The organism is Bradyrhizobium sp. U87765 SZCCT0048, assembly GCF_018131225.1.
GTDB lineage: Bacteria > Pseudomonadota > Alphaproteobacteria > Rhizobiales > Xanthobacteraceae > Bradyrhizobium_A.
This window is the reverse complement of sequence record NZ_JAFCMM010000001.1, coordinates 1-461,373: the sequence shown is the minus strand read 5'-3', so window position 1 is coordinate 461,373 and position 461,373 is coordinate 1. Positions and strand designations below refer to the sequence as shown.

General features: G+C 66.1%; 380 protein-coding genes, 7 tRNA genes and 3 pseudogenes (1 of these 390 only partly in view). 215 read left to right on the top strand and 175 right to left on the bottom strand.

The window, feature by feature from the left end; all coding sequences use genetic code 11:
• On the bottom strand, positions 1-33 hold the 5' portion of the coding sequence (gene eutC, locus JQ639_RS01950) for an ethanolamine ammonia-lyase subunit EutC (protein ID WP_211969715.1). 798 nt of this gene lie to the left of the window's left edge; the window shows 33 of its 831 coding nt (coding positions 1-33); it begins with the start codon at positions 31-33; its stop codon lies beyond the left edge, outside the window.
• Positions 30-1,424: an ethanolamine ammonia-lyase subunit EutB gene (locus JQ639_RS01945; RefSeq protein WP_211969716.1), complete on the bottom strand. Its 1,395-nt coding sequence runs from the start codon at positions 1,422-1,424 to the stop codon at positions 30-32. The genes eutC and JQ639_RS01945 overlap by 4 nt, the downstream gene beginning before the upstream one ends.
• A gap of 224 nt (positions 1,425-1,648) precedes the next feature.
• Between JQ639_RS01945 and fabG the strand changes: the two genes are divergently transcribed.
• The 6 genes from fabG to gmk all read left to right on the top strand — a co-directional run bounded on the left by fabG (position 1,649) and on the right by gmk (position 7,516).
• Positions 1,649-2,386 carry a 3-oxoacyl-[acyl-carrier-protein] reductase gene (gene fabG, locus JQ639_RS01940; protein WP_211969717.1) on the top strand — a complete coding sequence of 246 codons (738 nt, stop codon included), beginning with the start codon at positions 1,649-1,651 and terminating at the stop codon, positions 2,384-2,386.
• A 292-nt stretch (positions 2,387-2,678) separates the two neighbouring features.
• Positions 2,679-2,918, top strand: coding sequence for an acyl carrier protein (locus JQ639_RS01935; protein WP_006610957.1), 240 nt, complete (start codon positions 2,679-2,681; stop codon positions 2,916-2,918).
• Positions 2,919-3,014: 96 nt separating this feature from the next.
• Positions 3,015-4,280: a beta-ketoacyl-ACP synthase II gene (gene fabF / locus JQ639_RS01930; protein WP_211969718.1), complete on the top strand. Its 1,266-nt coding sequence runs from the start codon at positions 3,015-3,017 to the stop codon at positions 4,278-4,280.
• Positions 4,281-4,514: 234 nt separating this feature from the next.
• The gene (gene mltG, locus JQ639_RS01925) at positions 4,515-5,789 is read left to right on the top strand and encodes an endolytic transglycosylase MltG (protein ID WP_211969719.1); all 1,275 of its coding nucleotides are present in this window, start codon (positions 4,515-4,517) and stop codon (positions 5,787-5,789) included.
• A gap of 179 nt (positions 5,790-5,968) precedes the next feature.
• Positions 5,969-6,856 (top strand): YicC/YloC family endoribonuclease, encoded by an 888-nt coding sequence (locus tag JQ639_RS01920; RefSeq protein WP_211969720.1) that lies wholly within the window; start codon positions 5,969-5,971, stop codon positions 6,854-6,856.
• Positions 6,857-6,859: 3 nt separating this feature from the next.
• Positions 6,860-7,516, top strand: a complete 657-nt coding sequence (gene gmk, locus JQ639_RS01915; RefSeq protein ID WP_211969721.1) for a guanylate kinase — start codon at positions 6,860-6,862, stop codon at positions 7,514-7,516.
• A gap of 56 nt (positions 7,517-7,572) precedes the next feature.
• Here the strand turns inward: gmk and JQ639_RS01910 are convergent, their stop codons facing one another.
• The 6 genes from JQ639_RS01910 to lptG form a co-directional block, all read right to left on the bottom strand.
• Entirely contained in the window at positions 7,573-8,631 is a 1,059-nt protein-coding gene (locus JQ639_RS01910) for an alcohol dehydrogenase (protein ID WP_211969722.1), read from the bottom strand.
• 21 nt (positions 8,632-8,652) lie between these two features.
• Positions 8,653-9,510 carry a 16S rRNA (adenine(1518)-N(6)/adenine(1519)-N(6))-dimethyltransferase RsmA gene (rsmA, locus tag JQ639_RS01905; protein WP_211969723.1) on the bottom strand — a complete coding sequence of 286 codons (858 nt, stop codon included), beginning with the start codon at positions 9,508-9,510 and terminating at the stop codon, positions 8,653-8,655.
• Positions 9,507-10,514 (bottom strand): 4-hydroxythreonine-4-phosphate dehydrogenase PdxA, encoded by a 1,008-nt coding sequence (gene pdxA / locus JQ639_RS01900; RefSeq protein ID WP_211969724.1) that lies wholly within the window; start codon positions 10,512-10,514, stop codon positions 9,507-9,509. Before pdxA ends, rsmA begins: the two co-directional genes overlap by 4 nt.
• A gap of 61 nt (positions 10,515-10,575) precedes the next feature.
• Positions 10,576-11,514, bottom strand: coding sequence for a SurA N-terminal domain-containing protein (locus JQ639_RS01895; RefSeq protein ID WP_371745176.1), 939 nt, complete (start codon positions 11,512-11,514; stop codon positions 10,576-10,578).
• A 90-nt stretch (positions 11,515-11,604) separates the two neighbouring features.
• Positions 11,605-14,019 carry an LPS-assembly protein LptD gene (locus tag JQ639_RS01890; RefSeq protein ID WP_211969726.1) on the bottom strand — a complete coding sequence of 805 codons (2,415 nt, stop codon included), beginning with the start codon at positions 14,017-14,019 and terminating at the stop codon, positions 11,605-11,607.
• Between the two features lie 77 nt (positions 14,020-14,096).
• A complete protein-coding gene (lptG, locus tag JQ639_RS01885) occupies positions 14,097-15,182 on the bottom strand; it encodes an LPS export ABC transporter permease LptG (RefSeq protein ID WP_211969727.1) in 1,086 nt (361 codons plus the stop codon).
• Positions 15,183-15,643: 461 nt separating this feature from the next.
• On the opposite strand from lptG, the gene JQ639_RS01880 reads away from it, so the two are divergent.
• The 3 genes from JQ639_RS01880 (at position 15,644) to JQ639_RS01870 (ending at position 18,434) form a co-directional block, all read left to right on the top strand.
• Positions 15,644-17,146 (top strand): leucyl aminopeptidase, encoded by a 1,503-nt coding sequence (locus JQ639_RS01880; RefSeq protein WP_211969728.1) that lies wholly within the window; start codon positions 15,644-15,646, stop codon positions 17,144-17,146.
• A 27-nt stretch (positions 17,147-17,173) separates the two neighbouring features.
• On the top strand, positions 17,174-17,623 hold the full coding sequence (locus tag JQ639_RS01875; RefSeq protein ID WP_211969729.1) for a DNA polymerase III subunit chi: 450 nt from the start codon (positions 17,174-17,176) through the stop codon (positions 17,621-17,623).
• A gap of 322 nt (positions 17,624-17,945) precedes the next feature.
• Positions 17,946-18,434 carry a hypothetical protein gene (locus tag JQ639_RS01870; protein WP_249123581.1) on the top strand — a complete coding sequence of 163 codons (489 nt, stop codon included), beginning with the start codon at positions 17,946-17,948 and terminating at the stop codon, positions 18,432-18,434.
• 16 nt (positions 18,435-18,450) lie between these two features.
• Here JQ639_RS01870 and JQ639_RS01865 read toward each other — a convergent pair whose 3' ends face one another.
• The 3 genes from JQ639_RS01865 to JQ639_RS01855 all read right to left on the bottom strand — a co-directional run bounded on the left by JQ639_RS01865 (position 18,451) and on the right by JQ639_RS01855 (position 21,084).
• Positions 18,451-20,325 (bottom strand): ABC-F family ATP-binding cassette domain-containing protein, encoded by a 1,875-nt coding sequence (locus tag JQ639_RS01865; protein WP_211969730.1) that lies wholly within the window; start codon positions 20,323-20,325, stop codon positions 18,451-18,453.
• Between the two features lie 78 nt (positions 20,326-20,403).
• Positions 20,404-20,589: a hypothetical protein gene (locus JQ639_RS01860; RefSeq protein ID WP_211969731.1), complete on the bottom strand. Its 186-nt coding sequence runs from the start codon at positions 20,587-20,589 to the stop codon at positions 20,404-20,406.
• A 237-nt stretch (positions 20,590-20,826) separates the two neighbouring features.
• Positions 20,827-21,084, bottom strand: coding sequence for a sulfur globule protein precursor (locus JQ639_RS01855; protein ID WP_211969732.1), 258 nt, complete (start codon positions 21,082-21,084; stop codon positions 20,827-20,829).
• 303 nt (positions 21,085-21,387) lie between these two features.
• On the opposite strand from JQ639_RS01855, the gene ndk reads away from it, so the two are divergent.
• Positions 21,388-21,810 carry a nucleoside-diphosphate kinase gene (ndk, locus tag JQ639_RS01850; RefSeq protein ID WP_211969733.1) on the top strand — a complete coding sequence of 141 codons (423 nt, stop codon included), beginning with the start codon at positions 21,388-21,390 and terminating at the stop codon, positions 21,808-21,810.
• Between the two features lie 112 nt (positions 21,811-21,922).
• Positions 21,923-22,759 (top strand): YjbE family putative metal transport protein, encoded by an 837-nt coding sequence (locus tag JQ639_RS01845; protein WP_249123608.1) that lies wholly within the window; start codon positions 21,923-21,925, stop codon positions 22,757-22,759.
• A 31-nt stretch (positions 22,760-22,790) separates the two neighbouring features.
• Here the strand turns inward: JQ639_RS01845 and JQ639_RS01840 are convergent, their stop codons facing one another.
• Positions 22,791-23,774, bottom strand: a complete 984-nt coding sequence (locus tag JQ639_RS01840; RefSeq protein ID WP_249123582.1) for an autotransporter outer membrane beta-barrel domain-containing protein — start codon at positions 23,772-23,774, stop codon at positions 22,791-22,793.
• A gap of 558 nt (positions 23,775-24,332) precedes the next feature.
• On the opposite strand from JQ639_RS01840, the gene JQ639_RS01835 reads away from it, so the two are divergent.
• Positions 24,333-24,536, top strand: a complete 204-nt coding sequence (locus JQ639_RS01835; protein WP_211969736.1) for a cold-shock protein — start codon at positions 24,333-24,335, stop codon at positions 24,534-24,536.
• A 220-nt stretch (positions 24,537-24,756) separates the two neighbouring features.
• Here JQ639_RS01835 and purN read toward each other — a convergent pair whose 3' ends face one another.
• Together purN and purM are read right to left on the bottom strand one after the other, a co-directional pair.
• Positions 24,757-25,362, bottom strand: coding sequence for a phosphoribosylglycinamide formyltransferase (purN, locus tag JQ639_RS01830; protein WP_211969737.1), 606 nt, complete (start codon positions 25,360-25,362; stop codon positions 24,757-24,759).
• A gap of 36 nt (positions 25,363-25,398) precedes the next feature.
• Complete coding sequence (purM, locus tag JQ639_RS01825) at positions 25,399-26,472, bottom strand: phosphoribosylformylglycinamidine cyclo-ligase (protein WP_211969738.1); 1,074 nt, start codon at positions 26,470-26,472, stop codon at positions 25,399-25,401.
• A gap of 183 nt (positions 26,473-26,655) precedes the next feature.
• Here purM and JQ639_RS01820 point away from each other — a divergent pair, with 183 nt between their 5' ends.
• The 4 genes from JQ639_RS01820 (at position 26,656) to ppx (ending at position 31,884) form a co-directional block, all read left to right on the top strand.
• Positions 26,656-27,198 (top strand): CDP-alcohol phosphatidyltransferase family protein, encoded by a 543-nt coding sequence (locus JQ639_RS01820; RefSeq protein WP_349644682.1) that lies wholly within the window; start codon positions 26,656-26,658, stop codon positions 27,196-27,198.
• A gap of 135 nt (positions 27,199-27,333) precedes the next feature.
• A complete protein-coding gene (locus JQ639_RS01815; protein WP_211969739.1) occupies positions 27,334-28,032 on the top strand; it encodes a P-loop NTPase family protein in 699 nt (232 codons plus the stop codon).
• Positions 28,033-28,169: 137 nt separating this feature from the next.
• On the top strand, positions 28,170-30,371 hold the full coding sequence (locus JQ639_RS01810; RefSeq protein WP_211969740.1) for an RNA degradosome polyphosphate kinase: 2,202 nt from the start codon (positions 28,170-28,172) through the stop codon (positions 30,369-30,371).
• A 4-nt stretch (positions 30,372-30,375) separates the two neighbouring features.
• Positions 30,376-31,884: an exopolyphosphatase gene (gene ppx / locus JQ639_RS01805; protein WP_349644683.1), complete on the top strand. Its 1,509-nt coding sequence runs from the start codon at positions 30,376-30,378 to the stop codon at positions 31,882-31,884.
• A gap of 63 nt (positions 31,885-31,947) precedes the next feature.
• Here the strand turns inward: ppx and rnd are convergent, their stop codons facing one another.
• Positions 31,948-33,105: a ribonuclease D gene (rnd, locus tag JQ639_RS01800; RefSeq protein ID WP_211969742.1), complete on the bottom strand. Its 1,158-nt coding sequence runs from the start codon at positions 33,103-33,105 to the stop codon at positions 31,948-31,950.
• Between the two features lie 207 nt (positions 33,106-33,312).
• Between rnd and aspS the strand changes: the two genes are divergently transcribed.
• From aspS to JQ639_RS01785, 3 genes are all read left to right on the top strand, one after another.
• On the top strand, positions 33,313-35,085 hold the full coding sequence (gene aspS, locus JQ639_RS01795) for an aspartate--tRNA ligase (RefSeq protein ID WP_211969743.1): 1,773 nt from the start codon (positions 33,313-33,315) through the stop codon (positions 35,083-35,085).
• A gap of 141 nt (positions 35,086-35,226) precedes the next feature.
• Positions 35,227-37,539 carry an NADP-dependent malic enzyme gene (locus tag JQ639_RS01790; protein WP_211969744.1) on the top strand — a complete coding sequence of 771 codons (2,313 nt, stop codon included), beginning with the start codon at positions 35,227-35,229 and terminating at the stop codon, positions 37,537-37,539.
• A 133-nt stretch (positions 37,540-37,672) separates the two neighbouring features.
• On the top strand, positions 37,673-38,122 hold the full coding sequence (locus JQ639_RS01785) for a DoxX family protein (RefSeq protein ID WP_211969878.1): 450 nt from the start codon (positions 37,673-37,675) through the stop codon (positions 38,120-38,122).
• Positions 38,123-38,165: 43 nt separating this feature from the next.
• Here JQ639_RS01785 and JQ639_RS01780 read toward each other — a convergent pair whose 3' ends face one another.
• From JQ639_RS01780 to JQ639_RS35160, 5 genes are all read right to left on the bottom strand, one after another.
• On the bottom strand, positions 38,166-38,723 hold the full coding sequence (locus tag JQ639_RS01780; protein ID WP_211969745.1) for a dihydrofolate reductase family protein: 558 nt from the start codon (positions 38,721-38,723) through the stop codon (positions 38,166-38,168).
• Between the two features lie 35 nt (positions 38,724-38,758).
• Complete coding sequence (locus JQ639_RS01775) at positions 38,759-39,694, bottom strand: polysaccharide deacetylase family protein (protein WP_211969746.1); 936 nt, start codon at positions 39,692-39,694, stop codon at positions 38,759-38,761.
• Between the two features lie 194 nt (positions 39,695-39,888).
• Positions 39,889-40,467 carry a glutathione peroxidase gene (locus JQ639_RS01770; protein WP_211969747.1) on the bottom strand — a complete coding sequence of 193 codons (579 nt, stop codon included), beginning with the start codon at positions 40,465-40,467 and terminating at the stop codon, positions 39,889-39,891.
• Between the two features lie 71 nt (positions 40,468-40,538).
• Complete coding sequence (locus tag JQ639_RS01765; RefSeq protein ID WP_211969748.1) at positions 40,539-42,164, bottom strand: hypothetical protein; 1,626 nt, start codon at positions 42,162-42,164, stop codon at positions 40,539-40,541.
• 78 nt (positions 42,165-42,242) lie between these two features.
• On the bottom strand, positions 42,243-43,691 hold the full coding sequence (locus tag JQ639_RS35160) for a L,D-transpeptidase (protein WP_249123583.1): 1,449 nt from the start codon (positions 43,689-43,691) through the stop codon (positions 42,243-42,245).
• Between the two features lie 363 nt (positions 43,692-44,054).
• Here JQ639_RS35160 and JQ639_RS01755 point away from each other — a divergent pair, with 363 nt between their 5' ends.
• Positions 44,055-44,612 carry a CreA family protein gene (locus tag JQ639_RS01755; protein ID WP_211969749.1) on the top strand — a complete coding sequence of 186 codons (558 nt, stop codon included), beginning with the start codon at positions 44,055-44,057 and terminating at the stop codon, positions 44,610-44,612.
• 63 nt (positions 44,613-44,675) lie between these two features.
• Here the strand turns inward: JQ639_RS01755 and JQ639_RS01750 are convergent, their stop codons facing one another.
• Positions 44,676-44,897: a hypothetical protein gene (locus JQ639_RS01750; RefSeq protein ID WP_211969750.1), complete on the bottom strand. Its 222-nt coding sequence runs from the start codon at positions 44,895-44,897 to the stop codon at positions 44,676-44,678.
• Between the two features lie 308 nt (positions 44,898-45,205).
• On the opposite strand from JQ639_RS01750, the gene JQ639_RS01745 reads away from it, so the two are divergent.
• Together JQ639_RS01745 and JQ639_RS01740 are read left to right on the top strand one after the other, a co-directional pair.
• Positions 45,206-45,367, top strand: a complete 162-nt coding sequence (locus tag JQ639_RS01745; protein WP_211969751.1) for a hypothetical protein — start codon at positions 45,206-45,208, stop codon at positions 45,365-45,367.
• A gap of 41 nt (positions 45,368-45,408) precedes the next feature.
• Positions 45,409-45,768 (top strand): hypothetical protein, encoded by a 360-nt coding sequence (locus tag JQ639_RS01740; RefSeq protein ID WP_249123584.1) that lies wholly within the window; start codon positions 45,409-45,411, stop codon positions 45,766-45,768.
• Positions 45,769-45,892: 124 nt separating this feature from the next.
• On the opposite strand, the gene JQ639_RS01735 is transcribed toward JQ639_RS01740, so the two are convergent.
• Positions 45,893-46,174 (bottom strand): DUF6719 family protein, encoded by a 282-nt coding sequence (locus JQ639_RS01735; protein WP_371745177.1) that lies wholly within the window; start codon positions 46,172-46,174, stop codon positions 45,893-45,895.
• Between the two features lie 245 nt (positions 46,175-46,419).
• On the opposite strand from JQ639_RS01735, the gene panE reads away from it, so the two are divergent.
• A complete protein-coding gene (gene panE, locus JQ639_RS01730) occupies positions 46,420-47,355 on the top strand; it encodes a 2-dehydropantoate 2-reductase (RefSeq protein WP_211969752.1) in 936 nt (311 codons plus the stop codon).
• Between the two features lie 163 nt (positions 47,356-47,518).
• Complete coding sequence (locus JQ639_RS01725; protein WP_211969753.1) at positions 47,519-48,262, top strand: SDR family NAD(P)-dependent oxidoreductase; 744 nt, start codon at positions 47,519-47,521, stop codon at positions 48,260-48,262.
• 16 nt (positions 48,263-48,278) lie between these two features.
• Here the strand turns inward: JQ639_RS01725 and JQ639_RS01720 are convergent, their stop codons facing one another.
• Positions 48,279-48,794, bottom strand: coding sequence for a winged helix-turn-helix transcriptional regulator (locus JQ639_RS01720; protein ID WP_211969754.1), 516 nt, complete (start codon positions 48,792-48,794; stop codon positions 48,279-48,281).
• A gap of 266 nt (positions 48,795-49,060) precedes the next feature.
• Here JQ639_RS01720 and JQ639_RS01715 point away from each other — a divergent pair, with 266 nt between their 5' ends.
• Positions 49,061-49,681, top strand: coding sequence for a 2-hydroxychromene-2-carboxylate isomerase (locus JQ639_RS01715; RefSeq protein ID WP_211969755.1), 621 nt, complete (start codon positions 49,061-49,063; stop codon positions 49,679-49,681).
• A gap of 17 nt (positions 49,682-49,698) precedes the next feature.
• On the opposite strand, the gene JQ639_RS01710 is transcribed toward JQ639_RS01715, so the two are convergent.
• Positions 49,699-50,439, bottom strand: coding sequence for an SDR family NAD(P)-dependent oxidoreductase (locus tag JQ639_RS01710; RefSeq protein ID WP_211969756.1), 741 nt, complete (start codon positions 50,437-50,439; stop codon positions 49,699-49,701).
• A gap of 182 nt (positions 50,440-50,621) precedes the next feature.
• On the opposite strand from JQ639_RS01710, the gene JQ639_RS01705 reads away from it, so the two are divergent.
• Positions 50,622-51,848, top strand: a complete 1,227-nt coding sequence (locus tag JQ639_RS01705; protein ID WP_211969757.1) for a Bcr/CflA family efflux MFS transporter — start codon at positions 50,622-50,624, stop codon at positions 51,846-51,848.
• Positions 51,849-51,917: 69 nt separating this feature from the next.
• On the opposite strand, the gene JQ639_RS01700 is transcribed toward JQ639_RS01705, so the two are convergent.
• Positions 51,918-53,105, bottom strand: coding sequence for an acetyl-CoA C-acyltransferase (locus tag JQ639_RS01700; RefSeq protein WP_211969758.1), 1,188 nt, complete (start codon positions 53,103-53,105; stop codon positions 51,918-51,920).
• A 239-nt stretch (positions 53,106-53,344) separates the two neighbouring features.
• Between JQ639_RS01700 and JQ639_RS01695 the strand changes: the two genes are divergently transcribed.
• Positions 53,345-55,033, top strand: coding sequence for a methyl-accepting chemotaxis protein (locus tag JQ639_RS01695; RefSeq protein WP_211969759.1), 1,689 nt, complete (start codon positions 53,345-53,347; stop codon positions 55,031-55,033).
• Positions 55,034-55,173: 140 nt separating this feature from the next.
• Here JQ639_RS01695 and JQ639_RS01690 read toward each other — a convergent pair whose 3' ends face one another.
• Together JQ639_RS01690 and JQ639_RS01685 are read right to left on the bottom strand one after the other, a co-directional pair.
• A complete protein-coding gene (locus JQ639_RS01690) occupies positions 55,174-56,175 on the bottom strand; it encodes an NAD(P)H-dependent flavin oxidoreductase (RefSeq protein ID WP_211969760.1) in 1,002 nt (333 codons plus the stop codon).
• Between the two features lie 97 nt (positions 56,176-56,272).
• Positions 56,273-57,019, bottom strand: coding sequence for a haloacid dehalogenase type II (locus tag JQ639_RS01685; protein WP_211969761.1), 747 nt, complete (start codon positions 57,017-57,019; stop codon positions 56,273-56,275).
• A gap of 170 nt (positions 57,020-57,189) precedes the next feature.
• Between JQ639_RS01685 and JQ639_RS01680 the strand changes: the two genes are divergently transcribed.
• Entirely contained in the window at positions 57,190-58,812 is a 1,623-nt protein-coding gene (locus JQ639_RS01680; RefSeq protein WP_211969762.1) for an alpha-amylase family glycosyl hydrolase, read from the top strand.
• 72 nt (positions 58,813-58,884) lie between these two features.
• Here the strand turns inward: JQ639_RS01680 and JQ639_RS01675 are convergent, their stop codons facing one another.
• Positions 58,885-59,850: a LysR family transcriptional regulator gene (locus JQ639_RS01675; RefSeq protein WP_211969763.1), complete on the bottom strand. Its 966-nt coding sequence runs from the start codon at positions 59,848-59,850 to the stop codon at positions 58,885-58,887.
• A 116-nt stretch (positions 59,851-59,966) separates the two neighbouring features.
• On the opposite strand from JQ639_RS01675, the gene JQ639_RS01670 reads away from it, so the two are divergent.
• The gene (locus JQ639_RS01670) at positions 59,967-60,161 is read left to right on the top strand and encodes a hypothetical protein (protein ID WP_211969764.1); all 195 of its coding nucleotides are present in this window, start codon (positions 59,967-59,969) and stop codon (positions 60,159-60,161) included.
• Positions 60,158-61,330 (top strand): MFS transporter, encoded by a 1,173-nt coding sequence (locus tag JQ639_RS01665; RefSeq protein ID WP_211969765.1) that lies wholly within the window; start codon positions 60,158-60,160, stop codon positions 61,328-61,330. Before JQ639_RS01670 ends, JQ639_RS01665 begins: the two co-directional genes overlap by 4 nt.
• A gap of 186 nt (positions 61,331-61,516) precedes the next feature.
• Here JQ639_RS01665 and JQ639_RS01655 read toward each other — a convergent pair whose 3' ends face one another.
• The 9 genes from JQ639_RS01655 to JQ639_RS01615 all read right to left on the bottom strand — a co-directional run bounded on the left by JQ639_RS01655 (position 61,517) and on the right by JQ639_RS01615 (position 73,784).
• Positions 61,517-63,082 (bottom strand): methyltransferase regulatory domain-containing protein, encoded by a 1,566-nt coding sequence (locus JQ639_RS01655; protein ID WP_211969767.1) that lies wholly within the window; start codon positions 63,080-63,082, stop codon positions 61,517-61,519.
• A gap of 23 nt (positions 63,083-63,105) precedes the next feature.
• Positions 63,106-65,748 (bottom strand): type VI secretion system ATPase TssH, encoded by a 2,643-nt coding sequence (gene tssH, locus JQ639_RS01650; RefSeq protein ID WP_211969768.1) that lies wholly within the window; start codon positions 65,746-65,748, stop codon positions 63,106-63,108.
• 141 nt (positions 65,749-65,889) lie between these two features.
• Positions 65,890-66,945 carry a type VI secretion system baseplate subunit TssG gene (tssG, locus tag JQ639_RS01645; protein ID WP_211969885.1) on the bottom strand — a complete coding sequence of 352 codons (1,056 nt, stop codon included), beginning with the start codon at positions 66,943-66,945 and terminating at the stop codon, positions 65,890-65,892.
• The gene (gene tssF / locus JQ639_RS01640; protein ID WP_211969769.1) at positions 66,909-68,876 is read right to left on the bottom strand and encodes a type VI secretion system baseplate subunit TssF; all 1,968 of its coding nucleotides are present in this window, start codon (positions 68,874-68,876) and stop codon (positions 66,909-66,911) included. Before tssF ends, tssG begins: the two co-directional genes overlap by 37 nt.
• Before the next feature lie 91 nt (positions 68,877-68,967).
• Entirely contained in the window at positions 68,968-69,474 is a 507-nt protein-coding gene (gene tssE, locus JQ639_RS01635; protein WP_211969886.1) for a type VI secretion system baseplate subunit TssE, read from the bottom strand.
• A gap of 222 nt (positions 69,475-69,696) precedes the next feature.
• On the bottom strand, positions 69,697-70,182 hold the full coding sequence (locus JQ639_RS01630) for an Hcp family type VI secretion system effector (protein WP_211969770.1): 486 nt from the start codon (positions 70,180-70,182) through the stop codon (positions 69,697-69,699).
• Positions 70,183-70,234: 52 nt separating this feature from the next.
• Positions 70,235-71,737, bottom strand: coding sequence for a type VI secretion system contractile sheath large subunit (gene tssC, locus JQ639_RS01625; RefSeq protein WP_211969771.1), 1,503 nt, complete (start codon positions 71,735-71,737; stop codon positions 70,235-70,237).
• Between the two features lie 18 nt (positions 71,738-71,755).
• Complete coding sequence (gene tssB / locus JQ639_RS01620) at positions 71,756-72,286, bottom strand: type VI secretion system contractile sheath small subunit (RefSeq protein WP_211969772.1); 531 nt, start codon at positions 72,284-72,286, stop codon at positions 71,756-71,758.
• Between the two features lie 166 nt (positions 72,287-72,452).
• Positions 72,453-73,784, bottom strand: coding sequence for a type VI secretion system protein TssA (locus JQ639_RS01615; RefSeq protein ID WP_211969773.1), 1,332 nt, complete (start codon positions 73,782-73,784; stop codon positions 72,453-72,455).
• Between the two features lie 362 nt (positions 73,785-74,146).
• On the opposite strand from JQ639_RS01615, the gene JQ639_RS01610 reads away from it, so the two are divergent.
• From JQ639_RS01610 to JQ639_RS01570, 9 genes are read left to right on the top strand one after another with little or no spacing between them, the layout of a single operon-like run.
• Positions 74,147-76,033 carry a type VI secretion system Vgr family protein gene (locus JQ639_RS01610; protein WP_211969774.1) on the top strand — a complete coding sequence of 629 codons (1,887 nt, stop codon included), beginning with the start codon at positions 74,147-74,149 and terminating at the stop codon, positions 76,031-76,033.
• A gap of 15 nt (positions 76,034-76,048) precedes the next feature.
• Positions 76,049-76,612: a DUF6931 family protein gene (locus JQ639_RS01605; protein ID WP_211969775.1), complete on the top strand. Its 564-nt coding sequence runs from the start codon at positions 76,049-76,051 to the stop codon at positions 76,610-76,612.
• Between the two features lie 12 nt (positions 76,613-76,624).
• Positions 76,625-78,034, top strand: coding sequence for a type VI secretion system-associated FHA domain protein TagH (gene tagH, locus JQ639_RS01600; RefSeq protein ID WP_211969776.1), 1,410 nt, complete (start codon positions 76,625-76,627; stop codon positions 78,032-78,034).
• A gap of 57 nt (positions 78,035-78,091) precedes the next feature.
• A complete protein-coding gene (tssK, locus tag JQ639_RS01595; RefSeq protein WP_211969777.1) occupies positions 78,092-79,429 on the top strand; it encodes a type VI secretion system baseplate subunit TssK in 1,338 nt (445 codons plus the stop codon).
• On the top strand, positions 79,426-80,967 hold the full coding sequence (gene tssL, locus JQ639_RS01590; protein ID WP_211969778.1) for a type VI secretion system protein TssL, long form: 1,542 nt from the start codon (positions 79,426-79,428) through the stop codon (positions 80,965-80,967). Before tssK ends, tssL begins: the two co-directional genes overlap by 4 nt.
• A gap of 40 nt (positions 80,968-81,007) precedes the next feature.
• Complete coding sequence (gene tssM / locus JQ639_RS01585; protein WP_211969779.1) at positions 81,008-84,553, top strand: type VI secretion system membrane subunit TssM; 3,546 nt, start codon at positions 81,008-81,010, stop codon at positions 84,551-84,553.
• Entirely contained in the window at positions 84,550-85,251 is a 702-nt protein-coding gene (tagF, locus tag JQ639_RS01580) for a type VI secretion system-associated protein TagF (protein ID WP_211969780.1), read from the top strand. The genes tssM and tagF overlap by 4 nt, the downstream gene beginning before the upstream one ends.
• Positions 85,252-85,257: 6 nt before the next feature.
• Positions 85,258-86,040, top strand: a complete 783-nt coding sequence (locus tag JQ639_RS01575; protein ID WP_211969781.1) for a PP2C family protein-serine/threonine phosphatase — start codon at positions 85,258-85,260, stop codon at positions 86,038-86,040.
• On the top strand, positions 86,037-87,887 hold the full coding sequence (locus tag JQ639_RS01570) for a serine/threonine-protein kinase (RefSeq protein ID WP_211969782.1): 1,851 nt from the start codon (positions 86,037-86,039) through the stop codon (positions 87,885-87,887). Before JQ639_RS01575 ends, JQ639_RS01570 begins: the two co-directional genes overlap by 4 nt.
• Positions 87,888-87,901: 14 nt before the next feature.
• Here the strand turns inward: JQ639_RS01570 and JQ639_RS01565 are convergent, their stop codons facing one another.
• Both JQ639_RS01565 and JQ639_RS01560 read right to left on the bottom strand, forming a co-directional pair.
• Positions 87,902-88,912 (bottom strand): DUF4424 domain-containing protein, encoded by a 1,011-nt coding sequence (locus JQ639_RS01565; protein WP_211969783.1) that lies wholly within the window; start codon positions 88,910-88,912, stop codon positions 87,902-87,904.
• Positions 88,913-88,960: 48 nt separating this feature from the next.
• Positions 88,961-89,242: a hypothetical protein gene (locus JQ639_RS01560; RefSeq protein WP_211969784.1), complete on the bottom strand. Its 282-nt coding sequence runs from the start codon at positions 89,240-89,242 to the stop codon at positions 88,961-88,963.
• Between the two features lie 161 nt (positions 89,243-89,403).
• Between JQ639_RS01560 and JQ639_RS01555 the strand changes: the two genes are divergently transcribed.
• The 3 genes from JQ639_RS01555 to JQ639_RS01545 all read left to right on the top strand — a co-directional run bounded on the left by JQ639_RS01555 (position 89,404) and on the right by JQ639_RS01545 (position 93,643).
• A complete protein-coding gene (locus JQ639_RS01555; RefSeq protein WP_211969785.1) occupies positions 89,404-91,143 on the top strand; it encodes a hypothetical protein in 1,740 nt (579 codons plus the stop codon).
• Positions 91,144-91,256: 113 nt separating this feature from the next.
• The gene (locus JQ639_RS01550) at positions 91,257-92,990 is read left to right on the top strand and encodes a caspase family protein (protein ID WP_211969786.1); all 1,734 of its coding nucleotides are present in this window, start codon (positions 91,257-91,259) and stop codon (positions 92,988-92,990) included.
• On the top strand, positions 92,990-93,643 hold the full coding sequence (locus tag JQ639_RS01545; protein WP_211969787.1) for a DUF4384 domain-containing protein: 654 nt from the start codon (positions 92,990-92,992) through the stop codon (positions 93,641-93,643). The genes JQ639_RS01550 and JQ639_RS01545 overlap by 1 nt, the downstream gene beginning before the upstream one ends.
• Positions 93,644-93,697: 54 nt before the next feature.
• On the opposite strand, the gene JQ639_RS01540 is transcribed toward JQ639_RS01545, so the two are convergent.
• The 3 genes from JQ639_RS01540 to JQ639_RS01530 all read right to left on the bottom strand — a co-directional run bounded on the left by JQ639_RS01540 (position 93,698) and on the right by JQ639_RS01530 (position 98,925).
• Positions 93,698-95,914 carry an FG-GAP-like repeat-containing protein gene (locus tag JQ639_RS01540; protein ID WP_211969788.1) on the bottom strand — a complete coding sequence of 739 codons (2,217 nt, stop codon included), beginning with the start codon at positions 95,912-95,914 and terminating at the stop codon, positions 93,698-93,700.
• Positions 95,915-96,000: 86 nt separating this feature from the next.
• Positions 96,001-97,962: a caspase family protein gene (locus JQ639_RS01535; protein WP_211969789.1), complete on the bottom strand. Its 1,962-nt coding sequence runs from the start codon at positions 97,960-97,962 to the stop codon at positions 96,001-96,003.
• A 33-nt stretch (positions 97,963-97,995) separates the two neighbouring features.
• Entirely contained in the window at positions 97,996-98,925 is a 930-nt protein-coding gene (locus tag JQ639_RS01530; protein WP_349644685.1) for a DUF4399 domain-containing protein, read from the bottom strand.
• 298 nt (positions 98,926-99,223) lie between these two features.
• Between JQ639_RS01530 and JQ639_RS01525 the strand changes: the two genes are divergently transcribed.
• Positions 99,224-100,075, top strand: coding sequence for a formylglycine-generating enzyme family protein (locus JQ639_RS01525; protein WP_211969790.1), 852 nt, complete (start codon positions 99,224-99,226; stop codon positions 100,073-100,075).
• 14 nt (positions 100,076-100,089) lie between these two features.
• On the opposite strand, the gene JQ639_RS01520 is transcribed toward JQ639_RS01525, so the two are convergent.
• Positions 100,090-101,043: a LysR family transcriptional regulator gene (locus JQ639_RS01520; RefSeq protein ID WP_249123586.1), complete on the bottom strand. Its 954-nt coding sequence runs from the start codon at positions 101,041-101,043 to the stop codon at positions 100,090-100,092.
• A gap of 230 nt (positions 101,044-101,273) precedes the next feature.
• Here JQ639_RS01520 and JQ639_RS01515 point away from each other — a divergent pair, with 230 nt between their 5' ends.
• The 18 genes and pseudogenes from JQ639_RS01515 (at position 101,274) to JQ639_RS01430 (ending at position 131,221) form a co-directional block, all read left to right on the top strand.
• Positions 101,274-102,704: an NAD-dependent succinate-semialdehyde dehydrogenase gene (locus JQ639_RS01515; protein ID WP_211969791.1), complete on the top strand. Its 1,431-nt coding sequence runs from the start codon at positions 101,274-101,276 to the stop codon at positions 102,702-102,704.
• Between the two features lie 52 nt (positions 102,705-102,756).
• Positions 102,757-103,734 (top strand): dihydrodipicolinate synthase family protein, encoded by a 978-nt coding sequence (locus tag JQ639_RS01510; RefSeq protein WP_211969792.1) that lies wholly within the window; start codon positions 102,757-102,759, stop codon positions 103,732-103,734.
• A gap of 100 nt (positions 103,735-103,834) precedes the next feature.
• Complete coding sequence (locus JQ639_RS01505) at positions 103,835-104,377, top strand: 3-hydroxyanthranilate 3,4-dioxygenase (RefSeq protein ID WP_211969889.1); 543 nt, start codon at positions 103,835-103,837, stop codon at positions 104,375-104,377.
• A 31-nt stretch (positions 104,378-104,408) separates the two neighbouring features.
• Positions 104,409-105,581, top strand: a complete 1,173-nt coding sequence (locus tag JQ639_RS01500; protein ID WP_211969793.1) for an ABC transporter substrate-binding protein — start codon at positions 104,409-104,411, stop codon at positions 105,579-105,581.
• A 9-nt stretch (positions 105,582-105,590) separates the two neighbouring features.
• Positions 105,591-106,934, top strand: coding sequence for a cation:dicarboxylate symporter family transporter (locus JQ639_RS01495; RefSeq protein WP_249123587.1), 1,344 nt, complete (start codon positions 105,591-105,593; stop codon positions 106,932-106,934).
• Positions 106,931-107,842, top strand: a complete 912-nt coding sequence (locus JQ639_RS01490) for a branched-chain amino acid ABC transporter permease (RefSeq protein ID WP_211969794.1) — start codon at positions 106,931-106,933, stop codon at positions 107,840-107,842. Before JQ639_RS01495 ends, JQ639_RS01490 begins: the two co-directional genes overlap by 4 nt.
• Positions 107,839-108,861 (top strand): branched-chain amino acid ABC transporter permease, encoded by a 1,023-nt coding sequence (locus tag JQ639_RS01485; protein WP_211969795.1) that lies wholly within the window; start codon positions 107,839-107,841, stop codon positions 108,859-108,861. Before JQ639_RS01490 ends, JQ639_RS01485 begins: the two co-directional genes overlap by 4 nt.
• Complete coding sequence (locus JQ639_RS01480) at positions 108,858-109,613, top strand: ABC transporter ATP-binding protein (RefSeq protein ID WP_211969796.1); 756 nt, start codon at positions 108,858-108,860, stop codon at positions 109,611-109,613. Before JQ639_RS01485 ends, JQ639_RS01480 begins: the two co-directional genes overlap by 4 nt.
• The gene (locus JQ639_RS01475; protein ID WP_211969797.1) at positions 109,607-110,305 is read left to right on the top strand and encodes an ABC transporter ATP-binding protein; all 699 of its coding nucleotides are present in this window, start codon (positions 109,607-109,609) and stop codon (positions 110,303-110,305) included. Before JQ639_RS01480 ends, JQ639_RS01475 begins: the two co-directional genes overlap by 7 nt.
• On the top strand, positions 110,302-111,120 hold the full coding sequence (locus tag JQ639_RS01470; protein ID WP_211969891.1) for an aspartate dehydrogenase: 819 nt from the start codon (positions 110,302-110,304) through the stop codon (positions 111,118-111,120). The genes JQ639_RS01475 and JQ639_RS01470 overlap by 4 nt, the downstream gene beginning before the upstream one ends.
• Before the next feature lie 68 nt (positions 111,121-111,188).
• Positions 111,189-111,719, top strand: a complete 531-nt coding sequence (locus JQ639_RS01465) for a GNAT family N-acetyltransferase (RefSeq protein WP_211969798.1) — start codon at positions 111,189-111,191, stop codon at positions 111,717-111,719.
• A gap of 147 nt (positions 111,720-111,866) precedes the next feature.
• Positions 111,867-112,565 (top strand): STN domain-containing protein, encoded by a 699-nt coding sequence (locus JQ639_RS01460; RefSeq protein WP_211969799.1) that lies wholly within the window; start codon positions 111,867-111,869, stop codon positions 112,563-112,565.
• On the top strand, positions 112,562-113,098 hold the full coding sequence (locus tag JQ639_RS01455) for an RNA polymerase sigma factor (RefSeq protein WP_211969800.1): 537 nt from the start codon (positions 112,562-112,564) through the stop codon (positions 113,096-113,098). Before JQ639_RS01460 ends, JQ639_RS01455 begins: the two co-directional genes overlap by 4 nt.
• Before the next feature lie 93 nt (positions 113,099-113,191).
• Complete coding sequence (locus tag JQ639_RS01450; RefSeq protein WP_211969801.1) at positions 113,192-114,199, top strand: FecR family protein; 1,008 nt, start codon at positions 113,192-113,194, stop codon at positions 114,197-114,199.
• A 226-nt stretch (positions 114,200-114,425) separates the two neighbouring features.
• Positions 114,426-127,187: a filamentous hemagglutinin family protein gene (locus tag JQ639_RS01445; RefSeq protein WP_211975047.1), complete on the top strand. Its 12,762-nt coding sequence runs from the start codon at positions 114,426-114,428 to the stop codon at positions 127,185-127,187.
• Positions 127,188-127,472: 285 nt separating this feature from the next.
• Positions 127,473-129,026 carry an acyl-CoA synthetase gene (locus tag JQ639_RS01440; protein WP_211970147.1) on the top strand — a complete coding sequence of 518 codons (1,554 nt, stop codon included), beginning with the start codon at positions 127,473-127,475 and terminating at the stop codon, positions 129,024-129,026.
• Positions 129,027-129,154: 128 nt separating this feature from the next.
• The gene (locus JQ639_RS01435; RefSeq protein ID WP_211970174.1) at positions 129,155-130,339 is read left to right on the top strand and encodes an ABC transporter substrate-binding protein; all 1,185 of its coding nucleotides are present in this window, start codon (positions 129,155-129,157) and stop codon (positions 130,337-130,339) included.
• 111 nt (positions 130,340-130,450) lie between these two features.
• Positions 130,451-131,221: pseudogene (locus tag JQ639_RS01430) on the top strand (exodeoxyribonuclease III).
• A 15-nt stretch (positions 131,222-131,236) separates the two neighbouring features.
• On the opposite strand, the gene JQ639_RS01425 reads toward JQ639_RS01430, so the two are convergent.
• Complete coding sequence (locus tag JQ639_RS01425; protein WP_211970146.1) at positions 131,237-132,466, bottom strand: cytochrome P450; 1,230 nt, start codon at positions 132,464-132,466, stop codon at positions 131,237-131,239.
• Positions 132,467-132,542: 76 nt separating this feature from the next.
• A complete protein-coding gene (locus JQ639_RS01420; RefSeq protein WP_211970145.1) occupies positions 132,543-133,295 on the bottom strand; it encodes a nucleoside/nucleotide kinase family protein in 753 nt (250 codons plus the stop codon).
• Between the two features lie 160 nt (positions 133,296-133,455).
• On the opposite strand from JQ639_RS01420, the gene JQ639_RS01415 reads away from it, so the two are divergent.
• The 6 genes from JQ639_RS01415 (at position 133,456) to JQ639_RS01390 (ending at position 138,225) form a co-directional block, all read left to right on the top strand.
• The gene (locus tag JQ639_RS01415) at positions 133,456-134,250 is read left to right on the top strand and encodes an AMP nucleosidase (protein ID WP_211970144.1); all 795 of its coding nucleotides are present in this window, start codon (positions 133,456-133,458) and stop codon (positions 134,248-134,250) included.
• Between the two features lie 320 nt (positions 134,251-134,570).
• Positions 134,571-134,951, top strand: coding sequence for a winged helix-turn-helix domain-containing protein (locus JQ639_RS01410; RefSeq protein ID WP_349644686.1), 381 nt, complete (start codon positions 134,571-134,573; stop codon positions 134,949-134,951).
• Between the two features lie 88 nt (positions 134,952-135,039).
• The gene (locus tag JQ639_RS01405; RefSeq protein ID WP_211970143.1) at positions 135,040-135,315 is read left to right on the top strand and encodes a hypothetical protein; all 276 of its coding nucleotides are present in this window, start codon (positions 135,040-135,042) and stop codon (positions 135,313-135,315) included.
• Positions 135,312-136,001: a GntR family transcriptional regulator gene (locus JQ639_RS01400; RefSeq protein WP_211970142.1), complete on the top strand. Its 690-nt coding sequence runs from the start codon at positions 135,312-135,314 to the stop codon at positions 135,999-136,001. Before JQ639_RS01405 ends, JQ639_RS01400 begins: the two co-directional genes overlap by 4 nt.
• Positions 136,002-136,102: 101 nt before the next feature.
• Positions 136,103-137,020, top strand: coding sequence for an NAD(P)-dependent oxidoreductase (locus JQ639_RS01395; RefSeq protein ID WP_211970141.1), 918 nt, complete (start codon positions 136,103-136,105; stop codon positions 137,018-137,020).
• Positions 137,017-138,225, top strand: a complete 1,209-nt coding sequence (locus JQ639_RS01390; RefSeq protein WP_211970140.1) for an alpha/beta fold hydrolase — start codon at positions 137,017-137,019, stop codon at positions 138,223-138,225. The genes JQ639_RS01395 and JQ639_RS01390 overlap by 4 nt, the downstream gene beginning before the upstream one ends.
• A 250-nt stretch (positions 138,226-138,475) precedes the next feature.
• Here the strand turns inward: JQ639_RS01390 and JQ639_RS01385 are convergent, their stop codons facing one another.
• The 6 genes from JQ639_RS01385 to JQ639_RS01360 are packed head-to-tail and all read right to left on the bottom strand — an operon-like array spanning position 138,476 to position 143,472.
• Entirely contained in the window at positions 138,476-138,871 is a 396-nt protein-coding gene (locus tag JQ639_RS01385) for a carboxymuconolactone decarboxylase family protein (RefSeq protein WP_211970139.1), read from the bottom strand.
• 41 nt (positions 138,872-138,912) lie between these two features.
• Complete coding sequence (locus JQ639_RS01380) at positions 138,913-139,614, bottom strand: ABC transporter ATP-binding protein (protein ID WP_211970172.1); 702 nt, start codon at positions 139,612-139,614, stop codon at positions 138,913-138,915.
• A 29-nt stretch (positions 139,615-139,643) separates the two neighbouring features.
• Positions 139,644-140,369 (bottom strand): ABC transporter ATP-binding protein, encoded by a 726-nt coding sequence (locus tag JQ639_RS01375; RefSeq protein ID WP_211970138.1) that lies wholly within the window; start codon positions 140,367-140,369, stop codon positions 139,644-139,646.
• Positions 140,366-141,349, bottom strand: coding sequence for a branched-chain amino acid ABC transporter permease (locus tag JQ639_RS01370; protein ID WP_211970137.1), 984 nt, complete (start codon positions 141,347-141,349; stop codon positions 140,366-140,368). Before JQ639_RS01370 ends, JQ639_RS01375 begins: the two co-directional genes overlap by 4 nt.
• Positions 141,346-142,206 carry a branched-chain amino acid ABC transporter permease gene (locus JQ639_RS01365; RefSeq protein WP_249123631.1) on the bottom strand — a complete coding sequence of 287 codons (861 nt, stop codon included), beginning with the start codon at positions 142,204-142,206 and terminating at the stop codon, positions 141,346-141,348. Before JQ639_RS01365 ends, JQ639_RS01370 begins: the two co-directional genes overlap by 4 nt.
• A gap of 39 nt (positions 142,207-142,245) precedes the next feature.
• The gene (locus tag JQ639_RS01360) at positions 142,246-143,472 is read right to left on the bottom strand and encodes an ABC transporter substrate-binding protein (protein WP_349644687.1); all 1,227 of its coding nucleotides are present in this window, start codon (positions 143,470-143,472) and stop codon (positions 142,246-142,248) included.
• Positions 143,473-143,734: 262 nt separating this feature from the next.
• On the opposite strand from JQ639_RS01360, the gene JQ639_RS01355 reads away from it, so the two are divergent.
• From JQ639_RS01355 to JQ639_RS01345, 3 genes are all read left to right on the top strand, one after another.
• On the top strand, positions 143,735-144,079 hold the full coding sequence (locus JQ639_RS01355) for a DMT family transporter (protein ID WP_211970136.1): 345 nt from the start codon (positions 143,735-143,737) through the stop codon (positions 144,077-144,079).
• 1 nt (position 144,080) lies between these two features.
• Entirely contained in the window at positions 144,081-144,644 is a 564-nt protein-coding gene (locus JQ639_RS01350; protein WP_211970135.1) for a TetR/AcrR family transcriptional regulator, read from the top strand.
• A gap of 230 nt (positions 144,645-144,874) precedes the next feature.
• A complete protein-coding gene (locus JQ639_RS01345) occupies positions 144,875-146,029 on the top strand; it encodes a S8 family peptidase (RefSeq protein ID WP_211970134.1) in 1,155 nt (384 codons plus the stop codon).
• Positions 146,030-146,882: 853 nt separating this feature from the next.
• On the opposite strand, the pseudogene rplJ reads toward JQ639_RS01345, so the two are convergent.
• The 4 genes and pseudogenes from rplJ to JQ639_RS01325 form a co-directional block, all read right to left on the bottom strand.
• Positions 146,883-147,371, bottom strand: a pseudogene (gene rplJ, locus JQ639_RS35155) (50S ribosomal protein L10); the annotation flags it as partial.
• Between the two features lie 93 nt (positions 147,372-147,464).
• Positions 147,465-148,586: a CHAT domain-containing protein gene (locus tag JQ639_RS01335; RefSeq protein ID WP_211970132.1), complete on the bottom strand. Its 1,122-nt coding sequence runs from the start codon at positions 148,584-148,586 to the stop codon at positions 147,465-147,467.
• Between the two features lie 18 nt (positions 148,587-148,604).
• Positions 148,605-149,876 carry a hypothetical protein gene (locus JQ639_RS01330; protein ID WP_211970131.1) on the bottom strand — a complete coding sequence of 424 codons (1,272 nt, stop codon included), beginning with the start codon at positions 149,874-149,876 and terminating at the stop codon, positions 148,605-148,607.
• A 235-nt stretch (positions 149,877-150,111) separates the two neighbouring features.
• Complete coding sequence (locus JQ639_RS01325; protein ID WP_211970130.1) at positions 150,112-153,867, bottom strand: vitamin B12-dependent ribonucleotide reductase; 3,756 nt, start codon at positions 153,865-153,867, stop codon at positions 150,112-150,114.
• Between the two features lie 659 nt (positions 153,868-154,526).
• Here JQ639_RS01325 and JQ639_RS01320 point away from each other — a divergent pair.
• Entirely contained in the window at positions 154,527-155,426 is a 900-nt protein-coding gene (locus tag JQ639_RS01320; RefSeq protein ID WP_211970129.1) for a DMT family transporter, read from the top strand.
• Between the two features lie 82 nt (positions 155,427-155,508).
• Here the strand turns inward: JQ639_RS01320 and JQ639_RS01315 are convergent, their stop codons facing one another.
• A complete protein-coding gene (locus JQ639_RS01315) occupies positions 155,509-155,997 on the bottom strand; it encodes a BA14K family protein (RefSeq protein WP_211970128.1) in 489 nt (162 codons plus the stop codon).
• 447 nt (positions 155,998-156,444) lie between these two features.
• Between JQ639_RS01315 and JQ639_RS01310 the strand changes: the two genes are divergently transcribed.
• Together JQ639_RS01310 and JQ639_RS01305 are read left to right on the top strand one after the other, a co-directional pair.
• A complete protein-coding gene (locus JQ639_RS01310) occupies positions 156,445-156,855 on the top strand; it encodes an NADH:ubiquinone oxidoreductase subunit NDUFA12 (RefSeq protein ID WP_211970127.1) in 411 nt (136 codons plus the stop codon).
• A gap of 135 nt (positions 156,856-156,990) precedes the next feature.
• Positions 156,991-157,863: an AraC family transcriptional regulator gene (locus JQ639_RS01305; protein WP_211970126.1), complete on the top strand. Its 873-nt coding sequence runs from the start codon at positions 156,991-156,993 to the stop codon at positions 157,861-157,863.
• A 33-nt stretch (positions 157,864-157,896) separates the two neighbouring features.
• Here JQ639_RS01305 and JQ639_RS01300 read toward each other — a convergent pair whose 3' ends face one another.
• The gene (locus tag JQ639_RS01300; protein WP_211970125.1) at positions 157,897-158,598 is read right to left on the bottom strand and encodes a DJ-1/PfpI family protein; all 702 of its coding nucleotides are present in this window, start codon (positions 158,596-158,598) and stop codon (positions 157,897-157,899) included.
• 124 nt (positions 158,599-158,722) lie between these two features.
• Here JQ639_RS01300 and JQ639_RS01295 point away from each other — a divergent pair, with 124 nt between their 5' ends.
• From JQ639_RS01295 to JQ639_RS01285, 3 genes are all read left to right on the top strand, one after another.
• Positions 158,723-159,661, top strand: coding sequence for a GlxA family transcriptional regulator (locus JQ639_RS01295; protein ID WP_211970124.1), 939 nt, complete (start codon positions 158,723-158,725; stop codon positions 159,659-159,661).
• Positions 159,662-159,831: 170 nt separating this feature from the next.
• Positions 159,832-160,839, top strand: coding sequence for a DUF2155 domain-containing protein (locus JQ639_RS01290; protein ID WP_211970123.1), 1,008 nt, complete (start codon positions 159,832-159,834; stop codon positions 160,837-160,839).
• A gap of 172 nt (positions 160,840-161,011) precedes the next feature.
• Complete coding sequence (locus tag JQ639_RS01285) at positions 161,012-161,842, top strand: isocitrate lyase/PEP mutase family protein (protein WP_211970122.1); 831 nt, start codon at positions 161,012-161,014, stop codon at positions 161,840-161,842.
• 130 nt (positions 161,843-161,972) lie between these two features.
• Here the strand turns inward: JQ639_RS01285 and aat are convergent, their stop codons facing one another.
• From aat to JQ639_RS01240, 9 genes are all read right to left on the bottom strand, one after another.
• Entirely contained in the window at positions 161,973-162,656 is a 684-nt protein-coding gene (gene aat / locus JQ639_RS01280) for a leucyl/phenylalanyl-tRNA--protein transferase (RefSeq protein WP_211970121.1), read from the bottom strand.
• 46 nt (positions 162,657-162,702) lie between these two features.
• Positions 162,703-163,791 carry a sensor histidine kinase gene (locus tag JQ639_RS01275; protein ID WP_211970120.1) on the bottom strand — a complete coding sequence of 363 codons (1,089 nt, stop codon included), beginning with the start codon at positions 163,789-163,791 and terminating at the stop codon, positions 162,703-162,705.
• Positions 163,788-164,228 carry a response regulator gene (locus JQ639_RS01270; RefSeq protein WP_211970119.1) on the bottom strand — a complete coding sequence of 147 codons (441 nt, stop codon included), beginning with the start codon at positions 164,226-164,228 and terminating at the stop codon, positions 163,788-163,790. Before JQ639_RS01270 ends, JQ639_RS01275 begins: the two co-directional genes overlap by 4 nt.
• Positions 164,225-165,751, bottom strand: a complete 1,527-nt coding sequence (locus JQ639_RS01265; RefSeq protein ID WP_371745182.1) for a sensor histidine kinase — start codon at positions 165,749-165,751, stop codon at positions 164,225-164,227. Before JQ639_RS01265 ends, JQ639_RS01270 begins: the two co-directional genes overlap by 4 nt.
• A gap of 174 nt (positions 165,752-165,925) precedes the next feature.
• A complete protein-coding gene (accC, locus tag JQ639_RS01260) occupies positions 165,926-167,278 on the bottom strand; it encodes an acetyl-CoA carboxylase biotin carboxylase subunit (protein ID WP_211970117.1) in 1,353 nt (450 codons plus the stop codon).
• A 109-nt stretch (positions 167,279-167,387) separates the two neighbouring features.
• The gene (accB, locus tag JQ639_RS01255; protein ID WP_211970116.1) at positions 167,388-167,867 is read right to left on the bottom strand and encodes an acetyl-CoA carboxylase biotin carboxyl carrier protein; all 480 of its coding nucleotides are present in this window, start codon (positions 167,865-167,867) and stop codon (positions 167,388-167,390) included.
• Positions 167,868-167,905: 38 nt separating this feature from the next.
• Entirely contained in the window at positions 167,906-168,361 is a 456-nt protein-coding gene (gene aroQ / locus JQ639_RS01250) for a type II 3-dehydroquinate dehydratase (RefSeq protein WP_211970115.1), read from the bottom strand.
• Between the two features lie 295 nt (positions 168,362-168,656).
• Entirely contained in the window at positions 168,657-169,430 is a 774-nt protein-coding gene (locus JQ639_RS01245) for a DsbA family protein (RefSeq protein WP_211970114.1), read from the bottom strand.
• A gap of 53 nt (positions 169,431-169,483) precedes the next feature.
• The gene (locus JQ639_RS01240) at positions 169,484-170,908 is read right to left on the bottom strand and encodes a M48 family metalloprotease (protein ID WP_211970113.1); all 1,425 of its coding nucleotides are present in this window, start codon (positions 170,906-170,908) and stop codon (positions 169,484-169,486) included.
• 157 nt (positions 170,909-171,065) lie between these two features.
• Between JQ639_RS01240 and JQ639_RS01235 the strand changes: the two genes are divergently transcribed.
• A complete protein-coding gene (locus JQ639_RS01235; protein ID WP_211970112.1) occupies positions 171,066-172,265 on the top strand; it encodes a pyridoxal phosphate-dependent aminotransferase in 1,200 nt (399 codons plus the stop codon).
• 142 nt (positions 172,266-172,407) lie between these two features.
• On the top strand, positions 172,408-173,733 hold the full coding sequence (locus tag JQ639_RS01230) for a dicarboxylate/amino acid:cation symporter (RefSeq protein ID WP_211970111.1): 1,326 nt from the start codon (positions 172,408-172,410) through the stop codon (positions 173,731-173,733).
• Positions 173,734-173,818: 85 nt separating this feature from the next.
• Here JQ639_RS01230 and JQ639_RS01225 read toward each other — a convergent pair whose 3' ends face one another.
• Entirely contained in the window at positions 173,819-176,980 is a 3,162-nt protein-coding gene (locus tag JQ639_RS01225; RefSeq protein WP_211970110.1) for a ribonuclease E/G, read from the bottom strand.
• A gap of 706 nt (positions 176,981-177,686) precedes the next feature.
• Here JQ639_RS01225 and JQ639_RS01220 point away from each other — a divergent pair.
• The 3 genes from JQ639_RS01220 to prfB all read left to right on the top strand — a co-directional run bounded on the left by JQ639_RS01220 (position 177,687) and on the right by prfB (position 182,837).
• Positions 177,687-178,991, top strand: a complete 1,305-nt coding sequence (locus JQ639_RS01220; RefSeq protein ID WP_211970109.1) for an N-acetylmuramoyl-L-alanine amidase — start codon at positions 177,687-177,689, stop codon at positions 178,989-178,991.
• 128 nt (positions 178,992-179,119) lie between these two features.
• Entirely contained in the window at positions 179,120-181,609 is a 2,490-nt protein-coding gene (locus JQ639_RS01215) for a penicillin-binding protein 1A (RefSeq protein ID WP_211970108.1), read from the top strand.
• 96 nt (positions 181,610-181,705) lie between these two features.
• Positions 181,706-182,837 (top strand): peptide chain release factor 2 gene (gene prfB / locus JQ639_RS01210; RefSeq protein ID WP_211970107.1). Its coding sequence is split into 2 segments (ribosomal slippage): positions 181,706-181,774 and positions 181,776-182,837, totalling 1,131 coding nucleotides; the frame shifts between segments, so codons are not numbered across the junction.
• A 181-nt stretch (positions 182,838-183,018) separates the two neighbouring features.
• Here prfB and JQ639_RS01205 read toward each other — a convergent pair.
• The 3 genes from JQ639_RS01205 to JQ639_RS01195 form a co-directional block, all read right to left on the bottom strand.
• The gene (locus JQ639_RS01205) at positions 183,019-185,139 is read right to left on the bottom strand and encodes a carbamoyltransferase C-terminal domain-containing protein (protein WP_349644794.1); all 2,121 of its coding nucleotides are present in this window, start codon (positions 185,137-185,139) and stop codon (positions 183,019-183,021) included.
• Between the two features lie 136 nt (positions 185,140-185,275).
• On the bottom strand, positions 185,276-186,643 hold the full coding sequence (locus tag JQ639_RS01200; RefSeq protein ID WP_211970106.1) for a M23 family metallopeptidase: 1,368 nt from the start codon (positions 186,641-186,643) through the stop codon (positions 185,276-185,278).
• A gap of 104 nt (positions 186,644-186,747) precedes the next feature.
• Complete coding sequence (locus JQ639_RS01195; protein ID WP_211970105.1) at positions 186,748-187,518, bottom strand: peroxiredoxin; 771 nt, start codon at positions 187,516-187,518, stop codon at positions 186,748-186,750.
• A 186-nt stretch (positions 187,519-187,704) separates the two neighbouring features.
• Between JQ639_RS01195 and JQ639_RS01190 the strand changes: the two genes are divergently transcribed.
• Positions 187,705-191,526, top strand: coding sequence for a hypothetical protein (locus JQ639_RS01190; protein ID WP_371745181.1), 3,822 nt, complete (start codon positions 187,705-187,707; stop codon positions 191,524-191,526).
• 59 nt (positions 191,527-191,585) lie between these two features.
• On the opposite strand, the gene tyrS is transcribed toward JQ639_RS01190, so the two are convergent.
• Complete coding sequence (gene tyrS, locus JQ639_RS01185; protein WP_211970103.1) at positions 191,586-192,839, bottom strand: tyrosine--tRNA ligase; 1,254 nt, start codon at positions 192,837-192,839, stop codon at positions 191,586-191,588.
• Positions 192,840-193,021: 182 nt separating this feature from the next.
• Here tyrS and JQ639_RS01180 point away from each other — a divergent pair, with 182 nt between their 5' ends.
• Together JQ639_RS01180 and JQ639_RS01175 are read left to right on the top strand one after the other, a co-directional pair.
• The gene (locus tag JQ639_RS01180) at positions 193,022-194,125 is read left to right on the top strand and encodes an anhydro-N-acetylmuramic acid kinase (RefSeq protein WP_211970102.1); all 1,104 of its coding nucleotides are present in this window, start codon (positions 193,022-193,024) and stop codon (positions 194,123-194,125) included.
• 114 nt (positions 194,126-194,239) lie between these two features.
• A complete protein-coding gene (locus JQ639_RS01175; protein ID WP_211970101.1) occupies positions 194,240-194,914 on the top strand; it encodes a glutathione S-transferase family protein in 675 nt (224 codons plus the stop codon).
• Between the two features lie 62 nt (positions 194,915-194,976).
• Here the strand turns inward: JQ639_RS01175 and JQ639_RS01170 are convergent, their stop codons facing one another.
• Positions 194,977-195,624: an alpha/beta hydrolase gene (locus JQ639_RS01170; RefSeq protein WP_211970100.1), complete on the bottom strand. Its 648-nt coding sequence runs from the start codon at positions 195,622-195,624 to the stop codon at positions 194,977-194,979.
• Positions 195,625-195,873: 249 nt separating this feature from the next.
• On the opposite strand from JQ639_RS01170, the gene JQ639_RS01165 reads away from it, so the two are divergent.
• The 8 genes from JQ639_RS01165 to JQ639_RS01130 all read left to right on the top strand — a co-directional run bounded on the left by JQ639_RS01165 (position 195,874) and on the right by JQ639_RS01130 (position 203,874).
• The gene (locus JQ639_RS01165) at positions 195,874-197,031 is read left to right on the top strand and encodes a cysteine desulfurase family protein (protein ID WP_211970099.1); all 1,158 of its coding nucleotides are present in this window, start codon (positions 195,874-195,876) and stop codon (positions 197,029-197,031) included.
• A gap of 281 nt (positions 197,032-197,312) precedes the next feature.
• Entirely contained in the window at positions 197,313-198,794 is a 1,482-nt protein-coding gene (sufB, locus tag JQ639_RS01160; RefSeq protein WP_211970098.1) for a Fe-S cluster assembly protein SufB, read from the top strand.
• Between the two features lie 95 nt (positions 198,795-198,889).
• A complete protein-coding gene (gene sufC / locus JQ639_RS01155; protein ID WP_211970097.1) occupies positions 198,890-199,645 on the top strand; it encodes a Fe-S cluster assembly ATPase SufC in 756 nt (251 codons plus the stop codon).
• Positions 199,646-199,656: 11 nt separating this feature from the next.
• On the top strand, positions 199,657-200,970 hold the full coding sequence (gene sufD, locus JQ639_RS01150) for a Fe-S cluster assembly protein SufD (RefSeq protein WP_211970096.1): 1,314 nt from the start codon (positions 199,657-199,659) through the stop codon (positions 200,968-200,970).
• Complete coding sequence (locus JQ639_RS01145; RefSeq protein ID WP_211970168.1) at positions 200,967-202,214, top strand: cysteine desulfurase; 1,248 nt, start codon at positions 200,967-200,969, stop codon at positions 202,212-202,214. Before sufD ends, JQ639_RS01145 begins: the two co-directional genes overlap by 4 nt.
• Positions 202,211-202,603, top strand: coding sequence for an SUF system Fe-S cluster assembly protein (locus tag JQ639_RS01140; RefSeq protein ID WP_211970095.1), 393 nt, complete (start codon positions 202,211-202,213; stop codon positions 202,601-202,603). Before JQ639_RS01145 ends, JQ639_RS01140 begins: the two co-directional genes overlap by 4 nt.
• A 72-nt stretch (positions 202,604-202,675) precedes the next feature.
• Positions 202,676-203,086, top strand: a complete 411-nt coding sequence (locus JQ639_RS01135; RefSeq protein WP_211970094.1) for a HesB/IscA family protein — start codon at positions 202,676-202,678, stop codon at positions 203,084-203,086.
• 86 nt (positions 203,087-203,172) lie between these two features.
• Positions 203,173-203,874: a TfoX/Sxy family protein gene (locus JQ639_RS01130; protein ID WP_211970093.1), complete on the top strand. Its 702-nt coding sequence runs from the start codon at positions 203,173-203,175 to the stop codon at positions 203,872-203,874.
• 121 nt (positions 203,875-203,995) lie between these two features.
• Here the strand turns inward: JQ639_RS01130 and JQ639_RS01125 are convergent, their stop codons facing one another.
• Both JQ639_RS01125 and JQ639_RS01120 read right to left on the bottom strand, forming a co-directional pair.
• Positions 203,996-205,063, bottom strand: coding sequence for a GGDEF domain-containing protein (locus tag JQ639_RS01125; protein WP_211970092.1), 1,068 nt, complete (start codon positions 205,061-205,063; stop codon positions 203,996-203,998).
• A 134-nt stretch (positions 205,064-205,197) separates the two neighbouring features.
• A complete protein-coding gene (locus tag JQ639_RS01120) occupies positions 205,198-206,778 on the bottom strand; it encodes a DEAD/DEAH box helicase (protein ID WP_211970091.1) in 1,581 nt (526 codons plus the stop codon).
• Positions 206,779-207,138: 360 nt separating this feature from the next.
• Here JQ639_RS01120 and JQ639_RS01115 point away from each other — a divergent pair, with 360 nt between their 5' ends.
• Positions 207,139-208,641, top strand: coding sequence for a caspase family protein (locus tag JQ639_RS01115; protein ID WP_211970090.1), 1,503 nt, complete (start codon positions 207,139-207,141; stop codon positions 208,639-208,641).
• Positions 208,642-208,645: 4 nt separating this feature from the next.
• Here JQ639_RS01115 and JQ639_RS01110 read toward each other — a convergent pair whose 3' ends face one another.
• The 4 genes from JQ639_RS01110 to JQ639_RS01095 all read right to left on the bottom strand — a co-directional run bounded on the left by JQ639_RS01110 (position 208,646) and on the right by JQ639_RS01095 (position 212,390).
• On the bottom strand, positions 208,646-209,416 hold the full coding sequence (locus tag JQ639_RS01110; protein WP_211970089.1) for an SDR family NAD(P)-dependent oxidoreductase: 771 nt from the start codon (positions 209,414-209,416) through the stop codon (positions 208,646-208,648).
• Between the two features lie 81 nt (positions 209,417-209,497).
• Entirely contained in the window at positions 209,498-209,686 is a 189-nt protein-coding gene (locus JQ639_RS01105) for a hypothetical protein (protein WP_211970088.1), read from the bottom strand.
• A 112-nt stretch (positions 209,687-209,798) separates the two neighbouring features.
• A complete protein-coding gene (parE, locus tag JQ639_RS01100; protein ID WP_211970087.1) occupies positions 209,799-211,850 on the bottom strand; it encodes a DNA topoisomerase IV subunit B in 2,052 nt (683 codons plus the stop codon).
• Between the two features lie 180 nt (positions 211,851-212,030).
• Positions 212,031-212,390, bottom strand: coding sequence for a hypothetical protein (locus JQ639_RS01095; RefSeq protein ID WP_211970086.1), 360 nt, complete (start codon positions 212,388-212,390; stop codon positions 212,031-212,033).
• 192 nt (positions 212,391-212,582) lie between these two features.
• Between JQ639_RS01095 and JQ639_RS01090 the strand changes: the two genes are divergently transcribed.
• Complete coding sequence (locus JQ639_RS01090; protein WP_211970085.1) at positions 212,583-213,113, top strand: DedA family protein; 531 nt, start codon at positions 212,583-212,585, stop codon at positions 213,111-213,113.
• Between the two features lie 82 nt (positions 213,114-213,195).
• On the opposite strand, the gene JQ639_RS01085 is transcribed toward JQ639_RS01090, so the two are convergent.
• Positions 213,196-213,594, bottom strand: a complete 399-nt coding sequence (locus JQ639_RS01085; RefSeq protein ID WP_211970084.1) for an MAPEG family protein — start codon at positions 213,592-213,594, stop codon at positions 213,196-213,198.
• Between the two features lie 236 nt (positions 213,595-213,830).
• Positions 213,831-215,633, bottom strand: a complete 1,803-nt coding sequence (locus JQ639_RS01080; RefSeq protein ID WP_211970083.1) for a PHA/PHB synthase family protein — start codon at positions 215,631-215,633, stop codon at positions 213,831-213,833.
• Between the two features lie 116 nt (positions 215,634-215,749).
• Here JQ639_RS01080 and JQ639_RS01075 point away from each other — a divergent pair, with 116 nt between their 5' ends.
• From JQ639_RS01075 to recJ, 7 genes are all read left to right on the top strand, one after another.
• Positions 215,750-216,160 (top strand): hypothetical protein, encoded by a 411-nt coding sequence (locus JQ639_RS01075; protein WP_249123628.1) that lies wholly within the window; start codon positions 215,750-215,752, stop codon positions 216,158-216,160.
• Between the two features lie 270 nt (positions 216,161-216,430).
• Positions 216,431-217,648, top strand: a complete 1,218-nt coding sequence (locus JQ639_RS01070; protein ID WP_211970082.1) for an LL-diaminopimelate aminotransferase — start codon at positions 216,431-216,433, stop codon at positions 217,646-217,648.
• A gap of 24 nt (positions 217,649-217,672) precedes the next feature.
• On the top strand, positions 217,673-218,995 hold the full coding sequence (locus JQ639_RS01065) for a homoserine dehydrogenase (protein ID WP_211970081.1): 1,323 nt from the start codon (positions 217,673-217,675) through the stop codon (positions 218,993-218,995).
• A gap of 47 nt (positions 218,996-219,042) precedes the next feature.
• Complete coding sequence (gene glpX, locus JQ639_RS01060; RefSeq protein ID WP_211970080.1) at positions 219,043-220,041, top strand: class II fructose-bisphosphatase; 999 nt, start codon at positions 219,043-219,045, stop codon at positions 220,039-220,041.
• A 10-nt stretch (positions 220,042-220,051) separates the two neighbouring features.
• Positions 220,052-220,504 carry a GNAT family N-acetyltransferase gene (locus tag JQ639_RS01055; protein ID WP_211970079.1) on the top strand — a complete coding sequence of 151 codons (453 nt, stop codon included), beginning with the start codon at positions 220,052-220,054 and terminating at the stop codon, positions 220,502-220,504.
• A gap of 16 nt (positions 220,505-220,520) precedes the next feature.
• Positions 220,521-221,261 (top strand): haloacid dehalogenase type II, encoded by a 741-nt coding sequence (locus JQ639_RS01050; RefSeq protein WP_211970078.1) that lies wholly within the window; start codon positions 220,521-220,523, stop codon positions 221,259-221,261.
• 31 nt (positions 221,262-221,292) lie between these two features.
• The gene (gene recJ / locus JQ639_RS01045; RefSeq protein WP_211970077.1) at positions 221,293-223,131 is read left to right on the top strand and encodes a single-stranded-DNA-specific exonuclease RecJ; all 1,839 of its coding nucleotides are present in this window, start codon (positions 221,293-221,295) and stop codon (positions 223,129-223,131) included.
• Positions 223,132-223,263: 132 nt separating this feature from the next.
• On the opposite strand, the gene JQ639_RS01040 is transcribed toward recJ, so the two are convergent.
• The 3 genes from JQ639_RS01040 to efp form a co-directional block, all read right to left on the bottom strand.
• Positions 223,264-224,487 (bottom strand): lytic murein transglycosylase, encoded by a 1,224-nt coding sequence (locus JQ639_RS01040; protein ID WP_211970076.1) that lies wholly within the window; start codon positions 224,485-224,487, stop codon positions 223,264-223,266.
• 68 nt (positions 224,488-224,555) lie between these two features.
• Positions 224,556-226,175 (bottom strand): M23 family peptidase, encoded by a 1,620-nt coding sequence (locus JQ639_RS01035; RefSeq protein ID WP_249123652.1) that lies wholly within the window; start codon positions 226,173-226,175, stop codon positions 224,556-224,558.
• A 146-nt stretch (positions 226,176-226,321) separates the two neighbouring features.
• A complete protein-coding gene (gene efp, locus JQ639_RS01030) occupies positions 226,322-226,888 on the bottom strand; it encodes an elongation factor P (protein WP_211970074.1) in 567 nt (188 codons plus the stop codon).
• Positions 226,889-227,026: 138 nt separating this feature from the next.
• Between efp and epmA the strand changes: the two genes are divergently transcribed.
• The 4 genes from epmA to JQ639_RS01010 all read left to right on the top strand — a co-directional run bounded on the left by epmA (position 227,027) and on the right by JQ639_RS01010 (position 229,785).
• On the top strand, positions 227,027-228,079 hold the full coding sequence (epmA, locus tag JQ639_RS01025; protein WP_211970073.1) for an EF-P lysine aminoacylase EpmA: 1,053 nt from the start codon (positions 227,027-227,029) through the stop codon (positions 228,077-228,079).
• 32 nt (positions 228,080-228,111) lie between these two features.
• Positions 228,112-229,149: a lysine-2,3-aminomutase-like protein gene (locus tag JQ639_RS01020; protein WP_211970166.1), complete on the top strand. Its 1,038-nt coding sequence runs from the start codon at positions 228,112-228,114 to the stop codon at positions 229,147-229,149.
• Positions 229,150-229,222: 73 nt separating this feature from the next.
• Entirely contained in the window at positions 229,223-229,354 is a 132-nt protein-coding gene (locus JQ639_RS35470; protein WP_256443098.1) for a hypothetical protein, read from the top strand.
• A 176-nt stretch (positions 229,355-229,530) separates the two neighbouring features.
• Positions 229,531-229,785, top strand: a complete 255-nt coding sequence (locus tag JQ639_RS01010; protein WP_249123627.1) for a hypothetical protein — start codon at positions 229,531-229,533, stop codon at positions 229,783-229,785.
• Between the two features lie 42 nt (positions 229,786-229,827).
• Here the strand turns inward: JQ639_RS01010 and JQ639_RS01005 are convergent, their stop codons facing one another.
• The 3 genes from JQ639_RS01005 to JQ639_RS00995 all read right to left on the bottom strand — a co-directional run bounded on the left by JQ639_RS01005 (position 229,828) and on the right by JQ639_RS00995 (position 232,325).
• On the bottom strand, positions 229,828-230,400 hold the full coding sequence (locus JQ639_RS01005) for an HdeD family acid-resistance protein (RefSeq protein WP_211970072.1): 573 nt from the start codon (positions 230,398-230,400) through the stop codon (positions 229,828-229,830).
• Positions 230,401-230,517: 117 nt separating this feature from the next.
• Complete coding sequence (locus JQ639_RS01000; RefSeq protein WP_211970071.1) at positions 230,518-231,294, bottom strand: cyclase family protein; 777 nt, start codon at positions 231,292-231,294, stop codon at positions 230,518-230,520.
• Positions 231,295-231,335: 41 nt separating this feature from the next.
• Positions 231,336-232,325: a fumarylacetoacetate hydrolase family protein gene (locus JQ639_RS00995; protein WP_211970070.1), complete on the bottom strand. Its 990-nt coding sequence runs from the start codon at positions 232,323-232,325 to the stop codon at positions 231,336-231,338.
• Positions 232,326-232,424: 99 nt separating this feature from the next.
• Between JQ639_RS00995 and JQ639_RS00990 the strand changes: the two genes are divergently transcribed.
• From JQ639_RS00990 to JQ639_RS00960, 7 genes are all read left to right on the top strand, one after another.
• Positions 232,425-233,366, top strand: a complete 942-nt coding sequence (locus tag JQ639_RS00990; RefSeq protein WP_211970069.1) for an ABC transporter substrate-binding protein — start codon at positions 232,425-232,427, stop codon at positions 233,364-233,366.
• A 15-nt stretch (positions 233,367-233,381) separates the two neighbouring features.
• A complete protein-coding gene (locus JQ639_RS00985) occupies positions 233,382-234,074 on the top strand; it encodes a GntR family transcriptional regulator (protein WP_211970068.1) in 693 nt (230 codons plus the stop codon).
• 68 nt (positions 234,075-234,142) lie between these two features.
• Entirely contained in the window at positions 234,143-234,901 is a 759-nt protein-coding gene (locus JQ639_RS00980) for an ABC transporter ATP-binding protein (protein WP_211970067.1), read from the top strand.
• Positions 234,898-235,662, top strand: coding sequence for an ABC transporter permease (locus JQ639_RS00975; protein WP_211970066.1), 765 nt, complete (start codon positions 234,898-234,900; stop codon positions 235,660-235,662). The genes JQ639_RS00980 and JQ639_RS00975 overlap by 4 nt, the downstream gene beginning before the upstream one ends.
• Positions 235,659-236,441 (top strand): ABC transporter permease, encoded by a 783-nt coding sequence (locus JQ639_RS00970; RefSeq protein WP_211970065.1) that lies wholly within the window; start codon positions 235,659-235,661, stop codon positions 236,439-236,441. Before JQ639_RS00975 ends, JQ639_RS00970 begins: the two co-directional genes overlap by 4 nt.
• Before the next feature lie 186 nt (positions 236,442-236,627).
• Positions 236,628-236,702, top strand: a tRNA-Glu gene (locus tag JQ639_RS00965).
• A 194-nt stretch (positions 236,703-236,896) separates the two neighbouring features.
• Positions 236,897-237,655: a hypothetical protein gene (locus JQ639_RS00960; RefSeq protein ID WP_211970064.1), complete on the top strand. Its 759-nt coding sequence runs from the start codon at positions 236,897-236,899 to the stop codon at positions 237,653-237,655.
• A gap of 51 nt (positions 237,656-237,706) precedes the next feature.
• Here the strand turns inward: JQ639_RS00960 and JQ639_RS00955 are convergent, their stop codons facing one another.
• Positions 237,707-243,871, bottom strand: a complete 6,165-nt coding sequence (locus JQ639_RS00955; RefSeq protein WP_249123626.1) for an IPT/TIG domain-containing protein — start codon at positions 243,869-243,871, stop codon at positions 237,707-237,709.
• 663 nt (positions 243,872-244,534) lie between these two features.
• Between JQ639_RS00955 and JQ639_RS00950 the strand changes: the two genes are divergently transcribed.
• The 4 genes from JQ639_RS00950 (at position 244,535) to JQ639_RS00935 (ending at position 246,882) form a co-directional block, all read left to right on the top strand.
• The gene (locus JQ639_RS00950; protein ID WP_211970063.1) at positions 244,535-245,068 is read left to right on the top strand and encodes a phage tail protein; all 534 of its coding nucleotides are present in this window, start codon (positions 244,535-244,537) and stop codon (positions 245,066-245,068) included.
• A 165-nt stretch (positions 245,069-245,233) separates the two neighbouring features.
• A complete protein-coding gene (locus JQ639_RS00945) occupies positions 245,234-245,770 on the top strand; it encodes a phage tail protein (RefSeq protein ID WP_211970062.1) in 537 nt (178 codons plus the stop codon).
• A 34-nt stretch (positions 245,771-245,804) separates the two neighbouring features.
• On the top strand, positions 245,805-246,335 hold the full coding sequence (locus JQ639_RS00940; RefSeq protein WP_211970061.1) for a phage tail protein: 531 nt from the start codon (positions 245,805-245,807) through the stop codon (positions 246,333-246,335).
• Between the two features lie 4 nt (positions 246,336-246,339).
• A complete protein-coding gene (locus tag JQ639_RS00935; RefSeq protein ID WP_211970060.1) occupies positions 246,340-246,882 on the top strand; it encodes a GNAT family N-acetyltransferase in 543 nt (180 codons plus the stop codon).
• A gap of 10 nt (positions 246,883-246,892) precedes the next feature.
• On the opposite strand, the gene JQ639_RS00930 is transcribed toward JQ639_RS00935, so the two are convergent.
• The gene (locus JQ639_RS00930; RefSeq protein ID WP_211970059.1) at positions 246,893-247,750 is read right to left on the bottom strand and encodes a tetratricopeptide repeat protein; all 858 of its coding nucleotides are present in this window, start codon (positions 247,748-247,750) and stop codon (positions 246,893-246,895) included.
• A gap of 178 nt (positions 247,751-247,928) precedes the next feature.
• Here JQ639_RS00930 and JQ639_RS00925 point away from each other — a divergent pair, with 178 nt between their 5' ends.
• Complete coding sequence (locus JQ639_RS00925; RefSeq protein ID WP_211970058.1) at positions 247,929-248,240, top strand: hypothetical protein; 312 nt, start codon at positions 247,929-247,931, stop codon at positions 248,238-248,240.
• 9 nt (positions 248,241-248,249) lie between these two features.
• Here JQ639_RS00925 and JQ639_RS00920 read toward each other — a convergent pair whose 3' ends face one another.
• The 3 genes from JQ639_RS00920 to JQ639_RS00910 form a co-directional block, all read right to left on the bottom strand.
• Entirely contained in the window at positions 248,250-249,122 is an 873-nt protein-coding gene (locus tag JQ639_RS00920; RefSeq protein ID WP_211970057.1) for an SDR family oxidoreductase, read from the bottom strand.
• A 136-nt stretch (positions 249,123-249,258) separates the two neighbouring features.
• Positions 249,259-249,438 carry a hypothetical protein gene (locus JQ639_RS00915; protein ID WP_211970056.1) on the bottom strand — a complete coding sequence of 60 codons (180 nt, stop codon included), beginning with the start codon at positions 249,436-249,438 and terminating at the stop codon, positions 249,259-249,261.
• A 213-nt stretch (positions 249,439-249,651) separates the two neighbouring features.
• Positions 249,652-249,912: a hypothetical protein gene (locus JQ639_RS00910; RefSeq protein ID WP_349644689.1), complete on the bottom strand. Its 261-nt coding sequence runs from the start codon at positions 249,910-249,912 to the stop codon at positions 249,652-249,654.
• Between the two features lie 210 nt (positions 249,913-250,122).
• Here JQ639_RS00910 and JQ639_RS00905 point away from each other — a divergent pair, with 210 nt between their 5' ends.
• Entirely contained in the window at positions 250,123-250,935 is an 813-nt protein-coding gene (locus tag JQ639_RS00905; RefSeq protein WP_211970055.1) for a crotonase/enoyl-CoA hydratase family protein, read from the top strand.
• A 342-nt stretch (positions 250,936-251,277) separates the two neighbouring features.
• On the opposite strand, the gene JQ639_RS00900 is transcribed toward JQ639_RS00905, so the two are convergent.
• A complete protein-coding gene (locus tag JQ639_RS00900) occupies positions 251,278-251,730 on the bottom strand; it encodes a VOC family protein (RefSeq protein ID WP_211970054.1) in 453 nt (150 codons plus the stop codon).
• 256 nt (positions 251,731-251,986) lie between these two features.
• On the opposite strand from JQ639_RS00900, the gene JQ639_RS00895 reads away from it, so the two are divergent.
• From JQ639_RS00895 to JQ639_RS00870, 6 genes are all read left to right on the top strand, one after another.
• Entirely contained in the window at positions 251,987-252,208 is a 222-nt protein-coding gene (locus JQ639_RS00895; protein ID WP_249123625.1) for a hypothetical protein, read from the top strand.
• A 194-nt stretch (positions 252,209-252,402) separates the two neighbouring features.
• On the top strand, positions 252,403-253,164 hold the full coding sequence (locus JQ639_RS00890) for an SIR2 family NAD-dependent protein deacylase (protein WP_211970052.1): 762 nt from the start codon (positions 252,403-252,405) through the stop codon (positions 253,162-253,164).
• A 277-nt stretch (positions 253,165-253,441) separates the two neighbouring features.
• Positions 253,442-254,137: a cold-shock protein gene (locus JQ639_RS00885; protein ID WP_211970051.1), complete on the top strand. Its 696-nt coding sequence runs from the start codon at positions 253,442-253,444 to the stop codon at positions 254,135-254,137.
• Between the two features lie 312 nt (positions 254,138-254,449).
• The gene (locus tag JQ639_RS00880; protein WP_211970161.1) at positions 254,450-254,953 is read left to right on the top strand and encodes a DUF192 domain-containing protein; all 504 of its coding nucleotides are present in this window, start codon (positions 254,450-254,452) and stop codon (positions 254,951-254,953) included.
• A gap of 118 nt (positions 254,954-255,071) precedes the next feature.
• A tRNA-Pro gene (locus tag JQ639_RS00875) sits at positions 255,072-255,148 on the top strand.
• A gap of 216 nt (positions 255,149-255,364) precedes the next feature.
• Complete coding sequence (locus JQ639_RS00870) at positions 255,365-256,027, top strand: DUF1236 domain-containing protein (RefSeq protein ID WP_211970050.1); 663 nt, start codon at positions 255,365-255,367, stop codon at positions 256,025-256,027.
• 76 nt (positions 256,028-256,103) lie between these two features.
• Here the strand turns inward: JQ639_RS00870 and JQ639_RS00865 are convergent, their stop codons facing one another.
• Positions 256,104-257,270, bottom strand: a complete 1,167-nt coding sequence (locus JQ639_RS00865; RefSeq protein ID WP_211970049.1) for an OpgC domain-containing protein — start codon at positions 257,268-257,270, stop codon at positions 256,104-256,106.
• A 209-nt stretch (positions 257,271-257,479) separates the two neighbouring features.
• Here JQ639_RS00865 and JQ639_RS00860 point away from each other — a divergent pair, with 209 nt between their 5' ends.
• From JQ639_RS00860 to JQ639_RS00850, 3 genes are all read left to right on the top strand, one after another.
• A complete protein-coding gene (locus tag JQ639_RS00860) occupies positions 257,480-257,785 on the top strand; it encodes an ETC complex I subunit (protein WP_211970048.1) in 306 nt (101 codons plus the stop codon).
• A 90-nt stretch (positions 257,786-257,875) separates the two neighbouring features.
• Positions 257,876-258,913: an enoyl-CoA hydratase/isomerase family protein gene (locus JQ639_RS00855; protein ID WP_502748152.1), complete on the top strand. Its 1,038-nt coding sequence runs from the start codon at positions 257,876-257,878 to the stop codon at positions 258,911-258,913.
• A gap of 41 nt (positions 258,914-258,954) precedes the next feature.
• Positions 258,955-259,869, top strand: coding sequence for a hydroxymethylglutaryl-CoA lyase (locus tag JQ639_RS00850; RefSeq protein WP_211970047.1), 915 nt, complete (start codon positions 258,955-258,957; stop codon positions 259,867-259,869).
• 7 nt (positions 259,870-259,876) lie between these two features.
• Here the strand turns inward: JQ639_RS00850 and JQ639_RS00845 are convergent, their stop codons facing one another.
• Positions 259,877-261,283: an aminotransferase-like domain-containing protein gene (locus JQ639_RS00845; RefSeq protein WP_249123624.1), complete on the bottom strand. Its 1,407-nt coding sequence runs from the start codon at positions 261,281-261,283 to the stop codon at positions 259,877-259,879.
• Positions 261,284-261,395: 112 nt separating this feature from the next.
• Between JQ639_RS00845 and JQ639_RS00840 the strand changes: the two genes are divergently transcribed.
• On the top strand, positions 261,396-262,256 hold the full coding sequence (locus JQ639_RS00840) for a DMT family transporter (RefSeq protein WP_211970045.1): 861 nt from the start codon (positions 261,396-261,398) through the stop codon (positions 262,254-262,256).
• Between the two features lie 106 nt (positions 262,257-262,362).
• Here the strand turns inward: JQ639_RS00840 and JQ639_RS00835 are convergent, their stop codons facing one another.
• The 4 genes from JQ639_RS00835 to JQ639_RS00820 all read right to left on the bottom strand — a co-directional run bounded on the left by JQ639_RS00835 (position 262,363) and on the right by JQ639_RS00820 (position 266,731).
• A complete protein-coding gene (locus JQ639_RS00835) occupies positions 262,363-263,721 on the bottom strand; it encodes a TRAP transporter large permease (RefSeq protein WP_211970044.1) in 1,359 nt (452 codons plus the stop codon).
• A complete protein-coding gene (locus tag JQ639_RS00830) occupies positions 263,718-264,263 on the bottom strand; it encodes a TRAP transporter small permease (protein ID WP_211970043.1) in 546 nt (181 codons plus the stop codon). Before JQ639_RS00830 ends, JQ639_RS00835 begins: the two co-directional genes overlap by 4 nt.
• A complete protein-coding gene (gene dctP, locus JQ639_RS00825; RefSeq protein WP_211970042.1) occupies positions 264,260-265,276 on the bottom strand; it encodes a TRAP transporter substrate-binding protein DctP in 1,017 nt (338 codons plus the stop codon). Before dctP ends, JQ639_RS00830 begins: the two co-directional genes overlap by 4 nt.
• Positions 265,277-265,363: 87 nt before the next feature.
• Positions 265,364-266,731, bottom strand: a complete 1,368-nt coding sequence (locus JQ639_RS00820; protein WP_211970041.1) for a malonyl-CoA decarboxylase — start codon at positions 266,729-266,731, stop codon at positions 265,364-265,366.
• Positions 266,732-266,854: 123 nt separating this feature from the next.
• Between JQ639_RS00820 and JQ639_RS00815 the strand changes: the two genes are divergently transcribed.
• Together JQ639_RS00815 and JQ639_RS00810 are read left to right on the top strand one after the other, a co-directional pair.
• Complete coding sequence (locus tag JQ639_RS00815; RefSeq protein ID WP_211970159.1) at positions 266,855-267,508, top strand: GntR family transcriptional regulator; 654 nt, start codon at positions 266,855-266,857, stop codon at positions 267,506-267,508.
• Between the two features lie 180 nt (positions 267,509-267,688).
• Positions 267,689-267,931 (top strand): pentapeptide MXKDX repeat protein, encoded by a 243-nt coding sequence (locus JQ639_RS00810; RefSeq protein ID WP_211970040.1) that lies wholly within the window; start codon positions 267,689-267,691, stop codon positions 267,929-267,931.
• Positions 267,932-268,021: 90 nt separating this feature from the next.
• Here JQ639_RS00810 and JQ639_RS00805 read toward each other — a convergent pair whose 3' ends face one another.
• The 3 genes from JQ639_RS00805 to JQ639_RS00795 form a co-directional block, all read right to left on the bottom strand.
• Positions 268,022-268,813, bottom strand: coding sequence for an alpha/beta fold hydrolase (locus JQ639_RS00805; protein WP_211970039.1), 792 nt, complete (start codon positions 268,811-268,813; stop codon positions 268,022-268,024).
• 3 nt (positions 268,814-268,816) lie between these two features.
• Positions 268,817-270,112, bottom strand: coding sequence for an O-acetylhomoserine aminocarboxypropyltransferase (locus tag JQ639_RS00800; RefSeq protein ID WP_211970038.1), 1,296 nt, complete (start codon positions 270,110-270,112; stop codon positions 268,817-268,819).
• 115 nt (positions 270,113-270,227) lie between these two features.
• The gene (locus tag JQ639_RS00795; RefSeq protein WP_211970037.1) at positions 270,228-271,271 is read right to left on the bottom strand and encodes a lipid A deacylase LpxR family protein; all 1,044 of its coding nucleotides are present in this window, start codon (positions 271,269-271,271) and stop codon (positions 270,228-270,230) included.
• Between the two features lie 885 nt (positions 271,272-272,156).
• On the opposite strand from JQ639_RS00795, the gene JQ639_RS00790 reads away from it, so the two are divergent.
• Together JQ639_RS00790 and JQ639_RS00785 are read left to right on the top strand one after the other, a co-directional pair.
• Complete coding sequence (locus tag JQ639_RS00790) at positions 272,157-274,451, top strand: TonB-dependent siderophore receptor (protein WP_349644791.1); 2,295 nt, start codon at positions 272,157-272,159, stop codon at positions 274,449-274,451.
• Between the two features lie 21 nt (positions 274,452-274,472).
• Positions 274,473-275,645 (top strand): PepSY-associated TM helix domain-containing protein, encoded by a 1,173-nt coding sequence (locus tag JQ639_RS00785; RefSeq protein ID WP_211970035.1) that lies wholly within the window; start codon positions 274,473-274,475, stop codon positions 275,643-275,645.
• Between the two features lie 46 nt (positions 275,646-275,691).
• On the opposite strand, the gene JQ639_RS00780 is transcribed toward JQ639_RS00785, so the two are convergent.
• Positions 275,692-277,626: a hypothetical protein gene (locus tag JQ639_RS00780; protein WP_211970034.1), complete on the bottom strand. Its 1,935-nt coding sequence runs from the start codon at positions 277,624-277,626 to the stop codon at positions 275,692-275,694.
• A gap of 1,126 nt (positions 277,627-278,752) precedes the next feature.
• Positions 278,753-278,829: transfer RNA gene (locus tag JQ639_RS00775), tRNA-Arg, on the bottom strand.
• A gap of 276 nt (positions 278,830-279,105) precedes the next feature.
• Here JQ639_RS00775 and JQ639_RS00770 point away from each other — a divergent pair.
• From JQ639_RS00770 to JQ639_RS00745, 6 genes are all read left to right on the top strand, one after another.
• Positions 279,106-284,328, top strand: coding sequence for an alpha-2-macroglobulin family protein (locus JQ639_RS00770; RefSeq protein ID WP_211970033.1), 5,223 nt, complete (start codon positions 279,106-279,108; stop codon positions 284,326-284,328).
• A complete protein-coding gene (gene pbpC / locus JQ639_RS00765; RefSeq protein ID WP_211970032.1) occupies positions 284,325-286,439 on the top strand; it encodes a penicillin-binding protein 1C in 2,115 nt (704 codons plus the stop codon). Before JQ639_RS00770 ends, pbpC begins: the two co-directional genes overlap by 4 nt.
• A 50-nt stretch (positions 286,440-286,489) precedes the next feature.
• Entirely contained in the window at positions 286,490-288,238 is a 1,749-nt protein-coding gene (locus tag JQ639_RS00760; protein WP_211970031.1) for an ArnT family glycosyltransferase, read from the top strand.
• Positions 288,238-289,041, top strand: coding sequence for a phosphatase PAP2 family protein (locus tag JQ639_RS00755; protein ID WP_211970030.1), 804 nt, complete (start codon positions 288,238-288,240; stop codon positions 289,039-289,041). Before JQ639_RS00760 ends, JQ639_RS00755 begins: the two co-directional genes overlap by 1 nt.
• A 173-nt stretch (positions 289,042-289,214) precedes the next feature.
• Positions 289,215-289,982 (top strand): glycosyltransferase family 2 protein, encoded by a 768-nt coding sequence (locus JQ639_RS00750; RefSeq protein WP_211970029.1) that lies wholly within the window; start codon positions 289,215-289,217, stop codon positions 289,980-289,982.
• Complete coding sequence (locus JQ639_RS00745) at positions 289,972-290,304, top strand: lipid-A-disaccharide synthase N-terminal domain-containing protein (RefSeq protein ID WP_211970028.1); 333 nt, start codon at positions 289,972-289,974, stop codon at positions 290,302-290,304. Before JQ639_RS00750 ends, JQ639_RS00745 begins: the two co-directional genes overlap by 11 nt.
• A gap of 15 nt (positions 290,305-290,319) precedes the next feature.
• Here the strand turns inward: JQ639_RS00745 and JQ639_RS00740 are convergent, their stop codons facing one another.
• Complete coding sequence (locus JQ639_RS00740; RefSeq protein ID WP_211970027.1) at positions 290,320-292,008, bottom strand: Na/Pi cotransporter family protein; 1,689 nt, start codon at positions 292,006-292,008, stop codon at positions 290,320-290,322.
• A gap of 178 nt (positions 292,009-292,186) precedes the next feature.
• Positions 292,187-293,371: a cystathionine beta-lyase gene (gene metC / locus JQ639_RS00735; RefSeq protein WP_211970026.1), complete on the bottom strand. Its 1,185-nt coding sequence runs from the start codon at positions 293,369-293,371 to the stop codon at positions 292,187-292,189.
• A 241-nt stretch (positions 293,372-293,612) separates the two neighbouring features.
• On the opposite strand from metC, the gene JQ639_RS00730 reads away from it, so the two are divergent.
• From JQ639_RS00730 to JQ639_RS00715, 4 genes are read left to right on the top strand one after another with little or no spacing between them, the layout of a single operon-like run.
• On the top strand, positions 293,613-294,629 hold the full coding sequence (locus JQ639_RS00730) for an amino acid ABC transporter substrate-binding protein (RefSeq protein WP_211970025.1): 1,017 nt from the start codon (positions 293,613-293,615) through the stop codon (positions 294,627-294,629).
• 23 nt (positions 294,630-294,652) lie between these two features.
• Positions 294,653-295,861, top strand: a complete 1,209-nt coding sequence (locus JQ639_RS00725) for an amino acid ABC transporter permease (protein ID WP_211970024.1) — start codon at positions 294,653-294,655, stop codon at positions 295,859-295,861.
• Positions 295,858-297,381 (top strand): amino acid ABC transporter permease, encoded by a 1,524-nt coding sequence (locus tag JQ639_RS00720; RefSeq protein WP_211970023.1) that lies wholly within the window; start codon positions 295,858-295,860, stop codon positions 297,379-297,381. The genes JQ639_RS00725 and JQ639_RS00720 overlap by 4 nt, the downstream gene beginning before the upstream one ends.
• An 11-nt stretch (positions 297,382-297,392) precedes the next feature.
• On the top strand, positions 297,393-298,133 hold the full coding sequence (locus tag JQ639_RS00715; RefSeq protein ID WP_249123622.1) for an amino acid ABC transporter ATP-binding protein: 741 nt from the start codon (positions 297,393-297,395) through the stop codon (positions 298,131-298,133).
• Between the two features lie 39 nt (positions 298,134-298,172).
• On the opposite strand, the gene JQ639_RS00710 is transcribed toward JQ639_RS00715, so the two are convergent.
• From JQ639_RS00710 to JQ639_RS00695, 4 genes are all read right to left on the bottom strand, one after another.
• Complete coding sequence (locus JQ639_RS00710) at positions 298,173-299,210, bottom strand: cysteine synthase A (RefSeq protein WP_211970022.1); 1,038 nt, start codon at positions 299,208-299,210, stop codon at positions 298,173-298,175.
• A gap of 203 nt (positions 299,211-299,413) precedes the next feature.
• Complete coding sequence (locus JQ639_RS00705) at positions 299,414-300,640, bottom strand: SAM-dependent methyltransferase (RefSeq protein ID WP_211970021.1); 1,227 nt, start codon at positions 300,638-300,640, stop codon at positions 299,414-299,416.
• Positions 300,641-300,656: 16 nt separating this feature from the next.
• Complete coding sequence (locus tag JQ639_RS00700; RefSeq protein ID WP_211970020.1) at positions 300,657-301,505, bottom strand: DUF1365 domain-containing protein; 849 nt, start codon at positions 301,503-301,505, stop codon at positions 300,657-300,659.
• Between the two features lie 5 nt (positions 301,506-301,510).
• A complete protein-coding gene (locus tag JQ639_RS00695; RefSeq protein ID WP_211970019.1) occupies positions 301,511-302,818 on the bottom strand; it encodes an NAD(P)/FAD-dependent oxidoreductase in 1,308 nt (435 codons plus the stop codon).
• Positions 302,819-303,207: 389 nt separating this feature from the next.
• Between JQ639_RS00695 and JQ639_RS00690 the strand changes: the two genes are divergently transcribed.
• The 5 genes and pseudogenes from JQ639_RS00690 to JQ639_RS00670 all read left to right on the top strand — a co-directional run bounded on the left by JQ639_RS00690 (position 303,208) and on the right by JQ639_RS00670 (position 313,082).
• Positions 303,208-304,674 (top strand): efflux transporter outer membrane subunit, encoded by a 1,467-nt coding sequence (locus JQ639_RS00690; protein ID WP_211970018.1) that lies wholly within the window; start codon positions 303,208-303,210, stop codon positions 304,672-304,674.
• Positions 304,664-306,055: an efflux RND transporter periplasmic adaptor subunit gene (locus JQ639_RS00685; RefSeq protein WP_211970017.1), complete on the top strand. Its 1,392-nt coding sequence runs from the start codon at positions 304,664-304,666 to the stop codon at positions 306,053-306,055. The genes JQ639_RS00690 and JQ639_RS00685 overlap by 11 nt, the downstream gene beginning before the upstream one ends.
• A gap of 24 nt (positions 306,056-306,079) precedes the next feature.
• Positions 306,080-309,211 carry an efflux RND transporter permease subunit gene (locus JQ639_RS00680; protein WP_211970016.1) on the top strand — a complete coding sequence of 1,044 codons (3,132 nt, stop codon included), beginning with the start codon at positions 306,080-306,082 and terminating at the stop codon, positions 309,209-309,211.
• Positions 309,208-312,299: pseudogene (locus JQ639_RS00675) on the top strand (efflux RND transporter permease subunit). The gene JQ639_RS00680 and the pseudogene JQ639_RS00675 overlap by 4 nt, the downstream one beginning before the upstream one ends.
• A 48-nt stretch (positions 312,300-312,347) precedes the next feature.
• Entirely contained in the window at positions 312,348-313,082 is a 735-nt protein-coding gene (locus JQ639_RS00670) for a tRNA-uridine aminocarboxypropyltransferase (protein WP_211970015.1), read from the top strand.
• Positions 313,083-313,104: 22 nt separating this feature from the next.
• Here JQ639_RS00670 and JQ639_RS00665 read toward each other — a convergent pair whose 3' ends face one another.
• On the bottom strand, positions 313,105-314,145 hold the full coding sequence (locus tag JQ639_RS00665) for an acyltransferase family protein (protein WP_211970014.1): 1,041 nt from the start codon (positions 314,143-314,145) through the stop codon (positions 313,105-313,107).
• 151 nt (positions 314,146-314,296) lie between these two features.
• On the opposite strand from JQ639_RS00665, the gene JQ639_RS00660 reads away from it, so the two are divergent.
• From JQ639_RS00660 to JQ639_RS00650, 3 genes are all read left to right on the top strand, one after another.
• A tRNA-Cys gene (locus tag JQ639_RS00660) sits at positions 314,297-314,370 on the top strand.
• A 98-nt stretch (positions 314,371-314,468) separates the two neighbouring features.
• Positions 314,469-314,543 (top strand) — tRNA-Asn (locus tag JQ639_RS00655).
• A gap of 187 nt (positions 314,544-314,730) precedes the next feature.
• Complete coding sequence (locus JQ639_RS00650) at positions 314,731-314,979, top strand: PilZ domain-containing protein (RefSeq protein ID WP_211970013.1); 249 nt, start codon at positions 314,731-314,733, stop codon at positions 314,977-314,979.
• Between the two features lie 258 nt (positions 314,980-315,237).
• Here JQ639_RS00650 and JQ639_RS00645 read toward each other — a convergent pair whose 3' ends face one another.
• Positions 315,238-315,621, bottom strand: a complete 384-nt coding sequence (locus JQ639_RS00645) for a hypothetical protein (protein WP_211970012.1) — start codon at positions 315,619-315,621, stop codon at positions 315,238-315,240.
• 279 nt (positions 315,622-315,900) lie between these two features.
• Here JQ639_RS00645 and JQ639_RS00640 point away from each other — a divergent pair, with 279 nt between their 5' ends.
• The 4 genes from JQ639_RS00640 (at position 315,901) to JQ639_RS00625 (ending at position 322,190) form a co-directional block, all read left to right on the top strand.
• Entirely contained in the window at positions 315,901-316,554 is a 654-nt protein-coding gene (locus JQ639_RS00640) for a protein-L-isoaspartate O-methyltransferase family protein (RefSeq protein ID WP_211970011.1), read from the top strand.
• Positions 316,555-316,798: 244 nt separating this feature from the next.
• Positions 316,799-318,196: a TolC family outer membrane protein gene (locus JQ639_RS00635; RefSeq protein ID WP_211970010.1), complete on the top strand. Its 1,398-nt coding sequence runs from the start codon at positions 316,799-316,801 to the stop codon at positions 318,194-318,196.
• Positions 318,197-318,397: 201 nt separating this feature from the next.
• On the top strand, positions 318,398-319,111 hold the full coding sequence (locus JQ639_RS00630) for a PopZ family protein (protein ID WP_211970009.1): 714 nt from the start codon (positions 318,398-318,400) through the stop codon (positions 319,109-319,111).
• Positions 319,112-319,328: 217 nt separating this feature from the next.
• The gene (locus tag JQ639_RS00625; protein WP_211970008.1) at positions 319,329-322,190 is read left to right on the top strand and encodes a valine--tRNA ligase; all 2,862 of its coding nucleotides are present in this window, start codon (positions 319,329-319,331) and stop codon (positions 322,188-322,190) included.
• A gap of 21 nt (positions 322,191-322,211) precedes the next feature.
• Here the strand turns inward: JQ639_RS00625 and JQ639_RS00620 are convergent, their stop codons facing one another.
• Positions 322,212-322,811 (bottom strand): DNA-3-methyladenine glycosylase, encoded by a 600-nt coding sequence (locus tag JQ639_RS00620; protein ID WP_211970007.1) that lies wholly within the window; start codon positions 322,809-322,811, stop codon positions 322,212-322,214.
• Positions 322,812-322,944: 133 nt separating this feature from the next.
• On the opposite strand from JQ639_RS00620, the gene lipA reads away from it, so the two are divergent.
• The 3 genes from lipA to JQ639_RS00605 are packed head-to-tail and all read left to right on the top strand — an operon-like array spanning position 322,945 to position 324,935.
• Positions 322,945-323,904: a lipoyl synthase gene (gene lipA / locus JQ639_RS00615; RefSeq protein WP_211970006.1), complete on the top strand. Its 960-nt coding sequence runs from the start codon at positions 322,945-322,947 to the stop codon at positions 323,902-323,904.
• A 24-nt stretch (positions 323,905-323,928) separates the two neighbouring features.
• Entirely contained in the window at positions 323,929-324,465 is a 537-nt protein-coding gene (locus JQ639_RS00610) for a P-loop NTPase family protein (RefSeq protein WP_211970005.1), read from the top strand.
• Between the two features lie 2 nt (positions 324,466-324,467).
• Positions 324,468-324,935: a type II toxin-antitoxin system RatA family toxin gene (locus tag JQ639_RS00605; RefSeq protein WP_211970004.1), complete on the top strand. Its 468-nt coding sequence runs from the start codon at positions 324,468-324,470 to the stop codon at positions 324,933-324,935.
• On the opposite strand, the gene JQ639_RS00600 is transcribed toward JQ639_RS00605, so the two are convergent.
• Together JQ639_RS00600 and JQ639_RS00595 are read right to left on the bottom strand one after the other, a co-directional pair.
• A complete protein-coding gene (locus tag JQ639_RS00600; RefSeq protein ID WP_211970003.1) occupies positions 324,838-325,440 on the bottom strand; it encodes a CinA family protein in 603 nt (200 codons plus the stop codon). The two genes, JQ639_RS00605 and JQ639_RS00600, sit on opposite strands and share 98 nt — an antisense overlap.
• Positions 325,441-325,474: 34 nt before the next feature.
• Positions 325,475-326,656 carry a bifunctional 2-C-methyl-D-erythritol 4-phosphate cytidylyltransferase/2-C-methyl-D-erythritol 2,4-cyclodiphosphate synthase gene (locus JQ639_RS00595; protein WP_211970157.1) on the bottom strand — a complete coding sequence of 394 codons (1,182 nt, stop codon included), beginning with the start codon at positions 326,654-326,656 and terminating at the stop codon, positions 325,475-325,477.
• A 372-nt stretch (positions 326,657-327,028) separates the two neighbouring features.
• Here JQ639_RS00595 and dusB point away from each other — a divergent pair, with 372 nt between their 5' ends.
• The 8 genes from dusB to JQ639_RS00555 all read left to right on the top strand — a co-directional run bounded on the left by dusB (position 327,029) and on the right by JQ639_RS00555 (position 338,160).
• Positions 327,029-328,078 carry a tRNA dihydrouridine synthase DusB gene (gene dusB / locus JQ639_RS00590; RefSeq protein ID WP_211970002.1) on the top strand — a complete coding sequence of 350 codons (1,050 nt, stop codon included), beginning with the start codon at positions 327,029-327,031 and terminating at the stop codon, positions 328,076-328,078.
• On the top strand, positions 328,075-329,271 hold the full coding sequence (locus JQ639_RS00585) for a two-component system sensor histidine kinase NtrB (protein ID WP_211970001.1): 1,197 nt from the start codon (positions 328,075-328,077) through the stop codon (positions 329,269-329,271). Before dusB ends, JQ639_RS00585 begins: the two co-directional genes overlap by 4 nt.
• A gap of 12 nt (positions 329,272-329,283) precedes the next feature.
• Positions 329,284-330,726, top strand: a complete 1,443-nt coding sequence (gene ntrC / locus JQ639_RS00580) for a nitrogen regulation protein NR(I) (RefSeq protein ID WP_211970000.1) — start codon at positions 329,284-329,286, stop codon at positions 330,724-330,726.
• 212 nt (positions 330,727-330,938) lie between these two features.
• Positions 330,939-333,218 carry a sensor histidine kinase NtrY-like gene (locus JQ639_RS00575; protein WP_211969999.1) on the top strand — a complete coding sequence of 760 codons (2,280 nt, stop codon included), beginning with the start codon at positions 330,939-330,941 and terminating at the stop codon, positions 333,216-333,218.
• The gene (gene ntrX / locus JQ639_RS00570) at positions 333,211-334,578 is read left to right on the top strand and encodes a nitrogen assimilation response regulator NtrX (RefSeq protein WP_211969998.1); all 1,368 of its coding nucleotides are present in this window, start codon (positions 333,211-333,213) and stop codon (positions 334,576-334,578) included. Before JQ639_RS00575 ends, ntrX begins: the two co-directional genes overlap by 8 nt.
• 353 nt (positions 334,579-334,931) lie before the next feature.
• Positions 334,932-335,180 (top strand): RNA chaperone Hfq, encoded by a 249-nt coding sequence (gene hfq / locus JQ639_RS00565; protein WP_006020546.1) that lies wholly within the window; start codon positions 334,932-334,934, stop codon positions 335,178-335,180.
• Positions 335,181-335,191: 11 nt separating this feature from the next.
• Positions 335,192-336,565, top strand: a complete 1,374-nt coding sequence (gene hflX / locus JQ639_RS00560) for a GTPase HflX (RefSeq protein WP_211969997.1) — start codon at positions 335,192-335,194, stop codon at positions 336,563-336,565.
• 125 nt (positions 336,566-336,690) lie between these two features.
• Positions 336,691-338,160, top strand: a complete 1,470-nt coding sequence (locus JQ639_RS00555) for an NAD-dependent succinate-semialdehyde dehydrogenase (RefSeq protein WP_211969996.1) — start codon at positions 336,691-336,693, stop codon at positions 338,158-338,160.
• Positions 338,161-338,208: 48 nt separating this feature from the next.
• Here the strand turns inward: JQ639_RS00555 and mazG are convergent, their stop codons facing one another.
• Positions 338,209-339,030 (bottom strand): nucleoside triphosphate pyrophosphohydrolase, encoded by an 822-nt coding sequence (gene mazG / locus JQ639_RS00550; protein WP_211969995.1) that lies wholly within the window; start codon positions 339,028-339,030, stop codon positions 338,209-338,211.
• 177 nt (positions 339,031-339,207) lie between these two features.
• Here mazG and queC point away from each other — a divergent pair, with 177 nt between their 5' ends.
• From queC to JQ639_RS00490, 12 genes are all read left to right on the top strand, one after another.
• Positions 339,208-339,942, top strand: a complete 735-nt coding sequence (gene queC, locus JQ639_RS00545) for a 7-cyano-7-deazaguanine synthase QueC (RefSeq protein ID WP_211969994.1) — start codon at positions 339,208-339,210, stop codon at positions 339,940-339,942.
• Positions 339,939-340,499: a VUT family protein gene (locus tag JQ639_RS00540; RefSeq protein ID WP_211969993.1), complete on the top strand. Its 561-nt coding sequence runs from the start codon at positions 339,939-339,941 to the stop codon at positions 340,497-340,499. The genes queC and JQ639_RS00540 overlap by 4 nt, the downstream gene beginning before the upstream one ends.
• Positions 340,500-340,630: 131 nt before the next feature.
• Positions 340,631-342,436 (top strand): gamma-glutamyltransferase family protein, encoded by a 1,806-nt coding sequence (locus JQ639_RS00535; RefSeq protein ID WP_211969992.1) that lies wholly within the window; start codon positions 340,631-340,633, stop codon positions 342,434-342,436.
• A 14-nt stretch (positions 342,437-342,450) separates the two neighbouring features.
• Positions 342,451-343,161: a DUF1028 domain-containing protein gene (locus JQ639_RS00530; protein WP_211969991.1), complete on the top strand. Its 711-nt coding sequence runs from the start codon at positions 342,451-342,453 to the stop codon at positions 343,159-343,161.
• A 67-nt stretch (positions 343,162-343,228) separates the two neighbouring features.
• Complete coding sequence (locus JQ639_RS00525) at positions 343,229-344,743, top strand: ABC transporter substrate-binding protein (RefSeq protein ID WP_211969990.1); 1,515 nt, start codon at positions 343,229-343,231, stop codon at positions 344,741-344,743.
• Between the two features lie 56 nt (positions 344,744-344,799).
• Positions 344,800-345,744: an ABC transporter permease gene (locus JQ639_RS00520; protein WP_211969989.1), complete on the top strand. Its 945-nt coding sequence runs from the start codon at positions 344,800-344,802 to the stop codon at positions 345,742-345,744.
• Positions 345,741-346,628: an ABC transporter permease gene (locus JQ639_RS00515; protein ID WP_211969988.1), complete on the top strand. Its 888-nt coding sequence runs from the start codon at positions 345,741-345,743 to the stop codon at positions 346,626-346,628. Before JQ639_RS00520 ends, JQ639_RS00515 begins: the two co-directional genes overlap by 4 nt.
• Positions 346,629-346,800: 172 nt before the next feature.
• Complete coding sequence (locus JQ639_RS00510; RefSeq protein WP_211969987.1) at positions 346,801-347,100, top strand: hypothetical protein; 300 nt, start codon at positions 346,801-346,803, stop codon at positions 347,098-347,100.
• A 55-nt stretch (positions 347,101-347,155) separates the two neighbouring features.
• The gene (gene ihpA, locus JQ639_RS00505) at positions 347,156-348,430 is read left to right on the top strand and encodes a divalent metal ion exporter subunit IhpA (RefSeq protein ID WP_211969986.1); all 1,275 of its coding nucleotides are present in this window, start codon (positions 347,156-347,158) and stop codon (positions 348,428-348,430) included.
• Entirely contained in the window at positions 348,427-349,404 is a 978-nt protein-coding gene (gene ihpB / locus JQ639_RS00500) for a divalent metal ion exporter adaptor subunit IhpB (RefSeq protein ID WP_211969985.1), read from the top strand. Before ihpA ends, ihpB begins: the two co-directional genes overlap by 4 nt.
• Before the next feature lie 33 nt (positions 349,405-349,437).
• Entirely contained in the window at positions 349,438-352,641 is a 3,204-nt protein-coding gene (locus JQ639_RS00495) for an efflux RND transporter permease subunit (protein ID WP_211969984.1), read from the top strand.
• Positions 352,638-353,129 carry a hypothetical protein gene (locus JQ639_RS00490; protein ID WP_211969983.1) on the top strand — a complete coding sequence of 164 codons (492 nt, stop codon included), beginning with the start codon at positions 352,638-352,640 and terminating at the stop codon, positions 353,127-353,129. The genes JQ639_RS00495 and JQ639_RS00490 overlap by 4 nt, the downstream gene beginning before the upstream one ends.
• Positions 353,130-353,144: 15 nt before the next feature.
• Here JQ639_RS00490 and JQ639_RS00485 read toward each other — a convergent pair whose 3' ends face one another.
• Positions 353,145-354,332 carry a cytochrome P450 gene (locus JQ639_RS00485; protein ID WP_249123621.1) on the bottom strand — a complete coding sequence of 396 codons (1,188 nt, stop codon included), beginning with the start codon at positions 354,330-354,332 and terminating at the stop codon, positions 353,145-353,147.
• Positions 354,333-354,437: 105 nt separating this feature from the next.
• A complete protein-coding gene (locus JQ639_RS00480) occupies positions 354,438-354,647 on the bottom strand; it encodes a ferredoxin (protein WP_211969981.1) in 210 nt (69 codons plus the stop codon).
• Between the two features lie 158 nt (positions 354,648-354,805).
• Here JQ639_RS00480 and JQ639_RS00475 point away from each other — a divergent pair, with 158 nt between their 5' ends.
• On the top strand, positions 354,806-355,504 hold the full coding sequence (locus JQ639_RS00475; RefSeq protein ID WP_211969980.1) for a TetR/AcrR family transcriptional regulator: 699 nt from the start codon (positions 354,806-354,808) through the stop codon (positions 355,502-355,504).
• A 310-nt stretch (positions 355,505-355,814) separates the two neighbouring features.
• Here JQ639_RS00475 and pdhA read toward each other — a convergent pair whose 3' ends face one another.
• Positions 355,815-356,804, bottom strand: coding sequence for a pyruvate dehydrogenase (acetyl-transferring) E1 component subunit alpha (pdhA, locus tag JQ639_RS00470; RefSeq protein WP_211969979.1), 990 nt, complete (start codon positions 356,802-356,804; stop codon positions 355,815-355,817).
• Between the two features lie 294 nt (positions 356,805-357,098).
• Between pdhA and JQ639_RS00465 the strand changes: the two genes are divergently transcribed.
• The 3 genes from JQ639_RS00465 (at position 357,099) to JQ639_RS00455 (ending at position 360,038) form a co-directional block, all read left to right on the top strand.
• A complete protein-coding gene (locus tag JQ639_RS00465; RefSeq protein WP_211969978.1) occupies positions 357,099-358,016 on the top strand; it encodes a LysR family transcriptional regulator in 918 nt (305 codons plus the stop codon).
• 223 nt (positions 358,017-358,239) lie between these two features.
• A complete protein-coding gene (locus tag JQ639_RS00460; protein ID WP_211969977.1) occupies positions 358,240-358,869 on the top strand; it encodes an FMN-dependent NADH-azoreductase in 630 nt (209 codons plus the stop codon).
• A 293-nt stretch (positions 358,870-359,162) separates the two neighbouring features.
• Complete coding sequence (locus JQ639_RS00455; RefSeq protein WP_249123620.1) at positions 359,163-360,038, top strand: hypothetical protein; 876 nt, start codon at positions 359,163-359,165, stop codon at positions 360,036-360,038.
• 3 nt (positions 360,039-360,041) lie between these two features.
• Here the strand turns inward: JQ639_RS00455 and JQ639_RS00450 are convergent, their stop codons facing one another.
• Positions 360,042-360,812: an SDR family NAD(P)-dependent oxidoreductase gene (locus tag JQ639_RS00450; RefSeq protein WP_211969976.1), complete on the bottom strand. Its 771-nt coding sequence runs from the start codon at positions 360,810-360,812 to the stop codon at positions 360,042-360,044.
• A gap of 265 nt (positions 360,813-361,077) precedes the next feature.
• Between JQ639_RS00450 and JQ639_RS00445 the strand changes: the two genes are divergently transcribed.
• The 3 genes from JQ639_RS00445 (at position 361,078) to JQ639_RS00435 (ending at position 365,786) form a co-directional block, all read left to right on the top strand.
• Complete coding sequence (locus JQ639_RS00445) at positions 361,078-362,097, top strand: TRAP transporter substrate-binding protein (protein ID WP_211969975.1); 1,020 nt, start codon at positions 361,078-361,080, stop codon at positions 362,095-362,097.
• Positions 362,098-362,203: 106 nt separating this feature from the next.
• Positions 362,204-363,988, top strand: coding sequence for a TRAP transporter large permease (locus JQ639_RS00440; RefSeq protein WP_249123640.1), 1,785 nt, complete (start codon positions 362,204-362,206; stop codon positions 363,986-363,988).
• Positions 363,989-364,136: 148 nt separating this feature from the next.
• Complete coding sequence (locus JQ639_RS00435) at positions 364,137-365,786, top strand: acyl-CoA synthetase (RefSeq protein WP_211969973.1); 1,650 nt, start codon at positions 364,137-364,139, stop codon at positions 365,784-365,786.
• Between the two features lie 132 nt (positions 365,787-365,918).
• Here the strand turns inward: JQ639_RS00435 and JQ639_RS00430 are convergent, their stop codons facing one another.
• From JQ639_RS00430 to JQ639_RS00400, 7 genes are all read right to left on the bottom strand, one after another.
• Entirely contained in the window at positions 365,919-366,521 is a 603-nt protein-coding gene (locus tag JQ639_RS00430) for an AAA family ATPase (RefSeq protein ID WP_211969972.1), read from the bottom strand.
• A 66-nt stretch (positions 366,522-366,587) separates the two neighbouring features.
• A complete protein-coding gene (locus JQ639_RS00425; RefSeq protein ID WP_211969971.1) occupies positions 366,588-367,394 on the bottom strand; it encodes an MBL fold metallo-hydrolase in 807 nt (268 codons plus the stop codon).
• Entirely contained in the window at positions 367,391-368,197 is an 807-nt protein-coding gene (locus JQ639_RS00420) for a TatD family hydrolase (RefSeq protein WP_211969970.1), read from the bottom strand. The genes JQ639_RS00425 and JQ639_RS00420 overlap by 4 nt, the downstream gene beginning before the upstream one ends.
• Entirely contained in the window at positions 368,197-369,771 is a 1,575-nt protein-coding gene (gene metG / locus JQ639_RS00415) for a methionine--tRNA ligase (RefSeq protein ID WP_211969969.1), read from the bottom strand. Before metG ends, JQ639_RS00420 begins: the two co-directional genes overlap by 1 nt.
• Before the next feature lie 82 nt (positions 369,772-369,853).
• Entirely contained in the window at positions 369,854-370,894 is a 1,041-nt protein-coding gene (locus tag JQ639_RS00410) for a DNA polymerase III subunit delta' (protein WP_211969968.1), read from the bottom strand.
• 7 nt (positions 370,895-370,901) lie between these two features.
• Positions 370,902-371,594, bottom strand: coding sequence for a dTMP kinase (tmk, locus tag JQ639_RS00405; protein ID WP_211969967.1), 693 nt, complete (start codon positions 371,592-371,594; stop codon positions 370,902-370,904).
• Between the two features lie 2 nt (positions 371,595-371,596).
• On the bottom strand, positions 371,597-372,781 hold the full coding sequence (locus JQ639_RS00400) for a D-alanyl-D-alanine carboxypeptidase family protein (protein ID WP_211969966.1): 1,185 nt from the start codon (positions 372,779-372,781) through the stop codon (positions 371,597-371,599).
• Between the two features lie 227 nt (positions 372,782-373,008).
• Here JQ639_RS00400 and JQ639_RS00395 point away from each other — a divergent pair, with 227 nt between their 5' ends.
• Positions 373,009-373,977 (top strand): alpha/beta fold hydrolase, encoded by a 969-nt coding sequence (locus JQ639_RS00395; RefSeq protein ID WP_211969965.1) that lies wholly within the window; start codon positions 373,009-373,011, stop codon positions 373,975-373,977.
• Here JQ639_RS00395 and JQ639_RS00390 read toward each other — a convergent pair.
• The 3 genes from JQ639_RS00390 to JQ639_RS00380 form a co-directional block, all read right to left on the bottom strand.
• Positions 373,971-374,924 carry a septal ring lytic transglycosylase RlpA family protein gene (locus JQ639_RS00390; protein WP_211970155.1) on the bottom strand — a complete coding sequence of 318 codons (954 nt, stop codon included), beginning with the start codon at positions 374,922-374,924 and terminating at the stop codon, positions 373,971-373,973. The two genes, JQ639_RS00395 and JQ639_RS00390, sit on opposite strands and share 7 nt — an antisense overlap.
• A 223-nt stretch (positions 374,925-375,147) precedes the next feature.
• Positions 375,148-375,834, bottom strand: coding sequence for a metallophosphoesterase family protein (locus JQ639_RS00385; RefSeq protein ID WP_211969964.1), 687 nt, complete (start codon positions 375,832-375,834; stop codon positions 375,148-375,150).
• A gap of 82 nt (positions 375,835-375,916) precedes the next feature.
• Positions 375,917-376,105: a hypothetical protein gene (locus tag JQ639_RS00380; protein WP_211969963.1), complete on the bottom strand. Its 189-nt coding sequence runs from the start codon at positions 376,103-376,105 to the stop codon at positions 375,917-375,919.
• Positions 376,106-376,850: 745 nt separating this feature from the next.
• Here JQ639_RS00380 and JQ639_RS00375 point away from each other — a divergent pair.
• The 4 genes from JQ639_RS00375 to JQ639_RS00360 all read left to right on the top strand — a co-directional run bounded on the left by JQ639_RS00375 (position 376,851) and on the right by JQ639_RS00360 (position 379,214).
• Positions 376,851-377,693, top strand: coding sequence for a helix-turn-helix transcriptional regulator (locus tag JQ639_RS00375; protein WP_349644690.1), 843 nt, complete (start codon positions 376,851-376,853; stop codon positions 377,691-377,693).
• 80 nt (positions 377,694-377,773) lie between these two features.
• The gene (locus JQ639_RS00370) at positions 377,774-378,262 is read left to right on the top strand and encodes a DMT family transporter (RefSeq protein WP_211969961.1); all 489 of its coding nucleotides are present in this window, start codon (positions 377,774-377,776) and stop codon (positions 378,260-378,262) included.
• A gap of 58 nt (positions 378,263-378,320) precedes the next feature.
• Entirely contained in the window at positions 378,321-379,076 is a 756-nt protein-coding gene (locus JQ639_RS00365) for a sulfite exporter TauE/SafE family protein (RefSeq protein WP_211969960.1), read from the top strand.
• A gap of 48 nt (positions 379,077-379,124) precedes the next feature.
• A tRNA-Ser gene (locus JQ639_RS00360) sits at positions 379,125-379,214 on the top strand.
• A 54-nt stretch (positions 379,215-379,268) separates the two neighbouring features.
• On the opposite strand, the gene ilvD is transcribed toward JQ639_RS00360, so the two are convergent.
• Entirely contained in the window at positions 379,269-381,119 is a 1,851-nt protein-coding gene (gene ilvD / locus JQ639_RS00355) for a dihydroxy-acid dehydratase (protein ID WP_211969959.1), read from the bottom strand.
• 98 nt (positions 381,120-381,217) lie between these two features.
• On the opposite strand from ilvD, the gene JQ639_RS00350 reads away from it, so the two are divergent.
• Positions 381,218-382,132, top strand: a complete 915-nt coding sequence (locus JQ639_RS00350) for a LysR family transcriptional regulator (protein WP_211969958.1) — start codon at positions 381,218-381,220, stop codon at positions 382,130-382,132.
• 27 nt (positions 382,133-382,159) lie between these two features.
• Here the strand turns inward: JQ639_RS00350 and JQ639_RS00345 are convergent, their stop codons facing one another.
• From JQ639_RS00345 to JQ639_RS00325, 5 genes are all read right to left on the bottom strand, one after another.
• Positions 382,160-383,383, bottom strand: a complete 1,224-nt coding sequence (locus JQ639_RS00345) for an ABC transporter substrate-binding protein (RefSeq protein WP_211969957.1) — start codon at positions 383,381-383,383, stop codon at positions 382,160-382,162.
• 166 nt (positions 383,384-383,549) lie between these two features.
• On the bottom strand, positions 383,550-384,287 hold the full coding sequence (locus tag JQ639_RS00340; protein WP_211969956.1) for a helix-turn-helix transcriptional regulator: 738 nt from the start codon (positions 384,285-384,287) through the stop codon (positions 383,550-383,552).
• 115 nt (positions 384,288-384,402) lie between these two features.
• Positions 384,403-384,738: a hypothetical protein gene (locus JQ639_RS00335; protein WP_211969955.1), complete on the bottom strand. Its 336-nt coding sequence runs from the start codon at positions 384,736-384,738 to the stop codon at positions 384,403-384,405.
• Positions 384,739-384,766: 28 nt separating this feature from the next.
• The gene (locus JQ639_RS00330; RefSeq protein ID WP_211969954.1) at positions 384,767-385,174 is read right to left on the bottom strand and encodes a (R)-mandelonitrile lyase; all 408 of its coding nucleotides are present in this window, start codon (positions 385,172-385,174) and stop codon (positions 384,767-384,769) included.
• A 33-nt stretch (positions 385,175-385,207) separates the two neighbouring features.
• Positions 385,208-385,912, bottom strand: a complete 705-nt coding sequence (locus tag JQ639_RS00325; RefSeq protein ID WP_211969953.1) for a ribonuclease activity regulator RraA — start codon at positions 385,910-385,912, stop codon at positions 385,208-385,210.
• Positions 385,913-386,055: 143 nt separating this feature from the next.
• Here JQ639_RS00325 and JQ639_RS00320 point away from each other — a divergent pair, with 143 nt between their 5' ends.
• Complete coding sequence (locus tag JQ639_RS00320) at positions 386,056-386,826, top strand: LamB/YcsF family protein (protein ID WP_211969952.1); 771 nt, start codon at positions 386,056-386,058, stop codon at positions 386,824-386,826.
• Positions 386,827-386,832: 6 nt separating this feature from the next.
• Here JQ639_RS00320 and JQ639_RS00315 read toward each other — a convergent pair whose 3' ends face one another.
• From JQ639_RS00315 to JQ639_RS00265, 11 genes are all read right to left on the bottom strand, one after another.
• Positions 386,833-389,553 carry a nitrate reductase gene (locus tag JQ639_RS00315; protein ID WP_211969951.1) on the bottom strand — a complete coding sequence of 907 codons (2,721 nt, stop codon included), beginning with the start codon at positions 389,551-389,553 and terminating at the stop codon, positions 386,833-386,835.
• 76 nt (positions 389,554-389,629) lie between these two features.
• Complete coding sequence (locus JQ639_RS00310; RefSeq protein WP_211969950.1) at positions 389,630-389,782, bottom strand: hypothetical protein; 153 nt, start codon at positions 389,780-389,782, stop codon at positions 389,630-389,632.
• Between the two features lie 213 nt (positions 389,783-389,995).
• Positions 389,996-391,627: a sulfite reductase subunit alpha gene (locus JQ639_RS00305; protein ID WP_211969949.1), complete on the bottom strand. Its 1,632-nt coding sequence runs from the start codon at positions 391,625-391,627 to the stop codon at positions 389,996-389,998.
• A complete protein-coding gene (locus JQ639_RS00300) occupies positions 391,624-393,405 on the bottom strand; it encodes a NirA family protein (RefSeq protein WP_349644691.1) in 1,782 nt (593 codons plus the stop codon). The genes JQ639_RS00305 and JQ639_RS00300 overlap by 4 nt, the downstream gene beginning before the upstream one ends.
• A gap of 8 nt (positions 393,406-393,413) precedes the next feature.
• On the bottom strand, positions 393,414-393,743 hold the full coding sequence (locus tag JQ639_RS00295; RefSeq protein WP_211969948.1) for a formate/nitrite transporter family protein: 330 nt from the start codon (positions 393,741-393,743) through the stop codon (positions 393,414-393,416).
• 362 nt (positions 393,744-394,105) lie between these two features.
• Positions 394,106-395,320: an NAD(P)/FAD-dependent oxidoreductase gene (locus JQ639_RS00290; protein ID WP_211969947.1), complete on the bottom strand. Its 1,215-nt coding sequence runs from the start codon at positions 395,318-395,320 to the stop codon at positions 394,106-394,108.
• Positions 395,321-395,336: 16 nt separating this feature from the next.
• Entirely contained in the window at positions 395,337-396,131 is a 795-nt protein-coding gene (locus JQ639_RS00285; protein ID WP_211969946.1) for an ABC transporter ATP-binding protein, read from the bottom strand.
• 11 nt (positions 396,132-396,142) lie between these two features.
• Entirely contained in the window at positions 396,143-397,036 is an 894-nt protein-coding gene (gene ntrB / locus JQ639_RS00280) for a nitrate ABC transporter permease (RefSeq protein WP_211969945.1), read from the bottom strand.
• 62 nt (positions 397,037-397,098) lie between these two features.
• On the bottom strand, positions 397,099-398,418 hold the full coding sequence (locus JQ639_RS00275) for a CmpA/NrtA family ABC transporter substrate-binding protein (protein WP_211969944.1): 1,320 nt from the start codon (positions 398,416-398,418) through the stop codon (positions 397,099-397,101).
• Between the two features lie 337 nt (positions 398,419-398,755).
• The gene (locus tag JQ639_RS00270) at positions 398,756-399,931 is read right to left on the bottom strand and encodes a CmpA/NrtA family ABC transporter substrate-binding protein (protein ID WP_211969943.1); all 1,176 of its coding nucleotides are present in this window, start codon (positions 399,929-399,931) and stop codon (positions 398,756-398,758) included.
• The gene (locus tag JQ639_RS00265; RefSeq protein ID WP_211969942.1) at positions 399,928-400,518 is read right to left on the bottom strand and encodes an ANTAR domain-containing response regulator; all 591 of its coding nucleotides are present in this window, start codon (positions 400,516-400,518) and stop codon (positions 399,928-399,930) included. The genes JQ639_RS00270 and JQ639_RS00265 overlap by 4 nt, the downstream gene beginning before the upstream one ends.
• Before the next feature lie 177 nt (positions 400,519-400,695).
• Here JQ639_RS00265 and rimO point away from each other — a divergent pair, with 177 nt between their 5' ends.
• Positions 400,696-402,021, top strand: a complete 1,326-nt coding sequence (gene rimO / locus JQ639_RS00260) for a 30S ribosomal protein S12 methylthiotransferase RimO (RefSeq protein WP_211969941.1) — start codon at positions 400,696-400,698, stop codon at positions 402,019-402,021.
• A 248-nt stretch (positions 402,022-402,269) separates the two neighbouring features.
• A complete protein-coding gene (locus JQ639_RS00255; RefSeq protein ID WP_211969940.1) occupies positions 402,270-403,466 on the top strand; it encodes an acetylornithine transaminase in 1,197 nt (398 codons plus the stop codon).
• Between the two features lie 51 nt (positions 403,467-403,517).
• Here JQ639_RS00255 and JQ639_RS00250 read toward each other — a convergent pair whose 3' ends face one another.
• Genes JQ639_RS00250 through pcsA form a run of 3 tightly spaced genes read right to left on the bottom strand, consistent with a single transcriptional unit; the run spans position 403,518 to position 406,022 of the window.
• Positions 403,518-404,492, bottom strand: coding sequence for a quinone oxidoreductase family protein (locus tag JQ639_RS00250; protein WP_211969939.1), 975 nt, complete (start codon positions 404,490-404,492; stop codon positions 403,518-403,520).
• 58 nt (positions 404,493-404,550) lie between these two features.
• Positions 404,551-405,291 (bottom strand): TerC family protein, encoded by a 741-nt coding sequence (locus JQ639_RS00245; protein WP_211969938.1) that lies wholly within the window; start codon positions 405,289-405,291, stop codon positions 404,551-404,553.
• Complete coding sequence (pcsA, locus tag JQ639_RS00240; protein WP_211969937.1) at positions 405,288-406,022, bottom strand: phosphatidylcholine synthase; 735 nt, start codon at positions 406,020-406,022, stop codon at positions 405,288-405,290. Before pcsA ends, JQ639_RS00245 begins: the two co-directional genes overlap by 4 nt.
• A 149-nt stretch (positions 406,023-406,171) precedes the next feature.
• On the opposite strand from pcsA, the gene JQ639_RS00235 reads away from it, so the two are divergent.
• A complete protein-coding gene (locus tag JQ639_RS00235) occupies positions 406,172-407,374 on the top strand; it encodes a UbiH/UbiF family hydroxylase (protein WP_211969936.1) in 1,203 nt (400 codons plus the stop codon).
• 33 nt (positions 407,375-407,407) lie between these two features.
• Here the strand turns inward: JQ639_RS00235 and JQ639_RS00230 are convergent, their stop codons facing one another.
• Positions 407,408-408,361 (bottom strand): AEC family transporter, encoded by a 954-nt coding sequence (locus tag JQ639_RS00230; RefSeq protein ID WP_211969935.1) that lies wholly within the window; start codon positions 408,359-408,361, stop codon positions 407,408-407,410.
• Between the two features lie 123 nt (positions 408,362-408,484).
• On the opposite strand from JQ639_RS00230, the gene hspQ reads away from it, so the two are divergent.
• Positions 408,485-408,817, top strand: a complete 333-nt coding sequence (hspQ, locus tag JQ639_RS00225) for a heat shock protein HspQ (RefSeq protein WP_211969934.1) — start codon at positions 408,485-408,487, stop codon at positions 408,815-408,817.
• A 138-nt stretch (positions 408,818-408,955) separates the two neighbouring features.
• Here the strand turns inward: hspQ and JQ639_RS00220 are convergent, their stop codons facing one another.
• The gene (locus JQ639_RS00220) at positions 408,956-409,765 is read right to left on the bottom strand and encodes an invasion associated locus B family protein (RefSeq protein ID WP_211969933.1); all 810 of its coding nucleotides are present in this window, start codon (positions 409,763-409,765) and stop codon (positions 408,956-408,958) included.
• A gap of 387 nt (positions 409,766-410,152) precedes the next feature.
• Here JQ639_RS00220 and JQ639_RS00215 point away from each other — a divergent pair, with 387 nt between their 5' ends.
• The 3 genes from JQ639_RS00215 (at position 410,153) to JQ639_RS00205 (ending at position 414,799) form a co-directional block, all read left to right on the top strand.
• Entirely contained in the window at positions 410,153-411,868 is a 1,716-nt protein-coding gene (locus JQ639_RS00215; RefSeq protein ID WP_249123635.1) for an extracellular solute-binding protein, read from the top strand.
• A 42-nt stretch (positions 411,869-411,910) separates the two neighbouring features.
• Positions 411,911-413,446, top strand: a complete 1,536-nt coding sequence (locus JQ639_RS00210; RefSeq protein ID WP_211969931.1) for an AMP-binding protein — start codon at positions 411,911-411,913, stop codon at positions 413,444-413,446.
• A gap of 114 nt (positions 413,447-413,560) precedes the next feature.
• On the top strand, positions 413,561-414,799 hold the full coding sequence (locus JQ639_RS00205) for a GGDEF domain-containing protein (protein ID WP_211969930.1): 1,239 nt from the start codon (positions 413,561-413,563) through the stop codon (positions 414,797-414,799).
• 15 nt (positions 414,800-414,814) lie between these two features.
• Here the strand turns inward: JQ639_RS00205 and mfd are convergent, their stop codons facing one another.
• The gene (gene mfd, locus JQ639_RS00200; protein ID WP_211969929.1) at positions 414,815-418,336 is read right to left on the bottom strand and encodes a transcription-repair coupling factor; all 3,522 of its coding nucleotides are present in this window, start codon (positions 418,334-418,336) and stop codon (positions 414,815-414,817) included.
• Positions 418,333-418,623: an FAD assembly factor SdhE gene (locus tag JQ639_RS00195; RefSeq protein WP_211969928.1), complete on the bottom strand. Its 291-nt coding sequence runs from the start codon at positions 418,621-418,623 to the stop codon at positions 418,333-418,335. The genes mfd and JQ639_RS00195 overlap by 4 nt, the downstream gene beginning before the upstream one ends.
• Positions 418,624-418,785: 162 nt before the next feature.
• Here JQ639_RS00195 and recG point away from each other — a divergent pair, with 162 nt between their 5' ends.
• Together recG and JQ639_RS00185 are read left to right on the top strand one after the other, a co-directional pair.
• Positions 418,786-420,888 (top strand): ATP-dependent DNA helicase RecG, encoded by a 2,103-nt coding sequence (gene recG, locus JQ639_RS00190; RefSeq protein WP_211969927.1) that lies wholly within the window; start codon positions 418,786-418,788, stop codon positions 420,886-420,888.
• Positions 420,889-421,022: 134 nt separating this feature from the next.
• A complete protein-coding gene (locus JQ639_RS00185) occupies positions 421,023-422,714 on the top strand; it encodes an NF038122 family metalloprotease (RefSeq protein ID WP_211969926.1) in 1,692 nt (563 codons plus the stop codon).
• Positions 422,715-422,767: 53 nt separating this feature from the next.
• Here JQ639_RS00185 and JQ639_RS00180 read toward each other — a convergent pair whose 3' ends face one another.
• The 5 genes from JQ639_RS00180 to glmU form a co-directional block, all read right to left on the bottom strand.
• The gene (locus JQ639_RS00180) at positions 422,768-424,345 is read right to left on the bottom strand and encodes an HlyD family type I secretion periplasmic adaptor subunit (protein WP_211969925.1); all 1,578 of its coding nucleotides are present in this window, start codon (positions 424,343-424,345) and stop codon (positions 422,768-422,770) included.
• Entirely contained in the window at positions 424,342-426,495 is a 2,154-nt protein-coding gene (locus tag JQ639_RS00175; protein WP_211970153.1) for a type I secretion system permease/ATPase, read from the bottom strand. Before JQ639_RS00175 ends, JQ639_RS00180 begins: the two co-directional genes overlap by 4 nt.
• 155 nt (positions 426,496-426,650) lie before the next feature.
• Positions 426,651-427,460, bottom strand: coding sequence for a DUF502 domain-containing protein (locus JQ639_RS00170; RefSeq protein ID WP_211969924.1), 810 nt, complete (start codon positions 427,458-427,460; stop codon positions 426,651-426,653).
• A 122-nt stretch (positions 427,461-427,582) separates the two neighbouring features.
• Entirely contained in the window at positions 427,583-429,409 is a 1,827-nt protein-coding gene (glmS, locus tag JQ639_RS00165; RefSeq protein WP_211969923.1) for a glutamine--fructose-6-phosphate transaminase (isomerizing), read from the bottom strand.
• A gap of 198 nt (positions 429,410-429,607) precedes the next feature.
• A complete protein-coding gene (gene glmU, locus JQ639_RS00160) occupies positions 429,608-430,963 on the bottom strand; it encodes a bifunctional UDP-N-acetylglucosamine diphosphorylase/glucosamine-1-phosphate N-acetyltransferase GlmU (RefSeq protein WP_211969922.1) in 1,356 nt (451 codons plus the stop codon).
• 252 nt (positions 430,964-431,215) lie between these two features.
• Between glmU and JQ639_RS00155 the strand changes: the two genes are divergently transcribed.
• Positions 431,216-432,559: a hypothetical protein gene (locus JQ639_RS00155; protein WP_249123618.1), complete on the top strand. Its 1,344-nt coding sequence runs from the start codon at positions 431,216-431,218 to the stop codon at positions 432,557-432,559.
• A 63-nt stretch (positions 432,560-432,622) separates the two neighbouring features.
• Entirely contained in the window at positions 432,623-433,003 is a 381-nt protein-coding gene (locus JQ639_RS00150; protein WP_211969921.1) for a hypothetical protein, read from the top strand.
• On the opposite strand, the gene JQ639_RS00145 is transcribed toward JQ639_RS00150, so the two are convergent.
• Positions 432,963-434,639 (bottom strand): glycoside hydrolase family 17 protein, encoded by a 1,677-nt coding sequence (locus JQ639_RS00145; RefSeq protein WP_211969920.1) that lies wholly within the window; start codon positions 434,637-434,639, stop codon positions 432,963-432,965. The genes JQ639_RS00150 and JQ639_RS00145 overlap by 41 nt on opposite strands.
• A 351-nt stretch (positions 434,640-434,990) precedes the next feature.
• On the opposite strand from JQ639_RS00145, the gene JQ639_RS00140 reads away from it, so the two are divergent.
• The 4 genes from JQ639_RS00140 to JQ639_RS00125 all read left to right on the top strand — a co-directional run bounded on the left by JQ639_RS00140 (position 434,991) and on the right by JQ639_RS00125 (position 439,401).
• On the top strand, positions 434,991-435,575 hold the full coding sequence (locus JQ639_RS00140; RefSeq protein ID WP_211969919.1) for a beta-1-3, beta-1-6-glucan biosynthesis protein: 585 nt from the start codon (positions 434,991-434,993) through the stop codon (positions 435,573-435,575).
• A gap of 226 nt (positions 435,576-435,801) precedes the next feature.
• Positions 435,802-438,492: a glycosyltransferase family 2 protein gene (locus tag JQ639_RS00135; RefSeq protein ID WP_211969918.1), complete on the top strand. Its 2,691-nt coding sequence runs from the start codon at positions 435,802-435,804 to the stop codon at positions 438,490-438,492.
• 135 nt (positions 438,493-438,627) lie between these two features.
• Positions 438,628-438,703, top strand: a tRNA-Lys gene (locus JQ639_RS00130).
• 317 nt (positions 438,704-439,020) lie between these two features.
• Positions 439,021-439,401 carry a hypothetical protein gene (locus tag JQ639_RS00125; protein WP_211969917.1) on the top strand — a complete coding sequence of 127 codons (381 nt, stop codon included), beginning with the start codon at positions 439,021-439,023 and terminating at the stop codon, positions 439,399-439,401.
• Between the two features lie 147 nt (positions 439,402-439,548).
• Here JQ639_RS00125 and JQ639_RS00120 read toward each other — a convergent pair whose 3' ends face one another.
• The 3 genes from JQ639_RS00120 to JQ639_RS00110 form a co-directional block, all read right to left on the bottom strand.
• Entirely contained in the window at positions 439,549-440,025 is a 477-nt protein-coding gene (locus JQ639_RS00120; RefSeq protein WP_249123617.1) for a hypothetical protein, read from the bottom strand.
• 7 nt (positions 440,026-440,032) lie between these two features.
• Entirely contained in the window at positions 440,033-440,212 is a 180-nt protein-coding gene (locus tag JQ639_RS00115) for a hypothetical protein (RefSeq protein WP_211969916.1), read from the bottom strand.
• Positions 440,213-440,317: 105 nt separating this feature from the next.
• Complete coding sequence (locus tag JQ639_RS00110; protein ID WP_211969915.1) at positions 440,318-440,524, bottom strand: hypothetical protein; 207 nt, start codon at positions 440,522-440,524, stop codon at positions 440,318-440,320.
• Positions 440,525-440,700: 176 nt separating this feature from the next.
• Between JQ639_RS00110 and JQ639_RS00105 the strand changes: the two genes are divergently transcribed.
• The 3 genes from JQ639_RS00105 to JQ639_RS00095 all read left to right on the top strand — a co-directional run bounded on the left by JQ639_RS00105 (position 440,701) and on the right by JQ639_RS00095 (position 443,257).
• Complete coding sequence (locus tag JQ639_RS00105) at positions 440,701-440,982, top strand: hypothetical protein (RefSeq protein WP_249123616.1); 282 nt, start codon at positions 440,701-440,703, stop codon at positions 440,980-440,982.
• Between the two features lie 125 nt (positions 440,983-441,107).
• Complete coding sequence (locus tag JQ639_RS00100; RefSeq protein WP_211969914.1) at positions 441,108-441,758, top strand: GNAT family N-acetyltransferase; 651 nt, start codon at positions 441,108-441,110, stop codon at positions 441,756-441,758.
• A gap of 116 nt (positions 441,759-441,874) precedes the next feature.
• Positions 441,875-443,257, top strand: coding sequence for a cytochrome P450 (locus JQ639_RS00095; protein ID WP_211969913.1), 1,383 nt, complete (start codon positions 441,875-441,877; stop codon positions 443,255-443,257).
• Positions 443,258-443,335: 78 nt separating this feature from the next.
• Here the strand turns inward: JQ639_RS00095 and rsgA are convergent, their stop codons facing one another.
• The 3 genes from rsgA to cysK all read right to left on the bottom strand — a co-directional run bounded on the left by rsgA (position 443,336) and on the right by cysK (position 446,921).
• Positions 443,336-444,403 carry a ribosome small subunit-dependent GTPase A gene (rsgA, locus tag JQ639_RS00090; RefSeq protein ID WP_211969912.1) on the bottom strand — a complete coding sequence of 356 codons (1,068 nt, stop codon included), beginning with the start codon at positions 444,401-444,403 and terminating at the stop codon, positions 443,336-443,338.
• Between the two features lie 260 nt (positions 444,404-444,663).
• Positions 444,664-445,938 (bottom strand): ArgE/DapE family deacylase, encoded by a 1,275-nt coding sequence (locus tag JQ639_RS00085; protein ID WP_211969911.1) that lies wholly within the window; start codon positions 445,936-445,938, stop codon positions 444,664-444,666.
• 5 nt (positions 445,939-445,943) lie between these two features.
• Positions 445,944-446,921 (bottom strand): cysteine synthase A, encoded by a 978-nt coding sequence (cysK, locus tag JQ639_RS00080; protein WP_211969910.1) that lies wholly within the window; start codon positions 446,919-446,921, stop codon positions 445,944-445,946.
• Between the two features lie 256 nt (positions 446,922-447,177).
• Between cysK and JQ639_RS00075 the strand changes: the two genes are divergently transcribed.
• Entirely contained in the window at positions 447,178-447,393 is a 216-nt protein-coding gene (locus tag JQ639_RS00075) for a hypothetical protein (protein ID WP_211969909.1), read from the top strand.
• A 47-nt stretch (positions 447,394-447,440) separates the two neighbouring features.
• Here JQ639_RS00075 and tgt read toward each other — a convergent pair whose 3' ends face one another.
• The 6 genes from tgt to coaD all read right to left on the bottom strand — a co-directional run bounded on the left by tgt (position 447,441) and on the right by coaD (position 451,787).
• Positions 447,441-448,574, bottom strand: coding sequence for a tRNA guanosine(34) transglycosylase Tgt (gene tgt, locus JQ639_RS00070; RefSeq protein WP_211969908.1), 1,134 nt, complete (start codon positions 448,572-448,574; stop codon positions 447,441-447,443).
• Complete coding sequence (gene queA, locus JQ639_RS00065) at positions 448,571-449,659, bottom strand: tRNA preQ1(34) S-adenosylmethionine ribosyltransferase-isomerase QueA (protein WP_211969907.1); 1,089 nt, start codon at positions 449,657-449,659, stop codon at positions 448,571-448,573. The genes tgt and queA overlap by 4 nt, the downstream gene beginning before the upstream one ends.
• A gap of 79 nt (positions 449,660-449,738) precedes the next feature.
• Positions 449,739-450,203 carry a peptidylprolyl isomerase gene (locus tag JQ639_RS00060; RefSeq protein WP_211969906.1) on the bottom strand — a complete coding sequence of 155 codons (465 nt, stop codon included), beginning with the start codon at positions 450,201-450,203 and terminating at the stop codon, positions 449,739-449,741.
• Entirely contained in the window at positions 450,179-450,631 is a 453-nt protein-coding gene (locus JQ639_RS00055; protein ID WP_211969905.1) for a UCP034077 family protein, read from the bottom strand. The genes JQ639_RS00060 and JQ639_RS00055 overlap by 25 nt, the downstream gene beginning before the upstream one ends.
• An 8-nt stretch (positions 450,632-450,639) precedes the next feature.
• Positions 450,640-451,182 carry a peptidylprolyl isomerase gene (locus JQ639_RS00050; RefSeq protein ID WP_211969904.1) on the bottom strand — a complete coding sequence of 181 codons (543 nt, stop codon included), beginning with the start codon at positions 451,180-451,182 and terminating at the stop codon, positions 450,640-450,642.
• Between the two features lie 107 nt (positions 451,183-451,289).
• The gene (gene coaD / locus JQ639_RS00045) at positions 451,290-451,787 is read right to left on the bottom strand and encodes a pantetheine-phosphate adenylyltransferase (RefSeq protein WP_211969903.1); all 498 of its coding nucleotides are present in this window, start codon (positions 451,785-451,787) and stop codon (positions 451,290-451,292) included.
• A gap of 300 nt (positions 451,788-452,087) precedes the next feature.
• On the opposite strand from coaD, the gene JQ639_RS00040 reads away from it, so the two are divergent.
• A complete protein-coding gene (locus JQ639_RS00040; protein ID WP_211969902.1) occupies positions 452,088-452,342 on the top strand; it encodes a hypothetical protein in 255 nt (84 codons plus the stop codon).
• 118 nt (positions 452,343-452,460) lie between these two features.
• Here JQ639_RS00040 and gyrA read toward each other — a convergent pair whose 3' ends face one another.
• Positions 452,461-455,184: a DNA gyrase subunit A gene (gyrA, locus tag JQ639_RS00035; protein WP_211969901.1), complete on the bottom strand. Its 2,724-nt coding sequence runs from the start codon at positions 455,182-455,184 to the stop codon at positions 452,461-452,463.
• A gap of 191 nt (positions 455,185-455,375) precedes the next feature.
• The gene (locus tag JQ639_RS00030; RefSeq protein WP_211969900.1) at positions 455,376-455,777 is read right to left on the bottom strand and encodes a DUF2306 domain-containing protein; all 402 of its coding nucleotides are present in this window, start codon (positions 455,775-455,777) and stop codon (positions 455,376-455,378) included.
• A gap of 311 nt (positions 455,778-456,088) precedes the next feature.
• Between JQ639_RS00030 and JQ639_RS00025 the strand changes: the two genes are divergently transcribed.
• From JQ639_RS00025 to chrA, 3 genes are all read left to right on the top strand, one after another.
• The gene (locus JQ639_RS00025) at positions 456,089-456,571 is read left to right on the top strand and encodes a class I SAM-dependent methyltransferase (protein WP_502748151.1); all 483 of its coding nucleotides are present in this window, start codon (positions 456,089-456,091) and stop codon (positions 456,569-456,571) included.
• Positions 456,572-456,727: 156 nt separating this feature from the next.
• Positions 456,728-457,555 (top strand): chromate resistance protein ChrB domain-containing protein, encoded by an 828-nt coding sequence (locus JQ639_RS00020; protein ID WP_211970149.1) that lies wholly within the window; start codon positions 456,728-456,730, stop codon positions 457,553-457,555.
• The gene (gene chrA / locus JQ639_RS00015; protein WP_211969898.1) at positions 457,552-458,952 is read left to right on the top strand and encodes a chromate efflux transporter; all 1,401 of its coding nucleotides are present in this window, start codon (positions 457,552-457,554) and stop codon (positions 458,950-458,952) included. The genes JQ639_RS00020 and chrA overlap by 4 nt, the downstream gene beginning before the upstream one ends.
• Here chrA and JQ639_RS00010 read toward each other — a convergent pair.
• Positions 458,914-460,044, bottom strand: a complete 1,131-nt coding sequence (locus JQ639_RS00010; RefSeq protein ID WP_211969897.1) for a translation factor GTPase family protein — start codon at positions 460,042-460,044, stop codon at positions 458,914-458,916. The two genes, chrA and JQ639_RS00010, sit on opposite strands and share 39 nt — an antisense overlap.
• A 20-nt stretch (positions 460,045-460,064) precedes the next feature.
• Here JQ639_RS00010 and JQ639_RS35465 point away from each other — a divergent pair, with 20 nt between their 5' ends.
• Positions 460,065-460,187 (top strand): hypothetical protein, encoded by a 123-nt coding sequence (locus JQ639_RS35465; protein ID WP_256443094.1) that lies wholly within the window; start codon positions 460,065-460,067, stop codon positions 460,185-460,187.
• Positions 460,188-460,328: 141 nt separating this feature from the next.
• Here the strand turns inward: JQ639_RS35465 and JQ639_RS00005 are convergent, their stop codons facing one another.
• Complete coding sequence (locus JQ639_RS00005) at positions 460,329-460,829, bottom strand: single-stranded DNA-binding protein (RefSeq protein ID WP_211969896.1); 501 nt, start codon at positions 460,827-460,829, stop codon at positions 460,329-460,331.
• Positions 460,830-461,373 lie beyond the last annotated feature (544 nt).

The window sequence follows — 461,373 nt, the reverse complement described above, 5'->3', positions numbered from 1 at the left end:
GACGGGGCTTGGCGTGACGGAATCGTCGGTCATGTGAGCAGCGCCTTGAGGCCGGACATGCCGCCGAGCAGCGGATTGCTCACCGGCGGGCGCAGCCGTCCGGCGGCATCGGTGATGCCCATGCCCTGCAGCCAGGCTTCGAATTCCGGAGCGCGCTTGAGACCGAGCGTTTCCCGCAGGAACAGGGCGTCGTGAAACGATGTGCTCTGGTAGTTCAGCATGACATCGTCGGCACCGGGCACGCCCATGATGAACGTGACCCCGGCCGCCCCCAGCAGCACCAGCAGCGTGTCCATGTCGTCCTGGTCGGCTTCGGCATGATTGGTGTAGCAGACGTCGCATCCCAGCGGCAGGCCGAGCAGCTTGCCGCAGAAATGATCCTCGAGCCCCGCGCGGATGATCTGCTTGCCGTCGTAGAGATACTCCGGACCGATGAAGCCGACCACGGTGTTGACCAGCAGCGGTGCATAGCGGCGGGCAAGCCCATAGGCGCGCGCCTCGCAGGTCTGCTGGTCGACGCCGCTGTGAGCGTCAGCAGACAGCGCGCTGCCCTGGCCGGTCTCGAAATACATGACGTTGTCGCCGACGGTGCCGCGCCGGAGTGCGCGGGCGGCGGCATGCGCCTCGTCGAGCAGCTCGATGGTGACGCCGAATGAGCGGTTGGTTTTCTCCGTGCCGCCGATCGACTGGAAGACGAGGTCGACCGGCGCGCCGGCGCGCATCAGCTCCAGGATGTTGGTCACGTGGGTGAGCACGCAGCCCTGGGTCGGGACGGCGAAGCGCTCGATCACCTCATCGACCAGCCGCAGCAGATCGCCGAGGGCAGGCAAGCTGTCCGAAGCCGGATTGATGCCGATCACTGCGTCGCCCGCGCCCATCAGCAGGCCATCGAGGATGGATGCCGCGATACCGCGCGGAGCGTCGGTCGGATGGTTGGGTTGCAGACGTACCGAAAGCTGGCCGGGCAGACCGATGGTGTTGCGAAAGCGCGTGGTCACAGCGCATTTGCGGGCGACCGCGATCAGGTCCTGGTTGCGCATCAGCTTGCTGACCGCCGCCGTCATTTCCGGCGTCAGTCCAGGCGCCAGCGCGGCGAGCGTTGCCGTGGTCGCAAGGTCCGACAGCAGCCAGTTGCGGAAGTCGCCGACGGTGAGATGCGCGACGGGCGTGAAGGCCGCGGCATCGTGGCTGTCGATGATCAGGCGCGTGACGCTGTCGTGTTCGTAGGGGATCAGCGCTTCGGTGAGAAACTGCTTCAGCGGCGTTTCGGCCAGCACATGGCGCGCCGCCATGCGCTCCTGCGCGCTCGCGGCGGCAAGGCCGGCGAGCTGGTCGCCGGAGCGCTCCGGGCTGGCGCGGGCCATGACTTGGCGGAGATCGTCGAAGACGAAGCGCTGGGAAGCGATGGTGGCTCGGTAGCGCATCGGTCCTTCCGGCTGCGAGGGGCAAAGCTGCGGCCGACATTAGGGGCAAACGGCGGGCCTGTCTGCGCGGCCTCTGGGGGCTCTCCCGGAGGCGGCTCGCCCCGCCGGGGCCAAGTTTATGCAAGGGAAATGCCAGTCCAGCCGGCCGCAGCGGCATTGACGGCGGGCGTTTGCTTGCGGCAAACCGGCGCCAACGATTTGACCGACACCGAAGGAAAAAGACCATGTTCGACCTGACCGGCAGGACCGCCCTGATTACCGGCGCGACCGGCGGCATCGGCGGCGCCATTGCCAAGGCGCTGCATGCCCAGGGCGCGACCATCGCGATTTCCGGCACCCGCCGCGAGGTACTGGACGCCCTGGCCGCCGAGATCGGCGACCGCGTCCATGTGCTGCCGTGCAATCTCTCCGATGCCGAGGCCGTCGAGGCGCTGGTGCCGTCCGCAGAGCAGGCCATGGGCCAGCTCGACATTCTCGTCAGCAATGCCGGCATTACCCGCGACAACCTTTTTGTGCAGCTGCGTGACGAGGACTGGAGCACGGTCATCGACGTCAACCTGACGGCCACCTTCCGCCTGGCGCGGGCTGCGACCAAGCTGATGATGCGCAAGCGTTTCGGCCGGATTATCGCGATCACTTCGGTGGTCGGGGTGACCGGGAATGCCGGGCAGGGGAATTACGCCGCGTCCAAGGCCGGCCTGATCGGAATGATGAAGTCGCTGGCCCAGGAGTACGCGCGGCGCAATGTCACCGCCAACTGCATCGCGCCCGGCTTCATCGCGACCCCGATGACTGATGTCCTGAATGAAAAGCAGCGCGAGGCGGTGCTGTCGAAGGTACCGGCGGCGCGGCTCGGCACGCCCGATGATATTGCTGCGGCTGCGGTCTATCTCGCTTCCAACGAAGCGGCCTACGTGACCGGCCAGACGCTGCACGTCAACGGCGGAATGGCAATGATTTGAAGCCTGTACAAGGGTTTTCAACGGTTTTTAGTGATCGGCCGTCGGCTGGTTTCCCGGCGCGAAGTATGCTAACCGGCGGCAGTCGGGTTGGGGACAAGAACGCCATTGCAGGATTCCAAAACCCTGTATATTGCCGTGGCAGAACCGGTCGCCGTTTCTGGGGCCACGCGGGCTGCCCGAGCAGTCCGCTGGGAACGAGCGGAACTGGCAGCAGGGGTTTCTGGCGAGTCAACGTACCCGATGGCTTTGCCGCTTTTGCGGTCGAGTCCAATGGAACAAGCACGAGGTTGAAATGAGCGAGATTGGCGAGCGGGTTAAGAAGATCGTGGTCGAACACCTTGGTGTCGAACCCGAGAAGGTTGTCGACAATGCGAGCTTCATCGACGATCTCGGCGCGGACAGCCTCGATACCGTCGAACTGGTGATGGCTTTCGAAGAAGAGTTCGGCTGCGAGATTCCCGACGACGCGGCGGAGACCATCCTGACCGTTGGCGACGCCACCAAGTTTCTCGAGAAGAACGCGAAGAGCTGACGGCCTTCTCATGGCGTCGCAGAAGCCGGCCGGACCGTTGCCGCGGTCGACCGGCTTCTTGCCATCTGCCGTAGCCGCCGCAGCGGAGTTGAAAGCATGAGACGGGTTGTCGTCACGGGCCTCGGCATGGTCTCGCCACTTGGCTGTGGCGTCGAAGCGACGTGGCAGCGCATTATTCGGGGCGAGTCCGGTGCACGGAAGGTCGAGAGCTTCGACGTATCCGATCTGCCGACCAAGATCGCCTGCATGGTGCCGCGCGGCGATGGCAGCAATGGTACGTTCCATCCCGACCAGTGGATGGATCCGAAGGATCAGCGCAAGGTCGACGATTTCATCGTCTATGCGATGTGCGCCGCCAAGCAGGCGCTCGACGACGCCAACTGGCATCCGGCGACCGAAGAGGACAAGTGCGCCACCGGGACCATGATCGGTTCAGGGATCGGCGGCATCGACGGCATCGCCGAGACGGCCATCACGCTGAAGGAACGTGGTCCGCGCAAGGTGTCGCCGTTCTTCATCCCGGGCCGCCTGATCAATCTGGCGTCGGGCTACGTCTCCATCGCCCACGGCCTCAAGGGCCCCAACCATGCCGTCGTCACCGCATGCTCGACCGGAGCACATGCGATCGGCGACGCGTCGCGGCTGATCGCGCTCGGCGATGCCGATGTGATGGTTGCGGGGGGCTCGGAATCGCCGGTCAATCGTATCGCGATGGCCGGCTTCTGCGCCCTGCGGGCAATGTCGACCGGCTTCAACGATACGCCGGAGCTTGCGTCGCGTCCCTACGACCGCGATCGTGACGGTTTCGTCATGGGAGAGGGCGCCGGCGTGGTGGTGCTCGAGGAATACGAGCACGCCGTGAAGCGCGGCGCCAGGATCTATGCCGAGGTAGTCGGCTACGGCCTGTCCGGCGACGCCTATCACATCACGGCACCGGCCGAGGATGGCGACGGCGCGTTCCGCTGCATGACTGCGGCGCTCAAGCGGGCCGGCCTGTCGGCGGCGGACCTCGACTATATCAACGCGCACGGCACGTCGACGCCGCTCGGCGACGAGATCGAGCTCGGCGCGGCGCAGCGGTTGCTCGGCAATGCCGCCTCGAAGGTGTCGATGTCATCGACCAAGTCGTCGACCGGCCACCTGCTGGGCGCGGCGGGCGCGATCGAGGCGATCTTCAGCGTGCTGGCGATTCGCGACAACATCGCGCCGGCGACCATCAATCTGGAGAATCCGTCGGTCGAAACCACGATCGATCTGGTGCCGCAGAAGGCCAGGGAGCGCGAAATCAACGTGGCGCTGTCCAATTCATTCGGCTTCGGGGGAACGAATGCCTCGCTGATCGTCCGGCGTGTCGTCAATTGATTGGAATTGTGCAGCAGTTCCAACGTTTTGCCATATTCAACGTGATTGCTTCCTGCGGGCATCCGCACAAGCACATTCAGCGCTGGCCGACCTCGCTCATGGCTTGCGGGTCTGTTTGACGACACGAACTGGACGGGTGGATCGCGCAATCGATTTCCAGTTTGCATGAAGGCGGTTCGAACGCAGGGGGCTGCGCCGGATCGGGATCGAATCGACGGGATTCAGGTTGCATCGATGAGTGAAAGACCGCCCATCTCACCGAAGAGCCCGCGCGCGGCGCTGGAGCCTGAACAGCTGCCGCCGCCGCCCAAGCGCTCGGCGCGGGCACGCAATCCGTTCGTGGTGGCCGGCAACGCGATCATCACCATCATCCTGATCGCTATGCTCGGCGTTGGCGGCACCTATGTCTACGGGCGGCAGAAGCTCGAGGCGGCGGGACCGCTGAAGGACGACAAGATTGTCAACATTCCCTCGCGCGCCGGCATGGGTGACATCGCCGACATTCTGCAGCGCGAAGGGGTCATCGACAACAATCGCTGGGCCTTCTTCGGCGGCGTGATCGCGATGAAGGCGCGCTCTGAGTTGAAGTCGGGCGAGTATGCGTTCCAGAAGAACGCGAGCCTGCGCGACGTCATCAACACCATCGTCGACGGCAAAGTGGTGCAGCACTCCTTCACCATCCCCGAAGGCCTGACCTCCGAACAGATCGTCGCCCGTCTGCTCGAGAACGACATTCTTGCCGGCCAGATCAAGGAGCTGCCCCGCGAGGGCACGCTGCTTCCCGAGACCTACAAGTTTCCCCGTGGCACGACGCGCGACCAGGTGATCCAGCGCATGCAGCAGGCGCAGCGGCGCGTGCTGGCCGAGGTGTGGGAGCGGCGCAGCCCCGATCTGCCGGTCAAGACGCCCGAGCAACTGGTGACCCTGGCCTCCATCGTGGAGAAGGAGACCGGGCGCGCCGACGAGCGCAGCCGCGTCGCCTCGGTATTCGCCAATCGCCTGCGCCAGAAGATCAAGCTGCAGTCTGACCCGACCATCATCTACGGTCTGGTCGGCGGCAAGGGAACGCTGGGGCGCCCGATCAAGCGGAGCGAGATCCAGCAGCCGTCGCCGTACAACACCTATGTCATCGAGGGACTGCCGCCCGGGCCGATCGCCAATCCGGGCCGCGCCTCGCTGGAGGCGACCGCCAATCCGGCGCGCACGCGCGATCTGTTCTTCGTCGCCGACGGCACCGGAGGACATGCGTTCTCCGAGAGTTACGACCAGCATCAGAAGAACGTCTCCAAGCTGCGCACCATCGAGAAGCAGCAGCAGAACGACACCGTCGAGCCCGGCGACGACCAGCCGCCGGCCGCCTCGCCCCCTGCTGCGGCCGACAGTGCGCCATCGGCGGCCGACCAGGCGCCCGCAAAGCCTGCGCCGGCCAAGAAGAAGGGCGGCAACGCCAAGCGGGCCGCCGTCAGCGCCAAGGGCGGAGCGGCTCCTGCGGAGGCCGTGGAGCAGTAGCGTTCGTGGCCGGCTTGTGAGCCCTGGCGGGCACGGATACAGTCCCGCCGAATTTCAATCGCGTTGTGGCTGCCCGATCCGGTTCCTCCGAGACCGGCGTCATGCGGTCGCGTTGGCAACGAGCGATGACCCGCAGCGGGCCGAAACGGCCCGCGGGGATCGCGAAACCGGAGTTATGAATGGCGTTGTCGAGTATGACCGGCTTTGCGAGAAGCCATGGCAGCAGCGGCCCCTACAGTTTCGAGTGGGAGCTGAAATCGGTCAACGCCAAGGGGTTCGACTTCCGCATGCGGTTGCCGCCCGGTTGGGACGAGGTCGAGCAGGTCGTCCGCAAACGCGCCACCGAGGTCCTCTCACGCGGCACGGTCTACGCCAATCTGACGGTGAAGCGCGTCAGCGCGGCTTCGGTGGTCCGGGTCAACGAGGACGTGCTGGCGGCGATCCTCAAGGTCGCCGGAGAGCTGTCGGCGAAGACCGGCGCAGCGGCGCCGACCATCGACGGGCTGCTTGCCGTGAAGGGCGTGATCGAGGTCGTCGAGCCGGACAGCGACGAGGCCGAAGACCAGGCTGCCCGCACCGCGGTGCTCGCCGCGTTCGAGACCGGCCTGACCAGCCTGGTCGAGATGCGCAGGCGCGAGGGCGTCGCCCTCGGCCAGATCCTCGGCCAGCGCCTCGACGAGATCGAACGTCTCACCGCCCGCGCGGATGCGGCCCCCGGGCGCAAGCCGGAGGCGGTGCGGGCGCGCCTTGCCGAACAGATCGCGGCGCTGCTCGAGACCTCCGAGCGGTTCGATCCGGATCGGCTAAGCCAGGAGGCGCTGATGATCGCGACCAAGGCCGATATCCGCGAGGAGCTCGACCGTATCGCTTCTCACATCGCTCAGTCGCGCGACCTGCTGCGCAAGGGCGGCGCGATCGGCCGGCGTCTCGACTTCCTCGCGCAGGAGTTCAACCGCGAGGTGAACACGACCTGCTCGAAGGCCAACGATATCGAATTGACCAACACGGGGCTCGAGATGAAGAACGTCGTCGAGCAGTTCCGTGAACAGGTCCAGAATTTGGAGTAGGACATGAGCGGCGGGCAGGGCATCAAGGGCGTGGAGCGGCGCGGGCTGATGTTCGTGCTGTCGTCTCCGTCGGGCGCGGGCAAGACGACGTTGTCACGCCTGCTGCTGGATCGCGTTCCCGGCCTGAGCCTGTCGGTCTCGGCGACGACGCGCGCCAAGCGGCCGGCAGAGCTCGACGGTCGTGACTACCATTTCGTCGACCATGCGCGTTTCGAGGCGATGGTGCGCAACGACGAACTGCTGGAATGGGCGACCGTGTTCGACAACCGCTACGGCACCCCGCGGGCGCCGGTCGAGGCGGCGCTGTCGTCCGGCCAGGACGTGCTGTTCGACATCGACTGGCAGGGCACGCAGCAGCTGCGCGAGAAGGCGCGGGCCGATGTCGTCAGCGTGTTCATCCTGCCGCCCTCGGCGGCAGACCTCGAGAAGCGGCTGCACACCCGCGCGCAGGATTCCGCCGAGGTGATCCGCGGCCGCATGAGCCGCGCCACCCATGAACTCAGCCATTGGGCGGAGTACGACTACATCGTCATCAACTACGACGTGGAGGAGGCGTTCGCCGAGATCCAGTCGATCCTCAAGGCTGAGCGTCTCAAGCGCGAGCGCCGCACCGGCCTCACCACGTTCGTGCGCGATCTGCAGAAGCAGCTCGGACAATAAAAAACGCGGCCGGGCGAGCCGGGCCGCGCTTTGCGTCGAGGTCGCGTTGGTGTGCTTCAGTTGACCAGCATGATGCGGCCGACGACGTGGCCGGCGCGCAATTCATCGATCCACTTCTGGACGTCGCCCATCGGCTCTTCGCTGATCGGCGGCGCCGTGATCTTGCCGGCACGGGCGAGCGCCATCAGCTCGCGGCCTTCTTCCAGCGTGCCGGTCATGAAACCTTCGATGGTCATGCGCTTGTAGATCCATTGCACCTGCGGGATGCTGAAGGTGCCGCCCATCAGACCCGACACCGCGATCTTGCCGCCGCGCGCGAGCACGGAGACCGCGAACGCCATCGACTTCTCGTTGCCGGCGAAATCGACGATCTCGTCGAAGCCGCCGTTGGTCTCCTTCAGGATGCGCTTGATGACATCGGGCTCGGTCGGATCATAGGCGAACGACGCGCCGTTCTTGAGGGCGGTGTCGCGTGCCGCGGCGCTGAGGTCGGCGACCGAGACCGGCTGCTTGAACATCGCCTTTGCGAACGACAGGCCCATCATGCCGACGCCGCCGAGGCCGATCAGCAGCAGGTTGCGCTGGCGGGGGCGGTCGACAAGGCGCTTCAGCGCGCCATAGGCGGTCGCGCCCGAGCACATCAGCGTCGCAGCGAGATTGATCGGCAGCGGATCGAAATCGAGCAGGTACTTCTCGTCGGGCACCAGCACATGGGTGGCGAAGCCGCCGTCGATCGAGACGCCGAGGAAGCGGTTCCTAGCGCAGAGGTTCTCGTCGCCGTGGGCGCAGTCCGGACACTCGCCGCAGCCGATCCACGGAAACACCGCCTTGCGCGCGCCGATCAGGCTCTTCGTGCCGTCGGGGCCGACCTCCTCGACCGTGCCGGCAATCTCGTGGCCGAGCGTGAAGGGCAGCGTCATGCCGCGCGTGGTGTCGAGACGCTTGCCGTTGCCGATGTCGGCGTAGCCATCCTGGATGTGCAGGTCGGAGTGGCACAGGCCGCAGCGTTCGATGCGGACAAGGACCTCGCGACCCCTCGGCGCGGGCGTGTCGACGATCGTTTCGCAGAGCGGAGCATCGAACTTGACGAGTGACTGGCGGCGCATCAGCGGCATGGAGCGTTTCCCTGGCGAACTTCAGTTGTGTTTTTTTATATTGATGAATTCTCGGGCCATGGCAACAAAGCCGCTGATCGGTATCGTCTCGGCGCGACGTGTCGGATCGATACCGGCGAATTCCGTGAGAGGGGCAGGATCGACGCCGAGCGATTTGAGGCTCTGTCTCAGCATCTTTCGCCGCTGTCCAAAAGCCGCCGCGGTGACCTGCTCGAGCGCGCGGAGATTGCATGGCTCGGGCGCGGCGCGCGGCACCAGCCTCACCACCGACGAGGTCACCTTCGGCGGCGGTACGAAGGCGGACGGTGCGATGTCGAACAACCGTTTGGTCTCGGCGCGCCAGTTCGCAAGCACGGCGAGGCGGCCGTAGGCGTCCTCGTCGACGGCGGCGGTGATGCGGTCGGCGACCTCCCGCTGGAACATCAGCACCAGCATCTCGAACCAGGGTGGCCAGGGCTCGGCCGACAGCCAGCCGGTCAGCAGCGGTGTGGCGATGTTGTAGGGCAGGTTGGCGACGATCCGCGTGGGCTCGCCGGCGGCGAGCAGCGGGCGCGGATCGAAGCGCATGGCGTCGTCGGCCACAACCTGCAGCCGTCCGGGATAGCGCTCGGCGATCTCGGCAAGCGCCGGCAGCACGCGCTCGTCGCGCTCGACCGCGATGACCCGCCGCGCGCCGGCGGCGAGCAGGGCCCGCGTCAGGCCGCCGGGTCCCGGACCGATTTCGATGACGGTGACGCCGTCGAGAGGGCCTGCGGCGCGTGCGATCCGCGAGGTCAGGTTGAGATCGAGCAGGAAGTTCTGTCCCAGCGACTTGCGGGCCGACAACTCGTAGCGGCGAATGACGTCGCGCAGCGGCGGCAGGTCGTCGATCGCGCTCATGCCGTGCCGGCAGCCGCGGACATGCGCGCGGCGAGCTTCAGTGCTGCGATCAGGCTGGACGGATTGGCGCGCCCGCTGCCGGCGATATCGAAGGCGGTGCCATGATCCGGCGATGTCCGGATGAACGGCAGTCCGAGCGTGACATTGACGCCGTCGTCGAACGCCAGCGTCTTGAGCGGGATCAGGGCCTGGTCGTGATACATCCCGACGGCGCAGTCGTAGGTCCGGCGTGCCGCCTCGTGGAACATGGTGTCGGCCGGCAGCGGGCCGCGGATGTCGAGCCCCTCGCGACGCAGGATCTCCACGGCAGGAGCGATGATGGCACGGTCTTCGCTGCCGATGGTGCCATCTTCGCCCGCGTGCGGATTGAGGCCGGCGAGCGCGATGCATGGGTTGGCGAGGCCGAAGCGGCGCTTGAGATCGGTTGCCAGCACGCGGCATGTCGCGACGATCAGTTCCGTCGACAGCATGTCGATCGCCTTGTGCAATGGCACGTGGATGGTCACGGGCACCACGGCGAGCGTCGGCGACCACAGCATCATGACCGGCAGCGGCGTGATGCCGTCGCGGCGCGACAGTTCGGCCAAGAATTCGGTGTGTCCGGGATGGCTGAAGCCCGCGCGGTAGAGCACGCTCTTGGCGATCGGGTTGGTCACGACGGCGGCGGCATGGCCAGCCTCGACGTCGGCAACGGCGCGGCGGATGGCTGCGATCGCCGCCGGCGCACTGCTGGCATCGGGATGGCCGGCGCGCGCCGTGATGCGATGGCCCGTCGGCACGACGGGCAGGGCGCCGGGGAAGACCGCGGCGGCCTGGTCGGGGATGGTCGCCTCGAAGGTGACGTCGGCGCCGAGGACGTCGGCGCGGCCGCGCATGAAGTCGATGTCGCCGATCAGGTAGAAGGGCGGGATCCGGTCGTCGGCGCGTCGAAGCCACGCGGCGATGGCGATGTCAGGGCCGATCCCGGCAGGCTCTCCGACAGTCAGCGCAAGCGGTCGCGTCACGGCTCCCGTATCTCCGGTGGGCGGCGGACGATCCTGACACGGCTCTCGCGGTCGCGCTGCATCAGCGCTTCTCGATCATCGCCGCCTTGCGCAGATCCTGCAGGTAGGCCTTGGACTTGGCCTCGAATTTCTGCATGAACATCTTGTCGCGCAGCTCGCGCTTCTCCGGCGTGTCGGCGGTGGTCGGCTTGCGCGAGCACAGCGCCACCATCTCGACGCCCTGCTTGGTGGCTTCCGGCGGCGTCAGGTGGCCGATCTCGGTCTTGTCGAGCAGCGCGCGCAGCGGCGCGGGGAGATCGGCAGACGTCTTGATCACGTTGTCGCGGATCGCCGCGTCACGCATCGTGCGGAAAATGCTGGTGGCCTCGTCGCAGCTCTGGATACGGCTGCGCAGGGCTTCGGCCTCGCGGCGGCGGGCATCCAGCGCACCGGCGCCGGCGCCGCGCGGCACCACCAGCACGATCGGGCGCATGTTGTATTCGTAGCTCGTCGCCTTTGAGTTCTCGTCGCCCTTGATCAGGACCGCGGATTGCACGTCCTTCTCGTTGACCACGAGGCTGTCCTTGAAGCGGCCACGCACAAGGCTCGTCCAGACGCTGTCGGCACGCATCTTGTTCTTCAGCGTTTCGGCCCGGATGCCGGAGCGCGCCAGCACCGCCGTGAGGCCATCGGCGTTGAGGCGCATGCGCGAGCCCATCGAGGCGAAGATCGCATCGACTTCCGAGGCGGTGGGATCGATGCCGTACTTCTTGGCTTCCTTGATCTTCACCTTGTCGTCGATCAGCTCGTTGATGATCTGATCGCGTGGCGGCATCTTGTGGGTCGACAGCGCATCGAGCTTGCCGCGCTGCTCGATATCGAAATTGGTGATCGGCTCGCCGTTGACCATCAGCACGACGTTCTGGGCGCGCGACGGCGTCGCACCGGCCGTCGCGGCGATCAGGACAACGCCCGCGGCGGCTGCGACGCGCGCCAGGCGAGGCAAGGAGATCGCAATCATCATTGGTACCCGTGAGTTCCCGGTCTGGATGTCGTCAGGCCTACTCCAATGGGAGAACTTTGTGGTCCCGCCATGGCACCCGGTGCGGCTCTATTGCCCAGTTCCAACGCTCTGGTTGAACGACGTCATGCCGATGGTCCGCAGTCCGATCTGCACCATCACACGATGATCGAGAGTTGGGGTCGGTGTCGTCAGAGAGGTATATGCGTAGTCGGTAATGTAGTTCACCGCCAGCACGAAGCAGTCGTCCACATAGCCGGCGCCGATGATGTACTGGTTGATCTTGTCGGCCTGCAGGTCATAGCGGAAGCCGCCGGACACCACCCAGTTCGAGGTCAGCTTGACGCTGCCCTTGGTCAGAATGCCCTCACGACGGGTGAGGTAGCCGAGTTCCGGCTGCGGCGCGTAGTTGCCGTAGATCATGCTGACCGACCAGCGGTCGAAGCTGGCGCTGCCCTCAAGCTCGAGGCGCTGCACGTTCATCGTTGCTTCGTCGAGGCGGGTGCTCGCCGAGAACGTGTAGGTCCGGTTCGGCTGATAGGTCACGCGGGCGACATAGTCCGAGCGGGCCTTGTCGAGACCGCTGTCAATGCCGGTGTTGGTCAGGTCACGCACGGCGTAGGAGTTCAGGCCGAACAACTGGTAGGACTGGCCGACGAGGACATTGACCGAACCGCCGCGATCGAACTGCGTGTTGGCCTGGACGCCGACATTGGCTCGGCCGCCGCCCTCGACGCGGTCCCAGCCCGAGAACTTGTCGACGCTGAACAGGTTGGATGCGTCGAAGGTCAGGCTCTGCGCATCCTCGTTGGGCAGGCTGGCGGCGTGGGTCTCGTTCGGCCGCACGATCACTTGGGCAATCGGGGTCACGGTGGTGGTGCCCCACGGCTGCACGTTGATGAACGGATAGCGGTACTCGAGGCCGACAGCCGGCATCAGGCGGACGGTGTTGGTGTCGCCTGTCGTCGCGTAGTTGGAGACACCCGGCTGGTCGGTGATCGATGCACTGATGACGTCGGCGCGCAGCGAGACGAACGGGGTCCAGATCTGGCCCAGCGGATCGGTGAACGACCGGCGCCAGTCGACCTGGCCGGACAGGCGGGTGTAGTCGCCGGGGACGCCGCGCAGCAGGCAGTTGGCGGGCATCAGCTTGGTCGGGTCGGCCGAGGTCGGCAAGCACCAGCCGTTGGCAACCGCATTGGCCGAGATCGGCTCGAAATCGGCGGTTGAGCGGCTCAGGCTAGTGAAGTTGCCCTTGTAGCTGAATTCACCACCCAGCACCGAACGGTTGAGGACGTTCGAGTAGTCGATCACCGGACGAACGATCGGCAACTGGCTCTGCACGTCGGCGGCGGCGAAGCCGTAATAGTACAGCATCCGCGCATCGAAGTAGCTGCGGTTGCCGACGCCGGTCAGATAGATCTGCGACGTCGCTTCGGTCGGCGTCGTCAGGAACGACTGCATCGGATTCCTGAAGGCGGCGAGATTGTACTGCTGGAAGAACGATTTGTCGCTGATCAGCGTGCCATCCCAGCCCCACGCCCACTTGTCGTTCAGCGCGAACTGGCCATGGGTCTCGACCGCGCCACGCAGGCGGCGATCGCCGGTGGTGCCGGAGAAAGCATCCGGTTTCAGCTGATCGATGCCGTAGCCGCGGATCTCGTAGGCGCCGTTCATCAGACGCTGGCGGAACTCGGCCTGCATCAGCACGCCTTGCCGCGTGGTGATCCGCGGGGTCAGCGTCATGTCATAGTCGGGGGCGAGCGCCCAGTAGTACGGAATCTCAAGTCCGAGGCCCGTTGCCGAACTCTGCATGCCCCACGGGATCAGGAAGCCAGACTTGCGCTTCACCGTCGGATCGGGCGTCGAGAAATAGGGCAGATAGGCCAGCGGAACGCCGAAGAATTCGAGGTGCGCATCCTCGAAATACAGCATCTTCTCCTGCTGGTCGTGAATGATGCGCGCGCCCTTGACCTGCCACAGCGGCGGCTTCTTGGGGTTGTCGCGGCATTCGGCGCAGGCGGTGTAGACGCCGTTCTGGAAGACCGTGTAGCGGCCTTCGGTGCGGTCGGCGCGTGTCGCCGCCATCCGCGTCTGGTCGGCGGTGTCGAGACGGAGCGAATCGACGAAGCCGTCGCGATAGTCGTCGCTGAGGTCGATCGCGTTGGCGTAGGTAATCTTGCCGTCCGCATCGGTCATGCGGACGTTGCCCTCGGCGCGCAGGCGCTTGGTCTTCTGGTCGTAGACGACCTTGTCCGCCTCGACCGTCGTGCTGTTGTGGTAGATCTGGACGTTGCCGACCGCCACCACACGCTCGTTGTTGTAGTCGTAGTCGACCTCGGTCGCCTGGACGAGCATCTGCCCGTCGTTGGGACGCTGGGGCGGACGCGGCCGGGGCGGCTGCGGATTGTACGTGAAGCTCTGCGCCGCGGACGGGGTCACCGTCGCAACATCGAACGCCACCGCGAACGCAAGCGCCGCAGCAAAGGGAACAACGACACGCATGACGATCCCATGGCAGCGCACGACCGTGCGCCGCCGACGGCGGTACGTCACACTATGGCGGGCGGCGACAACGGCCACTACCCGTCCTCCTGGTACAACAAGGCCAAAAAACCGGTGAGGCCGCCCACACACACGGGCAACCACGCCGCAGCGATAGGTGGCATCAGCTCGGCCTTGCTCAAATCCTCAGTCACTTTCGAGAGGACATAGAGCAGAAAGCCGGAAGCCACGCCACTCAAAACCATCTTTTGCACGCCGCCGAACCGGAAGAAGCGAAGGCTCACGGCGCCGGCCAGCAGCACCATCGCAGCCAGCAAAAACGGCCGCGAAAGCAGCTTCTGATACTGCAGGCGGTAGCCCGCTGTGGCCAGTCCTGAACTGGCGGACGATTTTATGTAATCGGGGAGTTGCCAAAAAGACACAGTTTCCGGGGTCGAAAAGCTGTTTCGGACCTGGGCCGGCGTCAGATTGGTGCTCAGCAGAAGGGTATCCTGTTCCTGCGGCGGGTCGTTCAGGGTGTAGCGCCGCGCGCCGCGGAAGCGCCAAACGCCTTGTTCGAGGACCGCTTCGCGCGCCTCGATTCGCTCCCTGAACTCGCCATTAGGGGCGAATCGAAACACTGTCAGACCGGTGAGCCGGACGCCTTGCTCCTGGCTGTTGGCGGCATTGATAATGCTCTGGCCTTCACTCGTGACCTGGTTGACCCAGAAGCCGGAGGCATCCTGCAGACCCTGCCGGTCGCCGAACAGCTCGGCCTCCATCTGTTTGGCCTGTTCTTGCATGCTCGCCGACATCGGGTTGTAGATGGCGGTTGCCGCGACGCCGAGGATCAGCGCGCTGAGGATGGCAGGGGTCATGAACTGCCAGGCGGAGATGCCCGCGGCGCGCGCCACCACCAGTTCGAGCCGGCGCGACAGAGTGAGGTAGCAGGACATCGCGCCGACCAGCACGCAGAACGGCATCAGACGCTCGAGCAACTGCGGCACGCGGAACAGGGAAGTCTGGGCGACGAACAGTGCGGAAGCGGTGGCGATGCTGGCAGTTCGCCGCATCAGCTCGATGTAATCGACAAAGACCACCAGCAGGAAGATGCCGACGAAAACGGACAGCGTCGCGAGCAGGAAGCGGCCGGCAAAATAACGCGCGAGCGTGTTGGCGATCATGGCGTCATCCAGCCTTACGCAAAACGCTTGCTGGCCGGCCCACAGGACCGGACCACCATGACTCGCCGCGCCGACATCCCCGTCGACCGGTCAGAAAAATCGTCGATCGACCCCATCGATACCCGCGAAACCCAATCCCCATATGCCGTCTTCACGGTTGGATTCGACCTTGCTCCCAAGCGAATACCCATTCGCCAACCGCGGGAGTGCAGCGTTTCCATGCCATACGCTATCTCAACAGTATCTCTTTGATTGGTCAACAAAATGGCCGGGACGTGATCGGGTGTTGCTGATGGTTAATAATTTGCATCCGTGGCGATCGCGCCACGCCCGGCGGCGCGCGTGTAGGCCAGCTGCGGCCGCGGCGCGGCTTGGCATGGCGCGGGCGGCCGGGTCATAGTGATGAACCCGGCCGGATTCTCGCAGTCCGGCGGCTGGTCCCGTTTTTCTGGAGGTTTCCCATGCCCGACGCCGTCAAGGTCGGCTTTGTTCCGTTTTCCGCCGGCCCGCGTGGCGTCCTGGTGGCGCTTTGTGACGAGACCCTGAAATTTGGGAGTGCGAGCCGCAAGGTGCTGGGCGCGTCCGCCGAGGCGGTGATCAAGCGGGCGGCCGCGGCCAGCCGCTTCAAGGGCAAGAACGGCTCGGTGCTGGACATCCTGGCGCCGGAAGGGCTGAAGGTCGACCGGCTGATCGTGGTCGGGACTGGCAAGACCGCAGACCTCAAGGATGAAGACTATACGCGGCTCGGCGGCGCGATCGCCGGGCGGCTCAAGGGCGGCGGCGAGGCGGTGACCGTCCTGGCGGATTTGCCGGATGGTCCGCTGGCGCCGGCCCGTGCGGCGGCGATCGCCGCGGGTGTGCGCCTGCGCGCCTACAAGTTCGACCGCTACAAGACGAAGAAGAAAGACGACGAGGGCAAGGGCGGCATGGCCGTCTCGGTCGCGGTGGGGGATGTCGCGGCGGCCCGCAAGGCATTCGCCCATCCCGATTCGGTCGTCGACGGCGTGCTGGTGGCGCGCGATCTCGTCAACGAGCCGCCGAACGTGCTGTTTCCGGTCGAGTTCGCCCGTCGCGCAGCGCAACTGCGCAAGCTTGGCGTGCGCGTCGACATTCTCGACGTCAAGGCGATGACCAAGCTCGGGATGGGCGCGCTGCTCGGCGTGTCCCAGGGCTCGACCCATGACGGTCGCATGGTGGTGATGCGCTGGAACGGCGGCAAGAGCGGTGACAAGCCGGTGGCCTTCATCGGCAAGGGCGTGTGTTTCGATACCGGCGGCATCTCGATCAAGCCGGCCGGCGGCATGGAAGACATGAAGGGCGACATGGCCGGCGCAGCTTGCGTGGTCGGCCTGATGCACGCGCTGGCCTCGCGCAAGGCGAAGGTCAACGTCGTCGGCGCGATCGGCCTCGTCGAGAACATGCCGGACGGCAACGCGCAGCGTCCCGGCGACATCGTCACGTCGATGTCCGGGCAGACCATCGAGATCATCAATACAGATGCCGAAGGCCGTCTCGTTCTCGCCGATGTGCTCTGGTACGTCGCCAGGAAGTTCAAGCCGAAGTTCATGGTCGACCTGGCGACGCTGACCGGTGCGATCCTGGTTGCGCTGGGCACCGATCACGCCGGCCTGTTCTCCAACAACGACGAGTTGTCCCAGCGGTTGACCGCGGCGGGACTGGAGACCGGCGAGCGTGTCTGGCGGATGCCGCTGGGACCGGAGTACGACAAGCAGATCGACTCGCGCTTCGCCGACATGAAGAACACGGGCGGCCGGAATGGCGGATCGATCACGGCGGCCCAGTTTCTGCAGCGCTTCGTCGACGATGTGCCGTGGGCCCATCTCGATATCGCAGGCACCGGCATGGGCGCACCGTCGAGCGATATCAACACCAGCTGGGGATCGGGATTCGGCGTCCGTCTGCTCGATCGCCTGGTCGCGGACCACTACGAGCCGCGGCGCTGACGGCGCGCCGGCACGCGAGGCTGCGCGATGACCGAAGTGCTGTTTTATCACCTGCAGGACATGACGTTGGAAAACGTCCTGCCGCCGCTGCTCGAGAAGTCGCTCGCGCGCGGCTGGCGGGTGATGGTGCAGACGGCGTCGGAGGAGCGTGCGGACGCGCTCGACGCGCATCTTTGGACGTATCGCGACGACGCGTTCCTGCCGCATGGCACGTGGCGGGACAATGATGCTGCCGAGCAGCCGGTCATTCTGGTTGCCGCGGCTGCCAATCTCAATGGCGCCAACGTTCGCTTCCTCGTCGACAACGCAGCGCTGCCGGAGGATTCCGGCAGTTACGATCGCCTGGTGCTGATCTTCGATGGCAACGACGATGATGCCCTGGCGGCCGCGCGCAAGGCCTGGTCCGACAGCAAGGCCAGGGGGTTCGATGTCACCTACTGGCAGGCCGACGAGCGCGGGCGCTGGCAGAAGCGTTGACCGTCCTGGTGGCCGGCTGAATGATCCGAGAGCGCATGGCGGGTGGACCCGCCTGTCGCTGGGGGGTGTCAACATTAATATTGTTGATGAATTCTGGCCTGACTGCTTGCGGTCGGCCATGGTGGTGCCTCAAATCAATGATGGGAACGGCCGTCGATCGCTGATATCGGCCTGAAATTGGGTTGCGCAGGGCGAGGCTCTGCTTCAATGAGGGACGCGCCGTCCCGGGGGACAGCCGGCAGGCTGGCGGAGGGCGCAGTCTGAAGACTGACGTGGGAACAGACCGATCGTGAAATCACATCGTGCGTTGCGGAACGGAGTGTTGCTGCTGCTCGTCACGGCGCCCGTGCTTGGGGGCTGCGGCGCCAGCCTGTCCGACTATTCGCTGAAGGACCAGGAATGGTTTTCGCGGCCGGCCAGGATGTTCAACCGAGCGGTGTCGATCGAGACGCCGCCGCTCAGCCCGACCGCGCCGGTCGCTCAGGCTGACCTTATCAGCGCCGATGGCGCCTGTCCGGGCATGGCGCCGGCCGATGCCAATGCCCTGGCCGAGGGGCAGCCGGCCTCGACCGGGTCGGTGGCGCTGGGCCACACCGAGTGCGATGTCGCCCGTGCGATCGGCGCCCCTGACAATGTCAATCTGTCGGCCAACGAGCGCGGCGATCGCGTCGCGGTGCTGACCTACTCGCGTGGCCCGCGCGCCGGCATTTATCGTTTCACGGCCGGCCGCCTGACCGACGTTCAGGGGGTTGCGGCGCCCGAGCCGGCAGCCAGGCCGGGCAAGAAGGGCAGGAAGCGGGCGGCGACCTGACGGTCGCTGCGATGCTTCAGCCGGCGTTTTCGTAGGATGCGCTGAAATCCAGCCACGCCTCTTCGGCGCGTTCGAGCGCGGCCGCAGCATTGGCGCGCGCCTTGGCGAGCTGGGCGGCCTTGTCCGGCTCGCGGGTGAAAATGTCCGGCATGGCGAGGGCGGCGTCGATCTTGGCGATGATATCGCCGATCCGCGCCATCTCGGCTTCGGCCTCGGCGATTTTCTGTTTGAGCGGACGCTTGTCAGACGGCTTGCGCGGTGCATCGTCCGCCCGGGCCCGCTCGCGCTCCGGCGCGGCGCCGTCGCGTGCCGGTTCCTTGCCGCTGCGCGTCGACAGTACCGAACGCCGATAGTCGTCGAGGTCGCCGTCGTAGGGTGTCACCGCACGGTTCGCCACGACCCAAAGCTGGTCAGCGCAGGCCTCGATGAGGTAGCGGTCGTGCGACACCATGATGACAGCGCCAGGAAACTCGTTGATCGCTTCGGCGAGCGCCGCGCGGCTGTCGATGTCGAGATGGTTGGTCGGCTCGTCAAGAATGATCATGTTCGGGCCGAAGAACGTCGCGAGCCCAAGCAGCAGGCGGGCCTTCTCGCCACCGGACAGGCTGCCGACCTCGGTGTCGGCTGCCTTGGATGAGAAGCCAATGGCGCCAGTGCGGGCGCGCACCCTGGCTTCCGGAGCTTCCGGCATCAGCTTGCGGACGTGGCTGTAGGGTGTGCCGCTCTCGTCGAGTTCGTCGAGCTGGTGCTGGGCAAAATAGGCGATGGCCAGCTTGTCGGCGCGCACGATGTTGCCCGAGACGGGCTTGAGTTTGTTCGCCAGCAGCTTCACCAGGGTCGACTTGCCGTTGCCGTTCGAGCCGAGCAGGGCGATGCGGTCCTCGGTGTCGATGCGCAGCGTGACGCGTTGCAGCACCGGCTTGCCGGGTTCGTAGCCGAGCGTCACGTTGTCCGCGGCGATGATCGGCGGCGACAGGATCTTCTCCGGCGCGGGGAAGTTGATCTCGCGCACCTCATCGGTCACGAGCGCCGTGATCGGCTGCATTCGCTCCAGCATCTTGACGCGCGATTGCGCCTGGCGCGCCTTGGAGGCCTTGGCCTTGAAGCGGTCGACGAACGCCTGCAACCGCTTGCGTTCGGCCTCCTGGCGCTTGACCATCTTGGCGTCCTGCATCGCCCGCGCGGCGCGCTGCTGTTCGAACGAGGAGTAGGTGCCGCGGTAGAGCGTCAGCTTGCCCTGCTCGAGATGCAGGATCTGGTCGACGGAGGTCTCGAGCAGATCGCGGTCGTGGCTGATGATGATGACGGTGCGCGGGTAATGCGCGAGGTGATCCTCCAGCCACAGCGTGCCTTCGAGATCGAGGTAGTTGGTCGGCTCGTCGAGCAGCAGCAGATCGGGCTGGGCGAACAATGTCGATGCCAGCGCGACACGCATCCGCCAGCCGCCGGAAAACTCGGCGCACGGGCGGGCCTGGTCGGCGGTCGAAAATCCGAGGCCGCTGAGAATGGCTGCTGCACGCGCCGGGGCTGAGTGGGCGTCGATGTCGACGAGGCGGGTCTGGATCTCGGCGATGCGATGCGGATCTTCCGCCGTCTCGGATTCGGCCAGCAGCGCGTGGCGCTCCACATCGGCGCGCAGCACGACGTCGATCAGGCTGTCCGGACCGTTCGGCGCCTCTTGCGCGAGGCTGCCGATCTGCCAGCGCGGCGGCAGGGTGATCTTCCCGGACTCGGTCGCGAGTTCGCCCCGGATGGCCTTGAACAAGGTAGATTTGCCGGTGCCGTTACGCCCGACCAGCCCGACCCGCGCGCCCGGCGGGATCTGCACCGTGGCCTGGTCGATGAGCAGCCGTCCGGCGAGGCGGATCGAAATGTCGTTGATGGAGAGCATGCGGCGTTTTCACCGCTCGCCCGATGAAACGCAACCCGTTTTCGCATCCGGCGTTCCGCGCCGGAGCACGTTGTACGGTCAGCGGGAGGCGGGATCGGTGTCGGATTCGCTTCGTCGCATCTCGTCGAGCAGACCCTGCAGGCGCGGCGGGAGGGGGGTGGTCTCCGGCGCGAGCGCCGCACGCAGCCGTTCGCCGACGGCCCGGCCAACCGCGATAACGGTTCCGCGTTCCATCCGATTCAAGTCGTCGACCTGGCGCGCCATGATGGGCTCCTCAACCTGACGTGTCGGTGCGACAATGATCTTGCCGCAGGCTTGGTTTCGCCCGATGCGGGCATCACAGTCCCGACAGGTAAAGATTGAGTAAAATACGCCGGGTTCCGCGCCCAGGCGTACCGTGCTGCGCACCCGGACGACCAGGCGCAGGGAGCCCGCCGCAAAAAAAGCCCGGCCGTGATCACGGCCGGGCTCAAGTCGTCGGGAGGAAATCGAACGTCCTGATCAGTAGCAGCGGTTCACCACCCGCCAGCGGGGGCCCCACGGGGTCGGAACCAGCCGGCGCACATAGCAGCCGTCATACCCGCCATAGTAGTACGGGCCGCCGGCATAGAAGCGTGGGCCGCCCCAGCCGCCATGCCACCCGCCGTGCCAGCCACCATGCCAGCCATGGCCACCCCAGGCGGAGGCGGACGTGGGAGCCAGAGCGGCGACGCCAAGAGAGAGTGCCGCCACGAGAGCGAAGCCAAACTTGCGAAACATGATCGTCTCCTGTCGTTCGGGTTGCCGGCCGGGCCGGCTGGGTCAGAAGTGAGCCCCGTCACAATTTCGTCGCCGTGGTCGTTGGCGAGGTTCATGGCCAGAAGGCTATTCTGTCGCAGCTGAACGGCAGTGCGCCGGTGGGTTCAGATGCGGTTCAGTTTGATGAAATCGCGGTAACAAAGGCTGCCGCGAACGGGGCATGTCGTCTCCGGGGCGGTGTTTCGATGACCGGAACCGGCTTGCCGGGATGCAGGCGCGCCGTTATAAGCGCCGGAATTTCCCAACAGCCGACCAGGAGTCATCATGGCGATTGAACGCACCTTCTCGATTATCAAGCCCGACGCGACTGCCCGCAACATCACCGGTGCGGTCAACGCGCTGATCGAGCAGGCCGGTCTTCGTATCGTCGCCCAGAAGCGGATCCAGATGACCCGCGGCCAGGCCGAGACGTTCTATGCCGTGCACAGCGCGCGCCCGTTCTTCGGCGAGCTCGTCGACTTCATGGTGTCGGGCCCGGTGGTGGTGCAGGTGCTGGAAGGCGAGGGCGCAATCGCCAAGTACCGCGACGTGATGGGCGCGACCGATCCGTCGAAGGCGGCTGAGGGCACCATCCGCAAGGTGCACGCCAAGTCGATCGGCGAGAACACCGTGCATGGTTCGGACGCGGCCGAGACCGCAGCGATCGAGATCGCCCAGTTCTTCTCCGGCAACGAAATCGTCGGCTGATCCTGCCTGTACAATCATGACGGTGGCCGTGCCTGCGGGCCGGCCATCGCCGACTTTCGACCGTCGCTGATCGCTTGCGGGTCGCTCTGGGGGGAGCTTTGCGGTGGACTGGTTGACGCATGCGCTGGCTGGACTGTCCGATGGCAGCTGGACGGCCGAGATCGGGCGGCCGGAATTCTGGGTCGCCCTGACCAAGATCATCTGGATCAACGTTCTGCTGTCCGGCGACAACGCGCTCGTCATCGCGCTGGCGTGCCGCGGCCTCGATCCGCGCCAGCGGTTCTGGGGCATGGTGCTCGGCGCCGGCGTCGCCGTATTCCTGCGCATCATTTTCACGGGTATCGTCGCGACATTGATGTCGCTGCCCTACCTCAAGCTGATCGGTGGTCTCGCGCTGGTGGTGATCGCCGCCAAGCTGCTGGTGCCCGAAGACGACGATGAAGAGGTCAAGTCCGCGGCCAACCTCTGGGCGGCGGTGCAGATCGTCGCGGTCGCCGACATCATCATGAGCCTCGACAACGTCATCGCCGTCGCAGCGGCTGCCAATGGCAGCGTGCTGCTGCTGATCCTCGGCCTCGTGATCAGCATTCCGATGATTGTGGCCGGTGCGGCGCTGATCATGGCGCTGCTCGACCGCCTGCCGGTGCTGGTGTGGCTGGGCGCGGCCTTGCTTGGTTGGATCGCCGGCGACGTCATCGCGACCGATGCTGCGGTTCATCCGATCCTGCATGGTCTGCTCGACGGCCAGATCGCCCTCAACATCGATGCGGTGTCGGCGGTTTTCGGCGCGAGCAAGAAGGCGATGTTCAGCGAGCCGCTCGGCGAATTCGTGCTGGCACTGCTCGGGGCTGTGATCGTGCTCGTCTGGGGTGGGCTGTGGCGACGCCGCAAGCTGCGCACCCAGGCCGAGCATGCGACAGCCTCCGTCAGCTCGGGTGATGCCGTCTAGTCGCGTGCAGGGCGCACCCTGATCATGGGGCTCACCACTTTACTTCGAGCCCGATCGTGCCCTGGTGCGAAGTGAAGTTTCCACGGAACTTGCCGTCGTAATTGGCATACAGCCGTAGGGCGTTGTTCAGTCCGTAGGACACGCCGGCGCCGGCGTCGGCGCCGTAGGTGCTCTCGCGGATGCCCTGGACGGTGATGGTCTGGCCGTTGGCGCTGACATTGATCGGGCTCAGGTTCTGCGCGACGTTGTCGACGAACTTGCCGTAGCCGGACACGTCGAGCACCTTGCTGTCGATGATCCAGTAGTGACCGACCTCGGCGCCGAGCAGCACGCGTGTGCGCTCGCCGCTCGCCTGTGCGGCCGCGACCGGGTCGAAGCCCCCGGTTTCCTGAAAGCCGTCGGTCCGCGCCCGGACGTACTCGACTGCGAGCTTGGGCACGACGCGGCTCTGTCCAAGCGCCCAATAGTAACTCAGCTCGCCGAGCAGGCCGTCGAGTTCGCCGTGGTAGTTCGACATTGCAATGCCGGCAATCGTTCCCCGCTGCGAACTGATGTCGCCCCAGCCATGGACCACCGCGCCTGCGAGCGTCCAGTTGCCGAGCGAGTAGGAGGCGTTGAAGCCGAGCTGGGTCAGGCCGAGCTTGGCGCTCTGCAGCGCTTCCGGCATGTCGATCCTGGTTTCGCTGCGATCGACCGACATGCCGACATTGAGGCCGGGGAGGACCGTCGCGCTGATCCCGGCGACGCCGCCATAGGTGCGGCGATGGTCGCCGGTGAACGTGCCCTGCGGATCGGTACGGGCGGAGATACCGTAGAATTCAGCCCAACTGCGGAAGGTCTGCGGCGTGGTGTCTTCGGACGCGCCGCCGCCGCCGGGATTGCGGTTCAGCGCGGCGTTGGTGCCCCAGGTCGACTGGTTGCCAAGCCGGCGGAGGAAGTTGGTGCCGAGATCGAACAGGGCCTGGTGAGACGCGAACTGTGTTTCGATATCGGTGCTGTTGGGGCCTGGTGGCAAAGCGGGCGTCGGCGGCACCACGGGCGGTGACGAAGGTGGCGCCGGCGGTGGCGATGTCGGCGGCCCGCTGCAAAGGCATGCGGCGTCAGCGGTTGCTGCGCCGGCCATGATGCCTATCGCCGACGCACCGAGCGTGCGCACGGCCGATCGACGCATCCGAGCCAGACGCCAGGAAGACAATCTCTTCATCTGCAATCGATCCAACCGGCACAATGCCGCTGCGCAATGGGGCGATTTGGGCTGAATTACCGTCGATGGTCAACGCTTCCGCATCGCACAAGGACGCGGATTACCGTCGCTGTTGTTGCGCTGCCACACAGGAATGTCCTGCATTTAAGCAGGATTCCGACGCGTGCAGGCAACACGATGCGCAACCGCGGGTCTTGCTAACGCAGGATTTTCATGTTGGGATTGTTGAGCAATCGGAGTTCGGCCGTTCGACCGTGTGTTTCGTGGTTCTCTCGAAATTCGCTGAACAAAAAAACTGAGCCCGTTTGTCGTGGCGTGACGCGCAACAGCGTCGCGTCGCTTTTTTGTGTCTAGGAGCAGGAGACAGACGTGGCAAAGGGAACCGTTAAATGGTTCAACCCCACCAAGGGGTATGGCTTCATCAAGCCTTCCGTAGGTGACAAGGATGTGTTCGTGCACATCTCCGCGGTTGAGCGGGCAGGGCTGAGCACACTCAACGAAAACCAGGTCGTTGAGTACGACCTGGTGGAAAGCCGTGGTCGCGCGTCGGCTGAGAACCTCAAGGTCGGCTAATTCCGCAACATGCGCCGAGATCCCCGGCAAGCTTTTTTCCGGGGTCTTTTTTTTGTTCAGGATGATGTGCGCAGCGCCTGTGGGTCGTGCCGATGCACGGCCTTCGCCGCCCGATCAATCGGGCGATGCGCCGATGCCGCGAGCGCTGCGGCTTGCGGTCAAGGCCTGTGAGACAAGCTTCTCGTCGGGCCTCAGGTCAGGATTGAGCTTCGGGCGTCGATCACGCCAGCGCCGGAAGGCTGCCGCTCGCCAGTGATCTCAGCACTTCGACAAAGAACTGCGGTTCGGCAGCCATGACGCGCTGTTGCAGGTCGTCCACCGTATCGGTCGGCAGGACGGGGACTTCGCGCCGGGCGATGATTGCGCCGTGGTCGTACTCTTCGTCGACCAGATGGATGGTGGCGCCGCTGATCTGCTCGCCGGCGGCGAGCACGGCTTCATGGACGCGGCGGCCGTACATGCCCTGACCGCCGAACTTCGGCAGGAGGGCCGGGTGGATGTTGAGAATGCGACCACGATAGCGGGCAAGGGTCGCCGGTCCGAGCTTGCGCAGGTAGCCGGACATCACCACCCAAGTGACGCCGCCGTCTTCGAACGCGCGGCTGATCGCCTGATCGGCAGCCTGTTCGCTGCCTTCGGTCCGCGCGCTGATGTGGCGAACGGCAATGCCGTGGTCTCGGGCGAACTGCAATGCTGGCGCGTCGCCGTTGTTGCCGACGACGAGGCGCGCCCGCGCATCGAGGCTGCCGTCCGCGATCGCGCCGACGATCGCACGCATGCTGCTGCCGCCGTGGGAGGCGAGGAAGCCGAGATCGAGTGTGCTCATGATCGGATCCGGAGGCGGCGGCGCGGTGCTGTCGCGCTACAGGGCGAGATCGAGATGGCCGTCATAGACGACGCGTTCGTCGCCATGCGCCGCGATCACCTCGCCGAGCAAGGCGACGCTTTCGCCATGCCGTTCGAGGATTTCAGCGACCTCCGTCACGGCGTCGGCCTTGACGATCGCGATCATGCCGATGCCGCAATTGAACGTCCGCAGCAATTCGAGTTCGGCGATGTTGCCCTGCTGAGCCAGCCACTTGAACACCGGCAGCACACGCAGCGCCGCGAGGTCGATCCGCACGCCGAGATGCTGGGGCAGGACGCGCGGGATGTTGTCGGTGAAGCCGCCGCCGGTGATGTGGGCGAGACCCTTGACCGCGCCGGTGCTGCGGATCGCGTCCAGGCACGACTTCACATAGAGCCGGGTGGGGGCCAGCAGCGCGCCGCCGAGAGTCAGGGCGGGCGCAAACGGGGCGGGGGACTGGAAGCTCAGGCCGGACAGTTCCACGATCTTGCGGACGAGCGAGAAGCCGTTGGAGTGCACGCCGGAGGAGGCAAGGCCAATGACGACGTCACCCGCACCGATGTCCGGACGGGGGAGCAGCGTGCCGCGCTCGGCGGCGCCGACGGCAAAGCCGGCAAGATCGTAGTCGCCGTCCTTGTAGAGCCCTGGCATTTCGGCGGTCTCGCCGCCGATCAGGGCGCAGCCAGAATCCCGGCAGCCCTGCGCCACGCCCGAGATGATCGCGGCGGTGGCGTCCGGATCGAGTTTGCCGCAGGCGAAATAATCGAGGAAAAACAACGGCTCAGCGCCCTGAACGACGAGGTCGTTGACGCTCATTGCGACAAGGTCGATGCCGATGCCGCTGTGCAGGCCGGTGTCGATAGCGATCTTGACCTTGGTGCCGACACCATCGGTTGCGGCGACCAGCACCGGATCCTTGAAGCCGGCCGCCTTGAGGTCGAACAGGCCGCCGAAGCCGCCGATTTCCGCCTCGGCCCCGGCACGGGCGGTCGCCCGGACCAGCGGCTTGATCATGTCGACGAGCCGGTTCCCGGCATCGATGTCGACGCCGGCGTCCGCGTAAGTGAGGTTGCTCTTCTGTTCGCTCATGCTTTGGGGGCCCGATTGCCGCACGGCTGGCACGCCGCGATGTCATGTTCCGCGGTGGTTACGTAAGATTTGGTCCTGGCGCAATGCTTGCCCGTAACCCAGCGAATTTCCAGTGTTGACAACGGATCGGCTGGAACCGATCAAGATGGCAATGCCCGCAATTCAGGCGCTCCAGGATCTCGCGTGCTTCCAAACATCATTACTTTGGGCCGGATCCTGCTGGTGCCGGTCATCGTCTGGGCGATCGCGTCCAACCAGATGACGATTGCCTTTGCGCTGTTCGTGTGCGCCGGGCTCAGCGACGCAGTCGATGGCTTTCTCGCCAAGCGCTTCAACATGGCCAGCGAGATCGGCGCGCTGCTCGATCCGCTGGCCGACAAGGCGCTGCTGGTGTCGATCTATGTGGCGCTCGGGGTCTGGGGCGCGATCCCGCGCTGGATCGTCATCCTGGTGGTGTCGCGCGACATCATGATTGTCGGCGCCGTGATCGTGTCGTGGCTGCTCGGCAAGCCGGTCGAAATGCGGCCGCTGATGGTGTCCAAGCTCAACACCGTGGCGCAGGTCGCTTTTGCGGCGCTGGTGCTGGCGGCGCTGGGATTTGAGTTCAATCCGTCGCCGTTCGATATCATCCTGATGGGCCTCGTCACGATCTTGACGCTGCTTTCGGTGTCCTTCTATCTCGTGGACTGGGTGCGTCACATGAGCGAGATCGAGTCCTCCCGCTGAGCCGGGTTTGAAGGTCTCGTCCGGCGCCCGGGATCCGGTTCTGGCGGTTCAGCAAATCTTCCGTGACCACGGCCGCCGGCGTGATCCGGAAGCCGTGCGTTCGGTTCTGGAGAGTTCTGCAAGGAGTGATGTTGCGTGGCAGGCCCTACCGATCGACCCCGTCAGCTGGCGTTCGCCCTGCCACACCGGGAGAGCCTGACGCGTGACAACTTCCTCGAAGGGCCGAGCAACGAGCTGGCGCTCGCGCTCGTCGACAGCTGGCCCGACTGGCCCAACCGGACCATGCTGCTGGCGGGGCCGGAGGGAACCGGCAAGAGCCACCTCGCGGCGATCTGGGCCGAGCGGTCCGGCGCCAGGGTCGTGGCCGCGGGGACGCTGAGCGAGGCCGCCGTGCCGGCGACGCTGAGCACCGGGGCGGTCGTGGTCGAGGATCTCGCGCCCGAGGCCATGGACGAGCGCGCCATGTTCCACCTCATGAACATGGCGCGGGAGCATGGCGCTTTCGTTTTGCTGACCGCGCGGGCCGCGCCAGCCACCTTTGCCGTCGGGTTGCGGGACCTTAATTCGCGGCTGCGCGCGGTTCCGGTGATTGCGATCACGCCACCGGACGACCAGCTGTTCCGCGCGCTGATCGTCAAGTTCTGTACGGACCGTCAGATGACCGTCGACGAAACGGTGGTGGGGTACCTTGCGACACGGATCGAGCGCTCGGTCGGCGCGGCGCTGGAGACGGTTGCCTTGCTGGACGCGGAATCGCTGCGCCTGCGCCGGCCGGTGACGCGGGCGCTGGCCGCCGAGATCCTGCGCGACGATATCGCGCCGCGTCCGGAGTGAACCGGATCCCGAACCAGGGCCGTTGTGCTTGACGGCGAAGGGCCATGGTTCATCATGTCATTGAAACGTCATGTGGTTCGCCCATGCTCCGCCGCAAACGGGCCCGGCTGCCAGCTCCCACGATCGGCTGATTTCTCATGGATTCTGAACAAGCTATTGATTTAAATGAAAAATCAGAAGTCGAGGTGAGCCGCCCGGCGATCGCATCGAGTCCCGAAAGATTCATCAACCGCGAGCTGTCCTGGCTGCATTTCAATCGCCGCGTGCTCGAGGAGGCCGTCAACCCGGCGCACCCGGTGCTGGAGCGGGTTCGCTTCCTGTCGATTTCGGCCAACAACCTCGACGAATTCTTCATGGTCCGGGTCGCCGGCATCAAGGCGCAGATCCGTGAAGGTATCGCCGAGCGGAGCCCCGACGGCCTCACGCCGTCCGAGCAGCTCGCGCGGGTCAATGAGACCGTCTCCAAGCTCGCCTCCGACCAGCAGGCGATCTGGCGCGACCTGCGCGTCATCCTCGGGGGGGCCGGCATTCAGCTGATCGACGGCAAGGATGTCACCAAGTCCGAGCGCAACTGGATCGAGGACCACTTCCTCCACAACATCTTCCCGCTGCTGACGCCGCTGGCGATCGATCCGGCGCATCCGTTTCCGTTCATCCCGAGCCTGGGCTTCTCGATCGCGCTGCATCTGGCGCGCAGCTCCGACGGCAAGGTGATGAACGCGCTGATCCGCATGCCCGGCAAGATCGATCGCTTCATTCGTCTGCCTGGCGGCAAGGATGGCTCGATCCGCCTGATGTCGCTGGAGCAGGCGACCAGTCTGTTCATCGGCCGCCTCTTCCCCGGCTACACCGTGAAGGGGCAGGGCGCATTCCGTGTCATCCGCGACTCCGAGATCGAAATCGAGGAAGAGGCGGAAGATCTCGTGCGCGTGTTCGAGACCGCGCTCAAGCGCCGCCGCCGCGGATCGGTGATCCGGCTCGAGATCGAGGCATCGATGCCGGAGGAGCTGCGCGGCTTCGTGCAGCATGCGCTGGCGACCGCCGACGACGAGGTGTTCCTGGTCGACGGCGCGCTGGCGATGAACGAGCTGTCGCAACTGACGCGGCTGGATCGTCCGGACCTCGAATTCCCGCCCTACGTGCCGCGTCACCCGGAGCGGGTGCGCGATCATGGTGGCGACATCTTCGCCGCGATCCGCCAGAAGGATCTCGTCGTCCATCATCCCTATGAGTCGTTCGACGTCGTCGTCCAGTTCCTGCAGCAGGCGGCGCGCGATCCCGACGTGGTCGCGATCAAGCAGACGCTCTATCGCACCTCCAGCAACTCGCCGATCGTCAAGACGCTGGTCGAAGCGGCGGAGGCCGGAAAGTCAGTGACGGCGCTGATCGAACTCAAGGCGCGTTTCGACGAGGAGGCCAACATCCGATGGGCGCGCGATCTCGAGCGCGCCGGCGTCCAGGTGGTCTACGGCTTCATCGAACTCAAGACCCATGCCAAGCTGTCGCTGGTGGTGCGGCGCGAGGGCGGCAGCCTGACCAGCTATGTCCATGTCGGCACCGGCAACTATCACCCGGTCACCGCGCGCATCTATACCGACCTGTCGTATTTCACGTCCGATCCGGTGATCGCGCGCGATGGTGCGCGCGTATTCAATTACATCACCGGCTATGCCGAGCCGATCGACATCGAGAAGATGGCGGTGTCGCCGCTGACGCTGCGCAAGCGAATCCTGCAGCACATCGCCGACGAGATCAGCCACGCGCGTCACGGCAAGCCCGCCGCGATCTGGATGAAGATGAACTCGCTGGTCGATCCCGACATCATCGACGCGCTGTATGAGGCGTCCCAGGCGGGCGTATCGATCGATCTCGTCGTGCGCGGCATCTGCTGCCTGAGGCCCGGAGTTCCCGGCCTGTCGGAGAACATCCGCGTCAAGTCGATCATCGGCCGCTTCCTGGAACACGGCCGCATCTACTGTTTCGGCATGGGGTACGGACTGCCGTCGCCCAAAGCAGTTGTGTATATCTCGTCAGCCGACATGATGCCGCGCAATCTCGACCGTCGCGTCGAAGTGCTGTGTCCGCTGCAGAATCCGACGGTGCATCAACAGGTTCTCGAACAGATCATGGTAGCGAACCTCAAGGACAACCAGCAGAGCTGGCAGTTGTTGCCCGATGGATCGTCAACGCGTATGAAGGCCGCGAAAGGCGAGGAGTCTTTCAACGTCCACAACTACTTCATGACGAATCCGAGTCTGTCAGGCCGTGGAAAGTCGCTCAAAGAATCTTCGCCACGCCGCCTCACGCGCCGCCCGGACCGTCAATCACAGTCGTCGTAGCCGGGTGTCGGGTTCCCGCGCGCGCAAGATCGCGCAGAGCGTCGCTGTCATCGACATCGGCTCGAACTCCGTTCGGCTCGTCGTCTACGAGGACATGACGCGCAATCTCGCGCCGGTCTTCAACGAAAAGACGTTGTGCGGCCTTGGTCGGGAGGTGCAGACCACGGGACTGCTCGCGGCCGATGCCGTGCAGAAGGCGCTGTCGTCGCTGCGCCGTTTCCGCGCGCTGTGCCGCGTGATGAAGGTCGGTCGGGTCCACGCGATCGCCACTGCGGCATGCCGCGACGCCACTAACGGCCCGGAATTCATCGCGGAAGCCGAGCGCATCTGTGGTGCGCGGATCGAAATCCTGTCGGGACCGCGCGAGGCGCGGTTGTCCGCGCTCGGCGTGATCTCGGGCGTGTATCGACCTGACGGAATCGTTGGCGATCTCGGTGGTGGTTCGCTGGAATTGATCGACGTGCGCGGCAGTCGTGTCGGCAGTGGTCAGACGCTGCCGCTTGGAGGTCTTGCGCTGCAGGACATCTCTCAGAAGTCGCTGAAGCGCGCGGAGCGGATCGTCAAGGCCGAACTGTCCGGTATCGCCCAGCTGACGTCCGGCCACGGCCGGACCTTCTATGCCGTCGGCGGCACCTGGCGTGCGCTGGCTCGCATCCATATCATCCAGAGCGGCTATCCCCTTCGCGTCATGCACGGCTACACCATTCCCGCGACCGAGGCGCTCGCCTTCGTGCGGCGCCTGCGGCGTCTTGCGGCCGCTGGTACGCTCGCCGACATCGAGACGGTCGCCGATGCGCGGCGCCCGCTGCTGACCTACGCCGCGCTCGTGCTCGAATACATCCTGCGCATTGCCAGGCCCAAGGCGATCGTGTTCTCGACCTATGGCGTGCGTGAGGGCTTGCTCTACGAGAAGCTGCCCGGCGACGAGCGCAGCCAGGACGGTCTCGTTGCCGCGGCGCGGACCCTCAATCTGCTGAGGTCACGCTCGCCCCGTCATGCCGACGATCTGATCGCCTGGAGCGACCGGTTGATCCGCGTCGCCAAGGTCAGGGAGACCGAGGAGGAGCGGCGGTTGCGTCACGTCGGCTGCCTGCTGTCGGACATCGGCTGGCGGGCGCACCCCGACCATCGCGGTGAGCAGAGCATGGACCAGGTGATCAATGGTCACTTCGGGGCGATCAGTCATCAGGACCGCGCTTTCCTCGCGCTCGCGATCTACTATCGCTACGCCGGACTGAACGAAGAGAATGAGGCGCCAGAGAGCGTGCGGGCGCTGGTGACAGCCCACATGCTCGAACGTGCGCGACTGCTGGCGGCGATCTTCCGGGTCGGGCACCTGATTTCGGCGGCGCAGCCGGGCGTGCTGCCAGCCACACGTTTCCGGACGGTGGGCCGCAAGCTGCAGCTCGTGCTTGATCATCGCATTGCTGATCTCGCCGCCGACCGCGTCAGCAATCGCTTCAAGCAACTGGCGCGGCTGCTTGGCCGTTCCGGAGCCATCATCAAGCGCTGATCGTCGCAGCCGCAAGGCGACGAGACGCGTGGGCGTCTGGTTGTGGATCGCGCGCTTTTGCGGTCAGCGCGCGCCGTCGCGCTGGATCTGCACCACGCGGCCGCGGTCGATCGCCAGTGACAGGCGGCCGTGCTTGAGGTCGAGCGCGGCCTCGCCGAACAGTTCCCGCCGCCAGCCGTGCAGGGCCGCGACGTCGGCCTTGTCGTCGCCGGCGATCTGCTCGAGATCGTCCACGGTCGCGAGCACCTTGGAAGCGACCCCATGGCGTTCCGAGGTCATGCGCAGCAGCACCTTGAGCAGTTCGACGATCGCCGAGGTGTTGGCGTTGCTGCGCGGCTTCTCCAGCTTCGGCAGGCTGTGCGGGTCGCGGGCGAGGCCGCGCTGCACGGCCGCGAGGATGTCCTGCCCCCACTTGGAGCGCTCGAAGCCCTTCGGCAGCGAGCGCAGGTTAGCGAGGCGCTCGATGGTGGTCGGGGCATGGGTGGCGATGTCGCCGATGGCATCGTCCTTGAGCACGCGCGAGCGCGGCACGTCGCGATCCTGGGCCTCCTGCTCGCGCCAGGCCGCCACTTCCATCAGCACTGCGAGTTCCTTGGGCTTGCGCACACGCGTCTTGAGGCGCTCCCACGCCCGCTCGGGGTGGAAGTCGTAGGTCTTGGGCGAGGTCAGGATTTCCATCTCCTCGCTGACCCAGTCGCTGCGGCCGCGCTTCTTGAGGTCGGCGTCGAGCGCCGCAAACACCTCGCGCAGGTGGGTGACGTCGGAAATGGCGTAGTGGAGCTGATCCTCGGTCAGCGGCCGGCGCGACCAGTCGGTGAAGCGATGGGTCTTGTCCGGGCGGTGGCCGGTGATGCGCTCGACCAGTGCGTCGTAGGCGATGCTGTCGCCATAGCCCAGCACCATGGCGGCGACCTGGGTATCGAACACCGGATGGGGAACGATGCCGGCGCGATGCCAGACGATTTCGATGTCCTGGCGGGCGGCGTGGAAGACCTTCAGCACCTGCTCGTTGCCCATCAGGGCGAAGAACGAGGCGAGGTCGATCCCCTCGGCGAGGGTATCGATGACAACGGCCTCCGCCGGGCTCGCCATCTGGATGACGCAGAGCAGGGGATAGTATGTCGTCTCCCGGAGAAACTCGGTGTCGACGGTGATGACGGGGTGCTCGGCGAGGCGGGCGCAGGCTGCGTCCAGGTCGGCGGTCGTGGTAATCAGCTTCATGAACACGCTGCATAACCGTTCTTGGACGGCTTGTCGCCCCGATTTCTTCAGATGACAGTGTTGTTTTTTCGAGCCTTTTCGCGTTTGCGAGACAACATTGGGGGCCAAAACCGGCCCTCCTTGGTTGCCCGGCGGGGCGGGCTCGGGTAAACCCGGTCGCTCAAAATAAGGCAGATTCCTCAAGCTCGACGTGTTTTCAGGATGTCCATGCACCGCTATCGTTCCCACACCTGCGGCGCGCTCCGCGCCAGCCACATCGACGAGACCGTGCGCCTGTCGGGTTGGTGCCATCGCATCCGCGATCATGGCGGCGTCCTGTTCATCGACCTGCGCGACCATTACGGCCTGACCCAGTGTGTCGCCGACCCCGATTCGCCGGCGTTCAAGGACGCCGAGAAACTGCGGTCGGAGTGGGTGGTCCGGATCGACGGCCGGGTCCGCCGCCGCCCGGGTGGAACAGAGAACCCTGAACTCGCCACCGGCGATGTCGAGATCTTCGTGACCGAGATCGAGGTGCTGGGCCCGGCGGGCGAATTGCCGCTCCCGGTGTTCGGCGATCAGGACTATCCCGAGGACATCCGCCTCAAGTATCGCTTCCTGGACCTGCGCCGTGAGCGGCTGCATCAGAACATCATGACCCGCGGCGCCATCATCGACTCGATGCGCCGGCGGATGAAGGACTCCGGCTTCTTCGAATTCCAGACGCCGATCCTGACCGCGTCGTCGCCGGAAGGCGCGCGCGACTTCCTGGTGCCGAGCCGCATCCACCCCGGCAAGTTCTACGCGCTCCCGCAGGCGCCGCAGCAGTACAAGCAACTGCTGATGATGTCGGGCTTCGACCGCTACTTCCAGATCGCGCCGTGCTTCCGCGACGAGGACCCCCGCGCCGACCGGCTGCCGGGCGAGTTCTACCAGCTCGACCTCGAAATGAGCTTCGTGACCCAGGACGACGTGTTCGCGACCATGGAGCCTGTGATCACAGGCGTGTTCGAGGAATTCGCCAAGGGCAAGCCGGTCAGCAAGAACTGGCCGCGCATCCCGTTCGCCGAGGCGCTGCGCAAGTACGGCTCGGACAAGCCGGACCTGCGCAACCCGCTGGTGATGCAGGATGTCTCGGAGCATTTCCGCGGCTCCGGCTTCAAGGTGTTCGCGCGCATGCTCGAGGACGCCAAGAACCAGGTCTGGGCGATCCCCGGGCCGGGCGGTGGCTCGCGCGCGTTCTGCGACCGCATGAATTCCTGGGCGCAGGGCGAGGGCCAGCCGGGCCTCGGCTACATCATGTGGCGTGAGGGCGGCGAGGGCGCCGGTCCGCTCGCCAACAACATCGGTCCGGAGCGAACGGCGGCGATCCGCGAGGCGCTCGGCCTGAAGGACGGTGATGCGGCGTTCTTCGTCGCCGGCGATCCCCAGAAGTTCTGGAAGTTCGCGGGCCTGGCCCGCATGAAAGTCGGCGAGGAGCTCAACCTCATCGACAAGGAGCGTTTCGAGCTCGCCTGGATCGTCGACTTCCCGATGTACGAGTACAACGAGGACGAAAAGATCGTCGAGTTTGCCCACAACCCGTTCTCGATGCCGCAGGGCGGGCTGGAGGCGCTGGAGACCCAGGATCCGCTCACCATCAAGGCGTTCCAGTACGACATCGCCTGCAACGGCTATGAGATCGCGTCCGGTGGTATCCGCAACCATCGCCCCGAGGCGATGGTCAAGGCGTTCGGCATCGCCGGCCATGGCGAGGAGGAAGTGATCGCGCGCTTCGGCGGCATGTATCGCGCCTTCCAGTACGGCGCGCCGCCCCATGGCGGCATGGCGGCGGGCGTCGATCGCATTGTCATGCTGCTGTGCGGCACGAACAACCTGCGCGAGATCTCGCTCTTCCCGATGAATCAGCGCGCTGAAGATCTGTTGATGGGCGCGCCCTCGGAGGTCACACCGAAGCAGTTGCGTGAGCTGCATATTCGGCTCAATCTGCCCCAGGACTGACGTCCGCCACACGGGGCAGCTTTCGGCAAACGTGAAGCAGGTTTGACGAACGGTGGCGACGGGCCGTCGATGGCTCGTCGTCTCCAGAAGATGGCAGTGAACTGGTATTGGCGCAGGACGAAGAGCTTCGGAGGAACTTGAATGTCGTCGTCTAATTCTGAAGATCTCCGTTCGGCAGCTCTTGCGTATCACCGCCTGCCGCGGCCAGGAAAGTTCGAAATCCAGCCGATCAAGCCGCTGGCGAACCAGCGTGACCTTGCGCTGGCCTATTCGCCGGGCGTGGCTGCGGCCTGCCAGGTCATTGCCGAGGATCCCGGCGAGGCCGCGACGCTGACCATCCGCTCCAATCTGGTGGCGGTGGTGTCGAACGGCACCGCGGTGCTCGGCCTTGGCAACATCGGTCCGCTGGCCTCCAAGCCGGTGATGGAAGGCAAGGCGGTTCTCTTCAAGAAATTCGCCAACATCGACGTCTTCGATATCGAGATCGCCGCCAACACCGTCGACCGTGTCGTGGAGACGGTGGCCGCGCTGGAGCCGACCTTCGGCGGCATCAACCTGGAAGACATCCGTGCGCCCGAGTGCTTCGAGATCGAGGCCCAGCTCAAGGAGCGCATGAAGATCCCGGTGTTCCATGACGACCAGCATGGCACCGCGATCATCGTCGCCGCGGCGGTGCGCAACGCGCTGGCGCTGAACGGCAAGAAGCTCGAGGACGTCAAGATCGTCACCGCCGGCGCGGGCGCCGCCGCGCTCGCCTGCCTCAATCTGCTGGTGTGGATGGGCGCCAGGCGCGAGAACGTCTGGGTCAACGACATTGACGGCCTCGTGCATGTCGGCCGTAACGAGAACATGGACCGCTGGAAGGCGGTCTACGCCCAAAAAACCGATAAGCGGACCCTCGGCGACGTCATTGGTGGCGCCGACATTTTCCTCGGCCTGTCCGGCCCGAACGTGCTGAGCCGCGAGATGGTCGCCCAGATGGCCGAGAAGCCGCTGGTGCTGGCGCTCGCCAACCCGACCCCGGAGATCATGCCGGACGACGTCCGCGCGGTGCGCCCGGACGCGATGATCTGCACCGGCCGCTCGGACTTCCCGAACCAGGTCAACAACGTCCTCTGTTTCCCGTTCATTTTCCGCGGCGCCCTCGATGTCGGCGCGACCGCGATCAATGAGGAAATGAAGCGTGCCGCCGTCGACGCCATTGCGCAGCTCGCGCGCGAGGCGCCGTCCGATGTCGTGGCGCGCTCGTCCGACGCCGGCGAGGCCCAGGGCTTCGGTCCGGGCTCGCTGATCCCGAGCCCGTTCGATCCGCGCCTCATTCTGCGGATCGCGCCTGCGGTCGCCAAGGCCGCCATGGAATCGGGGGTCGCCACCCGGCCGATCACGAATTTCGACGAGTATGTCGAACAGCTCGAGCGTTTCACGTTCCGCTCCGGCCTGATCATGAAGCCCGTGTTCGCCAAGGCGAAGACCCAGCCGGTCCGGGTGATCTATGCCGAGGGCGAGGACGAGCGCATCCTGCGCGCCACCCAGGTGGTGCTGGAGGAGAAGCTGGCGCTGCCGATCCTGGTGGGACGGCCGTCCGTCGTCGCGGCCCGCATCGAGCGCTTCGGTCTGGCGATCCGTGCCGGCAAGGACTTCCATCTCGTCAATCCGGAGGACGATCCGCGCTATCGCTCCTATGTCCAGAGCTACATCGATGTCGCGGGTCGGCGCGGCATCACGCCTGACGCAGCCCGTACGCTGGTGCGCACCAACAACACCGTGATCGCGGCGCTGTCGGTGATGCGCGGTGAGGCGGACGCCATGATCTGCGGCGTCGAGGGCCGCTACATGAGCCACCTGCGGCACATCCGCGAGATCATCGGTTTCTGCCCGGGGGCGGACGACTGTTCGGCGCTGGCGCTGATGATCACGAGCAAGGGGCCGTATTTCATCGCCGACACCCAGGTGCGGCTCAACCCCAGCGCCCAGGAGCTGGCGGAGATGGCGGCGCAGGCCGCCGAGCACGTCCAGCGCTTCGGCCTCAAGCCGAAGATCGCGTTCCTGTCGCATTCGGACTTCGGCAGCTACGACAGCGAGTCCTCGCGCAAGATGCGCGAGGCGACGCGGCTCCTGGCGCAGTCCCATCCGGAAATCGAGGCGGACGGCGAGATGCAGGGCGATTCCGCCCTGTCCCAGCTCGCGCGCGCGAACATCCTGCCGCATTCGCGGCTCGAAGGGGTCGCCAACGTCCTGATCATGCCGAACCTCGATGCGGCCAACATCGCCTACCAGATGATCAAGATGATCGGCGACGCGCTGCCGGTCGGCCCGATCCTGATCGGTCCGGCGCGCCCCGCTCATATCCTCACCCCTTCGGTGACGGCGCGCGGCGTTCTCAACATGACGGCAGTCGCCGTGGTCGAGGCTCAGGAAAAGGCCACCCGGCAGCAGCCGAACCTGTTCGCGTAAGGCCGCGACGCTCCCTGTATCCGGACATTGGACAAGTCGCCGGCTCGGGTCATACTCGTTGCCGGCGACCGGGAGACTCATGAGCGCTCCCCGGGGATCGCCCCGTGGTCGTTACCGTCGAATGGGGCCTGGCATGTCTGGAATTGTCGCGATCGGGCGTATTCTTTTTGCAGTGCTGTTTGTTTTCTCAGGCGTCTCGAACCTGGTCGACCTGGCGGCGACGGCCCAGGACATCGCCACCAAGGTGGCTATTCCGGCAGCGCTGACGGCCTACACCACCCAGCTCGAAAGCCTCACGGGCATGCCGATCGCGCAGCAGCTCGCCATCTCGGCCTCGGCGATTGAAATCATCTGCGGGTTGATGATCGCGCTGAATTTCGGCGCGCGATTTTTCGCCATCATTCTCATCATGTTCGTGATGGTCGCGACGTTCTACAATCATAACTTCTGGGATCTGACCGGAGCGGAGCGCGTCAACCAGACGATGCACGCCCTCAAGAACCTGTCGCTGATCGGAGCGCTGCTGATCATTGTCGGCTATCCTCGCCGTGGTGGCGACGGGATCGCCTACGCCGAGCATTGATCCGGCGAGGGCGCTGCCTGCCGGCGATCAGGCGCACTCGCGATCAGCTTTCCCTGCGCCATGCGGTGACCGTCACCGGGCCGTCGACATCGAGCACTTGCCGGTCGGTCGGGGCAAGACCCGCGGCGCGCAGGATGTCGTGTGGCGTGCGCTCGGGCACCCCGGGGAAGGCACCAAGGCCGCCGGGGATTCTGACCTGAGGCGCTTCGGACAGCCAGAACGTGTCGTAGCGCGGGAGGAACATCGCAAAAACGGCAGGTCCGCCGATAATGGCGGCCGTACCGGCGCGGACCCCCGCCGCCTCGCAGGCCTCCTCGAAGCGCGCGCCTGCCGGGTTCCAAAGGGTTGCCTTCGGATTGTCCGGTGCGGGGGCAAGCGCGGCGACGGACCGGGTCAGGACGATCCGGGTCCGGCGTGGCGAGTTGGGTTGATCCTCGTACGAGTCGCGGCCGTGCACCACGAGATCAGCGGCGTCGAGCGCGGCATCGAAGAAGCGCTGATCGCCCGCAAACTTCAGGGTCTGTGGCATGACGCGGTCGGCATTCGCCAGCATGCCGTCGGCCGACACGATGACAAACCCTTCGATACGCAACACGGTCATCGTGGCGATCCGGCGAGCAACTGGCAGTTCAAGATCTACTCCGAGATGGTTTGCACGACGCTCGAGACGGGGCGGCTGCTGATGGTCGGCAGCTTGGTGTCCTTGGCCAGAGCTTCATCATAGCTCGGAATGGTCTGCACGGCGCCCTTCGCCTTGATCTGCACCACCTTGTATCCGCCAGCCTTCAGCCGTCGCAGTAGCGTGGGCAGCGCCTCGGCGGTGTGCTTCTGGAAGTCGTGCATCAGGATGATGCCCTTGCCGAGCTTGTCGAGCTTGGTCATCACGTTGGTGATGACCTGATCGGCGTTCCTGGTCTTGAAGTCAAAGGAGTCGACGTCGCAGGACCAGATGCCGATGTTGCGCTGGCCGAGATAAGTGACCATTGCCGGCGGATGCTGCAGGGCCGGGAAGCGGAAGAATGGCGCGGGAGGTGCCTCGAGCGCCCAGCGCACGGCGCTGAAGCCTTTTTCGATTTCGTCTTTCGCGGCCTGTTCGGTCATGCCCTTGCGTGTCAGGACGGCATGCGACCAGGTGTGGGCGCCGACGGTGTGCCCTTGCGCCAGCACCTGCCGGAGAATTTCCGGATGATAGGTGGCGTGCTTGCCGATCGGGAAGAACAGCCCCTTGGTGCATTCGTCGGCGAGTGCCTTGAGCACGGCCGGCGTGTTGTTGGGCCAGGGACCATCGTCGAAGGTCAGCACCACCTCCTTGTCGCGCAGGAAGTCGAGCTGCTTGAAGTGTTCGAAACCAAAGCCGGGGCCGCCGGTGGTGTCGATCTGCACCACGCGGGCGACACCGAGCGCGTCGGGATTGGCACAGGCGGTCTTGTCGGCACTGGCCGGCGGGCTGGCGGGAGCGGCCGTCGCGGTCTGTGGCGCGGCGGCCGGACGCGCGGGCGTCTGTGCAGCCGCCGCCGTGAACATCAAAGCCGACACAGCACTTGCGAACATCAAACCGGTCGTGATCCGCATCGAACTCCCCGCCGTTCTTGCGGCAAGATTTCTTGCCGTGGTGCCGCGGTTCCATTGCCGCAGGCGTCATCCTAGTGTAGGCGCGACTGAGTCGCCACGGTGGCCACGGAGGGCCGACCGGGTGGAGAATGCGCCCGCACGGGGTCGGCAGGCGGCTTCAGGCGAGGGGGTGATGAAGGCCTCAGCGCGGTCGATCACGCAGAGGTCAGCGCCCGGCCAATCGCGGTCTTGACGCGGGTGTCGGTCGGCTCGACGGCGCTGGCGAAGACGTCGGCGATGTAGCCATCCCGTCCCAGAAGGTACTTGTGGAAGTTCCAGGCCGGAACCTCCTTCGGCCGCTCCGCCGCGGCCCAGCGATAGAACGGGTGCGCGGCCGGGCCGCGCACCACCGTCTTCGCGGTGATCGGAAAGGTCACGCCATACTGCGCATGCGCGGTGCGGTCGATCTCGTCCGCGCCGCCGGGCTCCTGGCTGCCGAAATCGTTCGATGGCACGCCGATCACCATCAGCCCCTGCGCTTGAAACTCGGTCCACAGCTGCTGCAGCCCGGTATATTGCGGCGTGTAGCCACACAGCGAGGCGGTGTTGACGACCAGCACCGGCCGGCCGGCATAGTCGGACAGGCGGATATCCTTGCCGCCGAGGCCGGTGAACGCGAAGCCGTAGGCGGTGATCCGGCTGAGCGCGGGTGCGGTCTCGGCGCGGGCACCAGAGCTGGCTGCGCCCGCAACACCAGCGCCGAGCATCATCAGGACGTGTCTGCGGTGGATCATGATGCGCTCCCCGTAACGGCCATGGCCTGCGACCCTATCTGATTTGCGCCATGGTCCGGATCAACAGGGCGTTATGTCCGGGGTGGCGGCTCGGGGCACCACGGCAGAGGCAGCAGCGGCATGTAGGACTTGTTCCACAGGCAGATCTCTTCAGGCCCGCGCTGCTTGGTCATGTAGTGCACGGGCTCGGCGTGAGCGAGCACGAAATGGATGGCGCACAAGGCCGCGCCGACCGGAAAGGCCAGACGCCAGGTTCGGATCTCGTCAAGGCGGTCGAGCAGGACTGCGCCGGCGAGGATGATCAGCGGATCGGTGAAGATGAAATATTCGGTCTTCAGCCCGCGGCGGATGCCGAGCGCATCGATGCCGATGGCGGCGAGCAGCAGCAGCAGGGCCTGGACGGCGGTTTGCCGTTCGCCGCGGCGCCATGCGTAGACGATGCCTGGAATGATCAGCCAGGTGAGAAACACGGTCGGCCGGGCGGAGGCGTGGAGAACGAAAGTCAGCCGCGCCAGCACCATTCCGATGCCTTCGAACAGCAGCCGGACGATGCCGGTGACGCCACCGGCGGTGGCCGTTGCAGTCTCCGGATCGGCGAAGCTCAGCATGCGTTCCAGCGGATTCATCACCGCGACGACGTCGCCGATGTTGTAGGAGACGTTCAGCGCAAGCAGCCCCAGCGCGGCGCCGCCGAGCGCAGCGGCCATCGCTGCGATGGTCTCAGGGACGCTGACACGCCACACCATGGCGTAGGTGGCCATGCCTGCCAGGATCCACAGCAGCAGGACACTCTGGTAGGTGCCGGGTGATCCGATCGGGCGCAAGCCTGCGTCGGCCAGCGCCTGCGGCGCGAGGCCGGCGACGATCAGCGGTTTCGCGGTGCCGGCGGCAAGCACCGCCAGCAGCACCGCGCCTGCGGCAAGGAGCCATCCGACAGGGCGGATCCACGGTCCACGGCTGGCGCTTTCGGCCGAGCCGAACGGCAGCAGCAACGCCGGAAGTGCGGCGATCAACAGGACCGCATGCACCTTGTTCTCGAGGCCGAGCACGCAACTGGCCGCCGCCAGCGCGATCGCCAGCGGACGCCATGTCGCGCTGCGGCGGCCGACCACGATCAGCAGCATCAGGGCGAACACCATGCCGAAGGCGGCGATCAGTTCGCTGCGCAGGATGCGCAAATGCACGGCGACGCCGCCGGAGAATGCGAAGGCCAGCGTGGCGAGCAGCGCGACCTGCCAGTCGCGGACGATCCGCCGGATCAGGGCATGAAAGATCGCCACGCAGCCGGTCGCGGTGAGGAGGGCGAGCACCCGCCCGGCACGGACCGCTGCCTGCATCGCGGCATCGAATGCGGCGCGGTCGGTCGCCGGCGGGATCGCGGACAGCGTCCAGGCGTCGAGCCATCCGAGTGCATGGAGCAGTTGAAACCAGACCTTGACCGACAGGATGGTGAGATAGGCCGGATGGTCGAAATAGAGCTGCGGCCGGCCATCATTGAGGGCAAGGGCGTTGTAGATGACCATGAAGTCCATGTCGGCATTGCGCCAGTACGCCGAGGCGTAGCCGAACACGAAGAACGAGCCCGCCAGCGCCAGCAGGATCGCGGCAAATCCGTAGCGCGGGCCGAACCAAGTCAGGCGCGCGAGCGCGTCGCGGGCCGGGGGCGGGACGGAAGCGGGCTTTGTGGCGGTATCCATGGCGCCCGACTTCTACCCCATGACGGTGCGCGAGGCGACCGGCCGCGCGCCGTCCGTCACGGGCCAGCCATCGGCCTCTCAGCGCAGCGGCACGATAAAGTCGGTGCCGAGGCCCGTCTCGCCACCCAGTCCCTGGTCGGAGACGATGATCGAGCCGCCCGGCGCGATGGCCGCGGCGATCCGCATCATGGCGTCTTCGGGAAGGGCCAGGCGGTCCAGTGCCTCGGCCGGTGTCACCGGCGGCAGCGGCTCGACCGTCGACGCGGCGACGCGACGGCGGTGCGGTGTGGCGTCATCGGTCGCGACCTTGCGTGCGGGCAGGGACGTCACGGACCAGCGGAATGTGCCGGGCGCGTCGCTGTCCGCCCGGGCCGTGAACACATGCGTGCCGAGCGGGCGGTCGTTCTGCGCGATCGTCACCGGCACGTCGAACAGCGGTTCGAAATTCTGCCGGACATAGAGGCGGTTTTCCTTGCGGCTGATCAGCACGGCGATGTGACCGCTGCGCTTGGGGGGAGCCGCCGCAACAGGTGCCTGCGGCTTCGCCGCGGTGTCCTTGGTCGCGCCGACGGCAGGCGCCTTGGTGTCGGACGCTGCGTCGGGCGGATCCTTCGCAGGGGTCTGGGCCTGATCGGCCGGGATTTGCGGCGCCGCCGCGTTCACGCCGCTGTCGCCGGCCAGCGCGGGCAGCGGCGCGGACCCGATCGCCTCGGCAGGACGGGCGTCGGTGCGGGTCGGGGGGGCGATGGGGCCTGCGGGCGCCAGGGCTGCGTCCGCATTGGCGAGGCGAATGCGCTCGCTGCTTGCCGCGGCGGGCGCGCCCGCGGTCATCGGCACATCGTCATGCTTGGGGACGAGCCGCAGATCGGCCACTGCCGACGATGACTCTGAGGTGGCCTCTGCGGCCTTGTCCGGCTTCGCGGGGGGCGCGTCGGCCGCCTTGTCGACCGGCGTTGCCGATGCGGAGGCATCCGGCGCATGGGTGAACAGGGCCGGGTGGCTGATGTTCTCCGGTGCCACGTCGCCGGGAGCGACGATCACCCGGGCACCGAGCCTCGTCCATGCCCACAGCTTGGTGGCGAAGGCCATCGGCATGCGGATGCAGCCATGAGACGCCGGATGGCCGGGCACCACGCCGGCGTGCAGGGCGACGCCGGACCAGGTGATGCGCTGCATGTAAGGCATCGGCGCGTCGCTGTAGAGGTTCGAGCGGTGCCATTTGTTCTTCTGGATGATGCTGAACACGCCCATCGGCGTTGCGTGTCCGCGCACGCCCGTGGAAACAGGCGACTCGGCGAACAAGCCGTTGGCGTCGTAAATCTTCAGATGCTGCTTGTCGATCGAGATAGCGATGATCACCGGCCCACGCGGCTTCACGAGGTCCTTCGGCGCATCGGCCATCTTGGGATAGCTCGGGCGCGCCGCCCGCCTGCGCGGCGCCGCGGGAGGCGCCTGCTGCGGGTCGGCTTGTTCGAAGGTCTGGTTGGGCCAGATGATCTGGTAGGCGGCTGCCGGTCCCGGCAGCATCAGCGCGCCGCCGAGGCACACTGCGAGAAGCATCGCCGACGGTCGGCCCGAATGAGATGTCGTCGAAATGGATGTCATCGAAATGGATGTCATTGCACACTGCCTACGCAGGACGGCCAAGAATTGAATCTTATGACTGCTCACAATGATTCCCGGTTGGTTCCGCTATGAGTGTCGCAAGACGCGGAATGGTTCACCAGAGTGAGCTCCGCTGCTCGGGCAAAGATTGTCAGGTAAAAATTAACCAAAATCTTCCGGCACCAATACGCCGGCCGGAAAATTTGCGCCTGCGGTCAGGCTTCCCATCACAGTTCCGCGATCCTACATCGGGGGCGGAGCGTGTTGTTCTAGGAGTGAATTTCAATGCCGTTTGTCAGCAAGGTCCTGCTGCGCCGTCTCGCCGGCGGCTTGCGGGCGGGGGTGCTCGCCGCGATCTGCGCCGCCACGCTGTTCGGGGCAGCCGCCCACGCCTCTGACGAGCCGGACCTCATCTTCCGCCGCTCCACGGTCTTCAAGTGGTTGACCCCGAACGACAAGCTCGCGACCTACGGGGTGGACGACCCGGAGATCGAAGGGGTGGCCTGCCATTTCACCGTTCCGGAAAAGGGCGGGATCAAGGGCTGGCTCGGCGTCGCCGAAGAAGTGTCCGATATCTCGCTGGCTTGCCGCCAGATCGGTCCGATCCGCTTCAAGGCCAAGTTCCAGCAGGGGGACGACATGTTCCGCCAGCGGCGCTCGCTGTTCTTCAAGAAGATGCAGATCGTGCGGGGCTGCGACACCAAGCGGAACGTGCTGGTCTACATGGTCTATTCAGACCGGCTGATCGAGGGGTCGCCGAAGAACTCGACATCGTCGGTTCCGGTCATGCCCTGGGGCGCGGGTGACGCCATTCAGAAGTGTGCGGACTTCTTCAGCAATTGAGTGAAGTGTATCACGTGGAAGGTTAGAAAATTGAGATAAATATCTGATCTGGCGCGATCATCACTACGCGGCATCCGGCTGGCGCTGCTGTTTGCGCCAGGAAGACGGCGGCGGCACGGGATTGTAGCTGCCGGTCAGGCGAAGCAGGGTTTGCGGGACCGACACGTTGCTGCTGTGAAGGAACGGCGAGGGCTGCGACGCCATCTGCGGCGCTGCCCGGTCGGGCCGCCGATCAGGGGTGGTCCGTTCGCCTTTGGAGTGGCCGAACGTTGTTTCGTCTGCCACGGCATTTCCTCCTGGTGGTCCGGCGTCCCCCGGTCGGCATCCAATACCCTCGCAGCCGCGGTGATGCGGGCAGCGGGGCGGGCGCGACGGGGGCGTGGGATCTGGTCCTCGCGGGCGAGGCCTCAACTAACGCACGACTGTTACAGAAGTTTCGGGCCGCGGAGGGTTTCGGCGCCGCTGGCGCATAATTTTCCCGGTTTCGGCGCAAGGGGTTAACCGATGCTGAGCGGCGCGCCCGGCGGGTGGTGAGTTGAACCTTCCTGCCGGGTGCCGCGACCAAACCGCGAAACCGTCGCCGGAGACACGCCATGCGCGCCCTGAGCTTCAGTCTTGCCATCGCGTTCGTGCTGGGCGTGCCGGCGCGCGACGTCTCCGTCGCCCGGGACGCGATTCCCGGTGCGGGCGCCTTCGCCTATATCGGCTCGCCGATCGCTCCCGACGTCGCGACCGCGCCGGCCTCAGCCCGCTGATTCCCTCCGATGCGAGCCCGCGCGGCCGCGCCCCGACACCGATGACGGACAAAATCCTCGCCACACTGGCCGGCCTTGCGATGGCGTTCGTCGGAGCAGCCCACGCGCAATCGCATTCGTTCTCGCACATGCCGGACCCGCGCGGCGAGTTCATCCGCCTCTGCGCGCCCTACATGATCAAGCGCTCGCTGCGCCCCGAGGCGGTGTGCGATTGTCTGTACAGGCAGGCGGTGGCGATGGTCGACGACGCCGAGGTTCGTGATGCGCTGCTGTACGGCATCAGCGAGACCGGGGTGCCCACCATCGACAGGACCTGGTTGCCGGCCGCGAAGGAAAATCAGATCGACATCGTCATGACGCGGATGGCGAAGCCGACCATGGCCTGTCTCTACGGTCAGTAGCTTTCAGCCGGACCGGGGCGTTCCGGTTTTCGCATGCATATGACTTTGGCGAGGCCCGTTTGCCCCACTCGGGGCGATCAGACGCGCGCCGGCGCCCCCTCGCGACCTTCGGATGTGGGCTTCTCTAGCGCTTGACGCAGGCGCGCGTGCGCACAATGCCTTCGGGCGAGAGCTTGGACGCGGTGACTTCCTTGATCTGACCCGCGGGACAGGTGCCGTCGTCGACCTTGATGCGCTGGCCGAGCCGGAAGTCGCTGTCCGGCGGCTCCTGGTACACGGCGCCGGCACCATGGGCTGCGGAGGCCATCATCAGGGCCGCGCCCGCGCAAACGGCGGCGAGCCGCACTCGCATGCGCACCGTTCCGGTTGGGAGCGCGCACACTGGCGTCGGGCGAGCATGGATCATCAGGATCTCCCGTGGTCTGAGATGGGTCGGTGCGGTGATAGCCTGATTCGGCGCGGTGTCAGGGCGGCGTTGTGTGCGTCAGGGGGCGCCGACAGCGCTGTTCCGATGACCGCGCGCCGGCCGCCGATCTGGCAGTCATGCTGTTTTGGAACTTGCCGCGCGGAGCGGGGGCCGTGATGATCCCGGCGTCGCGGCCGGGGCCCTGTGTTCCGCGCCGCCCATGATCGATCGGTGGGAGATTCACGATGCGTGTTCTGGTGATTGGGGCCGGTGCCCTCGGTGGTTATTTCGGGGCGCGCCTGCTCGAGGCGGGGCGCGACGTCACGTTCCTGGTGCGGCCGCGCCGTGCGGAACAGTTGCGACAGGGCCTTGTCGTGAAGAGCCCCGCCGGCGACATCACCTTGCCCCATCCGCCGCTGGTGACGGCCGATCGCATTGGCGGGCCGTATGATCTCGTGCTGCTGAGCTGCAAGGCCTACGATCTCGACAGCGCCATGGACGCCTTCGCACCGGCCGTCGGACCGACGACCATGATCCTGCCGCTGCTGAACGGCATGGCTCACCTCGACGCTCTCAACGCCCGGTTCGGTGCGGAGCGGGTGCTCGGCGGGCAGTGCGTGATCTCGGCGACCCTCGATGATGCCGGCCATGTCGTGCATTTCAACGACATGCACAGCGTCACATTCGGCGAGCAGGGCGGTGGCCTGTCGGAACGGGTGGAGGCGGTGACGAAGCTGTTGTCGGGGGCGACCTTCGTTGCGCAGCCGAGCAGCGCCATCCTGCAGGACATGTGGGAGAAGTGGGTGTTCATCGCCACCGGCGCCGGTATGACCAGCCTGATGCGGGCCGCGATCGGCGATATTGTCGCCGCCGGTGGCGCCGACCTGACCGTCACCGTGCTCGACGAGTGCGCGCGCATTGCCGCGGCCCATGGCTTTGCGCCGCGCGCCGGTGCGCTCGAACGCTCGCGCGCCATGTTCACCGCGGCCGGTTCGCCGATCATGGCCTCGATGCTGCGCGACATCGAGCGCGGCGCGCGGATCGAGGCCGACCAGATCATCGGCGACCTGTTGCGTCGCGGCGACAAGGCCGGTGTGGCGACCACGCTCCTGCCGATCGTCCGGACGCATTTGAAAGCCTACGAGGCGCGGCGGCAGCGCGAGCAGCCGGCCGGCGCCTGAGGCCACCGATCAGGTCGCAGCTTCTCGGGGCTGCAGGGCGCTTCGTGGCCGGCCTGCGGATTGACAAGTTCTAAAATAGAACTTTATGTTCGGGGACGAAGTGCGGGAGCGGAGCGCGTCACGGCGCGACCGCTCGTCGCATCCAGATGCAAGGGAGGTTGGCGTGGCCAAGCGGCAGGCAACGGTGGCAGTGGTCGGTGCGGGCGACTTCATCGGCGGCGAGATCGCCAAGAAGTTCGCGGCGGAAGGGTTTGCCGTCTTCGCCGGGCGGCGGAACGGCGACAAGCTGGCGCCGCTGATCAAGGAGATCGAGGACGCCGGTGGCACCGTGTTCGGGCGTTCGCTCGATGCGCGCAAGGAGGAGGAGGTCGTCAGCTTCATCGCCGATGCCGATGCCCACGCGCCGCTCGAGGCCTGCATCTTCAACATCGGCGCCAACGTCAACTTTCCGATCCTCGACACCACCGAACGGGTGTTCCGCAAGGTCTGGGAGATGGCCTGCTACTCGGGTTTCCTGACCGGGCGCGAGGCGGCCCGTGCGATGGTGCCGCGCGGTCGCGGCGCGATCTTCTTCACCGGCGCCACGGCCAGCCTGCGTGGCGGCGTCGGCTTCGCCGCCTTTGCCAGCGCCAAGTTCGGCCTGCGCGCGGTGGCGCAGTCGATGGCGCGGGAGCTCGGGCCGAAGAACATCCATGTCGCCCATCTCATCATCGACGCCAGCGTCGACACCGAGTGGGTGCGTCAACTCATCGGCACGCGCGAGGGCGCGGAAGCGGCAAAAAACATCGACCCCAACCGCCTGATGCGGCCGGCGGCGGTGGCTGAAGCCTACTGGCAGCTCTACCAGCAGCCGCGCGACGCCTGGACCTTCGAGCACGAGATCCGGCCGTTCGGCGAGAAGTGGTGAAGCGGGGGCGCGGCCGTCAGGCTGCGTCCGACGACAGCCTGCGGCGTGTCGCGCGGGCAGCCACGGACTTCGGATCCGCGGTCGCCGCGCCGGGGCCCGGATGGGTGTGAACTTCCTTGGCGTGCAGCGGCTCGCCGCATTCCGAGCAGATCATCACCGGCTCGAAGAACTTGCCGCAGGTCTTGTGTTCATAGAGCAGCGGCCGGCCGCGTTCGTCGACCATGTGAATGTCACCCCAGCGCACGATCGCCATCAGGATCGGATAGAGGTCGAGGCCCTTCTGGGTGAGGATGTATTCGTGGCGCTTGGGATTGGTCTGGTAAGGCACGCGGCGCAGCACGCCGAAGCGCACCAGCTTCTTCAGCCGGTCGGCGAGCAGGTGGCGGGTGATGCCGAGGTTGGTCTGAAATTCCTCGAAGCGGCGGACGCGGAGGAAGCATTCGCGCAGAACGAGGACACTCCAGCGGTCGCCGATCACGGCGAGCGTCCGGGCCATCGAGCACGCCTCGTCCTCGAGTGCGTCCCACTTCATCGCAGATCCTCCCCGGCCATTCGCAGCGCCGATGTCATGTGTCTTACACATAGCAAAGATTTACCGTCTCGCCATTCCAAAACGGCATTGACGTCGGCGCGGCGTGCATGGCCGGACGCCACCGCAGCACGTTCCTCCCCAGTCCCGACCTTGCGCAACGAGGCGCTCCTCTATAAAGTTCCTTTTTAGAACTATATCGTTGCCAAGTCATCAATCGGTGCAGCCGGATGACACGGGCGGACATGCAGGCGACAGGGAGGACGGCGATGGCGCCGCAGGTGGAATTCCAGTTCGATTTCGGCAGCCCCAATGCCTATCTCGCCGCGCAGGTGATCCCGGCCATCGAAGCCCGTACGGGCGTCAAGTTCGCCTATGTGCCGGTGCTGCTCGGCGGCATCTACAAGCTTACCAACAACAGTTCGCCGGCCGACTACCTGCGCGGCGTCCGCAACAAGCCCGAGCACATGCAGCGCGAGACCGAGCGCTTCGTGCATCGCCACGGCCTGACGCGCTTCCGCTCCAACCCGTTCTTTCCGGTCAACACGCTGATGCTGATGCGCGGCGCGGTGGCGGCGCAGTTCGAAGGCGTGTTCGAGCCCTACGTTCGCGCCGCCTATCATCACATGTGGGAGGAGCCCAAGAAGATGGATGATCCCCAGGTGCTGCGGGAGGCGTTCATCGCCTCGGGGCTCGACGCCGACCGTCTCATCGCCCGCGCGCAGGACGCGGACGTCAAAACGAGGCTGCTGGAGGTGACGCAGGATGCGGTGAACCGCGGTGCGTTCGGCTCGCCGACATTCTTCGTCGGCGACGAGATGTTCTTCGGCAAGGACCAGTTGCGCGATGTCGAGGAGGAGATCCTGGCGCAGCAGGCGCGGGCGGCCTGAGCCGCCCCTGTTGCGCCCTAGAAGGTCTCCTTGAACGGGCGCAGGTCGATCTCCTGCGTCCAGGCCGAGCGGTGCTGGCGGTGAAGCTGCCAGTAGGTTTCGGCGATGGCGTCGACATTGAGCAGGCCGTTCTCGCCACGCTCGGTCGCGATGTTGGGATTGCGCGAACGCAGCCGTTCGCCGTCGACGCCGCCATCGACCACCACATGGGCGACGTGCAGCCCATCCTTGCCGTAGTCGCGCGCCATGCTCTGCGAGATCATGCGCAGGCCCGCCTTGGCCGCCGCGAACTGGGCGAAGCCCGGCTTGCCGCGCAGGCTGGCGGAGGCGCCGGTGAAGATCACCGTGCCGCGGCCGAGCGGCACGAGGCGGCGTGCCGCCTCGCGTCCGACCAGAAAGCCGCCGAAGCAGCACACACGCCAGAACTCCTCGAACTGCTGCGCCGTCACCGTGCGAAACTCGATATGGCGGTTGATGCCGGCGTTGAAGACGACCGCGTCGGGCGCCTCGAACGTCGTGCCGAGCGCCATGGCGTGGTCGAACAGCCGGATCACGTCGCCTTCCACGGTGGCGTCGGCGACGACCGCCTCGGCGCTGCCGCCGGCGTTGCGGATGGTGTCCACGACGCGCTGCAGCTTGTCGGCGGTGCGGCCGGCGGCGAGCAGGTGATAGCCCTCGGCGGCGAAGCGGCGGCAGACGGCGGCGCCGACGCCCAGTTCAGCCCCGACGCCGACGACGATCGCGGTTGGCTTGCCCATGGTCTTGTTCTCCTCGCTGGCAACTGTCGGCGAAGCCTAGCGCGAAGCGGCTGCGGCGCGAAACATGCAAATGCTTGAAAGCGCGCGGGCCATGCATGCAGTTCCGCATGGTGCGGCATCATTTTACATGATATCCATCATATGATTTGACGGTTTTGTCAGCATGGGAAGGGCGGAAGACAATGGAGCAGGAGATCGGGATCGGGCCGAAGCGGGCTGCTGCGACGCCGGCACAGGCCGGGGCGGCGCTGTCGCAGGTCCTGATCCTTGCCGGGCTCGCAGCCCTCGGTACGCTCGCCACCAGTATCCTGCTGCCGTCGCTGCCGAGCCTTGCCCGCAGCTTCGCCGTGCCGACGCCCGCGGTCGCCAGTACGATCAGCGTGTTCCTGGCGGTGTTCGCCGTCGGCCAGCTGGCAGCGGGGCCGCTGTCCGACCGGTTCGGCCGCCGCGGTCTGGTGCTGGGCGGTCTCGTGGTGTTCATCGCCGGCAGCGCGATCTGCGGGATCGCCACCGATCTGCCGACGTTGCTGGCGGGGCGGGCCGTGCAGGCGCTCGGCGCCTGCGCCGCCTCGGTGCTGGCGCGGGCGATCGCGCGGGACCTGATGGAGGGCACCGCGCTGGCGCGGGCGCTGGCCTTCATCATGGTCGCGACCGCGGCGGCTCCCGGTTTTTCGCCACTGGTTGGCGGGCTGCTCGAACAGGTGTTCGGCTGGCCGTCGGCGTTCGCGGCCGTCGCGTTGTTCGCCGCCGTGATCGCCGTGCTGTATGGCCGCACCTTCGGCGAGACCCATGACGGCGTCCGGCTGCCGCTCGACCCGGTGCATATCGCTATCGCCTATGCCGGGCTTGTGGCGGACCGTCGCTTCATCGCGCCGGGCCTGACGGTGGGGCTGATCATGGGGGCGCTGTTCGCGATGTTCTCGGCATCGCCGGCGATCCTGATCGAGGGGCTCGGTTTTCCGCCGCTGGCGCTGGGAGCCTTTTTCGCCGCGACGGTGTTCGTGGTGTTTGCCGCAGGCATGCTGGCGCCAAGGCTTGCCGGGCGTCTCGGCTTGCGCGGCGCGCTGCTGCTCGGCCTCATATGTGCCGCGGCCGGCGGCGTCGCGCTGCTGGTGGCGCAGATGGTCGACCGGTCGCTGCTGTCCTATCTGCTGCCGGTCATCGTGTTCCTGTTTGGGATGGGAATCGTCAGCCCGCTCGGCACCGCGCTGACGCTGTCGCCGTTTGGCGAGCGGGCGGGTCTGGCTTCGGCGCTGGTCGGCTTTCTGCAGATGGCTGGCGCCGCGATCGGGGTCAGCGTCACGGCGGCGCTGCCGTTGCCCGTGCCCGTCGCGCTCGGCGCGGTCATCACCGTTGCGACGGTCGCCGCGCTGGCGATTTTTCTGGTCGGCAAGCCCCGGGACGCCTGAGCGAGGCTTTTCCCTGTGGGCATGCAAAAGCCCCCGCCATGGCGGGGGCTGATGAGCGAGGAGCGGGCGTCAGTGTGCGACGCGCTCGATGGCGATCGCGGTTGCTTCGCCGCCGCCGATGCACAGCGAGGCAATGCCGCGCCGCAGGTCGTTGTTGGCCATCGCATGCAGCAGCGTGACGATCAGCCGTGCGCCGGTGGCGCCGATCGGATGGCCGAGCGCGCAGGCGCCGCCGTTGATGTTGAGCTTGTCGCGGGGGATGGCGAGATCGCGGGCCGCGGCCATCGGCACCACGGCGAAGGCCTCGTTGATCTCGAACAGGTCGACGTCGCCGACGCTCCAGCCGGTGCGCTCGAGCAGCTTGCGGATCGCCGGGATCGGCGCGGTGGTGAACCACTGCGGCTCCTGGCTATGGGTCGCATGGCCCTTGATCTCGGCAAGGATCGGCAGGCCGCTGCGTTCCGCCAGTGACCGCCGCGTGAGCACCAGCGCGGCCGCGCCATCGGCATTGGCCGACGAGGCGGCCGGAGTGATGGTGCCGTTGGCGCGGAAGGCGGGCTTGAGGTTGGGGATCTTGGCCGGGTCGACTTTCAGCGGATGCTCGTCATTGGCGATGGTGCGCGGGCCGGCCTTCTCGGCAAGCACGACCGGTGCGATCTCTGCCTTGAACGCGCCGCTCTCGACCGCCTTGCGGGCGCGGGTCAGCGTTTCCACTGCATAGTCGTCCTGATCCTTGCGCGTGAACTGATAGGCTTCGGCGGTGGCTTCGCCGAAGTCGCCCATGGAGCGGCCGCTCTCATAGGCATCCTCGAGGCCATCCATCAGCATGTGGTCGATGATGCGATCGTGCCCGACGCGGTAGCCGCCGCGCGCCTTGGCCAGCAGATACGGCGCGTTCGACATGCTCTCCATGCCGCCGGCGACGACGAACTGCGCGGAGCCTGCGGCGAGGATATCGTGCGCCAGCATGGTCGCTTTCATGCCCGAGCCGCACACCTTGTTGACGGTGGTCGCGCCGGTTGCATCCGGCAGTTTCGCGCCGCGGGCCGCCTGGCGTGCCGGCGCCTGGCCCTGGCCTGCGGGCAGCACGCAGCCCATCAGCACCTCGTCGACGCGCTCGGGGGCGAGTCCGGCGCGTTCGAGGGCGGCACCGATGACATGGGCGCCGAGCTTCGGCGCGCCAAGCGGCGACAATTCGCCCTGGAAGCGGCCGAGCGGCGTGCGCACGGCGGAGACGATGACAATCGGATCTGACATGGAGACGCTCCCGGAACGTCGCGGCCATCGCGACATGGAATGATAGTTATAATGCTATGACGTGCGCCCTCTGATTGCAATCGCGGCAGGGCAGAGATGCGATCTGTGTATGCCGGTAAGGCTGCGCGTTTTGTCGTCCGCACGACATCGACGTGATTAAGACACCCCTAATGAGTCGACGGTACGATGCTCCGGCTTGAAGCTTTGATTTTCTCGTTCCATTCCAACCGGAGACGTCCATGAAGCTGTTCGAGAACCTCCCGATTGCTGCGAAACTGGGAGGACTGGTGGTGATCGCGCTGCTCGGGCTGGGAGCGGCTGGAATCGAAGCCGGACGGCTGATGAGCGGCGTCATTCTCAATGACCGGGTGGAGCAGACACACGCCATCGTTGACGTGGCGAAGAACGTAGCGCTCGGATTGCAGAAGCAGGTCGAGGCCGGCCAGCTCAGCAAGGACGCTGCGATCCAGGAGTTCGCGCGTCGTGCCCAGGTCATGACGTACGACAACGGCAACGGCTATCTGTTTGCCTTCACCCGCGAAGGCGTGACGCTGGCCTCGCCGAACCCGAAGCAGATCGGCGTCAATCGTCTCGACGAAAAGACCAACGGTCGCGCGCTGACCCGCGAGCTGCGGGATGGCGCGCTCGCCAAGGGCGAGGTGACGCTGCGCTATGAATACGTCAAGCCGGGCGAGACCGAGCCGGTCCGCAAGCTGTCCTATGCGGTGGCCATTCCCGGCTGGGACATTGTCGTCGGTACCGGTGCCTATCTCGACGACCTCGACACCAAGCTGAAGCCGATCGTGTGGTCGCTCGGTCTTGCGATGCTTGCGATCGCCTGCATCACCGGCATCGTGGCGGTGTTGACGGCGCGCAGCATCACCGGGCCGCTCGGCCGGCTTGGCAACAGCATGCGGCAGCTTGCTGACGGCAGCCTGGAGACCGAAATTCCGGGAACGACGCGCCGTGACGAGGTCGGTGCGATGGCCAGGACCGTGCAGGTGTTCAAGGACAATGCGTTGCGCATCCGCGGTCTCGAGCAGAAGGAGGCCGAGGTGCAGCAGCAGGCCGCCGCCGAACGGCGTGCGGCGATGGTCGCGCTCGCCGATGGCTTCGAGCACAGCGTCAACGGTGTCGTGCGCTCGGTCGCGACCTCCGCGGTGGACATGCAGACCGCGGCGGAATCCATGACCGCGACGGCCGGTGATGCCAGCCAGCGCGCGGTGACCGTGACCGAGGTATCGGAGAAGGCGCTCGGCAACGTCCAGACGGTCGCGGCCGCAGCCGAGGAACTGTCCGCGTCCGTGGCGGAAATCTCGCGGCAGGTGTCGCAGTCGAACGAGATCGCGCGGCGCGCCGTCGCCGAGGCCGAGCAGACCAATTCGACAGTGCAGCAGCTGTCCGGCGGTGCCGAGAAAATCGGCGCCGTGGTGCAACTGATCCAGACGATCGCGGAACAGACCAATCTGCTGGCGCTCAATGCCACCATCGAGGCGGCGCGCGCTGGCGAGGCGGGCCGCGGCTTCGCGGTGGTGGCTTCCGAGGTGAAGGCGCTGGCAACACAGACCGCCAAGGCGACCGAAGAAATTTCGGCCCAGGTGACCAACATGCAGGCGACCACCGGTCAGGCAGTCGCCGCGATCAACGGCATCGCCGGCACCATCGGCAGGATGAGCGAGATCGCCGTGACGATCTCCTCGGCGGTGGAAGAGCAGGGCGCCGCCACCCGCGAGATCGCTCGCAACATCCAGGCGGCGGCACAGGGCTCGAGCGACATCACCGGTCATATCGGTGGTGTCAGCCAGGCCGCGTCGGCGACCGGTTCTGCTGCCACCGAGGTGCTGCGCGGCGCGCGGGAGCTTGACCAGCAGGCCGGCATGCTGCGCTCTGCGGTCGACGACTTCCTGAGCAAGGTGCGTGCGGCCTGATCGCGTCGATCGGTGGCAAAACACGCCGTTCGAATCTTTCGCGGACACCACGAACGACAAAGCCTCGCAGGGAATGCCCCTGCGAGGCTTTTCTTGTTGGTGGTCCGGCCGCGCCGCGACGGTGACCGGGCTGCCGGTGATCAGGCGACCTTGGCGGAGCGCGCGGGCTGGCCGAGGAAGCCGGCAAGGCGTCCGAGGATGATCTCGTCCGCCTCGGCCATGATGCGGTCGATCAGCTCCTTGACGGTCGGCACGTCGTGGATCAGGCCGGCGACCATGCCGCAGCTCCACGCGCCGGCGTCCATGTCGCCGTCGATCATGACCTTGGGGTAGACGCCTGCGACCTGGTCGATGATGTCGTCGATCTTGAGGGCGGCGCCTTTGTCGCGCTCGATCTCGAGCAGGCGGTCGACATTGGCGTTGCGCAGCACCCGCTCGGTGTTGCGCAGGGCGCGCATGATCAGGCGGGTGTCGAGTTCGGTGGCCGCCACCAGCGCCTTCTTGACGTTGTCATGGACGGGCGCTTCCCTGGTGGCGATGAAGCGCGTGCCCATGTTCATGCCTTCGGCGCCCATCGCCAGCGCCGCGACCAGGCTGCGGGCATCGGCCATGCCGCCCGACGCGACGAACGGAATCTTGAGCTCCTCGGCCGCGCGCGGCAGCAGGATCATGTTGGGGATGTCGTCTTCGCCGGGGTGGCCGCCGCACTCGAAGCCGTCGACACTGACCGCGTCGCAGCCGATGCTCTCGGCCTTGAGCGAGTGGCGCACCGAGGTGCATTTGTGAATCACCTTGATGCCGGCCTCCTTGAGCGCTGGCATGTACTGCTCGGGGCTGCGGCCGGCGGTCTCGACGATCTTTACGCCGCCTTCCTTGATCGCGGCGATGTATTCCGGATAGGGCGGCTTGGCGAACGTCGGCAGGAAGGTGAGATTGACCCCGAACGGCTTATCGGTCATGCCGCGGCAGCGCGCGATTTCCCTGGCGAGCAGCTCGGGGGTCTTCTGCGTCAGGCCCGTGATGATGCCGAGGCCGCCGGCATTCGATACCGCGGCGGCGAGTTCGGCGAAGCCGACGAAGTGCATGCCGCCCTGGATGATCGGGTGCGCGATGCCGAAAAGTTCGGTGATGCGTGTCTTCATGCCGTTCTCCTGGTGATCCCTCGATCGTTGATTATTCGGCTCTAATTAGTTCTGAAAAGGAACTTATTGCGATTGTGCGCATCGCGCGCGGGCGCCGTCAAGGCGCCCCGTCGCGGGCCAGGGCTGCGAGCTCAGCCAGCGACTGGACGCGGTGGTCCGGTGCGGCATCGAGTTCGTCCATCTGGGTGCGCAGGATGCGGAAGAGCGTCAGCGGGGCGATGTGGCCGCGGTCGGCGAGAGCGGCGGCGAGGATGTCCGGCCTGACCCGCTCGATCCAGGCCACCCTGAAGCCGAACGCCTTGGCGCCGCAGACGTCGAACGGATTGGACGACACGAACAGCACGTCGGCCGGTGCGACGCCGAGCCTGTCCTCGACCAGTGCGTAGGCTTCGGGGCTGGGTTTGAAGGTTGCCGTCGTCTCGACGCTCAGCGTCGCATCGAGCACGGTGTCGAGGCCGCTGTGGCGAACCAGCGGATCGAGCATGTCGCGGCTGCCGTTGGACAGTATCGCCAACCGATGGCCTTTCAGCGCGGCGAGCGCGGGCCGGGCGTCGGGATAGAGATCGAGATGCAGGTACTTGTCCATGATGCGCTCGAACGCGTCGCCGCTGTCGGGCAGTCCCAGCACCCGCAGCGTGAAGGCGAGCGACTGGCGGGTGACCACGGAGAAATCCGCGTAGCGCCGCATCAGCGAACGCAGCCAGGTGTATTCGAGCTGCTTCAGGCGCCAGACCTGGGTAATGATGTCGCCATAGCCTGGGAACGCGTGCTCGGTGACCGCGGCCACCGACTGAATGTCGTAGAGGGTGCCATAGGCATCGAAGACCACGGCTTTGGTCGTCATGTCGATCCCCTTCGCTGTCGGCGCGAGGCTTACCGGGGCGCCAGATGACCGTCTTGTGTCAGCTGGTCACTTGTTCCCGCATTCCAACACCCCGCGATCAGGCAGGCAACAGGCTGGCGAAACAGGCTACAACACCGTGCAACGCACTACTTGTCCGGACCCTGCAGCCGATGGCCCCATCCGTATCCCCGCACGCGCCCTGGTGGCAATCCGGGATTCTCTACCAGGTGTATCCGCGGTCGTTTCAGGATGGCGATGGTGATGGCATCGGCGACCTTCGTGGCGTGATCGCGCGGCTGCACTATCTGGTCGATCTCGGCGTCGACGCGCTGTGGCTGTCGCCGATCTTCACCTCGCCGATGGTCGACTTCGGCTATGACATTTCCGACTACACGGATATCGATCCGCTGTTCGGCTCGCTCGCCGATTTCGATGCGCTGGTCACCGCCGCGCACGGTCTCGGATTGAAGGTCGTGCTCGATCTCGTGCCCAATCATACTTCCGATCAGCACCCATGGTTCGTGGAGAGCCGCGGCTCGCGCGACAGCCGAAAGCGCGACTGGTACATCTGGCGGGACGGGCAGCCCGACGGCGGTCCGCCCAACAACTGGACGTCCGAGTTTGGCGGCAGCGCCTGGACGTTCGATGCCGCGACGGGGCAGCACTATTACCACGCCTTCCTCAGTGCCCAGCCGGACCTCAACTGGCGCAATCCGCAGGTGCGGCAGGCGATCGCCGACGTGATGCGGTTCTGGCTGCGGCGCGGCGTCGACGGCTTTCGCGTCGACGTGATGTGGCACCTGGTCAAGGACGCGGACTTCCGCGACAATCCGCTCAATCCCGACTACACGCCCGACCGCCAGCCCTACGAGCGGCTGCTGCCGCTGTACTCGACGGATCGGCCCGATGTCCACGACGTGGTTGCCGAACTGCGGCAGGTGATGGAGGCGTTCGACGATCGCGTCCTGATCGGCGAAATCTATCTGCCGCCGGAGAAGCTCGTCGCCTATTATGGCGCCGGACTGAAAGGGGCGCATCTACCGTTCAACTTCGCGCTGATCTCGACGCCGTGGTCGGCGCGCGCTGTCGGCGATCTCATTGCACGCTATGAGGCGTTGCTGCCGTCCGGCGCATGGCCGAACTGGGTGCTCGGCAATCATGACCGCGTTCGGATCGCCGGACGTGTCGGCCCGGCGCAGGCGCGCGTCGCGGCCATGCTGCTGCTGACGCTGCGCGGCACGCCGACGATGTACTATGGCGATGAGATTGGCCTGCCGCAGGTGCCGATCGCGCCGGAGCAGGTGCGCGATCCTTTTGAGACCAACGTGCCGGGCTATGGCGTCGGTCGCGATGGCTGCCGTACGCCGATGCAGTGGGACGGTTCGGCGCACGCCGGCTTCACGGCCGGTGAGCCCTGGTTGCCGCTGACCGACGATTTTGCCAGCCGCAATGTCGCTGTCGAACGGTCCGACAGCAGCTCGATGCTGGCGCTCTATGGCGCTCTGATCGCGCTGCGCCGGGCGAGGGCGGAACTTAGTCTCGGCGACTATGAGGAGTGGCCAAGCGGCGAAGCCGACGTGCTGGCGTATTGGCGCGGCCATGGCGGCCGCCGGATGCTGGTGGTGCTGAACTTCTCGGATCGTCCGGTGACGATAGCGTTGCCGTCGTCGGCTGCGGGGGCAACGATCATGCTCTCCACTATGATGGACCGGGCGGCGGAGGTTGCCGGCGACAGGCTGAACCTGCGCGGCGCGGAGGGAATGGTGCTGGATCTGGCGCCGACTGCGATCTAGGCCGCGTACCCATCAACACATCAGCATGATGCGGCGGGGGCCGTGCCCCGCCGCATCCAGGCTTGGGTTTGATCAGATCGAGGCCGAGTTGCGATTTGATTCCGGGCTTGATGGGGTTTCATCCCACGCATCCAGGTTTTCTCTCACGTGTCCGTTGCGCAGGTTGAGGGGAAGATAGGAGCGGCCTTTGAGAAACGCGACGAATGCGCGTAATGCCGCTGATTGGTGACGACGGCTCGGAAAGTAGAGATAGAGCGCCTCCAGCGGAGAAGACCATGTGGGCAGGATCCTTGACAATTTTCCAGCGTCGAGAAGATCGGACACGCTTGCAGCCGGCGCGCTGACAATTCCAAGCCCCCTCACAGTCAGTTCGATCTGGGAGGCGAGATCGTGAACGATCGTTGCGGCCGGCGGGGCGATCTGTACGGTCTCGCCGGCGGATTGCAGGATCCATGGCTTAATCAAGCCGGTGATCTGGCTGCGGCACATCACGGCACGGTGATCGAGCAGATCGCTTGGAAGCTTTGGGATCGATCGAGCATGAAGGTAGGCAGGTGAAGCGACGAGAACCGCTTCAGAGCTCGGCGCGACCGGGACGGCTACCATGTCCTTCTCGACGAAATTACCATAGCGCAATCCTGCGTCGAAACCCTGCTTGACGATGTCAATCATGCGCGCTTCGACCGCGATCTCGAGATCCACGTCAGGATAGGCTTCCTGGAAAGCCGCCAGAGCTGCAGCAATGAGCAGGTCGAAGGGCGCGCGCGGCATGGTGAGGCGCAAAGGGCCGGTTGGCCGTCCGCCCCGTCCCGCCGCCACTTCCGCGGCTCGCCTCAATTGCGACAGGGCAGGAGCAGCCGCGAGGAGATAGTCGGTTCCAACGTCCGTCAAACTCAAGCTGCGGGTCGAGCGGCGCAAAAGCGGTGTGCCGAGCCGCTCCTCGAGACTGCGGATCGCCTGACTGGCGGCGGATGGCGAGATGCCGAGCCGCCTCGCTGCTTCGGAAAAGCTGCCAGCTTCGGCCACAGCGACAAACACGGCCACGCCTTCGAGGGGGTTTTTCTGTCGCAATTGACCCACTTTGAAGTTTTGCTTCAGGCTTCATGCGCGATTGCTGAGCTAATAGCAAGTATCCGATCGGCCTACGATTGCGAATGGCTGCAATTCGATATCGCTCCGTCGAGGCTGCGATCCCAATCGAGCATTCCTTCCAGAAGGCGAATGGCCCGACGGTGCATGTCGCGCAAACCGGTGTGGATCAGCATCGTTTCAGCGACAGCGAAAAGCCTGGCGGTGCTTTGGGCGCGGATGAGCAGGCGCATAACACCGAAGGACGGGCTTGCAAATGAAGAGCGTGACAGTCCTCAGCGATCGCGCTGTCGGCTTGCTCGCGGCCGTCTCGGCGATCGCAGTGGCGAATGCTTACTACATTCAACCACTGCTCGTTGAAGTGGGCGGGGCGCTTTCTATTTCCAGTGGCCTCGTTGGAATCCTGCCTGGCCTGAGCCAGATCGGTCTGGCGTGCGGGCTGGCATTCCTGTTGCCCCTCGCGGACATCATCTCGGCGCGCCGATTGCTCCTGACGGTCATCCCGATTCAGATCGCATCGCTCGTTCTGTTCGCCACAAGCAGATCGATCCATACTGTCGCGACGGCTTCCCTGTTGATCGGATTGTTCGGCATCACGCCCTATATTCTGCCGCCCTATGCCAGCCTGCGTGTGCCGGCTTCGCGGCTCGGCCATGTCACGGGGATTCTGACGCGTGGCATCATCATTGGAATCCTGCTCGCTCGGACCGCATCAGGCTTTATCGGGACGCATTTCGGCTGGCGTGCGGTTTATTGGGGCGCTGCCGGCATGATGACGATGCAGCTGTTCTTCCTCGTTCGCATTGTTCGGCCTGAATCAGCGAAGCCTTCTTCAGGCAGAGTGCCTTATCGAGAGCTTATCGGCTCCCTGGTGCATTTGCTGCGCACCGTCCCTGAACTTCGCGTCGCCGCGATATGCCAGGCTCTCAGCTATGGTTCGTTCATTGTATTCTGGCTGGGAGTGACGCTCTATCTGCAAAGTCCGGCGTTCGGCTGGACACCGCAAGCCATCGGCCTGGTCGCATTCGTCGCGGCAGGCGCAGCAAGCGCCGCGCCAATGTTTGGGCGAGCGGTCGATCGATCCGGACCACATGCCACTCGGCGAGCGGCACTTGCGGGGATGGTGAGCGCGTGGGTGCTGTTGGCGGTCTTCGAGGGACATCTGGCCGGGATGGCGGTGGGGCTCATCGTCCTGGACATCAGCGTGACCATCGTGGACATCTCGAGCCGGACCATCCTCTATGGTCTCGATGCCGGGATTCGGACACGTCTGAACGCGATTTATCAGGTCGCCATGTTTTCCGGGGGCGCGGTGATGTCGATGCTCGTCGGCGTCTCCTGGTCGCTGGGCGGATGGTTTGCCGTATGTGCGCTGGGGGTGGTTCCCATTGTGATCGCCTTCATAGGATGTTGGCGTGGCGTAAGGTGAGGTCGTGCCGATTGAGATTTACGATTCAGCCTTCTCTCGCGCTCGCAACCGGGGCGAGCGGCTCTTCAACAGGTTCAAACAATGTCGGAGTGGGGCGACGCGTTATGGCTGGCTTGCTGCCAGCGACTTTGCTCTCGTTGACCTCGTTTCAATCAGGTTATGGCTACGCCCAGATGAATCCGCGTCCTAGCCGACCAGCAGTCCGAGCTTGCCGACCATGGCGAGCGAGCGGGCGACGCCATCGCTGGTCGACAGCAGGAGCGGCTCGATCGGCTGACCGTTCTCGCTGCGCTCGATCTCCGTCGTGGAGCCGAAAGCGGCGGTCATTTCGGTGACGATCTGCGCGACGGTGCGCGAGCCGTCGAGCAATTGCAGAAAGTGGCGGGTGCGGTCGTCCTCCAGCCGCACCGTCTGGTGCAGCAGATTGGTGACCAGAGGTCCGGTGCCGGCCTGCCAGCGCGCCAGCAGGCTCGCTCGCGGATGATCGCTGACATCCGCGACTACGAAGGGCGGTTCGGTCAGGAAGGTCACTTCGCCGCTGCACGCGAGCACATACATCGCGTCGATCAGCAGCTCGCGGTCCGCGTCGGTGGCGGAGCCGCCGCGCAGTGCGCGGGCGCCGGCGAGAAGTTCGTCGAACGCCAGCGCACGCGGCCAGGAGCGGCCGAGATGGAGATGGGCGGCCTTCAGCAACGGCTGGGTAACGGTCAGGGTCGTGCCCTCGTGGGTCCGGAATTCCATCGGGGCGTCGTCGCGGACCGATGCGTCCGGGATGACCGGGCTCATGGTGCTCAGGAGATGGAAAGCCGTGACGAAGTCGCGCGCGAAGCGCCGGTGCAACGTCACGCCGTCGTGGCACAGCAGGGTGCGGCGGAAGCCGTTGCCGTCGATGAAGTCCTGGTACTGGTCGCGCGCCATGAACTCGCTGTCGGGAAAGCGTTGCAAAGTGCTGCGGACCTCGTCGGAGTAGCCGGCGAGGTGACGGCGGGAAAAGTCCGCGTCGCTGAGATACTGCAGGCCATGGCGGCCAGCTTCGTCGACCACCTGGTGCAGCAGAAACGCGGTCGCGATCTCGTTGAGGTCGTCGTGGAACAGCACTTCCTCGGGCATGCGGCGCACGCGGTTGTAGTGATCGCGCATCACGGCGCCGTGCACGCTATCGGCCTTGGAGCCTTCGCTGAGGAATTTCATGATGGCGCGGGCCTGCTCGGTCTTGCGCTTCATGTCGGTGATGCCGCGGGTATGGTACAGCATCATGTCGCGGGTCATGTCGCGCAGGTGCGAGTAAGGGTGTGCGTTGTAGCTGACGTAGCAGATGCCCTGCGGGGCGAGATTGCGCTTGAAGATCTCCATCATCTTGACCCGGACGGCTGGCGGCACCCATGAGTAGACGCCGTGGGCGATGATGTAGTCGAACTGGCCGAAGCCGTCGTCGACGTCCATGATGTCGCGGTGCAATAGCTCGATGTTGCGCAGCCCGAGGGTGGCGACGTTGCTCTGTCCGCGGGCGATGGTGACGCCGCTGAGGTCGATGCCGACAAATCGGCTGTCGGGATACTGGAACGCCATCGGCAAGAGGTTGCCGCCGACGCCGCAGCCGAGCTCCAGCACGCGACAACGATCGACCGATGCCGGCGTCATGCCGTAGAGCGTGCCGATGGTGCCGAGCAGGTTGGGGTGGGTGTGCTCGTAGACGTGGCCGGGGTAGTAGACCTCGTCGTAGAGCGTGGGCATCGGGGCTGCGATGTTCATCGGCGATCTCGTTCTGAAGGCAGCTACTGCCAGGCGTAGGCGAAGCGGTCGTCGGCGATCGAGACCCGCGCCTGGGTGATCTCGTCCTTCGCCAGCGAGCGGTTGAGGAACTCGCGCGACAGCTCGGGCAGCAGGGTGTTGGTGATGATGTTGTCGATCATGCGCCCGCCGGAATCGGGATCATTGCAGCGCGCCACGATATGGTCGACGACGGCGTCGTCGTAGCTGAACGCCGCGTCGTGGTTGTCGCGGATGCGCCGGCCGATGCGGTCGAGCTGCAGGCGGACGATGCCGGCCAGCATGTCGCCGGACAGCGGAAAATACGGGATCGAGACGATGCGGCCGAGCAAGGCCGGCGGGAACACCTTGAGCAGTTCCGGCCGCAGCAACCGTGCCAGCTCCTCGGGATCGTCGCGATACCTGGGATCGCGTGACAGGCCCATGATCAGGTCGGTACCGACATTGGTGGTGAGAATGATCAGGGTGTTCTTGAAGTCGATCTTGCGGCCGGTGCCGTCTTCCATGATGCCCTTGTCGAACACCTGGAAGAAGATCTCGTGGACGTCGGGGTGTGCCTTCTCGACCTCGTCCAGCAGGATGACGCTGTAGGGCTTGCGCCGCACCGCCTCGGTCAGCCGGCCGCCTTCGCCGTAGCCGACATAGCCGGGAGGCGCGCCCTTGAGGGTCGAGACGGTGTGGGCCTCCTGGAACTCGGACATGTTGATGGCGATCATGTTCTGCTCGCCGCCATAGAGCGCTTCGGCCAGCGCCAGCGCCGTCTCGGTCTTGCCGACACCGGAGGGGCCGGCGAGCATGAACACGCCGATCGGCTTGGAGGGATTGTCGAGTTTGGCGCGGCTGGTTTCGATGCGCTTGGCGATCATCGACAGACCGTGCGACTGGCCGACCACCCGGCGGTTGAGAATCTCCGGCAGCTTCAGCACCGTCTCGATCTCGTCGCGGACCATCCGGCCGACCGGGATGCCGGTCCAGTCGGACACCACGGACGCCACCGACTGCTCGTCGACATGGGGATAGATCATGCGGCGGTCGGGCGTGATGCCCTCCAGCGTTTCGAACTTGCCACGCAGCTCGGCGCGTCTGGCGGCGGGATCCTCGCTGTCCTTCGGATCGGCCAGGATCTCTCGCAGGCTGCGGATATCAGTGACCAGCGCCTGTTCGGTCGCCCAGTCGGCCTCGAGGCCGGCGAGCCTGGTTTTCAGTCCGGCGATATCGCCGTCGATGGCCGCGATGCGCTCGGCATCGTCGACGCCAAGGTCGCCATCGCTGACCAAGGTCGTCCGTTCGGCCTCGCGTGCCGCGATGGCAACGCGCGCATCCTCGATCAGGGCAGGCGTCGCGCTCTGGCTGATGGCCACGCGCGCTGCAGCGGTGTCGAGCAGGCTCACGGCCTTGTCCGGCAACTGGCGTGCCGGGATGTAGCGATGGGAGAGATTGACGGCGGCCACGATCGCAGCATCCGAGATGCGCACGCCGTGGTGCTTTTCCATTGGGCCGATCAGGCCGCGTAGCATGATGCAGCAGGTCTCGACGTCGGGCTCGTCGACGTTGATCGGCTGGAAGCGCCGGGTCAGCGCCGGGTCCTTTTCGATGTACTGGCGGTACTCGGCCCAGGTGGTCGCGGCGATGGTGCGCAACGTGCCGCGGGCGAGCGGCGGCTTCAGCAGGTTGGCGGCGTCGCCGGTGCCGGCCGCGCCGCCGGCGCCGATCAGGGTGTGGGCTTCGTCGATGAACAGGATGATCGGGGTCGGCGAACTCTGCACCTCGTCGATGACCGAGCGCAGCCGCTGCTCGAACTCGCCCTTCATCGAGGCGCCGGCCTGCATCAGGCCGATATCGAGCGCGCACAGACGGACGCCACGCAGCGGCGGCGGCACATCGCCAGCTGCGATGCGTTGGGCGAAGCCTTCGACCACGGCGGTCTTGCCGACGCCGGCCTCGCCGGTAAGGATCGGGTTGTTCTGGCGCCGCCGCATCAGCACGTCGATGAGCTGGCGGATCTCGTTGTCGCGGCCGAGGATCGGATCCATCTCGCCGGACTTCGCTTTCGCCGTGAGGTCCTGGGAGTAGCGGTCGAGCGGCGTCGTGCCCTTGGGGCCGGCGGCCTGCTCGGCGCCCGGGGTACCGGCGCCGGCGAGGCCTGAGCCGTCCATCGGCCGCAGATTGTCTTCCTCGGAGCCGGCCCAGATCGCGCGGTGCTCCGCCGCCAGGGCGTCGACGTTCACCTTGGCGAATTCTTGCGACAGGTGGGCGAGGGTGCGTCGCAGGTCGTTCGATTTCAGTCCGGCGACGATGAGATGACCGGTGCGGATCTGCGCTTCGCCGAAGAACAGCGTGGCGTAGTGCCAGCCGCGGTCGAGAATGTCGACGACGCCATTGGCGATGCCCGGCATGTCGGTCTCGTTCTTGCGGAAGCCGGTGATGGCGCCGGCGAGGTCGGACAGCAGGCGCGCGCGATCGAGCTTGTAGTGGTCGGCGGTGAGGCTGAGGTCGGTGCGTTCCTGCTGCAGGATGTGAAACAGCCAGTGCGCCAGCTCGACATTGCGATTGCCGGCGCTCTTGGCATGGCGCAGCGCCTGGATGAAGGCGTCGTAGCCGGCGCGGTTGAGCTTGCCGGTGACGGTTTCGAGGCTGATGTCAGTCACGGCGCCCTCCCAGAGCTGGCTTCAGCAGATCATCTGGCTTCAGCGGATCGCGGGCTTTCGCAGATTTGTCGCCGACGCCTGCCACCGATCGAAATCCGGCGGATTTCCATGACGTTGAGACGATCGGGCGGGGCGTCCGGTTCAATCGGCCGGCGTCGCCGCGCGGCGGGCCCTCAGGCGTTCCGACAGGTTGAACCTTGCATCGCAGCGGTGCTCCTCGGTTGCGGTCCAGTTGGGAGCGACCCAGGTGGTCCAGCCGAGCCGCCCGCTGCGGCCGAGCCGCACCGGCGCCACCGCGCCCGCGGGAATGGCGAGTTCCACCTCCCAGTCGAGCTCGTCACCGACGTAGAAGAACACCGCGTCCGCCAGAGGTTCCGACAGGTTGGTCGTTCCGGTCGGCAGGAATTGCTCGTACTGGACGAAATCCCGCACGAAGATGCGGATCCGGATCTTGTCCTCGACGCTGAACACCCGTGCGCCGAGCAGCAGGTCCTTGCCGAGGCCGGCGTGGCGGCGGCCGAGGCGGCTGCGATCGGCTGGCTCGAAGGCGAGCCAGGAGCCGACGAATTCGTCGATCTCGACCCGGACGTCGAACAGGCCCTGCAGCAGGCTGCCAAGCCGCGAGGCGCACTTCGCTTTGGGGGCGATCAGGCCGGCGAAGGCGAGCTTGGCCATGTCCGGCACGGTGTCGTGGTCGGCGAACACCTCGCTGCCGAGGCCGGCGACGGAGCCGATATAGGCGATGAAGCGGTCCTGGTCGGGCCGGTCGTGCTGGGCGATCGGCCGTGCATCCGCCCAGGCGCGGAAGAACAGCTGCAGAAAGCGGTTGTTGATGAGGTCGAGAAACCGCGGGAACGCGTCGTCCCGCATCAGCAGCCAGCCGAGGCTCTCATCCGTGGTGGCGAGCGGCAACGCGCCCTGCGGACCGAGCAGCCCGAGAAACTTGGTGAGAATGCGCAGCCGGCCGCCGGTGTCGTCGACCGCGCTGAGGTTGGAGGCCGGAAATTCGAGGTAGGGGTCCTGACCGAGATCAACGTATTCGTCGCGCCGCGCGGCGCTGTCGCCGATCCGCGGCCGGCCCGGATGACCGCGCTCGAGCTGGCGCAGCACGTGGAAGAAGTCGAAGCGCCACGGCTCGGCCTTCATGTCCCCGATCAGGGTCATAGCGGCCTCCGCGTGCCCATGCGGGCCGGCCAGCGCATGATCTCGCCACGCTCGGGCGTGGTGACGACGGTCTGGGTGAAATAGTTGAAGCCGGCATAGTCGGCGAAGAATCGCTCCAGCACCGCGCCCAGCAGAAACACGCCGCTGCCCTCGAACGCCTTTTCGTCGAGGACGACGGTGATCTCCTGGCCGCGCGCTGCGCCGCTGCCGGTGCGTTGGCGCACCCGCCGGACCACGGGGCGGCTGTCGACGCTGCGCACGCCACGGATCTTGCGTTCGGTGGCATCGTCGAACTGGTCGCCGAACAGCGCCAGCATCTCGCGCAGCGCGGCGGCGTTCTTGCCGGCGCCGCGCTCCACCAGGCCGAGATAGTTCAGACTGAGCATATTGATCAACCGCCAGGTGATCACGCCCATGCTGGCGATCTCGCTGCGGGTGCGCATCTGCGAGACCACCGGCTCGCGCGGCCGGGTCGGACCGGCGACGCAAACGAGATCGAGCGACGTGTCGTCGAGCAGGCGGAAGTCGGCGCCGCCCTGGCCGACCGGCAGGTGCTCGGTGAGGTGACGGTTAGAGCACAATGCGCGGACGCTGAGTTCGGCGGCCGCAGCACTGCCGCCGAGCTCGCCCGGCTCCAGCAGCGACAGGAACATGTCGGTGCCGGTGTAGTCGGAAGCGGTGCCGTAGGTCTTCTCCTCGACCGTGCGCCGGCGTGGCAGGCGGCGTACCGTGTAATACAGCCCGTCGACCGAGGTCGCGGTGCGATCGACAGCGGCGGAATAGAGCGGTCGGACCGGCAGCTTGTCCTTCTGTGCCGGGAAGTGGGCGTAGACGTCCAGGACGCGGTGCGGCTCGTATTCCAGATAACGGCTGCGGTCGGGCACCACATGGTATTCATGGGTGTTCGACTTGATGGGAATGCGGTCGCTGGTCTTCTCGAACAGGTTGATCGCAGGTGCGGTGTACAGGCTGAATGTATCGGGCCGGACGGACGCGGCGAGGCGGGAATTGTGCTCGTCGAATGCGAACACGATGTCGACCGACTTGCTGCGCAGCTTTGGCATGATGGCGCGCAGTCCGGTCAGGCTGAATCCGAGAAACTTGCGCGGGAACATGAAGTACTCCCGCAGCAGCTCGGAGCCGCGAAAAACACGGTTGTCGTTGGGAAACAGCGCCTCGTTGTCGTGGAAGCCGATCTGCTGGACGCAGTCCATGGGCGCGGCGATCACCACGGGATCGCCGAAGTCGTCGAGGAAGCGGAAATAGACGCCGGCGCCATTGGCGATCAACTGTTCGTAAAGCGCGATCGCATCGGCCTCGGCTCCGCCGAGATAGAACGGCAGCTCGGCGGTCCGGCAGCCGGCGAACCAGGTTTCGGGTTTGGCGCGGGCCTCGCTGTCCGGCATCTCCTCGTCAGGCCGCGCGGCGGTGCGATGGGTCAGCGACAGGCGCAGGCCAGCGACGACATCGCCGCCAACGGGCACGCCGAGTGCCTGCAATGCGCCGGCGGTCGAGAAATATTCGGCGCCGGTGATGTCGAACGGCCACAGCACGATGTCGCGGCACAGCCGGAAGCGGCAGGCGAGGCTGCGCTCGCGCTCGCGGTACGAAGCATCGAAGTAGGCGCCGCGCGCAATCCGGCGGCCGTCGCGCAGCGCCGCGTCGGCGAACGGCGGCAATGCCCTGACCAGCATCGCCGATGGCGTCGGCGCGAGATAGTTGGGAACGAGCTGCTCGAGCAGGTTGGCCGTGAACTCGGGAAACTCGTGCTTGAGCTTGAGCTGAACGCGGGCGGCAAGAAAGGCCGCCCCCTCCAGCAGCCCCGTGATCATCGGATCGGAGCGGTCGCGGATCAGGCCGCCGAGACGCTCGGCGATGCCGGGATATTGCTCGGCGAAGTCGCCGGCCTGCTCGTAGAGCAGCGACAGTTCGCGGTTGTAGAAGTCGAGAAATTCACGATTCATGGCTCGCGTCCTGCATCCGGCCTAGCGTCCTGGTTCGCAACTACGCAGCATGTGCGGCTGTCTCTGCACGCGTTCGCGAGCCATCAGGGCCCTAGAGCCGGTTGACCTGGATATCGCCGCTGTCGAGATCGACGTCGGCGATGAATTCGACGGGGACGTTCAGCGGTTCGCAATGCAGGTCCGCATTGACCAGGAAACGCAGCTTGAGCTGCTCGGTGCCAATGGCGCTGTCGCGGCGGACGCGAATGCTGCGGCGGTCTAGCCGCGGCTCGTAGATCATCAGGACGCGGCGCAGCTCCTCGCTGAGCTCGTTGTCGGTGACCTCGTCGATCGAATGATGGGCGATGTCCGGGAAGCCATAGTTCAGAATCGAGGTCCGCACGCAGTCGCGGCCGGTCAGATCCTGGGTCGATTCCAGAGCGATGGTGTTGAGCAGGGATTCGAGATCGCGCGCGACCTCGCGTCGCAGCAGCGCCTCCGAGATGGGAAAGCGGCCGGCCGTGCGGCGTCCGGCGATGACCCGCTCGCCGAACTCGTCGCGCAGGTCGAGCTTCCTGCGGGCGTCGCGGGCGGCGTGGGCGGCACGGAACGCAAGCATCAATGGCGGGCTCAGCCGGTCCTTCTTTGGAGTGATCGGCACCTCAGGTCCCCTGTGGATGCCAGAGCGAAAGCGGCGGAGGAATACCGGTTCGCGTCCGGGATGCATCGTCCTTGCGTTGTCGCGCCCGGCGGGCGGCGGAGCGCCGGACGGCGCTCTGCGTGGTCGGAACGCCTGGAGCCGCATCCGGACGGGGAGGCGGCTCCAGCGTGGGTGATGCCGTCAACCCCATTCCTTGTTGGCGGCGATGTCCCAGCCGAAGGTCGGCGACGCGCCTGCGGCGCCCTTGGACGTCTGGGAGGTGTACTGCACCTTGAACTTGCGGAAGTTCAGGCTGACGTTCTCGACCAGCCGCTCGTCACCATGGGATCCACCGGTCGAGACGCTGCTGACAATGATCTCGTTCATGTAGATCTTCATGTACTCGAGCGGATTTTCGCCAGCCTTGCGCACCGTCAGCAGACCGCTGTCGATGTGCGTGCCCTTGGCGCAGGCCTGGAACAGGTCGCTGGTGGACTTGTCCACCCAGTGAGTGAAGTGCAGGTCCTGCACGCTCACCTTGCCGGCGCCGCCGCCGGAGCCGCTGTGGAAGGAGCCGGTCTGGCTTTCTCCAAACGACCAACTGAGGATGTCTATCTCCTCCTTGTGTTTGGAGTCTTCGGACTCGCCCTTGATCTTGTCGAGCTTCAGGAAGATATCGACGGACATAAGACGTTACCTTTCAATGCGCGATGGGTTTGGTGGTCGTACTCTACGCCCCTTAAGTGCTCGGCCCCGGCAGCCGGGAAACAAGACTCAAGCCCACGTCCATTGCCTCCAGCTGAAAGTGGGGGCGGAGGAAGAAGCGGGCGTTGTAGTAGCCCGGGTTCTCCTCATTTGCGATGACCTCGACCTTGGCGGCGGCCAGAGGCTTGCGGGCCTTCTGGGCTTCCGACGACATGGCCGGATTGGCATCGACATATTCGTTGATCCAGGTCTGCAGCCAGACCGTCAGCTCGTCCTTCTCCTTCATCGAACCGATCTTGTCGCGCACCATGCACTTGAGGTAGTGCGCAAAGCGCGAGACCGCGAACATGTAAGGCAGGCGCGACGACAGGTTATCGGAGGCGGTGGCGTCGACGCCCTTTTCGCCAAAATACTTCTTCGGCTTATAGAGCGACTGCGCACCAATGAACGCCGCCTTGTCGGTGTTCTTGCGATGGATCAGCGGAATCAGGCCGGCCTTGGCGAGTTCGTGCTCGCGGCGATCGCTGATGGCAATCTCGGTCGGGCATTTGAGATCGACGCCGCCGTCATCAGTCGGGAAGGTATGGGTCGGCAGGTTGATGACCTCGCCACCCGACTGAACGCCGCGAATGCGGGTACACCAGCCAAATTCCTTGAAGGCGCGGTTGATGTTGGCGGCCATGGCGTAGGAGGCGTTGATCCAGCCATACTTGTCGCCGGTATGGCCGTCGGTTTCCTCCTCGAAGGCAAATTCCTCGACCGGCTCTGACTTGGCGCCATAGGGCAGGCGACCGAGAACGCGCGGCATGCACAGGCCGACATAGCGGGAGTCGTCCTGGTCACGCAGGCCTTTCCAGGCCGCGTATTCAGGCGTGTCGAACACCTTGCCGATGTCGCGAGGGTTGGAGAGTTCTGTCCACGAGTCCATGCCCATCAGGGTGGGTTCCGCGCCGGCGAAGAACGGCGCGTGGGCGGCGCCGGCGATCTTGCTGAGATCGCGCAGCAGCTGCACGTCGGTCGGCACGTGGCTGAAATAGTAGTCGCCGATCAGGCAGCCGAACGGCTCGCCGCCGAGCTGGCCGAATTCATACTCGTAGACCTGCTTGAACAGCGGGCTCTGGTCCCAGCGGGCATCCGGATAGAGGCGCAGGTTACGATAGAGTTCGTTCTTGGAGACGTTCATCACCCGGATCTTGAGGGTGGCGTCGGTCTCGGAATTGAACACCAGATAGTGCAGGCCGCGCCAGGCGCTCTCGATGGCCTGGAACTCCGGCGCGTGCAGGATCTCGTTCATCTGCGCCGAGAGCTTCTGGTCGATCCGGGCAATCATCTCCTCGATGGTGTCGAGGACATCGGACTTGATGACCGTCGTGTCCTTCAGCGCCTCGCGCACGAGGGTCGATACGGCGTTCTCGACCTCGGTCGCCGCGCGTTCGGTGCGCGGCTTGAAGCTCTGCTTCAGCAGGCTCGAGAATTCGTCGGCCTCGACGGTCCCGACCTGGGCAGCGGTCTCTTTCTGGATTGCGTCTTTTGCCATGGTCCCCGTTCCCTTGTCCTACTGCTCGCTGTCCGGATCGCCTGTCCTGGTGGAGGCGCGCTCCTGCAGTGCAGCCATCAGCTGTGGATCGTTGAGAAGCTTCTTGAGCTGGTCTTCGGCGGCGACCTTGCCGTCCATGTAGCGCAGCAGGTTCGCGAGCTGTTCGCGGGCTTCCAGCAGTTTCGCCGTCGCCGGGACCTGCCGCGCGACGGCGACGGGCGAGAAGTCGGCGATCTTGTCGAAGCGCAGGTTGACGGACATCTTCTCGTTCCCTTCGCCGTCGCCGAGGCGGTTGGCGACGCGCATGGTCACGCCGGGCTGGATCGCCGCCATGCGGTTGTCGAAGTTGTCCATGTCGAATTCCAGGAACTTGCGCTCCTCCACCTTTGCCTTCTCGACGCCGGCATTGTTGCCGGAGAGATCCGACAGAACGCCCATGACGAACGGCAGCTCGACCAGCCGCTCGGCGTCATAAGGGTCTTCGTAGGTGATGTGCACGCGCGGTGCGCGGTTTCGCCGGATGAATTTCTGACCGCTGTCCGTTGCCATTGTTCGCCCTCGTCATGAAACGGCTGTCATCAGGTCTGCCGCACCGCGCGCCGACAGCGAGATGTCGGCAAGGCATTGAAGGTGAAGGTTCTTGAGGTTCTGGAGGCCGCGGCCGGCCAGGCTGTTTGCGTTTGTCCTCGTTAGTCAGTCCGACCCGGAGGCGGGTTCAATTCGACCGGTCGATCGTCTTGAGCGCGCCTTCGGGCAACACGTCGTGGAGCAGGCTGAGGAAATCGCGCTGCGCGAGGTCGCGCGCACGATCGATCAAAAACGGGATCGGGCTCGATGGCTCTGCGGTGCGGAAGAACGTCGCCACCTGGCCGAGCAGCGCGAGCGCCTGCGCACGGTTTTCGACCAAAAACGCGGCGTTTTGGGCTTCGGCTCCGCTTTCCGGCGGGGGCGCGGCGTCGCTCTCGGTGACAAGCGACGCCATCCGCTCAATCGGCAGGTCGAACACCTTGTCGCGCCCGATGTTGATTGCGGCGCTCTCGACAAAGGACGGCACGAGGATGCGCATTACCTCGATGAACGACTTGCCGACCATCTCCTCGGCCTGGCGCACCAGCAGCAGCGCCGGATTGGACGGCTCGGCACGGGCGAAATAGCCGCCGGCGGCGGCGAGCGCGGCGGCGGCCGCGGCCGTCGATGCCACGACGCCGGCCGTCACGGGGAAGGCGGTGGCATCACCGGCCGCGGTGTCGGCATCCGCAGCCGCGGCGGGAACCGCGAGGCCGGGGTCGCGTGCAGCGACCAGGCCCCCCAGCCAGTTAGTGATCCCGTTGACCACGCCGGAGAGCTTTTCCAGGCTGAGCGGCTGGCCGCCATTGAGACGGCCGTGCCATGCACTCTTGATCCCGGCGAGGGTTGCGGCAAGTTCGGTGAAACGGGCGCTGATATCCTTGAGGGTATCGAGGTCCGTCTCAGCGACGATGCGCTCGATGGTCCCGATGTCCGGGCTGTCGGTGTCGCTGCCCGCCTGGATTTCGCCCTTGGCAATCTGGTAGGCGCGATAGTTCAGCACGCCATGGCGGCGGTTTTCGATCAGTGGAAGGAACTGGAGGGGGTTGATGACGGTCGGGAACACGTCGATTGCCTCGATCGTCACCGCGCGGAAGGCGTAGTCGCCATCCTCGCTGCGTGGATGGACTGCGTCCCACTGCGCCTGCAGCAAAAACGCGATGGCTTTCAGGCAGTTGGAAAAGCCGATGAGGTCGCGGTTGAGGATCGAGAATTTGGCCAGCAGGACCAGCAGGCGGAGATCGCGGGTGCGCGCCAGCAGCGGTTTGGCCGCGGCGAACTGGGCGGCGAAGTCGACCGATTTGGGGTCGAAGCGCGTCCGCTCGCCATTGGCGTTGACGACGTCGAAATAAGACATCGGCAACAGCGATTCCGCACCTGCGAAAAAGTTGAGGTATTGCGGATCGCCGGAGACGTCGAGATCCGGCCCGCAAGGATCGTTCTCGGACAGCGGTTGTGTCAGGGAAGCGACGTCGAGCATTGCCAGATGTCCCGCCACAGGACCCGCGTTTGGCGCACAGCTGCCGGGGTTGCTCCGCGGCGCGCTGGCGAGTTCGAGGTCCGAACGACTGTAGGTCAGCAGCCCGGCCGTTCAGGTTCACCAATTATTCCGGGTTCCCGACATTTCCGCGTGAACCGGCAAGCCCTTGAGGTCGACTTAACAAGTGGCCGGGACGGGTTTTGGGGCGCGCGTACGGGTGCATCAAGAGCCGGCCGGGCGGCGACTGCCGGCTTCGGGCCATTCATGGACGTTGGCCGGCGCATCGTTCGGGATCTCTGCGCAATCTGCATGACGGCACGCCCGGCCGTACGCCGGCGACGCTATGGGAGTTCGACCCTCACATGGGCCAGGCACTTACCCAGGACACCCGTCTCTGCGAGTTGACGACGCCTCTCGGCAAGGACGTGCTGGTGTTCATCCGCCTCGATGGTTCCGAGGGCCTCAGCGAGTTGTTCGAATACCGCATCGAATGTCTCAGCGAGGAGGCCGATCTCGATTTCGACAAGGCGATCGGCCAGCAATGTACCCTCAAGATCAAGCTGCATGACAAGGTCCGGGAGTTCAGCGGCATCCTTGTCGAGGCGCAGTGGCTCGGTGTCAGGGACGACTACTTTCGTTATCGCATCGTGCTGCGGCCGTGGCTGTGGCTGCTGTCACGCACCACCGATTGCCGCATCTTCCAGGACAAGAAGGCGCCGGACATCATCAAGGAGGTGTTCAACGAACGCGGCTTCACGGATTACGAGTCCAAACTGACCGAGGAGGGGTCGTGCCCCACGCTCGAGTACTGCGTGCAGTATCGCGAGACTGACATGAACTTCGTCTGCCGGCTGATGGAGCAGCACGGCATCTATTATTTCTTCAAGCACGAGGGCGGCAAGCACACCCTGGTGCTCGCGGATTCCAGGTCGTCCCACACCCCGATCGACGGTCTCGCCTCCATCCCCTACATCCCGCTCGCCGGCGCCGACCGGCGCAATGAGCAGCATATCTACGAGTGGGTGTCCGAACGGCGCTTCCGCACCGGCAAGGTGGAGCTGAACGACTACAACTATCAGAAGCCGAACGCCCAGATGACCAGCGATGCCAAGGGCTCGGAGCACTACACGCGCGCGGAGATGGAGTTCTACGACTATCCCGGCAAGTACAAGGAGAAGTCGGACGGCGAGCGCTATGCCAAGGTCCAGTTGCAGTCCGAGCAGGCGCTCGACCGCCGCCGTCATGGCAACGGCGATGCCGTCAACCTGTTTCCAGGCGGCCTGACGAAGCTCGAGAAGCACAGCAAGGACGCCCAGAACGTCGAGTACCTGGTGGTCCGCGCGACCCACTCGTTCGAGCTCGAGGCCTACCGGTCAGGCGGGCGCAACGAGGCCGGGCGCCATGTCTATTTCGGCGCCTACGAATTCCTGCCGAGCGACCGTCCGTTCCGCGCCCCGATCCTGACCCCCAAGCCGCGGATCCACGGCATCCAGACCGCCAAGGTGGTCACCAAGGACGACAATTCAAGCGAGGAGATCGACGTCGAGCAACTCGGCGAGATCTATGTGCGCTTCTTCTGGGACCGCAAGAAGATGCGCTCCTGCAAGCTTCGGGTGGCACAGGTGTGGTCCGGCAAGCGCTGGGGCGGGCAGATCATCCCGCGGGTCGGGCAGGAGGTGGTGGTCGAGTTCCTCGAAGGCGATCCCGATCGTCCGCTGGTTATCGGCACCGTCTACAACGACGAGTACAAGCTGCCTTACGACCTGCCGTCGAAGAAGACCATTGCCGGCCTCAAGTCCGACTCCACCAAGGGCGGCGGCGGTTACAACGAGTGGAATTTCGAGGACAAGAAGGGCTCCGAGCAGATCGGCGTTCATGCCGAGCGGGACCTCGATGTGGTCGTTCGCAACGTCGAGACGCGCACCATCGGTGAGGCCTTCGTCGCCGGCGACTCCCGGCAGACCACGCTCAAGAGCGGCAATGACAAGCTCGACATCGAACTGGGCGGCCAGCACGTCACGCTGGCGATGGATCAATCGGTCCAAGCGGGGATGACCATCAGCCTGACCGCGAATGTCATGATCTCGCTGCAGGTCGGCGCCAGCTCGATTACGCTGACCCCGGCCGCCATCATCATCGACTCTCCGATCATTACCGCCACCGCGACGGGACCGATGATGTTGACGGGGACGCCGGTGAATGTGGGCGTGCCGGTCATGACGCACGTGCCGATCCCGTTACCGGCATAGCGGCTGGGGCCCCCAATGATCCAGGTTCGCTTCAGCACCGTACAGGATCTGTTCGAAGCTTATCCGACGGCAAGGGCCGACGTCGGCCCTGCCGATCCCGGAGTGCCGTCACTGGATTTCCTGCGGCAGCGGAGCGAGGCCCGCGAGTGGCGCGCTGCGGTGTCGTTCTGCGCTTACCTGTTGCCGCGGCGGGTCGCAGTCGTCTGGGGCTGCCGTTCGGTGCGGCGCATGATGGAGCGCTTTGAGCCGGCGGACGACCGCGCCATCGCCTATGCCGAAGCCTGGGTCGCCGAGCCGGACGAACGCACGCGCAGCAAGGCGCTGGCGATCGGCAACGTCAACGACCACGAAGCGCCGGCCACCTGGCTGGCGCTGGCGGCAGGGTGGTCGGGCGGCAGCGTGATGCCGGCGGAATTCGATCCGGTCGAGGCGCGGCCGGAGCAGACGGCGAGGGCGGTCCGGGCCGCGCTCCTGATTGGATTGTGTCGGCTGGGACGCGATGTGAGGGACCGCATCATGACGATTTGCCTGGAGGATGGTATTCAACTTGGGCGCGGCGAGCTGCGTGCGCTGCGCTAGCGAGGCAGCCCGATGGTGCTCCGCTTTCATATCGAAAACGAGCCGACCTTGCCGGATGGCGGGCCCGTGTCGTTTACGGTCACCGGCAAGCGTTCGGTGGACATCGGCCGTGACCGTCATCTCGACTGGACGTTGCCGGACCAGGCGCGGTTGATTTCGGGCAAGCACTGCGAGATCCACTACCGCGATGGCGGCTACTGGCTGCACGACGTCTCCACCAACGGCACGTTCATCAACGGCGCGGATCAGCGCATGCGCGGGCCGCACCGGCTGCGCGGTGGCGACCGTCTGGTGATCGGCCATTACATCATTGGTGTGGAACTCGATGGCGACGACCCGGCCGGTGGCCTGGAGGCGCGTGAGGCCGCCGCGCCGCCCGCCGCCGAATATGGCGACCTCTGGATCAACGACCGCGAGCCACCGCCGCCGATCGATCCGCAGCAGCTGCGCACGCCAAAGGAGGCCGCGCGCCCGGTCAATCCGGAGTTTCTCGACTGGGCCGCGAGCGTTCCCGAGCCCGAGGTCGACCGCCACGCGCGGCGGGCGCCGACATATGACAAGGGCGACGACAACATGGGGTGGGCCCGCGGCGCACGCGCGGCACCGATGCCCGCCGAGCCGCCGCCGGCGGTGCCATCGCCGCGCCGGCCGGTGTGGAACGACGAGACCGCGCCGGCCTGGGACGATCACCGTGCGGTCAACGCTCCGCCGCCACAGCCCGTCGAGCCTCCTCCGGCTGCGCCGCTTGCTCCGCCGGTCGTCGATGCGTCGCGACCACCGCCGGCGCCAGCGTCACCGTTGTCCGCGCCAGCCGAGCGGGGCGGCGACGCCGCGGCATTCGCGCGCCTGCTGGCGCAGGCGGCCGGGGTGCCGGAAAGCCTGTTCGCCGGCAAGAGCGAGGCGGAGCTCGCCGCACAGCTCGGCGTCATCCTGCGCATCACCGTGGAGAACCTGATGGCGCTGCTGCAGGCCCGTCATCAGGCCAAGCAGATGACGCGCAGCACCAGCCAGACCACCATCCAGGCGATCGAGAACAACCCGCTGAAATTCTCGCCGACGCCCGAGGATGCCCTGCGCATCCTGTTTGGGCCGCCGACCCGCAGCTATCTCGATGCGCAGAATGCGTTCCAGCAGGGTTTTGCCGATCTCAAATCGCACCAGCTCAAGACCTACATGGCCATGCAGCATGCGGTCGCCCGGCTGATCGAGGGGATCGATCCGGCCACGATCGAGCGTGACGTATCCGGTGACAATGGCGGCGGAGGCTCGTCCTGGTTCGGCGCCAACAAGGGCAAGCTGTGGGACGCCTTCGTGCTGCGCTGGAAATCCCATCTCGGCCGCGACAGCAACGCGCCGATCGACGCCTTCATGCTGCACTTTGCCGATTACTACGACCGCCCGGACAAGGGCGGTGCGAAATAACCGTCTCCGGCGCCGCGCGTGCGGCCGCCGCCATGCCGTTGTCGAAGTGGATGTCGAATGTCCTGGTACAGCAAGGTCTTCTGGTCTGAAGGTCTGTTTCTGCGGCCGCATCACCTGCAGCAGAACGACCGCTATGTCGAGCACCTGCTCGAGAAGCGCGTCCGTCATGTGACGCCCTATCCCTGGGGCTTTGCCGAGCTCGAGATCGACCACGACCTGACCCAGCAGAGCAAGTTCGCCGTGCGCCGCGCGGCCGGCGTCATGCCCGACGGCACGCCGTTCGACATGCCGGCTGACGGTCCGATCCCCGAGGCGATCGACATTCCCGACACGGCGGCCGGCCAGATCGTGTGGCTGATGATGCCGGTGGCGGCGCCGAACACCCGCGAGGTCGACGAGAGCAGCGCCGACAGCGCCAGCCGCTACGTTCGTGCCGCGGAGACCTTCATCGATTCCACCTCGGCGCTGCGCATCGAGGAAGAGATCGACATCGCCTATCCCAGGTTGTCCTTCGAGCTGCGCAAGACGGCGAAGCCGGGCTACATGGGGCTCGGTATCGCGCGCATTCTCGAGGTGCGCGACAAGAGCGTGCTGTTCGACGACAAGTTCGTGCCGCCGATGCTGGTCTGCGCCGGCCATCCGGTGATCGACGGCTGGCTCAACCGCATCATCGGCTGGATCGAGACCAAGCTCGACGAGCTGTCGCGCTATGCGGTCGACCCATCGTCGGGCGGCGGCCTGCAGAGCGTCGATTACCTCGTGCTGCAGCTTCTCAATCGCGAGATCCCGGTGCTGACCCATTTCCAGCGTTCGGGCAGTGTCCATCCCGAACGGCTGTACGAGGAACTGCTGCGGCTCGCCGGCGAGCTCGCGACCTTCGCCACCGCCGAGCGGCGCGCCCGCAACTACCCGGCCTACGATCACGACGACCTGGAGAACGTGTTCACGCCGCTGGTGCGCGACATCCAGGATTTCCTCAGCGCTCGGCTCGGGCGTCGCGCCATTCGCCTGGAGATCATCGAGCGGGCGCAGAACGCGTTTGTGTCGCCGATCCGCGATCGCTCGCTGTTCCGCAATGCGACGCTGGTCCTGGAGGTCGCGGCGCGGCGACCGCTGGTCGAGATCCAGAACGATTTCCCGCACCTGTTCAAGGTCGGGCCGAACACCAAGATGAACGAGATCGTGCATGCCAACCTGCCGGGGCTGACGCTGGTGCACCTGCCGACGCCTCCGCCGCACATCCGCGCCATCACCGACCACGTCTATTTCTATCTCGACCGCAAGTCGCCGCTGTGGCCCGAGTTCAGCAGCGCGGCGTCGATCGGGATGCATTTCTCCGGTGACTGGCCGGAGCTCGAGCTGCACCTCTGGGCTATCCTGGAAGATCGGCCATGAGCGACAAGGACAAACCGGTCAATCCGTTCGGGCGTGGGGAACGGACCATCATCCGCCCCAACCCGGGCGGACGGCTGCCGCAGGGGCCGGCGCCATCGCCTTATCCGCCGCCGCCCGCGGCCGAGCCATCGGCATCCCAGCCAGCCGCCCGCCCGGCCCATGCTCCCGTGCCGACGCCGGCAGCGCCCGCGACGCAGTCCTACGCACCGCCGCCGCAGGGCGCCGGATATGCCGCAGCTCCCACCAGTCCGCCCCCCGAGGACTGGATCTCCACACCGGCACAGGCGCGGGCACAACAGCCGGCGCTGCCGCCGGGGCCGCCGCTGCGGGTCGACGATCTCGTGGCGCCGAACGCCAATCCGGTGATGCGCGCGGCCGGACCGCTGCTGCAACTGCTGGGGCGGCTGCGGGTCGCGCTGATGAGGGCCTCGTTCGCGAGCCTGATGGAGCAGGTCGCCGACGCCATCAAGTTCTTCGAGACCGATATCCGTTCGGCTGGCATCTCAGAACATCAGGCCAACACCGCCAAATACATCCTCTGCGCCACTGCCGACGACATCGTCCAGCACATCCCGACGGAAGACCGCCATGTCTGGGCGCAGTACTCGATGCTCAGCCGTTTCTTCGGCGAGCGCATCGGCGGCGTGCGGTTTTTCGAAATCCTCGATCACCTCAAGGCCGATCCGCTGACCAACTATCCGGTGCTGGAGCTGCAGCACGCCTGTCTCGCGCTGGGATTCCAGGGCATGCACCGGACGTCGCCGAACGGCCTCGCCAGCCTGCCGCTGATCCAGCGCAACCTCTACGAGACGCTGCGCCGCGTCCGGCCCAAGGTGGCGAGCGATCTGTCCCCGCACTGGCGCGGCCAGGCGCTCGCCAACCGACGTCAGCGCATCCGCGTGCCGGTGTGGATGGTCGCCGCGGTAACAGCGGCGCTGCTGACCGGCGGCTATTTCACGCTGCGCACGCTGCTCGCCAGCCGTGCGGAAAATGCGGCCGAAGTCGCGCTCGGCCTGCATCCGGCCGATGCGATCGAACTCAAGCGGCGGGTGATCGCACCGCCGCCTCCGCCGCCACCCCCGCCGCCGCCGGACCGCATCACCCAGTTGCAGCGCATCCGCAACGCGCTGGCCCTGGAGAAGACGGCGTGCGCCATGACGGCGGACCAGACCGCGAGCTTCATTGTCATCCGCGTCTGCGACCTCGCGCTGTTCCAGCCGGGGCAGGCCACCATTCTCGATGGCTTCAAGCCGATCGCGCTCCGCGTCGCCGCGACCCTCGACAAGGAGCCGGGGCATATCCGTATCGTCGGTCACACGGACAGTTCGCCGATCCGCAATGTCCGCTTCCCGTCGAATTTCGAACTGTCGGTGGAGCGCGCCAAGGCCGTGGCGGTAGCCCTGAAGCCGGGGCTGACCGATCCGGCGCGGGTCGACATCGAAGGCAAGGGTCCAGACGCCCCGATCGCCAGCAACGCCACGCCCGACGGGCGCGCCAGGAACCGGCGGGTCGAGATCTTCATCGAACGCAGCGAGTAGGGCGGCAGCTCCGCCGAACGGTTTGTTACAGGTAGTGCAGATGCTTCGCAAGGACATCATCCGGATCATCCTCTACGGCGTCGGCCTCGGCTCGCTCGCCTCCGTGATCTACTTCGCCGGGCCGTTTATTGCTTTCGGCGAGTGGCGGCCGCTCGAAAACCATATCATTCGCGAAATCGCGATCGTGCTGCTGGTGGCAGGCGTCGCGAGTTTCGGCGGCTTCAGCCTGCTCAGGCGGCGCAAGAGCGCCGCGCAGATCGCCGAAGGCATCAGTGCCGCCGACCAGCCGGTGAGCGACGAGCCGGTGCTCAAGGAGCGGATGAAGGACGCGCTCGCGACCCTGAAGACCGCGAGCGGCAACAAGGCGGGCTATCTTTACGACCTGCCGTGGTATGTCATCATCGGTCCGCCGGGGGCGGGCAAGACCACGGCCCTGGTCAATTCCGGGCTCAAGTTCCCGCTGGCGCGCGGTGCGACGCCGGCAGCGATCGCCGGTGTCGGCGGCACGCGCTATTGCGACTGGTGGTTCACCGAGGAGGCAGTGCTGATCGACACTGCCGGGCGCTACACCACCCAGGATTCGGACGCCAAGGCAGACAAGCAGAGCTGGTTCTCGTTTCTCGACATCCTCAAGAAGAACCGCTCGCGCCAGCCGATCAACGGCGTCATCGTCGCCATCAGCCTCGAGGATGTCATCACGTTGCCGAAGGCCGAGCTTGCCGCGCATGCGGATGCCATCCGCATGCGCCTGCTGGAGCTGCACCAGCGCCTCAAGGTCAGTTTTCCGGTCTATGCGCTGTTCACCAAGGCCGATCTCGTCGCCGGGTTCTCCGAGTATTTCAGCTATCTCAACGAGGCCGGACGGCGGCAGGTGTGGGGCGCCACCTTCCAGACCGCCGACAAAGCCAAGAACCTCGTGGGGCAGGTGCCCGTCGAGTTCGATCGCCTGCTGGAGCGCCTGAGCGAGGACACCCTCGATCGCCTGCAGGACGAGCCGACACCGCAATACCGCGTGCAGCTGTTCGGTTTCCCGGCGCAGATGGCGCGGCTCAAGCCGCAGATCCACGATTTCCTCAACCAGATCTTCGAGCCGACCCGCTATCACGTCAACGCCAACCTGCGCGGCTTCTATTTCACGTCCGGCACACAGCAGGGCACGCCGATCGACCAGCTCATCGGCTCGCTGGCGCGCACCTTCGGCGCCGAGGAGGTCAATGCCGGCGCCTATTCCGGCACCGGCAAGAGCTATTTCCTCACCGATCTGATCTCCAAGGTGATCATCGGCGAGGCCGACTGGGTGTCGACCGATCGCGCGGCGGTGCGGCGGGCGCTGATCCTCAAGACCGCAGCGTTGTCGCTGATCGGCGTGGTGGCAATCGGCCTGATTGCGGTCTGGCTGACCAGCTACAAGCGCAATTCCGACCTGATCGAGCAGAGCCTGCAGACCGACAGCGACTATGCCGCCGCAGGCGGACCGCTGATCAAGCAGACGCTGATCGCCGATCGCGACCTCGACAAGGTGCTGCCGCTGCTCTATCGCCTGCGCAATGCGCCCGCCGGCTACGGCGCGCGCGACGCCGCCGTGCCGCTCTCGGCGCGCTGGGGCCTTAGTCAGCACGATCGGTTGCTGTCGGCGTCGAACGCGGCCTATCACACCGCACTGGAGCGGCTGTTCCGGCCGCGCCTGCTGTACCGCCTGGAAGAACAGCTCAACGCGCGGTTGGCCGAGCCGGCTTTCGTCTACGAGGCGCTCAAGGTCTATCTCATGGTGGGTGGCCTGCAGCCGCCGGACCGTGAACTGATCCGCTCCTGGATGCAGCGCGACTGGGCCGACAATCTCTATCCCGGCGCCACCAATGCCGAGGGGCGCAGGCTGCTCGATGAGAACCTGACCGCGATGTTCGATCTGGAGAGCGAGCAGCCGCCGCTGGTCGAACTCGACGGCCGGCTGATCAAGGAAGCGCAGAACGCGCTGGCTCGCCTCAGCGTGGCGCAGCGGGCCTACGAGTTCCTGAAGTCGGAAGCGCGCAGCTCGACGGCGGGCGACTGGATCGCCGCGCGGCGGGGCGGGCCGGATGTCGCCGCGGTGTTCGAGACCGCATCGGGCAAGCCGCTGGATACGCTGCGGGTGCCGGAATTCTTTACCTACAATGGTTTTCATCAGAAGTTCATCGCCCGGCTGCCCGGCCTTGCGGAGCGCATGAAGAAGGAGCGCTGGGTGCTCGGTGACGCCGGCCAGCAGGCAGCCATCGACCAGCAGTACGACAATCTCGCCAATGACCTGCTCGCGGCCTACAGCACCGACTTCGTGGCGGCCTGGCGCGCGGTGCTCGGCGATCTCAGGCTGAAGAAGCTGCTTGCCGACAAGCCGAAATACGAAGCCTTGCGGGCGCTGTCCGCGCCGACGTCGCCGATGCGGCAACTGCTGGAATCGATCCGGGACGAGACCCAGCTCACCAAGGAACGCGCCAGGCCGGCCAATGCAACGCCATCCGCGCCGCCGACAGCTCCGGCTCCGGTGCTGTTCACCAATGCCCAGGATGGTTCGCCGGGCGCGCGGATCGAGGAGCAGTTCAAGCCGTATCACGCGGTGCTCGAGGGTGACGCCACCCGCCGGCCGATCGACTCGACCGTGGCCATTCTCAACGACGTGGCGCAGAACCTGACCCTGATGCTGGAGAGCCCGCAGCTTGCGGCGCAGGCGACCTCGACCTTGCAGAACGATGTCGCAGCGCTACGCAACACCGCCTCGCGCCTGCCGCCGCCGTTCTCCGACATGATGCGCGGCGCCGCCGCGGAATTCGAAGGCAACATCGCCGCATCGACCGCCGGGCAGATCCTGCAGTCGCTGCGCGACCAGGTCACGCCGGTGTGCCAGCAGACGGTGACCAACCGATATCCGTTCGTGCGTGGCAGCAACCAGGAGGTGCCGCTTGCCGATTTCGCCAAGCTGTTCAGCCCGAACGGCGTCATGGACAAGTTCTTCACCCAGTATCTCGCACCCTATGCCGATACATCGCGCTCCGACTGGAACTGGCGCAAGGAGAGCCCGGTCAGCCGCTCGTTCTCGCCGGACACGCTCAAGCAGTTCCAGAACGCCGCGTATATCCGCGACGCCTTTTTCCAGAGTGGCGGCGGCGTGCCGATGGTCTCGCTGGCGGTGCGGCCGCCGGGTGCGGCCGGGCCGGGCGTGGCGATCAAGACCGAGATCGGCGGCACCACCATCAACAGCCCGGTGACGCCGGCACCGGCGGCGCCATCGATGTTCGGCGCGCCAACCCCACCGCCGCCACCACCGCCGCCGCAGAGCAATCCGCCGGTGACCGTGCAGTGGCCTGGTGCGTCGCCACGGACCGCGATCTCGGTCAGCAACGAGACCGGGCAGCCATCGGTGCTGGAGCGGATCGGGCCGTGGTCGCTGTTCCGCATGCTGGAGGCCGGCTCGCTGTCAGCCAAGGCCGAGACAGCGAATGCGACTTTCATCGTCGCCGGGCGTGAGCTCAGCTACCAGATCTCGACCGGCTCGGTGCGCAATCCTCTCAACCTCACGGTGCTGCGCGAATTCCGCTGCCCGACCGGGATATGACCATGCGATGTGGCCTGTTCGGCAAGCTCGGCGCCAAACGCGATTTCATCGCGGTGGCGACGCCACGCGCGTTTCTCGAGGTGTGGGAGCCCTGGCTGCAGGCCTCGCTGTCGGCGAGCCGCCATCAGCTCGGCGAGCGCTGGCAGCAGGCGTTCCTGACCGCGCCGGTGTGGCGGTTCTGGCTCGGCGGCGCGATCTGCGGCACGACGGTCGTCGGCGCGCTGATGCCTTCGCTCGATGGCGTCGGACGCTACTATCCGCTGACGCTGCATGCGGTCGCGGACGACGGCGCACCGCTGCCGCCGCCACAGGTGGATCCGCTGGACGGCTGGTTCGCGCAAGGCGAAGCCTTCCTGCTTGGCACCCTCGACCGCGATGCCGGCTTCGAGCAGGTCGCCGCCGCGCTCGACGGTCTCGCCGTGCCGCGCGCCCAGGCCCGCGAGACCGCGGGCGGCGCCATCGTGCGGCTTGGCGAAGTCATGACGGGGACGATCGCCGCGCAGGAGTCGTTCGCAGCCGCCTTCGCGACGCTGACCATGGCCTCGCCGGAGGTCTATGCCGCGGCGAGCTTCTGGTGGACCGGAGGAGGCGGCAACTTTCCGCCGCTGGCGTTGAGCTGCCGCGGCCTGCCTGATCCGTTCCGCTATTCCACACTGCTGACCGGCGATCTCGGCCGGGGGCCTGCCGAGCAAGGATAAGAGGCGATGGAGCACGTCGCGCCCATGGTCGATGTCGGCAGCGTCACCCACGTTGGACGGGTTCGGACCCGCAACGAGGATTCCTGCCTTGTGCGCAGCGATATCGGCCTGTGGGCGGTTGCCGATGGCATGGGCGGTCACGAAGCCGGCGATCTGGCGAGCCAGGCCGTCGTGCGTGCGCTCGATAGCATCGGCGCGCCGGCTTCCGCCGCGGATCTGCTGGCGCAGTGCGAGGAGCGGCTGTTCGGCGCCAATCAAGACATCCTGGCGCTCAGCAAGACCCGTCATGGCGCGACCATCGGCACCACGGCGGCCGTGCTGCTGGTGCGCGACGACTATTATGCCTGTCTGTGGGCGGGCGACAGCCGGGTGTACCTCGTCAAGAGCGGCACCATCCGTCAGGTGTCGCGCGACCACACGGAGGCCGAGGACCTGGTGGCCGGCGGGACATTGTCCCGCGAGGAGGTCAAGGACTGGCCGAGCAACATCATCACCCGTGCGGTCGGCGTGGGGGCCGATCCGGAGTTCGAAGTGGTGACGGGACCGGCCTCGCCCGGCGACGCCTTCGTGGTGTGCAGCGATGGCCTGACGCGCCACGTCCAGGACGCGGAGATCCTGGAACAGGTCGTCGCATGCCATGCCCAGGCGGCGTGCGAAGCATTGCTGGCGCTGGCGCTCGACCGTGGCGGCCTCGACAACATCACGGTGATCGTGGTCCGCCTGCAGCCGCAACCGCGGCGATCGTCGGAGCCGACCCGCTCGCCACTCGACGGGGAGCAGCAGTCATGACCCCGAACGAGCCATTTCGGTCCTCCTATCGCGGTGTGCCGCCCGGGACGCGTCTCAACGGCATCTACGAGATCGACGCCATGATCGGCGCCGGCGGCATGGGCGAGGTCTACAAGTGCCGCGAGATCCAGACCGGTGCCCCGGTCGCGGTGAAGATGCTGCTGCCGGACATGGTCGACAACGAAGCGGCGCTGGGCCTGTTCCGGCGCGAAGCGTCCGCGCTGCACAATCTCCCGCATGACGCGATCGTCCGCTATTTTCTGTTCACCATCGAGCCGGAGCTGCAGCGGCCGTATCTGGCGATGGAATATGTCGATGGTCGTTCGCTGTCGGACATGCTGGAGGACGGTCCGCTGACCTTCGAGGCGCTGGTCAAGCTGATGCAGCGTGTCGCCTCCGGACTGCAGGCCGCACATGACCGCGGCATCATCCATCGCGACGTCTCACCGGACAACATCATCGCGCCGCTGGGCGACGTGACACGCGCAAAGATCATCGACTTCGGGATCGCGCGCTCGACCCAGGTCGGCGACAAGACGATCATCGGGACCGGATTTGCCGGCAAGGACAATTACGTGTCGCCGGAGCAGGTCGGGCTGTTCGGCAACGACGTCACGGCGAAGTCCGATGTTTACAGTCTCGGTCTCGTGCTGTTTCACGCCTTGACCGGCCAGAAGCTGAACATGGGCGGCAGCCAGTTCCAACTGGTGGAGAAGCGGCGGCGCGTGCCGGACCTCGGCGCCGTCGACATGCGGATCCGGCCGCTGCTGGAGCGCATGCTGCAACCCGATCCGGCCGCGCGCCCGACCATGGCCGATATCGCGGCCTGGAGGGGCGAGACTGCGCCGACGACGCTGTTGCGCAGCTTCGATCCACTGGCGCGCTCTGACAGCGCGATGGCCCGTGCGGAGAATATGGCGGCCGCGCCCGTGCCTGCGAGCCGGCGCGGGCTGTGGCTCGGCGGCGCTATCGCCGCGGCGCTGCTGCTGTTCGGCGGCGGCTATGCGTTCTACAGTCTCGTCTGGTCGTCGCCGACGGTCGCCAACCTGCCGCCGCCACCGGTGCTCGGCAACGCCAAGACGCCCGGACAGGTCGAGACTGTGCGACCAGATGCCGGTCGCAACGACTTGAAGAAGCTGGATGTCGCGAAGGCCCCCCCGACGCAGCCCGAGCCGGTGAAGCTGCCGGCGGTGCCTCCGCCTGTGACATCGCTGCCCGGGACGGCCGACGGTCCCGGGCGCGTCGACCGCATCCGCCGCTATGTCGAACAGTACGACGGCGGCGACTGCTTCTTCGTCATGCCGGTCGCGCTCAGCCAGAGCGCCGCGGTGATCGAGGGGTTCGGAGCGGCGAATGCACCGTTCGAGAGCTTCGGCAAGGCGTTCAGGCGGGAGCAGGGCTTTGATGCGTCCATGGGCGTGCGCCAGGTCACGTCCGCGCAATGTCCGGCGATCCGCTTTCTCAGGGAGGTCGGCATCAACCCGGCACGGGCGCCGCGTGTCAGTCTCGCTACGACCGAGGTCAAGGCGGGAGAGACGCTGAGCGGCACCATCGAGAACTTCGCCAACCGCGTGGTTGAGCTGCTGCTCGTCACCGATCGTGGCGAGGTGCAAAACATGTCCTATCTGCTCAAGCCCGGTACGGACTCGCTGTCGTTTGCGCTGCCGATGCCGCGCGGCAGCGGGCCGCAACTGGTGTTAGCGGTGGCCGCCCCCCGGGTGCTGGATTCGCTGCGGCAACCGCGGGCGACCGCCGCCGACACGTTCTTCCTGCAGGCGGCGAGCGAAGCCCAGCGTGCCAATCTCACCCTCAGCGCAACTGCACGCTATGTCATGCTGAAGAACTGAGTGAATGCCGCCGCTCAGAATTTTCCGATGACCAGAATCTTGAGGTCCGCATCCGGCTTGAAGTCGCTGGCCGTGTAGTCCAGCGGATGGCCGGCGGTTGGCTTGAGCTTGCCTGGACAGAAGCTGACCAGGCGGTCGGCGCCGCCGGGATCGACGGTGAGGTGGAAGGTCTTGATCGGGCCGGCCCAGTTGGCGCCGGTCTTCAGCACATAGGACACGCGGCGCTCGCCGAGCATGGCGGTGTTGGTCTGGCCGTTGCCGGCCCGCCGGTCGAGCTCGGCGAGAAACGCATCGGTGACGCAGTAGTCGCGGCGGTAGCGGTCGACTTCGGAGGCGAGGGACGGACTGTGGCGCAGGATCCAGCGCAGGATGGTGTCGCCGCTGGTGCCGACGCTGGGGCGGTACTGGTGCTCGACCTGTACCGGCCGCCCGGGCGGAAACACCTGCTGGCGCACCGCCGAGGTCCGGGTCACCCAGCCCGGCGCATATTGCTGGCGGCCGTTGTCGCTGGTGCCGGCCGGCATCAGAAGCCCCTCATCGACCAGTTTGCTGCGTGTCGCCTCGGGCAGATCGGCGACGCGGATTTCGTTGCTGCCGAGCGGCAACAGCGGCAGCTTGAGCTGACGCAGCACCGCACTCACGTCCTTGTCGCCGATCATGGCGCGCTGGTCGACGGTCAGCGGCGCCAGGGCACCATCGACCCTGGTCTCGAAGTCGACGAAGTTGACGGGATCGGCCGAGGGCAGGGCGATGCCGTCCGCGTCCGACAGATCGATGTCGGGCAGCGGAAACGCCACGGTCAAGGTCACCGGCTTGCTGGTGGTGTTGACGAACTTGTAGCGGACGTTGACGCGGTCGAGGGCGATGCGCAGATCCTCGCTTTCCATGGCAACGTCCGCGGAGCGCACGAACTGCAGTCCGCCGATCGAGAGTTCGGCGGCGGAGTCATTGGCCTGCACGGCTGAGCCGAGAGTGAGCTGCAATGCCACGACGGCGATGCCACACCGGGCGAACCTGCTGGTCATGACGGATCCTCCAGTCCATGCCGGAGCCGAAGCGAGGCCGGCTGCATGTCAGTCGACGGGGTGGTAGAGGTCGCCCCACTCAGGCTTCCAGACGCCGTCGGGGTCGCACACCACGATGGCGACCTTCATGTCGTTGGCGAGGCGGATCGCGCTGCGGTAGGCGTCCTGGGCCGGCAGGCTGTCGCTGACCTGGTCGGCGCTCAGCCGGCCGCCGCTGGCGGCGGCCGGGAACACGACCGATCCGGTGACGCCGCTGCCGTCGCGTTTCAGCACCAGCGTGATGGCGTCGGGCTGGACTTCGCTGACCTGTTCAAATCGGTTTTTGCTCATCGTGTTGCGCCGCAAAGCTGAAAGGGGCTCGGACCATCACCAGACGGTGATTGGATTGAACGTATTGGAGGCTGCTCGCCACTCACTCAGGTGCACCGTCGGGGCCGTCAACGGTTAGTCGATCGGGGGCCGCCAACGGTTCGGAGAGTTCGAGGAGGCCGATGTTCCGACAGGCTGATTGGATCTGGATGTTTCTTGCCGGCTGGGCCGGCCTTGTGGCGGGCAGCGCGCAGGCCGACGACGCCGTGGTGCGGGCCTTCGCCAGCGGGGCATCGTCCACCGCGGTCGGGATCGTGCAGGCCAGCGAGGACGTGGAGCTCAACGGGCCCCAGGCCCTGACCGCTGACGGTCAGGGGAACCTGTTCATGCTCGATCAGGTCAACGGCCGCATCCTGCAGTTCGATCCCAAACAGCCGGCCACCGAGCCCAACGTCCTGAAGATGCCGGATAACGTCCAGCCGACCGACCTCGTGGTGCGCAACAACGACATCATGGTGTGGGACGGCTCGGTTCGCACGCTCAAGGCTGCGCCCGACCAATCGACCCGTGGTCTCGGCGGCGACATCATTCGTCTGGAGGAGGTCAGCACGCGGGATCTCGGCGATCCCATCGCGGCCTCGGCGTTCGCCCAGATGGGTTCGCAGCCGCCCAGCAGCGCGACGGACCTCATCAACCAGAACACGCGCGACGCCATCGTCAAGAAGACCCGTCAGCCGGACCGTCAGTATATCGCCTCCCGCGGCAAGGGATCGGTAATCGCCGACATCATTCCCGACAAGGGCGTGACAGCCGTCCGGGTCGAGATCCAGACCATGACCACCAACGAGACCATCGCCCAGCTTTCGCTGCGGGTGCGCAATCAGCTCGGCACGGTCGAGTTCCTGGAGATCGACAACAGCGACCGCTTCTATGTGCTGGCGGAGAACATCCCGCCGTCCGGCAAGGACGCCTCGACCTTCGTCGCGCGCTATGCGTCGAACGGAGGTCTTGAAGGCGTCTACGAACTGCCGCTGGAGAATACCCCCCTGACACGCCGCTTCGTCACCATCTCGGGCGATGGCGACGTCTATTTCCTGCGCACCAAGTCGGACGGCGTCGACGTCGTGGGCGTCGGGTTCCGGCCGCTCAAGGACGCCTCGGTCATCGACCTCAGCCTGCCCAAGGTCGCCGCCAGCAAGGCCGGGGCGGGGACGTTGCCTGACAGCAACCGCTTCAGCGGTATCGCGGCGGTACGGCCATCGAACCGCCAGCAGGCGATCGAGACGGCGTTTGCCTTCGAAGGCGTGCAGTGGAAACTGACCACGGCCAACTACGGCAGCGACCCCGACACCACCTGCAGCGGCTTCAACCGCATCCGCCGGCCCTGGTACCTGCAAGGCAAGGTCAATCAGGAGGTGCGCGGCGTGCCGTATTGCTGGGGGTGTCATGGTTCGCTGGCCAATTTCCGCCAGCGGATCGAGAGCGGCGCGCTGGCCGGCAATGTCTGCACCCGCAACGAACCGCGTTCCGACGTCGCCGGCGTCGATTGTTCGGCCTTCGTCAGCGCGACCTGGGGGCTGTCGGTGCACTACACCACGGCAGCGATCCCGGCGATCGCCAAGCCGGTCGAGAACCCGTGGGATCTCAAGCCGGGCGATGCACTGAACAAGGCCGGCTCCCATGTCATGCTGTTCCTGCGCTTCACGCCTGATCGCAAGGCCGAGGTGATGGAGGCGTCGACCGGGGGCTGCAACGGGCGGGTGTGCCGCAACGTCTATCCGCTCGCGAGCCTGCTGGCGCGGGGCTATGCGCCGGTCCGGTTCCGCGCCTTTGCCGACGACCAGATGACGGTGTCGGCCAACGCCTATCAGGACGATGCGCCGGCCGGGCGGGACAAGAAGGCCGCGACGCCGCGGCGCTGAACCGCCATCGCCATCGGTGAGACAGAAGGACAGGCATGCCGGTTCTGGCGGCCGCCCGTCCGCGTCGCGCGGGCGGGGACGCAGATGTGGCGAGCGACATCGAGGGATGTGCCATGCTGAGGCTCGGGAGACTTGACCGGATCGCCAGCCGGCTGTGCCTCGCGGCGATGCTCTCAGCGGCGTTCATAGCGGCGCCAGGGGCGCGCGCGGCCGAAGGCCTCGCCATCACCAGTCCTGACGGCGGTGCGGTGCGCGGCCTTGTGATCGGCATCGACGACTACCAGCATGTGCGCAAGTTGAAGGGCGCGGTGGCGGACGCCAACGATCTGGCCTCCAGCCTCCGAACGATGGGCGTGCGCGACGTCGTCCAGTTGATCGACGCCCAGGCCGATCGCAACAGCATTCTCCGCGAGATCAGCGCCATGGTCGAGCGCACCCGCGTCAACGACCTGGTGTTCCTGTCGATCGCAGGCCACGGCACCCAGGAGCCGGAGCGGATCAAGGGATCCGAGCCCGACGGCATGGAGAATGTGTTCCTGCTGCCCGGTTTCGAGATCACCCCCGCAGGTTCGCTGCAGCGCATCCTCGGCAGCGAGTTCAATCACTTCATCCGCCAGTTCGAATTGCGCGGCGCCAAAGTGATCTTCGTCGCCGACACCTGCCACGGCGGCGGCATGGCGCGCGATATCGATCCCCGCGCTGCGGAGATGAGCTTTCGCCAGGTGCCGCGCTATACATTGCTGGTCGACGAACTGAAGCCGGTCTCCGACAAGAGTGATCCGCGCTCGGAGCTCGACTTCGATCACACCGCATTCCTCGCCGCGGTCGACCGCAGCACCAAGGCGCCGGAGGTTCGGATTCCCGGCATCGATGGCCTGCGCGGTGCGCTCAGTTACGCCGTGGCCCGCGCGGTGGAAGGCGGCGCGGACGCCAACCACGATGGCAAGGTGACGCTGAAGGAGCTGTTCAGCAACGTGCGCCAGGTGGTCTATCAGCTGTCCGACCAGCGCCAGAACATCGTCACGATGTCGTCGCCGAACCAGACGCCGGAGACCGATATCGCATTCGACCTGACGCGCGGCGTGGTGCTGATGCAGGGCGGACGCCCGGTGCAGGCGCCCGCGGCTCCGGCGACGGAGCCGTCTGCGGACCTGCGCCAGCCAGGACCGCCGGCGTCCGCTGCGACTGCGCCCGCGGCAACTGCTGCGGCGCCGCGCACCGCCGCGCCGATCCGCCTTGCGGCGCTCGATGGCAAGGTGAGCTATTTTCCCGATCTCAAGGCGCGCGACGTCACGGTGCTCGCGGTGCAGCCGACCGACAATCCCGACCTCATCTGGGACCCGGTGTCGCACGACGTCATCGCCTGGGGCGATGTCATTGCCTACGGTGTCGATGTCGCCGATCTGCCCACCGTGGTCGAGCGCACGGCCGCGATACGTGAGCTCAAGCGCATGGCGACCCAGTCGCCGCAGGTGATGCGGGTGTCGCCCGACGACCGCCAGCACCGCAACGACCAGACCGTCGAAATCGATCTGTCGGATGTCGCGCAGCGCGCGGTGGTGCTGTTCAACGTCTCCGGCGACGGCACCATCCAGATGCTGTACCCGATCGGCTCCGACGCCTCGCCGGCGACGTCCGCCAACCTCAAGCTGCCGTTGCGGGTGCGCGAGCCATTCGGCGCCGAGCAGATCGTCGCAGTGACCTCGCAGCAGCGCGTGGTCGACCTCGAAAAGGTCCTGCTCCAGCTCAACCGCCGCCGCGCGCCGGGGCTCGTGATCAAGAGCCTGGAACGCTATCTGCCAGCCGATGCCCGCATCGGCTCGGTCGGCTTCTTCAGTGTGCCGTGATGGCTGCCGTCGGGGCGGTCAGGTCCTGGTCGCTGGCGTTCCGGCTTCTGCGTGGTGCGTATACGCTCGCCGCCGCCGGCCTGGTCGCTGCGACGCCGGGGCTGGCGATGTCGTCGCTGCGTCCGTCCGAGCCGGCGTCCTTGCTGTGGCGCGTGCAGTCGGCGCCGTCGCTGAACGCCGCAAACGTGTCGCTGAAAATGGTCCCCGACAAGGCCGTCAGCGTCGGCAGCAAGGTGTCGTTCCGCGTCACCGCGCGCAAGGCTGGCTATGTGGTGCTGGTCGACGTCGATGCCGAGGGGCACATGACGCAGATCTTCCCGACACCGGAACTACTGACGCAGACCGGCGAGAAAGACATCAACGCAGTTCGTCCGGGCGAGGAACTGCAGATTCCGACCGCAGCGGCGCGCGAGCGCGGCTTCGAATATGTGGTCACGCCGCCGAGCGGCGCCGCGACCGTGGTTGCGATCTTCAGCGAGCGGCGGGTTCAGATCCTCGATCTGCCGGACATGCCTCGCAAGCTGCGTGGCGAGGCCGACGCCGTCACCTATCTCGCCGCCTGGACCAGCGAACTGCGCGTCCCCGATGGCGCCAGTGGCAAGCTGCTGCCGAGCAGTTGGTCGTTCGACGTCAAGGCGTATTCCGTCCAGTAGGCGCGTTGAGCAGAATATCGATCGCAGACTCGCCAGCCAGCAGCGCTTTGGTTGCTACTTGTGGGTAAACAAGTTGAGGTTTGAAGCGGCGGAGCCCAGTCCAACCGCTTGTGATATCTGCGCACCGCTCATCTGCCATTCGCTGAGGGCGCCGGACGCACTGTCGCGCCATAGCATTCCATCGATTGCGCTTCCCGTAAACTTGCCGGTGCCGACAAACTGCCAGGTCGAGGCGACGTCGCCGAGCGTGATCGATTGGCTGATCTGCCCATTCTGCATCAGCCATTCGCCGACGGTATTTCCACTGCGCCATACGACATCGTCGGTACCGTTGCCGGTGAAGTCGCCGAAGCCGAGGATTTGCAATCCTGCCGGAGTCCCGCCAAGCGTGATGCCGCTGCTGATCTGTCCGGCGCCCATCAGCCATTCTCCGACTGTACCGTCACTCTGGCGCCAGAAAATATCATCGGTGCCATCGCCGTTGAAATCGCCGGCCCCAATAATCTGCAGACTCGCCGGTTGGACGCCCAGCACCGGCGCTGATGCGATCTGGCCGCTGCCGTTGGGGTTCATCAACCATTCGCCGATCTGGCCGGTTGAACTGTTCTGCCAGAAGATGCTGTCGATACCGCCGCCGGCGAAATTTCCGATCGCTACGATTTTGACGTCCGACGGGACCGTTGTGAGGCTGGGCGCCGAGGAGATTTGCCCATTGGTCATCAACCATGCACCGAGCGTTCCGTTGCTCAATGTCAGGACATCGGCGGTGCCATCGCCGTTGAAGTCCCCGGTGCCAACGATGCTGTAGTCCGGCGCGTTGCCGAGGCTTGGTGCGGTGGCGATCTGGCCGCTCCCGCTGGGATCCATCAACCACTCACCGATCGTGCTGGAGGTGGTGTTCTGCCAAAACACGTCACTGATGCCGTTGCCGACAAAATCGTTCCCGACGCCCCGGATCCACTTGTGAGTCCCACCGGCGGTGCCATCGGTGATCCACAGGCTGGAAACGCCGTTGGTCTCGGCGCCGCTGAACACGACCTGGCCATTGAATACCGTCAGTCCAGACGGGTTGAGACCATAGGGTGAAGCGTTGAGCACGCCCTGATCCGAGAGGCCGCCTATCTCGTAGGTGCCCGCGGCCGTGCCGTCGCTGACCCACAATCCGCGGTGACCTGCGGCATCAGTGCCATTGAAAAGCACCTTGCCGTTGAATGCGACCAGGTTGGTGGGGTTGAGGCTGCTGGAAGAAACACCTGCGATTCCGGCGTTCTTGAGACCTCCAACCTCGACGGTGCCGGTGGCTGTGCCGTCTGTGGTCCAGAGGCCATCATAGCCGTTGGAATCATAGCCGTTCAGAAGAACCGTTGTGTTGAGGACGGTCATGTACGACGGATTGAGGCCGCCGCTGTACACACCAGTAATTCCGGCGTTGTTCGTGCCGCCGATCACGGTCGTGCCGGCAGCCGTGCCGTCGGTGACCCACAGCGTGACGTTGGCGGGAGAAGGGCTGTTCGTCGAGTGGATGCCCGACGAAAACAGGACCTTACCGTTGAAAACGGTCATGTCGCTGGGATCGAGAGCCCACGAGACGCCGACACCAGCGTTCCCGCGACCTCCAATTTCGATGGTACCTGCAGCGGTTCCGTCGCTGATCCAGAGGCCGCGGCTAGGGATGGGATTACCTCTTATCCCCACACCAGGTAGTGCTGGAACCGTGTCATACCCATTGAACAAGAACTTGCCGTTGAACGAGGTTATGTCACTGGGATTCAATCCGCTGGATGCAGCGTTGGTGACGCCGGCATTGCCGATCCCCCCAACTTCGATGGTGCCCGCCGCAGTGCCGTCCGATATCCACAAGCCCTGAGCGACACTGCTGTCGTAGCCGCTGAATGCAAATTTACCGTTCCATGGGGCAATATTGAAGGGGGAGAGGCCACCGCTCGACGGAGCGCCGACAACGCTGTGATTGCCGAGGCCGCCGATCTCTGTCGTGCCGGCAGTCGTTCCATCCGTGACCCAGAGGCCGTAGTTGCCGTTGGTATCCTGGCCGAGGAAATAGGCCGACGAGCCGACGACACTCAGGTTCAGTGGCCCCAAGCCGTAGGTATAAGAGCCGGATACGCCGACACCACCGAGGCCGCCAATTTCGTAAGTCCCCGCGGCGGTCCCGTTGGTCACCCAGAGGCTGCGACGGTTCGACGAATCCAGTCCGTTGTAGATGATCTTGCCGTTAAAGAGCATGATATTCAGAGGATACAGACCAGCCATGTCGTTCCACCAAAGATGTGTCGGATCGCCTCAGGTTGTGAACCTAGCCTATTGCACTTGTCGGTGACAATCGTGTTGCAGCGCTGTCAACGATCCGCAAGACTCTCGCGCAGCCTGGTGACTTGCGGGCGCAGTGCCTCGCAGCTGAGGCTCCGCTCGAAACGCAGCACATCGTCTCGCGACGGATTGCTGCGCAGCCGCGCCAGGGCGGCGCGCTCCTGGTCGCAGGTCTGTTTGACGGCCTCTGGGGCTGGCGGGGGCGTGGACGGAGCGGCGGTCACGGTGGCTTGACGGTTCTGTGCTGCACCGGCGCTGGCGTCTGCGCGCGGCGCCTCTGCACTCGTTCCGACCGGGGCAAGGCTCTCACGCAGCCGCACCACCTGCGGGCGTAACCGATCGCAGCCTAGTTCGCGCTCGAACGCTACGACGTCGGCATAGGACGGCTCGGCCCGCAGCCGGGCGAGGCGGGGCTCGTCGCGCTTGCAGGCCTGCGCCTGATCGGCGAGCGGCGGCGCGGGCTGGCTTTTGAGGTCGGCGAGCCGCTCAGGCTGCGGCGTAGGGATCGGCGGCACCGCAGGGGCCAGAGGCGGCGGCGCGTTTGCCACGGGCGCCGGTGCGGTCGTGGGCGCTGCGACCTGCGCCGGTGGGCCGGTTGGCGCAAGGCTCTCGCGCAGCCGCGCGACCTGCGGCCGCAGCCGGTCGCAGGTCATTTCGCGCTCGAACTGTGCGACGTCGGCGAACACCGGGTTGCTGCGCAATCGCGCGAGGCGGGCGACGTCCTGGTCGCACGGCTGTGCGGTACTGGACGGCGCAGTCGCGGCGGGTGGCGCGGGCTCGATCCGCGGCGTCGCCGGTTCGACGCGTTCGATGCCGGCGAGCTTCTGCGGCGGTCGCTGGGCCTCGGCTGCAGCTTTCTGCCGTTGTTCGTCCTGCTGCCGCTGCGCGGCCTCACGCTCGAGGCGGGCACGTTCCGCGTCCGCCTGCTTCGCGCGCTGGTCGTCCAGCCGTCGCTGCTCGTCTGCACGCCTTTGTTCGTCGGCCTTGCGCGCCACATCCTGCTCGGCGCGACGCTGCTCGTCGAGCCGGCGGGCTGCTTCTTCCTGACGGATCTGCTGCAACTGCTTCTCCTGCGCCTGCAGCTCGAGGCGCTGGATGCGGTAGCGGGCGTCGGAGACGTAGCTCGACGACGGGAATTTTCCGATGAAGTCCCGCAGCGCAGCGGGATCGGACGATTCCTTCACGGCGTCGAACGCCGTGCGATCGGTCTGGTTCAGATAGTAGTCGCTGAGCAGGGAGACGTAGGTCTCGGGGCGCTGGCGACCGCCGGTGTCGGTGTTGACGTCGGCGGCGACGCGGCGGAACAGCTGCTCGATTTCGAGGCCGGGTTCGCGCAGCCGTTTGAGGAAGGCGCGCGTGAACGGGCTGTTGCGGCCGGAGCCGTCGGCTGCGACCTCGTCGGCCGCGGTCGAGTACGCGATCACCATGCCCTGCGTCTTGTCGATGCGGGCGAGGCCGCGCTGGCCGCCGAGCGCGCGGCTTTCGCCTGTCGTGCGGCGGCGGATCGAATCCACGATCGGGTTGTTGCGGCAGGCGTCGAGGATCATGACCTTGACGCCGGTGGCGCGGTCGAGCGCGGCGCGGACGTCATCGATCGGCATCAGCTGGTAGCGCAGGCTGACCTCGTCCTCGACCTCGGCGTCGGTCGGAATGAGATAGTTGCGCCCCTGGTATTGCAGCGCATGGCCGGCATAGAAGAACAGCGCGGCATCGGAGTCAGTAGCGGCGCGGGCGAATTTGGCCATGGCGAGATCGAGGTCGCGCTTACTGGCGTCGGTCGCCTTCATGACCTCGAAGCCGACGGCGCGCAACGCGTCTGCGACGTCGTCGGCATCGTTCTTCGGGTTGCTGAGATTCAAGGCCGCATTGCCGTAATGGGCGTTGCCCACCACGAGCGCAATGCGCCGGTCGGCCCTTGCGCTATCGCCGGTTGCGAGCAGCAGCAGGACGCCGCACGCCGCTGCGATCCACGGGGCGAACCGCCTGATCATGTCATGCTCCGGACGGGCCGGATGGCCGGTCGATCACTCGTAGCGATACCTCCAGCGATATCTGCGCTTCTTCTTGGTCGGCGGCTTCTTGCCGGAAACCGTCGCCGTGACCTCGATTGGCGCCGAATAGATCGGCGGATCGTGGGGAATGTGGTTCTCGTCGGCGAGCAGCAGCTGCAGCTTGTGCTTGCCGGGTGTCAGCGTGATCTTGGCTTCGGTCTGGCCGGCGCCGAAGTGCAGGTGGTTGAAGTCGTTTGGGATCGGCTGATCAAAGGGCGGCAGCTCGGTATCGATCAGGAGATGGTGGTGTCCGGTATTGACCTTCTCGAAGCCGGCTGGCGCCACGCCCATGCCGATCAGGCCGAAGCGGATCACGGGGTTCAGCGTCACATAGGCGCCGTCGGTCGGATAGACGAAATAGACCTTTGCTCCAGGCGGTGAGGGGTGGCGGCCGCCGTGGGCGTCATGGCCGCTATGTGCCGCAGCGGCGGCCGGAGCCGCTGGCACGGCGGCGCCGTCGGCGACATGCACGCGGATACGCTCGGACATCAGCGGCGGCGAGTTGGGAATGTGGTTCTTGTCGCCGAGCAGCAGCTGCAGCGTGTGGTCACCCGGCGCCAGCGTCACCTCGGCTTCGGTCTGGCCGGCGCCGAAGTGCAGGTGATTGAAGTCGTTCGGGATGGGCTGGTCCATCGGCGGCAGATCGGTGTCGATCAGCAGGTGATGATGGCCGGAATTCTCCTTGTCGGAGCCGGCTGGCGCGACTCCCATGCCCTTGAGGCCGAAATGGACGGTGAACTTGCCGGGAACCGTCTGGCCATCCTTGAGATCGATGAAATAGACCGCGGAGCCGGCCGGCGATGGCGTCGGTCCGCCGGACTTCTGGGCGTCGGCAGAGGTACAGAAGAGGCCTGCGAACAGCAGGCAGGAGGCCGCGGTGGCGGCCACTGCGCGTGAGAGCACGAGTTCCTCCATAAACATTGCGGCTGCCGGCGCAATGCTGCCGGCTGCTCGAAAACGTCAAGGACCTGGTCCCTCGCAGGTGGTCGAATGATACACCGGAATTGTTCAAAGGAAATATCGCTGTCGTGGCGGGACGGTGTCGCGCAAGTGCAGTGTATTTTTCGTCAAATGCGGCGATTCGGTCACGGGGCTGTGCGCTGGCGCTTTGAACCGTCTGGCCTTTTTTCCTACCTACCAATGCGTCGGGCGTGGATAATGCGGGCGCAGATGGTGGGGACGTCACGTCGACGGGACTGAGATGGTCAGATTTCTTGTCGTTTTTGCCGGCCTGTGGATCTCGACGGTCATGGCCATGCCGGTCGGCCGGCCTGCGGCTGACGCCGGAGGGAATGACGGCGCGATCGTGCGCGTGGCCGCGGCGGCCGTGCCGGAACCGGGCGAGCTCGTGCGCGACTGCGCCAGCTGTCCGGAGCTGGTCGTCGTGCCATCGGGCGATTTCGAAATGGGCAGCCGCGATACGCCGTTCGAAGCCCCGCCGCACAAGGTCACGATCGCGTCTCCTTTTGCGATTGCACGGCGCGAGACATCGTTCGCCGAATGGGATGCCTGTGTCGCCGACGGCGACTGCAAGTACCGGGCGGACGATCAGGGCTGGGGGCGTGGCAACCAGCCGGTCGTCGATGTCAGTTGGGAGGACGCCAAGGCGTTCGTCGCCTGGCTGACGCGCAAGACCGGCCGCACCTATCGTCTGCCGAGCGAGGCGGAGTGGGAATATGCCGCGCGCGCCGGCACCACGGCGAAATACTGGTGGGGCAAGGACGCTGGCAAGGGCAATGCCAACTGCGACGGCTGCGGCGACGCGCCGGTGCGCAAGACCATGCCGGTCGCCTCGTTCCGGCCGAACGGCTTCGGCCTCTACGACACCGCCGGCAATGCCTATGAATGGGTCGAGGACTGCTGGAACGACAACTACGCCAAGGCGCCGAAGGATGGCTCGGCCTGGACGACCGGACAGTGCCGGCAGCGGGTGCTGCGTGGCGGCTCGTTCGCCAACAAGGCCAACCTTGCGACATCGAGCGCCCGGTTCCGTTACGACATCGACGTGCGCTATTACGCGAACGGCTTTCGCGTCGCCCGCGACCTGCAGTAGGCGACGGAAACGGTTCAGCGTTTGCGGGCCGCCTTTTGCGGCTTCGCGTCGGTGGTCTTTCCGGTGTCGGGCAGCGCGGCACTGGCGTACTTGCCGAGGACGCGGGCGAAGGCCGCAACCGCCGGCGCCAGCGAGCGTCCGGTCCGCGCGATCAGCGAGATGTCACGGCCGAGGCCCGGCTCCAGCGCCGCTGCCCGAATGTCGAGCGCCCGTGCCGCGGCAAAGGCGTAGGTCGGCAGCACCGCGACGCCGAGCCCGGCTTCCACCATCGCGAGCGCTGTCGTGATCTGCGCCACCTCGTAAGCGGGCACCAGCTTGATCTGTGCCGCCTCGAAGCCGACCTCGACCAGGAGACGAATGCCGCTGTCGCGGGTCAGTGTCACCAGCGCGAGACCGTCGAGTTCGCGCCAGTCGACGCTGGCACGGCCGGCGAGCGGGTGCTGTGCGGCACAGAACACCATCAGGCTGTCGCGCGCCAGCCGCGTCGACACGATGCCATCCTCGCCGGCATGGAAGGTGCCGATACCACAATCGACCTGGCCGGAGCGCACCAGCTCGACGATCTGGTCGGTGCGGGCGTCGATCAGGCGGACCGATAGCCCGGGATACTGCGTGCCGAATTCGGCGATCGCGCGCGGCACGATGGCTGCGGCGAGCAGCGGCGGCGCTGCGACCACCACGCGGCCGCGCTTGCGCTCGGCGAGGTCCTGTGCGTTGCGCGCGGCGAGTTCGAGATCCTCGATGATCTTGGCGGCGATGTTGCGAAACTCGGCGCCGCCATCGGTCAGTTCGACCCGCCGCGTAGTGCGGTCGAACAGGCGAATGCCGAGTTCGGCTTCGAGATCGCGGACCTGCTGCGACAGCGCCGGCTGCAGTGTATGCAGCTTTTCGGCGGCGCGGGTGAAGCTGCCGAGCGCAGCGACCTGAAGAAAGGCCTGGATCTGGCGGATGGTGATGTTCATGGTCATTCATACTATTTCTATTATGAATAAATAAGAATTATAAGCATTGCAACTTAAAGGCCTCCGCCGCCTAATCGCACCATGACGCGGAACACGATGGCCTCAAGCGACCGTGCACAACGCAACTTTTGGCGCGGTGCTGGGGTGCGGCGAGGTGGCGGACGCTCGATCGCGGCCGCCGGTGTCCGCTGGATCCTTGTTTCAATTTGACCGCGGTTGGTCCCGAGGCTTTTCAGATGGCGCAGTATCCCGATCTCCAGCTCTACATCGGCGGCTCCTGGCGGAAGACCGCGTCGGGGCTGCCTGTAATCAATCCCGCGGACGAAGCTGTGATCGGACAGGTGCCGGTCGCCAGCCGGGTCGATCTCGACGACGCGCTCGCGGCTGCGGCCGAAGGGCTGAAGGTCTGGAGCCGCACCGCGCCGGCAAGGCGCGCGGAGATCATGCTCAAGGCCGCCGCGCTGATGCGCGAGCGTATCGAGGAGATCGCGTTCGCGATCACGCTGGAGCACGGCAAGCCGATCGCCCAGGCGCGCCTCGAGGTGATCCGCGGCTGCGAATTCTTCGAGTGGGATGCTGCGGAAGGGCTGCGCACCTATGGTCGGGTGATCCCAAGCGAGCCGGGCATCAAGTATCTCGTGCTGCATCGGCCGATCGGCGTGGTGGCGGCGTTCTCGCCGTGGAATTTCCCGATGAGCCAGCCGGCGCGCAAGATCGGCGGTGCGCTGGCCGCCGGCTGCTCCATCATCATCAAGGCCGCCGAAGAGACGCCGGCGGGGGCGCTGCATATCGTGCGTGCGTTCCATGACGCCGGGTTACCGCCGGGCGTGCTCAACCTGGTGTTCGGCGTGCCGGCGGAAATCTCGGAATATCTCATTCCCAAGGACCCCGTACGCCTCGTGGCGTTCACCGGATCGACGGCGGTCGGCAAGCGGCTGACCGAGATGGCAGGGCGTCACGTCAAGCCCGTGCTGATGGAACTCGGCGGCCATGCGCCGGTGATCGTCTGTGATGACGTCGATCCCGTCGAGACCGCCGTCATGTCGGCGGTTCGCAAGATGCGCAACGCCGGCCAGGTCTGCACGTCGCCGACGCGGTTCTTCGTGCAGGAGCCGTTGTACGAACGCTTCACCCGGGCTTTCGCCGAGAAGGCGCGGACGATCACCGTCGGCAACGGCCTCACGGCCGGTACCGAGATGGGGCCGCTCGCCAATCATCGCCGCATCGAGGCGATGGAGACGCTGGTCGCCGACGCCCGGGCCAAAGGTGCGCGGCTGCTCGCCGGCGGCGAGCGCCTCGGCAACCGCGGCTATTTCTTCGCACCGACCGTGCTGGCGGACGTACCCGACGAGGCTCGTGCCATGTCCGAGGAGCCGTTTGGTCCGCTGGCGCTGATCAATCCAGTCAAGACGCTTGACGACGCGCTCGCCAAGGCCAATGCGCTGCCGTTCGGTCTTGCGGCCTACGCCTTCACCCATTCGGCGCGCAACGCCGACCACCTGGCTGAGGGGATCGAGGCCGGCAACTTCTCGATCAACACGCTGGAGGCCTCGGTCGCCCAGACGCCATTCGGTGGCGTCAAGGAGAGCGGGTTCGGCCGCGAGGGCGGCGCCGAGGGCCTTTCGCACTACACCGTGGTGAAGAACGTATCGCATCGCCTGGCGTGAGCAGGCCGCCGTCGGCGATCGTCACCAGACGTTTCCTGGGATTGGACAGACCATGAAGTACACCAAGAAGGACGCCAAGGCCTACGCCAAGGCCAACATGACGGGGATCTGGGCGGCGGCGCTGATGCCGTTCCGGCCGGACCTGTCGATCGACGAGGACGGCTTTCGCCGCAACGTCGCGCACTGGACCGGCGACCTCGGCATCGATGGTCTGTTCATCGCCGGCAAGCAGGGCGAGTTTTTCTCGATGTCGATCGAGGAGCGCAAGCGCTCGTTCGAACTGGCGGTGGCGGCCAGCGAGGGGCGCGGCGCGACCATCATGTCGTGCTCAGACCAGAACATGGACGTGGTCATCGATCTCGCGCGCCACGCCCAGCGCGTCGGCGCCGACTACATCGTGGTGCACGCGCCGATCCTGCACTTCTTCAAGGCCCACGACGAGACCGTGCTGAACTATTACCGCACCATCGCGTCCAAGGTTGACATTGGCATCGCGCTGTGGAGCCACCCGGACAGCGGCTACCTGCTGTCGCCGCAGTTGTGCAACCAGCTCGCCGACATCGAGAACGTGGTGGCGATCAAGTACAGCGTGCCACGGCCGATGTACCAGGAATTGACGCGGCTCGCCTCCGACCGCATCCAGGTCAGCACCGCGTCGGAGGAGGAATGGTTCGACAACATCGTCGAGCTCGGCTGGCGGCTCTATCTCTGTTCGTCGCCGCCGTACCTGTTGCAGACCGCGGTCGACCGCCGGATGCGTACCTACACCGATCTCGCCTTCGCCGGGCGCATCGATGAGGCGCGCGCGGTGCGCGACAGCCTCGATCCGGTGCGCGCGGCCCTGCGCACCACGCGGCCGGCGGAGAAGCCGCACGCGCATCAGAAGTATTGGCAGGAGCTGCTGGGACAGGTTGGCGGCGCCGTGCGCCCGCCGCTGCTCGAGCTGACGGCGCAGGAGAAGGCCGCAACCCGCCGTGCCTTCGACGCTTGCGGCCTGCAGATGGGACGGCCGGCGAAGGCGGCGGGTTGACGCACCGCCTTCGCCGAACGAGCGAGGGATGATACGCCGACGGGCCAAGAGTGGTCGCGGCGGAAGCCGCGACGGACATGGGAGAGACGGGATGAGCGAACTGGGACGGCTGCGCGCCTTCAATTTTGCGAAGTGGATCGACGAGCATCAGCACATGCTCAAGCCGCCGGTCGGCAACCAGCAGATCTGGAAGGACGCCGATCTGATGGTCACCGTGGTCGGCGGCCCCAACCGGCGCACCGACTTCCATGACGATCCCGTCGAGGAGTTCTTCTACCAGTTGCGCGGCGATATGATGCTCAAGGTCGTCGACAACGGTAAGCACTATGACGTGCCGATCCGCGAAGGTGAGATCTTCCTGCTGCCGCCGCATGTCCGCCACTCGCCGCAGCGTCCGCAGGAGGGCTCGGTCGGCCTCGTGGTCGAACCCAAGCGTCCCGACGGCATTCTCGACGCGTTCGAGTGGTACTGCTTCGCGTGTCAGGGTCTGGTGCACCGGGTCGAGGTCGACCTCGAGAGCATCGTCGACGACCTGCCGCCTTTGTATCGCGCCTTCTACGGCAACGAGGCGGCCCGCACTTGTCCGCATTGCAAGACGCTGCATCCCGGCAAGGAACCGCCGGCGGGCTGGGTGAAGCTGTAGACAACGCCACAATCAACAAGAGGGGGATAACATGAGGGGCATCAAAATCGCGTCGGCGCTGCTCGCCGCACAGCTCGGCTGGATGGCGCCGGCCTCGGCGCAGGAGCCGGTCAAGATCGGCCTGATCACGTCGCTGTCGGGGCCCGGCGGCTATCTCGGCCAGGACATCCGTGACGGCTTCGAGCTCGCCATCAACATGGGCGGCGGCAAGCTCGGCGGCGTGCCGGTGCAGGTGGTCGTCGAGGATGACAGCGCCAAGCCGGGGCAGGGCAAGCAGATCGCCGACCGCTTTCTGAAGAATGACAAGATCAAGATCTTCACCGGTATCGTGTTCTCCAATGTCGCCGGCGCCACCGTGCCCGACGTGCTCGATGCCGGCGCCATCTATGTCAGCCCCAACGCCGGACCGTCGACGTTCGCCGGCAAGGGCTGCCATCCCAACTACTTCGTAGTTTCCTGGCAGAACGACTCCCTGCACGAGAGCGCCGGCGAACTCGCCAACAAGCTCGGCTACAAGAGCGTCTATCTCGTTGCCGCGAACTATCAGGCCGGCAAGGATGCGCTCGAAGGCTTCAAGCGCTTCTACAAGGGCAAGATCGCGGGCGAGAGCTTCACCCGTCTCGACCAGACGGACTTTGCCGCCGAGTTCGCCCAGATTCGTGCCGCGGGCCCCGACGCTGTGTTCCAGTTCGAGCCCGGTGGCCTCGGCATCGCGTTCCTGCGTCAGTACCAGCAGGCGGGCCTGAAGGACAAGATCCCGATGGTGGTCGCGGCGCCCTCGCTCGACGCCGTGACGCTCGCCGTGGTCGGCGAGGCCGGTCTCGACGTCAATGTGACCTCGCACTGGAATTCAGACTTCGACAACCCCGCCAACAAGGCCTTCATGGCGGCGTGGGACAAGACCTACCAGCGTCCCGCGACCTACTACGCCAGCCAGGGCTACGATACCGCGCTGGCGATCGGCGCTGCGCTCAAGGGCACCGGCGGCAAGGTCGACGACGTCAACGCGTTCCGGCAGGCGATGCTGAAGGCCGACTTCCAGTCGACCCGTGGCGCCTTCAAGTTCGGTCCGAACCAGCATCCGGTGCAGGACTGGTGGGCGCTGAAGGCCGAGAAGACCGCCGACGGCAAGCTCGCGCTCAACACCAAGGGCAAGATCCTGTCCGACCACGGCGACGCCTACGCCAAGGACTGCAAGTTCTAGGAACGGACGATGATGAGCTGGCTCGCAAGGCTGCAGATCCACAGACTGCAGGTTCAGGTGCTGATCGGCATTGTCGCCGGTGTCGCCCTGGGCCTTGCGGTGCCGGCCACCGCCGTCGCCATGAAGCCGTTCGGCGATGCCTTCGTGGCGTTGCTGCGCATGCTGATCGGCCCGATCGTGTTCTTCACGGTCGTGCACAGCCTTGCCGCGATCAAGGACATGCGCCGGCTCGGTCGGCTCGCGTTCAAGACCCTCGTCTATTTCGAGGTCGTCAGCACGATCGCGATGCTGCTGGGGTTCGCGGCCGTCAACATCGTGCAGCCCGGGCAGGGCCTGCACGCGTCGGTCTTCGCTGCGCCGCTGCCGAACTCCGTGGCGTCGAGCGAGGCGTTCTCGTTCGCCACGTTCCTGCTGCACATCATCCCGGCCAATCCGGTTGACGCCTTCGCCCGTGGCGACGTGCTGCAGGTCCTGTTCATCTCCGTCATTGCCGGGCTTGCGCTCGGCGCGCTGCGTGAACCGGAGTCCGTGCTGGTGCGCGGGATCGAGGAGGGGCAGCGCCTGCTGTTCATCGTCCTCGACTGGATCATGCGGTTCGCCCCGCTCGGGGCGTTCGGGGCCATGGCCGCCACGGTCGGCGGCTATGGCGGGGCGGCGCTGGCGCATCTCGCCGAGGTCGTCGTGCTGTTCTTCGCCTGCGCAGCTCTGTTCGTGCTGGTGGTGCTCGGCGCGGTCGCGGCGCTCGCCCGCCTGTCGATTTTCCGCATCCTCGGCCTGATCCGCGAGGAGATCATGCTGGTGTTCAGCACGTCGTCCAGCGAGGTGGCGTTTCCACGGCTGATGCAGAAGCTGACGCGCGCGGGGTGCGACGAGACTGTGGTCGGATTCGTGCTGCCGGCGGGCTACAGCTTCAACCTCGACGGCACCTCGCTGTACATGGCAATCGGCGTCGGCTTTATTGCCCAGGCGACCGACACGCCGTTCCCGTGGACAGCGCAACTTGCGCTGCTCGCAGTGCTGCTGCTGACCTCGAAGGGCGGGGCGACCGTCGCCGGCGGCTCGTTCATCAAGCTCGCGGCGACGCTGCAAAGCACCCGCGCGCTGCCGCTCAGCGGACTTGGCCTGCTGTTCGGCGTCGATCGTTTCATGGCGCTGTGCGGCGGCCTCACCAACATGATCGGCAATGCGGTTGCAGTGCTCGTGATCGCACGCTGGGAGGGCGCATTCGACCGGGCGAAGTTCGATGCCGCCTGCCGGCGGGATGCGCTTGCGCTCGCCGCGGATTGGCCGGGTACGCCGGCCGATGAGGCGGCCACAGCCGAACCGATCGGCGTGCCGGGGCGTGCGCCATGATCGTCGTCGAGCAGATCCTCAACGGCATCCAGTTCGGCCTGACGCTGTTCCTGATGTCGGCGGGACTCACCCTGATCTTCGGCATCATGGGGGTGATCAATCTCGCCCACGGTTCGCTCTACATGATCGGCGCCTATGCCGCGGCGCTGGTCGCGGCCCATACCGGATCACTGTGGCTCGCACTTGCTGGCGGTCTTGCCGCCGCGGCTGCCGGCGGCGTGCTGATCGAGTATGTCGTGGTGCGCCGGCTGTATGCGCGTGACCATCTCGACCAGGTGCTGGCGACGTTCGCGCTGATCCTGATCATCAACCAGGGCGCCAACATGCTGTTCGGCCGCCAGCCGCTGTTCGTGGCGATCCCGCCGGCGCTGTCCGGCTCGGTGACGCTGCTGCCGGGGCTGACCTATCCGCTGTACCGTCTGCTGGTCATCGCGCTCGGCCTTGCGGTCGCGGGCGGCCTGTTCGCGCTGATCCACTATACCCGCGTCGGCATGCTGGTTCGCGCCGGCGCCACCCATCGCCAGATGGTGCGGGCGCTCGGCGTCAATGTTGCGCTGCTGTATACGGCGGTGTTCGGTCTCGGCGCGCTGCTGGCGGGGCTCGCCGGCGTGATCGCCGGACCCATCACCTCGGTTCAGGTCGGCATGGGCGAGCAGATCCTGATCCTCGCCTTCGTCGTCGTGGTCATTGGCGGCCTCGGCTCGGTGCGCGGGGCGTTCTTCGGCGCGCTCGCCGCCGGCCTTGTCGACACCCTGGCACGCGCGTTCCTGCCGATGATACTGCGTCAGGTGATGGGCGGCTCCAATGCCGACGCGCTGGCAAGCGGCCTGTCGTCGATCAGCATCTATCTGCTGATGGCGCTGGTGTTGTTGATCCGCCCGCAGGGGCTGCTGGCGGGGAAGCCATGACGTCGGACTCACTGGACAACGGCAGCGCACGAGCGGTGCCATCGTTTGTGACGCTGCGGAGCGCTGTGGTCGTCGTGGCGATTGCGGCGCTGCTTGCGCTGCCGATGGCGGCGAACGCGCTGAACGTGCCGTCGGCAACCGGCCTGATGACACAGGTGGCGATCTACGCCATCGCCGCCATGAGTCTGAATCTGGTGCTAGGCTATGGCGGCCTCGTCACTTTCGGCCACGCGGCGTTCTTCGGCGTCGGCGGTTACGTGGTCGGCATTCTCTACCAGCATTTTGCCGAGCGCAGCGCGTTTCTCGACCTCGTGCCGGGAACGGACAGCCTGCCGCTCGCGCTGCTCGCGGCCGTGGTGGTCGGCGCCGCGGTCGCGGCGCTGATCGGCAGCCTGTCGCTGCGCACCAGCGGTGTGCCCTTCATCATGATCACGCTGGCATTCGCCCAGATGCTGTTCTTTCTGTTCGTGTCGCTGAAGACCTATGGCGGCGACGACGGGCTGATGATGCGCCGGCGCGACGTGCTGCCGCTGGTCGATGCCCGCGACGACGTCGTCTACTACTATATCTGCCTTGTCCTTGCGGCGGCATGGTTCGTTTTGACCGCCTGTCTCGTGCGCTCGCGCTTCGGCGTGGTGCTGTCCGGCCTGCGGCAGAACGAGCGTCGGATGATCGCGATCGGCGTCGCACCATACCGCTATCGCCTCGTCGCCTTCATCATCGCCGGTGGCGGCGCGGCGCTCGCCGGCGCGCTGATGACCAACTACCTGCGCTTCGCCAGCCCCGACATGATGCACTGGACCAAGTCTGGCGAGCTGATGATGATGGTCATCCTCGGCGGCGCCGGCACACTGGTCGGCCCGATCCTCGGCGCCGCCGCGATGGTGGTGCTGGAGACCATGCTCGCGGCGCAGACCGAGAACTGGCAGCTCTATCTCGGCATCATCCTGCTGGCGATCGTGATGCTGACGCGCGGCGGCCTTGCGGCGCTGGTCCGCCGGATCGCGGGCAGGCCATGACGGCAGCGCTCGAATTGCGCGGCCTGCGCAAGCGCTTCGGCGGCCTGACGGCCACCGATGATGTCAACCTGTCGGTCCCCGAGGGGGCACTGCATGCCCTGATCGGGCCGAACGGCGCCGGTAAGACCACCCTCATCAACCAGGTGGCCGGCGAACTGCGCCATGACGCCGGCGCAATCCTGGTCGGGGGCGTCGATGTCGGCGCGCTGCCGCCGTGGGAGCGGGTGCGGCGGGGGCTGGCGCGGACCTTCCAGATTGCCCAGTTGCTTCCCGACGAGAGCGCGCGTGACAATGTCGCCCTCGCAGTGCAGGCGCGCCAGGGCCACAGCTTCCGCTTCTTCGCCGACGCGCGACGCAACGGCGACGGCAACACCCAGGCGGCGCAACTGCTGGAGGAGGTCGGCCTGTCCGCCTGCGCGGGAACCCGGGTCGCCGATCTTGCCCAGGGCGAACGCAAGCAGCTCGAGCTTGCGGTGGCGCTGGCCACCCGCCCGTCGCTGCTGCTGCTCGACGAGCCGATGGCGGGCCTTAGCCCGGTGGAGAGCCAGGCGATGGTGGCGCTGCTGCGCCAGCTCAAGGGCAAGGTGACCATCGTGCTGGTCGAGCACGACATGGACGCGGTGTTTGCGCTGGCCGACCGCATTTCGGTGCTGGTGTATGGGCGGGTTGTCGCGAGCGGCACCGCTGACGAGATCCGCTCCGATCCGGCGGTCCGGACCGCCTATCTCGGCTCGGGCGACGAGGCATGCTGACGCTGACCAACCTGCAGGCCTGCTACGGTGCGAGCCAGGTGCTGTTCGATGTCAATCTTGAAGTGCCTGATGGCCGTATCGTTACGCTGCTCGGCCGCAACGGCATGGGCAAGACCACGACCGTGCGCGCCATCATGGGTCTTGTGCCGGCCAGCAGCGGCCTGCATTTCGACGGCACGCCGCTCGGCGGCGCGACACCGGAAGCGATCGCCCGCCGCGGCATCGGCCTCGTGCCCGAGGGGCGGATGGTGTTTCCGACCCTGACCGTGCGAGAGAACCTCGTCGCCACGGCATCCAATCGCGCGGGGCGTACCGAGCCCTGGACCGAACAGCGCATCTACCGCCTGTTTCCGCGGCTACAGGAGCGCGCGCGGCAATATGCGGGCACACTGTCAGGCGGCGAGCAGCAGATGCTGGCCATCGGGCGGGCGCTGATGACCAACCCAAAACTGCTGATCCTCGACGAGGCGACAGAAGGACTCGCACCGATCGTGCGCGGCGAGATCTGGCGCTGCATCGCGACGCTGAAGGAGCAGGGGCAGTCAATTCTGCTGATCGACAAGAACATGGCCGTGCTGAAGCGGCTCGCCGATCATCATTACATCCTCGAGAAAGGCCGCACGGTGTGGAGTGGCGACAGCGCCGCGCTGGACCGCGATGCCGCGGCGATCGAACGGTATGTCGGGCTATGAGCGTGGCCAGGAAAAAGCCGTTGCGCGTCGCGTTTGTCGGCTGGGGCGCGATCGCCCGGCGGGTCGTCGCCCTCGTTGCCTCACGCAATGACGATATCGTGGTTGCCGGCGTCGCCACGCGGCGCGCGCCGTCGAATGACCGCGAGCTGCCTGTGGGCGCACGCTGGCTGCCGTCACCGGACGACCTGCGCGATCTCGCGCCCGATCTTGTGGTCGAGGCGGCCGGCCGCGCAGCAGTGGAGACCTGGGGCATTGCAAGCCTGCGTCACGCCCGCGCGTTGGCCGTCTGCTCCACCAGCGCATTTACCGACGATGCGCTGCTCGCGCGTCTTGTGGGGGAGGCCGAACGCTGTGGCAGCCAGATCCTGGTGCCGCCGGGTGCGCTGGGCGGGCTCGACGCGCTGGCCGCGGCGGGGCGGCTGCCGTTGCAGCGTGTGAGCCATCGCATCGTCAAGCCACCCGCCGCGTGGCGGGGAACGGCGGCCGAGGAACTGATTGATCTCGCGACGCTGACGTCGGCGCAGGCGTTTTTCAGCGGCACCGCGCGCGAGGCCGCTGCCAGGTTTCCGGCCAACGCCAACGTCGCCGTCATCTCGGCGCTCGCCGGGCTCGGCCTCGACCGCACCGAGGTGATGCTGGTCGCCGATCCCGCGGCGACGCAGAACAGCCACCATCTCAGTGCGCGCGGCGATTTCGGCTGCCTCCAGGTCATTGTTGAGAACCGGCCGTTGGCCGCCAACCCCAGAACCTCGGAACTGACCGCCCTCAGCGTGGTGCGACTGATCGAGGGCCGCAGCCGGCCGCTCAGCTTGTAGGCGTTTTACGGCGGGCCTTGCGCGGGCCGGCTGGCTGCGGGAAGACGGCGCATGGAGACTTTCAGATCATGATCGTGACGCGTGCCGCCACGGTTGCGGACGCCGTCGCCATCTCGGCGCTGCTCGAAGCCAATGGCGCTGCCCGGGGCGGTGCGCTGTTCGGCGAATGGCCGGTCGAGGTGGTGACGCGCTGGATCGAGGTCGGCGGCCTTGTCGTGGTCGCCGTCGAGGGAGACCGGCTGCTCGGCGCGCTGTTTACCTGCGGCAAGGCCTGGGTGACCGCGCCGCCTGCCGTCGCGATGTTGCGGGCGTGGCCCGGCGCGCCGGATGCCTATGTCTACGGTCCGGTGTGCATCGACAAGGCGGCGCGCGGGCAGGGCGTGCTGGAGGCGATGTATGCCGATCTCGTCGCGCGCTGGCCCGAGCGGGAGGCAATCCTTTTTATCAAGACAGGCAATGGCCCGTCGTTGCGTGCTCACCAGCGGCTCGGCATGGCCGAGGTTGCGCGCTTTACCTTAGGTAACGAGGTATTCCTGGTGTTCAGCAACAAGCGGCGGCGCCGGACGATCGCGGACAGCGTTACCGAACTGTCATCCTGACGCAATATATCCCGTCCAGATGCTGGAAGCCGTGTTCGGCTTGCTGCGCGTTGCCTGCGCAACGACGGGACGCCTGCCGCTGGCCGACGGTCGTGGCGTGCGAATGATGTGAAAGGGACGCGTTGGGTTGCATCCCGAGGGGCGAGAATGCTCGTGACGTGGTGCGACGTCTCCTTGCGATCGGTCGGCTGGTCGGCGCTCCTGCGCGCCGCGGGCCGCACGATGCTCGCCGTCGTTGCCAGCGTGGCGTTCGCCCGGGCGCAGCCCGCGTCGGTCGATCCTGAACTTCGATTCGACATCCCCTCGCAGCCGCTCGATGGCGCGCTCGAGAGCTACATGCAGGTCACTGGCCTGCAGGTGCTCTATGTCAGTGCGCTGACCGGCGCGCGGGTCTCGGCCGGAATCAAGGGCCAGCTCACGCCGCGCGAGGCGCTCGACGAGTTGCTGGTTGGGACCGGGCTTGCGGCGCGCAGCACCGCGGAGGGGGCCTTCACGCTGGTGGGGCTGGCGCGGCCGCACAGCGTTCCATCGCGGCAGGTCGCGAGCTTCGAGGATTATCTCGCGCGCGTGCAGGACAGGATCATTGCCGTGTTGTGCCGACAGACGGCAACCCGTCCGGGCAGCTATCGCGTCGCACTGCAGTTCTCGATCGGGAGCGCCGGCACGATCCGCAACGCCGCGCTGCTCGGACCGTCGGGCGACGATGTCCGGGACGAGGCGATCGCGGCGGCATTGCGCGGGGTGTCTGTCGGTCAGGGCGCGCCGCACGACATGCCCCAGCCGGTCACGATGCTGATTTCGCCATCGGCGGCAGGCCGGAACGAATGCCAGGACGCTCCGCGGTGACCGAGACGAGCTGGATGGCCCTGCGGCAATTGCTGGTGGAGCGCTATCACGACCTGCGCGAACGCCTGGCGCGGCGGCTCGGCTCGACCGAGCTCGCGAGCGAGGCGCTGCACGAGGTCTATCTGCGGCTCGGTCGCACCGATACGCCCGGGGCCGTGGCAAGCCCGCGGGCCTACCTGTTCAAAGCCGCCTACAACCTCGCCACCGATCGTCGGCGCAGCGAACGGCGGCGCGCCCGCCACGCGGTCTCCGATGCAGATGTCATGCTCGACATTCCTGACGGGCAACCGGGTCCGGATGGCATTGTCGAGGCGCGCATCGAGCTGGCAGCGCTCGCCCGCGCTCTGCTGGCGCTGCCGCCGCGCCAGCGCGCGATCCTGATCGCCGCCCGCTATCAGCAACTGCCGCGCGCCGAGATCGCCCGGCGGTTCGGCATTTCGCGGCGTACGGTGCAGTTCGAGCTGCAACGGGCGCTGGAGGCATGCCGGGAGCACATGGAAATGACGGAGGGCGATGCCGATGACAAATCGTGAGCGCGTCCTGCACATCCGCGGGCCCAGGATCGTCTTCGGTGCTGAAGGCGCCGTCGCCGGGGCGGCGGGTCGCGAGGGGAATGGACGTTGGGCATGACTACGGATCGCGTCATCGACGTGCCGGACAGCGCCGCGCTCGAGCGCGAGGCGCTGGCGTGGCTGGTGCGCGTCACCGACGAGGACGTCACGGCGTCCGAGCGCGCGGAACTCGCTGCGTGGCGGTCGCAAAGCCCCGCCCATGCCGCCGCGCTCGTCCGGGCGACGGCCCTGTGGGGTGCGCTGCCGCCGACGATCGACGGCCTGCTGCGCAGCGGTGCGATCCCGGCGGCGGAAGGGCGCCGTCCCGCAGCGCGGCCGCTGGGACGTCGGGCGTTTCTCGGCGGCGCCACGGCGGCGGCCACGGTGGCCGCGGGCTACCTCGTGCTGCGGCCGCCACTGGAGCTTTGGCCTTCGCTGACGGAGCTCGCTGCGGACTACCGTACCGGGGTCGGCCAGCGCCGAGACATCCTGATCGCCGGCCAGGTGCCGGTGACCATGAACACCCAGACCAGCATTGCGCTGCGACCGGCAGCGCCGGGGCTTGATCGCTTCGAGCTGATCGTGGGTGAGGCGGCGGTCGACGTGAGCAAGACCTTGGGCAGGACCTCGGGGAACGCGGTGCAGGTTCTGTCCGCCGAAGGCACGGCGACGGCGACGGCGGCGAACTTCGCCATCCGGTGCGACGGGCTGGCGACATCAGTCACCTGCATCGCCGGCGTGGTGGATGTTGCCGTCACCGATCAGGCCGTGACACTGCAAACCGGACAGCAGGTGATTTACCAGCGGGCCGGGCTTGGCGCGGTGACGGTCGTCGATCCCATGATCGTCACGGCCTGGCGTGGCGGCTACCTGATGTTCCGCAAGGAGCCGCTGGACCGCGTTCTCGCGGAGGTCAATCGCTATCGGCCGGGCCGCATCGTGCTGCTCGATGCGACACTTGGGCGCGGACTGGTGACCGCCCGTTTCAAGCTCGACCGGCTCGACGACGTCATCACCCAGGTGCACGAGGTGTTCGGCGCACGGATCCGCACCTTGCCCGGTGGACTGGTGCTGATCGGCTGATCGCTGCCTCCGGCCCGGCGGCTATGTCACGAAACATTCGTCGAAAAACATTGCGATCGGATTCACATCGAGGGCGTGCGGGTCGTCACAGCTAGGTCCGCCGAGGATGGGGTGACGATGGGTGCCGTCGTCGTCGCGGGAAGCACATGCGCTTTCCGGGACGGCTGTCGCACGCCCTCATGGTCGCGCCCGTCCGTTCCTCTTTTCGAATGAAGAGCTTCGACCGATGCGAAAGTCCAGCCGTCGCCGTTCCTCCACGCCTGCCGCCAGCGGGATCGCGTTCAGGCATCTGCCGATGCCGGGGCGGCTGACGCGGGCCGTGCTGCTGGCGGGGACGAGCCTGCTGACGGTGCTGGGTGGCATTGACCGTCTGGCGGCCGCGCAGCTCGGCGGCGGTGTAGGCGTGCCGCAGGCGGCCTACACGGTGGATGCGGCGACCTTGGCCGCCCAGCAGGCGGCAGTTGTGGCGCAGCAGGGCCAGAGCGCGATGCGCCGGTCGATCGATGCGATCCAGGCGATGCAGGGCGCCCAGGCGGCGGCGCGTGCCGCCGCAGCGGTCGCGCAACGCTCCGCGACGCTGCCACAGGTTGTGGTGCCCAATGGTCTCGGGGCAGGTGGCTTGCAGGTCGCCCCCGGCGCAATCTCGGGATCGGACCTTTGGAAGGGCGCGAACCTGCCGACGCAAGCGGCGAACGGCGATCGCATCGAAGTCAATATCCGGCAGACCGCGGCGCAGGCGGTGTTGAACTGGCAGAGCTTCAACGTCGGGGCGCGTACGACGTTGATCTTCGACCAGCAGGGCAATGCGGGCTGGAGCGCGCTGAATCGTGTCGTCGGCAATGTCAATCCCAGCCTGATCCTCGGCAACATTCGTGCCGACGGCCAGATACTGGTGGTCAACCAGAACGGCATCATCTTTGGCGGCGCGAGCCAGATCAATGTCGGCTCGCTGATCGCGTCGACGGCCAATATCACCGACGCCCAGTTCCTGACGAGGGGCATCTATTCGCCCCAGAGCGGCAACGGCTACGTGCCGAGTTTCTCCGGGGCCGGCGGCCGTGTCGTGGTCGAGGCAGGTGCGCTGCTGACGACCGCTGCGCCGACGTCCGTCACCGCGGGCGGCGGCTTCGTCGCGCTGTTCGGCGCCGAGGTCAGCAACGCCGGCACCATCACGACGACGAAGGGGCAGGCGCTGCTCGCGGCCGGCGACGCCTTCGTGCTGCGACGCGGCTACAGCACCGACGCCAACCAGTGGTCGACGACACGCGGCAGCGAGGTCGCGCCGCTGCTTGCGCTCGGCAGCACCACCAGCGGCCGCGTCGTCAACACCGGTCTCGTCGCGGCAGCGCAGGGTGACATCACGCTGGCGGGCCATACGCTGATCCAGGATGGCGTGCTGCTGTCCACCACCTCGGTCAACCAGCGCGGCAGCATCCATCTGCTCAACTCCGCCACCGATGCCGGCGGCAGCGTGACGCTGACCGGCAACAGCTGGAGCGTGGTGCTGCCCGAGCTCGGCAGCAGCGATACGGCGCTGAACTCGCAGCGCAATGCACAGATCGCGGACTCCGTGACGCAGGATCTCGCGCGCGCCGGTCTCAACCTCGGCCAGTTCGACAATCTCGCCAAGCTGTCCGACCGCAAGGATCAGTCGCGCATCGAGATCGTCACCGGCGGCACCGTCGATTTTGCCGGCGGCTCGAACACTGCCGCCCAGGGCGGGCAGGTCGTGGTCAGCGCCGGTCGGCGGGTGACGACGGAGGCTGGCGCAACCATCGACGTGTCGGGCGTGCGCGACGTCCTCATGCAGATGGACGCCAACAGCATCAAGGTCAACGTTCAGGGCAACGAGCTGCGCGACTCGCCGCAGAACCGCGACAGCGGCGCGCTGATCAACCAGAACCTGTGGATCGACGCCCGCGGCCTGGTCCTGGTGCCAGCCGGCACCGGCGGCTACACCTCCGATCGTTACTACACCGGCGGCGGATTGCTCGAAGTCTCCGGCTATCTCGCCAACACCGCCCACAGGATCGGCGAGTGGGCCGCCATCGGCGGCAGCATCACGCTGGCGGCGCCGGAAGTGGTGGCGCGCCAGGGATCGGTGTTCAATCTCTCCGGCGGCTCGCTCGCCTATCAGGGCGGGTTCATCAACCAAAGCTATGTGCTCGGCAGCGACAGCCGGGTCTATAACATCAACAGCGCGCCAGGCGGTCTGACCTACACCGCCGCGGTGACGGGCTTCGTGGTCAGGCACAATCAGGGCGGCAAGCCTGCTCCGGCGCTGACCGAGATCTACGCAAGTCCGCTCGGTGTCGGCGGCAGCATTTGGCAAGATGGCTACACCATCGGCCGCGACGCTGGCCGTCTTGTCCTGTCGACGCCGACGCCGCTGTTCGAGGGCACCATCGTCGCCGATGTCGTCAACGGCCTGCGCCAGGTCGCGGCGCGTCCGGCCGGCGTCACGGACGGTTATCAATTGACCCAGTCGACGGTGGCGCGGGCGGGGCAGCTCGCAGTCGGCCGCTACGACGCGACGGGTCTTGCCGGGGCCTACAACACCGGCATCGTCATCGGGCGGCCGCCGAAGGCTGCGGACGGGATCGATCTCGCGGCGCCGCTGCCGGCGGACCGCGTCAACACCGGCTGGTTCGATGCCGCGCAGCTCGCGAGCTTCGGTCTCGGCGGCCTCAGCGTCGTGACATCGGGCTCGATCACGATCGACGCGCCGCTGGTTTTTGCGCCGGGTGCGCAGGTCAACCTCGTCGCGCCGGTGGTCGACATCAGGGCGGACATCGTCGCGCGCGCCGGCAGTGTCACGATCGCCAACATCCTGCGCCCGGACAATACCAGCGCCGCGAAGCCGTTCGCGCTGCTGACGGCGGATGGCCTGTCGCAGCTGAGGCTGCGCGCGGGCGCAACCATCGACACCCGCGGTCTGTGGACCAACGTGCAGGCCGACCCGACCGCGGTGTCCGGACTTGCCTACGTCGACGGTGGCAACGTCGCCTTCAATTCGACGCAGGGCGTGACGCTGGAAGAGGGCAGTGCCATCGACGTGTCATCGGGCGCTGCGCTGCTGCCGCTCGGCAAAGTCAAGGGCGGCAAGGGCGGCAACGTCACGTTGGTCGCCGACGACCGTTCGATCGGCGGACCGACCGTCGGAAGCCGCCTGATTCCGAAAGCGGCGATCCGTGGTTACGGCGTTGCGGGCGGTGGCACGCTGACCATCGGCAGCGGCCCGGCGATCGTGATCGGCGGCAAGGCGCTGGCGACCGACGGCATCCTCGCGGCCGGTGAGAAGGCGCCGGTCAACCTGCTGCTCGCGGAAGATCTGTTCATCGCGGCCGGCGCGGCCGTGCCGTTCAATTACGACGAGAGCATTACCTATCTTGCGCCGGGCGTCGCCGCGCCGGCGACCGTCATGGTGAGCGCCACCAGGGCCAAGCCGCTGCTCATCGGGCCGAACGGGTGGACCGTTCCCGTGGGACTCATCTTCACCGATCTCGCCGGCACCAACTATTACGGCGGCATCCGGATCGCTCCCGGCACCTGGGTCACCACGGACTCGACGACACGGCTTCCCCTCGGTTTCAACGTCGATCCCGGTATCTTTCCGAACGGCATCGCGCTGACCGCCACGCGGGTGACATTCGCTGCCGGTGATATCGCGCCGGTGACGCTGCGCTTCACCGCCGGCACCGTGATCCCGGCCGGCACGGTCGCGTCACGCGCCTATGCGGTGGCGCCGTTGACGGAGGTCAGCACCGCGCTGTTCAACACTGGGTTCGCGAGCTATGACATCAACGGTCATTTGGGCCTGTTGGTTGCCGATCACGTCGCACTGAACGTCGTGATGTCCGTCTACCGCATCTCCGACAATGCGGCGAGCATTCCGACCGGTCACGATCCATCCTCGGCCCTGACGGTGTGGCTGCCGCCGCTCTACCAGGAGGATCCGGTCGGAGGTCGCCTGATCCGTCGCGGCGGCGCCGACCTGACGCTGCAATCGAACCTCGACACCAGCAGGGGATCGCTGACGATCGGCACGCAGGCGAGCCTCACGGTCGATCCGGGACGGGCGATCGTGCTGCGCAGCCCCGGGCAGATCACCGTGGACGGCCGCCTGACCGCGGCCGGTGGCCGGATCGATGTCCTGCAGATCGGCAGTCCCGGCGATCCCTACATCGGGGCGCGTTCGCTCTGGATCGGCGACAATGCCGTCCTCGACGTTGCGGGGCGGAGCGCCGTGGCGGTCGATCGCTCCGGTCGCCGCTATGGCTTTGCGGACGCGGGTGGCCGCATCACGCTCGGCAATGACAGCGAGGCTCCAGCCCCGGTCGCACCGGCCGGCAATGGCTTCATCATCGTGCGGTCCGGCGCGCGTCTCGACGCCTCGGGCACCAGTGCTGTGATCGATTTTACCGAGGCAGACGCCAATGGCCGGGCGAGCGTGCGTCCGGTGACGGTGGCAAGCGCCGGCGGCAGTATCGCCATCAGCACGCTGAGCGGCTTTTATCTCGACGGCACCATGACGGCGCGTTCCGGAGGCGAGGGCGCGGCCGGCGGTACGCTGTCGCTGGCCCTGGTGACGCCGAGCTACGCCAATCCGGTCGACCAGCGGGCCCCGAACGAAGTGCGCAAGTTCCGCATTCTGGAGGTCGCCCAGCAGGCCGGCGCGAGCGGCCTTGCGCCGGACCTCGCGTGGGGCGAGCGTGATCCGGCCCTGCAGTTCGGGCACGGCCGCATCGACGTCGACCAGGTCGTCGCCGGCGGCTTCGGCACTCTGCGCCTCTACTCCGAGACCATCGCGTTTGACGGTGACGTGCAGCTTGCGTTGCCGCAGAGCCTCAGGATTTTCGGCAACCTCGTCGCCAAGGCGGGCAACGAGCGGATCACGCTGGCCGCGCCTTACGTCTCGTTCGGCAGCGTCTCGTATTCGCCGGCCGGCGGGGCCGTCGAGCCGCGCCCCGGCAGCGCCGCGGGGGACAGACAGCCCGGCTTAGAGACCACGCCGAGCGGTCTGCCGCCCAAGTCGGGCACGGCACGGCTGACGATCTCCGCCGATCTGGTCGATCTCGCCGGTTCCTTCGAGCCGCTCAATCTCGGAATCAATCAGGTCGATGGTTCGTCGGTTGTGACCAGCATCGCCGGCATCGATCAGGTCGTCGTCGCCAGCCGCGGCGATATCCGCCTGACCGGCAACGCCTACGGCAGCCGTACGATCGAACTCGACGCGGCGCAGATCTATCCGGTCAGCGATGCCAAGGTGTTCATTGCCGCCAGCGAGCTCGTGCGCTTTGGTCGCACCACCTTCGACACGCCTGCGGCGCCGCTCTCGGTGTTCGGCAAGCTCACGGTCTACAGCCGGACCATCGAGCAGGGCGGCGTCGTGCGCGCGCCGTTCGGCACGCTTGTTCTCGGCGGTCCTGGCCTCGACCGGAAGGGATATGTCGCTGCGCAGCAGGTCGATCTGCTGCCAGGCAGCATCACGTCGACCAGCGCCGCGGGACTGGCGCTTCCCTATGGCGGCACCGTCGATGGCCTTGTCTATCGCTATAACGGCGCCGAGGTGGCCCAGGTCCTGAATGGCGTGGGTACATTCGGTCTGGTCGGCGGCATCGGCCTTGGCGGCTCGGCCGTGACGGTTGCGCGCGGCGCGCTGCTCGATCTCTCCGGCGGCGGCCAGTTGTTCGGCGCGGGCTTCATCAGCGGCCGTGGCGGTTCGATCGACGTGCTGTCGGCTCCGCTGGCCGCGGCCAATCCCGGCAACACCTACAGCAGCCTCGGCAATCAGGTGTTTGCCATCGTGCCGAGCGCGACGGTGGTGTACGCTCCCGTGGTGCCGGCGACCCAGGGCGCGGCGCCGGCCATCGGCCAGCGCATCACGGTCGGCGGCGGGGTGCCCGGTCTTGCGGCCGGCACCTACACGCTGATGCCGGCCTCATACGCCCTGCTGCCCGGTGCGTTCCGCGTCGAACTCGGCGCACAGACACAGCTCGGCGCCAGCGTCGCGCCGCTGCCCAACGGTTCGTTCGTCACATCGGTGGTCGGCAGTATCGCCAACACGTCCGTCCGCAACAGCCAGCCCAATCTCGCCATCATCACGCCGGGCGCGATGGTCCGCAGTTATTCGCAGTACAACGAGCAGGACTATGCCAGCTTCATGCTGGCGGCTGCCGCGCGCACGGGACAACCGCGTCCGACCCTGCCGGTCGACGCCGGCACGTTGCAGCTCGCTCTCGCGGCGCAGACGTCGGGCCGTCTGTCGTTCTCCTTCGCCGGCCAGGCGTTGTTCACCCCCGGCAAGGGCGGTTATGGCGGCACGGTCAGCGTCGATACTCGTGTGGGTATGACAGGCCAGTCGCTCGAGATCCTCGGCGACGGCACCGGGCCGACGGCGGGCTTCGCATCGGTGCGGGCGACCGATCTCAATGCCCTCGGCGCGGCCAGGATCTCGATCGGTGGCGGCCAGATGCTGGACACTGTGAACGGCTACGTGGCGACCACCGGCTTCGCTGACGGGGTCGTGATGCGCGGCGACGCCGTGCTGCGGGCGCCGGAGGTGTTCCTGACGGCCGGGAATATCGGATTGCGGATCGAGGATGGCGCGCACATCGACACGGTCGGCGCCGGCGCCGCAACCGTGATGCTGTCGCGCGACGGCTTCATCTATGCGCTCGGCGGCAACACGGTCATCGTCTCCAACGGGCTGGTCGACATCCCGCAAGCGGGGCTCGATGGCGCGATTGCTGGCGGCGTCACCGTCGGCGCCGCGACCATCGCGACTGAGGGCACGCTCGCTTTCGGTGTCCAGAAGGGGACGCTGTCGATCGCTGACGGCATGCGCTACGGCGCGCGCTACCTGTCGCTGACCATGCCGAGCATCAACATCGGGGATGCCGGTGCGATCGCCGTGGCGCGCGGTGCGGGTGTGCTGCCCGACGGTCTCGTGCTCAACCAGGATGTGCTCGGCCGTCTGCTGGCGGGCAATGCCCTGGCCGGCGCACCGAAGCTCGAGAGCCTGACACTGTCGGCGCAGGCATCGGTGAATTTCTTCGGCGCGATCAATCTTTCGACCATTGACCCGATGACCGGCCTCTCCAGCCTGCGCACGCTGGTCCTCAACACGCCGGCGATCTACGGTCTCGGCGCATCCGGCGACAGCGCAACCCTCACCACCGGGCAACTGATCTGGAACGGCATCAGCGATCGCGCCTCGCGCAGCGGCCGCAACGAGCCGCGTAGCCTGCCGCCGGGATCTGTGATCACCGGCGGCGCCGGCACCGGCCATGGCACGCTCAACATCGTCGCGGACGAGGTGGTGTTCGGCTATGGCCCGGGCACCAAGCCCGATACCCAGGTGACGCTGGATCGCCTCACGCTCGGCTTCTCGACGGTGAACATCACGGCGCACAGCCGCATCACCGCCAACAACCGCAACACCCTGTCGGTCTATGAGAGCCAGGGCGTCTACCAGACCGGCACGGGGTACAGCTACAGCAGCGGCAACCTCAACCTGATCACTCCGCTGCTCACCGGGGAGGCCGGCTCGATCAACCGCATCACCGCGGGCGGCACGCTCGCTGTCATCGGTTCGGGCGATGCCGCGTCGGCCATGGCGGCAGCGCTCGGCGCCGAAGTCGGGCTGAAGGGCAGCACCGTAACGGTGGCGACCTCCGTGGTGCTGCCGAGCGGCAAGTTCACGGTCTCCGCCGATGGCGACATCGCACTGACCGGCGCTTCGCGCATTGACATGGCCGGACGTGCGGCGCCATTGCTGGATGCGACGCGCTACGGCTGGGGTGGTGACGTCATCCTCGAAAGTGCCCATGGCAATATCGTCCAGGCGGCGGGATCGGTGGTCGACATCTCCGCGGTGAACAATCGCGCCGGCTCGCTGTCGGTGACGGCGGTCGATGCCGCTGCCGGACACATCGTGCTGGCCGGCACGGTGCGCGGCAGCGCTTCGGGGCGCTATGACGCCGGCGGCACGCTGGTGCCGTATCTCGCGGGCAGCATCGACGTCCATGGCCAGACGGTCGACGATTTCGCCGGCCTCAACCGCCGGCTCACCGCCGGCGGCGTGGTCGGCGCCCGCAGCTTTCAGATCAAGCAGGGCGACCTGACCATCGGCGACGAACTCGTGGCGAACAGCATCACGGTGTCGGTCGACGGCGGTCGCCTTATCGTCAACGGCACGGTCAATGCGAGCGGCGAGCGGGTCGGCACGATCCGGCTGTCGTCGCGCGACGACCTCGTGCTTGGCGGCAACGCCGTACTCGATGCTCATGGTACGGTGCTGCGCGTCGACAGCTATGGCCAGCCGATCGATGCGCCCAACCGCGCGGTGGTCGACCTGACGACGACCAGGGGCCGGCTCGGCCTTGCGCCCGGATCGCGCATCGACGTGCGTTCGGCCGACACTGTCACGCGTGGCACGATCGATCTCAACGCACCACGGCTTGGTGGTATCGGCGGCTCCGGCGACGGCGCCAATGACGTGGCGATCGATGCGGCTGGGCCGGTCACGGTCGCCGGCGCGCGCAGCATCGCGGTCAACGGCTTCCGCACCTACCAGCCAGCCGATGGCATCATCAATCAGGCGTTGATGACGACTGTGGATGCCGACAACAGCCTGTTCATGTCGGGCAATTCGCTCACCAACACGCCGGGCGCGCTGCAAAACACCAACCTGCAGGCCCGATTCAAGGGCCTGAGCGCCTACACCGATGCCTTCCATCTGCGGCCGGGGGTCGAGATCACCAGCGCGACGTCGACCGGCGACCTCACCATCTTCGGCGACATCGACCTGTCGGGCTACCGTTACGCCAGCGTCAATCCGAACACGCAGAAGACAGCGATTGCTGGCTCCGGCGAACCGGGCCGGCTGGTGATCCGCGCCGGCGGCAACCTCAATATCTACGGCAGTGTCAGCGACGGCTTCGGAGCGGCGCCATTTGCCGGCTCCGACGGGCAGAACACGCCCCAGGTCGCATGGATTCTGGTGAAAGGAACGCAGGCATATGGTGACGTGGTGATCCCGCGTGCCGGCGTTGTTCTGGCCGATGGCACTGTCTTCCCCCGTTTCAGCGTGTTGAACTACGACTTGCCGGTGCAGGCCTTCACGCTGAACGCGAACATCGTGCTGCCCGCCGACGCGCCGCTGCTGGGCGCGCTGACGCTGCCGGCCGGCACCGTCCTGCGGGCCGACATTCGCGATTCTGCTGGTGCGGTCATCTACGCCCGCGGCACGTTGTTGCGGCAGAACACCGTGCTGCCCGCCGGCGTGATCCTTGGCGCCGGCAACCGCTTCGCATCCGACATCAATGTCGGTCCGATGATCTGGCCGAAGAATACAGCGCTGCCGGTCGCGATGACTTTGAACGGCGCGCTACCGCTGGCGGCTGGCGCCCTCATCCCGGGCGCGACGGACGTGCGGCTGCCGGACGATGCCAACCTTGTGAAACTGCGTGATGATCCGACGCCGCGAGGCATCTGGGCCGCAGCTCCGATGCTGCCAGCTGGATCACAGTCGTGGTCGCTGCGTCTTGTCGCGGGCGCGGATGTCAACGCCGCCGACAGCCGCATGCTGCGACCGCGGGCGGCCAACGCGGGAAGCCTGGTGCTCGCGGACACCTCGATCGCGGCCATCATGACGGTCCTGGATCCCGGCTGGAGATGGAAGGATATGGGGGATGGGACAAATCCGTTCGGAACCCCCGGTGATCCAGGAGAGGACGACATCTGCTCAGTTCTCGGCGACTACTGTGTGTGGAATGCCGGAGGCGAGAGCGCCAAGCAGCTGTTCGCTGTGCCGAGCGTGGTGCGGACGGGAACGGGAGACCTCGAACTGCTGAGCAGCGCCGATCTGCAGGTGCGCACGCGATATGGCATCTACACGGCGGGCACGCAGAAGCTGCTTGCCGCCGACAACGACAAATACGATCTGCCGCGCGGCAGGCTGGACAGCTCGATGGATAGCGGCCGCTCCGTTCTCGGGCCCACGGGTGTGTCCTACGAGGCGCAGGTCAATGGCGGCCCGAGCAGCGTTTATCACGCCTGGTATCCGGATGGCGGCGGTAATCTGCTGGTCGCCGCGCAGGGCAACCTGACCGGCCTGTCCATCAACAACAGCACTTACCAGGACGGCAACCCCGGCAACTGGTTGTGGCGCCAGGGCGGCGACATCGCTGGCCAGCGCACCGCGTGGTGGATCAATTTCGGTACGGTGGCGCTGCCGCAGCCGCGCGATTCCAACACATCTGTCGCGCTCCTCGGCTTCACCGGCTTCGGTACGCTCGGCGGCGGCAACGTCGCCGTGCTGGCCGGCGGCGACGCCGGCATATTGGTGACCCAGAGCGTCGGCCCAGTGCCGAATTCAAATACGACGGCGCTCAATATCGCCGTGGGCTCGACCGGCCGGATCGCGGCCGATGGAACACCTGTCCTGACCGGTGGCGGCGACCTGCTGCTCAAGGTCGGCGGTCAGCTCAACCCGTTGCAGCCCACGCTCCTGACCACCAGGGTCAAGAGCGACTCCAGTGGCGTGCTGGTCAACCTGCGTGGCGAGATCGACGTGCAGGCCGGCACCATCGGCGGCGTCAACCTGACCTACGGCACCAAGACCGCGATCGATCCGCGCTGGCCTGACGCGTCAACCGCCAATGTCGGGCTCGGTTTCGGCGGCCCGCTGGTGATCCCGGGCGATGCCGTGGTCAACCTGTCGGCACGCGGCGATGTCGTGCTGTCCGGCGCCGCCGATCCGGGCCGCGTGCTGCTGCAGAACACGACGAGCTATGCTGCCGCCGGTAGCTATCACGTGGGGGGCGGTATCACCTGGTTCAGCCTGTGGCGCAACGAGACGGCCATCAACCTGACGTCCGCGGGCGGCAACGTCGTTCCGACCATGGCGTATATGCTGGCGGGCGGCACCATCGATCAAAACACCGATCTGGCCTTCGTGTATCCGCCGACGTTACGGGTGCTGGCAGCGAGCGGCAGCATCTACTACGGCAGCTATGACGTCCTGCCGGACTTCCGGGCCTCGCCGCTGCTGCTGGCGCCGTCGCCGATCGGGCAACTCGAGTTGCTGGCCGGCCGCTCGATCTATGGCAGCGGCTACGCCATCGATATGTCGGGCGCCGATCTCAGTGCGGTGGCGACACCAGTGCAGCCGGGGTTCGTTGGCTGGCAGCGCGGTGAACAGGGCAAGATCACCAATACCAACGGCACGGGAACGATTTCGAACAACAACAATGTTCTCGATCCCGGCGGCGTCGAGCTGTTCGCGTTCGGGCCCAACACCGCGAGCAACCTCCATGCGGCGGACCCGACGGCGATGCTGGTCTATGCCGCCGGTGGTGACATCGTCGGCTTCAAGAGCGGCGAAACCGTCACGGGCAGCAGCGGCAGCTGGCCGCGGCCGTCGGTCAGCTGGCGCGTGGCGGCCAAGCCGTTGCGCCTGATGGCCGCGCGCGACATCGTCGGCCTGGGGACGCAGCCCGGGGTTCCGGACAATACAAACACGGCATTGTATGTCGGCAACCTGATCGTGCACACCGGCGACAACGATGTCTCGGTGGTCCAGGCCGGGCGCGACATCCTCTATGCCAACCTGCAGGTCGCGGGCCCGGGTACGCTTGTGGTGTCGGCGGGCCGCAATGTCTACCAGGCCGACAAGGGCGCGGTGACCAGCCTCGGACCGGTCGTGCCCGGCGACCTTCGCTCCGGCGCGTCGGTGGTGATGACGGCGGGCGCCGCAGGCGCGAATTATGCCGGCCTGTTGCGCTATCTCGATCCTGCCAATCTTGCCAACAAGGATGTTCCGCTCGCTGACCAGCCCGGCAAGGTGGTCAAGACCTACGAGAAGGAGCTCGCCGACTGGCTTTCCCAGCTGTATGGCTTCCGCGGCTCCGATGCGGACGCGCGCGCGCGGTTCGCGGCGCTGCCGCCGGACCAGCAGGCCGTGTTCCTGCGGCAGGTGTATTATTGGGAGCTGCGCGAGGGCGGCCGCGAGTTCAATGATGCCAATGGCCCGCGCCCCGGCTCCTACCTGCGCGGTCGCCAGGCAATCGCGACGCTGTTTCCCGAACACGATGCGACAGGGGCGCCGAGCGGCTACCTCGGCGACATCACCATGTTCGGCGGCTCTGGCATCAGCACCGTCGCCGGCGGCGACATCCAGTTGCTCGCGCCGGGCGGCCGGATCGTCCTCGGTGTCGACGGCGTCGTGCCGCCGCCGACGTCGGGCCTGATCACGCAAGGGAAGGGCAACATCGAGACCTACGCGAAGGGCAGCCTGCTGCTGGGCTTGTCGCGGATCATGACGACCTTCGGCGGCGACATCATCGCCTGGTCGGCGGAAGGCGACATCAACGCCGGCCGCGGCTCCAAGACCACCCAAGTCTACACGCCGCCGAAGCGCGAGTACGACAACTATGGCCGGGTCACGCTGTCGCCGCAGACGCCGAGCACCGGCGCCGGCATCGCGACACTGCAGCCGTTGCCCGAGGTACCGCGCGGCCAGGTCGACCTGATCGCGCCGCTCGGCACCATCGATCCCGGCGAGGCGGGCATCCGCGTCTCCGGCAACCTCAACCTCGCGGCGCTGCACATCGTCAACGCCGCCAATATCGAGGTAAAGGGCACCGCGACCGGCGTGCCAACCGTGCAGGCACCACCGATCGGCGCGCTGACCACGGCGTCGAACACCACGGCGGCGAACCAGCAGGCGCCGATGCCGGCCCAGTCGCAGAGCGGCCAGCCGTCGATCATCATGGTCGAGGTGCTCGGCTACGGAGGCGGTGGCGCAGATGACGGCGTGGACGAGCGCAGGCGCGGGCGCCGCAGCGCGCTGCCCGAAGAGACTGGCCGTCGTTACGACCGGGCGAGCGCGGTGCAGTTCGTCGGCCTCGGCCGGCTGTCGCCCGACGAGAAGCAGGATCTGACCGAGACCGAACGTCAGAACCTCGCCGGCCAGCAGCGCTGAGGAGCCGGTGTCGCGCCCGCCCGCCCGGAGGTCGGTGATCGCAAGCATTCCGCTGGACGGGCTATGGCGGCGTAGGCCAGGCCCGCCTGCCGCCTTGTGCAGTGCACGCCCGCCGTATCGCCCGTGCGGTGCCGCGCGCGCCAGCCACTCGACGCAAGACTCATCCCTCGACCCTCGCCTCAACTGCTTGAAAAAGGTATGAAAACGAGGTCGGCCGCTTAGCAATGCGCCGCCCCGGGGGAAATGCCGCTGATGGCAGGGAGCCACCGGCGGAGGAGGGGTCTCATGCCGGTTCGGTATTATGACTGGATCGCCCACCATGCCCGGCGTACGCCGGACAAGATCGCTGCTGTCGATCTCGGCAGCGCGCGCACTCATTCCTATCGCAGCTTCGACGACCGTATCGCACGCCTCGCGCGGCATCTGCGCGCGCAACTGAATGTCGGGCCCGGCGACCGCGTCGCGGTGCTCGCGCTCAACACCACCGACACGCTCGAGGTGCAATTCGCCTGCGGCCGGATCGGCGCGGTGTTCGTGCCGCTGAACACCCGCCTGACGGTGCCCGAACTTGCCTTCATCGTCGGCGATGCCGCACCGACCGTGCTGGTGCACGACGACGATCTCGCCGAGACCGCGTTGGCAGTTGCGGCGCGCTGCAAGACGCCGGCCGTGCTCCGGCTCGGCCCCGGCGGCAGCTACGAGGCGGCGATCGCGGCTTCGCAACGGCTCGAGGCGGCCGAGATCATGACGCTCGATGACATGTCGACGATCATGTACACCTCGGGCACCACGGGCCAGCCGAAGGGCGCGATCATCACCCACGGCATGACGCTGTGGAATTGCATCAATCTCGGCGGGCCGGCCTACATCACGCCATCGTCGGTGCTGCTGACCGTGCTGCCGCTGTTCCACACCGGCGGGCTGAATTGCTACACCAATCCGGTGCTGCATGCCGGTGGCACCGTCCAGATCATGCGGACCTTCGATCCGGGCCAGGCGCTGGCGCTGATCAGCGATCCGGCCGAGGGCATCAATGTGTTTTTCGGCGTGCCGGCGATCTACCAGTTCATGGCACAGCATCCGACGTTTGCGGCGGCTGATTTCAGCCGGCTGATCATCGGTGGCGTCGGCGGCGCCCCGATGCCGGTAGCTCTGCTCAAGATCTGGGAGGCACGCGGTGTCGCCCTGCAGCAGGGCTACGGCATGACCGAGACCAGTCCGGCGGTGCTGGCGCTGGATCGCGAGGACGCCGCACGCAAGGCGGGCTCCGCCGGCAAGCCGGTGCTGCATACCGAGGTGCGCATCGTGAAGCCGGACGGCACCGACGCTGCGATCGGCGAACTCGGCGAGCTCTGGGTCAGGGGACCGAACATCACGCCGGGCTACTGGAACCGGCCCGAGGCCAACGCCGCCTCGTTCACGGAAGGTTGGCTGCATACCGGTGACGCGACGCGGGTCGACGAGGAGGGGTTTTATTACATCGTCGACCGCTGGAAGGACATGTACATCTCCGGCGGCGAGAACGTCTATCCGGCTGAGGTGGAAAATGTCCTCTACCAGATCCCGGCCATCGCCGAAGCGGCCGTGATCGGGGTGCCAGATACCCGCTGGGGCGAAGTCGGGGTCGCGGTCGTCGCGCTCAAGACCGGCCATTCGTTGTGCGCGACGGAGGTGCATGCCCATTGCGGCGCCAACCTCGCGCGCTTCAAGTGCCCGGGGACCATCCACTTTGTCGAGGCGCTGCCGCGCAACGCCACCGGCAAGGTGCACAAGCCGACCCTTCGCGAAAAGTTTGGCACGCCGGGCTCGCTCGACGTCGCCGGAGCCGTGGCATCCTGAGCGGGCGTCGCCCTGCGTCAGGCAGCCACCAACATAAAAAGCAAAAGCTGCCATTCCCGAGGAGAGGATCGTTCATGACCACGAGACTGTTGTCTTCGTTTTCCGCGCGCCCGATCGCTGTCACGTTGATGATCGGAGTGTTGATGAGCAGCGGCGCCGCGCTCGCTCAGAAAGCCTACGATCCCGGCGCGACCGATACCGAAATCAAGATCGGCAATATCGAGGCCTACAGTGGTCCAGCCTCCGCCTACGGGATCATCGGCAAGACCGAGGAAGCCTATTTCAAGATGATCAACGATCAGGGCGGCATCAATGGCCGCAAGATCAACTTCATCTCCTATGACGACGCCTACAGCCCGCCGAAGACGGTCGAGCAGGCACGCAAGCTGATCGAGAGCGACGAGGTGCTGCTGATCTTCAATGCGCTCGGCACCGGTCCCAACACGGCGATCCAGAAGTATCACAACGCCAAGAAAATACCGCAGCTGTTCGTCGCCACCGGCGCCAGCAAGTGGGACGATCCCAAGCAGTTCCCCTGGACCATGGGATTCCAGCCGAGCTATCGTTCCGAGGCGCGGATCTTCGCCAAGTATATCCTCAAGGAGAAGCCGGACGCCAAGGTCGCGGTGTTCTACCAGAACGACGATTTCGGCAAGGACTATCTCGCCGGCCTCAAGGACGTGTTCGGTGACAAGGCATCGAAGCTGATCATCGCCGAGGAGAGCTACGAGATCTCCGAGCCGACGATCGACTCCCACATCGTCAAGCTGAAGGCGACGGGGGCCGACGTGCTCGTCGACATCACAACGCCGAAGTTCGCGGCGCAGGCCATCAAGAAGGTCGCTGAGCTCGACTGGAAGCCGATGCACCTGCTCACCGACGTCAGCATTTCGATCGGCGCCGTGATGAAACCCGCTGGTTTCGACGCCTCGGAGGGCGTGTTGTCCGCGGGCTACCTCAAGGACGCATCTGACAGCCAGTGGGCGAACGATGCTGGCATGAAGAAGTTCGACGCCTTCTACGAGAAGTACATGCCGGGCGCCAACCGTGCCGATCTCAACCTGTCCTATGGCTATGCTGCGGCCCAGACCATGGTCGAGGTCCTCAAGCGGAGTGGCGACAACCTGACCCGCGCCAACATCATGAAGCAGGCGGCGAGCCTCGATTTTGCGCCGGATACACTAATCCCCGGCATCAAGGTCAAGACCAGCGCCACCGACTTCGCGCCCATCGAGCAGCTGCAGATGATGCGCTTCAAGGGCGGCAAGTGGGAGATGTTCGGCGACGTCATCAGCGCCGATACAGGTGGCTAGACCTGATCCATTCCTGGTGAACAGCCGGGCCGGCGCATCACCTGCGCCGGCCCGTTGCATGAGATCGAGCATGATGGGCTGGACTGGCGACGGAGGCCGCGGACGACCGTCATGAAGATCGCGACATTCAACATCAACAACGTGGTCCGACGGCTGCCGAACCTGCTGGCGTGGCTCAAGGTGGCGAAGCCCGACGTCGTGAGCCTCCAAGAGCTGAAATGTAGCGATGCCGCATTTCCGGCTGCGGACCTCGCCCGCGCGGGCTACCGTGCGGTGTGGCGCGGCGAGCGGACCTGGAACGGCGTCGCCATCCTCGCCCGCAAGGCCGAGCCGGTGCTGATCCGCGACAGACTGCCCGGGGATCCCAGCGATGACCAGAGCCGTTATATCGAAGCCGCCGTTCGCGGCATCGTTGTCACATCGCTGTACGCGCCCAACGGCAACCCGCAACCGGGGCCGAAATTCGACTACAAGCTCGCCTGGCTCAGGCGGCTGCAGCGTCACGCCCGTACCCTGCTGAAAGCGGGCGTGCCGGTCGTGCTTGCAGGCGACTACAATGTTGCCCCGACCGCGCTGGATATCTATCCGACGCGCTCATGGGACGACGACGCGCTGATCTAGCCGAGGAGCCGGGCCGCTTTCGCGGCGCTGGTCAAGCAAGGCTGGACCGACGCGCTGCGCGCGCGCCATCCCGGTGTGCCGATGTTCACCTTCTGGGATTACCAGCGCAATCGCTGGAGCCGCGACGCCGGGCTGCGGCTCGATCACCTGCTGCTGTCGCCGGATCTGGCCGGCCGCCTGCGCGATGCCGGTGTCGATCGGGCGGAGCGGGGGCTTGCGGACGCCAGCGATCACGCGCCGGCATGGCTGGTGCTGAAATAGCGCCGCCGAGCAGGCCTACCAGCTTGCGGGCAGTCGCTTCAGTCCGCGCAGGACGAACGTCGGCCGCCACTCGGGATTGTCGGCGTCGTCGAGCCGCAGGCCCGGAACCCGTCGCAACAGCGTGGCGATCGCGATCTCCGCCTCGATCCGCGCCAGCTGGGCGCCGAGACAGAAGTGAATGCCGCCGCCGAACGACAGTGGCCGAACATTCGTCCGGGTAATGTCAAGGCGGTCGGGATGGTCGGGGTAGGCGGCGGGATCGCGGTTGGCGGACCCGAGCAGGCAGAGCACGTTTTCGCCCCTGGGAATGCGCTTGCCGCCGATGTCGTCGATATCTTCGAGCGCGACGCGCCCGGTCGACTGGACCGAGGAATCGTACCGCAGGAATTCCTCGATGGCATTGGTGATGAGCGCGGGGCTGGTTCGGAGCAGCGCGAGCTGGTCGGGATGGCGGTGCAGCGCAAGCAGTCCGTTGCCGATGAGATTGACCGTCGTCTCGTGGCCCGCACCGAACAGCAGGATGATGTTGGCCGTGAGTTCCTCGTTGGTCAGCTTCTGGCCGTCTTCTTCGGCGTGTACCAGCTGGCTGGTCAGATCGTCGCCGGGATTGCGGCGACGAAGCTCGAACAGCTGTCGGAAATACAGCTGCGCCATCTCGTTGCCAGCGTTGGCGTCGCGGATCTCCTCGGCGGACAGCGGCACGGGATCAAGCAGCCGGCCGCCGTCGCGCGAACTCTTGTAAAATACTTCGCGATGGTCCTCGGGAATGCCGAGCATGTCGCAGATGATGGTCACCGGCAGGCGGAACGCGAAATCCTCGATCAGGTCCATGTGGCCTTGCGGGATGATCCGGTCGAGCGTTTCATCGACGATCTGCTGGATGCGCGGCCGCATGTCCTCGACGCGGCGCGCGGTAAAGGCCTTGACGACGAGGCCGCGCAGCCGGGTGTGGTCCGGCGGGTCCTGCACCAGCATCCAGTGCCGCATGCTGCGATAGATCGGCTCTTCCAGGATCTGCGCACCGCTGCGCCGGGTCATGCGGTTGACGAAGTCCTTGCCGAAGCGCTTGTCGCGCAGGATCTGGCTGACGTCGGCGTGGCGGCTGGCGAGATAGATCCCGAGCGGCGTCAGATAAAGAGGATCGTCGGTTCGCAGGCGCTCGAACGTCGGATAGGGATCGCGGATGAAGTCCGGCGACAGCGGATTGAACAGCGGCTGTGCCGCGGCCTGGACATGTTCGTTCACAAGCGCCTCGCGGTCTGGGATCGTCGGCCGATGGCGGCAAGCCTACGTTCTCCGCCGTGCCGGCGCAATCGGCGCGTCAGATGGATGGGACGCCGGGCGGGACGGCTGGAGGCCGAGGGTGCGCACCGGTGGCCGAGGCGACAGAGGGTGCGAGGCGACCGTTCTGTCGCAGGCGCAACACCGGCCTGGCGATGTCATCGTTGCCGACGACGACATCGGCGTTCGCCACCGGGGCGCACAGGCGGTCGTAGAGCGCATAGGCCGGACGGTAGCGCCGGCGATAGAGTTCGCGAACCGCGTCCACTTCGCCGAGCTGATCGGCATCACGGCCCAGTCCACGGCTTTCGGCGATGTCCGCCGTGGTCTCCACGAACACGGCGAGATCCCAGCCGTCATCGAGCTCCGGTCGTTGCAGAAACGTACCGTCGACGATCAGGATGGCGTCGGGCGGCGCCGTGAGTGCTGGTTGAGTGATCGGCCTGTCGGCGGCCAGATCGAACGACGCGGTGCAGTAGCGCCGGTCGCCCCCGGGACCAAGCGGCGCGAGCAGCAATGTGATGACAGCGGTCAAGTCGCGGGCATCGTGATAGTAGCCTTCAGGACTATGGCGGCCGCGCGCATAGCGCTCCGCCCGCGGTCGATGAAAGCCGTCGATCGAGGTGCGGATCACCGCACGGCCTGTGGCCTGCAATGCCACGGCGAGTTCGTCGGCGAGCGTCGTCTTGCCCGAGGCCGTCCGGCCGTCGATCGCGACCCGCAGCGGCCAGCTCTGGCGCAGGCCGCCGATGGCCTCCGCAAGCGTGGCGATCACCGTGGCACGGGACGACATGGTCTGGCTTCCTTCGATCGATGCGGACGGCATGGCAGCCGCCGGGCTATAGCCGCGCGGCGGGGCAGGCTCAAATCACACAATGTGTTGTGATGTGACAGGCAACCGGCAGGAGGGGATCTGCTAGACTCGCCCGCAGCCGACTCATGGATGCACGGACATGAAAGACAAGAAAGCCATCGTCGAGAACTGGCTGCCGCGTTACACCGGCGTGCCGCTCACTGAATTCGCCCCCTACATCCTGCTGACCAATTTCGAGCACTATGTCGCCTGGTTCGCGGCCCGGCACGCAGTTCCGGTTCGCGGCGAGGACCGGCCGATGCCCAGCGTCACCGCGGACGGCGTCACCCTGATCAATTTCGGCATGGGGAGCCCGAACGCAGCCACCGTGATGGATCTGTTGAGCGCCATCGCGCCCAAGGCGGTGCTGTTCCTCGGCAAATGCGGCGGCCTGAAGCGCAAGAACCAGATCGGCGATCTCGTCCTGCCGATCGCCGCCATTCGCGGCGAGGGCACGTCCAACGACTACCTGCCGCCGGAGGTGCCGGCGTTGCCGGCCTTCCAGTTGCAGCGCGCGGTGTCGTCGACGATCCGCGACCTCGGCCATGACTACTGGACCGGGACGGTCTACACCACCAACCGCCGCGTCTGGGAGCACGACGATCGCTTCAAGGAGCAGTTGCGCAGAACCCGCGCCATGGCGATCGATATGGAAACGGCGACGATTTTCGCAGCCGGGTTCGCCAACCATATCCCGACAGGCGCGCTGTTGCTGGTGTCGGACCAGCCGATGATTCCTGAAGGCGTGAAGACCGAGGACTCCGACCGCAAGGTCACCTCGACCTACGTCGAAACGCATATCCGCGTCGGCATCGAGGCGTTGCAGCACGTTCGCGCCCGTGGCCAGAGCGTCAAGCACCTGCGCTTCGAGGACGATTTCGACGACGGCCACTGACGCACGCCACGACCGCCGGGTGCCGTGGAACGTGGTACGCGTGTCGCCGCCATGCCACCGCGTTTTCCATTAGGGAGCGAGATGCATCCACACGGCTTTTGGTCCGGCGCAATTCACGGCATCATCAGCTTCGTCGCGCGGCAGATGGAGGTGATGGTCGCCCGTGGCAATCCGCTCGGGATCGTCACGCTATCCGACCCGGTGGCGCGCCGCAGGCGGCGATTGTTGCATTTGCCAAACGTGCAGCCTAAGGCTCCGGCTCGTTGGGCTCGGGCCGCATCGGCATCGGGAGCGCCACAATGACCAGGACCGCTGGCGGAGTGACGCGGCGCAAGGCATTGCCGCAGCTCAGCATCCGCATCGACTTCGCTTCCGATGGGCGGATAGGGCCGGGCAAGATCAGCTTGCTGGAGCAGATCGATGCGCTGGGTTCGATCTCGGCCGCTGGTCGGGCGTTGAACATGTCCTACAAGCGGGCCTGGGATCTCGTCGAGGAGATGACCAGGATTTGCGGCGTCGTGGTCGCGCGCCAGACGGGCGGGCGTGATGGCGGGGGTTCTGTCCTCACACCGCTCGGCGTATCGCTGGTCGAACGCTATCGCCGCATCGAGAAGGCCGCGACGGCCGCGGTGCGCGAAGATCTCGTCAAGCTGCAGTCGGATGTCGAACGCCGCAGCCGGGTGCGTCGGACAATAGCCTGAGCGCTCGAGCCGACAGCAAGCACGAGCGACCGAGGCGGGTGTTGCGCAGAGCGACTCTCGTTGGCGACCAGCGACGCGTCATGTCGGCGTGGCCAGCGCTTCGCCGATCGGCGGCCAGATGGTCGATGACGACAGCATCAGGGCTATGCTGAACCAACGGATGGTAGCAATCCCTTCACGTTCATTGATTGAAATACAGCCAGCTTTGCTGGTCGCGATCCGCGGCTGCGTCTCGATCGTCGAAGCGCACGAGGGCTTCTTTCCGTCATATTGCCTGCTAGCAGACAATTCATTAATCTCGGCGAATGCCGCCTCGCGATCGCGATTGACCGATCGGCGGGCGGGCGTGAAGAGTATGGAATGAACGAGATCAATCTCCAGATTCCCCGCCAGGCGGCCACATTGCGGCTGCTGGTGGAGGACAAGATCCGCAGCGCCATCGCGGCCGGTCATTTCAAGCCGGGGCAGCGGCTGATCGAGCGCGAGCTGTGCGAGCAGATCGGCGTCGGGCGGACATCCGTGCGGGAGGCGCTGCGCCAGCTTGAGGCGGAGGGGCTCGTGGTCACGGTGCCGCACAGGGGCCCCGAGGTGAGTTCCATCAGCCCGGACGAGGCGCGCCAGCTCTATGAACTTCGCGCGCTTCTGGAAGGGTTTGCGGGGCGAAACTTCGCCCGGAATGGCAGCGACGCCGCGATCGCCGAACTCGGCCGTGCCGTCGACGGATTCGCAACTGCTGCGCAGGGCAGCGATCGCGCCGCGCTGGTCGCCGCCAAGACGCGATTCTATGCCGTTCTGACCCAGGGCGCGGGCAACGTGTTCGTCACCCAAACCCTGACCACCCTCCACAACCGCATCACGCTGTTGCGGGTCACCTCGATGACCCAGGCCGGCCGGCTCGACGACAGCGTCGCCGAGATCCGCGAGATCTACGATGCCATCGTCGCGCGCGATCCGGAGCGGGCCGAGGCGCTCTGCAGGAACCACATTGCCAAGGCAGCCGAGGTCGCCATGGCCGTGCTGGCCCGTCAGGGGAGCGGGGCGCCGGAGTAGACTCTGGCTTTTCAGATTGACAGATTGTCTGACAATGGTGATACATCCTTGATCACCGCATGGTCGTTCAGCGTGGCCGCGCGGATCAGAGGACGAACGCCATGGCCACATCTTCTATCTCTCCCCCCGCCACCATTGCCGTGATCGGCCTCGGCCAGATGGGCCTGCCAATGGCGAAGCGCCTGATCGGCGCCGGCTTCACTGTGCACGGCGCAGACCTCGCCGAGGTGGCCCGCGCGGCACTCACGGCGGCGGGTGGCAAGGCTTTCACGGGGGCGGCCGAGGCTGCGGCCGGCGCCGCCGCCATCATCACCATGCTGCCGAACGGGCGCATCGTCCGCGACGTCCTGCTCGGGGACGGCGGCATCGCGAAGGCGTTGCCGAAAGGCACCCTCATCATCGACATGAGTTCGTCGGCGCCGACCGACACCACGGGCCTTGCGGCCGATCTCGCGCCGCTGGGCATTGCCCTGATCGACGCGCCGGTGTCGGGAGGGGTGCGCCGCGCCGTCGACGGGTCGCTCGCGATCATGGCCGGCGGGCCGCAAGACGAGGTGGAGCGCGCACACCCGGTGCTCGCGGCGATGGGCAAGTCGATCTTTGCCACCGGGCCGATCGGCTCGGGTCATGCGATGAAGGCGCTGAACAACTACGTTTCGGCCGCCGGCCTCGTCGCCGCCTGCGAGGCGCTGCTGGTCGGCCGCCAGTTCGGCCTCGCGCCGGAGACGATCGTCGATGTGCTCAACGCCTCGACCGGGCGCAACAACTCAACCGAAGTGAAGATGAAGCCGTTCGTAATCAGTGGAGCGTTCAACTCCGGCTTCTCGCTGGCGCTGATGGCGAAAGACCTGCGGATCGCGGCTGATCTCGCTGGCCATCTCGGGCTCGGCATTCCGCAGATCGCCGCCGTCGCCGATCTCTGGGAGAAGGCCCGCGGCTCCCTGAAGGCCGATGCCGACCACACCGAGATCTACCGCTTCCTCGCCGATATCGACGCCAACCGCACCGCAACCGCATGATCCTCCACGCCCGCCTCGCAGTCGCGCTCGGCGATCCCGAACTGCGTCGTCTCGGCGCGGGGCTCAGGGCCGGGCTTCATCTCCATGGCATGGGCGAGGAGATCCGCCTGCGGCTCGACGACGGCGAGGTGAGCTTCGATGTGCAGGCGCCGGCCGACATCGTGTTACGCGCGGGTGTCGCCGATTGGGAGCGGGTGCTGACGGTGCCGCCGCCACCACGCTTCCAGGCATTCACGGCATTTGCGATCGCTAACGACGCGTTCACCGTGGAAGGCGATCCGCTCCGGATCGCGCAGGCGCGGGGTGTGCTGGAGCGGCTGTTCGAGCTGGTCTGCGCCTCGCCGGCGGCGCCGGCCGAGACCATGCCGCGCGATATCGGTGAGATCGCCGGGCGCTATCACCAGGTGACGCTCGACGAAGGCGTCTGCGACATGTTCGCCGACAGCGCCGGCGAGGGCCGCCCGGTGCTGTTCCTGCACACCGCCGGGGCCGACGGTCGTCAGTTCCTCAGCCAGCTCGCCGATATCGGCCTTGCGCGCGGCTATCGCATGATCGCGCCGGACATGCCGTTCCATGGCCGCTCGCTGCCGCCGTCTGGCTGGAAGGGCGAGGCCTATCAACTGACGGCCGCGCGCTATCTTGGCTGGTGCAGCGCGTTCATCGAGCAGGTGGTCGGCGAGCGGGTTATCGTCGCGGGCGGATCGATGGGAGCGGCGATGGCGCTGATGTTGGCCGCCGAGCGTCCGGACCTGGTCGCAGGCGCGGTCGCGATCGAGCCGCCGTTCCGCTCCAAGGGGCGCCGCAACCCGTTCCAGCACCATGTCGCTGTTCATGCGGGACTGCATAATCCGGCGTTTGTGCGCGGCTTGATGAGCCCGACCAGCCCGCTCGACCAGCGCCGCCGCGCGGCCTGGATCTATGCCCAGGGTGCGCCGCAGGTCTACACCGGCGATCTCGCCTTCTACAGCGACGAGTTCGATGGCGCCGTGGTCGCGCCGAAGATCGACGCGGCGCGCACCCCGGTGGCGCTGTTGTGCGGCACTTACGACTACTCGGCGACGCCGGAAGACGGCGAGAAGCTCGCTGCGCTCATTCCCGGCGCGATGATGCGGGTGATGGACGGGCTCGGCCACTTTCCAATGTGCGAGCATCCGGATCTGTTCCGGCCGCATCTCGTCGCGGCGCTGGCGCACGCGGGCAGGTGAGCTGAATAGCCGGCTGCGGGTCCCCACACGAGACTATCATCTTCGCCGCTGGCGTCTTCCACGGCGTCATTGGGTGGCAGCAAGCCCTTCAAACGAACTGCGCTGCGCCCATGTCCCGCACGGCGCAGCGCAATCGTTTCGGCTGCTTGATGATTTGAAGCTCGATCGTCGTCATCCGTCATCTTGAGGTGGTCTCGCGAAGCGAGACCCTCGAATGATGGATTTCCAGATCGAGCCTAACTTATCACGCTTACTTCTTTTCAGGCAGCGCGCCCTCGGCCTTCAGCACCTCGTGCGCGGCCTTGAAGGCATCGAGGCCGGCCGGGATGCCGCAATACACGGTAGCGTGCAGCAGGATTTCCTTGATCTCCTCGACGCTGACGCCGTTGGCGAGGGCGCCCTTGACGTGCAGCTTGAGCTCGACCGGCTTGCTGAGGGCGGTCAGCATGGCGAGATTGAGCATCGAGCGGGTCTTGTGATCGAGGCCGGGACGGGTCCAGGCATAGCCCCAGCACCACTCGGTGGTGATGTTCTGGAACGCCATCATGAAGTCGTCGGCCTTGGCAATGCTGCCGTCGACATACTCGGTGCCGAGCACCGTGCGGCGAACCTGCAGGCCTTTTTCAAACTGATCGCTGTGAGACATGGGTACCTCTTTCGTGCCGGGGTTGGAAGTGATGGTCGCCGCTACAGCCCGAGATAGGCGCTGCGGACGGCGTCGTTGTGGGACAGATCCTGGCTGGTGCCGGCGAGCACGACACGGCCGGATTCCAGCACGTAGCCGCGGCTCGCGACCGACAGCGCAAGCGTCGTGTTCTGCTCGACCAGCAGGATCGCGGTGCCGGTCTTGCTGATGGCGAGGAAGCTGTCGTGCAGCTCGTCGACAACCTTGGGCGCGAGGCCGTGGCTCGGCTCGTCGAGCAGCAGCAAGCGCGGGTCGAGCATCAGCGCGCGGCCGATGGCGACCATCTGCTGCTCGCCGCCGGACAGCGTGCCGGCGGCCTGTGTGAGGCGCTCGCGCAGGCGGGGGAACATCGTCAGTACCCTTTCGCGCCGCCGCGACAGGTCCGCGGCGTGGCGAACGGCATAGGCGCCGAGCATGACGTTCTCGTCGACCGTCATTTCCGCAAACACGTGGCGGCCTTCCGGCACATGGGCGATGCCGAGCGCCGGGATCTGGTGCGGCGGCCGGCCGACGAGTTCGGTGCCCTCGAAGCGGATGCTGCCGCGCGCGGAGACAAGGCCGGAGATGGTGCGCAGCAGCGTGCTCTTGCCGGCGGTATTGGCGCCGATGACGCAGACGAACTCGCCGGCGTCGACGCTCAGCGCGACATCGTGCAGTACGTCGACGGCGCCGTAGCCCGCGTTGAGCGTGCGGATGTCGAGCAAGGGGGATGGACTGGGCATGGCAACTCCCGTCAGGCGGCGGCCGAGCGGCCGAGATAGGCCTCGATCACGGCGGGGTTGCGGGAGATCTCCGTCGGCGTTCCCGTCGCGATGAGCTGGCCGAAATTCAGCACGACAAGGCGCTGGCACAGCGACATGATCGCGCGCATGTGATGCTCGACGATGATCAGCGTCAGGCCTTCCTCGCGCAGTTGGCGCAGCAGCGCCATGAATTCGTCCATCTCGACATGGTTCAGCGCGGCCATCGCTTCGTCCAGCAGCAGCACGCGGGGTTCGGTACACAGCGCGCGCGCCACCTCGACGCGGGCGCGTTCGGGGAACGAGAGATCGCGGGCCAGCTTGTCGGCGATGGCGCTGATGCCGACACGCTCCAGGCACTGCCGGGCGAGATCGCGCGCGCCATCCACCGAGCGGCGCATTAGGCCGCCGGTAAGGACGTTGTCGAGCACCGAGGAATCCAGGAACAGCGCGACGTTCTGGAACGTCTTGACCATGCCGGCGGCGGCAATGCGGTGCGGCTTCAGCCCGACGAGATCCTTGCCCTGGAGACGGACGGAGCCGCTGTCGGGCCGGTGCAGGCCGACAAGGTTGCTGAACAGCGTCGTCTTGCCGGCGCCGTTGGGGCCGATCAGGCCGACGATCTCGCCGGCATTGGCGTCAAGCGAGACGTTCGATAGTGCCTGCAAGCCGCCGAAGCGCTTGGATATTCCGGATACCCGAAGCAGGGGCTCGGTCATGATTGTCCTCCCTTGCCAATGAGGCGCTTGAGGCGCGGGCCGATCGCCATGAAACCGCGCGGCTCGACCAGGATCACCAGGATCAGCAGCACGCCGAACACGAGCTGCGACAGGCCGGCGGCCTGGGCCGAGAAAATCTGGTTGGCGAATTCCTCGAGCGGGATGACGAAGAAGGCGCCGAGGATCGGGCCGGCTGCGGTGCCGACGCCGCCGACAATGGCGATCATCGCCATGCGCACGGAGATCGAGGCAACGCCGAACACCGTGTCGGGATCGAAGAAGAACTGGAACTGGGCGTACAGCGTGCCAAGACACGCGGTCAGCATGCCCGAGATCACCGCGGCGATGATCTTGGTGCGGGTGGTGTCGACGCCGATGGCTTCGGCGGCGTCGGCGTTTTCCTTGATCGCGCGCAGGCGGTAGCCGAGGCGGCTGCGCCGGATGGCGACGAAGATCAATGTGACCACCACGAGTGCCGCGAGCATCAGCCAGTAATACGGCCGCGTCTCCTTGAACTGCAGCATGGCGAGGCTCGGCGGCGCGAACGGCACCGACAGCCCGACCGGGCCGCCGGTGAGGCTGCCCCAGCTGTTGGCGATGACCCGCATCACCTCGCCGAACGCAAGGGTGGCGAGCGCGAAATAGTGGCCGCGCAGCCGCATGGTCGGCAGACTGATCAGCAGGGCCGCGATGGCGCCGAGCAGCGCACCGGCGATCATGCCGAGCCACGGCGAGATACCGAAATGGATCAGCAGCAGCGTCGAGGTGTAGGCGCCGATGCCGAAGAAGGCGGCATGGCCCAGCGAGACCTGGTTGGCGAGGCCGGCGACGATGTTCCACGACTGCGCCATGGCGCCGAACAGCAGCGCCAGACACAGGATGCGGATGGCATAGCCGCGCGGATCGAACAAGAAGGGAGCCGCGACCGCAGCTGCGATCAGGGCGACGAGAAGAATGAGGCGCATGGGTGAGCGGGTCATCGGGCGGCTCCGAGCAGGCCCTTGGGCCGCAGCGCGAGCACCGCGATGAAGACGACGAACAGCACGAGGTTCTGCAACTGGATCGGGAACACGAGGGCCGACAGCGACTGGATGATGCCGACCGCGAGGCCGCCGACCACGGCGCCGGCGACGGAGCCGAGACCCCCGAGCACGACGACCGTGAACATCAGCACCACGAACTGGCCGCCGACGGCCGGCGAGGCCGTGAGGTAAGGCAGGATGACCGCGCCGCCGAACGCGGTGAGGCCGACGCCGAGGGCAAACGCCAGCATGTGCATGCGGTCGGCGTTGATGCCCATCAGCTTGGCGGCCATCGGATCCTGGGCGGTGGCGCGCATGGCGCGGCCGAACCAGCTCGACTTCATGAAGACGAACAGCACCAGGCCCGAAGCCACCGACATCGCGAACGCGGCGAGATAGGGCACGCTGATGAACAGCGGGCCGAGCTGCAGCGACGACGTCTGGTAGGGCGTCGTCACCGAGCGGAAGCCGGAGCCGAACATCAGCAGCGCAGCATTCTCCAGCACGATCAGCAGCCCGACCGTGAGGAAGATCTGCGCGACTTCCGGCGCCTGCATGACGCGCCGGATCAGAAGGCGCTGCAGCAGCGCGCCGAGCGCGAACACGACGATGAAGGCGAGCGGTGCCGCCAGCAACGGGTCGAGGCCGAGCCATGCCCAGGCATAGTAGGCGACGAACATGCCGAGCATCAGGAACTCGGCCTGCGCAAAGTTCACGATGCCCATCACGCCGAACACCAGCGTCAGCCCGATCGAGATCAGGGCATAGACGCCGCCGATCATCAGTCCATCGAGGATGGCCTGCACCACCGCCATATCAGTCGTTCTCCGCTCTGCAGTCGAAAGGCGCGCGCGTCAGCTCGCCCAGACCGCCTTGCCCTTGGCGAATTCGGACGGCCACACGGTGACCAGTTCCTTGTTGCGCCACTGCACCATCACCGGGCTGGACAGGGTGTTGAGGCCGGCCTTGTCGAACTGCACCGCGCCGCCGGTCATGGTCCTGGTCCAGCCGCCCTCGAAGCGGGTGTCGTGCAGCACCTTGCGCAGGGCGTCGGGCTGGGTCGACTTGGCTTTCTCGAGCGCCTGTCCCAGCACATCCATGCACACCGCGTGCTCCAGCGCTTCGTGCACCATGAAATAGCCGAAGCGCTTGCGGAAACGCTCGGTCAGCGCGGTGTCGAGGTCGTAGTTGGCCGGCGAGATCGACAGCACGCCTTCGGCGAATTCGCCGAGACCCTTCTCGAAATCGGGAATGACGTAGCCGGCGGCACCGCCGATCGCGGGGATAGTGATTTTCTGCTGACGCATCGCGCGGATGATCTGCAGGGAGTCGTTGAGGTACGACACCGGGAACACGGCCTGGGCGCCGGAGGCGCGCAGCTTGTTGATCAGCGGCGTGACGTCGGTGATGCCGAGCGGGTAGGCGTCGTCCATCACCACCTGGACGCCGGCGGCCTTGGCGCCATCGCGCAGGCCGGTCGCCTGCGAGGTGCCATAGGCGGTGTCCTCGTACATGATGGCGACCTTTTCGAGCTTCTGCCCTGCGGCGGCGGCGAGGGCCACGGTGCCATCGAACTGCGCCTTGCCGAGCACGGAGGCCTTGGCGACGACCTGGAAGATGTTCTCGAAGCCGCGACCGGTGATCTGGTCGGAGAACGACATGGTCAGTAGCGGCACGCCGCGGCGCTCGGTCACTTCGGAGATCGCGATGGTGAGCGAGGAGGCGAATGCGCCGAGGATGGCGACGACGTCGTTCTGGGTCAGCAGGCGCTGGGCGACGTTGGCGGCCGTGGTCGGGGTCGAGGTCGAGTCGGCCACCACGAGGTTGATGCGCGCGCCCCCCAGCGACTTGATGCCGCCGGCGGCGTTGATCTCGTCGGCAACGAGCTCGATGCCGTTGCGGGAGTTGATGCCGAACTGCGCGTTGGCGCCCGACAGCGGCACGATCACGCCGACATTGACCGCCTTGCCCTGCGCCCGTGCGTCGCGCAGCACGAACGGCATGGCGACGCCAGCCGCTGCGAGCGAGAGGGCTCGCCGCCGGGTCACACCTGCCGTCGTCCTGATTTCAATCTTGCTCACGGGTCGCCTCCCTGGATGCTGCTTGCGCTTCGCGCTTGGCCAACGCCCACGCCAGGTGGGCCGATGCTGGCGGCAACCTGACTCAGTCGCCGATTGCCTGTCAATAGCATTGACAGATTGTCTGATAGTATTCAGTGCGCGCTTTGACGCAGCGATCGGGCGGCTCTCTGCTTGGCTCTCCTCGTGTCTCTCCCCTTGGCGGATCAGAAATTGCTGTTATTTAGAAACCGGACGGTTGGTATCTTCAATCATGAGGCCTATGATGAATCCGATGCTGCTGGGCTACGGCGCCCTCGGACTTGCGATCGCGTGCGAGGTCGCAGGATCAGCGCTGTTGCTGAAGTCGGAGCAGTTCACACGGATGGGGCCGATGGTCGGCATGGGCGTGCTGTATGTGGCGGCGTTCTTCTTCCTGTCGCAGGCGCTGAAGGTAATGCCGCTGGGCGTCGCCTATGCGATCTGGGCAGGACTTGGCATTGTGTTGACGGCGATCGTCGGCGTCGTCGCCTTTCGTCAAGTGATGGACCTGGCCGCGTTCATCGGCATCGGCCTGATCGTCGGCGGCGTGGTGGTGATGCAGGTGTTTTCGCAGGCGACGGGACATTGAGATGACAGGCAGCGGTTACAGCCGGAAGAAGGAGCCCGAGGCGGTGCGGCGAGCGCTGCTCGATGCCGCGGCGCGCCTCGTCCTGCAGCATGGGCTTGCCGGCGTCTCCATCCAAGCGGTCGCCGATGCCGCCGGCGTCACCAAGGGCGGTCTGTTCCACCACTTTCCGAGCCGGGACGCACTGCTGGACGGCATGCTGGCCGATCTTCTCCAACGGCTCGACGACGAGATCGACGCGCTGATGGCGAACGATCCCCAGCCCCACGGCGCGTTCACACGTGCCTATGTCAACAGTGCGCTTGCCGGCAACGAGTTCGCGTTCGGTGGCGACATGGCGGCGCTCAGCATGGCGATGATCACCGACCCACGGCTGCGGCCGTTCTGGGCGACCTGGCTGCAGGAACGTCTCGTGCGCCATCGCGACACCGATGATACGCCGCTTCTCGAAGTCGTGCGTTTTGCGGCCGATGGCGCATGGTTCTACGGCGCAGCTGGCACGGAGGGGGCGAGCGAGCAGCTCGCGCCGCTGCGGGAGCGGCTTGTCGCGATGACATATGAGCCCTAGCAGTTCCGCCGTCCCGGAACGCCGCCGCGTTTGTCAGGCGTGTTCTGTCATGCAGCTGTCGTTCTCGGCGCCCGAGCCGCGCGAGGGCGCATTTGGCTTGTCCCTGCCGGAGAAGTCGGCGACACTGTCCGCCCTTTCAGTTGCGTTATTTTCGTCGATCGATTGCGTGAAACGATTTTGAAGGCGCGTCGGAGCTGCCATTGCGACCGACGGCGCATGATGGGGCAAGCATGCGACGGTATATCGTCTTGAGAAGCTCGGCGACGCGGCGCGGGGCGGCCGGTGTGCGCGGGGTGGACAGCGGCGCCGATGTGTCGATCGAGGCGGGAGAATTTTCCGAAAAGGAGCTGCGTGACATTGCGCGCGATCCGAAGACGCGCGCAGTTGCGCCGGCGATGCGCACGACGCTGATCGAGCCGCTCGGCGAAATGATTGCCGCCGGCCGACCCGAGAATTGGGCGCTGTCGGCGATCCGGGCCGATCACAGCAAGTACACCGGCGAGGGCGTCGTCGTCGCTGTCGTCGACACCGGCATAGACCGGTCGCATCCGGCCTTTGCCGGCGTGGCGATCGAGCCTCGGGATTTTACCGGGACGGGCGTCGGAGACGGCCATGGCCATGGCTCGCATTGCGCGGGCACGATCTTTGGGCGGGACGTCAAGGGGCGCAGGATCGGGGTTGCGCGCGGCGTGTCCCGGGCGCTCGATTGCAAGGTTCTCGACAAGCATGGCAGCGGCGAAGCGGAGATGGTGTTCAAGGCCATGCAGTGGGCTCTCGACGAGCGAGCCGACGTGATCTCGATGTCGCTGGGCTTCGATTTCACCGGGATGGTCTCCGACATGGTCGCCGACAACTGGCCTGCCGATCTCGCGACGTCGGTGGCGCTCGAGGCCTATCGCAGCAATCTGCGGATGTTCGACGCCATGATGGCGGTGCTCAAATCGCGTTCGTCATTGGGCGTGTCGCCCATCGTGATCGCGGCAACCGGAAACGAAAGCCGCCGTGATCTGAAGAAGGATTATCGCATTGCCGCGTCGCTGCCGGCCGCCGCCGATGGCGTCGTGTCGGTCGGTGCGCTGTCGTTCGACGGTGCGATGTTTCGGGCCGCGAATTTCTCCAACATCTGGCCGACGCTCAGCGCACCGGGCGTCAACATCCATTCGGCCTGGCGTGACGGGCAGATGAAGTCCTGCAGCGGCACCAGCATGGCCTGCCCGCATGTCGCAGGGGTTGCAGCGTTGTGGTGGCAACGCCTCAGGGCGGAAGGGCGCAAGCCCGATGCGGAGAGTGTCGCGGCGCGGCTGCGGGCAACGGCACGACGGGAGCGTTTCGCTGCGGATTGCGACGAGGCCGATATCGGCGAAGGGCTGGTGACGGCGCCGTGAGCCGCGCCGATCAGGACGAGATCAAGGACGAGACTTCGACATTCACGGCGTCTTCCGCGCGATCGAAATAGACGACGATCGGCACGCGCTGACCAAGGATGTGATCGGCGCGAATGATCATGTCCGCTTCGCCCTGCGCGACCAGTCCGCTTTCATCGTGCTCGACGCCAGCGGTCTTGGTCGCGGACACGCGATCGGCGAGGGGACTGGATATGCTCAGGCGATCATCGACGACCTTGGCTTCATCCAGGAAAACCGCCTTGTTGCCGATCGTGAACGGCAGCCGGCGTGTCACCTTGACCTTGACGTGCAGGTCGAGGACGTCCGGATCGGATGGAGCGCGCCGTGTCGCGTCGACGTCGAGGAAATATCTCAGTTTCATTGTCGACAGCAGCCGCAGCAGCCCGGAGCGGAATTGGCGCTGCTGGCTCTCGTCGAGTTTCAGAGGGGATGCATTCGGGTCGAGCTCACCGCGAAACTGCGGCGCGCTGACGACAAGCGCATAGGCCGCCTGACGCGCTTCGTCCGCGTCGGCGAGCAGCATCTTGCTGTAGAGCCGCGCCGGGATCGTGGAAGCTTCGAAGGCCTCCGCGGCGGACAGCGGCGCTGACTTGCTTGGCATCTTGTCTCTCTCCGCGACGGAAAGAAGAAACCGTGACGCTGCCCTGATGCCGTCGATCCGATCATAAGCCTCTGGTGCTTCGAGGCTTTTGACGATGATGGATGGCAGAGATTGCCGGGCGGTTAACGGTCCCTCGCGGGTGGAAGTTCCGGCCTGCGTTTCGGGAGCAGGGTTCCCATGGGAAGGATTGTGCACCGCGATTGCGGCATCGGCAACCGCTTCGGGGCGCATCTGGATCAATTGGCTGAGCGTGGTCGCCGGTGCGTTGATCGTTCGAACGAGCTTGGTTGCAGGCGCAACGAGCAGGCCGACGATCTTGCTCCGCAGTTCGTCCAATGATGGCAGCGTCGCCAGCCCTTGAACCGCCTCGGCGCTCAGGGCCACCGGCCCCATCGCGCCGCCCACGATCTTGAAGTCCTCGTTCGCCTTGGCGAATTCGACGGCGACCTTCGGCGCGGCGATTGGATCGGAGGAGGTCGCAATCAAGGTTTGTCCGACCAGCAGGGACGATATCGAGGCGTAGTCTGTGCCGAGGATTGCGATCCGGGCGAGCCTGTTCTTGGCGACCTTCACGGACGCGCCGGCAAGTTTCATTTGCCGGCGGAGCGTCTCCATCTGGCGGACAGTCAGTCCGCCATAGAGCGCGACGACCACGACCCCGGTCTTTCTGAAAACCGAGTTGAGGTTCGCGACCTCCTGCTTCTTGGCTGCTCGTTCCACGTGCGACCTGCCGGGTTGTAAAGGCGCTGGGCAACGCCTGAGGTTGACGTTCGGATTGCAACTGGGACGTTCGCGGACAGTCGCCGACGCGGGTCAGTTCAGGACATATCCGTCCGGGCCGATGAAGTTGTAGAGCAATGCCATGGGATGCCCGTCTTGCAGCAATTCGCGGCGGGCTCCGGTCAATGCTTCGATCAGCGTCCTGCGGCCCTGGTCGAGATGGCGATAGATCGAGCGGGCGAACCGCGTCGCAAACGTGTCGTCGACCGGGCCCGTGGTGTAGATCACGCACGCGGCATTCTGGCTCTTGAGATACCAGGCCATCGACGTGCGGAAACTGCTCGATCCGCGCCCGGATGAGCACGCGTTCAGAAAGACGCAACTGCCGGTGAGATCGAAGCGGTCTGCGGGCGGCATCGCGCCTTTGCCGACGAAAGCTTTCGAGCGCACGCGCATGCGGAACATGCGCTCGGTGATCTCGACGTGGGCATTGAAATGCTTGACGTGATGGCGATCATGCATCCAGTCCCGGAAGATCGCGACGTCCCGTTCGCCGACGCTTTCGCTCAGTGCATCGAGAACGATCAGCGTGCCGCTGTCGCGGGCCAGCTCCATCGCAAGATAGATTTCCTCGATATCGGGGCGCTGTGGACTGTTGTGGGCCGTGCAGGCGCTTGCCAGGCTGTCGTCCTCCGCATAACCGATGCGCCGTTCAGTCACCTGAAGGGCGGGGTAGAGGGCGTTCAGGTCCGGAGCCGACCTGTTGTCGATGCGATAGATGCAGGGCCATCTGGCGCCCAGAAAAAATTCCTCGTCGCCATCGGTCAGCAGACAGAATTCAACGAGATGTTGCGGCAGCGTCCCGTCGGTAATTCGGGAAATCGTGGGAAATCCCAGTGCTTTCATCTCCCTGACGAACTCGTGCTGGCGTTCGCCGAACAAGGCGCGGGTCAGTCGTCTTCCGCAGGTCTTGAGCGCGTCGAGATCGCCGTGACGCGCTTCCGGAGAACGTCCTGCCCAGCCTCTCACGACGTCCGGAAGGGAATCCAGAATGCCATCGAGTTCGAGCGAGGCGTCATGAATTTCATCGTCCGGACCGCTCTCGATGGTCAGCGCGCCGCCGGAGATTGTCGGAACGACACACCATTCCCACCGGTGATGGGAACGGCGGAAAAAAGCCGCCGCAAAGCTCTCGTGCAAGCCGCCGGACGCCATTGGAAATGACCAAAAAAATCAGGATCGGACAATGACCGGAATTCTCGTCTGCGCGGCAGACGGTGTCAAGATCATCAGGTCGATGCGGTGGTGCCGGCCCTTGAGCGGCTTGATCTTGAAACGGGCGGGCCGTCCGAACTCGGCGTGCACGAACGATGGCTCGAGGCGGCAAGTGCTGCTCAAGGGCACGAGCTGGAAGCCGTGGGCATCTGTCGGACGGAACAGCGATTTTCCGGCGTATCCGGCGTGGATGGCGAACTCGCTGTCGAGCACGAATTCGACGAACCTGTCGTCGCCGATCGCAGCTGTGTCGGCCAGAGTGGTCGCCGATGCCGCGCGCGATCGTGTCATCGTTCCGGACAACCAGCGGGCAAGCGTTGCCATGTCCAGCGTCAGTGACATGGCGAAGACATGGCGAAGAAGATCCTTCTCCGTTCCGGCCGGGAGCCACGGCGACAGGCGGAACGGAAGCCGCATGCCGGTGAAGGGGCGCATGTGAAAGCCGAACGGCGGCGGAAGAGGACTTGGCGCGTCCTGCTCGGTGGGCCAGAGCTGAAGCTGGCGTTCGGTCGTGTCGTCGCTGAAACGCGTTCCCAGCCTGTCGCTGGTGATCGCCTGTCGCGTTGCGCCGGCCCGCAGAAAGCCGGCCATCGCTTCGAGATAGGTGCTGGAGACGACGCGCCGGCTGGCGCCGGACGATGTCATGCGCGACATGGAATCGGCACGCAGGCGCAGGGCAATCGCGCGAAGGATCGAGGTTTCTTCGGTAGCGGACGCCGCGATAAGGTCGTCGCACAGCCTGACCGACAGCTTCGCATCGCCCGCGATCTCGCGGCAGAGGAGGGCGTCGACGATCATTTCCAGCCGGTTGCGCGTCCAGCCACGCCGGCGATTGCGCCTGGCGCTGCCGACAAAGCGCAACAGGGCGAGATCGAGCGTTTGCCGCGCGCCTGGATATCGTGGCGGCGCACGCAGCGCCGCGAGGACGCGCGCGCCAATGTCGGCGATATCGATCGCCGCTTTTGCAGATGGCGGCACGAACAGGTCGAGTTCCGGCCGATCCGAGGTCTTGAGCAGGATGATATCGTCGGGCGACAGCGGCGAAGCGCCGGTCTCCATGTCGACGATCAGGAATGGTGCGCTCGGGGTATCGGGATTGAGGGAGCGGCGAAAAAAATCCGCGTCCGGCCTGGAGGCCGAGAGCAGCCAGATCGATGGCCCGTCGGATGTCGCAACGGGAGGAGAGATCGGCAATTCCAGCTGCGCGCTTGATGGTGGTTCGTCGCGCATCCAGCTTATTCCGTCTCTAAGTCGCACGGACGTGAGCGACGCGAATCGTGAATCTGGCTGCTTGATTCTGCGCTTACCGAGGCGTGATCGCTATCGCCGTCTCGGTGGATTTCACAGAAAATGCTTGCGCGGGATCTTGGCGTGTCGTGGCTCTTCCGGGTCGAAATGCAACGGGGCCCCTGGCATGCCGGATCGACATGCCAGGGGCCCCGCGACACCAAGAGGTGTCAGTCGATTATGAGCAGCCCGTGGTCGAGCCGCAGGTGTCGCACTTCATGCAGGTGCCGTTGCGCACCAGCGTGAAGTTGCCGCACTCGCTGCACATCTCGCCCTCGTAGCCCTTGGCCTTCGCCTCCGCGCGCCGCTCGGCTTTGGTCGGAGCGGCGGCCTGGGTCGCCGCGCCCGGCTTGCTCCAGGCGAGGCTCTCCAGCTTCTCGGCCGGCGACAGCTCGGTGTTGAGCTCGGCCTTGAGCGCGGTCGCGCCCTCGAACTGCGCGCTGACATCGCCGCCGCCATGCCGGGCGGTCGAGCCTGCCGAAGCGATCGAGGTGACGTTGCCCGAGGCGCGGGCTTCGGTCTCGTGTGCGCCGCCCTGCATCACCACCAGCTTGTCGGTGCGCGAGCGGGTGAGGCCCTTCGACAGGTACTTGTGGGCTGCAGCCGGCTCCGGCTTGCCCTCGTCGATGCCCTTGCCGAGCGCGTCGAAGTTCGACTCGGTCGGGTCGACATGGGCGAGGTCGAAGCGCGACATGTAGCTGACCGCGAGCTCGCGGAACACGTAGTCGAGGATCGATGTCGCGTACTTGATGGAGTCGTTGCCTTGCACCGGGCCCGCGGGCTCGAAGCGGGTGAAGGTGAAGGCGTCGACATACTCGTCGAGCGGCACGCCGTACTGCAGTCCCAGCGACACGGCGATGGCGAAGTTGTTGATGAAGGAGCGCAGCGCCGCACCTTCCTTGTGCATGTCGATGAAGATCTCGCCGAGCCGGCCGTCGTCGTATTCGCCGGTGCGCAGATAGACCTTGTGGCCGCCGACGACCGCCTTCTGGGTGTAGCCCTTGCGGCGATCCGGCATCTTCTCGCGCTCGCGCATCACGACGATGCGCTCGACCAGCTTCTCGACGATCTTCTCTGACACCTGGGCGGCGCGGGCCGCCATCGGCTTATCGAGGAACGCCTCGACCGCATCGTCCTCCTCGTCGTCATCGGAGATGAGCTGGGAGTTGAGCGGCTGCGACAGCTTGGAGCCGTCGCGATAGAGTGCGTTGGCCTTGAGCGCCAGCTTCCACGACAACAGGTAGGCGGACTTGCAGTCCTCCACCGTGGCGTCGTTCGGCATGTTGATGGTCTTGCTGATCGCGCCGGAGATGAACGGCTGCGAGGCTGCCATCATGCGGATGTGGCTTTCGACCGACAGATAGCGCTTGCCGATCTTGCCGCAGGGATTGGCGCAATCGAACACCGCGTAGTGCTCGGCCTTGAGATGCGGCGCGCCTTCCACGGTCATGGCGCCGCAGACATGGATGTTGGCGGCCTCGATCTCGCGCTTGGTGAAGCCGATCGCGGCCAGCAGGTCGAAGCCCGGCGCGGCGATCGCCTCGGCGTCGACGCCGAGCGAGCGGATGAAGTCCTCGCCGAGCGTCCACTTGTTGAAGGCGAACTTGATGTCGAACGCCGTCGGCAGCGCCTTCTCGATCTTGGCGATGGCTTCATCCGTGAAGCCCTTGGCCTTGAGCGAGGTATGGTTGACGCCGGGGGCCTGGGCGAGCGAGCCGTGGCCGACCGCGTAGACCTCGATCTCGGCGATCTCGCTCTCGCGATAGCCGAGGGCGCGCAGCGCCGCCGGCACCGCCTGGTTGATGATCTTGAAGTAGCCGCCGCCGGCGAGCTTCTTGAACTTCACCAGGGCGAAGTCGGGCTCGATGCCGGTCGTATCGCAATCCATGACGAGGCCGATGGTGCCGGTCGGCGCCACCACCGTGGTCTGGGCGTTGCGGTAGCCATGGGCTTCGCCGCCGGCGAGCGCGCGATCCCAGGCCGTCTTGGCGTGGGCGACGAGATCGGCCTGCGGGCAGCTGGCGTGGTCGAGCGGCACCGGATTGACGGCGAGCGCTTCATAGCCGGTCGCCTCGCCATGGGCGGCGCGGCGATGGTTGCGGATGACGCGCAGCATGTGCGACGCGTTCTTCTTGTAGGACGGGAAGGTGCCGAGCTCCTGCGCCATCTCGGCGGAGGTGGCATAGGCGGTGCCTGTCATGATCGCGGTCAGCGCGCCGCACAGCGCACGGCCTTCCTTGGAGTCGTAGGACAGGCCCATGGTCATCAGCAGGCCGCCGATGTTGGCATAGCCGAGGCCGAGGGTGCGGAATTCGTAGGACAGTTCCGCGATTGCCTTGGACGGGAACTGGGCCATCATCACCGAGATCTCGAGCACGATGGTCCACAGCCGGCACAGGTGCTCGTAGGCATCGACGTCGAAGCGGCGTGCGGCGACATCATAGAACGTCAGCAGGTTGGCCGAGGCCAGGTTGCAGGCGGTGTCGTCGAGGAACATGTACTCGGAGCAGGGATTGCTCGCGCGAATGTCGCCGGACGCCTTGCAGGTGTGCCAGTCGTTCATCGTGGTGTTGAAGTGCAGGCCGGGGTCGGCGCTCGCCCAGGCGGCGTGGCCGATCTTCTCCCAGAGGTCGCGGGCCTTCAGCGTCTTGGTGACCTTGCCGTTGGTGCGGCCGATCAGATTCCAGTCGCCGTCGGTCTCGACCGCACGCAGGAAGTCGTCCTTCAGCGACACCGAGTTGTTGGAGTTCTGGCCGGACACCGTGAGGTAGGCCTCCGAATCCCAGTCGGTGTCGTAGATGTCGAACTGGATGTCCTTGTAGCCCTGCTTGGCGAACTGGATGACCCGCTTGATGTAGTTGTCGGGCACCATCGCGCGGCGCGCGAGCTTGATCTCGCGGCGCAGCGCCGGGTTCTTCTCGGCATCGAAGCAGTCGTCGCCCGAGCCCTCGCAGTTGACGCAGGCCTTCAGGATCGCCTTGAGGTGCTTCTGGTTGATCTTGGAGCCGGTGACGAGAGCGGCGACCTTCTGCTCCTCCTTCACCTTCCAGTCGATGTAGGCCTCGATGTCCGGATGGTCGGCGTCGACCACCACCATCTTGGCGGCGCGGCGGGTGGTGCCGCCGGACTTGATCGCACCCGCGGCGCGGTCGCCGATCTTGAGGAAGCTCATCAGGCCCGACGAGCGGCCGCCGCCGGACAGTTTTTCGCCTTCACCGCGCAGGCGCGAGAAGTTGGAGCCGGTGCCGGAGCCGTATTTGAACAGGCGCGCCTCGCGCACCCACAGGTCCATGATGCCGCCGTCGTTGACGAGGTCGTCCTCGACGCCTTGGATGAAGCAGGCGTGCGGCTGCGGATGCTCGTAGGACGACTTCGACTTGGTCAGCTTGCCGGTCTTCCAGTCGACGTAATAGTGCCCCTGGCCGGGGCCATCGATGCCGTAGGCCCAGTGCAGGCCGGTGTTGAACCACTGCGGCGAGTTCGGCGCGACCATCTGCTTGGTCAGCATGTAGCGCAGCTCGTCATAGAACGCGCGGGCGTCGTCCTCGGAGGTGAAGTAGCCGCCCTTCCAGCCCCAGTAGGTCCAGCAGCCGGCGAGACGGTCGAACACCTGCTTGGCCGAGCGTTCGCTGCCGAAGCGGTCGGCCTCGGGCAGGGCGGCGAGGGCCTCTGTGTCGGGCACCGAGCGCCACAGCCACGACGGTACGGTCTCTTCCTCGACCTTCTTCAGGCGGCTGGCGACGCCGGCCTTGCGAAAGTACTTCTGCGCCAGCACGTCGGAGGCGACCTGCGACCAGGCGTCCGGAACCTCGACGTTGTCGAGGCGGAACACGATCGATCCGTCGGGATTGCGGATCTCGCTCGTGGTCAGCCTGAACTGGATGTCCGCGTAGGGGGACTGCCCGTCCGTGGTATAGCGCCGCTCGATCCGCATCTTCGTCTTGCCCCGTCTTTGGCCGGATCCGCTTTGTGCGGTATCCGGCAATTGTCATTGCGCGGGCGTCGTCCGCCCGCAGTTGCGCCGGGTGTCCCGGCTCCATTCAACGCCCCAACTGCAAACGCGTGAAACCGCGTTCTTGCTCGTTCCGTCGGGGCTTCGAGCCCCTCAATTCTGCGCGCCGGACGCCGTCCTTCAGGGACAGACAAGCCCTCGGCCCGTTGCCGCGATCGGCGTGACGGAGCAGCTTGCAGAACCCTGTCAGGAGGTTACCCGGCGGGACACAAAACCACTCGCGCCGAACAGGCCAAAAACTAGGACGACTCCGCCGCGCCCGTCAAGGAATAGTGCGAAGTCTTGAATCAAATACTAAATATGGGGGAATTTGGGGAAAACCAGGGGGCCAAGCCCGCACTGGATGGCCGCAAGTATCAGTGAGTCCACGGGGAATCGGAAGGCGTAATTTTTTCCCCAGGGGGGCCGGAGCCGTCCTGCTCCCGCTGTTCACAGGGCGTCACGCGAGCGAATAAATCGCTTGCATCGGGCGGACTCGCCGGACGCACGCAAAACCACGGGAGCACCCCTGCGGCAAACCGGCTGGTCGCTCCGGCTGTTTGCGGCCATTCTCTGGCCGACTCGCCAACCACAAGCTCAGCATGACAACATCCCATGACAACCGCGCGACCTCGCCGGTCGCCGCCGGCGGACTCATCTTCCTTCTCATCACCTCGGTCGGCTGGGGCCTGAACTGGCCGATCATGAAGTTCGTGCTGCGCGAATGGCCGCCGCTGTCGGCCCGTGGGGCGACAGGTGTCGTCGGCAGCCTGCTGCTGCTGGCGATCGCACTGGCGGTCGGGCAGAGCCTGCGGGTGCCCCGCGAGCAGTGGCCACGTCTCGTGATGTTCGCGCTGTTCAACGTCAGCGCCTGGATGGCGCTGATGGGGCTGGCGCTGTTGTGGCTGCCGGCGGGCGAGGCCGCGACCATCGCCTACGTCATGCCCGTGCTGGCTTCGTTGCTGGCCTGGCCGGTGCTGGGCGAGCGATTGACGCCGCTGCGGGCGCTGTCGCTGCTGCTCGGCATCGGCGGCGTCGGCGCGCTGATGGGCGGGGACGGTCTCGCGGCCAGCATGGAGAAGTTGCCGGGCATCGTGCTGGCGTTGACTGGCGCATTCCTGTTCGCGCTCGGCACGGTGCTGGGCAAGCGTTATCCGCTCAGATTGCCGGTCGTCACGTCGGCGGCATGGCAGATCATGATCGGATGCCTGCCGGTGGCACTGATCGGGCTCGTGGTCGAGCAGCCGAAACTGAGTGCGCTGACGCCGACTGGCTGGGCGCTGATGGGCTATCTCGTGCTGGTGCAGTTCTGTGTCGCCTACGTCAGCTGGTTTGCGGCGTTGCGGCGGCTGCCGGCCTCGGTCGCGGCAATCGGGACGCTGCTCGTGCCGGTGATCGGCGTGCTGGCTTCGGCGGCGGTGCTGGGCGAGCCGCTGGGCATGGGTCAGCTCACGGCTCTCGCCATGACGATCGCTGGCGTGGTGCTGGCGACGCGGAGCTGAACGCGACGATAAAAGGGGCGGCTCTCGCGAGCCGCCCAGGTGCTTCGGCGCCTGCCTGCCTTCAAAGCAGCCGCCGAAGGTATTACGGGCAGGGATGGCGCAGGCCGTCGTAGCCGAGATAGGTGCCGGACGACGGATCGTACGACCGATAGGTCTGCTGGCAATAGGCGACGGTGTTTGCGTCCGCAGGGCCGCTGTCGTAGCTCACGTCGGGGGCGGGATAGTAGGCGTAGCTGTCGTCGTAGCCCCCGCTATAGCCATAGCCGCCATAGTAGGGCGCACTGAGCGCCGCACCCGCCGCAAGGCCGGCGGCGAAGCCGACGCCCGGTCCGATCCAGCGACGTCCGCCCCAGCCATGGCCACCACGCCAGCCGCCGTTCCAGGCATGGGCGCCTCCGAAGCCGCGCCCGGCGAAGGCCGGGCCACCGCGGAAGCCGCCGCCATGGAAGCCTCCACCATGGAAGCCGCCACCGCCATGAAAGCCACCCGGGCGGGCTTCCGCCGACGCGGTCAGCAGAACCGGAGCGATCGCGAGCAGCGCCGCGGCGCCGGCCATTTTCAACTTGTTCATTGCCGTTCTCCAACAGGTCCTGACCTGCAACGCGACGGCGTGAGCGACGTTCCGTCACAACCCGGCTGGCTGACCTGCGCCATCAGCATCGGTGCCCGCGGCTGTATGGTGGCTGAACCAATTGCGTCGGAACCATGCCGGCGGCCTTCGGAATCAAGGCGCAGTGCCACGATCGGTGCCGCGCGCCCGGGGCCCCGCCAGGCGGTGAGGCGTGCGTCGTGCCGGGCCGGATCAGCGTTCGCATCCGGCACCGTCCGGTCCGATCGGGCGGCGCGGCAAAATCACATGGTCACAATCGGTTGGAGCCGTTTCCCTGGCGAGCCCGGGGCGCCCTCGGGGCAGGGCGCTTGCCCGGCGATACGGCATTGCACAAGCCCGCTGCCAGCGCTGGACAAGCAGGCTTGCGGGTGCCATCAAGGGCCACCTTTCCGCTCCGGATTCCGTGCGATGAAGCAGTTTGTCCTGAAGATCTTTACCTGGTGGAACAGCCAGACGTTCGGCACCCAGCTCTGGACCTGGCGGTTCGGCGAACTGGTCGGCCAGGACGAGGACGGCAATCGCTATTACCGCACCCGGGGTGGCAAGATCGATCCCTCGCTCGGCTTCGAACGGCGCTGGGTGGTCTACAACGGCTATGCCGAGGCAACCCGCGTGCCGCCAGGTTGGCATGGCTGGCTGCACCACACCGTGGATGTAGCGCCGCCGCAGGAGACCTACACACCGCGCGAGTGGCAGAAGCCGCACCGTGCCAACCCCACCGGAACGCCGAACGCCTATCGTCCGGCGGGCTCGACCCTTGCCGCGGGCCGCCGTCCCAAGGCGACCGGCGACTACCAGGCCTGGACGCCGGGTCAGTAACATCCGGGGAGGAGGGGCTTCCTCCGCTGCAGCGAGGCCCCGTGCCACATGCGGGCGCGGGAGGACAACTCCGCAGGATTTGTCAAAAGCAGACGTGCTTCATCCAGCCTCGTTCACATCACGAGGTAACAAGCCATGACCGTCGCTCTCGCCCGCACCAAGGACCGCATCGACTACGCGGACCGGCTCAATCGCGTCACCGCCTATATCTACGATCATCTCGACGACGATATCGATCTCGATCGGCTCGCCGAGGTCGCCTGCCTGTCGCCGTCCCACTGGCACCGCATCTATCATGCCCTGCATGGCGAGACGCTCGCGACGACGGTGCGGCGGCTGCGGCTGCATCGCGCCGCCGGCTTCCTCGCGCACAGCAGCATGACACTCGAGAGCATTGCGCTGAAGTCAGGCTATTCCAGCGTGCAGGCCTTCAGCCGCGCCTTCAGCGCGGACTATGACATGCCACCGGCCCAGTACCGCACCACGGGCGCTCATGCCGCCTTCCGCGCCGCGCGGGCACAGACCGCCAGCGTCGCCTATGACGTCGAGATCCGCCATGTGGCGGCGCTGCCTGCGGTCGCGGTCGACCACGTCGGGTCGTACATGCAGATCGGCAAGGCATTCGATCCGCTGTTCGGCTGGTGCGCGATGCGTGGACTGCTCGGTCCGTCGACACGGACATTCGGCATCTACTACGACGACCCGACCTGGTGTGAAGAGAACGAACTGCGCTCGCGCGCCTGTATCACGTCTCCGGCGACCGTGGCGGTCGAGCCCCCCGTGTTGCAGGCCGAAGTGCCGGGCGGCACCTGCGCGGTGCTGCGCTATCGCGGTCCCTATGCCACGATGCGCGACGCCTATCTGTGGCTGTACGGCCAGTGGTTGACGGAGGCGGGCGAGGAGCCGGCGGACGGTCCGGTGTTCGAGGAATATCTCAACAATCCCCGTGACACCGCGCCCAACGACCTCCTGACCGACATCTATCTGCCGCTCGCGGGCTATGCCTGACCGCGTTCGGGCGCTCCTGATCCCTCAGGCCGTTCAGGCCGGTGCGCGCGCCGCAAGGCGTGCCGCCGCCTGTTCGACCGCCGAGCGGCGCCGCGCGCGCGAAGGCGCGATCAGCGTTTCCAGGCGTTCGCGGATCTCGGGGGGCGCGGTATCCGGCGAGCCCGACTGGAATGGCGGCGCCGGATTGTATTCCAGCGACAACTGGATCATCTCCGCCGCCGGCCGTCCGGCAAGCTCCGCCGCGAGCGTCAGAGCGAAATCGATGCCGGCGGTGACACCACCGCCGGTGACGCGGTTGCGGTCCATGCAGACGCGTGTCGCGACTGGCGTCGCGCCAAACGCGGCGAGCAGCGGCAACGCCGACCAGTGGCAGGTGGCGCGATAGCCATCGAGCAGCCCGGCGGCACCGAGGACCAGCGATCCCGTGCACACCGAGGTGATGTAGCGCGCGCCGCCTGCCTGGCGCCGCAGGAAGTCCAGCGTCTCGACATCGTTGACCATGTCGTCGGCGCCTGCGCCGCCGGGGACGCAGATCACGTCGAGCTGCGGGCACGCTGCGAAGGTCGTGGTCGGCAGCAGCGCGAGCACCGCGTCGCTCGGCACCGGCTCGATGCGCTTCCAGACGAGATGCACCTGCGCGCCGGGCACACGCGAGAACACCTGCAGCGGGCCGGTGAGATCGAGCTGGGTGAGCTTGGGGAAGACGAGCAGTCCGATGTGAAGAGGGGCGGTCACGGCGTGAGCTCCGCTGGTGGGGGTGACGGGCGACACTTCAGCATTGTTGGCTGCCGTCATAAATGGCATAATTCCCTCGATTTCAGTCATCGGCCTGAAGGTCGCTCATTTCCGGAGTTCGCGCATGATCGGCATCCTGATCTTCACAGGCTTTCAGTTGCTCGACGCAGCCGGGCCGATTTCCGTCTTCGAGATCGCCGGACGGTTTTCGGGGCGCAGCACGACCATCCAGCCGCTCGCAGCCACGGCCGGCGCGGTGCGCAGTTCGTCCGGCGTCGAGGTGCTGGCGCGCGGCTTTCGGGGCCTTCGCGGCCTGGATACGCTGGTGATCGCGGGCGGCGAGGGCGTGCGTGACGCCATCCGCTCTGCCGAGACCCTTGCGTTCGTGCGGGCCGCCGCGCGCAAGGTGCGGCGCGTCGCCAGCGTCTGCTCGGGAGCCTATGTGCTCGCCGAGGCCGGCGTGCTCGATGGCCGCCGCGCCACCACCCATTGGGGCCGGACGCCGCATTTCCTGTCGGCCTATCCCAAGGTGCGGCTGGAGCCGGACCGGATCTTCGTCAAGGATGACCATGTCTGGACATCTGCGGGCATCAGCGCGGGCATCGACCTCGCGCTCGCGATGGTGGCAGAGGATCACGGCGACGAGATCGCGCGGCAGACCGCGCGTCAGCTCGTGATCTATCACCGGCGCAGCGGCGGGCAGTCGCAGTTCTCGGCCCTGAACGAGTTGCACGCGCCGAGCGGCCGCTTCAAGCCGCTGCTCGCCTGGGCGCGCGAGCATCTCGACGAGGCGCTGACGGTGGAGCGCCTTGCGGAACAGGCGCATATGAGTGCCCGCCATTTCACCCGTGCGTTCATTGCCGAGACCGGCACGACGCCATCGAAGGCGGTCGAGCGGCTGCGCGTCGAGGCGGCCAAGGCGCGGGTCGAGGCGATCGGCGAGCCGATCGAGGAGGTCGCGCGGACCACCGGGTTCCGTGATCCCGAGCGGATGCGCCGGGCCTTCATCCGGGCATTCGGCCAGCCGCCCCAGGCGCTGCGACGCGCGGCACGGTCGGCATGAGCGACGGCGTGGCGCGGGGATATCTCCGGTATCCTGCCGTAACCGTCTGCCAAGGCCGGCTTTTCCGCCCTTTCCCCGCCGTATTCGCCGTGTTAACCGGAGGCCGAGCGAGCGGCGACAGATAACGATAGATTGTCGTCAAACCCGAGTCGCCGATGAAGCCGCGCGAGATGTTCCGAACCCCTGTCCTGGCTGCCCTTGCAACGCTCGCCGTTGCCCCGGTGCTGTCGCTCGCGCTCCCCGCGCAGGCACAGATCGGCAATATTTTTTCCAATGCGCCGCCGCGGCCGCCAGCCGGCGTCCCCAACGGCATGAACGCGCCGGACACCGACGAAGAGGACGTGCCCGATCTGCCGACCCAGGGCCGGATCCTGCCGATTCCCAGCCGTCCTCAGCCGCAGCCCGGCATCGCCGTGCCGCCGCCAGGCTCTGTGCAGTCGCAGCCCTTGCCGCCGCCACCGGGGACGACCATCGTGCCGCAGAACCAGCCGGGCGTCGCCACGGCGCCGCCTGCGCCTCCGGCCGCTCCGGCTCCCGGCGGCAATGTCGTGAACGCGCCGGCTGCCGTGCCGAATGCGCCGGGCGGGCAGCGCCCGCCGCGTGGTGCGGCCACGCCGCCGGCGCCGGCCTCGCTGCAGCCTGGCGACGAGATCGTCTCCGAGCCGCCGGCGCAGAAGATCGTCAACAAGAAGGCGGTGTTCTCGGGCCTCGACAAGATCACCGGCCGCATCATCAATTTCGACGTCGACATCGGCGAGACCGTGCAGTTCGGTGCGCTGCGGGTGAAGCCCGACGCCTGCTATACCCGCCCGGCCACCGAAGCGACCAATACGGATGCCTTTGTCGAGGTCGAGGAGATCACGCTTCAGGGCGAAGTGAAGAAGATCTTCTCCGGCTGGATGTTTGCCGCATCCCCTGGCCTGCATGGCGTCGAACATCCGATCTACGATATCTGGCTGACCGACTGTAAGGGGCCGGACCAGACGGTCGCGACCCAGGTCGATACACCCGCGCCGCCGCCAAAGCCTGCACCGCCGCCGGCACAGCGCCGGCAGCAGACCTCGCGCCAGCCGCAGCAGCCGCTGCCGCCGCCAGGGACGGGCCAGCTTGTGGCGCCGCCGCGTGATCCCCCGCCACAGCAGCAGCCATCCGGCTTCTTCCCGCCGTTCCGGCAGTAGGGCCAGGGCGGCGCTCCAATCGCCGTCGGCGCAAGTTTCGCCAAGACTTCCCGCGCGCCCTGTCGCACAAATGCGGCTGCCATGCGCCCGCATGGCCGCGCGGCGCGTCCGTTCCTGTGCGCAGGCGGATCGCTGCGGCGAATTGCAGATCCCAACGCCGAAAGGTCGTCCCATGACGGTGTCCGTTGCGCAGAAGCGCGCCGATTTTCGCAAGCTCCACGAGAGCGGCTGTTTCGTCCTGCCCAATCCCTGGGATGTCGGCAGCGCCCGTCTGCTGGAGACGCTGGGCTTCAAGGCGCTGGCGTCGACGAGCGCCGGCTATGCCTGGTCGAACGGGCGGCCCGACTATGCTCTGGGCTGTGATGAAATCGTCGCGCACCTGACGACGCTATGTGCGGCGACCGAACTGCCTGTCAATGCGGACTACGAGAACGGCTTTGCCGACGCACCGCAGGAGGTCGCGGTGAATGTCCGCCGTGCACTGCAGGCCGGCGTCGCCGGCCTGTCGATCGAGAACCGCACCAGCGATGATACCAGACCGCTGTATGACGACGCGCTCGCCGTTGAACGGATCCGCGCGGCCCGGATCGAGATCGATTCCGATGGCAGCGGCGCTGTGCTGGTCGCGCGCTGCGAGGGCTTTCTCGTCGGAGAGGCCAGCCTGGACGCCACCATCGCGCGCCTCGTCGCATTCGCAGAGGCTGGAGCGGATTGCCTCTATGCGCCGGGGCTGAAGTCCAGGGAGCAGATCGCGGCCGTGGTCAAGGCGGTGGCGCCGAAGCCGGTCAATGTGCTGGTCGGCGCGGCGCCGGGCTTCAGCGTCGCCGAACTCGCCGAGATCGGCGTGCGGCGGGTGAGCGTCGGCGGGGCACTGGCGCGCAGCGCCTGGGGCGGGTTCATGCGGGCCGCCAGGGACATCGCCGAGCATGGCACGTTCGGCACGTTCGCCGACGGTTATCCTGGCGCTGAGTTGCAGAAGGCGTTTGCGCGGCCGCGTGCCTAGTCTTTGTCGTGTGGCTTGCTTCTGACATTCGTGCGGTGGACGCGCGGCCAGTGCCGAGGCGAATGTCGGGTCGATTGCCCAAAAGCGCTTTCGAGCGAAGCGGGTACCGCTTCGCGCATTCGCGCTTCCATCACACGTTCGAGGCGCGGGCCAGCATGGCGAGCGCATCGCTGCCGCTGACAGAGCCGTCGGACGGTACGGCATCGAAATCGGCGACACCGTCGAGGGCATCGTCGAGCAGCGCGCGATAGCGCGCACGGGAGACCTCGACCGCGCCGAGGCTGCGCAGATGCTCGGTCACGAACTGGGTGTCGAGCAGTTCGTAGCCGCCCGCCAGCAGTCGCGCGACGAGGTGGACCAGCGCGACCTTGGAGGCGTCGCGGGCGCGGTGAAACATGCTTTCGCCGAAGAACGCGCGACCGAGGCTGACGCCATAGAGGCCGCCGGCGAGATCGCCGTTCTCCCAGACTTCGACACTGTGACAGTGCCCCTGGTCATGGAGGGCCGTGTAGAGGTCGCGGATGCGGCGGTTGATCCAGGTTTCCTCCCGTCCGTCCGCCGGCGTGGCGCAGCCGGCGATGACCTGGCGGAACGCCTGGTTGGCCGTCACCCTGAAACGATCGCCGCGCACGGTGCGGGCGAGGCGTGACGAAACATTGAGGCCGCGCAGCGGAATGATGCCGCGATGCTCCGGTTCGACCCAGAAGATGGTGGGATCGTCGGCGCGCTCGGCCATCGGAAAGATGCCGCAGGCATAGGCCCGCAGCAGCACCTCGGGGGTGATCTCGGAGCCGGTGGAGTCGCGCGACGTCATGCGGTCTTATAGCAGGACAGGGCGCGTGGCGCGACGGCGCCGACGCTTACTTGCCGGTCGTTCCGGCAGTATGCTTCAGGCCGTTACGCGGGAAACGCAGGACGATACGGGTGCCGCGATGGGCCGGATCGGGGGCCGCCGTCGCACCGAGCTTGCCGGCCATGGCGCTGACAATGCGCTGGCCCATGCCGGTGGAGCGCGGATCCTGGCGAACCTGCTCCAGACCGACGCCATCGTCGCTGATCGCCAGGAGGATCATGTCGCCGTCGCTGTGCAGCTCGACATGGATCGGCCCGGCGCCTTCGGGATAAGCATACTTGACCGCGTTCATCACCAGTTCGTTGACGATGATGCCGATCGCCACGGCGCGGTCCGGATCGATTTCGATCGGCTCCGATGCCAACGTCAGGCGTGACATGCGGTTGCCTTCCGCCGAACGGCGCAGATCCTCGAGAAGTGCCTCGAGGTACTGGTTCAGCATGACGTTCTTGAGGTCGTGCGAGGTGTAGAGGCGGCGATGCACCTGCGCCACGGCAGCGACGCGGCCCATGGCATTCGTGAGTGCCGCCTTGACGTCATCTTCCGCGCTGTTGGCCGCCTGCAGATGCAGCAGCGAAGCGATGATCTGGAGACTGTTGCCGACGCGATGGTTGACCTCGCGCAGCAGCACCTCGCGCTCGGCGGCGAGCGCCGCGTAGCGGTCGCGGGCGATGCGGATTTCCTCTTCCGCCGCGAGCTGGGCGCGGAGAATCTGGGCGCGCTCCAGCGCGCTCTTCACCGCCGCATGAAGCAGAGTGATGAAGTCGCCATGCGTATCCTTGACCAGATAGTCGCCCGCGCCGGCCTTCAGCGCCGCGACGGCAATGCTGGAATCCTGCGACGCCGTGACGAAAACCACCGGCGGAGCATTAGGGATCGCCTGGATCTGCTCCAGCGTCTCCAGACCATCGAGCCCGGGCATGTACTGGTCGAGCGCCACCACGTCGATGCCACCGGCCCGGATGCGGGCGATGCCGTCGGCGCCGCTGGCGGCATGCTCGATGGCAAAGCCCTGCCGCTTCAGACCGCGCTCGACCAGTCGCGCCAGCGCGGCGTCGTCATCGATGTAGAGCAGTGTCGGGACGGAGGTCGTCATGCCGTGGCTTGCGGAACCTGAATCACGGAGAAGAACAGCCCGAGTTGCCGGATAGCGTTGGCGAAGTTCTCATAGTTGACCGGCTTGGTGATGTAGACGTTGCATCCCAGCTCGTAGCAGCGCTTGATTTCCTGGGCGTCGTCGGTCGTGGTCAGGACGACGACCGGCGACGACTTCAAATGCGGGCTTTCCTTGACCCGCTTGAGGATGTCGATCCCGGTCATATCGGGAAGGTTGAGGTCGAGCAGAATCAGCAGGGCCTGGCCCTTGTGGGCAAGACCATGGCCATCGTTGCCGAACAGATAGTGCAGCGCGTCGGTGCCGTTGGCGAACGGCAGGATCTCGTTGTTGACGCCGGAGCGGCGGATGTTGCGCTCGATCAGCCGGGCATGACCCTCGTCATCCTCGACCATAATGATTTTGACGGGCAGGCTCACGACTCAAGTCCTTCCTTGATAACCAGTTTGATTGGCAGCGTGACGATAAAGGTGCTGCCCTTGTCGAGTGCAGATTCGACATGCATCGAACCGCCCATTCGCCGCACCAGAGTCCGGACATGGGCAAGCCCGATGCCCTGACCCGGCTTGTCCTGGGTACCGGCGCGGCGGAACAATTCAAAAATTCGTTGATGATCCTTGGGATCGATTCCGCGTCCGTTATCAGAGACCTCGAAGATGGCAAAGCCGAGCTTGCGACGTCCGCTCACGCCGATACGGCCGGGGACGCCCGGCCGCAAATATTTCAGCGCGTTGTCAATGAGATTGGAGAAGATTTGTTCCATCGCAAGACGGTCGCTGACGAGATCGGGCAGGGTCTCGATGGTGATTTTGGCGTCTGCTTCCAAGGCCTGATGAGCGACGGTCGCGCTGATTCCGGAGAGCAGCTCGCGCATGTCGATCGGCTCGGGACGGAATTTGCGACGGCCTTCGCGTGTCAGGTTGAGGATCGCGGTGATCAGGCGATCCATCTTGGCGATCGACGATTTGATGAAGTCGAGCGCCTCGGAGAAGTCCGCCGCGAGGCGCTTGTCCTCGCCGTTCAACTCGGGCTCGGCCTGCTCGCCGGAGCCGGCGAGCGCGACCGGCTGCGGAGCGGGAGCGGCGAGACTGGCGATGCGGTTGAAGATGTCGCTGCGCAGTTCATCGAGCTCGCTGGTGAAGCCCATGATGTTGACCAGCGGCGAGCGCAGGTCGTGGCTGACGATGTAGGCGAAACGCTGGATTTCCTCGTTGGCCTCGCGCAGGTCAGCCGTGCGCTCGTCCACCATGGCTTCGAGATTGGCGTTGGTCTCGCGCAGCTGCTGGTTGGCGAGATCGCGCTCGCGCGATGTCCGCCGCACCAGAAAGATCGACATTCCGCCCAGCAGCACGATGAACGCGGCGCCGGAAATGGTCAGGATGGCCGAGAACGACCGGCTGCGATCCGCGGCAGCGGTGCGCTGCGCCAGCAGGCGATCTTCCTCGGCGAGCATCGCGGTGCTGGTGTCGCGAATGCGGTTCACGGTCTCGGACGGTCCGCTCCTGCGGATCATGTCCGCGGCGGTGGTCAGGTCGTTGCGCTTGACGAGGTCGACATAGGCCTGCAACTCCCTGAGCCGCTGGGCGGACGCATCGCGGAACGCTGCGACGTTGCGAACCTGTGTGGGGTTGTCGATCGTGAGGCTCGCAAGGGTATCGATGGCCGGCAGAACCTCGGCGGCGGCGCGGTCGTATTCGGCGAGAAACTGGGGATTCTGGGTCAGAAGCAGGCCACGGGCAGCGCTTTCGGCCCGGCGGATGTCAAGCAGGACACGGGAGATCTGGTTCTCGGCTTCGATGGTGTGGACGACCCAGCCGGCCTCGGTCCGCGCGACGTTGACGAGGTAGAGCGCCATGGCGCCAATAGCGATCAGGATCGCAAAACCTGCCGAGAGCAGGGCGATCTGCCAAAACGTTCTCTGTCGCGCCCCCTTATCCTCCACGCGTGCCGGCCTCTCCGAGGCTGGGGTCGTGAAGGCCCTCCGTCACGTCAATCTGCAAACCGGAAATCTGCAAGTCGGGAACTCTGCAAAACAATCGCCTTGCAGTGAACGCATTGCCTCGCTGTTGGTTCCAGGACGACGGTCGGATCTTTGCAGCGAGGGAGGCCATGCGCGCTACTCGGTTGCCGCGCCCCTGGCCAGATACTGCTCCAGCCAGTGAATGTGGTAATCGCCGTCGATGATCTCCGGCTCGCGGACAAGTGCCCGGAACAGCGGCAGCGTGGTCTCGACACCGTCCACCACCATTTCGTCGAGCGCGCGACGCAGCCGCATCAGGCACTCGGTGCGGGTCTTGCCGTGCACGATCAGCTTGCCGACCATGGAGTCGTAGTAAGGGGGAATGACGTAGCCTTGATAGGCTGCTGAATCGATCCGGACCCCGAGGCCGCCAGGCGGATGGTACTGCTGGATCTTGCCGGGCGAGGGCCGGAAGGTCACCGGGTTCTCGGCATTGATGCGGCACTCGATGGCGTGCCCGCTGATGGTGATGTCCTTCTGCGTCACCGGCAGTTCGGCGCCGGCGGCGACGCGGATCTGCTCCAGCACGAGGTCGATGCCGGTGATCATCTCGGTTACGGGGTGCTCGACCTGGATGCGGGTGTTCATCTCGATGAAGTAGAACTCGCCATCCTCGTAAAGGAATTCGATGGTGCCGACGCCGAGATATTTCATCTCGCGCATCGCCTTGGCGCAGATCTCGCCGATGCGGGCGCGGGCCGCGGCATCGATCACCGGCGAGGGGCCTTCTTCCCAGACCTTCTGGTGGCGGCGCTGCAGCGAACAGTCGCGCTCGCCGAGATGCACGGCGCCGCCGCGGCCATCGCCAAGGATCTGGATCTCGATGTGGCGCGGCCTGGAGAGGTATTTTTCAAGATAGACCGAGGCGTCGCCGAACGCGGACTTGGCCTCGTTGCGGGCGGTCGACAGTGCCAGCGCGAGGTCGTCGGCGGTGTGCGCGACCTTCATGCCGCGGCCGCCGCCACCGGCTGCCGCCTTGACCAGCACCGGAAAACCGATCTGCTGGGCGATCGCCATCGCGTCGTCGTCCGGGCCGACGGCGCCGTCGGAGCCGGGAACGACCGGGATGCCGAGCTTGATCGCGGTCTTCTTGGCTTCGATCTTGTCGCCCATCAGGCGGATGTGCTCGGCCTTGGGGCCGATGAAGTGCAGATTGTGGTCGGCGAGAATATCGGCGAAGCGGGCATTTTCCGACAGGAAGCCGTAGCCGGGATGCACCGCGTCCGCGCCGGTGATCTCGCAGGCGGCGAGCAGCGCGGGAATGTTGAGATAGCTGTCCTTCGACGGCGGCGGCCCGATGCACACGCTCTCGTCGGCGAGGCGCACATGCATGGCGTTGGCGTCGGCGGTGGAGTGGACGGCGACGGTCGCGATGCCGAGCTCCTTGCAGGCGCGCAGCACGCGCAAGGCGATCTCGCCACGGTTGGCAATCAGAATCTTGTCGAACATCGGTAGGTCCCGGTTGTCACGTCCGAAGCAGGGGTGGTCGCGTGGACCGGCGTTTTGCCGGAGCCGGCGACCACGGACATCGCTGTGCCGCAGCCGTCCGGCTTCGGGCTCATTCGATGATGACGAGCGGCTCGCCGAATTCCACCGGCTGGCCGTCCTCGATCAGGATCTGGGTCACGGTGCCGGCGCGCGGCGCCGGAATCTGGTTCATGGTCTTCATCGCTTCGATGATCAGCAGGGTATCGCCCGCCTTGACCTTGCTGCCGACATCGATGAAGGGCTTGGCGCCCGGCTCGGACGCGATGTAGGCGGTGCCGACCATCGGCGAGGGCACCATGCCCGGGTGCTTGGAGACGTCGCTTCCCGCAGCCGGGGCCGCGGCCGGAGCAACGAGCACCGGCTGCACCGGCGCCGGCAGCACCGCGGAGGCGGTGATGGTGCGTGCGACGCGGACCCGCAGGCCGGCGCGCTCGATCTCGATTTCAGTGAGATTGGTCTGGTCGAGCAGGGTGGCAAGATCGCGGATCAGCTCGCGCTCGTCGCTGAGCTTGACGCTGGCTTGCTCGGTGGGGTTGTCCTGAGTGGCCATGGGATGGTTCAACTCTCTTGATGTCTGACGAAGGGCGCTCAGGCCTTGGCCTTGGCGCCGATCCTGGTGGCAAGGCCCATGATGGCGAGGCGGTAGCCATCAATGCCGAAGCCGGCGAGGCTCGCGAACACCGCGCGGGCGATGAACGACTGGTGGCGGAAGCTTTCGCGCGCGAACACGTTGGTGATGTGCACCTCGACCGCCGGCAGGTTGACGCCGGTCAGCGCGTCGTGCAGCGCGATGGAGGTGTGGGTGTAGCCACCCGCATTGATGATGATGCCGGCGGCCTTCTTGGCTCCGGCTTCATGGATGAAATCGATCAGTTCGCCCTCGTGGTTGGACTGGCGGCAGTCGACTTCGAGGCCGAAATGAGCCGCGGTGTCGCGGCACAGCGCCTCGACGTCGGCGAGGGTCGCGTGTCCGTACTTGTCCGGCTCGCGGGTTCCCAGCAAGCTGAGGTTCGGACCGTTGAGGACGAAAATGGTGTTCGACATCCAGGGCTCAAAAGCAAAGGTACTGGCATAGCGCCACGGCCGCCCGGCGCGGGGCAGCTCTGGGGCGCGTTATAGGTAACCTGACCGGCAAGGGGAAGCCTCAGAACGTCGCCATCCCGGTCTAAATGCCTCATCCGGCTGGCAAAAGCCTAACTGGAACAGTTGGATATCAACAGTTAACCAATCTTAAGAGGCCGTGCGGACGTTTGAAAACGCTCGCAAAATGCCGATTCGGGGCCGCGGACCAGAGCGGCGGCGATGCTTTCGCCGTCGCCCGGTCGTCGCGGCCCGGTAGTCAGCAGCTGGCCTTGCCGCAGCGGGCTTCGCCGATCTTCTTGCTGAGGTTGTCGAGGCCGACCGCCCCGACCACGACCTGGTTGCCGATGACGTAGCTCGGCGTGCCATTGAGGCCCATGTCTTCGGCGAGCTTGAAATTCTCTTCCAGCGTGGCGCGGACCTCCGGGCTCGCCATGTCCTTGTCGAGGCGCGCCATGTCGAGGCCGGCATCCTTGGCCGCGGCGAGCGCGCGGGCCTTGTCGGCCTGGCCACGGCCGCCGAGCAGCTTCTGGTGGAAGTCGAGATACTTCTTGCCGGTGGGGTCCTGCATGCGCACGGCAACGGCGACCTGGGCCGCCTCGACCGAGCCCGGGCCGAGCACCGGGAACTCCTTGAGCACGACCTTGAGCTTGGGATCCGACTTCATCAGGCTCAGCATGTCGTTCATGGCATGCTTGCAGTAGCCGCAGTTGTAGTCGAAGAATTCGACGAAGGTGACGTCGCCGTCGCGGTTGCCAACAATGACGCCGCGGGGCGAGTTGAAGATCGTGTCGGCGTTCTTCTTGACCGCGGTCTGGTGCTTCTCGGCTTCCGCGGCGGCCTGACGCTTGCTGAGCTCGGCGGACACCTCCTCGAGGATTTCCGGATGGGACAGCAGGTAGCTCTTGATGATGCCTTGGATCTCGCCGCGCTGACTGTCGGAGAAGCTCTGGGCGTGCACTGTCGCCGGCACGATGCACAGCGCGAGGGCCGCGGCGGCAAGCGGGTTGACGAGATTTCGGAACGACAGCATCTGGGGTCCTTTGGCTTAAGCGCGGCCATCGTGGCCTGCGCCGATGATACAGGTTAGTTCTTCTGTCCGGGAAGCGGTTTCGCCGACACAATGTCGTCAGCCTTCACCCAGCCCGGCGTTCCGACCGCAAAACGGGTCTTGGCGCGGGTGGCAAGCTCACGGGCCGTCTTGTTGTCGCCGCGAAGAAAGGCGGCCTGGGCCGAGGCGAGATCTGCCTCGGCATAGTTTCCCTTGCGGCCATACGCCATTGCCAGCTGCGTGTAGCCGATCGGAGCCTCGGGCTCGCGCGTCAGAGCCGCCCGCAGAATCGCGATCGCCTCGTCCGCGTAGGCCTTATTATCGGATGCGACCAGGGCCTGCCCAAGTAACATCTCGATGAGGGCGGAGTTGCCGGAGATCTGCACCGCCTTGCGCAAGGGCGCGATGGCCTCGGCGGGGCGGCCGCCTTCGAGCAGCGCCTGGCCGCGCAGCTCGTGGAAATACGGATTGTTGGGCTGCTCGCGGATGAGGTCGTCGATCATCGCCAGCGCCATGCGCAGGTCACCATGGCGGTAAGTGGAGATCGCGCGCGCATAGCGCGCCGGCAGGCTGGTATTGGACGGCGGGTACTTGCGTGACACCGTGTCCGGCCGGTCCATGAAGCCCGCGATCTTCGCCCGCATCAGGTCGTGGCGCAGTTGCAGCGCCGCGTCGTCCTTCTTGTCCCAGTACGGGCTGGAGCGCGCGAGCTGCTCGAGCGCCGCGACGCGCTCCGCCGGCATCGGATGCGACATCAGGTAGGGGTCGGAGCCCTGGGACGAGAACAGCGTCTGGTCGGCGAAGCGCTTGAAGGTGTCATACATGCCCTTGGCGGACTGGCCAGTGGCGTTGAGGAATTTGACGCCGGCGCGGTCGGCATTTTCCTCCTGCTGGCGCTGGTAGGACAGCAGGTTGCGGCGGATCGCCTCCTGCGGAGCGCTGATCGCGGCAGCGCCGATCTGGGAGGCGCCGCTGGAGTTGCTCTTGGCGCCGGCCACCATGGCGCCGACACCGAGCAGCATGGCGATGATCATCTGGGTCTGCGCCTGGGCGAGCTGCTCGCGCAGCTTGGCGAGATGGCCGCCGGCAAGGTGGCCGGTCTCGTGGGCGAGCACGCCGATGATCTGGTTCGGCGTCTGCGCATCGAGCAGCGCACCATAGTTGACGAAGATGCGGCGGCCGTCGGCCACGAACGCATTGAACGAGCGGTCGTTGATGATGACGACCTGGATGTTCTGCTTCTCCAGCCCGGCGGTGCGCAGGATCGGCCGGGTGTAGTCGCGCAGCAACTGCTCGATCTCGGCGTCGCGCAGGGTCGGCGGTCCCTTGGCGTCCTGCGCGCGGGCGGGCAGCACGGAACAGGCGAGCGCCGCCGCGGTCACCAGCGCCGTCAGGCGGGTCGCGAGCGATCGGCCGCGCGGGCGCGGCGAGGAGGACGATCGATGCTGCGGGTTTAGCAATGGAGACACCGCGCTGAAGGTGGTATGGCCTGTGACGACAAGGTCGGGATTCCCGCCCTACCAAACCGCCGAATACGGCAACAGAGCGGCACCCGGATGACGCCCCGGAGCAGGCCGCGCCAGGGCCGGACGGGCTGCGACGGGATAGCAGATTTCCATGCTGGATGCGAAATTGACGGAGAGGGCGATGGGGCTGCTGCGGCCCGCCGCCCGCAGCGATGTTCCCCCGTTCATGGTGATGGACGTGATGGCGGCCGCCGCCCGGATCGAGGCCGCCGGCGGCCATGTCATCCATATGGAGGTGGGACAGCCCGCCACCGGCGCACCGTCTGCGGCGATCGCCGCCGCCCATGCCGCGCTCGACCAGGGCCGCATCGACTATACGTCTGCGCTCGGCATTCCATCGCTGCGCGCCCGGATCGGACGACACTATCGCGAGACCTATGGCTGCGATGTCGATCCCGAGCAGATCATCGTCACTACCGGCTCGTCCGGCGCTTTCATCCTGGCTTTCCTGGCGATGTTCGAGCCCGGCGACCGGGTCGCCGTTACGGTGCCGGGATACCCGCCGTACCGGCATATCCTTACGGCGCTGGGCTGCGAGCCGGTGCTGATCGAAACCACCAGCGAGACCCGCCACGCCCTGACCGGCGAGATGCTGCTGGCTGCCCATCGCAAGACCCCGCTGAAGGGTGTGCTGGTCGGCAGCCCGGCCAATCCGACCGGCACGATGATGACCCGCGAGGCGCTGGCCAGCCTGATCGCCGCCGCGGAAAGCGAAGGCATCCGCTTCATCTCCGACGAGATCTACCATGGGCTCGACTACGCCTTTCCCGCTGCCACGGCGGCGCAGTTGTCGCCGCGGGCGCTGGTGATCAACTCGTTCTCGAAATACTTCTGCATGACGGGTTGGCGAGTCGGCTGGATGGTCGTGCCGGAGCCGCTGGTGCGCCCGATCGAGCGGCTGCAGCAAAACCTTGCGATCTCGGTGCCGACGCTGTCGCAGGTCGCAGCGGAGGCTGCATTTGAGGGCCGCGCCGAGATGGATGCGGTCAAGCACAGCTACCAGGACAACCGCCAGATCCTGATCGAGGGGCTGCCGAAGGCGGGCCTCGATCGCTTCCTGCCCGCGGACGGCGCCTTCTACCTTTACACCGATATCTCGAAGTTCTCCTCCGACAGCTTCTCCTTCGCGTCGCGGATGCTGGAGGAGGCGCATGTGGCGGCGACGCCCGGCGTCGACTTCGATCCGATCCACGGACGCTCGTTCGTGCGTTTCTCCTATGCGCGTTCGACCGACGACATGCGCACTGCGGTCGCGCGCATCACGCGGTGGCTCGCGCAGGCGAAATTCTAGCTTCCATTTGCGGCATGCAGTTCCGGCGGAGGGCAAGCCCTTTGTCGAAGGCCGCGGGATATTCCACCCATTGGCATTGGCAGTCGTGCTGTCGCCCGTATAGGCTGCGGCAGTATGCCCAATTGTGCAAAAGGGGGGATTCATGTCCGCGACCAACGCGCCGGTAACGGCGGATACGACGCACAAGCCCTGGTACAAGATCCTCTATGTCCAGGTGCTGATCGCCATCGTGCTCGGCGTGCTCGTCGGCTGGCTCGAGCCACGGATTGCGACCAACGAGTGGGTCAAGGCGCTCGGCGACGGCTTCATCAAGCTCATCAAGATGGTGATCGCGCCGATCATCTTCTGCACCGTAGTCTCCGGCATATCCCACATCCAGGATGCCAAGAAGGTCGGCCGGGTCGGCATCAAGGCGCTGATCTATTTCGAGGTCGTCTCGTCTTTCGCCCTGATACTCGGCCTGATCATCGGCAATCTGTTTCAGGTCGGCCATGGCCTCGCCGCCAAGCCTGATGCGGCGGCGGTCGCGAGCTACGCCCAGCAGGCGGCCGAGCAGAAGTCGGTCGATTTCGTGCTCAACATCATTCCCGACAGCGTGGTTGGCGCGCTCGCCAAGGGCGACATCCTGCAGGTGCTGCTGTTCGCGATCCTGTTCGGGTTCTCGCTGATGGCGCTCGGCGAGCGCGGCCATACGGTGCGCAATCTGATCGACGACGTCGCCCATGCGGTGTTCGGCGTCATCGCCATCGTGATGAAGGCGGCGCCGTTCGGCGCTTTCGGCGCCATGGCCTATACGGTCGGCAAATTCGGACCGGCTGCGCTCGGCAACCTGCTCGGATTGATCGCGCTGTTCTACATGACGGCGGGAATTTTCATCGTCGTGGTGCTCGGCCTGATCGCGCGGCTCATCGGCTTCAACATCTTCCGCTTCATCGCCTATATCAAGGATGAGCTGCTGATCGTGCTCGGCACCAGTTCGTCGGAAAGCGCGCTGCCGCAGTTGATGGAGAAGCTGGAGCGGCTGGGGTGTTCCAAGTCGGTCGTCGGCCTCGTGGTGCCGACCGGCTATTCCTTCAACCTCGACGGCACCAATATCTACATGACCCTGGCGACGCTGTTCATCGCCCAGGCGCTGGGCGTCGATCTCAGCTTCGGCCAGCAGCTCACCATCCTGGTCGTCGCCATGCTGACGTCCAAGGGCGCGAGCGGCGTCACCGGCGCCGGCTTCATCACGCTGGCGGCGACGCTGTCGGTGGTCAATCCGGCGCTGGTGCCGGGCATGGCCATCGTGTTCTCGGTCGACAAGTTCATGAGCGAGTGCCGCGCGCTGACCAACATTACCGGCAACGGCGTTGCCACGGTGTTCGTGTCGTGGTGGGAAGGGGAGCTCGACCGCGACAAGCTCAATGCCGCGCTGAATGCGCAGGTCGATCCCTCCGACATCGAAACAGCTGTCACCACCGGCTGAGACGGCAGCGCCCGGATCGGACCCGTGAAACGAAAACGCCCGGCCGCAAGGCCGGGCGTTTGATTTCGGTGTCGGTGGTCAGCGCTCAGGCGCCGCCGCCGAAGCGGCGCGACCACCAGCCGGCGCGGCGCGGCGTCTGACCATTGTCAGAGCTCTCCTCGGACGCCGTGGCTGGAGCGGCATGCTCGACCGCGGGCTCGGGGTGAGATTCGGGCGCAACGGCGTCCGACGCAGTCGCTTCATGGACTGGCTCGGCCGCGGGAGGAGCGGGCGCAGCCTCGGCCGAGGCATCGAAGAAGTTGACCTTCTCACGAATGGTCGAGCGGCGCTTGCGCTTGTCGCCGTCATCCGACAGCGGATCGGCCTCGGCGCTTGCGGCAACGTGTTCGACGGCCGCCGGCGACGGTTCGGCGACGGTCTGCGCCTCGCGTTCGGCGATGGCCGGCACCGCGGCAGGGGCGTCGAGATCGGCCACCGCCGCAGCGGCCTCGGACGGTGCGGTCGGTTCGAACTCGTCGGCGATGGCCGCAGCCGATCCTTCGAGCGCCTCGTGCCCTTCCGTCGCGTCGTGTCCTTCCGAGCCCTCGTGTCCACCTTCGGGACCACCACGCCGACGGCGGCCACCACGGCGGCCACGACGCCGCGGACGGCGCTCGCCCTGATCGCTACGGGCTTCGAATCCGTCGCGTTCCTCGCTCTCGTCCCGTTCGTCGCCGTCTTCGTCGGCACTGCCGGTGTCATCGCCCTCGGCGACCTCGAAGCCTTCACCTTCGGCGGCGACGGCTGCGTTGTCGTCCTGGTCTTCGCCCTGGGAAGCGGGGCCACGCTCGCCACCCCGACCGCGGCGGCGGCGACGGCGGCGGCGGCGGCGGCCACCATCGCCTTCGGCGTTGTCGTCGGACGCTTGGGTCTCGGCGCCGTCCTCGGCGTCCTCACCCTCGTCCTCGGCGAAGCCTTCGAGTTCCTCGTCGTCGAACGGTTCCTCGATCGCAGGTGGCGTCGCGGCGGCCTGCGCCGCCAGGAGCGCCTTGGCTGCTTCCAGCGTATGCACCTGCTCGCCGCGGTCGATCACGAACGACTGCTGACCGCTGACGGTCGGATCGGCGATCACCGACAGTGTCACCTTGAAGCTGTTTTCGAGGTCGCGCAGATGGCCGCGCTTGTGGTTGAGCACGTAGAGGGCCACCTCGGTGCGGGTCCGGACCACGAGATTGTGGGTCGCGCCCTTCATCAGCACCTCTTCGAGGCCACGCAGCAGTTGCAGCGCCACCGAGGCGACGGAACGAACATGGCCGGTGCCGCCGCAATGCGGGCAGGGCTCGGTCGAACTTTCCAGTACGCTGGCGCGGATGCGCTGGCGCGACATTTCGAGCAGGCCGAAATGCGAGATCCGCCCGACCTGAATGCGCGCGCGATCATGGCGCAGGCAGTCGCTGAGCTTGCGCTCGACCGAACGGTTGTTGCGCTTCTCGTCCATGTCGATGAAGTCGATGACGATCAGGCCGGCGAGGTCGCGCAACCGCAACTGCCGGGCGATCTCCTCGGCCGCTTCGAGGTTGGTCTTGAGAGCGGTGTCCTCGATGTGATGCTCGCGGGTGGAGCGGCCGGAGTTGACGTCGATCGAGACGAGGGCCTCGGTCTGGTTGATGACGATGTAGCCGCCGGAGCGCAATTGCACGGTGGGCGAGAACATCGCGTCGAGCTGGCTTTCGACACCCATTCGCGAGAACAGCGGCTGGCCGTCACGATAGAGCTTCACCGCGCGGGTATGCGTCGGCATCAGCATCTTCATGAAGTCGTGGGCTTCGCGGTAGCCGGCTTCGCCGGCAACCTGGATCTCGTCGATTTCCTTGTTGTAGAGGTCGCGCAGCGAGCGCTTGATCAGCGAGCCTTCTTCGTAGACGAGGTTCGGCGCCTGCGAGCGCAGCGTCAGGTCGCGCACCGTCTCCCACATCCGGATCAGGTATTCGAAGTCGCGCTTGATCTCCGGCTTGGTGCGCGAGGCGCCCGCGGTGCGCAGGATGACGCCCATTCCTTCCGGCACGTCGAGATCCTGCACCACTTCCTTGAGACGGGAACGGTCCTGGGCCGAGGTGATCTTGCGGCTGATGCCGCCGCCACGCGCGGTGTTCGGCATCAGCACCGCATAACGGCCGGCGAGCGACAGGTAGGTGGTCAGCGCCGCGCCCTTGTTGCCGCGCTCTTCCTTGACGACCTGCACCAGCATCACCTGGCGGCGCTTGATCACTTCCTGGATCTTGTACTGGCGGCGCGGACGGAACGGACGCTCCGGCACTTCCTCCAGTGCGTCGTCGCCGCCGACGGACTCGACGGCTTCCTCTTCGGCGGTTTCCTCGTCCTCGTCATCCTCCTCGTCGTCGCCGTCCTCGGCGTCGTCGTGGGCATGCGTGGGTACGCCGGCGGGCTCATCATGATGGTCATCGTCATGATGGTCGTCGCCATGGTGCTCGTGATCATCGTCGGCATGATGCTCGTGGGCGTCATGGGCCTCGTCGGCGCGGGTGTCCGCTTCCGCCGTGACAGCCGGAGCGTCGTCATGATGAGCTTCGAGCGCCGGCGCGTCATGGGCGACGGTCTCGGTCGTCCCGGACACGATGGCCGGCGCGGTCTCGACCTGAGGCGCGGGCTCGTGATGATCGTCATGGCCATGATCGTCATGGCCGTGATCGTCGTGGTGGGCGTGGCCATCATGATCATGGTGCTCATGATCATGGTCGTGATGATCGTCGCCGTGCGCCAGGCTCTCGCCGTGAGGGGCGTCATGCGGATGGTCATGGCCGTCGTGCTCGAACGGCTGGGGGGCGTTGGCCGGATCGACCGCTGCACCCTCGACGATCTCGCTGCGGACGCGTTCGCCATGGCCACGGCGGCGCGCGCCGCGATGGCGCGAGCGGCGGCGGTTCGGGCGGCTCTCGGATTCCTCTTCGGCCTCGCGGTGAGCGCGCTCGTCGGCCTCGATCAGCGCCTGCCGGTCGGCGACGGGGATCTGGTAGTAGTCGGGATGGATTTCGCTGAAGGCGAGGAAGCCGTGGCGGTTGCCGCCGTATTCAATGAAGGCTGCCTGCAGCGACGGTTCGACCCGTGTGACCTTGGCGAGATAGATATTGCCGCGGAGCTGCTTGCGCTGGGCCGACTCGAAGTCAAACTCTTCGACTCGATTGCCGCGGACCACCACGACCCGGGTTTCTTCCGGATGGGTGGCATCGATCAACATCTTGTTGGGCATCTGAAAACTCTCGGCGGCAGAGCGCGCGTCTGTCGGCCGGCGCAGGGCGCACGGCGGGGTACCGCGACGGTCCACCTGATTCGGGGGTGAGGGGAAGGCCAAAAGGCAACCCGAGGCGCGAGGCCGATCCCGAACGCGTGGCAGGCAGGGGCGCGAACATGTCGCGTCGTCCTGGCGCAGTCGCTGCGTGGGAGTTCGGCACTGGAGTCTGGCGCATCAAGCGTCGGCCCGTTCTGTACAGGTGCGGCAAGGGGGCCGCAGTAATCATCGCTGGCGGGCCAACGCGGCGCATAAAGCGCTCGCCGGCTGTTGCTGATCGCCGCCTCGCGGCTGCGATCGCCGATTGCGTTGTGCGTGCCCGACACCCTGGGATCAGGGGTGGGTAGCCGCTCGGGCTTGAAACCGAAGGCTTCCGACGGTCGCGCGCTGCGCTGGCCGGGGAGGGCTTCGGAAAGGCACGCAAGGCCCTCGGATAAACTACGCATTCGAGGGTCCGGCGCTGCACCGGGAGGCTTACGCGACACAACCGGAAGTGTATGCCGTCAGCACTTGATACATACGTTGAAGCCGGGGCGCTGGCAAGGGAAGCGTCGCATGGCTGCAACACTCCGGGTGAATCTGGTGTGGAGGCTGTGGCGACTTTTAAGGGACGATTAACCCTGTGGTTCTAATCGGATAAAAAGTCAGCTCGGAGGCTCGAGATTCGGTGGCTAGCCGCGCAAACCAGCATATTTGGCTTCGGGCGAGCCTTTGGTGCGCCGCAGCATTTCTGTGCCTTGCCGCGACTGCAAGTTTGGCGGTCGAAACCCAGCCCCCTCAGCCGACGGTTGCGGCGCCTTTTCCGATCGCCTCAGACGTGCGTATCGCCGGCGACGACAAGCAGACCCGCTTCATTCTCGATCTCGACCGCCGGATCGACGTCCGGGCATTTGCGCTCGCGGATCCCTACCGCGTCATCCTCGACGTTCCCCAGGTCAATTTCCGCTTTTCGCCAGGAACCGGCCAGACCGGCCGGGGCCTGATCAAGGCGTTCCGTTATGGTCTTGTGATGCCTGGCGGGTCGCGGATCGTCTTTGATCTCACCGGGCCTGCGCGGATCGAGAAGGCTTTCGTTCTCGAGGCCGCGAACGGTCAGCCGGCGCGCCTGATCGTCGAACTGGCGGCGACGGACAAGGCCGGGTTCCAGCAGGCTCAGGCCGCTGGAGACACCGCGCCGGCCCTTCGTCCCGCGGTCGACGACCGGACCGTCACGACGGGGGCCGTGGTCGCCGATGCGTCCGGCGAGCACGCCGGTGAGGCCGACACGCGGCCGATCATCGTGCTCGATCCCGGCCACGGCGGCATCGACAACGGGACCATGGCGCCGAGCGGCGAAACCGAGAAGACGATCGTCCTCGATTTCGCCAAGGCACTGCGGGCGCAGATCGAAAAGAGCGGCAAGTATCGCGTCGTCATGACCCGCAGCGACGATACCTTCATTCCGCTCGGCGACAGGGTGAAGATCGCGCGCAACGCCAAGGCCTCGCTGTTCGTCTCGATCCATGCCGACGCGCTCCCGCGCGGCGAGGGCGATGCCCAGGGCGCGACCATCTATACGCTGTCGGACAAGGCCTCCGACGCCGAAGCCGAACGTCTCGCGGACTCCGAAAACAAGGCGGATGCCATCGCCGGCGTCAACCTGACCGAAGAGCCGACCGACGTCGCTGACATCCTGATCGACCTCGCCCAGCGCGAAACCAAGACGTTTTCCAACCGGTTTGCCCGTCTGCTGGCCGGGGAAATGAAGAGCGTCGCACGGATGCACAAGAATCCGCTGAAGTCGGCGGGTTTCAAGGTGCTCAAGGCGCCGGACGTGCCGTCGGTCCTGGTCGAGATCGGCTATGTGTCCAACAAGGACGACCTGCAGCACCTCGTTTCCGACAGCTGGCGGACCCGGACAGTCGGTTCCGTTGGGCAGGCGATCGAGGCCTTCTTCGGCAAGCGGGTGGTTTCCTCGGGCCCCGAGCACTGAAAGATCGGTCTTGTTGGGCGATGAGCCCTAGTTTGGCCACAGCCACGGCAGTATAGAAATTTCAACGGACGCCCCCCGGAATCGGCCGGGCTTTGCAGGCGGGCAGGGATTTCGGGACGGAAAAGCGAATGCGATTGCTGCTGCGGTTCATGGGGTTCCTGTTTGCAGCGGGAACAATCGTGTTTCTGGTCGGCGTCGCTGCCGTGGCCGGCCTGATCTGGCATTACTCCAAGGATCTGCCGGACTACTCCCAGCTCAAGGACTACGAGCCGCCGGTCATGACGCGCGTGCATGCCGCCGACGGCGCACTGCTGGCCGAATATTCCAAGGAGCGGCGGCTGTACCTGCCGATCCAGGCGATTCCCAAGCCGGTGATCAACGCGTTCCTGGCGGCGGAAGACAAGAATTTCTACGAGCATGGCGGTATCGACTTCTCGGGCCTCGCGCGCGCCGTGGTGCTCTATGCCCAGAACCTCGGCTCCAACCGCCGTCCGCAGGGCGCATCCACGATTACGCAACAGGTCGCCAAGAACTTCCTTCTGACCAACGAGGTGTCGTTCACCCGCAAGATCAAGGAAGCCTTGCTGGCGATGCGCATCGAGCGCGCCTACGCCAAGGACAAGATTCTCGAGCTGTATCTCAACGAGATCTATCTCGGCATGGGCGCCTACGGCGTCGCTGCGGCCTCGCTGGTCTACTTCGACAAGTCGGTCAACGAACTGACGGTCGCCGAGGCGGCGTATCTGGCGGCGTTGCCGAAGGCGCCGGCCGCCCTGCATCCGGTGCGCAACCGCGACCGCGCCATCGAGCGCCGCAACTATGTCATCGACCGTCTGCTGGAGAACGGCTGGATCAAGCAGGCCGACGCGGACAAGGCCCGCAAGGACCCGCTGATCGTCACCAACCGCGCCAATGCCGCCCACATCTTCGCCGGCGAGTATTTCGCCGAGGAAGTGCGCCGTGACATTCTTGACCGCTATGGCGAGAAGAAGTTGTACGAGGGCGGACTGTCGGTCCGCACCACGCTGAATCCGACCTTGCAGGTCCAGGCGCGCAGGGCCCTGACCGATGGCCTCGTGCGCTATGACGAGAACCAGGGCTGGCGTGGCGCCCCCCACAAGATCGATATTTCCGGCGACTGGGGCGTCAAGCTCGCGGAAGTGAAGTCGCTGAGCGACATCTCGCCGTGGCGTATGGCCGTGGTGCTGGAAACCAGCGACCAGTCGGCGCGGATCGGCTTTCAGCCGGGACGTGAGCTCGGCGGCGCGGTGCTCAAGGATCGCCAGACCGGTCTGATCGCACTTGATGGCGTGCGATGGGCGCGTGCGGCCTCGGGACCGACCCGCGGCAAGACGCCGACGGCGGTGTCGCAGGTGCTGTCGCCCGGCGATGTCATCTATGTCGATCCGCTGCTCGCCAAGGATGGCAGCAAGGTCGAGGGCCAGTACCGTCTGCGCCAGCTGCCCGAGGTGTCGGGTGCGCTGGTGGCGATGGATCCGTCGACCGGCCGCGTGCAGGCGATGGTCGGCGGCTTCTCGTTCGACCAGAGCCAGTTCAACCGCGCGACGCAGGCCTACCGCCAGCCCGGCTCGTCGTTCAAGCCGATCGTGTACTCATCGGCGCTCGACAACGGCTACACGCCGTCGACGGTCGTCATCGACGCACCGATCGAGATCGACCAGGGCGCCGGCATTGGCATCTGGCGGCCGGAAAACTACTCGACCGGCAAGTATTATGGTCCGACGACGCTGCGGCAGGCCCTGACGCGCTCGCTGAACACCGTGACCGTGCGTCTTGCGCAGGACATCGGCATGCCGCTGATCGGCGAGTACGCCAAGCGGTTCGGCGTTTATGACGAACTGCCGAACTATCTGTCGTATGCACTCGGCGCCGGCGAAACCACCGTGATGCGCATGGTCACCGCGTATTCGATGTTCGACAATGGCGGCAAGCGCATCAAGCCGACCCTGATCGATCGCATCCAGGATCGCTACGGCCGCACCATCTATCGCCACGACCAGCGCGAATGCCGCGGCTGCGAGGCCGACGGCTGGAAGAACCAGGCCGAGCCGACCCTCGTGGACCGGCGCGAGCAGGTGCTCGACCCGATGACAGCCTACCAGATCACCTCGATGATGGAGAACGTCGTGCAGCACGGCACGGCGATGGTGGTGCGCGAGGTCGGCAAGCCGATCGCCGGCAAGACCGGCACCACCAACGACGAGAAGGATGCCTGGTTCGTCGGCTTCTCGCCGGACCTCGTGGTCGGCGTGTATATCGGCTACGACAAGCCGCGCAATCTCGGCCGCAACGCCACCGGCGGCGCGCTTGCCGCGCCGGTCGCCAGGGACTTCCTGAAGATGGCGCTGGCGGAGAAGCCCGCGATTCCGTTCCGCGTGCCGGCCGGAATCAAGCTGATCCGCGTCGATCCGAAGACGGGAACCCGGGTCAGCCCCGGCTCGGGTGGCGCGTCGATTCTCGAAGCCTTCAAGCCGGGTACGGCGCCGCCGGACAACTATTCGGTGATCGGCGTCGCCGATGCGGACGGTCGCTCGGTGGCGGTGCCGCCGGACGCGGATCGCGCCATCATCCGCCCCGGGACAGGTGGATTGTACTGACGCGCATTGCCATCGCTCACCCGAGCCGCTAAATCGCAGGGGTGCGCCGACTCCATGGCGCCTTGATCGCGCCCTGCGGCGCGCTGGACAGAGACTATGCGCCCTGAAATCGAACGGTTAGTCGAAGAGATCAAGCAGTCAGTCGGGCTGCTGAGGAGGCATCTTTGACGTCGATGCATCGACGGCACGCCTCGCTGAGCTGAACAAGCTCGCTGAAGACCCCGACCTCTGGAACGATCCCCAGAAGGCCCAGAAATTGATGCAGGAGCGGACCTCGCTCGAGGACCAGCTCTCCGGCATCGGCAAGGTCGAGCGCGAGCTCGACGACCAGATCGGCATGATCGAGCTCGGCGAGGCCGAGGACGACCAGTCCGTCGTGACCGAAGCCGAAGCCGCGCTGCGCGCCCTCAAGAAGGAAGTCGCGCGTCGCGAGCTGGAGGCGCTGCTGTCCGGCGAAGCCGATGCCAACGACAGCTATCTCGAAGTCCACGCCGGCGCCGGAGGCACCGAGAGCCAGGACTGGGCGAACATGCTGCTGCGCATGTACACCCGGTGGGCGGAGCAGCACGGCTACAAGGTCGAGGTGCTCGAAGAGACAGAGGGTGAAGAAGCCGGCATCAAGTCCGCAACCATCCAGATCAAGGGCCACAACGCCTATGGTTGGCTGAAGACGGAAGGTGGCGTGCACCGCCTGGTGCGCATCTCGCCGTTCGATTCCAATGCGCGGCGCCACACCTCGTTCTCGAGCGTGGCGGTGTTTCCGGTCGTCGACGACCGCATCCAGATCGACATCAAGGAATCGGATGTGCGCGTCGACACCATGCGTTCGGGCGGCGCCGGCGGGCAGCACGTCAACAAGACCGAGTCGGCGGTTCGCCTGACCCACGTGCCGACCGGCATTGCGGTCGTCTGTCAGGCCGGCCGCTCTCAGCACAAGAACCGGGCGCAGGCCTGGGACATGCTGCGCGCGCGCCTCTACGAAATCGAACTCAAGAAGCGCGAGGCGCAGGCGGCGGCAGACCAGGCGGCCAAGACCGATATCGGCTGGGGCCACCAGATCCGCTCCTACGTGCTGCAGCCCTATCAGATGGTGAAGGACCTGCGCACTGGTGTGCAGACGTCCGACACCCAGGGCGTGCTCAACGGCGACCTCGACGAGTTCATGGCCGCGACGCTCGCCCAGAAGGCCTTCGGCACCTCGCCGGGCGCCATCGAGGACGTCGACTGATCGGCGGCAGGCGCCGCCGATCAATTTCCCTCTCGACCGTGTTTCAGAGCCGGCAGTGTCGCGAGCGGCGCTGCCGTCGCTGTTTCTGCGGCGACGTCAGCGCTTTGCTGCGAGGCGGTACCCGGCCGGCTCGATGTCTCTGTGGCGATGGCGATGCCAACGCCTGGACGCGCCGCGCTGGCTAGGTCGTCGCGGCACGCGTCACGCGTTCTGCGAACCACGCCTCGAACCAGCCGCTGAAACGGCCGCTGTCGCGCGCGCCGCCATGCCAGGCCGCGAACGCATGGCCGTCGCTGCCAATCATCACGACAGCGTCGAGCCCCTTTGATTTGCGCAGGGTCTCGACCGCGTGGACCGGCGTCTGGGCGATCGGCCCGCCGACATTGAAGGATGTATTCACAGAGATCTCGACGCCGATGCGGCGGCCGAGCGCCTTGAGATAGGCGTAGGTGAGGGGATCGTCGGCCTCGCGCACGATCTGCACGCGGCCAGTGCCATCGGCATGCACGACCGCGGGGATGCGTGCCTGTGCCTGCGGCTTCGCCTGCGCGGTGATCACCATGTAGTTGTAGGCGTTGTAGTCGGCGTCGGAGGCACCGTCCTGCAGCTCGAAGAACGCCAGCGCCGCCTCGCGCGTCGCCATCGGCGCCAGCGGCCGGATCGCCTCGCGGTATTTGACCCGTTCGTTGAGGCGTTCGCGGGCGCCGGGATCGCAGGGATTGGCGAAGATCGAGCGGTGCCCGAGGGCGCGCGGTCCGGTTTCCGCGGGGCCCTGATAGAGCGCGATGACGCCGCCCTGGGCGACCATGAACGCCATGAGATCGGCAATGGCTTCGCGTCCTGCAGCCGTCGCCACCGTGCCGATGCGTCGCGAGGCGACATCGGGCGCGGCGAGCGCGTCAGCGATCTCGTCCGACGAAGGCGAGGGGCCGCAGTAGAACGCGTGGCTGATCGGTGCGCCGCGCGGGGCGCCGGCGAGGCGTGCGAAGCGCCAGGCCGCGCCGATGGTGACGCCGGGATCGCCGGGTGTCGGCGGCACCCACAGGTGCAGCTTTGCCTTGCGGTTCTGATGGGTCGCGAACCAGGTCTCGTCGAAGTGCTCCAGCAGCCGCATGTTACCGACCGCGTTCAGCGCGACGCCGCCGGTCAGCACCAGTTGATGGGCGCCTGTCGCGCGCAGCACACGGTCGACGACGTGCACCATGGCATCCTCGAACACCATCTGTGTCGCAGCCGCCTTGTCGAGGCGGTCCTGGGTGTCGGGGCGATGATGGATATCCTCGACGCGCAGCACGGCATCGGGATTCCACAGCTCGCTTGGCTTGAGCGGTGGCCCCAGCACATCGATCAGCGCCTGCTCATAGGGATTGTCGAACGGATCGCTGTGCCAGCGGCCGAGCGCGCGGTTGAGCTGCACAGTGCCGCCGTCGCCGAGATGCAGCACCTCGCTGAGACGGCCGTAATAGCGGTTGGTCGCGCGATTCATGTCGCCCCAGGCCGCCGCCCCCATGTAGCGCCCTTCGCACGACAGCCACGTCCAGCCCCCCTGGGTCGATGCGATCACGCTGTAGAACGCGCCGAGGGAATCGAACACGCTGTCGTTACAGGACAACTGCTCCAGCGTGCCGTTGCGCGCCTGGTAGAGCGAGATCGAGCCGCGATCACCGGTACCGTCGAGCACGGCGATCGCAACGGCTTCCTGGCTGTCGTCGAACGGCGAAGCGGCGAACGAGAACCAGGCGTGGTTGTCATGGTGCGGCAGGCAGATCAGCGGCAGCCGCTCGCCGAGGCCGAGTTGGCGTCCGAGCAGCTTGGGCGCGCGCGTCATCTGCTCGAGGCGACGGGCGTCGAAGCCGGCGGCGCTGGTGGTGCGAAGCAGGCGGAAACTCGACGGTGCTTCTTCCAGCACCGAGCGGATCAGCGTTCCCGCGAGTGCCGCGTAGTCCCACGATGTCAGCCATGCGACGATATCGTCGAGATCGCGGCCGAGGCCGCGCAGCGTCGCGACCATCGCGTCGACCGACTGCTGCGGATACTCGCTCGAGTGCTTGACGCCGGAGAATCGCTCTTCCTCGTTGTTGACGATCAGGCGGGGACCGTGCGCCGCCGTGACTTCGACAAGCGCAACGCCGGAGTTGTGGGTGCCCGGCAGGCCAAGACCGGCAAGATAGATTGTCTCGCCCCGTCCCAGGCGTTCGCGGGCGTGCTCGAGGCGTTGCCGCGCGAATGCCGAACCGGGCGCATGAAAGCCTGCGGCCCGCAGCAGCTGCGTGGTCAGCCAGCGGGTCGCATGAAAGCCGATCTTCCCCAGCAGCGGATGCCGGGGACCAATGCGCGTCTCAGCCAGAACTCAAGCTCCGCAAACGACAGGTGGCTCTGCCTGCTCAAAACACGTTTCGATGGAGCGGACAAGCTGCCGGTCGAGGAAGGAAAGCGCCTCAGCTCGACCCCAGCCGGACGCCGGCGCGGAGAAATTTCTGGGGGTCGACCGCATCGCCGTCGATGCGCGTTTCATAGTGCAGATGGGGGCCGGTGGAGCGACCGGTCGAACCGACCGCGCCGATGATCTGGCCGATCTTGACGACGTCGCCGATCTTGACCTTGATCTCGGAGAGATGGCCGTAGCGGGTCGCGAGGCCATTGCCATGGTCGATCTCGATCATCCGGCCATACCCGCCGCTCCAGCCAGCGTTGTCGACCCGGCCATTGGCGGTGGCGCGCACCGGATCCCCCATCGAGGCGCGGAAATCCAGGCCGGTGTGCATCGCCGGACGGCCGAGGAAAGGATCGGTGCGAACGCCGAAGCCTGAGGAGAACTCGACCTCGCCGAGCACCGGCTTGCGGTAGGGCACGAGCGCCAGGGTCCGGTTCAGCCGGTCGATCTGCGCTCGCGTGACGCTGATCCGGTAGAGCTGGCGATCGAAGGTGTCGGCGTCCTTCGACGGCGGTTTGACCGGCACGAAGGGACCGCCGATGCCCCCCTTGGGGGCCGCGCCCTGCATCTGGTTGAGATCGAGGCCCAGGTCCGAGAACACGCCCCGCATGCGGCGAATCCGGCTCTCGTACTGGTCTTCCACGGCATTGAGTGTGGCGAGCTGGCGGGTCTCGACCTGGTCGAGGGAGGTCTGCAGGCGCACGAGCGTGGTGTCGAGGCCCTGGGCCTTGGCGAGCTGGATCGGCTGTGCCGTGACGTTGGCCGGCGTGCGCGCTTCGAGGCGCGCCTCGCGGTCCGGCGGCGCCACGAAGATCACGGTGTCGTTGATCGGCGAGGGTTTCGGCGTCGCCGACGTCCCGCTGTCGATGGCCGCGCCACGGCCCGGAGGCTTGATCGACCCGGTGATGGAGATGTCGGGCACGCTGTTCATCGCCGCCGCCCGGGATTCCAGTGCCGACTGCCGGCGGACGATCTGGTCGAGTTTCTGGTCGAACTGTTCCTGGTCGAGCAATTGCCGGCTGGTGGTCCGGTCGAGCCGGGCGCGGAGTTCGGCGATCCGGTCCTCATAGGCATATTGCATCGAGGCCTGGCGGGCGATCAGCCGCGTCAGGACGTCGTCGCGGAACGCAAAATACGTGGCGGTGGCCGCCGACCAGGCGCCCATGACCGTCACGGTCCCGACGACGATCCAGAACACCACCGGCCCGATCCGGACCTGCTTGCCGGCATGGGCGATGGTGTAGCTGCTGTTGCGGCTGGCTGCGGTCGGGGCGGGCGCGTGGAGCGGAGCGGGGCGTCTGACGTGAGGGCGCGCATGATCGTGCGCGTGATGGGGCGAATGGTCGGTCAGGTTGTTCGATCGGTACGACATCAGCACTCCCGGAACCCGCCGCGGACTCATGAGCGGCGGGCATCTACTCCGGGGGCCGATTTGACCCAGCCATGGTTAATTTTCGGAAAATGAAATCCGTCAACCTAGAGCGAACGAACAGCCTCCAGCACGGCTTCGGCATGGCCGTCGACCTTCACGTGGCGCCAGACGCGGATGATCTTGCCGGTTTTCCCGATCAGAACCGTTGTGCGAAGAATGCCCATGAAGGCTCTGCCATACATGGATTTTTCACCCCAGGCGCCATAGGCGGCCAGCATCTCCTTATTCTCATCTGATGCAAGAGGAGTTGCTAGCTTATGTTTGTTTTTAAATGAGTCTTGCTTCTTTACGGGGTCGGCGGAAACGCCGACGACGTCCGTATCGGCCGCGGCGAAGTCGGCTGCAAGGCGGCTGAAATCCATGGCCTCGCGGGTGCAGCCGGGCGTGTCGGCCTTGGGATAGAAGAACAGCACGAGATTGCGGCCCGCGTAGTCGCGCAGGGACAGGGTCTTGCCGCCGTCGCGAGGTAGCTGGAACGCTGGAGCCGCCTGGCCTTCGGCCAGTTCCATTTGCGGCGCTGCGCTCGTAGCGGATTTCGCCTTGAGAGCAGTCTTGGGGGCAGCCTTGGGGCCCGTCTTGGCGACTGCCTTTGTGACTGCCTTGGTCGGTGTCTTGGTGGGTGTCTTGGCGAGGTTCTTGGCGAGGTTCTTGGCTGATCGGGGCGCGGGATGGTCGCCGGACGTCGTCTTGGGTGCAATTTTAGGTGGGATTTTGGCGCCAGATCCGGTGGCCGCGCCGGTCTTGCCCCTGGTTGCGGCCCGGGAACGCGGGGCGGGCGCCGGCTTCGAAGTTTTCTTGCGCGTTTCCTTGGACATACGCCTTCCTTTCGTCGCTTTCGACGGCTCTTTGAATCGCTTGGGATTCGTCCGGTGGGTGGGCCGGGACTTGTCGCCGGCTGCGGTGCAAATCTGGCTGCCGGAGGGTAAGCTGGCAAGGGAATCTCTTGCACCGCCGGTCGTCCCGGCCTCGTAGGATTGACACGTAACCGGGGAATGGCCGCGATGCCGGCAAACGAGCGACCGTTCTCCGCCGACGCTCGTGCCCCGGCCGATCAGCAACCGCAGCGTCCGCGCCAGAATCAGGGTTTGCGGGACCAAGACGCGCCAAACCGAGAGGCTATGGCAAGACACGAGCCCCACCAGGCCCGGAGCCCCCGCGCCCCTGATCACGCTCCCGAGTGGGACGACACCGACTGGTCGCACCACGACGAGGAGGCGACGGGCGCGCGCGCGCGGCGACTTCTGGCGCGGCGGACAGACACGATGTTCGACCGGTTCGACGACGGTCTGCAAAGCTTTGGCCGCGCCGTCCGGGGCTCGCGCTCGCTGCGGCTGCTGGTCACGATCGTCGGGGTGTTCCTGATCGTCGCCGCCAGCGGTTTCGGCGTGTTGTGGTGGCGGCTGGGTACGGGGCCGATCGGTCTCGACGCGATCACCCCTTGGCTTGTTACCGCGATCGAGGACAACCTCGGCAAGGACCACACCGTCGAGGTCGGCGGCACCCAGATCGAGCGCACCGGGCGGATCCGGATCGCGGTGCGCATCCGCGATATCGTGGTTCGCGATCGTGCCAGGGCTATCGTCGCCAGCGCGCCCAAGGCCGAGGTGCGGATTTCACCAACCGCGCTGATGACGGGGCGCCTGCGCGCGGAGAGCCTCAATCTCGTCGGCGCTGAGCTCTCGGTCCGCATTACGCCGGATGGCCGCGTCATCGTTTCCACGGGCGACAGCGCTCGGCCGCTGGCTACCGCGGCCGCCCTTTCGACGGCTGCGGCGCCAGTTTCGCTGCCGCGACCTGCGCCTGGACCTGGGTCTGGATCCGCGACTGGACCCGCCGTTGGGCCTGCGCCCGCCCAGACCGCCAAGGCGGCTCCGTCGCCACCGGCAACTGTCCCGCCGTCTCCCGTTTCGACGGCGGCGACAAGCGCTGCACGCAACGGCGGCGTGCAAGGTATCCTCGCGGCGCTCGACTGGCTCGATAGTCTCGGCAAGAGTGGCCTCGACGGCGAGAACCTCGACGAAATCGGCCTCAAGAACGGCAACCTGATCGTCGACGACCAGCGTTCCGGCAATCGGCTGACCTTCGCCAATATCAGCCTCAGCCTGCGCCGTCCGCGCGGCGGCGGCGTCGCGCTCAGTCTTGGCGAGGAGGGCAAGTCGCCCTGGTTTCTGAAAGTGCTGGTCGGGGCGCCGGCCAGCGGCGTGCGCTCAGTCGACATTCAGGCCGACAAGGTGCCGGTCAAGAACATCCTGCTGGCGCTGCGACTGAAAGAGCTGAACTTCACCGCCGACATGCCGCTGACCGGACGGATTCGCGGCGAGATCGGTCGCGACGGCCTGCCGACCTTCCTGTCCGGCAAGATGTCCGTCGGCGCCGGACAGATCATCGACCGCGACACGCCCGAATATCCGATGAACATCGACCAGGCCGACATCAATGTCGACTGGGATGCCGGACGGCGGGTGATGGTGGCTCCGTTCCAGATCGTGTCGGGCAGCAACCGTATCACGCTGCTCGCGCACCTCGAGCCGCCGAATGACAGCGTTGCGAACTGGCAGCTCGGCTTCAGCGGCGGGACCATCGTGTTCGGCAGCGAGAACGGCTCCGATCCTCTGATCTTCAACCGCATCGCGGTGCGGCTGCGCTTCGATACGGACAACAAGCGCGTGCTGCTGAGCCAGGCGGATTTCGGCAACGGCGACATCAGCATCGCAGGGTCCGGCAGCCTCGACTATTCGACGTCGGAGCCGCGCCTGACGCTGGGGCTCGCGGGCACGCCGATGCCGGTGTACGCGCTGAAGCGGATCTGGCCGATCATCATCGTGCCCGAGGTTCGCGAGTGGCTCATCGAGCGCGTCGACAAGGGCACGCTGCAGCGCATGGAGATCGGCGTCAACGCGCCGGTGCATACGCTGTCACGCAGCGGGCCGCCAATTCCGGACGATGGCCTCGCCATCACCTTTGTCGGCAGCAATATCGCGATTCATCCTGTCGATGAACTGCCGGGCCTTCACGACGCCGACCTGAAGGCCCGGGTCACCGGCCGCACGGCAACCATCAATATCGGACAGGCGGCGGTGGACACCCCGGCCGGCCGACGCCTGACCATTTCCGACCTGGTGTTCGAGATTCCGGACTTCGTGCCCAAGCCGCCTCCGGCGCGCGTGCGCTTCCGCCTCGACGGGCCGGTGCCAGCCGCGGCCGAGATTCTCGGCTCCAACCGTCTCAATGAGTTCAGCAGCGGCGTTCCGATCGATCCCAACACCAGCCGCGGCAACGTCACGGCCCAGATCATGATGGGCCTGCCGATCAAGCACGAACTGACCAAGGCGGATACCACCTACGCCATCAACGTCGACCTCAACGGCTTCTCCGCCGACAAGATGGTGATGAACCAGAAGCTCGAGAGCAACGCGCTCAAGATCATCGCCAACAATCAGGGCTACCAGGTCAAGGGCGACGTCAAGATCGGTGGCCAGGCGGCGAGCCTCGACTATCGCAAGCCGGCCGATGGCGATGCCGACGTCAAGCTGCAGGCAACGCTCGACGATGCCGGGCGGGCGCGGCTCGGGGCCGACCTCGGCCCGACCGTGACGGGCACGACCCCGGTCAAGCTCTCCGGCAAGATCGGCGGCGCCGACGGCGAGAACAAGCTGGGCGTCGAGGTCGATCTCACTGCGGCGAAAGTCGACAACCTCCTGCCGGGCTGGGTGAAGATGCCCGGCAAGGCCGGCAAGATGGCGTTCAACGTCGTTCAGAAGCCCCAGTCGACGCGGCTTGAGGACATCGTCATCGACGGCGGCGGCGCACAGATCAAGGGCGCGGTCGAACTCGACCAGAGCGGCGATCTGCTCAACGCGACATTCCCGACCTTCTCGCCATCGGAGGGCGACAAGGCCTCGCTCAAGGCGGAACGGGCACCCGACGGCACCCAGAAGGTGACGATGCGCGGCGACGTGTTCGACGCCCGCAACTTCATCAAGTCGGCGATATCGGGACGCGACGCCGAGACCAAAAGCAAGCAGAAGACGATCGACCTCGATCTCGATCTCAAGCTGGGAGCGATCGCCGGCTATGACGGCGAGGCCCTGCGCGGCATCGACGTCAAGCTGTCGCGGCGTGCCGGCGTCATCAAGTCATTCCAGCTCAACGGCAAGATCGGCCGCGACACGCCGTTGATCGGCGACATCCGCGGCAAGGCGCAGGGCCGCGAGGTGCTCTACCTCGAAACCAACGATGCCGGAGCGCTGTTTCGTTTCGCCGACGTCTACAAGAAAATGGTCGGCGGACGGATGTGGCTGGCGATGGATCCGCCGGCGTCCGACGCGGCGTCAGCCCAGGAAGGCCTGCTGAACGTTCGTGATTTCTCGGTGAAGGGCGAGGCGGCGCTCGACCGCGTCGTCGCCAACGGTCCGGCGACCGGCTCCAGCGGCGTTGCCTTCTCCCACATGCGGGCCGAGTTCACGCGCCAGAGCGGCCAGCTCAGTATCCGCGACGGCGTTCTGCGTGGCCCGACGGTCGGCGCGACCATCGAGGGCAACATCAACTATCCCGCCAACCAGGTGCGGATGAGCGGCACCTTCGTGCCAATGTATGGCCTCAACAACATGTTCGGCCAGATTCCGATCGTCGGCCTCGTGCTCGGGGGCGGCAGCAACGAGGGGCTGATCGGCCTCACCTATGAGGTGGTCGGCACCCCGGGGGCGCCGGTGCTGCGGGTCAACCCGATCTCGGCCATGGCGCCCGGCGTGCTGCGCAAGATCTTCGACTTCGGCACCGGACGGCAGAGTGTTCCCAACGACAATTTCCCGCCGCCGAACTGACAGGTCGCCGTCGTTGCGGCGACCTCATGCTTTCCCCGGAGACGGTGTGTGTGCCCGTTTCAGTCCGGGCGCACCAGCACATGCTTCTTGCGTCCCAGCGACAGTTTCACGACGCCCTCGGGCGTCAGCTGGCTGGCGTCGACAGTCAGCTTCTCGTCGGCGATCGGCGCATCGTTGATGCGCAGGCCGCCGCCCTTGATCTGGCGACGGGCTTCGCCGTTGGAGGCGACGAGGCCGGCCTTGACGAACAGCGCCAGCACGCCGATGCCGGCGTCGAACTCGGCCTTCGGCACGCTCAGCGTCGGCAGGCTCTCGGCGATGGCGCCTTCCTCGAAGGTGCGACGCGCGGTTTCGGCAGCGGCGTCGGCGGCCTCGCGGCCATGCACCAGCGCGGTCGCTTCCGTCGCCAGCACTTTCTTGGCCTCGTTGATCTCCTGGCCCTGCAGCGCGCCGAGGCGCGCGACATCGTCGAGCGGCAGCGTCGTGAACAGCTTGAGGAAGCGTTCGACGTCGGCGTCTTCGGTGTTGCGCCAGAACTGCCAGTAGTCATAGACGCTGAGGCGGTCGGCGTTGAGCCACACAGCGCCAGCGGCCGTCTTGCCCATCTTGGCGCCGCTCGCGGTCGTGAGCAGCGGCGAAGTCAGCGCGAACAGCTGCGCATTCGCCATGCGGCGGCCGAGGTCGATGCCGTTGACGATGTTGCCCCACTGGTCCGAGCCGCCCATCTGCAGCACGCAGCCGGTGCGCTTGTAGAGCTCGACGAAATCGTAGGCCTGCAGGATCATGTAGTTGAATTCGAGGAACGACAGCTCGTGCTGGCGCTCCAGCCGCAGCTTGACGCTGTCGAACGACAGCATGCGGTTGACCGAGAAATGCTTGCCGACGTCGCGCAGGAAGTCGATATAGTTGAGCGGGCCGAGCCAGTCATTGTTGTTGATCATCAGCGCATCGTTCGGCCCGCTGCCGAACGTCAGGAAGCGGGTGAAGATCGTGCGGATCCCGGCGAGGTTGTGGGCGATGTCGTCGCTGGACAGGATCTTGCGGCTCTCGTCCTTGCCCGAGGGGTCGCCGACGCGCGTGGTGCCGCCGCCCATCAGGGCGATCGGCTGGTGGCCGGTCTGCTGCATCCAGCGCAGCATCATGATCTGCAGCAGATGGCCGACATGCAGTGAGTCGGCGGTGCAGTCGAACCCGATATAGCCGGTGATGCGACCCTTCTGCGCGAGCGCGTCCAGGGCCTCGGGCTCCGAGACCTGATGGATGAAGCCGCGGCTCTGCAGCACGTTGAGAAAATCCGATTTAAAAGCCGTCATGTCTCTTAGGTCTGTTTGATAAAATGGTAACCGCTCTGAACGACGCCGGCCGGGAGATCTGCCGCGAGGATGCTCCTTGTGGCATTATAAGAACTGGAAGTTGGATACAAGGTTAGGTTCCTGCCGAGGTCGCCGCCAAGCGCCTCCTGGAGAGGGAACCCGCTGCGAAAAAGGCCATTGCCATGGTGATGACGGCAATCGGGCTGATGAGCGGCACCTCGCTGGACGGGGTGGATGTCGCGCTGATCGAGACCGACGGCAAACAGGTGATGTCGTTCGGGCCTTCCGGATACCGTCCCTACACGGAGCAGGAGCGCTCGCTGTTGCGCCAGGCGCTGGCGGAGGCGACGGCGCTGTCGCACCGCGACGCCCGCCCGGGCGCGCTGTATGCAGCCGAGCAGGCGGTCACGGTCGCCCATGCCGAAGCGGTCGCCGCCTTTACGGCCCAGCACCAGATCGCGCGCGAGGCCGTCGACATCGTCGGCTTCCATGGCCAGACGGTGCTGCACAGGCCGGCGCAGCGCATGACCGTCCAGATCGGCGATGGCCTTGCGCTGGCCCGCGCGATTCATATTCCCGTGATGCACGATTTCCGGGCGGCGGACGTTGCTGCCGGCGGGCAGGGGGCGCCGCTGGTTCCGGTCTATCACCGGGCGCTTGCGACCGCTCTCGGTCGCGCCGGTCCCATCGCCGTACTCAATATCGGCGGGGTCTCCAACATCACCTACATCGACGGCTATGACGCGCTGATCGCCTGCGACACCGGTCCCGGCAACGCGCTGCTCGATGACTACATGTTTCGCACCACGGGACAGCCGTTCGACCAGGACGGCCGGCTCGCGGCACAGGGCGATGTCGATGCCAGCTGGATCGCGCGCGCGCTGCAGCACCCGTTCTTCGCCCAGCCATCGCCCAAATCGCTCGACCGCAACCAGTTCGCTTCCCTGCAATTGCCGAACCTGACAGCCGCCGACGGTGCGGCAACCCTGACCGCGTTCACGGTCGAAGCCATCGCATCGATCGTGCCGCATCTGCCGAAAGCGCCGACGGACTGGATCGTGGCTGGCGGCGGCGCCCGCAACCGGATGATGATGCGGCTGCTGCGCGAGCGCCTCGCTCCGGCGCGGGTGGAGACCGCGGACGCGCTCGGCTGGGCCGGCGACGCCCTCGAGGCGCAGGCATTCGCGTTCCTGGCCGCCCGCAGCCTGCAGGGGCTGCCGCTCAGCTATCCCGCGACCACGGGCGTGCCGACGCCGACCACCGGCGGCATCATCGCCCGGCCCTGATCACGTTGCCCTGATCACGTCGCCTTGAGCGCATCGCCCGCGCATTGACAAATTCATGCAGCTGCATCCTAATCAATGCACTTGCATTGAATTCGGGTCCGCAGGGAGGATGCCATGCCCGCCGCATTGAAGCTCATCAGCCACAAGCTCTGCCCTTACGTCCAGCGCGTCGCCATCGCGCTCGCCGAGAAAGGCGTGCCGTTCGAGCGGGTCGATATCGATCTCGCCAACAAGCCGGACTGGTTTCTGGCGATCTCGCCGCTCGGCAAGACCCCGGTGCTGCAGGTCGGCGACACAGCGATCTTCGAGTCCGCCGTGATTCTCGAATATCTCGAGGAGACGCAGCCCCAGCCGCTGCACCCAGCCGATCCGCTCGCGCGCGCCGAGCATCGTGGCTGGATCGAGTTCAACTCGGCCGCGCTCGGCGACATCTGGGGGCTGGAGACCGCGAAGGACGAGGCGACATTCCGTGCCAAGGTCACCGCGCTGGAGCAGAAGTTCGCGCGGCTGGAGACCCGCCTTGTGGCGCAGCCATGGTTCGACGGAGCGGCGTTTTCGCTGGTCGATGCGGTGTTCGCGCCGGCGTTCCGTTATTTCGACGTCATCGATGGCATCGGCGATTTCGGCATCTTTACCGGCAAGCCGAAGCTCAATCGCTGGCGCGCCAGCCTCGCGGAGCGGCCGTCGGTCCAGCAGGCCGTCAGCTCAGCTTATCCAGACCTGTTGCGCAATTTCATGACAACCCACCAGGCCTTCGTGCTGTCGCTCGAAGGTCGTGCGGCGGCCTGAAACGACAACGCGGCGCAGGTGATCCTGCGCCGCGCCGGTTCATCTGCTTTCGAAAGCGCGCGTCAGCGCACGTTGGCGAGGCGCATGTCGAGATAGGACGTGACCGATTCCATCAGCGGCTCGAGCTTGCCGTCGAAGAAGTGGTTGGCGCCGGGGATGACCTGGTGGTCGATCACGATGCCCTTCTGCGTCTTGAGCTTCTCGACCAGTGCGTTGACGTCCTTCTGCGGCACCACGATGTCCTTGTCGCCATGAACGATCAGGCCGGACGACGGGCAGGGCGCCAGGAACGAGAAGTCGTAGAGATTCGCCGGCGGCGCGATCGAGATGAAGCCCTCGACCTCCGGACGACGCATCAGCAACTGCATGCCGATCCAGGCGCCGAACGAAAAGCCCGCCACCCAGCAGGCACGGGCCTCGGGGTTGATGGTCTGCGCCCAGTCGAGCGCCGCAGCGGCGTCCGACAGCTCGCCAGTGCCGTGATCGAACGAGCCCTGGCTGCGCCCAACGCCGCGGAAGTTGAAGCGCAGCACCGAAAAGCCGCGCGCCACGAACGAATAATAGACCTGATAGACGATCTGGTGGTTCATCGTGCCGTGAAACTGCGGGTGCGGATGCAGCACCATCGCGATGGGCGCGTTCTTCTGCTTCGCAGGATGGTAGCGACCTTCAAGCCGGCCAGCGGGGCCGGTGAAAATGACTTCAGGCATTCGGATTCCTTAAATTCCAGGGCGTGCGACGCGGCGGCTTGACGGCCATGCGGTGAAGAGCCAGATCGACGGCAGCCGAGGCTCTCGGCGCACGACGCCGGATGAACAGGGCCGGGTTCTAACATAGGGCGAGGGGCAAAAAGCAAGCATATTGCGCGCCGGCCCGCTGCCGTGGCCCTTGCGGAACCGGCAAATGACCTTAATCCCAAGAATGACGTCCAGGGCTGTACGATCTGCCGGAGCCAACCTTTGCCTGATCTTCGCCGACCACGGTCCTATTTCGACTGGAACGCCACGACGCCGCTGCGTCCCGAAGCGAAGGCGGCCATGGCCGCGGCCTGGGACGTGGTTGGCAATCCGTCATCCGTGCACACCGAGGGGCGTACGGCGCGGGCGCTGGTCGAGAGCGCGCGGGCGGCGCTCGCCCGCGCACTCGGCGCCGAACCGCGCGGCGTCGTCTTCACCTCGGGAGGCACGGAGGCCAATGGTCTCGCGTTGACGCCAGGTTGGCGGGGCGCGGCCGCGCCCGCGCTCACGCGGCTGCTGGTGTCGGCGGTGGAGCACGCGTCGGTGCTTACCGGAGGCCGCTTCGCGCCAGAGAGCGTCGGCCGTATCGCCGTGACGCCTGACGGCGTGGTCGATCTCGACGATCTGCGGCGTCTGCTCGGCGACGGTCCGCCGGCGCTGGTGTCCGTGCTGCAGGCCAACAACGAGACCGGCGCGGTCCAGCCGATCGCCGAGATCGCGGCCATGGTCCATGCCGCCGGCGGGCTGCTGCATGTCGATGCGATCCAGGCGCTCGGCCGGATCGCGTGCCGTCTGCCGGATCTGCAGGCCGATCTGATCACTGTGTCGGCGCACAAGATCGGTGGACCCAAGGGAGTGGGCGCGCTGGTGCTGCGCGATGGCCTCGCGCCGCCCGAGCCGTTGATCCGGGGCGGCGGGCAGGAACAGAACCGGCGGGGAGGTACGGAGAACGTGCCGGGTATTGCCGGCTTCGGCGCGGCGGTCGATGCCGCCATGGCGCACTGGCCGGAGGAGGCGGTCCGCCAGACAGAGCTGAAGCGGCTGCTGGAGGACGGTCTTGCTGTGCACACGACCGCGGTCATCTTCTCCGCGGCCGCTGAGCGGTTGCCGAATACCACTCTGGTGTCGGCTTTCGGCCTGAAGGCAGAAACCGCCGTGATCGCCTTCGATTTGCAGGGAATCGCTGTCTCGTCCGGTTCCGCCTGTTCCTCGGGAAAGGTGACGCCGTCCCATGTCCTGGCCGCGATGCAGGTGCCCGCCGAGCTTGCCCAGGGAGCCATTCGGCTGAGTATGGGCTGGGATACGACTGAATCCGAGGTCCGCGGCCTTCTGGAGGCTTGGAGAAAAATCACAGCCGTATTAGGTAGAGGGGCGATCTGAGCCGCTCTTGGAACGGTTCTAAAAAAGGGGTGATTTCCAGAACGGAACACCCTACATACATGGCGTGTACGGGGTGGTCTGCAGGGTCCTGCAGCGGGGCGGTCAACCGGTTTGACGGGCTCTGTTGACGGGTCGGGATCGGTCCGGCGCGTAAAGATAGATTTCTGGTGTCATCCGCTGAGCTTCCCGTCCGCTGCCGCCAGGCAGGGGACCTCAGGAGCCTTCGGGACCTGACATCAGCTTTCCACCGCGGTCCTTGAAACCGCGAGCGGAGGACGAAGATGCCGGCTGTGCAAGAGACGGTCGATCGGGTTCGCCAGATCGACGTCGACCAATATCGCTATGGATTCGAGACCCCGATCGAGTCCGAGAAGGCGCCGAAGGGACTTTCCGAAGATATCGTCCGCTTCATCTCCCAGAAGAAGGACGAGCCAGCCTGGATGCTGGAGTGGCGGCTTGAGGCCTATCGCCGCTGGCTCACCATGCAGGAGCCGACGTGGGCGCGCGTCGACTATCCGAAGATCGACTACCAGGATCTGTACTATTACGCCGCGCCGAAGAAATTCGTCGCGCCGAAGTCGCTGGATGAAGTCGATCCCGAAATTCTCAAGACCTACGAGAAGCTCGGCATCCCGCTGCGCGAGCAGGAGATGCTGGCCGGCGTCGAGCGCCCCGAAGGCGAGCGCCGCGTCGCGGTCGACGCGGTGTTCGACTCGGTCTCGGTGGCGACCACCTTCAAGGAAGAGCTGAAGAAGGCCGGCGTGATCTTCATGCCGATCTCCGAGGCGCTGCGCGAGCATCCCGAGCTCGTGCGCAAATACCTGGGCACGGTGGTGCCGACCTCCGACAACTTCTTCGCGACGCTCAATTCGGCGGTGTTCTCCGACGGCTCGTTCGTCTACGTGCCCGAGGGCGTGCGCTGCCCGATGGAGCTGTCGACCTACTTCCGCATCAACGAGCGCAACACCGGCCAGTTCGAGCGCACGCTGATCATCGCCGACAAGGGCTCCTATGTGAGCTATCTCGAAGGCTGCACCGCGCCGCAGCGCGACGAGAACCAGCTGCACGCCGCCGTCGTTGAGCTGGTCGCGCTCGACGACGCCGAGATCAAGTATTCGACGGTGCAGAACTGGTATCCCGGCAACGCCGAGGGCAAGGGCGGCATCTACAACTTCGTCACCAAGCGTGGCGACTGCCGCGGCAGGAACTCCAAGATCTCCTGGACCCAGGTCGAGACCGGGTCGGCGATCACCTGGAAGTATCCGAGCTGCATCCTGCGTGGCGACAATTCGCGCGGCGAGTTCTACTCGATTGCGATCTCGAATGGTTACCAGCAGGTCGATTCCGGCACCAAGATGCTGCATCTCGGCAAGAACACCACGAGCCGGATCATCTCCAAGGGCATCGCGGCCGGCAAGTCGCAGAACACCTATCGCGGTCTCGTGTCGGCGCATCGCAAGGCGGCTGGCGCGCGCAACTTCACCGCCTGCGACTCGCTGTTGATCGGCGACAAGTGCGGCGCGCACACCGTGCCCTACATCGAGGCGAAGAATTCCTCGGCGCTGTTCGAGCACGAGGCCACCACCTCCAAGATCTCCGAGGACATGCTGTTCTACTGCGTGCAGCGCGGCCTGTCGCAGGAAGAAGCGGTGGCGCTGGTGGTCAATGGCTTCGTCAAGGACGTGCTGCAGCAATTGCCGATGGAGTTCGCGGTCGAGGCGCAGAAGCTGATCTCGATCTCGCTCGAAGGCAGCGTGGGATAAGCCGTCGCCGGCGCAAATGATCGGCCGTCGGCCAGGTGGCCGGCGGGACCGCAGCCGGCGCAAACAAGCTGAAAGATATTCGGAAAGGCAGACTGATGTCGTTGCTTGAAATCAAGGATCTTCACGTTCGTGTCGAGGAACGCGAAATCCTGCATGGACTGTCGCTGACCGTGAACAAGGGCGAAGTCCACGCGATCATGGGCCCGAACGGATCGGGCAAGTCGACGCTGAGTCATGTCATCGCCGGCAAGCCGGGCTATGACGTCACCGGTGGCGAGATCCTCCTCAATGGCGAGGACGTGCTGGCGATGGCGCCGGATGAGCGCGCCGCCAAGGGCGTTTTCCTGGCGTTCCAGTATCCGGTCGAAATTCCCGGCGTTGCTACCATGACCTTCCTGCGCACGGCCCTGAACGCCCAGCGCAAGGCACGCGGCGAGAGCGAGTATTCCACCCCCGACTTTCTCAAGAAAGTCCGCGAGGTCGCCGGCCGTCTTAACATTCCGCAGGACATGCTGCGTCGCGGCGTCAACGTCGGCTTCTCCGGCGGCGAGAAGAAGCGCAACGAAGTGCTGCAGATGGCGCTGTTCGAGCCGAGCCTGTGCATCCTCGACGAGATGGATTCCGGCCTCGACATCGACGCGCTGCGCATCGCCGCCGACGGCGTCAATGCGCTGAGGTCCCGCGATCGCGGCATGATCGTGATCACCCACTACCAGCGCTTGCTGAACTACATCGTCCCTGACGTCGTGCACGTCATGTCGAAGGGCAAGGTGGTCAAGAGCGGTGGCAAGGAGCTCGCGCTCGAACTGGAAGCGTCCGGCTACGCGCAGTTCGAAGACGCGGCTGCATAAGCGGGCGCATCATGAACGTGGCTTTGGTGAAATCGACAGCTGAACGGCCGCTCGCGGAGATCTTCACAGCGGCGCGTGGCCGGTTGCCGGGAACGGGCGCGGTCGCGCAGGCGCGACAGGCGGCGTTCGACGTGTTCGCGCGGCAGGGACTGCCGCACCGCCGTATCGAGGAATGGAAGTACACGGACCTGCGCGCGCTGCTGCGCGAGGTGGCACCGCTCGCCGATGCCCCCGACGCGGCTGCGCTGACGCGCGCCAAGGCGGCGGTCGCGGCGCTCGATGTCAAGAACACCCGCACTCTGGTGCTGGTGGATGGCGTTTTCGCGAGCGGCCTGTCCGATCTCGCCGGGCTCGAGGCCGGCCTGCGCGTGCGCTCGCTGCGCGAGACGCTCGATGCCGGCGACGCAGCGGTGCTGCAGTCGGGCGCCGCCACCGACAGCATGACGGCGCTCAATGCAGCGCTGGCGACCGACGGTGTTGCGATCGAGGTCGCTGACGGCGCGGCGCTCGACAGGCCGCTGCATATCGTCCATGTCGCTGTAGCCTCGACCGCAGCGGCATTCACCCGCTCGCAGGTCGTGATTGGCAAGGGCGCGCGCGTCACGCTGGTGGAGAGCTTCGTCGCCGCTTCGGGCGCCGGCGCCTATCAGGCGAGTGATGCGCTGTTCGTCACGATCGCCGACGAGGCGGAGCTACAGCATGTGCGGCTGATGGAGGATGCGCGGGACGCAGCCAACATCACGACGGGGGTGTTCACCCTCGGAGCCCGTGCGAAGTTCAACACCTTCAACCTGACCAGCGGCGGCGGCGTCAGCCGTTACCAGGGCTTCATTGCGTTCAGGGGCGAAGGCAGCGAACTCTCGACCAACGGTGTCAACCTGCTGGGCGGTCGCCGCCATGGCGACACCACGCTGGTGGTCGACCATGCCGTGCCGCACTGCACGAGCCGCGAGGTGTTTCGCTCGGTGCTCGACGACCGTGGTCACTCCGTGTTCCAGGGCCGGATCATCGTGCAGCCGGACGCGCAGAAGACCGACGGCAAGATGATGACGCGGGCACTGCTGCTGTCGGACGAGGCCGAGATCGACAACAAGCCCGAGCTCGAGATCTTCGCCGACGACGTCACCTGCGGCCATGGTGCGACGGCGGGCGCGCTCGACGAGAGCCTGCTGTTCTACCTGAGGGCGCGCGGCCTGCCGGAGAAGGAAGCGCAGGCGCTGCTGATCGCCGCCTTCGTCGGTGAAGCGATCGAGTCGATCGTCGACGACGATCTGCGCGACGTCGCGGTAAACGCGGCCGAGCGCTGGCTGACGGCGCGAGGCTGATCATGCATCCCGCGGTCGCCAACGGAACCTACGATGTCGAACGGGTGAGGGCGGACTTCCCCGCGCTCGCCATGAAGGTCTACGGCAAGCCGCTGGTCTATCTGGACAATGCGGCGTCGGCGCAGAAGCCTCAGGCGGTGCTCGACCGCATGACCAAGGCTTACACGTCCGAGTACGCCAACGTTCATCGCGGCCTGCATTATCTCGCCAACGCCGCGACCGAAGGCTACGAGGGCGGCCGCGAGCGTACCGCGCGTTTTCTCAATGCGCGCCGCAATGAAGAGATCATCTTCACCCGCAACGCCACCGAGGCCATCAACCTCGTGGCGTCGTCGTGGGGTGCCCCCAATATCGGCGAAGGCGACGAGATCGTCATCTCGATCATGGAGCATCATTCGAACATCGTTCCCTGGCATTTCCTGCGCGAGCGCCAGGGCGCGGTGATCAAGTGGGCGCCGGTCGACGACGACGGCAACTTCCTGCTCGACGAGTTCGAGAAGCTGCTGACGCCGAAGACCAAGCTGGTAGCGATCACCCAGATGTCCAACATGCTCGGCACCATCGTGCCGGTGAAGGACGTGGTGAAGCTGGCGCATGCCCGCGGCATCCCGGTGCTGATCGACGGCAGCCAGGCCGCCGTGCACATGGCGATCGACGTCCAGGACCTCGATTGCGACTTCTACGTTTTCACCGGGCACAAGTTGTACGGCCCGAGCGGCATCGGCGTGCTCTACGCCAAGTACGACCACCTCGTGGCGATGCGGCCTTACACCGGCGGCGGCGAGATGATCCGCGAGGTCAGCCGTGACTGGGTGACCTATGGCGACCCGCCGCACAAGTTCGAGGCCGGCACGCCGGCGATCGTCGAGGCGATCGGGCTGGGTGCGGCGATCGACTATGTCAATGCGATCGGCAAGGACCGCATCGCGGCCCACGAGCACGATCTGACGCTCTATGCCCATGAGCGGCTGCGGGAGATCAACTCGCTGCGCATCATCGGCAACGCCCGCGACAAGGGCAGCGTGATCTCGTTCGAGATCAAGGGCGCGCACCCCCACGATATCGCCACCATCATCGATCGTTCGGGCGTCGCGGTGCGCGCCGGCACGCATTGCGTGATGCCGCTGCTGGAACGATTCAACGTGACCGCGACGTGCCGGGCGTCGTTTGCGATGTACAATACCCGGGACGAAGTCGACCAGCTCGTACAGGCGTTGATCAAGGCGCAGGATTTGTTCTCATGAGTGAAGCCCAGCAGACGGCGGAGACGGCCGCGGCGGAAGCTCCGAACCGGGTCGACACCCGGTCCGCGCTGCCGCCGGAGGAAACCGAGCGGCTCGGCGCCGACATCGTCGGCGCGCTGAAGACCGTCTACGACCCGGAAATCCCGGCCGACATCTATGAGCTTGGCCTGATCTACAAGGTCGACATCAAGGACGACCGTACCGTCGACGTCGAGATGACGCTGACGACGCCGAACTGCCCGGCTGCGGCCGAGTTGCCGACCATGGTGGAGAACGCCGTGGCGAGCGTCGCCGGGGTCGGAACCGTGAGCGTCAAGATCGTGTGGGAGCCGGCATGGACGCCGGAGCGCATGTCGGACGAGGCACGCGTCGTTCTGAATATGTGGTGAGACGGTTGCAAGTTCTACCGACTCCCGCGATGATCCATGCACGGGCATTGAAATCCCGACGGACATGACCAGATGACTGGAATGACACCGACCCCCTCAGCGTCTCCGAGCAAGCCGGCCCGCCGGCCCAGGCCCCAAGTCATGCGCCTCACGGAGGCGGCGGCGGAGCGCATCCGCGAGCTGACCGCGCGGGCGGACAGCCAGATCGTCGGCCTGCGGGTCGGGGTCAAGAACGGCGGCTGCGCCGGCATGTCCTACACGGTCGAGTACGCCCACGACATCCGCCCGACCGACGAGGTCGTCGAGGACAAGGGTGTCAAGATCCTGGTCGATCCGAAGGCCGTGCTGTTCCTGCTCGGCACCGAGATGGACTTCAAGGTCGACCGCATGGCGGCCCAGTTCGTGTTCAACAATCCCAACCAGACCGGCGCCTGCGGGTGCGGCGAGTCGGTTCAATTGACGCCAGCCAAGCTGCCGGCGTGATTATGGCGTTGCGGTTCTGACAGCCGCCCTGGAAGGCGTGATGCCGAAGCGACTGTCAGGGCGGCCAGGCTAGTGCGGTTGGCTCCATGGATCGCGAATTTCTGCAGGACCTGTTCTCCGCGTTCGGCCCGGTGGGCCTGCGCCGCATGTTCAGCGGCTACGGCGTGTCCGTCGACGGGGTCAATTTCGCCCTGGTGCTGCGCGGCGCCATCTATTTTCGCACCGACGAGCACAATGTGGCGCGCTTCGAGGACGAAGGCGTCAAGCCGTTCCAGTACGCGGCCCGCGGCAAGCTCGTGACCATCAATTCCTACTGGCAGCTGCCGGACCGTCTGTACGACGATCCCGAGGAGCTCGCGGAGTGGGCGAGGGCGTCGCTGGGCGCTGCCGAACGTGCTGCGGCTGTCAAACGCTCCAGGGAGGCCCGCAGCGCCGCCAAAGGCACGGCGAGGGGCCCAGCAAAGAGCGCGATCCCAGCAACCGGACGCTCCGGGACCGGCGCTGCGGCGAAGCTCTCAGGCAGGCCCGCGAAGGCGCCGGCGGCGTCGCGTTCGGCGAAGCCGTCCCGCGCCGGCAAAGCCGCGTCAGCCGGCAAGACGGCTTCGGCCGGCAAGGATAAGGGCAAGCGCAGAGGCACGCGCAAGGGCAAGATCTCGGCCGCGACCGAAACCCCCGTCCGCCCGAAGGCCGCGCGCAAGGCCAGCGTCCGCACCGCCTCGGCCAAGGCGACCAAGTCTGGTTCGGGCGCACCGCCGCGAAAATCGCCTTCCGGTCCAACGCGGCGGTAGCATCGCGAACGTCGAATATGCCGACAACCCGCCCTGCGGGCGAATACGCGTTGTAAGCAGGGTTCGGGCGAAAGACGGCTGGCCGAAGACTTCAAGCGGCCTGACTTCAAGCCACCTGACCTCAAGCCACCTGGATGTGGTCGGTCGGAGAATATTCCGGATCGGCCTCGCAGACGACGCGGTTGCGGCCGTTGCGCTTGGCGGCGTAGAGGCAGGCGTCGGCCCGCTCAATCAGCGAGATCGTGTCGTCGCCGTTCTGCAGCATCGACACACCGACCGAAATCGTGACGCGGCCGAGGATCTCGCCGGTCGATTTCTTCTTCAATTCCTTCGACATCACGGCGCGGCGGATGTGGTCGGCGACGGTCAGGGCCTGGCGCAGCGCCGTATTCGGCAGCACCACGGCAAACTCCTCGCCGCCATAGCGGGCAGTGATGTCCTGGCCCTTGATCGTGGCGCGCAGCGACAGCGCGACGAGGCGCAGCACCTGGTCGCCGGTGAGATGGCCATAGTTGTCGTTGAACGACTTGAAGTGGTCGATATCGAACATCAGCAGCGACAGCGGTTCGCCCTGGGCCTGTGCATGCTTGACCGCGTCGTCGATGGCGCGGTCGAAGAACTTGCGGTTGCCGAGCCCGGTGAGGGGATCGGTCAGGGTCTCGGCGCGGATCGCCTCGAGGCTCTGCTGCAGGTTGTTGATCTCCTGCTTGGAGACCGTCAGTCGGGCTTCCAGCGCCTTGTTGTGCTCGCGCATGTCCAGCGTCGACTTCACCAGCGACTGCACCACGGCCATGACCGTGCTGCTGTCGTGGGCGGCGCCGAGCTTCTGCGTCGCGCCGTCGAGGCTGTGACCGAACGCGGTCGTCATGCTCAGCGCATCCGACACCAGCGCCATGACATCATCGATCTCGTTGATGACGCGGGCGCCGACCTTGTCGATGCGGTCTGTGGTGCGGAGCTGGGAGAGGTAGGTTTCGTAGATCTGCTCGAGATCGGACTCGGTCAGTTTGCCCTGACGCGCCAGTGTCTCGTTGATGATCTTGTTGAGCGGGGCATTGTAGCCCGTCGCATAGACGTACCAGATCTCATAGTTGCGCGGCACGGCCGGCTGCCGCAGCGACCTGATCTGGCCCAAGGCGACTTCGGCAAAAGCCAAAGTGCGCTGATGTTCGTCCAGAAGTCCAATCACGATGGCGTCCCCGCGGATGAGCAACCCGGCTCATCGCCACGTCCCGTAACAGCCATAAAAGCTAAAACAATGACAACAAGGTTACGGCACGAGGGTGAACGGGCGGTTAAGCAATCGCTCCCCGCCCGGTATCATTACACGCGTGCGCGTATCGGCCGCAGCAGGAACGCCGGCAGATGCGAATGATCGCCCGGTTCGGAGTGCTCGCGTGGCGTCGCAGCCATCGGCGTACGGCCGATCGAGGGCGGCTGATTCGGAGCAGGCGGCTGGTTCGACGCAGCGGGGGCCTTGCGCCTGGAGCGCTCGCCACGACCACCACGCTCCTCGCGGCCACCACGCTCATCGCGGCCACCACGCTCATCGCGGTTGCCGCGTTCCTCGCGCGCGCCACGCTCTTCACGGCTGCCGCGATCTTCTCGGCTGCTACGCTCCTCGCGGCCACCGTGCTCACCACGGCCGCCTTCGCTGCGGGCGCTGGCCTCATCACGGCCCGAGCGTGAACGTCGGCCATCGCGGCGCGGCTTGCGGTCGCCTGAAGGACGGGCGCTGGTTTCGGACGCCTCGTCGGCGCTGTCCACGGTTGCTGGTCCGAGATCGGTTTCGAGACGCGGGATGGCCTGCCCGATCAGCTTCTCGATGGCGGCCAGCGACTTGCTGTCGGCCGACGTGACGATCGAGATCGCGGAGCCAAGGCGACCGGCGCGGCCGGTGCGGCCGATGCGATGGACGTAGTCGTCGGGATGATGGGGAACGTCGAAATTGAAGACGTGGCTGACCTCGGGAATGTCCAGACCGCGAGCGGCGACATCGGAGGCGACCAGTAGCGGCATCTCGCCCTTGCGGAACTGATCAAGTGCCGCCATGCGGGCCGACTGGTCCATATCGCCATGCAGGGCGACGACGCCGAAACCATGACGCTGCAAGGAGCGGTGAAGCAGGGCGACGTCGCGCTTGCGGTTGCAGAAGATGATCGCGTTCTTGAGGTCCTGGGCGGAGCGGATGAGCCGGCGCAGGGTGTCGCGCTTGACATGCGGGGCGCTGCCGCAGCTGACGAACGACTGGCTCACAGTCACCGCGGTCGAGGCCGGGCGCGAGACTTCGACGCGCTCAGGATTGTGCAGAAAAGTTTCGGTGATCCGACGGATCTCGGTCGGCATGGTCGCCGTGAAGAACAGCGTCTGCCGGGTGAAGGGGACCAGCTTGCAGATACGCTCGATGTCCGGGATGAAGCCCATGTCGAGCATGCGGTCGGCTTCGTCGATCACCAGCAGCTCGACGCCGGTGAGCAGCAATTTGCCGCGCTCGGAGTGGTCGAGGAGGCGGCCCGGGGTGGCGATGAGGACGTCGACGCCCCGCATCAGCTTGTTGTTCTGGTCCTCGAACGAAACGCCGCCAATCAGGAGCGCGACGTTGAGTTTCTGGCCGGCGCCGTACTTGTCGAAGTTCTCCTTGACCTGGGCGGCGAGTTCCCGCGTCGGCTCGAGGATGAGGGTGCGGGGCATGCGGGCCCGGGCGCGACCCTTTTCCAGCAGGGTCAGCATCGGCAGCACGAACGCCGCCGTCTTGCCGGTGCCGGTCTGGGCGATCCCCAGCACGTCCTTATGCGCCAGTACGTGGGGAATGGCCTGGGCCTGAATGGGGGTCGGCTGGGTGTAGCCGGCAGCCGCGACAGCGGCCACTACCTTGTCGGACAATCCAAGATCGGAAAAAGACATTGAGCCTCGAGTCGAAACCGCCGTTCGGATTCTCGGGAATAACTGTCGCGTTCAACCCCGGAACGGCACGCTCTTTGGCACGGGGAGGGAGTTACGCTGACAGGCGGCTCACCGGGACATCGCGTGTCGACTCCGCGCCGCGTCACGGCGGAACATAGGGGCGAAATGGCCAAAGTCAATGTGTTCCAGCATGACAACCGCAAAAACCTCACCATTTCCCGGCCAAATGGCGCCAATTCGCGCGCTTTTGCTGTCATTGCGCCTGAACCGTGGACAGCCGGGGGGCGACTATGCAGGAGTGCCGAACCGGCCACCCGGCCTCTCCCGGGGGCCGGCCGGCCCGACACTCAGGAACCCTCCATGATCCCGCGGCTCGCCCTCCGGATGGCGGCACTCGCCGTCGCCGCGCTCGCTTCGTTCGCATCGCCCGCAGCCGCCGAGAAACGCGTCGCGCTGGTGATCGGCAACGACGACTATCGCAACATCCCGCGCCTGCAGAAGGCCGTGAACGACGCCCGCGCCATGGGCGATGTGCTGCGTCGGCTCGGCTTCACCGTGATGGCGGCGGAGAACCAGACCCGCAAGGGCTTCACCGAGACGCTGCTGGCGTTCGACCAGGCGGTCGAGCCCGGCGACACCGCGTTCTTCTTTTTTGCCGGACACGGCTTCGAGATCGGCGGCGAAAACTATCTGCTGCCTACCGACGTCGCAGCCGCGAATGCCGGCGAGGACGAACTGGTGCGCGACGGCGCCATGGCCGCCGAACGGGTTATCTCGCGGCTGCAACGGCGCGGGGCGCGGACGGCCATCTTCGTGTTCGACGCCTGTCGCAACAATCCGTTCGAACGGCCCGGCACCCGCGCGCTGGCCGGCGGCGGCGGGCTTGCCGCGATGACGCCGCCGGAAGGCGTGTTCGTGGTGTTCTCGGCGGGGGCCAAGCAGACCGCGCTCGACCGCCTGTCGGAGACCGATACCAATCCCAACTCGGTGTTCACCCGCAATTTCGTGATCGAGCTGGCCCAGCCAGGGCTCAGCCTCGTGCAGATCGCCAAGCGTACCCAGGCGGACGTTCGCGAGATGACCGCGGCCGTACGTCATCCGCAGACCCCGGCCTACTACGATCAGATCGTCGGCGATGTCGTGCTCAATGCGAACGCCTCAAGCGCTGCCGGCGATCGCACCATCGCCGTGGTACCGCAGCAGCCGCAGCTCGCAGGGCTGCCGCCGGTGACGACCGCGCCGCGGCTGCTTGCGCCGGACAGCACCAACGCGCCGATCGCCAGTTTCTCGCGGCACAATGGCGGCTGGACCGTGGTGGTTTCGCTGGCCGATCCGGCGCTCGCCATCTCCTGGCGCATGGGCGACGAGGGAACGTTCAGGGACACCGGTTTTCTCGACACCCTCGATCCACGGACACGGCGGCGTTCGCCGAACCCGTCGTTCGAGCTGTCGCCGGATGCGCCGGCGGCGACGCTGCAAGTCCGCTATGTCGACATCAACGGCGAGATGCAGGGGCCGTTTCCGATCAGCTTCAATCCGGAAGCCGCGCTGGTGCGCGACCAGCGCAAGATCCTCGACATGACGTCGACGAGCTGGCTGGCGTTCCGCGACTACAACGGCCTGCTGGTCTACTATACCCACCTCGTGTCCTACCGCTGCGCCATCCGCGAGATGCGGATCGGCATCGACAGCGGCGTGCCGGACAAGGTGATCAAGCTGCCGCTCTGCAGCCTCAAGGACCCCATCGCCATTCCCGGCGACGCGCAGACCTATCTGAAGCTGCCGCCCGCAACCCGCTCGGTGTCGGTCGAACTGACGTTCCCCGACGGCAGCGTCTCGGAGATCAAGACGTTCCGGCGCTGACGGTTTATCCGGACACCGAATAGCCGCCATCGACGGGGATCGCCGTGCCGGTGACGAAGTCTGAAGCGTTCGACGCGAGAAAAACGGCGACGCCGGAGAGATCGCCCGGTACGCCCCAGCGCCCGGCAGGCGTGCGGGCAAGCACGCGGCCATGCAGGCCATCCACCTGCCGGCGCGCGGCCTGGGTGAGCTCGGTATCGATCCAGCCTGGCAGCACCGCGTTGGCCTGGATGTTGTCGGGCGCCCAGGCGCAGGCCAGCGATCTGGTGAACTGCACGATGCCACCCTTGCTGGCGGCGTAGGCCGGCGCGAACGAGGCGCCGAAGATCGACAGCATGGAGCCGATATTGATGATCTTGCCGCCGCCGGCCGACTGCATCGCCGGATAGACCGCCTGAGCGCACAGCAGAGCGCTGGTCAGGTTGGTGTCGATGACCTTTTGCCAGTCCTCCACCGGTACGCTCTGCGGCGGCGTGCGGATGTTGATGCCGGCATTGTTGACGAGAATGTCGAGACGTCCGAAGGCGGCCACCGTATCCTTCACCATCTGCGCGGTGTCGGCACGCGACGTGACGTCGGCGGTCAGCGCGATGGCGCGGCCGCCCTCGCTGACGAGCGCGGCGGCCGCGGCCTGCGATTTGGCCGCGTTGCGGCCGGCGATGGCGACCGCGGCGCCTGCCGCGGCGAGGCCGCGCGCCATGCCGAGACCGATGCCACCATTGCCTCCAGTGACGACGGCGACTTTTCCGGACAGGTCGAAAGGAGAGGGCGCCATGGCGGGAGGTCCTTGCAGTCGCGCGTCCGCCTGCATCGACCGCAGGTGCGGTCGGTCCGCGAGACCGGTGCGATGAGAGGGCTAGCGGCGGCGCGCCAAACCTAGCAGGACGATACCGACGAGCACCAGCCCGCCACCATAGAAGGCCCATGGTGTCTGCCGGACCATGAAGCTCGTGGCCGGGTAGGGAAACACACCCGTTCCCTGGCCGATCCAGATCGCGCCGACGATCAGCGCCAGCACACCGAGGACGACAAACATGCGCGACATAGGCAATCTCCGTGCGGGTCGGAGCGGCAAATGCAGGTCACGCGTCACCGGCGATCAGGCCAGATCGCCGTTACGATGATCGGCGCCGTGCCGGAGGCACGGCGCGACGGCATCACACATCCAGCAACTCGTCGCTGGCGAATTCCGCGCGTTCTGAAATGAACGTGAAACGGGCGTCGGCCTTGGACCCCATCAGCCGCTCGACGGAATCGGCGGTGCCCTCGCGATCGTCGGGCAGCAGCACCACGCGCAGCAGCGTGCGCCTGGCAGGATCCATGGTGGTCTCCTTGAGCTGCGCCGGCATCATTTCGCCGAGCCCCTTGAAACGGCCGATCTCCACCTTGGCGTTGGCGTTGAATTCCTTCTTCAGGATTTCGTTCCGGTGGGCGTCGTCGCGGGCGTAGAACACCTTGCCGCTGTGGCTCAGCCGATACAGCGGCGGCACCGCGAGGTAGAGGTGGCCTTCGTCGATCAGCCGCGGCATCTGCCGGTAGAAGAAGGTGATCAGCAGCGAGGCGATATGGGCGCCGTCGACGTCCGCGTCCGTCATGATGATGATGCGGCCGTAGCGCAGGTCTTCCTCGCGGTAGTGCGCGCCGGTGCCGCAGCCAATCGCCTGCATGAGATCGGAGATCTGCTGGTTGGCGGCGAGCTTGTCCTTGCCGGCGGAGGCGACGTTGAGGATCTTGCCGCGCAGCGGCAGGATCGCCTGGGTCTTTCGGTCGCGCGCCTGCTTGGCGCTGCCGCCTGCCGAGTCTCCCTCGACGATGAACAGTTCGGAGCCTTCGGCCGCGGTGTTGGTGCAGTCGGCGAGCTTGCCGGGCAGGCGCAGCTTGCGCACCGCGGTCTTGCGCGAGATTTCCTTCTCCTGGCGGCGGCGCAAGCGCTCGTCGGCGCGCTCGATCACGAACTCCAGCAGCTTGTTGGCCTGCACCGGGTTGCCCGACAGCCAGTGGTCGAACGGATCCTTGATGGATTGCTCGACGATCTTCTGTGCTTCGGCGGTGGCGAGGCGGTCCTTGGTCTGGCCCTGGAATTCGGGTTCGCGGACGAACACCGACAGCATGATGGCGGCGCCGACCATGACGTCCTCGGACGTGATGGAAGCGGCGCGCTTGGCCTGGCCGACGCGCTCCGCATGGTCCTTCAGTCCGCGCTGCAGCGCGCTGCGCAGGCCGGATTCATGGGTGCCGCCGTCCGGCGTCGGAATGGTGTTGCAGTACGATGACAGGAAGCCGTCGGCGTCGGCGGTCCACGCCACCGCCCATTCGCAGGCGCCGTGCGAGCCGTTGCGGCCGGACTTGCCGGAGAAGATGTCCGGGTGCACCAGCGTATCGGCATGAATGGCCGCGGCGAGGTAATCCTTGAGGCCGCCCGGAAAGTGGAAGGTGGCCTCCGGCGGGACGTCGTCGACGCCCTTGAGCAGCTCCGGATCGCAATTCCATCGGATCTCGACACCGCCGAACAGGTAGGCCTTCGAGCGTGTCATCTTGAACAGGCGCTGCGGCTTGAAGGTCGCCTTGGCGCCGAAGATGTCGGTGTCGGGCTTGAAGCGGACGCGGGTGCCGCGCCGGTTATGAACCTTGCCAAGCTCCTCGAGCTTGCCTTTGGGGTGCCCGCGCTCGAACGTCATGCGGTAGAGCTTCTGGTCGCGGGCGACCTCGACCTCCAGCAGCGACGACAGGGCGTTGACCACGGAGACGCCGACGCCGTGCAGACCACCCGAGGTCTCATAGACCTTGGAGTCGAACTTGCCGCCGGCATGCAGGGTGCAGAGGATGACCTCCAGCGCCGACTTCTTGGGGAACTTGGGATGGGGGTCGACCGGGATGCCGCGGCCGTTGTCGGTGACCGTAAGGAAGCCGTCGGCACCCAAGGTCACCTCGATGAAGGTGGCGTGGCCGGCCAGGGCCTCGTCCATCGAGTTGTCAATGACCTCGGCGAACAGATGGTGCAGCGCCTTTTCGTCGGTGCCGCCGATATACATGCCCGGGCGGCGGCGAACCGGCTCCAGCCCCTCCAGCACCTCGATGTCGGCCGCGGTATAGCCGGCCTCGGCGCTGGCCGGCTTTGGAGCCGCCTTTGCGGCCGGGCGGGCCTTGGCTGAACCTCCGAAGAGGTCTTCTGATTTGCCGCTCTTGTTCGTTTTCAATGGCTTAGTCATATGTCTTCAGATCGCATGGGGCCCGGCAGGGGCGAATCACTCCCGCCCAATATGCCATGGATGGGGTCGGCAATGTGACGTCCCGGGCGGTCGCGGGCTGGGGGAACCCGGTGGAACCGGCCGTCCGCTGGATCACAATCGCCCCGGGGTGGAACGGGCCGCGCGCAGCGTGTGCCTCCGTCAGGCCCGGGCGGTGCGTAGCACGACCACCACGAACAAGGCCATGGCCAGCGTGACGATGAGCGAGCCGACAATCGCGACGATCTGGATGCCCTGGGTGGCCACGAGGGCGATCCCGAACGGAAACACGAGGCTGCCGACGATGTGCAAAGCCGCCTGCGCCCTGGCGAGTGTCAGCGTCGTGGCCTGCGGCACCGCGCGGTAGTACAGGCCGCACAGGAACGTCAGCACGCCGCCGACGAGATTGAGATGGGCGTGGGCCGGCCCGAGCGTGAAGTCGTGCTGGACGCCCATCACGATGCCGGCGACCATGCCGACAAGGAGCAAAACAGCACTAGCCGAAAGCATCAGGGCGGCCATCGTATGATCTCGCTTTCAGGGAATGAACAAGGTGCAGAGCCGTCCGCCCGGATCCCGGTGGCGCGGTGCAGACGGTAAGCGGGGAAGGTCGGCGGGCTCCAGAGGTGCCGGCGCGCGACGGTCGGAACAATGCTTTGGACATCGGGCGCGTGTTTTGGTTCAACGGCATGTCGCGAACGGGAGGACGTTGGAATGGAAGACATGGTGCAGTCGGTGCTCGCTTTCGTGCGCGATCACCAGGCCTGGGCTGCGCCGATCGTCTTCTTCCTGGCCTTCGGCGAATCGCTGGCGTTTCTGTCGCTGCTGATTCCCGCCTGGGGCGCATTGGTCGGCATCGGTGCAATGATCGGCGCCAGCGGCATCAGCTTCTGGCCGGTCTGGATCGCCGGCGCGCTCGGCGCGGCCTGCGGCGACTGGCTGTCGTACTGGTTCGGCTTCACCTTCAAGGACCGCGTCGCGAAGATGTGGCCGCTGTCACGCTACCCCGACATGCTGCCGCGCGGCGAGGCGTTCGTGCGCAATTGGGGTATTCCTGGCATCTTCATCGGGCGTTTTTTCGGGCCGCTGCGGGCCTCGGTGCCTCTGGTCGCCGGCATCTTCGAGATGCCTTACATGCGCTTCCAGCTCGCCAACTTCTCCTCGGCGTTCGTCTGGTCGGCAACGCTGCTGATCTTCGGCGACATTATCTCGCGGGCCGTGGCCTGGCTGTGGAGCAGCGCCTGACACCGTCGTCCGTGTGATCCACGACAGCAAAAAAGGGACGGTGCGAGCACCGTCCCTCGAAATCGTTCGCGTCAGGTTCGGCTCAGACGAGCTGGAAGATCGCCAGCGCCAGCACCGCCTGGGCGATGAAGCCGACCACGAAGGCGAGGGTGCGAAACACCGGCACGCCGATCGCGTAGACGATGACATGGGCGACGCGGCTCCAGAAGTAGACCGCGCTGGCGAGCACCGTCCATTTGCTGGAATAGTCGATCGCATTGAGGATCAGAACCAGCGGCGCGAAAATAACGAGGTTTTCGATCGCGTTGTCATGGGCGAACATCAGGCGGTTGGCCCATTCGGCCTGCGGCTTGTCGGCGCGCGATGGATTGGCCATCGCGCCACCGAGTCCGCGAACCTGGCAGCGGTTGAGAATGTAGGGGACCCACAGCAGACCCGTCAGGATCACCGTGAGGGTCAACCAGAACAGTTCGCGCGTCATTGCAAAGCTCCCGGCCTTGATGCAGTGGATGATGAACAGCTCGACGATCCCATCGCCAACTCATAATGCATTTTCGACGAAAAGTGGAATCGCCGGTATGGCGTGCTGGTCGCGGCACGGGTGTTTGCCACAGATGTTTGCCAACGATGTTTTCCCATGACGATATGACGTCGGGGATGCGACGTCAGGCAGGTATGTGACGTCCGACACGTGGAGTCAGGGGAGACGGCCCCGTGTCAGGCGCGGACGTGGACGTAGCTGCCAGGGGCGTCCTCGATCGGCGGCAGCGCGGCGGAGCCGACCTCGCGGGCCGGCACCTGCTCCGGGTCGTGCTGTTCGATCCACTGCCGCCAGTCCGGCCACCACGAGCCCTTGTGCTCCTGCGCGTCCTTCAGCCACTCGGCCACCGTGATGTCCTGAATGCGCTCGTTGGTCCAGTACTGGTACTTGCCGAGATTCGGCGGGTTGACGACGCCAGCGATGTGGCCGGAGCCCGCGAGCACGTAGCGCACCGGGCCGCCGAAGAACTGAGAGCCGTACAGCACCGATTCCGCCGGCGCGATATGATCTTCCTTGGTGGCGAGGTTGTAGACCGGCACTTTGACCTTTGAAAGGTCGAGCAGGGTGTTGTCGAGCACCATGGTGCCGGCCGACAGGCGGTTCTCCAGGTAGCAGTTACGCAGATAATAGGAATGGTTCGCCGCCGGCATCCGCGTCGCGTCCGAATTCCAGTGCAGCAGGTCGAAAGCCGCAGGCTGCTGGCCCTTGAGATAATTGCTGACGACGTAGGACCAGATCAGGTCGTTCGAACGCAGCATGTTGAAGGCCATTGCCATCTTGCTGCCTTCGAGCACGCCGTCGCGCTGCATGTCGCGCTCCAGCGACGAAATCTGGTCCTCATCGACGAACACCAGCAGGTCGCCGGCATGGGTGAAGTCGACCTGGGCGGCAAGGAATGTCGCCGAGGTGACCCGCACGCGCCGCTTCTCGGCGAGCCAGGCCAGCGTCGTGGCGAGCAGGGTGCCGCCGACGCAGTAGCCCATGGTGTGGACCTTCATCTCGCCGGTCACCTTCTCGATGGCATCCATCGCGGCGAGCGGGCCTTCCTTCATGTAGTCGTCGAAGGTCTTTTCGCCGAGGGTCTTGTCCGGGTTGACCCAAGAGATGACGAAAACGGTCAGCCCCTGGTCGACGCACCACTTGATGAACGATTTGTCGCGGTTGAGGTCGAGAATATAGAACTTGTTGATCCATGGCGGCACGATCAGCAGCGGCGTGCGCAGCACGCTCTCCGTGGCCGGCTGATACTGGATCAGTTGCATCAGATCGTTCTGGTAGATCACCTTGCCTGGCGTATTGGCGAGCTGGTCGCCGACCCGCAGGTTCGAGGAATCCGACTGGCGGATGCGCAGGCTGCCATGGCCGGCGACGACGTCCTCGGCCAGCATCTTCATGCCGCGCGCCAGATTGTCGCCGCTCGACGCCAGCGTCTGGCGCAGCACCTCGGGATTCGTCAGCACGAAGTTCGAGGGCGACAGTGCGTTGGTGATCTGCTGAACGTAGAATTCGGCCTTCTTGCGGGTGTGATCGTCGAGCCCGTCCGCCTTGCGCACGACGTCGAACGCCCACTGGGTCGTCAGCAAGTAAAGCTGCATGACGAAATCGAAGAACTGGTTCGACTTCCATTCAGCGTCCTGGAAGCGCTTGTCGCGAGGCGCCGGCGATACCGCGGGGGCGGCGTTCTCGCCGACCAGGCGACGCATCGAGGAGCCCCACAGGTCGAGATAGGATTTGCCGAGCTTGAGCTGCAGTTCGGACGCGCGCGTCTTGTCCGACAGCCAGTATTCAGCGACGGCGGTGAAGGTTTTCACCAGTTCGCGCATCTCGGTCGGCGTCTCGTCCGCCGGCACGCCTTCGCGCGACTTCAGGTAGGCCGCGAGCGCCTGGCCGCTGCTCTCCAGCGCCTTGGCGAGATTGTGCGCGAATGCCTCGGCGTCGAATTTTCCAGGGGATTTGGTGTGTTCGAGAACGTCGGTCATTAGCGGGACACAGTTGAAACGGGACACAGATGAGGATTGGCAGCGATCGAAATGGCGAACGTCAGAACTCGTTGGTGGAATGATGACATGTTTCGCGGGCTATTCCAGAATTCCTTGTGCTGCACCGCGATAAAATTCTTGCTTTCGTCATACTGGAGCCCCAAGACGCCGATCTATTCATGAAGTTCTTAATGCTTTCGCGTGATAGAATGTTCGGCAGCGTGATGATCAGGATGCAAAAATTTCAAGCAGCGGCGCATCGCCGCGTGCTCGTATGCGCACTCGCGCTGCCGATCCTCGCGCTCGGCGCGTGCTCGGTGCCGCTCGCCGATCTTCCGGTGGTCGGCGTGCCGGCCGGTGCACCGGCGCGACCGGCGGAGCCGGGCGCCTATCCGGCCGTTCACGACATGCCGGCCGCACGGACCGATCCGGTCCTCGACCCGACCGAACAGGCCAAGGTCGAGAAGGATCTCCAGGCCGTGCGCCAGCGCCAGGAAGGCGCGGCCAGGGCGGCCAGCCAGCAGTAGCCGCAACGCGCGGGAAGGCGGGGCAATCCGGCCCCGCACGGGCTCGCAGGGACCTGCCTCGGTTAGCTCCGTCGTGACGCCCGACCGGGCGGCGGCCAGGACATGCGGCGGTGGCGCGAAACGGCCTCGGCACGCCCCCCGGGCGCGCGGCAGGCCTGCCGAAAAAACCCTGAAAACAACTGGTGCTGCGGGTCGACCGTGCTAAAAAGGGCCCGATTCAACCGCAAATTGGCGATCCTGCCATTTGTGGGTCTCGGAGCCAAAAATCCCATGGAAGAGTTCTACCGCATTCGCCGTCTGCCGCCTTACGTCTTTGAACAGGTCAACCGGGCCAAGGCGGCCGCACGCAATGCGGGGGCCGACATCATCGACATGGGCATGGGGAACCCGGACCTGCCGACCCCGCCGCACGTCCTGGAGAAGCTCAAGGAGACGCTGGGCAAGCCGCGCACCGATCGTTATTCGGCGTCTCGCGGCATTCCCGGCCTGCGCAAGGCCCAGGCCGGCTATTACGAGCGCCGCTTTGGCGTGAAGCTCAATCCGGACACCCAGGTGGTCGCCACGCTGGGTTCGAAAGAGGGCTTTGCCAACGTCGCCCAGGCGATCACCGCGCCCGGCGACGTCGTGCTCGTCCCCAACCCGAGCTATCCGATTCATGCTTTCGGCTTTTTGATGGCGGGCGGTGTCATCCGCTCCGTGCCAGCCGAGCCGACGCCGGAGCTGTTCCACGCGCTCGAGCGTGCCATCATCCACTCGATCCCCAAGCCGATCGCGATGATCGTGTGCTATCCGTCGAACCCGACGGCCTATGTGGCGACGCTCGATTTCTACAAGGATCTCGTTGCCTTCGCCAAAAAGCACGAGATCTTCATCCTCTCCGATCTCGCCTATGCCGAGCTCTATTTCGATGGCAATCCACCGCCGTCGGTGCTGCAGGTGCCCGGCGCGATCGACGTCACCGTCGAGTTCACCTCGATGTCGAAGACGTTCTCGATGGCTGGCTGGCGCATGGGTTTCGCTGTCGGCAACGAGCGCATCATCGCCGCCCTGGCGCGTGTGAAATCGTATCTCGACTACGGCGCGTTCACGCCGGTGCAGGTCGCCGCGACCGCAGCGCTGAACGGTCCGCAGGACTGCATCAGCGAGATGCGCGAGATCTACCACAAGCGCCGCGATACCCTGGTCGAAGCCTTCGGCCGTGCCGGCTGGGACATCCCGCCGCCGAACGCATCGATGTTCGCCTGGGCGCCGCTGCCGGAGAAATTCCGCGAGCTCGGCAGCATGCAGTTCGCCACGCTGATGGTGGAGAAGTCTGGCGTTGTGGTCTCGCCGGGCGTCGCCTTTGGCGAGCATGGCGAGGGCTATGTCCGCATCGCGATGGTGGAAAACGAGCAGAGGATCCGCCAGGCGGCGCGGAATCTGCGCCGCTTCCTTGAAAGCGGCATCGAAACGTTGCACAACGTGGTTCCTCTCGCCAATCGGCGATAGTTTTTCCGGCTGGTTTTGTCTCGTATGGTCGCACCACTCAGAGTGGGTATCGCGGGCCTCGGCACCGTGGGTGCCGAGGTTGTCCGTCTCATTGAAACGCAGTCGCGGGCGCTTTCGGCGCGCTGCGGTCGCGGTATTCGCGTCGTCTCCGTTACGGCACGCTCGAAGGCCAAGAAGCGCGGCGTCGATCTGCGTGGTATCACATGGGCCAAGGATCCGCTGGCGGTCGCCGGTGATCCGGACGTCGATTGCTTCGTCGAGCTGATGGGCGGCGACGGTGAGCCGGCGCTGTCGGCGATCCAGGCCGCGCTGTGCGCCGGCAAGGCGGTTGTCACCGCGAACAAGGCCTTGCTCGCCAAGCACGGCGTCAGCCTCGCCGCGCTCGCTGAAGCCCACGGTGGCACGCTGAACTACGAGGCCGCCGTCGGCGCCGCCATTCCCGTGGTGAAGACCCTGCGCGAGGGCCTCGCCGGAACCGAGATCAATCGCGTCTACGGCATCCTCAACGGCACCTGCAACTACATCCTGACCCGCATGGAACAGGAGGCGCTGTCGTTCGAGGATTGCCTCAAGGACGCCCAGCGTCTCGGCTATGCCGAGGCCAATCCGTCGTTCGACGTCGACGGCCACGACACCGCGCAGAAGCTCGCCATCCTGGCGAGCCTCGCGTTCGGAACCAAGGTGGCGCAGAGCGCGGTCAACGTCGAAGGCATCTCGTCGATCGCGCCGGCAGACCTGCGCGCAGCCGAAGAGCTCGGCTATCGCGTCAAGCTGCTCGGCGTCGCGGTGCGCACCGCCAAGGGCATCGAGCAGCGCGTCCATCCGACCATGATCCCGAAGTCGTCGTCGATTGCCCAGGTGATGGGCGTCACCAATGCGGTGACCATCGACGGCGAGGGGATTCCGCCGATCACGCTGGTCGGCCCCGGTGCCGGCGGCGCCGCGACCGCCTCCGCCGTGGTCGCCGATATCGCCGACGTCGCACGCGGCGTTCGGTCGCTGCCGTTCGGCCGTCCAGTCGACAAGCTGCAGCCGGTGTCCAAGGCTCCGATGGAGCGCCACGAGGGCGGCTACTATATCCGCCTCATGGCACGCGATCTCGCCGGCACCGCCGCGACCATCGCAACCCGCCTCGCGGAGCAGAAGATTTCGATCGAGTCGATCGTGCAACGCCATCCGGACGACGCCGTTGTCGCTGCGAGCCCGCGCGGCAAGTCGGCGCCGGTTCCGGTCATCCTGATCACCTATGCGACCCACGAGGACGCGGTGTACCGGGCCCTGAAGGCCGTGCAGCGCGACAAGGTGATCACCGGCCGGCCGCAGGTGATCCGTATCGAGAAGAACTGAACTGGGGCATTTTCGCCCCGCCGCTACGTATTTTGGGAGCCAAGACCATGTCCACGACCATTTCCGTTCCGCCGCAGCAACTGCTGGAGCGCATCCTGACGCTCGAGATCGTTCGTGTGACGGAACGTGCGGCGGTCTCGGCGGCGCGCCTGCGCGGCCATGGCAACGAGAAGGCGGCGGACCAGGCGGCGGTGGACGCCATGCGCCGCGAACTCAACAAGATTCCGATCGAAGGCACTGTCGTGATCGGCGAGGGCGAGCGCGACGAAGCGCCGATGCTGTTCATCGGCGAGAAGGTCGGCATGAACGCCGGCCCGAAGGTCGACATCGCCGTCGACCCGCTCGAAGGCACCACGCTGTGCGCCAAGAACATGCCGGGCGCGATCGCGACGATGGCGATGGCCGAGGGCGGCACGCTGCTCAACGCGCCCGACGTCTACATGCAGAAGATCGCGGTCGGCCCGGGCTATGCCAAGGGCGTCGTCGACCTCGATGCGTCGCCGGCCGACAACATCCTGCGCCTGGCCAAGGCCAAGGGCGTGCCAGCCTCCGCGATCACCGCGCTGGTGCTCGACCGTCCGCGCCACGCCGACATCATCGCCGGCGTACGCAGCACCGGCGCCGCGGTGCGCCTGATCACCGACGGCGACGTCGCCGGCGTGATCCACACGGCCGATCCGCACAACACCGGCGTCGACATCTACATGGGCACCGGCGGCGCGCCGGAAGGCGTGCTGGCGGCTGCGGCGCTGCGCTGCATCGGCGGCCAGATGCAATGCCGCCTGATCCTCGACACCGAGGAGAAGCGCGAGCGCGCCTTCAAGATGGGCATCACCGATCCGCAGATGATCTACGGCATCGAGGATCTGGTGAAGGGCGACTGCCTGTTCGCCGCCACCGGCGTCACCGATGGTTCGCTGCTGTCCGGCGTCAAGTTCCGCAAGGACGTGATCGAGACCGAGACCGTGGTGATGCGTTCGGTGACCGGCACGGTGCGCCTGATCCGCGCCGAGCACCGTCAGTTCGAAAAATTCCACCTCGATTGAGGACGCCGCCATGGGGGGAGCTCTCAACGTCCGACCGGTCACCGACGCCGATCGCGCGGCTTGGGAGCCCCTGTGGCAGGGCTACCTGACGTTCTACAAACAGGAGCTGCCGGCGGAGGTGACTGACATCACCTGGATCCGCTTTCTCGATCCCGTCGAGCCGCTGCACGCGCTGGTCGCCGAGATCGACGGCCAGCTGGTTGGCCTTGTGCACTACGTGCTTCATCGCTCGACCTGGGCGCGCGACTGCTACTGCTACCTTGAAGATCTGTTTGTATCGGCGGGCGTGCGCGGCCACGGGGTTGGCCGTGCGCTGATCGGCGCGGTCGAGACCGCTGCGCATGATGCCGGCGCGAGTCGCTTGTACTGGCTCACCCACGAGACCAACACGCAGGCGCAGGAGCTGTACGACAAGCTCGCCACGCGCACCGGTTTCATCCACTATGGCAAGGCCGTCGAATAGTCCCGGGGAGCAGTCTATGCCGGACCACCATGCCGCGTCGAATTCCGCCCCCGGCGTCAAGGCGCTGCTGTTCGATGTGTTCGGCACCGTGGTCGACTGGCGTGGCAGCCTGATCACCGAGCTCACCGCATGGGCGCAGGCGCGTGGCGTGCGCGGCGACTGGACGGCGCTGGTCGATGCCTGGCGCGCAGCCTACGTGCCGTCGATGAACGAGGTGCGCAAGCATCCCGAGCGCGGGTTCGTCAATCTCGATGCGCTGCACCGCGCTTCGCTCGAGCGCCTGGTCGCTGAGCAGGGCATCGCCGGTATGACCGCGGCCGACCTCGATCATGTCACCCGCGGCTGGCATCGCCTCAATCCGTGGCCGGACAGCGTCTCCGGATTGACGCGGCTCAAGACCCGTTTCGTGATCAGCCCGCTGTCGAACGGCAACGTCGCGCTGCTGGTCAACATGGCCAAGCATGCCGGCCTGCCGTGGGATCTCGTGCTGTGCGCCGAGGTGTTCCGCCACTACAAGCCCGATCCGGAAACCTACCTCGGCGCGGCGGGTCTACTCGGCCTGCAGCCTGAGGAAGTGATGCTGTGCGCCGCCCACAACAACGACCTCGCCGCTGCGCAGGCGTGCGGTCTTGCCACCTGCTTCGTGCCGCGACCGACCGAGTACGGCCCGTTGCAGAAGCGCGATTTCAAGGCAGAAGGCGACTGGACGCTGGTGGTGAGCGATTTTGACGATCTCGCCGACCGCCTCAGTTGCTGATCGTCTGCCGCCGTCACCTACCGGACCCGCGATGTCGCCTTCGACGCCTTTGCCCGTATCAGCTCCCGACGCCTTTCTCGGCGTGACGCGGTCGGCCATGGGCAGCCTGTGGCGCGATCGCCTCGACGCGCGCGGCGCGGCGCGTGCGCTCGCCATTGCGCAACGCCATCAGTTGCCGGAGATGCTGGCGCGCGTGGTTGCCGGGCGGGGCATCGAGCTCGACGCGGTCGAGGATTTTCTCGACCCGACCATCCGCAAGCTGTTGCCCGATCCGTTCAGCCTCACCCAGATGGAAGCCGCGGCACGGCGCATCGCCGACGCCGCGACGCGGGGCGAGAAGGTCGCGATCTTCGGTGACTACGACGTCGACGGTGCGACATCGTCGGCGCTGATGGCCTGGCACCTGCGCCATTGCGGGCTCGACCCGCTGATCCATATCCCCGACCGCATTTTCGAGGGCTACGGCCCGAACGTCGAGGCGATCCGCTCGCTGGCCGATCGCGGCGCCACGCTGCTGGTCACGGTCGACTGCGGTACCACGAGCTTCGAGCCGTTCGCCGAGGCCAAGCGTCGCGGCATGGACATCGTGGTGATCGATCACCATCAGGCCGGCGACGAGCTGCCGATCGTCGATGCGCTGGTCAATCCCAACCGTCTCGACGATCTCTCGGGTCTCGGTCATCTCGCCGCCGTCGGTCTCGTGCTGGTGACGCTGGTCGCCGTCAACCGCGAACTGCGCAGCCGCGGTTTCTGGAACGCGGTGCGACCGGAGCCCGACCTGCTCGGGCAGATGCATCATGTTGCGCTCGGCACCGTGGCCGACGTCGTGCCGCTGATCGGGCTGAACCGTGCGTTTGTCGCCAAGGGCCTGATCGCGATGCGCCGGCGTGACCATATCGGCCACACCGCGCTGATGGACGTGGCGCGGCTCAGCGGTCCGCCGGAAGCGTGGCATCTCGGCTTCATGCTCGGGCCGCGCATCAATGCCGGTGGCCGCATCGGCAAGGCCGACATGGGCGTGCGGCTGCTGCTGGAAGGCGACATCTCCGAGGCCGCGCGCATTGCCGCCGACCTCGACCGGCTCAACGAGGAACGCCGCAAGATCGAACGCGCCGCGGTCGAACAGGCCGAGGCCGAAGCGCTGGCGGCGCTCGGCCTCGAGGACAAGGGCGCTGTCATCGTCACCGCGTCCGAAGGCTGGCATCCCGGCGTCGTCGGCCTCGTGGCTGCACGGCTGAAGGAAAAATTCGGGCGGCCGGCGTTCGCGATCGCCCTCGAGCCCGGCGGCACCGGCACGGGGTCGGGCCGGTCGATCGCCGGCGTCGATCTCGGCAAGGCGGTGCGCAAGGCCGTCGACGACGGCATCCTGGTCAAGGGCGGTGGCCACGCCATGGCCGCGGGCGTGACACTGAAAAAGGAGCGGCTCGGCGAATTCCGCGCCGCCATGGAGGAGGCGCTCGGCGACGACGTGCGCAAGGCGCGCCATGTCAACGAGCTGCTGGTCGACGGCGCGGTCAGCGCGCGAGCGGTGACCACGGAGTTCGTGTCGATGCTCAACCGCGCCGCGCCCTATGGCGCCGGCAATCCCGAGCCGATGATCGCGCTGCCGGCGCATCAGCTCGTCTATGCCGATCCGGTCGGCGAGGCGCACCTGCGGCTGCGCTTCAAGGCCGGCGACGGTGCCGTGGTCAACGCCATCGCCTTTCGCGCGGTCGGTCAGAAGCTCGGCCACGCGCTGCTGGAAAACCGCGGCCAGCCGTTGCACGTGGCAGGCACCTTGTCGATCGACCGCTGGCAGGGCAATGAACGGGTGCAGATGCGCGTCAGTGATGTCGCTGTGCCGGAGGCCGGGCCGGCCGTGATCCGCTAGAGTGTTTTCGAGCGAAGTGGGCACCGGTTCGCGTGAAGAAAACGCGTCAAAACAAAAAATAGAGCGTGTTCGCGATTCAAGTAAAAACGAGCGCGCTGTAGTCGCCGGACCGCCGTTCAGGCCGTTTGATCGTCATCCCTGGCGCAGCCGGGCCAGCACCTTGAGCCCGCCATAGCCGTCGGCGGGGGTGATCCCGGTCTTGATCTGGAAATCCTTGATCGCCTTCATGGTGTCGTTGCCGACACGGCCGTCGGTGCCGCTGGTGTCGAAGCCGAGGCGCGTGAGGCGAGTCTGCATCTCCTGCACCTCGGCGAGCGTCAACGCGCGCTCGGAACCCGGGAAGGGCTGGATGAACGGTCCCGCGCCGAGGATGCGGTCGCCGAGATGCACGATCGCGAGCGCGTAGTTCATCGACGGATTGTAGCTGCGCACCGCATAGAAGTTGGGGCCGAGCAGGAACGACGGGCCGCCGGGCACCGGCGTCCACAGTTGCGCCGAAGCATTCGGCTGCGGAAACGGCTGGCCGTCGGCGCGGCTCACGCCGGCCGCGGTCCAGGCTGCATAGCTGCGGCTGCCGCCGCCGCTCGCGCCGTCGGCCCGCACCTCATAGCCCCAGTGCTCGTTGCGATGATACTTGCCGCGGTTGACGAGATAGCGCGCGGTCGAGCCCAAGGCATCGTCGGGCGCACCGAACGGCGAGACACGGCCGTCGCCGTCATAGTCGAAGCCGACATTCAGCCAGACCTCCGGCATCCACTGGGTGTGGCCCATGGCGCCGGCCCAGGAGCCGCGCATTTCCTCCGGCGTGCTCCAGCCGCGCTGCACGATCTTCAGCGCGTTGATCAATTCGGTCTCCCAGTAGGCCTTGCGGCGCGGCTCGTTCCAGGCGAGCGCGGCGAGGGAGGGAAACACCGGGCGCATATGGTTCTGCTGCACCAGCGGATCGCCATAGGCGCTCTCGACGCCCCACAGCGCCAGCAGCGTGCCGCGCTCAACGCCGAAGTCGCGCTCGATGCGCGCGAACACCGCGCCGTGCTTACGCAGCGCTTCCTTGCCGGCGATGATGCGCCAGTCGGAGACGCGGCGGTTGATGTACTGCCAGGTCTGCTCGTTGAATTCCGGCTGGTTGCGCATCTGCGCGAACACGGTCATGTCCGGCGCGATGCGGCCCATGACGCGGCTGTAGGTCGCCTCCGTGATGCCGCGCGCCATCGCCTTGGCGCGGAAGGTGTCGCGCCACTGGTCGAAGCCAGGCGGTGCGGCGGCACCCGCCGGCGACAGGGCGTAGGCGGCAGCGCCGGCACTGATCCGGAGCAGGGTCCGCCGCGTCAACTGGCGAGAATCGATCAGGGTCATGACACGCAGTGTAGTGCGCTGCAGGGCGATCAGCCAAACGCTGTCGCGATTGCAAGATGGACCTGCGGCTATTCGCCGGCGCCTTCCGACGAGGCGCCCGGCCTCTGCGGTTCATCGGGCGCATGGACCATCGCGGGCGCGGCCACCGGTTCCGCGGGAACTTCGGTTCCGCGCGCACCCAGCAGCCGCTCATAGGCCGACACCAGCGTGATGTAGGGATTGACCCATAGCCAGCCGTCGCGCGTGAACACCTGCAAATCGAAGTGCAGGTGGCTGGTCGTGCCGCCGGGATAGTCCTGGTAGTTCGACACGAGCCCGATGGTCTCGCCCTCGCTGACACGGCGGCCATTGAGCAAGCCATCCGCATCCATGCGGGTCGGGTTCATGTGCATGTAACGCAGCCGCACATGGTCCCGCGCGGTGTTGGCGAGAACGAATGCCGCCTGCTGGCCGCGGCCGCGCAGGATGACGCCATCGCGGCCGGCGACCACGGCGAAGCGGTTGGATTCGCAGCGGTCGGCGCCGTCGTTGCGCAGCGGACAGTCCGACGGACGGATGTCCTGGCCCTGGTGACCGTAGCCGCTGGCACACTGGCCAACCTCGAAGCTGCGGGACTCGCAGAAATTGTCCTGCCAGGGGTAGCTGTAGTTCTCCTTCGCCGACTCGTCGAACACCAGCGGCTTGTCGTTACGCTTGCAGCGATAGGCGCCGCCCTTCGCATGGGGCGTCGAGGTGCGGCCGGTGAAGTTGCAGTCGCCCCAGTTCAGGAATGACTGGGAGTTGGCGAAGGCCGGGGTGTCCTTGAGAGGAAAGCGGATCTGGGAATAGACCGTCGGGTCAGCGCGGCCGGTCTGGCCGTGGGCGCCGCTGTTGGCGATGATGTCGCCGACGGGCCGGTAGGTGAAGTCCGGCGATAGCGGGATCGGCCGGGCGGCCAGCGCGCTCTCGACGTCGCCGCGCCGCGGCTGCGGCCTTCCACCGTCGATCCGCAGCGCCTTCAGGAAGCGCTCGGCGACGATGGCAGCTTCGCGACAGGCCAGGCGGTTGCGCCGCGGCACGCTGTCGAGACACAGGATCGAAACGACATACGGGATGCCGAAACGGGTGAATGCATAGCGCAGGTAACCTTCCCGGATCGTGCGCCGCAGGTCCGGATACTGGCCAGCCAGTGCCTTGACCGGCTCTCCCTTGCCGGCAAGCGGATCGTCGATCCGGTAGACGAGGGCCGAGCCGGTGATGTGAATCTCGACGGGGCGGGCGTAGGTCCGCTCCGCCATCTCGCCGGCGGCTGACGGGGCGAGCGAGAACACCGCGTCGTAGCCGGCCGGACCGGCGTCGAACATCTCGGCCTGGAACCCGTTCTGGTAATGGGACGGCAGCAGGCTGGCGGGCAGGCCGCCAACACGATCGCCGGCGTAGTCCGCCGCATCGAATGGCAACAGGACCGGAACCGCGCTGCGGCTGATGCCGGGGAAGAAGGGCGCGGTCATGCCGTTGAGCTGTGCCAGCGCCGGCCAGTGCCGGAGATCGCTTGTGGCGTGACGCGAGGAGAGAGAGAATGTCAGCGCACCAGAGGCTTCTGGGCGGCTGTTAAACTCGGCTCTGAGCTGATCATAGGCCCCGCGCCACTCGGCCTGGAGCGAGGAGATCGCCGGGGTGCGGAACGTATCCGCCATCGCCCTGGACATGCTGCCCAGGAGGGAAATCGCGAAGGTGAGTGCGACGGCAAAAGCAATGCGCTTGATGCCGGACATCGCACCGGGGGCCGCCGCCGATCTCGCTCGCGTGCTGCCCCCGGTCAATTCGCCTCCCGCCGGCTGTGGCCTTGCGACCTTTAGTCCTTGGCGCGTTCGACGTAGGAGCCGTCTTCGGTCATCACCACGATGCGGGTGCCGACGCCGACATGCGGCGGCACGGCTGTGCGCACGCCGTTGGACAGCACGGCCGGCTTGTAGGACGACGACGCGGTCTGGCCCTTGGTCACCGGCTCGGTATCGACGACCTCGAACGTCGCGCGCTGGGGCAGGGTGATGGCCACCGCATTGCCCTCGTGGATCGAGAGCTTGACGGTCAGGTTTTCCTGCAGGTACGGCGCGGCATTGCCAACGGTGTCCTTGCCGACCATGAGCTGGTCGTAGGTCTCGTTGTTCATGAAGTGGAAGCCGTCGGCGTCCTCGTAGAGGAAGTTGAAGTCACGGTCCTCGATGGTGGCGCGCTCGACCTGGTCGGTGGTCTTGAACCGCTCGGAGACCTTTACGCCGTCGCTGATCCGGCGCATTTCGATCTGGCTGACCGGGGTTCCCTTGCCGGGGTGGATGTTCTCGGCGGTCAGAACGACATATAGCTTGCCATCCATATCGATGACATTGCCCTTGCGAATAGAACTAGCGATGACTCTCACGGATCAGTTTCCTAGCGTTCGGGACGGAAGCCGGGCCGGGACCGGACGTCCGGCGGCGGGCGGAACAGTTTCGGGCCGCAACATACTGATTTATGACCCGGATGCCAGCTTTTTGCGCCAGATTCGGGCAACGCGTCCATGATCGGGGCCGGACAGACCACGGCCTGGTGGGCGCCGTCCCGCCATGCCGACCGCCGGGCATTTCTGCTGGCGCGGACCGGAATCGTCCGTGCCCTGCGCCACTGGTTCGAGGCGGAAGGGTTCCTGGAGGTCGAAACCGGCGTCCTGCAGGTCTCCCCGGGCAACGAAACCCATCTCCATGCCCCATCAGCGCGCCTGACATTGCCCTCTGGGGAGCACTTGACCCGCTATTTGCGGACATCGCCCGAATTCGCCTGCAAGAAGCTGCTGGCGGCCGGTGAGGAGCGGATCGTGGAATTCGCCCGCGTGTTCCGCGACCGTGAGCGCGGCGACCTGCATCTGCCCGAATTCACCATGCTGGAGTGGTACCGCACGGGGGCACCGCTCGACGCCATCATCGCCGACTGCGTCGCGGTGATCGCGGAGGCGGCGCGGGCGGCCGGCACCCGCCAGTTCACGTTTCGCGGCCGGTTGATCGACCCGTTCGCCGCGCCGGAGATGCTGTCGGTCGGCGATGCTTTCCAGCGCCTCGCCGGCATCGACCTGCTGGCGACGGTGATCGACGGCCAGCCGGATCGCGCCGCCCTGGCGCTGGCCGCCGAGGGACGGGTGCGCATCGATGCCAACGACACCTGGTCGGACATCTTCAGCAAGGTGCTGGTGAGCCATGTCGAGCCGACGCTTGGGCAGGGGCGGCTGACCGTCCTTCATGACTATCCGGCGCCGGAGGCCGCGCTGGCACGCGTCAAGGCGTCGGACCCGCGGGTTGCCGAGCGGTTTGAGATCTACGCCTGCGGTGTCGAATTGGCGAACGGCTTTGCCGAGCTGACCAATGCGCATGAGCAGCGCCTGCGCTTCAACGAGGCGATGGATGAGAAGGAGCGGCGCTATGGCGAACGCTATCCGCTCGACGAGGATTTCCTCGCCGCGGTGGCGCAGATGCCGTCGGCCAGCGGCGTCGCGCTGGGGCTCGATCGTCTGGTGATGCTGGCGGCCGGCGCGGTGCGTATTGACCAGGTGGTGTGGACCCCGCCGGAGGCGCACGCGTGACCTCCGTTCTGCGAACCCAGCCATCGGCGACGATGCGCAGCGCCGACGATCTCATCGCTCATGGTCTGGCGCAGGCCGCGGCGCGCACGGAGCTCGACGCGGTGGCGGCACGCTATGCGGTCGCAGTGACGCCGGCGATCGCCGCACTGATCGACACAGCCGATCCGCACGATCCGATCGCGCGGCAGTACATTCCATCGCCCGACGAACTGGTAACGCAGCCGGGCGAGGATCCCGATCCGATCGGCGATCACGCGCACGCGCCGGTGCCGGGAATCGTGCACCGCTATCCTGATCGCGTGCTGCTCAAGCTCGTGCATGTCTGCGCCGTCTATTGCCGCTTCTGCTTCCGCCGCGAGATGGTCGGTCCGGGCAAGGATACCGCGCTGTCGCAGGACGCCTACCGCGGCGCGCTCGACTACATCCGCAGCCACCCGGAGGTCTGGGAGGTGATCCTGACCGGCGGCGACCCGCTGATGCTGTCGCCGCGCCGGCTGCAGGAGGTGATCAACGATCTCGCAGGCATCGACCATGTCCGGATCGTGCGCCTGCACACCCGCGTGCCGGTCGCCGATCCCGACCGGATCAGCGACGATCTTGTGCGCGCGCTGCGCGCCGACGGCATCACGGTGTGGGTGGCGGTACATGCCAATCATCCCCGCGAGTTCAGCGCGGCCGCGCGCGCGGCGTGTGCGCGGCTCGCCGACGCCGGCATCCCGCTGGTCAGCCAGTCGGTGCTGCTGCGCGGTGTCAACGACAATCCGGACACGCTGGCGGCGCTGATGCGCACTTTCGTCGAGAACCGCATCAAGCCGTATTATCTGCATCACGGCGATCTCGCCCCGGGCACGGCGCATCTGCGCACCACCATCGCGGAAGGGCAGGTGCTGATGCGGGCGTTGCGCGGCCATGTGTCCGGCCTGTGCCAGCCGGAGTATGTGCTGGACATTCCCGGCGGCCACGGCAAGGCGCCGGTCGGGCCGGTCTATCTGTCTCAGGACGAGGACGACAGGTCACGCTACCGCGTGGTCGACTATTGTGGCGACGTGCACAGCTATGTCTCCGATTGAGACTGGTGACCGTCCCGTGATGCATGAGGCGGCGTCGTCCGACGACGGGCGGATGCGTACCACGGAGAACGTCGTGCTGCTCTTCGTGTTCGCGCTGCTCGTCGTGGCCGGCATCTGGTTGTTGAATGCGATGGCCGATGTCCGCAAGGCGCAGGATTGCGCCGTGCAGGGACGCCGCAACTGTGAAGCGGTGATGACGCGGTAGGTGCTGGCGATTTCGGGATGCCGGTGGCGTGTTCCGTCATGGCCCATGTCACGAGGTCGTGTGCACGACAAAGCTCGCGGGATTTCGTTGTTCTGCGAGTTCCTTACGACTCGCGTTTCAAGGAATCTGATCTAGATTAGGCAGAGAAGGCCCAAGATGATGTCGGGAGGTTCAACATGTCGCGGCTGATGGCAACGGTTCTCATTCTTTCGATCGCCTCCGGCGGCAGTGCTGCGCTTGCGCAGGGCAGCATGGGCAGCGGCAATTCGGCGCAATCGGGCGGCCTGCCGCAGGCGCCGGTCGGACACCGCCAGCCAACCAAGGCGGCCATCGACAGCGCCGAGTCCAAGGACAAGCGTGGACTGCTCGGCGCGGATGCCGACGACAAGGCGCTCGATCGCAAGATCAAGAACATCTGCCGCGGCTGCTGAGCTGCAGCATCGGGCCCGCGCGTCAAGCGCCGCCACGTACCGTCAGGTGCTGCGGGCGGCGAGCGCCATGCTGATCAGCGAGACGCCGCCGAACAGCATGTTGAGGCCGACCAGCAGACCAAGCGCCCAGGTCGCCGATCCCGGCAGTCCGGTGACGATCAGCGCCGACACGACGATGTCGGCTACACCGGCTGCAACCAGCCAGCCCCAGCGCCGCGATAGCTGTTTGCGATGGTCGAGGGCGTACATGACGGTGGCAACCCCCTCCATCACGAAGTAGACGCCGACCACGATGGTCAGGGACAGTGTGCCCTGCACGGGCCACAGCAGCAGCACGGCGCCGGCGCCGATGGCGAGGATCGCCGATAGCAGCGACCAGACGAAACCCGGAAGCTGCCGCGCCGAGAACGTCAGCACCAGTTGAACGATGCCGCTGATGATGAACAGCCAGCCGAGCAGGAGCGTGACCGCAAGGCTGGCGAGTGGCGGCACCACGATGGCCGCGAGGCCAAGCACCACGAGCACGATTCCTTCGATCAGGAAGGCCTTCCAGTGCGCCTGGATCGCCGCGGTCACGCGCGACTGCAGCTTTTCGATGTCGTCGGGAAGGGTCATCGCGGTGCTCCGTCACGGGTGTCGATCAGCGTGAGGGAAAGCTTAGCCCGCACATCATGACAGTGACAACACGCCGCCGGCGCGCTGGTTCCAGCACGCCGGCCGACGTTGCTGATATCAGCCGTCGATGATGGCGACCGCCCGCGTCCAGCCGGCGGACGCGCGCTCGATCTTGACGGGGAAGCACGACACCGTGAAGCCGGTCGACGGCAATTGCTCGAGATTGTGCAGCTTCTCGATATGGCAGTAGCCGATGTGACGGCCGGCCTTGTGGCCTTCCCAGATCAGGCCGGCATCCTTCGTCTCCGCGTATCGCTTCGCGGTGAATACGAATGGCGCATCCCAGCTCCAGCCGTCGATGCCGGTGAGTCGCACGCCGCGCTCGAGCAGGTACATGGTGGCGTCATAGCCCATGCCGCAGCCCGAATTGACGTAATCCGGCTGGCCGTATTTGACGCCCGCGCTGGTATTGACGACGACGATCTCCAGCGGCTGCAGCGTGTGACCGATGCGCTTCAGCTCGGCCTCGACATCGGCAGCGGTCGCGACATAGCCATCCGGGAAATGGCGGAAATCGAGCTTCACACCGGGCTGCAGGCACCACTCCAGCGGCACCTCGTCGATGGTCCAGGATCGCTCGCCACGGTTCATGGTGGGATGGAAGTGCCAGGGCGCGTCGAGATGCGTGCCGTTGTGCGTGGACAGGCTGACCTGCTCCACGGCCCAGCCCTGGCCATCCGGCAGATCCTGCGCCTTCAGGCCATCGAAGAACTGCAGCATGCGCGGCAGTCCCTGCTGGTGATCGATGTACTGGATGGTCGGATGGTTGCCTGGCGGATCCGCCGGGACGTCGTTCTGCAAGGGAACGGAAATGTCGATCAGTCGTCGTGCCATGAGGGTTTTCTCCGGGTGTCGCGGGCGGACAGTGACGCCGGTCAGGCGTCCTGCCGCTCCACCTTGTTCTTGAGGATGCCGATCTTCTCGATTTCCAGCTCGATGGTGTCGCCGTGCTCGAGGAACCAGCCGAGTTCGAGACCGCAGCCATTGCCAACGGTCCCCGAACCGATGAACTCGCCGGGCATCAGCGTCTCGTCCTTGCTGATATGCTCGATGATTTCCTCGAACGAGAACAACATGCCCTCGCTGACGCCTTTCGAGCGGGTCTCGCCGTTGACACGCGCTTCCATGCGCAGCCTGTAGGGATCGCCGATCTCGTCGGGCGTGACGATCCACGGGCCGATGACATTGCCGCCATCGAAGCTCTTGCCCTTGGCTGGACCGAGGCGGCCCTCCATCTCGATGCGCTGGGCGTCGCGGGCGGAGAAGTCGTTGAAGATGGTGAAGCCGAAGATGTGGTCGCGCGCTTTCGCGGCCGGAATGTTGGCGCCCTTGCCCTTGGTGATGAGGCCGAGCTCGAGTTCATAGTCCATGATGCGGCTGTAGCGCGGCCACTTCACCGTGGTGTTGGTGCCGCGCACGCTGAAGCGGTTGGTGATGTAGAAAATCGGCTGCTTGCGATAGACGTCCGGCAGTTCGCGCAGGGGCTCCGCCTCGATGCGCTTCAGCTCCTCCATGTCGCCACGGGCGCGGGCGGCGAGCTTGCGCTGGCCGAGCGGCGCCTGGAGGATGTGAAGAGGAAACGACATGCCGTCGCGCATTTGCCGCGGCTCGGGAACGGGGGCGAGCAGCTCGGCGCCGGCGACGGGCAATGAAAGATCATCGTCGCCGCCGTGGCGGGACAGCAGCGCCTGTGCGGTGTCGAGCGCAGCCGGACCGGCATCGATCAGGGCGAGCATCGACTGGAAGGCTGGATCGGGCTTGCCCGCACGGGTCGCCGCAGCGGCGAGGTCGAACAGGCGGCTGTCATGGTCGTGGACGAGGCCGACACGGTCGGTTCCCCCGACACGGTATGTCGCAAGCTTCATGGACGTCTCCTCTTGTTCTTTCAAAAAATATATGATCAAAAATAATATCGATAAACAAGAGGCGATGATCAAAATCGCCGGGACGATCAGGAGGACACCATGGGGAAACGTCTCGCAGCGCTTGCGCTGCTGGCTGGATGGGCGCTCGCCGCCGCCAACGCTGACCACGCGGCGGCGCAGGGCAAAATCGTGATCGGCTGCACGGCGACATCCGACTGCGCGTCGGCGATGGTCGCGGCCGACGAGGGGATCTTCAGGAAGCACGGCCTCGACGCCGAGATGCTGCTGATCGGCCTCAACTCCAACATTCCCGCGGCCGTGCTGTCGAACTCGATCCAGATCGGCGGCCCGACCTCGACGGTGTTCCTGCAGTCGGTCGATGGCGGCCTCGATCTCGTCGCGGTGGCCGGCGCCTCGGCGATGACCAAGGTCTCCAACGACGCCATCGCGGCCTTCGTGCGCAATGGTGTCGAAATCAAACAACCGAAGGACTTCGTCGGCAAGAAGGTCGGCGCTCCCGGGCTGGGCGCCTTCCTGCACGTCCTGTTCCGCAAATGGCTGATGGAAAAGGGCGTCGATCCCAAGAGCGTCAACTTCGTCGAGGTCACATTTCCGACCATGAACGACGTGCTGAAATCCGGCACCGTCGACGCGGTGCTGACCGCCGAGCCGTTTGTCGCCCGCATGACCGCGGCCGGTACCGGCTATGTCGGCGCGCGCTATGGCGCCGAACTTGGCCGCACCGAGCCGATCATCTTCTATGCGGCGTCGCGCGACTGGGCGGAGAAGAATCCGGAAGCGATCCGCAAATTTCGCGCGGCCATCGCCGAGGCGGCCGCGATCGTCAACACCGATCGCGACAAGGCGAGCGCGGCCATCGCGAAGTTCACCAAGCAGCAGATCGATCTCGTCAAATCGACGACGCCGAACCATTCCGAGCCCGAGCTCAAGCCGGAACAGCTGGCATGGTGGATCGACGTCATGCAGCAGCAGAACATGCTGCAGTCGAAGCTCGACCTCAACAAGCTGATCCTCAAATGAGAGAGGAAGGCGGCCATGGCTGTGGCGCGCGTGTCCGCAGGTGATGTTTCCGATACGCTCAGCGAGCGGGCCGCCGGCCTCGTCCAGCGCGACATCCTGACCGGACACTTCGCGCCCGGCGCACGGCTCGGCATCGTCGAACTGGCGCAGCGCTATGACATTGGTGCAACGCCGGTGCGCGAGGGGCTGTCACGGCTGGTGTCGCGCGGCCTGATCGTCGCCATCGGTCAGCGCGGCTTTCGTGTCGCCGACGTCAGCCGCGAGGATCTCGCCGACATCACCCGCATCCGCACCGTCATCGAGAGGGAGGCGCTGCGGCTGGCGATGGAGAAGGGCGGGGATGCGTGGGAGGCCGGCATCGTCTCGGCGCTGCATCAGCTGCGCCGCCATGTCGAGCGCAGCGGCGCGCATTTCAGCGAAGGCGCCGAGGATTTCGACGCCGTGCACAAGGGCTTCCACACCGCGATCCTGTCGGCCTGCGATTCGCCGCGGCTGCTTGCGGCACATGCCGATCTCTACGACCAGGCCTATCGCTACCGCCGCGTCATGATGCGCGGCTTCGACGATGGCGAACACTTCGTCGACGTCCACCAGACACTCGCCGAGCGGGTGATGGCGCGGGATGCGGACGCCGCCTGCACCATGCTCGCCCGACATCTCCAGTCCACCCTGAACTTCGTCTATCCACCGGGAGACGTGCAGCCGTGACGATCCGGACCAGTTCCAGACCCAGGCCGGAGGCCGCCGACGCGCCGCGCGCGGCAACGCGCCAGCCCATGATCACCTTTGATGGCGTCACCATCGAGCTTGGCGGCCGGCCAATCATCCGGGACCTCAGCCTTGCCGTCGAGCCCGGCGAGTTCGTGTGCATCATCGGCGCTTCCGGCTGCGGCAAGACCACGGCGCTGCGGCTGGCGGGCGGGCTCTATCCACCGACGCAGGGCGCCGTACGTATCGCCGGCGAGCCGATGAGCGGCCCGCGCCGCGACGTCGCCATCGTGTTCCAGGACTATGGCAAGGCGCTGCTGCCCTGGCGCACCGCCACCGGCAACGTCTCGCTGGCGCTGGAGGCGGCAGGCATCGCCGCAGCCGAGCGGCCCGCGCGCATTGCGACCTTGCTCGCCAGGGTCGGCCTGCCGGAGCATGGCGCGAAGTATCCCTCCGAAATGTCCGGGGGCATGCAGCAACGGCTGCAGATCGCGCGCTGCCTCGCGCAGGAGCCGGTCGTGCTGCTGATGGACGAACCGTTCGGCGCGCTCGACGCCATGACGCGGCAGGGCCTGCAGGACGAGGTGCTGGCGCTGGTGGCAGCGAGCGGCGCAACGGTGATCTTCGTGACCCACGACCTCGAGGAGGCGATCTATCTCGGCGACCGCGTGATCGGCCTGCTGCCGCATCCCGGGCGGATCGGCATCGACGTCAAGGTCGATCTGCCGCGGCCACGCGACCAGCTCGCCACCCGCGAGCTGCCGGAATTCCTGCGGCTGCGGCGCGAGCTGTTCGATTTCATTAAGGCGTCGGAAGGCAAGCCGTGATCGCCGACCGCCTCAAACCTCTGCTTCTGCCGGTCGCCATCATCGTCGCGCTGGAAGCCGCCGCACGCGCCGTCCACCTGCAGAGCGACTCGCTCGCGGCACCGAGCCAGATCGCGCTGGCGTTCGTCGAAAGCGTCTGCGACGGATCACTGCTGACCTGGACGCGCGACACCCTGATTGCGACCTTCGCAGGCCTTGCGATCGGCGCATCGATCGGGTTGCTGCTGGGCCTGATCCTCGGCCTGTGGCCGCTGCTGGACCGCAGCCTCGAGGTCACCATCGAGAGCATCCGGCCGATTCCGTCGGTGGCGCTGCTGCCGATCGGCCTGATCGCGCTCGGCTTCGGCTATCGCATGGAAATCGCGATCGTCGCCTTCGCCAGCATCTGGCCGCTGCTGATCCTGGCGCGCGGCGCGGTGCGTGGCGTCGAGCCGCGCCTTCTCGAGGTGGCGCGTGCACTCAGGCTCGGTCCAGTGGCACAGGTCACCAAGATCGTCATTCCGGCGGCGCTGCCGCGGATCTTCGTCGCCTTCCGCCTCGCCGCGGGCGTTGCGCTGATCGTCGCGGTGACCGTCGAGATCACGGCCAACCCGCTTGGGCTCGGCGCGGCGATCATGACCGCGCAGCAGGCGTTGCGGCCGGACCTGATGCTGGCGCTGCTGGTCTGGATCGGGCTTGTCGGGTTCGCCCTGAATGCCGCGCTGGTGCAGGCGCAGCGCCGCCTGTTCGGGCTCGCTGCGGCGGTGGAGGGGACGCCATGACCCGCGCGACGACCCGCACGTCGGCGTGGGCATGGCGCGCCGTCAGCTTTGCCGTCGCGGCGGGCGTCGTCGTGTTGTGGCAGACCATCGCCGACCTGCGGCTGGTGTCGCCGGTGTTCCTGCCGGGGCCGGACCGCGCCTTCGCGTCGCTGGTGCGCGGCTTTTCGACCGGCGATCTCTTCGACAAGCTGCTGGGCACGCTGCAGCACATGGCGGTCGGCTGGCTGCTGGCGTCGTTCATCGGCATCGCGCTCGGTGCGTTGATCGGCTCGTCGAGGGCGATGCGAGTCTATGTCGCGCCGACGCTCGAAGTGTTGCGGCCACTGCCGGTCTCAGCGGTCATTCCGGTTGCGATCGCGCTGTTCGGGCTGACCCAGGGCATGGCGCTGGCGGTGATTGCGTTCGGCTCGCTGTGGCCGCTGCTGCTCGCCACCGTGCACGGCTTTGCCGCCGTCGAGCCGCGTCTCTACGAGGTGGCGCGGGCGCTGCACATGTCGCGCCTCGCGGTGATCGCCAAGATCGCGCTGCCGTCCGCAAGCCCTGACATTCTCGCCGGCATGCGCCTCAGCCTGACGGTCGCGCTGATCCTGTCGGTCGTCTGCGAGATGCTGGCAGGGCTCGACGGCCTTGGCCACTGGGTGCTGCTGTCGGCGCGGGCGTTCCGCTCGGCTGACCTGTTCGCCGGGGTGATCCTGCTCGGCGCCGTCGGCTATGTCACCGCGCTTGCCATGGCCGTGGCCGAGCGACGGATTCTGGCGTGGCGGAGCAGGGGATATTGACGGGAGCGCTTGCGGCCACCGCGAAACGTCATTATAGGTGGCGCCACGCTGCGCCGCGAGAGTCGGACATCGGGAGCGAAGGCTCCTAAACGGCTGATTTGATTGCGGTTTTCAGCGTGAACGACGCGGCGTGCAAACGCCCGACGGGATCGCGGCAGGCCTGCGGCCCGGATGAGCCGGCGTTCGGCTCCCTTCGTCTATCGGTTAGGACGCCACCCTTTCACGGTGGAGAGAGCGGTTCGATTCCGCTAGGGAGCGCCATTCCACGTTCAGTCGCGCTTGCCCGCGACGTCCTGTGCCCCCATCCATTCGCCTGTCCGGACGGCCAGTGATCGGTTCTGATCACCTGCACCATCGTCTCATGCGGCGATTTGTGGTCGGGATATCGCGCGCGCTCCTGGCGTTCCGCGTCAGGCAGGGATGCCGTTCGGGTAACTCCGTCGTGGCTGGTGGTGATGATCGCACAGACGCTCTGCTTCGCGGGCACACTTCAGCCGAGGGCCAGCGGAGCGCCGACAACTCGAACGCGTGCGCTCCTCGGGCATCGCTTCGATGATGGTCAATGCGGCGCTCCCGGCGCAGCGCGCATAGCGGCCTCGACAGCGGTTGCAAGGCTCCCGAACAGCGACGGTGCACGCCGCAGCGCCGTTCTGACGAACGGAACGAGCGATTTCGGAGCCATAGTTTCGGCGCGTTGTCCGTGCTACTCGGCCAGACCGCTGTTCCTGACGTTGCCGATCCATCCGATGCGCCGCCTGCTGCCTCTCCCTGTCATGCTTCTGCTCGCCGGATGCGGCGGCGCGACGTCGTTGCCGGGCGGCCTGTCGATCATTCCGACGACAACACAGCCGCCGGCCGCGCCCGTGAGCTCGGCAGTCGCGCCGGATCTGTCCAGTGTCGACGTCATCAGGATGGTCAAGGACAAGGCTGATGAGCTGAAGCTGCTGGCGCCGCTGCTGGTCAGCGCGCCCGACGCTTCGCCGTCGATCAATATCGAGCCGTGGATGATCTGCCTGAAGAGCGGCGCAGCGGAGCAGGCGCGCCGGCTCTATGTCCTGCTGTTCCAGGACGGCAAGCTCAAGACTGCACGTTCCGCGGCCATCCTCGACAAGTGCGAGGAACGGTCATTTGCGCCGCTGAACGTGGCCGCACTGACCCCGCCGGCGAAGGCGCCTGCGAAAGCCCGGGGGCATCGCCGGCGCGACCGGAACTAGAAACCGCCTGGCACCTCCGACGCTGCAACATTCCGTCCGCGATCGTCTCGGTCAGCGGGCGCTGAACGGCACGTTGGCGCGGGCACGGAACGTCCAGATCTGCACGTTGCCACCGATGCCGCCGAGCTCCGCACCGGCAAGGACCGCCGCGCCATTGGCGAACTTCGCGGCAAGGCCGCCTTCGACACGCGCCGACCAGCCGTCGAGGAGAGGCGTCGACGCCAGCGGCGGCGCGCCGGCCGCTGCGACGATCGCCGCGGCATCATCCTTGGTGAAGTAATAGTCGGCATAGACGCCGGCGAACGGCGCGAGCATCACGGTGTCGGTCCACGTGAACGGGTAGGCGACCTTGACGCCGCTCGACGCGCGGCCGGTGGCGAAGTTGCGGCTGTCCTGCAGCGTGCCGAGCGTATCGGTGTAGGCGTTCTCGTGCTCCCAAAGGGCGTAGACCTTCACGGAGGGTTCGATGTCCAATCCCCAGGCCTTATACGATCCGACCAGACCACCTGACACCAGCCAGCGGCTGCCGTTGAAATTGCCCTGCGCCGTTCCGGCGGTGCCGTTGTAGCCGATACCGGAATAGGCGGTTGCGGCATCGAAACGAATGGTCGGCGAGAGCTTCCAGCCCATATACGCGCCGACGGTCCAGCCATCGCCTTTCAGCTTGCCGTTGAACTCCTGCGACGTGTAGTCGAACGTCTCGTAGCCGCCGAGCGCACCGATAATGAGGTTCGGTGCAACCCGGTGCGTGAGCCCCATCAGCGCGTTGACCTGCGCGCCGTAGAGCAGCGCCTGGCCGCTGTTCATGGTCGTACCCCAGCGGTCGATGCCGGAGCCGCGCACGTCCGCCCACAGGATCCAGTCTTTTGAATCCGTCGTGACGCGAGGCGGCGCTTTCGTTGAAGGAGCTGCACGGTCGATCGCGGCGAACGCGCTGTCATTAGGCTTGCGCTTGCCATCATAGCCGAGTGCGCCGGGTCCATTGGCTTTATTGCCGTCGAGGGCAAACGTGCCATTCCAGCGATCGCTGACGATCTTTTCGCCGTTCATCCCTTCGGTTTGATCAGGATCGGCAGAGAAGTTGAAACGCATGCCCATGCCGCCAGGGGTGAGGAAGCTCCCGGGGCCGTCGCTGAAGCCTTCGGAGATCGCGGTGTCGATCGCGCCCGAGATCGCCTGGCCCGAGTTCTGCGCGACGATCTTGGTGACGCTCACCTGCAGCGCACGCAGCTTGAGACTGTCGGCAGGAATGTTGACTGTCTGCAAGAGGGCCTGCGAAACGCTGGCGGTGTAGTTGCCGTTTCCACCGTAGCTCGCCGTGATGCTGTGCGAACCGACGGTCAGGGTGGCGGTGGTAAAGGTGGCGACACCGCCCGCCAAGACGCCACTCCCGATCGGGGCGTCGCCGTCCTTGAACGTTACAGTTCCCGTCGGCGTTCCGCCGCCCGATGCCGTCACCGTCGCCGTGAAGGTGACCGGCTGGTGCGCAGAGCTCGGATTGAGCGAGGATGTGACGGCTGTCGAGCTGACGGCGGTGGTGATCGCGCCGGTAACCGTCTGAGTGGCGCTCTGCTGGGTGGGACTGTTGTCCACGACCTTGATGGTGTAGCTGAAGTTGCCTCCGCTGCTCGGCGTACCCGAGACGAGGCCCGTCGTGGTGTTCAGCGACGTGCCCGGCGGCAGTGCCCCCGATAGAAGCGAATAGGTGAATGGACTGGTTCCGCCACCGGCGACATTGGTCTGGGCGTAAGGTTGGCCGACCTGGGTCGTAGACGACGGCGTCGACGTCAGGGTGAGGACATTAACATAGGTGTATGTGCCGGATCCGGTGCCGCCCGGCGCTGTCACCGTCACGCTGACGGCTCCGACCGCTCCGGCCGGGGCTATGGCGGTGATCTGGGTGGCGCTATTGACCGTATAGCTCGACGCGTTATTGGTGCCGAACTTGACTCCAGAGGCGCCGCTCGTACCCGTGAAATTGGTGCCGGTGATCACAACCGAAGTTCCGCCACCAGCCGGTCCGCTGTTCGGGCTGAGCGACGCAATGGTCGGCGCAGCGGCATAGGTGTACTGGTCGGCCGCGCTTGTTGCGCTGGTCGCTACCGAGTTGGTGACGGTGATGTCGACGGTGCCGGTTCCCGCGGGCGCCGTTGCGGTGATCTGGGTGGCGCTGTTGACGGTGAAGCCGCTGGCGTTGCTGGCGCCGAATTTCACGGCCGTCGCGCCACTGAATCCAGTTCCTATAATGACCACCGAGGTGCCACCGGCAAGCGGACCCGCGGTCGGCGAAATCGATGTGACGGCTGGCGGTGCGATGTAGGTGTACTGGTCAGCCGCTGTCGTGGCGCTGGTGCCCCCTGTTGTGGTCACGGTTACATCCACCGTGCCTGTACCGGCTGGTGCGGTGGCCGTGATCTGGGTGGCGGTGTTGACGGTGAAGCTGCTGGCGTTGCTCGCTCCGAATTTTACGGCGGTCGCACCCGTGAAGTTCGTGCCGGTGATCGTCACGATCGTGCCACCACTGGTGACCCCGGCGGTCGGGCTGATGCCGGTCACGGTCGGCGCGGGAACGTAGGTGAACTGGTCAGCGGCGCTGGTCGCGCTCGTGCCGCCGGCCGTCGTCACGCGGATGTCAACGGTGCCGGTTCCGGCTGGAGACGTGGCTGTGATCGAGGTCGCACTGACCACTGTAAAACCTGTGGCAACTGTCGCGCCAAATGTCACTGCGGTCGCATTGTTGAAGTTCGCGCCAGTGATCGTGACCGTCGTGCCGCCCGTGGACGGACCGATGGTCGGACTGATGGACGAGACGGTCGGCGCCGCAACATAGGTGAATTGGTCGGCCGCGCCGATCGCGCTGGTCCCGCCGACCGTGGTCACGGTGACATCAATCGTGCCCGTTCCAGCTGGCGAGGTCGCCGTGATCTGGGTCGCGCTGTTCACCGTGAAACCGCTCGCATTGGTGGCACCGAATTTGACGGCCGTGGCACCGGACAGGCCTGTGCCCGTGATGACGACCGTGGTGCCGCCGCCGGTCGGACCTGCCGTGGGGGACACCGCGGTGACCGTCGGTGCCGCGACATAAGTGTATTGATCGCCTGCGCCCGTCGCGCTGGTGCCGCCTGGAGTTGTGACAGTGATATCGACGGTGCCGGTGCCGGCGGGGGCGGTTGCCGTGATCGAGGTTGCGCTGACGAAGGAGAAGCCCGTCGCATTGGTCGCGCCGAACTTGACGGCCGTCACTCCGGTGAAGTTGGTGCCGGTGATGGTCACCGTCGTGCCGCCCGCGGTCGGCCCGCTGGTCGGACTGATCGTTGTGACGGTCGGTGCCGGAATGTAGGTGAACTGGTCAGCGGCGCTGATCGCGCTGGTGCCGCCGAGCGTCGTGACACGGATGTCTACGGTGCCGCTCCCCGCAGGGGCGGTGGCCGAGATCTGCGTCGCGTTGACAACGGAGAATCCTGCGGCAGCGGTTCCGCCGAATGCGACTGCGCTCGCACCGGTGAAGTTCGTGCCGGTGATCGTCACGGTCGTTCCGCCGCTGCCCGGACCGCTGGTCGGGTTGACGGAAGAGACGGTCGGCGCTGCAACATAGGTGTATTGATCAGCGGCGCCGGTCGCACTGGTGCCGCCTGACGTGGTCACCGTGACATCAACCGTGCCCGTTCCAGCCGGCGAGGTCGCCGTGATCTGGGTCGCGCTGTTCACCGTGAAACCGCTCGCATTGGTGGCACCGAATTTGACGGCCGTGGCACCGGACAGGCCTGTGCCCGTGATGACGACCGTGGTGCCGCCGCCGGTCGGACCTGCCGTGGGGGACACCGCCGTGACCGTCGGTGCCGCGACATAAGTGTATTGATCGCCTGCGCCCGTCGCGCTGGTGCCGCCTGGAGTTGTGACGGTGATATCGACGGTGCCGGTGCCGGCGGGGGCGGTTGCCGTGATCGAAGTTGCGCTGACGAACGAGAAGCCCGTCGCATTGGTCGCGCCGAACTTGACGGCCGTCACTCCGGTGAAGTTGGTGCCGGTGATGGTCAGCGTCGTGCCACCCGCGGTCGGCCCGCTGGTCGGACTGATCGTTGTGACGGTCGGCGCCGGAATATAGGTGAACTGGTCAGCGGCGCTGATCGCGCTGGTGCCGCCGAGCGTCGTCACACGGATGTCTACGGTACCGCTTCCCGCTGGAGACGTGGCTGTGATCGAGGTCGCGCTGACAACGGTGAAACCGGCGGCTGCGGTTCCGCCAAATGTCACTGCAGTCGCGCCGCTGAAATTCGTGCCAGTGATCGTGACGGTCGTTCCGCCGCTGGCAGGACCGCTGGTCGGGCTGATGGACGTAACCGTTGGCGCCAGAACATAGGTGTACTGATCGCTTGCGCCTGTCGCACTGGTGCCGCCTGTCGTGGTCACCGTGACATCGACCGTCCCCGTTCCGGCCGGCGCGACTGCGGTGATCTGGGTCGCGCTGTTGACGACATAGCTGGTGGCATTGGTGGTGCCGAACTTGACTCCCGCGGCACCGGTCGCCCCTGTCAGATTGGTGCCGGTAATCACCACCGAGGTGCCGCCGGTGGCCGGGCCCGCCGTGGGGGACACCGCGGTGACCGTCGGTGCCGCGACATAAGTGTATTGATCGCCTGCGCCCGTCGCGCTGGTGCCGCCTGGGGTAGTGACGATGATATCGACGGTGCCGGTGCCGGCCGGGGCGGTGGCCGTGATCGAGGTTGCGCTGACGAAGGAGAAGCTCGTCGCATTCGTCGCGCCGAACGTGACGGCCGTCACTCCGGTAAAGTTGGTGCCGGTGATGGTCACTGTCGTGCCGCCCGCGGTCGGCCCGCTGGTCGGACTGATCGTTGTGACGGTCGGTGCCGGAATGTATGTGAACTGGTCAGCGGCGCTGATCGCGCTGGTGCCGCCGAGCGTCGTGACACGGATGTCTACGGTGCCGCTCCCCGCAGGGGCGGTGGCCGTGATCTGCGTCGCGTTGACAACGGAGAATCCTGCGGCAGCGGTTCCGCCGAATGCGACTGCGCTCGCACCGGTGAAGTTCGTGCCGGTGATCGTCACGGTCGTTCCGCCGCTGCCCGGACCGCTGGTCGGGTTGACGGACGAGACGGTCGGTGCCGCAACATAGGTGTACTGATCCGCGCCGCTGATCGCACTGGTGCCGCCTGACGTGGTCACCGTGACATCGACCGTCCCCGTTCCGGCCGGTGCGATCGCCGTGATCTGGGTTGCGCTGTTGACCACATAGCTCGTGGCATTGGTGGTGCCGAACTTGACGCCCGCGGCACCGGTCGCCCCGGTCAAGTTAGTGCCAGTGATGACCACCGATGTGCCACCGGCGGCCGGGCCAGTCGTAGGGGACAGCGACGTCACGGTCGGAGGAAGCGCTGTGACCGTCAGCGCGGTCGGAGTGGTCGCTGTGGAGCCCGCCAAACCAGGGGACGTGCTCGAAACCGCTCCGCTCGTGTAGCTGTAGTTGCCGGGCACCGTCGACGAGACCGTCAACGTCACCGTACAGGACGCACTGTTCCCGAGTGTCGCACCGGACAGGGAGAGACCGCTTCCCGCGCTATAGGAAGCCGTACCGCCGCTACAGGTGGTTGCGGGACTTGATCCGGTAAGATTGGCGGGAAGGGTCGCAGCAGCCACCGCAACGCCGTTCAGGCTGAGCGAGGCATTGGGATTGCTGATGGTGAGCGTCAGTGTCGATGTGCCCGATGTCGTGATCGACGTCGGGCTGAAAGCGGCAGCGATCGACGGCGGCGTGCCGGGAGAGAGATTGTGGACAGTGATCGGAAACGGCGTGCTCGCCGTGATGCCGTCAGGCGACGAGTAGAGCGTTAGCGTATCGGTCGTCGTCGAACCCAGCGATTTGATCGTGATCGTATAAAAGCCGAAGTTGGTCGTGCCGTTGCCAGACCCTGCATCCACCTCGGGTGCGATCGTGTAGATCGTTCCGTTGGCGCTGTTCGCCGCAGTGGTATCGCCGGGGACCGCGAAGCTGAAGTTTTGCGGGTTCCCCATCGGATAGGAATTCTGCGGCACGTTCGGCGCGTTGGTCGTGAACAGCCCGGTATTCAGGATGTTGGCGGCGCAGGTATCGGTATGAAGCGTGACGGAATCGCCGACCTTGCCGGTCGCGAATGTCACGGAGTTGTCGCAGGCCGCCTCGGCGATGCTCGGAGCAAAGGCGACGGCAGCGACGATCAACGATGATCGAATGGCCAGGCCGGGTCCGGTGCCACAACGCAAGATCGCGCGCCCCAGGGAAAGGGAGAGCACGGCGACGACATCAACAATTGAACGACAGATCGCTTGAAGTGACAGGCCGTATCCCTGCAATCGCTTGCTTGAGATCGCGTCGGCCGATGTTCGCAGGCGGCTCAAAAACATCATCGAAACCCGAATATTTTGGAGGCCATTTTCGCTGCGACGCAGCACATCAGGCCGTTCGAAATACGTAGAAACATTCATTCCCGGCGCGCTAAAACCCGCGCCGCACTCGGCGTACTAAATCGACGCCGTACCGATCGCCGCTCGTCCGACAAATGGACGAACGCAAAACTGGCGATCCAGAATTCTCAAATCATCTTGGTTACATCATTGGATTTTCGGCGCGACTGCAAGAGCGGACGACACGCGATGTCGTTCATCGCTATAGCCGCGAGCTTCTTCGCTGCGCTGTGTTGCGGACGCGCAACATACGAACGGTCAGAAATGAGAAAGAGACGAGGGCCGAAGGTCGTCATTGCGCCAGATTGATTGCAAAGCGCTTGACCTGTGCGGAATGACATCCTAAAATGATGCGGTATTTTTTTACGCACCTTACTCAGTCGTCTTTCTTTACATCATTTAACCGTCAAGAGGCTGCTTATGCCGGCCACTCCCTTTGTTGGTCAAATTATGCCCGCGGGCTTCGGAATCATTCCGAAGGGGTGGGTCCTGTGCAATGGTGCGCTGCTCGCCATTTCGGCAAATCAAGCGTTGTTTTCGCTGATAGGCACGACCTATGGCGGAGACGGCATCCGAACCTTCGCATTGCCGGACCTGCGTGGCCGCGCGGTTCTGGGCTGCAATTTCAACAACGTTCCCTGGGGACTGGTGAGCGGTACGGAAAACGTAACGCTCAACGTTCAGCAATTGCCGTCGCACAATCACATGATTCAGGCGACGACCGTGACGGCATCCAGCAAATCGTCGACGCCGACATCGAACATCTTCGGCGTGACGACGACCGGCAATCCGGTCACAGCCATTTTCACGACCGCCGGCAGCCAGGAAGTCCCGCTTTCTGTGTCGACCAACGTGGTCAATGACGGCGGCAATCTTGCGCATAACAATATGCAGCCGTTCCTGGTGATCAATTACCTCATCGCGACGCAGGGCATTTTCCCGTCGCGCCCGTGACGCGGACAGCACTCGCGGATGAAATATTCGCGGTGGCAAATCCAAATCCAAAGATTGCCTTTTCGACATCGCGGAGCGCGCGCCCTTTTCGGCGGTTCTTCCTGAAGCATCAGGCTGATCGCTGCAAAGGGTTGCAAAGGGCTCCGCCGACCGCAGGAGCTGATTGTGTCTGACCAATATGTCGGCGAAATTCGCCTGTTTGGGTTTCCACGTATTCCGGATGGCTGGCTTGCCTGCAACGGTCAGTCGTTATCGATCGCGAATTATAACGTGCTCTACGCGCTGATCGGCACCACCTATGGCGGCGACGGCGTTCAGACCTTCAATGTTCCGGATCTGCGTGGGCGCGTGCCGATATCGCAGGGGACAGGCCCCGGTGGTCTTTCGCCGCGGGTGCTCGGACAGGTCGGCGGCCAAGAAACCCATACGCTGCTTGATCAGGAAATGCCGTCGCACAGTCACGGGCTGATGTCATCCACGACGGTTGCCACGTTCCAGACGCCCGGCCCGACCGTTCATCTGGCCACATCCAATTCATCTCTGCACAATCTCTATGCGCCGCAGGCCAGTGTCGCGGGCTACGACCTGATGGCGCCCTGCGTGGTGATCAATGGCAGCAGTATTCCCCACAACAACATGATGCCGACGCTGACGGCGAACTTCTGCATAGCCTATGTCGGCATCTATCCGAGCCAGGGCTGACGACGCTCGCCAAGACATCAACAGGAGATGAGATATGGCGGATTCTTATGTCGGCGAGATCCAGGCCTTCGCCTTTGGATTTTATCCGAACAACTGGCTGCCCTGTGACGGACGCCTGCTGGCAATTCATCAGTACACACCGCTCTACAGTTTGATCGGCACCTATTACGGCGGCAATGGCACCGTGAATTTTGCGCTGCCAAATCTCGTTGGTACGGTGGCGATGAGCCAGGGGCAGGGGCCCGCTCTCTCGATGCGAGTCATCGGCGAGCAGGTGGGGAGCAACACTGTAAATCTGATGATACAGGAGATGGCAGCGCACAGACATGGGCTGCAGCTGGCCAAGGCGGGGGCGAGCGGTGCCACTCCCGGCCCCACCGGAGCGTCGAATGTCGCGATGGATCCTTCCTTCAATGGGTTCCTGCCCTTGCCCGCGACCACGACATTCTCGCCCAATGCCATGACCCCGACCGGCGGTTCGCAAGCGCATCCCAACGATCAGCCGACGCTGGCGATGATCTATTGCATCTGCATCAACGGCGTCTATCCCTCCTTCACGTCGTGAGGCGATGACCTCAGCCGACCGTGACGTCGGTCCGGGCCCGATCGCCACAGCGGTCGGGCCGCTTGGTTCCGGGATCCGATTACGCCCGGTGTCCGCCGCGGACGACATCTTCGTCCGCGCGCTTTTTCATGCCGATCGCGCGCCGCAGTTTGCCGGCGTGCCCGAGCCGATGCTGACCATGCTGCTCGATCAACAGTTTCGCTCTCAGCAGCTCGGCTACCGCCAGGCGTTTCCTCGAGCCGAGCATCTCGTCATCGTCAGCGACGGCCAGTCCGTCGGTCGCGTCATCGTGGCGGTTGTCGGTGACGGCGAGCGGCGCGTCCTCCATTTTGTCGACATCGTCGTCGCCGAGACGATGCGAGGACACGGCATCGGCGCGGAGGTCATGACCAGCCTCGGCCGCTCCGCGCAGACGCTGGGAGCAACATCCATGACGCTTGCCGTGCTCAGCGCCAATACGCGCGCGCGCCGGCTCTACGAACGTCTCGGCTTCATTGCGACCGGCGACGACGGCGTCCGTACCGCAATGGTCAGGCCGTTGTCCTGACGCCGCGCGTCTAAAAACACAGGTTGGTGACGACGTTGCCGCGCTTGTCCTTGATGACGTAGGGGCACTCGGCGCGCTTGAGCGCGGCCTTGGCGTCGTCGTTGCCGAGCGCCGCCGCCTTTTCGAAATAGGCTTTCGCGGCGCCCTTGTCCTGCGGACCGCCGCGCCCGGCAAGCGTGAACGCGCCCATGCGCTCGAGCGCGCCGGCGTGGCCCTGCGCGGCAGCCTTCTCGAACAGGCCGCGGGCGGCGACGTCGTCCTGCGGGCCACCGAGCCCATCGGCCATCATCATGCCGAGCTGATACTGCGCCTCGGCGGAGTTGGCCTCCGCGGCCTTCGCCAGCATGGTGCGCGATCTGACGGGATCCGCAGGGGGACCGCCCGACTTCGACAGCGCCGCAAGATTGACGACGCCGCGCGGATTGCCCGCTTCGGCCGCGCGGGTGAACAAGCGGCGCGCCTGGTCCTCGTCCCTGGCCATGCCGTTGCCGGTCGCCTGCATCACGCCGAGTTCGACCATCGCCGATGAACTGCCGCGATCGGCGGCCTTGCGATAGGCGGCGATCGCTTCTGCACTCTGGCCGTTGGCGGCATAGGCGCGGCCGAGCTGGTAGAGCGCCCGCCGCGATCCGGCGGAGGCCGTGCGGCAGAACTTCAGGGCGGTGGCAATGTCTGCCGGCGCGACCTCGGCGACGCCCTTGACGTCTGCAGGCTTGTCCGGATCGGCTGGATCCGCGGCGAGGCGGTCACACAGCACGAGGTCGGCTGACTGGGCGATTGCGGTGGTGCCTTCAGCCATGACAAGCCCGGCAAGCAGCCCGATGCCGAAGACGGGCGCGATAGCGCGCACGCGAAGGGGTGATGTCATGGGTCCCGCAAACTCTGTGGATGGCCGGCGAGGCAAACTTAAGGGCAGGGCGGACGGGCAGCAAGGCCGCGGCCTGCGACGGCAGGCCCTGCGGCCGACACCGGGAAGTGATCGCATTCCGCCGGGTCGCCGCCTATAAGAGACGTCCAAGAACCGACGCGTTGGGAACGGGACAGGAATGGTGTTGCGACGACTGCTGATCGCGCTTGCGGTGGCCGGCATGGGTGTGGCGATGGCGACGGAGGCCTCGGCGGGCCACTGGCATCGCTACCGGCATGGGCCGTATTTCGGGCCGTGTCTCGGCTATGGCTGGGGATGTCCGTTCGGCTATGGCGGCCCCGGTGGCTGGGGCTACACCTACATTCCCTACGACTCGCAGTATGACGAAGGCGTTCCGCGCTGCTTCCGAGAACTGCGCGGGCGGGTACGCACCGCCCAAGGCTGGCGCGACCGTTACGCCACGGTTTGTCCGCGCACCATGCCGCAGTAGCACCGCGCCTCAGGCGCGCCCGGCCCGGTCCTTGTCGTTCTGGGCCTTGATGGAGTCGCGCGCCGCCGTCCAGTCGGCGTCGCTCCAGTTGCGCAGCTCATAGAAGCTGCCGCCGCTGGCGAGCGCCTGGGCGCCGTCCATGGCAATGGTCTCGCCGGTGATCCAGTCGCAGCCGCCGGAGATCAGGAACACGGCGAGATTTTGCAGCTCCTCCATGGTGCCGACCCGGCCCATCGGATTGACCGCGATGGTGCGCGCCCCGGCCTCGTCACCCGGCTTGATGCGCTTGCTCATGCCCTCGGTCGGAATTTCGCCGGGTGCGATTGCGTTGAGGCGGATGCCATAGCGGCCCCATTCGCTCGCCAGCGACATGGTCATGGTATGAACGGCCGCCTTACTCATCGCCGAGGGCACGACATAGGGACTGCCGTTGCGAACCCAGGTGGTCACGATCGACACCACATTGCCGCGATGCTGACCCGCGATCCAGCGCCGGCCGACCGCATGGGTGACGTAGAATGTGCCGTGCATCACGATGTTGGCGACGGCGTCGAAACCGCGCGGCGTCAGATCCTGCGTCCGCGAGATGAAATTCCCCGCGGCATTGTTGATGAGGTCGGTGAGCGGCTTGTCGGCGAAGATGCCTTCGACCATGGCGTCGACGGCGGCGCTGTCGCGGATGTCGAGCCCGTGGCTCGTGACCTTGCCGCCATGGGCCTGCATCAGCTCTGCGGCGGTATCGTCGCAGACGCCCTTGCGGCGACCGCAAATGTGCACGTCAGCACCGAGTTCGAGGAAACGGCGAGCCATCGCCTTGCCAAGGCCGGTTCCTCCACCGGTGACCAGGATGTTGCGACCGGCGAGCAGGCGGGACGTGAACATGGCGAACCTCACTGAGGAATGACCCCGCGAGGTTTAATCGATCATTTAAAAACTGCAAGAGGCTCCCGGCGCGATGTCGTCGCAGGCGCCCGATAACGGTCTGTCAACCATCGCCGCGGGTGTAAGCCGCGTGGCCTCAGCAGGACGCCGTCCAGCCGTCGGGGAACGGCTCGTGGGGCCAGATCGCGCCGTTGTCATTGGCGGGCTCTGGCAGGTGGTCGAAGTCGAGGCCGTCATCGAACACCGGCTCGGCCGGTGCGCGGCTCACGGCGGCGCTCACCGCATCCAGCAGGTAGTCGAATTCCACGTCCGTCATGACCCAAAACCTCTTGTGCCGAGGCCTGCACCCTGACAGAGGACGTTTGTCGTCACGTTCAGCAGAACGTTAAAATTCGAGCGATCCGGCGGAAATCCACATGGAGGAATTTGCGCGAGGGGGCCGGTCCCGGCGGCGCAGCCGCCTCAGGTCCTGGCCACGTCGAGCTTCGCCGACCTCAATGCATTGCCGGCTTCAAGTCGTGTTCGATTCTCACGTCTTGCAGGCCCGGATCGTGCTCCTGGCGAGTTCGGCGTCGTCCCTGGAGCGATAGGGACCGTCGGAAAACTGGATCGTGCCGCCGTCGATGAGCGGATTTTGCTCGACGATCCAGCAGCCCTTCACGAAGCTGCCGACGACCCAGAAACTGGCATTGCCTGCGGTGCGGGCCGGCGCGATCCACGCCGCGGCCATCGCGCCTGCAAGACATCCGAGAACGACTGCGACAGGCTTGCGCATCGCACTCTTGCGCATGGCTTTCCTCACGCACGCTGATACCGGCATGACCACTGAACGCAAGACGCGCCCTGGTGCCAGCGCCGAAGCCTGAGCGCAAGTTTCGCGTCGGGCAAGGCCGCCAGCGATCACGTTGTTGCGTCCTGACGTTTACCTTAACCTGCCGGTGCGGCCGGAACCGGACGACCGCCGTGACACACGAACAACACCATCAGGAGAGACGGACCCATGAGTGAGCGCATTGCGGTGACGATGTCGGACGGCGTGGCCGATGTGCGCCTCGTGCGCGCCGACAAGATGAATGCGCTCGACGCCGAGATGTTCGAGGCGCTGGTCGCGACAACCGCGCGGCTGCAGGCCGAGAAGGGCCTGCGCGCCGTCGTGCTGTCCGGCGAGGGCCGGGCATTCTGCGCCGGCCTCGACATGGGACGCTTCGCCGCGATGAAGGAGCACGGCGGCAATGGGATCGCCGGCGGTGCGACGCGCGATCTGTCGACGCGCACCCATGGCATTGCCAATGCGCCGCAGCAGGCGGTGTGGGGCTGGCGTCAATTGCCGGTGCCGGTGATCGCGGCCGTGCATGGTGTCGCGTTCGGCGGGGGATTCCAGCTCGCGCTCGGCGCCGACATGCGCTTTCTGTCGCAGGATGCGCGGATGTCGATCATGGAGATCAAGTGGGGGCTCATTCCCGACATGGCCGGCACGCCGATCCTTGCAAGCCTCGTGCGGGACGACATCCTGCGCGATCTCACCTACACCGGGCGGATCTTCTCGGCAGCAGAAGCGTTGAGCTATGGCCTTGCGACACGCATCTGCGACGATCCGCGCGCCGCGGCGCTCGAGGTCGCCCGTGACATCGCCGGCAAGAGCCCGGATGCAATCCGCGCCGCCAAGCGCCTGCTCAACAAGCTGAGCATCGATCCGGCGCCGGCGCTGCTGGCGGAATCAGTCGAGCAGATGAAGCTGATGGGCTTTCCCAACCAGACGGAGGCCGTGCGCGCCAACATCGAGAAGCGTGCGCCGCGCTTCATCGACGGCTAGCGTTTCAGGGAAGGGTGATTTCTTGGCACGCCGATGCGTCGCTCATTCCGATTGTCGCGCCGTCCGACGAGGGATCATCATCCGAAAGGACCACGGGAGCTTCGCGACCGAAGCTCCCGCTTGTGTCTCAGCGGCCGAAGAACAGCCACAGCAGAATGATCACCGGAATCGGTACCCCCAGCAGCCATAGCAAAAGTCCGCGGGCCATATCCTCACCTCCATCGCTGGCCTTGACTGGCGTGACAACCCGACGACAGGGAGAACGTTCCGCGCGGACGCGGCTCGAATGGCGGCCTGGAAGGACGACGATCATCCGATCGCAGTGCCGAGGCGGCGCCGCGCCTACCAGTGGCCGACGTTCGGCATCGAGGACCACGGCTCCTGCGCCGGTTTGGGATCACCCTTCTGCAGCAGCTCGATCGAGTGCAGGTCAGGCGAGCGGACAAACGCCATGTTGCCGTCGCGCGGCGGCCGGTTGATGGTGATGCCGAGCTTCATCAGGCGTTCGCAGGTGGCGTAGATGTCGTCGACCTCGTAGGCGAGGTGGCCGAAGAAGCGATCCTCGCCGTACTTCTCCTCGTCCCAGTTGTAGGTGAGTTCGACGAGCGGTGCGCCACGCGTCGGCGGCGACTGCGCGATGATGGCGTCGTCCTCCGGCGCGCCCAGGAACACCAGCGTGAACCGGCCCTTGTCGTTCTCGATACGACGAACCTCCTTGAGGCCAAGCGCATCGACATAGAACTTGAGCGCGACGTCGAGCTTGTGAACGCGCAGCATGGTGTGCAGGAAACGCATGTTTCTTGTCCTTTTGCGAACAATCGAATTCCATCCGGCCAGGTGGCCGCGCGACGTCCATAGCAGCAAAACATGGCGAAGGGCAGGTGACCCGCGGCCCGGTCGCGCGAGCCGTCGTGACGATCCCCGGCGTCGCAGGAGCGCTACCCAAGCCGATCGCCGATCAACAGCCAGCCCCTTGCCAGACTCGAATGTTCACGATATGTCCAATTCAGCAACGGAGGCCGCACTGGTGAAAACGGACAAGACATTCGATTTGGACAGCCTGAGCATCGAAGAACTCGCAACGCTGCGCGACCTCGCCATCGACAAGCTCGCGGAGAAGGTGGCGACCCGCCAGGCCGAACTCGAGGCGGAGCTCGAGCGATTGTCGCAATACGGCAAGCCGGCGAAGAAGGCCGCGGCACCGACGGCGCGGATGAAGAAGGACGAGACGCTGCGCAGCGTCGATGACGACCCGGTGCCGCAGGCGGCCTGAAGCTGGGCCGCGAAACGATCACGCGATCATGAAGGGGGCTCCGGCCCCTTTTTTGCCTGCGCGTTGCCTGTGCGCGCTCGGTATCCGCCGCCGAGACTTGCCGTCTTGAAGCTGCCATCCCTGAACTTGCCGGCCTTGAAAAACGGCCCGACTGCGGCACTGTTGTTGGCAGCCTCAGCGCACGGAGATGTCGAATGATTGCCAGCAGTCTCGCCAGCGGCATCCAGCAACTCGGCGACATGATTGCCGAAGCCTCGATCATCGTGCCGTTCACCGGCGCCGGCATCTCGACCGAGTGCGGCATTCCGGACTTTCGTTCGCCCGGCGGCCTGTGGACGCGCAACCAGCCGATCCCGTTCGATGTGTTCGTTGGCAGCCAGGAGGCGCGCGACGAAGCCTGGCGGCGACGCTTCGCGATGGAGGAGACCTTCGCCGCTGCGCGGCCGGGACGCGGTCACCGCGCGCTCGCATCGCTCTATCGCGCCGGCAAGGTTCCGGCGGTGATCACCCAGAACATCGACAATCTGCATCAGGCCTCAGGCGTTGCCGCCGAACGCGTCATCGAACTGCACGGCAACACCACCTATGCGCGCTGCATCGGCTGTGGCCAACGCTACGAACTGGATTGGGTCAAGGACCGTTTCGATCGCGACGGGCACGCGCCCGATTGCACCGCCTGCGATCAGCCTGTGAAGACTGCAACTGTCTCGTTCGGTCAGGCGATGCCGGAAGACGAGATGCGCCGCGCCGCTGAACTCGCGCGCGACTGCGATCTGTTCCTTGCCATCGGCTCGTCGCTCGTGGTGTGGCCCGCGGCAGGATTTCCGGTGATGGCGCGGAACTCCGGAGCCCGGCTCATCATTATCAACAACGAGCCGACCGATCAGGACGATCTTGCCGATCTCGTCATCAGACATGACATCGGCGAGACGCTGGCGCCGTTTGTGAGCAATTGATCTGCTGCATTGATTCGCAAACGCGCAAGCCTGTTCATAGCTCCTCAAGCCATAGTTTTTTGTCTTTGCGCGTCGACGAGGAGTGTTATCGTCGAATCACGAGATTCGCGCACGCCACAGTCGGTTTCGGTGAAGTTAACGGTGGCGTGAGTGCGGTGTCTTCATTCGCAGACCTTGTTCGCGTGATCGTTCGCGCAGGTCGCCGGAGGAGGAGACATCGCAGACGTCGTTTGGAGCGCGGAGGCTGACCGCGTTTGCTGGTGTGAGGTCCGGGGAGATGGGGTCGGACGGTTTTGAGTCCAAGAGGCCGGGAGGGCCGGCGTCAGGCGGGCCGGGATCACGCGGCCTTGACTCTCGAGGGTTGGACTCGCGGGGGCTTGGCGCTCCCGAGTTTGCCAGCCGCGATCGTGGCGCTGCCGCCGATCCATTTCTCGGCGCCGCCGAGGGCGTGGCAGCAAACCTTGTCGAGATCACCGGCGCCATCAAGTGGTTCGATGCCTCCAAGGGCTATGGCTTCATCGTGCCCGACAATGGCTGGGCCGACGTGCTGCTCCATGTCACCGTCCTGCGCCGCGATGGCTTTCAGACGGCGTATGAAGGCGCGCGCATTGTCGTCGAATGTCTGCAGCGCTCGAAGGGATTGCAGGCATTCCGCGTGGTGTCGATGGACGAGTCCACCGCCATCCATCCGGCGCAGCTGCCGCCGCCCCGCACCCATGCGAGCGTGACGCCGACCAGCGGTCTCGAGCGCGCGCAGGTCAAGTGGTTCAATCGCCTGCGCGGCTTCGGCTTCCTCACCTGTGGCGAGGGCACGCCCGACATCTTCGTGCACATGGAAACGCTGCGTCGTTACGGCATGACCGAATTGCGCCCCGGACAGTATGTTCTGGTTCGCTATGGACCTGGTTCGAAGGGCATGATGGCTGCTGAGATCCAGCCCGAGGCCGGGTCGCCTGGACTGTCCTCGCACTAAGCGGACATTTGGATTTGATGCCGGGCCATGACGACCGGCCGGCCTTGACCAATCTGAGCCGGCGAGGGCGGACGACGGGGTGACGTTCGCCCGCCCCGAGCGACCGCAAGGCTCATTACGTCCTGAAGTCTCACGTCCTGGAGTCGTCCAACCCTGAACTCATCAGGCCCGAAGCGCATCAAGCTATTGTGCGGGCGTGATCTGCACGATCGGTATTCACCTGCTGCGCTGGCCGCGCTAGAGCAGGGATGGTGTTCTGCTGCGTCGGTCTGACGCGGACCCGTACCGGATCAGTCCCGAGGTTTGGCCATCATGACATTCGATCTTCGTTCGTTTTTCGGCGCGGCGCCCGGCCGCCGTCGCACCCAGGCATGGCTGGTGGCGCTGGTGGTTCTATGCGGCGGTGCCCTTGCCTGGCGACCGGTCGCTGCAGCCGATCGCGAAAATCTGGAGATCGTGACGCAGAGCGGCGTTCAGGTGTTTTCCGTCGAGGTGATGCGTACCGATGAAGAGCGCGCCCGCGGCCTGATGTTCCGCCAATCGCTGCCGGATGGTCAGGGTATGTTGTTCGACTTCAACCCCGAGCAGCCGGTGTCGATGTGGATGAAGAACACCCTGATCCCGCTCGATATGATCTTCATCCAGTCCGACGGCCGCATCCTGCGCATCGCCGAGAACACCCAGGTTCAGTCCGAGAAAATCATTTCGTCAAGCGGCCCTGTCCGCGGCGTGCTGGAAGTCATTGCGGGAACGGCAAAAAAGCTCAAAATCCGGCCCGGCGACAAGGTCGCGCACCCGTTGTTCGGCGGCCGCTGACGGCACCATCCTCGCGGCGGCTTGTCTTGCCGCTGCCCGACGAAGCGTGTATCGAAAGCAGCCGCAGGGCCCGTTCGTAGCGAACGCGCCCGGCCGCGTCAGCGGCCCGAGCGACCGTCGGGGCATAGCGCAGTCCGGTAGCGCATCTGCTTTGGGAGCAGAGGGTCGCAGGTTCGAATCCTGCTGCCCCGACCATTCCTTTCATGATCTGTTCTGCATGCCGCAGATCGCGATGTCGCCGGTCTCGATCCTGCCATGAGCCGGACTGCGACGCTGCGCCGTCATGGCGAGTAACGCGGTTCGCCTTCGTTCCTCCTTCGTCGACCAATCTTTCCGGTTTGGTTCCGGGAACGCGCCATGCCGCGCCGGGTTCTCGGTCCGCGGGGTTCGATGCGAGTGGAGGAACGACACATGAAAACGACTTTGCTATCGACTGTTGCTGCAGCGGCGCTCGCCCTGGGCTGCGCCGTGGCTTCGGCGCAGGACACCAAGGCGCCGGCCGCCAGTGGCGGCGTCCCGTCGGGCGCCATGGAGCGTAGCGCTCCTGCGGGCGGCGCAGCCGAGCACACCCCGGCTCAGCCGAAGGCCGACAAGCAGGCGCAGACGCCCCCCGCCGGCACCAGGACCGACGAGCGCAACGCCCAGACGCCGTCCGCCAGCAAGGCCGGCGGTCGCATGAGTTCGGAGAAGGCGACGCCCGACCACGGCGCGCAGCGCACCGGCGATAACGCTACGAAACCCGGTGCCAGCGACAGGAGCGGCGCCAGCGCGCAGTCGGACACCCGCGCGAAGACCACGGTCGGTGCGGCGCCATCGTCGGAAACCAGGATGACGACGGAGCAACGCACCCAGATCCGCGAGAAGGTGATCGCAACCGGCCCAAAAGTGACCAACGTCAACTTCTCGCTCAATGTCGGCACCGTGGTGCCGAACACCGTGCGCGTGGTCGAGGTGCCGCCGGTGATCGTAGACATCCATCCGGAGTGGCGCGGCTATCGCTATTTCGTGGCGAACGATCAGGTGATCATCGTCGACCGTACCACGCTGCGCATCATTGCCGTGCTCGACGTCTGACGCGAAGGCTCTGGACAGCAAAACACCCGCCGGATTGCTCCGGCGGGTGTCGTGTTTGCGAAAAGGGCGGCGACGGTCAGGCGGCGGCGCTTGCCTCAGGAGCCGGCGCGGGCTTCGGCCGCGGCGGCGGCTTGTCCTGGCGCTTCGACCAGGCGCGATAGTAGGCGACCGCGGTCATCAGGGCGATGCCGACCACGCTGACCAGGACCTGAACCAGCACCGAGCCGGAGCTCAGCGTCAGCACGAAATGGCCGACGAACGACAGGAACACGCCGACGCAGAACACCTCCAGCGATTGCTGGCCGCACTTGATCATCGGCGCGAACACCTTCCATTCCAGCCCCGGCCAGTTCTTCGGGAAAAATCGCGTCACCAGGAACGCAATGATGACGAAGTGCAGCACGCGGTAGGGTGCGAGGTTGGTCTTGTCGTTGGGATTGAAGGTTTCATAGAGCCAGCGCGGGAACAGATTGCCGAACGCCTCGAAGCGGCCCGCCATGGTCATCACCAGCGCGAAGATCAGGTAGGCAATGCCTGCGACCAGCAATGATCGCGAGCGGATGATGGGTCGTGACTCCAGCGCGCCGCCGAGCGCGAACCAGGCGCCGAACATGAACAGCAACTGCCAGCAGAACGGATTGAAGTACCAGGTGCCGACCGGATAGGCCGGCAGATTCCAGCCGAACTGGCGCGCCGCCGCATACAGGATCAGCGAGGCGAACATCACGAGATCGGGATGGCGCAGCATCAGCCACAGCACCGGCGGAAACACGCCCATCAGCACGATGTAGAGCGGTAGCACGTCGAGGTTGACCGGCTTGAATTTCAGCAGCAGGCCCTGCGTCAGCGTCTCGATCGGGTTGTCGATGAGGCCTGCGACGTTGAACTCGTTGATGATGTCCGGGTCGTGGAATTTGATCGCGACATAGCCGATGGTGACGATGTAGATCACGAACAGGAAGACGTGGGCTACATAGAGCTGCCAGACCCGCTTCATCAGCCGTGTCGCGCCGACGACGAAGCCACGCTCGATCATCATCCGCGCATAGACGAACGACGCGGTGTAGCCGGAGATGAACACGAACAGGTCGGCGGCGTCGCTGAAGCCGTAATTGCGCGTCGTCAGCCAGTTCACGATGTTGTAGGGGATGTGATCGAGAAAGATCGCCCAGTTGGCGATCCCGCGGAACAGATCGAGCCGGAGATCGCGGCCGGCGACGGGTAGGTGGGCTCTGATTTCCATGGTGACCACATTGTGAGGGAAGGGAGGGATCGCGTCGGATCCCGGCCTGACAGGCAGATTGTAACCGAGTTTGCGGTCGAATATATTGACCGAAATTAGCCCTGTTAAACTGTAGAATCGTACAATAAAACCCACCGGCCCGGTCCGGCAATGGCCAGACGGCCACAGCCGGCGGGGACCTATCCAACGAGATGGAGCTTCTGTCGTCCATGACGGCCCGCATCTACAAACCCGCCAAGAACGCCATGCAGTCCGGCAAGGCCAAGAGCCGGGAATGGCAGCTCGATTTCGAGCCAGAGCAGCCGCGGACCATCGAGCCGCTGATGGGCTGGACCAGTTCCGGTGACATGAAGCAGCAGCTCACCCTGCGCTTCCACACCCGTGAGGACGCGGTCGCCTATTGCGAGCGGGAAGGCATTCCCTATCAGGTGCAGGAGCCGGGCGAGCCGCTTCATCGCACTGTCGCGTATGCCGACAACTTTGCCTTCCGCCGCGGCGAGCCCTGGACGCACTGACGCTGGACGCACTGCCCCTGGATCTGGATGCACTGATCCCGGACGGCCGGTCGAAGCCTCCTGGACGGTGACGAGGGTGGTGTCGGGGCCGTGACAGTCCCCCGCCCGATCGTCCATGATCTGGCGCCGCGCCGGCAGTATCTGTTGGTAACCCTCACGGCCGATGGCGGCATGGCTGCCTGGTCCGGGACGACGTGGAATATTGCCGACGACGGCGCGCGATGGCCCAGCCACGGCGCCATCCCGTCCGCGGGCGGTTGCCTCATCCTCAATCTCGGCCTATTCGCAGCAGCCAGCGGCCTGCTCGACCCCACCGGGTCCTGCGTCGAGGAGAACGTCATGACCAATAGTAACGTGCGCATCGAGACCCACGGGGCCGTCGCCCGTGTCGTGCTCGACCGTCCGGAACGCAACAACGCGTTCGACGAAGACCTCATCGCTGCGCTGTGGCGCGCGTTCGAGGCGCTTGCGGGCGCGAGCGACATCTCCGTCGTGGTGGTGATGGGCGAGGGCAAGAGCTTTTGCGCCGGCGCCGACATCAACTGGATGAAGAAGGCGTCGACGTTCACACGCGAGGAAAACGTTCGCGATGCCCAGCCACTGGCGCGCATGCTGGCGGCGCTCGATCGTATGCCGCAGACCACGATCGCGCGCGTACAGGGGCCGGTTTATGGCGGCGGCATCGGCCTTGTCGCCGCATGCGATATTGCGATCGCCACCGACGATGCGACCTTCTGCCTGTCCGAGGTGAGGCTCGGTCTCGTGCCGGCGGTGATCAGCCCCTACGTCCTGCGCGCGATCGGTCAGCGCGCCGGCCGACGCTATTTCCAGACCGCCGAGGTGTTTGCCGCGTCCGAGGCCGAGCGGATCGGCCTGGTCCATGAGGTGGTCGCAGCCGGCGGCATCGACGCGCGGATCGACGGACTGCTGAAGCAGTTGCGAACCGGCGCGCCCCAGGCGCGCGCCGCGGCCAAGGCGCTGGTCGGTGCGGTCGCCGGCCGGCCGATCGACGAGGCCGTGCTGATCGAGACGGCGGAGCTGATCGCCGACATGCGCGCCAGGTCCGAAGCCCGCGAGGGCCTCTCGGCGTTCCTCGAAAAGCGCAGGCCGTCCTGGAGCCAGGCGTAGACGCGTCGCCAATCGACACAGCCCGGAGAGGCATGCCCATCATGAGTGATCAGGTTCGCATTATCGAGGTCGGTCCCCGCGACGGGCTGCAGAACGAGAAGACGCCGATCAGCGTGGCGGATCGCGTCGCCTTCATCGAGGCGCTGGTGGCCGCCGGCTGCCCGGTCGTGGAGGTCGGCAGCTTCGTGTCGCCGAAGGCCGTGCCGCAGATGGCCGGCTCCGACGAGGTGTTGCGCGCGGTCGATCATCATCCCGGTCGTGAGTTTCATGTGCTGGTGCCCAATGAGAAGGGCTATGACGCCGCGATTGCCGCCGGCGCGCGGGTGGTCGCGGTGTTCGCGTCGGCATCGGAAGGTTTCTCCCGCGCCAACATCAACTGCACCATCGCGGAATCGATCGAGCGCTTCCGGCCGGTGCTGGCCCGCGCAAAGGCCGACGGCATCAAGGTGCGTGGCTACGTGTCCTGCGTACTCGGCTGTCCCTACGACGGCGACGTCAAGCCCGCCGCGGTGGCGTCGGTCGCAAAAACCCTGTGGGAGCAGGGCTGCTACGAGATTTCGCTCGGCGACACCATTGGCGTCGGCACGCCGGCGCGCGCGCGCGCGCTGCTGCGCACCGTCGCGACCGAAGTGCCGGCCGAACGCCTGGCGATGCACTTCCACGACACTTATGGGCAGGCGCTCGCCAACATCTACGCGGGTCTGGAGGAAGGCGTGCGGGTGATCGATTCCGCTGCCGGCGGCCTCGGCGGCTGCCCCTACGCACCGGGCGCCACCGGCAACGTCGCGACTGAGGATGTCGTCTACATGCTGGAGGGCATGGGCCTCGGGACCGGTATCGACATGGCCGGGCTGCTGGCGGCGACCAACACCGTGAGCGGGTTGATTGGCCGTCCGCCGGTGAGCCGTGTCGCCGCAGCGTTGAACGCCAAAGCGAAGGCGACCGCTCGCGCGTGAAACGACGTTAGCGCGCCTTGAGCCCGAGTTCGAGGCAACGGAAGATCCGCGGATCGGCGCATTGCGCCACATTGAACCGCAGGAACTGGCCGGCCGTCTGAGACAGGCTGAAGGCGTTGCCCGGCGCCAGCACGATACGGTCGGCGAGGGCGCGCCGTGCGAGTTCCGAGGCGTCATGCCCGTCGGGCAGCTGGCACCACAGGAACATGCCCGCCTTGGGCTCGATCCACGGTCTGATGCCGAGTTTTTTCAGGCGGCCCGCGGTCTCGCCCATCGCGGCGGCCAGCCGCGCGCGCAGGCCATCGACATGCTTGCGATAGGTGCCGTCCATCAGCACCGTGAGCAGCAGTTCGGCCGACAGGCGGCTGCTGCTGAACGAGGTCGCGATCTTCAGGTCGATCAGTTGATCGATCCAGTCGGCACGGCTGGCAAGATAACCGCAGCGCACCGACGCCGACAATGTCTTGGAAAAGCTGCCGACCTGCACGACGCGAGCAAGGCCATCGAAGGCCGCAAGCCGCGGTGACGGCTCGGCCTCGAAATCCGAAAAGATGTCGTCCTCGATGATCGTCAGGTCGTGCTGCTCGGCGAGCTTGAGCAGGCGGTGGGCGGTCACGGCCGAGAGCGCCGCACCTGTCGGATTGTGAGGAGCGGCGTTGGTGACGTAGAGCCGCGGGCGCAATTCGGCGGCGATGCGCGCGAACGCCTCGACGTCGGGACCTGTCGGTGTATGGGGCACGCCGACGACGCGCGCACGATGGGTGCGCAGCAGGGCGTGAAAGTTGAAATAGCCGGGATCGTCGACCAGCACCGTGTCGCCGGGCTCGAGCAGCAGGCGGCACAGCAGGTCGATGGCCTGGGTCCCGGACTCCGTCAGCATGATCTGGTCGGGCGCGGCCTCGACGCCATGGCCACCGAGCCGCCGCGCCAGCAATTGCCGCAGCGGCAGCGGCCCCAGCGGCGAGCCGTAATCGGTCAAGACGCCATCGTCGCCGCGGGCGAGGCGCCGCAACGCGCGGCGCAGGCTCTCCTCGGGCATCCAGGACGGCGGCAGCCAGCCGCACCCCGGTTTGAGAACGTTCGCGTCCGCTTCGAGCGATTGGCGTGACACCCATAACGGATCGACCGCCCGATCGCGCTGCGGCTCGTTGTCGGCCAGCGACAGCGGCGGCAGGCGCGCCGCGACATAGAAGCCCGAGCCGCGGCGCGACTTGATCACCCCCTCGGCCGCGAGCCGCTCATAGGCGTCGACGACAGTCGACTTGGACACACCGAGGGTTGCGGCGAAGGCGCGGATCGAGGGCAGCCGGGCGCCAGGCGCCAGCGTGCGCGCAGCGATGCGCTGGCGGATGACCTGCATGGCGCGCGCGACGAGGGTGCCGCCGCCGTCAGTGTCCGGGATGTTGATGTCCATCTGTATTGTCCTGTCGACCATGACAGTTTGGCCGAATTGTACTGCATTGTCTCTGGCTTCGCCAGCCGGCCGCGGGCACCGTGCCGGTTCTGCGACAGGAGAGGTTTGAGTCATGGACAGGACGGCGGCCGGCTGGATCAACGGTTTTCTCGGAGTGGTCATCTTCAGCGGATCGCTGCCGGCCACGCGCGTCGCCGTCGCCGGATTCGACCCGGTCTTTCTCACGGTCGCCCGCGCGGTCATCGCAGGCCTGCTCGCCGCCGGCCTGCTGATCGTGTTCCGCGAGCCGCGTCCGCAACGTCGCGACCTCGTGCCGCTGCTGATCACGGCGCTCGGCGTGGTCGTCGGCTTTCCATTGCTGACGGCACTGGCGCTGCAGTCGATCACGTCGGCGCACTCGATCGTCTATGTCGGGCTGTTGCCCCTGGCGACCGCGGTGTTCGGCGTGCTGCGCGGCGGCGAACGGCCGCGGCCGCTGTTCTGGCTATTCTCGGGCCTCGGCAGCGCCTGCGTCGCCGGCTTTGCCTTCAGCCGCGGCATCGGTGCAGTGTCGGTCGGCGACCTTTTGATGCTCGGTGCGATCATCGTCTGCGGCCTCGGCTATGCCGACGGCGCGCGGTTGTCACGCCGCCTCGGCGGCTGGCAGGTGATCTCGTGGGCGCTCGTGCTATCGCTGCCGGTGATGGCGGTGGTGGTGGTCGCGACATGGCCGGCGACACTGCACGACATCGCCGGGCCGGCCTGGGCGGGCCTCGTCTACGTGTCGCTCTTCAGCATGCTGATCGGCTTCGTGTTCTGGTATCGCGGCCTTGCGCTCGGCGGAATCGCGGCGGTCGGCCAGTTGCAACTGCTGCAGCCGCTCTTCGGGCTTGCGCTCGCCGCGACGCTGCTGCACGAGGCGGTCGATCCGGCGATGATCGGCGTGACCGCCGTCGTGATCCTGTGCGTATTCGGCGCACGGCGCTTTGCCTGACGCGGGTCGGGCGATCCCGGCGGTGTCACAGACCGCCGGGACAGCAAGCGTCCCGTTCGTTTGACACGTTGTCTTCAAGCGAGGGGGCAGCCCTTCGCTTGAAGGCCTAGCGTATCGCCTCCGGGCCCATCACCAGGTCCGGCAGGAACGTCGAGATCTGCGGCACGAGACACAGCAGCACGACCGCGCCGAACATCAGCAGCACAAAGGGCAGCGTGCCCCAGATCACCTCGCGCAAGGGAATGTCGGGCGCGACGTTGCGGATCACGAAGATGTTGAGGCCGACCGGCGGGTGGATCAGTCCCATCTCCATCACGATGGTCAGGACGATGCCGAACCAGATGATGTCGAACCCCGCCGCACGCAGCGGCGGCAGGATGATCGGCGCCGTCATCAGGATGATCGACACCGGCGGGAGGAAAAAGCCGAGCACGATCACCATGCCGAGGATCGCCGCCAGCAGTTCCCATTTCGGCAGTTGCATGTCCACGATCGCCTGCGCCGCCGACTGCGAGATGTGCAGGTAGCTCATCACGTAGGAGTACAGCAGCGACATGCCGATGATCATCATCAGCATGGTGGATTCGCGGATGGTCGATGACAGGATCGGCATCAGGTCGGCCGGCCGCCACACGCTGTAGATCAGCGCGATCAGCGCCAGCGCGAGCAGCCCGCCGAGCCCGGCAGTCTCCGACGGCGTGGCGTAGCCGCCGTACAGTGCGATCATTACGCCCGTCAGCAGCGTGACGAACGGCAGCACCCGCGGCAGCATGCTGAAGCGCTCCGACATGGTGTAGCTGTCCTGCACCAGGATCGGCGAGGATGCCCCGGTCGCGTCATACGCGGCCTTTGCAAGGGCGTATTCCTTGCGGAAGCGCACGACCGCGTAGAGGCCGAACAGCGTGACCAGCAGCAGGCCTGGACCGATGCCGGCCAGGAACAGCCGGCCGAGGGATTTTTCCGCCGCGACCGCAAACAGGATCATCGTGATGGAGGGCGGCAGCAGGATGCCGAGTGTGCCGCCGGCGGCGATGATGCCGGCAGCGAAACCGCCGGAATAGCCGCGCTTGCGCATTTCCGGAATGCCGGCCGAGCCGATCGCCGAGCAGGTCGCCGGAGACGAGCCGGCCATGGCGGCGAACAGCGCGCAGGCGAACACGTTGGCAACGCCGAGGCCGCCGGGGATGCGGTGCAGCCAGGCATGCAGCGCCGAGTAGAGATCCTGGCCGGCGCGCGACTTGCCGATCGCCGCGCCCTTGAGGATGAACAGCGGGATCGAGAGCAGGGTGATCGAGGCGATTTCCTCGTAGACGTTCTGCGTCACCGTATCGAGCGATGCCGCCGGCATGTAGATCGCCATGAACGCCACCGCGACGGCGCCGAGCGCGAAGGCGATAGGCATGCCGGAAAACATCGCCAGCAGGGTCGCGGCTCCGTAGGAAAGTCCAACCGCCAGCGCGCTCATCGCTGCGGCTCCCGGTAGAAGGCGGCCCACAGTTGCAGCACGATCTGCATACACAGCAGCGTCATGCCGACGGCCATCAGCGCGTAGGGAATGGCGAGTGGCGGGCTCCACATCGAATTGGAGACCTGGCCATCGACATAGGCCTCGTGGGTCAGCGTCCACGATTTCCAGGTGAAGAACGCACAGAACGCGAGGCTCGCGAGATCGACAAGAAACAGGCGGATGCGGTTGGCCAGCGGCGGCAGCAGGCCAACCAGCGCCTCAATGCCGATATGGCCGCGCTGTGACTGGACGAACGGCGCGGTCATGAAGGTGGCGCCGACCAGCAGGAACACCGCGGCCTCGTCCTGCCAGTAGGTCGCGGTCTTGAACAGCGTGCGGGTCAGCACGCTGTAGCTGAGGATGACGCAGGCGGCGATCAGGGCGATCGATGCCAGCACGACAATGACGCGGTTGCACAGGGCCATGCCGCGGGTGAGCGCCGCAAGCACCGGATCGGTGCGCACCGCGGCGCTCGCCGTCTCCACGAAAGCGTGCGTCATGCGGCGACGTCGGAAGCGAGCTTCAGCAGATTGGCCGCGTTCGCCGTCTTGGCGGCGTAGTCCTTCCACGCGGTGTCGCGGGCGATGTCCCGCCACTTGGCAACGGTGGCGGCGTCGAGATCGGCGATCTTGGCGCCGGCCTTCTCGTAGACCTGTGCCACCGCGGTATCATCCGCCTGCGCACCCTGTTTGCCGAACGCCTCGAGATCGGCGCCGACCGCGAGGATGACGTCCTGCTGGTTCTTCGGCAGCTTGTCGAAGATCGCCTTGGACATCAGCAGCGGTTCCAGCATGTACCAGTAGGACTGGCCGCGCCCGGTCGTCAGATACTTCGATACTTCCTCGAGGCGGAACGAGATCAGGCTGGTAGAGGAGGTGATGCCGGCGTCGCACGCACCGGTCTGCATCGCCGCATAGATCTCGTTCGACGGCAGCGACAGCACCGCGGCCCCCGCGGTCTGCAGCACCATATCCATCTCGCGCGAGCCGCCGCGCACCTTGAGCCCCTTGACGTCTTCCGGCGCGATCAGTGGTCGCGAGCGGCTGGCGACGCCGCCGGCCTGCCAGACCCAGGTGATCAGCATGATGCCCTTGTCGGCTAGAAAGTCGGTCAGCGCCTTGCCGATAGGCTTGGTCTTCCAGCTGAGGCCCTGGTCGTAGTTCGACACCAGACCCGGCATCAGTCCGATATTGGTCTCGGGCAACTCCCCGCCGGCATAGGGCATCGGGAACAGGCTCATGTCGAGCGCACCCTTGCGCATGGCGGAGAACTGGGCGTTGACCTTGATGAGCGACGAGTTGGGGTAAACCTCCGCCGCGATCTCGCCGCCGCTGCGCCTGCTGACCTCGGCGGCGAACTTGCGTGTCAGGCGATCGCGGAAATCTCCCTGGTCGATGGTGCCGCCCGGGAACTGATGCGAGATCTTGAGCGTGGTGGCGGCCTGCGCGGGGCCGAAGCGGAGCAGGGCGGGCGCGGCGAGCGCCGAGGCCAGAACATGGCGGCGTGAAAACATGAGCGGTGTCTCCCCAGTCTTGATGTTCGTCGTTTTAAACGTCTTTTGGTTATGTTCACAATCGGGCACGCCGCGCGGGCGCGCCCGTCAGGACGTCGTCACCAGATCTCGCGGCGCAAAATCCTTGAGGATGCGCCGCACCGCCGATGATGCGACGATGTCTCCGTTCTCGGCATAGGCTTCGTGGTTCTTCTCGATGGCACCGAGATCGTAGAGATAGTTGACCATCAGCCCGTGCGCCTGCTTGAGTCCGCGCTCGGAGCGATCGCCGAGGAAATTGAGCCGCTCGAGCCGGGCGCCGTTGCCGAGATGAAAACGCGCAACCGGATCGACCGGCCTGCCGGCGGCGTTCTTGGCATGCAGGAAATAGTAGGCCGCAATCGGCAGCAACTGCTCCTCGATCTCCTCGCATACCGCTGCATCGTCGAACCAGCGTGGGGCATCGAGCACGGCAAGCTTGTCGCGCTGTTCGGCATCGAACACCGAGGCGTCGCCGGCCGCACGCTCGCGGCGCAACCAGCCGGCAAATCCGGGAACCGGCGACAGGGTGACGAAGGTCTTCAGCGCCGGCATCTCGCGCTTGAGATCCTCGACCACCTGCTTGATCAGGAAATGGCCGAACGACACGCCGGCGAGACCGCGCTGGGTATTCGAGATCGAATAGAAGATCGCGGTCGTGGCCTTGTCCGGCGCGATCGCCTCGCGGTTCTGCGCCAGCAGCGGACCGACGGCCGCGGGGATCTCGTGGGTCAGGGCGACCTCGACGAAGATCAGCGGCTCGTCGACGAGCTGCGGGTGGAAGAAGCCGTAGCAGCGCCGGTCGGCCGGCTCCAGGCGGCTGCGCAGATCGTTCCAGTCGGCGAACGGATGCACCGCCTCATAGCGGATGATCTTTTCGAGGATATTGGCGGCCGTGGTCCAGCGGATCGGCTTCAGCTCGAGGAAGCCGCGGTTGAACCACGACGAGAACAGATGCGAGAAATCGGCGTCGACCGCGGCAAGGCCGGGATGGGCCTTGAGGTGGTCGAGCAGCTCCTCGCGCATGCGGACAAGCGCGAAGGTGCCGCCGGGCGCGAGGTTGAGGCGGCGGAACAGCTCCTGGCGCCTTGGCTCGGTCGCGTGGTGCAGCGCGCGAATGGCGGCGGCGTCCGGCTGCGTCCGGCAGGCCTCCATGGCCGCGTCGAGCGCGGCCTCGTCCGGCCCGAACCTGTCGGCCAGCGCCACCAGGAACTGCAGGCGGACGTCCTGCGAGGCGCGCTCGTAGCCAGCGAGCAGCGACTGCGCCAGCATCACGCCCGACGCCTCGCCGCGGCGCGACAGCAGCAGTTCGGCGAGTTCGATCAGGTCGGTGTTGTCGGCACGGCTTCGGGTGCGCCGCAACAGGGCGCGGCCGCGATCCGTCAGCGTCTGCATGAAGTCGTTGAGGAAGGTATGCGCTTCGGCTGTCTTGGCCATCGCTGCCCCTGGCGGCACGCTCACCCCCAGCCGCCGGGGACGAAGCATGCCGAATTTCAGTGCATACTAAAGCGGCTTTCGTGTATACACCATTCGACCTTGGTTTGTTGGCAAGATCAAGACATGAAACAGCCGTCGCGGTTGCGCGAAGCCATCGAGGACGAGATCGTCACCGGGCGTCTGGCGCCGGGCGCCCGTCTCGAAGAGACGGTGCTGGCCGCCAAGTTCGGCGTGTCGCGCACACCGATCCGGGAAGCGCTGCTGCATCTTGCCGCGACGGGCCTGGTCGAGATCCGCCCCCGGCGCGGGGCCACGGTCAGCGCGCCCGATCCGCGGCGCCTCGTGGAAATGTTCGAGACCATGGCCGAGCTCGAGGCCGCCTGCGGGCGTCTTGCCGCCCGGCGCCATACCTCGGAGGACGCGGCCGCCATCTCCGCCGCGCATGCCGCTTGCGAGCGCGCCGCACAGGCCGGCGATACCGAGGCTTATTACTTCGAGAACGCGACCTTCCATTCCGCGATCTATCATGCCAGCCACAACGCTTTCCTGACCGATCAGTGCGTTGGGCTGCACCGGCGACTGTCGCCGTACCGGCGCATGCAACTGCGGGCGCGCAACCGCGTCAGCCAGTCGCTGACCGAGCACGCCGCCGCCGTCCAGGCGATCCTCGCCGGCGACGGCGAACGCGCGGCCAAAGTCCTGCGCGACCATATCGTCATCCAGGGCGAGCGCTTCTCCGACGTCGTCATCAGTATGGCCGGCGGCGAAGCCGCCTGAGCCATTCATTGTGCGTCCGCGATATGGCGGCATGACTGCTGCTGCAGCGCATTCGCGTTCACGACTTCGTCATCGCGGCCCCACGGAAATGACTCACCGGCGCGTAACATCCGTGCTGTCGGCCCGTAGCAATCAGGGCGACGTTCGTCGCGCCACACCGGTTTTGGAGGATTTTCGACCATGGCTTTCCGCAATCGCATCTCGCTCGCCCTGACCGCCGCCATTCTTTCGGCCGGCGTCGCGCTCGCACCGGCGGCCTTCGCCCAGGACAAGATGAGCAAGGACAGCATGAGCAAGGACTCGATGTCCAAGGACTCGATGAGCAAGGACGGGATGAAGAAGGACGATCACATGTCCAAGGACCACATGTCCAAGGACACCATGAGCAAGGACGGCATGAAGAAGGACGAGATGAAGAAGTAGGCCTTCCTCTTACCTTCGCAGCAGGCGGCGTCCAATGGGGGCGCGCCTGTTGCGGCAGGTGTCGTCCGCTCGCACCTTACGACCTGTTGGTCACACTCTGCCGCCGATCAGCGCGGCCAGCACCTCGTCCGGGCGCTCGGCAGTCAGCATGTGTCCGGCGCCCGGCAGCACCACGCGTCGCGCGCCCTTGATCGCACCCGCGAGTTCGGTACCGGACCTCAGCGGCGTCATCATGTCGCGTTCGCCAAGGATCAGCGTTGCCGGAATGGCGAGACTGGCAGCAGCCTCCAGCGCCCCCGTGTAGGCATTGCAGGCGGCAAGATCGCTGTGCAGCACGCCGGGAGGTGCTGCTTCGAGCACACGCTCGCCGCCGCCGAGCATCCACAGGCCCGGCGCACGCGAGCCGCCGAGCGACGCGCGGAAGCCGTGTCCCCAGATCGAGACCATGTCGATGGCATCATGCTGGTTGGCTTCCGCCGCGGCGAGCAGGTCGGGCGACACCTTCATGCTGGCGCCGGCAGCGAGCAGCGAGATCTCGGACACCGCATCGGGATGCCGCGAGGCTGTCTCCAGGGCGATCAGCGATCCCATCGAATGGCCGACCAGGCGCGCGCGCGTCGCCCCAGCGGCCTTGATCAGCCTGACGGTCCAGTCCGCCATGTCCGCGATGCTGCCGAGCGCCTTGCCGCCGGAGCGGCCGTGGCCCGGCAGGTCGGGCGCCAGGACCGCATGACCATGATGGGCGAACCAGCGCGCGGGCAGGGCCCAGATCGAATGGTCGAAGCCAGCGCCGTGCAGGAACACCACCAGCGGCAACGCAGGATCGAACGGCTTGCCACCGGTGGCGGCGAAAATGTCGGCGTCGTCGACGGTCAATCGCATGCTTCACGCCTTCTGGGACGCGCGCAGCGCCTGCGCGAGGTCGTCGATGATATCGCCGGCCGCTTCGAGGCCGATCGAGAGACGCACCAGCTCTTCGCCGATGCCGGCCTCGGCCAGCTGCGCCGCATCCATCTGCTGGTGGGTGGTGCTGGCGGGATGGATCACGAGGGTTTTGGCGTCGCCGACATTGGCGAGATGGCTCGCGAGCCGCAGCGCTTCGATGAACTTGCGGCCAGCGGCGCGGCCGCCCTTGATACCGAAGCTGATGATCGAGCCGGCGCCGCGCGGCAGCAGCCTGCCGGCCAGCGCGTGGTCGGGATGGCTGTCCAGCGACGGATGGATCACCCAGTCGACCGCCTTGTTCGCAGTCAGGAACGCCAGCACCGCCGCTGTGTTCTCGATATGGCGCTGCATGCGCAGCGGCAGCGTCTCGACGCCCTGCAGCAGATGGAAGGCGTTGGTCGGCGACAGGCAGGCGCCGAAGTCGCGCAGCCCCTCGGCGCGGGCACGCATGATGAAGGCGGCAGGCCCGAACTCCTCGCTGAAGACGATGCCGTGATAGCCGGCATACGGCGTCGTCAGGGTCGGAAACTTGCCGGAGGCCTCCCAATCGAAACGTCCGATGTCGACGAGCGCGCCGCCGATGGCGATGCCATGGCCACCAATCCACTTGGTGGTCGAGTGCATGACGATGTCGGCGCCGAGCGCGCCGGGCTGGCTGAGGAACGGCGTCGCGAAGGTGTTGTCGATCAGCAGCGGAATCTTCGCGGCATGGGCGATCTCGGCGACCGCGGGGATGTCCAGAACCTCGAGGCCGGGATTGCCGATGGTCTCGCCGATCACGAGACGGGTTTGCGGCGTGATCGCACGGCGCAGGCCGTCGAGATCGCGCGGCTTGACGAACGTCGTGGTGATGCCGAAGCGCGGCAGGGTATGGGTCAGAAGATTAATGGTGCCGCCATAGAGCGATGCGGAGGCGACGATGTGATCGCCGGCACCGAGCAGCGTCGCGATCGCCAGGTGCAGCGCAGCCATGCCGCTCGCCGTGCAGACAGCCCCGACACCGCCCTCCAGCGCGGCGAGGCGCTCTTCCAGCACCGCGATGGTCGGGTTGGAAATGCGGGTGTAGATGTGGCCGGCGCGTTCGAGGTTGAACAGCGCCGCCGCATGGTCGGCATCCTGGAAGACGAACGAGGTCGTCTGGTGAATCGGCACGGCCCGCGACCCGGTCACCGGATCGGGGTGCTGGCCGGCGTGCAGGCTAAGGGTCTCGAAGGCAGGTGGACGGGGAGCGGGCATCGGCATCTCGCAGCGAGGAGGCGGCCATTGTTCATGAGCCGCCGCGGAATGCAAATGCGCCGAAGGTCTCGGCATCCCGGAGAGTCTCGGGATCCCGCCGGCCGAGGGAACGCGATCAGAAGCGGAAGCCGGCCTCGAGCGAGCCGAACCAGTCGCTCTTGGGCTGGGTCTTGTATTCCGGCGAGCGCAGCGTGACCGAGGCCCCGATCTTGTATCCGCTCTGGGTAAAGACCTCCGCGCCGGCGATCAGGTCGGTGACGAATGGCTTCTTGGTCACGCTCGGGCTGGATTCGAAGGTGCTGCCATCGAGGAAGATGTTGCGGGCAACGCCACGCACGGCGCCGCCGGCGTAAATGTCCCATCCCCACCACGGATCGTCGGGGCTCGTCGAAATGAACGCCGCCCCTGACGGCGAGGGGCGGACCCGAGTTGGCCCCCAGGTGGTGCCGAGCGACCGGCCGATGCGCACCAGCGCGCTGGCCTCGGCATAGGTAAAGACGTTGCCGGCGGTGACGCCGACAGCCGGAATGACGTCTATTCCGAAACCGTTGCCGAACTCCGTGCCGATTTTCCAGCGCCGCTCCCACGCCAGCAGGATTCCTGGCTCGTTGGCGAGATGATAGCTGCCGATCTGCGGCGACGACGAGCCGATGATGGTGTGGAAGCTGTTCTGCACCCAGGGTGCCAACGACGCCGAACCGCCGACGGCGCCGACCTGGATCTCGAACGTGTCGAGTTGGCGGCGGCCGCTTTCGCGCGCCAGCGTCACGCCAGTGTACAGCCAGCCACCGAACGGACGGTCGCCGGGCTGGCGCACCGGGTTTTCGATCCGCTGCGGCGTGTAGATGCTCTGACCGAAGATCCAGCTCAGCTCGGACTGGCGCTGCCCGGCCGGCGCGCCAAAGGTGATCATGCCGCCCTGCAGCGCGTCATAGACCTTGCCGGCCGCCGGCACGGCCTTGAAATCGTCGAACACCACGGCGGCGAAGAAGCCCTGGGTATAGTCATAGTCGTGAACGGCGCTGAAGCCTTTGACCGGGTCATAGCTCTTGGCGATGACGTCGTTCTCTTCGACGATGATCACGCGCTGCGCGAGCGCACCTGTCACCGACAGGGCGGTCAGCACGACTCCAAGCAGCAAAGGCCGAAATAGCGACATGAATTGGGAACCCACTGTGCGACTATATGGCGCGATTTAATGAAGATGAACAAGCGTAAAGTTCCGGCAAACGGGCAAAATTCTTGTTTAAAAACAACACCGTCTTTGGATTTCCCCTGCGTGTTGCCATAAAACCCCAGCGGCCCGCGCTCCGCACCCGAACGAGGCCGCGCGTACCCCATTTCCGCCGACGATGGGCCGATGCGCCCATGAAACCGGATGACGTGAAGTTCGGTCGGGCATGTTGAACGGCCCCCGTTGCAATGAACCGAGCAGGTCGGACGGCGGGTATCCCCATGCGACAGCTGGTCGTGGCCGCCCGTTGAATGGCATGGCGGCCATGCCGGCGCCCGGTACCGAGCATGACCAGAAGGATCGCGCGGTATCGTCAGCTCGAAGTCCTGATTGCACCAGATCGCGCCTGCGACAAGGAGCACGGCGGTGGCGCAGGGCCACAACGGCACGCGCTCCCGGCGGACAAGCTGCGTCGCCAAGATTGCCGACGCGATGCGTGAGCCGGCGAGCGGAATCCTCGAGCCAGCGCGGTCGATGCACATGTCCAGATCGACGGAGAAGGCGCGTCAGTCGCCACGCTCTCCGCTCGCACTGACAAGCGCGTTGCGCATCACATCGACCTGATCACGGTCGAAGGCACCACAAAGCCATGTTCAGAGACGTCCACACTGGCTCGCCGGAGCTGATCGATTTGTGGACAAGCCGACGCGAAAATTTGCGCGAGCGATCTTCGATGTGATCTCCGACCAACAGTTGAGGCTCAAACAGACAAGTTTCGAAATATTCTAGACGCGTGCGGGTTGCATACGAACAGCATCAAGCTAGAGCGGGTCCGGAATTTCTTCGTTCGAGTCCGGAGCGTCACTTTCAATGTTCTTCAGATATCGCGCCACAAGAAGCGCAATCGCTGCCTCAAGCTGTCTCGCATTTGGATTTTGGATGGTCCAAGGCGCTGCGGCTCAAACTGCCAGACCTGCCTCCGGTGCAACGTCGCTGCCGTCGATCGAAGTGCAAGCCCCAGAGAAGAGGCAGAGCAAGCCGAAATCCTCGCAGCAAAACAGGGAGGCCCGCGCGATCGCCCGTAGCAGCCGGAGTGCGGGACGCAACGCGACCGCGGCACCGGCGGCAAGCAGGACGACGACGCAGCGGGCGGAAACGGCCTGGGGACCGGTATCCGGTTACGTCGCCTCGCGCAGCGCTGCCGCGACCAAGACCGACACGCCGATTCTGGAGACCCCACAGTCGATCTCGGTCGTGACAAACAAGCAGATCGTCGACCGCAACGCCCAGACCATCAACGATGCGATGAGGTACACGGCAGGCGTCCAGACCGATCTCTACGGGCCGGACGCCCGCATGGACTGGTATTCGATCCGCGGCTTCAATCAGTCGACGTCGGGTTTCTATCTGGACGGCCTCGGTCTGCCGCGCATCGAAAGTCCGGACACGTCGTGGTCGAGTGAGCCCTATGCGCTGGAGCGGATCGACGTTCTGAAGGGACCGAGCTCAGTTCTCTTCGGTCAGAACTATCCGGGGGGACTGGTCAGCCTGATCAGCAAGAAGCCGACCGAGGAGCCGCTCCATGAGATCGGCGTCCAGTATGGCAGCTTCAACAGAAAACAGGTCCAGTTCGATCTGAGCGGTCCCGCGACCGAGGATCGCACGCTGCTTTATCGGTTGACCGGCGTCGCGCGTGACAGCGACACCTATGTCAACTACATGCCAGACGATCGCATCTATTTGCAGCCGCAATTCACGTATCAGCCGGATGCCTCGACCAAGCTGAATGTCGAGGCGACCTACATGCACATCGCCACCGGCGGCGTCGGCGGCTATCTTCCGGCATCGGGCACATTCCTGCCGAACCCTTATGGCCGCCTGTCCAACAGCTTTTTTGCCGGGGATCCGGCCTACAACGCGACCAAAAAGAATCAGTATTCGCTCGGCTATCAATTCGAGCACAAGGCGGATAGCGACTGGACCTTCCGTCAGAATCTGCGGATCGCCCATCTCGATTTCGACTCCAAGGCGACGTTCGGATGGTTTCCCGGGCTTGCGTCGGACAACGTGTCACTGAGCCGCATGAGCGGCATCGCCTACGCCTCGCTCTCGACATTCCATGTCGACAACCAGGCGGAAAAGAAGATTTCGACCGGCATGCTCGAGCATACGCTGCTCTTTGGCCTCGACTATCAGTATCAGGACACCAATGTGAAGAAGGGCTACGGCTCGCTGCCGGATCTGAATATTTTCAGTCCGGTGTATTTCATGAGCTTCACGCCTCCGGACTATAGCGACACCCGCCTGACGGGGAATTCTTCGCAGGTCGGGCTTTACGCTCAGGATCAGATCAAGCTCGGACGGCTCACGGTGGTGCTCGGCGGCCGTCAGGACTTCGCCCGGACAAGCCAGTACGAGCAGATCAACGATGTCGCCAACAAGCAGAACGACAAGGCGTTCAGCGGCCGCGCCGGCGCCATCTACAATCTCGAGAACGGTCTTGCGCCTTACTACAATTTTGCACAGTCGTTCATTCCGCAAATCGGATCGGATCGGAACGGGCAGGGCTTCCAGCCGCTGACCGGCACCCAGAACGAGATCGGCCTCAAATTCCAGCCCCCGGGCTCGCGCAGCACGTTCACGATCGCCGCCTTCGAGATCCGTCAGCAAAACGGTCTCACCGCCGATCCCGTCAATCCGCTCTATTCCGTTGCGGTTGGCGAGACGCGGTCACGGGGCGTCGAAGTCGAGGCGCTGGTCAGCGTGACCCAGGGGCTGGACCTGACGGCGGCCTATACCCACCAGGAGGTGAAATTCACCAAGACGAACGACGATACCCAGGGCAACACGCCCTACAATACGCCGTCGGACATGGCCTCGCTCTGGGCGAAGTATCGCTTTGGCGATGGTCCTCTGGCGGGGCTGGGCGTCGGTGCGGGCATTCGGTACATCGGACCGACCTGGGGCGACAATCTGAACACCTTCAGGGTGCCGGGCTACGCGCTTGTCGACGCCACGCTCTCCTACGAATTCAGGAAGCACTGGCGTTTCGCCGTCAATGCCACCAATCTCTTCAACCAGCGCAACGGCATGTGCTTCGAAACCTACGCCTGCTGGCTTGGCCCGGGACGTGCCGCGATCGGCAGCATCGCCTATCGCTGGTAAGTCGGCAGGATGTCGTTGCCGATGACACGCACTGCGGCGATATCTCCCAAGCGCTGGGCGGTGCGGCCACTGCTGGTGCTCGCGCATCGCTGGGTGGGCTTGCTGCTGGCCGGGGTTCTCCTGATCTGCGGACTCACAGGCAGCGTGCTGGCGTTCGACGACGACCTCGATGCCTGGCTCAATCCTCAGCTGTTTCGCGCATCCTCGGGAGCACCGCTGGCGCTCGACAGGCTGATCGATCGCGTCGAGGTGAACGATCCGACCGCCCGGGTCATGCGCGTCGGATTTCCGACGCCGGCCCGCGGCAGCTTTGTGATGAGCGTCACGTCGCGTGATCCAGCTGCGCCCCTTCGCTACGACCAGGTCTTCGTCGATCCGGTCAGCGGCGAGGTCCTCGGCCGGCGCGACAGCGCAGGGTGCTGCTTCGCGGCCCCCGTGCTGATTCCGTTTCTGTTTCGTCTGCACTCAACGCTGACGATTGGCCGCGCCGGAGAGTGGGTGCTGGGCATCGTGGCGTTGTTGTGGTCGGTCGATTGCGTGGTCGGTCTCTGCCTCACGTTCCCGCGCTCCCGGCCGTTTCTGCGGCATTGGCGCCCGGCCTGGAAGATCAAGCCATCGCGCAACACCTTCCGCGTTACATTCGACATTCATCGTGCCGGCGGTCTGTGGTGCTGGATCTTGCTTCTGATCCTGGCGGTCAGCGGGATCGCACTCACGCTCCAGACCGAAGTGTTTCTGCCGGTCGTGCAGAGCGTGCTGCCGGTGACGCCTGATCGCGAAGCCTCACCGACGCCGTCGCCCGAGCCCATCGGCTTCCCTGCGGCGCTGGTGCGGGCCACAGAAGCGCGCCCCGAAAAGCAGCCCGCCGATGCTCACTACCTGGCCGGGGCCGGCGTCTATCTGATCGCCATGGCATCGCCCGGACGCGGCGTATGGACCGGTCTGGGGCCGGACATGGTCTGGGTCGCGGCAGGCGATGGCAGGGTCCTGCGCATCGACAGTGACGGACGACGGCTCGCCGGGGACGTCGTCCTGGCGGCACAATATCCGTTGCACAGCGGCCGGATCGCGGGTCTGCCAAGCCGCCTGCTGGTCTGCATATCGGGGCTCGGGGTGGCGGTTCTGTCCCTGACTGGCCCATGGATTTGGTGGCGCAAGCGCACGGCCGCGGCCACCGCGCGCCGGATCGCATGATCCTAGTGCGCGCGGTGCACGGCGGGCGCGACTGTCGGGACAGACATCAGCGAGGAGCCATACGATAGGCCGTATAGCCGCCGAATTCCCGGACTTGTTGAACCATGTAGCTTTCAGCAAAGAAGTGCAGCCAAGGCCCCCGATGGGCCCTGTCCACGAGCAGCCAGCCCGGCCGACGAAACTGCTTCGCGCCGCGGGCGATGTAGTCCCGGATGACATCCGGCGGAAGCGGGGCGAACAGTCCCAGATTGTTGATCCCGGTCCATACCGTCCCGGGTGTACCGGGCAGCATGACCATATGGGAGTTCAGGATCACTGGACGTTCACCGTGTTCGCGCCCGATCCAGTCGATGGCATCCCTGGCGCTCGCGACCGACGAGCGATCGTCGACGCGATACTGGTCGGTCAGGCTGACCGCTTCGGGCGTATCAAGCTGCATCAGTTTCAGAAGGCGCGAGGGACCGAGATCCCCAGCCGCGCCTGCGCGCCAGGACATATTCAGTTGATCGACGCCGAACGTCGCGGGCCAGGCGATAAAGGCGGCCACGATCGTAAGAGCAACTGCATGCAGGAAGCGGGGTAGGCCAGCGGCAACGGCCCCTGTCAGCACCAATAGAAGAAAGGGGAAGAGATTCAGGAGATTGTTGTCATGGCTGCGCCCGAGATAATAGGAGCCTGCAGCGACGAGAGCGATCAAACTCGCCGTGCTCTGGCGAAGTCGTTGCGGGTCGCTCCTCGTCATTGTCAGCATGAGCAGCACGGCGCTGACCGCAAATATCGGCAATGGCCCCGAAAGATTGACGCTGATGATGCCGGGGGGATTGCGAACGTAGACCAGCAGGCCACTGATTGACGGCCAGTCGTGAAAGATCACCTTGAAGACCAGGGCATACAGCGCCAAGGCAGACACCAGCGCTACGAAACCGGTGACAGCAACGCGGAGAACAACGATGGCAACGGCCATGTGCGTAGGCTTTTCGATGGCTTGCGCTTGCCGCAGAGCAAGCCAGGGCCACCAGATCGCGGTGGCAAAAAAAGCAGCTTCGGGAGACCACGCAAGCCCCAGTAACCATAGTGCCATGCCGGGCACGACGGACTGCTGGTCCTCCTGAAGAACAAACCACAGCAGAAGCGCAAGCGGCAGGTACCGCAGTCCGGCGACAGAAGGGGCGACGAGCGGCCCCATTTCATCCGCAGGATAGCCGGTCCAAAGCAGCGCGGCCGACACCATTGCCGCCAGTGCCAGCCAGCCCAGCCACGGGGGCGCCCTTCGTGTCAGCGCAAGCACGCATCCGCACAGCGCGACAAGGTAGAGCGCGTTGGCGCTCGCCGAGACGACGTACATTGCCTGAAAGCAATTGCTCCGGCACAATCCTGCAATGATTGTTGTCGGCCCAAGCCCGTATTGAACCGGGAAATCGCGGAACGGAACGCCCCCCGCAAGCAGCGTTTCAGCCGGCGAGACATAGGCTCCCCAATGAAGCCAGACCGTGTGGAGACCTTCAGGCGTGCTGAACTGCCCCATCGGTAATGCAGCGAGCAGCCCAAACGTCCCGACGATCACGAGTGCGATTGCAGGCCGTGGCCGGCGGTCGAACGATAGCAGAGGCCATGTCAACGCTGCAGCGCCGAGTATGATCAGAAGGATTGCGCGCGGTATCGACAATGCGAGGCCGGGATCCCACCATGTAGCACCGGCGACGATTGGCAGAGCACAGAGACCACCAAGAAAGGTGACTCCTCCCAGACGAAAGAAGGGCACGACGATTGGAATCGCAACAACCACAGGACCGAGCAGGGCCGGTAGATTACGCGTGAGCAGCAAGGCCCCCGCCAAAGCAGTCATTCCAAAACCGACCAACAGCGCAGGTACACCTGATGATGAAACCGTACGACGCTGGAGAAAAAGAAAGGGAATGGTACATACGGCAGCCAGCAGTGCGAGATAGCCAACCAGCAGCGTGGCCTTATGTTCAATCATTCTATCGTGCCCGGGTTAAAACGCGCGGCACGACATTCAGAACACTGTGCTGAAGCAAGCCGCCTCCCGAGGGAGTGCGGCGTGGTCTGGTGAAGCTGTTCTTCTCGCATTTCAGCCGTAATGGAACGGCGTCAATGCCTGCGAAAGTTCAACGAACTGCCGATGTGCCGACGACAACGGCGTGATCTGTATTGCACCACCTCTTGCGATGAAAGGAGCGTAAGTGCGACTGACAGCCGCGGCGCCGACGCTTGCGTTGATACCAATCTGTTTAGAGTACGCGGCCTGCCGACAACGAATCCGCAGCGTACACGGTCGCCACCGAATCTGATCGAGCCCGCCGAAACGATTTCACGATTCAGCAGAGTGGGCAGGAGCCAGCGCTCACGTCAGTATCTTCCAACAAACTTTGCTATCAAGAAGCTCTGCTATCGCGTGCGTATTTCCAACGATGAGACAGGGCGGACAGGACCACGATCGAACGGGTGCTCGTTTCCAGCTTAGAAGGCGATCCTGTCTTTCAATGATTTCAACGGACGTTGCGACAACGCCCTGCCACGAGCAGCGGCCAAACGGGCAAAATTTGCCGTATCAAATCTCGACCAGAGCTGCGCCCCAATTGCTGAAATCAAGTGTCACAAGGCGGCAAGGGGGCGGTCGCCGCTATAGGCGCAAAATCGTTCGGTCGTCCCCGCCAGTCTTTGATCAAAAGCTTATGCGTGCTGCTCAACGTCAGGAAAATGGCCGTCAGGAGCATTTTCGTTCACACTGACCGGGTTGAGGACCGCGACGGCGACCAGTCCGAAAATCATGCGATCGCTCAGACGAGCCTTGCCGCGGCGCTGACCTGGACGGGCAGCTTCTGGTGGGCGTGCGTCTTCGAGGACGACACCATTTCGCCGTGCCTTCCATGGTCGCGGCTGGCAACGGCGAGCCGTCGATCGTTGGGCAGCAGCTCAAGGTGCCCGGCGGCTCCGGCATCTATCGGCTCGGCCGCAGGGTACCGGCGCGTTTGTCCGCCAGCTGATCCACCGGATCACGTGAACAAAGATCGACTTTAATGTTGCAACCTGCAGTCGGCTGCAACAAAATCACTGGTTGAATTTTACGTAAGTCATTGATTTAATGGCGATCCCGACAGGATTCGAACCTGTGACCCACAGCTTAGAAGGCTGTTGCTCTATCCAACTGAGCTACGGGACCGTGACTCGCTTCATAGCAGCAAAATGCTGATGAAATCCGACACAATTTCAATGCCGGTGTTCCGAACCTCGAAGCGGGGTGCGGCGACAACTGCAGGGGTATCCCAGATCGGGACCCCTGCGCAATTGTGCGTGACGAAGCCGTCATGCCGATGGGCCATGATCGTGCGTGAGAGACGACTTTTGCATCGCGCGATCGTGTAGCCATGAGGCCGTCACGATTCGCGCATCTCGTCGACTTCAGGCGGCGTGCGTCCGCCACTTCAGGGAGTTCATCATGATCGGTCTGGTTCGCGCCGCCACGTTGGTCGCAACGCTGGCGTTCGGTCTTGTCGCGGCACAGGCCGCCGACAAGGCATTCAAGCGCGACGACCTTGCCGATGCCGGCATCCGGCTCGAAGCCCAGATGAAGAAGGATGCGGGCCCGGTCGCCAAGCCGGCCGCGATGCTCAATACCGATGCCGACGCCGCATTGCGCCGCAACGACCTGCGCGCCGCCCTGCAGATCCTCGGCCAGGTTGCTGCGGTCGCGCCGGACGATGCCGGTAACTGGCTGCGCATCGCCAGGACCATTCTGCAGGTCCGCCCTGTCGACAACCGCGAACAGACGTTCCTGCTCGAGCGCGCCTCGACAGCGGCCTACATTGCCTATCAGCGGCTCGGCAATCCCGCGGAGGAGGCCGACGCGCTCGCGGTGCTCGGCAAGTCGCTTGCCGAGCGCAAGCTGTGGCGGCCGGCGCTCGATGCGCTGCGGCTGTCGCTGGACCAGCGCGAGGTCGCGGACGTGCGCGGCGAATATGAGAAGCTGCGCGACGACCACGGCTTCCGGTTGCTCGACTACACCGTGGATTCGGATTCGGCATCGCCACGGGTGTGCTTCCAGTTCTCGGAGAACCTCGCCAAGCGCGCCGACTTCACGCCGTTCGTCACGCTCGGCGGCGTCGACCAGCCGGCGGTCAGCACCGAAGACCAGCAGCTCTGCGTCGAAGGTCTCAAGCACGGCGAGCGCTACAACCTGAACCTGCGCGCCGGCCTGCCGTCGGCGGTGAAGGAAACCCTGCCGAAGTCGGCCGAATTCAACGTCTATGTCCGCGACCGCAAGCCGTTCGCCCGGTTCACGGGCCGTGCCTATGTGCTGCCGCGCACCGGCCAGCGCGGCATCCCGCTGGTCAGCGTCAACACCCCTGCGGTGACGATCCAGATCTTCCGCATCGGCGACCGCAACCTGATCAACACCGTCGTCGGCGGCGATTTCCAGCGCGCGCTGTCGAGCTACGAGCTGTCGAACCTCGGCGAGGAGCGCGGCGTCAAGGTGTGGTCGGGCGAGATGGCGACCGCGACCAGGCTGAACGAGGACGTCACGACGGCGTTCCCGGTCGACCAGGCGGTCGGCGATCTCCAGCCGGGCGTCTATGTGATGACCGCGGCCGCCAAGGGCCCGGGCTCGGCCAGCGATGACGATTCCGGCTCGCTCGCGACCCAATGGTTCATCGTCTCCGACCTGGGGCTTACCGCGTTCTCCGGCAACGACGGCATTCACGTGTTCGTCAATTCGCTGGCATCGACCGCGCCGGTCGGTCGCGCCGAGGTCCGCCTGATCTCCCGCAGCAACGAGGTTCTCGCCACCAGGACGACGGACGAGGCGGGCCATGTGCTGTTCGAGACCGGCCTGACCCGCGGTGACGGCGGCCTGTCGCCGGCGCTGCTGACGGCGGCGGCGGAGAAGGCCGACTACGCCTTCCTCAGCCTCAAGTCCAACGCCTTCGATCTCACCGACCGCGGCGTCGCCGGCCGCACGGCGCCGGCGGGCCTCGACGCCTTCGTCTATGCCGAGCGCGGCGTCTATCGCTCGGGCGAGACCGTCTATCTCACGGCGCTGCTGCGCGACGGGCAGGGCAAGGCCGCCACGGGCAGCCCGCTGACGCTGGTGGTCGAGCGCCCCGACGGCGTCGAATTCCGCCGCGCCGTGCTGACCGATCAGGGCGCCGGTGGCCGCAGCCTGACGCTGCCGCTCAACTCGGCCGTGCCGACGGGCACCTGGCGCGTGCGCGCCTTCACCGACCCCAAGGCGCCGTCGATCGGCGAGACCACCTTCATGGTCGAGGACTATGTGGCGGATCGCATCGAGTTTGATCTGTCGTCCAAGGCCAAGCAGATCGCAGCCGACACGCCCGTGGAGCTGCAGGTCGACGGGCGCTTCCTCTATGGCGCACCGGCGGCGGGGCTGACCATCGAAGGCGACATGCTGGTGGCTCCGGCCGACAGCCGACCGGGCTTCGCCGGCTATCAGTTCGGCGTCGCCGATACCGAGACCGCGAGCAACCAGCGCACGCCGCTCGAGGACCTGCCCGAGGCCGATGCCAACGGCAAGGCGACGCTGAAGGTCAGCCTCGCCAAGCCGCCGTCATCGACCCGGCCGCAAGAGGCGCAGTTCTTCGTCCGCATGGTCGAGACCGGTGGCCGCGCGGTCGAGCGCAAGCTCACGCTGCCGGTCGCGCCCCAGGGCAACATGATCGGCGTCAAGCCGCTGTTCGCCGACAAGAACGTCGCGGAAGGCGATCCTGCGAAATTCGACGTGGTGTTCGTCGCCCCCGACGGCAAGACGCTGGCGCGCAGCGGGCTGCGCTACGAACTGCTGCGCATCGAGTCGCGCTATCAATGGTACCGCCAAGGTTCGTCCTGGGACTACGAGCCGGTCAAGACCACCAAGCGCGTCGCCGACGGCGACCTGACCGTGGCGGCCAACGCACCCGCGCACATCCAGCTGTCGCCGCAGCCCGGTCGCTATCGCCTCGACGTCAAGACCGGCGATGCCGATGGCCCGCTGACCTCGGTGCAGTTCGACGTCGGCTGGTATTCCGACGGCAGCGCCGACACGCCGGACCTGCTGGAAACCTCGATCGACAAGCCGGAGTATCAGTCCGGTGACACCATGACCGTATCGGTCAACGCCCGCACCGCGGGCCTGCTGACCATCAATGTTCTCGGCGATCGCCTGCTGACCACACAGTCGGTCGACGTCAAGGAGGGCATGGCCCAGGTCAAGATCCCCGTCGGCAGCGACTGGGGCACCGGTGCCTATGTCCTGGCGACGCTGCGGCGGCCGCTCGACGCCAACGCCCAGCGCATGCCCGGCCGCGCCATCGGCCTGAAATGGCTCGGCATCGACAAGAAGGCTCGCACGCTCCATGTCAGCCTCACGCCGCCGGCGCTGATCCGGCCGAACTCGACATTGAAGCTGCCGGTGAAGATCGAGGGCCTCGCGCCCGGCGAGGATGCCAAGATCGTGGTCGCGGCTGTCGATGTCGGCATTCTCAACCTCACCAACTACAAGCCGCCGGCGCCGGACGATTACTATCTCGGCCAGCGCCGCCTGACCGCGGAGATCCGTGACATCTATGGCCAGTTGATCGACGGCATGCAGGGCACGCGCGGCCAGATCCGCTCCGGCGGCGACGCCCCCGCGGCGGAGTTGCAGGGCAGCCCGCCCACCCAGAAGCCGCTGGCGCTGTATTCCGGCATCGTCACGGTCGGTCCGAACGGCGCCGCCGAGATCAGCTTCGATATTCCGGAGTTCGCCGGCACCGCGCGGGTGATGGCCGTGGCCTGGACCGCGACCAAGCTCGGCCGCGCCAACACCGACGTCACCATCCGTGACCCTGTCGTGCTGACGGCGACGCTGCCGCGTTTCCTGCTCAACGGCGACCACGGCTCGATGACCCTCGATATCGACAACGTCGAGGGGGCGGCCGGCGACTACACGATCGGCATCAACACCACGGGTCCAGTCAAACTGGCCGGCCCCAATCCGTCGACGGTGATGCGGCTCGCGGCGAGGCAGCGCAACAGCGTCTCGGTGGCGCTCGACGCGGGCGGGGCGGGCACGGCGAAACTCGATATCGACATCCGCGGCCCCAACGGCCTGACACTCGCGCGGCACTACACGCTCGACGTCAAGCCGGCGACGCAGATCCTGGCACGCCGCACTGTGCGCACGCTGGCCAGGGGCGAGAGCCTGACGCTGTCGCCGGACATGTTCGCTGATCTCGTGCCGGGCACCGGCGGGGTGTCGGTGTCCGCCAGCCTGTCGACGGCACTCGATGCCGCCACCATCCTCAAGGCGCTCGACCGCTATCCGTTCGGCTGCTCCGAACAGATCACCAGCCGCGCGATGCCGCTGCTGTACGTCAATGACCTCGCGGTCGAATCCCATCTGGCGATGGACACGGCGATCGACCAGCGCATCAAGGATGCGATCGATCGTCTGCTGGCGCGGCAGGGCTCGAACGGCTCGTTCGGCCTGTGGTCGGCCGGCGGTGATGATGCCTGGCTCGACGCCTATGTCACCGACTTCCTGACCCGCGCGCGGGAGAAGGGCTTTGCGGTGCCGGACACGCTGTTCAAGACGGCGCTCGACCGCATCCGCAACACCGTGGTGAACGCCCAGGAGCCGGAAAAGGACGGTGGCGCCAATCTCGCCTACGGCCTCTATGTGCTCGCCAAGAATGGCAACGCGCCGATCGGCGACCTGCGCTATCTCGCCGACACCAAGCTCAACAACCTCGCAACGCCCATCGCCAAGGCCCAGCTCGCAGCAGCGCTCGCGCTCGTCGGCGACCGGGCGCGGGCGGAGCGGGTGTATGCGGCGGCGCTCGACAGCCTCAATCCGAAGCCGGTGCTGGTGTTCGGCCGCACCGACTACGGCTCGTCGCTGCGCGACGCCGCCGCGCTGGTGTCGCTCGCGAGCGAAGGCCACGCGCCGCGCGCGACGCTGACCTCGGCGGTGCAGCGGGTCGAGGCTGCCCGCGGCCTCACGCCGTACACCTCGACACAGGAGAACGCCTGGCTGGTGCTGGCCTCGCGGGCGCTGGCGAAGGAAGCCAATGCGATGTCGCTGGATGTCGACGGCAGCCCGGTGAAGACCGCGCTCTATCGCAGCTACACCGCGGCCGATGTCGGCACCAGGCCGGTGAAGATCACCAACACCGGAGACGCACCGCTGCAGGCGGTGGTCGCGGTCACCGGCGCGCCGGTGACGCCGGAGCCGGCAGCCGCCAACGGCTTCAAGATCGAGCGCACGTACTACACGCTCGACGGCAAGCCGGCGGACATCGCCCAGGCGAAGCAGAACGATCGCTTCGCCGTGGTGCTGAAGATCACGGAGCCGAAGCCGGAGTACGGCCGCATCATGGTGGTCGACTATCTGCCGGCGGGCCTGGAGATCGACAATCCGCATCTCGTGTCGTCCGGCGACACCGGCACGCTCGACTGGATCGAGGACGGCAAGGAGCCCGCGAATACCGAGTTCCGTGACGATCGCTTCAATGCGGCGGTCGACCGCACGGGCCGCGACAAGCCGGTGTTCACGGTAGCGTACGTGGTTCGCGCGGTGTCGCCGGGCAAGTACGTGCTGCCGCAGGCTTATGTCGAGGACATGTACAATCCCTCGCGTTATGGCCGCACGGCCACCGGCACGGTCGAGGTGCGGCCGGCCAAATGAGCGGCGAGGGGACGATCCCGGCCAGCGCCACCAGGCGCCGGCCCCTGCGAACCGCGGCGCTGGCGGCGCTTGTCACCATTGGCGTCGGCCTCGGCGGATTTGCCGGTTGGGTGGTCTCGCTCGGCCCCGTACCGCTCGCCGAGGCCCGCAAGGTCTCGACCGTGGTCGTCGACCGCAACGGCAGGCTGCTGCGCGCCTATGCCATGGCGGACGGCCGCTGGCGCTTGCCGGTGACCTCGGCATCCGCAATCGACCCGACCTACCTCAACCTGCTGCTGGCCTATGAAGACCAGCGCTTCCGCCAGCATGGCGGCGTCGATCCGCTGGCGCTGGGACGCGCCGCATTCCAGCTGGCGACGCGCGGTCACATCGTCTCCGGCGGCTCGACCATCACCATGCAGCTGGCGCGGCTGCTGGAGCCGCGGCGGGAGCGCTCCGTGCTCGCGAAGCTGCGGCAGATCGTGCGCGCGGTCGAGATCGAGCGCCAGCTCGACAAGGACCAGATCCTCGATCTCTACCTGACGATGGCGCCGTTCGGCGGCAACCTCGAGGGCGTGCGAGCGGCGTCGCTGGCGTATTTCGGCAAGGAGCCCAAGCGGTTGTCGCTCGCGGAGGCAGCCCTTCTGGTGGCGTTGCCGCAGTCGCCGGAGAAGCGGCGGCTCGACCGCTATCCCGAGGCGGCCCGCGCCGCGCGCGACCGCGTGCTCGAACGCATGGTGCACGAAGGGCGGGTGTCGGCGGACGACGCCGCCATGGCGCGCGCCGAGAAGGTGCCACGGCTGCGCAAGCCGATGCCGTTGCTGGCGCCGCATGCCACCGATCAGGCCGTCAGCGCGGCGCCCGACGCGCGGCTGATCCGCACGACGCTCGAGGCGACGCTGCAGACCACACTCGAGGCCCTGGCCCGCGACCGCGCCGGGTCGCTCGGCGCCGATGTTTCCGTCGGCATCCTGGTTGTCGACAACGCCAGCGGCGACGTGCTGGCCCATGTCGGTTCTCCGGACTATTTCGACGTCCGCCGGGCAGGGCAGGTCGATATGACCCGCGCAGTGCGCTCGCCGGGATCGACACTGAAACCGTTCATCTACGGACTCGCGTTCGAGGACGGCTTCGTGCATCCGGACAGCCTGATCGACGACCGTCCGATCCGGTTCGGCAACTACGCCCCGGAGAATTTCGACATGAGCTTCCAGGGCACGGTGCCGGTGCGCCGGGCTCTGCAGCTGTCGCTCAACGTACCGGCGATCGCGCTGCTCGACAGGGTCGGCGCCAGCCGGCTCTCGACGCGGCTGAGACAGGCCGGCGCCGAGCTCGTGCTGCCCAAGGACGAAGTCCCCGGCCTCGCCATGGGACTCGGCGGTGTCGGCGTGACGCTGAGCGATCTGGTGCGGCTGTATGCCGGCCTGGCGCGGCTCGGCCAGACGGTCGCGCTCCGCGAGATCCTCGACGACAGCGACGGTGCCCGCGAACCGGCGCGCCTGATGGACCAGGCTGCCGCCTGGCAGGTCGGCAACGTTCTCCTCGGCACTCCGCCGCCGGAGAACGGCGTCTCCGGCCGGATCGCGTTCAAGACCGGAACGAGCTACGGCTACCGTGACGCCTGGTCGGTCGGCTTCGACGGTCGCATGACCATCGGCGTGTGGGTCGGGCGGCCGGACGGCGCGCCGGTGCCGGGCCTGATCGGACGCAGCGCCGCGGCGCCGATCCTGTTCGATGCCTTTGCCCGCACCGGCAAATTGCCGGCGGCGCTGCCCCGGGCGCCGCGCGGCGTGCTGATGGCAAGCAACGCCAGGTTGCCATTGCCGCTGCGCCGCTTCCGTCCGGCCGGCGAACTCGTCCGCACCGGCAATGAACAGGCGCTGCGCATCCAGTTTCCCCTGAACGGCTCGCGGATCGATGCCACCGGTGATGGCGCGAAATCGTTTGCGCCGCTGCCGATCAGGGTCGCCGGTGGCGTGCTGCCCCTGACAATGTTGGTTAACGGAATATCCGTCGGTGATATCGACAGCCGCCGGCAGACGCTGGTGGAGCCCCCGGGGCCGGGCTTCGTCCGCCTCACGGTCATGGACGCGACTGGCGCGGCGGACACAGTTGTGGTGAGAATTCAATAACGCGGGTGCAAACTGTTGTGGGGGTGGCGGTTTCATCGTATGCGAAACCGATGTCCGAGACCCTCTACCGCCCCCGTTTTGGCGCACCGCGCGAACCCGCAAACCGGGTCGATCCTGGCCGCGGGCTGGCGCGCATTGTCGACGTCGCGGCGGGCAGCCATGCGCGCGCTTCGATTTTCCTGATCCTGATCGGACTGCTGTTCTTCCTCCCGGGCTTCTTCAACATCCCGCCGATCGACCGCGACGAGGCCCGTTTCGCGCAGGCGACCAAGCAGATGGTCGAAACCGGCGATTTCGTCGACATCCGGTTCCAGGACGAGGTCCGCTACAAGAAGCCGGTCGGCATCTACTGGTTGCAGGCGGCCGCCGTCGAAACCGCCTCCAGGCTCGGACTGCCGCGGGCCCAGGTCCGCATCTGGCTGTTCCGCATTCCCTCGCTGTTCGGCGCCATCGGCGCGGTGCTGCTGACCTACTGGGCCGCGCTCGCCTTCGTGACGCGGCGGGGCGCGGTGCTGGCGGCCCTGATGCTGTGCGGCTGCGTGCTGGTCGGCGTCGAAGCGCGGCTCGCCAAGACCGACGCCGTCCTGCTGTGCGCTTCGGTGGCCGTGATGGGCGCACTGGCGCGGATCTATGTGCCATGGCAGCGCGGCGAGGATCGCGCTCGCCCGTCCTGGGGCCTGCCGGCGGTGTTCTGGACCGCGATCGCGGCCGGTCTGCTGGTGAAGGGCCCGCTGATCCTGATGTTCGCCGCCCTGGCGATCGCCGCTCTGTTGATCCTCGACCGCAACGGGGCCTGGCTGTGGCAGTTGCGGCCGGTGTGGGGCCTGATGTGGGTCCTCGTCCTGGTGCTGCCGTGGTTCGTGCTGATCGTCCTGAAATCCGGCGGCAGCTTCTTTGCCGACTCGATCGGCGGCGACATGCTCAACAAGCTGGCGAGTCCGCAGGAGTCGCACGGCGCCCCTCCGGGGCTTTACTTCGTGCTGTTCTGGCTGACCTTCTGGCCGGGATCGGCACTCGCCGGCCTTGCCGCGCCCGCGATCTGGCGCGCCCGGCGCGAGCCCGGCGCCCAGTTCCTGCTGGCGTGGCTGGTGCCGTCGTGGATCGTGTTCGAAATCGTCATGACCAAGCTGCCGCACTACGTGCTGCCGCTGTACCCGGCGATCGCGATCCTGATCATCGGCGCGCTGGAGCGGCGCGTGCTGTCGCGCACGCCATGGGTGGTACGGGGCGCGTCGTGGTGGTTCGTCGTGCCGGTCGCGATCTCGGTGGCGATGATCGTGCTGTCGATCGCGCTGACCCTGCAGCCGGCTTTCCTGGCTTGGCCGTTCGCCGCCGGCGCAATGATCTTCGGCCTGTTCGCGTGGTGGCTCTACGACGACAACGAAGCGGAGAGATCGCTACTGAACGCACTGGCGGCATCGTGGTTTCTCGGTGTGGTCGTCTACGGCGTGGTGATGCCGTCGCTGTCGCCGCTGTTTCCGAGCGTCGAGCTGGCGCGCGCGCTGCGCAATGTCGAATGCGTCGGCCCCAGGGCCGCGGCCGCGGGCTTCCATGAGCCGAGCCTCGTGTTCATGACCAGCACGTCGACGCTGCTGACCGACGGCTCGGGCGCCGCTGATTTCCTCGGGCAGGGCAGTTGCCGCTTCGCGCTGATCGAGTCGCGGCAGGAGCGGGCGTTCGCCGCGCGCGCCGAAGCGATCGGCCTGCGCTACAACGTGGCGACCCGCATCGAGGGCTATAACTATTCGCAGGGCCGGCAGGTCTCGATCGCAGTGTTCCGCTCGGAAGGAACACGGTGATGGCCGGCGACACGAAGGACCGCGCCGCCTATCCGGTCGCGCTCGTCCGCTACGCGGCGCTGTCGCTGGGACGGCTGTTCCACGCGCCGTCACACTCGCACGCACCGGCGGCACGGCGGCGGCTCGCAGGGCAGGTCGCGCTGCTCGTCGGCGGCACGATCGTCGTGGCGGTGCTCCTGATGCTGACCCTCGACGTGCCGGTCATTCGCGCGATGCCCTCCCGCGGCGCCCCGGAGTTGTGGCAGGCGCGCATTCTCACCGATTTCGGCAAGTCGGAATACGTGCTGTGGGCGTGCGGCGCGCTGGTGCTGCTGAGCCTTGTCGCGCTTCCGGCCTTATCGGGGCTGCGGCGCGCGCAATGCGCCGCGCTCAACGAACGGCTGTCGTTCGTGTTCCTGGCGGTCGCCGTCCCGAACATCGCCGGCGAAGTGCTCAAGGGCATCATCGGCCGCGGCCGGCCGTTCGTGGGCGGCACCCCCGACGCCTTCCATTTCTCGCCGCTGACGTGGTCGCCGCAGTACGCCAGCCTGCCGTCGGCCCACGCCATCACGGCGTTCTCGCTCGCTTTCGCCGTCGCCGCGGTTTGGCCGCGCACCCGCTACGTGATGGCGGCCTATGCCGTCCTGATCATCCTCACGCGTCTCGTGCTGCTCGCCCACCATCCGAGCGACGTCATTGCCGGCGGCATGGTCGGTGTCGTCGGCGCCATGGTCGTCCGGCAATGGTTCGCCGCCCGCCGGCTCGGCTTCATGATCGCCGATGACGGGCGGATCACGCCCTTGCCGGGGGCGGCCATCGGCTGAAAGGGGTTGCCGGGAGGGCCGCAGCCCCATAAGAAGCGTCCGCGTCCGAGAGCCATCTTGGCCCTGACAGGCCAAAAGCCTGCAAGATATTGGACGAAAAGAGGTTTTCAGCAATCGGCCGGCGCCGTGGCGCTTGCCTGCGCAACGGCTGTGTCCGGCGGATTGATAGAACGATGAACACCATGCCTTCCGATGCCGCCCGCCCGGTTCCCGCGGTGTCGATCGTCGTGCCGGTCCGCAACGAGCAGGACAATGTCGCCCCGCTGATCGCCGAGATCGTGGCCGCGCTCGACGGCCGCTGGGCCTACGAGATCATCTACGTCAACGACGGCTCGACCGACGCCACCGCCGATCGCCTGACGGAGCTGATGCGGACACATCCGGAACTGCGTCAGATCCGTCATGCCCAGTCGTCCGGCCAGTCCGCGGCCGTGCGCACCGGCGTGCGTTTCGCCCGCGGCGCCATCGTTGCCACCCTCGATGGCGACGGCCAGAACAATCCGCAATTCCTGCGCGACCTCATCGGTTGCCTCGAGGAGGGCGGCGCCAGGCTCGGTCTCGTCGCCGGCCAGCGCGTCGGCCGCAAGGACACCGGCTTCAAGAAATTCCAGTCGCGCGTGGCCAACGCCGTACGCAAGTCGGTGCTGCGCGACGGCACACGCGACACCGGCTGCGGCCTCAAGGCGTTCCGCCGCGACGTCTTCCTGTCGTTGCCGTATTTCGACGGACTGCACCGCTTCCTGCCGGCGCTGGTTCGGCGTGAAGGCTTCGAGATCGCTTACGTCGATGTGATCGATCGCCCGCGCCATGCCGGCGTTTCGAACTATGGCTTCTTCGACCGGCTCTGGGTCGGCATCATGGACCTCGCAGGGGTGTGGTGGCTGATCCGGCGCAAGAAATCCACGCCGGTCGCAACCGAGGTGACTGCCCATGTCGGCTGATATCCTGACCAAGCTCAGCGCTTACCTGCATGACGTCTTTGTCATGAATTTCGACGGCTGGGTGGTGCTGGGCTTCGCTGCCCAGGCGCTGTTCACGATGCGCTTCGTGGTGCAGTGGATCGCCTCCGAACGGGCGCGCAAGAGCGTGGTGCCGTCGGCGTTCTGGTTCTTCTCCGTCGGCGGCGGCGTGCTGCTGCTGATCTATGCGCTCTATCGCCGTGACCCGGTGTTCATCGCCGGCCAGGCGCTCGGCCTCGTGGTCTACGCGCGCAATCTCTATTTCATCATGCTGTACGGCCGGCAGACGGCGTCCGGCGAGTAGAACCGCCGGAGCCGTTCAGGTCGCCGGCCGCGCCGTCGTGGCCAGCGGCGAATGGCCGTGCTCGGGCTTTTCCAGCGGCGGCAATTCGCCCGCGGCTTCCAGCACCGGGTAGGCCGTCGCGCTGATGTGCGAGTGAATTCGCTTGAGGTCGCGCAGCACGTCGAGATGCAGCGACGTGGTCTCGACGGTCTCCGGACGGCCTTCACGCAGGCGGTCGAGATGGCGCTCGGTGGCCGCGACCTCGATGGCCCGCAGCTCGGTCTTGTCGGCGAGCAACTGTCGTGCACCATCGACGTCACCGGACATGAACACCGCGAACGCCAGCCGCAGGCTATCCAGCACACGCCTGTGGAAGGCGGCGAGTTCGGCCGCCCCCTCCGGCGAGAACTGCAGCCGGCGCCTGGTCTTCTTGGCTGCCAGTTCGCTGAGATTCTTGTCGATGATATCGCCGACATGCTCGAGATTGATCGCGAACGCGATGATCTCCATGGCACGATGGCCCTCGTGCTCGTCGAGGCTGCCGCGCGTCAGGCGGGTGAGATAGAGCTTGATCGCCTCGTGCAGGCGATCGACGGTGTTGTCCATGCGCGAGACGTCGGCCGCCAGCGCGCGGTCGTTGGTCAGCAGCGCGATCATCACCTTGTGCAGCATGATCTCGACCATGTCGCCGACACGCAGCGTCTCGCGGGCGGCATCGACAAGCGCCAGCGCCGGCGTCTCGATGGCACTGGCGTCGAGGTAGCGCGGCGCCGCGGGATCGTCGGCGAGGGCGCGAACCGGGAACACGCGCTCCAGCAGGCGGGCCAGCGGACCGAGAATGCCGATGAAGGCAACCGCCGTCACGATGTTGAAGACGACGTGGATCTGGGCCGTCAGCTTTGCCATGTCCGGCTGCCACTGCGCGGCCATCTGGCTCAGCGGATGCAGCAACGGCAGCACCAGCGCGATGCCGGCCAGACGGTTGACGAGGTTGCCGACGGGCAGGCGATAGCTCTCGGGGCGATCGCGGCGCGCGCCCTCGATGATCGGATTGATGGCGCTGCCGAGGTTGGCGCCGAGCACCAGCGCAATCGCGGCCGCCGGCGTGATGAACTGCGAATAGGCCAGCGACATGACAAGCAGGACGGTGGCGACGCTGGAATGCGCCGCCCAGGTCACGGCAGCAGCGATGACGATGCACAGCACCGGATCGCCGGTGATCGCGCCCATCAGCACGCGCACCGCCGGCGCGTTCTCAGCCGGCGCGAGCGTGTCGAGCAGGATGTGCAGTGACAGCAGCATCAGACCAAGGCCGATCGACACCCGGCCCATGTCCTTGATGCGGCTGCGCGGTCCGTTGCGAAAGGCGACGAGACCAAGGATGAACAGGATCGGCGCGACCTCGGCGATATTGAACGACAGCAGCTGGACGATCAGTGTGGTGCCGACATTGGCGCCGAGCATGATCGCGAGCGCCGGGGCGAGGGCAACGAGACCTTCTGCGGCGAACGAAGTCGTGATCAGCGCGGTCGCCGTGCTGCTCTGGAGCACTGCGGTGAGGCCCAGGCCCGCAGCAAAAGCAGTGAAGCGATTGCCGAGCGCCCTCGACAGGCCCTTGCGCAGCTCGCCGCCGAACGCGCGCAGGATGCCGCTGCGGACCATGTGCAGGCCCCACAACAGCAGCGCAACGGCGCCCATCAGATCGAGAAGGACAAGGGTTCCCATGCTCTGCGTCTCCGTCCACGGTCCTGCCGGACAATGGCCCGGCTGTTCAGGGGGCTGCCGCGGACACTCTCACGGCAGTACGGATCGACACGTCAGGTCGTGTCGCGCGCGCTCGACGCTTCACGACATATGGGATCTGTGGGCTGCGTTTCCACCCGCGCGAGCGCGAAACGCTGCGTTACACTGCGGCGTTGAACGCCGCGAAGCCGCGCGCGAGATCGGCCTTGAGATCGTCGATCTGCTCGAGACCGATGTGAAAGCGCAGCGTCGGACCGCCGGGCTCCCAGTTCGTCGCGGTCCGATAGGACGCGCAGTCGAAGGGGATGACAAGGCTCTCGAAGCCGCCCCAGGAGAATCCCATGCCGAACAGCGTCAGGGTATCGAGCAAGGCATTGACCGCGGCCTGCGGCGCGGGCTTGAGGACGATGCTGAACAGCCCGCTGGCGCCGGTGAAATCCCGCTTCCAGATGGCGTGACCGGGATCCCCGTCGAGGGCGGGATGCAGCACCCGCTGCACCTCGGGGCGTTCGGCGAGCCAGCGCGCGATCTCGATGCCGGCCTGCTGGTGATGGGCAAGTCGTACCGCCAGCGTGCGCAGGCCGCGCAACGCCAGAAAGACATCATCCGGGCCGACGCAGACGCCGAGCAGCCGGATCGCCTCGGTAATCAGCGGCCAGGCCCTGGCATTGGCGGAAATGGTCCCGAACATGATGTCGGAATGGCCGCCGATGTATTTGGTGCCGGCCTGCACGCTGATGTCGACGCCCTGTTCGAGCGAACGATGAAACAATGGCGTCGCCCAGGTGTTGTCGTCGATGACCAGCGCATCACGGGCGTGCGCGACAGCCGCGATCGCCGGAATGTCCGGCATCTCGAATGACTGCGACCCCGGCGCCTCGACCATGACAACGCGGGTGTTGGGCCGGAACAACGCTTCGATGCCCCCGCCGATCAGCGGATCGAAGTAGGTGGCCTCGATGCCGTAACGTGTCAGCAGGCCGTCACAGAACGCACGGGTCGGACGGTAGATGCTGTCGGCGACAAGCAGATGATCGCCGGCCTTGAGCACCGCCAGCAGCGCGGTCGAGATCGCCGCAAGGCCGGAGGGGGCGAGGCCGACGCCCTTGCATTGCGGCCCCTCGAGCGCGATCAGCGCGTCCTGCAGCGCCCGGGTCGTCGGCGTGCCGTGGCGGCCATAGGAGAATTCGCTGCGATGATGCAGCAGGTCGTCGGCCGTGGGATAGAGCACGGTCGAGCCGCGCACGATCGGCGGATTGACAAACCCCTTCTGCGCCACGGTGTCACGGCCCGCGGTCACGAGCGCTGTTTCGGGGGCGAGGCGAGGATCCTTGGAATCGGCCATGGCAGCAGACGACAGCAAAATTCGGGTGATGAGGGAGATTCGGCTCGCTCCTCAGCGACGCGAACGGAACGATGCGGACCGATAAGAGGACGGGGGAAGGAAGCCGTCAACCCCTTGACCTGCAAGGGCCGCCGTTCTGTTATGCGCCGCAAAGGTTTATCCCGTCCTGCCGCGCATCCATAGCATGGTTTTGCGCGCGGGGCGCTCGGCCATATGCGCCGCCAATGTGAAAGGTCCTGTCATGAAACGCCTGTCCGTCGTCTCCGCCCTCGTGCTGATCGCTGGCGCTTCACTCCAGGGCGCCGAGGCACAGACGCTGAAGACCGTGAAGGACCGCGGCGTTCTGTCCTGCGGCGTCAGCCAGGGACTGCCGGGATTCTCGGCTCCCGACGACAAGGGCAACTGGGCAGGGCTCGACGTCGACGTCTGCCGCGCCATCGCCGCCGCCTTGTTCGACGATCCGGCCAAGGTCAAGTTCGTGCCGCTGTCGGCCAAGGATCGCTTCACCGCGCTGCAGTCCGGCGAGATCGATGTGCTGTCGCGCAATTCGACCTGGACGCTGTCGCGCGACACCTCGCTCGGCCTCAACTATACCGGCGTGAGCTACTATGACGGGCAGGGCTTCCTGGTGCGCAAGTCGCTCAAGGTGAATTCGGCGCTCGAGCTGAACAGCGCTTCGCTGTGCGTGCAGACCGGCACCACCAACGAGCAGAACGTGGCCGACTACTTCAAGGCCAACAACATGAAGTACGAGATCATCGCGTTCAGCACCGCCGATGAAACCGTGAAGGCGTACGAAGCCGGGCGCTGCGACGTGTTCACCGCCGACGTCTCCCAGCTCTATGCCGAACGGCTCAAGCTCGCGAACCCGAACGATCACGCCGTGCTTCCCGAGGTGATCTCCAAGGAACCGCTCGGCCCGGTGGTTCGCCACGGCGACGACCAGTGGTTCGACATCGTCAAATGGACGCTGTTCGCGATGGTCAATGCGGAAGAACTTGGCATCACGCAAAAGAACGTCGACGAGATGGCAAAATCCGACAAGCCGGAGCTCAAGCGCATCTATGGAACCGACGGCAATCTCGGCGAGCAGCTCGGCCTGACCAAGGACTGGTTCTCCCGCATCATCCGCGCGGTCGGCAACTACGGCGAGTCGTTCGATCGCAACGTCGGCGCCGGTTCGAAGCTGCAGATCTCCCGCGGCCTCAACAAGCTGTGGAACCAGGGCGGCATCCAGTACGCGCCGCCGATCCGCTGAGACCGCCGGCAGAACGCCGCACCATGGCGATCGATGCCCGCCCACCGCCGTCGCAGCTCCGCCACAAGCTGCGGCGCGCGCTCGGCGGCAGGGCCGGGTGGAACGGCGTCGTGCTGCAACTCGTCCTGCTCGCCCTTCTCGCGTGGGTCGGCTATGAGATCGTGGCCAACGCTCGCGCCAACCTTCAGGCGCAGCATACCGCCTCGGGTTTCGGCTTCCTCTCCAACACGGCCGGATTCGCGGTCAGCCAGGCGCTGATCCCGTTCTCGGAATCCAGCACCTACGGACGCGTGTTCGTCGTCGGGCTGCTGAACACCCTGGTCGTCTCCGTGATCGGGATCGTGTTCGCGACCGTGATCGGCTTCATGATCGGTCTCGGACGGCTGTCGCCGAACTGGCTGCTGGCGCGTCTTGCCGGCGGCTATGTCGAACTCGTTCGTAACCTGCCGCTGCTGTTCCAGATCCTGTTCTGGTATCTCGCAGTGCTCGCGGCATTGCCGAGCCCGCGTCAGAGCCTGTCGCTGTTCGGCGGCGCATTTCTCAACAACCGTGGCTTCGTCGTGCCCCGGCCGGTCCCGCTCGATGGATTTTTTCCGTTCGTTGCGGCACTCGTTCTTGCCATCATCATTGCCGCCGGCCTGCGAGTCTACAGGCGCCACGCGCTGTACGAATATGGCCGCCGGTTGCGGCTGTGGCCGTACAGCCTCGCGGCGCTGGTCGGTCTGCCGGCGATCACCGCTCTGGCATACGGAGCGCCTCTGAGCTTCGAGATGCCGGCACTCCGCGGTTTCAACTTCGCCGGCGGCACGCGCATCATCCCCGAATTCGTCGCGCTGACCGTCGCGCTGTCGACCTATACCGCAGCGTTCATCGCCGAGATCGTCCGCGCCGGCGTGCTCTCGGTCAACCGGGGACAGATGGAGGCCGGGGAATCGCTCGGCCTGTCGCGCGGTGCCACGCTGCGCCTCATTGTCATCCCGCAGGCGATGCGGGTGATCCTGCCGCCGCTCACCAATCAGTACCTCAACCTGACCAAGAACTCCTCGCTCGCGGTCGCCATCGGCTATCCCGACCTGTTCTCGGTGTTCGCCGGCACAACGCTGAGCCAGACCGGGCAGGCGATCGAGATCATCGCCATCACGATGGGCGTCTATCTCGTGATTTCGCTGATCACCAGCGCGCTCATGAGCGTCTACGGCTGGCGCCTCAACCGAAGCCTCGGTGCGACATGACGGACACGCCCGCCAGCGCTTTCGTCCGCCGGGACCTGGCGCCGCAGCGTCCGGCGCCGATGGTCACGACAGGACTGATCGGTTTTGTGCGCACGCGGCTGTTCAATACCCCGACGAACGCAGTGCTGACCATCGTCAGTGCGCTGCTGTTCGCCAGCGTCCTGGTGCCGACGATCCGCTTTCTGCTTGTCGACGCCGTATGGCAAGGCCAGGACCGCAACGCCTGCCTGCCCGAGGCCATCGGCCGTCCGGTCGGCGCGTGCTGGCCGTTCATCCAGGCCAAGCTGATCCAACTGATCTATGGCTTCTATCCGGCCGAGGCGCGCTGGCGCGTCAACCTGATCTTCCTGCTCGCGGCCGCGCTGCTGCTTCCGCTTCTGATTCCGCGCCTGCCGGCGAAGGCGCTGAATGCGGGGCTGTTCTTCCTGGCCTTTCCCGTGGTGGCGTTCTTCCTGCTGCGCGGCGGCGGCATTGCCGGCTTCGGCTTCACATGGTTCGCCGATGGCGCGCTCGGTCTCGCCAACAGCCTGGTCGAGGCTGGCCGCGGGCTGGCGGCACTGGGCGAGGGGCAGGGTACGCTCGGCCTCATACCACTGGCCCTCGGCAAGGCGCTGGTCCTGCTCGGCAGTGTGCTCGCCATCCCGATCATGCCGTTGACATGGCTGCGCGAGGCAATTCGTGCGACCGGACAACCGGTCTGGGCGGACCTCGTGCTCACCGCCATCGTCGTCTCGGCGCTGCTGTTCCTGCTCAACGGCGCGTTCCGCACCGGCTGGCGTGCACTTGTCGTCAGCGCGGTCACGTTCGCCTGCATCGGCCTTGTCATCGCAGCCCTCGGGCTCGACCGCGGCGGACTGCCGGTGGTCGACAGCCGCCTCTATGGCGGCCTTCTCGTGACCCTCATCGTCTCGGTCACCGGCATCGTCGGCTCGATGCCGATCGGCATCGCACTCGCGCTCGGCCGGCGCGCCAGCATTCCACTGGTCCGCGTGTTCGCCATCGCCTTCATCGAGTTCTGGCGCGGTGTGCCGTTGATTACGGTGTTGTTTTTTGCAACCTACATGCTGCCGCTGTTCCTGCCGGGCAACTTCACCATCGACGGCCTGCTGCGCGTGCTGATCGGCATCGCGCTGTTCGCCGGCGCCTACAATGCCGAGGTCATTCGCGGTGGCCTGCAGGCGATCCCGCGCGGGCAGGCGGAGGCGGCGAGCGCGCTCGGGCTGTCGTACTGGAAGACGACCTCGCTCGTGGTGTTGCCACAGGCGCTGCGCCATGTCATTCCCGGCCTCGTCAACAGCTTCATCGCCCTGTTCAAGGACACCACGCTGGTCCTGATCGTCGCCATCTTCGACCTGCTGGGATCGCTGCGGGCGGCGTTCGCCGACCCGGTGTGGGCGACGCCGACGACGCTGTTCACCGGATTCGCCTTCACCGGCATCATCTACTTCGTGTTCTGCTTCGGCATGTCGCGCTATTCGCTGTTCGTCGAGCGCCGCCTCAATGCGCACCGACGCTCCTGAGAAGGACCTTCATGACCGCTGAACCGATCGTGACCATCGCAGGCCTGAACAAGTGGTTCGGCGAATTCCACGTGTTGCGCGACATCGGCCTCGACGTCACGGCTGGTGAGCGTATCGTGATCTGTGGGCCGTCGGGCTCCGGCAAATCGACCTTGATCCGCTGCATCAACGCGCTGGAGGAATTCCAGGAAGGCCGTATCGTCGTCAACGGGATCGCTCTCGGCCCGAACCTGCGCCGCGTCGACGAGGTGCGCCGCGACGTCGGCATGGTGTTCCAGAGCTTCAACCTGTTTCCGCACCTGACCGTGCTCGACAACTGCACGCTGGCGCCGATCTGGGTGCGTCACATGCCGCGCAAGGATGCCGAAGCGGCGGCGATGAAATACCTCGAGCGCGTCCGCATCCCCGACAAGGCAGACAAGTATCCGGGGCAACTGTCCGGCGGTCAGCAGCAGCGCGTGGCGATCGCCCGCGCGCTGACCATGAATCCGAAGGTGATGCTGTTCGACGAGCCGACGTCCGCCCTCGATCCCGAGATGGTCAAGGAGGTGCTCGACACCATGGTCGACCTCGCCGGCGAAGGCATGACCATGCTGGTTGTGACCCACGAGATGGGCTTTGCGCGCGAGGTCGCCAATCGCGTGGTGTTCATGGATGCCGGCCAGATCATCGAGACGAACACGCCGCAGGAATTCTTCGCCAACCCGCAGCACGCGCGGACGAAACTGTTCCTCAGCCAGATCCTGCGCTAGCAGCGCCGATGGGACGTTCGCCCCGGCGCGAGGCGAACGTCAGATCTTCTCGTAGGGGACGCTCAGCGTGCTGCGCCGCTCCAGCCATTCCGGCACCGGCAGGTTCTTGGCGCGCATGAATTCCGGATTGAACAGCTTGGACTGGTAGCGCGTGCCGTAGTCGCAGAGCACGGTGACGATGGTGTGCCCCGGGCCGAGATCCTTTGCGAGCCGAATGGCACCGGCGACGTTGACGCCGGTCGAGCCGCCGAGGCACAGCCCCTCGTGCAGCAGCAGGTCAAAGATCAGCGGCACGGCTTCGGTGTCCGGGATCTGGTAGGCGGCGTCCACGACCGCGCCCTCAAGGTTGGCGGTGACGCGGCCCTGGCCGATGCCCTCGGTGATCGAGGAGCCTTCGGCCTTGAGCGTGCCCGTGGTGTAATAGGAGAACAGCGCCGAGCCCAGCGGATCGGCGAGGGCGATGCGAATGTCCTTGTTTCTGGCCTTGAGGCCGAGCGAGACACCGGCCAGCGTACCGCCGGAGCCGACAGACGCCACGAACCCGTCCACCTTGCCGTCGGTCTGCTGCCAGATCTCGACGGCGGTGGTCTCGATGTGAGCTTCACGGTTGGCAACGTTGTCGAACTGGTTGGCCCAGACCGCGCCGTTCGGCTCGCTCCGGGCGAGTTGCTCGGCGAGGCGGCCGGACAGCTTCACGTAGTTGTTGGGATTGGCATAGGGAACCGCGGGGACCTCGACCAGCTCGGCGCCGCACAACCGCAGCATGTCCTTCTTTTCCTGGCTCTGCGTCTCCGGGATCACAATCACGGAGCGGAAGCCCAGCGCGTTGGCGACCAGCGCCAGCCCGATGCCGGTATTGCCGGCCGTACCTTCGACGATGACGCCGCCCGGCTTGAGCGCGCCGCGGCGCACCGCATCCTGGATGATATAGAGCGCAGCGCGGTCCTTGACCGACTGTCCCGGATTCATGAATTCGGCCTTGCCCAGGATGGTGCAGCCGGTGATCTCCGACGCATGCTTGAGCTTGATGAGCGGCGTATTGCCGATCGCTTCGACGACACCGTTATGAATGGGCATGATGGAACGCGGGCCTTGGACGCTTCGGGATCGATTCAAGCCCGAACCCTAGAGCATTTTGCCGCCGAGGGGAAACCCGCCCGGTGAAGGGGCGAATACCGGAGGGCCGTGAACGGCTGTCGAGGCCTCGGCGAATTTCGCAATGCCGAATTTCAGGCCTTCGTGAGGAGCAAGCCTTGGCGAGACACAGGTCTGCGCGCAGATCAGGTTTTGGCGAAGATGACCTGGCGGACGTCGATGTTGCCGGAGAGAAAGCCGGCCTCGCAGTAGGCGAGGTAGTATTCCCACAACCGGCGGAAGCGCTCGTCGAACCCCTGCGGTGTCAGGTCCGGCCATGCGGCACGAAAATTATCCCGCCATGTCGCCAGCGTCCGAGCATAATCTTGCCCGAAAATCCGTTCGCGAATGACAGGAATGCCAAACCGCTCACCCAGAGCTTTCAGCACCGCAGGCGAGGGCAGCATCCCGCCGGGAAAGACGTAGCGCTGGATGAAATCGACCTCGCGGCGATAGGCGTCGAAGAAGCGGTCCTGGATGGTGATCGCCTGGATGCCGGCAAGGCCGCCCGGCAGCAGGCGATCGCGCAACTGCGAGAAGTAGCGCGGCCAGAACGCCTCGCCGACTGCCTCGATCATCTCGATGGAGGCGATGCGATCATACTGGCTACGCTCGTCGCGGTAGTCCTGCAGCCGGATCTCGACCTGCTCGCCAAGGCCCGCCTCATGAATGCGCTTGCGCGCGAAATCGAACTGCTCGCGGCTGATGGTCAGCCCGACCACCCGGGCGCCGAAATGCTTGGCGGCATATTCGGCGAAGCCACCCCAGCCACAGCCGATTTCCAGCACCTGTTGACCTGGTTTGAGATCGATGCCTTCGGCGAGGCGGTGGTACTTGTTGTGCTGGGCCGCGGTCAGGTCGCTGGCGCCGTCCTCGAAAAGCGCTGAGGAATACGTCATGCTGGAATCCAGCCACGACGAGTAGAACGCGTTGCCGATGTCGTAGTGCGCATGGATATTGCGCCGCGCCTGCGAGCGCGTGTTGCGATTGAACCAGTGGCGGACGGCCTGCACCACGCGCATCCATGGCTTGTTGCCAAGCATCGCCTGGATCAGATCGTGATTGACGCAGAAGATGTAGAGGAACTGGGTCAGGTCCGGCGTATCCCACTCGCGCCGCAGATAGGCTTCGGCGATGCCGATGTCGCCGCCATTGAGCAGGCGCCAGGCAAAGGCGTGATCGTGGATGGTCATCTGCGCCGCTGGGCCGGGCTCCAGCCCGCCGAACCGCACTTGCCGGCCGTCGGGAAGCGTCACATCGAGCGTGCCACGCCGCAGCCGCGACGCGAAGCCGAACGCAAGGCGCGTCAGCCTTGGCAGGTCGGGCAGCGTTTCGGAGACGTTGTCCGGGGTGAGAACGATCGGCTCGGGCATTCCAGAATCCAGCGCATCACAACGGCTCCGGGTCCGGATGCAGCACGTGTCCATGCCGCCGATCGGGCTGCCCAGAGCCACCATCCGCCCGAGTCCGCGGAACAAGCCTCGCCCCTTTGATCCAAAGACGCAAGGCCTCCCAGTGGATGGCCGCGATGATTTTGATGGTCACCAGCGGCAGTCCGACGAACGCGCCGAGCAGGCTCCAGCCGCTCAGGCGCCGCCGCTGCCCGCTGAAGGTGGCGGCGAGCAGGGGGCCATCGGGGTCGGTTTCCAGAATGCGCAGCCGCACCCTATCGGCGGGCGGTACAATGCGAAAATGATACCGCATCGCCATGCCGATGAACGGTGACACATAAAACATCTTGTCTTGCTGCTGGCGCACTCCTGCCGCGGTGTGCTCGCCAGGCCGTACCGGCACGACGTAGGCATGCATCTCGCCAAACGTATTGCGCACCTCGTAGATGAGCAGCGCGAGCCGGTCCGCAGCGTCGCGGCAGAAATAGACCGAGAGCGGATTGAAGGTGAAGCCGAGGAGGCGCGGATAGCACAGCAGTTCGATCCGCCCACCGGTCAGGTCGACGCCGTGCTCGCGGGCGCGCCGGCGGGCATAGGCCGCAAGCGATCCGCCATCGCGGTCGCCGTGATCGCGCTCATGGAAACTGTACAGCGCGCGGCGATTGACGCCGAACAGCGCCGATTGCCGGTCGGCCTCGGCGAGACGGTCGAGATCGACGAGGAGGCTCATGACACGGTAGCTGAAGCGGTGGCCAACAGGACGCAGCCGCGCGTGCATGACATCGCCGCGATAGAGGCTTGCGGCGTCTGGCACCTTCGGATCGCCATGGCCGGTGTGATCTGCCATCGGCGCTACTCCGCGGCCTCCGCCAGTGCCGGCGTCCGCCAGGAGGTCGTCCCCCCAAGCGCCTGCGCGACGGCAAGACCCGACGTCAGCCCGTCCTCATGGAAGCCGTAACCGGTCCAGGCGCCGCAGAACCACGTGCGGCGCGGCCCCTGGATCTCGGCCAGCCGTGACTGGGCGGCGAATGCCCGCGCGTCGAACTGGGGATGGTCGCACAGGTAGCGGCCGAAGGTGAGGGCCGGGTCGGGTGCAAACGGCGGGTTCAGGCTGACAAACAGCGGCTTGTCGACGTCGATACCCTGCAGGCGGTTCATCCAGTAGGTCACGGCGACATCGTTCAGCGGCGCGCCTTCGCGCGGCCAGCGCAGGAAGTTCCATGACGCCCAGGCACCCCGCCGACGCGGCATCAGGCGGGGATCGCGGTGCAAGTAGACGATGTTGGGCGCGTAGCGGATATCGCCGAGAATACCTTGCTCCTGCGGTGAGGGATCGGCCAGCAAGCGCAGCGCCTGGTCGCTGTGGGCGGCGATCACGACATGATCGTAGGTTTCGCGATGGCCGTGGCAGTCATGAACGATCACGCCATGCGGCTTGCGTTCGATCTCGGCCACGGCGCAACCGAGCCGCAAGTGATCGCGAAACGCCGCCGTCAGCCGCTGCACATAGTTGATGCTGCCGCCCTTTACCGTGCGCCAGACCGGACGATCGGCGTGCAGCAGACGATGATTGTTGAAGAACGTCACGAAGTTCGCCGCCGGGAAATCCATCATCCGGTCCGCCGGCGCCGACCAGATCGCCGCGCCCATCGGCGTCAGATAGTCCGTCAGCAGCCGCCGCGAGAAGCGGCGCCACGCGAAGTAGTCGCCGAGGCTGAGACCGTTCAGGCGACCGGCCTGAAGGTCTTCCACGCTGACGCGGTTGAAGGTCAGGATGTCGCGGAGCATCCACAGATAGGATGGCGACAGCAGATTGGATGGCTGCGCGAACAAGCCTGCGGCGGTCGTCGCCCAAGTGTCGCCGCCGCCTTTCCATTCAAAGCGCCCGCCATCGGCGGAGACGGAGAAGCTCATGCAGCTCTCGACCGTCTCGACACCGAGCTGTCCGAACAGCGCGGTCAGCTCGGGATAGTTGAGAGTATTGTAGACGATGAACCCGATATCGACGGCGATCGGGATGCCATCGTAGTCGACGGTGACCGTGTGGCTGTGACCACCGGCGCGCAGTTCGCGCTCGTAAACCGTCACCGGGTAGCGGCGGGACAAAGCCCATGCCGCCGCACTGCCCGCAATGCCGGTACCGATCACCGCGATTCGCATAAGGACGCCCCCGAAATTGTTGCCTGCAGCCAGCTACGGCACCCCTCCGGTTCCGGTTTCAGCGCAGCGAACGCCGATCAGGGGAATTTTTCTCGTCCCGGCAATGTTTTGAGCCCGGGACAACGCCGTTGATGGCTGGGCGAGGGCGTGCCGGCGGGGTAGGGTGCACGCCCGATCGGGGCGGTAGACCCGACCCGCACGGGTTGGTCACGCCTGCACCCGAATCATCGGTTTCAGATGTGGTCATACGCGCAAAAGTGCGCCAAAGACGTGGACCCCTCGCTGCCCAGCCGCCATCTATGCCAGTTGCGTCCGACGAACCCAGTTCCCGACCTGTATCGCCTGCTCCCATGGAGCGGGGCCGACCGTCAGCAGGCCGCGATGGCGCAATGATTCTGAAGACAACTGCCGGGCATCACGGCCGGCGGCTGATTGCGCGGCTTGGCTTCGTCGCCGCCCTTGCGGTGACAGCGGCCGGTTGCATCCTCAAGGCGGACCTGCCCGATCCCGCTCTCGATGTGCCGCAAGGCTACAGGTTTGCCGCCCGCGGCGAGGCCGCCGAGGCGGCGCCCCCGGCGCTCGACTGGTGGCGTGCGTTCCGCTCGCCCGAGCTGACGGCACTGATGGAAGCGGCGCAGACCGCCAATCTCGATATCGCCGCGGCGACCGCGCGCATCGTCCAGGCCGACGCCCAGGCGCGTCTCGCCGGCGCGGCGCTGCTGCCGACGTTAAACGGAACCGCGCAGGACACCCGATCGAAGTCATCGGGTGCAAGCTCCAGCGGCCTTACCAATATCGGGCGGAACGTCACCACCTATTCGGCGTCGCTGAGCGCCAGCTACGAGATCGATTTCTGGGGCAAGAACCGCGACGCCACGCTGGCCGCCGAGGAGACCGCGAACGCCAACCGCTTCGACCGCGACGTCATCGCCCTGACGACCTACGCGGCCGTCGCCAACGCCTATTTCCTGGTGCTGTCGTCGCAGGACCGCATTCGTATCGCCCAGCGCAACATCGCCAGCGCCCAGCGTATCTACGACGCCATCAAGCAGCGGCTCGACGCAGGCACCATGAGCGATCTCGACCTCGCCCAGCAGGCGAGCGTGCTCGCAACCCAGCAGGCCGCGGTGCCGCAACTGCGCCAGACCCTTGAGCAGAACGTCAACGCGCTGGCGACGCTGGTGTCGCGACCGCCGGAAAGTGTCCGCGTCGCGGGCGGCTCCCTGGCCCGTCTGGCCGTGCCCCGTGTGACGCCGGGCCTGCCGTCCGAGCTCCTGACCCAGCGCCCGGACATCCGCCGCCAGGAAGCGGATCTTGCCTCGGCCACCGCCAATGTCGGCAACGCCCGCGCGCAATTCTTCCCGAGTATCCAGCTGACGGCCCAGGGCGGCTACCAGAGCGCGGCGCTGGCGGCGCTGTTCACCCCGAATGCGGTATTTTACAGCATCGCCGCCAGCGCGACCCAGCCGATCTTCGATGGCGGCCGCAACCTCGCCAACTTCGACTACCAGAAGGCGCGTCAGGACGAACTGCTGCAGACCTACCGCAAGACCGTGGTGTCCGCATTCGCCGACGTCGACAATGCCCTGATCGCGATCAAGCAGACGAGCGAACGTCTGCGCCTGCAGACCGCCGCCGAGGCGGCCTCGCGGCGCGCCTTCGACCTGTCCGAGCAGCGGCTGCGGGCGGGCACGATCGATATCGTGACGCTGCTGAACACCCAATTGACGCTGTTTCAGGCCGAGGACACTTTGGCGCAGGCACAATTGGCCCGTCTCCAGGCCATCGTCAGTCTCTATCAGGCCTTGGGGGGAGGCTGGTTACCGAAAATGGAAGGGCCGGTTGATGCTCTTTAAGCCCGAACTGAAGGACGCGGCGAAAGCGGCCGGCGACGGTGTCGCGGGGGTCGCGTCGCGGGCGCGACGGCGAACCGTCTCGATTGCCATCGCGCTGCTGATCGTCGGCGGCCTCGGCTATCTCGCCTGGGGATACCTGCAGCAGACCCGCACGGCGGCGACGCGTAGCCGACCGGATCTTGCGGTCCCGGTGCTGGCCGCAGCACCCAAAGTCCAGGACGTGCCGGTCTATCTCGACGGCGTCGGCACCGTGAAGGCCCTCAATACGGTCACCGTACGCGCCCAGGTCGACGGCAAGCTGCTGGCGGTCAATTTCCGGGAAGGCCAGGACGTCAAGGCCGGCGACGTGCTCGCCGAGATCGATCCTGCGATCTACCAGGCGCAATACGACCAGGCCGTCGCGAAGAAGGCCCAGGACGAAGCCCTGCTGTCCAATGCCCGCATCGACCTCGTGCGCTACGAGCAGTTGGCGGCCTCCAAGGCCGGGCCGACCCAGCAGGCCGACACCCAGCGCGCGCTTGTGGCGCAATATGAAGCCCAGGTGAAGCAGGACCAGGCCGCGATCGATAATGCCAAAACGACACTGGGCTACACCAAGGTGGTCGCGCCACTCAGTGGCCGGGCCGGCCTGCGCCAGGTCGACCAGGGCAACATCGTGCATGCTTCCGACACCACGGGCCTGGTGGTGATCACCCAGTTGCAGCCGATCACGGTGTGGTTCAGCCTGCCGCAGCAGCAGATCGTCCGGGTCAACGGCGCCGCGGCCAGGGGCGCGCTCGCGGTCGACGTGTTCGGCAACGACGGCCGCACCGTGGCCGACACCGGCCTGCTGCAGGGCATCGACAACCAGGTCGACCCGACGACCGGCACCGTCAAGCTCAAGGCCGAGTTTCCCAACGGCCGCTTCCAGCTGTGGCCGGGCCAGTTCGTCAATGTGCGGCTGAAGGTCGAGACACTGACCCAGGTGCTGGTGGTCCCGACGGCGGCCGTGCAGCGCGGCCCCGGCGGCACCTTCAGCTATGTCATCGGCGCTGACGACGTGGTCGCCGCGCGGCCGGTCACCGTGGTTCAGCAGGACGAGAACGAAGCGGTGGTCGCCAAGGGGCTGACGGTGGACGATCGCGTCGTCACCACGGGCTTCGCCAACCTCGCCGATGGCGTCAAGGTCGTGGTCGGCAAGGACGACCAGACTGTCGCGCCGGACCTCGCGCCGCGGCGCCGCCAGAGCAAGGGCGGCGGCGAGCGCCAGGGCAGCAAGGGCAGCGGACAAGGTCAGCCCGGCCAGCGCGGTGAAGGCGGATCTGCCGCGCCCGGCGCCGGCAACAGCCAGGGGGCGAAGCAGGGGGGAGATGCCGGGGGCAGCCCGAAAGCCCCACAATAGCGATCCGTCTGAAAGCGCCGCGCCATGAGCGTCTCCGAACCCTTCATCCGTCGACCGATCGCCACCTCGCTGCTCGGCATTGCCCTGCTGATCGGCGGTGCGCTCGGTTATTGGGCGTTGCCGGTCTCGGCATTGCCGCAGGTCGACTTCCCGACCGTGCAGGTGACGACGCAGTTGCCTGGCGCAAGCCCCGACGTCACGGCATCGCTGATCACCGCGCCGCTCGAACGGCAGCTCGGCCAGATCCCGTCGCTGGCGTCGATGACCTCGACGAGTTCATTCGGCGTCAGTCAGATCTCGCTGCAGTTCGATCTCAACCGCGACATCGACGGCGCGACCCAGGACGTCCAGGCCGCGATCAACGCCGCCGCCGGCATCCTGCCGAAAAACCTGCCTTATCCGCCGACCTACGCCAAGGTCAATCCGGCCGACGCCCCGGTCGTAACGCTGGCGCTGACGTCGGACACCGTCTCGATCCGCGCGATGAGCGACATCGCCGATACCATGATGGCGCAGCGCCTCGCGCAGATCACCGGTGTCGGCCGGGTTTCCGTACTCGGCGGCCTCAAGCCGGCGGTGCGCATCCAGGCGGACCTCGCGCGCCTCGCCGCCTACGGCATCGGCATGGAGGACCTGCGCACCGCCATCGCAGGCGCCAACGTCTCCGGTCCCAAGGGCTCGCTCGACGGCACCCAGCAGGCCTACACCATCGCGGCCAACGACCAGATCGCGGTCGCCGATGCCTACAAGCCGATCATCATCGCCTACCGCAACAACGCGCCGGTGACGATCGGCGACGTCGCCACCATCGTCGATGGCCTGGAGAACGACCGTACCGGCGGCTGGTTCCAGGGCGCGCCCGCGGTGGTCATCAACATCCAGCGCCAGCCCGGCGCCAACGTCATCGACGTGGTCCAGCAGATCCAGGCTGAAATCCCGCGGCTGCAGCGCGCGATCCCTGCGGGAGTCAAGCTGACCGTGGTCAGCGACCGCACCGTCACCATCCGCGCCTCGGTGCGCGACGTGCAGTTCACGCTCGTGCTCAGCGTCATCCTGGTCACGCTCGTGGTGCTGCTGTTCCTGCGCTCGCTGCGTGCGACCATCATCGCAGGCGTCGCGCTGCCGCTGTCACTGGTCACGAGCTTCGGCATCATGTGGTTTGCCGGCTTCAGCCTCGACAATCTGTCCCTGATGGCGCTGACCATCGGCACCGGCTTCGTGGTCGATGACGCCATCGTGATGATCGAAAACATCGTCCGCCACATGGAGGACGGCGAGAGCGCGATGGAGGCGGCGCTGCGCGGCGCCCGCGAAATCGGCTTTACCGTGATCTCCCTGACGGTGTCGCTGATCGCCGTGTTCATTCCGCTGCTGTTCATGTCCGGCCTCGTCGGCCGCATGTTCCGTGAATTCGCCCTGACGCTGACCATCGCGGTCGTCACCTCCGCCGTGGTGTCGCTGACGCTGACGCCGATGATGTGCTCGCGGATGCTCAAGCGGCATGGCGAGGAATTCGCGATACCGGGACTTGCGACCATCAGCGGCTGGATCGACCGCAGTGTCGAATTCTATCACCGCACGCTGCTGTGGGTGCTTCGCCACCAGCGCATGACCCTGGTCGTGACCTTTGTGACGCTGCTGGCGACGCTCGGACTCTACATGGTGGCGCCCAAGGGCTTCCTGCCGCTGCAGGACACTTCGTCGATCACGGCCGTGACGGAAGCCGGCCCCGACGTTTCGTTCGCCGAGATGCACAAGCGCCAGACCGAGGTCACCCGGCTGATCCAGGCAGATCCGGACGTCACCGGCGTAGTCTCGGTGATCGGAGCGGGCTCCGTCAACCCGACGACCAATGTCGGGAGCGTTGTGGTGACGCTGAAGCAGCGCGACGCGCGCAAGGCCGGCATCACCGCGGTGATCCAGCGGCTGAAGGACAAGGTCGCGACCGTGCCCGGCATGACGGTTTATTTCCAGCCGGTGCAGGACATCCAGATCAGCACCCGCACCAGCCGCTCGCAGTATCAGTACACGCTGACCGCCAGCGACGCCAAGGAGGTCGCCACCTGGTCGAGCCGGCTGGTCCAGGAACTGCGGCGCGACCCGATGTTCCGTGATGTATCGTCGGAAGCCCAGGACGGCGGCCTGCGGGCCGCGCTCGACATCGACCGTTCTCGCGCCGGCCAGCTCGGCGTGTCACTGCAGGCCGTCAACGACACCCTCAACGATGCCTTCAGCCAGCGCCAGGTCTCGACCATCTACGGCCAGGCCAACCAGTATCGCGTCGTGCTGGAGGCGCTGCCGCAGGACCAGCGCGATCCCACGGTGCTGTCGCGCCTCTATGTTCCCGGCGCTGCGGGGGCCCAGGTGCCGATCTCGGCGATCGCGACGTTGCAGCGGACGACGGCGCCGCTCGCGATCTCGCATCAGGCCCAGTTCCCGGCCGCGACGCTGAGCTTCAACCTTGCCCCGGGCGTCGCGCTCGGCGACGCGGTCGCGGCGGTGACTGCGACCGAGACACGCATCGGCATGCCCTCGAACATCACCGGGATGTATTCCGGTGATGCCGCCGAGTTCGCCCGCTCGCTTGCCGGGCAACCCTGGCTGATCCTGGCCGCGATCGTGACCATCTACATCGTGCTCGGCGTGCTCTACGAGAGCTACATCCATCCGATCACCATCCTGTCGACGCTGCCGTCCGCCGGCGTCGGCGCGATCCTCGCGTTGATGCTGTGCGGCGAGGACCTGTCGGTGATCGGACTGATCGGCATCATCCTGCTGATGGGCATCGTCAAGAAGAACGCCATCATGATGATCGACTTTGCGCTGGAGGCCGAGCGCCACAGGGGCATGTCGTCCTATGACGCAATCGTTCAGGCCTGTCTGCTGCGCTTCCGCCCGATCATGATGACGACGCTGGCGGCACTGTTCGGCGCGCTGCCGCTGGCGCTCGAGAGCGGCACCGGCGCAGAGCTGCGCTTTCCGCTCGGCATCTCCATCATCGGTGGCCTGATCCTCAGCCAGATGCTGACGCTTTACACCACGCCGGTGATCTATCTCGCCCTCGACCGTATCAACCGGCGGATCGAGAAAGCGGTGCCGCCCACACCCGAGCCGCCGCCGCCGCCGATCGCCGGGGTGACCGAAGGGGTGCAGTGATGTCACTCTCGGAGCCGTTCATCCGCAGACCCGTCGGAACGACCCTGCTGGCGATCGGCCTGTTCCTGGTCGGGCTGGTCGCCTACCAGAACCTGCCGGTGGCGAGCGTTCCCAATGTCGACTTCCCGATGATCCGGGTATCGGCGTCGCGTCCCGGCGCCGATCCTGCCGTGATGGCGGCGACCGTCGCGGCGCCGCTGGAGCGCCGCCTCGGTGAAATCGCCGGTATCGACCAGATCACGTCGACCAGTTCGCTGGGGTCGACCAGCATCCAGTTGCAGTTCGCCATCGGACGCAACATCGACAAGGCGGCCCGCGACGTCCAGGCGGCGATCAATGCCTCGCTCGCCGATCTGCCGACCGACCTGCCGTCGCTCCCCAACTTCCGCAAGGCCAACTCCGCCGCTGCGCCGGTGTTCATTCTGGCGCTGACCTCCAAGACGCTGTCGCCGAGCGCGATCTACGACGTCGCCGATACCGTGATCGCCCAGCGCCTTGCCCAGGTGCCGGGGGTCGGCGAGGTCACGGTGAGCGGCGCCGACCAGCCAGCGGTCCGGATCCAGCTCAACCCGGTGCTGCTGGCCAATGCCGGCATCGCCACCGACGACGTCCGCACCGCCATCATCAATGCCAACGCGCTTGGACCGGTCGGCACGTTCGACGGCGGTCGCCAGGCCGAGACCATCAGCATCAATCCGCAGATGCGGACGGCCGCCCAGTTTCGCAACATCGTCATCAAATCGTCGACCGGCAATTTCGTACGGCTGTCCGACGTCGCCACCATCATCGATGCCACGCGCAGCAGCCGTTCCATCGCCTGGTTCAACAAGCAGCCGGCGGTGCTGCTGCAGATCACCAAACAGGGCGACGCCAACGCGTCATCGACACCGTCGACCGCATCAAGGCGCTGATCCCCGAACTCAAGCAGTGGATCCCCGCGGGGGTCGAGGTCTCCGTGCTGACCGACCGGACCGGGACCATCCGCGCCAGTGTCGAGGATATGGAGTGGACGCTGGGCGCGACCGTGGTTCTGGTCATGGTGGTGGTGTTCATCTTCCTGCGCCGGGGCACGCCGACCATCGCAGCCGGCATCTCGGTGCCGCTGGCGCTGGCCGGCACCTGCGCCGGCATGTGGCTCGCCGGCTTCTCGATCGACAACCTGTCGCTGATGGCGCTGGCGATCTCGGTTGGCTTCGTCGTCGACGATGCCATCGTCATGATCGAGAACATGTACCGCAACCTGGAACATGGCATGAAGCCATACCAGGCTGCGCTCGAAGGCGCGAAGCAGATCGGCTTCACCGTGCTGTCGATCAGCCTGTCGCTGATCGCGGCGTTCACCCCGCTGATCTTCATGGACGGCATCGTCGGCCGGCTGCTGCGCGAGTTCTCGCTGACGCTGACCTTCGCGATTATCGTCTCGACGCTGGTGTCGCTGACCGTTACGCCGATGATCTGCGCCCACTACATCAAGGCTACGGTCGCGACCGACGAAACCTGGTTCGATCGCCTGGTCGAGGGCACGTTGTCGCGAACGCTGCGCTTCTACGAGCGCACGCTGCATGTCGTCCTGCGCTTTCCCGTGCTGACGCTGCTGGTGTTCTTCACCACCATCGGCCTCACGGCAATGCTCTATGCCAAGGTGCCAAAAGGCTATTTCCCGGTCGACGACAGTGGCTTCATCTTCGGCTCGACGCGAGCCTCGGCCGACATCTCATTCCAGTCGATGCTGAAGCTGCAGCAGCAGGTCGCCGATGTGGTGATGGCGGACCCGACCGTCGCCAGTATCGGCTCGACGCTCGGCGGCAGCAGCGGCTCCAACCGCGGCAACATGTTCATCAGCCTCAAGCCCATCGAGGAGCGCGACGGGCTGTCGACACAGCTCGTCATCGATCGCCTGCGCCGCGAGCTCGGCAAGATTCCCGGCATCCGGCTGTTCATGGTCGCGGCCCAGGACATCCGCGCCGGCGGCCGGCAGAGCGATTCCGACTATCAGTACACATTGATCAGCGCCGATCTCGACCTGCTGCAGAAATGGGGGCCGATCATTGCCAAGCGCATGGAGACGGTCGAAGGCATCACCGATATTTCCTCCGACAGCGATCCCGGGGGCCTGCAGCTCAACCTGTCGATCGATCGCAAGACCGCTGCGAGCCTCGGAGTGCAGGTGCAGGACATCGACAATGCGCTGAACAACGCGTTCTCGCAGCGGCAGATTTCTGTCGTCTACACCCAGCGCAACCAGTACCAGGTGGTGCTGGAGATCGATCCCCGCTTCCAGCAGGACCCCGGCGACCTCGAGCACATCTACGTCGCCGGCGCCAACGGCACGCAGGTGCCGCTGTCGGTGCTCGTGCACAAGGAACGTGGCCTTGCGCCGCTCGCCGTGCGTCACTCGGCGTCGTTCCCCTCGACGACCGTGTCTTTCAACCTGCTGCCCGACGTGCCGCTGGAGACCGCGACCGCGAACATCACGCAGGCGGTCGGCGAACTGCATATGCCCGAGGGCATCCGCGGCAGCTTCGACGGCAATGCCGGCGACAGCCAGAAGACCGCCGGCCGGCAGCCGCTGCTGGTCCTCGGCGCGCTGATCGCCGTCTACATCGTGCTCGGCGTGCTCTATGAGAGCCTCGCACATCCGCTGACCATCATCTCGACGCTGCCGCCGGCGGGGCTCGGCGCGCTGCTGGCGCTGCTGATCACCAACACCCAGCTCACGGTCATCGCCTTCATCGGCATCATCCTACTGATCGGCATCGTCAAGAAGAACGGCATCATGATCGTGGATTTCGCGCTGGAGGGCGAACGCCACCGCACGCTGTCGTCGCGCGACGCGATCTTCGAGGCCAGCCTGGCGCGCTTCCGTCCGATCATCATGACCACGATGGCGGCGCTGCTGGCCGCGGTGCCGCTGGTGGTCGCGACGGGGCCGGGCACGGAGCTGCGCCGGCCACTCGGCATCACCATCATCGGCGGCCTTGTCGTTTCCCAGATCCTGACACTCTACACCACGCCGGTGATCTACCTGCTGATCGACCGCCTCCGCCGGCGCGGCGAGCCGGAACCGGCGGCCGCACCGGCCGAATGAGGGGACGTGGCGGTTGCCGCGGCAGGCGGCGCGGCGTATAGCCGGCCAATGTCCGATACGCCCACGACCACGCCGGCCCCGGCCGCAGATGCCATTCCCGACTGCCCGCGCTGCGGCAAGCCGCTGCCCCTGTGCATCTGCGAGCAGGTCAAGCCACTCGAAAACCGCCTGCAGGTCCTGATCCTGCAGCATCCCCAGGAGCAGGACCGCCTGCTCGGAACGGCCCGGCTGACGGCGCTGCATTTCCCCGACGCCGTGCTCAAGATCGGCCTGTCATGGCCGAGCCTGTCGAAGATTCTCGGCCGGACGGTCGATCCGTCGCAGTGGGCCGTTCTCTATCTCGGCTCATCCAAGGTCGCCGATCTCGACGTCGGCGACGATGAGGTCGTGGTGCTCGACCGCAAGGGCCAGCCCGAGCCGGACCAGCGCAGCATTCTCCGCGATATCGAGGGCGTGATCCTGCTCGACGGCACCTGGAGCCAGGCCAAGGCGCTGTGGTGGCGCAACGCCTGGATGCTGAAGTGCCAACGCGTGATCCTGGGGCCGCCGAACCCGTCGCTGTACGGCAAGCTGCGCCGCGAACCGCGGCGCGACGGCCTGTCGACGCTGGAGGCGGCCGCCATGCTGATCAGCCGCCTGGAGCGCCGACCGGACATCGAAACGACGCTGCTCGACAGCTTCCGCGCGCTGCTGGCGCGCTATCGCGAGGTCCAGGCAGAGCAGCCCGAGGTCATCCCGCCGCCCAAACCCAAGCGCGACTGGCGGCGAGGGCGCCGGCGGTAGCAACGCGCCGGCATCGCGACCGTCATTCCGCCGCGGCCGCGACCGGGGAGCCGCCGAACCGGCCCCGGATCCACTTGCGCAGCGGCGTCTCGATGAGATGGAAACTCGCGGTCGCCATCAACGCGGTGACCGCGAACCCGATCAGCACGGTCGCCCCGAGCCCCAGCCCGAGCCGGTCGACATGCGGCAACACATACGGCAGCGACACGAACTGGTAGATATAGATGCCGTAGCTGATCTCGCCGAGATAGACGAGCGGGCGCCATTCGAGCCAGGCCGGACGATACGCGGCGGCGTAGTGGATGATGGCGAGATAGAGCGGCACGGCGACGACGTTGAGAAACGTCAGGTTGATGCTCGAAAGGCCGGCGAAACACAGGGCGAGATAGGCCACACCGCTGGCAGCGACATAGGCGATCTTCGGCTGCAGCACCGCCTGCCGCCAGGCGCACGCCAGCACCATGCCGCCAACAAATTCGGCGAGCCGATAGGGCGGCGAGGCGTAGTAGAGCCACATCATCTCCGGCTGGGGAATGATCCGCTGAACGAGCCCCGGTACGAAGGCGACGAGCCAGCACAGTCCCAGCAGCAGCGTCCAGCGCCTGCGGTCGCCTTCGAATGCCTTCGCCAGAGGAAGGATCAGCGGAAACAGCGCATAGAAGAACATCTCGACCGAGAGCGACCACGATCCGCCGTTGATGCCAACGGGGATGAGATTCGGAAACCAGGCCTGGATCATCGTGACGTTGGCCGCGAGATTGAGCAGCTGCACCGATCCGGGGCTGTCGGCGACGATCAGCGGATAGGCCAGCACGAACGCCAGCGCGTAGGCCGGGTAGATCCGCGCGATTCGCGCCACCACGAACGCGCGATAGCTCGGCAGGCGTTCCCAGTACCGGACGGTCAGCACGAATCCCGACAGGATGAAAAAGAACGACATCCCGGTGAAGCCGCTGTGCACGACCTGGCGGATGACCGGGGGAAATTCATGGCTGCGGCCGATGTGAAAGAGAAAGACGTAGAGGGCCGCGAAGAAACGCAGGGAGGTGAGGGAATTGATCATTCACGAGCGATGGCGCGGACCAGCGGGCCATGTCAAATGCTCAGGCACGCAGAAACGTTCCATACACAGCGACCCTCCACAATTCTTGCCACGCCGGTGGCAGGCGGGATTGCATAAGTGCCTGTGCCCCTGTAACAAGTCGCGTTCATGGGGCCACGTGGCGGAGTGGTTACGCAGCGGTCTGCAAAACCGTTTACACCAGTTCAATTCTGGTCGTGGCCTCCATGAATTTGCTGGGGTTTGAGCACATTTCAGCAAATTTCCTGCTAGGCAATCCGCCGGGGCTTTGTTATACGCGGCCCCGCTGACACTGTCCGGCATGTTCCTCGGTAGCTCAGTGGTAGAGCAACCGGCTGTTAACCGGTTGGTCGCTGGTTCGAATCCGGCCCGAGGAGCCACAATCTCAGCAAAACAACCCCACATTCAAAGCGTTACCGCCTGATCCGAAAGCGAATTCTGCGCTTTTGCCGGGCTTTTTCAGCATATTGTCGGCAGCGCAGCAGGCGGTATTTAATAACCGTATGGAATGGTCCCCGGCAGCCGCCGATCCCTTCCGCTTCCCGCCGCCTCGTTCCGATTCTGCCCGTGATCCAGCAACGCCGATTCGCCCGCGTGAAGCCTTCCGGCCCTATGAGCCGGACCGCCAAGATCATTCTCGACGCCAAGAGCGCGCCGATCGACTGCGGCGTCATCGACTATTCGGCAGGCGGCGCTTGCCTCGACGTCTTTAACGCGGCCGCGCTGCCGAGGCGCTTCGAACTGCTTTATGCAGGCACCCGCAAGAAGTGCAGGGCCGTCTGGACCGCGGGTCGCCGCGTCGGCGTATCGTTCTAGATGGACGGCCGGCGCCACCTTCGGTGGCGCTGAACGAACCGCGCCGCGATCCCGACCAATGCCGTGCAAGCGTGGCCATCTGCCACGCCGCCGGCGTCGCGCCGATGTCGAGGCCAACAGCAACTGCGTCGAGCGATCCGAGCTCGTCGGCGGCGGGACGCCGATGAGCGAGCGCTACACCGCCCCGATACAACCCGGGTGCGCGGCGACCGCCGCCGCCCGTCGGCCCGAAGGCATCGGCCTCATGAGGTCCGACACCTACCATCGCCACTCGCCCTCGTCGGTCCAGCGCGAGCGGAAGCCGAGCAGACGGTGCCAGGCGGTGACGATCTGATCGAAGCCTGCTGCGGCGTTGCACATCGCGTCGCGCCGCCAACGGCCGAAACGCGCGACCTCGCCGACGGTGCTCTCGATGGCAAATGGCAGAAGCTGCAGGCTTTGCGACGGATCGGAGACCGCCGCGCGATTCGCGATCAGCTCGCGCTCGAGGCGTCCGTAGATCACGCACGATGTGCTGGCGTAGGTGTGCCTTTCGGTGTCAGCGATGACACGGGCGTCGTCCGGAGGCGGATCGACGCGGTAGACGAACATCAGCGCCAGCACGGCGATGCCGGCGAACAGCGTGACGAGAAATACCGTCACGCGATCGTCTATCTTCCCGACGGCGGTAGCCGGCATGGCGGAAGGCCCTGAAAATGGCGCATCGACATGAACGAACTTCTGTAAAATTAGCCAATCCTATCAAGGCCTGAAGGGAGGCGCGAGCCTGATTTTACGGTCGCCGTGCCAGCTCCGGCCGCACGGGCGGGACATGTTGCGTTTTGCCGGCCATTGTCTCAAAGATGACCGCGATCCGGCGGCCCGGATCACCGCTCGCGTGACCGCCCGACCTGCGCCGCCCCAAGCCTTGAGGATGCCTCGATGACGAATTTTGCCAGCGCCCGGCGCAAGATGGTTGATGGCCAGGTCCGCACCAACGACGTGACCGACCTGCGGATCATCGACGCCATGCTGGAGGTGCCGCGGGAGGCCTTCGTCCCTGACGCCCAGCGCGCGATGGCCTACCTTGATCTCGACATCGACGTCGGCAGCAAGCGCTACCTGATCAAGCCGGTTGTCATCGCCAAGATGCTGCAGGCGGCGGACATCGCGTCGAGCGACCGGGCGCTCGTCGTCGGCTGTGCCAGCGGCTATGCCGCGGCAATCGCCGGCCGACTCGCGGCGGAGGTCGTTGCGACGGAAGCCGATCCAGCCCTGGCGGCGACTGCCACGGCTGCGCTCGCGGCGGTAGGGGCCGGCAACGTCACCGTGGTGGCCGCCGAAGCCGCCGCCGGCGCGCCCGACAAGGCGCCTTACGACGTCATCGTGCTCGACGGTGCGACCGAGGTCGCGCCCGAGCGTCTCTACGAGCAACTGGTCATGGGCGGCCGGCTGGTGGGTGTTTTCGCCACGGAACAACCGCCGCGGGTGGAGATCGTGACGCGGTCGCCCGGGGACTTTGGAAACCGTCCACTTTTCGACGCTTACGCCCCGATTCTGCCAGGGCTCGAACGACCGGCGGCGTTCGTCTTCTGACGAACCCCTTCGATTCCCCATTAAAAATCAGAAGTGTGGCCCGGATGCCCCATCGGCAAAGTTTCCGGTGACTGGATCGGAGAGGGGGATTTCACGCCTTTGCGGGCGCGCCTATGTTGGTCACCAAAGACTCGGGACAAAAAGACTCGCTCCTAACGAGTTGGGACACCCGAGTGATCTCGTTCCGACGCGCCCCGACCGGCGCGGGGAATGGGTGGCGTCGGTTATGGATGGAAAATCGCGAATGTTGCGTCTGAACGTTGTCACCGGAGCTGCTGTGGCGGCTCTTCTGCTGAATTGCGCGACCACGGCGCCGGTTCTGGCCGACACCATGGAAGCCGCTCTGGTGCGCGCCTATCAGAACAATCCGCAGCTCAATGCGCAGCGCGCATCGGTACGCGTGACGGACGAGAACGTTCCTCAGGCGCTGTCGGGCTATCGCCCGAAGGTCGCGCTCTCCGCGAACGGTGGCTACCAGTATACCGACGCGACCAGCAATAACGGTCCGGGCACTCCGAGCGGCACGCTGCGCGGCACCACCGTGCCCCACGGCGTCGGCGGCACCATCACGCAGACGCTCTACAACGGTCAGCAGACGGCCAATCGCACCCGCGCGGCGGAAAGCCAGGTGTCGTCCGCCCGTGAAGGCCTGCGCGTGCTCGAGCAGACCGTGCTGCTGTCGGCCGCGACCATCTACATGGATTACCTCCGCGACTCGGCGATCGTCGAAGTCCAGCGCAGCAACACCCGCGTGCTCGAGCAGACGCTCAAGCAGACGCAGGACCGCTTCAATGTCGGCGAGGTCACCCGGACCGACGTCGCGCAATCGGAAGCCCAGCTTGCGGCCGGCCGCACCGCGCAGCTCGCTGCCGAAGCGACGCTCGTTACCACCCGCGCGAACTTCCGCCAGATCATCGGCAACGATCCGGTCAATCTCGCGGCCGCGAGCCCGGTCGATCGCTTCCTGCCGTCCACGCTTGTGCAGTCGTTCGATATCGGGCTCACCGAGAACCCGAACATCACCGCGGCGATGTACGGCATCGATGTCAGCTTCCTCAACGTCAAGGTCGCCGAGGGCGCTTTGTTCCCGACGCTGACGCTGCAGGGCGCCGTGCAGCAGGCCTATGAGACGACGCTGGTGCAGCCACATGCCTTCACGGCGAGTGTCACCGGCCAGCTCACCGTGCCGGTCTATCAGGGCGGCTCGGAATATTCGCTGATCCGCCAATCGAAGGAAACGCTGGCGCAGCAGCGCCTCAACCTCGATCAGGTGCGAAACCAGGCGCGCGCGACCATCGCGCAGGCCTGGGGCCAGTTGCAGGCGACCAAGTCCCAGGTGATATCGGCGCAGGCCCAGGTCACCGCATCGGAGACCGCGCTGAACGGCGTGCGCGAAGAGGCGCGCGTCGGCCAGCGCACCACGCTCGACGTCCTCAACGCACAGCAGGCGCTGGTCAATGCGCGCAACTCGCTGGTCACGGCGCAGCACGATCGCGTTGTTGCTTCCTACAGCGTGCTGAGCGCGGTGGGCCGGCTGTCGCCGACGGTGCTCAAGCTCAACACCACGATCTACGATCCGAGCGTGCACTATCAGCAGGTGCGTGACAGCTGGATCGGCGTGCGGACGCCGGACGGTCGCTGACGAGGACACAAGTCCCAGCACTGTTTGTGACGAAAGGGGCCGCGCAAGCGGCCCTTTGCTTGCAATCACTTGTTCGCATGACATACCTTTTCGGAGGGATACGAAGCGATTCGAGCCGGAATAGGCGTGCGGCCGTCGCGATGGACAGATGAGTTCCGCCGGAGTGGACGCCGTTCAGGGCGTGGTGATGTGGGGTCGGCGATGACGCAACCGGCAAAGGCGCAAGAGCCCTCGATGGAGGAAATTCTCGCGTCCATCAGGCGCATCATCGCCGACGACGAATCCAAGCCCGCCGGGACGCAAGCGGCTGCACCTGAGCCGAAGCCCGAGCCACCGCGTGCCGCTGCTCCCAAAGCTCCGCCGCCGCGCCCTGCGGTCGTCGAGGCGCCGCCGGCACCCAAGCCTGCAACGCCGCCACCAGCGGCGAAGAACAGCCAGGAAGACATCGACGCGATGCTCGCCGGTCTCGATGCCGAGACCTCGCAGGCCGAGATCCGTGCGCCTGAACCTGCACCTGTCGCCGACGTGTTCGAGCTGACCGAGCAGATGGCGATGCCCGATCCGCCGCCGGCGAAGCCGGCTCCGTCGTTCCAGAAGGTTGATCCACCGGACGACATCGAATTCACGGAGCCGCGCCCCGCCGCGCGCGAATACCAGACCCCGCCACCGGCACCGCCGTCTTTTGCAAGCGAACCGGCGCCACGCGAGCTGATGTCGCAGAACACCATGGCGTCGGTCGAGTCGGCCTTCAACGCGCTCGCCAACACCGTACTCAGCAACAACGCCCGCACGTTGGAAGATCTCGTCAAGGAGATGCTCCGGCCGCTGCTGAAATCCTGGCTCGACGACAACCTGCCGAGCATGGTCGAGCGGATCGTCCGGGCGGAAATCGAGCGGGTCTCCCGCGGCCGCTGAGCCGCAGCCGCACGACAGCCGCCATCGCGGGGCCCGCTCGGCATCTGCGGCGTTGACTTCCCCCGCCCGGGCGGGTTTCTAGTGCATCCGAAGATCGTTGCGCCGCACCAGCGGCGACACCTAACCAATTGTTTGGCATGCCTTTTTAGGCTGAGCCGGACCGATCGAACGGCCGTGCGCACCGCCGGCCGCGATCCGCAGACCTGATTGTGTGGCCATGATTGAGAAAACCTACCAGCCCGCCGACATCGAGAGCCGTATCGCCAAGGCCTGGGACGAGGCCGGAGCGTTCAAGGCCGGCCGCGCCGATCGCAAGGACGCCGATCCCTTCACCATCGTCATCCCGCCGCCGAACGTCACCGGCTCCCTGCACATGGGCCATGCCCTGAACAACACCCTGCAGGACGTGCTGTGCCGCTTCGAGCGCATGCGCGGACGTGACGTGTTGTGGCAGCCCGGCACCGACCACGCCGGCATCGCCACCCAGATGGTGGTCGAGCGGCAGCTGATGGAGCGGCAGGAGCCTGGCCGCCGCGCCATGGGCCGGCACAAGTTCCTCGAGCGCGTGTGGCAGTGGAAGGCCGAGTCCGGCGGCACCATCATCAACCAGCTCAAGCGCCTCGGCGCATCCTGCGACTGGTCGCGCGAGCGTTTCACCATGGACGAGGGCCTGTCGCGCGCCGTCGTCAAGGTGTTCGTCGAGCTCTACAACCAGGACTTGATCTACAAGGACAAGCGGCTGGTCAACTGGGACCCCAAACTGCTGACCGCGGTGTCCGACATCGAGGTGCAGCAGATCGAGGTCAAGGGACACCTGTGGTACCTGCGCTATCCGCTCGAAGGCCACACGTTCAATCCCGAGGATCCGTCGACCTTCATCGTGGTGGCGACGACGCGCCCTGAAACCATGCTCGGCGACAGCGGCGTTGCGGTAAACCCCGACGACGAGCGCTATCGCCATCTCATCGGCAAGCACGTCATCCTGCCGCTGGTTGGCCGGCGCATTCCGATCGTCGGCGACAGCTACTCCGATCCGGACAAGGGCAGTGGCGCGGTCAAGATCACGCCGGCGCACGACTTCAACGACTTCGAGGTCGGCAAGCGCCACAACCTCGCGCAGATCAGCGTGCTCGACCAGGAAGCGGCGCTGAACCTCACCGACAACGAGGATTACCTCCGCGGACTGCCCGAAGGCGCGGCCGAGTTCGCCGCCGAGCTCCACGGCATGGAGCGCTTCGCCGCGCGCAAGACCATCGTCGCGCGCCTCGAAAGCTTCGGCTTCCTGGAGCGCATCGAGCCCAACACCCACATGGTGCCGCATGGCGACCGCTCGGGCGTGGTGATCGAGCCGTTCCTGACCGACCAGTGGTACGTCGACGCCAGGACGCTGGCGCAGCCGGCGATCGCCGCGGTGCGCGACGGCGCCACGACCTTCGTGCCGAAGAACTGGGAGAAGACCTACTTCGAGTGGATGGAGAACATCCAGCCGTGGTGCATCTCGCGCCAGCTGTGGTGGGGCCACCAGATCCCGGCGTGGTACGGCCCGGACGGCAAGGTATTCGTCGCCGAGACCGAGGAAGAGGCCGTCGGCAAGGCGCTCGGCTACTACACCGAGCAGGAAGTGATCACACCGGAGCAGGGCCATGACATGGCGCTCGACCCGGCCAAGCGGGAGGGTTTCATCACCCGCGACGAGGACGTGCTCGACACCTGGTTCTCGTCGGCGCTGTGGCCGTTCTCGACGCTCGGCTGGCCGGACGATGACACCGACGTCAAGCGCTACTACCCGACCAGCGTGCTGGTCACCGGCTTCGACATCATCTTCTTCTGGGTTGCCCGGATGATGATGATGGGCCTGCACTTCATGAAGGACGTGCCGTTCCCGACGGTCTACATGCACGCGCTCGTTCGTGACGAGAAGGGCGCCAAGATGTCGAAGTCGAAGGGCAACGTCATCGATCCGCTCAACCTGATCGACCAGTTCGGCGCCGATGCGCTACGCTTCACGCTGGCGGCGATGGCGGCGCAGGGACGCGACATCAAGCTCGCCACCCAGCGCGTCGAAGGCTATCGCAACTTCGCGACCAAGCTCTGGAACGCGTCGCGCTTCGCCGAGATGAACGACTGTGCGCTGCCGCCGGGCTTCGATCCGGCAAACGCCAAGGAAACGCTGAACCGCTGGATCGCACACGAGACCGCCAATGCCGCCCGCGAGACCACCGAGGCGATCGAAGCCTATCGCTTCAACGACGCCGCCGGTGCCGTCTACCGCTTCGTCTGGAACGTGTTCTGCGACTGGTATCTCGAACTCGCCAAGCCGGTTCTGACCGGCCCGGACGGCGCCGCCAAGGACGAGACGCGCGCGATGGTCGCGTGGGCGCGCGACGAGATCCTCAAGCTGCTGCATCCATTTATGCCGTTCATCACCGAAGAGCTGTGGGCGGTGACCAGCAACCGCGACACGATGCTGGCGCTGGCCGCCTGGCCGCTGATCCGCAGCACGCCGGTGGTGATCGGCGCCGATCTCAGCGGCTTCCCCGACGCGGGCACACCCGCGCTGGTGTCGACCGGCGATTCGATGGACCGGCTGCGCAACGACGCCGCGGAAGCCGAGATCGGCTGGGTGGTCGATCTCGTCACCGCCATCCGTTCGGTGCGCGCCGAAATGAATATCGTGCCGGCGACGCTGACGCCGCTGGTGCTGGTCAACGCGTCGGCGGAAACGCGCGCGCGGGCGGAACGCTGGGATGGCGTGATCAAGCGGCTGGCGCGGCTGGGCGACGTCTCGTTCGCCGAGGCGATGCCCGATGGGGCGGTGCAGCTCTTGATCCGCGGCGAAGTCGTGGCGCTGCCGCTCAAGGGCGTGATCGACCTCGCGGCCGAGAAGACCCGCCTCGACAAAGAGCTCGCCAAGGTCGAGGCCGACATCAAGCGTGTCGATGCCAAGCTCGGCAACGCCGACTTCATGGCGCGCGCGCCCGAAGAGGTCGTCGAGGAGCAGCGCGAGAAGCGCGAAGAGGCCGTGCTGCGCAAGGCCAAGGTGATCGAGGGGCTGGAGCGGCTGAAGAGCGCGGGCTGACCGGCGGAACGGGGCGGGGGATCACCCCGCCCTGAACGGCTTGCTGAGGTAGCGCGATCCCTTCAGTCCGTAACGCCAGGGCAGCTCGGCGGCCTTGGTGATGCCGATGCGGATGCCTGCGACGATCGGCGGCTCGGTGATGCGCGCATGCAGCGCGATCGGCGGACGATCGAGCGGCAACCCGTTGTGGCGGTCGGAGATCGCCAGCGCCTCGCACAGCTTGCCCGGCCCCGAGCACAGGGCGCGCTCGTCAGGCAATCCACGCCGGCGGCGCATCGCGGCAAGGCCGTGGGTCGGCTCCAGCGCCCGGATCAGCACCGCGCTCGCCGAGCCCGCCTCCTCGCAGACAAAATTGACGCACCAGTGGATGCCATAGGAGCGGTAGACGTAGGCGAACCCGGCCGGCCCGAACATCACTGCGTTGCGCGGCGTCGGGCCGTTGTAGGAATGCGCCGCCGGCTCGGTGTGGTGATAGGCCTCGACCTCGACAATGGTTCCGCCGACGCCGTCGACCAGCAGCGTGGCCCCGATCAGATCGGGCGCTACCGCGTGGACGCTGCGGTCGAAAAAGGAGCGGCGGAGGCGGGGGCCCAGGGCGGGCGTCGTTGAATTTCGAGACATTTTCGGGGATTTGGCGGGAATTGGGACCGGGGATGAGGCTATGCTAGGGTGGGTTGCAGGATAGCATGCCGCTGGCTGGTTGCAGCGGGCCGCCGCAGGGCCTAGGTAGAGCCCTCGCCAAGACAGGTCTTCCATGGTTGTTCTGATCGACACGGTTTCCGACAAGCAGGTGCGTCCGCGCCACCCGGAAAAAGCCCACCGGCCTGACGCCCAGTCGCCGCCGAAGCCCGACTGGATCCGCGTCCGGGCGCCGAACACCCGCGGCTATGCGGACACGCGCAAGATCGTCAAGGAAAACGGCCTGGTCACGGTCTGCGAGGAGGCCGGCTGCCCCAACATTGGCGAGTGCTGGGACAAGAAGCACGCCACCTTCATGATCATGGGCGACACCTGCACGCGCGCCTGTGCCTTCTGCAACGTCAAGACCGGCATGCCCGACGGGCTCGATCCGCAGGAGCCGGAGCATGTCGCCGAGGCCGTGCGCAAGCTCGGGCTCGCCCATGTCGTCATCACCTCGGTGGACCGCGACGACCTCGCCGACGGCGGCGCCGAGCATTTCGCCCGCACCATTCGTGCGATCCGCGCCCAGTGCCCGACCACGACCATCGAAATCCTCACCCCGGACTTCCTAAGGAAGGACGGCGCGCTGGAGGTGGTGGTGGCCGCAAGGCCCGACGTCTTCAACCACAACCTCGAGACCGTGCCGTCGGGCTATCTCACCGTCCGTCCGGGCGCGCGCTACTTCCATTCGATCCGGCTGCTGCAACGGGTCAAGGAGATCGATCCGACGATCTTCACCAAGTCCGGCATCATGGTGGGGCTTGGCGAGGAGCGGCACGAAGTGCTGCAGGTGATGGACGACCTGCGGTCGGCCGACGTCGACTTCCTGACCATCGGCCAGTACCTGCAGCCGACGCGCAAGCATCACGCCGTGATGCGCTACGTCACGCCGGACGAGTTCGCCGGTTATGAGAAGGTCGCCTACACCAAGGGCTTCCTGATGGTGTCGGCGAGCCCGCTGACGCGCTCGTCGCATCATGCCGGCGAGGACTTCGCCCGGCTGAAGGCCGCGCGCGAGGCGCGCACGGCATAATCAGGCGGCTTCGGACCACTCATCATGCGCCGCGTGCTGGTTCTGGGATCTTCGGGATCCGGCAAATCGACATTCGCCAGACGGCTGTCGCAGGCGACAGGCCTGCCGATGGTCTCGATCGACGCGCTGTACTGGCAGCCCGGCTGGCAGCCATCGGAGCCGGGCCCGTTCGAGCAGCAAATGACACAGACGGCTGAGCAGCCGGAATGGATCATCGACGGCAACTATCTCAGTCAGGGCGCCGGCCTGCTGCGTCGCACGCTGGCCGACACCATCTTCTGGTTCGACCTGCCGCGCCGTGTCTGCATGACCGGAATCCTGCTGCGTATCCTGCGCAGCTACGGCAAGGTCCGCCCCGAAATGGCCGCAGGCTGTCCGGAGCGGCTCGACCTCGAATTCATCCGCTATGTCTGGACCTACCGCGCCAGGCAGCGGCCGAAACTGCTGGCCTTTTTCAAGGGACTGCGCCCAGACCAGCACTTCGTGCGCTTCGCCAGCCGCAGCGAAGCCGACCAGTATCTCGCCAGCCGGTCGACCGCTGCCGTGACGATCGGAGCCTGAGCGTGCCGCAATTTTCCAACCGCCGCCGCGTCCAGCACAACGCCGAGCAGATGTTCGATCTGGTCGCCGACGTCGAGCGTTATCCCGAATTCGTGCCGCTATGCGAGGCGCTGAAGGTGCGCAGCCGCACCCCGAAGGAGGACGGCACCGAGGTCGTGGTCGCCGACATGACCGTGTCGTTCAAGCTGGTGCGTGAGCGCTTCACCAGTCGCGTGACGCTGGATCGTCCAAATCTGAAGATCATGGTCGAGTATCTGCAGGGGCCGTTCAGCCGCCTCGAGAACCGCTGGACGTTCGAGCCGACAGGCGAGGCCACCTGCAACGTCGGCTTCTTCATCTCCTACGAATTCAAGAGCCGGATGCTCGCCATGCTCATGGGCGCGATGTTCGACGCCGCGTTCCAGCGCTTTGCCGCGGCTTTCGAGAAGCGTGCCGACGTGATCTATGGGCGGCAGCGCGCGGGCGCTTGACCGCGCTCGACGGACCGCGCGCCAGTTCGGCCAGCAGCTTCAACGCCTCGATCACCGACGACTGGCGCACGACGCTGCGCCCGACCGCGCCGAAACGCTTCTCGCGGGAGACGATCCGGCCGTCCCGGGCGGCGACCGCAAAATGCACGAGGCCAACCGGCTTGCCGGGCGTCGCGCCGCCAGGGCCGGCGATGCCGGTGATGGACACCGCGAGATCGACATCCGCCGTCTCCAGCGCACCCACCGCCATCGAAATCGCGGTCTCCTTGCTGACTGCGCCGAAGGTCTCCAGCGTCGACGCCGACACGCCGAGCATTTCGCGCTTGGCCTCGTTGGAATAGGTGACGAAGCCGCGGTCGATCACGTCCGACGAGCCGGGGATTTCGGTCAGGGCGCCGGCGACGAGGCCACCGGTGCAGGACTCGGCGGTCGCGATCGTCAGCTTGCGCATCCGGCACAGGTCGAGCAGGGAGCGGGCGAGGGCGCGAGGATCGCGGCTGGTCATGTCAGGCGCTCCGGCTCCATGCGGTCATCCGTGCTCAGTCGGTCCAGGGCAGGCGCACGGTCGCACTCGCCGTGGCGGCAATGCCTTCCTGACGACCGGTGAAGCCGAGCTTCTCGCTGGTGGTGGCCTTGACCGCCACGCGCGTGAGCGGCAACCCCGTGATCTCGGCGATGCGCGCGCGCATCGCGTCGCGCAGCGGACCAATCTTGGGCGTCTCGCAGATCATGGTGACTTCGAGATGCGCGACACGGCCGCCGCGGGCGGCGACCCGGTCCATGGCGTAGGCCAGGAACTTGTCGGACGCGGCGCCCTTCCACTGCGGATCGCTCGGCGGGAAGTGCGAGCCGATATCCCCGTCGGCGAGCGCGCCCAGAATGGCGTCGACGATGGCATGCAGACCGACGTCGCCGTCGGAATGAGCCAGGAAGCCGCGGCTGTAAGGCACCCGCACCCCGCACAGCATGACGTGATCGCCGTCGCCGAAGGCATGCACGTCATAGCCGGTGCCGACACGGATGTCGCCGAGCGCGGCGCCGAGGCGGGCTTCCTCGCGGGCGAAGTCTTCGGGAGTGGTCAGCTTCATGTTCGCAACATCGCCTTCAAAGGTCACAACCGTCAATCCCGCCCACTCGGCGAGCGCGGCATCGTCGGTGAAATCATCACGCCCCTCGCGCGCGGCACGCCGATGCGCCTCGAGGATCACGTCGAAGCGAAACGCCTGCGGTGTCTGCGCAATGCGCAGCGTCGCGCGGTCCGGCGTCGCGGCAACCGCGCCCGCGGCGTCGACCTGCTTGATGGTGTCGGTCACGGCGACCACCGGGATCGCGGCACCGGTCTGGCCCGCCGCGGCGATCGCCCGCGTGATCACCGCCTCGGTGACGAAGGCACGCGCAGCGTCATGGATCAGCACGATGTCCGGCGCGTCGGCCGCGAGCGCCTCGAGGCCGGCGCGGACCGAAGCCTGGCGCGTGGTGCCACCGGCGACGGCCGGACGACAGGTCAGTCCCTGGATGGCTTCGTCGAAGATCGCGGCATCGTCGGCATGGCGCACCGGCTGGACCGCGATGATGCCGGAATGAGCACAGAATGGCGCCATCGCCCGGGCCACCACGGTGCGGCCGGCAATGGAGCGGAATTGCTTCGGCCCGCCGGGGCCGGCGCGCAGGCCGCGCCCCGCGGCGACGATGATGGCGGCGGCTTTCGGTCGATTCGTCATGAAATATCTGTCTTTGAAGCGTGTTATGGATGGAGGAGCGGGGTGGAGTCGGTTTCCGGACCAGCCCATAGCATGACGGCGACGAAAACAGCACGCCTCCTCCTTTTGTTGACCTGCGGTGGGGACGGCGAGGGCGGCGCGGCGGACCCAATTCCGCCCTTGTCTAACCCCTATGATTTTTCGGGATATTTCCCTGTACGCCTGCAGCATGAATAGGCACATGGTCGCAGTTGCGCGAAATCGGTGCATTTTGCTGCGCTGCACTTGCATGCAAACGAGATTTGGCTAAACTGTAGGCAAGGCGCGCGAATGCTCAAAATTTGCGCGATGCAATAGCCGCAATGTCGCGGCAGTGGTGAAACGAGAAGAGCTTTGTCAGAGCCTGTGCTTCAGGATCCATCGCCGACGCAGCGACCGCCTGTCGCCATCGGCGACATCGCGATCGGCAACCGCGTGCTGCTGGCGCCGATGACCGGGATTACCGACGCCCCGTTCCGCCGCCTCGTGGCCGAACTCGGCGTCGGGCTCGTGGTGTCGGAAATGACCGCGAGCGAAGACCTGGCGCAGGGCATGCCGCGTTCGCAGTTGCGGTGCGAGGCGGCCGGCATCGGCCCGCATGTCGTGCAGCTTGCCGGCTGCGAAGCCCACTGGATGGCGGAAGGCGCGAAGATTGCCGCCGACGCCGGCGCCGACATCATCGACATCAACATGGGATGCCCGGCCCGCCATGTCACCGGCGGCCAGTCCGGCTCGGCGCTGATGCGCGACCTCGATCATGCGCTGACACTGATCGAAGCCACGGTCGCTGCCGTCGATGTTCCGGTCACCCTCAAGATGCGACTCGGCTGGGACGAGCGTTCGCTCAATGCACCGGAGCTTGCCCGCCGCGCACAGGATGCCGGCGTGCACATGATCACGGTGCACGGCCGTACCCGCTGCCAGTTCTACAAGGGTCAGGCTGACTGGCGCGCGGTCCGCGCCGTCCGCGACGCGACCGACCTGCCGCTGGTGGTCAACGGCGACATCACGTCATTCGGGCAGGCCGTGGCCGCGCTCGAACAGTCGGGCGCCGATGCGGTGATGATCGGCCGGGGCTCGCAGGGGCAGCCGTGGCTTCCTGGCCAGATCGGCCGCCGCTTCGAAACCGGTGTCGCGGAAGAGGCGCCCGAACTCGCGGTCCAGCTCGGCTACATCAGCCGGCTGTACGACGACGTGCTCGCCCACTACGGCGTGCGAATCGGGCTGCGCCACGCACGCAAGCATCTTGGTTGGGCACTCGATGCCGCCGCTGCAACCAGCGGTGCTTCAACCGACACTCTCAGGCGCTGGCGCAGTGAGATCCTCACCGCCGAGGAGCCTGACGCGGTGCGCCGCTCGCTGCGCGCCGCTTTCGATGACTTTGCCTGGAGATCCGCCGCATGAGCACGGCCGTCGAGCACCGATCGCAGTTGCGGCCCGATAGCGAGGCCATCCTCAACGCTCTGCCGAACCCGGTGATGCTGGTCGCACCGGACGGCAAGATCGTCGACGCCAACAACGCCGCCGAGGCCTTCTTCGAAACATCGATCCAGTTGCTGCAGCGCCAGTCGCTGAAGGAACTCGTGCCGTTCGGCAGCCCGTTGCTCGCGCTGATCGACCAGGTGCGGCAGAGCAATTCGCCGGTCAACGAGTACAAGGTCGATCTCGGCACGCCGCGCATGGGCGGCGATCGCCAGGTCGATCTGCATGTCGCGCCGCTCAACGAGAAGCCGGGGCACATTGTCGTCATGCTGCAGGAGCGCAGCATCGCCGACAAGATGGACCGCCAGCTCACCCATCGCAGCGCCGCACGCTCGGTGATCGCGCTCGCTGCGATGCTCGCCCACGAGATCAAGAACCCGCTGTCCGGCATCCGCGGCGCAGCACAACTGCTGGAGCAGGCGGCCTCGCCCGAAGACCGCACCCTGACGCGCCTGATCTGCGACGAAGCCGATCGCATCGTCACGCTGGTCGACCGCATGGAGGTATTCGGCGACGAGCGCCCGGTGACACGTGGTCCCGTCAACATCCATTCGGTGCTGGATCACGTCAAGCGGCTGGCGCAGTCGGGCTTTGCCCGCGACATCCGCTTCATCGAAGATTACGACCCGTCGCTGCCGCCGGTCCTCGCGAACCAGGACCAGTTGATCCAGGTATTCCTCAATCTGGTGAAAAACGCTGCAGAAGCCGTGATGGACATGGGCAGCGATGCCGAGATCCAGCTCACGACCGCATTCCGTCCGGGCGTGCGGCTATCGATTCCCGGCAAGAAGTCACGGGTGTCGCTGCCGCTCGAATTCTGCGTCAAGGACAACGGGCCTGGCGTGCCCGACGACCTCATGCCGAACCTGTTTGATCCCTTCGTCACCACCAAGCCGACCGGAAGTGGCCTCGGTCTTGCTTTGGTCGCGAAGATCGTTGGCGACCACGGCGGCATCATCGAATGTGAATCGGTGCCACGGAAGACCACCTTCCGCGTGCTGTTGCCGATGTTCAACGAAGCCAAGAGCGACATCAAGAACGACAGCAAGCACGACACGAGCACTGGCGGCGACGGACCGGGAACGTCGACGTCAACCTCACAGCGCGCAAGATGAGGACTTTCAAAAATGCCCGCAGGTAGCATACTGGTCGCCGACGACGATACCGCGATCCGCACGGTATTGAATCAGGCGCTGTCGCGCGCCGGATACGAGGTGCGGTTGACAGGAAACGCGGCCACCCTGTGGCGCTGGGTCAGCCAGGGCGAGGGCGACCTCGTCATCACCGACGTGGTGATGCCCGACGAGAACGCGTTCGACCTGCTGCCGCGGATCAAGAAGCTCCGTCCCAATCTGCCGGTCATCGTAATGAGCGCGCAGAACACCTTCATGACCGCGATCCGCGCCTCCGAGCGCGGCGCCTATGAATACCTGCCCAAGCCGTTCGACCTCAAGGAACTGATCGCCATCGTCGGCCGCGCGCTGGCCGAACCGAAGGAGAGGGCGGCGCATCACCCCGAGGACAACGAGTTCGATTCCATCCCGCTGGTCGGCCGCTCGCCGGCGATGCAGGAAATCTACCGGGTGCTCGCCCGCCTGATGCAGACCGACCTCACGGTGATGATCTCCGGCGAGTCCGGCACCGGCAAGGAACTGGTGGCGCGGGCGCTGCACGACTACGGCAAGCGCCGCAACGGCCCCTTCGTCGCGGTCAACATGGCGGCGATCCCGCGCGACCTCATCGAGTCCGAACTGTTCGGCCATGAGCGTGGCGCCTTCACCGGCGCCAACAGCCGCGCCACCGGCCGCTTCGAGCAGGCCGAAGGCGGCACGCTGTTCCTCGACGAGATCGGCGACATGCCGATGGAGGCGCAGACGCGCCTGCTGCGCGTGCTGCAGCAGGGCGAGTACACGACGGTGGGCGGCCGCACGCCGATCAAGACCGACGTGCGCATCGTCGCCGCCAGCAACAAGGACCTGCGGATCCTGATCCAGCAGGGCCTGTTCCGCGAGGATCTGTTCTTCCGCCTCAACGTCGTGCCGCTGCGGCTGCCGCCGCTGCGCGAGCGCATCGAGGACCTGCCGGACCTCGTCCGCCACTTCTTTGCCCTCGCCGAGAAGGACGGCCTGCCGTCCAAGAAGCTCGACGCCCAGGCGCTGGAGCGCATGAAGCAGCACCGCTGGCCGGGCAACGTGCGCGAGCTCGAAAACCTCGCCCGGCGGCTCGCCGCGCTGTATCCCCAGGATGTCATCACCGCATCGGTCATCGAGGGCGAACTGGCGCCGCCGGCCGTGGCTTCGGGCAACGGGGCGCCCCAGAGCGTCGAAAACCTCGGAGGCGCCGTCGAAATGTACCTGGCGTCGCACTTCGCCGGTTTTCCCAACGGCATGCCGCCGCCCGGGCTCTATCACCGCATCCTGCGCGAGATCGAGGTGCCGCTGCTCACCGCAGCCCTTGCGGTCACCCGGGGAAACCAGATTCGGGCTGCCGATCTGCTGGGCCTCAACCGCAACACCCTGCGAAAGAAGATTCGGGACCTCGACATCCAGGTGTTCCGGACCGGCGGCTGACCGTCGACGGCTTTTGCACAGGATATGCGGCCGGAATCGCGGTCGCAGATAGCCGAACGGGTTATTTCCGGGCATGAGGCGCCGCGGAAATGTCGCAATTGAGCAACAATGTTGTATAGTTGCATCAGTTAATTGCGGTCCGACGTCCGCCGAAAGGCGGACTTGTTGTGCCGCCACCCGTTAGCTGACCTTGGCAAAGTCGTATCCTCGGAATGACCAGCGCAGACACGTCAGCCCAGACGCTCGACCCCTCGTTCGCCGAACCGCGCGGCTGGCCACTGCAGCGGTGGGTCGTGCCGTTCGCCGTCGGCGTCGCGCTGCTGTCGGCCTTCCTGACCTTTGTCGTCCTGACCGAACTCACGCCGATCCGCGCCACCGACAAGGTCGTCACCACCTTCCTGGCGATCAACACCGGCACCATCCTGATGCTGGTCGCCATTTTCATTCGCGAGATCTGGAAGGTCGTCCAGGCCCGCCGGCGCGGCCGCGCCGCGGCCCGCCTGCATGTCCAGATCGTCGCGCTCTTCTCGTTCATCGCCGTGCTGCCTGCGGTGCTGGTGTCGATCGTCGCCAATGTCACCATCGACCGCGGCCTCGACCGTCTGTTCTCGGTGCGGACCAAGGCCGTCATCGAGAACTCGCTGACGGTTGCCAAGGCCTACCTCAACGAACATGCCCAGTTGATCGGCGGCGACGTAATGGGAATGGCCGCGGACCTCGCGCGGGCTCGCCCGCTGTTCGACCAGGACCGCGTCTCATTCACCAACCTGCTGACGTCGGATGCGACCACGCGGAACCTGCCGAGCGCAATGCTCATCGACAAGGATGGCAACAGCCTGGTGAGCGCCCAGACCGGCATCCAGCAGAACTTCGCGGCGCCGCGCACTGACTTCCTCGCCAAGGTCGGCGAGGACCAGCCCGAGATCGCGGTCATCACCGAGGGTAACTATGTCGCCGCGGTGATCCGCCTACGGGCGTTCTCCGACACGTTCCTGTATGTTGCGCGGCTGCTCGATCCACGCGTGGTCACGCTGGTGCATGAGACGCAGGAGGGCGCCGCGCTCTACGCCGCGCTGGAAACGCGCAGGCTCGGCATCCAGGTGGCCTTCGCGCTGATGTTCACGGTGATCGCGCTGACCGTGCTGATGTCGGCGGTGCTGATCGGCCTGAATTTCGCCAACTGGCTGGTCGCGCCGATCCGACGGCTGATGAGCGCGGCCAATCTGGTGTCGACCGGCGACCTCCATGTCCAGGTTCCGGTGGTCAAGTCGGAGGGCGATCTCGCCCATCTCGGCGAGACCTTCAACAAGATGACCCAGGAACTGCGCACCCAGCGCGACGAACTGGTCAATGCCAGCGAAGTGATCGACAGCCGCCGGCGCTTCATCGAGGCCGTGCTGTCGTCGGCGAGCGCCGGCATCGTCGGCGTCGACGCCTCCGGCAATGTCGGCATTCTCAACCGCTCGGCCGAAAAGCTGATCGGGCACTCCGAATCGGAGACCCTCGGTCACCCGCTGTCCGAGGTGCTGCCCGAACTCAACGAGATGATGGCGAACGCCCGTGAAGGCGCGCAGCGCCTGGTGCAGGGTCAGGTCACGGTCAGCCGCAACAGCTTCGAGCGCAACCTGTCGGTGCGCATCAGTGCCGAGCAGAACAATCCGGCGCGCGACAGCTACATCATCACCCTCGACGACATCACCGAACTCGTCGCCGCCCAGCGTACATCGGCATGGGGCGACGTCGCCCGCCGCATCGCCCACGAGATCAAGAACCCGCTGACCCCGATTCAGCTGTCCGCCGAGCGCATCCGCCGCAAGTTCGGCAAGGTGATCGTCGAGGACAAGCCGATCTTCGAGCAGTGCACCGACACCATCGTGCGTCAGGTCGACGACATCCGCCGCATGGTCGACGAGTTCTCGCGCTTTGCCCGCATGCCCAAGCCGGTCATGGAGAGTGAGGACGTCGCCGACACCGTGCGCCAGGTCGTCTTCCTGATGCGGGTCGGCCATCCCGACATCGATATCGAGGCGGAGATTAGGGAAGATCCGATGCGGGCGCGGTTCGATCGCCGCCTGATCTCGCAGGCATTGCAGAACATCATCAAGAACGCGACTGAGGCGATCGGCGCGGTGCCGCAGGAAGAGCTCGGCCGCGGCCGTATCGAGGTGATCGCGGACAGGGACGGCGACGACATCGTCCTCGATGTCGTCGACAACGGCATCGGCTTGCCAAAGGAGAGCCGCTCGCGGCTGCTCGAGCCGTATGTCACCACCCGCGAGAAGGGCACTGGACTTGGTCTCGCCATCGTCGGGCGCGTGTTGGAAGACCATGGCGGACGCATCGAACTCAACGATGCGTCGAACATTCGTCCCGGCGCGCGTGGTGCCTGGATGAGACTGCGGTTTGCGGCTTCGGGACATGCTGATGGTACCGCGAAAACGGAAACAAAGGCCGAGAGGGCCCCGGAACAGGCAGGCGTGACTCATGGCTAACGAGATTCTCATCGTCGACGACGAAGCCGATATCCGCGATCTGGTGGCGGGCATCCTCGAGGACGAAGGCTTCAAGACGCGCACGGCGCGCGACAGCGACCAGGCGCTGTCGGAAATCTCCAACCGACGGCCCAGCATGGTGTTCCTGGACATCTGGCTCCAGGGCAGCAAGCTCGATGGCCTGCAGCTGCTGGAACAGGTCAAGCGCGATCACGCCGAGATGCCGGTGGTGATGATCTCCGGCCATGGCAACATTGAAACAGCCGTCGCCGCAATCAAGCGCGGTGCGTACGACTTCATCGAGAAGCCGTTCAAGGCCGACCGCCTCGTGCTGGTCGCGACCCGCGCGCTGGAAAACTCGCGTCTCAAGCGCGAGGTCCGCGAACTCAAGCAGCGCGCGCCGGTATCGAGCACGCTGGTCGGCCATTCGCCGTGCATGAACCAGTTGCGCCAGACCATCGACCGCGCCGCCAAGGCCAACAGCCGCATCATGATCGTCGGCCCATCGGGCAGCGGCAAGGAGCTCACCGCGCGCTCGCTGCACGCGATCTCGCCGCGCGCCGAAGGACCGTTCGTGGTGATCAATGCCGCAGCGATCACGCCCGAGCGCATGGAGGTCGAGCTGTTCGGCGTGGAGAATCCGGAGGAGGGCGGTCGCAAGGCGGGCGCCCTCGAGGAGGCTCACGGCGGCACGCTGTTCATCGACGAAGTCGCCGACATGCCGCGCGAGACGCAGAACAAGATCCTGCGCGTGCTCGTCGACCAGACGTTCCAGCGCGTCGGCGGCACCGCCAAGGTCAATGTCGACGTTCGCATCGTGTCATCGACCGCGCGCAACCTCGAGGTCGAGATCGCCGAGGGACGTTTCCGCGAAGATCTCTATCACCGCCTCTCCGTAGTGCCGATCCGCGTGCCGCCGCTGTCGGAACGGCGCGAAGACATTCCCGAGCTGATCACCTATTTCATGGAACAGATCTCGGCATCGACAGGCCTGCCGCGGCGCAAGATCGGCGAAGACGCCATGGCTGTGCTGCAATCGCATGTCTGGCCCGGCAACGTCCGCCAGTTGCGCAACAACGTCGAGCGCGTGATGATTCTCGCCGGCGGCGATCCGGAGGCGGTGATCTCCGCCGACATGCTGCCCCAGGATGTCGGCTCGATGGTGCCGACCATGCCGACCAGCAACAATGGCGAGCACATCATGGGCCTGCCGCTGCGGGAGGCCCGCGAGGTGTTCGAACGCGATTACCTGATCGCGCAGATCAGCCGCTTCTCCGGAAACATCTCGCGCACGGCGGAATTCGTCGGCATGGAACGCTCCGCATTGCATCGCAAGCTCAAGGCACTCGGCGTCGGCTGAGAACGATATGCCTAACGCGAACAGATTTGTTGCTGAGTGTGAATCATGAACGAGCCCGACATGCTGTGATCACAGGAGGCGCACACGTCAGCGTGCCGGATTCGGCTGCCAGCAACTTTCGAGCGTGGTTTGCCGTGCATTTTCGTTGTTTTCTTCGACAATGTGGCACGTTCGGCACAACTCATGCGCGAAGTGGACTTGCTTCTAGGAAGCGCGTGCTCTCTAATTGTACAGGTCGTGCCCGGAGGGGGATCTCGGGGGACGGCCGAAAGGTTGCAGGCTGGGGGACAGGCCGCGACCGAACCAACAAAACCGGACAAACAAAAAACCAAACAAGGCTGCGAGATAAGAAAATGGCGGCAGACCGCGCACAAAACCTCCAAGACACTTTCCTCAATCACGTTCGCAAAACCAAAACACCGCTGACCATCTTCCTGGTCAATGGCGTCAAGCTGCAGGGAATCGTCACCTGGTTCGACAATTTCTGCCTGCTGCTGCGGCGCGATGGCCATTCGCAGCTTGTCTACAAGCATGCGATCTCGACCATCATGCCGGGGGCGCCGATCCAGCTGTTCGAAGGTGGTGAGGACGCTCCAGCCTGAGACTGACCTGTTTGGAACCTCGATCCAACGACGCACGCGCGGATCGCCCGACGACGGGCTCCACCTCAACCACCGGACGGGTCATCGTCATCGGCCCGTATCTGAGAACGCGCCCCGGTGATCCGGACGCGCCTGATCGCCACAGCCGTCACATCGAGGCCCGCCTCGACGAGGCGGCTGGGCTTGCGCGCGCCATCGACCTGACGGTGGTCGAGACGATCCTGGCGCCGATCGGCCAGATTCGTCCAGCGACCTATCTCGGCAAGGGCAAGGTGGAGGAGATCGTCGGACTGGTCCGCGCCCATCACGCCGATCTCGTGGTGATGGACTGCGCACTGTCGCCGATCCAGCAGCGCAACCTCGAGAAGGAGTGGAACGCCAAGGTCCTCGACCGCACCGGCCTGATCCTTGAAATCTTCGGGCGGCGCGCCAAGACCAAGGAAGGTTCGCTCCAGGTCGAACTCGCCCATCTCAACTACCAGCGCAGCCGTCTGGTACGGTCGTGGACACATCTCGAACGCCAGCGCGGCGGATTCGGCTTCCTGGGCGGCCCCGGCGAAACCCAGATCGAGGCCGACCGCCGCATGATCGGCGAACGCATCACGCGCCTGGAGAACGAGATCAAGAAGGTCCAGGCGACGCGCCGGCTGCATCGCGCCGGACGGCGCCGCGTGCCGTACCGCGTGGTCGCGCTGGTCGGCTACACCAACGCCGGCAAGTCGACGCTGTTCAATCGTCTGACGCGCGCCGACGTCCAGGCCGCGGACATGCTGTTCGCAACCCTCGATCCGACCTTGCGCGCGTTGCATCTGCCCCATGGCGGCAAGGCGATGCTGTCGGACACGGTGGGCTTCATCTCGGACCTGCCGACCATGCTGGTCGCCGCATTCCGCGCCACCCTCGAAGAAGTGGTGGAGGCGGACGTCATCCTGCATGTGCGCGACATTTCGCACGAGGATTCCGAGGCGCAGCAGCGCGACGTCGACGCCATCCTGCAGCAGCTCGGCATCGATCCCGAAAGCGGTGAGCGCATTATCGAGGTCTGGAACAAGATCGACCGCTTCAGCGAGGAGGAGCGTACCAATCTCGCCAACGTCGTGGCGCGCCGCCCTCAGACGCGACCGAGCCTGATGGTTTCGGCGGTGACCGGCGAGGGGATCGACACCCTGCTCGCGGCGATCGAGGACCGCCTTGCCGCAACGCGCACGACCCTCGAACTCTCGATCGACGCAGCCGATGGCGCCGGGGTCAGTTGGCTGCATCGCAACGCCGAAGTGCTGGACAAGCAATTGCACGACGGCCGTTACGACATGACCGTACGGGTCGACGAGACCCGCCGGGACATGATCATCCGGCGGTTCGGCGCCGCGGTCCGTCCGGACTAACGTCGCATCGCGTCGCGTCTGGTCTCCTGACCATCGCTCGCCCGCCACAATGTTCCCAGGGCATGCCAGCCCCTGCTGATTTCGGCGGCCCGGAGACTTGACCGCTGTTCGCGGTCCGCTATCTCATGCGCGGCCAACAAAACCCCAAGGAGAGCGCCGTGACCTATCCCAATGTTCTGCTGCATATCGACGGTAAATGGCGTGGCAGCTCGTCCGGCGACACCATTCCGGTCCTCGATCCCGCGACAGAGGAAACCATCGGCACGGTGGCGCACGCCACCAAGGCCGACCTCGACGAGGCGCTGTCCGCCGCCGAGCGTGGCTTCAAGCAATGGCGCGCCGTGTCGCCGTTCGACCGCGCCAGGATCATGCACAAGGCCGCCGGCCTGATGCGCGAGCGCGCCGACACCATCGCCGTGCTGATGGTGCGCGAGCAGGGCAAGACACTCGCCGAAGCCAAGGCCGAGACCCTGTCGTCGGCCGACATCATCGAGTGGTTCGCCGAGGAGGGCCGTCGCACCTACGGCCGCATCATTCCGGCCCGCGCGCCCGGCGTCTACCAGCTCGCCATCCGTGAGCCGGTCGGCCCGGTCGCCGCCTTCACCCCCTGGAATTTCCCGATCAATCAGGTGGTCCGCAAGCTCTCCGCCGCGCTCGCGGCCGGTTGCTCGATCATCGTCAAGGCGCCCGAAGAGACCCCGGCATCGCCGGCCGAACTGATCCGCGCTTTCGTCGATGCCGGCGTGCCGGCGGGCGTGGTCAATCTCGTGTACGGCGTGCCGTCCGAGATCTCGCAGTACCTGATCCCGCATCCGGTGATCCGCAAGATCTCATTCACCGGCTCGACCAATGTCGGCAAGCAGCTCGCCGGGCTCGCCGGCCTGCACATGAAGCGTGTCACCATGGAGCTCGGCGGCCACGCGCCGGCGATCGTGTTCGACGACGCCGACGTCGACGCCGCGGCCAAGATCCTGAGCGCTGCGAAATACCGCAACGCCGGCCAGGTCTGCATTTCGCCGACCCGTTTCCTCGTGCAGAAGGACGTCTACAACAGCTTCATCGAGAAGTTCGTCGCCGGCGCCAAGAGCATCAAGGTCGGCAACGGCCTCGAGAAGGACAGCCGGATGGGTGCGCTCGCCAATCCGCGCCGCGTCACCGCGATCGAGGAGATGGTGCAAGACGCGGCCGCCAAGGGCGCCAAAATCGCGGCCGGCGGCCATCGCATCGGCAACAAGGGCTACTTCTTCGAGCCGACGGTGGTCACTGACGTGCCGGTCGACGCCCGCGCGATGAACGAGGAGCCATTCGGACCGCTGGCACTGATCTCGCCGTTCTCGACCTTCGACGAGGTGGCGAGCGAAGCCAACCGCCTGCCGTTCGGCCTCGCGTCCTACGCCTTCACCAGCTCGACCAAGACCGCGACCGCCATCGGCGCGGCGATCGAGAGCGGCATGGTGTCGATCAACAGCTTCGGCCTCGCGCTGCCGGAAGTGCCGTTCGGCGGCGTCAAGGATTCGGGCTACGGCTCCGAGGGCGGCACCGAGGCCATGGAAGGCTACCTCAACACCAAGTTCATCACCCAGACCGGCGTCTGACGCCCGGCGCGCGACAACATCCGAAAACGATCGGGGAGGCGGCGGAAGCTATTCCGCCGCCTCCTGTCGTTTGGCCTCGTTCCATAGCGCATCCATCTCGTCGAGCGTCGCGTCGACCGGCGCCACGCCGCGCGCGGCGAGGGCGTGTTCGATGAACCCGAACCGCCGCTCGAACTTGGCATTGGCGCCGCGCAACGCCGCCTCGGGATCGGCGCCGACATGACGCGCGAGATTGACCAGCACGAACATCAGGTCGCCGACTTCGGTAGCGACCTCCTCGCTCTGCCCGGCGTCGAGCGCCGCCTCGATCTCGTCGGTCTCCTCGCGGATCTTGGCGATCACCGCGCGGGCATCGTTCCAGTCGAAGCCGACCGTCGAGGCCTTGCGCTGCAGCTCGAGCGCGCGCGTGAGCGTGGGCTGCCCGGCCTTGACGCCGGAGAGGAGCGAGGGAGGCCCCGAGGCCGCCGGACGGCGCGCGGCGCGCTCGGCTTTCTCCTCCGCCTTGATGCGGCCCCAGGCGTCCTTGACCTCGTCGGGGCTGAGCTTGCCGGCGCGGTCGCCAAACACATGCGGATGGCGGCGGATCATCTTGCGGGTGATGGCCTCGACGACATCGCCGAACGCGAACACGCCCTGTTCCTGCGCCATCTGGGCGTGGAAGACGACCTGCAGCAGGAGGTCGCCGAGCTCGTCCTTGAGGTCCTCCAGGTCGCGGCGGGTGATCGCATCGACGACCTCATAGGCCTCCTCGATGGTGTAGGGCGCGATGGTCTCGAAATTCTGTTCCAGGTCCCAGGGACAGCCCGTCACGGGCGTGCGCAGCCGGGCCATGATCTCGATGAGCCGGCTGATATCGCGGGACGGGGACATGGACGACGACATCGACGACGACATGGGCACCTCGCGGAAAGATCACGTCCCTTATGCCGCAATCCGGCCGGGGCAACCACCTCCGGCCCGGGGTTGCCCACCGGTGGTACCGGCCATGCCAGGGACGTGATGCCGCCATTGTTGGTGGCGCCGGCCCGAGGTGCTATGGGCAGCGCCATGACCGAAACCGTTCACGATGCCGCCCTGGTGCTGTTCTCCGGCGGCCAGGATTCCGCGACCTGTCTTGCCTGGGCGCTGGCCCGTTTCGCCCGGGTCGAAACCGTCGGGTTTTCCTATGGGCAGCGCCATCTCGTGGAACTCGACTGCCGTGCTGCGCTGAGCGACGGCCTCCAGGCCCTCCGCCCGGACTGGAGGGGGCGGCTCGGCGAGGCTCATACGCTCGACATCCCGACGCTTGCCTCCGTCTCGGAGACCGCGCTGACCCGCGACATGGCGATCGAGATGGGGGCGGACGGGCTGCCGAATACGTTCGTGCCTGGTCGCAACCTGATCTTCCTGACGTTCGCCGCGGCACTGGCCTACCGGCGCGGCATCCGCCATGTCGTCGGCGGCATGTGCGAGACTGACTACTCCGGTTATCCCGACTGCCGCGACGAGACCATCAAGGCGCTCAATGCCGCGCTCAATCTTGGCATGGGCCGTGACTTCGAGCTGCACACGCCGCTGATGTGGCTGGACAAGGCGCAGACCTGGGCGCTCGCCCATCAACTCGGCGGCGACGGCCTCGTCGATCTGATCCGTGACCACTCGCACACCTGCTATCTCGGCGAACGCGGCGCCCGTCACGACTGGGGCTATGGCTGCGGCGAATGTCCGGCCTGCCAGCTACGTGCACGGGGCTGGGCCGGCTATGCCGCAACCGTGCAGGACGCTGGAAAGGACGCCCGATGACCACCGACCAGCGCCGCCGGACGGAAGGCCTCGCCTTCCTGATCGCCTACATCGCCTGCATCCCCGCCGCCAACTGGTTGATTCAGCATGTCGGCACCGTGTGCCCGCCTGGCGAGCCCTGCCTGATTCCGGTGGCTCCTGGAGGCTTCATGGCGCCGAGCGGTGTGCTGATGGTCGGGCTTGCGCTCGTGCTGCGCGATCTCGTGCAGCGGCGTCTCGGCGTCGGCTGGGGCCTCGGCGCCATCGTGATCGGCGCGGCGCTGTCGGCGCTGCTGGCGCCGCCCGCTCTGGTGCTGGCGTCCACCGTCGCATTTCTGCTGTCGGAGCTTGCGGACTTCGCCGTGTACACGCCACTGCAGCGGCGCGGGCTCGTGCTGGCAGTGCTGGCGAGCAGCGCCGTCGGCCTGGTGGCCGATTCCTTCCTGTTCCTGTGGCTCGCCTTCGGCAGTCTCGACTTCCTCGCAGGACAGATCATCGGCAAGGCGCTGATGGTGCTGCTGACCGTGCCGGCGATCCACTGGCTGCGCCGGCGCGACGCGCGCCTCGCACTGGCCTGAGCAGCGCGTCGGGCGCTAACGGCCGCGCAGCTCCTCAAGGGGATTTTATCCAGGACGCAGCGCACCAACGCATTGGCAGCGCTGCCGGCTTGTGGTCAAGTGCGAGCCTTGGGGCTTGCATACGAAATACCATGAGCAACATTAATCCGAACCCGTTCACGACCCGCCCCGAGATCGAGGGCACCTTCGGCGTCGTGACATCCACCCACTGGATCGCCACGGCCGTGGGCATGGCAATCCTGGAGAAGGGCGGCAACGCGTTCGACGCCGCCGTCGCGACCGCGTTCACGCTGCAGGTCGTGGAACCGCACCTCAACGGGCCGGGCGGCGATGTACCGATCATCGTCCACGATACGCGCCGTGGACGCACGGAGGTGATCTGCGGGCAGGGGCCGGCGCCCGCCGGCGCGACCATCGCGCATTACCGTGCCGAAGGCCTCGACATGGTCCCGGGAACGGGACTGCTCGCCGCCTGCGTTCCCGGCACGTTCGAGGCCTGGATGTTGTTGCTGCGCGATTACGGCACGCTGTCGCTGCGCGACGTCCTCGCGCCCGCGATCGGCTACGCCCGCAACGGCTATCCGCTGGTCGAGCGCGCCTGCGCCACCATCGCGACCGTCGAGGAGCTGTTCCGCACCCACTGGCCGACGTCGGCCGCGGTCTACCTGCCGCATGGCCGCGTGCCGGAGCCGGGGACGCTGTTCACCAACGCCACCCTTGCCGGCAGCTATGAGCGCATCCTGCGCGAGGCCGAGAGCGCCGGCAGCGACCGCATCGCGCAGATCGAGCGCGCGCGCCGAAGCTGGTCGCAGGGCTTCGTCGCCGAGGCGATAGACCGCTTCTGCCGCACACAGGACGTCATGGATGTCAGCGGCGCGCCCCATCGCGGCGTGCTGCGCGGCGACGACATGGCGCGCTGGCAGGCCCATGTCGAGGCGCCGCTGACTTACGATTACGGCCGCTACACCGTCTGCAAGGCCGGCGTCTGGAGCCAGGGGCCGGTGATGCTGCAGCAACTGGCGCTGCTCAAGGGCTTCGCCCTCGACGGGCTCGATCCCGCGGGAGCGGACTTCATCCATCTGCAGGTCGAGTGCGCCAAGCTCGCCTATGCCGATCGCGACACGTTCTATGGCGATCCCGACTTCACCGACGTGCCGATCGGCGTGCTGCTGTCCGATGCCTACAACGACGCCCGCCGCAAGCTGATTTCCGCCGACAGCGCCTCGCTCGACTATCGCCCCGGCACGGTCGATGGCGCCGGCGCGGTGGTGGAGCTGCGCCGCGCCGACGAGCAGCGCACTGCCGTGGGCGCGATGGGCGCAGGCGAGCCGACCGTCGGCCGGCTCGGCGAGGTGCGCGGCGACACCGTGCACTTCGATATCATCGACCGCGACGGCAACATGGTCTCGGCGACGCCATCCGGAGGCTGGCTGCAGTCGTCACCGGTCATTCCAGAGATCGGCTTCTGCCTTGGCAGCCGCGCCCAGATGTTCTGGCTGGAGGAGGGCCACCCCGCGGCGCTCGCGCCGGGACGGCGGCCGCGCACCACGCTCAGTCCGACCATGGCGCTGCGCGACGGCGAGCCGTATCTCGCGTGGGGCTCTCCCGGCGGCGACCAGCAGGACCAGTGGATCACCCAGTTCTTCCTGCGCCACGTCCATGCCGGCTTCAATCTTCAGGAAGCCATCGATGCTCCGGCCTGGCATTCCGAACATTTTCCGATCTCGTTCTGGCCACGCACGGCGCGTCCCGGCGTGCTGGTGCTCGAGAACCGTGTTCCGCAGGCGACGGTCGCTGAGCTGCGGCGTCGCGGCCATATCGTCGAGATCGGTCCTGACTGGTCGGAAGGCCGGCTGACCGCCGCATCCCGTGTCGGGCCGCGCCGCCGCGCCGCGGCCAACCCGCGCGGAATGCAAGGCTACGCCGCAGGACGCTAGGGGGCCAGACGCCGATGACATGGTCGATCATTGCCAGAGACCATGCCACCGGACACCTCGCCATCGCGGGCGCGACCAGGTTCTTTGCAGTCGGTGCGCGTGTGCCATTCATCGCCAGCGGCGTCGGCGCCATCGCCACGCAGGCACTGCTCAATTCGTTCTATGGCGTCGAGGGCCTCGCACTGCTGCGCCAGGGTCTTGCGCCGGCAGAGGTGGTTGCGCAACTGACAGCATCGGACGGCGGGCGCGACTACCGCCAGCTCCACATGATTGACGCCACGGGACGCATGGCAGCGCATACCGGCGCGGCCTGTGTCGGCTGGTGCGGCCACTGTACCGCCGAGGGATTTTCGATCGCCGGCAACATGCTTGCGGGACCCGAAGTCATCGATACCACGGCCGCGACCTTTGCCGCCGCCGCAGCATTGCCGCTGGCGCAGCGGCTGATCGCTGCGATGCGCGCCGGCGAAGCGGCGGGCGGTGACCGCCGCGGCCGCCAATCGGCCGCACTGCTGCTGCACGGCGACGAGCCGTGGTCCGACCTCGACCTGCGGGTCGATGACCATGAGGATCCGCTCGCCGAGCTGGCGCGGCTCGAACAGGTCAGCCGCGAGCGCTGGGTGCACTTTCGCCGCTTTCTGCCGCGCAGCGGCGATCGGGTCGGAGAAACGGACAGAACCATCATTGAAGCCGGCATCGCGCGGTCGCGGGCGGAGGAGGGCTGATGGTCCGCCTCCCGTCCGCTGCAGATGCCGGCGCCCGGCGCATGCCGGATCAGCCAGGAGGTCAGCCATGAAAATGCTTCGGCGATCGATCGCCCTCGCAACCGTCGTATTGCTGCTCGGCGCCATGTCGGCGCGCGCGCAGACCACACTGCGGATCGGCCTCGCCGAAGATCCCGACATCCTCGATCCCACCCTCGCACGCACCTATGTCGGCCGCATCGTGTTCGCAGCATTCTGCGACAAGCTGTTCGACATCGACGCGAAACTGAACATCGTCCCCCAGCTCGCGCTGTCGCACGAGACTTCAAGCGATGGCAAGGAGGTGACGCTCAAGCTACGTCCTGGCGTCAAATTCCACGACGGCGAAACATTCGATGCCGCCGCCGCCAAATTCTCGCTCGACCGCCACCTGACGCTGCCGTCGTCGTTCCGCAGGCCGGAGCTTGCCGCGGTCGATCATGTCGACATCGTCGATCCACTGACGATCAAGCTGGTGCTCAAGACCGCGTACGCGCCGCTGGTTGCCCAGCTCGCCGACCGTGCCGGCATGATGGTGTCTCCCAAAGCCGCGAAAGACGCCGGTGACAGGTTCGGACTGCATCCGGTCTGCGCCGGCCCCTACAAATTCGTCGAGCGGGTGCCGCAGGACCGCATCGTGTTCGAAAAATTCGCGGATTACTGGAACAAGGACCAGGTCTTCATCGACCGCATCGTCTACCTGCCCATCGTCGATGCGACGGTGCGCCTCGCCAACCTCAAATCCGGCGGGCTCGATATCATGGAGCGGCTGCTCGCGACCGACGTCAAGGACGTCCGCGCCGACCCGAAACTCAAACTGGCGGCCACCCTCGAACTGGGTTATCGCGGCATCACCCTCAATATCGGCAACGACAAGACAAGGGGACCGCTCAGCCAGTCCGACAAGGTCCGCCAGGCCTTCGATCTGTCGCTCGATCGCGACGCCATCAATCAGGTTGCGTTCAACGGCGAGTTCATGCCCGGCAATCAGTGGCTGAGCCCCGAGCATCCCTACTATCAGAAGGCCTTTCCCGTCCGCGGCCGCGACCTTGCCAAGGCCAGGATGCTGCTCAAGGAGGCGGGAATCTCCGGACGCATTGCCGTCGACTTCATGGTGCCCAAGGGAGCGGAGAACGAATCCGTCGCCCAGATGATCCAGGCGATGGCCGGCGAAGCCGGCTTCGATATGAAGATCCGCGTCACCGAATTCGCGACGTCGCTGAAACAGGCCGAAGCGGGCGAGTATCAGGCCTACTACCTGCAATGGAGCGGACGGGTCGATCCCGACGGCAACAGCTACATCTTCCTGAAGAGCAATGCGCCGCAAAACTACAGCTTCTATTCCAATGCCGAAGCCGACAAGCTGCTGGAAGACGCCCGGATCAGCGAAGATCCCGCGCAGCGCAAGGCGATCTATGAAAAGCTGACCGCCAGGGTGCTGAACGACGAACCGATCGTCTATATCTACCACCAGCGCATCCTGATCGCGCACACCACGCGTGTCGAAGGCTTTTCGCCGGTTCCTGACGGGCTGGTCCGGGTCGTCGGCGTCAAGCTGAAGTGACGGAGCGCTGACATGACCGCTGCCGCCATCCGCCGCTGTGCTGAGGTGAGGGGCGCATGATCTTCCTTGGTCGCCTCCTGCTGCAACTGGTGCCGACGCTGTTCTTCGTCTCGGTGCTGATCTTCACGCTGCAACAGCTGCTGCCGGGAGATCCCGCTCTGGTGATGGCGGGCGAGGAGCGCGATCCGGCCGTGATCGCCCAGATCCGCCAGCAATATCGTCTCGATCAGCCGTTGCCGGTGCAATACCTCTACTGGGTCAAGGGCGTGCTGGCGGGCGACCTCGGCGAGTCCCTGCGGATCAAGGTGCCGGTCCGCACGCTGATCGGACAGAAGCTGCCGGTCACGCTGCAACTGGCCGGCATGGCATTTCTGATCGCGTTCCTGATCGGCGTGCCCGCCGGCGTGGTCTCGGCAGTGAAGAGGGGCACGGCGTGGGACTACATCGCCAATCTCGTGGCGCTGTGGGGAATCTCCACGCCGAACTTCTGGCTCGGCATGCTGCTGATCTTCCTGTTCTCGATCGAGCTGAACTGGCTGCCGGCGTCGGGCTATGTGCCGTTGTCCGAGGACTGGCGCGCGAGCCTCGCCTCGACCATCCTGCCGGCCTTCGTTCTCGGCAATGCGATCGCCGCGATCCTGATGCGCCACACCCGCAGCGCCATGCTGGAGGTGCTGGACAGCGACTATATCCGCACCGCACGCGCCAAGGGGATCAGCGAAACCGCGGTCATCCTGCGCCACGCATTGCGCAACGCCCTGACGCCGATCATCACGCTGGGCGCGCTCGAACTCGGCACGCTGTTGTCCGGCGCGGTGCTGACCGAACAGATCTTTTCGGTGCCGGGTTTCGGCAAGCTGATCGTCGATGCCGTCTTCAACCGCGATTACGCGGTGGTGCAGGGCGTCGTGCTGGTGACCGCCTCGACGTATATCGGGCTCAACCTGATCGCCGATCTCGCCTACATGCTGGCCAATCCGCGCCTGAGGGACGGGGGATGACGGACCTCGCCAAACCACTCGGTGACGTCGCCGAGGTGCAACCGGCGGACAGCCCAGGCAAGGCTGTCGCGCGGCGGCTGATGCGACGCCCGGGCGCGCTGCTCGGGTTCGTCGTGCTGACACTGTTCGTCGTGCTCGCCATCCTCGCGCCGCTGGTCAGCCCCTATGATCCGACGGCCACCGGCTGGGCCACCGTGCGCAAACCGCCATCGCTGCTGCACTGGTTCGGAACCGATGAGCTTGGCCGCGACGTCTTCAGCCGCGTCATCACCGGCGCACGCGCGTCGCTGCTCGCCGGCCTGATCTCCGTGACCATCGCGCTTGGCGTCGGCGTGCCGCTGGGATTGCTGGCCGGCTATCGTGGCGGCGTGGTCGACGCGCTGATCAGCCGCATCACCGATGCCATGCTGGCGTGTCCCTTCCTGATCCTCGCCATCGCGCTTGCCGCGTTTCTCGGCCCAAGCCTTGCCAACGCCATGATTGCGATCGGCGTCACCACGACACCGATCTTCATTCGCCTGACCCGGGGACAGGTGATGAACGTCCGCGGCGAGGAATATGTCGAGGCGGCGCGCACCCTCGGCAACTCGCCACTGCGCATCGCCTGCGTCCACATCTTGCCCAACATCCTGCCTGCGGTGCTGGTGCAGGCGACACTGTCGATCGCCGCGGCGATCATCGCCGAAGCTGCGCTGTCGTTCCTTGGTCTCGGCCAGCAGCCCCCGGCGCCGTCGTGGGGCAGCATGCTGAACGCCGCCCAGCGCTTCCTCGCCAGCGCGCCCTGGATGGCACTGTGGCCGGGGTTGGCGATTTTTCTGGTCGTGCTGTCACTCAACCTCGTCGGCGACGGCCTGCGCGACGCGCTCGATCCCAACGAACGGTGACGCGCGCAACGCGGCAAAAAAGCAATCGAATTGTTATTCTATAACGTCGACAGCGCCAGTCGCGCCATGCTAGCCGTGCATCAGCAATCGAGATCCGCGAATGGCCGCCCGATGGTTCCAGACAGCATGGTTACGCCGCCCGGCGCTGCGCCGGGTCATAGCAGGCCTGTGCATGCTGGTCTACGTCGTCGCGATCGGCTTGCATGGCGCGTGTGACCTCGATGTCACGGGCCCGGCCGCCGGCGGTATTGTCGTGGTCTCCGCGGCTCCCGACAGCGGCATCGACATCGCCGACAAGGCGTTGATCGCCGATCATCATTGCCATGGCTGCTTCACGGTCTCGGTTCCCGCGCCGTCGGAGACCGGACTGGCGCAGCGCGATGCGATGCGGCCTGTGCGGCTCGCAACCGCGCCAACCCTCGCGGGTTCGGTGCCCGGGCTCGATACGCCGCCCCCCAAGCATCTGACCTGATTTTCGTCACCTGCGGGCGCACGCGCCCGATGTTGTCGTCATCGAGGTCATTGTCATGCTTTCCCATCGTGCCGCGGCACGCCTCCTGGGCGCGTCGCTGCTGATCGCCGGCCTCAGCCCGGCCATACCCTCGCACGCCCAGACATTGACGCTGCAGAGCGCGTTGCAACGTGCGCTCGCCGCCAATCCGCGCCTGACATCGGCCGAACGCGAGGTCGGCATCGCCACGGGCCAGCGCATCCAGGCAGGCGCGCTGATCAACCCGGAGGTGTCCTACGAACAGGACAACTCGCTGGGGTCCGGACCCTACCGCGGCACCCGCTCGGCGGAGACGACGCTGCAGATCAGCCAGTTGTTCGAATTGTTCGGCAAGCGCGAGGCGAGGGTGGCCGCGGGCGCGGCCGGGGTCGAAGCCGCGGTCTGGCAACGCCGCGCGGCGCGGCTCGAGGTGCTGTCCGAGACGGCGATCGCCTTCGTCACCGTGCTGGGAACTCAGCGCCGTATCCAGATCCTGGACGAGCAGATCGCGGCGATCGATCGTCTTGCGCCGTTGCTGCAGCGGCGGGTCGAAGCCGGTGCGTCATCGCCGGCCGAGACCAGCCGCGCACAGGTCGCTTCCGATCTCGTCAAGGCCGACCGCGAGCGGGTTCGCGCCGCGCTCGCCAGCACGCGGCGCGATCTGGCGGTCCTGATGGGCGACACGTCGCTGAAGGCGTCGGTCGTCGCCGGACGCTTCGAGGCCACCGGACGACCGCCCGGGTTTCAGTCGGTGCTGGCGGCAATCGACGCCAACCCGCAACTGATGCGCTGGACCGCGGTGTACGCGCAGCGCAACGCCGAACTGCTGATCGCCCGGCTCAAGCCCTATCCCGACGTGCGCCTCAGCGCCGGCTGGCGTCACTTCAACGACACCGGCGACGATGCGGTGCGCCTCGGCGTCTCGGTGCCGATCCCGGTGTTCGACCAGAACCAGGGCAACATCCTGTCGGCGCAGGAAAGCCTCGCCAAGACCCATGCCGAGCGGGCCACCAGCAAGGCCGCGCTGACCGTGCTGGCGGGACGGGCCTACGATACCGCGCAGGGCTCGCTGCGCGAACTCGCGGTGCTGCGCGACTCCGCGATTCCCAAGGCGCGCCAGGCCGCCGAGGCGATCGAGAACGGCTACGGGCAGGGACGTTTCACGCTGCTGGAGTTGCTGGACGCGCAGGGAACGCTCGCCCAGGCGCGACTGCGCGAGCAGGAAGCCCTGCAGAATTTCCATATCGCGGTCGCCACCATCGAAGGACTGGTCGGCAATCCGTTCGTACTGGCGCGGGAGGGCGCACGATGACAACCTGGCTGAAAGGCCTCATTGCCGCGGTTGCGGTCGTTGCCGTCGCAGGCGTCGCGATCAAGGCCTATTCGCCGCCCGCGGCCGAACCGGCGGCGAAGGCGCCCGAGCGCAAGGACAAGGCGCGCGACAACCATGCCGAACAGGACGAACACGGCGCCGATCGCGTCGTGATCAGCGACGTCAAGCTCGCGGCTGCCGGCGTCGTGCTGCGCGAGGCGACCAGTGCCGTTCTCAACGACACGCTGCAGCTCAACGGCATCATGCGCGCCAACCAGGAGGCGGTGGTGCAGGTGACGCCGCGCTTCCCGGGCATCGTCCGCGACATCCGCCGGCGGATCGGCGACACCGTGGCCAAGGGCGACCAGCTCGCGGCAGTCGAGAGCAACCAGAGCCTGACCGCCTACGACCTCAAGGCGCCGATCAGTGGCACGATCATCGACCGCCAGATTTCACTCGGCGAATACGCCTCCGAACAGAAGCCGGCCTTCGTGGTCGCCGACCTCTCGACCATCTGGGTCGATCTGTCGGTCTACCGCCAGGATCTCAAGCGGGTCCGCATCGGCGACGAGGTGCTGATCGATCCCGACGACGGCGGCGGCGACCTCAAGGGGACCGTGTCCTACATCTCGCCGGTCGGCGCCAGCGACACCCAGACCGCGCTCGCCCGCGTCGTGCTGCCGAATCCGGACGGACGGCTGCGCCCGGGCCTGTTCGTCACGGCGCGCCTCGTGCTCGCCAAGCGCACCGTCGCGGTCGCCGTGCGCGTCGGCGCCATCCAGACCCTCGAGAACAAGACCGTCATCTTCGTGCGCGAAGGCGACAAGATCGAAGCCCGGCCGGTCGACGTCGGGGACCAGGACGCTGTTCATGCCGAGATCCGCGCCGGCCTCGATGTCGGCGAGCGGTATGCCGCCGAGAACAGTTTTGTGGTCAAGGCGGAGATGGGCAAGGGGGAGGCCGAACATGACTGAGCGGCCGTCCTGCCCAGCCCGGGGAGCGCACCGATGATCGACGCCGTCCTCCATTTTTCCATCCGCCAGCGCTGGCTGGTGCTGCTGGCTGCGCTCGGCGTCGCAGCGTTCGGCGCCTGGAACTTCACGCGCCTGCCGATCGACGCCGTGCCGGACATCACCAATGTCCAGGTGCAGATCAACACCCGCGCGCCGGGCTACTCGCCGCTGGAGACCGAGCAGCGCATCACCTTTCCGGTCGAGACCGCCATGGGCGGTCTGCCGAAGCTGCAGTATACACGGTCGACGTCGCGCTACGGCCTGAGCCAGGTGACGGTCGTGTTCGACGACGGCACCGACATCTATTTCGCGCGCCAGCTCGTCAACGAACGCATCCAGCAGGTCAAGGACCAGTTGCCGCCGGGCGTCGAGACTGCCATGGGCCCGATCTCGACCGGTCTCGGCGAGATCTACATGTATACGGTCGAAGCCAGACCCGGCGCCCGCGCGCCCGGCGGCGGCGCCTATACGCCGGCCGACCTGCGCACCATCCAGGACTGGATCATCAAGCCACAGCTGCGCAACGTGCCCGGCGTGATCGAGGTCAATTCGATCGGCGGCTTCGAGCGCCAGTTCCACGTGCTGCCGGATCCCGGCCGGCTGATGGCCTACCGGCTCGGCTTCCGCGACGTGATGACGGCGCTGGCCGCCAACAACGCCAACGTCGGAGCGGGATATATCGAGCGCAACGGCGAGCAGTATCTCGTACGTGCGCCGGGGCAGGTCGCCAGTCTCGACGAGATCCGCAACATCGTCATCGGCTCGCGCGGCGGCATCCCCGTGCGCATCCGCGACGTCGCCGAGGTGCGGGAAGGGCGCGACCTGCGCACCGGCGCGGCCACGCTCGACGGCGAGGAGACCGTGCTCGGCACCGCCATGCTGCTGATCGGCGAGAACAGCCGAACGGTCGCGCAGCGCGTCGCCGCCAAGCTCGGCGAGATCGCCCGATCGCTGCCGGACGGCGTCATCGCCCGCACCGTCTACGACCGCACCCATCTCGTCGAGGCCACCATCGCCACCGTGCAGAAGAACCTGATCGAGGGCGCGCTGCTGGTGATCGCCGTGCTGTTCCTCATTCTCGGCAATATCCGCGCGGCGCTGGTCACCGCCTGCGTCATCCCGCTGGCGATGCTGTTCACCATCACCGGCATGGTCGAGACCCGCGTCAGCGCCAACCTGATGAGCCTCGGCGCGATCGATTTCGGCATCATCATCGACGGCGCCGTGATCATCGTCGAGAACTGCCTGCGGCTGCTGGCCGAGGAACAGACGAAGCGCGGCCGGCTGCTGTCGCTGTCCGAGCGGATGGAGACCATTTTTCTCGGCGCCCGCGAGGTGGTCAAGCCGAGCCTGTTCGGCACGGTGATCATCGCGGTCGTCTATCTGCCTGTGCTGACGCTGACCGGTGTCGAGGGCAAGATGTTCACGCCGATGGCGCTGACCGTGCTGATGGCGCTCGCCGGCGCGGCGCTGTTCTCGATCACCTTCGTGCCCGCGGCCGTCGCGCTGGTCGTGACCGGCAAGGTCTCGGAGCACGACAATATCGTGATGCGCACGGCACGGCGAACCTACATGCCGCTGCTCGACGCCGCGATCCGCTACCGCCGCTCGGTCGCGGCCGGTGCCGCCCTGTTCGTCATCGCGAGCTGCCTTGCAGCGACGCGCATGGGCGGCGAGTTCATTCCGAGCCTCGACGAGGGCGATGTCGCCGTCGCGGCGATCCGCATTCCCGGCACCAGCCTGACGCAGTCGCTGGACATGCAGAAGGCGCTGGAGCGGCGGATCAAGCAGATTCCGGAAGTGAAGGACTTCTTCGCCCGGACGGGCACCGCCGAGGTCGCCACCGATCCGATGCCGCCATCGATGTCCGACGGCTATGTGATGCTGAAGCCGCGAGCCGAATGGCCCGACCCGGCCAAGCCCAAGGCCGACCTCGTCGAGGAGATCGAGCAGGCCGCACGCGACATTCCCGGCAGCAACTACGAAATTTCCCAGCCTATCCAGCTGCGGGTCAACGAACTGATCTCGGGCGTGCGCAGCGACGTCGGCATCAAGATCTTCGGCGACGATCTCGACATCCTGCAGCAGGCGGCGCGCGAGGTGCAGGCGGCGATCCAGGGCCTGCGCGGGGCGACCGACGTCAAGACCGAGCAGGTCGCCGGGCTGCCGATCCTCACGGTCAAGTTCGATCGCCAGGCGCTGTCGCGCTATGGCCTCAGTGTCGGCGACGTCCAGAACGTCGTGGAGATCGCGATCGGCGGCAAGAGCGTCGGCAAGCTGTTCGAGGGCGACCGCCGGTTCGACATCCAGGTCCGGCTGCCGGAGACGCTGCGCGGCAATCTCGAGGCGATCCGCGCCATTCCCATTCCGCTGCCGCCGGCCGAGGAGGCGGGACAGGGCGCCGTCCGCGCGTCCTGGACGGGGACGCCGGCGGCGCAGATGCGCTACGTGCCGCTGTCCGCCATCGCCGCGATCGACATCGCACCGGGACCGAACCAGATCGGCCGCGAGAACGGCAAGCGCCGCATCGTCGTCACCGCCAATGTCAGGGAGCGCGATCTCGGCTCGTTCGTCACGGAAGCGCAACAGGTGGTCGCCGAGAAGGTCAAACTTCCCGCCGGCTACTGGCTCGGCTGGGGCGGCCAGTTCGAACAGCTGGTCTCCGCCAGCAAGCGGCTGACCATCGTGGTGCCGGTGGCGCTGCTGCTGGTGTTCCTGCTGCTCTACATGAGCTTTGGATCCATCGCCGATGCGCTGCTGGTGTTCAGCGGCGTGCCGCTGGCATTGACGGGCGGTATCGCCGCCCTGCTGCTGCGCGGCATTCCCCTGTCGATCAGCGCCGGCGTCGGCTTCATCGCGCTGTCGGGCGTCGCCGTGCTCAATGGTCTCGTCATCATCGCCTTCATCGAACGGTTGCGCGCCGAGGGCAGGCCGCTGCGGGAGGCGGTGCGGGAAGGCGCGCTGACGCGGCTGCGCCCGGTGCTCATGACGGCACTGGTCGCCTCGCTCGGCTTCGTGCCGATGGCGATCGCGACCGGGGCCGGCGCCGAGGTCCAGCGCCCGCTCGCGACCGTCGTGATCGGGGGCATCGTGTCCTCGACCATCCTGACGCTTCTGGTCCTGCCGGCGCTCTATGTGCTGTTCCGCCGCGAGGCGCCGCCATCTGCCATCGCGGAGCAGGGAGGAGCCATCCCATGACGATGCGAACCATCCGGCGGATCACACTGGCCATCCTGCTGGTGCTGGTCCTGCTGCCCGGCGCGCGGCAGGCGCTGGCACGCGGCGGCCTCGGCAGCGAGAATCCGTGGAATCCGGACCACATCACGCAGCTACCCGCGGAAATCCGCGCGCAGGTCGCCCAACTGACAAAAGCGTGCGGTGCCTCGCCCGCGGCCACGCACTATTTCGCCGTTTCGCTCGACACGCCCCAGGCCCGCTTCATCGCGCTGCATTTCGAGGATTTCGCGTGCGGCGACCGCACCGCGATCTGCGATGCGGCAGGGTGCCAGCACGACATCTACGTGTCGGCCGGCGGGCCCTTTCGCCGCGTCCTGCGCCTTCATGCACGGGACGTCGCCCTGACCAACCGCGGCGGCACCGTGGGTCTCGACGTCAATCCCGTCGGCGCAGCTGCCCCGACCATGCTGGTCTGGGACGGCCACCACTTCGTTCGGGGGCCGCGATGACCCGGCTGGCCGTCGTCAGCCGAGCCGCAGTGGAAGCTGGCGCGGACCGCGCACGGTGCCTTCGGACCAGGTGGTCTGGCCCGCCGGATCGAGGCTGAAGTCCGGAATGCGCTTCAGCCACTCCTGCAGCGCCACCGTCATCTCCATCCGCGCCAGATTGGAGCCGACACAGCGGTGAATGCCGAGGCCAAAGGCAGCGTGGCGGTTCTCCTTGCGGTCGATGATGACCTTGTCGGCGTCGGGGAACATGGCCGGATCGCGATTGGCCGCGGGGAACGACAGCAGCACCATGTTGCCCGGCTTGATCGGACAGCCGCTCACCACCGTCTCCTTCATCACCTCGCGCGCCATCGTCACGGGGGCATAGGCCCGCAGGAACTCCTCGATGGCGAACGGCAGCAGTTCCGGCTCGGCGACGAGGCGGTGGCGGTCGGCTGGCGTCTTCGCCAGATGCCAGAGCGAGGAGCCGATCGCGCTCCAGGTGGTGTCGATGCCGGCGATCAGCAGCAGCCGCAGCGATCCCAGCACATGGGCGTCGGAAAATGGCGTGCCGTCGGGCATGCGCGCCCGCATCAGGTCCATGATGAGATCGTCGCGCGGCCGCGCCTTGCGCTCCTCGATATGTCCCGCGAAATAGGCGCTCATCTCCTTGACCGCCTTCATCAGCACGGCGTCGTCATGGACACCGAGCTCGAGGATCTCGTGAATCCAGGTGATGAACTGCTGGCTGTCGGCCTCGGGAATGCCAAGCATGTGGGCGATGGTGCGCACCGGAATATGCTTGGCGTATTGCGCGGCGGCGTCACAGCGATCGCTGCCCGCGAGCTCGTCGATCAGCTCGTTGCAGATCGCCCGCACCCGCGGTTCGATCTTCTTCACCGCGTCCGGGGTGAACGGCGGCAGCAGCACCTGCTTGGCGCTCTTGTGAAGCGGCGGATCGGAGGTGATCGGCGGCGAGGGGATCACCGGCTCGGGACGGACATGGCGGACGACGACGCGACGCGACGAAAAGTGCTCGGTGTCGTAGGCGATTTCCTTCACCGCCTCATAAGTCGTCGGCAGATAGACTCCGAGAAAGCGATCGGTGTGGGCGACCGGGCATTTGGCCCGCAATTGCTCCCAGATCGGGAAGGGATCATTTGTCCAGGTGGGATCCGTATGGTCGAAGTCGTTCAGCCAGTCGGTCACGGGCGTAGAGCGCATGGACGTCATCCCCTGCGGTTGTGCTGGATACGGCTAGACTTGAATCGTAAGCGGCCTCCATCCGTGAACGCGCGACGGCCCGAGGCCGCACACGTTCGGCACGGATCAGTCTTCGATGATCTCGATGGCGAGTTCGGGACAGTTGGATTTGGCGAGATAGGCTTTCTCGACCAGTTCATCGGGGACGGCACCGTCGCCGATCTCGCGGGCGTTGCCGTATTCGTCGAGCTCGAATAGCTCCGGCGCCAGCGATTTGCAGCGGCTGTGCCCCTGGCACTTGTCGGGATCGACGCGCAGTCTGATCTTGGCCGGCATCCAAGAATCCTCCCTGAGAGAACCGACCGTCCGCGCGAGCCGCGTCGGAGATCGGAAGAGGGGTCTCGTCCGCGCGACGCGCGTCGGCCCCTTCTGTTGTGCAGGAATATAGTCTCGACTATAATATAGCTGTCAATATGATTTTAGCGGGGCGCTGCGTGAGCGAGGGCATCGAGATCGCCGGATGGCCGCTGGTGCAGGACCTGCCCGGCATTCGCCCGACCCGGCAGCGGCGCAGCCAGGAGACCACCGTCGCGTTGCTGGAAACCGGCGCCGCGATGCTCGGCGACTGCACCTTCGACGAGCTCTCGATCGACGAACTTTGCGGGCGCCTCGGCGTCACCATCGGCGCGTTCTACGGCCGGTTCGAGAGCAAGGACGCCTTCTTCGCCGCCCTGATGTCGCTGGTGACCAGACGGTGCCTCGTCGCCGTCGACGCGGCGCTGGCCGCCGACGACCGGACCGAGGCGGGCCTCGCCGCGATCTGCCGCGACGTCGTCACGGTGGTGACCACCACGATCCGCGACAACGCCGGCGTGCTGCGGGCGGCCATGCAGTACAAGGCCATCCAGCCGGCACGCTGGGTGACCGTCAGCGAGACCGGCGGCGCCATCGTGGCCCGGGCGATGCCGCTGCTGCTGGCCCGGATGGGCCGGGGCCGTCGGGCCGCCAAGGAGCGCACGGTCGCGTTCGCGTTCCAGATGGTGTTCGGCACGCTGATCAACGCCATCCAGAACAAGCCGAGGACGGTCGGAATCGAGACCGGGGAAATGGTCGATCGGCTGGCGCTCGCCATGTTCCTGCAGCTCGACCACGAGGCCCGCAGCGCCGATGCCGGGCGCAGCAGCGACCGCTGACGGGGACGTCACGGGCCGGCGTTCGACGTCATCGACAGACCGCATCGACAAGCGACGGGCACATGCACGCAGCGGCTTCAGCGAGCCCCCGTCCGGCACGACCCAATTCGCATAAGGTATATTATGGAATATAACCTGACAGGCGTTTTGGCGCGTGTGGCGGCGGCGTTCTGCGACGGTCAGCCGGACAATTTTACGAAATTAGTCCAATAGCTTGGACGAGCCAATTGAGACCGCGCATCGACCCTGCCGTGCGCGCCGCAGGCTAAGCATCGGCCCGACAGCCGCCAGTCTGGCCAATGGTCAGCGGTCACGCATAGACGTCCGTGTAGAGCTCCGACGGCTCGGGAAACGGACTGGCCTTGGCGAAGTCGACGGCCTCGGCGACGATGGCCCGGACCTCGTTTTCGATCCGCTTGAGGTCGTCGGCGGTGGCATGGCCGTCGTCCAGGATCCGAGCCCGGGACCGGTCGATCGGGTCGTTCTGGTCCTTGACCTTCTGGACCTCTTCACGGGACCGATACCTGGCCGGATCCGACATCGAGTGACCGCGATAGCGGTAGGTCAGCATTTCGAGGATGAACGGCCCGTTGCCCGACCGGGCGTATGCCACGGCTCTGACGCCGGCGGCCCGGACCGCGCGGACATCCATGGCGTCGACCCGTTCGCCGGGAATGTCCATGGACAGCCCGCGCTGGGACAGGTCGAGATTGGCCGAAGCGCGCTCGATGCTGGTGCCCATGCCGTAATGGTTGTTTTCGATGACATAGACCACCGGCAGGTTCCAGATCTTCGCCATGTTGAAGCTCTCGTAGACCTGGCCCTGGTTCGAGGCGCCGTCGCCGAAATAGGTCAGACAGACGCGGTCATTGCCGCGATACTTGTTGGCAAGCGCCAGCCCCGTGCCCAGCGACACCTGCGCCCCGACGATGCCATGACCGCCATAGAAGCCGCGGTCCGGCGCGAACATGTGCATCGAACCACCCTTCCCCTTTGACGCGCCGTCGATCCGACCCGTCAGTTCGGCCAGCACCGTCCCGGGATCCATGCCGGACATCAGCGCATGACCATGGTCGCGGTAGGCCGTGATGACCTGATCGCCTTCGCCGATGGCCATCTGCATGCCGACCACCACGGCTTCCTGGCCGATGTAGAGGTGGCAGAAACCCGCGATCAGGCCTTCACCGTACATTTGCCCACAGCGCTCTTCGAAGCGCCGGATCAGGGTCATGTCGCGAAAGGCCCTGAGCTCTTCCTCCCGGGAGAAGACGAAATCCGGCTCGGCATTGCCCCTGGTCATAACGGTTCCTGTGTTTGCGACGGCCCGGCGGCGCCGGGCGCGGCGGATGATGATCGCGGGCTGACGGGGCGCTGATCATGCCGACGAGAGGTCGGCCCGGCATGGTGCCGATGATACGAATTCGCGCCCGCAACACCCGTTGGGGTTTGGCAAGACGATCTTGTCGGCCGGCAACTGCAACCTGACTTGATACAGGGCTGCGCCGCCGGCAACGCTGCCTCCCGCGACATTGAGCTTTCCGGTCTGCGCCATATCTCGCGGCGAGGTCGACTGATCTTGCGGGATGGCAAAGACGTGAGTGACTGGAATGAATTCAGGATCGTGCTGGCGATCGGACGTGCGGGATCGCTGGTCGGGGCAGCCAGGGATCTCGGCCACGATCATTCGACGATCTTCCGCTGGCTGAATGCCATCGAAAAGCGCAGGGGCGTCCACCTGTTCGACCGGACGGCCAGCCAGTACACCCCGACCGAGGCGGGCCTGCAGATGGTGACTGCCGCCGAACGGATGGAAACCGAGGTGCTGGCCATCGACCGCTCGATCACCGGCCAGGACGCCCGGCTGTCGGGCAAGCTCAGGATCACGTCGTCGGAGACGCTGGCGTACCGTATTCTCAACGAGATCCTCGCGAGCTTCCGTGACAAGCATGACGGCATCGAGCTCGAACTGCTGGTCGACAACCGGCAGCTCGATCTCCTGCGGCGCGAGGCCGATATCGCCATTCGCGCGACACGGCCGCACGAGGGCGAGTTGTTCGGGCGCAAGATCGCCGCGACACCGTGGACGTTCTACGGCAGCAGCCGCTATCTCTCGGATCGCGGCTATCCGACCGACCTGGCGTCGCTGTCGGGGCATGCCGTGATCGGCTGGGACACCGGCGCCGTGGCGGCGGCGTCCAAATGGCTGACGGACAATATCCCGCCACACGCCTTCGCCTATCGCTCGAGCAGCCTCATCAGTCAGCTCATGGCCGTCAAGGCCGGTCTCGGACTGGCGCTGCTGCCCTGCTATCTCGGCGATCTGGAGACGGATATCGAGCGGGTTCAGGATCCCCTCGATGAACTGACGCGGGAATTGTGGCTGGTCACGCACAAGGACCTGCGAACGACCGCACGCGTGCGCGCCTTCTTCGACCACGTCGGCGCCGGCCTCCTCGCACGCAGCGCGCTGCTGGAAGGCGGAGGCGCCGCCGACCACGTCTCCGCGGCCTGACCGGAAGCGCTGTCCGCGGCCACGCCGGAGGCCGGCTTGGACGGCCGCAAATGCGCATTGCAATGTCGCAAGTCATCCCTGCGAGACGAAACCACGCGGCATCCGCTAGACAACGTGCTCGCCCGCAGCGCTGCGGCGAAGGCTATCAAGCTCACGACAGGAGCGTCGCCGCCATCAGGCCACCGGCCTGACGAACGCACGTTCGCGACCGAAAGAAACAGACATGCGCATTCTCAAGATCGTCACCTCGCCGCGGGGCGATCGATCGGTGTCGACCGCGATGGTCGATGCATTTCTCGCCGAATACCACAAGAAAATCGGCGGCGCCGGCATCGTCGACACGCTCGACGTCTGGTCGGAAGCGTTGCCGGATTTCGATGCTGCTGCGATCGGAGCCAAATACAAGGGCGTGTCCGGCGACGCGATGACACCCTCCGAAGACGCCACATGGCGCAAGATCACGAGACTCGCATCACGCTTCCAGCAAGCGGACTGCATCGCGCTGGGCGTTCCGATGTGGAATTTTTCCTTCCCCTACAAGCTCAAGCAGCTGATCGACCTCGCCTGCCAGCGAAACCTGCTGTTCGCGTTCGACGGCAAGGCCTACAGCCCGATGCTGACCATCGGGAAGGCATTTGTCGTCTATGTTCGCGGGCAGAGCGACGAGGCCAGCGTTCAGACCGACCCGCAACCTGGTTTCGAATACACCGCGAAATATATCGAATTCTGGCTTCGCTTCATCGGCGTGCGCACCCTTTCGACCATGACCGTCGAACACACCTGGGATGGCCGCGCGCAAGACATGATCGATCAGGGCAAACGACAGGCCGCAACGCTGGCCGGACAGTTTTGAGGGCCACCCGCCCGGCACAGTTTCCCGAGATGCCGGCATCACGTTCAAGGGCCCGACGGCGAACAGGCGACGCCTGATCGCCGCAGGCCTGTCGCCGCGGCCTCGCGCCATCACCAGGACGCCCCGCCCTCAGCGGCTGATCAGCAGCACCGGCTGCGCGCACCGGAACAGCCGCCGCGCCCATCCTGGGCCACCCCCAAAATCCCGTCTGACTGTTGCCGGCGCGCAATTGACCCGCCCGCGCTCAGCGTCTAGTTGATTTAGAACTGTTCTAATATTCATCAGGGGCCCTCATGGTCCGCCTTTTCCTGAATGTTCTCAGCCGCATGACGGCTACGGTCGCGTTCGCCTCGACGATGCTGGCGACACCGGCCCGCGCCACCGACGAGATCCAGGTCTACAAGGCCGAGATCGCCGCCGTCGGCCAGTTCACGGTCCAGCAGCACCTGAACTATGTGGCGCTGGGCGTGAAGCAGCCGCCGTTTCCGGGCGGCATCGTCTCCAACCGCAGCCTGAACGGCACCCCGGAATTCGCCTACGGCGTGACGGAATGGTGGGAGCTCGGGCTCTACCTGCCGTTTGCCGTCCAGGACGGCCAGTTCCTGTCCGACGCCTTCAAGATCCGGACGCTGTTCGTCTCACCGCAGGCCGAGCAACGCAGTTTCTTCTACGGCGTCAATTTCGAGTTCAGCAACACCACGCCAAGGTTCTCGCAGGCTCGCTATGGTCTCGAGATCCGGCCGATCATCGGTGTACGCAACGCCGACTACGAGTTCATCGTCAATCCGATCGTCGATGTCAGCTTCGGGCGCTATGGCGAGGTCGATTTCGCCCCGGCCGCGCGCCTCGCCCGCAAGCTGGACCAGGACCTGTTCGTCGGTCTCGAATATTATGCCGACTTCGGCGAATTCGGGCATTTCGGCAAGATCAGCGAGCAACAGCACACGCTGTTCGCCGTCACCGATTTCAAGATCGGCGCGATGGACGTCAACTTCGGCGTCGGCTACGGCCTGACGCAAGCCTCCGACCGCTGGGTGATCAAGACCATCCTCGGCTATGCCTTCCCGGTGGCCGGGAGCGCCGCGGATTCCTCGCGCACCGCCCCCTCCACCCTGGTCAATCCGATGTTGCACGCCGGCCTGCGCACATCGCTGCCGTTTCCCCAATAGCCATCATGGATAGGGCGGCAGCAATCCCGCCGCCGTGAAGCCGCCGTCAACCGCGAGCACGTGGCCGGTGACAAAGCTCGCCTTGCTGGCGTCCAGCAGGAACGACGCCGCGCCGGCGATCTCTTCAGGCGCCGCGTAGCGCCGCTGTGGCACCGCCTTGAGCCAGCCGGCGCGCACCTCGTCGTTGTGCATCGCCTTGACCAGCGGCGTCTCGATCGGCCCCGGCGCGATGGCGTTGACGCGAATGTTGTCGGACGCGAGTTCGCAGGCCATCACCTGGGTCAATGTCACGACGCCGCCCTTGGAGGCGCCATAGGCCGAGCGGCCGATGTTGCCGCGCAGCCCGGACACCGAAGCGATATTGACGATGGCGCCGCCGCCATTGGCCTTCATCAGGCGACCGACCTCGCGCGCCACCACGAAGGTGCCGACCAGATTGATGTCGAGGATCTTGCGGAACAGCTGCACGCTGGTCTCGAAGAACGGCACGTCGCGGCCGATGCCCGCGGAATTCACCAGCCCCCGCACCGGCCCGAAGCCGGTCTCGCAGCCCTCGAGCCCGGCGATGACGCTGGCCTCGTCGGCAACATCCATCTGCACGAACCTGACGCGGCTCTCGCCATGCCGCATGAGCCGGGCGCGGGCGCCCCGCAGCGCGTCCGCGGACAGATCCGCCACCAGCAGCTTCCAGCCTTCGGCAGCGAGCGCATCGGCGATCGCGAGACCGATTCCCGATCCGCCGCCCGTGACGACCGCAACACCACGCTCCGCCATCGTCCGTCCTCCCGCCTGATGTGTCGCCACGAGCCGGCCACGCTCGTCGTGCGTTGCCCGGAAGCTTAGGACAAGCATTCGCCGGGTCAATTCGGCGCGTTGCATCGGCTCGCGCCACCAGATAAGTCCGCGTTCAACTCAAGTCTGGGATGCTTTCCACGCCCGGATCCACCATGAACGCCAACAAGGCTGGTGACCCGCCGAAAACGGGTCAGTATGATGCCGGCCAGTGTCCAACAAGAAACGTCCCGAGGGAGAACGTCTGATGAACTTTTCGCGCCGCACCCTGTTGAAGGCCTCCGCCGCCCTGACCTTCGTTGGCGGCGTGGCCGCGCCGCATGTGGCGCGCGCGCAGCAGGCTGAATTCACCTTCAAGTTCGCCAACAACCTGCCCGACGTGCACCCGCTCAACGTCCGCGCCAAGGAGATGTCGGCGGCGATCAAGACCGAGACCAACGGCCGCTTCGACCTGCAGATCTTCCCCAACAACCAGCTCGGCTCCGACACCGACATGCTGAGCCAGATCCGCTCGGGCGGCGTCGAGTTCTTCACCCTGTCCGGCCTGATCCTGGCGACGCTGGTGCCGGCGGCCTCGATCAACGGCATCGGCTTCGCCTTCCCGAACTACGAGTCGGTGTGGAAGGCCATGGACGGCGACCTCGGCGCCTATGTCCGCGGCGAGATCGCCAAGGCCAACCTCGCGGTCATGGACAAGATCTGGGACAACGGCTTCCGCCAGACCACCTCCTCGACCAAGCCGATCAACGGCCCCGACGACTTCAAGGGCTTCAAGATCCGCGTACCGGTGTCGCCGCTGTGGACCTCAATGTTCAAGGCGTTCGACGCCGCCCCCGCCTCGATCAATTTCAGCGAGGTTTATTCAGCGCTGCAGACCAAGGTCGTGGAAGGCCAGGAGAACCCGCTGGCGCTGATCGCGACCGCCAAGCTCTACGAGGTCCAGAAGTACTGCTCGCTGACCAACCACATGTGGGACGGCTTCTGGTTCCTGGCCAACCGCCGCGCCTGGGAGAAACTGCCCGAGGACGTACGCACCATCGTGGCGAAGAACATCAACGCCGCGGCGCTCAAGCAGCGCGTCGACACCGAGAAGCTCAACGCCACCACCCGCGACGAACTCGCCGCCAAGGGGCTGATCATCAATCAGCCGGAGACCGGGCCGTTCCGCGACAAGCTGCGCCAGGCCGGCTTCTATGCCGAGTGGAAGGGCAAGTACGGCGAGCACGCCTGGGATCTGCTCGAAAAGTCCGTCGGCAAGCTGGCCTGACGCCGTGCAGATCGCGGACACCGGCCCGGCGCACGGAAGCGGGGAGGCCATCGCCCTCGCCTCCGGCCGCGGCTGGCTCGATGCCGTCGACCGCGCGTTCGGCACCATGGTCGAGATTCCGGCGGCGCTGCTGGTCGCCGCCGAAATCGTCATCCTGTTCGTCGGCGTGGTGGCCCGCTATGGCCTCCACAGCCCGCTGATCTGGTCCGACGAACTCGCCTCCATCCTGTTCCTGTGGCTCGCCATGCTCGGTGCCGCGATCGCGTTCCGGCGCGGCGAACACATGCGGATGACCGCGCTGGTGGCACGGGCGACGCCCGTCCAGCGCGCCTTCCTCGATGTCGTCGGTACCTGCGCCGCGCTCGCCTTCCTGCTGCTGATCGCCTGGCCGGCCTACGACTACGCCTATGAGGAAAGCTACATCACGACCCCGGCGCTGCAGATCGCCAACAGCTTCCGGGCCGCGGCGCTGCCGATCGGCATCGCGCTGATGGTGCTGTTCGCGCTGCTGCGGCTGGTCCGGGTCGGCCGGCTGCGGGACGTCGTGGCGGCCGCGGCGACCGTCGCCGTTATCATGGGCGCGTTCTGGTTCGCCGAACCCTGGCTGCGCCAGCTCGGCAATCTCAACCTGATCATCTTCTTCGTCGGCGTCGTCGGCATCTGCGTGTTCGCCGGCATTCCCATCGCCTTCGCCTTCGGCCTGTCGATCTTCGGTTACCTCGTGCTGACCACCCGCACCCCGGTGCAGGTCCTCGTCGGCCGCATGGACGAGGGCATGAGCCACCTCATCCTGCTGTCGGTGCCGCTGTTCGTCTTTCTCGGCCTGCTGATCGAGATGACCGGCATGGCCCGCGCCATGGTGAGCTTCCTCGCCAGCCTGCTCGGCCATGTCCGCGGCGGCCTGCACTATGTGCTGCTCGGCGCGATGTACCTGGTGTCCGGCATCTCCGGCTCCAAGGCCGCCGACATGGCCGCGGTCGCCCCGGTGCTGTTTCCGGAAATGAAGGCCCGCGGCGCCAAGCCCGGAGACCTCGTCGCGCTGCTGTCGGCCACCGGCGCCCAGACCGAGACCATTCCGCCGAGCCTCGTGCTGATCACCATCGGCTCGGTGACCGGGGTGTCGATCGCGGCGCTGTTCACCGGCGGCCTGCTGCCCGGTGTCGTGCTGGCGCTGATGCTGTCGGCTCTCGTGTGGTGGCGCTACCGCCACGAGGATCTGCGCCATGTCAAACGCGCCACCGCGGGCGAAATCGGCCGCAGCTTCGTCATCGCCCTGCCCGCCATCGCCTTGCCGTTCGTGATCCGGGCCGCGGTGGTCGAGGGCGTTGCGACCGCAACCGAAGTCTCGACCATCGGGATCGTCTATGCCGCCCTGGCGGGCCTTCTGATCTACCGCCGGTTCGACTGGCGCCGGCTCAAGCCGATGCTGATCGACACCGCCTGCCTGTCGGGGGCGATCCTGCTGATCATCGGCACGGCGACCGGCATGGCCTGGGGCCTGACCCAGTCCGGCTTCTCACGGTCGCTCGCCGCGACCATGGCCGCCCTGCCCGGCGGCTCGGTGACCTTCATCGCGGTCTCGATCGTCGCGTTCATCATTCTCGGCAGCGTGCTCGAGGGCATCCCGGCGATCGTGCTGTTCGGCCCGCTGCTGTTTCCGATCGCGAGGCAGGTCGGCGTGCACGAGGTGCACTACGCCATGATCGTGATCCTGGCGATGGGCATCGGCCTGTTCGCGCCCCCGTTTGGCGTCGGCTACTACGCCGCCTGCGCTATCGGCCGCGTCGACCCAGCGGAGGGCATCCGGCCGATCTGGGGCTACATGCTGGCCCTCTTCCTGGGATTGATCATTGTCGCAGCGATCCCGTGGATCTCGATCGGATTCCTGTAATAAAAATTCAAATAAAATCATATAATTAGAAAAGATTTCCATTTATTGTCAGAGCTTTTTGATCCAACGCATTGATCGTTGATCAAAATCTGACAACATGATGGAAATAAAGGAAATTTCCGGGAATGCGAAGCCAGGAGACAGAGCGATGACCGGTTCACAGGGACAGTACAGCATCGGGCTCGACAAGACCCCGGCCAACTATGTGCCGCTGTCGCCGCTGAGCTTTCTGGAGCGCTCCGCCGCGGTTTACCCGCACCTCACCAGCGCGGTCTATGAGGACCGCCGCTTCACCTGGGCCGAGACGTTCGAACGCTGCCGGCGCGTGGCGTCGTTCCTGCGGCGGCGTGGCGTCGTCCGCGGCGACACGGTGGCGACCATGCTGCCGAACATCCCGGCGATGAACGAACTGCACTTCGCGGTGCCCATGGCCGACGCCGTGCTGAACACCCTCAACACCCGCCTCGATCCGGCGGCACTGGCGTTCATGCTCGACCATGGCGGCGCCAAGATCGTGTTCGTCGATCCCGAGTTCGGCGGCGCCGTCGCCGAGGCGCTCGGCCTGATGACCGGCCCGAAGCCGCTGGTGGTCGACGTCGACGACGCCGCCTTCACCGGTGGACAGCGCATCGGCGAGATTGAGTATGAGGCCGCCGTCGCCTCCGGCGACCCCGACCATGTCTGGGCCCATCCGCAGGACGAATGGGACGCGATTGCGCTGAGCTACACCTCCGGCACCACCGGCGATCCCAAGGGCGTCGTCACCCATCACCGCGGCGCCTATCTCAACGCGGTCAGCAATGTCCTCGCGGCCAATCTGGGCCAGCACCCGGTCTATCTGTGGACGCTGCCGATGTTCCACTGCAACGGTTGGTGCTTCCCCTGGACCATCGCCGCGACGGCCGGCATCAACGTCTGCCTGCGCAAGGTCGACCCAACGAAAATCTTCGCGCTGATCGAGCGCCATGGCGTCACCCACATGAGCGGCGCGCCGATCGTCTACAACACCCTGATCAATGCTCCCGACGCCCCCAGGGGCGGCGCGGGCCGGAGTGTCTCCGGCCTGATCGCCGGCGCCGCGCCGCCGGTCGCGGTGCTCGCCGGCGCCGAGAACATCGGCATCCGTCTCACCCATGTCTATGGCCTCACCGAGGTCTATGGCCCGGCGTCGGTGTGCGCCGAGCACGAGGGCTGGGATGCCCTGCCGGCCGACCAGCGCGCCCAGCTCAAGCGTCGGCAGGGCGTGCCCTACCCGCTGCAGGAAGCCGTCACGGTGATCGATCCGGAGACCATGCAGGTGGTGCCGCGCGACGGCGAGACCATCGGCGAGGTCATGTTCCGCGGCAACATCGTCATGAAGGGCTACCTCAAGAACGAAAAGGCCACGGAAGCGGCGTTTGCCGGCGGCTGGTTCCACACCGGCGACCTCGGCGTCCTCGATCAGGACGGCTATGTCATCATCAAGGACCGCTCCAAGGACATCATCATTTCCGGTGGCGAAAACATCTCCTCGGTCGAGGTCGAGGATGTCCTCTACAAGCACCCGGCGGTGCTGTTCGCCGCGGTCGTCGCCAAGCCGGACAGCAAATGGGGCGAGGTGCCCTGCGCGTTCGTCGAGCTGAAGGCGGGCGCGAAGGCGACCGAAGCCGAGATCATCGCCTATTGCCGCGAGCACCTGCCGGGCTTCAAGACGCCCAAGGCCATCGTGTTCGGCGAACTGCCGAAGACATCGACCGGCAAGATCCAGAAATTCGTGCTGCGCAACCAGGTGGGATCGGCGTCAGCGATCACGGCATAGGCGGGTTCGACGGCCGGCTCGCACGCCGCCGCTGCGACTGGCCCTGATGGTTCGAAGAGCGGCGGCATCAAGGCGCGCCCCTGCGTCCCAATGCGGACGCAGGGATCGGCATGGGTCCCAGATCACCCCAAGCTACCCAGGAGCGTCGGTGGTCAGGACTGTGGCGTTGAGCTCGGCGATCTCGTCTCGATCGGGCGCTTGCCACATGCTGCTGGCGAGTTCGAAGACGTGATCGGGCACGACCATCGAAAATGTCGATCCACGCTGTTCATTGCGCTGCCTGACGCGCTGCCGGCGAACATCAGGGGCTGCATCAAGCACATAGACCTCGAGCGTGATGCCGGCATCCCGTGCCCTGGCGTAGAGATCGTAGCGGGCCTGCCGCTGGATCAATCCGAGTTCGAGGATCGGCGCCTGACCGGCGCGGGCCATGGCAGCCGCATGCGTCCAGATGACATTCAGCAGCCGGTCCTTGCGCTGCAAGTACCAGGTCACGACGTCCTGGCCAGGACGATCCGGACTGAACAGTTTCGCGAACCACTCGTCGAGCGCGATATGCGTCCCCGGCAGTCGCGTGGCCAGAGACTGGGCGAACGTCGACTTGCCCGCGCCGACCGGACCTTCGATGAGATAGATAGGAGACATATCCGGGACGCTTTCGCGAGCGAGAGGCGCAGCAATCGCACGCCAAGCCGTCGAGGTCGTTGCAGGGTTCGCGCAGCTACGCTCCCACACTCTCATGCCGATGGACGGGTTGAACGAATTCCGGAGCGCGGCAATGCCGTGTCCGAAACAGAAGCATCAGTCCACCCGATCCAGCACCAGCCGCATGCCGTCATAGCCGGCGACAACGCCATCGGGCAGCTGGCCGCTGACGACGTCGTAGTCGAGATCCGAATGCATGTTGGTGATTACCGCGCGGCGCGGCTTGAAGCGCGCGATCCAGTCGAGCGCATCGTCGAGGCTGAAATGGCTGGGATGCGGCGCATAGCGCAGCCCGTCGACGATCCAGAGGTCGAGGTTCTCGAGCGCCCCCCAACTCTCCCTGGGAATGTCGTTGAGATCGGGTGAATACGCGGCATCGCCGATGCGATAGCCGAGCGCCGGGATGTTGCCGTGCTGCACCAGGAACGCGGTGAACGAGAGATCGCCACCCTTCCCCGTGATGACGCGGGTCTCGCCCGCCTCGATCGCATGGTTGGTCAGGATCGGCGGATAGTCGCTGCCCGGCGGCGCCACGAAGCAGTACGAGAACCGCAGCAGGATGTGATCGGCGGTCGACTGGTTGAGATAGACCGGAATGCGCGCGCGCTGATGCAGCACGACCGAACGCAGGTCGTCGATGCCATGGGTCTGGTCGGCATGCTCATGGGTGAGGAACACGGCGTCGAGATGATCGACATGGGTGGCGATCAGCTGTTCACGCAGGTCCGGCGAGGTGTCGATCAGCACCCGCGTGATGCCGCCGCTGCCCTGTCGCTCGGCAAGCAGCGAACAGCGCAGGCGCCGGTTCCTGGGGTTGTTCGGATTGCAGGCGCCCCAGCCGAGCGCCGGACGCGGCACGCCGGCGGAGGAGCCGCTGCCGAGAATGGTCAGGGTCGTGGTCATGCGGCGGACACCGGCCGCGCAGCCTCGGCCCGCGGCACCTTGCTGAACAGGGTGAAGAAATTCTCGGTGGTCTGGCGCGCGATCTCCTCGAGCGACACGCCCCTCGCCTCCGCCAGCACCTTTGCGGTCTCCACCACATAGGCCGGCTCGTTGCGCTTGCCGCGAAACTTGCCGGGCGCGAGATAGGGCGCATCGGTCTCGACCATGATGCGGTCGGCCGGCAGCTCGGCGGCGAGGTCGCGCAGCGCCTGCGAATTCTTGAAGGTGAGGATGCCGGTGAACGAGATCGACAGGCCGTGGGCGATCGCCTTCATGGCAAGGTCGCGGCCGCCGGTGTAGCAGTGCAGCACGGCGCGGAACGGCCCCCTGGCCATCTCCTCGTCGAGGATGCGGCCGCAGTCGTCGTCGGCTTCGCGGGTGTGGATCACCAGCGGCAGGCCGGTGGCACGCGCCGCCGCGATGTGGGCGCGGAAGCCGCGCGCCTGTGCTTCCGGCGAGCCGTGCTCGTAGAAGTAGTCGAGCCCGGCCTCGCCCAGCGCCACGACCTTCGGATGCGCGGTCAGCGCGATCAGTTCCTCGGCGCCGATGCCGTCTTCCTCGTCCGCCTGGTGCGGATGGGTGCCGACCGAGCAGTAGACGTTGGGAAACCGCGCGGTGATGTCGAGCAGCGCCTGCAGGCGCCGCACCCGCGTCGAGATGGTGACGATGCGGCCGACGCCGGCGGCTTCCGCACGGCCGACGATGCCGTCGAGATCCTCGGCGAAATCCGGGAAGTCGAGATGGCAGTGGCTATCGACCAGCATCACGCCTTGCCCGCCTCGGTCGGCTCGACATAGCGCGGGAACACCGGTGCGGGCGGCGGCAGCGTCGCCCCCGGCGCGATGCGCCCGCCCTCGCCCAGCGTTGCGAACACCCGCTTCTCCGGCGCGAGGCCGAGAATGTCGAGCAGCTTCGCTGCGGACGCCGGAATGAACGGCTGTGCCAGGATCGCCACCTGCCGGATCACCTCGGCGGTGACATACAGCACCGTCGCCTGACGCGCCGGATCGGTCTTGGCCAGCGCCCACGGCGCCTCGCCGGCAAAATAGCGGTTGGCTTCCGCGACCACGGCCCAGATGGCGTTGAGCGCCTGATGGATCTGCTGGGTCGCCATCGCGGTGCGCGCGAGATCGGCCATGGCGTCAGCCTGCGCCAGGATCGCCTTGTCGGTGTCGCTGTACGCCCCCGGCGTCGGCAGCACGCCACCATACTGCTTGCCCAGCATCGACAGCGAACGCTGCGCCAGGTTGCCGAGATCATTGGCGAGGTCGGCGTTGGTGCGGGCGACGATCGCCTCGTGGCTGTAGCTGCCGTCCTGACCGAACGACACCTCGCGCAGCAGAAAATAGCGCAGCTGGTCGACGCCATAGCGCTCGGCGAGTTCGAACGGGTCGACGACGTTGCCCGTCGACTTCGACATCTTCTCGCCGCGGTTCAGCACGAAGCCGTGAGCGTAGACGCGCTTCTGGATCGGAATACCCGCCGACATCAGGAACGCCGGCCAGTACACAGCATGGAAGCGAATGATGTCCTTGCCAATGATATGGACGTCCGCCGGCCAGAACCGCCAGTTCTTGTCGCTTTCGTCGGGATAGCCGACGCCGGTGATATAGTTGGTCAGCGCATCGACCCAGACATACATCACGTGCTCAGGATCGCCCGGTACCGGCACGCCCCAGTCGAAGGTGGTGCGCGACACCGACAGGTCCTTGAGTCCGCTCCTGACGAAGCTCGTCACCTCGTTACGGCGGGAATCCGGACCGATGAAATCGGGCTGGCTTTCATAGAGCGCGAGCAGCTTGTCCTGGTAGGCCGACAGGCGGAAGAAGTAGCTCTTCTCCTCGACCCATTCGACCGGCGTGCCCTGCGGGCCGCGGCGCACATTGTCCTCGCCGACGACGGTCTCGTCTTCGGCGTAATAGGCCTCGTCGCGCACCGAGTACCAGCCGGCATAGCTGTCGAGATAGATGTCGCCGGCCTTGACCATGCGCTCCCAGATCGCCTGCACCGAACGATGATGCGCCGGCTCCGAGGTGCGGATGAAGCGGTCGTAGGAAATGTTGAGGACCTCGTCGAGCTCCCTGAGGCGACCTGCATTGCGCGTCGCCAGCTCGAGCGGCGTGATGCCTTCCCGTTGCGCGGTCTGGATCATCTTCAGGCCGTGCTCGTCGGTCCCGGTCAGGAAGAACACCTCCTTGCCGTCGAGCCGCTGGAAGCGCGCCAGCGCATCGGTCGCAATCGCCTCATAGGCGTGCCCCATGTGCGGGGCACCGTTCGGATACACGATGGCCGTCGTGATGTAGAAGGTGGAGCGGGACGAGTGAGCTGCGTTCGCCATCGGTTGCGAAAGCCTTTCCTGGAATTGTCTGGTCGCCTGAGTTCTGGTCGCCTGAATGATGCGGCCGCAGGGCCGTGACCGGTCAGCGCGTCACGTCGGCGAGAAGCCCGAATACGGAGAAAACCAGCGGTTTTCGCTCCAAATTGAAGGATTCGGTCTCGCGCGCAGCGCGATTGATCTTTTCCCATACCTCCGCCAGCCGTGCAAGCCGCGGCAAATTCGCGTTGGCGTCCACGACCTTGAGCCGCTCGCTCATCCAGCGGTCGATGGTATCGACAAAGGTCGCAATGGCCGTACGGTCGCTGCCGCCGAGCGCATCGCCCAGCGCATGCAGTGCCCGCTGGTCGACATGAGGCAGCGTCGCCAGCAGCGCGGCGGTGCGCTGGTGCAACCCCAGCGCGTCGCCGGCGATCAGCATCAGCGCCCGCGCGGCGCTGCCTTCGGAGGCCTCGGCCGCGGCGGCGAGTGCGCTATCGTCGCGGTCGAGGCCGGCGCTCGCGGCAACCGCATCGGCCACCTGGTCGGTCGTCAGCGGCCGCAGCGGCAGGCGGCGGCAGCGCGACTGGATGGTCGGCAGCACCCGCGCCGCGGCGTGGCTGAGCAGCAGGAACAGCGCCCGCTCCGGCGGTTCCTCCAGCACCTTGAGAAGCGCATTGGCAGCATTGGCATTGAGCTCGTCGACGGTGTCGACAATGCACACCCGCCAGCCCTCGGCCGCAGCGGTCGAGCCGAAGAAGCCGATGGTCTCACGCGTCTCGTCGACGGTGATGACGGTGCGCATCACGCCCTTGTCATTGGCGGAACGCTCCAGCGTCAGCAGGCCGCCATGGCTGCCGCCGGCGATCTGGCGCGCCACCGGATGCTCGGGATCGACATGAAGGCTGTCGGCGGCCTGCACCGCTGCCGACGCCGGATCGGGATTGGCAAGCACGAAGCGCGCCATGCGATAGGCCAGCGTCGCCTTGCCGATGCCGTGCGCTCCGCCAATCAGCCAGGCATGCGCAATGCGGCCGCTGCGATAGGCCGCGAGCAGCGTCGCCTCGGCGGCGCCATGGCCAAACAGCGCGGTGGTCTCCCGCGGGAGCCGCACCTGCAATTGATCCTCGGAAGACTTCGCGCTCATGATCCGCTCACGCCGGGGCGACCGTTTTCGCCTGCGGCTTCAGTTCAGGGAAACGCTGCATCACGACCTCTGCGATGCGGGCGGCGACGGTGGCGGCGTCCGCATCGGCGTCGATCAGCGCGCAGCGCTGCGGCTCGCGTGTCGCAATCGCGCGATAGGCCTCGCGCAGCTTGTGATGGAAGGCCACGTCCTCGCCTTCGAAACGATCCGGGGCGGCGTTGCCACGCCGCACCGCGGCCCGTCGCAGCCCGACCTCGACCGGCAGGTCGAGCACCAGCGTCAGATCCGGGCGCAGGCTGCCGATCGTCACCCGCTCCAGCGCCTCGATCAGCGCCGGATCGACCTTGCCGAGGCTGCCCTGATAGGCGCGCGTCGAATCCGAGAAGCGATCGCACAGCACCCAGACACCGCGCGCCAGCGATGGCTCGATCACGAGATGGACATGGTCGTCGCGGGCCGCCGCGAACAGCAGCGTCTCGGCCTCCGGGCCCAGCACCTTACCGATGCCCGAGAGCACGAGATGGCGCATGATCTCGGCGCCCGGCGACCCGCCCGGTTCGCGCGTCACCACCGCGCTGACATGGGCGGCGGCGAGCCGTTCGGCCAGCAGCTTGATCTGGGTCGACTTGCCGGCGCCCTCGCCGCCCTCGAAGGTGATGAAGCGCCCGCGCCTGGCCGCCTTTGCGTTCGCTGCAGCCATGGTCAGAGTTTCCTGGTGCCGGACCGGATCAGGCCGATGACGAGTTCGCTGAGCCCGTCGAAGGCCCGCCGCATGGTCGAGCCGACGCCGACCGCCTCGGTGGTGTAGAGCGGCGTCTCGACCGCGATATTGCTGCCGCGCCAGACCCGCACGACACCGACCTGCTTCCCCGGCTCGATCGGCGCCTGGACCGGGCCGTCATAGACGATCCGCGCGATCAGCTTATCGCCGCCGCTCTTCTGAACCATCAGGCTGACCGGCTCCTGGCTCGCGAGCCCGACGCTGCCGCTGCTGCCCCCGAACACCTTGGCATAGCCGACGAGATGCTGCGGCTCGAACAGCGTGCGCAGTTCGAACGTGCGAAAACCCCAGTCGAGCAGCTTCTTGGCCTCGGTGACGCGATCGTCGGGATCGTCGAGACCGTTGACCACCACGATCAGGCGCACGCCATCCTGCACCGCGGAGGTCACCGCACCATAACCGCCGTCCTTGGTGGATCCGGCGATCAGGCCATCGGAGCCGGACATCGCATTGAGCAGCGGATTGCGGTTCTGCTGGCGGATCTTGTTCCAGATGAACTCGCGCTCGTTATAGAGCTTGTAGTAGTCGGGATAGGTCTGGATGACATGACGCGCGAGCCTGGCGATGTCCCGCACGCTCATCCGGTTTCCGGGATCGGCCATGCCCGTGGCGTTGGCGAAACTCGACTGCGTCAGCCCAAGTTCCGCCGCCCGCTTGGTCAGCATCGCGCCGAACTCGCGCTCGTTGCCGGCCAGCGCCTCGGCCAGCACCATGGCGGAATCATTGCCATTGTCGATGATCATGCCGCGCAGCAGGTCGTCGACGGCGATGCGGCTGTGGATCGCTGCGAACATGGTCGGCCCGCCCGCCGGCGCGCCGCCGCGGCGCCAGGCATTCTCGCTGACCGGATACTGGTCCGAGCCCTTGATGTCGCCCCGGCGCAACGCGTTGAACACGAATTCCGCGGTCATCAGCTTGAGCATGCTGGAGGGGGGCGTCGGCTGGTCGGCGTTCTTCTCGAACAGCACGCTGCCGCTCCTGGCCTCGATCAGGATGGCCGTCGGCGCATCGATGTCGAGCGCGGTATCTTCCTTCTTGGGCGCGCCCTGCACGCTGTTGTTGGCGGCGTGCGACAGTCCACCCGCCAGGACACCGACGAGCAACATGCCCGCGACCCAGGCCGCCGGCCAAGCTTTTGAAATGACGTTTAAAAAGCGACGTTGCAAGGTCGATCCGGAGAGCAGTGCGATGCCCCGCTTCTATCAGTTGCATCGCAGTCAAACAACGCCGCCCGAGGGCCGCTCACATCTGAACCGCGCTGTGCCGCCTTGCGCCGTCCTGGCGAGCCTGATTGAACTTTCAACTGAAACGCAACAAAGAGGCGAAAATAGCAATGCCCTCGTCCCGGACCCTCGCCGTCAACGGCCTCGACATGTTCATTCGCGAGAACGGGACCGGCCCGCTGGTCCTGCTGTGCCACGGCTGGCCGGAGCTATCCTATTCATGGCGCCATCAGCTGACGGCGCTGGCCGGCGCGGGCTATCATGTGGTGGCGCCGGATATGCGCGGCTATGGCCGCACCTCGGCGCCGCCCGACATCGAGGCCTACACGATCTTCCATCTCGTCGGCGACATGGTGGCCCTGGTCGAGGCTCTCGGCGAACGTCAGGCGGTCATTATCGGCCATGACTGGGGCGCGCCCGTCGCCTGGCATGCCGCCCTGTTCCGGCCCGATGTATTCACCGCGGTCGCCGGACTGTCGGTCCCGCCGCCATGGCGCGGCCGCGGCCGCCCGCTCGAGACGCTGCGCAAGGAGGGCATCGAAAACTTCTACTGGCAGTACTTCCAGCCTCCGGGCGCCGCCGAACGTGAGTTCGAACGTGACGTCAATTTCACCATGCATGCTGTATTCTCGAAGGGCTTTTCGAGCACAGGAATGTCGCAGTTCCTGCAGCCGGGCTTCGGCTTCCTCGGCGATCCGGCGATCCCACGGCCGCTGCCGCCCTGGCTGAGCGAGACGGATCTCATCCATTTCGTGGACAACTACCGCCTGTCGGGCTTCCGCGGCGGGCTGAACTGGTATCGCAATATCGATCGCAACTGGGATTTGACCGCGCCCTGGCAAGGGGTGCGGATCCGCCAGCCGTCGCTGTTCATCGCCGGCACGGACGACGAGGTCGTCACCGGACTGATCGGCGGGAAGCGCATCAAGGAGATGGAGAAGGTTTTGACCGACCTGCGCGGCAAGCACCTGATCGAAGGCGCAGGCCACTGGATCCAGCAGGAGCGCCCCGACGAGGTCAATGCCGCACTGATCGCGTTTCTCAAGGAAACGCGCCAAGCCTCGTCAGATCCTCAGTAAAGTCCACGCCCGGACAGCAGCGTCGCAATGCCGTCCTGGCTACGGCCCTGCGCCGGCGGCGCATAGGCAGCGACCGGACGCGCCACTGGCGCGGGTTCGGCGCTGGCCTCGTAGGTCACCTGGCGCGGATTGTCGAGCGAACCGCTCGAACGGCGGCTGCGCGCCGCGGACATCTCCGAGGTGGCGCTGACCGAGGCAACGTCCTGGGCGGTATTGCCAAGCGAATACGGCCGCTCGGCCGGCAGCGGGACCTCACCACGCACCGGCGCGGACTGCCCGGCGGGTGGCAGATCGGGAACGAACGGTCGCGCGGACGCGACCCTGACCGCGGACGGTGCAGGCGCCGGCTCGCCGGTTCGCAGGGTTGCCTCGAGAATACGGTCGTCCGACCCTTCCAGCGGCGCCCGGCCAACATATTCGACCCGCACCCGTGCGATTCCCGTCGAGCGGAAGCCAAGCAGCCGTGCAGCATTGTGCGAGACATCGATAACGCGGTTACCGTGATACGGACCGCGATCGTTGACGCGCACGACCAGCGACTTGCCGTTGCTGAGATTGGTGACCCGCACATAGCTCGGCATCGGCAGGGTCGGATGGGCAGCGGTCAGCGAGGTCATGTCGAAGACCTCGCCATTGGCGGTCAGGCGCCCGTGGAAGTCGTCGCCGTACCACGACGCCATGCCCTCGGCGCGATAATTGGTGTTTTCCTCGGGAACGTACTGGCGGCCCGCGACCATATAGGGCTTGCCGACACGGTAGGCACCGCCGCCCTTGGGCACCGGCTCACCGAACTCGACCACACGCGGGCTCGACGACACGCCGTACTTGGGATCGAGCCGGCTCGACAACTTGTTGGAGGCGGCGCAATTGGCAAGGACCACGCAGGCGCCCGCGGCGGCGGCGAGCCGCGCGGCCTGACCGATCCGGTCTGCCTTCAAAATCCCCATCATTCCCCAACTACCTGACGTCCAGGCCGCTGGCCGAATCGGCCTTGCAACCTTCCTGACCCGAATTCTATCCACGAACTCAAACCAGGACGTTACCCCACAGAGCCGTGTGACCTTAAGTCCACACCTGGCTGTGACTATAACGCAGCGAGAACAAGGCAAAAATGGGGATAGCCCCGAACTGGTAAACCGCTGGTTGCTTCCAGCGGGTTTCGGGGGCGGTTCAGGCCGGAAATGGCGGCCCGACGACCTCGATCAGGTCCACAGGACCTCCCGGACGATCATTCTCGAACACGCCGACCACCAGCCGGCCGGTCGTCCAGGCCTGGGTATCGAGATTGGTCCGGCCGCCGAAATGCCCGGGACCGTCCCGGCGGCGATCATGGCCATGCACCACATGACGCTCGCCATGGCCGGCGCCGTCATCGTCGGGATAGCGCTTCCACAGCACTGTCTGCTCCGTCTGTCGGTCCAGGGGCCGCTCCGGATCGACCCCTGCATGGACGAACACCCGATGCGCGTCCACGTGCATCAGCTGCAGGCCCTCGAGCCAGCGGACGTGGGATTCAGGAATACGGCCGTCCCCCTCTGGCGGATCATAGGATGCCAGCGCCATCTCACCACCCTTGGCGAGCCAGACGTCACGGGTTTCCGGCCGGCGGCAGGCGTCGCGCATCAGGGCGTCATGATTGCCCTTGAGGCAGATCACATTCCACCCCGATGGAGGCGCAGCCTGCAACGCGATCAGCGCCTCGATCACCTTGCGGCTGTTCGGCCCCTTGTCGACATAGTCGCCGAGAGTGATGACGGTCACCGGCTCGTCACCTGCGCGCGCGGCGATGGCATCGAGTGCACCGACGAGAAGATCATGCCGGCCGTGAAGGTCGGGAATAACATAGCTGCGGATCATCACGCGGGCTCCAGGCTCCGGCGCGGGCCGAACGACACGCGGCCCCTCCATGCCATTGCCGCGCGCCCCAGGAAAGCGCGGACTATTGCGGCCGCAACCGGCTTCTGATGCTGCGCACGACCGGCGCCTGCTGGCGCGTATGATGATTGAGCAATTCCAGCGCCGCCATCTTCAGGATCAGTTCGAGATCGCGCATGCCGAGTGCTCGCGCCGAGCGCATGGCCCCCTCGAGACTGGTCAGCAGATTGGCCTCCTCGTCGCCATCGGTCATCGACTTCCCCCGGCCGATCGCCGCACACGGCACCCGGCTGTTCCCCTCGTCCCGTCAACACCCTCATGCGACCAGGCCCTTGCGCGTGCAGCGATGTCCTGCCTGCAACAATGTCCTGGATTCCGATCCCGTGCCGCACGCCGCTGAACATCGGCGCGCGCACGTCACACACCACAGCGCTCCCACAACAAATCAGGCGACCTGCACCCGACGCGCTCGACTCTGGCTGAGGATGCCCCGCTCCCTGACGAAAGGTGCGAGCCGCGACGGCGTGTGTCAATGGGAGAAAGCTCCAATATTCGACCGAAGGTTGTGAACTGTTCGATCGTCGCGACAATTTGTACGTTGCCGTGGCAACGACAAAGGTGCCGCCGCACAACATCGTCACGTCGAGTCAAACGATTGCAACGCGCAAGCATTGCTCCACGCGCCGCGACAGCCGACATCAATCCGTCGCACAAAGCTCGTCGTAGGACACCATGACATGCGCGCGGAAGGCCGGACGCGCGACCAGCGCCGCATACATCGCCAGGAATTCGACTGAGTCGTTGCCGCCATGGCGATGGCCGACATCGTATCGCTCGCAAGCGAGCGCGAGTTCGCCTACGCACTAAATCAGGGCCTGGACGTTCGACGAGGTCTTTCGTCCCTCGATCATCAGCACGGCCGTTCCTCCCTCGTCGTCTGGCCTCGCCTATAAGCATCACATGGCACCATACCGGCGACCACGACGGGAGCGTGCACGGTGAACGCAAGGCAGCCTTGCGGAGATCTCTACGCCCGCACCGGTGAATCTGCGTTACCAATCGCGGGCGCCTGCGGGGTAACGCGCCGGCAGGAGCGAGGCTGGACAAAACGGCTGCGGCAGATGCGACATCTCTTGTTAGACGATGCCCCCCCTGCAAAACTGGCGGCGCGCGCCAAGTGGACCTATTGGCGTCCGGAGGCCGAGGGCGTCGTTGAGCTTGGCACGTTGCATGGCCGCGATGTCGGACTGCCGACACACTTTCACGACGAGCACCAGATCACCTTCGTGCTCGCCGGCAGGCGCCGGTTCGTGATGGGAGACGGCATCGTCGATCTCGCGGCCGGCCAGGGCGCGCTCATTCCCGCCGGCGTTCCCCACAGCTCGGTCGCGGAGCCCAACGGGGTGGTGTGCCTCAACGCCTATGTTCCTGCGGGCGCTTATGCCGTTACTGCGATGTTGGCCGAGATCGCGCGCCTGCGGCGAAGCCGAGAGATCAGCGCACATGAATTCGCCGCGGTGATCCGTGCCCACCGCGAGACCGACGGACTGCTCGCGCATCCCGCGCCGCTGCACGACCATGGCCGCGAGACCGTCGGCACGATCGCGGCGCGCATGGGCATGAGCCGCGAAGGCTTCTCCCGCATGTTCAGCCGGCGCAGCGGCATGCCGCCGCATGCGTTCCAACTTGCGAGCCGGCTCAATCACGCACGCCGGCTGCTGCGCGCGGGCGACACCATCGCGGCCGTCGCCGCAGACACCGGCTTTACCGACCAGAGCCATTTCGGCCGCTGGTTCCGGCGCCTGTTCGGCGTCACGCCGGGCCGATATCGGCTCGGCTGATCACAAACCTACCAGACGGCGTCCGCGGTGTTTTCTATCGTCGGCATCGCGACTGTGACTTTCGCAGGCGGCGCGCCTCCATGGTGTCCGCCAGCCAATGGAATGAGGATGCCGTGCCGGGAGCCTGTGCCAATATCGTCTTCGCTCTCCTCGTCGTCGGCGCCGGCGTCAGTGTCGCCCTGCAGCAGATCCTCAACACCAATCTGCGCGCGGAGCTGGGCTCACCGTGGTGGGCCGGATTCGCCAGCTATTTCACGGGAACGCTGACGATGCTCGCAGCCATCGTCGTGTCCGGCCAGCCGTGGCTGTCGACGGCCATGGCCGCGCGAACGTCGTGGATCTCATGGACCGGCGGCATCTTCGGCGCGATCTTCATTGGAACCGCGATCCTCATGGTCCCGCGCCTTGGCGCCGCAACCGTGCTCGCCCTGATCGTCGTCGGCCAGATGATCGGATCGCTCGCCTTCGACCATTTTGGACTGCTCGGCATTCCGCAACAGAGCGCCACACCGGTCCGCCTCGCAGGCGCCGTCCTTCTGGTCTTCGGCGTGTTGCTGATCCGCCGTTGATCGCAGGCCCCGCCGCGCTCAGGACGCCATTCGATCCCGAGCCATTCGATCCCGAGCCATGACCTCCTTCCTTCTCCTGTTCGCCGCAGGCCTGTTCGCCGGCGCGATGAACGCCCTTGCCGGCGGCGGCTCCTTTGTCAGCCTGCCTGTGCTGATCGCCACCGGTGTGCCGTCCGTCGAGGCCAATGCATCGAGCACGGTCGCGCTGTTTCCCGGCGGCCTCGCGAGCGCGTGGACTTATCGCGACGACCTCGGTCCGATCGGCCCGGCATCACTGCGATCACTGCTGCTGACGACGCTGATCGGCGGCGTGACCGGCGCGGCGCTGCTGATGTCGACGCCGACCAGGGCGTTCGACCTTGCCCTGCCCTGGCTGCTTCTGGTCGCCAGCTTCACCCTGGCGTGCGGCCGCCGCCTCGGCGAGTGGCTGCGCAGCCGCACCAGCATCACGCCGGGCGCGCTGCGCATCATCCAGTTCGGCCTCAGAGTTTACGGCGGCTATTTCGGCGGCGCCGTTGGAATCATGATGATGGCGATCTGGGGCCTCCTCGACAGCCGGCCGCTCAAGCAGTTGAACGCGCCGAGAATGATGCTGGTGTGCGTCGCCAATTCCATCGCCGTGCTGATCTTCATCGTCGCACGCGCCGTCCAGTGGCCGCAGACGGTCGCGATGCTGTTGGGGGCGACGATCGGCGGCTATGGCGGCGCACAGATCGGCCGCCATATCCCGGCCCGCGTCCTTCATATCGGAACCGTCGTGCTCACGGCCGGCATTGCCCTTGCATTCTTCGTCAGGACCTACGGCGTACCGTGATCAAACGGCTTGCAATTCCTGCCCAGTTCCCGCATGAGCAGCGGACACGGAAGGGTGGCCGAGTGGTTTAAGGCACCGGTCTTGAAAACCGGCGTGCCCGCAAGGGTACCGTGGGTTCGAATCCCACCCCTTCCGCCATGGCATGCGTCGCGCTGCCAATGCGCTCTCGCCACTGGCTCACCCTCGCATCCCCTACCGCTTGAGCCGCCCGAGATCGCGCACCGCGCCATGCGCCGCGTTGGAGGCCAGCGCGGCATAGGCCTGCAGTGCCGGCGAGACGTTACGGTTGCGGCTCATCGGCTTCCAGGCATCGCCACCACGTGCCTCCATCGCGCCATGGCGTTGCGTCAGGATGCCCTCGTCGACGTCGAGATGAATGCGGCGGTTGGGAATGTCGATGACGATGGCATCGCCGGTTTCGACGAGGGCAATGAGACCGCCCTCCGAAGCCTCCGGCGAAACATGACCGATCGACAGGCCCGAGCTGCCGCCGGAGAAACGGCCATCGGTCACGAGCGCACATGATTTCGCCAGCCGCTTCGACTTGAGGTAGCTCGTCGGATACAGCATCTCCTGCATGCCGGGCCCGCCCCTTGGGCCTTCATAACGCACAATCACCACATCGCCGGCGACGACTTCGTCGCCGAGAATACCGGTCACCGCAGCCTCCTGGCTTTCGTACACCCGCGCAGCGCCACGAAACACGAGAATGCTGTCATCGACGCTCGCGGTCTTCACGATGGAGCCTTCCGGCGCCAGGTTGCCATAGAGAACGGCAAGGCCGCCGTCCTTGCTGAACGCATGCGCGGCCGAGCGGACGACGCCGTTCTCGCGATCGACATCGAGGCTCTCCCAGCGCGCATTCTGGCTGAACGCCGTCTGGGTCAGCACGTTGCCGGGCGCGGCACGGAAAAATGTCCGCACGCTGTCGTCCTGGGTGCGCACGATGTCCCAGCGCGCCAGCGCGTCACCAAGGGTCGGCGCATGCACCGTGGGCAGCGTGGTGTCGATGAGCCCGGCGCGATCGAGTTCGCCGAGAATGGCCATGATGCCGCCGGCCCGATGCACGTCCTCCATATGGACGTCGTTCCTGGCGGGCGCGACCTTGCACAGGCAGGGCACGCGGCGCGACAGGCGATCGATATCGGCCATGGAGAAATCGACCTCGCCCTCGCGCGCGGCCGCCAGCAGGTGCAGAACCGTGTTGGTCGAGCCTCCCATGGCCATGTCGAGGCTCATGGCATTCTCGAAAGCTGCGCGGCTCGCAATACGGCGCGGCAACACGCTGTCGTCGTCCTGTTCGTACCAGCGGCGCGCGATCTCGACGATCATCCGTCCCGCATCTTCGAACAGGCCCGCGCGATCGGCATGGGTCGCGAGCACCGAGCCATTGCCTGGCAGCGCAAGGCCGAGCGCCTCGGTCAGGCAGTTCATGGAATTGGCCGTGAACATGCCCGAGCACGAGCCGCAGGTCGGACACGCCGCCTGCTCGACCGCCGCTACTTCGGCATCGCTGTAGGCGCTGTCGGCGGCAACCACCATGGCGTCGATGAGATCGAGCGCGCGCGTCCTCCCCTTGACGATCGCCTTGCCGGCTTCCATCGGCCCGCCCGACACGAAGACGGTCGGGATGTTGAGTCGCATCGCAGCCATCAGCATCCCCGGCGTGATCTTGTCGCAATTGGAAATGCACACCAGCGCGTCGGCGCAATGGGCATTGACCATGTACTCGACGCTGTCGGCGATGAGATCGCGAGACGGCAGCGAATACAGCATGCCGCCATGCCCCATGGCGATGCCGTCGTCCACCGCGATGGTGTTGAATTCCTTGGCCACTCCACCGGCGATCGCGATCTCGCTGGCGACCAGCTGACCGAGATCCTTGAGGTGGACATGTCCCGGCACGAACTGGGTGAAGCTGTTGGCGATGGCGATAATCGGCTTGCCGAAATCCGCATTGGTCATGCCGGTGGCGCGCCACAGGCTACGCGCACCCGCCATGTTGCGGCCGTGGGTGCTGGTTCTCGAGCGGTAGGCGGGCATGGTTTTTCCCCTGACATGAACAGGGGCCACGCTACCCGCCTCGTATATTCGAGAGAAATATATTAATCTGACCATATTAGGTCGCAAGGAATATTATAATGGACATCCGCCAGCTCCGGCATTTCGTCGCCGTCGCCGAGACACTGCACTTCGGCAGGGCCGCCGAGCGGCTGGGCATGACCCAGCCGCCGCTGAGCCAGTCCATCATGGCGCTGGAGCAGGAACTCGGTTCACCCCTGTTCGCCCGCACCAAGCGCAGTGTCGCGCTGACCCCCTTCGCCGTGCAGTGGCTCGACCACGTCCGCGCGGCGCTCGAGGGCGTCGCAGCCCTGCCGGCGACTGCGCAGCGCATACGCAGGGGTGAGACCGGCCGCCTCGAACTGTCGTTCGTGAGCACCGCCGACTACAGCGTCCTGCCGGCGCTTGTTCGTCGCCTGCGGGAGACGCATCCCGATGTCGAACTGTCCCTCACCGAGGCGACGAGCGACCTGCAGATCGCGGCGCTGCTCGATGGCAAGGGCCATGCCGGCATCATCATTGCTCCGGCGCTCGGCGCCCTGCCCGAACAGCTCGACTACCTCGCCCTCATCTCCGAGCCCTTGATCGCCGCCGTGCCGGAGGGCTGGCTCACGAGCGGCCGCCTCGCGCTCAGCGCACGTGGTCTGCCGTCCGCCGCCGTCCTGTCATCCCCGCTGATCGTCTTTCCACGGCGGGTGGCGCCATCGTTCTACGAACTGGTCACGCGATATTACGCGGCCTGCGGCGGCACCCCGACCATCGCCCAGCATGCCATCCAGATGCAGACCATCATCAGCCTGGTGTCCGCGGGCATGGGGATCGCTCTCGTGCCCGCATCGATGCGCCACCTCGCCCGCTCGGGTGTGCGCTATGTCGACCTGCAGCATGATGCCCCGCGCCTGCAGACCGGTATCGCATGGCGCCGCGACGACACCTCCCCGACACTCGCCAATCTTCTCGCTGCGGCGAGAGCGGCGCGTGTCGGAGAGGCCTGAGCGTTCGAACGAGGGCGCGGCCGCGCTTCAGTTCCCCGGTGCCGGATCGAGCCGCGTGCATCCCCCCTGGTCGATCGGACGCATGATGTCCTCCGCCTTGATTGTCGCCTTGACCGTGAGCAGATCCCAGCCGGCCTTGACGTCCTTCGGTCCCTTCGCCTCCACCAGGTACATGTCGTTCATCAGGCGGCCATCGGCGCGGACACGGGCGCCGGGGGCGAAGAAGTCATCGACCGGCATCTCCTTAATCTTGCGCATCACCGTCAGGCCGTCATTGTCGTTCGCGGCTTCCGCGGCGCGCAGATAATGACGGACGGCACTGTAGACGCCGGCCTGCGCCTGGGTCGGCATCTTGCCGCCGTGCCTTGCAGCGAAGCGCTTGCCGAACGCACGGCTGCGATCGTCGCGATCCCAATAATAGCCGGTGAGATATTGCACGCCCTGCATCGCTTCCGGGCCGAGCGAATGGACGGAGGTGAGGTAGAAGATGAGCACCGCGAGCTTCTGGTCGCCTTCGCCGATCTGGAATTCCCGCGCCTGCTTGATGTTGGTAACGGTGTCGCCGGAAGCGTTGGCGAGCGCGATGATTTTCGCCCCCGAGGATTTCGCCTGCAGCAGGAAGGACGAGAAGTCCATGGTGCCGACCGGATGGCGCACGGCGCCGAGCACCTTGCCGCCCGACGCGGTCACGATCTTGGCGACTTCGGCCTGCATCGCATGGCCGAATGCATAGTCCGCGGTGATGAAGAACCAGGTGTCGCCGCCCTGCTGGACGATGGACTTGGCCATGCCCTGGGCGAGCGAATAGGTATCGTAGAGCCACATCGCCCCGGTCGGCGTGCAGGCCTTGCCGAAGACGTCGGCGGTCGCCGAGCCGACATGGACGACGATCTTGCCGCGTTCGCGCGCCAGTTCCTGCACGCCGAGCGAGATCGAGGAGTTGCCGATGTCGAAGATCGCCGACACTCCCTGCTGATCATAGAGGTTGCGCGCCAGCGAGACGCCGATGTCGGTCTTGTTCTGATGATCGGGCGCCAGCAACACGACGGGCTGGCCCCTCACCTTGCCGCCGGCATCGTCGATGGCGAGTTGCGCGGCGACCACGCTGCCGACCCCGCCCGCATCCGAGAACACCGAGCTCTTGTCGTTGAGCACCGCGATGGTCAGGGGTCCGCTGATCGGATCAGCCGACGCAGCCGCCACCCATCCGGCCACGGCACACGCCACGGCCAAACCCGCACGAATGAGCATTCTTCCTCCCGCTCTTTTGTTGATCGCGGCAGGCTACGGCTCGTCCCCGGCGGTTTCTTGCGTCTTGTGCCTGTCCGCTGGCCACGACTTTCCACCTGGCGGGACGGTCGGCAGATCCCCTTACTGGATTACCTCACTCGAAACCCGCCGGGTGGCGCGATCCGGTTTAGATCTGAATTTCCCCGCGGCGCAGGGATTCGGCGACCGCCTGGGTCTTCGTATAGGCCTTCAGCTTGCGCATCGCGGACGCCATGTGCTTGTTCACGGTGTCGGTCGATATCGACAGGATGCAACCGGTGTCCCATGCGGTCTTCCCGATCGCAGCCCAGGTGAGCACCTCGCGCTCACGCGCCGACAGCACCGCCTGCACCGTCTTCTCCTCGCTGCGCAGCCGCATCAGCTGATTGACCGCATACAGCGCGACCAGTTCCATCGCTGCGTTCGCCTGCGACGAGGTATCGACGTCGCGACCGGCAAACGACACCGCGCCCTCATAGCCAAAGATGCCGTAAACCGGCACACAGAAGCCCTGCCTCATGCCGTAGTCGCGCGAAGCGACCTCCATCAGCCGCGTCGTCTCCAACGCATCGGACCGCCAGACGACGTCCTGCCATGCAAAGGCGCCGCTCTGCTCGCGCGCATGGGCCACGACGGGATCATGCGGATGCAGGTCTTCGTCGAGATACTGCCTGAACCATTCTTCGGGCCAGTGCCGCAGCAATACGCGCTGATCGAAGCCATGACGCGCAACGCTCGGCGCCGCAGCGATCATGAACATCTCGTAGCCATAAATCGCAGCCGCGGTCTTGATGCAATCGACCAATGCGGCTTCCGTCCTGCTCCGTTCGAAGCGCTCGAGCGAGGCCAGGACATCATCGAAATGCGAGAACTGAACGCGAAGCATTCTCTTGTCCCCCCGAACAACAAGAATGACCACGCCTGACTATGACACGTACGGATGACGTTTGACAATTGACGCCGTATCCGGCGGCACCGATGGCTGAATGAAACTGCGTCGCCTACCGGACGCAATCGCCGCTGCCGTTCATCAGCGTCAGCAGCTTCTCCCCGTGCGACGGGAGAATGCACATCTGCACCTCCTTACCGGCAGGGACGGTCTTGGCGCAGGTGATCTGCGGGCGGACGTCGTATTTGGCCGTCGAGAACTGACACGACGCAAGACAGGAGGCATCCTGACCAAGCGAATTGGTCAGCATGACGCTCGCGGACTCGCCGTCCGCCATGATTTCGCAGATGAAAGGCACGGACTCGGCGCGCGCGCCCGACACCCCCGCCAATGCGATGATCAAGGCCCACAGAGCGCCCTGCGCGGCCCGCGTCACGCGCACCGCCATCGTCCGGTTTCGGACAGAGCGCCGGCTGCTAGCCCGCGGCGTCGCCGCGATACTCCGCATCGGTGACATGCTCCATCCAGGTCACATGGGTCCCGTCGAGCGACTCCTGAATGGCGAGATGCACCATGCCATTGGCCGCGCTGGCGCCATGCCAGTGCTTCTCGTGCGGCGGAATCCACACCGTATCGCCGGCACGGATCTCGCGGATCGGGCCGCCCTTGGACTGCACGAGACCGACGCCCGACAGGACATGAAGCGTCTGGCCGAGCGGATGGGTATGCCAAGCGGTTCGCGCGCCCGGCTCGAACGAGACGCGCGCCGCCACCACGCGGGCGGGTGCCGGCGCCGCGATCACCGGATCCTGCCAAACGGTGCCGGTGAAATAGTCCTTGGGCGGCCTTACCGAGGGCCGCGAGCCGGCGGAATGAATATCCATGATGGTCTCACCTGTCTGTCAGGGATGCAGGGCTCAGCCCTGCTTCTTGCTCGCTGCATAACGCGCCTTGGTCTCCGCGTTCATCGGATAGAGACCGGGCAGCACCGCGCCGTTGTTCACCTCTTCGACGATCCACGCCTCCATGCGTTCCTGCTCCGGACCTTCGGCAAGAATATGGTCAAGCTGCGCCTGCGGAATAAGAACGGCGCCATCCTGGTCGGCAACGATGATGTCATCGGGGAACACCGCAACGCCGCCGCAGGCGATGGGTTCGCCCCAGTTGACGAAGGTCAGGCCCGCGACCGACGGCGGCGCCGCCGCGCCGTTGCACCATACAGGCAGGCCGGTGCCGAGGACGCCCTCGAGATCGCGCATCACGCCGTCGGTCACCAGCGCCGTGACCTTCCGCTTCACCATGCGAGCGCACAGGATGTCGCCGAAGATGCCGGCATCGGTGACGCCCATCGCATCCACCACGGCAATGCAGCCCTCGGGCATCGCCTCGATGGCGGTGCGGGTCGAGATCGGCGCAGACCAGGATTCGGGGGTCGCAAGATCTTCACGCGCCGGGACAAAGCGCAGGGTGAATGCCGGACCGACGAGGCGGGGCAATCCCGGGCGCAGCGGCCGCGTGCCCCGCAGCCATACGTTCCGCAGGCCTTTCTTCAAAAGGACCGTCGTGATGGTGGCGGTGGAGATGGTATTCAGGATCTCGACGGTTTGCGGCGTGAGCGGCATAAAGAACTAGGCTCCCTGGCGAATGGATGGCTATCATTGCGCCGGGCGGCGGGCGCGCGTCAACCGGTTCCGCGCCCGGGCCGGCCACGACGCTGCGCCCACACGTCTCTCCCGCCCCGATCTCAGCCGGAATCGAGCACGACATGACCATCGACCTGAATTGTGATCTGGGTGAAGGATTCGGCGCCTGGTCCATGGGCGACGACGCGGCGATGCTTCGCCTCGCCACCAGCGCCAACGTCGCCTGTGGCTTCCATGGCGGCGATTCCGACATCATGCTGAAGACCGCCCGGCTCGCCAGGGACAATGGCGTCAGCATCGGCGCCCATCCCGGCTACCGCGACCTGCATGGCTTCGGCCGCCGACCCGTTCCCGGGATCACCGCATCCGAGATCGAGACGCTGGTCGCCTACCAGATCGGCGCGCTGCAGGCCGTGGCGGCGCTCGCCGGCCACAAGGTCACCCATGTCAAGGCCCACGGCGCGCTGTCGAATGTCGGCTGCGTCGACGACATCACGGCCCGTGCGATTGCCGCGGCGATCAAGGCAGTCGACCGCGACCTGATCTTCGTGGTGCTGCCGAATTCGGCGCTGGCGCGCGCCGGCGAGGCGAGCGGCCTGCGCACCGTGAGCGAGGTCTTCGCCGATCGCGCCTATGAAGATGACGCCACCCTCGTCTCGCGCAGCAAGCCAGGCGCGGTGCTGCACGACGCCGACGCCATCGCGGCCCGTGTCGTCCGCATGGTCCAGGACCGCGCCATCATCGCGGCATCGGGCAAGGTCATCAAGGTCGCCGTCGACACCGTTTGCATCCATGGCGATACGCCGGGCGCGGTGGCCATCGCCCAGCGCATCCGCAGCGCGCTCGATACCGCCGGCATCGCCGTCGCGCCGTTCAGCCATCGTTTCGGCTGAGCCGCATCAGACCTCGACCAGCGTCTCCGCCGGCGGCAGGATCGGCGGATTCATCGGCGTCTGCGCGATCAGTCGCCTGAGCTCGGGAACGCACGACCCGCAATTGGTGCCTGCCCGCAATTCGGCCCCGAGTTCCGCCGCCGTGCGCGCCCGCCCGGATGCGATCGCATCGCAGATGGTGGCGCGGCCGACGCCGAAACAGGCGCAGACGACCGGCCCGGTGCTCGTCGCACCCTGCCGCGGCCGGCCTGACAGCAGCGCCCGGCCCTCGTCCTCGTTCAGCGACGCCGCGGCGAAGGCCGCACACACCGCCTCCCACGCGGCCTCGTCGGCGTTCGGACCGATGAACAGGCACGCCTCGAGCCCCAGGCTGTCATGGGCCGCGGCACGGTAGATCAGCCGCGACCGATCCTCGTATTCGGCAACATCGGCGGCGCCGGTCGCCGATACGAACCAGTCCCGCCACGCGCCGGGGGGATCATCGGTCGCCATCAGATAACCATGACCGCCGCGGACGGAGACATGTGCCCACCACGCCCCGCCCGGCAACGCCAGCGGCTTGCGGGACAGCAAGAAGCCCCGGCTGGCGAACCGTTGCGGTGCGATGGCCGCCGGCGTCGCCTTGCTTTCCGGCTGTCCGGACCAGGGATCAACGACAGGCGCGACCAGAGCGCCGACGCGCGCGGACGCTGCGGTTTCCGCGCTCCAGTGGATGGGTGCAAACAGGCTGCCGCGCTGCTGTCGCGCCGTGACGACCGCCTTCAGGATGCAGGAGCCGAGGCCGGTGCTCACCCGCGCAAGGTCTCCCTCGACGATCCCGAAACGCGCCGCGTCGTCCGGATGGATTTCGACGAAGGGCTCGGGCAGATGCTGGCCAAGACGCGGGCTGAGCCCGGTGCGGGTCATCGTGTGCCACTGGTCGCGGATGCGGCCGGTGTTGAGCCGCAGCGGCCAGGCATCGGAGACGGGCTGGCGCAACGCCGGCGTTTCGGGCGCCACAAATCGCGCCTTGCGGTCGGCGGTGAAGAAGCCGCCGTCACCGAACAGACGCGCCGGCCCGCGCGGTGCGTCGCTGGGCGCCGGCCACATCGCTGGCAGCAGCGCATCGAACGCCGCGTCCGACAGCTCGCTCAGCGCGCCGATATCGAAAGCGCGCGTGCCGCCATTCTCGAACGCCGACAGGCGCGCGTGCTCCCGGAAGATGTCGGCAGCCGAGCGATAGCGGAAAGCATCGCCGAAACCGAGACGCCGCGCGACCTCGCTGACGATCCACCAGTCCGGGCGCGCTTCGCCCGCCGGTGCCATGAAGGCGCGCTGGCGCGAAATGCGCCGTTCGGAGTTGGTGACGGTGCCGGATTTCTCGCCCCAGGCATGGGCCGGCAGCACGACATGCGCGCCCGCATTGACCGTATCGTTCGACTGCACGTTCTCCGACACGACAAGGAGATCGAGCCTGCCCAGCGCATCGCGAACACGATCGGCCTCGGGCAGCGAGACCGCCGGATTGGTGCCCATCACCCACAGCGCCTTGAGCTCGCCGCGCGCGATCGCGGCAAACATGTCCACGGCCTTGCGGCCTTCGCGCGTCGCCATCCGGGGCGCCTGCCAGAAGCGGCGCACACGGTCGATCTCGGCGGGAGCGAACCCCATATGGGCCGCGAGCTGGTTGGCGAGCCCGCCGACTTCCCGCCCGCCCATCGCATTGGGCTGTCCCGTCAGGGAGAACGGCGACGCGCCGGGCCGTCCGATCCGGCCGGTGGCGAGATGGCAGTTGATGATGGCATTGACCTTGTCGGTGCCCTGGGCCGACTGGTTGACGCCCTGCGAAAACAACGTCACCACACGCGGCGTCTCGCGAAACATGGTGAAAAACGCCGCGACATCGGCGTCTGCGAGACCGGTTGCACGAGCCGTCGCGGCAACGCTGCCGGCGATCGCGCGCGCCTGAGCCAGCGCGGCCTCGAAACCATCGGTATGGCGGTCGATATAGCCGTGGTCGAGCGCGCCGCGATCGGCGAGATCGACCAGCAACCCACTGAACAGCGCACTGTCCGAGCCCGGCGCAATCCCGAGGAACAGCTCGGCGCCTTCCGCCGTATCCGTCCGCCGGGGATCGATCACGACAAGGCGTGCGCCGCGCTCCTGGCGTGCCTTCTGCATGCGCTGGAACAACACCGGATGGCACCAGGCTGCATTGGAGCCCACCAGCACCAGCAGATCGGCCTGTTCGAGATCCTCGTAGCAGCCCGGCACCGTGTCGCTGCCGAATGCGCGACGATGGCCGGCGACCGTCGAGGACATGCACAGCCGCGAGTTGGTGTCGACATTGGCGCTGCCGACGAAGCCCTTCATGAACTTGTTGGCGACGTAGTAGTCTTCGGTCAACAATTGTCCCGAGAGGTAGAACCCGACCGAACCTGGGCCGTGCTTGGCGATGACATGCTGCAGCCGCTGCGCGACATGGTCGAGCGCATCTTGCCACGCGACACGTTCGAGCCGGCCGCTCGAGCAGCGCACCATCGGATGCAGCAGCCGCGTCGCCTCGCCGAGCGTCTCGCCGAGCGCGGAGCCCTTGGAGCACAGCCGGCCGAAATTGGCGGGATGGTCGGGATCGCCCGCGATCACCGCTGCGCCGCGGCCATCGGGCGTCGCCAGCACGCCGCAGCCGACCCCGCAATAGGGACAGGTGGTGCGTGTGGTTTTCAGGCCGGGATCGATCGCTGTCATGCGACCTCCCGGAGCGGGAGGTCAGCGCGCGCTGCGCCGAAACGCGAACCGCGAGCGCGGGCCGGAACGGATCGAGCTAGAATGGATGATGGGACAGCGTGCCGAACACCACGAACGCGATCACGCCGAGCGCACCATACACCGCGACGGCGAACAGTCGGTCGGCCGACCGCGGCGACACCGAACGGGCGTAGGAATGCAGACGGGCCTCTGACAGAAATGCGCGCATGGAACCCGATCTCCGGCGGATCATCACCCCATATCATCGGTGCTTCGCCGGCCGGGGTGCAAGACAGCACGGCAAAAAACGAAAATCCTGCTGCCCGGCGTGGAGTCTTGGACGAAGATTCTGCCTGACGACACTTTCGCGCCCGCTTCATTTCACCCTTCCGGTTCCCTAATCCCGACTTTTCCGCAAATTGTCGCAATTGCTGCGCATTCCTCAGTACACGTCCTGCTGGTAGCGGCCCTTCTTCTTCAGCTCGGAGACGAACGCGACCGCCTCGTCGATCGAACGCGCGCCGAACTGGGCGATGATATCGACCAGCGCCCGCTCGACGTCCCTGGCCATGCGCTTGGCGTCACCGCAGACATAGACATGCGCTCCGTCGGCCAGCCATGACCAGACTTCGCGACCGAGTTCGCGCATGCGGTCCTGCACGTAGAATTTCTCCTTGCCGTCGCGCGACCACGCCAGCGACAGCCGCGTCAGCACGCCCGCGGCCTTCATCGCGTTGAGCTCATCGGCATAGAAGAAATCGCAATCGCTGCGCTGATGGCCGAAGAACAACCAGTTGCGCCCGGACGCCTTCGTCGCCTGACGATCGTGCAGGAACGCGCGGAACGGCGCGATACCGGTGCCCGGCCCGATCATGATGATCGGCACCGACGGATCCTGCGGCAGGCCGAAGCCGTGTGCCTTCTGCACGTAGACGGGCAGCGTGTCGCCCGGCGCAATGCGGTCGGCGAGAAATGTCGACGCCATTCCGAGGCGCCTGCGCTTGCCGATCGTATAGCGCACGGCATCGACCGTCAGCGACAACCGTGACGGCGTCGCGTTGTGCGAGGACGAGATCGAATACAGCCGTGGCTGCAGCGGCTCCAGCGCCTCGACAAAAGCTTCCGGATGCGGCCGGACACCGGCGAACTTCTGCAGGGTCGCAAGCACATCGAGGTTCGCCGCGTCGCCGTCGGGATCGGCGCCTTGCGCCAGCGCCCGCGCCTTCTCCCGCATCGCTCCGCCTGAAATGAACGAGATCAGCTCGAACAGGCTGTCCGGAGCCGGCGCCAGCGAGACGTCGTCCCTCAGCACATCCCGCAGCGTCTTGCCGCGCACCTCCATCACATGTGATACGCCGAGCATCGCGATGATCTGGTCGACGAGGCCGAGATCGTTCCTGGCGAAGACACCGAACGAATCTCCGACGACGTAGTCGAGGCCGCTGTCGGCGAGATCGAACTCGACATGCCAGGTCTGCTTCTCCGATCCGGCCTTATTGAGAAGCCGCCGCGACAGGAACGTCGCCATGGCCGGATTGTCACGCGAGCGGCCAACCGGCGCGGCTGCGGGAACGGACGACGCCGTATCGGACGCAGCTGCCGCCGACGGGGGCGGTTCGGCGGCCGCACGTCCCGGCGCCTTCTCCATCTCCTCGTGGAGCCCCTTGAGCATCCGCAGCGTATCCTTGCCGCCGGGAACGCACAGATTGAGGCGCGTTTCCTTGCGCCCGGCGATCGCCTCCGAATAGTCATGGCAGTTGTAGCCACACTGGCCACAGTCCTGCTGCGCCATCGCGGCCATCATCCGGCGGCGCAGCGGCCGCCCCTCGGCCATCGTCATGCGCTCGGCGATCGACAGCGTCTGGTCATGCCAGGGCGCTTCGCCGTCGTCGCCGTCTCCGGCCGCTTCCTGCATCACCGCCGCGCCCTGCTCCGGCGACAGCGGCGTGATGGCGCCGCCGTCGACAGAGATCAGGCCGGCGAAGAAGCCGTTCAGCCAGTTGCGCTGCTCCGTCGAAAACGGCGCGTTCTCGGGAATGAGGGCGAGTGGTGTCATGGGCGCCAACTGATTCATTCCACGGGGTCCTTGTCGATCATGCGCCTCAGCGCTTCGGTATCGTGGCGGGCGGTGAAGGCGACGAACGACTCGCCCGCCGAGCGATCGGCGAGATAGCCCTTCAGCAACCGCTCGACGACCAGCGGCGCATCCTCGGCCTTGACGTCGCGACAGAGCTCACGCGCGATCGCGGCGTCGACGCCATAGCCGCCGCCGACATGGATGTGGTAGCCCGCGACGGTATCCCCGTCGTCGCTGACCGGCACACGGGCGCCGATCAGGCCGATGTCGCCGATGTAGTGCTGGGCGCAGGAATGATGGCAGCCGGTAACATGGAGATTGACCGGCGCATCCAGCGACACGCGGCTGTCGCACCACGCGACCACGGCATTGGCGGTGTGCTTGGTATCGGAGGCTGCGAATTTGCAGCCGGCGCTGCCGGTGCAGGCGACCGCCCCGGCGCGCAGCGGCGATGCCGCCGTCGACAATCCCAGCGCCTCGATCGCCGCGACAGCATCGGCAATCCGTGCGTCGGGCACGCCCGAGATCAGCAGGTTCTGCCAGACCGTCAGACGGATATCGCCATCGCCGAGATCGCGGGAGATCGCCGCAAGACCTCGCATCTGCTCCGGCGATAGCCGTCCGAGAATCAGCGTCACGCCGATCCAGTTGAGGCCCGCCTGCTTTTGCGGATGCACGCCGATATGCGCCAGCCGGTCGTAGCCCGGACGGGTGGCGATCGCTTCCGGCGGCACGCGGGTCAGCGGCCGGCCGAGCTTGTCCTCGACGGCCGCCAGGAACTTGTCGAACCCGAAAGCGTCGAGCACATATTTGAGCCGCGCCCTGTTGCGATTGGTGCGATCGCCGTGGTCGATGAACACCCGCACGATGCGATCGGCGACTTCAGTGGCCTCGTCGGGCCGGACGATCACGCCGGTGTCGCGGGCAAAGTCCTTATGGCCGGTGATGCCTCCGAGCGCGAGGCGGAAGTAGACGCCAGGCGCAACGCCGTGGCCGTCAGCGACCTCGACCGCCTGGAATGCAATGTCGTTGGTGTCCTCGAGCACCGCGATGCGACCGGCGCCGTCGAACGCGACATTGAACTTGCGCGGCAAGCCGACGAGACCACGGTCGTTGAGAATATGGTAGTGCCACTGCCGGGCGTAGGGCCTGGTATCCAGCAATTCCTGCGGATCGATGCCGGCCGTCGCCGTGCCCGTGACGTTGCGGATGTTGTCGGCGCCGGAGCCGCGCGAGCACAGGCCGATGTCCTGGATCGCCTCGACCAGCGGCGCGGCGTTCTTCGGCGCGATCTCACGGATCTGCAGGTTGGCGCGGGTGGTGACATGGGCATAGCCGCCGCCGAACCGCTCCGACAATCCGGCCAGTTCGGCGAGCTGCCAGTGCTTGAGGATGCCGTTGGGAATCCGCAGCCGGCACATGTAGGACGTCTGGGTCGGAGCCACATAGAACAGGCCGAAATAGCGCCAGCGAAAATTGTCCGCCGGCTTCGGCGGCTCGTTGCTTTTCGACTGGCTGACAAGACGCGGATAGGCGTCGAACGGGTGCTCCTCGCGCTTGAACTTCTCCTGGTCGGCGAGCTTGCCGCCGGCTGCGAGCACGCGATCCTGCGCCTTGATGTGAGCCGCGTCAGGCCCCGTCGGCTCGGCTGATGCCGCCGTGGCCTGGCCGAACCGGCCGCTGCGCGCGATCTGCAACCCGGAAGCAAAGCCTTCGAGATACCGCTTCTGATCGGATGTGAAGTCGCTGTTGAACTGCGTGGTCACGATCGTCACCCCCTGTCTCACTCTGCCGCGACATGGACTGCAGGGGCGGCACGCCGCGCCGATCCCAGCGCGAGATAGAGGCCGAGGCCAGTGAAGACGAAGCCGCCGACGAGATGACCCAGCGCCAGCGGCAAGAGCCCGAAACTGCCGTTCACGAGTTCGCGGCCGAGCAGCACGATCATCGTGAGGCCGACAGGGAAAATGGCGGCTCCGACCAGCGGCTGCGCCGTGGACAGCGCTCCGGAGATGGCGCCGCGGATCAGAAGATGGCGTGGTGAGTGCTGCAGACTGTCACGGCTGGTTTCGATCATGGCCGAAACCACATCGACCGGTTTGACGTCATCCATGGTGTGTGTCTGCCTCTCGCGTGTCCGATGGGACCGATCACAGGGATCGGCCGCTGAACCGCTCCGGCGCATCGATGCGATCCGGGGTGCGGCGGTGGGAGCGCCCATCGGTGGGCAGACGCGCGACGTCATCGCCGACGCTCGCGTTCGGCGTTTATTATTCAAGCGGCATGCCAGATTCAGGAAATTGAGATCGCCTCGACATATCAGTCGGTTAGAAACATGCGTGCGGCGAGATCGCCGCCGCCACGACCGAAACACCGCTGCATTTGAAGCCAGAGAACTCAAATATTGTGCAAGCGCACAAGCCGCACGATTTACAGCCGCCAAGGGGATCACCTGGCCCGGCGCGGCGGCGGTGCTCATGCGGCATTCCGCGCCGCCGCGACACGGCCGAACATCAGATCGTCGCGTATCGCCACGATCGATGCGCCGCTGCGGATGAGGTCGAGATACCACAGCGCATCGCGCGTATCCCCGACCAGCACCGCACCGACGAGACGGTCGTCCGCGATCACGAGCTTCTTGTAGGTCGCCATCCGGGGATCGTTGAACACGATGGCCTCGCTCGACGCGCCGCCGAGAAAGTCGCCTGCCGAAAAGACCCCGACGCCCGACACTTTCAGGTTGGTGGCGACCACACTGCCGCGATAGCCGGCGTTGCGGCCACCGAGCACCTCCGCCAGCACGCGCGCCTGCTCATAGGCCGGTTCGACGAGCCCGTAACAAATCCCGGCATGCTCGGCGCACTCGCCGAGGGCGTGGATTCCGGGGATCGACGTCTGCAGGTGGTCATCGACCACGATGCCGCGGCCGACGGCGATGCCGGCTTCCCTGGCAAGCATGACGTTCGGCCGGATACCGGCCGCAAAGATCACCGCGTCGGCGGCCATCGACGAGCCATCGGCGAAGGTCACCCCTTCAACGTGGCCGTCGCCGACGATGCCCGATGTGCTCGCCTCGAGCCTGACCTCGACCCCCCTCGCCTCGACGAGACGTCGCAGCAGGGCCGCGGCCGGCGCATCGAGCTGGCGCTCCATCAGGCGATCCATCAGATGAACGAGCGTGACCCGCGCGCCGGCTCTCGCCAGCCCGTATGCGGCTTCGAGGCCGAGCAGCCCGCCGCCGATCACCACGATGCGCTTTCGCGCCGCCGCGAGACGCAACAGCAGGTCGACGTCGCGGCTGTCGCGGAACGTATGCACACCGTCGAGCTGCGCGCCGGGCACGCCGAGCCGGAGCGCCTGCGAACCGGTGGCAAAAACCAGCCGCGCGAACGGCACCGAGCGGCCGTCGGCGAGATTCACGATGCGCCGTGGCACGTCGACGGCGACAGCGGCACGGCCGTAGCTCAGCGTCACGCCGCGGTCACGCCACCACTGCGCCGGCCTGAGTTCGATCTCGTCGGAGGCGACCTCGCCGGCCAGCACCGATGACAGCAGCACGCGGTTATAGGCGAGCCGCGGCTCGTCGCCGATGATGGCGAGCGCATACTTGCCGAGGGCCCGCCTGGAGAGCTCTTCAGCCAGACGCGCCGCGGCCATGCCGTTGCCGATGATGACAAGAGGTTCGCTCACGGCGCGATCTCTCCGCTCAGGCGGCCTCGACGAAGCGGTGCCGCTCGTAGAGAAATTCGAGCACCCGCTGGCGGCACTTGAGATAGATCGGGTTCGAGGCCAGCTCGAGCCGCTTGCGCGGATGCGGCAGCGGCACTTCCAGCACCTCGCCGATCCGGGCACTCGGGCCGTTGGTCATCATCACGATGCGGTCCGACAGCAGCACGGCCTCGTCGACGTCGTGGGTGATCATCATCACGGTGTTGTTGAGCTTCTGGTGCAGCGCCATCACCGAATCCTGCAGATGCGCGCGCGTCAGCGCGTCGAGGGCGCCGAACGGCTCGTCGAGCAGCAGCACCTTCGGCTCCATCGCCAGCGCCCGGGCGATGCCGACGCGCTGCTTCATGCCGCCGGAGATCTCTCCGGGACGCTTGTCCTTGGCGTGGGCCATCTGCACGAGGTTGAGATTGTGCATGGTCCAGGCGTCGCGTTCGCTGCGGCTCTTGCTCCGCCCGAACACCTTGTCGACGCCGAGACGGACGTTGTCGTAGACCGTGAGCCAGGGCAGCAGGCTGTGGTTCTGGAACACGACCGCACGATCGGGCCCCGGCGCGTTGACTTCGCGGTTCTCCAGCAGCACCCCGCCGTGGGTCGCCGGCGTCAGGCCCGCGACGATGTTCAGCAACGTCGACTTGCCACAGCCGGAGTGACCGATGATCGAGACGTACTCGCCCTGGTCGATGGTCAGGTTGATGTCCCTGAGCACCTCGGTGGTGGCCTGCCCGCGTGTGAAGATCTTGTCGATGTGATCGAGCTTGAGATAGGCGTGCATGACGGGTCCCCTCAGTTGGTGGCCGTGCCGTGGGTCACGGCGGTGCCGATCGTCGCGATGATGCGATCGAGCACGAAGCCGATGATGCCGACATAGAACAGGGCGAGGATGATCTCGCTGATGTGCGACGAATTCCACGCGTCCCAGATGAAGAAGCCGATACCGACGCCGCCGATCAGCATCTCGGCGGCGACGATCGCCAGCCACGACAGGCCGATGCCGATGCGCAGGCCCGTGAAGATGTAGGGCGCCGCCGACGGGATCATGATCTTGGTAAAGAACTCGAGCGGGTTGAGCTGCACCACCGCGGCGACGTTGCGATAATCCTGCGGGATGTTGCGGATGCCAACGGCGGTGTTGATGATGATCGGCCAGATCGAGGTGATGAAGATCACGAAGATCGCCGACGGCTGGCCATCGCGAAACGCCGCCAGCGACAGCGGCAGCCAGGCCAGCGGCGGAATGGTCCGCAGCACCTGGAAGATCGGATCGAGACCGCGCATCGCCCACACCGACTGGCCGACCAGCGCGCCGAGGGCGACGCCGGCGACCACAGCCAGCGAATAACCCAGCGCGACGCGCTGCAGACTGGCGGAGAGGTGCCAGAACAGCCCCTTGTCGATGCCGCCATTGTCGAAGAACGGATGGAGGATCAGTTCGCTGGTGTCGCGCAGCACCCGCGACGGCGGCGGCAGCGTCGCGCCGGCCTTGCGGCACAGCAGCTCCCAGACCACCAGGAATAGCGCGATGACGATCAGCGGCGGAATCACCCGCGCAGAAGCTGCACGCACGATCTTTGCGGCGCGATCGCCGAGCGGCGGCCGCTTCGGCGACAAGGTCACGACCGGCGCAGCCGTCGCCGCAATTGCCGCGGCAGGCTCGGTCTTGAGCGCAGGCATGTTCATTCCAGAATCTCCAGGTGCGAAGGAAAGGCCGGGCCGCCGCACGAGCAGCGGCCCGCGCGAGATCAGACTTCGACGCGCTTGATCGCGAGCGATTTCAGGTAGGCCGACGGATCGGCGGGATCGAACACCTTGCCGTCGAAAAACGTCTCCTTGCCGCGGGATGTGTTGGCGGGGATGTCCGCCGCGGCGACGCCGAGATCCTTGGCCGCCTCGCGCCACAGGTCCTCGCGATTGACCTTGGCGATCAGCGCCTTGGCGTCGTAGGTCGCCTCATACTTGCCCCAGCGAATGTCCTCGGTGATGAACCACAGGTCATGGCTCTGATAGGGATAAGAAGCGTTGTCCGCCCAGAACCGCATGACATGCGGGCTGTTCTCGACGACCCGGCCGGTGCCGTAATCGAACTTGCCCTTGACGCGGTCAGTGACATCCTCGACCGGGCAGTTGATCCACTGCCGCTTGGCGCAGATCGCCGCCACCTCGTCGCGGTTCTCCGGCTTCTCGCACCACTGCTGCGCCTCCATTACCGCCATCAGCAGCGCTTTCGCCGCCTTCGGGTACTTGTCGACGAAGGCTGCACGCAGCGCGAAGGATTTTTCCGGATGCCTATTCCAGAGCTCGCCGGTGGTCAGCGCGGTGTAACCGATGTCCTGGTGAATCAGCTGCAGATTCCATGGCTCGCAGACGCAGAAGCAATCCATGGTGCCGACCTTCATGTTCGCCACCATCTGCGGCGGCGGCACCACGATGGTCTCGATGTCCTTGTCCGGATCGATGCCCCCGGCGGCGAGCCAGTAGCGGATCCACAGGTCGTGGGTGCCGCCGGGGAATGTCATGGCCGCCTTGATCGCCTTGCCGGAGGCCTTCTTCTTCTCCAGCGCCGTCTTGAAGGGCGCGGCGTCGACGCCGACCTTGAGATCGGTATATTCCTTGGCAACCGAGATGCACTGGCCGTTGAGATTGAGCCGCGCCAGAATGTACATCGGTGTCGGCACGTTGTTCTGCGTCACCTTGCCGGACGAGATCAGGTACGGCATCGGGGTGAGGATGTGCGCGCCGTCGATGCCATTGCCTTCGGATCCCAGCACGAGGTTGTCGCGCGTCGTGCCCCACGATGCCTGCTTCTGCACCTCGACGTCGGGCATGCCGTATTTGGCGAAGATGCCCTTCTCCTTGGCGACGAACAGCGGCGACGCGTCGGTGAGCGCGATGAAGCCGAGCTTGGCGCCCTTCACTTCGAGGCCTGCGCCCTGCGCGAACGCGCCGCCGGGAAAGTTCATCCGCAGTGCGGCCAACAGCGCCGCGGAGCCGGCGCCCGTCTTGAGCAGTGCGCGCCGATCGATCCCCCGGCCGATCGATCCCTCTTTGTTGGTCTTGCTCATCGTGTCGGTCATCCCTCTGCGGTATGGCCCTGCGGCCGCGATGCGCTGAAACGACAAATGCCGCCCCCGGCTGAATCGCGTTTCCACGACACCCTCCAGGACAGCGGCATTGCTGCATGGTCCTTCCGTGGACCTGTCGGCCTTCGTCTCAGCCTGACCAGAGCTATTCAAACTCCGTGCCAGCCAGTCCGGGCTCCGTAACGCATTGAAATAAAAAGCCTTCCGCGAATCACCGAGGTGGCGATCGGGTGGTGGGATGACCTTTGGAATTGCAGAAAGTCAGCTTTTTGTGCAGCGCGCAATAATTAGGCAGCCGGCCTTGCCCGCAACGCGACCGTCAGCCTTGCGGCTTTCGCCGGATTGGAAATGAGGCGAGATGGGCGGCGATATCGGCGGGGTCGAAGGCCGGGCCGGCAAAGGCACCGATCCCATCTGCCACCATCCGGGCTGGCTCGCCTGCGAATCCGGTCGCAGCGTCGTACAGGTCGGGCCGGAAGACCGCCTGGGCCGTTCGCAGCGCCTCGGCGCTCCACGGCGTCTGCCCCCAGCGCACCATCTGGGCGTAAAGCCAGGCGGCCTGGATCGGGTCCGGCCGGGCCGCCGCCTCGCGACCGACCAGCAGATAGCGGTCGCTCTCGCGGAACATACCGTCCGGCGTGACCTTGAGGCGGCCGTCGAGGGTGCGGCGGATCACGTCCGGATCGACCCCGATGCGCTCGGGATGGCCAAGAATGGCCGCGGCTTCGGCGCGGTGATCCGGGGCTTCGATGAACTCGGCGGCTTGCTGGCAGGCCCGGACAAGCGCGGCCAGGGCATCGGGATTCTCCTCGGCCCAGCGGCCGCGCACGGCCAGCACCTTCTCCGCCGCCCGCACCAGGATGTCCGAGACGAAATGCAGGATGTGGCCGATACCGAGATCGACCGCCACGGAATTCCAGGGCGCGCCGACGCAGAATGCATCGACATGGCCACTCGCGAGACTTTCGACCATGTAGGGAGGCGGCAGCACCACGAGGCGGACGTCTTCGTCCGGATCGACGCCGCCGGCCGCCATCCAGAAGCGGAGCTGGTAGTTGTGGGTCGAGAACGGGAAGGTCATGCCGAAGGTCAGGGGCTCCTGCCCCCGCGCCCGCCGGTCGGCGACAACCCGGGCGAGCGCCCGTGCAGTCGCCATCGGATCGGTCGGCGCGCCGTCGAGCCGCGCCATGATCGCCCCCTGCAGCGCCGGCGACACGGTGATGGCGTTGCCGTTCACGCCGAGGGTGAACGGCGCCACAATCGGCACCCTGACATGGCCGATGCCGAGGCTGGAGGCGATCGCCACCGGCGCCAGCAGATGCGCCGCATCGAACAGGCCGATGTTGAGCTTGTCGCGGACATTCGACCACGACACCTCACGCACCAGCGTGACGTCCAGCCCTTGCCCGGCGGCAAATCCCTTGTCGACGGCGACAATCAGCGCGGCAGCGTCGACCAGCGGAATGAACCCCACGCGCAACGGCTTGCCGGTCATTTCAACATCTCCGCGGCAGTGATGATCGACTGCGCGATGTCGGCGATCTTCTTCTTCTCGCGCATCGCGGTCGAACGCATCAGGACATAGGCCTCGTCCTCGGTCAGGCCCTTGATCTTCATCAGCAACCCCTTGGCGCGGTCGATCACCTTGCGCTCCTCCAGCGCCGACTTGGTGCGCTCAAGCTCGGCCTGCAGGCGCGCAAAGGCGTTGAATCGCGACACGCAGAGATCGAGCACCGGCTTGATCCGCTCCTTCTTGAGGCCATCGACGATGTAGGCGGACACCCCCGCGTCGACCGAGGCCTCGATCGAGGCGGAATCGCTCTGGTCGACGAACATCGCAATCGGGCGGCGCACCGCGCGGCTGACCTGAAACATCTGCTCCAGCACATCGCGGCTGGGGTTCTCGAGGTCGATCAGGATGACGTCGGGATCGAGGGCGTAGATCCGCGCCAGCAGGTTGTGCATTTCGCTGATATGCTCGACGGTGGTGAAACCGGCGTCGCGCAGCCCCTCCAGCAGGATCGCGGCCCGGATCGGGCTCTCATCCACGATGACGATCTTGAGGGTCGTCTCAGCCGGCATCCAGCGCTCACTTCACGGTCAAGACCGGGGCATCCCGGTGATCTGCCTCGCAAAACAGGCGTATCTCAGGGCCTGGACTGGTTCCGCCCGCGCCGGCACGCGATCGGTCGTCCCGCCGGCCTTGAAATTGGCGGGGATCAAGGCTAGCTCCTGTCGCTTCTAACTGGATGGAGAAGCATGGACAAGGGCGTCGCGCCGAAAGTCAGTTTCGTGTCCCTCGGTTGCCCCAAGGCGCTGGTGGACTCCGAGCGCATCATCACGCGGCTGCGCGCCGAAGGCTATGAGCTTGCGCGCAAGCACGACGGCGCCGACCTTGTCATCGTCAACACCTGCGGCTTTCTCGACAGCGCCAAGCAGGAGTCGCTGAGCGCCATCGGCGAGGCCATGGCCGAGAACGGCAAGGTCATCGTCACCGGCTGCATGGGCGCCGAGCCCGAGCAGATCGAGCAGGCCTATCCGGGCGTGCTGTCGATCACCGGGCCGCAGCAGTACGAGAGCGTGCTGGACGCCGTGCATCGGGCGATCCCGCCGCTGCACAACCCGCATCTCGACCTCGTGCCGCCGCAGGGCATCAAGCTGACACCCCGGCACTACGCCTACCTGAAGATTTCCGAAGGCTGCAACAACCGCTGCACCTTCTGCATCATTCCCAAGCTGCGCGGCGACCTCGTCTCGCGCACCGCCGACGACGTGCTGCGCGAGGCCGAGCGGCTGGTGAACGCCGGCGTCAAGGAATTGCTGGTCGTGTCGCAGGACACCTCGGCCTACGGTGTCGACCTGAAATACGCAGCGGCGCCGTGGAAGGACCGCGAGGTTCGCGCGCGCTTCTACGACCTCGCCCGCGAACTCGGCGAGCTCGGCGCCTGGGTGCGGCTGCAATACGTCTACCCCTACCCGCATGTCGACGAGGTCATCGGCCTGATGGCCGAAGGCAAGGTGCTGCCCTATCTCGACATCCCCTTCCAGCACGCGAGCCCCGACGTGCTGAAGCAGATGCGGCGGCCGGCGGCCCAGGACAAGACGCTGGGGCGCATCAAGGCGTGGCGCGAGCAGTGCCCCGACCTGACGCTGCGCTCGACCTTCATCGTCGGCTTCCCCGGCGAGACCGATGCCGACTTCGCCTACCTGCTGGACTGGCTGGACGAGGCGGAGATCGACCGCGTCGGCTGCTTCAAGTACGAGCCTGTGGCGGGCGCGACCTCGAACGCGCTGGACAATCCCGTCCCCGACGAGATCAAGGCCGAGCGCTGGAACGCGCTGATGGCGCGTCAGCAGAAGATCTCGGCGCGGCGATTGAAGCGCAAGGTCGGCACCCGTCAGCAGGTGATCATCGACGAGGTCGGCCCGAGCGTCGCCAGGGGCCGCTCCAAGGCCGACGCGCCGGAAATCGACGGCAGCGTCTACCTGTCGAGCCGCCGGCCGCTCAAGGTCGGCGACATCGTCACCGCCAGGATCGAGCGGGCCGACGCCTACGACCTGCATGGTACGGTCGCGGGTTTCTGAACCAGGCGCCTTGACAGAGGGGGCCGTTCGGCTGTACGAGCGCGCCCCATGATTTCGATCCGGACCATCTGCCGCGCAGACCGCCGTCGTCGCTCTTTCGACGATGATGGGTCGCGCCGTGTCCGACGACAGAGCTGAAGCAGACATCAGCAACGTTTTCGAGAAGGCCGCGCCCGCAAAGCGCGGCCTTCTTGCATTTCAGCCCCCCGTTTCCACCGCCCACGTTCCCCCAACCACAGGAGCCTGCCATGACCGCTGCGATCCATCCGTTCGACACGCTGATGGACATCACTGCCCGCCCGCCCGTGGTGTTCGTCCGCGGCCAAGGCAGCTGGCTGTGGGACGACAGCGGCCGCCGCTACCTCGACTTCGTGCAGGGCTGGGCCGTCAACAGCCTGGGCCATTCGCCGGCCGTCATCGCCGATGCGCTCGCCGTCCAGGCAAAGGACCTGCTGACGCCGAGCCCGGCATTCTACAACGCCCCGAGCCTCAAGCTCGCGCAGTTGCTGGTGGCGAACAGTGGCTTCGACCAGGTGTTCTTCGCCAACTCCGGCGCGGAAGCCAATGAGGGCGCGATCAAGCTGGCGCGCAAGTTCGGAACGCTGCATCGGGACGGCGCCTACGAGATCATCACCTTCACCGGCGCGTTCCACGGCCGCACCCTCGCCACCATGTCGGCATGCGGCAAGAAGGCGTTCGAGCCGCTGTTCGAACCCAAGGTGCCCGGCTTTCCCAAGGCGACGCTCAACGATCTTGCATCGGTCGAACGGCTGATCGGCGACAACACGGTCGCCGTGATGCTCGAGCCGATCCAGGGGGAGGCCGGGGTGTGGCCCGCGACCGACGCCTTCCTGCGGGACCTGCGCGGGCTGACCAAGGCCCGCGGCCTGCTACTGATCTTCGACGAGATCCAGACCGGCATCGGCCGCACCGGACACCTGTTCCACCATCAGGGCGCCGGCGTCACGCCGGACATCATGACACTCGGCAAGGGCATCGGCGGTGGCGTGCCGCTCGCCGCCCTCCTCGCCACCCGCGAAGCATCGTGCTTCGCCCACGGCGACCAGGGCGGCACGTTCAACGGCAATCCGCTGATGTGCGCGGCGGGCGCTGCGATTGTCGAGCAGGTGCGCCAGCCGGCGTTCCTCAAGACGGTGCGTGACAACGGTCAGCACCTCGCGAGCGAACTGCAGCGAATTTCTGCCCGCCATGGGCTCGGCGAAGTCCGCGGCCAGGGATTGCTGCTGGCGCTCGACCTCAAGCGGCCGATCGGCGCGGCGATCGTCGCGCAGGCGCTCGACGAAGGCCTCCTGCTCAACGCCCCGCAGCCGGACGCGTTGCGCTTCATGCCGGCCCTCAACGTCACCCGCGAGGAGATCGCGGAGATGATTGCGTCGCTGGACTCGATCCTGCGCCGGAGCGGCGCGGCGCGCTGCGTGAACTGACGGCGACACGGCCCGTGGCGGCAGCGGTCATCGCCGCCGCCGCGACGCCCGTTACGGACGCAGCACCGATGCCCCGACCGTCGCGCGGCTCTCGAGATCGCGGTGCGCCTTCTGCGCGTCCTTGAGCGCATAGGCGTGATGGATCGGAACGTGCAGTTTGCCGTTCAGTACGGCGGCGAACATGGTATCGGCGGCTTCGAGCAATTCGCGCCGCGTGCCGACATAGTCGTTGAGCTTGGGCCGCGTCGCGAACAGCGAGCCGTGGTTGTTGAGCTCCAGCAGCGAGAACGGCGGCACGGGCCCGGAGGCGTTGCCGAAACTGACGAACATGCCGCGCGGCTTGAGACAGGACAGCGAGCCGGGAAACGTCGCCTTGCCGACACCGTCATAGACGACATCGCAGAGCTCGCCGCGGCTGATCTGCTTCACCCGTGCGACGAAATCTTCCTCGTTGTAGAGGATGACGTGATCGCAGCCATTGGCGAGCGCGAGTTCGGCCTTCTCCTTCGAACCGACGGTTCCAATCACGTTGGCGCCGAGCGCCTTGGCCCACTGGCACGCGAGCAGGCCGATGCCGCCTGCGGCGGCATGGATCAGAACACGATGTCCCGGCTCGACGCGGAACGTCTTGTGCAGAAGATAGAAGACGGTCAGGCCCTTGAGCATCAGCACGGCCGCCTGCTCGTGGGTGATGGCGTCCGGCAGCTTGACCAGCTTGTCGGCGACGATATTGCGTTCGGTCGTATAGCTGCCGAGGTTCGTATAATAGGCGACACGATCGCCCGGATGGAAATTGGTGACGCCCGACCCGACCGATACGACCTCGCCCGACGCCTCGTTGCCGGCGATGAAAGGCAGCGCCGGCGCCTTGTAGAGACCGCTGCGGTAGTAGGTATCGATGAAATTCAACCCGATGGCGTGCTGGCTGATCCGCACCTCGCCGTGGCCCGGCGGCGGCACATCGACGTCCTCATAGGTCAGCACTTCCGGTCCGCCGACCTGATGGACTCGCACAGCCTTGGTCATCTTCCACTCCCGTTTCTCCGCGCGACATTAGGCGGCGAAACGGGAGGGAGCAACCCGCTCAGTGGGTATCCTTGTCTGGCTCGATCCGCTCGCGGTTGCGCCGCGCCAGGATGTTGAAGGCCTCGACCGCCAGCGCGAACGCGATCGCGAAGTAGATGTAGCCGCGCGGGATATGAAACTGGAAGCCGTCGGCGACCAGCGCGACGCCGATCAGCACCAGGAACGACAGCGCCAGCATCTTGGTGGTCGGATGCCGCGCGACGAAGCCGGCGATCGGCCCCGACGACACATACATCACGATGCAGGCGATGATCACCGCGGTGATCATGATAGTGAGATCCTGCGCCATGCCGATCGCAGTGATGATCGAATCCAGCGAGAATACGAGATCGATGATGATGATCTGGACGATCACCCAGAAGAACGCATTGGCCGGCCTGGCGCCGTCGCCGCCGCCTTCGCGGGCCTCGACCTCGTTGTGGATCTCATGGGTGGCCTTGGCGATCAGGAAGGCGCCGCCGCCGATGAGGATGATGTCACGCCAGGAGAATCCCTGCTCGAACAGCGTGAACACCGGCTTGGTCAGACCGATCAGCCACACCAGGATCGACAGCAGGGCGATGCGGAACACCAGTGCCAGCGCGAGGCCGAGCTGCCGCGCGCGCTTGGCCTGATGTTCGGGGATGCGCGACACCAGCACCGAAATGAAGATCACGTTGTCGATGCCGAGAATGATCTCCAGCGTCGTCAGTGTCACCAGCGCGGCCCAGGCTTCGGGGCTGGCCAGAAGTTGCATCATGCATTCACCCGTTTGATCATCCGGATCACGATATCGCTGCACAGCACATAGAAGGCGATCAGACAGAGGCCGACGCGTACCACGACCGGCACCTGGAAATCCTCGACCACCGCGGCAAGCGCCAGCAGCCCCCACAGCACCACCAGCGCCAGATTGAGCGATCGCAGGCGCTGGACCCGCACCGGGTGCATGACGTTGAACGGCACGAACGTCAGCACCAGCAGCGCGACGACCGCGAGGCTCGCGGTGAGCGGTCCGGGCCGCAGCAGGAAGAGATAGAAGGCGGCCACGTTCCACAGGGTCGGGAACCCGCGAAAATGATTGTCGTCGGTCTTCATCCGGCGATCGGCGAAGTAGAGCGCTCCGGTCACCGCGATCGCCGCGCCGAGCAGCGGTGCCGTCGGCGGCAGCAACAGCCCGCTCGCCGTGATGGCATAGGCCGGCACGAAGACGTAGGTGACGAAATCGACCACGAGATCGAGGGTCTCCCCCGACCAGTCCGGCAGCAGCCGGACGACGTCGAGCCGCCGCGCCAGCGGGCCGTCGAGGGCGTCGACCACCAGCGCCGCACCGAGCCAACCGAACATCGCCGCCCAGTGCTCGCGCACCGCTTCCAGCAGCGCCATCAGCGCGAACCCCGCCCCCAATGCCGTGAGCACATGCACCCCGAACGCGCGCCGGCGGGTCGCGGGGGTACCGATCGGCGCCTGGTTTGGGTCCGGCTGAGTCATGGGCTGAGTCATGGGTCGCCCTGTGATTAACAGGAATTGCGTCTCTTTGCACAGGCGGCGTTGCGGCGATGCGTCGCGTGACTGTCATATCGCGCTGCCCTCGCAAAGCCGATTGCGGGACCCCAGCGAGGTCCTTATATCCAGTGCCCATGGATGACGCGCCGCGCCCGCTTCCCTTGTTCGATGTCGCCGTGATCGGCGGCGGCCCCACCGGCCTCGTGGCCGCCATCGCGCTGGCGACGCGCGGCGCCACCACCGCCCTGGTGGCCCGTCGCGCACCCTACGCCGACAACCGGACCACCGCCCTGCTCGGCCAGTCGATTGATCTGCTGGAGACCATCGACGTCTGGCCGCGCTGCGCCGACAGCGCCGCGCCGCTGCGCGTCATGCGGCTGGTCGACGACACCGGCCGTCTGGTCCGCGCTCCCGAAGTCCGGTTCTCGAGCAACGAGATCGGTCGCGACGCATTCGGCTACAACATCGAGAACAAGGTGCTGGTGGCAGCCCTCGAGGCACGTGCCGCCGAGCTTGCGAACCTGATCCGCCTCGACGACGAGGCCGATGCGGTCACTCCGCACGACGATGCCGTTCATGTCCGCACCCGGCTTGGCCAGACGCTTGACGCGCGCCTCGTGGTCGGCGCCGAGGGGCGCCATTCGATCAGCCGGGATGCCGCCGGCATCGGCGTCAGCCGGCGCGCACTGACCCAGACCGCCCTCACCTTCAATGTCGGCCATGCCCGCCCGCATCACGACACGTCGACCGAATTCCATACGCCCAACGGCCCATGCGTCTTCGTGCCGCTGCCCGGCGCCCGCTCCAGCGTGGTGTGGGTGACCTCTGCCGCCGAGGCCGCGCGCCTCATGGCGCTGAGCGACGACGAACTGTCGGCTGCGGCCGAGCAGCGCGCCCACTCGATCCTCGGCCGCATGCGCGTCGAGGGCGGACGCCACATGTTTCCGCTGGCGTTCGAACGCCCCCGGCGATTTGCGATGCAGCGTGTCGTGCTGGTTGGCGAGGCCGCCCACGTGCTGCCGCCGATCGGCGCGCAAGGGCTCAACATGGGCTTGCGCGATGCCGCTGATATCGCAGCCATCGCCGGTGACGCACTCGCCCGTCACGGTGACCCCGGAGCCGAAGCCGAGTTGTCGCGCTTCGAGCGTGCCCGCTGGGCCGACATCAACAGCCGCACGGTCATGATCGATCTCGCCAACCGCTCGCTGCTGAGCGACCTGCTGCCGCTGCAGATGCTGCGCGCGGCCGGCATGCATCTGCTCGGCGGCGCCGGGCCGGTGCGACGTCTGGCGATGCGCGAGGGCCTTGCGCCGTCTTGGCGGTCGAACCGGCGCTAAGCGCCGCCCCCCGCCGGCCGCCAAAGGTGCGGTTTAGGGCAGCGGGATCTGCCCCGTTTTCAGCGCCCACATCACGCTCGTCAGCGTCACCACCGACACGAACGTTCCCAGCAGCACCGCGGCGGAGGCCGGCTCGATCCAGGCGTCATACTGCCGCGCGATCACGAACACATTGAGCGCCGGCGGGAGCGAGGCCATCAGGATTGCCGTCGCCGACCATTCGGGCACGAACGGACCCAGCGCGAACAGCAGGCCGAACACCACGAGCGGATGCGCCACCAGCTTGACCAGGATGATGCCGGGCACCTCCCACGGCACGCGGCTGAACGGCCGCAGCGCGACCGTGACGCCCAGCGCGAACAGCGCGACCGGGGCAGCCGCGCCCTGCAGGAACTGCAGCATGTTGTCGATCGCCGTCGGCGGATGCCAGTGCAGCGCGGCGGCAATGGTGCCGCAGTAGGCCGCGACGATCAGCGGATGGAAGACGATCTGCCTGATCACCGAGACGATGGTCGGCCACAGCCGCTGCTGCTTGCCGCCGGAGATCGCGATCAATAGCGGTGCCAGCGAGAACAGCAGGATGTTGTCGAAGCAGAAGATCAGCGCGACGGGCGCTGCCGCCTTGGCCCCCAGCGTCGCGAGCGCAAGGCCCGGCCCCATGTAGCCGATGTTGCCATAGCCGCCGGCGAGACCGGCGAGCGTCGCCTCGCGCAGCGACAGCCTGCCCATCAGCCGTCCGATGAGCGCGGACAGCGTGAACGCGATCGCGGTAGCCGTGGTGGTCGCCACCACGAACGGCAGATTGTTGAGCTCTTCGAACGGCGTCTTCGCCAGGATCCGGAAAAACAACGCCGGCAGCGAGACGTAGAGCAGGAAGAAATTCATCCAGGCGAGACCGGCCTCGGGCAGCGCCCGGAACTTGCCGCAGGCGAAGCCGACGAAGATCAGCCCGAAATAGGGCAAAGCCAGATTCAATATATCGATCATGGAGATAGGTGGCGCTTGGGCGCTTCTTCCGGAGGCATGAGGACTACGCTGGTGCGATTCGGAGGGCTCGGCGGAGGGGTATTGCCACTAGCATCGGCCACAATCCTGGTCTATCGACGGGACATGATCAAAGCGCGCACCGCCAAGTTCCAGATCGGTCAGATCGTTCGGCACCGGATCTTTTCGTTCCGGGGCGTGATCTTCGACATCGATCCGGAATTCAACAACACGGAAGAATGGTGGTTGTCCATCCCCGAAGGGGTCCGCCCCCACAAGGATCAGCCCTTCTACCATCTGCTGGCCGAGAACTCCGAAACCGAGTACGTCGCCTACGTGTCCGAGCAGAACCTCGTTCCTGACGAATCCGGCGAGCCGATCCGCCATTCGCAGGTCGCCGAAATTTTCGTGAAGGACAAGTCCGGGGGCTATCGTCCGCGCAATCCTTCGCTGAACTGAACGCGACGACGGCGCCGCATTCTCTCAACGCGCGCACCGTCGAACAAGCAGGTGCATCACAGCGGCTGAAGCCGATGGGCAGAAACAAAAAGGGCGCGCATCACTGCGCGCCCTTTTGCTTGTCGGTTCAGCCGAGGGTCACTTCGGCGCGGCCGGCGCAGCACCGTTGGCAGCGGGGGCAGCCTGCTCGAGCTTCTGACGCGCCTCGTTGGCCCGCTTCTGCAGCTCGTCCTGCAGCTTCTTCTGGTTCTCTTCGAACACCTTCGGGTCCGTCGGCGGACCGTCATAGGCCTTGGCGAAGCTGGCACCACCAGTCTCCTGCAGCGGCAGCGGCAGGGTCAGCGGCGCGCCGTTGGAGTTGATCGCCTGAACGATGAGGTTCTGGCCCTTCTTCAGGTTGGCGATCATTTCGGGGGTCGCTTCGTAGTCGGACATGCAGCCGTTGGCGAAGCAGATCACGTACGGGCTCTGGGCCGGCGGGTTACCGTCGATGATCACCCGGGTGCCGTGCACCAGCTGCATGCCGAGCGGCAGCGTCACGCGCAGGATCTTCTTGGGCTCGCCTTCCGGCTCGATGATCACGGCGGCGACGACCGGCTGGCCGGACTCGATGCGGCCGTCCTTGCCGGTGAAGCAGATCTGCTTGGCATTGGCGTCCTGGCCCTTGAGGCAGAACTTGGTCCACGGCGCGTAGATCAGCTGGACCTGCTGCTGCTCGGGCTGCTGCTGAGCCTGCGGCGCGGCCGCTGGGGCCTGGGCGGCGGGAGCGGCAGGCGCAGCCTTCGGAGCAGCCTTCGGAGCCGCGGCCTTCGGCGCCGCCTTGGGTGCGGCGGGCGCCGGCGCCGGCTGCTGGGCAGAAGCGGTCGAAATGGTCAATGTCGCGACGGCCAGCGCCGCCAAAACCCGCCCGCGCGGCAGCGCCGGCACGGCCAAGAGACGAAAATTCATTGCGGAAGACCCTTTCTGAACCGTGGTATCGAAACCGCAGATGCCAGCGCCACCCCCGACGACCGGTGGCTGTCTCTGCGGCAAATAAGGCGGCAGCGTGACCGGTCGAACGGCCCGCCCTCAATCGCCCGCCTTCATACATCCGCCGACGAAAAGATCAATGGCGACGGTAACTTTTGACAAGATCATGAGGTCATGTCCGGGGCCGTCATGGTACAAAATGACGTGCAGATGACCGAATCGAACGAGGCTTTCGGACGGGCATTGCGGCGAGCCGGCAGGTGCCTGCGCGGGGTCGGCCGAATGGCAGCCGGATTGGTTTGCGTTGCCGCGTCCGCCGCCATCGCGGCACCGGAATCCGCCCCCGCCCCGACCATCGGCATCGCCATGCATGGTGCGCCGGCCCTGGCGCCGGACGTCGACCACATGCCCTACGTCAATCCCGCCGCCCCCAAGGGCGGCCGGCTGACGTTCGGAATTCTCGGCACCTTCGACAGCCTCAATCCGTTGATCGTGAAGGGGCTCGCGGTGCAGCAGATCCGCGGCTATGTCATCGAAAGCCTGCTCACGCGAGGACAGAACGAGCCGTTCACCCTCTACGGGCTTCTCGCCGACCGTATCGAGACCGACGACGCCCGCAGCTTCGTCACCTTTCACCTCAACGCCAGGGCCCGCTTCGCCGACGGCCGACCGGTGCTGGCCGAGGATGTGCTGTTCTCGTGGGAACTGTTGCGCGACCACGGCCGCCCCAACCACCGCCTGTACTATGCCAAGGTCGCGAAGGCCGAAGCGCTCGATCCACGCACCGTCCGCTTCGTGTTCGACGACGCCGGAGACCGCGAACTGCCGCTGATCCTCGGCCTGATGCCGGTGCTGCCCAGACACGCCCTCGATCCCGCACGCTTCGAGGACACGTCGCTCGCCCCGCCGCTCGGCTCCGGGCCGTATCGGGTCAGCGAGGTCAATCCGGGCACCCGTGTCGTTTTCAAGCGCAACCCCGACTACTGGGGGCGCGACCTCGCGGTGAACCGCGGGCTATGGAATTTCGACGAAGTGCGGCTCGACTACTACCGCGAGGCCAACGGTGCGTTCGAAGCGTTCAAACGGGGGCTCTACGACTTCCGCGTCGAGACCGATCCGCTGCGCTGGCACGAAGGTTACGACTTTCCCGCCGCGCGACGCGGCGATGTCGTCCGCAGCGAAATCCGCACCGGCCTGCCCAAGCCGTCGGAGTTCCTGGTATTCAACACACGGCGACCGATATTTGCCGATCGCCGCGTACGCCAGGCGCTGACCCTGCTGTTCGATTTCGAGTGGATCAACCGCAACTACTTCTTCGGCCTCTATACGCGATCGGGCGGCTTTTTCGCGGGCTCCGATCTGTCGGCATATGGCCAGCCGGCGGATGCGCGCGAACGCGCCCTGCTTGCCCCTCATGGCGCAGCGTTGCTGCCCGAGATCCTGGATGGAGGCTGGCGGCTGCCGGTGAGCGACGGTTCGGGGCGCGACCGCGACACGTTGCGGTCGGCGCTGACCCTGCTGGAGGACGCCGGCTACGAACTCGACGGCACGACGCTGCGCGACAAGGCAACCAGAACGGCGTTCGGCTTCGAGTTCCTGGTCACCACGCGTGAGCAGGAACGTATCGCACTGGCGTTCGCCCGCGACGTCAAACGCGCCGGCATCGTCCTGTCGGTGCGCGTGGTCGATGCGGTCCAATATGACCAGCGCAAGCTGGCCTACGATTTCGACATGATCCAGAATCGCTGGGACCAGTCGTTGTCTCCCGGCAACGAGCAGAGCTTCTACTGGGGCAGCGCCGCCGCCGACAATCCGGGCACACGCAACTACATGGGCGCGAAGGAGCCAGCCGTCGACGCCATGATCGGCGCCCTGCTCGAGGCCCGCACCCGCCCAAGCTTGGTCTCCGCCGTCCGCGCACTCGACCGTGTCCTGATGTCCGGATTCTACGCGATCCCCCTCTACAATGCCGACAGGCAATGGATCGCGCGATGGAATCGGATACAACAACCTCCAACGAATGCGCTGAGCGGGTATCTGCCCGAGACGTGGTGGCAGCGGCCGACCGCGGCGGGACAGTGACCTTGCGCGACGCCAACCGGATCGAATTCTGGAACCAATCAGGTGTCTGACCGGACCGCCCCCAGGACCAGCCAGCCGGCGAACGCCGCGCCTTCGCCGTCTCTCGACGACATCTTCCGCCGCCTGGTCGCGCGCCAGCCCGGCCTGCCGGCCCTGATCGATCCGCCGGACAAACGGCGCATCACAGGTATCGCGCCATCGGCGCTGACCTTCGCCGAGGCCGACCTCGCCGTATCGTCGCTCGCCGCGCAGTTCGTCAATTCGGGCCTGCCGGCTGGTTCGGTGATCGCGATCCAACTGCCCAATACGGTCGAGTTCATGCTGACCGTACTGGCGGCGTTGCGCGCCGGCCTCGTCATCGCCCTGGTACCGCAGTTGTGGCGCCAGGCCGAGCTGTCGGCCGCGCTCAACCGCACTGGCGCCCGGGCCATCGTGACCATGGGCACGATCGACGGCGTCAACCACGCGGATCTCGCCATGAACGCCGCGGTCGAGGCGTTTTCCATCCGTCAGGTGTTCGGCTTCGGCACCGGTCTGCCCGAAGGCATGACCCCGCTCGACGGCCAACCGGAAGCATCGCCCCGATTCCCGACCCAGGACGCCCGCCGGGTGGCGGCGATCTCGTTCGATGTCACGCCGGAGGGATCGCGGGCGATCCCGCGTACCCAACTCAATCTCATCGCCGGCGGCCTTGCGGTCTTCCTCGAAAGCGGCATCGCCCAGGGCGCCATGCTGCTGTCGACCATGCAGCCCTCGTCGTTCGCCGGCCTCACCGCCTCGCTGGTGACCTGGCTGTTGAGCGGCGGCACACTGGCGCTACACCATCCCTTCGACAACGACATCCTCGAGCAGCAGCTGGCCGACGAGAAGTGCTCCGCCCTGGTGGCACCGGGACCGCTGGTCGGCCGCCTGGTCGAGGCGGGGATCATCGGCCGCCTGCCCGCGTTGCGCCATGTCGTCGGACTATGGCGCGCACCTGAGCAGATCGCCTCGAGCCCCGAATGGCCGGTCGAGACCGCGACACTGACCGATGTCTACCTGTTCGGCGAAATCGGGCTGTTCGGCGCCAGGCGCGGAGAGAACGGCGCTCCGGCCCCGATCGAGCCGGGCCCCCATGGCGCGCCCCGCCACGAACCGACGACCGCGATGGCGGGCGATATCCTGCTGACCCCCCACGGCACGCTGGCGTTGCGCGGCCCGATGGTGCCGGCGTCGGCCTACCGGCCGCTTCCGGACGGCAGCCGTGGTTCGCCGGTGGCTCCGCCACCGGTGCCGGCCGACTATGTCGACACCGGCTATGCCGCGCGACGCGATCGCGCCAGCGGCGCCTTGTGCATCACAGCGCCACCGGCCGGCGTGATGTCCGTTGGCGGCTATCGCTTCCTCGCCAATGACCTGCAGGAGTGGGCGAAGAGACTGGCGCAAGGCGCGATGCTGACGGCGCTTCCCGACCGCCTCAGTGGCCATCGCCTGGCAGGCCGGGCCAGCGACAATGCACGGGCTCGCGAGGCGCTGAGCGCACTCGGTCTCAATCCGCTGATGGTCGAGGCTTTCCGCGATCGAACGATCGGCGCCTGATCGATTCGGCTCAAACTTCGCCACCGCCATTGACGCGGTATTAAGGGCAATGGGCCAATCTTGTGGAGCGTCGTGCGTTGTCGGCGCATTCGCAAGACAGCCGCCTGCCCGACGATGTCCCAGCAAGCTTCCGTACTCTGCATCACCGACGCCGACGTCCCGGCATCGCAGGCCCTTGCCGACCTCGGGATTTTTCCCCTGATCGACACCGCCTGGTACGATGCGGACGAAGCCATCGCGCGGCTGCAGCCCGCAGCCGTGGTGGTGATGGATGGCGACGACAAGCGCCTTGCCGCCATCGCCGCGCAGGTCGAGGCGATTTCGCCTTATGTCCCATTGATCACCGTCGATCCCGTGACGCTCACAGGCCTTCCCAACGTGCTGCCTCTGTCAACGACGGCCGATGGGCGGTTTGACAGGCTTGGCGCCCGGCTCAACGCGGCACTGCGCGTCCGAACGCTCCACGCCACCGTACTGCGCCGGATCGGCGACGACGCCGCCCTGCAGGGACAGGTGCCGACCGGTGACCCGCTCGACGACGCCACCGTCCTGCTGATCGGCCGCGGCGCCTCCTACCCGGCTCTTTCCATCGCCCTCGGCGAGCGCATGGGCGTGGTCGGCGCGCTCAGCATCGAGGCAGCCGCCAAGCACCTCAACAGCCGCGATCTCGACGGCGTGGTGATCGGCGAAGGTTTCAGCCATCGCGTGATCGACGCATTCCTGACGGTGCTCCACGAGGATCCGCGCTTCCGCGATCTGCCAGCGGTCCTGTCCGGCGCGGCTGCCGCCTTCACCGCGCTGCCACCGCTGCCCAATCTCGAGGTCGTGTCCGGCACGCCCGAGGACGTTGCCAGCCATGCTGCCCCGCTGATCCGCCAGCATGCCTTCGACGCCCGCCTGACGCGGGTGCTGCAGTCCCTCGAACACGGCGGCCTGCTCGATGCCCGCACCGGATTGTTGACGCCCGAGGCCTTCGAGGCCGACTTCGCAAAGGCCGTCGAGGATACCCACAAGCGCGGCGGCGGCCTGTCGGCGGCGCGGATCAATTTCGGCGTCGCACCGGAGCGCGTGCGCTTCGACGCCGCCCGCATTCTTGGCCGCCTGATGCGGCGGATGGATTTTGCGACGCTGCAGGACGACGGCGCTGTCATCCTCACCTTCGCCGAGACCGATCTGCGGACCGCCCACATGATCGTGCGCCGGCTGGCCAGCGTCCTCAAGCAGACGATGCTGGGACTGAGCCACGAGGCCCGCATCACGCCCGACGTGACGCTGGTGACGCTGCTGCCGAAGGATACGCCGGCGAGCCTGATCGAGCGCCTGCGCGGCGACGATCGCCGCGCCGCATCCTGAACAGAACACCGGCTGTCAGGCTGCCTTCTTGCCTTCTGCCAGAGTCGCCAGGTCCCTGAGGATCGTGGTCGTGCCTTCGAGGCGCTCTTCGGGCGTGTGCCATTCCTGCAGGAACACGACCTTCATGTCCGGGCGGACCTTGGCCGCGGCGCCATGGGTGCGGATGAACGCCACCAGACGATCGGGATGGGCGAACGCATTGTCACGGAACGTGATGACGGCGCCCTTGGGACCGGCGTCGACCTTCTCGACATTGGCACGGCGGCAGTAGGCCTTGATGGCGACGACCTTGAACAGGTAACGCACCTCGTCCGGCAGCGGACCGAAGCGGTCGCGCAATTCGGCGCCGAAATCGGCGATCTGGTCGTCGGTGTCGAGATCGGCGAGACGGCGGTAGAGCGACAGCCGCACCGACAGGTCCTTGACGTAGTCGTCGGGGATCAGCACCGGCATGCCCAGCGTGATCTGCGGTGACCAGCGGTCGGCCACCGGCTCGGTAATGCCCGCCTTGAGGCTGGTGATCGCCTCCTCCAGCATCGACTGGTAAAGCTCGAAGCCGACTTCCTTGATGTGGCCGGACTGCTCCTCGCCGAGCAGGTTGCCCGAACCGCGGATGTCGAGATCGTGCGAGGCCAGCTGGAAGCCGGCACCGAGGTTTTCCAGGGACTGCAGCACCTTGAGACGGCGCTCGGCCTGGGGCGTGATCTTGTGCTGTGCCGGCAGGGTAAACAGTGCGTAGGCGCGCAGCTTGGAACGCCCGACGCGGCCACGCAGCTGATAGAGCTGGGCGAGACCGAACATGTCGGCGCGATGCACGATCAGCGTGTTGGCCGAAGGAATATCGAGGCCAGATTCCACGATCGTGGTCGACAGCAGGATGTCGTACTTGCCATCGTAGAACGCCGACATGATGTCCTCGATGACGCTCGGCGGCATCTGGCCGTGGGCGACCGCGACCTTCATCTCCGGCACGTGCTTGTCGAGGAAATCCTTGGCCTCGGCGAGGTCGTCGATCCGCGGGCAGACATAGAACGCCTGGCCGCCGCGATAACGCTCGCGCAGCAGCGCCTCGCGGATCATCAGCGGATCGAACGGCGCCACGAAGGTGCGCACCGCGAGGCGGTCGACCGGCGGCGAGGCGATGATGGAGAGATCGCGCACGCCGGTCAGCGCCAGTTGCAGGGTGCGCGGGATCGGCGTCGCGCTCAGAGTCAGCACATGGACCTCGGAGCGCAGCTGCTTGAGCTTTTCCTTGTGGCTGACGCCGAAATGCTGCTCCTCGTCGACGATCAGGAGGCCAAGATCCTTGAACTTGATGGCCTTGCCGAGCAGCGCATGGGTGCCGACGACGATGTCCACCGTGCCGTCGGCAAGGCCCTTCTTGACGTTGGTCAGTTCCTTGCCGGCGACAAGGCGCGACACCTGGGCGACATTGACCGGGAAGCCGCGGAACCGCTCTGTGAAGTTCTTGGCGTGCTGGCGCGCGAGCAGCGTGGTCGGCACGACGACGGCGACCTGCCGGCCCTCGAGCGCGACCGCGAAGGCGGCGCGCAACGCAACTTCCGTCTTGCCGAAACCAACGTCGCCGCACACCAGGCGGTCCATCGGTCGGCCGGTTTCGAGGTCGTGCAGGGTCGCGTTGATGGCGCCGAGCTGATCCTCGGTCTCCTCATAGGGAAAGCGGGCGCAGAACTCGTCGTAGGTGCCCTGCTGTACCGGAAACTTGGGGGCTTCGTGGAGGAAGCGCTCGGCCGCCACCTTGATCAGGTCGCCCGCGATCTCGCGGATCTTGTTCTTGAGCTTGGCCTTGCGCGCCTGCCAGCCGCTGCCGCCAAGACGGTCGAGTTCGACATCGGTCTGCTCGGAGCCATAACGCGACAGCAGCTCGATGTTCTCGACCGGCAGAAACAGCTTGGTCTCGTTGGCGTAGCGCAGTTCGAGACAGTCGTGCGGCGCACCGGCGACATCCAGGGTCTGCAGGCCGACGAAGCGGCCGATGCCGTGCTCGACATGGACGACGAGATCGCCGGTCGACAGGCTGGTGACCTCGGAGATGAAGTTTTCAAGCTTCTTGCCGGCCCGGCGCGGACGCACCAGACGATCGCCCAGAATGTCCTGCTCGGTGATCACCGCGATGGCGTCGGTCTCGAAACCCGCTTCGAGGCCGACGACAGCCAGCGTGGTCTCGTTGCGCGGCGTCGCCTGCACCGTGCGCCAGACGTTGATGCTGGTGAGATTGAGCAGCTTGTGGTCGCGCAGCATGTTGGCCATGCGCTCGCGCGAGCCTTCGGTCCACAGCGCGACCATGACTTTCTTGCGCGCCGCCTGCAGGCCCTGGATATGGGCGACCACGGCCTCGAAGACGTTGACGGCGGTGTCGGCGCGCTCGGGCGCAAAATTGCGCCCCTGCCGCAGGCCGGCGTCGATGACGTTATCCGCCTCCGGCACGGCGAACGGCGACAGCCGCGCCAGCGCCGCTTTGGCCAGCAGACCACTCCATTCCTCATCGGTCAGATAGAGCTGGTCCGGCGGCAACGGCTTGTACAACGCTCCGCCACCCGGGTGCTCCAGCGCCTCGCGCCGCGCTTCGTAGTAGTCCTTGATCTGGCTGATGCGCTCGCGCGCCGCATCCTCGCTCTGCGGTTCGATGGTGACCGGCGCACCGCCGAGATAGTCGAACAGCGTGTCCATGCGCTCCTGGAACAGCGGCAGCCAGTGCTCCATGCCCGGATGCCGCCGCCCCTCGCTCACCGCCTCGTAGAGCATGTCGTCGCGCTGCGGCGCGCCGAAGGTCGCCACATAGCCCATGCGGAAACGGCGGATGGTCTCGGTGACCAGCTGGAATTCGGCGACCGGCACGAGGTCGAGCGCGCGCATGTCGAGCAGCGTGCGCTGCGTCTCCGGATCGAATGTCCTGATCGATTCCAGCGTGTCGCCGAAGAAGTCGAAACGCACCGGCTGATCGAGGCCGGCGGGAAACAGATCGAGGATACCGCCGCGCACGGCGTATTCGCCGGACTCGCGCACGGTGGACGAACGGTTGTAGCCATTGTGCTCGAGCCAGGCGACGATCGAGTCCATGCCGACCGCATGACCAGGGGCCACCGACAGGGCCTGGGCGGCGATGACCTCGCGCGGCGGCACGCGCTGCAGGATGGCGTTGACGGTGGTCAGCACGATCAGCGGCTTGTCGCCGCGCTTGAGGCGCGACAGCCGCGCGAGGGTGGTGACGCGCTGCGCGACGATGCCGCCATGAGGCGAGACGCGGTCATAGGGCTGACAGTCCCACGCCGGAAACTGCAGCACGGCGATATCGGGAGCAAAGAACTCCAGCGCCCGCGCGAGCTGGGCCATACGTGGCCCGTCGCGGCAGACGACCGCGAGACTGACCGCCGGCGGGTTGGCCCGGGCGGAAACGGCGCGCGCGAGGTCGGAGGCGATGAGGCCTTCCGCGCCCTCGGCGACATTGGCGAGCGTCAGGGAGCGGCCCGGCGACAACAGTTCGGCCGGCGAACGCGATGCAGTCGGCTTGCTCATGCGCCGGCGTCCGTCGCCTGGAAGGCCTTGATGCGCTGGAACACGCCACGGGTGAATTCCGCCGGCAATTCGGCGCCGCCGCTCAGCGCCGCGTACAGATCCGGATCCGGCAGCTCGCCCAGCCGCTCGAGATCGTCGAGCTCGCTGTCGGTGAGATCAGCGATATGGGCATCGGCGAACCGGCCCAGGATCAGGTCCATCTCGCGCATGCCGCGATGCCAGCAGCGAAAGAGCAGCCGCTTGCGGCGGTCATCGAGCCCTGCACTCGATCGTGTCGTTCCTGTCATGTCTCAAACCCGGTCCAACGCCAAAAGCCCGGACGTGCCGGGCGCGCTTGATATAACCTCGCCCGCGGCCGATGTCAGCAGCCCAGTTGCGGGAACAGACCCTTGCATTGCATTCAGGTTATGCAAAAGCGAGCATCCTGCTTCACCCCTTGAGTCGGCCGCATGCGTCCCGAGCGTCTCAACCCCCTGTTCGTGCCGGTTACGAACCTTGCCGGTGTCGGACCGAAGCAGGACAAGCTGTTCCGCTACCTGCTGGACCGCAGCGAGACGCCGCGGCTCGTCGACCTGCTGCTGCACCTGCCTGCAAGCGTGATCGACCGGCGGGCGCGACCGAAAATCCGGGACGTGGTGCAGGGCACCGTGGTCACCCTGGACGTCACGGTGGACCGGCATCGTCCCGCACCGCCCGGACGCTCGCGTGCGCCCTATCTGGTCTATGCCAGCGACGATACCGGCGACGTCCTGCTGACGTTCTTCCGTCCCAAGGGCGACTATGTCGAGCGGCTGCTGCCGATCGGCACGCGACGCTTCGTCTCGGGCACGGCCCAGATGTTCGACGGCACGCTGCAGATCGTCCACCCCGACCGCGTCGTCGACGAGGCCGGCCTGGCCAAGCTGTCGCTGATCGAGCCGGTCTACCCACTGACCGAAGGGCTTGCCCTCGGCGCGCTGCGCCGCGCCGTCGCGCAGGCACTCACCCGGCTGCCCGAGATGCCGGAATGGATTGCCCCGGACGTGCTGCGCCGCTGCAGTTTCCCGCCGTTCGCCGTGGCGCTGAACCATCTTCATGCGCCGCAGGAGCTGACCGACATTCTGCCGGACGGTCCCTTCTGGTCCCGCCTCGCCTATGACGAACTGCTCGCCGGCCAGCTGGCGCTGGCGCTGGTCCGTGCGCAGTTGCGGCGTCCGGCGGGTGCCCGCAATGCCGGCGACGGCCATCTGCGCCGGCGCATCATCGACGCGCTGCCCTACGTACTCACCACTTCGCAGCAACAGGCCGTGACCGCGATCGCTCACGACCTCACCCAACCGTTGCGCATGCTGCGGCTGCTGCAGGGCGACGTCGGCTCGGGCAAGACAGTGGTCGCCCTGCTCGCCGCGGCCGCGGTCGCCGAGGTCGGCAGCCAGTCGGCGCTGATGGCGCCGACCGAGATCCTGGCCCGCCAGCACCACAAGACGATTGCGCCGATGGCGGAAGCCGCAGGCGTCCGTGTCGCCATTCTCACCGGCCGCGAGAAAGGTCGGGAGCGCCGTACCCTGCTGGCGCAACTCGCCGCCGGCGAGATCGATCTGCTGGTCGGCACCCATGCGCTGATCCAGGACGACGTCATCTTCAAGTCGCTGGCGCTGGCGATCGTCGACGAGCAGCACCGTTTCGGGGTGCGCGAGCGGCTGGCGCTCACCGACAAGGGCCGCGCCGTCGACGTGCTGGTGCTGAGCGCGACCCCGATCCCGCGCACACTGGTCCTGACCTTCTTCGGTGACATGGACATCTCCGAGCTGCGCGAGAAGCCCGCCGGACGGCAACCGATCGATACCCGCGCGGTGCCGTCGACGCGGCTGAACGAGGTCATGGACGCCGTCGGGCGGGCGCTCAAGGGCGGCAAGCGCGTCTACTGGATCTGCCCGCTGGTCGAGGAATCCGAAAAGCTCGACTTCCTGATCGATGCGGAGCAACGCTTCGCAAGCCTGCAGGAGCGTTTTGGTGCCGACGTCGGCCTCGTCCACGGCAAGATGAAGGGCGCCGAGAAGGACGAGGTGATGGGACGCTTCGCGTCCGGCGCCATCAGCCTTCTTGTCGCCACTACCGTGGTTGAGGTCGGCGTCGATGTCCCGGCGGCCACCATCATGGTCATCGAGAACGCCGAGCGCTTTGGCCTTGCGCAGTTGCATCAATTGCGGGGACGCATCGGCCGCGGCTCGGAGGCGTCGACCTGTGTCCTGCTCTACCGCGAGCCGCTGAGCGAGATGTCCCAGGCGCGGCTGCGGGTGATCCGCGACACCACCGATGGCTTTCGCATTGCCGAAGAGGACCTCAAGCTGCGCGGCGAAGGCGACGTGCTGGGAACACGCCAGAGCGGCTTACCCGGCTATCGCATCGCCCGCCCCGAGGTACATGCGCAGTTGATCGCACAGGCCCGCAACGAGACCCTGCGCATCATGAAGGATAATCCGCAGCTGACGGGAGCCGAGGGCGAGGCGCTGCGTTGCCTGCTCTATCTGTTCGAGCGCGACGAGGCGATCGCACTGCTCGGCGCGGGATAATTTTCCTTTGCTAAACCCCCGCTTGCGCTGGGGTGGAGCCCGCACTAGATTGCGATTGCACGAATTGAGAGTGGGCGCAAAATCAAGCCCTTCAGTAGTATTCTGAAATATTCTGAATTCAGTGAGTTCACCTCATGAATTTCAACATTACCTTTGGAAATTTGACTGGCCTGACGGCTTCCCAGCAGGCTGTATTTGAAGCGGCCTGCGTCACAGCCTGCCAGTACTACCAGCACGAATTTACCAACAATGTCACCGTGAACGTGACCTTCAATTGGTCGGCCCTCCCCGCAGGCGATCTGGCGAACAATAATTTCGCGGGGGTTTTGGTGTCCTACGCCCAGCTGACAACGGCGCTGAAAGCGATTGGCCGATCCCCGGATCAAATTGGCGCTTACGCCACAATGCCGGCGAGCGACCCGACGGGAAGCTCGCAATGGTTCGTTCCCCAGGCTCAGGCTCGCTTGCTGGGACTGACGTCCGCGACCGGCACGGACGACACCGTCAACCTCAACAGCAATATCGGTTTCAGCGGGTTCAGCTTCAATCCGTATGCCCGGAATACACCTGGGACATTTGATGCGATCGGCGTTCTGGAGCATGAACTCTCCGAAGGATCCCTGGGGCGCATCCAGGCGCTCGGAATGACCGGCGCAGGGAACGAACAGAACTGGAACGGCTGGCACAGCGAACTCGATCTCTTCCGCTACAATCCGAACGGGGGCTCGCTTGTGCGCGCTTTGACCCCCGGCCCCGGCTATTTCTCGATCGATGGCCAGACATTGCTTCAGCAGTACAATAATCCGGTCAACGGTGGAGACGCCGTCGATTGGCTGCCGTCCATCCAGGGCGATTCCTATGGTGACGGCTATCGCGGCACAGGCTCGTTCATCACCCCGGTCGACGTGCGGGAGGACAATATCCTCGGCTGGACTCGCGCGTCTGCAAGCAGCGATTTCACCGGCAATTATACGAGCGACGTCTTTTGGCAGAATACGACGTCGGGGGACGTCGGCGAATGGCTGATGAGCAACGGTCAGATTTCAGCAGCCCCAGCCCTTGGCAATGCCACCGGCTACCAAATCGTCGGAACCGGTGATTTCAACGGCGATGGGACCAGCGATATTTTCTGGCAGCAAAGCAACGGAAACATGGGGGAGTGGATCTTCTCCAGAGGCCAGATCTCCGCAGCACCCTTCCTTGGTACGATGCCGGCTGGCTACAAGATCGCAGCGATCGGAGACTTCAACGGCGATGGCACAAGCGATATCTTTTGGGAAAGCGGCTCCGGCACCATCGGGGAATGGCTGATCTCGAATGCCGAGATTTACGCGGCTCCGTCACTCGGGCAGGCCTCGACCAGTCTGCAGATTATCGGAGCGGGCCGTTTCACCGGAGGAAAGACTGACGATATCCTCTGGGAGCAGAGCAATGGTGTCGTCGGAGAATGGCTGATCTCAAACGGCCAGATCTACGCTGCGCCAAGTCTTGGCAGCACCGCTCCCGGATTTCAGATCCTGGGTTACGGGGACTTCACCGGCAACGGCACCGACGACATCCTGTGGCGGGACAGCACCAGCAATACCGTCGGCGAGTGGATAATGTCGAACGGCAACATCGCCCAATCAATCACACTGGGAAGCACCTCACCCACCTGGCAGTTCGTCGGCGTCGGTGATTTTACAAGCAGCGGCGTTCAGGACATCATCTGGCGCGACAGCAGCACCGGCGCAATGAGCGAGTGGGTCATGCAGGGGGGCCAGATCAATCAGAGCATTGGCCTCGGCGCATCATCTCCAAACCTTAATCTTGTGCTCAAGAAATAGAACTCGTTCGACCGCCCGCATCGCAGCCGCGGTCGACGCGGAACAGGCACGCATCACCGTTCATGCCCCGCTTGCGTGACCGCTTTTCGGATCGGTGACAACAGATAGTCGATCACACGACGATGACCGGTCTTGATTTCAACTGCAACGGCCATACCCGGGACCAGCGGTAGAGGTCGACCATCGATTGTCATCGCATGCTGGTCGAGTTCAATCGTCGTCGGAAACACAAGACTCTGCCCCTGCCCTGCCGTCGATCCGCCGCCTGATCTTGCGACCGCAGTTGCATCGCCGGATGTGCTCGGATCGCGCTGGTCGACCCCGTCGCGCGACACGTTTGTCACAACGCCGTCCAACGTCCCATAGCGCGTAAATGGAAAAGCTTCGACTTTGACAACCGCACGCTGACCAACCTCGACGAAACCGATATCCTGATTGAGGACCTGGGCTTCGATCTCGATCGCCGAATCCTGCGGCACGATTGTCATCAGCGATTGGCCCGAGCCGACCACCTGACCGACGGTGGTCACCGCGAGTTGCTGAACAACACCGGCGATCGGCGCTCTCAGCTGCATCTGTGCGTTTTTCGCCCGGGCCTTGATCAAATCCTGCTTGACGCGATCAAGCTTGCGTTGCGCATCGGCAAGCTTGCCGGTCTGGTCGGCAATGAAGCGAGAAACGCTCTCGTCAATCTGCCGCGCCAACGACTTTATCGCAGCCTCCGTCTCGATCACTTGGCTGCGATCCGCGACATCCGACGCAAGCTGCGTTTCGAGCTGCTGCTGCGCCTCGATCGTGAGTGCGCGCGACCCTGCGCCACGCTCAGTCAACGTCTCGCGCATCTCGACGCGCTCCCGGCTCAACGCAATGAGACGTTCACGCGCAGCAATGCTTGCAAGCAATCGGCTGCGGGTCGCAAGCTTTTCGGCCTGCTGGGCTTCGAGGCGAGCGCGGCTGGCGGCCAGATCCGCGAGATCTGCCTGCAAGACCAGTTCCTCTCGCCGCCGCAATGCGTCGTCAATGGTTCCATCGAATCCGACTGCGGGAGGCCCGATAACCGGAAGACTTGCGCCATCGATGGCAGCCTGCCGCCGCGCCACTTCAGCCGTCAGACTTTCCACATCGCGCAGTTGAGCGTTCATCTCCGCCGACGTCTCCGTTCGCTCGAGTTCGAGAAGAACGTCATTGCGCTCCACCCGACTGCCATTGCGGACGTGGATGGCAGCAACCTTGCCTACGTCCAGCGGCTGCACGACCTTGGAACGTCCGCTCGGCTGGATTCGACCACTCGCAACCGCATAGATGTCGATGCGGCCGAAATACGACCATGCCAATGCAGCCGCGGTCGAGAAAAACAGCAGCCATATCAGGGCCGTCGCGACAGGCGACGGCGGGGTTTCAAGGATTTCAATCGCAGCAGGCAAAAACTCCTTGTCCGCCGTGAGGATTGAACGATCTCGGTTTGTCACGCCACGCCTGCCGGATTCGACCAACATCTCCTCGCGGCCTTGCGAACCATTCGAGTTGGCCGAACCTTCAGCATGTCGCTCGTTTGACGCGATATTCGGGCGAACCGCGAAGCGTCCGCCATATGTCGAGAAACGCGACGCGCCAGTCTCGGAGTTGCTCACGCGCCTCCCTCCTGAACCTGCAAGCGCCAGAGACGCGCATAGACACCATCCGGTCGAGCGAGCAACTCGGCGTGAGTACCCTCTTCTACAATGCGCCCGTGGTCCATCGATATGATGCGGTCACAATGACGTACGGCCGCGAGCCGGTGTGCAATAACAATTGCCGTGCGCCCTTGCACAATCTGACGCATGTGACCTTGAATGATCCGCTCGCTTTCATAGTCGAGAGCGCTGGTCGCCTCGTCGAAAATCAGAATCCGCGGCCCGGTCGCAAGAGCACGCGCGATCGCGATCCGCTGACGTTGACCGCCCGACAAGTTGGCCCCCCGCTCCTCAATCGGAGTATCATAGCCGAGAGGCAGCCGGGCAATAAACTCATCGGCTCCGGCGAGCCGCGCCACGGCAATCACCTGAGCCCGGCTCATCTCGGGCGCTGCCAGCGCGATGTTTTCGTGAACAGTCCGGTTGAACAGCGTGTTTTCCTGCAGAACGATCCCAATCTGACGACGCAACCAGGCAGGATCCACCTGTCCAATATCCATGCCGTCGACCATGACCGCGCCGCGTTCATGGCGATAGAGCCGCAAGATCAATTTGGCCAGCGTGGACTTGCCCGAGCCCGACGCACCGACGATGCCAAGAACCTGACCAGCGGGGATTTCGAGATTGATCCCCTCCAGGATCATCGGCCCTCCCGTCTGATAGCGAAACGAGACGTCCTTGAAGCCGATCGCCCCCTTTGCTGGAGGAAAATTGCTCAGCCCCATGCGCTGATACTCGGGCGGGCTGTTCAAAATATCTCCCAGTCGCTCGACCGAAATCTGCACCTGCTGAAAGTCCTGCCACAACTGCGACAGCCGCAGGATGGGCATGGTGACCTGTCCCATGATCATGTTGAACGCGATCAATGCGCCGATGGTCAATTCATCATTGATAACCGCTTGCGCTCCGAAAAATAGGATCAGGGCCATCGTCGCCTTGTTGACATACTGAAAGGCGCTTTGACCAATGTTGCTGAGATTGACGGCCTGAAACGATGTCCGAACATATGCCGCCAGACGCTCCTCCCACTGCCTGCGCAACAATGGCTCGATCGCCGCCGCTTTCAACGTCGAAATCCCGAAGATGGACTCCACCAAGAACTGCTGGCTCGCAGCACCGGCGTTGAAGCGCTCATTGTTTTTCTGGCGCAGGATCGGACGAATCACCATCGCGATCGTCAGATAGACGGGCATCGAGAGCAATACGATCAGCGTCAATGACGGCGAATAGACGAACAGCACTGCTACAAAGACAAAAACGAAAAACACGTCGATCGCGGAAGACAAGCCTTGGCCCGTCAAGAACTGGCGGATCGTCTCGATCTCGCGCATGCGGGCCACAGTCTGCCCTGCCGGACGCGTCTCGAAATAAGCCAGCGGCAACCGAAGCAGATGATCGAACAACCGGCTGCCAAGCTCGACATCGATGCGGCTGGTGGTATGACTGAGTGCATAGGCGCGGAGAAATTGAAGCAGCGCATCGAATATTCCGATGCCGGCCAGGCCGACGACGACCACGATCAGTGTCGACATGCCCTTGTGCACGAGAACCTTGTCGATCACGATCTGGAAAAACAACGGCGTTACCAGCGCAAACAGCTGGATAAGCAGCGAGGCCAGCAAGACGTTGGCAAGCGGCTTGCGGTAGCGCCAGATCGACGGCAGGAACCAGCGAAACCCGATCATGTCAGGACTGATGCCGGTGCCGAAAAGACGACGGGCGACGAGGATGATTTCGCCGCTCCACTGAGCTGCGACGACACTGAGCTCGACACTCGCGACGACGCGAGTGACCGGATCGATCAGTCGCAGCCGCCCCTCGGGCAGTTGCGCCGCCACGACGCAAAATCCCTTGTCCGCAAGACGAATAATCGCAGGAACAGGCACGGACAACAGCCGTTCGCTCGACTGCCCGGTCAACAGGCGCGCTTTCAGGCCAATCCGCGCAGCGACACGCAGAATATCTTCGCCCTCGGCGCGCCGCGCACCGAGGCCGGCGTCGTGAGTGAGCTGAACCGGATCCGCGGCGACCTGATAGCGACTGGCAACCAATGCGACCGCAAAAATTCCCGAATCTGCGAGTGCGGCGCGTGGCTGCGTCTCATCCATTTCAGCGATAAATGGAGCGGCGGACCCGGCACGCGCCGGCCCGTGGTTGTCACGCAGCAAAGCACGCCTCCTCGCAAAACAATCAATTTATTCAAAATACGATGGCTTCGAGAAACAACAACAGAGAAAAACGCCGTTGCAGAACAGCAAGGCGGCTAGTTCGTCGGCTCGACGGCCTTGTTTTCGACTTTCGCCGGACCGCCTTCACGTGCCGCGCCAGCGGCCCGTGCGGCATTGGCCATGTCGGCGAGCGCGGCCATTTTCTTGCCGGCATCGCCACCGGGTTGCACCATGCCCGCCGACATGATGAGCGTTGCGGCGTCCTCGGCGCTCATGTCGACCTCGATGACGCTGGCCTTGGGCACATAGAAAAAGAAGCCGGTGGTCGGGTTCGGCGCACATGGCATGAACACCGACATGTATTCCTGTTCGCCCGGCAGCTTGGCGGCGACATCGCCGCCCGGCGTCTGCGAGATCAGCACGATCGACCACATGCCCGGCGACGGAAACTCGACGAGACCGACCTTGCGGAAACTCGACCCATTGCCGGAGAACAGCGTCTCGAACACCTGCTTCAAGCCACGGTAGATCGCCCGCACCACGGGCATGCGACCGAGCAGGCCCTCGCCGAGATCGACCAGCGTGCGCCCGATCAGGTTGTGGGCGAAGAAGCCCAGCACCGTCAGCGCGACGAAGGCGACCACGAGGCCCGATCCGGGGATACCCCACGGCAGGTAGGTTTCGGGCCTATAGTCCTGCGGGATGAATGGACGGACGATGCCGTCCACCCAGGTCACGAACCACCATGTCAGATAGACCGTGATCGCGACCGGGCCGGTGACGATCAGACCGGTGAGAAAATAGTTCCGCACGCGCGCGACAAAACCGCGGGGAACGTCGGGGGGCACGGCGAGCGGCGGCTTGTCACCGCCCTGCACGGTCGGCGGCTTGTCGTTGGAGGTCATCGTTCGTCCAGATCATCCAAAAGCGGCCGTCGCATGACCGGCGCAGTCCACGGTGCGACCATCATAGCAGGTTTTCGCACCGCAGCAGCCGGGAACATGAGGCGCTTTGTCCCTGGCGGATGTTATTCCACGGTCACGGACTTCGCGAGGTTGCGTGGCTGGTCGACGTCGGTGCCCATGATGACGGCCGTGTGATAGGCCAACAATTGCACGGGAATGGCATAGACCAGCGGCGTTACCGTCGCCGGCATGTCGGGCAGCGTGATGGTCACCATGGAGTCCACGGTCGCTTCGGCCGCGCCCTTGGCATCGGTCATCAGGATGATCCGGCCGCCGCGGGCGGCAACCTCCTGCATGTTGGACACCGTCTTCTCGAACACACGATCGTAGGGCGCGATCACCACCACCGGCATGTGCTCGTCGATCAGCGCGATCGGACCATGCTTGAGCTCGCCGGCGGCGTAGCCCTCGGCATGAATGTAGGAGATTTCCTTGAGCTTGAGCGCCCCTTCCAGCGCCAGCGGATAGCTGGTCCCGCGGCCGAGATAGAGCACGTCCTTGCTTTTGGCGATGTCGCGGGCAAGCTTTTCGATCTGCGGCTCGAGGGTGAGTGCTTGCGCCATCAGACGTGGCACCTCGATCAGGGCATGGGCGAGACGGGCCTCGTCCTGGCCCGAGAGTACGCCACGCGCCTTGCCGGCGGCGATCGCAAGCGACGCCAGCACCGTGAGCTGGCAGGTGAAGGCCTTGGTCGAGGCGACGCCGATCTCGGGGCCGGCGAGCGTCGGCAGCACCACCTCGCTCTCGCGGGCGATGGTCGAGGTCAGCACGTTGACCACCGACAGGGTGTGCAGCCCCTGCTCCTTGGCGTAGCGCAAGGCCGCGAGCGTGTCGGCGGTCTCGCCGGACTGGGAGATGAAAATGGCGAGATCGCCCTTGCGCAGCGGCGCCTCGCGGTAGCGGAATTCGGAGGCAATATCGATGTCGACAGGCAACCGCGCCAGCCGCTCGAACCAGTAGCGCGCGACATAGCCGGCATAGCTCGCCGTGCCGCAGGCGGTGATCGAGATGCGCTCGATGGTGCGCAGGTCGAACGGCAGGTCCTGCGGCAGCGCGATGCGTTCTGCAGCCATGTCGACATAGCGCGCCAGCGTATGGCCGACGACTTCGGGCTGCTCGTGGATTTCCTTGGCCATGAAGTGGCGATAGTTCGCCTTGTCGACCAGGAAGCTGGACGCGCCGGACTTGAGGACCTCGCGGCGCACGATGCCGTTGTCCTCGTTGCGGATCACCGCGGACGTGCGTGTCAGTACCACCCAGTCGCCATCCTCGAGATAGCTGATGGTGTCGGTGAGCGGCGCCAGCGCAATGGCATCCGACCCCAGATACATCTCGCCATCGCCATAGCCGATCGCGAGCGGCGCGCCCTTGCGCGCGCCGATGATCAGGTTGTCATGGCCCCTGAACACGAAGCCGAGCGCGAACGCGCCGCGCAGCTGCGGCAGCGATGCCTTGACCGCATCCTCCGGTGTCAGGCCCCTGGCGAGATAGGAGTTGACGAGATGGACGGCGACTTCGGTGTCGGTCTCCGTGGAGAACGTCGCGCCCTGCTTTTCAAGCTCGGCGCGCAGCTCGCGAAAATTCTCGATGATGCCGTTGTGCACGACCGCGACATTGTCGGTGGCATGCGGGTGGGCGTTGTTCTCGGTCGGCTTGCCGTGGGTGGCCCAGCGGGTATGGCCGATGCCGATATGACCGTCGAGCGGCGCGCCCGACAGGCGCTTCTCGAGATTCTTGAGCTTGCCCTCGGCCCGCCGGCGCACGATCTCGCTGCCTTCCAGCGTGGCGACACCGGCGGAGTCGTAGCCGCGGTATTCCAACCGCTTCAGGGAGTCGACCAGGAGGTCCGCAACCGGACCGCGTCCGAGAATTCCGACAATGCCGCACATGCGGGGCAGTCTCTCCAAATCAGCTTAATTTGCGCTAAAGCTCTAGCGAGCTTTGCGCGGCGCACGGACTCAATAATTGTTGCGGATTGCGACAGGTTGAACCGTTAACCTAAACGCCCCGCGAATTTGACCCGATGGGCCCTTTACCCGATCGGTTTTTTGCACGATCCAGCCCTTTACAAGCAGGCCCTTCGGCGTTCAGCCTTTAGGCTTGCGCCGTGCCAGGCGCGCGTCGCGAAAGCGCTTCGCCCATCCGTCCCGCACCGTCTGCTGGCTGCGTTCCACCGCCAGCGCATCCTGGGGCACCTCGCGGGTGATCACCGAGCCGGAGCCGATATAGGCGCCGCTGCCGATCTTGACAGGGGCGACCAATGACGAATTGGAGCCGACAAACGCACCGGCGCCGATCTCGGTGCGGTGCTTGTCGAACCCATCATAGTTGCAGGTGATGGTGCCCGCACCGATGTTCGCGCCTGCGCCGACGAAAGCGTCGCCGATATAGCTCAGGTGGTTGGCCTTGGCGCCGGCCTCGATCACCGCGGCCTTGGTCTCGACGAAGTTGCCGATCCGCGCGCCCTCGCCGAGCGACGTGCCCGGCCGCAGCCGCGCATAGGGACCGACCGACGCCCTGGCGCCGACGGCCGCGCCGGCAAGATGCGAGAAGGAATGGATCACCGCGCCGTCGGCGACCCGCACGCCCGGGCCGAACACGACGAACGGCTCGACGGTGACGTCGCGGCCGAACGCGGTGTCGGCAGCGAGATAAACGCTCTCCGGCGCGATCATGGTGACACCGGCATCGAGCGCCGCGCGACGCAGGCGCTGCTGCATCACCTGCTCGGCTTCGGCGAGCTGGGCCTTGGTGTTGATGCCGCGCACCTCGTCTTCGCCGGTCTCGATCACGGCGGCGCGCAGGCCGAGTTCGCGCGCAATCGCAACGGCGTCGGTCAGATAATACTCGTTCTTGCTGTTGGCATGGCCGATGCGATCGAGGATCTCGAGCGCGCGGCGGCCATCGAGCGCCATCACACCGGCGTTGCACAGATCGATGGCGCGCTCCTGCGCACTGGCGTCGGCCTGCTCACGGATCGCCAGCAGACCCTTGTCGTCCTGGATCAGGCGGCCATAGCCGGTGGGATCGGCGGCGCGAAAGCCCAGCACCACCAGCGCGGCGCCCTCGGCCAGCGGCGCGCGCAGCCGCGCGAACGTCGCGGCCGAGATGAGCGGCGTGTCACCGAACGCGACCAGCAAATCGTCGGCGCCCTGCTCGATCGCCGCGCGGGCGGCGAGCACCGCATGGGCCGTGCCGCGCCGCTCATGCTGGACGAAGATCTGCGCGTCGGGGCGCGCCCGTGCGGCTTCGTCCGCCACGGCCTTGTGATCCGGGCCGACCACCACCGCGACCGCCGAGGTCGCCCCCGCCGGCGCCGCCGCGAGCACGTGGGCGAGCAGCGACTGGCTCGCCACCTGGTGCAGCACCTTGGGCAGCGACGAGCGCATCCGCGTGCCCTCGCCGGCCGCGAGCACGATGGTCAAGTTGGTCCGGTCCGTCATCCGATGTCCTGCATCCGTGGCGTTGGGGTCCGTGCGGGCCCGCCGGGTCATAGCCGACCCGATGGGGTGACAAAAGGTCTTTGCAAAGTCGCCCCGGCCGCGGGGTCCGACAGGGCACGATACGCAGGTTCCTGTTAATCTTTTGGTGTGATTCGCGGCGCTGGCGCGAATCGCGGCTGCACACCCCCGGCGCGACAGCCGCGCCGGAACCGCGCCTCGGGACCGACGGCTGGCCGGCCCGATGCCGGCGGCATGGAATGGCAAACCTCTCGCATGGCTAAAGACCGGGATCCGCTTGCCGATATCACGGCCGACGACAGTCAGGGCCTGCTGACCAACATCCTCGCCGACGAGCGCGAGAGCGGCTGGCAGATGCTGTGGCGGCTGGGATCGTGGGCCGTGTGCGCGGTCGGCGCGCTCGCCGGCGCGTTCTATGCGGTGCAGATGTCGTCCGGACTGCAGCGCGAGCAGGTTGCCGCCATCGACGTCGTGCGCCAGTCGCAACAGCTCCAGGCCGTGGCCCGCGAGAGCCAGACGGAGGCGCGGCGGCTGGCCGCGGCGATCGCCACCCTCAATGGAGACCGCGACCGGCTGTATGCGCGCGTCACCGTGCTCGAACAGGGCCTCGACTCGGTCACCGGATCGGTGGCCCGGCAGGCACCGCCGGCCTCGCTGGTGCTGTCCTCGGCGACGCAGGCGCTGAGCACGCCGCCCATGATCGCGGCCCCGACAGTGACCGCCGCCACCGAGCCGCCGCCGTCGGTGGCCGAGACCCCGTCGGCCCCGCCTCCGGGCCCACCGGAGCATGCCACGTCCCACCCGACCTCAGCAGCCGTCAGGGAGCCCTCTCTGCCAGCATCCACCATCTACGCGCCCCCGGATCCGGCCGCCCAGCGGTTGACCGAAATCATCCCCGCCGACAAGGTCGCGCCGGGCCGCGGCGCAGACAAACCCACGGAACCCGCCGTGGCCGACCGGGCCGCTCCAAAGCCTCCCGAACCGGTTCCCGCGGCAGCTACCGCCATGCCGAAGGAAGCCGACAAGACCCAACCGGTGTTCCTTGCCGCACTTCCGGCAATCAAGCCGACGGCCGCTCAGGGCGTGGACATGCCGGCACTGCGGACCGAGTTCGGCGTCGATCTCGGCGGCGCAAACTCGATCGATGGCCTGCGTGCGTTGTGGCGGGGCCACATCGCCCACAAGGAGTCCCCGGTTGCCGGGCTGCGACCGATCATTGTGCTGAAGGAACGCCACAACGGGCTGGGGATGCAGTTGCGGCTGGTCGCCGGCCCGCTCGGGGACGCGGCCGCAGCCGCGCGGATCTGCGCCATGCTCGCGGCCGCGAACCGTCCCTGCGAAACCGCGATCTTCGACGGCCAGCGGCTGGCGATGTCGAACGGTGCGACCGAGGCCACGCCGCCGCCCGTCCGTCCGCGTCGCCGCGTGGTCGCCACGCCGCCGGCTCGGCCGGCGCGTCACGATGCGCCACTGCCCCAGCCACCGGTCGAAGCCGCCGCCCCCCCGTCTCCGCCCGCACAGGCACCGGCGACGCCGTCGCTGTCATCCTCGGTCAGTGGCCTGTTCCGCTCGCGCTGAGACGCGTGAATGCAGCGCAGCAAGCGGGTTGCTCAACAACGCATTCCGAACCATAGTCCGGCCATGAAGAAAGATCCGTTCCGCCTCTCCGCGCTGCAGGTGCAGTGGCTCCTGATCGTGGGCTTCCTGACCGTCGGCTACGCCCTGTACGTGCGCTATCTGGCGATCGAGTACTCGCCGCTGGCACTCGCCTGCGATGGCGGCCTGCAGACCATGATGTGCAAGACACGTCTGCTGATGACGTCGCTGTTCCGCAACTCGGTGTTCGGCATCACGGCGCTGGTGATCGCCGCGCTGCACCTGATCCGCCCCTCGATCGTCACCCTGACCGCAGGCCTCGTGGCGGCGGGCTTCGGGATCGTGCTCTACAATATCGGCCTGTCGGGGATTGCGATCGGCCTGCTCATCCTCGGATTTGCTCGGCCCGCGCCCGCCACAGCGTGAGCGCGAGCAGCAGGTAGGCGCCGCAGGTCCACAGCGACTGCCAGTTCGCCGGCCCTTCGTTGAACGCGATATAGAGCGTCGAGGCCGCGAACAGGCCGGCGAGCACCGCTTCCGCAATCGGCCGTGTGCCGAGCAGCGGCCGGTTCAGCAGCATCAGTGCCGCGAACGGCACCGCAACCATGGTCAGCGCGGCGAACGGGAAATCGCGGTAGCGCGGATCGAACACGAAGCCGAGCGCGGTCTGCGCTGCGATCAGCGTGGTGACGATCAGGATCAGGCCAAGCGTCGCGACCAGCTTCGAATCCGTGCGGCCGTCACGCGGTCCGAGGATCTCGAGGAAGGTCGGGAGCGAGCGGCCCGACATCAGCGCAGTCGCCGACAGCATCGGCGCCAGGATGCCGGCTGCGAGCAACAGGCCCCACTGCGTCCAGCCGCCGGCGCCGAGGCTCTCGTAGAGCATCTTGTCGATGGCAATGCCGAGCAGCGATCCCGCGGTCGTCGCGCAGATCGCCACCGCGATCCACGACGACGGTCGCGGCGACCATGGCCGCCGCCGCGACTTGAAGAAGGCCGCGCCGAACACCATCACGCACAGCACGAGGCCGCCGGCCATCTGCCACTTCCACCATGGGAAGTTGGAGATCGGCAGTCCCGGCGGGTACTTCAGCTCGCGCGCGTCGGCGTCGATCAGGCCCCAGTAGCCGCCGACCGTGCCCTCCAGCCGCCGCTTCCAGGGCTGGTCGTAGGCTTCGATCAGATTGACACGGAATCCCTCGCGTTTGGCGAGATCGAGGATCTCCGCCACCACCCGCGCCTGGTTGGTCCGCGACGGCAGCGCGCCCTCGCGCATCCGTCCGGCGCTCGGCCAGCCGGTCTCGCCGATCAGGATTTCCTTCTCGGGGAAAGCGGCCGCCATGCGCTTGCGGATCTGGTCCACATGGGCTGCCGCGTAGCGGGCGCGGATCGGGAAATCCTCCCAGTAAGGCAGGATATGGATGGTGACGAAATCGACAGCGTCATAGATTTCGCGGTTGCGCAGCCAGTACTCCCAGACGTCGGCATAGGTCACCGGGGTCTGCGGCACCTGCGCCTTGACCGAACGGATCAGCGCGGCAAGGTCCGAGGCGGTCATCTCGCCGCGCAGCAGCACCTCGTTGCCGACCACGACCGAGGAGATCGTATCCGGATGAGCCTTCACCAGGGCGACCGCGGTTTCGATCTGCTGACGGTTCTTGGCCCGGTTGGAGCCGAGCCAGATGCCCTGGATGACCTTGAGCCCGACCTTGGCCGCAAGCTCGGGGACCTGGTCGACGCCGTTATCGACCGAATAGGTCCGCACGCAATTGGTGATCCTGGCGAGTTCGGCGAGGTCCTCGGCGATCTGCGCCGCCTCGATGTGCAGCGCCGGATTGAGCGGGTTCTGAGCGCCGCGGAACGGCGCATAGGATACGCACTCGAGCTTGGCGGACGGGTCGATCGGCGCACGCGGCAGCGTGACCGGCGTGGCGAGCCACCACCAGAGCGCAACGATGCAACCAAGGGAGATCAGGAGAAGCGCCAGCGGCGTACGAAATGAAATTGGTTCCCCTCCAGCTGACGTCTCAGGTCGATTAGCCCGTCGGGGCGCGCCTGCCAAGCCCCGAACGAGTCGTGAGCGTCCCCGTCCCCAGTTGCGCCTGCCGATGCCGGCGGAAACGCGGTCCGCCCCTGCGGCAAATGCGCCCGTTCGGCAAGGCGTGGCCCGGACACGCCGCGGGACTGAACGAATGTTCATCTGCGCGCCGACAAGCGTTCGAGTTTGCTGGACAAAATCAAAAATGTCCGCCATGGGATTCCCGGGACGGCGGAACAGCGATCCGCCGCATTCGGGGCCAATTTCAGCGGCATCACACGGACCAACCGTCCATGGCAGACCATCGCATCGGGATGGACCATCGAACGGTGACGCCGGCGCGGGCCGTGCTGCAGCCAAATTGTCGGGGACTACATGGGTCGTCTGCTGTCTGAGTTTCGTCGCGTGATCTTTCGTGCCGTCGCGGTGCCGTCCGCGGCGCTGCTGATCGGCATCGGCGGCGCGATCGCCCAGAGCGGCGACCTGCGGGCCCAGGACCAGCCGGCGAAGCCGGCGGCCAGCAACGGCACCGCCCCAGAGGCAGCCGCCAAGGAAAGCCAGCGCAAGACCGACGAGTTCGCCGAGGCCGCACAGGCCATCAACGGCCCCGCCGGCAATCCGGAATGCGTCTGGCTCGGCCGCCGTGTCGTCAGCCTGATGTGGCGCGACGACCTCGACACCGCCTTCCGCCACCTCGACCTCTACGATCGCTTCGGCTGCCCCGGCGGCCATGTCCAGGCCGCCTTCCGCTGCCTGACCCGCTTCGGCGGCACCATCGATTCCAAGGTCCCGGAAAGCCTGACCAGCCGCGTCCACGCATGCTGGATCAACCCGAACGCCCAGCCGCAGTCTGCGGCTGCCGCAGCTCCCGCCCCGGCGGCTCCGGCCGCTGCGGCGACCGCACCGGCCGCGACCCCGCCGGCAGCGGCGGCCCCTGCTCCGGCCGCACCGGCGAAATAGTTTCGCGCCTGCCGGGAACGATCGGACGGGTTGAGGGTTGCGGATCGAGCCGCGCCCTCAAATCGCCATGCCGTCATACGAGTTGTTAAACCGCATGGCATAGATAAGCTGCCCTCGATCGATCTTTCTCGCGAACTGGTCCGATTGAAAGCCTGCAAATCGTTGCGCGAGTCCCGGGGACGGATTCGCATCCTGGCACCACAGTCCCGGTATGGTTACGTCGCGAATGCGCGCAGTTGTCGCCGTCTTGCTCTGTGTCACGGCCGCTCACGCGGCGCTCTGGGGTCTTCTTCGCGACAAGCAGGACGCGCCTGACTTCAAGGGGATCCTCCCCAGCGTGTCCTACGCGCCGTTCGACGGCACCGGCCATCCTGACGTCGACAACATTCCGACCGCCGAGAAGATTCGCGCCGACCTCAAGACGCTGGCGCCGCTGACCAAGGCGATCCGCCTGTATTCGTCGACCGGCGGCGTCGAGCTCGTGCCGCCGATCGCCAACGAGTTTGGCCTCAAGGTCACCGTCGGCGCCTGGATCGACAAGAACACCGAACGCAACGAGCGCGAGATCGCCGCCGCCATCGACCTCGCCAAGCGCAACAGCAACGTCATCGGCATCGTCGTCGGCAACGAGACCATCTACCGCGGCGAGCAGAAGGCCGAAGACCTGATCCAGCTGATCCAGCGGGTCAAGAAGCAGGTCAACGTTCCCGTCACCACGGGCGAGATCTGGAACATCTGGCGTGACGACGCCATCGAGGCCGACGAGAAGAAGCGGCCGAGTCTCGCCTCGTCGGTCGACTTCATCGCCGCCCACGTGCTGCCCTACTGGGAGAACTTCACCGACAAGCAGGCGGTGGATCAGGCGATGTACATCTATGGCCTGCTGCGGGACTACTTCCCGGGCAAGCGGGTGGTGATCGCCGAATTCGGCTGGCCCAGCGCCGGCTACAACCTGCGCAACGCCGTGGCAGGGCCGTTCGAGCAGGCAGTCACGCTGCGCAACTTCGTCACCCGCGCCGAAGCCATCGGCATGGAATACAACATCGTCGAGGCGATCGACCAGCCCTGGAAGTTTTTTGAAGGCGGCGTCGGCCCTTACTGGGGCATTCTGAATGCGGCGCGTGAACCGAAGTTCGCGTGGACCGGACCGGTCGTCAACCCCGACTACTGGAAGCTCGCGGCGATCGCCGTCCTGGTCGGCATCCTGCTGTCGCTGCCGATCCTGAGGCTCGACCGTCCGACCGCGCTGCAGGCTGCAGTGCTGTCGGCGACCGCCAGCGGCGTCGGCGCCTGGGTCGCCACCGTCTTCGCCTACTGGAACGGGCACTACTTCGTGTTCGGCTCGGCACTCGCCCTCAGCCTCGGCCTGGTGCTGCTGGTGCCGCTGATCATCATCGCAATGGCCCGGATCGAGGAGATCGCCACCATTGCTTTCGGCCATGCGCCGCGCCGCCTGATCAGGAATGGCCTGCCCGCACCGGCCGATGGCGTCTACCCGAAGGTCTCCATCCACATCCCGGCCTATTTCGAGCCGCCGGAGATGCTCAAGCAGACCCTCGATGCGGTTGCCCGTCTCGACTACCCGAACTTCGAGTGCGTCGTCATCATCAACAACACGCCCGACCCCGCATTCTGGCAGCCGATCCAGGACCACTGCCGCATGCTGGGCGAGCGCTTCGTCTTCATCAACGCCGAGAAGGTCCAGGGCTTCAAGGCGGGCGCGCTGCGCATCGCCATGGCCCGCACCGCACCCGACGCCGAGATCATCGGCGTGATCGACGCCGACTATGTGGTGACACCCGACTGGCTCAAGGACCTCGTTCCGGCGTTCGCCGACCCGCGGGTCGGCCTCGTGCAGGCGCCGCAGGACCACCGCGACGGCGGCCAGTCGCTGATGCACTACATCATGAATGGCGAATATGCCGGCTTCTTCGACATCGGCATGGTTCAGCGCAACGAGCACGACGCCATCATCGTGCACGGCACCATGTGCCTGATCCGCCGTGCCGCCATGGACATGTCCGGCGGCTGGGCCGGCGACACCATCTGCGAGGACACCGATCTCGGCCTCGCCGTGATCGAGAACGGCTGGATCACCCACTACACCAACAAGCGCTATGGCTTCGGCCTGCTGCCGGACACCTATGAGGCGTTTCGCAAGCAACGCCACCGCTGGGCCTATGGCGGCTTCCAGATCGTCAAGAAGCACTGGCGCCGCTTCCTGCCGGGAGCGACACGCCTGACGCGGGATCAGAAGCGCGAGTTCTCACTGGGCTGGCTCAACTGGCTCGGCGCCGAGAGCCTTGGCGTCGTGGTGACGATCCTGAACCTCGTATGGGTGCCGATCGTCGCTTTCGCCGCCATCGCCATTCCCGACAAGATCCTGACCCTCCCGATCATCGTCTCGTTCCTGGTGTCGGCGCTGCACTTCCTCACGCTCTACCGCCTGCGGGTGAAGGTGAAGGTCGGCCAGATGCTGGGGGCGATGGTCGCCGCCATGTCGGTGCAGTGGACCGTGGCGCGCGCCGTGGCCAACGGCCTGATCACCGAGCACCTGCCGTTCGCCCGTACCTCCAAGGGCGGCCTGTCGCGCATGTCGGTCGAATTCCAGGCGTTCTGGGAGGCCGTGATCGGCGCGCTGCTGTGGGTGGGCGCCGCCGTGCTGGTGGTGACCAACAGCCAGAAGCAGATCACCGAGATCTACATCTTCGCCGGCGTGCTCATCCTGCAGAGCCTGCCGTTCCTCGCCGCGGTGGCGATCGCGGTGCTCGAGAACTCGCGGATCAACGCCTTCACCTTCTGGCGCCAGACCGGCATTCGCACTGCCGAGCTGATCGGCCTGCGCCCGGTGGCCCTGCCCCTGCCCGGCGCCATCAGCCCGCCGCCGGGCTCGGAGATTCGCAGCGAGACGCCGTAGACGTTGTCAGGCGGCAGTATCTCCGGCCGTCGGCCGGGAACCAGGCGATAGCACGCGCATTGGTCCACAGGCAGGGCTCCGGAACCGGACAACTATTGACCCCGGGGGGCTCGCCCCCTACACAGCGCGTCACGTGAGCGCGTAGCTCAGCCGGTAGAGCACGTGACTTTTAATCATGGGGTCGAGGGTTCGAGTCCCTCCGCGCTCACCATGAAACCGCACCATTCAAATAGCTCGCAGTTTTGTGGCCACGGAACCTCGGCGGTTTTCCGCAGCGCGCTTCGATACAGGTTTCGGAAGCGCGCCCGTCTGGTCTGCCGCGCATCATCGCGCCCGTCACCCGGATCGTCCCACACCAGCGGCTGCCGAGATGCAGGGATGGAGCCGCTAGCCCACCCCTGGAGATGTCCGGCAGCGTAGCGGGCGTCCTCCTGAGCCATTCGCCCGCGAGGTATTTATTCACAGCCAACCTTGCACTCCCGCTCCGGTTGCACGAAGATTGCGCCGGGGTCTGGGGAGTTCATTTTGATGTATAAACTTGGGTTCGTGGCCGTTGTGGCCATGACGGTTGCTGGCTGTGCGTCGAGTTCGAAGGAAATTCAGGGAACCTACATTTCACCGGTCACTTATCAGAACTACACCTGCCAGCAGCTCACCATGGAGGCACAGGCCTTGTCGAGCCGAGCCGCCATCGTGTCGGGAGCGCAGGACCAGAAGCGAACCAATGACGCAATCGCGACGACCGCCGCTGTTGTGATTTTCTGGCCGGCTGCATTCCTCGTCGGCGGAGACGGACAAACTGCGGCCGAACTCGCCAACCTCAAAGGTCAGATGGTCGCTGTCGAACAGGCATCGATCATGAAGAAGTGCGCCATCCAATTCCAGGGCGAGCGGCCGCCGGCGTCCTGACAGGCCTCTGGCGATCTGTTCGACCTGACGCAGGACGATTCCTGCTGCACCCTACGATCGTTCTCGGCGAGTATAACGCGCAGCGCGACCGCACGGCCACGCTGCAACCACACATGTGATGCCCGCCCGACCGGCGCGCTCCATGCTCTATGACGAACGGTGCGGAATTCCCAAACGCTGGGCGCAGATACTGCCGTAGAGGCCCACTGCTCCATAGAGGCCGCCGCCGGCATTGGAATCCTCGGTGGTCAACTGACGGACAACTCCATTCGGAGCCGCGATGACGTTGACCTTGCAGAAGCGCGTCTGAGCAAATCCGCTCCCGCGATCCGTTTGAATGTCAGTCTGAGCCGACAGCTGCCAGACATAGGCGGTGTCGCCGCTATTCATTTTGAAAAACGAACTCGGTGGACCATACTCGGCAACCAGTTGATCAACGTTGTTCCCGATAAAGCGCTCGCCCAGGCGAGCCGAAACCTCCTGCCGCGAAGCCGCACATCCCCCGAGGCTGACCGCAATCAACACCGCAGCCAGCATCCCGCCCACGCTCTTCATAAAGACGCTCCCAAGGCTGACTTCATCAGCTCTCATTGCCCACGGACATGCGTATTCGTTGATACGCATACGTAGTTCAACTTGCCCGGTCATAGAGACGCTTTTCGAGCACCATCCGGTCCCGCTCAGCGATCGCACGACGCAGTTCGTCGCGCAGCGCGAACAGCCGCGTGGTGTCGCTGCCGCGCTCATGCATGCGCATGGCGTTCCACAGGCGAATGATGTCCCGGGTCTTGCCCGCGAGTTCGTGGTTCATGGCGGCCTCACAGTTCGATGAGACCGATTAGAACAAAAAGAGAACATCATTGTCAAGCGGCGGAGCGAACCGCTCGGACCCGAAGGCGCGCGCCGCGGCCGCGCGTCAGAGCGTCTCCTGCTTCTGCCCGCATTCCTTACAGGCGAAAGCGACACGGGAGACGCCCTTGGGCGCCGAGACACGGTTCGGCGCGCCGCATTTGCCGCATTTGGTCTCGATCCGCGTGTCGCCCTGCTTGACGACGACGGACTTGCGTTCGAGGGCCTCGCGCATCAGCCGCTCGGCCTCTTCACGCATTGCTTGTTTCGACATTCGGCGGCTTCCTGGCTGGCAATCGGTGGGGTGGATTCGCGGCGAGCATAGCGCACCGGGCCTCGTCCGGGACCATCCCTAGCCCACAATGACGAAAGCTTTGCGGCGGATATCCGCAGCGAAATTGACAGACCCGGCCGAACCGTGTTGCGCTCGGCCGCTCCACAGGAGTCACCATGTCCCGCCCCGCGATGATTGCCCTGCTCGTGCTGTTGCCGTTGTCCGCCCACGCCGACGACCTGGCGCCCGGGCGCACCCGGCAGGATCCGGCACGTGCCGGCTCGGCAGCGTGGTCGACGAAGCCGCCGGCCTCCACCACCACGGCGCCGGTCCGGGCCCGAACATCGAATCCTTGTTCGCAGTTTGGGCCGGGCTTCGTCCAGATCGAGGGCGGATCGACCTGCATTCAGGCCGGGGGTGGCCTTGCGATCTCCGCCGGAACCGGGTCAAGCCGCTGATAAAACAGGAATTATTTCGTCACAAAATTTATAATTCATCTCTTGAAATTTATGCTGCGTCGCAACATATAGACATCAATAGGGATACGAGACGTCCTCACGGGCAACCATGAGGAGAATTTGTCATGAGCGATGTTGCGACCATCCGGTCGACGTCGGGGACCGGAGTGATCCGCGTCCTGAAGGCTGACGAACAGCATCTGTTGCGCGACCATCTGTTGCGCCTGGAGCCGGAGAGTCGGCACGACCGCTTCAACGGCGGCATCAGCGAGGAATTTCTCAGGAGCTATGCGGCGCGCTCGTTCGAGAACGGTGCGATCGTGATCGCCTACCTGCAGGACGGCGTGGTGCGCGGCGCCGCCGAGCTCCATGGACCGGAACAATCTCTGGACGGCGAGCCGGAAATCGCCTTCAGCGTCGAAACCCGCATCCGCCGTCAGGGCGTTGGCAGCGCCCTGTTCGAGCAGTTGCTGGAGGAGGCGCAGCGCAAGGGCTATACGCGCCTGCGCATCACCACCGGTGGACAGAACGAGGCGATGAAGGCGCTGGCCAACAAGTTCGGTGCCCACCTCAGCTTCCGTCGTGGCGAGGCGACCGGCACGGTCGATCTCAGCCGCAGCGCTGCGCTCGTCACCAAGCCCGCGCCTCGCGCCACAGCGCCGCTGTCGGTTGTGATGGCACGGGATGTGATGCGCGCCAACCAGGCGATGTGGGGCCATGTGCTCCGCTTCTACGCGGGACTGCTCGACGGCAGCCAGCGGATGGGAACACGGTAACCGGCTCCGCCGCGGATTTGATCCGCGGCGCGGCGGAAAACGTCTTTGAAATGCCGCGGCGGCCTCCGATATGATCATCATGCACCGGTTCGGTGCGGGTGATCGCGGAGCGGCCCATGAGCCTTGCCGAAGTCTATGACCTGCCGGTGGCGCGCACGCCACTGGTGCCGCCCCGCCCGCCATATCCGCCGCAGACGATGTCGACGTTCCGCCGCCTGCTGGCGATGCGCCGCAGCGGCATCGCCACCTGGGGCGAGCGCGCCTACCAGGAGGACATCCTGCACGGCCGCTTCCTCGGTCGCAGCAGCTTCATCCTCAACGATCCGGCGAGCATCCGCCACGTCCTCATCGACAACTACGAAAACTATCTCCGGACGCCGCCCGGCATCCGTGTGCTGCAGCCGATGCTCGGCGAAGGCCTGCTGCTGGCCGAAGGCAAGACCTGGAAGCACCAGCGCCGCACGCTCGCGCCGGCGTTCACCCCGCGCGCCGTCACGACGCTCGTGCCGCATATGATCGCGGTCACCAACGAGATCATTGCCGAACTGCGAACGCAGCAGGGGCAGCCGATCGACCTGCGCGAGGCGATGCAGCGCATGACGCTGGAGATCGCCGGCCGCACCATGTTCTCGTTCGGCATGGCCGAGCACGGCCCGGCGCTGCGCAGCTTCGTCATCGAGTACGCCTCGCGCCTCGCCCGTCCTCATCTGTTCGACCTGCTGCTGCCGCTGGGCTGGCCGACCTTTCAGGACATCGAACGCAAGTTCTTCCGCCGGCGCTGGACGCGTTTCGTGCGGATGCTGATCGCCGAACGGCGCGCCGCCGCCAAGCCCGATGAGGCCCCGCGCGACCTGTTCGACCTGATGGTCGCCGCGCGCGATCCGGAGACCGGACAGGCCTTCACCGACGACAACCTGATCGACCAGGTCGCGACCATGATCCTGGCCGGCCACGAGACCACGGCGACCGCGCTGTTCTGGTCGCTGTTCCTGCTGGCGCAGGATCATGCAACGCAGGACCAGGTGGCACGCGAGGCCCGCGCCGCGAGCGCCGCCGGCGAGCCCGATGCCGACAAGCTCAAGTTCGCGCGCGCCGTGCTCGACGAAACCCTGAGGCTCTATCCGCCCGCCTACCTGATCGCACGCTCCGCCGGCGGGCCCGACACCATCGATGGCCGCGCCGTGCGCAAGGGCGATGCGATCTTCGTCGCGCCCTGGCTGCTGCACCGCCATCACAAGCTCTGGGACAATCCCGACGCGTTCATGCCGCAACGCTTCATGACGGGGCCGCCGCCGGATCGCTTCGCCTACCTGCCGTTCGGCGTCGGCCCGCGGGTGTGTATCGGCGCGCACTTCGCGCTGGTCGAGGCCACGCTCGCGCTCGCCAAGATCATCGGCACCTTCCGCGTCGAGCTGCAGGACGACAAGCCGGTGATGCCCGTGGGCGTCGTCACCACCCAGCCCGATCACTCCCCGGCGTTCCGCATCACCGCACGCTGAGGTCCGACGCTCAGGCCCGACGCTGATGCCGTGGGCGGCGCACGCTGCACCGCCCAGGCCCATGACGGGGTTGTCGGCCTACCAGTCGTCGCGGCGCTTGCGCGCCGCACGCTGCGCTTTGTTGATCACGGCCCATTGCCGGCGTTGGGCCGCGCGCGCGACGCGATCGTCCTTGCGCTCGAGATGGGCGAGCTCGCGTTGCAGCTTCTGGAAGCTGCGCCAGCGCGCCTCCTCCAGCGTTCCGGCTGCAAGCGCCCCGCGAACCGCACAGCCAGGCTCGTCGCCGTGATGGCAGTCGGCGAAGCGACAGGCCTGCGCCAGCGCCTCGATGTCCTCGAACGCATGGCCGAGACCGTCGTCCGCATCCATCAGGCCGAGTTCGCGCATGCCCGGCGTGTCGAGGATCAGCGCGCCGCCGGGCAACCGCACCAGCTCGCGATGGGTCGTGGTGTGGCGGCCACGCGCATCGTCCGCGCGGATCGCCGCCGTGGCCATCCGCTCGGCCCCCGCGAGCGCGTTGACGAGGGTCGATTTGCCCGCGCCGGACGAGCCGACCAGCACGCAGGTTTCGCCGGGCCGGAGGTGCGCCGCGAGATCCGCCATCCCCTCGCCCGTCAATGCCGACACCGCGAGCACCGGCACGCCGAACGCCACGGCTGCGGCATCCGCAATCATGACGTCCGGCGTTGCGCACAGATCCGCCTTGGTCAGCACGATCACGGGTCGGGCGCCGCTCTGCCAGGCGGCTGCGAGATAACGCTCGAGCCGCCGCAGGTTGAAGTCGGCGTTCATCGACGTCGCCAGGAAAGCGACGTCGACGTTGGCCGCGACCACCTGCACGGTCTGCAGCGAGTCCGCGGCCTTGCGCACGAAGCTCGTGCGGCGCGGCAGCAGCGCGTGGATCGTCGCCGAGCCTTCTGCGGGCCGCGGCGCGGCGGCGACCCAGTCGCCGACGACAGGATGGCCGCCCTCCTCCGCCTCGTGCACGAGGCGTCCGGACAGCCGCGCCAGAAGCTCGCCATGGTCGGTGACGAGCGTAGAAAGGCCACGCTGCTGGACGACGACGCGTCCCGGCACGTAACCCAGCGCCGCATAGGGCGCGAAGGCCTGACCGTCTTGGTCAGACCAGCCAAAAAGATGGATCAAGGGAAATATGTCCTTCAGGTCGGTTGGCAATTCCGCCGCCGACATGAAGGCTGAAGACAAGCCTAGCCGGCGACGCCTCGGAGGGCGACGTGAACAAGATCTGTCATGTTGCAATCCTCCTTCTGCCGGCCTGAAGGATCGGCCACGATGGCCGATCACGACATCATCTGTGTCCGGCGATCATGTCAAAGCCGTGGCAACCGCCCGGTGCGAATGTCGCACCACCTCGCCTGCACCGGACCCACGCGGACGCGCTGAATTCAGAGGCTCTCCACGCCGCACCAGTCCGCGACGAACAGCGCAATCGCCCGCGTGGTCTTGCGCAGCGATTCCAGCTCGACACACTCGTCGAAGCCGTGCATGCGCTTGGCCGTCGCGCCGAAGCACAGGCAGGGAATGCCGTGATGGGCGTAGTAGCGGGTGTCGGTGATCGCGGTGAAGCTCAGATCCGGCAGATCGCCGCCATAGACGTCGCCGTAGGCCCGTCGCAGCGCCGCCTCGGCCTCGCTGCCGGGCGCGAGTGTGAAGCCTTCCGACAGGAAGCCCGACCACACGACCTCGGGTGGATTGTCCGCGAGGAATGGATGAGCCTTCGCCGCCGCCGCGACACAGGCCTCAATCTCTTTCTGACAATCAGCGAGCCTCCAGCCCGGCAGGATCGCGATCCGGCAATCGAGGTCACACCACGACGGCACGCTGGACGCCCAGTCGCCGCCCTTGATGATGCCGGGGTTGAAGTTCAGCGGGTGCCTGACGCCGCTGAAATGCGGATCGTCCGCCGCGCGTGCGTTCCAGTCGGCCTCCAGCCCCTCGAGCGCCCGGATCAGGTCCATCGCCGCCTTGATGGCGTTGGCGCCGACGCCGGCCTCGAACACATGAGCCGGGCGCCCCCGCACCTTGATGCGGAACCAGATCACCCCGACCTGGGCGCGCACCAGCGCACCGCCTGTCGGCTCCGGGATCAGGCAGGCGTCGGCGCGGTAGCCACGCTGCACGGTCGACAGTGCACCGAGCCCGGTGCTCTCCTCCTCGATCACCGACTGCAGATGGATGCGCGCGGTCGGCGCCAGCCCGGCGTGCCGAATGGCATCGAGGGCGTAAAGGGCTGCGAGCGTTCCCGACTTCATGTCCGCGGCGCCGCGGCCATAGAGCCAGCCGTCGCGCACCTGCGGCGCGAACGGCGGCGTCGTCCACATCTCCAGCGGCCCCGCCGGCACGACGTCGCAGTGGCCCTGCAGGATCAGCGAGCGCCCCTTCGCGGTCGCCGGCCGATAGGTGCCGACCACGGTGCGCGCCCGTGAAAAATCGGTCTCCACCGGCCCGTAGTCGCGCAGGTCCCTGAGATCTTCGGCCCGGATGGTCCAGTCGTCGACCTCATAGCCCCGCGCTCGCATCAGGTCGCCGAACATGTCCTGGCACGGCGCCTCGGCGCCGCGCGTGCTGGGAATGGACGTGAACGCGATGGTTGTCGCGATCTGCTCCGCGAAGCGGGCGTCCACCGCTTCGAGGATCCGCTGCGCCTGCGCGATTGCCATCAGCGTCAGATGCCTTCGAACAGCGCCGTCGAGAGATAACGTTCCGAGAACGACGGCACGATCGCAAGGATGGTCTTGCCGGCGTTCTCCGGCCGCTTGCCGAGTTCGATGGCCGCGGCGATCGCCGCGCCCGAGGAAATGCCGCCGGCAATGCCCTCGTTGCGGGCCAGCGCCCGCGAGGTCTCGATGGCGGTCGCGCTGTTGACCTTGACGATCTCGTCGATCACCGCGCGATCGAGGATGTCAGGCACGAAACCGGCGCCGATGCCCTGGATCTTGTGAGGCGTATGCTGGCCACCGGACAGCACCGGGCTCTCCTCCGGCTCGACCGCGACCACCCGCAACGACGGCTTGCGGGGTTTCAGCACCTGCCCGACGCCGGTGATGGTGCCGCCCGTGCCGACGCCGGCCACGAAGATGTCGATGTTGCCGCTGGTGTCGTTCCAGATTTCCTCCGCGGTGGTGCGGCGATGGACCTCCGGATTGGCAAGGTTCTTGAATTGCTGCGGCATCACCGAGTTCGGCGTGGTCTGCAGCAGTTCCTCGGCCTTGGCGATCGCCCCCTTCATGCCCTGCGCGGCAGGGGTCAGCACGAGTTCGGCACCGAGAAACGCCAGCATCTTGCGCCGCTCGATCGACATCGATTCCGGCATCACGAGCTTCAACCGGTACCCCTTCGCAGCAGCCACGAATGCCAGCGCGATGCCGGTATTGCCGGAGGTCGGTTCGATCAGCACGGTGTCCGGCTTGATCACCCCGGCCTTTTCCATTGCGGAGACCATCGCCGAACCGATCCGGTCCTTCACGCTGGCGGCGGGATTGAAGTATTCCAGCTTGGCGAGAATCGTCGCCTTCACGCCATGCTGCTGCGGCAGCTTGTTCAGCCGGACAACGGGGGTATCGCCGAACGCGTCCGCGATGCTGTCGTAGATGCGGCCTCGGCCGGGACGGTGCGAGGCAGACGGGGTCGCTGACGTTTCCATGGGCAGTCTCCGAGCTGAAATTGAGCGGCAGATCGTTCCATTCATTTTGAGCATGTTTCGCGACAAAGTCGAATCCGCGGCCAGCTTCACGCAAGCGTCACGCGCATAAGAAGGCGAGCATGTCCTCGCGCGCGACAAAGTGCTGCAAGGTATTGCAGCGCAAAACGGATTTCTTGAAACCAACGCATTTGTGTTGCGACAGCGTCAAAGGTTTCGGTGTAAGATACGGGCGGCTCCAGATCAGAGGAGAGCCACGATGCCAGCATTTGCTGAAATCATGTCATCGAACGCGCACCGTCCGGCTCCACGCGAACGCGATCTGCCCACTTGTGCGGTCTGTTCGGATTCGATGATCGCGGCGGAGGCCTCGGCCTTCCTGTCGGAAGACGTCGTCAGCTATCTGTGGACGTGCGAAACTTGCGGCTACGGGTTCGTCACCAAGCACGCGTTGGCGCGTTTCGCCTGTAACTGAAAATTCACCATCGCCCGGCCGCTCGTCGCGGCCGGTCACAGCGCCTGTCAGCGCGGGGCAATGTCACCCCGGGCCCAATCGGCGCGCGTCTGCTCGGCGAATGCGGTAAAGCCGCCCCGCGCAATGGCGTCGCGCATTCCCGCCGTCAGTGCCTGATAATAGGCGATGTTGATTTCCGACAGCAGCATCGCGCCCAGCGTCTCGCCGGCCTTGATCAGGTGATGCAGATAGGCGCGGGCATAGGTCCGCGCCGGCGCCCACGGGCTCTCCTCGTCGAGCGGCCGCGGATCGTCGGCATGGCGGGCGTTGCGCAGGTTGACCGGACCACGCCGCGTGAACGCGACGCCATGGCGGCCGTTGCGGGTCGGCATGACGCAGTCGAACATGTCGATGCCGCGCGCCGTCGCCTGCAGGATGTCGTCGGGCGTGCCGACCCCCATGAGGTAGCGCGGCCGGTCCTGCGGCAGCAGCGGCTCGCAGGCCTCGATCATGTCCAGCATCACCTGCTGGGGCTCGCCGACCGCAAGGCCCCCGACGGCGTAGCCGTGGAAGCCGATATCGACCAGCGCGCGGGCGCTGTCACGGCGCAGTTCGGCGACATCGCCGCCCTGCACGATCCCGAACAGCATGTGACCCGCGGGCGCGCCCTCGAAGGCGCGCTTGCAGCGCTCGGCCCAGCGCAGCGACAGCTGCATGGCGCGATCGATGTCGGCGCGCTCGGCCGGCAGCCGCACGCACTCGTCGAGCTGCATGGCGATGTCGGAGCCGAACAGGCGCTGCACCTCGATGGCCCGCTCCGGCGTCAGGTCAACCTTGGCGCCGTCGATGTGCGAACGGAACACGACACCGCGCTCGTCGACCTTGCGCAGCTGCGCCAGCGACATCACCTGGAAACCGCCGGAATCCGTCAGCATCGGCCCGCCCCAGCCGGTGAAGCGCTGCAGGCCGCCGAGGGCGGCGATGCGCTCGGCGGTGGGGCGCAGCATCAGGTGGTAGGTGTTGCCGAGCACAATGTCGGCGCCGGCCTCGCGCACATCGCGCCAGTGCACGCCCTTCATGGCGCCCTGGGTGCCAACCGGCATGAACGCTGGCGTGCGCACCACACCGTGGGGCGTCGTCAGCGTGCCGGTGCGCGCCGCGCCGTCGCGGCCCAGCAAGGTGAAGTGATTGGGAACGGTCATGACGCGGCTCCGCCGTCGGCCCGGAACAGCAGCGATGCGTCGCCATAGGAATAGAAGCGGTAGCCCTCGGCGATGGCGTGGGCATAGGCGCTCTTCATCGTATCGAGGCCGGCGAACGCGGAAATCAGCATGAACAGGGTCGAGCGTGGCAGGTGAAAGTTGGTCATCAGCACGTCGACCGCACGAAAACGGTAGCCCGGCGTGATGAAGATCGCGGTGTCGTCGGCGAACGGGGCGATGGTGCCGTCGGCGCGCGCGGCGCTCTCCAGCAGCCGCAGCGACGTGGTGCCGACCGCGACGATGCGCCCGCCGGCCGCGCGTGCGGCATTGAGCGCGTCCGCGGTCTCCGCCGAGACCGTGCCCCACTCCGCATGCATGCGATGTTCGGCGGTGTCGTCGACCTTGACCGGCAGGAACGTGCCGGCGCCGACATGCAGCGTCACGCGCTGCAGCCCGACGCCGCGGTCGCGCAGCGCGGCCTCGAGAGCCGGCGTGAAATGCAGCCCCGCGGTCGGCGCCGCCACCGCGCCCTCATGGGCAGCGAACATGGTCTGATAGTCGGCCGTGTCCTGGTCGTCCGGCGCGCGCTTGGACGCGATGTAGGGCGGCAGCGGCGGCGCGCCGACCTCGGCAATCGCCTGGTCGAGAATGGCGCCGTGGAAAGCAAAGGCGAGCGTGATCTCGCCGGCGTCGCCCTTGTGCTCGACGGTGGCATCGAGATTGCCGAGCAGGCACACCCGTCCCTCGTTGCCGAAGCGGACGATGTCGCCGACCTGAAGTTTTCTCGCCGGCTTGACCAGCGCCTGCCAGCGCGCGCCGTCGAGCCGCTTGATCAGCGTCGCCTCGATGCGCGGCTCGGCCTCACGTCCGATCCGCCGGCCGCTGAGCTGGGCCGGGATGACTTTGGTGTCGTTGACGACGAGCTGATCGCCCGCCTTCAGGAGGGCCGGAAGATCCCGGACGATGCGGTCGTCCCAGTGTCCGTCCGCGCCGACCACCAGCAGGCGCGCGGCGTCGCGCGGGCTCGCGGGCCGCAGCGCGATCCGTTCCGGCGGCAGGTCGAAATCGAAGAGGTCGGTGCGCATGAGCCGTTCGCAAAAGGCCGGCGGCCCTGGCGGCGGCCGGCGCGAGGCGCGGGAGTTGTCCCGCGCCCCATGTCGGCGATCAGGTCGCGTCGGCGGCCATGTGGGCGCGCACGATCTTGTCCGGATTCTGCACCGGCTCGCCGCGCTTGATCTTGTCGACGTTCTCCATGCCCGAGGTCACCTTGCCCCAGACGGTGTACTGGCCGTCGAGGAAGCGGGCGTCGTCGAAGCAAATGAAGAACTGGCTGTCGCCGGAATCCGGGTTGGCGGCGCGCGCCATCGACGCGGTGCCGCGCACGTGCGGCTCCTTGTTGAACTCCGCCGTCAGCTTCTTGCCGGAACCGCCGGTGCCGGTGCCGTGCGGGCAGCCGGTCTGGGCCATGAAGCCTTCGATGACGCGGTGGAACACGATGCCGTCATAGAAGCCTTCGCGCACCAGCTCCTTGATCCGCGCGACGTGACCGGGCGCGAGATCGGGACGCATCTCGATGGTGACCGGGCCCTGGGTGGTTTCCAGAATCAGAGTGTTCTCGTTGTCTGCCATGTTCTCTTCTCGGTTGATTTGGTTCGTCTTGCATCAAACCTGAACCGTATCGGACGACCCGCTACGGCATTTCCAAGTCCATCGGTGAACGGCATCGGCGAGCAGCGCTGCAGCGTCTCCATGACGGCGGTGCGATACAGCAGCCGCTCGTCGTCCGATGCGTATTCCGATTCATATGTGATCTTCGGCTGGCCGAAGATCTCACCGTTGCGCTTGAAGGTCACGAGGACCGTGATCTGCATGCCCGGATCTCCGGGCGGCAACGTCGGTGATTTCCAGCACCCGCCGAGATGCGCGAACAACTCCTTCAAGGAGTCGATCTTCGCCTCGGCGCCGGCGTCCTCGGCCCCCGCGCGACAGGTCGCCGCGAGCACCGTGAAGCCGATCAGAGCGGCGAACAGAACAGCAGGTCCGGTTCGCCGCGTCATGGCCGCTCCTACTTGATGTCCGAAGCGACCTGGACCTTGACCATCTTGTCCGGATCGACCGGCGGCTCACCGCGCTTGAGCTTGTCGACGACATCCATGCCCGAGACGACCTCGCCGACAACCGTGTACTTGCCGTTGAGGAACGCACCGTCAGCGAACATGATGAAGAACTGCGAGTTTGCCGAATTCAGCGAGGCGGCGCGCGCCATGCCGACAATGCCGCGCTTGAACGGCACGCTGGAGAATTCAGCCTGCAGGTCCGGATACTTCGAACCGCCGGTGCCGTTGAATTTCTGACCATCGCCCGTCTGGGCCATGAAGCCTTCGATCACACGGTGGAATGGAACGTTGTTGTAGTAGCCGTCGCGCGCCAGTTGCTTGATGCGCTCGGCATGCTGCGGCGCGAGGTCCGGCCGCAGCTTGAAGACGATACGCCCCTTCGTGGTGTCGATGACGATGGCGTTGGCCTTGTCGAGACCGGCAGGCAGCGACTGGGCGAGCGCAGGCGCCGCAAAGACCAGCGCAGTCAGGACGGCAAGAATTCGGATCATGGGAACTCCAGAAAAGCTCGGTAACGGTTGGACCGGGTGCGAAGGCAATGGCACCCGGGGTGAAGCCGGATGGAACCGGCGTCAGGCAGCAAATGGACGAGCCGCCACTAGCGGCCGAACTTGGCCTTGAGGCGTGACGCCACGATGGCGGGCACGAAACTCGAGACATCGCCCCCCATGCCCGCGATCTGGCGCACCAACGTGGCGGTGATCGGGCGAACCAGCGGCGACGCCGGCAGAAATACGGTCTGGATGTCCGGCGCCATGGTCTGGTTCATGCCGGCGATCTGCATTTCATAGGCCATGTCGATGCCGTCGCGCAGGCCGCGGATCAGGACCGTGGCCCCCACCCGCTTCGCGGCGGTCACCGTGAGATCGTCGAAGGTGGTGCAGTCGACCTGGCAGCCCGCCTCGGCGGCGAGCGGCGCGAACACCTCCCGGATCATGTCCAGCCGTTCCTCGGTCGAGAACAGCGGCTTCTTGCCGGGGTGGACACCGATGGCGACGACCAGGCGGTCGACCAGCCGAACGGTCTGGCGGACCACGTCGACGTGGCCGTTGGAAACGGGATCGAACGACCCCGGATAAAGGGCAATGCGCGGCATCCCCCCCTGTAACCCGGCACGGATGGAGCCGCAAGCGGCCGGTTCCCCCGGCCGCCGGCGTTTTATTTCGCCGAACCGACCGAACCCGTGGGCATGCCGCCGCGTCTGATGGGTGGATGGGCGCAAATCGATCCCGGCGGGTTCCCGGATTGTTTCGTGCCTTCCGGGGCGGCGAAACACATTCGGCCTGCGACGAAACCATTTTCCGCGTCGCACGCAGACCGGCTGAAACGCAAGACCCCTACAACGCCCGTCAACGACCGGGCTGAACGGGCACCGGACAGATAACAGGGGACTTCCATGATCAAGGCGCTTTCAGCGATCGCCATTGCCGCTTTCGTCACGGCCGCGATCGCCCTTCTCTGCTATGCTCCCGCGGTCGAGGCCGGCGTGCCGGTCGCGCTCACCAAGGGCGACCGTCTCGATATCCGCCCGGTCGGACGCGACTGCTCGCAGCAGGCCTGGCCGAACTTCGAAACCGCTTGCCTGCGCAAGGCCGGCGCCAAGACGGCGCTCAAGGTCGAGGCCCGCGTCGTCACCACCGACCACCTCTGACCCCGCAGTTTCCGGCAATCCCGCCTCACCAGGCCGCCCAATACCGAGCCTCCAGGAAAAAGGCCGCCCGCATGCCCGCGGACGGCCTTTTCGCATCTGGAAGGGAAGCCGCGCCGGATCAGGCGCCGTTGCCATTGCCGTTGTCGGCGTCCTCGGTCAGACGTTCGACCGAGACCACATGCTCGTCCTCGGCGGTGTCGAACACGATCACGCCCTGGGTCGAACGGCCAGCGACACGGATGCCTTCGACCGGGCAGCGGATGAGCTGGCCGGCATCGCTGACCAGCATGATCTGATCGCTGTCCTCGACCGGGAACGAGGCGACCAGCTTGCCGTTGCGGCTGTTGACCAGCATCGCGACGATGCCTTTGCCGCCACGTCCGGTGGTGCGGTATTCGTAGGACGAAGTGCGCTTGCCGTAACCGTTGACCGACACGGTGAGCACGACCTGCTCCTGCGCCGACATCTCGACATAGCGCTCCTGGGTGAGCTGGAAGCTGCCCGAGCTCTCCTCGCCGTCGGCCTCGACCGGCTCCTCGTTGGTGGCTTCGCCGGCCACGGCGCGGCGCATCTTGAGATAGGCCACGCGTTCGTCCGAGGTCGCCTCGACATGGCGCAGGATCGACAGCGAGATGACGGTATCTTTCTCGGCAAGCGCGATGCCGCGCACGCCCATCGAGGTGCGGCCGGTGAAGACACGCACGTCGGTGACCGGGAAGCGGATGCACTGGCCGCCGGCGGCGGTCAGCAGCACGTCGTCGTGCTCGGTGCAGATCTGCACGTCGACGATTGCCTCGCCCTCATCGAGCTTCATGGCGATGATGCCGGAGCGGCGCACGTCGACGAAGTCCGACAGCTTGTTGCGGCGGACGTTGCCACCGGTGGTGGCGAACATCACGTCGAGGTTGGCCCAGGACGATTCGTCCTCCGGCAACGGCATGATGGTGGTGATGCGCTCGCCCTGCTCCAGCGGCAGGATGTTGATCAGCGCTTTGCCCCGCGCGTTCGGCGCGGCCATCGGAAGACGCCAGACCTTCTCCTTGTAGACCTGGCCCCGCGACGAGAAGAACAGCACCGGCGTGTGGGTCGAGGCCACGAACAGGCGGCTGACGAAATCCTCGTCGCGCGTCTGCATGCCCGAGCGCCCCTTGCCGCCGCGCTTCTGGGCACGGTAGGTCGAAAGCGGCACGCGCTTGACGTAACCATGGTGCGACACCGTCACCACCATGTCCTCGCGCTGGATCAGGTCTTCGTCCTCGACCTCGCCTTCCTGGTCGACGATCACGGTGCGGCGCGGAGTTGCGAACTCGGCCTTCACCGCGATGAGCTCGTCCTTGACGATGCCCTGGACGCGGGCGCGCGAGCGCAGGATTTCGAGGTAGTCGGCGATCTCGACCGCGAGCTTGTCGAGTTCGTCGGAAATCTCGTCGCGGCCGAGCGCGGTCAGGCGCTGCAGGCGCAGGTCGAGGATCGCCTTGGCCTGCTCGAATGACAGCCGCGCGGTGCCGTCCTCGGCGACACGATGGCGCGGATCGTCGATCAGCATGATCATGGTCGCGACGTCCTTGGCCGGCCAATCGCGCGCCATCAGGGTCTCGCGGGCGGTGTTCGGATCGGGCGAATTGCGGATGACGCGGATGACCTCGTCGATGTTGGCGACGGCGATCGCAAGACCGACCAGGATGTGGGCGCGCTCACGCGCCTTGCCGAGCAGGTACTTGGTGCGCCGTGTGACCACCTGCTCGCGGAATGCGACGAACAGCGTCAGCATGTCCTTGAGGTTCATCAACTGCGGACGGCCGCCGTCGAGCGCCACCATATTGGCGCCGAAGCTGGTCTGCAGCGGCGTGTACTTGTAGAGCTGATTGAGCACCACGTCCGGCACCGCGTCGCGACGCAACTCGACCACGACGCGATAGCCATCGCGATCGGATTCGTCGCGCAGGTCGGCGATGCCCTCGATCTTCTTCTCGCGCACCAGCTCGGCGATGCGCTCGACCATGCTGGCCTTGTTCACCTGATACGGAATCTCGGAGACGATGATCGCCTCACGATCCTTGCGGATGGTGTCGATCGTCACCTTGCCGCGCATCACGATGGAGCCGCGGCCGAGATGATAGGCCGAGCGGATGCCCTGGCGGCCGAGGATGATGCCGCCGGTCGGGAAGTCCGGCCCCGGCACGATGTTGATGAGATCGTCGATGCTGAGCGCCGGATTGTCGATCAGCGCGATGCAGGCGTCGACCACCTCGCCGAGATTGTGCGGCGGGATGTTCGTGGCCATGCCGACGGCGATGCCGCCGGCGCCGTTGACCAGCAAATTGGGAAAGCGCGCCGGCAGAACCGTCGGCTCGCGCTCGGAACTGTCGTAGTTGGCCTGGAAGTCGACAGTGTCCTTGTCGATGTCTTCCAGAAGCGTATGCGCCACCTTGGCGAGCCGCGCCTCGGTGTAACGCATGGCTGCCGCGGTATCGCCGTCGACCGAGCCGAAGTTGCCCTGGCCGTCAATCAGCGGCAGGCGCATCGAGAAGTCCTGCGCCATGCGCACCAGCGCGTCGTAGACCGACTGGTCGCCGTGCGGATGATATTTACCGATGACATCGCCGACGGTGCGCGCCGACTTGCGGTACGGCTTGTTCCACTCGAAGCCGTTCTCGTACATCGCATACAGGATGCGCCGATGCACCGGCTTGAGGCCGTCGCGCACGTCCGGAAGCGCACGCGCCACGATCACGCTCATGGCGTAATCGAGGTAAGATCGCTTCATCTCATCGGTGATCGAGACCGGACGAATATCGACGGGCTCGGACGAGCCATTTTCCGGATTGTCTTGGTCGGCCAAAACGAAAGAATCCCCACAAAAGCGTTGGCTTTTATATAGGCGATTCAGCGCTCGCGACCAACCCCTCGGGGTGGTTTCAGGCGCTAGAAAAACATAATTATTTCAGCAGTTTAGAAATTGGGCAGGGGCGCCCTCGCAGCGCCGCGAAAAGCCCCCGGAAACACCCGCGCGAAGCGCGATTCGCATAGCCCTCAGCGCGCGCCGAACACCACCGCGTGCATCAGCCGCCCGGGAACCAGGGTGAACAGGCCGGCGATCACCAGCGCCCCGCAAAAGATCGAGATCATGGCGACCCGGTGCCCGCGCACGCGGTGGTGGCGCGCAGCCCACACCGCATAGATCAGCGCCAGCGGGGTGAATACCGACAGAAGATGAATCGGGCTCCACGGCCCCCACAGGCGGATGCCATGCAGGTAGAACGACGATGCGCTGACCGCGAGCATCAGCAGAACCCAGATCCATCCCAGCGTCCGGTGCGGCACTGTTCCCTTGGGCGCCGCGAACTGGACCAGCCCGAGCGCGAACGCAGCCATCGCCGCGAACGCATGGACCTGCGTCTGAGGTGAAGCCTCCAGCAGCGGCGCGAGCGACATCCGTTCACCTCCCTCGATGTTAATGTTATTAACATGCTTTGCAGGGCTGCGCCAGCCAGGGCCGAACTTTGGCGGCGGACAACACCGGCGACGCTCTACCGCCCGCCGTGGCGCTCCCTTAAAACGTCAGGAGCAATACCGGTGCTGCGGCCAGGGACATGGACCCCATCGATCGTTCCACGACCAACCACGTGGCGGGCACGCAAGGCTATGCTGCTCTCGCGGAAGCGCTCGTCGCGCGGTGGGAGCAGGTGTCCAGCGCCGAGCACCACCAGAGCGTTCTGCATCTCATTCCGAAGACGCCAAGCCGCGTGCTCGACATCGGCGCTGGGTCGGGACGCGACGCGGCCTGGCTCGCGGCGATGGGGCATCTCGTCGTCGCCGTCGAACCACTGGATGCGTTTCGCGACGCTGGCATGGCGCGGCATCGCGGCCACGCGATCGATTGGCGCAACGACAGCCTGCCCGATCTTGCGACATTTGCCGGCGACGAAGCGAGCTTCGGCCTGGTGATGCTCACGGCCGTCTGGATGCATCTCGACGCCGCCGAGCGAAGCCGCGCGATGGTGCGGGTCGCGGCGCTGCTGGGGGCGGCCGGCGTTCTGATCCTGACGCTGCGACACGGCCCCATCCCGGACGGCCGGCGGATGTTCGCCGTCACCGCCGAGGAAACGGTGCCCCTGGCGCAGGCGGCGGGCCTGCGCCTGCTGACAACGCAGACGTCGGCCTCGATGCAGACCGAGAACCGCCGCACCGGGGTGACCTGGACGCGGCTGGCATTCGCACGGGAATGATGCCCGCCCCGCTTGCAGCCATCCGGCCTGCAGCTCGATCCTGACCCGATTGACAAATCCGGACGCGTTGGCTGTAGTCTTCGCCATGGGGAAGCGATCTCCCCACAAGGCGACATGCCCAAGAATCGCGTCCATCCTTTTGTCAAAGGACGCAGCATGCCCGCTCTCAACACGATTTCTCCTGACAAGCTGTTTCGCCTCGTCGGCTCCGCCGCGTGCCCCGTGCTGATCGATGTCCGCACCGCCGACGACGTCGCCGCCGATCCCCGCACGATCCCGACCGCAATCCGGCGCGACCATCGCAGCGCGCCATTGTGGGCAGCCGACTTCGCCGGACAGACCGTGATCGCCATCTGCCGACACGGCCACAGCCTCAGCGAAGGCGCTGCCGCCTGGCTGCGTTTGGCCGGATCGGCCGCCGCAGTGATCGAGGGCGGTTTCGAGGCCTGGGCCAGCGAGCGCCTGCCGCTCGTGCCGCTGGCCCACATTCCCGACCGCGACACGCAGGGACGCACGGTGTGGGTGACGCGGGCCCGCCCGAAGATCGACCGCATCGCCTGTCCCTGGCTGATCCGCCGCTTCGTCGACCCGTCCGCGGTCTTCCTGTTCGTGACGGCGTCGCAGGTCGAAGCGGTCGCCGAACGCTTCGGTGCCGTACCGTTCGACATCGAGAACGTGCACTGGAGCCACCGTGGCGAACTCTGCACCTTCGATGTCATGGTCGAAGAATTCGGCCTTGCGACCGAACCGCTGAAGCACCTCGCCACGATCGTGCGCGCGGCCGATACCGCACGGCTCGATCTCGCACCGGAGGCGCCCGGCTTGCTCGCGGCCTCGCTCGGGCTGTCACGCATGTACGCCGACGACCTCGAACAACTCGAGGCCGGCATGACGCTGTACGACGCGTACTATCGCTGGTGCCGCGACGCCACCGACGAAACCCACAACTGGCCGCACAAGACGAAGCCGAAAGCCAAAGCATGACCGAGGCAATGACAACTTCTGCCCTTCCCGCGCCATCCGAAACACCGGCCTTTCCCAGCTTCGGCGACGCCTTCCGGGTGTGGGCCCGGATCGCATTGCTGAGCTTCGGCGGTCCCGCCGGGCAGATCGCGGTGATGCATCGTATCCTGGTGGACGAGAAGCGCTGGGTCTCGGAAAGCCGTTTCCTCCATGCTCTCAACTACTGCATGCTGCTGCCCGGCCCTGAAGCGCAGCAGCTCGCCACCTATATCGGCTGGCTGATGCACCGGACCGCCGGCGGCATCATGGCCGGCGGGCTGTTCGTGCTGCCCGGCGCGATCTCGATCATGGCGCTGAGCTACGTCTACGCGCTGTTCGGCAAGGTGGGCATCGTCGCCGCGCTGTTCTTCGGCCTGAAGGCTGCAGTGCTCGCGATCGTCGTGCAGGCCGTGGTGCGGGTCGGCCGCCGCGCGCTCAAGACCCGCGTGATGCGGGGCCTGGCGGCGGCGGCTTTCGTCGCCATCTTCTTCTTCGACGCACCGTTCCCGTTGATCATCCTCGCCGCCGGGGTGATCGGCGGCGTTGGCGGACGCGCACGACTTGCCGCGTTCGCGCCGACCGCCCCCCACGACAGCAAGACTGACACGGCGCTGGTCGACAGCCTGCTCGGCGATCGGCTGCCCGATCACGCCCGGCCAACGATCGCCCGCACCCTGCGGGTCGCAACGCTCTGGCTGCTGCTTTGGCTGACGCCGGTGGCGGCGCTTGTTGTCATGGCTGGATCAGCCAACGTGTTTACGCTGATCGCGGTGTTCTTCAGCAAGATGGCGATGGTGACCTTCGGCGGCGCCTATGCGGTTCTCGCCTACGTGGCGCAGCAGGCGGTCGATCACTATCACTGGCTGCAGCCGCGCGAGATGCTCGATGGTCTCGGCATGGCCGAAACCACGCCCGGGCCGCTGATCATGGTGCTGCAGTTCGTCGGCTTCATGGCCGCGTTCCGCGATCCCGGCACGCTGCCGCCGGTCGTCGCCGGCACGCTCGGCGGATTGCTCGCCACCTGGGTGACCTTCACACCCTGCTTCCTGTGGATCTTTCTCGGCGCGCCGTTCATCGAGCGGCTGCGCGGCAACCGCGCGCTGGCCGGCGCGTTGTCCGCGATCACCGCGGCGGTGGTCGGGGTGATCCTGAACCTCGCGATCTGGTTCGCGATCCACACCATCTTCCGTGATGTGGTGCCGGTGCACGGCTATGGCCTGAGCTTCGACGCACCGGTGCTGGCGAGTGCCGATCCCTGGGCGCTCGCGCTCGCCGTCGGCGCAGCGCTCGCGATCTTTCGCTTCAACCTCGGCATGCTGCCGACCCTCGGCGCCTGTGCCTCAGCCGGCATCGCGCTGCACATCGCCGGGCTGGTGTGAGTTCGACACGGTAAACTGCGAGCCTCGCATCGCCATCGCAGACGGAAATGTCGGGTCATCGTTTGGCGGTGACACCGGAGCATAGTGATCGAAGCACATCGTGAAGGCTGCGCGTCCTTCACTCGTCGAGCGAAGGACATTTTCATACCCGAACATGTTCATGAGCGATGCCGTCGCATTGACGACGATGACCTGATCCCAAACGTCTTGCCGCTCGACCTGCGCGTTTCGGCGCCGCAAATCCGACAGGATGGCGGCGGCATACCTCTCGGGACTCACCACCTCGACGGCCATGATCGGCTCAAGCAGGACAGGATGTCCTTTCTGCAAGGCCTCATGGCAAGCCGCGCGCGCCGCCAGTTCAAGGTCGTATGCCGATGACGCAACATCGTGACAGAGCGCCTCAACCAGCCGCACCTTGACATCCACCACAGGAAACGCGGCAACAACACCAGCATCGAGCGCGGAAACCAGCCCCTTTTCAATCCCGGCAAGGCATGGCTTCGGCAAAGCATCCGCCGGGATACCTGAAGTGAACTCCCGACCTTTGCCGGCATCGTTCGGCTCGACGATGATCGTCAGACAGACGGATGGACCCCAACCGACAGTCCGCCTCCGGTAAGAATAGGCCACTTCTACAAGCCGGGTAATGCGTTCGCGAAATGCCACCTGAAGCGAACCAACGCGAACCTCGATGTCGTGGGTCCACCGGAGGGCTTCGATCTTGGCGTGCAGATGCGCCTCACTGACACCCTTCAACAGGCGCAGCCCGGACTGCGGATCAATCGAGACCGTGAAAGCCGGATCTTCGGCCGCCAGTTGCGACAGCGCCGTCTCGAGCTTCGCGCCGTCAGCACTCGATCGCGGCTCGACGGCCACATCGATCAGTTGCAACTGTGCGAGATCGCCGCCGATGGCATACCGGTTGATATTCGGACGGCCCAACTTCCAGTCCACCCATTCCCGGGCGTCGGCGTGAGACACAAAGTCTGCAATCGGGACATCCGCGGCGTTGGCCAGACAGCGAATGACGCGCCAGCCTCCGGTATCGAGGCGCTCGATCCTGACGGAGTCGACTGGCCAGAGAGCCATGTGCGCATATCGTCCAGCGGATGACCAGTCTGCCGATCGCCGACCGGTCCGAAAACCTCGGCGGCACCACGGAAAACCAACACCGCCGGCTGCAGGAGCAGCGCTCCGAGCTTATGCCGGAATTGGTCGCCGCTAAAGCCTAAGCTGCAGACCCCGCCACGTCCGATCTCAACGGGACGCCCTGCAGGTCACCAGGGCCGGAAATCAAATCGGACGCTTTCTCCCATCCATCGCTGGACCGAAGAAAGCGCCCGACGCATTCACGGGCTTTAAAACCCCGAACGTCAGAACGGAATCTCGTCGTCCATGTCGCTGCTGCCGCGGCCACCACCGCCACCGCCGCCGCCGGACACCGCACGGCGCGGCGCCGGGCTCGACACGCCGCTCGACCCGAAGTCGCCAGCATCGTCCGAGAAGCCGCCACCACCGCCGCCGCGACCGTCGAGCATGGTCAGGGTCGAATTGAAGCCCTGCAGCACCACCTCGGTGGAGAATTTCTCGACGCCGCTCTGGTCGGTCCATTTACGGGTCTGCAGCGCGCCCTCGATGTAAACCTTGGCACCCTTCTTCAGATACTGTTCGGCGACCTTGCAGAGCCCTTCATTGAAGATCACCACGCGATGCCACTCGGTCTTTTCCTTGCGCTCGCCGGTGCCCTTGTCGCGCCAGGTCTCCGAAGTCGCAATCCGCAGGTTTGCGATCGGCCGCCCGTCCTGGGTCCGCCGGATCTCGGGATCGGCCCCGAGGTTTCCAACCAGAATGACCTTGTTCACACTTCCTGCCATCGCAACTCTCCAACGCTCTGTCCCCCGATCGGTGCCATCACCGGTCGGGCGCTTTTTTCTGAAATTGACCCTATACCCGCTCGCGCCACCGTCTGGCGGCCTCCGGCGGGTTATCCACTACCGATCCCTCATCGATCGCCGATCGATGTCTTCGACACACTATGTTCCCATTATGTTCCGATGGCAAAACATTTATGGCGTTTGGTGCTGTGATGCAAACGAATGCATTCGTCGCGCCCGCCAAATGTGGCAAGAACCGGCCCGAAATACGGTTCCGAGAAGGGAACTGCGGGGCGAAATATGCTAAATAAATCCTGAACTTAGCGCGCACCACTTCGCTGTCGAGTGTTGCATTTGAGAGACGGCTTTTTGCACCGGGCGCCTGTATAGTGACTTTCAACGTCGGGCGTTCGCGACGACAAAAAACATCGAGCCACCTTCGTGGTGGTGGGGATTGAAGTGGAGACTACGTGATGAAGAAGATCCTGCTGGGCACCGTGGCGCTGATCGCGCTGGGTTCGTCTGCTTTCGCGGCTGACCTGCC

Bases quoted from the DNA above. Each gene is read 5' to 3' on its own strand.
- JQ639_RS01945 (WP_211969716.1), bottom strand. From the start codon at position 1,424: ATGCGCTACCGAGCCACCATCGCTTCCCAGCGCTTCGTCTTCGACGAT.
- fabG (WP_211969717.1), top strand. From the start codon at position 1,649: ATGTTCGACCTGACCGGCAGGACCGCCCTGATTACCGGCGCGACCGGC.
- JQ639_RS01935 (WP_006610957.1), top strand. From the start codon at position 2,679: ATGAGCGAGATTGGCGAGCGGGTTAAGAAGATCGTGGTCGAACACCTT.
- fabF (WP_211969718.1), top strand. From the start codon at position 3,015: ATGAGACGGGTTGTCGTCACGGGCCTCGGCATGGTCTCGCCACTTGGC.
- mltG (WP_211969719.1), top strand. From the start codon at position 4,515: ATGAGTGAAAGACCGCCCATCTCACCGAAGAGCCCGCGCGCGGCGCTG.
- JQ639_RS01920 (WP_211969720.1), top strand. From the start codon at position 5,969: ATGGCGTTGTCGAGTATGACCGGCTTTGCGAGAAGCCATGGCAGCAGC.
- gmk (WP_211969721.1), top strand. From the start codon at position 6,860: ATGAGCGGCGGGCAGGGCATCAAGGGCGTGGAGCGGCGCGGGCTGATG.
- JQ639_RS01910 (WP_211969722.1), bottom strand. From the start codon at position 8,631: ATGCCGCTGATGCGCCGCCAGTCACTCGTCAAGTTCGATGCTCCGCTC.
- rsmA (WP_211969723.1), bottom strand. From the start codon at position 9,510: ATGAGCGCGATCGACGACCTGCCGCCGCTGCGCGACGTCATTCGCCGC.
- JQ639_RS01895 (WP_371745176.1), bottom strand. From the start codon at position 11,514: ATGATTGCGATCTCCTTGCCTCGCCTGGCGCGCGTCGCAGCCGCCGCG.
- JQ639_RS01890 (WP_211969726.1), bottom strand. From the start codon at position 14,019: ATGCGTGTCGTTGTTCCCTTTGCTGCGGCGCTTGCGTTCGCGGTGGCG.
- lptG (WP_211969727.1), bottom strand. From the start codon at position 15,182: ATGATCGCCAACACGCTCGCGCGTTATTTTGCCGGCCGCTTCCTGCTC.
- JQ639_RS01880 (WP_211969728.1), top strand. From the start codon at position 15,644: ATGCCCGACGCCGTCAAGGTCGGCTTTGTTCCGTTTTCCGCCGGCCCG.
- JQ639_RS01875 (WP_211969729.1), top strand. From the start codon at position 17,174: ATGACCGAAGTGCTGTTTTATCACCTGCAGGACATGACGTTGGAAAAC.
- JQ639_RS01865 (WP_211969730.1), bottom strand. From the start codon at position 20,325: ATGCTCTCCATCAACGACATTTCGATCCGCCTCGCCGGACGGCTGCTC.
- JQ639_RS01860 (WP_211969731.1), bottom strand. From the start codon at position 20,589: ATGGCGCGCCAGGTCGACGACTTGAATCGGATGGAACGCGGAACCGTT.
- JQ639_RS01855 (WP_211969732.1), bottom strand. From the start codon at position 21,084: ATGTTTCGCAAGTTTGGCTTCGCTCTCGTGGCGGCACTCTCTCTTGGC.
- ndk (WP_211969733.1), top strand. From the start codon at position 21,388: ATGGCGATTGAACGCACCTTCTCGATTATCAAGCCCGACGCGACTGCC.
- purN (WP_211969737.1), bottom strand. From the start codon at position 25,362: ATGAGCACACTCGATCTCGGCTTCCTCGCCTCCCACGGCGGCAGCAGC.
- purM (WP_211969738.1), bottom strand. From the start codon at position 26,472: ATGAGCGAACAGAAGAGCAACCTCACTTACGCGGACGCCGGCGTCGAC.
- JQ639_RS01810 (WP_211969740.1), top strand. From the start codon at position 28,170: ATGGATTCTGAACAAGCTATTGATTTAAATGAAAAATCAGAAGTCGAG.
- rnd (WP_211969742.1), bottom strand. From the start codon at position 33,105: ATGAAGCTGATTACCACGACCGCCGACCTGGACGCAGCCTGCGCCCGC.
- aspS (WP_211969743.1), top strand. From the start codon at position 33,313: ATGCACCGCTATCGTTCCCACACCTGCGGCGCGCTCCGCGCCAGCCAC.
- JQ639_RS01790 (WP_211969744.1), top strand. From the start codon at position 35,227: ATGTCGTCGTCTAATTCTGAAGATCTCCGTTCGGCAGCTCTTGCGTAT.
- JQ639_RS01785 (WP_211969878.1), top strand. From the start codon at position 37,673: ATGTCTGGAATTGTCGCGATCGGGCGTATTCTTTTTGCAGTGCTGTTT.
- JQ639_RS01780 (WP_211969745.1), bottom strand. From the start codon at position 38,723: ATGACCGTGTTGCGTATCGAAGGGTTTGTCATCGTGTCGGCCGACGGC.
- JQ639_RS01775 (WP_211969746.1), bottom strand. From the start codon at position 39,694: ATGCGGATCACGACCGGTTTGATGTTCGCAAGTGCTGTGTCGGCTTTG.
- JQ639_RS01770 (WP_211969747.1), bottom strand. From the start codon at position 40,467: ATGATCCACCGCAGACACGTCCTGATGATGCTCGGCGCTGGTGTTGCG.
- JQ639_RS01765 (WP_211969748.1), bottom strand. From the start codon at position 42,164: ATGGATACCGCCACAAAGCCCGCTTCCGTCCCGCCCCCGGCCCGCGAC.
- JQ639_RS35160 (WP_249123583.1), bottom strand. From the start codon at position 43,691: ATGCTGCCGGGACCGGCAGCCGCCTACCAGATCATCTGGCCCAACCAG.
- JQ639_RS01755 (WP_211969749.1), top strand. From the start codon at position 44,055: ATGCCGTTTGTCAGCAAGGTCCTGCTGCGCCGTCTCGCCGGCGGCTTG.
- JQ639_RS01745 (WP_211969751.1), top strand. From the start codon at position 45,206: ATGCGCGCCCTGAGCTTCAGTCTTGCCATCGCGTTCGTGCTGGGCGTG.
- JQ639_RS01740 (WP_249123584.1), top strand. From the start codon at position 45,409: ATGACGGACAAAATCCTCGCCACACTGGCCGGCCTTGCGATGGCGTTC.
- JQ639_RS01735 (WP_371745177.1), bottom strand. From the start codon at position 46,174: ATGATCCATGCTCGCCCGACGCCAGTGTGCGCGCTCCCAACCGGAACG.
- panE (WP_211969752.1), top strand. From the start codon at position 46,420: ATGCGTGTTCTGGTGATTGGGGCCGGTGCCCTCGGTGGTTATTTCGGG.
- JQ639_RS01720 (WP_211969754.1), bottom strand. From the start codon at position 48,794: ATGAAGTGGGACGCACTCGAGGACGAGGCGTGCTCGATGGCCCGGACG.
- JQ639_RS01715 (WP_211969755.1), top strand. From the start codon at position 49,061: ATGGCGCCGCAGGTGGAATTCCAGTTCGATTTCGGCAGCCCCAATGCC.
- JQ639_RS01710 (WP_211969756.1), bottom strand. From the start codon at position 50,439: ATGGGCAAGCCAACCGCGATCGTCGTCGGCGTCGGGGCTGAACTGGGC.
- JQ639_RS01705 (WP_211969757.1), top strand. From the start codon at position 50,622: ATGGAGCAGGAGATCGGGATCGGGCCGAAGCGGGCTGCTGCGACGCCG.
- JQ639_RS01700 (WP_211969758.1), bottom strand. From the start codon at position 53,105: ATGTCAGATCCGATTGTCATCGTCTCCGCCGTGCGCACGCCGCTCGGC.
- JQ639_RS01695 (WP_211969759.1), top strand. From the start codon at position 53,345: ATGAAGCTGTTCGAGAACCTCCCGATTGCTGCGAAACTGGGAGGACTG.
- JQ639_RS01690 (WP_211969760.1), bottom strand. From the start codon at position 56,175: ATGAAGACACGCATCACCGAACTTTTCGGCATCGCGCACCCGATCATC.
- JQ639_RS01685 (WP_211969761.1), bottom strand. From the start codon at position 57,019: ATGACGACCAAAGCCGTGGTCTTCGATGCCTATGGCACCCTCTACGAC.
- JQ639_RS01680 (WP_211969762.1), top strand. From the start codon at position 57,190: ATGGCCCCATCCGTATCCCCGCACGCGCCCTGGTGGCAATCCGGGATT.
- JQ639_RS01670 (WP_211969764.1), top strand. From the start codon at position 59,967: ATGGCTGCAATTCGATATCGCTCCGTCGAGGCTGCGATCCCAATCGAG.
- JQ639_RS01665 (WP_211969765.1), top strand. From the start codon at position 60,158: ATGAAGAGCGTGACAGTCCTCAGCGATCGCGCTGTCGGCTTGCTCGCG.
- JQ639_RS01655 (WP_211969767.1), bottom strand. From the start codon at position 63,082: ATGAACATCGCAGCCCCGATGCCCACGCTCTACGACGAGGTCTACTAC.
- tssF (WP_211969769.1), bottom strand. From the start codon at position 68,876: ATGAATCGTGAATTTCTCGACTTCTACAACCGCGAACTGTCGCTGCTC.
- tssE (WP_211969886.1), bottom strand. From the start codon at position 69,474: ATGCTTGCGTTCCGTGCCGCCCACGCCGCCCGCGACGCCCGCAGGAAG.
- JQ639_RS01630 (WP_211969770.1), bottom strand. From the start codon at position 70,182: ATGTCCGTCGATATCTTCCTGAAGCTCGACAAGATCAAGGGCGAGTCC.
- tssC (WP_211969771.1), bottom strand. From the start codon at position 71,737: ATGGCAAAAGACGCAATCCAGAAAGAGACCGCTGCCCAGGTCGGGACC.
- tssB (WP_211969772.1), bottom strand. From the start codon at position 72,286: ATGGCAACGGACAGCGGTCAGAAATTCATCCGGCGAAACCGCGCACCG.
- JQ639_RS01615 (WP_211969773.1), bottom strand. From the start codon at position 73,784: ATGCTCGACGTCGCTTCCCTGACACAACCGCTGTCCGAGAACGATCCT.
- JQ639_RS01610 (WP_211969774.1), top strand. From the start codon at position 74,147: ATGGGCCAGGCACTTACCCAGGACACCCGTCTCTGCGAGTTGACGACG.
- JQ639_RS01605 (WP_211969775.1), top strand. From the start codon at position 76,049: ATGATCCAGGTTCGCTTCAGCACCGTACAGGATCTGTTCGAAGCTTAT.
- tagH (WP_211969776.1), top strand. From the start codon at position 76,625: ATGGTGCTCCGCTTTCATATCGAAAACGAGCCGACCTTGCCGGATGGC.
- tssK (WP_211969777.1), top strand. From the start codon at position 78,092: ATGTCCTGGTACAGCAAGGTCTTCTGGTCTGAAGGTCTGTTTCTGCGG.
- tssL (WP_211969778.1), top strand. From the start codon at position 79,426: ATGAGCGACAAGGACAAACCGGTCAATCCGTTCGGGCGTGGGGAACGG.
- tssM (WP_211969779.1), top strand. From the start codon at position 81,008: ATGCTTCGCAAGGACATCATCCGGATCATCCTCTACGGCGTCGGCCTC.
- tagF (WP_211969780.1), top strand. From the start codon at position 84,550: ATGACCATGCGATGTGGCCTGTTCGGCAAGCTCGGCGCCAAACGCGAT.
- JQ639_RS01575 (WP_211969781.1), top strand. From the start codon at position 85,258: ATGGAGCACGTCGCGCCCATGGTCGATGTCGGCAGCGTCACCCACGTT.
- JQ639_RS01570 (WP_211969782.1), top strand. From the start codon at position 86,037: ATGACCCCGAACGAGCCATTTCGGTCCTCCTATCGCGGTGTGCCGCCC.
- JQ639_RS01565 (WP_211969783.1), bottom strand. From the start codon at position 88,912: ATGACCAGCAGGTTCGCCCGGTGTGGCATCGCCGTCGTGGCATTGCAG.
- JQ639_RS01560 (WP_211969784.1), bottom strand. From the start codon at position 89,242: ATGAGCAAAAACCGATTTGAACAGGTCAGCGAAGTCCAGCCCGACGCC.
- JQ639_RS01555 (WP_211969785.1), top strand. From the start codon at position 89,404: ATGTTCCGACAGGCTGATTGGATCTGGATGTTTCTTGCCGGCTGGGCC.
- JQ639_RS01550 (WP_211969786.1), top strand. From the start codon at position 91,257: ATGCTGAGGCTCGGGAGACTTGACCGGATCGCCAGCCGGCTGTGCCTC.
- JQ639_RS01545 (WP_211969787.1), top strand. From the start codon at position 92,990: ATGGCTGCCGTCGGGGCGGTCAGGTCCTGGTCGCTGGCGTTCCGGCTT.
- JQ639_RS01540 (WP_211969788.1), bottom strand. From the start codon at position 95,914: ATGGCTGGTCTGTATCCTCTGAATATCATGCTCTTTAACGGCAAGATC.
- JQ639_RS01535 (WP_211969789.1), bottom strand. From the start codon at position 97,962: ATGATCAGGCGGTTCGCCCCGTGGATCGCAGCGGCGTGCGGCGTCCTG.
- JQ639_RS01525 (WP_211969790.1), top strand. From the start codon at position 99,224: ATGGTCAGATTTCTTGTCGTTTTTGCCGGCCTGTGGATCTCGACGGTC.
- JQ639_RS01520 (WP_249123586.1), bottom strand. From the start codon at position 101,043: ATGACCATGAACATCACCATCCGCCAGATCCAGGCCTTTCTTCAGGTC.
- JQ639_RS01515 (WP_211969791.1), top strand. From the start codon at position 101,274: ATGGCGCAGTATCCCGATCTCCAGCTCTACATCGGCGGCTCCTGGCGG.
- JQ639_RS01510 (WP_211969792.1), top strand. From the start codon at position 102,757: ATGAAGTACACCAAGAAGGACGCCAAGGCCTACGCCAAGGCCAACATG.
- JQ639_RS01500 (WP_211969793.1), top strand. From the start codon at position 104,409: ATGAGGGGCATCAAAATCGCGTCGGCGCTGCTCGCCGCACAGCTCGGC.
- JQ639_RS01495 (WP_249123587.1), top strand. From the start codon at position 105,591: ATGATGAGCTGGCTCGCAAGGCTGCAGATCCACAGACTGCAGGTTCAG.
- JQ639_RS01490 (WP_211969794.1), top strand. From the start codon at position 106,931: ATGATCGTCGTCGAGCAGATCCTCAACGGCATCCAGTTCGGCCTGACG.
- JQ639_RS01485 (WP_211969795.1), top strand. From the start codon at position 107,839: ATGACGTCGGACTCACTGGACAACGGCAGCGCACGAGCGGTGCCATCG.
- JQ639_RS01480 (WP_211969796.1), top strand. From the start codon at position 108,858: ATGACGGCAGCGCTCGAATTGCGCGGCCTGCGCAAGCGCTTCGGCGGC.
- JQ639_RS01475 (WP_211969797.1), top strand. From the start codon at position 109,607: ATGCTGACGCTGACCAACCTGCAGGCCTGCTACGGTGCGAGCCAGGTG.
- JQ639_RS01470 (WP_211969891.1), top strand. From the start codon at position 110,302: ATGAGCGTGGCCAGGAAAAAGCCGTTGCGCGTCGCGTTTGTCGGCTGG.
- JQ639_RS01465 (WP_211969798.1), top strand. From the start codon at position 111,189: ATGATCGTGACGCGTGCCGCCACGGTTGCGGACGCCGTCGCCATCTCG.
- JQ639_RS01460 (WP_211969799.1), top strand. From the start codon at position 111,867: ATGCTCGTGACGTGGTGCGACGTCTCCTTGCGATCGGTCGGCTGGTCG.
- JQ639_RS01450 (WP_211969801.1), top strand. From the start codon at position 113,192: ATGACTACGGATCGCGTCATCGACGTGCCGGACAGCGCCGCGCTCGAG.
- JQ639_RS01445 (WP_211975047.1), top strand. From the start codon at position 114,426: ATGCGAAAGTCCAGCCGTCGCCGTTCCTCCACGCCTGCCGCCAGCGGG.
- JQ639_RS01440 (WP_211970147.1), top strand. From the start codon at position 127,473: ATGCCGGTTCGGTATTATGACTGGATCGCCCACCATGCCCGGCGTACG.
- JQ639_RS01435 (WP_211970174.1), top strand. From the start codon at position 129,155: ATGATCGGAGTGTTGATGAGCAGCGGCGCCGCGCTCGCTCAGAAAGCC.
- JQ639_RS01420 (WP_211970145.1), bottom strand. From the start codon at position 133,295: ATGTCGTCCCGTGCCACGGTGATCGCCACGCTTGCGGAGGCCATCGGC.
- JQ639_RS01415 (WP_211970144.1), top strand. From the start codon at position 133,456: ATGAAAGACAAGAAAGCCATCGTCGAGAACTGGCTGCCGCGTTACACC.
- JQ639_RS01400 (WP_211970142.1), top strand. From the start codon at position 135,312: ATGAACGAGATCAATCTCCAGATTCCCCGCCAGGCGGCCACATTGCGG.
- JQ639_RS01395 (WP_211970141.1), top strand. From the start codon at position 136,103: ATGGCCACATCTTCTATCTCTCCCCCCGCCACCATTGCCGTGATCGGC.
- JQ639_RS01390 (WP_211970140.1), top strand. From the start codon at position 137,017: ATGATCCTCCACGCCCGCCTCGCAGTCGCGCTCGGCGATCCCGAACTG.
- JQ639_RS01385 (WP_211970139.1), bottom strand. From the start codon at position 138,871: ATGTCTCACAGCGATCAGTTTGAAAAAGGCCTGCAGGTTCGCCGCACG.
- JQ639_RS01375 (WP_211970138.1), bottom strand. From the start codon at position 140,369: ATGACCGAGCCCCTGCTTCGGGTATCCGGAATATCCAAGCGCTTCGGC.
- JQ639_RS01370 (WP_211970137.1), bottom strand. From the start codon at position 141,349: ATGACCCGCTCACCCATGCGCCTCATTCTTCTCGTCGCCCTGATCGCA.
- JQ639_RS01365 (WP_249123631.1), bottom strand. From the start codon at position 142,206: ATGGCGGTGGTGCAGGCCATCCTCGATGGACTGATGATCGGCGGCGTC.
- JQ639_RS01355 (WP_211970136.1), top strand. From the start codon at position 143,735: ATGAATCCGATGCTGCTGGGCTACGGCGCCCTCGGACTTGCGATCGCG.
- JQ639_RS01350 (WP_211970135.1), top strand. From the start codon at position 144,081: ATGACAGGCAGCGGTTACAGCCGGAAGAAGGAGCCCGAGGCGGTGCGG.
- JQ639_RS01345 (WP_211970134.1), top strand. From the start codon at position 144,875: ATGCGACGGTATATCGTCTTGAGAAGCTCGGCGACGCGGCGCGGGGCG.
- JQ639_RS01335 (WP_211970132.1), bottom strand. From the start codon at position 148,586: ATGGCGTCCGGCGGCTTGCACGAGAGCTTTGCGGCGGCTTTTTTCCGC.
- JQ639_RS01330 (WP_211970131.1), bottom strand. From the start codon at position 149,876: ATGCGCGACGAACCACCATCAAGCGCGCAGCTGGAATTGCCGATCTCT.
- JQ639_RS01325 (WP_211970130.1), bottom strand. From the start codon at position 153,867: ATGCGGATCGAGCGGCGCTATACCACGGACGGGCAGTCCCCCTACGCG.
- JQ639_RS01320 (WP_211970129.1), top strand. From the start codon at position 154,527: ATGACAACATCCCATGACAACCGCGCGACCTCGCCGGTCGCCGCCGGC.
- JQ639_RS01315 (WP_211970128.1), bottom strand. From the start codon at position 155,997: ATGAACAAGTTGAAAATGGCCGGCGCCGCGGCGCTGCTCGCGATCGCT.
- JQ639_RS01310 (WP_211970127.1), top strand. From the start codon at position 156,445: ATGAAGCAGTTTGTCCTGAAGATCTTTACCTGGTGGAACAGCCAGACG.
- JQ639_RS01305 (WP_211970126.1), top strand. From the start codon at position 156,991: ATGACCGTCGCTCTCGCCCGCACCAAGGACCGCATCGACTACGCGGAC.
- JQ639_RS01295 (WP_211970124.1), top strand. From the start codon at position 158,723: ATGATCGGCATCCTGATCTTCACAGGCTTTCAGTTGCTCGACGCAGCC.
- JQ639_RS01290 (WP_211970123.1), top strand. From the start codon at position 159,832: ATGTTCCGAACCCCTGTCCTGGCTGCCCTTGCAACGCTCGCCGTTGCC.
- JQ639_RS01285 (WP_211970122.1), top strand. From the start codon at position 161,012: ATGACGGTGTCCGTTGCGCAGAAGCGCGCCGATTTTCGCAAGCTCCAC.
- aat (WP_211970121.1), bottom strand. From the start codon at position 162,656: ATGACGTCGCGCGACTCCACCGGCTCCGAGATCACCCCCGAGGTGCTG.
- JQ639_RS01275 (WP_211970120.1), bottom strand. From the start codon at position 163,791: ATGACGACCTCCGTCCCGACACTGCTCTACATCGATGACGACGCCGCG.
- accC (WP_211970117.1), bottom strand. From the start codon at position 167,278: ATGTTCGACAAGATTCTGATTGCCAACCGTGGCGAGATCGCCTTGCGC.
- accB (WP_211970116.1), bottom strand. From the start codon at position 167,867: ATGGCCACTCAGGACAACCCCACCGAGCAAGCCAGCGTCAAGCTCAGC.
- aroQ (WP_211970115.1), bottom strand. From the start codon at position 168,361: ATGTCGAACACCATTTTCGTCCTCAACGGTCCGAACCTCAGCTTGCTG.
- JQ639_RS01245 (WP_211970114.1), bottom strand. From the start codon at position 169,430: ATGCTGTCGTTCCGAAATCTCGTCAACCCGCTTGCCGCCGCGGCCCTC.
- JQ639_RS01235 (WP_211970112.1), top strand. From the start codon at position 171,066: ATGCTGGATGCGAAATTGACGGAGAGGGCGATGGGGCTGCTGCGGCCC.
- JQ639_RS01230 (WP_211970111.1), top strand. From the start codon at position 172,408: ATGTCCGCGACCAACGCGCCGGTAACGGCGGATACGACGCACAAGCCC.
- JQ639_RS01225 (WP_211970110.1), bottom strand. From the start codon at position 176,980: ATGCCCAACAAGATGTTGATCGATGCCACCCATCCGGAAGAAACCCGG.
- JQ639_RS01215 (WP_211970108.1), top strand. From the start codon at position 179,120: ATGCGATTGCTGCTGCGGTTCATGGGGTTCCTGTTTGCAGCGGGAACA.
- JQ639_RS01200 (WP_211970106.1), bottom strand. From the start codon at position 186,643: ATGTCGTACCGATCGAACAACCTGACCGACCATTCGCCCCATCACGCG.
- JQ639_RS01195 (WP_211970105.1), bottom strand. From the start codon at position 187,518: ATGTCCAAGGAAACGCGCAAGAAAACTTCGAAGCCGGCGCCCGCCCCG.
- JQ639_RS01190 (WP_371745181.1), top strand. From the start codon at position 187,705: ATGCCGGCAAACGAGCGACCGTTCTCCGCCGACGCTCGTGCCCCGGCC.
- tyrS (WP_211970103.1), bottom strand. From the start codon at position 192,839: ATGACGGCTTTTAAATCGGATTTTCTCAACGTGCTGCAGAGCCGCGGC.
- JQ639_RS01180 (WP_211970102.1), top strand. From the start codon at position 193,022: ATGGTGATGACGGCAATCGGGCTGATGAGCGGCACCTCGCTGGACGGG.
- JQ639_RS01175 (WP_211970101.1), top strand. From the start codon at position 194,240: ATGCCCGCCGCATTGAAGCTCATCAGCCACAAGCTCTGCCCTTACGTC.
- JQ639_RS01170 (WP_211970100.1), bottom strand. From the start codon at position 195,624: ATGCCTGAAGTCATTTTCACCGGCCCCGCTGGCCGGCTTGAAGGTCGC.
- sufB (WP_211970098.1), top strand. From the start codon at position 197,313: ATGCCGGCTGTGCAAGAGACGGTCGATCGGGTTCGCCAGATCGACGTC.
- sufC (WP_211970097.1), top strand. From the start codon at position 198,890: ATGTCGTTGCTTGAAATCAAGGATCTTCACGTTCGTGTCGAGGAACGC.
- sufD (WP_211970096.1), top strand. From the start codon at position 199,657: ATGAACGTGGCTTTGGTGAAATCGACAGCTGAACGGCCGCTCGCGGAG.
- JQ639_RS01140 (WP_211970095.1), top strand. From the start codon at position 202,211: ATGAGTGAAGCCCAGCAGACGGCGGAGACGGCCGCGGCGGAAGCTCCG.
- JQ639_RS01135 (WP_211970094.1), top strand. From the start codon at position 202,676: ATGACTGGAATGACACCGACCCCCTCAGCGTCTCCGAGCAAGCCGGCC.
- JQ639_RS01130 (WP_211970093.1), top strand. From the start codon at position 203,173: ATGGATCGCGAATTTCTGCAGGACCTGTTCTCCGCGTTCGGCCCGGTG.
- JQ639_RS01120 (WP_211970091.1), bottom strand. From the start codon at position 206,778: ATGTCTTTTTCCGATCTTGGATTGTCCGACAAGGTAGTGGCCGCTGTC.
- JQ639_RS01115 (WP_211970090.1), top strand. From the start codon at position 207,139: ATGATCCCGCGGCTCGCCCTCCGGATGGCGGCACTCGCCGTCGCCGCG.
- JQ639_RS01110 (WP_211970089.1), bottom strand. From the start codon at position 209,416: ATGGCGCCCTCTCCTTTCGACCTGTCCGGAAAAGTCGCCGTCGTCACT.
- JQ639_RS01105 (WP_211970088.1), bottom strand. From the start codon at position 209,686: ATGTCGCGCATGTTTGTCGTCCTCGGTGTGCTGGCGCTGATCGTCGGC.
- parE (WP_211970087.1), bottom strand. From the start codon at position 211,850: ATGACTAAGCCATTGAAAACGAACAAGAGCGGCAAATCAGAAGACCTC.
- JQ639_RS01095 (WP_211970086.1), bottom strand. From the start codon at position 212,390: ATGGCCGCCCTGATGCTTTCGGCTAGTGCTGTTTTGCTCCTTGTCGGC.
- JQ639_RS01090 (WP_211970085.1), top strand. From the start codon at position 212,583: ATGGAAGACATGGTGCAGTCGGTGCTCGCTTTCGTGCGCGATCACCAG.
- JQ639_RS01085 (WP_211970084.1), bottom strand. From the start codon at position 213,594: ATGACGCGCGAACTGTTCTGGTTGACCCTCACGGTGATCCTGACGGGT.
- JQ639_RS01080 (WP_211970083.1), bottom strand. From the start codon at position 215,633: ATGACCGACGTTCTCGAACACACCAAATCCCCTGGAAAATTCGACGCC.
- JQ639_RS01070 (WP_211970082.1), top strand. From the start codon at position 216,431: ATGGAAGAGTTCTACCGCATTCGCCGTCTGCCGCCTTACGTCTTTGAA.
- JQ639_RS01065 (WP_211970081.1), top strand. From the start codon at position 217,673: ATGGTCGCACCACTCAGAGTGGGTATCGCGGGCCTCGGCACCGTGGGT.
- glpX (WP_211970080.1), top strand. From the start codon at position 219,043: ATGTCCACGACCATTTCCGTTCCGCCGCAGCAACTGCTGGAGCGCATC.
- JQ639_RS01055 (WP_211970079.1), top strand. From the start codon at position 220,052: ATGGGGGGAGCTCTCAACGTCCGACCGGTCACCGACGCCGATCGCGCG.
- JQ639_RS01050 (WP_211970078.1), top strand. From the start codon at position 220,521: ATGCCGGACCACCATGCCGCGTCGAATTCCGCCCCCGGCGTCAAGGCG.
- recJ (WP_211970077.1), top strand. From the start codon at position 221,293: ATGTCGCCTTCGACGCCTTTGCCCGTATCAGCTCCCGACGCCTTTCTC.
- JQ639_RS01040 (WP_211970076.1), bottom strand. From the start codon at position 224,487: ATGACCCTGATCGATTCTCGCCAGTTGACGCGGCGGACCCTGCTCCGG.
- JQ639_RS01035 (WP_249123652.1), bottom strand. From the start codon at position 226,175: ATGTCCAGGGCGATGGCGGATACGTTCCGCACCCCGGCGATCTCCTCG.
- epmA (WP_211970073.1), top strand. From the start codon at position 227,027: ATGATCGGGGCCGGACAGACCACGGCCTGGTGGGCGCCGTCCCGCCAT.
- JQ639_RS01020 (WP_211970166.1), top strand. From the start codon at position 228,112: ATGCGCAGCGCCGACGATCTCATCGCTCATGGTCTGGCGCAGGCCGCG.
- JQ639_RS01010 (WP_249123627.1), top strand. From the start codon at position 229,531: ATGTCGCGGCTGATGGCAACGGTTCTCATTCTTTCGATCGCCTCCGGC.
- JQ639_RS01005 (WP_211970072.1), bottom strand. From the start codon at position 230,400: ATGACCCTTCCCGACGACATCGAAAAGCTGCAGTCGCGCGTGACCGCG.
- JQ639_RS01000 (WP_211970071.1), bottom strand. From the start codon at position 231,294: ATGGCACGACGACTGATCGACATTTCCGTTCCCTTGCAGAACGACGTC.
- JQ639_RS00995 (WP_211970070.1), bottom strand. From the start codon at position 232,325: ATGAAGCTTGCGACATACCGTGTCGGGGGAACCGACCGTGTCGGCCTC.
- JQ639_RS00990 (WP_211970069.1), top strand. From the start codon at position 232,425: ATGGGGAAACGTCTCGCAGCGCTTGCGCTGCTGGCTGGATGGGCGCTC.
- JQ639_RS00985 (WP_211970068.1), top strand. From the start codon at position 233,382: ATGGCTGTGGCGCGCGTGTCCGCAGGTGATGTTTCCGATACGCTCAGC.
- JQ639_RS00980 (WP_211970067.1), top strand. From the start codon at position 234,143: ATGATCACCTTTGATGGCGTCACCATCGAGCTTGGCGGCCGGCCAATC.
- JQ639_RS00970 (WP_211970065.1), top strand. From the start codon at position 235,659: ATGACCCGCGCGACGACCCGCACGTCGGCGTGGGCATGGCGCGCCGTC.
- JQ639_RS00960 (WP_211970064.1), top strand. From the start codon at position 236,897: ATGATCGCACAGACGCTCTGCTTCGCGGGCACACTTCAGCCGAGGGCC.
- JQ639_RS00950 (WP_211970063.1), top strand. From the start codon at position 244,535: ATGCCGGCCACTCCCTTTGTTGGTCAAATTATGCCCGCGGGCTTCGGA.
- JQ639_RS00940 (WP_211970061.1), top strand. From the start codon at position 245,805: ATGGCGGATTCTTATGTCGGCGAGATCCAGGCCTTCGCCTTTGGATTT.
- JQ639_RS00935 (WP_211970060.1), top strand. From the start codon at position 246,340: ATGACCTCAGCCGACCGTGACGTCGGTCCGGGCCCGATCGCCACAGCG.
- JQ639_RS00930 (WP_211970059.1), bottom strand. From the start codon at position 247,750: ATGACATCACCCCTTCGCGTGCGCGCTATCGCGCCCGTCTTCGGCATC.
- JQ639_RS00925 (WP_211970058.1), top strand. From the start codon at position 247,929: ATGGTGTTGCGACGACTGCTGATCGCGCTTGCGGTGGCCGGCATGGGT.
- JQ639_RS00920 (WP_211970057.1), bottom strand. From the start codon at position 249,122: ATGTTCACGTCCCGCCTGCTCGCCGGTCGCAACATCCTGGTCACCGGT.
- JQ639_RS00915 (WP_211970056.1), bottom strand. From the start codon at position 249,438: ATGACGGACGTGGAATTCGACTACCTGCTGGATGCGGTGAGCGCCGCC.
- JQ639_RS00910 (WP_349644689.1), bottom strand. From the start codon at position 249,912: ATGCGCAAGAGTGCGATGCGCAAGCCTGTCGCAGTCGTTCTCGGATGT.
- JQ639_RS00905 (WP_211970055.1), top strand. From the start codon at position 250,123: ATGAGTGAGCGCATTGCGGTGACGATGTCGGACGGCGTGGCCGATGTG.
- JQ639_RS00900 (WP_211970054.1), bottom strand. From the start codon at position 251,730: ATGCGTTTCCTGCACACCATGCTGCGCGTTCACAAGCTCGACGTCGCG.
- JQ639_RS00890 (WP_211970052.1), top strand. From the start codon at position 252,403: ATGATTGCCAGCAGTCTCGCCAGCGGCATCCAGCAACTCGGCGACATG.
- JQ639_RS00885 (WP_211970051.1), top strand. From the start codon at position 253,442: ATGGGGTCGGACGGTTTTGAGTCCAAGAGGCCGGGAGGGCCGGCGTCA.
- JQ639_RS00880 (WP_211970161.1), top strand. From the start codon at position 254,450: ATGACATTCGATCTTCGTTCGTTTTTCGGCGCGGCGCCCGGCCGCCGT.
- JQ639_RS00870 (WP_211970050.1), top strand. From the start codon at position 255,365: ATGAAAACGACTTTGCTATCGACTGTTGCTGCAGCGGCGCTCGCCCTG.
- JQ639_RS00865 (WP_211970049.1), bottom strand. From the start codon at position 257,270: ATGGAAATCAGAGCCCACCTACCCGTCGCCGGCCGCGATCTCCGGCTC.
- JQ639_RS00860 (WP_211970048.1), top strand. From the start codon at position 257,480: ATGACGGCCCGCATCTACAAACCCGCCAAGAACGCCATGCAGTCCGGC.
- JQ639_RS00850 (WP_211970047.1), top strand. From the start codon at position 258,955: ATGAGTGATCAGGTTCGCATTATCGAGGTCGGTCCCCGCGACGGGCTG.
- JQ639_RS00845 (WP_249123624.1), bottom strand. From the start codon at position 261,283: ATGGACATCAACATCCCGGACACTGACGGCGGCGGCACCCTCGTCGCG.
- JQ639_RS00840 (WP_211970045.1), top strand. From the start codon at position 261,396: ATGGACAGGACGGCGGCCGGCTGGATCAACGGTTTTCTCGGAGTGGTC.
- JQ639_RS00835 (WP_211970044.1), bottom strand. From the start codon at position 263,721: ATGAGCGCGCTGGCGGTTGGACTTTCCTACGGAGCCGCGACCCTGCTG.
- JQ639_RS00830 (WP_211970043.1), bottom strand. From the start codon at position 264,263: ATGACGCACGCTTTCGTGGAGACGGCGAGCGCCGCGGTGCGCACCGAT.
- dctP (WP_211970042.1), bottom strand. From the start codon at position 265,276: ATGTTTTCACGCCGCCATGTTCTGGCCTCGGCGCTCGCCGCGCCCGCC.
- JQ639_RS00820 (WP_211970041.1), bottom strand. From the start codon at position 266,731: ATGGCCAAGACAGCCGAAGCGCATACCTTCCTCAACGACTTCATGCAG.
- JQ639_RS00815 (WP_211970159.1), top strand. From the start codon at position 266,855: ATGAAACAGCCGTCGCGGTTGCGCGAAGCCATCGAGGACGAGATCGTC.
- JQ639_RS00810 (WP_211970040.1), top strand. From the start codon at position 267,689: ATGGCTTTCCGCAATCGCATCTCGCTCGCCCTGACCGCCGCCATTCTT.
- JQ639_RS00805 (WP_211970039.1), bottom strand. From the start codon at position 268,813: ATGCGATTGACCGTCGACGACGCCGACATTTTCGCCGCCACCGGTGGC.
- JQ639_RS00800 (WP_211970038.1), bottom strand. From the start codon at position 270,112: ATGCCCGCTCCCCGTCCACCTGCCTTCGAGACCCTTAGCCTGCACGCC.
- JQ639_RS00795 (WP_211970037.1), bottom strand. From the start codon at position 271,271: ATGTCGCTATTTCGGCCTTTGCTGCTTGGAGTCGTGCTGACCGCCCTG.
- JQ639_RS00790 (WP_349644791.1), top strand. From the start codon at position 272,157: ATGTTCTTCAGATATCGCGCCACAAGAAGCGCAATCGCTGCCTCAAGC.
- JQ639_RS00785 (WP_211970035.1), top strand. From the start codon at position 274,473: ATGACACGCACTGCGGCGATATCTCCCAAGCGCTGGGCGGTGCGGCCA.
- JQ639_RS00780 (WP_211970034.1), bottom strand. From the start codon at position 277,626: ATGATTGAACATAAGGCCACGCTGCTGGTTGGCTATCTCGCACTGCTG.
- JQ639_RS00770 (WP_211970033.1), top strand. From the start codon at position 279,106: ATGATCGGTCTGGTTCGCGCCGCCACGTTGGTCGCAACGCTGGCGTTC.
- pbpC (WP_211970032.1), top strand. From the start codon at position 284,325: ATGAGCGGCGAGGGGACGATCCCGGCCAGCGCCACCAGGCGCCGGCCC.
- JQ639_RS00760 (WP_211970031.1), top strand. From the start codon at position 286,490: ATGTCCGAGACCCTCTACCGCCCCCGTTTTGGCGCACCGCGCGAACCC.
- JQ639_RS00755 (WP_211970030.1), top strand. From the start codon at position 288,238: ATGGCCGGCGACACGAAGGACCGCGCCGCCTATCCGGTCGCGCTCGTC.
- JQ639_RS00750 (WP_211970029.1), top strand. From the start codon at position 289,215: ATGAACACCATGCCTTCCGATGCCGCCCGCCCGGTTCCCGCGGTGTCG.
- JQ639_RS00745 (WP_211970028.1), top strand. From the start codon at position 289,972: ATGTCGGCTGATATCCTGACCAAGCTCAGCGCTTACCTGCATGACGTC.
- JQ639_RS00740 (WP_211970027.1), bottom strand. From the start codon at position 292,008: ATGGGAACCCTTGTCCTTCTCGATCTGATGGGCGCCGTTGCGCTGCTG.
- metC (WP_211970026.1), bottom strand. From the start codon at position 293,371: ATGGCCGATTCCAAGGATCCTCGCCTCGCCCCCGAAACAGCGCTCGTG.
- JQ639_RS00730 (WP_211970025.1), top strand. From the start codon at position 293,613: ATGAAACGCCTGTCCGTCGTCTCCGCCCTCGTGCTGATCGCTGGCGCT.
- JQ639_RS00725 (WP_211970024.1), top strand. From the start codon at position 294,653: ATGGCGATCGATGCCCGCCCACCGCCGTCGCAGCTCCGCCACAAGCTG.
- JQ639_RS00720 (WP_211970023.1), top strand. From the start codon at position 295,858: ATGACGGACACGCCCGCCAGCGCTTTCGTCCGCCGGGACCTGGCGCCG.
- JQ639_RS00715 (WP_249123622.1), top strand. From the start codon at position 297,393: ATGACCGCTGAACCGATCGTGACCATCGCAGGCCTGAACAAGTGGTTC.
- JQ639_RS00710 (WP_211970022.1), bottom strand. From the start codon at position 299,210: ATGCCCATTCATAACGGTGTCGTCGAAGCGATCGGCAATACGCCGCTC.
- JQ639_RS00705 (WP_211970021.1), bottom strand. From the start codon at position 300,640: ATGCCCGAGCCGATCGTTCTCACCCCGGACAACGTCTCCGAAACGCTG.
- JQ639_RS00700 (WP_211970020.1), bottom strand. From the start codon at position 301,505: ATGGCAGATCACACCGGCCATGGCGATCCGAAGGTGCCAGACGCCGCA.
- JQ639_RS00695 (WP_211970019.1), bottom strand. From the start codon at position 302,818: ATGCGAATCGCGGTGATCGGTACCGGCATTGCGGGCAGTGCGGCGGCA.
- JQ639_RS00690 (WP_211970018.1), top strand. From the start codon at position 303,208: ATGATTCTGAAGACAACTGCCGGGCATCACGGCCGGCGGCTGATTGCG.
- JQ639_RS00685 (WP_211970017.1), top strand. From the start codon at position 304,664: ATGCTCTTTAAGCCCGAACTGAAGGACGCGGCGAAAGCGGCCGGCGAC.
- JQ639_RS00680 (WP_211970016.1), top strand. From the start codon at position 306,080: ATGAGCGTCTCCGAACCCTTCATCCGTCGACCGATCGCCACCTCGCTG.
- JQ639_RS00670 (WP_211970015.1), top strand. From the start codon at position 312,348: ATGTCCGATACGCCCACGACCACGCCGGCCCCGGCCGCAGATGCCATT.
- JQ639_RS00665 (WP_211970014.1), bottom strand. From the start codon at position 314,145: ATGATCAATTCCCTCACCTCCCTGCGTTTCTTCGCGGCCCTCTACGTC.
- JQ639_RS00640 (WP_211970011.1), top strand. From the start codon at position 315,901: ATGACGAATTTTGCCAGCGCCCGGCGCAAGATGGTTGATGGCCAGGTC.
- JQ639_RS00635 (WP_211970010.1), top strand. From the start codon at position 316,799: ATGTTGCGTCTGAACGTTGTCACCGGAGCTGCTGTGGCGGCTCTTCTG.
- JQ639_RS00630 (WP_211970009.1), top strand. From the start codon at position 318,398: ATGACGCAACCGGCAAAGGCGCAAGAGCCCTCGATGGAGGAAATTCTC.
- JQ639_RS00625 (WP_211970008.1), top strand. From the start codon at position 319,329: ATGATTGAGAAAACCTACCAGCCCGCCGACATCGAGAGCCGTATCGCC.
- JQ639_RS00620 (WP_211970007.1), bottom strand. From the start codon at position 322,811: ATGTCTCGAAATTCAACGACGCCCGCCCTGGGCCCCCGCCTCCGCCGC.
- lipA (WP_211970006.1), top strand. From the start codon at position 322,945: ATGGTTGTTCTGATCGACACGGTTTCCGACAAGCAGGTGCGTCCGCGC.
- JQ639_RS00610 (WP_211970005.1), top strand. From the start codon at position 323,929: ATGCGCCGCGTGCTGGTTCTGGGATCTTCGGGATCCGGCAAATCGACA.
- JQ639_RS00600 (WP_211970003.1), bottom strand. From the start codon at position 325,440: ATGACCAGCCGCGATCCTCGCGCCCTCGCCCGCTCCCTGCTCGACCTG.
- JQ639_RS00595 (WP_211970157.1), bottom strand. From the start codon at position 326,656: ATGACGAATCGACCGAAAGCCGCCGCCATCATCGTCGCCGCGGGGCGC.
- JQ639_RS00585 (WP_211970001.1), top strand. From the start codon at position 328,075: ATGAGCACGGCCGTCGAGCACCGATCGCAGTTGCGGCCCGATAGCGAG.
- ntrC (WP_211970000.1), top strand. From the start codon at position 329,284: ATGCCCGCAGGTAGCATACTGGTCGCCGACGACGATACCGCGATCCGC.
- JQ639_RS00575 (WP_211969999.1), top strand. From the start codon at position 330,939: ATGACCAGCGCAGACACGTCAGCCCAGACGCTCGACCCCTCGTTCGCC.
- ntrX (WP_211969998.1), top strand. From the start codon at position 333,211: ATGGCTAACGAGATTCTCATCGTCGACGACGAAGCCGATATCCGCGAT.
- hfq (WP_006020546.1), top strand. From the start codon at position 334,932: ATGGCGGCAGACCGCGCACAAAACCTCCAAGACACTTTCCTCAATCAC.
- JQ639_RS00555 (WP_211969996.1), top strand. From the start codon at position 336,691: ATGCGCGGCCAACAAAACCCCAAGGAGAGCGCCGTGACCTATCCCAAT.
- mazG (WP_211969995.1), bottom strand. From the start codon at position 339,030: ATGTCCCCGTCCCGCGATATCAGCCGGCTCATCGAGATCATGGCCCGG.
- queC (WP_211969994.1), top strand. From the start codon at position 339,208: ATGACCGAAACCGTTCACGATGCCGCCCTGGTGCTGTTCTCCGGCGGC.
- JQ639_RS00540 (WP_211969993.1), top strand. From the start codon at position 339,939: ATGACCACCGACCAGCGCCGCCGGACGGAAGGCCTCGCCTTCCTGATC.
- JQ639_RS00535 (WP_211969992.1), top strand. From the start codon at position 340,631: ATGAGCAACATTAATCCGAACCCGTTCACGACCCGCCCCGAGATCGAG.
- JQ639_RS00530 (WP_211969991.1), top strand. From the start codon at position 342,451: ATGACATGGTCGATCATTGCCAGAGACCATGCCACCGGACACCTCGCC.
- JQ639_RS00525 (WP_211969990.1), top strand. From the start codon at position 343,229: ATGAAAATGCTTCGGCGATCGATCGCCCTCGCAACCGTCGTATTGCTG.
- JQ639_RS00520 (WP_211969989.1), top strand. From the start codon at position 344,800: ATGATCTTCCTTGGTCGCCTCCTGCTGCAACTGGTGCCGACGCTGTTC.
- JQ639_RS00515 (WP_211969988.1), top strand. From the start codon at position 345,741: ATGACGGACCTCGCCAAACCACTCGGTGACGTCGCCGAGGTGCAACCG.
- JQ639_RS00510 (WP_211969987.1), top strand. From the start codon at position 346,801: ATGCTGGTCTACGTCGTCGCGATCGGCTTGCATGGCGCGTGTGACCTC.
- ihpA (WP_211969986.1), top strand. From the start codon at position 347,156: ATGCTTTCCCATCGTGCCGCGGCACGCCTCCTGGGCGCGTCGCTGCTG.
- ihpB (WP_211969985.1), top strand. From the start codon at position 348,427: ATGACAACCTGGCTGAAAGGCCTCATTGCCGCGGTTGCGGTCGTTGCC.
- JQ639_RS00495 (WP_211969984.1), top strand. From the start codon at position 349,438: ATGATCGACGCCGTCCTCCATTTTTCCATCCGCCAGCGCTGGCTGGTG.
- JQ639_RS00490 (WP_211969983.1), top strand. From the start codon at position 352,638: ATGACGATGCGAACCATCCGGCGGATCACACTGGCCATCCTGCTGGTG.
- JQ639_RS00485 (WP_249123621.1), bottom strand. From the start codon at position 354,332: ATGCGCTCTACGCCCGTGACCGACTGGCTGAACGACTTCGACCATACG.
- JQ639_RS00480 (WP_211969981.1), bottom strand. From the start codon at position 354,647: ATGCCGGCCAAGATCAGACTGCGCGTCGATCCCGACAAGTGCCAGGGG.
- pdhA (WP_211969979.1), bottom strand. From the start codon at position 356,804: ATGACCAGGGGCAATGCCGAGCCGGATTTCGTCTTCTCCCGGGAGGAA.
- JQ639_RS00460 (WP_211969977.1), top strand. From the start codon at position 358,240: ATGCGCATTCTCAAGATCGTCACCTCGCCGCGGGGCGATCGATCGGTG.
- JQ639_RS00455 (WP_249123620.1), top strand. From the start codon at position 359,163: ATGGTCCGCCTTTTCCTGAATGTTCTCAGCCGCATGACGGCTACGGTC.
- JQ639_RS00450 (WP_211969976.1), bottom strand. From the start codon at position 360,812: ATGGCGGAGCGTGGTGTTGCGGTCGTCACGGGCGGCGGATCGGGAATC.
- JQ639_RS00445 (WP_211969975.1), top strand. From the start codon at position 361,078: ATGAACTTTTCGCGCCGCACCCTGTTGAAGGCCTCCGCCGCCCTGACC.
- JQ639_RS00440 (WP_249123640.1), top strand. From the start codon at position 362,204: ATGGTCGAGATTCCGGCGGCGCTGCTGGTCGCCGCCGAAATCGTCATC.
- JQ639_RS00435 (WP_211969973.1), top strand. From the start codon at position 364,137: ATGACCGGTTCACAGGGACAGTACAGCATCGGGCTCGACAAGACCCCG.
- JQ639_RS00425 (WP_211969971.1), bottom strand. From the start codon at position 367,394: ATGACCACGACCCTGACCATTCTCGGCAGCGGCTCCTCCGCCGGCGTG.
- JQ639_RS00420 (WP_211969970.1), bottom strand. From the start codon at position 368,197: ATGCTGGTCGATAGCCACTGCCATCTCGACTTCCCGGATTTCGCCGAG.
- metG (WP_211969969.1), bottom strand. From the start codon at position 369,771: ATGGCGAACGCAGCTCACTCGTCCCGCTCCACCTTCTACATCACGACG.
- JQ639_RS00410 (WP_211969968.1), bottom strand. From the start codon at position 370,894: ATGAGCGCGAAGTCTTCCGAGGATCAATTGCAGGTGCGGCTCCCGCGG.
- tmk (WP_211969967.1), bottom strand. From the start codon at position 371,594: ATGGCTGCAGCGAACGCAAAGGCGGCCAGGCGCGGGCGCTTCATCACC.
- JQ639_RS00400 (WP_211969966.1), bottom strand. From the start codon at position 372,781: ATGTTGCTCGTCGGTGTCCTGGCGGGTGGACTGTCGCACGCCGCCAAC.
- JQ639_RS00395 (WP_211969965.1), top strand. From the start codon at position 373,009: ATGCCCTCGTCCCGGACCCTCGCCGTCAACGGCCTCGACATGTTCATT.
- JQ639_RS00390 (WP_211970155.1), bottom strand. From the start codon at position 374,924: ATGGGGATTTTGAAGGCAGACCGGATCGGTCAGGCCGCGCGGCTCGCC.
- JQ639_RS00385 (WP_211969964.1), bottom strand. From the start codon at position 375,834: ATGATCCGCAGCTATGTTATTCCCGACCTTCACGGCCGGCATGATCTT.
- JQ639_RS00380 (WP_211969963.1), bottom strand. From the start codon at position 376,105: ATGACCGATGGCGACGAGGAGGCCAATCTGCTGACCAGTCTCGAGGGG.
- JQ639_RS00370 (WP_211969961.1), top strand. From the start codon at position 377,774: ATGGTGTCCGCCAGCCAATGGAATGAGGATGCCGTGCCGGGAGCCTGT.
- JQ639_RS00365 (WP_211969960.1), top strand. From the start codon at position 378,321: ATGACCTCCTTCCTTCTCCTGTTCGCCGCAGGCCTGTTCGCCGGCGCG.
- ilvD (WP_211969959.1), bottom strand. From the start codon at position 381,119: ATGCCCGCCTACCGCTCGAGAACCAGCACCCACGGCCGCAACATGGCG.
- JQ639_RS00350 (WP_211969958.1), top strand. From the start codon at position 381,218: ATGGACATCCGCCAGCTCCGGCATTTCGTCGCCGTCGCCGAGACACTG.
- JQ639_RS00345 (WP_211969957.1), bottom strand. From the start codon at position 383,383: ATGCTCATTCGTGCGGGTTTGGCCGTGGCGTGTGCCGTGGCCGGATGG.
- JQ639_RS00340 (WP_211969956.1), bottom strand. From the start codon at position 384,287: ATGCTTCGCGTTCAGTTCTCGCATTTCGATGATGTCCTGGCCTCGCTC.
- JQ639_RS00335 (WP_211969955.1), bottom strand. From the start codon at position 384,738: ATGGCGGTGCGCGTGACGCGGGCCGCGCAGGGCGCTCTGTGGGCCTTG.
- JQ639_RS00330 (WP_211969954.1), bottom strand. From the start codon at position 385,174: ATGGATATTCATTCCGCCGGCTCGCGGCCCTCGGTAAGGCCGCCCAAG.
- JQ639_RS00325 (WP_211969953.1), bottom strand. From the start codon at position 385,912: ATGCCGCTCACGCCGCAAACCGTCGAGATCCTGAATACCATCTCCACC.
- JQ639_RS00320 (WP_211969952.1), top strand. From the start codon at position 386,056: ATGACCATCGACCTGAATTGTGATCTGGGTGAAGGATTCGGCGCCTGG.
- JQ639_RS00315 (WP_211969951.1), bottom strand. From the start codon at position 389,553: ATGACAGCGATCGATCCCGGCCTGAAAACCACACGCACCACCTGTCCC.
- JQ639_RS00310 (WP_211969950.1), bottom strand. From the start codon at position 389,782: ATGCGCGCATTTCTGTCAGAGGCCCGTCTGCATTCCTACGCCCGTTCG.
- JQ639_RS00305 (WP_211969949.1), bottom strand. From the start codon at position 391,627: ATGAATCAGTTGGCGCCCATGACACCACTCGCCCTCATTCCCGAGAAC.
- JQ639_RS00295 (WP_211969948.1), bottom strand. From the start codon at position 393,743: ATGGATGACGTCAAACCGGTCGATGTGGTTTCGGCCATGATCGAAACC.
- JQ639_RS00285 (WP_211969946.1), bottom strand. From the start codon at position 396,131: ATGCACGCCTATCTCAAGCTCGATCACATCGACAAGATCTTCACACGC.
- ntrB (WP_211969945.1), bottom strand. From the start codon at position 397,036: ATGAACATGCCTGCGCTCAAGACCGAGCCTGCCGCGGCAATTGCGGCG.
- JQ639_RS00275 (WP_211969944.1), bottom strand. From the start codon at position 398,418: ATGAGCAAGACCAACAAAGAGGGATCGATCGGCCGGGGGATCGATCGG.
- JQ639_RS00270 (WP_211969943.1), bottom strand. From the start codon at position 399,931: ATGACCGGCAAGCCGTTGCGCGTGGGGTTCATTCCGCTGGTCGACGCT.
- JQ639_RS00265 (WP_211969942.1), bottom strand. From the start codon at position 400,518: ATGCCGGCTGAGACGACCCTCAAGATCGTCATCGTGGATGAGAGCCCG.
- rimO (WP_211969941.1), top strand. From the start codon at position 400,696: ATGGACAAGGGCGTCGCGCCGAAAGTCAGTTTCGTGTCCCTCGGTTGC.
- JQ639_RS00255 (WP_211969940.1), top strand. From the start codon at position 402,270: ATGACCGCTGCGATCCATCCGTTCGACACGCTGATGGACATCACTGCC.
- JQ639_RS00250 (WP_211969939.1), bottom strand. From the start codon at position 404,492: ATGACCAAGGCTGTGCGAGTCCATCAGGTCGGCGGACCGGAAGTGCTG.
- JQ639_RS00245 (WP_211969938.1), bottom strand. From the start codon at position 405,291: ATGATGCAACTTCTGGCCAGCCCCGAAGCCTGGGCCGCGCTGGTGACA.
- pcsA (WP_211969937.1), bottom strand. From the start codon at position 406,022: ATGACTCAGCCGGACCCAAACCAGGCGCCGATCGGTACCCCCGCGACC.
- JQ639_RS00235 (WP_211969936.1), top strand. From the start codon at position 406,172: ATGGATGACGCGCCGCGCCCGCTTCCCTTGTTCGATGTCGCCGTGATC.
- JQ639_RS00230 (WP_211969935.1), bottom strand. From the start codon at position 408,361: ATGATCGATATATTGAATCTGGCTTTGCCCTATTTCGGGCTGATCTTC.
- hspQ (WP_211969934.1), top strand. From the start codon at position 408,485: ATGATCAAAGCGCGCACCGCCAAGTTCCAGATCGGTCAGATCGTTCGG.
- JQ639_RS00220 (WP_211969933.1), bottom strand. From the start codon at position 409,765: ATGAATTTTCGTCTCTTGGCCGTGCCGGCGCTGCCGCGCGGGCGGGTT.
- JQ639_RS00215 (WP_249123635.1), top strand. From the start codon at position 410,153: ATGCATGGTGCGCCGGCCCTGGCGCCGGACGTCGACCACATGCCCTAC.
- JQ639_RS00205 (WP_211969930.1), top strand. From the start codon at position 413,561: ATGTCCCAGCAAGCTTCCGTACTCTGCATCACCGACGCCGACGTCCCG.
- mfd (WP_211969929.1), bottom strand. From the start codon at position 418,336: ATGAGCAAGCCGACTGCATCGCGTTCGCCGGCCGAACTGTTGTCGCCG.
- JQ639_RS00195 (WP_211969928.1), bottom strand. From the start codon at position 418,623: ATGACAGGAACGACACGATCGAGTGCAGGGCTCGATGACCGCCGCAAG.
- recG (WP_211969927.1), top strand. From the start codon at position 418,786: ATGCGTCCCGAGCGTCTCAACCCCCTGTTCGTGCCGGTTACGAACCTT.
- JQ639_RS00185 (WP_211969926.1), top strand. From the start codon at position 421,023: ATGAATTTCAACATTACCTTTGGAAATTTGACTGGCCTGACGGCTTCC.
- JQ639_RS00175 (WP_211970153.1), bottom strand. From the start codon at position 426,495: ATGGATGAGACGCAGCCACGCGCCGCACTCGCAGATTCGGGAATTTTT.
- JQ639_RS00170 (WP_211969924.1), bottom strand. From the start codon at position 427,460: ATGACCTCCAACGACAAGCCGCCGACCGTGCAGGGCGGTGACAAGCCG.
- glmS (WP_211969923.1), bottom strand. From the start codon at position 429,409: ATGTGCGGCATTGTCGGAATTCTCGGACGCGGTCCGGTTGCGGACCTC.
- glmU (WP_211969922.1), bottom strand. From the start codon at position 430,963: ATGACGGACCGGACCAACTTGACCATCGTGCTCGCGGCCGGCGAGGGC.
- JQ639_RS00155 (WP_249123618.1), top strand. From the start codon at position 431,216: ATGGAATGGCAAACCTCTCGCATGGCTAAAGACCGGGATCCGCTTGCC.
- JQ639_RS00150 (WP_211969921.1), top strand. From the start codon at position 432,623: ATGAAGAAAGATCCGTTCCGCCTCTCCGCGCTGCAGGTGCAGTGGCTC.
- JQ639_RS00140 (WP_211969919.1), top strand. From the start codon at position 434,991: ATGGGTCGTCTGCTGTCTGAGTTTCGTCGCGTGATCTTTCGTGCCGTC.
- JQ639_RS00135 (WP_211969918.1), top strand. From the start codon at position 435,802: ATGCGCGCAGTTGTCGCCGTCTTGCTCTGTGTCACGGCCGCTCACGCG.
- JQ639_RS00125 (WP_211969917.1), top strand. From the start codon at position 439,021: ATGTATAAACTTGGGTTCGTGGCCGTTGTGGCCATGACGGTTGCTGGC.
- JQ639_RS00120 (WP_249123617.1), bottom strand. From the start codon at position 440,025: ATGCGTATCAACGAATACGCATGTCCGTGGGCAATGAGAGCTGATGAA.
- JQ639_RS00115 (WP_211969916.1), bottom strand. From the start codon at position 440,212: ATGAACCACGAACTCGCGGGCAAGACCCGGGACATCATTCGCCTGTGG.
- JQ639_RS00110 (WP_211969915.1), bottom strand. From the start codon at position 440,524: ATGTCGAAACAAGCAATGCGTGAAGAGGCCGAGCGGCTGATGCGCGAG.
- JQ639_RS00105 (WP_249123616.1), top strand. From the start codon at position 440,701: ATGTCCCGCCCCGCGATGATTGCCCTGCTCGTGCTGTTGCCGTTGTCC.
- JQ639_RS00100 (WP_211969914.1), top strand. From the start codon at position 441,108: ATGAGCGATGTTGCGACCATCCGGTCGACGTCGGGGACCGGAGTGATC.
- JQ639_RS00095 (WP_211969913.1), top strand. From the start codon at position 441,875: ATGAGCCTTGCCGAAGTCTATGACCTGCCGGTGGCGCGCACGCCACTG.
- JQ639_RS00085 (WP_211969911.1), bottom strand. From the start codon at position 445,938: ATGGCAATCGCGCAGGCGCAGCGGATCCTCGAAGCGGTGGACGCCCGC.
- cysK (WP_211969910.1), bottom strand. From the start codon at position 446,921: ATGGAAACGTCAGCGACCCCGTCTGCCTCGCACCGTCCCGGCCGAGGC.
- JQ639_RS00075 (WP_211969909.1), top strand. From the start codon at position 447,178: ATGCCAGCATTTGCTGAAATCATGTCATCGAACGCGCACCGTCCGGCT.
- tgt (WP_211969908.1), bottom strand. From the start codon at position 448,574: ATGACCGTTCCCAATCACTTCACCTTGCTGGGCCGCGACGGCGCGGCG.
- queA (WP_211969907.1), bottom strand. From the start codon at position 449,659: ATGCGCACCGACCTCTTCGATTTCGACCTGCCGCCGGAACGGATCGCG.
- JQ639_RS00060 (WP_211969906.1), bottom strand. From the start codon at position 450,203: ATGGCAGACAACGAGAACACTCTGATTCTGGAAACCACCCAGGGCCCG.
- JQ639_RS00055 (WP_211969905.1), bottom strand. From the start codon at position 450,631: ATGACGCGGCGAACCGGACCTGCTGTTCTGTTCGCCGCTCTGATCGGC.
- JQ639_RS00050 (WP_211969904.1), bottom strand. From the start codon at position 451,182: ATGATCCGAATTCTTGCCGTCCTGACTGCGCTGGTCTTTGCGGCGCCT.
- coaD (WP_211969903.1), bottom strand. From the start codon at position 451,787: ATGCCGCGCATTGCCCTTTATCCGGGGTCGTTCGATCCCGTTTCCAAC.
- JQ639_RS00040 (WP_211969902.1), top strand. From the start codon at position 452,088: ATGATCAAGGCGCTTTCAGCGATCGCCATTGCCGCTTTCGTCACGGCC.
- JQ639_RS00030 (WP_211969900.1), bottom strand. From the start codon at position 455,777: ATGTCGCTCGCGCCGCTGCTGGAGGCTTCACCTCAGACGCAGGTCCAT.
- JQ639_RS00020 (WP_211970149.1), top strand. From the start codon at position 456,728: ATGCCCGCTCTCAACACGATTTCTCCTGACAAGCTGTTTCGCCTCGTC.
- chrA (WP_211969898.1), top strand. From the start codon at position 457,552: ATGACCGAGGCAATGACAACTTCTGCCCTTCCCGCGCCATCCGAAACA.
- JQ639_RS00010 (WP_211969897.1), bottom strand. From the start codon at position 460,044: ATGGCTCTCTGGCCAGTCGACTCCGTCAGGATCGAGCGCCTCGATACC.
- JQ639_RS35465 (WP_256443094.1), top strand. From the start codon at position 460,065: ATGACCAGTCTGCCGATCGCCGACCGGTCCGAAAACCTCGGCGGCACC.
- JQ639_RS00005 (WP_211969896.1), bottom strand. From the start codon at position 460,829: ATGGCAGGAAGTGTGAACAAGGTCATTCTGGTTGGAAACCTCGGGGCC.